Origin of the sequence: Streptomyces sp. NPDC051963 (assembly GCF_044593495.1) — a bacterium.
In the GTDB taxonomy this organism is placed as follows: Bacteria; Actinomycetota; Actinomycetes; order Streptomycetales; family Streptomycetaceae; genus Streptomyces.
The window spans coordinates 400053-756004 of record NZ_JBIUCC010000004.1 but is presented as its reverse complement, the minus strand read 5'-3'; the positions used below and the strand labels follow the sequence as shown (position 1 = coordinate 756004).

300 protein-coding genes and 3 pseudogenes (1 of these 303 only partly in view) are annotated in these 355952 nt (G+C 70.5%); 156 read left to right on the top strand and 147 right to left on the bottom strand.

Translation table 11 applies throughout. The annotated features are described in order from the left end of the window. Positions 1 to 128: 128 nt before the first annotated feature. Positions 129 to 806, bottom strand: coding sequence for a TrkA family potassium uptake protein (locus ACIHFB_RS20025; protein ID WP_365287655.1), 678 nt, complete (start codon positions 804 to 806; stop codon positions 129 to 131). After that, positions 806 to 1477 (bottom strand): TrkA family potassium uptake protein, encoded by a 672-nt coding sequence (locus tag ACIHFB_RS20020; protein WP_365287657.1) that lies wholly within the window; start codon positions 1475 to 1477, stop codon positions 806 to 808. Before ACIHFB_RS20020 ends, ACIHFB_RS20025 begins: the two co-directional genes overlap by 1 nt. A 384-nt stretch (positions 1478 to 1861) precedes the next feature. Here ACIHFB_RS20020 and ACIHFB_RS20015 point away from each other — a divergent pair, with 384 nt between their 5' ends. The 3 genes from ACIHFB_RS20015 (at position 1862) to ACIHFB_RS20005 (ending at position 6076) form a co-directional block, all read left to right on the top strand. Continuing rightward, a complete protein-coding gene (locus tag ACIHFB_RS20015; RefSeq protein WP_365287659.1) occupies positions 1862 to 3910 on the top strand; it encodes an APC family permease in 2049 nt (682 codons plus the stop codon). Between the two features lie 74 nt (positions 3911 to 3984). After that, a complete protein-coding gene (locus ACIHFB_RS20010; RefSeq protein ID WP_365287661.1) occupies positions 3985 to 5316 on the top strand; it encodes a TRAM domain-containing protein in 1332 nt (443 codons plus the stop codon). 421 nt (positions 5317 to 5737) lie between these two features. Then, entirely contained in the window at positions 5738 to 6076 is a 339-nt protein-coding gene (locus ACIHFB_RS20005) for a hypothetical protein (RefSeq protein ID WP_365287663.1), read from the top strand. A gap of 379 nt (positions 6077 to 6455) precedes the next feature. Here the strand turns inward: ACIHFB_RS20005 and ACIHFB_RS20000 are convergent, their stop codons facing one another. Next, positions 6456 to 7694 (bottom strand): MFS transporter, encoded by a 1239-nt coding sequence (locus tag ACIHFB_RS20000; RefSeq protein ID WP_365287665.1) that lies wholly within the window; start codon positions 7692 to 7694, stop codon positions 6456 to 6458. Between the two features lie 733 nt (positions 7695 to 8427). After that, entirely contained in the window at positions 8428 to 9435 is a 1008-nt protein-coding gene (locus tag ACIHFB_RS19995; protein ID WP_365287667.1) for an NADP-dependent oxidoreductase, read from the bottom strand. 233 nt (positions 9436 to 9668) lie between these two features. Between ACIHFB_RS19995 and ACIHFB_RS19990 the strand changes: the two genes are divergently transcribed. Next, a complete protein-coding gene (locus ACIHFB_RS19990; RefSeq protein WP_365287669.1) occupies positions 9669 to 10241 on the top strand; it encodes a helix-turn-helix domain-containing protein in 573 nt (190 codons plus the stop codon). A 169-nt stretch (positions 10242 to 10410) separates the two neighbouring features. Here ACIHFB_RS19990 and ACIHFB_RS19985 read toward each other — a convergent pair whose 3' ends face one another. From ACIHFB_RS19985 to nac, 4 genes are all read right to left on the bottom strand, one after another. After that, the gene (locus ACIHFB_RS19985) at positions 10411 to 11460 is read right to left on the bottom strand and encodes an L-idonate 5-dehydrogenase (protein WP_400127506.1); all 1050 of its coding nucleotides are present in this window, start codon (positions 11458 to 11460) and stop codon (positions 10411 to 10413) included. Between the two features lie 35 nt (positions 11461 to 11495). Next, entirely contained in the window at positions 11496 to 12266 is a 771-nt protein-coding gene (locus tag ACIHFB_RS19980) for an SDR family oxidoreductase (protein ID WP_400127505.1), read from the bottom strand. After that, entirely contained in the window at positions 12263 to 13276 is a 1014-nt protein-coding gene (locus tag ACIHFB_RS19975) for a 2-hydroxyacid dehydrogenase (protein WP_400127504.1), read from the bottom strand. Before ACIHFB_RS19975 ends, ACIHFB_RS19980 begins: the two co-directional genes overlap by 4 nt. A 101-nt stretch (positions 13277 to 13377) precedes the next feature. Then, complete coding sequence (gene nac / locus ACIHFB_RS19970; protein ID WP_400127503.1) at positions 13378 to 14283, bottom strand: nitrogen assimilation transcriptional regulator NAC; 906 nt, start codon at positions 14281 to 14283, stop codon at positions 13378 to 13380. A gap of 313 nt (positions 14284 to 14596) precedes the next feature. Here nac and ACIHFB_RS19965 point away from each other — a divergent pair, with 313 nt between their 5' ends. The 7 genes from ACIHFB_RS19965 to ACIHFB_RS19935 all read left to right on the top strand — a co-directional run bounded on the left by ACIHFB_RS19965 (position 14597) and on the right by ACIHFB_RS19935 (position 21389). Continuing rightward, positions 14597 to 15385: a LamB/YcsF family protein gene (locus ACIHFB_RS19965; protein ID WP_400127502.1), complete on the top strand. Its 789-nt coding sequence runs from the start codon at positions 14597 to 14599 to the stop codon at positions 15383 to 15385. Further along, the gene (locus tag ACIHFB_RS19960; protein ID WP_400127501.1) at positions 15382 to 16152 is read left to right on the top strand and encodes an allophanate hydrolase subunit 1; all 771 of its coding nucleotides are present in this window, start codon (positions 15382 to 15384) and stop codon (positions 16150 to 16152) included. Before ACIHFB_RS19965 ends, ACIHFB_RS19960 begins: the two co-directional genes overlap by 4 nt. Then, on the top strand, positions 16145 to 17131 hold the full coding sequence (locus tag ACIHFB_RS19955; RefSeq protein WP_400127500.1) for a biotin-dependent carboxyltransferase family protein: 987 nt from the start codon (positions 16145 to 16147) through the stop codon (positions 17129 to 17131). Before ACIHFB_RS19960 ends, ACIHFB_RS19955 begins: the two co-directional genes overlap by 8 nt. Positions 17132 to 17364: 233 nt before the next feature. Then, a complete protein-coding gene (locus ACIHFB_RS19950) occupies positions 17365 to 18675 on the top strand; it encodes an MFS transporter (RefSeq protein WP_400127499.1) in 1311 nt (436 codons plus the stop codon). A 67-nt stretch (positions 18676 to 18742) separates the two neighbouring features. Next, entirely contained in the window at positions 18743 to 19486 is a 744-nt protein-coding gene (locus ACIHFB_RS19945; protein ID WP_365287687.1) for an SDR family oxidoreductase, read from the top strand. A gap of 4 nt (positions 19487 to 19490) precedes the next feature. After that, entirely contained in the window at positions 19491 to 20705 is a 1215-nt protein-coding gene (locus ACIHFB_RS19940; protein WP_400127498.1) for an aspartate transaminase, read from the top strand. A 9-nt stretch (positions 20706 to 20714) separates the two neighbouring features. Then, a complete protein-coding gene (locus ACIHFB_RS19935) occupies positions 20715 to 21389 on the top strand; it encodes a 4-carboxy-4-hydroxy-2-oxoadipate aldolase/oxaloacetate decarboxylase (protein WP_400127497.1) in 675 nt (224 codons plus the stop codon). A 47-nt stretch (positions 21390 to 21436) separates the two neighbouring features. Here ACIHFB_RS19935 and ACIHFB_RS19930 read toward each other — a convergent pair whose 3' ends face one another. Continuing rightward, a complete protein-coding gene (locus tag ACIHFB_RS19930) occupies positions 21437 to 22699 on the bottom strand; it encodes an AI-2E family transporter (protein WP_400127496.1) in 1263 nt (420 codons plus the stop codon). Between the two features lie 116 nt (positions 22700 to 22815). Between ACIHFB_RS19930 and ACIHFB_RS19925 the strand changes: the two genes are divergently transcribed. After that, positions 22816 to 24051, top strand: a complete 1236-nt coding sequence (locus tag ACIHFB_RS19925; protein WP_400127495.1) for an acyltransferase family protein — start codon at positions 22816 to 22818, stop codon at positions 24049 to 24051. A 6-nt stretch (positions 24052 to 24057) separates the two neighbouring features. Here the strand turns inward: ACIHFB_RS19925 and ACIHFB_RS19920 are convergent, their stop codons facing one another. Next, entirely contained in the window at positions 24058 to 24909 is an 852-nt protein-coding gene (locus ACIHFB_RS19920; RefSeq protein WP_400127494.1) for an SDR family NAD(P)-dependent oxidoreductase, read from the bottom strand. A gap of 149 nt (positions 24910 to 25058) precedes the next feature. Here ACIHFB_RS19920 and ACIHFB_RS19915 point away from each other — a divergent pair, with 149 nt between their 5' ends. From ACIHFB_RS19915 to ACIHFB_RS19900, 4 genes are all read left to right on the top strand, one after another. Then, on the top strand, positions 25059 to 25733 hold the full coding sequence (locus tag ACIHFB_RS19915) for a TetR family transcriptional regulator (RefSeq protein WP_365287697.1): 675 nt from the start codon (positions 25059 to 25061) through the stop codon (positions 25731 to 25733). A gap of 38 nt (positions 25734 to 25771) precedes the next feature. Beyond that, complete coding sequence (locus ACIHFB_RS19910) at positions 25772 to 26443, top strand: NAD(P)H-binding protein (RefSeq protein WP_365287699.1); 672 nt, start codon at positions 25772 to 25774, stop codon at positions 26441 to 26443. 123 nt (positions 26444 to 26566) lie between these two features. Beyond that, positions 26567 to 27973, top strand: coding sequence for a short-chain fatty acyl-CoA regulator family protein (locus ACIHFB_RS19905; RefSeq protein ID WP_365287701.1), 1407 nt, complete (start codon positions 26567 to 26569; stop codon positions 27971 to 27973). 69 nt (positions 27974 to 28042) lie between these two features. After that, on the top strand, positions 28043 to 28639 hold the full coding sequence (locus tag ACIHFB_RS19900; protein ID WP_365287703.1) for a DUF998 domain-containing protein: 597 nt from the start codon (positions 28043 to 28045) through the stop codon (positions 28637 to 28639). A 3-nt stretch (positions 28640 to 28642) separates the two neighbouring features. Here ACIHFB_RS19900 and ACIHFB_RS19895 read toward each other — a convergent pair whose 3' ends face one another. Next, on the bottom strand, positions 28643 to 29617 hold the full coding sequence (locus ACIHFB_RS19895; RefSeq protein ID WP_365287705.1) for a LysR family transcriptional regulator: 975 nt from the start codon (positions 29615 to 29617) through the stop codon (positions 28643 to 28645). 44 nt (positions 29618 to 29661) lie between these two features. Further along, positions 29662 to 30357 (bottom strand): type 1 glutamine amidotransferase domain-containing protein, encoded by a 696-nt coding sequence (locus tag ACIHFB_RS19890; RefSeq protein WP_365287707.1) that lies wholly within the window; start codon positions 30355 to 30357, stop codon positions 29662 to 29664. Between the two features lie 145 nt (positions 30358 to 30502). Here ACIHFB_RS19890 and ACIHFB_RS19885 point away from each other — a divergent pair, with 145 nt between their 5' ends. The 13 genes from ACIHFB_RS19885 (at position 30503) to ACIHFB_RS19825 (ending at position 45205) form a co-directional block, all read left to right on the top strand. Next, positions 30503 to 30895, top strand: coding sequence for a nuclear transport factor 2 family protein (locus ACIHFB_RS19885; RefSeq protein ID WP_365287709.1), 393 nt, complete (start codon positions 30503 to 30505; stop codon positions 30893 to 30895). A 58-nt stretch (positions 30896 to 30953) separates the two neighbouring features. After that, complete coding sequence (locus ACIHFB_RS19880; protein WP_365287711.1) at positions 30954 to 31190, top strand: hypothetical protein; 237 nt, start codon at positions 30954 to 30956, stop codon at positions 31188 to 31190. Beyond that, entirely contained in the window at positions 31183 to 33435 is a 2253-nt protein-coding gene (locus ACIHFB_RS19875; RefSeq protein WP_365287713.1) for a heavy metal translocating P-type ATPase, read from the top strand. Before ACIHFB_RS19880 ends, ACIHFB_RS19875 begins: the two co-directional genes overlap by 8 nt. Beyond that, positions 33432 to 33947, top strand: coding sequence for a copper chaperone PCu(A)C (locus ACIHFB_RS19870; protein ID WP_400127493.1), 516 nt, complete (start codon positions 33432 to 33434; stop codon positions 33945 to 33947). The genes ACIHFB_RS19875 and ACIHFB_RS19870 overlap by 4 nt, the downstream gene beginning before the upstream one ends. 187 nt (positions 33948 to 34134) lie before the next feature. Next, positions 34135 to 34884 (top strand): hypothetical protein, encoded by a 750-nt coding sequence (locus tag ACIHFB_RS19865; RefSeq protein ID WP_400127492.1) that lies wholly within the window; start codon positions 34135 to 34137, stop codon positions 34882 to 34884. Positions 34885 to 35065: 181 nt separating this feature from the next. After that, positions 35066 to 35728: a sigma-70 family RNA polymerase sigma factor gene (locus ACIHFB_RS19860; protein ID WP_400127491.1), complete on the top strand. Its 663-nt coding sequence runs from the start codon at positions 35066 to 35068 to the stop codon at positions 35726 to 35728. Positions 35729 to 36218: 490 nt separating this feature from the next. After that, a complete protein-coding gene (locus tag ACIHFB_RS19855; protein WP_400127490.1) occupies positions 36219 to 37286 on the top strand; it encodes an ABC transporter substrate-binding protein in 1068 nt (355 codons plus the stop codon). Then, on the top strand, positions 37283 to 38353 hold the full coding sequence (locus ACIHFB_RS19850; protein ID WP_400127489.1) for a FecCD family ABC transporter permease: 1071 nt from the start codon (positions 37283 to 37285) through the stop codon (positions 38351 to 38353). Before ACIHFB_RS19855 ends, ACIHFB_RS19850 begins: the two co-directional genes overlap by 4 nt. 37 nt (positions 38354 to 38390) lie before the next feature. Further along, positions 38391 to 39200, top strand: coding sequence for an ABC transporter ATP-binding protein (locus ACIHFB_RS19845; protein WP_400127488.1), 810 nt, complete (start codon positions 38391 to 38393; stop codon positions 39198 to 39200). Positions 39201 to 39279: 79 nt separating this feature from the next. After that, complete coding sequence (locus ACIHFB_RS19840) at positions 39280 to 40611, top strand: MFS transporter (protein ID WP_400127487.1); 1332 nt, start codon at positions 39280 to 39282, stop codon at positions 40609 to 40611. Positions 40612 to 40982: 371 nt separating this feature from the next. Beyond that, positions 40983 to 42803 (top strand): asparagine synthase (glutamine-hydrolyzing), encoded by a 1821-nt coding sequence (gene asnB / locus ACIHFB_RS19835; protein ID WP_400127486.1) that lies wholly within the window; start codon positions 40983 to 40985, stop codon positions 42801 to 42803. Positions 42804 to 42983: 180 nt separating this feature from the next. Beyond that, entirely contained in the window at positions 42984 to 44243 is a 1260-nt protein-coding gene (locus tag ACIHFB_RS19830) for a cytochrome P450 (RefSeq protein WP_400127563.1), read from the top strand. Then, the gene (locus tag ACIHFB_RS19825; RefSeq protein WP_400127485.1) at positions 44234 to 45205 is read left to right on the top strand and encodes an L-tyrosine/L-tryptophan isonitrile synthase family protein; all 972 of its coding nucleotides are present in this window, start codon (positions 44234 to 44236) and stop codon (positions 45203 to 45205) included. Before ACIHFB_RS19830 ends, ACIHFB_RS19825 begins: the two co-directional genes overlap by 10 nt. Here ACIHFB_RS19825 and ACIHFB_RS19820 read toward each other — a convergent pair. Beyond that, positions 45180 to 45683 carry a MarR family winged helix-turn-helix transcriptional regulator gene (locus tag ACIHFB_RS19820; protein ID WP_400127484.1) on the bottom strand — a complete coding sequence of 168 codons (504 nt, stop codon included), beginning with the start codon at positions 45681 to 45683 and terminating at the stop codon, positions 45180 to 45182. The two genes, ACIHFB_RS19825 and ACIHFB_RS19820, sit on opposite strands and share 26 nt — an antisense overlap. Positions 45684 to 45805: 122 nt before the next feature. On the opposite strand from ACIHFB_RS19820, the gene ACIHFB_RS19815 reads away from it, so the two are divergent. Then, a complete protein-coding gene (locus ACIHFB_RS19815) occupies positions 45806 to 46321 on the top strand; it encodes a YceI family protein (protein ID WP_400127482.1) in 516 nt (171 codons plus the stop codon). A 7-nt stretch (positions 46322 to 46328) separates the two neighbouring features. On the opposite strand, the gene ACIHFB_RS19810 is transcribed toward ACIHFB_RS19815, so the two are convergent. Beyond that, positions 46329 to 47993, bottom strand: a complete 1665-nt coding sequence (locus ACIHFB_RS19810; protein ID WP_400127481.1) for a hypothetical protein — start codon at positions 47991 to 47993, stop codon at positions 46329 to 46331. Positions 47994 to 48288: 295 nt separating this feature from the next. On the opposite strand from ACIHFB_RS19810, the gene ACIHFB_RS19805 reads away from it, so the two are divergent. From ACIHFB_RS19805 to ACIHFB_RS19790, 4 genes are all read left to right on the top strand, one after another. Continuing rightward, positions 48289 to 48672, top strand: coding sequence for a cell division protein SepF (locus ACIHFB_RS19805; RefSeq protein WP_365287735.1), 384 nt, complete (start codon positions 48289 to 48291; stop codon positions 48670 to 48672). A gap of 80 nt (positions 48673 to 48752) precedes the next feature. Next, positions 48753 to 49934 carry an ATP-binding protein gene (locus tag ACIHFB_RS19800; protein ID WP_365287737.1) on the top strand — a complete coding sequence of 394 codons (1182 nt, stop codon included), beginning with the start codon at positions 48753 to 48755 and terminating at the stop codon, positions 49932 to 49934. After that, entirely contained in the window at positions 49931 to 50284 is a 354-nt protein-coding gene (locus ACIHFB_RS19795; RefSeq protein ID WP_400127480.1) for a nucleotide pyrophosphohydrolase, read from the top strand. Before ACIHFB_RS19800 ends, ACIHFB_RS19795 begins: the two co-directional genes overlap by 4 nt. Before the next feature lie 173 nt (positions 50285 to 50457). Next, entirely contained in the window at positions 50458 to 50934 is a 477-nt protein-coding gene (locus ACIHFB_RS19790) for a DUF6099 family protein (protein WP_365287741.1), read from the top strand. 12 nt (positions 50935 to 50946) lie between these two features. On the opposite strand, the gene ACIHFB_RS19785 is transcribed toward ACIHFB_RS19790, so the two are convergent. Next, on the bottom strand, positions 50947 to 51114 hold the full coding sequence (locus ACIHFB_RS19785; protein ID WP_365287743.1) for a hypothetical protein: 168 nt from the start codon (positions 51112 to 51114) through the stop codon (positions 50947 to 50949). A gap of 208 nt (positions 51115 to 51322) precedes the next feature. Here ACIHFB_RS19785 and ACIHFB_RS19780 point away from each other — a divergent pair, with 208 nt between their 5' ends. Then, on the top strand, positions 51323 to 52246 hold the full coding sequence (locus ACIHFB_RS19780; protein WP_365287745.1) for an LLM class F420-dependent oxidoreductase: 924 nt from the start codon (positions 51323 to 51325) through the stop codon (positions 52244 to 52246). 18 nt (positions 52247 to 52264) lie between these two features. On the opposite strand, the gene ACIHFB_RS19775 is transcribed toward ACIHFB_RS19780, so the two are convergent. Then, positions 52265 to 53182, bottom strand: a complete 918-nt coding sequence (locus ACIHFB_RS19775; RefSeq protein ID WP_400127479.1) for a DUF4232 domain-containing protein — start codon at positions 53180 to 53182, stop codon at positions 52265 to 52267. 176 nt (positions 53183 to 53358) lie between these two features. Here ACIHFB_RS19775 and ACIHFB_RS19770 point away from each other — a divergent pair, with 176 nt between their 5' ends. The 4 genes from ACIHFB_RS19770 (at position 53359) to argF (ending at position 59860) form a co-directional block, all read left to right on the top strand. Further along, positions 53359 to 54822: a 3' terminal RNA ribose 2'-O-methyltransferase Hen1 gene (locus ACIHFB_RS19770; protein WP_400127478.1), complete on the top strand. Its 1464-nt coding sequence runs from the start codon at positions 53359 to 53361 to the stop codon at positions 54820 to 54822. Next, complete coding sequence (locus ACIHFB_RS19765) at positions 54819 to 57383, top strand: polynucleotide kinase-phosphatase (RefSeq protein ID WP_400127477.1); 2565 nt, start codon at positions 54819 to 54821, stop codon at positions 57381 to 57383. Before ACIHFB_RS19770 ends, ACIHFB_RS19765 begins: the two co-directional genes overlap by 4 nt. A 152-nt stretch (positions 57384 to 57535) precedes the next feature. Continuing rightward, positions 57536 to 58759, top strand: a complete 1224-nt coding sequence (locus ACIHFB_RS19760) for an arginine deiminase (protein ID WP_365287753.1) — start codon at positions 57536 to 57538, stop codon at positions 58757 to 58759. Positions 58760 to 58852: 93 nt separating this feature from the next. Continuing rightward, on the top strand, positions 58853 to 59860 hold the full coding sequence (gene argF, locus ACIHFB_RS19755) for an ornithine carbamoyltransferase (protein ID WP_400127476.1): 1008 nt from the start codon (positions 58853 to 58855) through the stop codon (positions 59858 to 59860). Positions 59861 to 59881: 21 nt separating this feature from the next. On the opposite strand, the gene ACIHFB_RS19750 is transcribed toward argF, so the two are convergent. Beyond that, entirely contained in the window at positions 59882 to 60334 is a 453-nt protein-coding gene (locus ACIHFB_RS19750; RefSeq protein WP_365287757.1) for an ATP-binding protein, read from the bottom strand. A 321-nt stretch (positions 60335 to 60655) separates the two neighbouring features. On the opposite strand from ACIHFB_RS19750, the gene ACIHFB_RS19745 reads away from it, so the two are divergent. Both ACIHFB_RS19745 and ACIHFB_RS19740 read left to right on the top strand, forming a co-directional pair. Next, positions 60656 to 61483: an enoyl-CoA hydratase family protein gene (locus ACIHFB_RS19745; protein ID WP_365287759.1), complete on the top strand. Its 828-nt coding sequence runs from the start codon at positions 60656 to 60658 to the stop codon at positions 61481 to 61483. Positions 61484 to 61485: 2 nt separating this feature from the next. Then, on the top strand, positions 61486 to 63852 hold the full coding sequence (locus tag ACIHFB_RS19740) for a bifunctional salicylyl-CoA 5-hydroxylase/oxidoreductase (RefSeq protein ID WP_400127562.1): 2367 nt from the start codon (positions 61486 to 61488) through the stop codon (positions 63850 to 63852). A 21-nt stretch (positions 63853 to 63873) separates the two neighbouring features. Here the strand turns inward: ACIHFB_RS19740 and ACIHFB_RS19735 are convergent, their stop codons facing one another. The 5 genes from ACIHFB_RS19735 to ACIHFB_RS19715 all read right to left on the bottom strand — a co-directional run bounded on the left by ACIHFB_RS19735 (position 63874) and on the right by ACIHFB_RS19715 (position 69157). Next, on the bottom strand, positions 63874 to 65079 hold the full coding sequence (locus ACIHFB_RS19735) for a GTP-binding protein (RefSeq protein WP_365287761.1): 1206 nt from the start codon (positions 65077 to 65079) through the stop codon (positions 63874 to 63876). Positions 65080 to 65081: 2 nt separating this feature from the next. Beyond that, a complete protein-coding gene (gene cysD, locus ACIHFB_RS19730) occupies positions 65082 to 65984 on the bottom strand; it encodes a sulfate adenylyltransferase subunit CysD (protein ID WP_365287763.1) in 903 nt (300 codons plus the stop codon). Continuing rightward, positions 65981 to 66532: an adenylyl-sulfate kinase gene (gene cysC / locus ACIHFB_RS19725; protein WP_365287765.1), complete on the bottom strand. Its 552-nt coding sequence runs from the start codon at positions 66530 to 66532 to the stop codon at positions 65981 to 65983. Before cysC (ACIHFB_RS19725) ends, cysD (ACIHFB_RS19730) begins: the two co-directional genes overlap by 4 nt. A 135-nt stretch (positions 66533 to 66667) precedes the next feature. Next, positions 66668 to 67486: a PaaX family transcriptional regulator C-terminal domain-containing protein gene (locus tag ACIHFB_RS19720; RefSeq protein WP_365287767.1), complete on the bottom strand. Its 819-nt coding sequence runs from the start codon at positions 67484 to 67486 to the stop codon at positions 66668 to 66670. 15 nt (positions 67487 to 67501) lie between these two features. Beyond that, positions 67502 to 69157 carry an AMP-binding protein gene (locus ACIHFB_RS19715; RefSeq protein WP_400127475.1) on the bottom strand — a complete coding sequence of 552 codons (1656 nt, stop codon included), beginning with the start codon at positions 69155 to 69157 and terminating at the stop codon, positions 67502 to 67504. Positions 69158 to 69293: 136 nt separating this feature from the next. Between ACIHFB_RS19715 and ACIHFB_RS19710 the strand changes: the two genes are divergently transcribed. After that, positions 69294 to 70439 (top strand): acyl-CoA dehydrogenase family protein, encoded by a 1146-nt coding sequence (locus tag ACIHFB_RS19710; RefSeq protein WP_400127474.1) that lies wholly within the window; start codon positions 69294 to 69296, stop codon positions 70437 to 70439. Further along, a complete protein-coding gene (locus tag ACIHFB_RS19705; protein WP_365287773.1) occupies positions 70436 to 70834 on the top strand; it encodes a RidA family protein in 399 nt (132 codons plus the stop codon). Before ACIHFB_RS19710 ends, ACIHFB_RS19705 begins: the two co-directional genes overlap by 4 nt. Before the next feature lie 7 nt (positions 70835 to 70841). Here ACIHFB_RS19705 and ACIHFB_RS19700 read toward each other — a convergent pair whose 3' ends face one another. Next, complete coding sequence (locus tag ACIHFB_RS19700; protein WP_400127473.1) at positions 70842 to 71036, bottom strand: DUF5999 family protein; 195 nt, start codon at positions 71034 to 71036, stop codon at positions 70842 to 70844. A gap of 237 nt (positions 71037 to 71273) precedes the next feature. Here ACIHFB_RS19700 and ACIHFB_RS19695 point away from each other — a divergent pair, with 237 nt between their 5' ends. After that, a complete protein-coding gene (locus tag ACIHFB_RS19695; RefSeq protein WP_400127472.1) occupies positions 71274 to 71756 on the top strand; it encodes a DUF6299 family protein in 483 nt (160 codons plus the stop codon). Positions 71757 to 71902: 146 nt separating this feature from the next. Further along, complete coding sequence (locus tag ACIHFB_RS19690) at positions 71903 to 72700, top strand: VOC family protein (RefSeq protein ID WP_400127470.1); 798 nt, start codon at positions 71903 to 71905, stop codon at positions 72698 to 72700. A 6-nt stretch (positions 72701 to 72706) separates the two neighbouring features. Here ACIHFB_RS19690 and ACIHFB_RS19685 read toward each other — a convergent pair whose 3' ends face one another. Next, positions 72707 to 73438: a TioE family transcriptional regulator gene (locus tag ACIHFB_RS19685; RefSeq protein ID WP_400127469.1), complete on the bottom strand. Its 732-nt coding sequence runs from the start codon at positions 73436 to 73438 to the stop codon at positions 72707 to 72709. 80 nt (positions 73439 to 73518) lie between these two features. On the opposite strand from ACIHFB_RS19685, the gene ACIHFB_RS19680 reads away from it, so the two are divergent. Beyond that, complete coding sequence (locus ACIHFB_RS19680; RefSeq protein ID WP_400127468.1) at positions 73519 to 75915, top strand: ATP-binding cassette domain-containing protein; 2397 nt, start codon at positions 73519 to 73521, stop codon at positions 75913 to 75915. A gap of 39 nt (positions 75916 to 75954) precedes the next feature. Here the strand turns inward: ACIHFB_RS19680 and ACIHFB_RS19675 are convergent, their stop codons facing one another. Beyond that, positions 75955 to 76944, bottom strand: a complete 990-nt coding sequence (locus ACIHFB_RS19675) for a GlxA family transcriptional regulator (protein WP_400127467.1) — start codon at positions 76942 to 76944, stop codon at positions 75955 to 75957. Between the two features lie 129 nt (positions 76945 to 77073). On the opposite strand from ACIHFB_RS19675, the gene ACIHFB_RS19670 reads away from it, so the two are divergent. Continuing rightward, a complete protein-coding gene (locus ACIHFB_RS19670; RefSeq protein WP_400127466.1) occupies positions 77074 to 77667 on the top strand; it encodes a cysteine hydrolase family protein in 594 nt (197 codons plus the stop codon). A gap of 71 nt (positions 77668 to 77738) precedes the next feature. Here the strand turns inward: ACIHFB_RS19670 and ACIHFB_RS19665 are convergent, their stop codons facing one another. Next, the gene (locus ACIHFB_RS19665; protein ID WP_400127465.1) at positions 77739 to 78932 is read right to left on the bottom strand and encodes a cytochrome P450; all 1194 of its coding nucleotides are present in this window, start codon (positions 78930 to 78932) and stop codon (positions 77739 to 77741) included. Continuing rightward, positions 78929 to 79642 (bottom strand): tRNA-dependent cyclodipeptide synthase, encoded by a 714-nt coding sequence (locus ACIHFB_RS19660; RefSeq protein WP_400127464.1) that lies wholly within the window; start codon positions 79640 to 79642, stop codon positions 78929 to 78931. Before ACIHFB_RS19660 ends, ACIHFB_RS19665 begins: the two co-directional genes overlap by 4 nt. 319 nt (positions 79643 to 79961) lie before the next feature. Between ACIHFB_RS19660 and ACIHFB_RS19655 the strand changes: the two are divergent. Further along, positions 79962 to 80051 (top strand): annotated as a pseudogene (locus tag ACIHFB_RS19655) (DUF6766 family protein); the annotation flags it as partial. A gap of 49 nt (positions 80052 to 80100) precedes the next feature. Here ACIHFB_RS19655 and ACIHFB_RS19650 read toward each other — a convergent pair. The 6 genes from ACIHFB_RS19650 to ACIHFB_RS19625 all read right to left on the bottom strand — a co-directional run bounded on the left by ACIHFB_RS19650 (position 80101) and on the right by ACIHFB_RS19625 (position 89434). Next, positions 80101 to 81906: a thiamine pyrophosphate-requiring protein gene (locus ACIHFB_RS19650; protein WP_400127463.1), complete on the bottom strand. Its 1806-nt coding sequence runs from the start codon at positions 81904 to 81906 to the stop codon at positions 80101 to 80103. Positions 81907 to 81978: 72 nt separating this feature from the next. After that, positions 81979 to 82935, bottom strand: a complete 957-nt coding sequence (locus ACIHFB_RS19645; protein ID WP_365275044.1) for an LLM class F420-dependent oxidoreductase — start codon at positions 82933 to 82935, stop codon at positions 81979 to 81981. A gap of 296 nt (positions 82936 to 83231) precedes the next feature. Then, entirely contained in the window at positions 83232 to 86420 is a 3189-nt protein-coding gene (locus tag ACIHFB_RS19640) for an alpha-mannosidase (protein WP_400127462.1), read from the bottom strand. A 31-nt stretch (positions 86421 to 86451) separates the two neighbouring features. Further along, positions 86452 to 87264 carry a carbohydrate ABC transporter permease gene (locus ACIHFB_RS19635; RefSeq protein ID WP_400127461.1) on the bottom strand — a complete coding sequence of 271 codons (813 nt, stop codon included), beginning with the start codon at positions 87262 to 87264 and terminating at the stop codon, positions 86452 to 86454. Then, positions 87261 to 88214 (bottom strand): carbohydrate ABC transporter permease, encoded by a 954-nt coding sequence (locus tag ACIHFB_RS19630; protein WP_400127460.1) that lies wholly within the window; start codon positions 88212 to 88214, stop codon positions 87261 to 87263. Before ACIHFB_RS19630 ends, ACIHFB_RS19635 begins: the two co-directional genes overlap by 4 nt. After that, positions 88202 to 89434 carry an ABC transporter substrate-binding protein gene (locus ACIHFB_RS19625; RefSeq protein ID WP_400127459.1) on the bottom strand — a complete coding sequence of 411 codons (1233 nt, stop codon included), beginning with the start codon at positions 89432 to 89434 and terminating at the stop codon, positions 88202 to 88204. Before ACIHFB_RS19625 ends, ACIHFB_RS19630 begins: the two co-directional genes overlap by 13 nt. 145 nt (positions 89435 to 89579) lie before the next feature. Between ACIHFB_RS19625 and ACIHFB_RS19620 the strand changes: the two genes are divergently transcribed. The 3 genes from ACIHFB_RS19620 to ACIHFB_RS19610 are packed head-to-tail and all read left to right on the top strand — an operon-like array spanning position 89580 to position 93298. Continuing rightward, positions 89580 to 91319, top strand: a complete 1740-nt coding sequence (locus ACIHFB_RS19620) for a class I mannose-6-phosphate isomerase (protein ID WP_400127458.1) — start codon at positions 89580 to 89582, stop codon at positions 91317 to 91319. Beyond that, positions 91316 to 92338: a LacI family DNA-binding transcriptional regulator gene (locus tag ACIHFB_RS19615; RefSeq protein ID WP_365275026.1), complete on the top strand. Its 1023-nt coding sequence runs from the start codon at positions 91316 to 91318 to the stop codon at positions 92336 to 92338. Before ACIHFB_RS19620 ends, ACIHFB_RS19615 begins: the two co-directional genes overlap by 4 nt. A gap of 45 nt (positions 92339 to 92383) precedes the next feature. Next, on the top strand, positions 92384 to 93298 hold the full coding sequence (locus ACIHFB_RS19610) for an ROK family protein (RefSeq protein WP_400127457.1): 915 nt from the start codon (positions 92384 to 92386) through the stop codon (positions 93296 to 93298). 71 nt (positions 93299 to 93369) lie between these two features. Here the strand turns inward: ACIHFB_RS19610 and ACIHFB_RS19605 are convergent, their stop codons facing one another. Together ACIHFB_RS19605 and ACIHFB_RS19600 are read right to left on the bottom strand one after the other, a co-directional pair. Beyond that, entirely contained in the window at positions 93370 to 94899 is a 1530-nt protein-coding gene (locus ACIHFB_RS19605) for a UDP-N-acetylglucosamine 1-carboxyvinyltransferase (protein WP_365275020.1), read from the bottom strand. 64 nt (positions 94900 to 94963) lie between these two features. After that, positions 94964 to 95164, bottom strand: coding sequence for a DUF4236 domain-containing protein (locus ACIHFB_RS19600; protein WP_365275017.1), 201 nt, complete (start codon positions 95162 to 95164; stop codon positions 94964 to 94966). 260 nt (positions 95165 to 95424) lie between these two features. On the opposite strand from ACIHFB_RS19600, the gene acnA reads away from it, so the two are divergent. Next, the gene (gene acnA, locus ACIHFB_RS19595) at positions 95425 to 98142 is read left to right on the top strand and encodes an aconitate hydratase AcnA (protein WP_400127456.1); all 2718 of its coding nucleotides are present in this window, start codon (positions 95425 to 95427) and stop codon (positions 98140 to 98142) included. A gap of 935 nt (positions 98143 to 99077) precedes the next feature. Here acnA and ACIHFB_RS19590 read toward each other — a convergent pair. From ACIHFB_RS19590 to ACIHFB_RS19575, 4 genes are all read right to left on the bottom strand, one after another. Then, positions 99078 to 100181 (bottom strand): hypothetical protein, encoded by a 1104-nt coding sequence (locus ACIHFB_RS19590; protein WP_400127455.1) that lies wholly within the window; start codon positions 100179 to 100181, stop codon positions 99078 to 99080. Between the two features lie 58 nt (positions 100182 to 100239). After that, positions 100240 to 100812, bottom strand: coding sequence for a TIGR03086 family metal-binding protein (locus tag ACIHFB_RS19585; protein ID WP_365275005.1), 573 nt, complete (start codon positions 100810 to 100812; stop codon positions 100240 to 100242). Between the two features lie 193 nt (positions 100813 to 101005). Then, positions 101006 to 101938, bottom strand: a complete 933-nt coding sequence (locus tag ACIHFB_RS19580; protein WP_365275002.1) for a helix-turn-helix transcriptional regulator — start codon at positions 101936 to 101938, stop codon at positions 101006 to 101008. Positions 101939 to 101967: 29 nt separating this feature from the next. Beyond that, complete coding sequence (locus ACIHFB_RS19575) at positions 101968 to 102177, bottom strand: helix-turn-helix domain-containing protein (protein ID WP_400127454.1); 210 nt, start codon at positions 102175 to 102177, stop codon at positions 101968 to 101970. A gap of 102 nt (positions 102178 to 102279) precedes the next feature. Here ACIHFB_RS19575 and ACIHFB_RS19570 point away from each other — a divergent pair, with 102 nt between their 5' ends. The 3 genes from ACIHFB_RS19570 to ACIHFB_RS19560 all read left to right on the top strand — a co-directional run bounded on the left by ACIHFB_RS19570 (position 102280) and on the right by ACIHFB_RS19560 (position 105215). Beyond that, positions 102280 to 103005, top strand: a complete 726-nt coding sequence (locus ACIHFB_RS19570; protein ID WP_400127453.1) for a response regulator transcription factor — start codon at positions 102280 to 102282, stop codon at positions 103003 to 103005. Beyond that, a complete protein-coding gene (locus ACIHFB_RS19565) occupies positions 103002 to 104519 on the top strand; it encodes a sensor histidine kinase (protein WP_400127452.1) in 1518 nt (505 codons plus the stop codon). Before ACIHFB_RS19570 ends, ACIHFB_RS19565 begins: the two co-directional genes overlap by 4 nt. A gap of 93 nt (positions 104520 to 104612) precedes the next feature. Further along, complete coding sequence (locus ACIHFB_RS19560; protein ID WP_400127451.1) at positions 104613 to 105215, top strand: class I SAM-dependent methyltransferase; 603 nt, start codon at positions 104613 to 104615, stop codon at positions 105213 to 105215. Between the two features lie 342 nt (positions 105216 to 105557). On the opposite strand, the gene ACIHFB_RS19555 is transcribed toward ACIHFB_RS19560, so the two are convergent. After that, entirely contained in the window at positions 105558 to 106652 is a 1095-nt protein-coding gene (locus tag ACIHFB_RS19555) for a lytic polysaccharide monooxygenase (RefSeq protein ID WP_365274987.1), read from the bottom strand. Positions 106653 to 107217: 565 nt separating this feature from the next. On the opposite strand from ACIHFB_RS19555, the gene ACIHFB_RS19550 reads away from it, so the two are divergent. Further along, positions 107218 to 110472: a GH92 family glycosyl hydrolase gene (locus ACIHFB_RS19550; protein ID WP_400127450.1), complete on the top strand. Its 3255-nt coding sequence runs from the start codon at positions 107218 to 107220 to the stop codon at positions 110470 to 110472. Between the two features lie 97 nt (positions 110473 to 110569). On the opposite strand, the gene ACIHFB_RS19545 is transcribed toward ACIHFB_RS19550, so the two are convergent. Next, entirely contained in the window at positions 110570 to 111556 is a 987-nt protein-coding gene (locus ACIHFB_RS19545) for an acetylxylan esterase (RefSeq protein ID WP_400127449.1), read from the bottom strand. A gap of 227 nt (positions 111557 to 111783) precedes the next feature. Between ACIHFB_RS19545 and ACIHFB_RS19540 the strand changes: the two genes are divergently transcribed. Genes ACIHFB_RS19540 through ACIHFB_RS19520 form a run of 5 tightly spaced genes read left to right on the top strand, consistent with a single transcriptional unit; the run spans position 111784 to position 118045 of the window. After that, entirely contained in the window at positions 111784 to 112776 is a 993-nt protein-coding gene (locus ACIHFB_RS19540) for an ABC transporter permease (protein WP_400127448.1), read from the top strand. Then, positions 112770 to 113642 carry a carbohydrate ABC transporter permease gene (locus tag ACIHFB_RS19535; protein ID WP_400127447.1) on the top strand — a complete coding sequence of 291 codons (873 nt, stop codon included), beginning with the start codon at positions 112770 to 112772 and terminating at the stop codon, positions 113640 to 113642. Before ACIHFB_RS19540 ends, ACIHFB_RS19535 begins: the two co-directional genes overlap by 7 nt. 37 nt (positions 113643 to 113679) lie before the next feature. Further along, a complete protein-coding gene (locus ACIHFB_RS19530) occupies positions 113680 to 115335 on the top strand; it encodes an extracellular solute-binding protein (RefSeq protein WP_400127446.1) in 1656 nt (551 codons plus the stop codon). Then, complete coding sequence (locus ACIHFB_RS19525) at positions 115332 to 116030, top strand: hypothetical protein (protein ID WP_365274969.1); 699 nt, start codon at positions 115332 to 115334, stop codon at positions 116028 to 116030. Before ACIHFB_RS19530 ends, ACIHFB_RS19525 begins: the two co-directional genes overlap by 4 nt. Beyond that, on the top strand, positions 116027 to 118045 hold the full coding sequence (locus ACIHFB_RS19520) for a beta-galactosidase (protein ID WP_400127445.1): 2019 nt from the start codon (positions 116027 to 116029) through the stop codon (positions 118043 to 118045). Before ACIHFB_RS19525 ends, ACIHFB_RS19520 begins: the two co-directional genes overlap by 4 nt. Here ACIHFB_RS19520 and ACIHFB_RS19515 read toward each other — a convergent pair. Together ACIHFB_RS19515 and ACIHFB_RS19510 are read right to left on the bottom strand one after the other, a co-directional pair. After that, on the bottom strand, positions 118039 to 120033 hold the full coding sequence (locus ACIHFB_RS19515; protein WP_400127444.1) for an alpha-glucuronidase: 1995 nt from the start codon (positions 120031 to 120033) through the stop codon (positions 118039 to 118041). The genes ACIHFB_RS19520 and ACIHFB_RS19515 overlap by 7 nt on opposite strands. Positions 120034 to 120060: 27 nt before the next feature. After that, on the bottom strand, positions 120061 to 123879 hold the full coding sequence (locus tag ACIHFB_RS19510) for a GH92 family glycosyl hydrolase (protein WP_400127443.1): 3819 nt from the start codon (positions 123877 to 123879) through the stop codon (positions 120061 to 120063). A 391-nt stretch (positions 123880 to 124270) separates the two neighbouring features. On the opposite strand from ACIHFB_RS19510, the gene ngcE reads away from it, so the two are divergent. The 9 genes from ngcE to ACIHFB_RS19465 all read left to right on the top strand — a co-directional run bounded on the left by ngcE (position 124271) and on the right by ACIHFB_RS19465 (position 136365). Beyond that, complete coding sequence (gene ngcE / locus ACIHFB_RS19505; protein ID WP_400127442.1) at positions 124271 to 125761, top strand: N-acetylglucosamine/diacetylchitobiose ABC transporter substrate-binding protein; 1491 nt, start codon at positions 124271 to 124273, stop codon at positions 125759 to 125761. A gap of 46 nt (positions 125762 to 125807) precedes the next feature. Next, the gene (locus ACIHFB_RS19500; protein WP_365274954.1) at positions 125808 to 126731 is read left to right on the top strand and encodes a sugar ABC transporter permease; all 924 of its coding nucleotides are present in this window, start codon (positions 125808 to 125810) and stop codon (positions 126729 to 126731) included. Positions 126732 to 126744: 13 nt separating this feature from the next. Further along, positions 126745 to 127668, top strand: a complete 924-nt coding sequence (locus tag ACIHFB_RS19495; protein ID WP_365274951.1) for a carbohydrate ABC transporter permease — start codon at positions 126745 to 126747, stop codon at positions 127666 to 127668. 197 nt (positions 127669 to 127865) lie between these two features. Further along, complete coding sequence (locus tag ACIHFB_RS19490; protein WP_365274948.1) at positions 127866 to 129065, top strand: ROK family transcriptional regulator; 1200 nt, start codon at positions 127866 to 127868, stop codon at positions 129063 to 129065. A 133-nt stretch (positions 129066 to 129198) separates the two neighbouring features. After that, entirely contained in the window at positions 129199 to 130296 is a 1098-nt protein-coding gene (locus ACIHFB_RS19485; RefSeq protein WP_365275134.1) for a substrate-binding domain-containing protein, read from the top strand. A 191-nt stretch (positions 130297 to 130487) separates the two neighbouring features. Next, positions 130488 to 131279: an ATP-binding cassette domain-containing protein gene (locus tag ACIHFB_RS19480; RefSeq protein WP_365274945.1), complete on the top strand. Its 792-nt coding sequence runs from the start codon at positions 130488 to 130490 to the stop codon at positions 131277 to 131279. Continuing rightward, a complete protein-coding gene (locus ACIHFB_RS19475; protein ID WP_365274942.1) occupies positions 131276 to 132571 on the top strand; it encodes a sugar ABC transporter permease in 1296 nt (431 codons plus the stop codon). Before ACIHFB_RS19480 ends, ACIHFB_RS19475 begins: the two co-directional genes overlap by 4 nt. A gap of 198 nt (positions 132572 to 132769) precedes the next feature. Next, positions 132770 to 134689 (top strand): 1-deoxy-D-xylulose-5-phosphate synthase, encoded by a 1920-nt coding sequence (dxs, locus tag ACIHFB_RS19470; RefSeq protein ID WP_400127441.1) that lies wholly within the window; start codon positions 132770 to 132772, stop codon positions 134687 to 134689. 149 nt (positions 134690 to 134838) lie between these two features. After that, positions 134839 to 136365, top strand: coding sequence for an amino acid permease (locus ACIHFB_RS19465; protein WP_400127440.1), 1527 nt, complete (start codon positions 134839 to 134841; stop codon positions 136363 to 136365). Between the two features lie 101 nt (positions 136366 to 136466). Here ACIHFB_RS19465 and ACIHFB_RS19460 read toward each other — a convergent pair whose 3' ends face one another. Further along, a complete protein-coding gene (locus ACIHFB_RS19460) occupies positions 136467 to 136841 on the bottom strand; it encodes an NTP pyrophosphohydrolase (protein ID WP_400127439.1) in 375 nt (124 codons plus the stop codon). Positions 136842 to 137213: 372 nt separating this feature from the next. Beyond that, positions 137214 to 138155 carry an NAD(P)-dependent oxidoreductase gene (locus ACIHFB_RS19455; RefSeq protein WP_365274930.1) on the bottom strand — a complete coding sequence of 314 codons (942 nt, stop codon included), beginning with the start codon at positions 138153 to 138155 and terminating at the stop codon, positions 137214 to 137216. A 201-nt stretch (positions 138156 to 138356) separates the two neighbouring features. Here ACIHFB_RS19455 and ACIHFB_RS19450 point away from each other — a divergent pair, with 201 nt between their 5' ends. Next, positions 138357 to 139373 (top strand): hypothetical protein, encoded by a 1017-nt coding sequence (locus tag ACIHFB_RS19450; protein ID WP_400127437.1) that lies wholly within the window; start codon positions 138357 to 138359, stop codon positions 139371 to 139373. Between the two features lie 65 nt (positions 139374 to 139438). Here ACIHFB_RS19450 and ACIHFB_RS19445 read toward each other — a convergent pair whose 3' ends face one another. Next, positions 139439 to 141565 (bottom strand): 3-hydroxyacyl-CoA dehydrogenase NAD-binding domain-containing protein, encoded by a 2127-nt coding sequence (locus ACIHFB_RS19445; protein ID WP_400127436.1) that lies wholly within the window; start codon positions 141563 to 141565, stop codon positions 139439 to 139441. After that, entirely contained in the window at positions 141562 to 142788 is a 1227-nt protein-coding gene (locus ACIHFB_RS19440; protein ID WP_400127435.1) for a thiolase family protein, read from the bottom strand. Before ACIHFB_RS19440 ends, ACIHFB_RS19445 begins: the two co-directional genes overlap by 4 nt. Before the next feature lie 194 nt (positions 142789 to 142982). On the opposite strand from ACIHFB_RS19440, the gene ACIHFB_RS19435 reads away from it, so the two are divergent. Next, positions 142983 to 143168: a hypothetical protein gene (locus ACIHFB_RS19435; protein ID WP_400127434.1), complete on the top strand. Its 186-nt coding sequence runs from the start codon at positions 142983 to 142985 to the stop codon at positions 143166 to 143168. A gap of 57 nt (positions 143169 to 143225) precedes the next feature. On the opposite strand, the gene ACIHFB_RS19430 is transcribed toward ACIHFB_RS19435, so the two are convergent. From ACIHFB_RS19430 to ACIHFB_RS19420, 3 genes are all read right to left on the bottom strand, one after another. After that, positions 143226 to 144527 carry a ribonuclease D gene (locus tag ACIHFB_RS19430; protein ID WP_400127433.1) on the bottom strand — a complete coding sequence of 434 codons (1302 nt, stop codon included), beginning with the start codon at positions 144525 to 144527 and terminating at the stop codon, positions 143226 to 143228. A 168-nt stretch (positions 144528 to 144695) separates the two neighbouring features. Next, complete coding sequence (locus tag ACIHFB_RS19425) at positions 144696 to 145358, bottom strand: response regulator transcription factor (protein ID WP_210584235.1); 663 nt, start codon at positions 145356 to 145358, stop codon at positions 144696 to 144698. Positions 145359 to 145583: 225 nt separating this feature from the next. After that, entirely contained in the window at positions 145584 to 146249 is a 666-nt protein-coding gene (locus ACIHFB_RS19420; RefSeq protein WP_365274913.1) for a DUF3000 domain-containing protein, read from the bottom strand. A 258-nt stretch (positions 146250 to 146507) separates the two neighbouring features. On the opposite strand from ACIHFB_RS19420, the gene hemE reads away from it, so the two are divergent. Next, positions 146508 to 147515, top strand: a complete 1008-nt coding sequence (gene hemE / locus ACIHFB_RS19415; protein WP_400127561.1) for a uroporphyrinogen decarboxylase — start codon at positions 146508 to 146510, stop codon at positions 147513 to 147515. 10 nt (positions 147516 to 147525) lie between these two features. On the opposite strand, the gene ACIHFB_RS19410 is transcribed toward hemE, so the two are convergent. Further along, positions 147526 to 148350 carry a rhomboid family intramembrane serine protease gene (locus tag ACIHFB_RS19410; RefSeq protein WP_365274907.1) on the bottom strand — a complete coding sequence of 275 codons (825 nt, stop codon included), beginning with the start codon at positions 148348 to 148350 and terminating at the stop codon, positions 147526 to 147528. Between the two features lie 119 nt (positions 148351 to 148469). On the opposite strand from ACIHFB_RS19410, the gene ACIHFB_RS19405 reads away from it, so the two are divergent. Beyond that, positions 148470 to 148787: a hypothetical protein gene (locus ACIHFB_RS19405; RefSeq protein ID WP_365274904.1), complete on the top strand. Its 318-nt coding sequence runs from the start codon at positions 148470 to 148472 to the stop codon at positions 148785 to 148787. A gap of 81 nt (positions 148788 to 148868) precedes the next feature. Here the strand turns inward: ACIHFB_RS19405 and ACIHFB_RS19400 are convergent, their stop codons facing one another. Together ACIHFB_RS19400 and ACIHFB_RS19395 are read right to left on the bottom strand one after the other, a co-directional pair. Beyond that, positions 148869 to 150266: an FAD-dependent oxidoreductase gene (locus ACIHFB_RS19400; protein ID WP_400127432.1), complete on the bottom strand. Its 1398-nt coding sequence runs from the start codon at positions 150264 to 150266 to the stop codon at positions 148869 to 148871. A 39-nt stretch (positions 150267 to 150305) separates the two neighbouring features. Further along, positions 150306 to 151277 (bottom strand): DUF4349 domain-containing protein, encoded by a 972-nt coding sequence (locus ACIHFB_RS19395; RefSeq protein ID WP_400127431.1) that lies wholly within the window; start codon positions 151275 to 151277, stop codon positions 150306 to 150308. A 172-nt stretch (positions 151278 to 151449) separates the two neighbouring features. Here ACIHFB_RS19395 and hemG point away from each other — a divergent pair, with 172 nt between their 5' ends. Together hemG and hemQ are read left to right on the top strand one after the other, a co-directional pair. After that, complete coding sequence (gene hemG / locus ACIHFB_RS19390) at positions 151450 to 152910, top strand: protoporphyrinogen oxidase (RefSeq protein WP_400127430.1); 1461 nt, start codon at positions 151450 to 151452, stop codon at positions 152908 to 152910. Between the two features lie 5 nt (positions 152911 to 152915). Beyond that, the gene (gene hemQ, locus ACIHFB_RS19385) at positions 152916 to 153647 is read left to right on the top strand and encodes a hydrogen peroxide-dependent heme synthase (protein WP_365274893.1); all 732 of its coding nucleotides are present in this window, start codon (positions 152916 to 152918) and stop codon (positions 153645 to 153647) included. A 44-nt stretch (positions 153648 to 153691) separates the two neighbouring features. Here hemQ and ACIHFB_RS19380 read toward each other — a convergent pair whose 3' ends face one another. From ACIHFB_RS19380 to ACIHFB_RS19360, 5 genes are all read right to left on the bottom strand, one after another. Further along, the gene (locus tag ACIHFB_RS19380; protein WP_365274890.1) at positions 153692 to 155347 is read right to left on the bottom strand and encodes an alpha/beta hydrolase; all 1656 of its coding nucleotides are present in this window, start codon (positions 155345 to 155347) and stop codon (positions 153692 to 153694) included. Between the two features lie 116 nt (positions 155348 to 155463). Continuing rightward, the gene (locus ACIHFB_RS19375; RefSeq protein WP_365274887.1) at positions 155464 to 156243 is read right to left on the bottom strand and encodes a TIGR04222 domain-containing membrane protein; all 780 of its coding nucleotides are present in this window, start codon (positions 156241 to 156243) and stop codon (positions 155464 to 155466) included. 9 nt (positions 156244 to 156252) lie between these two features. Further along, positions 156253 to 157110: a DUF4142 domain-containing protein gene (locus ACIHFB_RS19370; protein ID WP_400127429.1), complete on the bottom strand. Its 858-nt coding sequence runs from the start codon at positions 157108 to 157110 to the stop codon at positions 156253 to 156255. Positions 157111 to 157377: 267 nt separating this feature from the next. After that, a complete protein-coding gene (locus ACIHFB_RS19365; RefSeq protein ID WP_400127428.1) occupies positions 157378 to 158730 on the bottom strand; it encodes a DUF692 domain-containing protein in 1353 nt (450 codons plus the stop codon). A gap of 206 nt (positions 158731 to 158936) precedes the next feature. Then, positions 158937 to 159731, bottom strand: coding sequence for an SAM-dependent methyltransferase (locus ACIHFB_RS19360; protein ID WP_365274878.1), 795 nt, complete (start codon positions 159729 to 159731; stop codon positions 158937 to 158939). 146 nt (positions 159732 to 159877) lie between these two features. Here ACIHFB_RS19360 and ACIHFB_RS19355 point away from each other — a divergent pair, with 146 nt between their 5' ends. Beyond that, positions 159878 to 160180 carry a metalloregulator ArsR/SmtB family transcription factor gene (locus tag ACIHFB_RS19355; protein WP_365274875.1) on the top strand — a complete coding sequence of 101 codons (303 nt, stop codon included), beginning with the start codon at positions 159878 to 159880 and terminating at the stop codon, positions 160178 to 160180. Beyond that, on the top strand, positions 160177 to 160563 hold the full coding sequence (locus ACIHFB_RS19350; RefSeq protein ID WP_365274872.1) for a VOC family protein: 387 nt from the start codon (positions 160177 to 160179) through the stop codon (positions 160561 to 160563). The genes ACIHFB_RS19355 and ACIHFB_RS19350 overlap by 4 nt, the downstream gene beginning before the upstream one ends. Positions 160564 to 160587: 24 nt before the next feature. Here ACIHFB_RS19350 and rox read toward each other — a convergent pair whose 3' ends face one another. Both rox and ACIHFB_RS19340 read right to left on the bottom strand, forming a co-directional pair. After that, a complete protein-coding gene (rox, locus tag ACIHFB_RS19345; protein ID WP_400127427.1) occupies positions 160588 to 162027 on the bottom strand; it encodes a rifampin monooxygenase in 1440 nt (479 codons plus the stop codon). 126 nt (positions 162028 to 162153) lie between these two features. Next, positions 162154 to 162894 (bottom strand): peptidyl-tRNA hydrolase, encoded by a 741-nt coding sequence (locus ACIHFB_RS19340; RefSeq protein ID WP_400127426.1) that lies wholly within the window; start codon positions 162892 to 162894, stop codon positions 162154 to 162156. Positions 162895 to 162949: 55 nt separating this feature from the next. Here ACIHFB_RS19340 and ACIHFB_RS19335 point away from each other — a divergent pair, with 55 nt between their 5' ends. Both ACIHFB_RS19335 and ACIHFB_RS19330 read left to right on the top strand, forming a co-directional pair. Further along, a complete protein-coding gene (locus ACIHFB_RS19335; protein WP_400127425.1) occupies positions 162950 to 163798 on the top strand; it encodes an ATP-binding cassette domain-containing protein in 849 nt (282 codons plus the stop codon). Further along, a complete protein-coding gene (locus tag ACIHFB_RS19330) occupies positions 163795 to 164466 on the top strand; it encodes an ABC transporter (RefSeq protein ID WP_365274861.1) in 672 nt (223 codons plus the stop codon). The genes ACIHFB_RS19335 and ACIHFB_RS19330 overlap by 4 nt, the downstream gene beginning before the upstream one ends. On the opposite strand, the gene ACIHFB_RS19325 is transcribed toward ACIHFB_RS19330, so the two are convergent. The 4 genes from ACIHFB_RS19325 to ACIHFB_RS19310 all read right to left on the bottom strand — a co-directional run bounded on the left by ACIHFB_RS19325 (position 164458) and on the right by ACIHFB_RS19310 (position 166249). Next, positions 164458 to 164595: a hypothetical protein gene (locus ACIHFB_RS19325; RefSeq protein WP_400127424.1), complete on the bottom strand. Its 138-nt coding sequence runs from the start codon at positions 164593 to 164595 to the stop codon at positions 164458 to 164460. The genes ACIHFB_RS19330 and ACIHFB_RS19325 overlap by 9 nt on opposite strands. 10 nt (positions 164596 to 164605) lie before the next feature. Beyond that, entirely contained in the window at positions 164606 to 164785 is a 180-nt protein-coding gene (locus ACIHFB_RS19320) for a hypothetical protein (protein ID WP_365274855.1), read from the bottom strand. 18 nt (positions 164786 to 164803) lie between these two features. Next, positions 164804 to 165640 (bottom strand): polysaccharide deacetylase family protein, encoded by an 837-nt coding sequence (locus tag ACIHFB_RS19315; protein ID WP_365274852.1) that lies wholly within the window; start codon positions 165638 to 165640, stop codon positions 164804 to 164806. 90 nt (positions 165641 to 165730) lie between these two features. Beyond that, entirely contained in the window at positions 165731 to 166249 is a 519-nt protein-coding gene (locus tag ACIHFB_RS19310; RefSeq protein WP_400127423.1) for a hypothetical protein, read from the bottom strand. 177 nt (positions 166250 to 166426) lie between these two features. Between ACIHFB_RS19310 and ACIHFB_RS19305 the strand changes: the two genes are divergently transcribed. Beyond that, positions 166427 to 167623 (top strand): sensor histidine kinase, encoded by a 1197-nt coding sequence (locus ACIHFB_RS19305; protein WP_400127422.1) that lies wholly within the window; start codon positions 166427 to 166429, stop codon positions 167621 to 167623. Beyond that, a pseudogene (locus tag ACIHFB_RS19300) lies at positions 167620 to 168146 on the top strand (DNA-binding response regulator). Before ACIHFB_RS19305 ends, ACIHFB_RS19300 begins: the two are co-directional and overlap by 4 nt. On the opposite strand, the gene ACIHFB_RS19295 reads toward ACIHFB_RS19300, so the two are convergent. The 6 genes from ACIHFB_RS19295 to zapE form a co-directional block, all read right to left on the bottom strand. Next, positions 168095 to 169480: an alkaline phosphatase PhoX gene (locus ACIHFB_RS19295; protein WP_365274840.1), complete on the bottom strand. Its 1386-nt coding sequence runs from the start codon at positions 169478 to 169480 to the stop codon at positions 168095 to 168097. The pseudogene ACIHFB_RS19300 and the gene ACIHFB_RS19295 overlap by 52 nt on opposite strands. Before the next feature lie 89 nt (positions 169481 to 169569). After that, on the bottom strand, positions 169570 to 170406 hold the full coding sequence (locus tag ACIHFB_RS19290) for a slipin family protein (protein WP_365274838.1): 837 nt from the start codon (positions 170404 to 170406) through the stop codon (positions 169570 to 169572). Between the two features lie 144 nt (positions 170407 to 170550). Then, a complete protein-coding gene (locus ACIHFB_RS19285; RefSeq protein WP_400127421.1) occupies positions 170551 to 172044 on the bottom strand; it encodes a SulP family inorganic anion transporter in 1494 nt (497 codons plus the stop codon). Positions 172045 to 172049: 5 nt separating this feature from the next. After that, positions 172050 to 172628 carry a carbonic anhydrase gene (locus ACIHFB_RS19280; protein WP_365274832.1) on the bottom strand — a complete coding sequence of 193 codons (579 nt, stop codon included), beginning with the start codon at positions 172626 to 172628 and terminating at the stop codon, positions 172050 to 172052. A 76-nt stretch (positions 172629 to 172704) separates the two neighbouring features. Continuing rightward, on the bottom strand, positions 172705 to 173100 hold the full coding sequence (locus ACIHFB_RS19275; protein WP_365274829.1) for a hypothetical protein: 396 nt from the start codon (positions 173098 to 173100) through the stop codon (positions 172705 to 172707). A 182-nt stretch (positions 173101 to 173282) separates the two neighbouring features. Further along, positions 173283 to 174389 (bottom strand): cell division protein ZapE, encoded by a 1107-nt coding sequence (zapE, locus tag ACIHFB_RS19270; protein ID WP_365274826.1) that lies wholly within the window; start codon positions 174387 to 174389, stop codon positions 173283 to 173285. Positions 174390 to 174426: 37 nt separating this feature from the next. Between zapE and ACIHFB_RS19265 the strand changes: the two genes are divergently transcribed. The 11 genes from ACIHFB_RS19265 to ACIHFB_RS19215 all read left to right on the top strand — a co-directional run bounded on the left by ACIHFB_RS19265 (position 174427) and on the right by ACIHFB_RS19215 (position 195212). Beyond that, positions 174427 to 175290 (top strand): pyrimidine reductase family protein, encoded by an 864-nt coding sequence (locus ACIHFB_RS19265; protein ID WP_400127420.1) that lies wholly within the window; start codon positions 174427 to 174429, stop codon positions 175288 to 175290. A 147-nt stretch (positions 175291 to 175437) separates the two neighbouring features. After that, complete coding sequence (locus ACIHFB_RS19260) at positions 175438 to 175911, top strand: indole-3-glycerol phosphate synthase (protein ID WP_365274820.1); 474 nt, start codon at positions 175438 to 175440, stop codon at positions 175909 to 175911. Between the two features lie 44 nt (positions 175912 to 175955). Further along, complete coding sequence (gene murC, locus ACIHFB_RS19255) at positions 175956 to 177341, top strand: UDP-N-acetylmuramate--L-alanine ligase (RefSeq protein WP_365274817.1); 1386 nt, start codon at positions 175956 to 175958, stop codon at positions 177339 to 177341. A 13-nt stretch (positions 177342 to 177354) separates the two neighbouring features. Further along, complete coding sequence (gene msrB / locus ACIHFB_RS19250; RefSeq protein ID WP_365274814.1) at positions 177355 to 177762, top strand: peptide-methionine (R)-S-oxide reductase MsrB; 408 nt, start codon at positions 177355 to 177357, stop codon at positions 177760 to 177762. A 498-nt stretch (positions 177763 to 178260) separates the two neighbouring features. After that, a complete protein-coding gene (locus ACIHFB_RS19245; protein ID WP_400127419.1) occupies positions 178261 to 185166 on the top strand; it encodes an SDR family NAD(P)-dependent oxidoreductase in 6906 nt (2301 codons plus the stop codon). Between the two features lie 20 nt (positions 185167 to 185186). Beyond that, positions 185187 to 190376: a beta-ketoacyl synthase N-terminal-like domain-containing protein gene (locus tag ACIHFB_RS19240; RefSeq protein ID WP_400127418.1), complete on the top strand. Its 5190-nt coding sequence runs from the start codon at positions 185187 to 185189 to the stop codon at positions 190374 to 190376. Beyond that, positions 190376 to 190687 (top strand): acyl carrier protein, encoded by a 312-nt coding sequence (locus tag ACIHFB_RS19235; RefSeq protein WP_365274807.1) that lies wholly within the window; start codon positions 190376 to 190378, stop codon positions 190685 to 190687. The genes ACIHFB_RS19240 and ACIHFB_RS19235 overlap by 1 nt, the downstream gene beginning before the upstream one ends. Positions 190688 to 190689: 2 nt before the next feature. Beyond that, positions 190690 to 191496 carry an alpha/beta hydrolase gene (locus tag ACIHFB_RS19230; RefSeq protein ID WP_365274804.1) on the top strand — a complete coding sequence of 269 codons (807 nt, stop codon included), beginning with the start codon at positions 190690 to 190692 and terminating at the stop codon, positions 191494 to 191496. Beyond that, positions 191493 to 192674 (top strand): glycosyltransferase, encoded by a 1182-nt coding sequence (locus ACIHFB_RS19225; protein WP_400127417.1) that lies wholly within the window; start codon positions 191493 to 191495, stop codon positions 192672 to 192674. Before ACIHFB_RS19230 ends, ACIHFB_RS19225 begins: the two co-directional genes overlap by 4 nt. Next, positions 192671 to 193750: a class I SAM-dependent methyltransferase gene (locus ACIHFB_RS19220; RefSeq protein ID WP_400127416.1), complete on the top strand. Its 1080-nt coding sequence runs from the start codon at positions 192671 to 192673 to the stop codon at positions 193748 to 193750. The genes ACIHFB_RS19225 and ACIHFB_RS19220 overlap by 4 nt, the downstream gene beginning before the upstream one ends. A gap of 202 nt (positions 193751 to 193952) precedes the next feature. Continuing rightward, positions 193953 to 195212 (top strand): phosphodiester glycosidase family protein, encoded by a 1260-nt coding sequence (locus ACIHFB_RS19215; RefSeq protein ID WP_400127415.1) that lies wholly within the window; start codon positions 193953 to 193955, stop codon positions 195210 to 195212. 79 nt (positions 195213 to 195291) lie between these two features. Here the strand turns inward: ACIHFB_RS19215 and ACIHFB_RS19210 are convergent, their stop codons facing one another. After that, positions 195292 to 196329 (bottom strand): YbhN family protein, encoded by a 1038-nt coding sequence (locus tag ACIHFB_RS19210; RefSeq protein ID WP_400127414.1) that lies wholly within the window; start codon positions 196327 to 196329, stop codon positions 195292 to 195294. Between the two features lie 180 nt (positions 196330 to 196509). Further along, positions 196510 to 197874: a hypothetical protein gene (locus ACIHFB_RS19205; RefSeq protein WP_400127413.1), complete on the bottom strand. Its 1365-nt coding sequence runs from the start codon at positions 197872 to 197874 to the stop codon at positions 196510 to 196512. Positions 197875 to 197986: 112 nt separating this feature from the next. On the opposite strand from ACIHFB_RS19205, the gene ACIHFB_RS19200 reads away from it, so the two are divergent. After that, on the top strand, positions 197987 to 199213 hold the full coding sequence (locus ACIHFB_RS19200) for a molybdopterin-dependent oxidoreductase (protein WP_400127412.1): 1227 nt from the start codon (positions 197987 to 197989) through the stop codon (positions 199211 to 199213). Next, positions 199213 to 199671: a hypothetical protein gene (locus tag ACIHFB_RS19195; RefSeq protein ID WP_400127411.1), complete on the top strand. Its 459-nt coding sequence runs from the start codon at positions 199213 to 199215 to the stop codon at positions 199669 to 199671. The genes ACIHFB_RS19200 and ACIHFB_RS19195 overlap by 1 nt, the downstream gene beginning before the upstream one ends. Here the strand turns inward: ACIHFB_RS19195 and ACIHFB_RS19190 are convergent. From ACIHFB_RS19190 to ACIHFB_RS19180, 3 genes are read right to left on the bottom strand one after another with little or no spacing between them, the layout of a single operon-like run. Then, positions 199560 to 200327 (bottom strand): class I SAM-dependent methyltransferase, encoded by a 768-nt coding sequence (locus ACIHFB_RS19190; protein ID WP_400127410.1) that lies wholly within the window; start codon positions 200325 to 200327, stop codon positions 199560 to 199562. The genes ACIHFB_RS19195 and ACIHFB_RS19190 overlap by 112 nt on opposite strands. 14 nt (positions 200328 to 200341) lie before the next feature. Beyond that, the gene (locus tag ACIHFB_RS19185; RefSeq protein WP_400127409.1) at positions 200342 to 200950 is read right to left on the bottom strand and encodes a DUF2064 domain-containing protein; all 609 of its coding nucleotides are present in this window, start codon (positions 200948 to 200950) and stop codon (positions 200342 to 200344) included. Continuing rightward, positions 200947 to 201648, bottom strand: a complete 702-nt coding sequence (locus ACIHFB_RS19180; RefSeq protein WP_400127408.1) for a glycosyltransferase family 2 protein — start codon at positions 201646 to 201648, stop codon at positions 200947 to 200949. Before ACIHFB_RS19180 ends, ACIHFB_RS19185 begins: the two co-directional genes overlap by 4 nt. Before the next feature lie 148 nt (positions 201649 to 201796). Here ACIHFB_RS19180 and ACIHFB_RS19175 point away from each other — a divergent pair, with 148 nt between their 5' ends. Both ACIHFB_RS19175 and ACIHFB_RS19170 read left to right on the top strand, forming a co-directional pair. Then, on the top strand, positions 201797 to 202504 hold the full coding sequence (locus ACIHFB_RS19175; protein WP_400127407.1) for a response regulator transcription factor: 708 nt from the start codon (positions 201797 to 201799) through the stop codon (positions 202502 to 202504). Between the two features lie 2 nt (positions 202505 to 202506). Next, positions 202507 to 203619: a sensor histidine kinase gene (locus ACIHFB_RS19170; RefSeq protein ID WP_400127406.1), complete on the top strand. Its 1113-nt coding sequence runs from the start codon at positions 202507 to 202509 to the stop codon at positions 203617 to 203619. A 106-nt stretch (positions 203620 to 203725) separates the two neighbouring features. Here the strand turns inward: ACIHFB_RS19170 and ACIHFB_RS19165 are convergent, their stop codons facing one another. The 3 genes from ACIHFB_RS19165 to ACIHFB_RS19155 are packed head-to-tail and all read right to left on the bottom strand — an operon-like array spanning position 203726 to position 206930. Then, positions 203726 to 204727, bottom strand: coding sequence for an NAD-dependent epimerase/dehydratase family protein (locus ACIHFB_RS19165; RefSeq protein WP_400127405.1), 1002 nt, complete (start codon positions 204725 to 204727; stop codon positions 203726 to 203728). 53 nt (positions 204728 to 204780) lie between these two features. Then, on the bottom strand, positions 204781 to 206226 hold the full coding sequence (locus ACIHFB_RS19160; protein ID WP_365274762.1) for a HAMP domain-containing sensor histidine kinase: 1446 nt from the start codon (positions 206224 to 206226) through the stop codon (positions 204781 to 204783). Next, positions 206223 to 206930: a response regulator transcription factor gene (locus ACIHFB_RS19155; protein WP_365274759.1), complete on the bottom strand. Its 708-nt coding sequence runs from the start codon at positions 206928 to 206930 to the stop codon at positions 206223 to 206225. Before ACIHFB_RS19155 ends, ACIHFB_RS19160 begins: the two co-directional genes overlap by 4 nt. 154 nt (positions 206931 to 207084) lie before the next feature. On the opposite strand from ACIHFB_RS19155, the gene ACIHFB_RS19150 reads away from it, so the two are divergent. The 6 genes from ACIHFB_RS19150 (at position 207085) to ACIHFB_RS19125 (ending at position 212540) form a co-directional block, all read left to right on the top strand. Then, the gene (locus tag ACIHFB_RS19150) at positions 207085 to 208422 is read left to right on the top strand and encodes a ferric reductase-like transmembrane domain-containing protein (protein ID WP_400127404.1); all 1338 of its coding nucleotides are present in this window, start codon (positions 207085 to 207087) and stop codon (positions 208420 to 208422) included. Positions 208423 to 208438: 16 nt separating this feature from the next. Beyond that, positions 208439 to 209155 (top strand): FMN-binding protein, encoded by a 717-nt coding sequence (locus ACIHFB_RS19145; RefSeq protein ID WP_400127403.1) that lies wholly within the window; start codon positions 208439 to 208441, stop codon positions 209153 to 209155. Between the two features lies 1 nt (position 209156). Then, the gene (locus ACIHFB_RS19140; RefSeq protein WP_400127402.1) at positions 209157 to 209897 is read left to right on the top strand and encodes an FAD:protein FMN transferase; all 741 of its coding nucleotides are present in this window, start codon (positions 209157 to 209159) and stop codon (positions 209895 to 209897) included. Positions 209898 to 210025: 128 nt separating this feature from the next. Then, positions 210026 to 211192 carry an ABC transporter ATP-binding protein gene (locus ACIHFB_RS19135; RefSeq protein WP_365274747.1) on the top strand — a complete coding sequence of 389 codons (1167 nt, stop codon included), beginning with the start codon at positions 210026 to 210028 and terminating at the stop codon, positions 211190 to 211192. Next, entirely contained in the window at positions 211189 to 211875 is a 687-nt protein-coding gene (locus tag ACIHFB_RS19130) for an ABC transporter permease subunit (protein ID WP_365274744.1), read from the top strand. Before ACIHFB_RS19135 ends, ACIHFB_RS19130 begins: the two co-directional genes overlap by 4 nt. Further along, positions 211872 to 212540, top strand: a complete 669-nt coding sequence (locus ACIHFB_RS19125) for an ABC transporter permease (protein WP_365274741.1) — start codon at positions 211872 to 211874, stop codon at positions 212538 to 212540. Before ACIHFB_RS19130 ends, ACIHFB_RS19125 begins: the two co-directional genes overlap by 4 nt. A gap of 96 nt (positions 212541 to 212636) precedes the next feature. Here ACIHFB_RS19125 and ACIHFB_RS19120 read toward each other — a convergent pair whose 3' ends face one another. The 4 genes from ACIHFB_RS19120 to ACIHFB_RS19105 are packed head-to-tail and all read right to left on the bottom strand — an operon-like array spanning position 212637 to position 216575. After that, positions 212637 to 213245, bottom strand: a complete 609-nt coding sequence (locus ACIHFB_RS19120) for an ATP/GTP-binding protein (protein ID WP_365274738.1) — start codon at positions 213243 to 213245, stop codon at positions 212637 to 212639. After that, positions 213232 to 213666, bottom strand: coding sequence for a DUF742 domain-containing protein (locus tag ACIHFB_RS19115; protein ID WP_365274735.1), 435 nt, complete (start codon positions 213664 to 213666; stop codon positions 213232 to 213234). The genes ACIHFB_RS19120 and ACIHFB_RS19115 overlap by 14 nt, the downstream gene beginning before the upstream one ends. A gap of 39 nt (positions 213667 to 213705) precedes the next feature. After that, positions 213706 to 214182: a roadblock/LC7 domain-containing protein gene (locus ACIHFB_RS19110; RefSeq protein WP_210584332.1), complete on the bottom strand. Its 477-nt coding sequence runs from the start codon at positions 214180 to 214182 to the stop codon at positions 213706 to 213708. Beyond that, complete coding sequence (locus ACIHFB_RS19105) at positions 214179 to 216575, bottom strand: ATP-binding protein (protein ID WP_400127401.1); 2397 nt, start codon at positions 216573 to 216575, stop codon at positions 214179 to 214181. Before ACIHFB_RS19105 ends, ACIHFB_RS19110 begins: the two co-directional genes overlap by 4 nt. A gap of 338 nt (positions 216576 to 216913) precedes the next feature. Between ACIHFB_RS19105 and ACIHFB_RS19100 the strand changes: the two genes are divergently transcribed. Further along, positions 216914 to 217873, top strand: a complete 960-nt coding sequence (locus ACIHFB_RS19100; RefSeq protein WP_365274728.1) for an ABC transporter substrate-binding protein — start codon at positions 216914 to 216916, stop codon at positions 217871 to 217873. A gap of 128 nt (positions 217874 to 218001) precedes the next feature. Here ACIHFB_RS19100 and ACIHFB_RS19095 read toward each other — a convergent pair whose 3' ends face one another. Genes ACIHFB_RS19095 through ACIHFB_RS19075 form a run of 5 tightly spaced genes read right to left on the bottom strand, consistent with a single transcriptional unit; the run spans position 218002 to position 224122 of the window. Further along, positions 218002 to 218907 carry an ROK family protein gene (locus ACIHFB_RS19095; protein ID WP_400127400.1) on the bottom strand — a complete coding sequence of 302 codons (906 nt, stop codon included), beginning with the start codon at positions 218905 to 218907 and terminating at the stop codon, positions 218002 to 218004. Continuing rightward, positions 218904 to 220538 (bottom strand): dipeptide ABC transporter ATP-binding protein, encoded by a 1635-nt coding sequence (locus ACIHFB_RS19090; RefSeq protein WP_400127399.1) that lies wholly within the window; start codon positions 220536 to 220538, stop codon positions 218904 to 218906. Before ACIHFB_RS19090 ends, ACIHFB_RS19095 begins: the two co-directional genes overlap by 4 nt. Continuing rightward, on the bottom strand, positions 220535 to 221419 hold the full coding sequence (locus ACIHFB_RS19085) for an ABC transporter permease (RefSeq protein ID WP_400127398.1): 885 nt from the start codon (positions 221417 to 221419) through the stop codon (positions 220535 to 220537). Before ACIHFB_RS19085 ends, ACIHFB_RS19090 begins: the two co-directional genes overlap by 4 nt. Continuing rightward, on the bottom strand, positions 221416 to 222375 hold the full coding sequence (locus tag ACIHFB_RS19080) for an ABC transporter permease (RefSeq protein ID WP_365274716.1): 960 nt from the start codon (positions 222373 to 222375) through the stop codon (positions 221416 to 221418). The genes ACIHFB_RS19085 and ACIHFB_RS19080 overlap by 4 nt, the downstream gene beginning before the upstream one ends. A 4-nt stretch (positions 222376 to 222379) precedes the next feature. After that, positions 222380 to 224122, bottom strand: coding sequence for a peptide ABC transporter substrate-binding protein (locus tag ACIHFB_RS19075; protein ID WP_400127397.1), 1743 nt, complete (start codon positions 224120 to 224122; stop codon positions 222380 to 222382). Between the two features lie 183 nt (positions 224123 to 224305). Here ACIHFB_RS19075 and ACIHFB_RS19070 point away from each other — a divergent pair, with 183 nt between their 5' ends. Both ACIHFB_RS19070 and ACIHFB_RS19065 read left to right on the top strand, forming a co-directional pair. Next, positions 224306 to 225502, top strand: a complete 1197-nt coding sequence (locus tag ACIHFB_RS19070) for an ROK family protein (RefSeq protein WP_400127396.1) — start codon at positions 224306 to 224308, stop codon at positions 225500 to 225502. 15 nt (positions 225503 to 225517) lie between these two features. Continuing rightward, on the top strand, positions 225518 to 227029 hold the full coding sequence (locus ACIHFB_RS19065; RefSeq protein WP_400127395.1) for a M81 family metallopeptidase: 1512 nt from the start codon (positions 225518 to 225520) through the stop codon (positions 227027 to 227029). A gap of 23 nt (positions 227030 to 227052) precedes the next feature. Here ACIHFB_RS19065 and ACIHFB_RS19060 read toward each other — a convergent pair whose 3' ends face one another. The 8 genes from ACIHFB_RS19060 to ACIHFB_RS19025 form a co-directional block, all read right to left on the bottom strand. Further along, positions 227053 to 227628, bottom strand: coding sequence for an ATP/GTP-binding protein (locus ACIHFB_RS19060; RefSeq protein WP_365274704.1), 576 nt, complete (start codon positions 227626 to 227628; stop codon positions 227053 to 227055). Further along, a complete protein-coding gene (locus tag ACIHFB_RS19055; RefSeq protein ID WP_210584341.1) occupies positions 227615 to 227977 on the bottom strand; it encodes a DUF742 domain-containing protein in 363 nt (120 codons plus the stop codon). The genes ACIHFB_RS19060 and ACIHFB_RS19055 overlap by 14 nt, the downstream gene beginning before the upstream one ends. A 1-nt stretch (position 227978) precedes the next feature. Then, positions 227979 to 228410 (bottom strand): roadblock/LC7 domain-containing protein, encoded by a 432-nt coding sequence (locus ACIHFB_RS19050; protein WP_365274700.1) that lies wholly within the window; start codon positions 228408 to 228410, stop codon positions 227979 to 227981. Positions 228411 to 228420: 10 nt separating this feature from the next. Beyond that, the gene (locus ACIHFB_RS19045) at positions 228421 to 230916 is read right to left on the bottom strand and encodes a nitrate- and nitrite sensing domain-containing protein (RefSeq protein WP_365274697.1); all 2496 of its coding nucleotides are present in this window, start codon (positions 230914 to 230916) and stop codon (positions 228421 to 228423) included. Between the two features lie 157 nt (positions 230917 to 231073). Next, the gene (locus tag ACIHFB_RS19040; protein WP_400127394.1) at positions 231074 to 232084 is read right to left on the bottom strand and encodes a substrate-binding domain-containing protein; all 1011 of its coding nucleotides are present in this window, start codon (positions 232082 to 232084) and stop codon (positions 231074 to 231076) included. A gap of 206 nt (positions 232085 to 232290) precedes the next feature. After that, the gene (locus ACIHFB_RS19035; RefSeq protein ID WP_400127393.1) at positions 232291 to 233106 is read right to left on the bottom strand and encodes an SAM-dependent methyltransferase; all 816 of its coding nucleotides are present in this window, start codon (positions 233104 to 233106) and stop codon (positions 232291 to 232293) included. 154 nt (positions 233107 to 233260) lie between these two features. Next, positions 233261 to 233680, bottom strand: coding sequence for a DUF6114 domain-containing protein (locus tag ACIHFB_RS19030; protein ID WP_400127392.1), 420 nt, complete (start codon positions 233678 to 233680; stop codon positions 233261 to 233263). Then, entirely contained in the window at positions 233680 to 234357 is a 678-nt protein-coding gene (locus ACIHFB_RS19025; RefSeq protein WP_365274686.1) for a DUF6230 family protein, read from the bottom strand. The genes ACIHFB_RS19030 and ACIHFB_RS19025 overlap by 1 nt, the downstream gene beginning before the upstream one ends. Positions 234358 to 234899: 542 nt before the next feature. Between ACIHFB_RS19025 and ACIHFB_RS19020 the strand changes: the two genes are divergently transcribed. Next, entirely contained in the window at positions 234900 to 235553 is a 654-nt protein-coding gene (locus ACIHFB_RS19020) for a Tat pathway signal sequence domain protein (protein WP_365274683.1), read from the top strand. A gap of 18 nt (positions 235554 to 235571) precedes the next feature. On the opposite strand, the gene ACIHFB_RS19015 is transcribed toward ACIHFB_RS19020, so the two are convergent. After that, positions 235572 to 236492: a lytic polysaccharide monooxygenase gene (locus ACIHFB_RS19015; RefSeq protein WP_365274680.1), complete on the bottom strand. Its 921-nt coding sequence runs from the start codon at positions 236490 to 236492 to the stop codon at positions 235572 to 235574. A gap of 400 nt (positions 236493 to 236892) precedes the next feature. Between ACIHFB_RS19015 and ACIHFB_RS19010 the strand changes: the two genes are divergently transcribed. From ACIHFB_RS19010 to ACIHFB_RS19000, 3 genes are all read left to right on the top strand, one after another. After that, the gene (locus tag ACIHFB_RS19010; RefSeq protein ID WP_400127391.1) at positions 236893 to 238698 is read left to right on the top strand and encodes a S8 family peptidase; all 1806 of its coding nucleotides are present in this window, start codon (positions 236893 to 236895) and stop codon (positions 238696 to 238698) included. Between the two features lie 324 nt (positions 238699 to 239022). Further along, positions 239023 to 239670, top strand: a complete 648-nt coding sequence (locus ACIHFB_RS19005; protein ID WP_365274674.1) for a ScbR family autoregulator-binding transcription factor — start codon at positions 239023 to 239025, stop codon at positions 239668 to 239670. 22 nt (positions 239671 to 239692) lie between these two features. Beyond that, positions 239693 to 240871, top strand: a complete 1179-nt coding sequence (locus ACIHFB_RS19000; protein ID WP_365274671.1) for a damage-control phosphatase ARMT1 family protein — start codon at positions 239693 to 239695, stop codon at positions 240869 to 240871. Here the strand turns inward: ACIHFB_RS19000 and ACIHFB_RS18995 are convergent, their stop codons facing one another. After that, entirely contained in the window at positions 240872 to 242134 is a 1263-nt protein-coding gene (locus tag ACIHFB_RS18995) for a cytochrome P450 (RefSeq protein WP_365274668.1), read from the bottom strand. Next, positions 242131 to 242280, bottom strand: a complete 150-nt coding sequence (locus tag ACIHFB_RS18990) for a hypothetical protein (protein ID WP_365274665.1) — start codon at positions 242278 to 242280, stop codon at positions 242131 to 242133. Before ACIHFB_RS18990 ends, ACIHFB_RS18995 begins: the two co-directional genes overlap by 4 nt. Before the next feature lie 118 nt (positions 242281 to 242398). Here ACIHFB_RS18990 and ACIHFB_RS18985 point away from each other — a divergent pair, with 118 nt between their 5' ends. From ACIHFB_RS18985 to ACIHFB_RS18970, 4 genes are all read left to right on the top strand, one after another. Continuing rightward, positions 242399 to 243370, top strand: a complete 972-nt coding sequence (locus tag ACIHFB_RS18985) for an ABC transporter substrate-binding protein (protein WP_365274662.1) — start codon at positions 242399 to 242401, stop codon at positions 243368 to 243370. Continuing rightward, positions 243367 to 244167, top strand: a complete 801-nt coding sequence (locus ACIHFB_RS18980; RefSeq protein ID WP_365274659.1) for an ABC transporter permease — start codon at positions 243367 to 243369, stop codon at positions 244165 to 244167. The genes ACIHFB_RS18985 and ACIHFB_RS18980 overlap by 4 nt, the downstream gene beginning before the upstream one ends. 339 nt (positions 244168 to 244506) lie before the next feature. Beyond that, the gene (locus ACIHFB_RS18975) at positions 244507 to 245349 is read left to right on the top strand and encodes an ABC transporter permease (protein WP_365274656.1); all 843 of its coding nucleotides are present in this window, start codon (positions 244507 to 244509) and stop codon (positions 245347 to 245349) included. Between the two features lie 134 nt (positions 245350 to 245483). Continuing rightward, positions 245484 to 246233 carry an ABC transporter ATP-binding protein gene (locus tag ACIHFB_RS18970; protein WP_365274653.1) on the top strand — a complete coding sequence of 250 codons (750 nt, stop codon included), beginning with the start codon at positions 245484 to 245486 and terminating at the stop codon, positions 246231 to 246233. Between the two features lie 16 nt (positions 246234 to 246249). On the opposite strand, the gene ACIHFB_RS18965 is transcribed toward ACIHFB_RS18970, so the two are convergent. Beyond that, positions 246250 to 247488, bottom strand: coding sequence for an endonuclease/exonuclease/phosphatase family protein (locus ACIHFB_RS18965; RefSeq protein WP_365274651.1), 1239 nt, complete (start codon positions 247486 to 247488; stop codon positions 246250 to 246252). A gap of 166 nt (positions 247489 to 247654) precedes the next feature. Here ACIHFB_RS18965 and cyc2 point away from each other — a divergent pair, with 166 nt between their 5' ends. The 4 genes from cyc2 to ACIHFB_RS18945 all read left to right on the top strand — a co-directional run bounded on the left by cyc2 (position 247655) and on the right by ACIHFB_RS18945 (position 253017). After that, positions 247655 to 249814, top strand: a complete 2160-nt coding sequence (cyc2, locus tag ACIHFB_RS18960; protein WP_365274648.1) for a germacradienol/geosmin synthase Cyc2 — start codon at positions 247655 to 247657, stop codon at positions 249812 to 249814. A gap of 286 nt (positions 249815 to 250100) precedes the next feature. Further along, positions 250101 to 250697, top strand: a complete 597-nt coding sequence (locus ACIHFB_RS18955; RefSeq protein WP_400127390.1) for a PDZ domain-containing protein — start codon at positions 250101 to 250103, stop codon at positions 250695 to 250697. A gap of 191 nt (positions 250698 to 250888) precedes the next feature. Beyond that, a complete protein-coding gene (locus tag ACIHFB_RS18950; RefSeq protein ID WP_400127389.1) occupies positions 250889 to 252016 on the top strand; it encodes a M24 family metallopeptidase in 1128 nt (375 codons plus the stop codon). Between the two features lie 50 nt (positions 252017 to 252066). Continuing rightward, a complete protein-coding gene (locus ACIHFB_RS18945) occupies positions 252067 to 253017 on the top strand; it encodes an aminoglycoside phosphotransferase family protein (protein ID WP_400127388.1) in 951 nt (316 codons plus the stop codon). 173 nt (positions 253018 to 253190) lie between these two features. Here the strand turns inward: ACIHFB_RS18945 and treZ are convergent, their stop codons facing one another. Beyond that, positions 253191 to 254936: a malto-oligosyltrehalose trehalohydrolase gene (gene treZ / locus ACIHFB_RS18940; RefSeq protein ID WP_400127387.1), complete on the bottom strand. Its 1746-nt coding sequence runs from the start codon at positions 254934 to 254936 to the stop codon at positions 253191 to 253193. Positions 254937 to 255111: 175 nt separating this feature from the next. Between treZ and ACIHFB_RS18935 the strand changes: the two genes are divergently transcribed. The 3 genes from ACIHFB_RS18935 to ACIHFB_RS18925 all read left to right on the top strand — a co-directional run bounded on the left by ACIHFB_RS18935 (position 255112) and on the right by ACIHFB_RS18925 (position 257572). Continuing rightward, positions 255112 to 255663 (top strand): DUF1707 and FHA domain-containing protein, encoded by a 552-nt coding sequence (locus ACIHFB_RS18935; RefSeq protein WP_365274635.1) that lies wholly within the window; start codon positions 255112 to 255114, stop codon positions 255661 to 255663. Between the two features lie 125 nt (positions 255664 to 255788). Beyond that, positions 255789 to 257159: a M14 family zinc carboxypeptidase gene (locus tag ACIHFB_RS18930; RefSeq protein ID WP_365275131.1), complete on the top strand. Its 1371-nt coding sequence runs from the start codon at positions 255789 to 255791 to the stop codon at positions 257157 to 257159. Then, positions 257156 to 257572 (top strand): SSI family serine proteinase inhibitor, encoded by a 417-nt coding sequence (locus ACIHFB_RS18925; protein WP_400127386.1) that lies wholly within the window; start codon positions 257156 to 257158, stop codon positions 257570 to 257572. Before ACIHFB_RS18930 ends, ACIHFB_RS18925 begins: the two co-directional genes overlap by 4 nt. A gap of 70 nt (positions 257573 to 257642) precedes the next feature. Here the strand turns inward: ACIHFB_RS18925 and ACIHFB_RS18920 are convergent, their stop codons facing one another. Both ACIHFB_RS18920 and treY read right to left on the bottom strand, forming a co-directional pair. Continuing rightward, complete coding sequence (locus ACIHFB_RS18920; protein WP_365274630.1) at positions 257643 to 258893, bottom strand: M14 family zinc carboxypeptidase; 1251 nt, start codon at positions 258891 to 258893, stop codon at positions 257643 to 257645. A gap of 330 nt (positions 258894 to 259223) precedes the next feature. After that, entirely contained in the window at positions 259224 to 261572 is a 2349-nt protein-coding gene (treY, locus tag ACIHFB_RS18915) for a malto-oligosyltrehalose synthase (protein WP_400127385.1), read from the bottom strand. A 108-nt stretch (positions 261573 to 261680) separates the two neighbouring features. Between treY and ACIHFB_RS18910 the strand changes: the two genes are divergently transcribed. After that, complete coding sequence (locus ACIHFB_RS18910; protein WP_400127384.1) at positions 261681 to 261890, top strand: hypothetical protein; 210 nt, start codon at positions 261681 to 261683, stop codon at positions 261888 to 261890. Here ACIHFB_RS18910 and glgX read toward each other — a convergent pair. Then, positions 261887 to 263995 carry a glycogen debranching protein GlgX gene (gene glgX, locus ACIHFB_RS18905; RefSeq protein WP_365274621.1) on the bottom strand — a complete coding sequence of 703 codons (2109 nt, stop codon included), beginning with the start codon at positions 263993 to 263995 and terminating at the stop codon, positions 261887 to 261889. The genes ACIHFB_RS18910 and glgX overlap by 4 nt on opposite strands. A 193-nt stretch (positions 263996 to 264188) precedes the next feature. Here glgX and ACIHFB_RS18900 point away from each other — a divergent pair, with 193 nt between their 5' ends. The 4 genes from ACIHFB_RS18900 (at position 264189) to ACIHFB_RS18885 (ending at position 268574) form a co-directional block, all read left to right on the top strand. Beyond that, a complete protein-coding gene (locus ACIHFB_RS18900; RefSeq protein ID WP_365274619.1) occupies positions 264189 to 265004 on the top strand; it encodes a Tat pathway signal sequence domain protein in 816 nt (271 codons plus the stop codon). Between the two features lie 55 nt (positions 265005 to 265059). After that, the gene (locus tag ACIHFB_RS18895) at positions 265060 to 266406 is read left to right on the top strand and encodes a copper amine oxidase (protein ID WP_365274616.1); all 1347 of its coding nucleotides are present in this window, start codon (positions 265060 to 265062) and stop codon (positions 266404 to 266406) included. A gap of 102 nt (positions 266407 to 266508) precedes the next feature. Next, positions 266509 to 267747 (top strand): SAV2148 family HEPN domain-containing protein, encoded by a 1239-nt coding sequence (locus ACIHFB_RS18890; protein ID WP_365274613.1) that lies wholly within the window; start codon positions 266509 to 266511, stop codon positions 267745 to 267747. A gap of 104 nt (positions 267748 to 267851) precedes the next feature. Next, the gene (locus tag ACIHFB_RS18885) at positions 267852 to 268574 is read left to right on the top strand and encodes a 3'-5' exonuclease (RefSeq protein ID WP_365274610.1); all 723 of its coding nucleotides are present in this window, start codon (positions 267852 to 267854) and stop codon (positions 268572 to 268574) included. Positions 268575 to 268704: 130 nt separating this feature from the next. On the opposite strand, the gene ACIHFB_RS18880 is transcribed toward ACIHFB_RS18885, so the two are convergent. Next, positions 268705 to 269568 (bottom strand): phosphotransferase, encoded by an 864-nt coding sequence (locus tag ACIHFB_RS18880; RefSeq protein WP_400127383.1) that lies wholly within the window; start codon positions 269566 to 269568, stop codon positions 268705 to 268707. Between the two features lie 171 nt (positions 269569 to 269739). Between ACIHFB_RS18880 and ACIHFB_RS18875 the strand changes: the two genes are divergently transcribed. From ACIHFB_RS18875 to mgt, 4 genes and pseudogenes are all read left to right on the top strand, one after another. Beyond that, positions 269740 to 270675, top strand: a complete 936-nt coding sequence (locus tag ACIHFB_RS18875) for a sugar ABC transporter permease (protein ID WP_365274604.1) — start codon at positions 269740 to 269742, stop codon at positions 270673 to 270675. After that, positions 270672 to 271505 (top strand): carbohydrate ABC transporter permease, encoded by an 834-nt coding sequence (locus ACIHFB_RS18870; RefSeq protein WP_365274601.1) that lies wholly within the window; start codon positions 270672 to 270674, stop codon positions 271503 to 271505. Before ACIHFB_RS18875 ends, ACIHFB_RS18870 begins: the two co-directional genes overlap by 4 nt. A gap of 41 nt (positions 271506 to 271546) precedes the next feature. Beyond that, complete coding sequence (locus ACIHFB_RS18865) at positions 271547 to 272833, top strand: sugar ABC transporter substrate-binding protein (RefSeq protein ID WP_365274598.1); 1287 nt, start codon at positions 271547 to 271549, stop codon at positions 272831 to 272833. A 22-nt stretch (positions 272834 to 272855) separates the two neighbouring features. After that, positions 272856 to 274089 (top strand): annotated as a pseudogene (gene mgt, locus ACIHFB_RS18860) (macrolide-inactivating glycosyltransferase). A gap of 78 nt (positions 274090 to 274167) precedes the next feature. On the opposite strand, the gene ACIHFB_RS18855 reads toward mgt, so the two are convergent. After that, a complete protein-coding gene (locus ACIHFB_RS18855; protein WP_365274596.1) occupies positions 274168 to 276420 on the bottom strand; it encodes an MMPL family transporter in 2253 nt (750 codons plus the stop codon). Positions 276421 to 276812: 392 nt separating this feature from the next. On the opposite strand from ACIHFB_RS18855, the gene ACIHFB_RS18850 reads away from it, so the two are divergent. Then, complete coding sequence (locus ACIHFB_RS18850; RefSeq protein WP_365275128.1) at positions 276813 to 277361, top strand: DUF1697 domain-containing protein; 549 nt, start codon at positions 276813 to 276815, stop codon at positions 277359 to 277361. A 105-nt stretch (positions 277362 to 277466) separates the two neighbouring features. On the opposite strand, the gene ACIHFB_RS18845 is transcribed toward ACIHFB_RS18850, so the two are convergent. Continuing rightward, the gene (locus ACIHFB_RS18845) at positions 277467 to 278306 is read right to left on the bottom strand and encodes an aldo/keto reductase (RefSeq protein ID WP_365274593.1); all 840 of its coding nucleotides are present in this window, start codon (positions 278304 to 278306) and stop codon (positions 277467 to 277469) included. A gap of 38 nt (positions 278307 to 278344) precedes the next feature. Here ACIHFB_RS18845 and ACIHFB_RS18840 point away from each other — a divergent pair, with 38 nt between their 5' ends. Further along, positions 278345 to 279352 carry a ketopantoate reductase family protein gene (locus ACIHFB_RS18840; protein ID WP_400127382.1) on the top strand — a complete coding sequence of 336 codons (1008 nt, stop codon included), beginning with the start codon at positions 278345 to 278347 and terminating at the stop codon, positions 279350 to 279352. 57 nt (positions 279353 to 279409) lie between these two features. Here the strand turns inward: ACIHFB_RS18840 and ACIHFB_RS18835 are convergent, their stop codons facing one another. The 15 genes from ACIHFB_RS18835 to ACIHFB_RS18765 all read right to left on the bottom strand — a co-directional run bounded on the left by ACIHFB_RS18835 (position 279410) and on the right by ACIHFB_RS18765 (position 294431). Then, positions 279410 to 280150 (bottom strand): sirohydrochlorin chelatase, encoded by a 741-nt coding sequence (locus tag ACIHFB_RS18835; protein WP_365274587.1) that lies wholly within the window; start codon positions 280148 to 280150, stop codon positions 279410 to 279412. A gap of 5 nt (positions 280151 to 280155) precedes the next feature. Next, a complete protein-coding gene (locus ACIHFB_RS18830; RefSeq protein WP_365274584.1) occupies positions 280156 to 281067 on the bottom strand; it encodes an ABC transporter permease in 912 nt (303 codons plus the stop codon). Then, complete coding sequence (locus ACIHFB_RS18825; protein WP_365274581.1) at positions 281054 to 281839, bottom strand: ABC transporter ATP-binding protein; 786 nt, start codon at positions 281837 to 281839, stop codon at positions 281054 to 281056. Before ACIHFB_RS18825 ends, ACIHFB_RS18830 begins: the two co-directional genes overlap by 14 nt. A gap of 36 nt (positions 281840 to 281875) precedes the next feature. Then, the gene (locus tag ACIHFB_RS18820) at positions 281876 to 282979 is read right to left on the bottom strand and encodes an aliphatic sulfonate ABC transporter substrate-binding protein (RefSeq protein ID WP_365274578.1); all 1104 of its coding nucleotides are present in this window, start codon (positions 282977 to 282979) and stop codon (positions 281876 to 281878) included. Positions 282980 to 283202: 223 nt separating this feature from the next. After that, entirely contained in the window at positions 283203 to 284555 is a 1353-nt protein-coding gene (locus tag ACIHFB_RS18815) for a GTP-binding protein (RefSeq protein WP_365274575.1), read from the bottom strand. 2 nt (positions 284556 to 284557) lie between these two features. Next, positions 284558 to 285493 carry a sulfate adenylyltransferase subunit CysD gene (gene cysD, locus ACIHFB_RS18810; RefSeq protein ID WP_365274572.1) on the bottom strand — a complete coding sequence of 312 codons (936 nt, stop codon included), beginning with the start codon at positions 285491 to 285493 and terminating at the stop codon, positions 284558 to 284560. Then, on the bottom strand, positions 285490 to 286026 hold the full coding sequence (gene cysC / locus ACIHFB_RS18805) for an adenylyl-sulfate kinase (protein ID WP_400127381.1): 537 nt from the start codon (positions 286024 to 286026) through the stop codon (positions 285490 to 285492). The genes cysD (ACIHFB_RS18810) and cysC (ACIHFB_RS18805) overlap by 4 nt, the downstream gene beginning before the upstream one ends. Before the next feature lie 47 nt (positions 286027 to 286073). After that, positions 286074 to 286784, bottom strand: coding sequence for a phosphoadenylyl-sulfate reductase (locus ACIHFB_RS18800; RefSeq protein WP_365274566.1), 711 nt, complete (start codon positions 286782 to 286784; stop codon positions 286074 to 286076). After that, positions 286781 to 286960: a hypothetical protein gene (locus ACIHFB_RS18795; protein WP_365274563.1), complete on the bottom strand. Its 180-nt coding sequence runs from the start codon at positions 286958 to 286960 to the stop codon at positions 286781 to 286783. Before ACIHFB_RS18795 ends, ACIHFB_RS18800 begins: the two co-directional genes overlap by 4 nt. After that, complete coding sequence (locus ACIHFB_RS18790; RefSeq protein ID WP_365274560.1) at positions 286957 to 288654, bottom strand: nitrite/sulfite reductase; 1698 nt, start codon at positions 288652 to 288654, stop codon at positions 286957 to 286959. The genes ACIHFB_RS18795 and ACIHFB_RS18790 overlap by 4 nt, the downstream gene beginning before the upstream one ends. A 125-nt stretch (positions 288655 to 288779) precedes the next feature. Beyond that, entirely contained in the window at positions 288780 to 288863 is an 84-nt protein-coding gene (locus ACIHFB_RS18785) for a putative leader peptide (protein WP_310591794.1), read from the bottom strand. Between the two features lie 127 nt (positions 288864 to 288990). Further along, entirely contained in the window at positions 288991 to 289563 is a 573-nt protein-coding gene (locus ACIHFB_RS18780) for a GNAT family N-acetyltransferase (protein WP_400127380.1), read from the bottom strand. A gap of 119 nt (positions 289564 to 289682) precedes the next feature. Next, the gene (locus ACIHFB_RS18775) at positions 289683 to 290993 is read right to left on the bottom strand and encodes a hypothetical protein (protein WP_400127379.1); all 1311 of its coding nucleotides are present in this window, start codon (positions 290991 to 290993) and stop codon (positions 289683 to 289685) included. Between the two features lie 151 nt (positions 290994 to 291144). After that, entirely contained in the window at positions 291145 to 292434 is a 1290-nt protein-coding gene (locus ACIHFB_RS18770; protein ID WP_400127378.1) for a GAF domain-containing protein, read from the bottom strand. Between the two features lie 347 nt (positions 292435 to 292781). Continuing rightward, positions 292782 to 294431, bottom strand: coding sequence for an acyl-CoA dehydrogenase family protein (locus ACIHFB_RS18765; protein ID WP_400127377.1), 1650 nt, complete (start codon positions 294429 to 294431; stop codon positions 292782 to 292784). Between the two features lie 133 nt (positions 294432 to 294564). Here ACIHFB_RS18765 and ACIHFB_RS18760 point away from each other — a divergent pair, with 133 nt between their 5' ends. Next, positions 294565 to 295713, top strand: a complete 1149-nt coding sequence (locus tag ACIHFB_RS18760; RefSeq protein ID WP_365274545.1) for a YihY/virulence factor BrkB family protein — start codon at positions 294565 to 294567, stop codon at positions 295711 to 295713. Between the two features lie 17 nt (positions 295714 to 295730). On the opposite strand, the gene ACIHFB_RS18755 is transcribed toward ACIHFB_RS18760, so the two are convergent. After that, entirely contained in the window at positions 295731 to 296567 is an 837-nt protein-coding gene (locus tag ACIHFB_RS18755; protein WP_365274542.1) for an NmrA family transcriptional regulator, read from the bottom strand. 80 nt (positions 296568 to 296647) lie between these two features. On the opposite strand from ACIHFB_RS18755, the gene ACIHFB_RS18750 reads away from it, so the two are divergent. Both ACIHFB_RS18750 and ACIHFB_RS18745 read left to right on the top strand, forming a co-directional pair. Further along, positions 296648 to 297622 carry an AraC family transcriptional regulator gene (locus tag ACIHFB_RS18750; RefSeq protein ID WP_400127376.1) on the top strand — a complete coding sequence of 325 codons (975 nt, stop codon included), beginning with the start codon at positions 296648 to 296650 and terminating at the stop codon, positions 297620 to 297622. Between the two features lie 82 nt (positions 297623 to 297704). Continuing rightward, entirely contained in the window at positions 297705 to 298388 is a 684-nt protein-coding gene (locus ACIHFB_RS18745; RefSeq protein WP_365274536.1) for a helix-turn-helix transcriptional regulator, read from the top strand. On the opposite strand, the gene ACIHFB_RS18740 is transcribed toward ACIHFB_RS18745, so the two are convergent. Then, positions 298374 to 298772, bottom strand: coding sequence for a VOC family protein (locus ACIHFB_RS18740; RefSeq protein ID WP_365274533.1), 399 nt, complete (start codon positions 298770 to 298772; stop codon positions 298374 to 298376). The two genes, ACIHFB_RS18745 and ACIHFB_RS18740, sit on opposite strands and share 15 nt — an antisense overlap. A gap of 376 nt (positions 298773 to 299148) precedes the next feature. Between ACIHFB_RS18740 and ACIHFB_RS18735 the strand changes: the two genes are divergently transcribed. After that, a complete protein-coding gene (locus ACIHFB_RS18735; protein ID WP_400127375.1) occupies positions 299149 to 300123 on the top strand; it encodes a GNAT family N-acetyltransferase in 975 nt (324 codons plus the stop codon). Between the two features lie 50 nt (positions 300124 to 300173). On the opposite strand, the gene ACIHFB_RS18730 is transcribed toward ACIHFB_RS18735, so the two are convergent. From ACIHFB_RS18730 to ACIHFB_RS18700, 7 genes are all read right to left on the bottom strand, one after another. After that, entirely contained in the window at positions 300174 to 301226 is a 1053-nt protein-coding gene (locus ACIHFB_RS18730) for a LacI family DNA-binding transcriptional regulator (protein WP_365274528.1), read from the bottom strand. Between the two features lie 210 nt (positions 301227 to 301436). Further along, positions 301437 to 303137, bottom strand: coding sequence for a family 43 glycosylhydrolase (locus ACIHFB_RS18725; protein WP_400127374.1), 1701 nt, complete (start codon positions 303135 to 303137; stop codon positions 301437 to 301439). Next, positions 303134 to 304048, bottom strand: coding sequence for a carbohydrate ABC transporter permease (locus ACIHFB_RS18720; protein WP_400127373.1), 915 nt, complete (start codon positions 304046 to 304048; stop codon positions 303134 to 303136). Before ACIHFB_RS18720 ends, ACIHFB_RS18725 begins: the two co-directional genes overlap by 4 nt. Beyond that, complete coding sequence (locus tag ACIHFB_RS18715) at positions 304048 to 304932, bottom strand: sugar ABC transporter permease (RefSeq protein WP_365274520.1); 885 nt, start codon at positions 304930 to 304932, stop codon at positions 304048 to 304050. Before ACIHFB_RS18715 ends, ACIHFB_RS18720 begins: the two co-directional genes overlap by 1 nt. A gap of 10 nt (positions 304933 to 304942) precedes the next feature. Beyond that, on the bottom strand, positions 304943 to 306283 hold the full coding sequence (locus tag ACIHFB_RS18710; RefSeq protein ID WP_400127372.1) for an ABC transporter substrate-binding protein: 1341 nt from the start codon (positions 306281 to 306283) through the stop codon (positions 304943 to 304945). A 383-nt stretch (positions 306284 to 306666) separates the two neighbouring features. After that, the gene (locus ACIHFB_RS18705; RefSeq protein ID WP_400127371.1) at positions 306667 to 307758 is read right to left on the bottom strand and encodes a LacI family DNA-binding transcriptional regulator; all 1092 of its coding nucleotides are present in this window, start codon (positions 307756 to 307758) and stop codon (positions 306667 to 306669) included. Between the two features lie 547 nt (positions 307759 to 308305). Then, positions 308306 to 309319 carry a hydroxyacid dehydrogenase gene (locus ACIHFB_RS18700; RefSeq protein WP_400127370.1) on the bottom strand — a complete coding sequence of 338 codons (1014 nt, stop codon included), beginning with the start codon at positions 309317 to 309319 and terminating at the stop codon, positions 308306 to 308308. A gap of 416 nt (positions 309320 to 309735) precedes the next feature. On the opposite strand from ACIHFB_RS18700, the gene ACIHFB_RS18695 reads away from it, so the two are divergent. The 7 genes from ACIHFB_RS18695 (at position 309736) to ACIHFB_RS18665 (ending at position 320801) form a co-directional block, all read left to right on the top strand. Further along, the gene (locus ACIHFB_RS18695) at positions 309736 to 311076 is read left to right on the top strand and encodes an ABC transporter substrate-binding protein (protein ID WP_400127369.1); all 1341 of its coding nucleotides are present in this window, start codon (positions 309736 to 309738) and stop codon (positions 311074 to 311076) included. Beyond that, the gene (locus tag ACIHFB_RS18690) at positions 311073 to 312026 is read left to right on the top strand and encodes a carbohydrate ABC transporter permease (RefSeq protein ID WP_400127367.1); all 954 of its coding nucleotides are present in this window, start codon (positions 311073 to 311075) and stop codon (positions 312024 to 312026) included. The genes ACIHFB_RS18695 and ACIHFB_RS18690 overlap by 4 nt, the downstream gene beginning before the upstream one ends. Then, on the top strand, positions 312023 to 312934 hold the full coding sequence (locus ACIHFB_RS18685) for a carbohydrate ABC transporter permease (RefSeq protein ID WP_400127366.1): 912 nt from the start codon (positions 312023 to 312025) through the stop codon (positions 312932 to 312934). The genes ACIHFB_RS18690 and ACIHFB_RS18685 overlap by 4 nt, the downstream gene beginning before the upstream one ends. A 33-nt stretch (positions 312935 to 312967) precedes the next feature. Then, the gene (locus ACIHFB_RS18680; protein WP_400127365.1) at positions 312968 to 314494 is read left to right on the top strand and encodes a glycosyl hydrolase family 28 protein; all 1527 of its coding nucleotides are present in this window, start codon (positions 312968 to 312970) and stop codon (positions 314492 to 314494) included. Beyond that, positions 314491 to 317823 carry an alginate lyase family protein gene (locus tag ACIHFB_RS18675; protein WP_400127364.1) on the top strand — a complete coding sequence of 1111 codons (3333 nt, stop codon included), beginning with the start codon at positions 314491 to 314493 and terminating at the stop codon, positions 317821 to 317823. Before ACIHFB_RS18680 ends, ACIHFB_RS18675 begins: the two co-directional genes overlap by 4 nt. 27 nt (positions 317824 to 317850) lie before the next feature. Continuing rightward, positions 317851 to 319101, top strand: coding sequence for an alginate lyase family protein (locus ACIHFB_RS18670; RefSeq protein ID WP_365274497.1), 1251 nt, complete (start codon positions 317851 to 317853; stop codon positions 319099 to 319101). Positions 319102 to 319196: 95 nt separating this feature from the next. After that, positions 319197 to 320801 carry a carboxylesterase/lipase family protein gene (locus ACIHFB_RS18665; protein ID WP_400127363.1) on the top strand — a complete coding sequence of 535 codons (1605 nt, stop codon included), beginning with the start codon at positions 319197 to 319199 and terminating at the stop codon, positions 320799 to 320801. A gap of 6 nt (positions 320802 to 320807) precedes the next feature. Here the strand turns inward: ACIHFB_RS18665 and ACIHFB_RS18660 are convergent, their stop codons facing one another. The 7 genes from ACIHFB_RS18660 to ACIHFB_RS18630 form a co-directional block, all read right to left on the bottom strand. Next, a complete protein-coding gene (locus tag ACIHFB_RS18660; RefSeq protein WP_365274491.1) occupies positions 320808 to 321857 on the bottom strand; it encodes a LacI family DNA-binding transcriptional regulator in 1050 nt (349 codons plus the stop codon). A gap of 118 nt (positions 321858 to 321975) precedes the next feature. Beyond that, positions 321976 to 323535, bottom strand: coding sequence for an amidase (locus tag ACIHFB_RS18655; protein WP_400127362.1), 1560 nt, complete (start codon positions 323533 to 323535; stop codon positions 321976 to 321978). Next, complete coding sequence (locus ACIHFB_RS18650) at positions 323532 to 323819, bottom strand: hypothetical protein (protein ID WP_365274485.1); 288 nt, start codon at positions 323817 to 323819, stop codon at positions 323532 to 323534. Before ACIHFB_RS18650 ends, ACIHFB_RS18655 begins: the two co-directional genes overlap by 4 nt. An 84-nt stretch (positions 323820 to 323903) precedes the next feature. Then, the gene (mmuM, locus tag ACIHFB_RS18645) at positions 323904 to 324815 is read right to left on the bottom strand and encodes a homocysteine S-methyltransferase (RefSeq protein WP_400127361.1); all 912 of its coding nucleotides are present in this window, start codon (positions 324813 to 324815) and stop codon (positions 323904 to 323906) included. Between the two features lie 193 nt (positions 324816 to 325008). Then, on the bottom strand, positions 325009 to 325362 hold the full coding sequence (locus ACIHFB_RS18640; protein ID WP_365274479.1) for a hypothetical protein: 354 nt from the start codon (positions 325360 to 325362) through the stop codon (positions 325009 to 325011). Positions 325363 to 325403: 41 nt separating this feature from the next. Continuing rightward, positions 325404 to 326126: a maleylpyruvate isomerase family mycothiol-dependent enzyme gene (locus tag ACIHFB_RS18635; protein WP_400127360.1), complete on the bottom strand. Its 723-nt coding sequence runs from the start codon at positions 326124 to 326126 to the stop codon at positions 325404 to 325406. 11 nt (positions 326127 to 326137) lie between these two features. After that, positions 326138 to 326647: a GNAT family N-acetyltransferase gene (locus ACIHFB_RS18630; protein ID WP_400127560.1), complete on the bottom strand. Its 510-nt coding sequence runs from the start codon at positions 326645 to 326647 to the stop codon at positions 326138 to 326140. A gap of 177 nt (positions 326648 to 326824) precedes the next feature. On the opposite strand from ACIHFB_RS18630, the gene ACIHFB_RS18625 reads away from it, so the two are divergent. Next, positions 326825 to 327448, top strand: a complete 624-nt coding sequence (locus ACIHFB_RS18625; protein ID WP_400127559.1) for a LysE family translocator — start codon at positions 326825 to 326827, stop codon at positions 327446 to 327448. Between the two features lie 62 nt (positions 327449 to 327510). On the opposite strand, the gene ACIHFB_RS18620 is transcribed toward ACIHFB_RS18625, so the two are convergent. Then, entirely contained in the window at positions 327511 to 328437 is a 927-nt protein-coding gene (locus ACIHFB_RS18620) for a zinc-binding dehydrogenase (protein ID WP_400127359.1), read from the bottom strand. Positions 328438 to 328768: 331 nt separating this feature from the next. On the opposite strand from ACIHFB_RS18620, the gene ACIHFB_RS18615 reads away from it, so the two are divergent. Beyond that, on the top strand, positions 328769 to 329323 hold the full coding sequence (locus ACIHFB_RS18615) for a TetR/AcrR family transcriptional regulator (protein WP_400127358.1): 555 nt from the start codon (positions 328769 to 328771) through the stop codon (positions 329321 to 329323). 163 nt (positions 329324 to 329486) lie between these two features. Here ACIHFB_RS18615 and ACIHFB_RS18610 read toward each other — a convergent pair whose 3' ends face one another. Continuing rightward, positions 329487 to 331589 (bottom strand): autotransporter, encoded by a 2103-nt coding sequence (locus ACIHFB_RS18610; protein WP_400127357.1) that lies wholly within the window; start codon positions 331587 to 331589, stop codon positions 329487 to 329489. A gap of 235 nt (positions 331590 to 331824) precedes the next feature. On the opposite strand from ACIHFB_RS18610, the gene ACIHFB_RS18605 reads away from it, so the two are divergent. Together ACIHFB_RS18605 and ACIHFB_RS18600 are read left to right on the top strand one after the other, a co-directional pair. Continuing rightward, a complete protein-coding gene (locus ACIHFB_RS18605; protein ID WP_365274464.1) occupies positions 331825 to 332946 on the top strand; it encodes a glycoside hydrolase family 43 protein in 1122 nt (373 codons plus the stop codon). A 1-nt stretch (position 332947) separates the two neighbouring features. Next, positions 332948 to 334360 (top strand): RICIN domain-containing protein, encoded by a 1413-nt coding sequence (locus ACIHFB_RS18600; RefSeq protein WP_365274461.1) that lies wholly within the window; start codon positions 332948 to 332950, stop codon positions 334358 to 334360. 12 nt (positions 334361 to 334372) lie between these two features. On the opposite strand, the gene ACIHFB_RS18595 is transcribed toward ACIHFB_RS18600, so the two are convergent. Continuing rightward, on the bottom strand, positions 334373 to 336052 hold the full coding sequence (locus ACIHFB_RS18595; RefSeq protein ID WP_365274458.1) for a rhamnogalacturonan lyase B N-terminal domain-containing protein: 1680 nt from the start codon (positions 336050 to 336052) through the stop codon (positions 334373 to 334375). A gap of 198 nt (positions 336053 to 336250) precedes the next feature. On the opposite strand from ACIHFB_RS18595, the gene ACIHFB_RS18590 reads away from it, so the two are divergent. From ACIHFB_RS18590 to ACIHFB_RS18575, 4 genes are all read left to right on the top strand, one after another. Next, positions 336251 to 337321, top strand: a complete 1071-nt coding sequence (locus tag ACIHFB_RS18590; RefSeq protein WP_365274455.1) for a rhamnogalacturonan acetylesterase — start codon at positions 336251 to 336253, stop codon at positions 337319 to 337321. Between the two features lie 66 nt (positions 337322 to 337387). Continuing rightward, the gene (locus ACIHFB_RS18585) at positions 337388 to 339082 is read left to right on the top strand and encodes a DUF2264 domain-containing protein (RefSeq protein WP_400127356.1); all 1695 of its coding nucleotides are present in this window, start codon (positions 337388 to 337390) and stop codon (positions 339080 to 339082) included. Between the two features lie 99 nt (positions 339083 to 339181). Further along, the gene (locus ACIHFB_RS18580; RefSeq protein ID WP_400127355.1) at positions 339182 to 344428 is read left to right on the top strand and encodes a caspase family protein; all 5247 of its coding nucleotides are present in this window, start codon (positions 339182 to 339184) and stop codon (positions 344426 to 344428) included. Further along, positions 344425 to 345318 (top strand): hypothetical protein, encoded by an 894-nt coding sequence (locus ACIHFB_RS18575; protein WP_365274447.1) that lies wholly within the window; start codon positions 344425 to 344427, stop codon positions 345316 to 345318. Before ACIHFB_RS18580 ends, ACIHFB_RS18575 begins: the two co-directional genes overlap by 4 nt. 158 nt (positions 345319 to 345476) lie before the next feature. Here the strand turns inward: ACIHFB_RS18575 and ACIHFB_RS18570 are convergent, their stop codons facing one another. Next, the gene (locus ACIHFB_RS18570) at positions 345477 to 345692 is read right to left on the bottom strand and encodes a hypothetical protein (RefSeq protein ID WP_400127354.1); all 216 of its coding nucleotides are present in this window, start codon (positions 345690 to 345692) and stop codon (positions 345477 to 345479) included. A gap of 111 nt (positions 345693 to 345803) precedes the next feature. On the opposite strand from ACIHFB_RS18570, the gene ACIHFB_RS18565 reads away from it, so the two are divergent. The 3 genes from ACIHFB_RS18565 (at position 345804) to ACIHFB_RS18555 (ending at position 347585) form a co-directional block, all read left to right on the top strand. Continuing rightward, complete coding sequence (locus ACIHFB_RS18565; protein ID WP_365274441.1) at positions 345804 to 346175, top strand: VOC family protein; 372 nt, start codon at positions 345804 to 345806, stop codon at positions 346173 to 346175. 57 nt (positions 346176 to 346232) lie between these two features. Then, positions 346233 to 346982: an isocitrate lyase/phosphoenolpyruvate mutase family protein gene (locus ACIHFB_RS18560; protein ID WP_365274438.1), complete on the top strand. Its 750-nt coding sequence runs from the start codon at positions 346233 to 346235 to the stop codon at positions 346980 to 346982. Between the two features lie 177 nt (positions 346983 to 347159). Beyond that, complete coding sequence (locus ACIHFB_RS18555; RefSeq protein WP_400127353.1) at positions 347160 to 347585, top strand: NUDIX hydrolase; 426 nt, start codon at positions 347160 to 347162, stop codon at positions 347583 to 347585. On the opposite strand, the gene ACIHFB_RS18550 is transcribed toward ACIHFB_RS18555, so the two are convergent. The 5 genes from ACIHFB_RS18550 to ACIHFB_RS18530 form a co-directional block, all read right to left on the bottom strand. Continuing rightward, positions 347572 to 348297, bottom strand: a complete 726-nt coding sequence (locus tag ACIHFB_RS18550) for a hypothetical protein (protein WP_400127352.1) — start codon at positions 348295 to 348297, stop codon at positions 347572 to 347574. The genes ACIHFB_RS18555 and ACIHFB_RS18550 overlap by 14 nt on opposite strands. Before the next feature lie 36 nt (positions 348298 to 348333). Next, positions 348334 to 349713, bottom strand: coding sequence for a hypothetical protein (locus ACIHFB_RS18545; RefSeq protein WP_400127351.1), 1380 nt, complete (start codon positions 349711 to 349713; stop codon positions 348334 to 348336). 51 nt (positions 349714 to 349764) lie between these two features. Beyond that, positions 349765 to 350580: an alpha/beta fold hydrolase gene (locus ACIHFB_RS18540; RefSeq protein WP_400127350.1), complete on the bottom strand. Its 816-nt coding sequence runs from the start codon at positions 350578 to 350580 to the stop codon at positions 349765 to 349767. Beyond that, positions 350573 to 351172, bottom strand: a complete 600-nt coding sequence (locus tag ACIHFB_RS18535) for a TetR/AcrR family transcriptional regulator (protein WP_400127349.1) — start codon at positions 351170 to 351172, stop codon at positions 350573 to 350575. Before ACIHFB_RS18535 ends, ACIHFB_RS18540 begins: the two co-directional genes overlap by 8 nt. A 153-nt stretch (positions 351173 to 351325) precedes the next feature. Continuing rightward, the gene (locus ACIHFB_RS18530) at positions 351326 to 352642 is read right to left on the bottom strand and encodes a jacalin-like lectin (protein ID WP_400127348.1); all 1317 of its coding nucleotides are present in this window, start codon (positions 352640 to 352642) and stop codon (positions 351326 to 351328) included. 260 nt (positions 352643 to 352902) lie between these two features. On the opposite strand from ACIHFB_RS18530, the gene ACIHFB_RS18525 reads away from it, so the two are divergent. Together ACIHFB_RS18525 and ACIHFB_RS18520 are read left to right on the top strand one after the other, a co-directional pair. Beyond that, positions 352903 to 354615 carry a PHP domain-containing protein gene (locus ACIHFB_RS18525; protein ID WP_400127347.1) on the top strand — a complete coding sequence of 571 codons (1713 nt, stop codon included), beginning with the start codon at positions 352903 to 352905 and terminating at the stop codon, positions 354613 to 354615. Continuing rightward, positions 354612 to 355124: a hypothetical protein gene (locus ACIHFB_RS18520; protein ID WP_400127346.1), complete on the top strand. Its 513-nt coding sequence runs from the start codon at positions 354612 to 354614 to the stop codon at positions 355122 to 355124. Before ACIHFB_RS18525 ends, ACIHFB_RS18520 begins: the two co-directional genes overlap by 4 nt. Positions 355125 to 355131: 7 nt before the next feature. Here ACIHFB_RS18520 and ACIHFB_RS18515 read toward each other — a convergent pair whose 3' ends face one another. Then, on the bottom strand, positions 355132 to 355952 hold the 3' portion of the coding sequence (locus ACIHFB_RS18515; RefSeq protein WP_365274415.1) for a helix-turn-helix transcriptional regulator. The gene runs 16 nt beyond the window's last position; 821 of the gene's 837 nt are visible here — the last part of the coding sequence; the start codon falls outside the window, past its right edge; its stop codon occupies positions 355132 to 355134.

The window sequence follows — 355952 nt, the reverse complement described above, 5'->3', positions numbered from 1 at the left end:
CCCGAGCGCGGGGGGGGGGCCGGGCGGGGGCCCCCCCGGGGCCCCGCCCCACCCCCCCCGCGCCCCCGGGGGGGGGGGGCCCCCCCCCGCGCGCCGCCCCCCCTCCGCCGTCGTAGAGCTCGAAGAGGTCAGCTCGCCGTGTCCTCGCGGCGCACCGACAGCAGATCCTCCAGCTGCTCCTCGCGGGCCTGCGCGGCCACGAACAGCAGCTCGTCGCCCGCCTCCAGGGAGTCCTCCTGGGACGGGGTGAGGACGCGGTTGCCGCGGATGATGGTCACCAGGGACGTGTCCTGGGGCCACTCCACGTCGCCGACCTGGGTGCCGGCCAGGGCCGACTCCTCCGGCAGGGTCAGCTCGACGAGGTTGGCGTCGCCGTGGCTGAAGCGCAGCAGGCGGACCAGGTCGCCGACGCTGACCGCCTCCTCGACCAGGGCGGACATCAGACGCGGGGTGGAGACGGCGACGTCCACGCCCCAGGACTCGTTGAACAGCCACTCGTTCTTCGGGTTGTTCACCCGGGCGACGACGCGCGGGACGCCGTACTCCGTCTTCGCGAGCAGGGAGACGACCAGGTTCACCTTGTCGTCGCCGGTCGCCGCGATCGCGACGTTGCAGCGCTGGAGCGCGGCCTCGTCCAGGGACGTGATCTCGCAGGCGTCGGCGAGCAGCCACTCCGCCTGGGGGACGCGCTCGACCGAGATGGCGGTCGGCGCCTTGTCGATCAGCAGGACCTCGTGGCCGTTCTCCAGCAGTTCGCCCGCGATCGAGCGGCCCACCGCACCGGCACCGGCAATGGCGACCCTCATCAGTGACCGCCCTCCTCTTCGGGACCCTTGGCGAACGCCGCCTCGACCTTGTCGACCTCGTCCGTGCGCATCATCACGTGGACCAGGTCGCCCTCCTGCAGCACCGTCTGCGAGGTGGGCAGGATCGCCTCGCCGAGGCGGGTCAGGAACGCCACGCGGACGCCCGTCTCCTCCTGCAACTTGCTGATCTTGTGACCGACCCAGGCGGCCGAGGCGTGCACCTCGGCGAGCTGGACGCCGCCGGTGGGATCGCGCCACAGCGGCTCGGCACCCGAGGGGAGCAGACGGCGCAGCATCTGGTCGGCGGTCCAGCGGACCGTGGCGACGGTCGGGATGCCGAGGCGCTGGTAGACCTCGGCGCGGCGGGGGTCGTAGATACGGGCCGCGACGTTCTCGATGGCGAACATCTCGCGGGCCACCCGGGCGGCGATGATGTTCGAGTTGTCGCCGCTGGACACGGCGGCGAAGGCGCCGGCCTCCTCGATGCCGGCCTCGCGCAGGGTGTCCTGGTCGAAGCCGACTCCGGTGACCCGGCGGCCGCCGAACGAGGAACCAAGGCGTCGGAAGGCGGTGGGGTCCTGGTCGATCACGGCGACCGTGTGCCCCTGTTGCTCCAAGGTCTGGGCGAGAGCGGAACCCACTCTGCCGCAGCCCATGATGACGATGTGCACGACCGTCCTTCCGATGTCAAAAGTCGTTGACTTGGCCTGAACAGGGTCTCAGACCGTCGCCCAAGCTACACAGGCGCGGTCGGCCGGCGGGACCCCCGTGCACGGGTTGCCGCCGGTCAGCGACGGCTGATGCTGCGGACGCTGACCAGGGTCAGGATGCCGAGGCCGACGAGCGTGGCGGCGGCGCCGATCAGCTGGGCGGTGGTGTGCATGGATCCTCCGGAGGTCGGCAACGGCCGGAAAAGGGGCGGGTTTTGTCATATAGGCATAGGTGTGGGACGACCTGCGGAAACCGCCGCCGCACCCGTTCCGGGTTTCACCCGGAGAGCAGATGTGGGATGGCAGGTGGGCGACCTCGCGTTCGAACGCCTACGATCCTCTGTTGTGTCCAAACTGACCGACGTGCCCAAACGGATCCTGATCGGGCGCGCACTGCGCAGTGACCGGCTGGGCGAGACGCTCCTGCCGAAGCGCATCGCCCTACCCGTCTTCGCCTCCGACCCGCTGTCCTCCGTCGCGTACGCGCCCGGAGAAGTACTGCTGGTCCTCTCGATCGCGGGCGTGTCGGCGTACCACTTCAGCCCGTGGATCGCGCTCGCCGTCGTCGTGCTGATGTTCACGGTGGTCGCCTCCTACCGGCAGAACGTGCACGCCTACCCGAGCGGCGGCGGCGACTACGAGGTGGCCACCACCAACCTCGGCAACAAGGCGGGCCTGACCGTCGCGAGCGCGCTGCTCGTCGACTACGTCCTCACCGTCGCCGTGTCGATCGCGTCCGGCATCGAGAACCTCGGCTCCGCGATCCCCTTCGTGGTCGAGCACAAGGTGCTCTGCGCGATCGCCGTGATCGTGCTGCTGACGCTGATGAACCTGCGCGGCGTGAGGGAGTCCGGCAAGCTCTTCGCGATCCCGACCTACGTGTTCGTCGCGGGCGTCTTCATCATGATCGCCTGGGGCGCGTTCCGCGGGCTGGTGCTGGACGACACCATGCGGGCGCCGACGGCGTCGTACGAGATCAAGGCGGAACACCAGGGTCTGGCCGGCTTCGCCCTGGTCTTCCTGCTCCTGCGCGCCTTCTCCTCCGGCTGTGCCGCGCTCACCGGTGTCGAGGCGATCTCCAACGGCGTCCCGGCCTTTCGAAAGCCCAAGTCGAAGAACGCGGCGACCACGCTGGCGCTGATGGGTCTGCTCGCCGTCACCATGTTCTGCGGGATCATCGGGCTGGCCATGGCGACCAAGGTCCGGATGGCCGAGAACCCGGCCGTCGACCTGCTCAAGAACGGTGTCGCGGTCGGCGCCGACTATGTGCAGAACCCGGTGATCACCCAGGTCGCCGAGGCGGTCTTCGGCAAGGGCAGCTTCCTGTTCGTGATCCTCGCCGCGGCCACCGCGCTGGTGCTGTTCCTCGCGGCCAACACCGCGTACAACGGCTTCCCGGTGCTCGGTTCGATCCTCGCCCAGGACCGTTACCTGCCCCGTCAGCTGCACACCCGCGGCGACCGGCTCGCCTTCTCGAACGGCATCGTGCTCCTCGCCGGCGCGGCCATGCTGCTGGTGTGGATGTACGGCGCCGACTCGACGCGGCTGATCCAGCTCTACATCGTCGGCGTGTTCGTCTCCTTCACGCTCAGCCAGATCGGCATGGTCCGCCACTGGAACCGCCATCTGGCCACCGAGAAGGATCAGGCGAAGCGCCGCCACATGATCCGCTCGCGCGCGATCAACACCTTCGGCGCCTTCTTCACCGGTCTGGTGCTGGTCGTCGTCCTGGTCACCAAGTTCACGCACGGCGCCTGGGTCGCGCTGCTCGGCATGGTGATCTTCTACGTGACGATGACGGCCATCCGCCGCCACTACGACCATGTCTCCGACGAACTCGCCGCCCCCGAGGGCCCGAGCGACGACAGCGTACGGCCGTCCCGCATCCACTCCGTCGTCCTGATCTCCAAGATCCACCGACCGGCCCTGCGGGCGCTCGCCTACGCCAAGCTGCTGCGCGCGGACACGCTGGAGGCGCTCAGCGTCAACGTGGACCCGGCCGAGACCAAGGCGCTGCGCGCGGAGTGGGAGCGGCGCGGGATCGACGTACCGCTGAAGGTCCTGGACTCGCCGTACCGGGAGATCACGCGGCCGATCATCGAGTACGTGAAGAGCCTGCGCAGGGAGTCGCCGCGCGATGTCGTGTCGGTGATCATCCCCGAGTACGTGGTCGGCCACTGGTACGAGCAGCTGCTGCACAACCAGAGCGCGCTCAGGCTGAAGGGGCGGCTGCTGTTCACGCCGGGCGTCATGGTGACCTCGGTGCCCTACCAGCTGGAGTCCTCCGAGGTGGCGAAGAAGCGCGCCCGCAAGCGGCAGGAGTGGAACGCGCCGGGTTCGGTGCGGCGCGGTCCGGCGGAGCAGCGGGCGAAGGAGCCGAGCGCGAAGGACTGACGTGCTCGGCAGCACGTAGACTGATGGGCTGCTGTCCATCCTTCCCCCCCTTGACGTTGTGGAGTCACCCCGCCATGCAGGCAGAACCGAAGAAGTCGCTGGTCGGGGAGGAGTACGAGGTCGAGATCGGGCCCGTCGCACACGGCGGGCACTGCATCGCCCGTACGGACTCGGGTCAGGTGCTGTTCGTCCGGCACACGCTGCCCGGTGAGCGGGTCGTGGCACGGGTCACGGAGGGCGAGGAAGGCTCCCGCTTTCTGCGCGCGGATGCGGTGGACGTGCTTTCCGCCTCCAAGGACCGCGTCGAGGCGCCCTGTCCGTACGCCGGTCCCGGCCGCTGCGGCGGCTGCGACTGGCAGCACGCCAAGCCCGGCGCCCAGCGGCGGATGAAGGGCGAGGTCATCGCCGAGCAGTTGCAGCGGCTCGCGGGGCTGACGCCCGAGGAGGCCGGCTGGGACGGCACGGTGATGCCGGCCGAGGGCGACAAGCTGCCGGCCGGTGAGGTCCCGGCGTGGCGGACGCGGGTGCAGTACGCGGTGGACGCCGAAACGGGACGGGCGGGCCTGCGCCGGCACCGCTCGCACGACGTGGAGCCGATCGACCACTGCATGATCGCGGCGCCCGGAGTGAGCGAGCTGGGCATCGAGAAGCGTGACTGGACGGGCATGGAGTCCGTCGAGGCGATCGCGGCCACCGGGTCGCAGGACCGCCAGGTGATCCTGACACCGAGGCCGGGGGAGCGGCTGCCGCTCGTCGAGCTCGACAGGCCGGTGTCGGTGCTGCGGGTCGAGGAGAAGGACGGCGGCGTCCACCGCGTCCACGGCCGCGCCTTCGTCCGGGAGCGCGCCGACGGCCGTACGCACCGCGTCGGCAACGGCGGCTTCTGGCAGGTCCACCCGAGGTCCGCGGACACCCTGGTGACGGCGGTCATGCAGGGACTGCTGCCGCGCAAGGGCGAGATGGCCCTCGACCTCTACTGCGGCGTCGGCCTGTTCGCGGGCGCGCTCGCCGACCGGCTCGGCGAGAAGGGCGCGGTCCTCGGCATCGAGTCCGGCAAGCGCGCCGTCGAGGACGCCCGCCACAACCTCGCGGACTTCCCCCGGGTCCGCATCGAACAGGGCAAGGTCGAGTCCGTCCTGCCGCGCACCGGCATCACCGAGGTCGACCTGATCGTCCTGGACCCGCCGCGCGCGGGAGCGGGACGGAAGACGGTCGAGCACCTGGCGTCCCTGGGAGCGCGACGCATCGCCTACGTGGCGTGCGATCCGGCGGCGCTGGCTCGGGACCTGGGGTATTTCCGGGAGGGGGGGTATCGGGTGCGGATGTTGCGGGCGTTTGATCTGTTTCCGATGACCCACCACGTCGAGTGCGTCGCGATCCTTGAACCGGCCGCGAAGGGCTCCTGACCGGCAGTTTTGTGTGTGCGCGTTATGCGCGGTGTGGGCGTTACGGGCGATATCTTGACGCTGAAATGACGCTCGTGACGCTCATTTGACGCTCGTTCTGATGGGGTGTCAGGTGGCTTTTGGGCACGTCAGGCCCTAGCCATGTGGCGACTGTCGGTGGAGTGTTGAGGGCTGGTGACGCTCTCGGCGATGCAGCCGGAAGTCCCAGAGCAGCCCGAGGGGTACTCCCGCACCAGGGAGCCGCCCTTTCGGGTCTATACAGGGCGTGCCTGCGCGGTGTGGGCTGGATGTCGTGGAACGACGGCCGGCTCCGAACGAACGGCAGCGCGCGCTTCTTGAGCGGCTCGCGGCCGGTGAGGAACCCGGAGGTTGGGCGCCGGGAGATTGGCGCTCGGCGTATGCCCTGCGTGACCGTGGGCTGTTGACGGTGGACAAGGGTGACGGTGCTGCTCGTGTCGAGGTCACGGACGTCGGCCGGTTCTATCTCCGTGATGGCCGCCTTCCTGACGACGCGGTGCCTGCCGATCACGGTGGGCCGTCGGTGCCCGTCGAGTCTTCGGCATCGTACGGCGAGCGGCCCGTCGCCCGTGCGCGGCGGACGAAAGCTCGCGAGTTGGTCGAACGGCTCCTCGCTGAAGGACACGTCCGCTTCGCCGATGCCGATGTTGAGGAGATCGCGGAATGGCGGCGGGTCGTCAACTACGCGAAGCGGCATGGCATGGAGCCGGAGGGGAAGCGCATCGAGAAGGTGGGCGTGTGAGTGAATTCGGGTTCACCAATTGAACTCCGACTTCTGGGGGCAGCGCTCGAAGTCGGCGCTGTCGTCACAACTGCCTGACGGCGATCAGAGTCACCGGGCCACCGCGTAGCTGGGAAGCCGGGCCGCAACCTCGGCAACGGCGGTGCGCTGTTGTCCGGGATGCGGGGTGTGCCCGGAGCGGGTCCAGCGCTCGGATGGGGACAGGCGGATGAGGTCGGCGAAGTCGGCTTCGTCTCCGACCCGGGGGCACTCGGCGACAGCCGGCCCCTGCCGCGACAGCGTCTGCGGTCGGCGCCCGTACGCGCCACGGCCACGGTGGAAGCCTCGATGTCGACCGTGTCTCTCACGGTCGCCAACTGTGAGGCGCCCGTCGGCGACGTCAGCCCACGGTGTGCCTGGAGCGGCTCATGACGGCGATGCCGGCCGTCGCCACCAGGCTGTACAGGGCCGGTGCGAGGAACGCGTGCGGCAGTCCCAGGAGGCCCACGCCGAGGCTGCCGGTCAGCCCACCCAGGGCGCTTGCGATCGCGGTCGAGCTCATGAAGACGGCCGAGGCGGTTGCGACGGCCTCGGGCAGCAGGCGCTGGGCGACGATGATGCCCAGGCCGGCGAACACCCCCCATACCCCGCCCATGAGGACCTGGCCGACGAACATGCCGGCCGCGCTGCCAGTGAGGGCGAAGCACAGGTTCGCGCCGACGCCGAACGCGGCGCCGAGGACCATCAGGCGCATCATCCCGGTCCGGCGGGCGACGACCACCGCCACCGGCATCAGGACCAGCTCGATCAAGGGCTGGATGCCGATGACGGCGCCGCTGACCGCCGTCGGCAGGCGCAGGTCGTCGTGCATGTAGATCGTCAGGTAGCCGTACTTGATCGGCTCGCCCGCGTAGACGAGTACGTACAGTCCGGTAAAGGCGAGCAGGGGCAGCATGCCCCGCACCCCGACGCGCCGCCCGGCCGACGGCTGGGATGTGTCTGCGGCCTGCGCGCCCAGTGGGGCCGAGCGGGCGCCCGCCCGGCCCATCGGGAGGATCTGCGCCAGGGTGCACAGCCCTGTGGCCACGAGCATTGCACGCGGGCCTGCTGCCGTGGCCAGGAACGAGCCCGCGACCGGGCCCACAATCCACCCGGCCGTCAGCGCCATGCGCACGATCGAGACGACCCCGTCCCCGACCGGGCTGGCAGTGGCCTGCAGGTCGTCGTGGACCGCGGCGAACAGCTGCGACCCGGCACCGCCTGCGAACGCCAGGACCACGGCGCTGATCACGAACGGCATCCACACATGGTCTGCCAAGGCCATGACGCACCAGCCGAGGAACCCGGCCACGGCGCACAGCCGGAACAGCCCGAGCCGTCTTCCGGTGCGGTCCGAGCGGGCGCCGATGAGGTATCCGGCGACCGGGGCGGTGATGCTCGTGAGGTAGTAAAGGCCCGCTGTGGTCAGTGAGACGTGCAGGTCATCGACCAGGAACAGGGTGATCTGCGGGGCGGCGGCCGAGGCCCCGAGCCCGGACAGGAACAGCGCGAGGGTCGCCCCGCGGTACAGCGGCGAGCCCCATACCGAGCGCATCGCGGAGGGGGCGGGCGCGACGCCGGCGGCCAGTACAGGTGACAAGACGAGTCCCCCCGGAAGATCAGGCACAAGACGTCACACGCCATAGCTTCGAACATACAGAACATCATCGATGTTCGTAAGGCTGTCATTAGATCAGCGATAGTGTGCGATTCGATAGAGTGGTCAGGCGCATGTGCTCGCCCTCCAGCTCACGGACGAGGAAGTAGCAGCCGTGGAGGCTCCGTACGAAAACACCGGACCAATCTGGTTCTCACTCCATGCGGTCCTCGACGGAGGCAACGCGGATGCCAGTGCGCCAGCCGCGTAAGGGTGAACAGTGGGGCGCCCGGCCTGCATGGTGTTGGGATGGAGCCCCGTGCTGGGATCGCGCTGGCATGGGATGAGGACGCCCGTGCTGGATTTCGGACAGTGATCTGCCAGGTGCGCGGGGCGGATGCTCAGAGGCTCCGTCTGCACGCCTTCTTCACCGCTTCGTGGCCCTCTGCGGAAACAAATCTGCACCCGCCCGACGTTGTCGATCTCCTAGTCGAGGAGGGGAAGGTGTCGGGCCTGAAGCTGTTCCGCACGACGCACCACGTGGAGTGCGTGGCGATTCTTGAGCCCGCCGAAAAAGGCCGCTGACCTGCGGCTTCTTTGAGTGGTCAGGGTTCCTGGTCGGCCACCGTGGCGATCGCCGGCGCTGCGCGAGATCCCTTGTGGGACGCCGGCTGTCCCCCCCCGGGCATGCCTGTGACAGCCAGCGAGCGGTTTCAGGTGCCGCGGGTCGTGGATCTCAGGTGCGGACCATGGTCATGCCGCGGTTCGCGCCGTTCAGGACGCCGACGAGGGCGTTCGGTGCCTGCTCCAGGCCCTCGATGACGTGGTAGAAGGGCTTGATCCGGCCTTCCTCGAGCCAGGTCGAGTAGTTGCGGTCGGCTTCGCCGAAGTGCTTCGCGTAGGTCATGCCGGCGAAGCCCTTCATCGTGAGGTCCTTCAGGATCAGCGTGAGCGGCACTCCCGCGGGCCCGGTCATCGGCTTGTCGGTGTCGTACTGAGCCGTGTTGCCGCAGAGCACGATGCGGCCCCCGATCTTCATGGCGTCCAGGGCGGCTTCGAGTACGGGGCCGCCCGTGTTGTCGAAGAAGAGGTCGACGCCTTCGGGGCAGGCTTGCTGCAACTGTTCGGCCAGGTTGCCGGCCTTGTAGTCGACGGTCGCGTCGGCTCCGACCTCTTCCTCCAGCCACGCGCACTTCTCGGGCCCGCCTGCGACGCCGACCACGCGGCAGCCCGCGATCTTGCCGAGCTGGACGACTGCGGTTCCGATTCCGCCTGCCGCTGCGGACACCAGCAGTGTTTCGCCGGCGACCGGCCGGCCGACGTGGAGGAGTCCGACGTAGGCCGTGTATCCCGACTGGCCCATCAGGCCGATGTAGTGCTCCACGGACTGCGTGCCGTCCCGCTTGGCGAGGCCCTGCGCGGGCAGGGCGACGTAGTCCTGCCACGGCGCCATCGCCTGCACCACATCTCCGGGTGCGAAGGCCGGGTCGTTGGAACTGACGACCTCACCGACGGCGGTGCTCATCATCGGGTTTCCCACCTGGAGCCCGTTTCCTCCGTGAATGGGGTTGTCGTGCATGTAGGCCCGGTTGCCCGGCATGATGTTGAAGTACTGGTTGTGAACCAGGACCTCCCCGGGGCCCGGCTCAGGGACGTCGATCTTCCGCAGCTCGAAGATGTCCGTCGTGAGTTTGCCTTCCGGCGCCGACGTGTAGATCCACTGCCTGTTCAGCTGCTTGCTCATCGCTTTTCCTCCTGTGGCCTTGCGGGTGTTGCCGCCCGAGGTAAACGGAGACTGTCTCCACTCGGGATCCACCCTAACATCTATCTGGAGACGCTCTCCGGATGACTCGACGTCGCTCGGCCTCGGATGCACCGGCTTCGCGCCCCGAGCTCCTCGGGTAATATTCGGAGAATGTCTCCATTCAGCAGGTGGAGACAGTTGCCGTTTGGCTGTCCGGATCACGAGGAGGGTGCATGGCCGTCGGATCGGGTGCGCGTCCGTTGCGCGCCGACGCGGCACGCAACCGGCGCTCGGTGATCGAGGCCGCCCGCGACGCGTTCGCCCGGCACGGCGTCACCGCGTCCCTGGACGACATCGCACGCGCGGCCGGGGTCGGCCCCGGCACCCTGTACCGCCACTTCCCGAGCAGGGACGAGCTGGCCCTGGCGGTGATGGAGGACGGCCTGACCGAGTTGCACCGGCTCGGTGTCGAACTGCTCGACGAGCCCGACCGGTTGAAGGCGGTCCACCTTTGGCTGGACGCCTACATCGAACAGAGCGGCATGTACGAGGGCTTGGCCCGGACTTTGGTCAACCCGCAGGCCGCCGCTGTCGATGAGCAGAGCATCTGCTGGCGGGCGATCGAGGTCGGCATGACACTGATCCGCCGTGCGGGCGAGGCAGGCGTGCTCCGCGCCGACGCCGACGCGGAGGACGTACGGTCCATAGCCGTGGCCATTGCCTGGATGGACGGGGCACTGCCGCCCGACCCCACCCGGCGGGGCCGCCTGTTGCGGATGGTGCTCGACGGGATCCGCCCCCGCTGACGCCGGCCCTCCGCCGTATCGGGCCTTGTTCCGTAGTCAATGTGCCCGGCGGCCCACGTGCTCGGCACGGGAACCGCACACCGGGTCGTCCTGCACCGACGCGACGATCGCCGGCTGCTCCGCGCGCATGGCCGCCGCAGGGAAACCCCGCCCACGGCCGTCAACTCGGCTAGGAGGCAGCGGCGTTCTCGTGTGTGCCGTCGAGGAGCAGGAGGACCTTGGAGGCGACGTTCCGGTCGTGGGCGATGTCGAAGGCGGCGCGGGCCTCGGCGAGCGGGAAGGTGTGCGTCACGATCGCGTCGACGGGCAGGCCCTGGGCCAGGAGGTCGATCGCCTCGTCGAACTCGGAGTCGAAGCGGAAGGCGCCCCGGAGGTCGAGTTCGCGGGTGACGGCGATGTTGCCCAGCAGGGGTACCTCGCCGGGTGGCAGCAGACCGAGGAGGACGACGGTGCCGCCGCGGCGCACCCGTTCGACGCAACTTCGCAGACCCGCGGGCGCTCCGGACGCCTCGACGGCGATGTCGAAGGGCTGCGTCCAGGCGTCGTCCTCGGGGTCGTCGGCGCGAGGTGTGGCGGTGGCCCCGGATGTGGCCGCGATGCGCAAGGGGGCGTCGAGGAGGTCGCTCACGACGATCTCGGCAGCGCCGCTGTGGCGCAGAACGGCGGTGACCAGGCAGCCGATCGGACCCGCCCCGGTGACCAGGACGCGCTTGCCCTTCACGTCTCCGGCCCGGTGCACGGCGTGCAGGGCCACCGACAGGGGCTCGGCCAGGACGGCACGGTGGAGGGGGAGTTCCGGCGGCAAGGTGCGGATCTGTGCGGCGGGCACGGTGACGAGTTGGGCGAAGCCGCCCTGGACGTGGGGGGTGCGGGCGGCGCTGCCGAGGTAGCGGGTGTGGGCGCAGATGTTGCGGCGGCCGGCCGCGCAGTCGGGGCAGCGGTCGCACGGTGTGGCGGGGTGGACGGCGACCGGGGTTCCCACGGCCGGTCCCTCGCAGCCCGCTCCCAGGGCGGCGACGTGGCCGACGACCTCGTGGCCGAGCACCATCGGCTCCTGGACGGTGAAGTCGCCGACCCGGCCGTGGCGGTAGTAGTGCAGGTCCGATCCGCAGATTCCGCCGAGGGCGACGGCGACGGTCACCTGACCGGCCTCGGGCGGGGCGGGGGAGCGGTGCTCGACCCGGAGGTCTCCTGCCGCGTGGATGACGCAGGCTTGCATGGTGAAGGTTCCTTCCGTTGCGGCGCCCGTCACAGTCACAGGACCGAGAGCATGCCGCCGTCGACGTAGAGGACTTGCCCTCCCACGAAGTCGGATGCGGGGGAGACCAGGAAGAGCAGGGCGCCCACGAGGTCGTCGACGTCGCCCCAGCGGCCGGCCGGTGTGCGCCTGCGGACCCAGCCGCTGAACTCCTCGTCGGCGACCAGGGCCGAGGTGAGTTCGGTGTCGAAGTAGCCGGGACCGATGCCGTTGACCTGGATGCCCAGCGGGCCCAGGTCGGCGCACATGCCCTTGGTGAGCATCTTCAGGCCGCCCTTGGTGGCGGAGTAGGCGGCGATGCCCGGCCGGACCGCTTCGCTCTGGAGCGAGCAGATGTTGACGATCTTGCCGTGGCCGCGGGGTGCCATGCGCCGTGCGACCTCGCGTCCGACGAGAAAGGCACTGGTGAGGTTGGTGTCGAGGAGACGGTGCCAGTCGTCGTCGGTGAACTCCAGGAGGGGGCTGCGGTGTTGGACTCCCGTGTTGTTCACCAGGATGCCGATCGGTCCGATCTCCTCCTCGATACGGGCGATGCCCGCGGTGACGGCCGCCGAGTCCGTCACGTCGAAGGCGGCCGTCCGCACCCGGTCCCCGAAGCCGGCCGCGAGTTCCGCTCCCGTCGCTTCCAGGGCGGTGGCGTTGCGTCCGTTGAGGACGACCGTGCAGCCGGCTTCCAACAGGCCTTTCGCCAGCGCCTTGCCGATGCCGCGGCTGGAGCCGGTGACCAGGGCCGTCTTCCCGGTGATGTCGAACAGCGGATGGCTCATGCGCGCACCCCGGCGACGGGGGTCGTGGCCGGCGTGCCCGGTACCGCCGGGCTGCCGGGGAGGGGGGTTCGGGCGGGGCGTTCGGCGAGGACGTCGAGGATGTTGTCGATCGCGAGGTCGACCATGTCGGCCCGGGTCGCCTCGGTGGCCGACCCGATGTGGGGCAGCGTGACCACATGGGGTTCGGCGACCAGCGGCGACAACTCCGTTCCCATCGGCTCGTGTTCGAAGACGTCGAGTCCGGCGGAGTGCAGCCGTCCGTCCCGGACGGCGTGCAGCAGGGCCTCCTCGTCGACGACACCGCCGCGGGAAGTGCTCACCAGCGTGGCCGTGGGCTTCATCACCGCCAGTTCGCGCGTCGAGATCAGGTGCCGCGTCTCCTCGGTGAGCGGAACGTGCAGCGACACGATGTCCGACTCGGTGAGCAGGGTGGGCAGGTCCACCGAGGCCGACAGGTCGTCGTCGGGGGCGTACGGGTCGTGGTGGAGTACGCGCATGCCGAAACCGTGCGCCCGGCGGGCCACCGCGCGGCCGATCTGGCCGTAGCCGATCAGGCCGAGCGTGGCTCCGTGGATGTCCAGGCCGAGATAGTCGTGCATCCGGAACAGCTCCCAGGAACCGGACGCGAGGCTCGCTTCGGCGGCGCCGATCCGACGGCGGGCGGCGAGGATCAGGGCGAAGGTGAGGTCGGCGGTGGTCTCCGCGAGCACGCCGGGCGTGTGGGTGACGACGATGCCCCGCTCGGCCGCGGCGGCCCGGTCGACGTTGTCGAATCCCATGCTCGCCAGTGCGATGACGCGCAGCGAGGGGCCCGCCGCGTCCATCAGCGCGCCGTCCACCGGGTCGTTGCCGAGGGCCAGCACGCCGTTCACGCCGGGGGCGAGCGCGGCGAGGTCGGCGGGTCCGGGCTTCCCGGCACCGGGCCAGGCCACCACGTCCGCGGCCCCGGACAGCCGGTCCAGGCCGCGGCCGGGGAGGTTTTCACGGGTGGCGAGGACACGGTGTTCCATCTGTTTCTCCAGTGACGAGTCGTGCGTTGCCGACCAGGTGGACGATTCCGGAAAAGCTAGCCGGGGCGGTCACCGGAAACAAATAACGGATTTGTTTGACGCTATCGGCGATCCTTATCCTCGATCAGTTCGAGGAACAGATCGTGCACTGCCAATGCGGGTTCCGAAAGCGGCTGATTGTCGGACGTCACCAGAGACAGCTTGACCTGGATGACGGGATCCACGATGCGGCGCACGGACAGGGAGCGGACGTCGAGGATGGCGCGCGCCGCCGACCAGGGCAGGACCGTGGCGCCGAGGTCCGCTTCCACGGCGTTGACCAGCGTCAGCGCCGATTCGACCTCGCCCACCACGGTCGGCTGGAGCGACGCCTGCTGGAAGGCGGCGTCCACGACCTGCCGGATCGTGTGGATGCGGCTGGGGAGCAGCAGGGGAACGCCGGTGAGCTCGGTCAGGCTCACCTCGCCCTGTCCCGGCGGGGCCGTCGCGCCGGGTGCGCCGATCAGGAACAGGTCCTCCGTGCGTACGGGCTCGAACTGGACCCCCCGAAGCGGACCGGCCCCGTAGATGAACGCCATGTCCATCCGGCCCGTCATGATCGCCTCGCTGATCACGCCGCCGAAGTTCTCGTTGATGTGCAGCAGGATGTCCGGGTAGCGCTCGCGCACACTCTTCAGGAGCGGCAGCGCGAGCGCCGCGCCCAGGCTGTACGGGGCGAGGCCCACGGACACGCTGCCGGCGGGGGCCCGGCCGGAGACCTCGACGGCGGCGTGCGCGAGGTCCACCTGTCTCAGGATCAGCTGTGCGTGCCGGTACAGGGCCCGGCCCGCCTCGGTCGGGGCGACCCCGCGTTTGCTGCGGATCAGCAGCTGCTGCCCGAACTGCGCCTCCAGAGCGGACAGTTGCTGGCTGAGTGCGGGCTGTGCGATGTGCAGGATGTCGGCCGCGCGCGTGATGCTCCCCGCGTCGATGATCTTGATGAACGAGTACAGACGCCTGGTGTCCATGCGCTGGGCCTTCCGGATGGAGCGGAGCCTCATCGTAGGGAGGGGCCACCCCGAAGCACACCCCTGGAGAGTGCAGGGTGTGAGGGGAGTCATAGCGGTTCGCGATAACGCCAGACCGAACGGATATTGGCGATCACGTGAGCAGCGGCATAAGTTGAGCGGAACATCCGGCCCGGACCTGCTCGATGAATTCGGTTTCTACGTCCGATTCCATGTCCGCGGCGGTCGGATTCTTTTCCGGATGTCACGAAGACGTGATGACATTTCCTTCCCCGGATTTCCCCCTTTTCGGCATTCCCTCCCGGAGGACGTCATGACCCCCATGGTTGATCTCGTCGCCGATCTCGGCGAGGGATTCGGCGCCTACACGATGGGCGACGACGCGGCCCTTCTGGAGATGCTGACGTCCGCCAATGTCGCCTGCGGATTCCATGCCGGTGATCCGCGCATCATGGACGCCACCGTGCGGACCTGCGTGGAGCAGCAGGTGGCCGTGGGCGCTCACCCGAGCTTTCCCGACCTGGTGGGCTTCGGCCGCCGCGCGATGGACCTCACGCCGGAGGAGGTCCGTACGGACGTGCTGTACCAGATCGGGGCCCTCCAGGCGTTCGCCGTCGCGTACGGCACCCGGGTGCACCACGTCGCCCCGCACGGACGCCTGGGCAACCTGGTCGCCGTACGGTCCGACTACGCCCGTGCCGTCGTCGACGCCGTGGCCGCCCTGGACGAGTCGCTGATCGTCCTCGCCCAGGACGGCGAGCTCGCCGACGCCGCCCGTGCCCGCGGACTGCGCGTGGGGATCGTCGGCATCGCCGACCGGGCGTACCGCGACGACGGGACCCTCGTCCCCCGCTCCGAGCCCGGAGCGGTGATCCACGACCCGGACGAGGTCGCCCGGCGGACCCTGCGGATGGTCACCGAAGGCGTCATCCGCAGCGTCGACGGCACGGATGTCCAGGTCGCCTGCGACACCGTCCTGCTGCACGGCGACAGCCCCGGAGCCATCGCGCTGGCCGGCCGCATCCGCGCGGAACTCCTCGCCGCCGGTGTCGAGATCACCTCTCTCGACAAGGTGCTCAGCGGCAAGGGGTGTCCGACATGAACGTCTCGGACACGACCGGTCCCGACATGAACGGCAACGTCACCATCACGGACTGCGGTGACTCCGCCCTGGTCGCCAAGGCCGTGGGCCTGGACGCCGAAGCCGCCTGGCGGCTCGTCCACGCCCTGGCCGACGCCCTGGACGCCGTCCGGCTGACCGGCGTACACGACGTGGTGCCCACCTACGACGCCCTGCTCGTGGAGTTCGACTGCACCGCCACCGATCACGACACCGTACGCCGCGTCCTGGCCCGCGAAGCCGAACGCCTCGGGCCGGACCCCGCGCCGACGACACCCCCGCGCCGCTTCGTCGTCCCCGTCGTCTACGGCGGTGAGTACGGCCCCGATCTCCCGGAAGTGGCCGCCCGACTCGGCCTGTCCGAGCGCGAGGTCGTCGCCCTCCACTCCGGATCCGACCTCACCGTGCGCTGCCTCGGCGCGCCCGCGGGGGCCCCGATGACGGACGGACCGCCCTTCCCCGCACCGGTGCCCCGGCTGGCGTCGCCCCGCACCCGTGTCGATGCGGGCTCGGTCGCGGTCGCCGGCCGGCAGGCGGTCATCTGCCCGATGCCCTCGCCCGGCGGCTGGCCGCTCCTCGGCCGCACCCCCGTGCGCGTCCTCGACCTGCACAGCGACCCGATCACCGCCTACCAGCCCGGCGACACCTTCCGATTCGTGCCCATCGCGCCCCAACAGTGGGACGAGTACGCCGACTTGACCCTGGCGGATCTGGCGGACCTGGCGGAACTGGTGGACCTCCATGGCTGACACCCTCACCATCCGCACCGCGGGCATCGTCACCGTGCAGGACCTCGGCCGGGTCGGCCGCTCCCGCTACGGACTGCCCGCCAACGGAGCCGCCGACCAGCACTCGGCCCGTGTCGCCAACGTCCTCTGCGGCAACGACGAGCGCGCCCCGCTGCTGGAGATCACGGCCCTCGACTTCGCGTGCGTCCCGTCGAGCGACATCCTCATCGCGGTGACCGGCGCCCCCGCCGACATGACCGTCGAAGGAGTCGTACGACCGCAGTGGGAACCCGTTCCCGTGCGGGCCGGCGAGACCGTCAAGGTCAGCGGCATCCGGCAGGGACTGCGCGTCTACCTGGCCGTGCTCGGCTCCTTCGAGGCCGACCGCCTCCAGGGCAGCTGCGCTCCCGACACGATCCTCGGCTTCGGCCCGGCCTTGAAGGCGGGCGACGAACTCGTTCTGCGCACGGCCTGTCCGCCCCTCGACCACCCCTTCTCGCGGATCCCGCTGTTCCGCCTGAACGCCCCCGTCCCGCCGTTCCCCACTACCTGGACGATCGACGTCACCGACGGCCCCGACCGGGCCGAGTTCGGCGACACGGGACGGCGCCTGTTCGACGCCCCCTTCACCGTCACGCCGCGCAGCAACCACATCGGTCTGCGGCTGCAGGGGGAGGTGCCCCGCCGTGTCACCACGGGCGAGGTGCTCTCCCGGGGCGTCCCGATCGGCGCCGTCGAAGTACCCGCGGGGGACGAACTCCTCGTGCTGCACCGCGGCCGCGGTGTCACGGCCGGCTACCCCGTCCTCGCCGTCGTCACCGCCACCGGCCTCTCCGCCCTGGGCCAGGTCCGCCCCGGCCAGACCATCCACTTCCGCCACCGCACCCTCGACCAGGCGGTCACCGCCCACCGTTCGCAACGCAACGCCATCGACGCCCTGAGAACCCGGGTCCGCACGGCCTTCGACGCCCTGCGCATCCGCGCACCCGCGGGGGTCTGACTCCCGGCACCTCTTCAACACAGGCCCACTCCCGAAGGGGCGCGGGGAACTGCGCGACCAGCCCCCACCGGCCGGCACGAAATCCACATCCGCTCCCCCCACCCGCACATGGCCCACCCGCACACGAACCCCACCCGCACCCGCTCACCCGCTCCCCGCCAACCCGCTGGAAGCACCCCGCACGGAGCCGATACGCCCCTCATCCCACGCCTGCTGCCCAGACAGGAGACGCCATGAGTACCGTGGCCGCTCAGCCAGTCCCCAACACCGTCGATCCCAGAACAGCCCGCAAGGTCACCCTCGCGGGATGCGTCGGGATCTTCGCCGAGCTCTACGACAACGGCATCTTCGGCTTCATGGCCGGATCGCTCGCCGCGGTCTTCTTCCCCGGTTCCGACAACGCCATCCAGCTCGTCTTCCTCGGTTACGCCGTCTCCTTCTTCTTCCGCCCCCTGGGCGCCGTCATCTGCGGCCACCTCGGCGACCGCATCGGACGCCAGCGGATGCTGGTCTTCGTCATCCTGCTCATCAGCGTCGCCACCGCGGCCATCGGCATCCTGCCCACCTACGCGAGCATCGGGGTCGCGGCACCCGCCCTGCTGATCCTGCTGCGCGTCGCCCAGGGCTTCTCCGTCGGCGGTGAGGCGTCGGGCGCCATGAGCTTCCTCGCCGAGCACGCCCCGGAGGGCAAGCGCGGCCTCTACACCAGCTACGCGCAGATCGCGTCGTTCCTCGCGCTGCTCACCGGCACCCTGGTCGCCGCAGCCATGACCAGCGGACTCGGCGACGAGCGCATGCAGTCCTGGGGCTGGCGCATCCCGTTCCTGCTCGCCGTCCCGCTCGGCATCACCGGCATCTACATCCGCAAGCGCATCAGTGACACGCCCAACTTCACGCGCCTGAAGGAAGAGGACGGCCTCTCCAAGAACCCCCTCAAGGAGGCGTTCACCTCCGCCGAGCACCGCCGCGCCATGCTGCTGGCCCTGTTCATCCCCCTGATGAACGGCTCCGGCTACTACGTCCTGTTCAGCTACATGCCCACCTTCATGAGCAGCGAGCTGGACTTCGGCAAGGTCCAGGGCCTGCTCGTCACCGCCTCCAGCCTGGTCGCGATCTGTATCGCCATCCCGTACATGGGCCGTCTCTCCGACCGGATCGGGCGCAAGAAGGTCATCGCCGGCGCCGCGATCGGCATGGCCGTCGTCGGCATCCCCTGCTACCTCCTGATCGGCACCGGAAACGTCGCCCTCGCCGTCATCGGCGCCTGCATCATGGCCGTCGTGTTCGCCGGGCACACGGGCGTCATCCACATCCTGCTCGTCGAACTCTTCCCCACCCGGGTGCGCTACTCCGCCTACGGCCTGGGCTACAACGTCTCCTCCGCCCTCTTCGGCGGCACGGCACCCCTGCTGATGACCTACCTCATCGACCGCACGGGCAACGTCAACATGCCGGCCTTCTACGCCGTCATCACCGCCCTCGGCACGCTCATCGCCGTGTCCCGAGTGCAGGACCGGGCCCACCTGCCCCTGCGCGACGCCTGACCACCCACGCACCCGCACGCCCGAACACCCCCCACTCCGCACCCCGCACAGCAAGGAGCACCTCAGCATGTCCATCTCCGACTACAGGACGGCCCTCGTCACCGGAGCGTCGACCGGCATCGGAGCCGTGGTCGTCGAGCGACTCGCCAAGCGCGGCCTGGAAGTCCACGCCGTGGCCCGCAACGCCGAACGGCTCGACGCCCTCGCCGACGCCACCGGCTGCATCCCGCACGCCGTCGACATCACCGACACCGAGGCGCTCACCGCCGCCCTGGCCGGCCTGGAGATCGACGTCCTCGTCAACAACGCGGGCGTCTCGCGCACCGGCAACATCCTGACCGCCGACGAGTTCGCCGTCGACGAGCAGATCGCCGTCAACATCCAGGCCGTCCTGCACCTGGTCCGGCTGCTCATGCCCGGCATGGTCGAGCGCGACCTCGGCCATATCGTCAACATCAGCTCCATCGCCGGCGTCTACAACTTCGGCGGCAACACGATCTACCACGCCACCAAGGCGGCCGTGCACACCCTCTCCCGCCAGCTGCGGGTCGACGGCTACGGCCGCCGGATCCGCGTCAGCGAGATCTGCCCAGGGCGTGTGGAGACGGAGATCTTCGGCCGCCTCCTCGGTGACATGGAGGCCGCCCAGCGCGAGTACTACGACGGCTACGAGTCCCTCAAGCCCGAGGACATCGCCGACGCCATCGAGTTCGCCGTCGACGCGCCCCGGCACGTCAACATCGGCCACATCGAGATCCTGCCCACCTTCCAGGTGCCCGGCGGCCTCAACTTCGAGCGCAGGGAGGGCTGATCACATGCGTACGGCCGAGCGAGTACGGCGCATCAAGCCCTCGCCCAGCACGGCGGCGGCGCAGCGCGTACGCGAGCTGAAGAGCCACGGGCTCACCATCCTCGACCTGACCGTGGGCGAGCCCGACTTCGACACCCCCGCACATGTGAAGGCGGCGGCAATCGAGGCGATCGAGGCGGGGGAGACCAAGTACACGCCCGTCAACGGCACTTCGGCCCTGCGCGCCGCGATCAGCGGCAAGCTCCGCGAGCGCCACGGACTGGAGTTCACCGACGCGCACATCGCCGTCGGCGGCGGCGCCAAGCAGGTCATCTTCCTCGCCCTGATGGCCACCCTGGACGAGGGGGACGAGGTCATCGTCCCCGCCCCGTACTGGGTGTCCTACCCGGACATGGTCCGCGCCAACGACGGCACCCCGGTCATCGTCGACTGCCCGGAGGCGGAGGGCTTCAAGCTCACGCCGGAGCGGCTCGGGGCGGCGATCACCGAGCGTACGCGCTGGGTCGTCCTCAACGCCCCCGGCAATCCCACCGGATCCGCCTACACCGTCGGCGAACTCCAGGCGCTGGCCCAGGTGTTGCTGGCCCACCCCCACGTCGGCGTCCTCACCGACGAGATCTACGACGAGATCTGGTACGGCGACGAGGACGCCCCGTCCCTCGCAGCCGTCGAACCCCGCCTGGCCGACCGGGTGTTCCTCACCAACGGCGTCTCCAAGACGTATGCGATGACGGGTTGGCGCATCGGCTACGGGGTCGGTCCGACGGACCTGGTGACCGCGATCAACACGCTCCAGTCCCAGACCTCCTCCTGCCCCTCCTCCGTGAGTCAGGCCGCCGCTGCCGCCGCGCTCACCGGACCGCAGGACTTCGTCCGGGACACGGTGCGCGTCTACCGCGCACGCCGCGACGAGACCGTGAAGCTCATCAACGACGTTCCTCAGCTCAGCTGCACCGTCCCGGACGGCGGCTTCTACCTCCTCGTCAACTGCCAAGGAGCCACGGGGCAGTTGACGCCGGAGGGAAGTCGGATCGAGAACGACGAGGACTTCGCCCGCTATCTGCTCGACAGCCGGCAGGTGGCGGTGATCCACGGAGCCGCGTACGGCGCACCGGGCTACTTCCGCATCTCGTTCGCCACGTCGACGGACGTCCTCACCGAGGCGTGCGCGCGCATGGCGACGGCCTGCGCCGACCTGTCCGCCACCCCCACCGTCTGAAAGGTCGTCATGATCCGCGTCAGCACGAAGTTCGAACGGCCGGACGTCACCTTGGTCGAGCAGTTGAGCGCCTTCTCCTCGGCCACCATCCACGAGGCACAGGGCCGGCTCGGGGCGCTGGACTCGGTCATCAAGCCGGTCGACCACCGCATGTCCCTGTGCGGCCCCGCCTTCACGGTCCAGTGCGCCCCGCGCGACAACCTCATGCTCCAGACCGCCATCGCCTACGCCCGCCCGGGCGACGTCGTGGTCGTGTCCGCCGGCGCCTATGAGGAGGCGGGCTCCTTCGGCGACGTGCTCGCCAACGCCTGCCAGGCCAAGGGGATCGCCGGCCTGATCACCGACACCGGCGTCCGGGACACCGAGGACCTGCGCGCCCTGGGGTTCCCCGTCTTCTCCCGCAGTGTCTCCATCAAGGGCACCGTCAAGGAGACCGTCGGCCCGATGTGCGAGCCGGTCACCGTCGGCGGCGTACTCGTCCGCCCCGGCGACGTGATGCGGGCCGACGCCGACGGCGCGGTCGTCGTCCGCCGCGAGGACGCCGCCGAGGTGGTCACCGCCTCTCAGGAGCGGGTCGACGCCGAGGCCGGGTTCATCTCCGCCTACCGTGCGGGCCGGACCGTCATCGAGCTGTGCAACCTCGAGCCGCTGCTCGCGGCGAAGGGGCTGGTGATCGAGGAGTGACGACACCGGCGGAGCGGGGGCGGGGCACGGTTCGCCGGGCGCCCGGACTACGAGTCCTGCGCGGGCGCCTCCGCTGCCCTCTCCCCGAACGTCCGCTGCCTCAACCGGCGGACGCGCGCCACGAGGTCGGGGCTTGAGCCGTTGCTCCGGCGCCCGTGGACGCGTGGGTCGTCCGTGACGTCGTAGCGCTTCACATAGGCCCCGAGGAACGCCTGGAGTGTGGCGACCGCGGGGATGGCGATCAGGGCGCCCACGGCGCCGAGGAGGGCGGTGCCCGCGATGACGGAGCCGAAGGCGACCGCGGGGTGGATGTCGACGCTCTTGGCGGTCAGTTTGGGCTGGAGCAGGTAGTTCTCGAACTGCTGGTAGATCACGACGAAGATCAGCACCCACAGCGCGTACCAGGGATCGACGGTGAAGGCGATCAGCATCGGCAGGGCGCCGGCGAGATAGGTGCCGACCGTGGGTATGAACTGGGACACCAGGCCCACCCAGACGGCGAGTACGGGCGCGTAGGGCACGCCCAGCCCTTGCAGGAGTATGTAGTGCGCGACGGCGGAGACGAGCGCCATCAGGCCGCGCGAGTACATGTAGCCGCCGGTCTTGTTCACGGCTATCTCCCACGCCCGCAGTACCTCGGCCTGCTTGGCGGGCGGCAGTACGGAGCAGATCGTGCGGCGCAGCCGGGGGCCGTCCGCGGCGAAGTAGAACGCGAACAGCGCGATCGTCAGCAGCCGGAACAGCCCGCCGAGGACTTGGCCGGACACGTCGAGGACGCCGGTCGCGCTGTTCTGGACGTAGTCGCGCAGCCAGTCGGAGCGGAGCAGGTTCTCCTGGACGTCCAGGCGCTTCAGCTTGGTGTGGAAGTGGCCGTTGATCCAATTGATGACGGAGTCGAGGTACGCCGGGAAGTCCTCGACGATCTTGACGAGCTGTTCGGCGAGCATGGAACCGAGCAGCGTGACGAAGCCGACGGTCGCGACGACCAGGCCGAGGAAGACGAGGAAGGTGGCAAGCCCCCTGCGCATGCCCCGCGAGGCCATCCGGCTCACCGCGGGCTCGATCGCGAGGGCGAGGAAGAACGCGATGAGGATGTTGATCAGCAGACCGAGGAGCTGGTGGAAGGCCCAGCTGCCCAGCTGGAACACGGCGATGAGGGCGAGCGCGAGCATCATCGCGCGCGGCAGCCAGCGCGGCATGCGCGCACCCGACCCGGTGGCCTGTCCGGGTGAGGGCCGGGGGCTCGGCGGTGTCTCGAATGCGGATGATGCGTGCGGGGCGGCCTGACCGGCCTGGTCTGTGCTGGACACCGTGCAAGTCTCACTGATGCCGCTGGGGAGCCGGGCGCCGCCCCCAAGCCGCCCCGATGCTGTCAGGAACCTGTGAATTTGTGTGATCACCGCGTGGCTGGGAAGACGCCGCCGTTATGAGCACCCCCTATCCGAGCACGGCAGACGAGGACACGGAGCAGACCCTGAGCATGCAGGCGGCGCCGCCGCTCGTCCCATCGACGGCGGAACGGCGAAGAGGCGGCGGGCGGGGCTTCTCGTCGGCGCTGCGTGGTGGGCGGGTGGCGGGGCTGGACGGATTGCGGACGGTCGCGGTGGCGTTGGTGATCGTCTATCACGTGGAGCCGGACTGGGTGCCCGGAGGCTCGGTCGCGGTGGACGTCTTCTTCACGATCAGCGGCTTCGTCATCACCCGGCTGCTGGTCGCCGAGTACGCCCGCAGCGGTCGCATCGGACTGGGGTCGTTCTACCGGCGGCGATGGCTGCGGCTGGGGCCCGCCATGCTGGCGATGTGCGCGGTCACCGCCTTGCTGTCCGTGGCGCTCCCGCTGCCGCTGTTCGACGGGGCGTGGGCGGCGGCGGTGCTGGCCGCGGTCTCGGTGGTGAACCTCGTACGGGCGGGGGAGTCAGGACCGTACTCCGACCTCACCGCTCCGCTCAGCCACACATGGTCCCTCGGAGTGGAGGAGCAGTTCTATCTGGCCTGGCCGCTCCTGCTGCTGGTGCTGCTGCGGTACGCGACCGCGCGGACGGTGCTGGTCTGGGTCGCGGCACTCTGCGTCCTGCCGGTGCTCTGGCGGCTGGCGCTGTGGGATCCCACGGCGGCGCACCGCATCTACAACGGCCCCGACACCCGCGCCGACCAACTCCTGGTCGGCGCCCTGCTGGCCGTCGTACTGGCCCGACTGCGCACCGACGACCCTCGGCTGGCGCTGCTGCGCCGATGGGCGGGACGGCTGTGTCTGCCCGCACTCGCGTTGCTCGGGCTGATCGCGTGGCGGATCCCGATCACCGAACCGAGCGGCTGGAACCCCGTGTGGTACACGGTCGGACTGCTGGTCGCCGCCGTTCTGTCGGCCGTGGTGGTGGCCGCGCTGGACCTGTGCCCGCAGGCCGGGCCCTCCCGCCTGCTGGCGCTGCCCGCCCTGGCGTGGGTCGGACGCAATCTCAGCTACGGAATGTACCTGTGGCACTACCCCGTCATCCGGCTGCTGTCCGACCTGGGTGTGGACGGCGACTGGCTGCTCCCCGCCGGCGTTGCGGCGACGGTGGCGGCGGCCCTCGCCTCGTACGCCCTCATCGAACGGCCCTTGCTGCGACGCGAGCGGTTCAGGGTGCGTCGGTTGGAGCCGGTTGTCGCTCCGGTGCGTTGACCCCGATCAGGCGGACGCGGGGTCGGAGGCGGATTCCGACACGCTGCGCCAGGCCGAGTCGGCGTCGGCCAGGGTCTGTGCGGCGGCCTGCGCGTGCTGCATGGCGTCGCGGCCCAGGAGGAGCCGCAGCGGGGCGTCCTCGCGTCCGGCGAGATCGACGACGATCGCCGCGAGCCTGGCGGGATCGGCGGCCGACTCCGCCATGGACTCGGCGGAGTCGGCCCCGCGGATCATGTCGGTGAAGGCGCCGACGGTGGGCTGGTAGGGGGCGCTGATCGGCGGGACGGTCATGGACGAGCCGGCCCAGTCGGTGCGGATGCCGCCCGGTTCGAGGACGGTGACCTTGATGCCCAGCGGGGTGACCTCCTGGGCCAGCACGGTGGAGAACCCGCCCACGGCCCACTTCGCGCTCTGATAGGCGGCAAGTCCGGGCGTGCCGACCCGCCCGCCGATCGAGGACACCTGGAAGACGTGCCCCGATCCCTGCTCGCGCAGGAACGGCAGGACCGCCTTGGTGACCTGGACGACGCCGTAGAAGTTGGTGTCGATCTGCGCGCGGAAGTCCTCGGGGGCGACGTCCTCGATGGCGGCGATGTCGCCGTAGCCGGCGTTGTTGACCACGATGTCCAGTCGGCCGAAGGTCTTGATGGCCTCCTGAACGGCCTGCTGCACCTGGTCGTTGTCGGTGACGTCGAGAGCGAGGGGGAGGATCCGCTCTCCGTACCGGTCGGCCAGGTCGTCGAGTTGGGCGGGCTTGCGGGCGGTGGCGACGACCTGGTCACCGGCCTCCAGGGCGGCCTCGACGATGGCGCGGCCCAGACCGCGGGAGCTTCCGGTGACGAACCAGATCTTTGACATGACGGTGCTCGATTCTCTGAGTAAGGATCTGAGTAAGGAGGGGTGGGATTTTGGCGGGGCCATTACGGACCGCCGGTCTTTTGCGCGCTTCCCAACGTAAGGGACCGATGGTCTGATGTCAAAAGACCGGGAGTCTGTAAGGTGGGTGCATGACGACCTTCCAGCGTGCGCGCAGCGAGGAGCAGCGCGAGATCCGACGGCAGGCGATCCTCGACACCGCGGGCGCGATGCTCGACGAGATGCCGGTGAACGCGGTCAGCCTCAACGAGTTGAGCCGCCGGGTCGGGCTGGCCAAGTCGAACGTGCTCCGCTACTTCGAGTCCCGGGAAGCGATCCTGCTGGAGCTCCTCGACCTCGCCTGGAAGGAGTGGGACGCGGAGCTGCCGGAGCGCCTGGACGCCGCCATCGACGCCGATGCGTCGACAGCCGACCGGGGCGAGCGGTTCGCGGCCACGCTCACCCGCACCCTCGCGGACCGGCGGATGCTGTGCGACCTGCTCAGCGCCCAGGCCGGTGTGCTGGAGCACAACGTCTCACCCGAGGTCGCCGCCCGCTACAAGAAGGCCGCCCTCGGCAACGTCGCCGACCTCGCCGCACTGGCCCGCGTCCACCTGCCCGAACTCGGCGAGCACGCCGAGCAGTTGTGCGCCCAGATGATCATGGTGGCCGGGGCGGTGTGGACCCATACCCGCCCCTCGGAGGCCATGCTCACCGTCTACCGGGACGACCCCTCCCTGGCCGCACACCGGATGGACTTCGTCCCGGCCCTCCAGGAAACCCTGACCACCCTCATCGCCGGGACCCTCACCCGCGCGGGTATCTGACCCCTCAGCCCCCTCCGTAACCCTCCCCAGGAGCAGACATGCGTGTGGTCATCTTCGGCGCCTCCGGCATGGTCGGACAGGGCGTCCTGCGCGCCTGTCTGCTGGACGACGGCGTCACCGACGTCCTGCTGGTCGTACGCAGCCCCCTGAACGTGACCCATCCGAAGGTCCGTGAAGTCGTCCACGCCGACTTCACCGACTTCACGGCGATCCAGGACGAACTGACCGGCCTGGACGCCTGCTTCTACTGCCTGGGCGTGTCGTCGACCGGCCGCGGCGAAGCGGAGTACACCCGCGTCACGTTCGACTACACGCTGGCCGCGGCCCAGGTGGTCGGCGCCGGAAACCCCGACCTGACCTTCGTCTATGTCTCCGGCCAGGGCACCGACAGCACGGAGAAGGGCCGCGCGATGTGGGCCCGGGTCAAGGGGCGTACCGAGAACGCGCTGCTGGCGATGGACTTCCACGCCTACATGTTCCGCCCCGGCTTCATTCAGCCCCGTCACGGCGAGGTGTCCCGGACGGGCAGCTACCGCGTGATGTACCGGCTGATCTCCTGGGCCTTCCCCCTCCTGCGACGCCTCGCCCCACGCCACACCACGACGACCGAGCACCTCGGGTGCGCGATGCTCGCCGTCGTCGGGCAGCAGGGTGCGGGGCCGAAGGTGCTCGACAACGAGGACATCAATCGGCTCGGCGGCTCCGGGTGACCGTCGCTCTCCTCGGTCCGTCGCGTTCGCCGATCCCGAACAGCGCTGGGCCGCTCTGGTGGTGGCACTGAGTGCCACCCACTCGCGTACGCTGCTCACGACCCGGACCACGGAGGAGGCGCGGTGAGCAAGACGTATGCGGGTGCGCGGCTGCGGCGCCTGCGCGAGGAGCGCCGGATGAGCCAGGCGGAACTCGCCCGGACCCTGGGCATCTCACCGAGCTATCTGAACCAGATGGAGCACGACTCCCGGCCCCTGACCGTGCCCGTCCTGCTGCGCCTGACCGAGGCCTTCGGTGTCGACGCCGGCTTCTTCTCCGAGCGGGACACGACCCGGCTGGTGGCGGACCTGCGTGAGGCGCTGGCGGGGGAGATCACCGAGTCCAGGGTGTCGGCGTCCGACCTCGCCGAGCTGGCCTCCCGGATGCCCGCGGTGGCGCGGGTGCTGCTGGACCTGGGTCGGCGCAACGACCAGTTGTCCGAGCGGCTCGCCGGAGCCACGGACGGTCGTGACGGCGATCGCGGGACGGCGTCCTCACCCCATGAGGAGATCCGGGACTTCTTCTACCGCCGCCAGAACTACCTGCACGACACCGACCGCGCGGCCGAACGCCTCGCCGACGAGATAGGCATCCGGCCGGGCGAGGTCGTCGGTGCCCTCACGGCGAGACTGGCCGACGCCCACGGTGTCCGCGTCGCCGCCGAGGACGGCGAGGCGCTGCACCGCTACGACGTGGCGACCCGCACCCTCCATCTGTCCACCCGTCTGCGCCCCGGCCGACGCGCCTTCCGTCTGGCGACCCAGCTCGCCCTCCTCGAACACGGCGACGACCTCGACCGCCAGGCCGCCGAGGACTTCCCGCCCGGCTCACCCACCCACGCCCTTGCCCGCATCGGCGTCGCCAACTACTTCGCCGCCGCGCTGATCCTGCCGTACACCGCCTTCCACGCGGCCGCCGAGGAGTTCCGCTACGACATCGACCGCCTCACCGACCGCTACGGCCTCGGCTACGAGACCGTCTGCCACCGCCTCAGCACCCTCCAACGGCCTCGACTGCGCGGCGTGCCCTTCTCGTTCGTCCGCGTCGACCGGGCCGGCAACATGTCCAAGCGGCAGTCCGCCACGGGCTTCCACTTCTCCCGGGCCGGCGGAACCTGCCCCCTCTGGAATGTCTACGAGGCGTTCGCCGCGCCCGGCCGTATCCACGTCCAGATCGCCGAAATGCCCGACGGGCAGCGCTACTTGTGGACCGCCCGCGCGGTCACCCGGCACCGCGGCGGCTGGGGCCGGCCCGGCAAGACGTACGCCATCGGCCTGGGCTGCGAGATCCGCCACGCCCACCGGCTCGTCTACTCGGACGGCCTCGACCTCGCCAACGCCTCGGCCGCCACCCCCATCGGTATGGGCTGCCGCGTCTGCGAACGCCTCGCATGCCCCCAGCGGGCCGCGCCGCCCCTCGGGCATTCCCTGCGGATCGACCAGAACACCAGCACCTTCGTCCCGTACCCCGTCTCGGGCCACACGGTCTGAACGGCCCCGGTGTCCGCGTCGCCTGCGTGTATGCGAGGCGCAAAGGAAGGGGCGTTTTACGGTGTCTTGATGCGACTTGTTCCTTGGTGGGCCTTGCTTTCGTCGGGGTGCGCGCCGGTCCTCCTCATCGGAGGCTGGACGGTCGCGGCACGGCTCGAAGGGCCCGCCTACGACCCCGCCCACCAGACGATCAGCGTGCTGGCGGCCTACGGCTCGGCAGGGTTCTGGGTGATGAGCGGAGCGCTGTTCGCGCTGGGTATCTGCCATTTCACGACCGCCTGGGGCCTGCGGCCGGCCTCGTTCGCCGGGCGCCTGGCGCTGGGCGCAGGAGGAGTGGCGGCGGTGGTGGTGGCACTGGTGCCGCCGCCGACCAGCGGGGGGTCCCTGCGGCACGGTTCGGCTGTGGTGGTCGGCTTCACGCTCCTGGCGGTGTGGCCGGTGCTGGCCGCCGTTCGCCGCGGAGTCCCACCGTGGGGACTCAGACCGGCGCCCTCGATCGCGGCGACCGTTCTGATGGTCGTCTCCGCCCTCTGGTTCGTGATCGAGATGCAGCAGCAGAACGGTGCCATCGGGGTGGCCGAACGTCTTGTGACGTCCATGCAGGCCCTGTGGCCCTTCGTGGTCGTCGCGTCCTGCCTGCGACGGCCCCTCGACGACCGGCCTTGAACATCACCACGTGGGCCCCAGCGCCAGCAGCCGCTCCCGAACCCGGGCGACGTCAGGGTTCTCCGGTGCCCCCGGGCGCTGGACGAGATACCCGGTGTTGATCGGCGGATCGTCCGTCTCGTGGAGCAGGACCAGGGCGCCGGCGGCGAGTTCGGCCGCGCAGAGATAGCGGGGCAGGACCGTGAAGCCGGCGCCCGCCGTCGCCGCCGCCAGGACGCCCCGCAGATCGGGCATGGTGACGGCGGCACGGCAGTTCAGGCGCTGCTCGAAGACATGGCGCCAGTAGCGGCGGACGATGGGCAGGTCCTCGGCGTAGGTGAGCAGCGGGACGGAGTGCAGGACGCCGGGGCCCTCCGTGGCGAGGCGTCCGGCGAGGTGCTCGGCCCACTTCGGGGCGGCGACGAGGACGAACTCCTCGTCCAGCAGAGGCACCGCGGCCAGCGTCCGGCCGCGTGGACGAGCGGTCGCGATGACCAGGTCGTGGCGGCCGGACCGCAGTTCGTCGAGGAGCGGGTCGGTCAGGCCGGGCGTGATCCGCACCTGCACGCCGTCCGCGATGAGCGGCGCCAGCGCGGGCAGTACCCGGACACAGAGGAGTTCGGCGGGACCGGCCAGATGGACCGGGGCGGTGGCCGAGGCCTCCGCCGGGTCGTGTCCGGCCGCGGCCAGCAGCGCGTCCAGCGGGCCCGCGATCCTGGTCGCCAGGTCATGGGCGTACGGCGTCGGCGCGACCCCGCGCGGCAGCCGGGCGAACAGCTCGCGCTGCGACTGCCGTTCCAGGGCCCTGACCTGGGTGGTCACCGTGGGCTGCGAGATGCCGAGCAGCTGGGCGGCGGCGGTGAACGAACCGGAGCGGTAGACGGCGAGGAACGTACGGACGAGGTTCAGGTCCAAGGGCGGGGGCGGGGAGTGCGGCGCCCCGTCCGGGTCCCGGGGCTCGCGGGACCCGTGGGGGCCATTGGAATCCTGATGCCTCATGGCGGCGAGCCTAGCTCTTCGCTATGGCTTGCGACCCTGCTCGCTCAGGCCAGCTTCTTCAGCAGCTCGGTGGCGAGCGGGGCGGCGGAGGCCGGGTTCTGGCCGGTGACCAGATTGCGGTCGACGACCACGTGCGGCACCCAGGGCTCACCGACCTGGACGTCCACGCCCGCCTCGACGAGCCGGGTCTCCAGCAGCCACTTCGCCTTGTCGGCGAACCCGGACTGCGTCTCCTCGGTGTTGGTGAAGGCCGCGACCCGGTAGCCCGCGAAGGCGTTGCCGCCGTCGGCCCGGACGGCGGCCAGCATCGACGCCGGGCCGTGGCAGACCACGCCGAGCGGCTTGCCGGAGTCGAGGGACTCGATCAGCAGCCGGCCGGAGACGGCGTCGACGGCGAGGTCCTCCATCGGGCCGTGACCGCCCGGGTAGAAGACGGCGTCGTAGTCGTCGAGCCGGACCTCCTCCAGCTTGACGGGCTGCTGAAGCTCGGTGAGCGAGGCGAGCGCGGCCGCCACTCGGTCGGCGCCTTCCTGGCCCCCGTTGAACTCGGGCGCCAGGCTGGCCCGGTCGACCGTCGGCACGACGCCGCCGGGGGTGGCGACCACGATCTCGTGACCGGCGGCCTTGAACGCCTCGTACGGGGCGACGGCCTCCTCGGCCCAGAAGCCGGTCGGGTGGCGGGTGCCGTCGGCGAGCGTCCAGTGGTCGGTGCCGGTCAGTACGAAAAGGATTTTTGACATGGATCCACCGTAGGGCGGGCCCGCCATAGGGATCCAATGAGGAATCCAATGTCGGGTATAGGAAACCCGATGGCACCACAGCGGTACCCGATATGCTTATTCAACTTGTTGAGTAGGTAGTAAATAGTCACTGTGAGGTGATCTCGTGCACCCCTTCCGCAAGGCCGTCGAGAACCGCGACGCCGCAGCCGTGGAGTCGCTGCTGGCCGATGACGTCGTGTTCACCAGCCCCGTCGTCTTCAAGCCGTACACCGGCAAGGCGATCACCGGCGCGATCCTGCGCGCCGTCCTCCGCGTCTTCGAGGACTTCACGTACGTCCGTGAGATCGCCAACCCCGACGGCCGCGACCACGCGCTGGTGTTCACCGCCGCCGTCGGCGGCAAGCAGCTCCAGGGCTGCGACTTCCTGCACTTCGACGAGGACGGGCGGATCGACGAGTTCACCGTCATGGTCCGCCCGCTGTCCGCCGCCAACGCGCTGGCCGAGGCGATGGGGGCCCAGTTCGAGCGGATCGAGCGGGAGGCGGCCGGGCAGTGACGCGGGCCACATAACCGCCCGGGAACCCGGAGCCCACCGGACCCGACTGCTGAAGGTGATGGACGACTCCCGACGACTCCCCACCGGCGCGGGCGCGACGCCGCGCAAGCTGCTGCCCCCGCCCGCGCTCTGCGGATTCCTCCTGCTCCTGGCCCTGCTGTTCGCAGTGTCGTACGCCGTCGGCGCCACCGCCGGACCGGTGGCACCCGGCATACACGCCCCCGGAACCACATCCGACGACGACGGAGACGGTGAAGGCGACGGTACGACGCACGGGGGCGGGCACGATGGCTGACGCGACCATGGTGTCCACCGACCTCGCCGTCGGCGGCATGACCTGCGCGGCCTGTGTGAACCGCGTCGAGAAGAAGCTCGCCAGGCTCGACGGCGTCACGGCGACCGTCAATCTCGCCACCGGCCGGGCCCGGGTGAGCCACCCGGCGTCCGTGCGGCCCGAGGAGCTGGTCGCGACCGTGGAGAAGGCCGGGTACACGGCCGCGCTGCCCGAGCCCGAGAAGGAGCGCCGGAAGGAGCGCCGGGAGGAGCCGGAAGCCGGCGGACTCCCCGACGACGTACGGCAGTTGGCGGTCACCGCGCTGCTCGCGGTACCCGTGCTCGTGCTGTCGATGGTGCCGGCGCTCCAGTTCCGCAACTGGCAGTGGCTGTGCTTCGTCCTGGCCGCACCGGTCGCCGTCTGGGGTGCATGGCCGTTCCATGTCCGGGCGGTGCGCGGGCTGCGGCACTCGGCGGCGACCATGGACACGCTGGTGTCGCTCGGCGTCGTGGCGTCCTTCGCCTGGTCGGCGTACGCGCTCTTCCTCGGCGGCGCCGGCGATCCGGGGATGCGGATGCCGTTCAGTCTGCTGTCCTCCGCCTCCGACGGCGTGGCGCACATCTACCTCGAAGCGGCCGTCGGCGTACCGCTGTTCGTGCTGGCGGGTCGCTCCCTGGAGGCGCGGGCGCGGCACGGGACGGGAGCGGCGCTGCGGTCGCTGGCCGCGCTGACGGTCAAGGACGTCTCGGTGCGCGCGGACGGCCGCGAACGCCTTGTGCCCATGGGCGAGTTGCGGGTCGGCCAGGTCTTCTTGGTGCGGCCCGGGGAACGGGTGGCCACCGACGGCGAGGTAGTGGAGGGCAGTTCCGCGGTGGACCTGTCCCTGGTCACCGGGGAGAGCGAGCCGGTCGAGGTGCAGCCGGGCGCGGCGGTGGTCGGCGGGGCCGTCAACGCCGGCGGACTGCTGCTCGTGCGGGCCGAAGCGGTCGGCGCCGACACACAACTCGCCCGTATCACCCGGCTGGTGACGGAGGCTCAGGCAGGCAAGGCGCGGGCACAGCGGCTGGCCGACGCGGTCGCGGGCGTCTTCGTCCCCGTCGTGCTCGCGCTCGCCGTCACGACGCTCGGCTTCTGGCTCGGCGCCGGGGCCGATCCGCAGGCGGCGATCACCGCGTGCGTGGCCGTACTCGTCGTGGCCTGTCCGTGCGCGCTGGGCCTGGCCACGCCGACCGCACTGATGGCCGCCACCGGCCGGGGCGCTCAGCTCGGCGTCCTGGTCCGCGGACCGCGGGCGCTGGAAGGGCTGCGGCACATCGACACTGTCGTCCTCGACAAGACCGGCACCCTCACCTCCGGCCACATGACCGTCGCCCGTGTCACCGCCGTGCCGGGCGGCCTCGGCCGCGAGGCCGTGCTGCGACTGGCCGGCGCGGTCGAGCAGGGCTCGGAGCACCCGATCGGCCGGGCCATCGCGGTTCATGTTCAACGGGCGCTGCCGGAGCGGCCGTTGCCCGACGTGAGCGACTTCCGGGCCGAGGCCGGGTCCGGCGTGCGCGGCCGGGTCGAGGGGCGGCTCGTCGAAGTCCTCGCCCCCGACGAGGAGTTGCCCGCCGCGCTGGCCAATGCGCTGCCCGTCGCGGAGGCCGCCGCGCACACGCCGGTCCTGGTCCGGGTGGACGGCGTCGCCCAGGCTCTCATCGAACTCGGGGACGTCGTCCGCCCCGGCAGCTATCGAGCCGTCCACCGGCTGCGGCGCCTGGGCGTACGTCCGATCCTGGCGACCGGCGACCGGGAGGAGGCCGCCCGGGCCGTCGCCGCCGAGCTGGGCATCCAGGAGGTGCACGCCCGCTGCACACCCGAGGACAAGGCCGACCTCGTACGGGAGTCGAGGGAGCGCGGTGAACGCGTCGCGGTCGTCGGCGACGGTGTGAACGACGCCGCTGCGCTCGCCGGAGCCGACCTCGGCATCGCCATGGGCACCGGCACGGACGTGGCCGCCGGGGCAGCCGACGTGACGCTCGTGCGCGGCGACATCGACGCCCTGGCCGACGCGATCCTCCTGGCCCGCCGCACCCTGGGCACGATCCGCGCCAACCTCGTCTGGGCCTTCGGCTACAACGTGGTGACGCTGCCGCTCGCCATGGTGGGTCTCCTCAACCCGATGTTCGCCGCGGTGGCCATGTCGCTCAGCTCGGTGCTGGTGGTGGGGAACAGTCTGCGGTTGCGGGCCTGGCAGCCGAAGCGAGCAGGAGGCCGTACGCGATGACCCCGACCCACCACCCCTGGCGCCCCACCCGCCGCCGTCTCACCGACACCCTGCTGGCCGCCCTGGTCCCCGTCGCCGTATGCAGCGTCGCGCTGGGCGGACTCACGACCTGGGTGAGTGCCGGAAATGCGGGAACCCCGCCCCGCATCGACGTCTCGAACGCGCGCGTGTTCCTGCCGTACGGCGACACCACGGAGACCGCGGCCTTCTTCGACATCTCCAACTCCGGCGGCGCGGACGACCGGCTGACCGCGGTCACCTCTGAGGACGTCCGCGGGGAGATCATGCTCAGCAGTCACCGTATGACGAGCGGCGCGGCCGCCTACGCCGTGAGCGTGGAGTCCGCCGCCGTGCCCGCGGGCGGCGAGCTGTCGATGTCGCCGCAAGGAGTCGACGCGATCCTGCGGGCGGGCGCCGACTGGCGGACCGGCGACCTCGTGGCGTTCACGCTGCACTTCCGGCACAGCGACCCGGTGCATGTCCCTGCCGTGGTGGTCCGGCCTGGCACGTGAGCCTCGCGTTCCGTGAGGGCCGCGTTCGCTGCAATTAACGTTCTTGGTACAGACGTCGGAGTCGACTCCCGGTAAGTTCCCGAGGGTTGTCGTGGCGTGGATCACACGTCGTGAGTTGAGTGCGGTGCGGGGTGGAATTCCGTACCCACGCGTGACGGCCGACGTCAGGATGCGAGGATGTGTCGCCATGACAGCAGGGTGGTGTTCTCGCACAGTACGGGCCGCGGTGTTCGCGGCCGTCTGTGTGGTGCTCGCCGCCCTGGGCCACGTCCTGATGTCCGGCACCCAGGTACCCGCCTGGACACTGCTTGCGGGCGCGGCCGGCACGGGCGTCGTCGGCTGGTGCCTGGCGGGCCGTGAACGCGGCCTCGCCCTCGTCGTGGCCGTCGTGGTCATCGCCCAGACCGCCCTGCACCAGGTGTTCTCGTACGCGCAGGCGGGGATGGCGAACGGCTCGACGTCCATGAACTCGGACATGGACATGGGTTCTGCGCACATGGGCTCCGCGCACATGGGCTCGGCGCATACGGGTTCGGTGCCTATGGACTCCATGGACTCCATGGGCATGGCCCATATGGACATGAGCCATATGGATCACATGGGACAAACGGCCTCGGACTCCATGTCGGCGATGTCCTCCCTGGCTTCCATGTCGATGGGCGGCTCGTCGTCCTTCGGCATGCTCGCCGCCCACCTCCTCGCCGCCTTGCTGAGCGGCCTGTGGCTGGCGTACGGCGAACGCGCCGCCTTCCGCATCCTGCGCGCCGTGGCCGGATGGCTCGCGGCTCCCCTGCGCTTGCTGCTCGCGCTGCCGACCCCGCCGCACCGCCCCCGCCTCGTCGTGCGCCGTCGGCGCTCGGAGCGGGCGCCGCGGCTGCTCCTTCTCGTCCATGCGATCACCTCTCGGGGTCCGCCCCTGGGGACCGCTGTCGTCTGAAGACAGCCGGTAACCCGAGGCCGCCCGTGCGCGCCTCGGGCCTCGGCCGTACGTCCACGAAGGCGTCGTGAGCCAGTGACTCACGCCCGCGCACACGTCGTACGGCCGTCTCCCCACTGACCGGACCGCCGCACCCGCGTGCGCCGTCGGTCCGATTCCGGATGACCGGGAAGGACACCAGGTGATCACTCCTGCCCTGCCGTACTTGCGCGACAAGAACGGCAGAACGGAAGTAATTGATCAAGCATCTCGCGACGACTCGATAACCGCCTGGGCGCTCGCCGCCCGCGGCGGGGACGCGGACGCCGTCGAGCAGTTCGTCCGCGCGCTGCACCGCGACGTCCTGCGCTACGTCGCCCATCTCTGCGCCGACCCACAGGCCGTCGACGACCTGGCGCAGGACACGTTCCTACGGGCCCTCGGCAGCCTGCACCGCTTCGAGGGCCGTTCCTCGGCCCGCGCCTGGCTGCTGTCCATCGCCCGGCGCGCGGTGATCGACGGCTATCGGTACGCCGCCGCCCGGCCGCGTCTGTCCGACGTACCGGACTGGCAGCTGGCCATCGAGCTCGCCCAGCCGCGAGATCTGCCCGGCTTCGACGACGGCGTCGCCCTGCTCGACCTGTTGGCCACACTGCCGGACGAGCGCCGCGAGGCCTTCATCCTCACCCAGCTGCTCGGCCTGCCGTACGCGGAGGCGGCCGAGGTGAGCGACTGCCCCGTGGGGACGGTCCGCTCACGTGTGGCTCGCGCCCGGGCGACGCTGATGGAGTTGCTGGCGGAGGCGGAGGCGGAGGCGGAAACGGCCGGGCCGCAGCCGGAGTCCGCCGCGCTACTGGCGGCGTAGGTCCGAGATGCGCCCGGCGGGAGGGGGTCGGCGACACTTGCCGCCGACCTCCTCCCCGCGGCCGCCCGCGCGCTTGCGACGGCCCGCGCGCTCGCGATCGCCCTCGACTGCTCGGGCCACCTTGACCGTCCTCGACTGCTCGGGTCACCTCGACCGTCCTCGACGGCACGCGATCGTCTCCGACCCTCGGGCCACCACCCCGACCGCCCCGCGACCTTCCCCGACCGCATGGCGATCGTCTCCGACTCCCGTGCCCGACCCGACCGCCCGGGCCACCCCGACGGCCCGCGCTTGCCTGCGCCCGACCCAGCTCCTTGACCCTCGCGCCTGTCTGCGCACGCCCGCGACCGTCGCGACCGCTCGGGCCACCTCGCCGTCCCCGACGGTCCCCAACCGTCCACGCCCCGGGAACTCACCCACCCCCCGCCCCGACTACTGCACCGGGTGAAGGACGTTCGCCCGTGTGCCAAGTGGATCGGGGAGATTTTCGATGCGTTCTCGTGTGTGGTGCGGTGCGGCGGCCGCTGTGCTCGGTGGTCTGTTCGTGGCGGGCTGCGGGGGTACGGGGTCGGACTCGGCGGACGAGAGCGCGGCCGGTGCCGCCGCCGAGCCGGTGTCCGTCACCGACTGCGTGGGTGCCAGGACGACGTTCTCGACCACCCCGGAGAAGATCGTCACCAGTAACGCGTCCAGCCTGGAGCTGCTGCTCCGGCTCGGTGCCGGCGACAAAGTGATCGGTACCGGTTTCCCGCCCGGCAAGGGCACCCTGCCCGCTGAACTCGACGGGCAGGCGCAGAAGGTCACCGTGCTCAGCGACACCGTCATCCCGAAGGAGAAGCTGCTCGGCTCCGGTGCGGACGTCTATATCGACACCTTCGCGTCCATGGAGGGCATGGGCGGCGGGATGGGCGACGCGCCGACGGAGGAGGAGTTCAAGGCGGCCGGTATCAAGCACATCTACCTCAAGTCCACCGCCTGCGCCGCCCAGGGCGAGAATCCGGTTACCGACCTGGCCGCCGTCGAGGACGACGTCACGTCGCTCGGCAAGGTCACCGGCACGGGCGCCGAGGCGCGGAAACTCGTCGCCGAGATGAAGGACAAGGTGGACGCCGTCCAGGAGGCCGTCGGTGACACACCCGAGAGCCGGCGGCCGACGTACTTCTTCTTCGACTACGACGCCGGCACCAAGCAGCCCACCGTCGTCTGCAACCGCCAGATCGCCAACGCCGTGATCACCCTGGCCGGTGCCCGCAACGCCTTCGCAGACTGCGACGGCGACTTCAAGCAGGTCGGCTGGGAGGACGTCATCGCGAAGAACCCGGACTGGATCCAACTGGGGGTCCGGGACCGGGGAAGCGCCGAGGCCAACGACAAGGCCTTCGACGAGGCCGAGAAGTGGCTCAAGGGCAACGCGGCAACGAAGGGTCTGGCGGCCGTCGAGGAAGGCCACTTCCTGCGCATCGGTTCCGAGCAGACCACCATCGCCGGGGTGGAGAACGCCGACACGGTCGAGGAGATCGCCCGGACGCTCCACCCGGGCAAGGTCGACCAGCCGTGACCTCCGTGCTGCCCAGCCGGGCAACGGAACCCGCGACCCGGGCCCGCGTCCCGGCCGGCCCGCTGGCCGCCGCGCTCGGCGTGGCCCTGCTTCTCGCGCTGACGGTCGCCGTGTCCTGGGGCTCGACCTCCATCCCGCCCGCCGAGGTGTGGGCGGTCGTCGGGCGGCGGCTGTCCGGTGAGGCACCCCGCCCAGGCACCGACGACCTCATCGTGTGGCAACTGCGCCTTCCCCGCGCCCTGTTGGCCGCGCTCGTCGGCGCCGGGCTCGGCGTCGTCGGTACGGCGGTCCAGGCCCTCGTACGCAATCCACTGGCCGATCCCTATCTGCTCGGCATCTCCAACGGAGCCTCCCTCGGCGCCGTCGCCGCGATCGTGCTCGGCGTCAGCGCCGGGGGAGCGCTCGGACTGGGCCTGTCCGGCGCGGCCTTCGTCGGCGCCCTGGCCACCTTCGCCCTGGTGTGGACGGTGGCCCGGCGCGGCGGGGGATTCGCGCCGTTGCGGCTGGTGCTGGCCGGGGTGGCGATCGGGCAGTTCCTGTCCGGCTTCACCAGTTACCTCGTCCTCCAGGCCGGGGACGAGCAGCAGACCCACAGCGTGCTGTTCTGGCTCATGGGCAGCCTCAGCGGGGCGAGTTGGCAGCTGCTGGCGGTGCCCGCCCTCGCGGTGCCGGTGGCCCTGGTGTGCCTCCAGGGGCGCGCCCGCGGCCTGAACGCGCTGCTCATGGGCGACGAGACGGCGGCCGGACTCGGCGTCGACGTCACCCGCCTGCGCCGGGAGCTGTTCACCGTGACCAGCGTCCTCACCGGCGTCCTCGTCGCCGTCTCCGGCGCGATCGCCTTCGTCGCCCTGATGGTGCCGCACGCCTGCCGGCTCCTCGTCGGCGGCGACCACCGCCGACTCCTCCCGGTCTCGGCGCTGTTCGGCGCACTGCTTCTGGTGGTCGTCGACCTCGTCTGCCGGGTCGCGATGGACACGCAGGAGCTGCCGGTGGGCGTGGTGACCTCGCTGCTCGGCGCACCGGCCCTCTTGTACCTGCTCGACCGGCGCTTGGGGAACGGCAGTTGATGGACAAGACCGTGGATCGGCAACGGGGGAGCGGCACTTGAGGATCGACATCGAGGACCTGCACGTCGCCTACTCGGGCCGTACGGTCGTCTCCGGGGCCCATCTCATCGCCGCCGAGGGCGAGGTCACCGGCCTCGTCGGCCCGAACGGCAGCGGCAAGTCCACGCTCCTGCGCACCGTCTACCGACACCTGAAGCCCACCGCCGGCCGGGTCCTGCTCGACGGCACCGACCTGCGCACGCTCACGCCCGTCCAGTCGGCCCGTCATGTCGCCGCCCTCCCGCAGGAGCGCGGCGGCGACTTCGAGCTGACCGTCCGCGAGGTGGTCGCGATGGGCCGTACCCCGTACAAGCGGGCCTTCGCGGGCGAGGACGCCACCGACCGGGACATCGTGGCGCAGGCCCTGTCCGACGTCGGTATGGCGACGGCCGCCGACCGCCGCTTCACCGCCCTGTCCGGCGGCGAGCGCCAACGCGTCCTGCTCGCCCGCGCGTTCGCGCAGAACCCGGACGTCCTGGTCCTGGACGAGCCGACCAATCACCTCGACATCCGTCACCAGGTCGAACTCCTCGCCCTGCTGCGCGAGCGCCACCGTACGACCCTGGTCTCGCTGCACGACCTCAACGCCGCCGCCTCCGTCTGCGACCGCCTGCACGTCCTGCACGACGGGGAAGTGGTCGCCTCCGGCCCGCCCCGAGGCGTCCTCACACCCGCCCTCATGGCCGAGGTGTTCGGCGTACGGGCGGCCGTGGTCGACCACCCCCTCACCGGCGACCCGCTGATCGCCTTCGACCACCGCGCACCCGAGGCCGACCAGGCGAGAGTTTTGGACAAGTACAGGAACTAACCACCGTTTCCTCCCGACTTGTGGGACGAGGCCGCCGAACGGAACGGCAGCCCGCCCGCGAGGGGAGTGACGGGGAACGGTGTCTGACCCACAGCCCGGCCGCACACGCGAGGACCAGTGGCCTCTGGTCGCAGTGTCGGGCCTCTTGTCCTTCGTGGCGATGCTCGACATGAACATCGTCAACGTGGCACTGGCGGACATCGCCGACGGTCTCCACGTGTCGGCGGCGACCGCCCAGTGGGCCGTACTCGGCTACCAACTCCCCGTCGTCGCCCTCCTGTTGCCGGTCGGCAGGTGGCTGGACGGCGTGGGTCTCAGGCCCGCACTGCTCACCGCGACCACCGGCTTCGCCCTCTTCAGCGCCCTCGCTGCCGCCGCGCCCTCGGCGGGCTGGCTCATCGCCGCCCGGTTCGTCCAGGGCGCGTGCGGCGCGGTGCTGTTCGTGCTGATGCCGGTGCTGGCGATCCGTTCCGTACGGCCGCAGTTGCGGGCCCGCGCGATGAGCGTGCCCGCGACCCTCGGCCCGCTCGGCGCGGTGACCGGACCGGCGGTGGGCGGACTGCTCCTCGACCACTGGGGCTGGCAGGCGATCTTCCTGGTCAAGATCCCGTTCTGTGTACTGGCGTTGGTGGTGGCGTGGCGGGCGCTGCCGCGGGACGGCGGGCTCACCGCACCCGACCGGCGGTCCCTGACGGACGCGGCCCTGGTGGCGACCGGCGTCACGCTCCTGCTGCTGTCGCTGACCCTCGGCGCCTGGTGGCTCGCGCCCGCCGCCCTGCCACCGCTGTGGATGTGGCTGCGCGGACCGGGCGCCCGTCCGCTCATCGGCGTACTGCACGTCCCGGGACTGCTCCGGGCACACAGCGCGGTGCTCGCACTCGCCGCCGGATTCGCCGCCATGCACTACGTCGTCGCCCTGCACCTCCAGCGCGAGGACGGCGCCAGCGCGACCACAACCGGCCTGACCGTGCTCGCCTTTCCTCTCGGCATGGGCCTCGCCGGACCCCTGGGCGGACGCCTCGCCGACCGCTACGGCCCCCGCCCGGTCGCCCTCACCGGCGCCGCGCTCACCGCCGCCGGCCTCCTCCTGCTCGTCCCGCTCGGCGACGGCTGGTCACCGCCCGACGTCGCCTGGCGCCTCGCCCTCGCGGGCGTCGGCATGGGCCTGAACGGCGGTCCGACCCAGGCCCTCGTCATGGGCGCCGCCCCGCCGCACCGCACCGCCACCGCCGGTTCCGCCGTCCAACTCGCCCGCACCCTCGGCTTCACACTCGGCCCGGCGCTGGCCACGGCCGCCTTTGGACTGGCGGGATCCGAAGCCAACGACGCCCGGGCAGCCCTCGCACTCGCCGCGACCGCCGCCTGCCTCGCCGTACCCCTGCTGAGCGCTCCGCGGGAAGGTCGGCGATGAACCTGCTCGCCGGTGGGGGCTGGTCGCGCAGTTCCCCGCACCCCTTACGGGGCGCGGTACCGCACCGGAGTTCACCAGATCTGCTCGGCGTGGCTGTCCGCAGTGGTCCGCCGGGACACGGAGTGGTACCGCACCGGGCTTCGCCGGACCTGCTCGGGCGCCCCCGGCAGCAGTCCACCGAGACGCGGCGCGGTGCCTCACCGGATTTCGCCGGACCTGCTCGGCTCGCCCGCCCGCAGCAGTCCGCCGAGACGCGGCGCGGTGCACCGGGCTTCGCCGGATCTGCTCAGCGCGCGCCCGCCCGCCATACCCACTCGGCGCAGCCGCCCGCAGCGATCCCCCCGAGACACCTCTCACCCAGGAGTAGCCCCATGTGCGGAATCACCGGCTGGGCGTCCTTCCACACCGACGCCCGCACCCAGGCCCCGGTCATCGAGGCCATGACCGCCACGCTCGCCCCGCGCGGGCCCGACGCGGGTGGCGTCTGGCTCGGTGAGCGGGCCGCGATCGGTCACCGTCGACTTGCCGTGATCGACCTCGAAGGCGGCGTCCAGCCGATGCCGGACCGGCGCGACGAGCCGACAGCGGTGCTCACTTACAGCGGGGAGGTCTACAACCACCACGAACTCCGCGCCCAACTGCGCAACCTGGGCCACGAGTTCCGCACCCGCAGTGACACCGAGGTGGTGCTGCGCGCCTACGCCGAATGGGGCGAGGACGTCGCCGACCATCTCGACGGCATGTTCGCCTTCGCCGTCTGGGACGAACGGGTACAGCGGCTGCTGCTGATCCGCGACCGACTCGGTGTCAAACCGCTGTTCTGGGCGCACATCGGCGGCGGCCTGGCCTTCGCCTCCGAGCCCAAGGCGCTGTTCGCGCACCCCGAGATCCGTCCGCGCGTGGACGCGGACGGGCTGCGCGAGGCGTACAGCCTGCTGTTCAGCACGGGCCCGACGATCTGGTCCGGTATACGGGAGGTGGAGCCGGGCGGCGTACTCGTCCTGGACCGGGACGGCGTACGCACGCGCCGTTACTGGCAGTTGGAGGCCGGTCGGCACACCGACGGTCAGGACGCGGCCGTCGCCCGTGTACATGAACTGGTGAGCACCGCCGCCCGCCGTCAGCTCGAAGCCGACGTCCCGCTGTGCAGCCTGCTCTCCGGCGGGATCGACTCCACCGTCCTGACGGCCCTGCTCGCCGACGAACTCCGCCTGCGCGAGGGCCCGGACGCCCGGATCCGGTCGTACGCCGTCGACTACAGCGACCAGGCCGAGCGGTTCACGGGCGATGTGCTCCGCACCGGCCACGACACCCCGTACGCCATCGAGGCGGGCGCCTTCATCGGCACCGACCACTCCACCGTCGTCCTCGACCCGCGCACCCTGCTCGACCCCGAGCACCGCAAGGCGGTCGTCGTGGCCCGGGACTCTCCGATCGGTGTCGGCGACATGGACACCTCGCTGTATCTGCTGTTCGGGGAGATACGGCGGCACTCGACCGTCGCGCTGTCGGGTGAGGCGGCGGACGAGGTGTTCGGCGGTTACCCCTGGTTCCACAACCCCAAGGCGCTGGCCGCGCCCACCTTCCCCTGGCTGCTGGTCACCGGCGACGAGGCCGCCATGCCGCTCAACCCGGAACTCGGCCTGAACATCGGCGAGTTCCGAGCCGACACCTATCGCGACGCGCTCGCCGCCGTACCGCACGCCGAGGGCGAGACGACGACCGAGCACCGGCAGCGCGAGATGCAGCACCTGTCGCTGACCCGCTGGCTGCGCCAACTCCTGCACCGCAAGGACCGGTTGAGCATGGCGCAGGGGCTGGAGGTGCGGGTGCCGTACTGCGATCACCGGCTCGTCGAGTACGCCTTCAGCGCTCCGTGGGCGTCGAAGAGCTTCGACGGCCGGGAGAAGAGCCTGCTGCGGGCCGCGGGTGCGGGCCTGGCGCCCCACTCGGTGCTGCACCGGCCCAAGAACCACTACCCGGCCACCCACCACCCCGACTACAACCGCGGTCTCCAGGACATGGCCCGCGAGGTCCTGCCGTCGGTCCGCGGGCTGGCCGACGAGACCCGCGTCAAGCCCTGCCTCGACACCCCGCCCGACCGCCTGGAGTGGGGCCACCGCCTCCGCCTCGAACGCGTCGTGGACCTCGCCCTGTGGCTGGACCACCACCGCCCCGAACTCGCCCTCTGAGGACCTTGAGGAGAACACCTGATGACCGTCCAGGAACCCCTTTCCGAGCCCGTCCAGGAACCCCTTTCCGAGCCCGTCCGGAAACCCCTGTCCGAGCCCGTCCGGAAACCCCTGTCCGAGCCCGTCCGGAAACCCCTGTCCGAGCCCGTCCAGGAACCCCTTCCCGAGCCCGTCCCGCTCATGGGCTGCCCGTACAAGAGCAACCCCTACCCGCTGTACGAGCGCATGCGCGGCGACGGCCCGGTGCACCCGGTGCTCTTCCCCAGCGGAGTCCAGGCCTGGCTCGTAACCGGTTACGACGCCGCCCACGCGGCCCTCAACGACGACCGGCTCGGCAAGAACCACGACCGGGGCAACGACCGCTGGCGGGCCCGCGCCTCGATCATGCCCGAACCGCAGCACTCCCAGCTCCAGGTGCACCTTCTCCACCGGGACCCGCCGAAGCACACCCAGATGCGCCACCATGTGACGGACGCGTTCACCCCGCGCCGGGTGGAGCAACTGCGCCCGAGGTTCCAGGAGTTGGCGGACGCCCTGGTCGACCGTCTGCCGGAGACCGGCCCCGCCGACCTGGTCACCGGATTCGCCGCCGAGTTCCCCTTCCAGGTTCTCGCCGAAGTCATCGGTCTGCCCGTCGAGTTGGCGCGTCGCTTCGACCGCGACTGGGGCAAGGTCGTCCAGCCGGTCGGCCCGACGGATCCGGGACGGCCGGTGTACGAGGCGCGGCTGCACGGCTTGCAGAGCTATATCGCCGAGATCGTCGCCCACAAGCGCGAGCACAAGCACAAGCACGGGGACGATGATCTGCTCAGCCGGCTCGTCGTCGCCCGCGACCGCCGCGAGCTGTCCCGGGAAGAGCTGGACTCCATGATCTTCCAGCTGCTGGTAGCGGGCCAGGAACCGGTTACGAACCAGATCACCACCGCCCTGATCGCCCTGCTCCGCCACCCTGACCAACTCGTCCGTCTGCGCGACCACCCCGCCCTCGTCCCGCGTGCCGTAGAGGAGCTGCTGCGATACGACAGCGCTTTCGAGCTGACGACCTGGCGCTTCTTCGCCGAGGACAGCGATCTGCACGGCACCCGCATCCCGGCCGGCGACTCGGTGATCGTCTCCCTGTGTGCCGCCAACCGCGACCCAGGCCGTTTCGAGGCCCCCGACAACCTCGACCTGGACCGCTCGCCCAACCCTCATCTGGCCTTCGGTCACGGCATCCACTTCTGCCCCGGCGCGGCCCTCGCCCGCGCCGAACTCCAGATCGCGCTGGGCACCTTGCTCGCCCGTCTCCCGGGCCTGCACCTCGCCGTCCCGGACGACGAGATCGAGTGGATCCCGGCCGTCCTCGGCCGCGGCACCCAGCACCTGCCCGTGAGCTACGACCGACGCGTCCGACGCCTCGCCGGTCCGACGACCGACCGAGGAGACTCCCCATGCCGTTGACCACCGCGCCGGACACCCTCACCACGAGCAAGTCGATCCTGCGCCTGCTGCTCCCGCATCACCGCACCACGGACGCCACCGATGCCCCCGACGCCCCCGCCGAGGCGTTCCCCCGCCAACTCCGCGCGATCTCCGCCTTCGTACGCGCCGGCGCACCCGTCCACTTCACCCTCCCCGGCTTCCCCTGCAAGTCCCCCAACCCCGCCAAGGTCCTCGGCCACCTCCCCGACCAGGGCGAACGCCTCTCCCTCCGCTTCCTGGACTCGCTCTGCGAGGCGACGGAACGCATCTACTCACCCGGCGCCCGCGTGACCATCTGCTCCGACGGCCATGTCTTCGCCGACCTGATCCGCGTACCGGACGGGCACATCGACGCGTACGCCGACGAACTCCGCGTGCTGATAGACCAGTTGGGCCTGGAGAGACTCTCGGTGTTCGATCTCCGCGATGTCCTCGGCGATCTGCCGAACGACATGAAACGCGCCCACGTCCACGACTGCTACGCCCCCACGGTGGACGCTCTGCGCGCCGAGGTCCGTGCCGACGACCACGCCCTGTCGCTCTACCGGGGCATCACCCGCTTCCTCGTCGAGGACACCGCCGACTTCCCCGGCACCCGCTCCGCTCTCCAGCGCGAATGCCGACGGCGCGCCTACGGCGTCATCCAGCGCAGCCGCGCCTGGGGCGACCTCATCACCGAGCACCACCCCGGCGCCGTACGCCTGTCGATCCACCCGCAGCCGACGGGCGCCGCCAAGTTCGGTATCCGCCTTCTCGACGCGCCCGACGCCTGGACGACGCCCTGGCATTCGGCGGCCCTGCGCCGCACCGACGGCACCTGGACCCTCATGCCGCGCGCCCGTGCCGCCCGCGAGGGCCGCCTGGTCCACCGCGCCGGCCGGCCCAGCCATTTCGAGCAGGGGGACGACCGGGAGGTCAGGGCCCCTTCGTCTCCTCGATGAGGTCGGGCACAAGGCCGCACATCGCTTCCCGCTGATCGGGCCCCATGAACTGGGCCAGTGACTCCTTGACCGTCTCGGCCAGGGCGTCGGAGGCCTCCGTCAGCACCCGGCGGGCCTTGTCCGTGAGGGCGACCTCGACGCCGCGCTTGTCGCCGCAGACGGACCTGCGGGTGACCAGGCCCGTGTGCTGGAGGCAGGCGATCTGGTAGGTGAGCCGGGTCTTGGGGCGGCCCAGGAGTTCGGCGATCCGGGTCATGCGCAGGCCCGTTTCGGGCTGCTCTGCCAGCAGGCACAGCACCAGGAACTCGTCGTGCGAGACATCCAGCCGCTCCTTGACCACGGCACGCAGCCGCTGCTCGACGGCTCCCGTCGCGGCCAGCAGCACCATCCAGGCGCGCAGCTCCGTGGGCAGCAGTCCGCCACCCTGCGCGGACGGGCATTCGGGCAGGTCGGCGGTGGGTGCGTCGGAGTCGGCCATGGTGTCGAGTGTACCGGTTGTCCATTTTTGGACCGAGGGGTTGTTCAGATTTGGATAGTCGGCTAGCGTGAAGTCATCCAAATTTGAAGTATCGGGCACGCATCAGAAAGCAGGGAACGATCATGACCGTCGCCGTGGAAACCGGACTGTGGCAGCTCGACACCACCGCCTCCACCGTCGCCCTCCGGCACAAGACGATGTGGGGCATGGTCACCGTGAAGGGCGCCTTCGCCGCCGTCACGGGTCAGGGCGAGGTGCGGTCCGACGGATCCGCCATCGGCACCGTGACCCTGGACGCCGCCACCCTGGACACCGGTAACGTCAAGCGCGACAAGCACCTGCGGTCCGCCGACTTCTTCGACGTCGACAACCACCCCGAGATCACCTTCGCGGTCCGCAGCGCCGAACTCCGCGACGGCGACAAGGTGCACGTCGTCGGCCAGCTGACCGCACGTGGTGTCAGTCGGCCCCAGTCCTTCACCGCCCGTCTGGTCGGCTCGGACGCCGAGTCCCTCACCCTGGACGCGGAATTCTCCGTGAACCGCGAGCAGTTCGGCATGGGCTGGAACCAGCTGGGCATGATCCGCGGCCTCACCACGATCGCCGCCACGCTCCGCTTCGTCCGCGCCGCGGCCTGACGGGACGTCAACCGTCCGCGCGCAGCCGCACGTCCGCGCTCGACAACGTCTGCGGTGAGGCGGTGAAGGCGCGCAGCCGGATCCGTACCCGTGGACCCGGAAGCGTGAACTGCCCGCCGGGAGGCCTGAGTTCGTACGCTCCCGTGGTGTGGGCGGGCAGCGTGGCGGGACCCCGCACGATCGACCAGAACGGGTGCGTGCCCTGGCCCGTGGTGAGCATGAAGTGCGGCGCGAGCGCGACGCCGCCCGTATTGGTGACGCGGAGGCCCAGCAGGGAGACCGTGTCGGCCGCGGCCCGCCGCACCGAGGTCACCCGCATGTGCAGCGGCGGCGTACCCGTCGCCGCCCAGAGCGCGCTCCCGAGCGCCGGGACGAGCAGCAGCACCGTCGCGGTGATCCGCGCAGGACGGCGGCCGGGACCGGACAGCGCACGCGGCTGCCACGCCCCGGCGAACTCCGACGCCGGCGCGGTCACCGCGGCCGCCGCCCACAGCGGGGTCATCAGCAGGTAGTAACCGTCCTGCGAACGCGTCGCGAGAAAGAAGGCACACCACGGCAGCACGGTCGCCGCGGGACCCAACCGCCGTACGAACAGCACGAACAGCACCAGCAGCGCCGCCGCCAGCAGCAGGCTGGCGTGGGAGTACCAGTCGAGTCGGCCGCTGCCGTTCGTGAAGTACAGCGAGACGTCCACCAGCCCCTGCCCGTGCAGCACCGCACCCTGCGTCAGCGGCAGCGCGATGCCCCGGAGCCAGGCGCCCGGCTCGCTCACCACGAAGTACGTGTTGATCAGCAGCCATACGGCGGCGGCGACCCCGACCACCCTGAGCAGCACCAGCGTCGCCGCCCGCGACCCCAGCTCCCCGCGCCGCACGGCAAAGATCCCGGCCAGCAGGAACGGCGCCAGGAACCACGGCAGTTGCTGCGCCGCGCACGCCGCCCCCAGACACGCGGCCCGAGCCACCCCGGCCGCCCCGAGCCGCCCGCCCCGCCCGATCCGCGGCCAGCGCACCACCACCGGCACCAGCAGGGCCAGCGCCACGATCGCCGGATAGCCGAGCCGGCCGTACGACGGAAGCAGCCCGAAACCGAGGCACACCATGGTCGCCGCCGGCCGCCACGGCACGGGCAGCAGCCGCCACAGCAACACGGTCGCGACGACCAGCGCGCCCGTGCTCAGCAGCGTGGCCGCCGCGGCGCCGTGCCCCACCCACAGCAACGGCGCGGTCAGCAACGGGGCCAGTGGGGGATAGCCGTAGGTGAGGTCGTAGCCGCCGGTGACCGTCGGGGTGAGGGCCACGCCGTGGCGGAAGAGCCAAGGCCACGGCTGTCCGTAGACGCCGTGTCCCGCCACGAGTTCCTTCGCGGCCTGGGTGGTCAGCAGCGCCTCGTCCGAGCCGCCGTGCGCCAGGGCATAGGCGCACAGCGTCAGCGTCACCGCCGTGGCCAGCACGCACGCGTCCACGCGCGCCAGCGCCCGGGTCCGTCGGACCACCAGTGCCAGCACCGCGCACACGAGGATCGAGACGTAGCAGACGGAGATCACCGCCGCCACGACCAGCCGGTGCCCGGCCGCCGTCGTCCAGATCCCGCGCGTCCCGATGAAGAGGCTGATGTCGGCGAGCAGGGACAGGACGCGGTGCCACTGGGCGGGGGAGTCGGACCCGGACACCTCTGACCGTGCCTGCGCCCCTGTCCGTGCTGTCGTCCGCCGAGGGGGAGTTGGAGTTCCACGTTCTGCCAGGTACACGCGACCGGACCATAGGCGCGCCCGGTGAGTGAGGTGCCGACGGTGATGAAGAGTCCAGTGTGAGCGCAGTAAGAAGGGGCGCCCCGACAGGATCCGTTCCGGAGTGACCCTTGTCATGTGCTGGACTCGGGACCGTGTCGCGGTTGGGCCGAACGGGTGGTGTGGCGTAAGAATTGGCTGGTGCAGGCATTGAAGGCGAGCAAGTTCGGGGGTACAGGTGAACGGTCACGACGTCACCGATGAACAGTGGGAAGGGCTCGCCCAGGTCGTGCCGCTGCGTGGCCGCGACGCCTGGCCGTCCGCGGTGGACCATCGCGCGCTACCGGAAGCGGTCACCGAGCCACGCCGCCGCTTCGTCGTCCTCAGGGTCAGTGTCTTCGGCGACGCACGCGAGGTCGCCGAGACCCTGATGGCCGGCGTCCCGGTCCTGCTCGATCTGACCGGCGCCGAGAACGAAGTCGCCAAGCGCGTCCTGGACTTCAGCACCGGCGTCGTCTTCGGCCTGGCGAGCGGGATGCATCGCGTCGACCGCAATGTGTTCCTGTTGACGCCGCCGGGTACCGAGGTGAGCGCGCTGATGGAGGGCGTCGGCGGCACGTGAGACCGCCTCGGTCCCCCGATCGTAGGAAGCCGAAGAGGGAGTAACGGTTCGGCTGACGGACGCGGTCCTACGGTCCGGATATGCCTCTGTCATCCGTGTCGCCCTCGCCCTTGGTGTCCTGTGCGCCGCCCGCCACCCGCGGGACCCGTCCGGACCGGCCCTGCGTCACCGAGTTGCGGCTGTCGGCGTTCGCCGGGCACCGGCGGGCCGGGTTTCCGCTCGGGCCGCTCACACTGTTCGCCGGCCCGAGCGGCTGTGGGAAGACGAGCGCGCTGCGCGCGTACGAGGCACTGGCGCGGCTCGGCGGAGGAGCCGAGCTCGGTGAGGTGTTCGCCGACCCGGTCGCGTGCGTTCCCGAGCGGGCCCGCCCCGACGCCCAGCGCCGCCGCGGCTTCCGCATCGGGTGTACGGCGGACGGTCCCGAGGGGCCGGTCCGGCTCGATGTCGCCGTCCAGGCCGAGCCCGAACTGCGCATCGTGGGCGAGCGGTTGACGGCCGAGGGGCTCGTCCTGCTGGAGACCGCCCTGCGCGACCCGGGGCGCCGCGCCGTACAGGCCGCCTGGTACACGGCCGGATCGGCGTCCGTGACCCGCGCCCCACTGCCGGACGACCGGCTCGGCACCGCGCTGCTGCCGCTGCGTGTGGCGGGCAAGACGGATGGGCAACGACGCGTCCTGGCCGCCGCCGAGCAGATGGTCGTCGCCCTGCGTTCCGTCTTCGCCTGCTACCCGCGGCCCGACCGCATGCGCCGCTCGGTGCCCCTCGGCTCCGGCCGGCTCCTCGGTGGCTGCGACAACCTCGCCGACGTCCTGTGGCGCACCCGCTCCGAGTGCGGCCGGCGGCACGCACAACTCGTCGCCGCGGTGCGCGCCGGATGCGCCGGACCAGTCGCGGACGTCCTCGCCGAACCGCTCGGCGACGGCACGGTCCGCGCCGTGCTCGACCGGGGCGACGGTGTCCGCACCGCCCTCGAACGGCTCGGCGACGGCGAGTTGAGGCACCTCGCCCTCACGCTGGTCCTGCTCACCGGGCCCGGCGTCCTTGAGGTCGACCCGGCCGGAGAGGTGCCCGCGGCCATGCAGACGCTCACCGTCCTCGCCGACGGCTTCGACCACGCCCTGGACCCACGACAGCGCGGCGAACTGTTGCGGCTGGCGGCCCGGATGTGCGAGCGGGGGCACATCCGACTGGTCGGCGCGGTGAGCGACGCGTCCTGGGCCGCGGGGACGGACGGGCTCACGGTGGTACACCTTGACGCGTGACTGAAGACCTTGACCTGGCGAAACTGCAGTGCAGGCTGGCCGAGTTCGCCGCCGCGCGGAACTGGCAGCCGTACCAGACCCCGAAGAACCTCGTCGCCGCCCTCAGCGTGGAGGCCTCCGAACTCATGGAGATCTTCCAGTGGTTGACGCCCGAGGAGTCGTCCCGCGTGATGGACGACCCCGAATCCGCGCACCGCGTCACCGACGAGGTCGCGGACGTGCTCGCGTATCTGCTCCAGTTCTGCGAGGTCCTCGGGATCGATCCGCTGGCCGCGCTGGATGCGAAGATCGACAGGAACGAACAGAGGTTCCCGGCGGCAGGGGAGGGAAGCGCATGGGAGCCCGACTGAGCCGCAAACTCCGTTTTCACTCTCGGTAGTTGAAAACTTGTCATTAACCGATTTGTTGTCCGAAGATTTCCGTCTTCCTCTGGCTTTTCGTCTCACGTCCACTCACTCTGGGTAGTGGATAGTGGAGGTTGGGCGGACGTGCCTGGAGCGCGTCGGACGGACGGGGGCAGCGCATGGACGCTGTGCGGCTCATCGTGACGAACAGGCGTGCGCTCGCAGGGAGCGACGAAGCGGTGCAAACGATGGCGGAGGCGTGGCAGGCGCAGGCCCTGGCCCAGGCGATAGGCAGCCGCCTCGCGGTCTCGGGCCCGCCCGAACTACGGGGCGAGGCACTGGGGTTGACCGAACTGGCGGGCAGGGGCTGCGGCGTCCTGGACCGCCCCGACCTCCCCGACGGCGACCTGCGCGCCGCCCAGCTCACCGAACTGGGCGACGCCCGCCAGGCCCTGATATACCTCGGCGGCCTCCTCGGCGAGGTGGGCATCGCCCTCGTCGGCCTCGCCTCCTCCGCGCACGACGAGTCCACCTACTGGCAGTGCATGGAGGCCATCGACGCCGCCGACGAATCCCGCGACCGCGTCCTGGACATGCTCCGAAAACTGGCGGACAGGGACACGGGCCCGGTGTTACCCGAGCGGGAGGCGGGCTAGCCGCTCAGCGGGTCAGGCGGCGTCGCTGTCCTCGGCCGGCGCCGGCCGAGGACCCCCGGCCGACTGGAGGTCCGCGTCCAGGGCCGACAAGTCCGCGTTCAACGCCGCCATCAGCTCCTCCATCTGCTCCAGCAACCCCTTCGGCTGGGCGGAGCCCCCCGGCATGGACTCTTCGGACATGGCGGCCTCCTCGGCGCGGCGCCCGGCGGTGAGACCGGTGCGGGCGCCGGGCGGTCCGGCTCCGCCCGAGCCAACGATCACCCGGAGGGCGGGTCACCGGCCCGGGCAACCCCTGCACGGGCGGGTTGACGGATTTCACCCGACCGGGGACGGCAGGGACCGGGGGGACCGTTGGGGTTGACCGGTCAGGAACATGCAGGATGGATGCATGGATCTGCGTATCTTCACCGAGCCCCAGCAGGGCGCAAGCTATGACACCCTCCTCGCGGTCGCCAAGGCCACCGAGGATCTCGGATTCGACGCCTTCTTCCGTTCCGACCATTACCTCAAGATGGGCTCCGGCGACGGCCTCCCCGGCCCCACGGACGCCTGGGTCACGCTCGCCGGTCTGGCCCGTGAGACCCGGCGCATCCGGCTCGGCACGCTGATGACCGCCGGCACCTTCCGGCTGCCCGGCGTGCTCGCCATCCAGGTCGCGCAGGTCGACCAGATGTCCGGCGGCCGCGTCGAACTGGGCCTGGGCGCGGGCTGGTTCGAGGAGGAGCACAAGGCGTACGGCATCCCGTTCCCGAAGGAGAAGTTCGGCCGCCTGGAAGAGCAGCTGGAGATCGTCACCGGACTCTGGGCCACGGAAGCCGGCCGGACCTTCGACTTCCACGGCACGTACTACGACCTCACCGACTCGCCCGCCCTCCCCAAGCCCGCCCAGCCGAAGATCCCCGTGCTCATCGGCGGCCACGGCGCCACCCGCACCCCCCGCCTCGCCGCGAAGTACGCCGACGAGTTCAACATGCCCTTCGCCTCGGTCGAGGACAGCGAGCGCCAGTTCGGCCGGGTCCGTGCCGCCGCCGAGCAGGCCGGTCGCAAGGCCGACGACATCACCTACTCGAACGCCCTCGTCGCCTGCGTCGGCAAGGACGACCAGGAGATCGCCCGCCGTGCCGCCGCGATCGGCCGCGAGGTCGACGAGCTGAAGACGAACGGCCTGGCCGGCTCCCCGGACGAGGTCGTCGACAAGATCGGCCGCTACGCCGAGGCCGGCTCCCGGCGCTTCTACCTCCAGATCCTCGACCTCGGCGACCTGGACCACCTGGACCTGATCTCCTCCCAGGTCCAGTCCCAGCTGTCGTAGCCCTGTCGCGGGCCGCCCTCACGGCCGTACGGACGACGGCGAGGGCGGGCTCACGGGCCGGTCGCTCCCCGCGGCCGGCCCGCTCGCCGCATCCTCCCGCTGCCAGGCACCCACGCCGAGCTGCCCGGTCGTACCCAGGTCGAGTTCCGGGACCACCGTCACGGGCGCGGCGCCGGGCTTCGCCCGGATCCGTACGTACGGAGCGTTCACCGGGTCGCCGGCGCCGGTCGTGTTGCGCCACACCAGCCCGGTCCGGGCGCGCTCGCCGGGCCGCAGGACGAGCGCCCGGGGCGGCTCGTCCTGGCCCGTGCCGGAGGCGATCGCGGCGCCGCCACGAAGGATCCGCACACCGTCGACGGGCTCGTGGTCCTCGTCGAGCAGCTGGAGCCGCGGGTAGCCGTCCAGTCGATACGTCGCCCCTGTCCCGCAGTTCTCCAGGTGCAGCCCCACCACCCGCAGCCCCATCGCGGCATCGCCCTCGTCGGCGTACACCCGCACCCCCGACGCCGGGCACGCGCCGCCCTCGGACGGGGCCTCGTCGGCGGGAACACTTCTGACCTTGGAGATCGCCACCTGGTCCGCGCCTCCGTCGCTCCTGGTGAGGGTGCGCCGCACCGTCCGGCCGGCCGGGACCGACGCCACCGTCTCCCGGCCGTTCGCGATCACCGCCCCGGTGTCCGCGCGGTCGTCGAAGGTGATCGTGAACGTGAAGGGTTCGCGCTGCCGGTTCGTGACCTCGTACGCCACGTCCTGGCATCCGGCGCCGGTGGGACCGATGATCCGCACCCCGTCCTGCTCCGCGCCGGAGGGGTCGCCCGGGGCCACCGTCCGACATGCCGAGGCCGAATCGCCGCCGGATGAGCCGGAGTTCTGCGTGCCGCACGCCGTGAGCAGCAGCAGAAGGGCGGCGGACGAGGGCAGGAGGAGGGGGCGCATCCGCCGAGTTGATCAGGGCCGCACCCTGTCGGGCTGTGATGGAAGCCACGCCTCCGGTCACAGGCCTGTCACAGCCCCGCCGAAAATCGCAGGAGTTCGTGTGGAGGTTGTCTGTAGGTTGTCAGGGACCACGCGGGCGAATACCCGCACTTCAGAACCATTCGAGGCCAACCCACGTGTTCCTGACGATCACCACCACAGGCACCCCGGAACGACCCGCCACCGACCTCGGCTTCCTGCTGCACAAGCATCCCGAGAAGGCGCAGGCGTTCTCCACGTCCTACGGCACGGCGCACGTCCTCTACCCCGAGGCGGACGACCGGCGCTGCACGGCGGCGCTGCTGCTGGAGGTCGACGCGGTGGCCTTGGTCCGGCGTGGCAAGGGCAAGGGACGGGGCGGCGCGCCCGACGCGGCGCTCGCGCAGTATGTGAACGACCGCCCGTACGCGGCCTCCTCGCTGCTCGCCGTGGCGCTGAGCGGCGTGTTCTCCAGCGCGATGAAGGGCACCTGCACCGCACGGCCCGAACTGCCGCAGCAGGCACGGCCGTTGCGCATCGAGGTGCCCGCGCTGCCCGCGCGCGGCGGCCCGGATCTCGTACGAAGCCTCTTCGAGCCGCTCGGGTGGACGGTCACCGTCGAACCCGTGGCACTGGACGCCGAGTTCCCGCAGTGGGGCGACTCGCGGTACGTCCGGCTGGTGCTGGAGTCCTCCGGGCTCACCCTCGCCGAGGCCCTGCGGCACCTGTACGTCCTGCTGCCCGTCCTCGACGACGCCAAGCACTACTGGGTGGCGCCCGACGAGGTCGACAAGCTGCTGCGGGCGGGTGAGGGCTGGCTGCCCCGGCACCCGGAGCAGAAGCTCATCACCAGCCGTTATCTGTCACGCCGTTGGTCGCTGACCCGGCAGGCGATGGAGCGGCTGGAGCTGGTGCGGCTGGCCGAGGCGGACGACAGCGAGGTCGAGGAGATCGACAACGCGGTCGAGGCGGAGACCGAGACGGAGGAGCGGCCCACGCCGCTCGCCGTGCAGCGTCGGGACGCCATCCTCGCCGCGCTCGGCACGTCCGGTGCGTCCCGGGTCCTCGATCTGGGCTGTGGACAGGGCCAGTTGGTGCAGGCGCTGCTCAAGGACCCGCGGTTCACCGAGATCGTCGGCGTCGATGTGTCGATGCGGGCGCTCACCATCGCCTCCCGGCGGTTGAAGCTGGACCGCATGGGCGAGCGGCAGGCCTCGCGCGTGCAGCTCTTCCAGGGCTCGCTCGCCTACACCGACAACCGCCTCAAGGGCTACGACGCCGCCGTGCTCAGCGAGGTCGTCGAGCACCTCGACCTGCCGCGGCTGCCCGCCCTGGAATACGCGGTGTTCGGCTCCGCCCGCCCCCGCACGGTCCTCGTGACCACGCCGAACGTCGAGTACAACGTCCGCTGGGAGTCCCTCCCGGCCGGACACGTCCGGCACGGCGACCACCGCTTCGAGTGGACCCGCGAGGAGTTCCGCACCTGGGCCGAAGCGGTCGCCCAACGGCACGGGTACGGCGTGGAGTTCGTACCCGTGGGACCCGACGACCCCGAGGTGGGGCCGCCCACGCAGATGGCCGTGTTCGAGATCAGGACCGAGAACGAGGCGAAGGCAGCATGACGGAAGCAAGCAAGGGACGGGTCCTGCCCGTCACCGACCTCTCCCTGGTCGTCCTCGTCGGCGCCTCCGGCTCGGGCAAGTCCACCTTCGCCCACCGCCACTTCAAGCCGACCGAGGTCATCTCCTCCGACTTCTGCCGCGGCCTGGTCTCCGACGACGAGAACGACCAGTCCGCCACCCGCGACGCCTTCGACGTCCTGCACTACATCGCGGGCAAGCGCCTCGCCGCCGGCCGGCGCACGGTCGTCGACGCGACCAGCGTGCAGTCCGACGCCCGGCGTCAGCTGATCGAGCTGGCCCGGCAGCACGACGTACTGCCCATCGCCATCGTGCTCGACGTCCCCGAGGACGTGTGCGCCGAGCGCAACGCCGTCCGCAGCGACCGCGCCGACATGCCGCGCCGTGTGATCCAGCGGCACACCCGCGAACTCCGCCGTTCGCTGCGGCACTTGGAGCGCGAGGGCTTCCGGAAGGTGCACATCCTCAAGGGCGTGGAGGAGGTCGAGAGCGCCTCGGTCGTCACCGAGAAGCGGTTCAACGACCTGACCCACCTCACCGGCCCCTTCGACATCATCGGCGACATCCACGGCTGCGCCGCCGAACTGGAATTGCTGCTCGGCAAGTTGGGGTACATCGACGGCGTCCACCCCGACGGCCGCACGGCGGTCTACGTCGGCGACCTCGTCGACCGCGGCCCGGACAGCCCGGGCGTGCTGCGCCGCGTGATGAAGATGGTCGGCTCCGGCAACGCGCTGTGCGTGCCGGGCAACCACGAGAACAAGTACGGCCGTCACCTGAAGGGCCGCAAGGTCCAGCACACCCACGGCCTGGCCGAGACGATCGAGCAGATGGAGGGCGAGAGCGAGGAGTTCCGCGCCCAGGTACGACAGTTCATCGACGGGCTCGTCAGCCATTACGTCCTCGACGGCGGCCGGCTGGTCGTCTGCCACGCGGGTCTGCCGGAGAAGTACCACGGCCGCACCTCCGGGCGGGTGCGCTCGCACGCGCTCTACGGCGACACCACCGGGGAGACCGACGAGTTCGGGCTGCCGGTGCGCTACCCGTGGGCCGAGGACTACCGGGGCCGAGCGGCCGTGGTGTACGGCCACACCCCCGTGCCCGAGGCCACATGGCTCAACAACACCATCTGCCTCGACACCGGCGCCGTCTTCGGCGGCAAGCTGACCGCGCTGCGCTGGCCGGAGCGGGAGCTGGTCGACGTACCGGCCGAGCGGGTCTGGTACGAACCGGCCAGGCCGCTGCGGACCGAGGCGCCCGGCGGACACGACGGACGGCCGCTCGACCTCGCCGATGTGCACGGCCGCCGGGTCGTGGAGACACGGCACGCCGGCCGGGTGTCCGTCCGCGAGGAGAACGCGGCCGCGGCCCTGGAGGTCATGAGCCGTTTCGCCGTGGACCCGCGGCTGCTGCCGTATCTGCCGCCGACCATGGCGCCGACGGCGACTTCGCACATCGAGGGCTACTTGGAGCACCCCGCCGAGGCCTTCGCCCAGTACCGGGAGGACGGGGTCGCGCGGGTCGTGTGCGAGGAGAAGCACATGGGTTCGCGCGCGGTGGCGCTGGTGTGCCGGGACGCGGAGGCGGCGCGCAAGCGGTTCGGGGTGGATGGGCCCACGGGGTCCCTCTACACCCGTACCGGCCGTCCGTTCTTCGACGACGCGTCCGTCACGGAGGAGATCCTCGGCCGGCTGCGTACGGCCGTCGGGGCGGCGGGCCTCTGGGACGAGTTCGCTGCATCCAATAGCGCCTCCGGCGCGGGCGACTGGCTGCTGCTCGACGCCGAGTTGATGCCGTGGTCGCTGAAGGCGTCAGGGCTGCTGCGGTCGCAGTACGCGGCCGTGGGTGCCGCGTCCGGGGCGGTGTTCCCGGGCGCGCTCGCCGCGCTGGAGGGTGCGGCGGCGCGGGGCGTGGAGGTGACCGACCTGCTGACGCGGCAGCGCGAACGGGCCGCGGACGCCGCCGCGTTCACGGACTCCTACCGCCGCTACTGCTGGACCACCGACGGCCTGGACGGCGTCCGCCTGGCCCCGTTCCAGATCCTGGCCGTCACCGGCCGCAGCCTCGCCGGCCTGCCGCACGACGAGCAGCTCACCCTGCTCGACCGGCTCGTCGAGCACGACACGACCGGCCTGCTCCAGACCACCCGACGCCTGTACGTCGACACCGCCGACCCCGACTCGGTGCGGGCGGGCGTCGACTGGTGGCTGGAGATGACCGGACGCGGCGGCGAGGGCATGGTCGTCAAGCCGCTCGGTGCCGTGGTCCGCAGTGCGCAGGGCCGACTGGTGCAGCCCGGCATCAAGTGCCGCGGCCGTGAGTACCTGCGGATCATCTACGGCCCCGAGTACACCCGCCCGGAGAACCTCGCCCGCCTCCGCTCCCGCTTCCTGAACCACAAGCGCTCGCTCGCGATCCGCGAGTACGCACTGGGCCTCGAGGCGCTGGACCGGCTGGCGGAGGGCGAGCCGCTGTGGCGGGTGCACGAGGCGGTGTTCGGGGTGCTGGCGCTGGAGTCGGAGCCGGTGGACCCACGGCTGTGACCCGTCCTGTGGGCCCCAGGGCCCACAGGACGCGCACGGCACCCCGGCCCCTCCCGTCCCCGTCCGCGCGGCGACCGGTTCTCGTCAAGGAGACCAAAACAGAAACGGTCGAGCAGGGGGTGAACCCGGTCGCCGATGGTCAGGATGGAGTCATGGGATTCCATGTCAACTCCGAGGCCGGGCGGCTTGGCCGCGTCATCCTGCACCGGCCGGATCTCGAGCTCAAAAGGCTCACCCCCAGTAACAAGGACGCGCTTCTCTTCGACGACCTCCTCTGGGTGCGCCGGGCGCGCGCCGAGCACGACGGGTTCGCCGATGTGCTGCGCGACCGTGGTGTCGCCGTCCATCTCTTCGGCGACCTGCTGACCGAGGCGCTGGCGATCCCGGTGGCCCGTTCGCTCGTCCTGGACCGCGTCTTCGACGAGAAGGAGTACGGGGTGCTCGCCACCGACCACCTCCGGGCCGCCTTCGAGTCCCTGCCGGCCGGCGAGCTCGCCGAACTCCTCGTCGGCGGGATGACCAAACGCGAGTTCCTCGACGTGCACCCGGAGCCGACCTCCGTCCGCTTCCACGTCATGGACCTCGACGACTTCCTCCTCGCCCCCCTCCCCAATCACCTCTTCACCCGCGACACCTCCGCCTGGATCTACGACGGCGTCTCCGTCAACGCGATGAGATGGCCGGCCCGGCAGCGGGAGACCGTGCACTTCGAGGCGATCTACCGGCATCACCCGCTGTTCCGTGACGAAACGTTCCACGTCTGGTCCGAGGGTCAGGCCGACTATCCGTCCACCATCGAGGGCGGCGACGTCCTGGTGATCGGCAACGGCGCCGTTCTCATCGGGATGAGCGAGCGGACGACCCCGCAGGCCGTCGAGATGCTCGCCCACAAGCTCTTCGCCGCCGGGTCGGCCGAGACGATCGTGGCCCTCGACATGCCCAAGCGGCGGGCCTTCATGCACCTCGACACCGTGATGACGATGGTCGACGGCGACACCTTCACCCAGTACGCGGGGCTCGGCATGCTCCGCTCGTACACCATCGAACCGGGCGTCGCCGAGAAGGAGCTGAAGGTCACTGACCATCCCCCGGAGCACATGCACCGTGCGATCGCCGCCGCGCTGGGGCTCAGCGAGATCCGCGTCCTGACCGCGACCCAGGACGTGCACGCGGCCGAGCGCGAGCAGTGGGACGACGGCTGCAACGTCCTCGCCGTCGAGCCCGGCGTCGTCGTCGCCTACGAGCGGAACGCCACCACCAACACGCATCTGCGCAAGCAGGGCATCGAGGTGATCGAGATCCCGGGCAGCGAGCTGGGGCGGGGGAGGGGCGGGCCGCGGTGCATGAGCTGTCCGGTCGAACGTGCGGCCGTGTAGAGCCGCACGAAGTCGAATATGCGGCCGTATAGAAATGCCTACGGTCGTATAGACTTCCAAAGGTTCTTGTTCTCGCACCTCTGGAGCGCCCCCATGGCGACAGTCCCGACCGCCCTCGCCGGCCGCCACTTCCTCAAGGAGCTGGACTTCACCGAGGAGGAGTTCCTCGCTCTGATCGCGCTGTCCGCCGAGCTGAAGGCCGCGAAGAAGGCCGGGACCGAGACACGGCACCTGAGCCGGAAGAACATCGCGCTGATCTTTGAGAAGACCTCGACGCGCACCCGCTGCGCGTTCGAGGTCGCGGCCGCCGACCAGGGCGCCTCGACGACCTACCTCGACCCGTCGGGCTCACAGATGGGCCACAAGGAGTCGGTGAAGGACACCGCGCGGGTGCTCGGCCGGATGTTCGACGCGATCGAGTACCGGGGTGACAGCCAGGCCGCCGTCGAGGAACTCGCGGCGCACGCGGGCGTGCCCGTCTACAACGGGCTCACCGACGACTGGCACCCCACCCAGATGCTCGCCGACGTGCTCACCATGACCGAGCACAGCGCCAAGCCGCTCAAGGAGATCGCCTTCGCCTACCTCGGCGACGCCCGCTTCAACATGGGCAACTCCTACCTGGTCACCGGCGCCCTCCTCGGCATGGACGTGCGCATCGTCGCCCCGGCGTCCTACTGGCCCGCCGAGGAGATCGTCGGCCACGCCCGCAAACTGGCCGAGGCCAGCGGCGCCCGCATCACGCTCACCGAGTCCGTGGACGAGGGCGTCCTGGGCGCAGACTTCGTCGCCACCGACGTCTGGGTCTCCATGGGTGAGCCCAAGGAGGTCTGGGACGAGCGGATCGCCGCGCTCGCGCCGTACGCCGTGACCATGGACGTGCTGCGGGCCACCGGCAACCCGGAGGTCAAGTTCCTGCACTGTCTGCCGGCCTTCCACGACCTCGGCACCAAGGTCGGCCGTGAGATCCACGAGCGGCACGGCCTGGAGTCCCTGGAGGTCACGGACGAGGTCTTCGAGTCGGCGCACTCGGTCGTCTTCGACGAGGCGGAGAACCGGCTGCACACCATCAAGGCGGTGCTGGTGGCGACGCTGGCCTGACCGGGCCGGCCGCGGCCGGGGCTACGCCGGATGCCGCTGAGCGGGAATCACCGGCAGCCGGAACCACACGGCCTTGCCGGAATCGGTGGGGCGGTGACCGCAGGACGAGCTGAGGGCGCGGATGAGGAGCAGGCCGCGGCCGTGCTCCTGCCAGGGGTCGGGCTCCCCGTGGGCCGGACGGGTGAGGTTCCCGGGCGGCGCCGGGTCGGGGTCGTGCACCTCGACCTGGCAGCCGGACGGCAGCAGCTCCACCACGAGCTCTATCGGGCCGTCCCCCGTGGCATGCTCCACGGCGTTGGCGACCAGCTCCGCCGTGAGCAGTTCCGCGGTGTCGCAGTCGGCCCCGTGCTCCAGCTCGGCCAGCGCCGTGCGGACCAGGGCGCGGGCCACGGGCACCGCCGCAGCGGTGTGCGGCAGCGCGATGCGCCAGGAGGCGGAGGCGGGCGAGCGTTCGTACAAGGCGGTTCCGTTCATGAGCAGGCTGTCCTGCTTTCAACCATATGAATGGTACGGCGCCCTCCGGCAGGGCCGCTCGACGGGCGCCGTTCGGGACCTTCGGCCCCGGTATCGGGCGGCTTACCCGTCCCAACGGTCCGTCTAGCGCGACTGCTCCCGTCGTTACCGCGTTATTGACGTTCCGTACCGTTCCGTGACGGCTGTGACAGAGACCGGTTACCCGTAACAGCTAATGCGCCGGCCGCCTCTATCGCGCCCTCATGACGACAGTCACATAAGGGTGATAACTTCGAAGGGCAGCGCCCCGTGAGGCAACGTCGCCCGAGGAGGCCCCACGTCATGAGTCCCTTCACCGGCTCGGCCGCCCGTACCTCCGACTGGCGGCACCTGCGCGTCGAGCTCACCGACGGCGTCGCCACCGTCACCCTCGCCCGCCCCGAGAAACTCAACGCGCTCACCTTCGGCGCCTACGCCGACCTGCGCGACCTGCTCGCCGAGCTGTCCCGGGAGCGGACGGTCCGCGCCCTGGTGCTGACCGGCGAGGGGCGCGGTTTCTGCTCCGGCGGCGACGTGGACGAGATCATCGGCGCGACCCTCTCCATGGACACCGCCCAGCTCCTCGACTTCAACCGGATGACCGGCCAGGTGGTCCGGGCCGTACGCGAATGCCCGTTCCCGGTGATCGCCGCGGTGCACGGCGTGGCAGCGGGCGCGGGCGCCGTCCTCGCCCTGGCCGCCGACTTCCGCATCGCCGACCCCACCGCCCGCTTCGCCTTCCTGTTCACCAGGGTCGGCCTGTCGGGCGGCGACATGGGCGCGGCCTACCTACTGCCCCGCGTCGTCGGCCTCGGCCACGCGACCCGCCTGCTGATGCTGGGCGAACCGGTACGGGCCCCCGAGGCCGAGCGCATCGGCCTGATCAGCGAACTGACGGACGAGGGCCAGGCAGACGAGGCCGCGGGGGCGCTGGCCCGCCGCCTGGCCGAGGGCCCGGCTCTGGCCTACGCCCAGACGAAGGCGTTGCTGACAGCGGAACTGGACATGCCACTGGCGGCGGCGATCGAGCTGGACGCCTCAACCCAGGCGTTGCTGATGAACGGCGAGGACTACGCAGAGTTCCACACGGCATTCAAGGAGAAGCGCCCTCCGAAATGGCAGGGGAGGTAGCGATGTTCTCGACCGAGGGGACTGTGCCAACCCAAGGGGCGCGGGGAACTGCGCGACCAGCCACGACGAGCCCGCAGCCGCCAGACATGTCCGGCCACCCCCTACAGGTGGCGATCATCGGCGGCGGCCCCGGAGGACTCTACGCAGCCGCGCTGCTGAAACGCCTCGACCCGAACCGGGAAATCACCGTCTGGGAACGCAACGCCCCCGACGACACCTTCGGCTTCGGCGTCGTCCTCTCCGACGAAACCCTGGGCGGCATCGAACACGCCGACCCGGTGGTCTACGAGGCCCTGCAAAAGCACTTCATCCGCTGGGACGACATCGACATCGCCCACCGAGGCACCCGCCACACCTCCTCAGGACACGGCTTCGCGGCCCTGGAACGCAAACGCCTCCTCGAAATCCTCCACGACCGCTGCCGCGCCCTCGGCATCGACCTCCGCTTCCGCACAGAAGCCCCCTACCCGGCCTGGCTGGCGGAGACATACGACCTCGTCGTCGCCGCCGACGGTGTGAACAGCACCACCCGCGAGTGCTACGCCCATGTGTTCCGCCCCCATGTGGCCACACACCACTGCCGCTACATCTGGCTGGCCGCCGACTTCGCCTTCGACGCCTTCCGCTTCGAGATCGCGGAGACCGAACACGGCGTGATGCAACTGCACGGCTACCCCTACGCCCCCGACGCCTCCACGGTGATCGTCGAAATGCGTGAGGAGGTGTGGCAGTCGGCCGGGTTCGCGGAGCTCGACCCGCAGGAGTCCGTCGAGCGCTGCGCCAAGATCTTCGCGGACGCGCTGGGCGGCCGGCCGTTGAGGTCCAACAAGTCGGCGTGGACCACGTTCCGTACGGTGGTCAACGAACGCTGGTCGCACGGGAACGTGGTGCTGCTGGGCGACGCCGCCCACACCGCCCACTTCTCCATCGGCTCCGGCACGAAGCTCGCCGTCGAGGACGCACTGGCGCTGGCCGCCTGTCTGGAGGAACAGCCCTCGATCGAGGGCGCGTTGGAGGCCTACGAACAGGAGCGGCGCCCCGTCGTCGCCTCCACGCAGCGCGCCGCCCGCGCCAGCCTGGCGTGGTTCGAGAACATCGCCCTCTACCTCGACCAGCCGCCCCGCCAGTTCGCCTTCAACCTCCTCACCCGCAGCCGCCGCGTCACCCACGACAACCTGCGGCTGCGCGACGCCCACTTCACCGAGTCCGTGGAGCGCGCATTCGGCTGCCCACCCGGTACGCCCCCGATGTTCACGCCGTTCCGGCTGCGCGGTCTGACCCTGCGCAACCGGGTCGTGGTGTCACCGATGGACATGTACTCGGCCGTCGACGGCGACCCCGGCGACTTCCACCTCGTCCACCTGGGCGCACGGGCGCTGGGCGGCGCCGGTCTGGTGATGACCGAGATGGTGTGCGTGAGCCCCGAGGGCCGGATCACCCCGGGCTGCACCGGCCTCTACACCGGCAGACAGGCGGAGGCCTGGAAACGGATCACCGACTTCGTGCACGCCCAGGCACCCGGCACCGCGATCGGCGTTCAGCTCGGCCACTCTGGCCGCAAGGGCTCGACCAAGCTGATGTGGGAGGGCATGGACGAGCCGTTGGAGGACGGCAACTGGCCGCTCGTGGCTGCCTCCTCGCTCCCGTACAAACCGGAGAGCCAGACCCCCCGCGAACTGACCCGCGCCCAACTCACCGACATCCGCGAACAGTTCTCGGCCGCCGCCCGGCGCGCGGTCCGAGCCGGCTTCGACCTCCTCGAACTCCACTGCGCCCACGGCTACCTGCTCTCCGGCTTCCTCTCCCCGTTGACCAATCTCCGCACCGACGCCTACGGCGGCACGCTCGCCGAGCGGCTCCGCTTCCCGCTCGAGGTCTTCGACGCCGTACGTGAAGTGTGGCCGGAGGACCGGCCCATGACCGTCAGGATCTCCGCCACCGACTGGGCCGAGGGCGGCACCACGGGCGAGGAGGCGGTGGAGATCGCCCGCGCCTTCGCCGCGCACGGCGCCGACGCGATCGACGTGTCCACCGGGCAGGTCGTCGCCGAGGAGCGGCCGGAGTTCGGGCGGTCGTACCATACGCCGTACGCCGACCGAATCCGCCATGAGACCGGCATCCCGGTGATCGCCGTCGGAGCCATCTCGTCCTGGGACGACGTCAACTCGCTGATCCTGGCCGGGCGCACGGACCTGTGCGCGCTGGCCCGCCCGCACCTCTACGACCCGCACTGGACGCTGCACGCGGCGGCCGAGCAGGGCTACGACGGGCCGGGCGTCGGCTGGCCGGCGGCGTACCGGGCGGGCAGCCGACGCCCGCAGACCGGACGCACGGACGCCCCCAAGCCCCGGCTGACGCTGGGGACTTGAGGGCGCTCGCCTGGTACTGGGTTACAGCGTGGCCATTCCCGCGGTCAGCGTCGCGCCGTCCGCCGGGTCGATCAGGATGAACGCGCCTGTGCGCCGCGACACCGCGTAGTCGTCGAGCGCCAGCGGCTCGGCGGTGCGCAGGGTGATGCGGCCCAGGTCGTTCGCGGTCAGCTCGGTCGCGCCCGCCAGGTCCTGCACGCGGGCCTTCACGGTGCGGGTGGTGTGCCTGACCAGGACACGGTCGCCGACCCGCAGGGGGCGGTCGGCCAGGTGGCAGACGGCGGCCCGCACTTCCTGCGTGAGCGTCGGCGCGTCGACGCCCGCGGTGATCATGTCGCCTCGGGAGACGTCCCGTTCGTCGGCCAGCCGGATGCCGATGGACTGCGGCGCATGCGCCACGTCGGCCTCGGTGCCGAGCACGTCGATGGCGGTGATCTCGGAGGTCTCGCCGGACGGGTGGACGGTGACGCGGTCGCCGACATTCAGTGAGCCCGACACCAACTGCCCGGCGTAGTGACGGACTTCACCGTCCCGGATGACGTACTGGACGGGGAAGCGGGCCGGGGCTTCCGCGGGGCCGCTGCCGACGGGCACGTTCTCCAGGAACTCCAGCAGGGCCGGACCCTCGTACCAGTCCATGTGAGTCGAGCGGTCCACGACGTTGTCGCCGACGAGCGCCGAAACCGGTATCGGCGTGAAACCGGGCAGGTCCAGCTCGGCCGCATGGCCCGCGAAGTCCTCGACGATGCGCTCGAAGTCCTTCTCCTCGTACCCGACGAGGTCCATCTTGTTGACGGCGAGGACCACGTGCGGGACGCGGAGCAGGGCGGCCACGGCGGCGTGGCGGCGGGTCTGTTCGACGACGCCGTTGCGGGCGTCGATCAGGATGATGGCCAGTTCGGCGGTGGAGGCGCCGGTGACCATGTTGCGGGTGTACTGCACGTGGCCGGGGGTGTCGGCGAGGATGAACCGGCGCTTGGGGGTGGCGAAGTAGCGGTAGGCCACGTCGATGGTGATGCCCTGTTCGCGTTCGGCGCGCAGGCCGTCGGTGAGCAGGGCGAGGTCGGGGGCCTCCTGACCGCGGTTGCGGGAGGCGTGTTCGACGGCCTCCAGCTGATCGGTGAGGATCGACTTGGAGTCGTGCAGCAGCCGTCCGACGAGGGTGGACTTGCCGTCGTCGACCGACCCGGCCGTCGCGAAGCGGAGGGTGTCGATGGTCGTGCTCATGGTTAGAAGTACCCCTCGCGCTTACGGTCTTCCATCGCGGCCTCGGACATCTTGTCGTCGGCGCGGGTGGCGCCGCGCTCGGTGAGCCGGGAGGCGGCGATCTCGGCGATGACCTTCTCGATGGTGTCGGCGTCGGAGTCGACGGCGCCGGTGCAGGACATGTCGCCGACGGTGCGGTAACGGACCTGCCGCTTCTCGACCGTCTCGGTCTTCTTCGGCCCGCCCCACTCGCCGGCGGTCAGCCACATTCCGGCCCGCCGGAACACCTCACGGTGATGCGCGAAGTAGATCTCCGGCAGTTCGATCTCCTCGCGGGCGATGTACTGCCACACGTCCAGCTCGGTCCAGTTGGACAGCGGGAACACGCGGACGTGTTCACCGGGCGCGTGCCGGCCGTTGTAGAGGTTCCACAGCTCGGGGCGCTGGCGGCGCGGGTCCCACTGGGAGAACTCGTCGCGCAGGGAGAACACCCGCTCCTTGGCGCGGGCCTTCTCCTCGTCCCGGCGTCCGCCGCCGAAGACCGCGTCGAAGCGCTCGGCCTGGATCTTCTCGGTCAGCGGCAGGGTCTGCAGCGGGTTGCGGGTCCCGTCGGGACGTTCGCGGAGCACACCGCGGTCGATGTAGTCCTGTACGGAGGCCACATGGAGGCGCAGCCCATGTGCGGCCACCACACGGTCGCGGTACTCCAGTACCTCGGGGAAGTTGTGCCCGGTGTCCACGTGCAGCAGGGAGAAGGGGATCGCCGCGGGGGCGAAGGCCTTCAGCGCCAGGTGGAGCATGACGATGGAGTCCTTGCCGCCGGAGAAGAGGATCACCGGCCGCTCGAACTCACCCGCCACCTCACGGAAGATGTGCACCGCCTCGGACTCCAGCGCGTCCAGATGGGAGAGGCTGAACCCGGTCACACCAGCCCCCGCTCCGCCAGCACCGCGTACACCGCGTTCGCCGACTCCTCGGGCGACTGGTCCTGCGTCGGGAGCACCAACGCCGCGTCCGTCGGCGGCTCGTACGGGTCGTCGACGCCGGTCAGACCCGACAGCTCGCCCGCGGCCTGCCTGGCGTACAGACCCTTCACGTCCCGCTCGCTGCACACCTCGACCGGCGTGGCCACATGCACCTCGATGTACGGGGTGTCGCTGGCGTCGTGCCGCTTGCGCACGGCCTCGCGGCTGTCGGCGTACGGCGCGATCACGGGGACGACCGAGAGCACGCCGTTGCGGGCGAGGACCTCGGAGACGAGTCCGATGCGCTGCACGTTCGTGTTGCGGTCCGCACGGGAGAAGCCGAGGCCGGCGGAGAGGAAACGCCGTATCTCGTCGCCGTCGAGGACTTCCACGCGATGTCCCTCGGCCTTCAGCCGCTCACCGAGGTGTCGGGCGATCGTCGTCTTACCCGCGCTCGGCAACCCGGTGAGCCAGACGGTGGCTCCCTGAGCCCTTGCCGTGGTGGTCATGCGTCAGAATCCTCTTTCCTTACCCGGCGTGCTGAGTGGACGCTAGGTAAGAACTTTGAGAAGAGCGATAGAACAACCTAAGGGTTCCATTAGTGACGCATGATGTGGGTGGGATCACACAATTCGTGGGTGAGGTCACACGCCCGCGAAGACGGCCCCGGCGTCCCGCAGTCGCTCGTGCAGTCCCCGGAACACCTCCGCCGAGCGGGCGCCCGGCCAGTCCGCGGGGAGCAGGTGCGCGGGCAGTCCGGGGTCGGCGTAGGGCAGGTGCCGCCAGGAGTCCAGGGCGAGCAGATAGTCGCGGTAGGCCTCCTCGGGCGGGGTGTCGGCCGCCGCGCGCCCTTGCCAGTCCTGCAGCACGCGCGCGTGGCGGTCGAGGAACGCCTCGTGCTCCTTGGCGATGGCGGCCAGGTCCCACCAGCGGGCGACCGCCTCCACGGTCGGCGCGTAGCCGAGGTGGTCGCCGCGGAAGAAGTCGACGTACGGGTCGAGCCGCAGCCGTTGGAGGGTGTGCCGTGCCTCCTCGTACAGCCGGGCCGGGGCGATCCACACCCCCGGGGCCGCGGTGCCGAAGCCGAGACCGGCCAGCCGTGAGCGCAGCACATGCCGCTTCTGCCGCTCCGACTCCGGCACCGAGAACACGGCGAGCACCCAGCCCGCGTCCTCGGGGGGCGTGCCGGCGTAGATGCGCCGGTCGCCGTCGTCGAGCAACTGGCGGGCGTCCGGCGACAGTTCGTAACCGGCCGCGCCCTGCGCCGTACGGGCCGGGGTCAGCAGCCCGCGCCGTTTGAGCCGTGACACCGACGAGCGTACGGAAGGCGCGTCCACGCCCACCGCGGCGAGCAGCCGGATCAGCTCGGCGACGGGCATCGGGCCGGACAGGAAGCGGCCGTACGCGCCGTAGAGCGTGACGATCAGGGACCGTGGAGCATGCTGGTCGGACACGTTGATCATCTTAGGTCGTCGGCATCACTGCTGGTCACCTTCGGTGCGCGGCTCCAAGGGCCGGTCACCTTCGGTGCGCAGCCGGAACCGTTGGAGTTTGCCGGTCGCCGTGCGCGGCAGCGCGTCCAGGAAGACGATCTCGCGCGGGCACTTGTAGGGCGCGAGTTCCGCCTTCAGGAACGTGCGCAGCGCCTCGGCGTCCCGTCGCGCGCCCTCCCTGAGCACGGCGTATGCCACCACGACCTGTCCGCGCGCCTCGTCCGACCGCCCCACCACGGCGACCTCGCGCACATCCGGGTGCCGCAGCAACGCGTCCTCCACCTCGGGTCCCGCGATGTTGTACCCGGCCGAGATGATCATGTCGTCCGCGCGGGCGACATAGCGGAAGTAGCCGTCAACCTCGCGCACGTAGGTGTCACCCGTGACGTTCCAGCCGCCGCGCACGTACTCCCGCTGCCGCGGGTCGGCGAGATACCGGCAGCCGATCGGCCCGCGCACGGCGAGCAGCCCCGGCTCGCCGTCGGGCTGCTCGGTGCCCTGCTCGTCGACCACGCGCGCGTGCCACCCCGGTACGGGAACTCCGGTCGTCCCGGGCCTGATGTGCTCGTCGGCCGCCGAGATGAAGATGTGCAGCAGTTCGGTGGCGCCGATGCCGTTGATGATGCGCAGCCCGGTGCGCTCGTGCCAGGCCCGCCAGGTGGCGGCGGGCAGGTTCTCGCCGGCGGAGACACAGCGGCGCAGCGACGAGATGTCGCAGGAGTCGAGCTCGTCGAGCATCGCGCGGTACGCCGTCGGCGCGGTGAACAGCACCGAGACCCGGTGTTCGGCGATCGCGGGCAACAGCTGCTTGGGGCCCGCCTGTTCGAGCAGCAGCGCACTCGCGCCGGCCCGCATCGGGAAGATCACCAGTCCGCCCAGTCCGAAGGTGAAGCCGAGCGGGGGACTGCCCGCGAAGACATCCTCCACATGTGGTTGCAGCACATGCTTCGAGAAGGTGTCCGCTATCGCGAGCACATCCCGGTGGAAGTGCATGCACCCCTTCGGTCGGCCGGTGGTGCCGGAGGTGAAGGCGATCAGCGCGACGTCGTCGGCAGCGGTGTCCACGGCTGGGTACGGCGTGTCGGGCGCTGTGCGGTGCAGCAGGTCGTCCGGGGCGTCACCGCCGTACGTCGCGATCCGCAGCCCCGGTATCTCGGCCTTGGCGAGGTCGTCGACGGCCCGGATGTCGCACAGCGCGTGGCGTACCTCGGCGATGTCGCAGATGGTCCTCAGCTCGTGCGGGCGCTGCTGCGCCAGCACGGTCACAGCCACTGCGCCGGCCTTCAGCACCGCCAGCCAGCAGGCGGCCAGCCAGGGGGTGGTGGGGCCGCGCAGCAGGACACGGTTGCCGGGGACGACGCCCAGGTCGTCGGTGAGCAAGTGCGCGAGCCGGTCGACGCGGGCGCGCAGTGTGCCGTACGACCATGTGCCGCCGGTGGGCGTGTGGAACACCGGACGGTCTTCGTCCGGCCCAGCGAGCAGTTCGGCGGCGCAGTTCAGCCGATCGGGGTAACGCAGCTCCGGCAGATCGAAGCGGAGCTCGGGCCACTGCTCGGGCGGCGGGAGATGGTCGCGTGCGAACGAGTCGACGTGGGCCGAGGTCGTCGGCCGTGCGATGGCGTCGGCGTCCGGGTTGTCCATGGCGGTTCGCCCCCTTGCCGGGGTGGGCGGGGTGGTGGACCAAGGCCTGTCCTGCCAGACGAGCGTATCGTGTTGGTGACGACAGTCAACGGTGCGCGATACCGTCGTCGGAGACGAACGGGAGAGGGGACCGGTGATGTCCGCATTCTCACTCGAGCCGCAGCAGGTCGCCTGGTGTGCCGAACTGCGTACGCTGGCCGCCGAGCGGCTGCGCCCGCCGGCGGAGAAGGGCGAGCCCGGCCGGGTCAACCGCGCGCTGGTGGCGGAGCTGGGCCGACTGGGGTTGCTGGAGCGGCTGTTCAGCTCCGGCGCGGTCGACCTCTGCCTCATGCGGGAGTCTCTTGCGTATGCCTGCACCGAGGCCGAGACCGCCCTCGCCCTCCAGGGCCTCGGGGCCCATCCCGTCCATGCCCATGGCACCCCGGCCCAGCGCGCCCACTGGCTGCCGCGGGTGAGTGAGGGCACGGCGATCGCGGCGTTCGCGCTGAGCGAGCCGGGGGCGGGGTCGGACGCGGGGGCGCTGGCGCTCAGGGCGGATGCCGAGACCGCCCGGCCCGACGGCGCCGCCCGCTGGCGGCTCACCGGCGAGAAGTGCTGGATCTCCAACGCCCCCGAGGCCGACTTCTGCACCGTCTTCGCGCGCACCACCCCCGGCGCCGGTGCCCGCGGGGTCACCGCCTTCCTCGTGCCCGCCGACCGTCCCGGCCTCACCGGCGCCGCCCTGGACATGCTCTCCCCGCACCCCATCGGCACCCTCGACTTCGACGCCGTACCGGTCACCGCGGACGACGTGCTCGGCGAGGTCGACGGCGGCTTCCGCGTCGCCATGGGCACGCTCAACCTCTTCCGCCCGAGCGTCGGCGCCTTCGCGGTCGGCATGGCACAGGCCGCCCTGGACGCGACCCTCGCCCACACCGCAGGGCGGGACGCCTTCGGCGGCAAGCTGAAGGACCTCCAGACCGTCGCCCACCAGGTCGCCGAGATGGCGCTGCGCACGGAAGCGGCCCGCCTCATGGTGTACGCGGCGGCGACGGCGTACGACGAAGGCGCCCCGGACGTCCCGAAGCGCGCGGCGATGGCGAAGCTGCTCGCCACGGAGACCGCGCAGTACGTCGTCGACACGGCCGTCCAACTGCACGGCGCCCGCGCCCTGCGCCGCGGCCACCTCCTCGAACACCTCTACCGCGAGGTGCGTGCGCCACGCATCTACGAGGGTGCGAGCGAGGTCCAACGAGGCATCATCGCCAAGGAGTTGTACGCATCCATGGAGGAGGCTCCGTGACCGCCGAGCGTGTCAATCCGCCCGAGCTCTCCCCGCCCACCGGCTTCTCGCACGCGGTCGTCGCCACCGGATCCCGCATCGTGTTCCTGGCCGGCCAGACCGCCCTCGACGCCGACGGCAAGGTCACCGGATCCACTCTCCCCGAGCAGTTCGAGAAGGCTCTCACCAACCTGCTGACCGCCCTGCGCGCCGCGGGCGGCACCCCCGCCGACCTGGCCCGCGTCACCGTCTACGCCACGGATGTCGCCGCCTACCGCATCCACGCCGCCGAACTGGGCCGCATCTGGCGCAGGTTGGCCGGGCGGGACTATCCGGCGATGGCGGTCGTGGAGGTCGTACGCCTGTGGGACGTACAGGCGCTGGTCGAGCTCGACGGGTTCGCCGTACTGCCGTAGGAGTCGGTCAGGCGGCGATGGCCAGTCGCTCCGCCGGCACCCGGTGCGGTGCGACGACACGGCCGTCGGGGAGCAGTTCACCGGAGTCGTCGAAGACGATCGCACCGTCGCACAGCAGACTCCACCCCTGCTCCGGGTGGGCGGCGACGATGTGACCGGTGTTGCCGTCGGCCGAGGGGCACGAAGTCCGGTGAGAACACATGGTGTACCTCCACGTCAGTCAGGCCGTCCTTGAGCCATCCCTATGGACAGACCATGCCCTCGCGGGAAAGTGAGCGGAACGGCCCGCCGCCAAGCGTGACAACACGCGGACAACACCTGGACGGTTCCACGACGGTCGGGGCGGACTCGCCACCGAAGGGGTGAGGTCCACGCCTGCGGGCGTACCGGTGGAATTAGATGTGGAAACCCCTATTCCGTTCAATCGGGAGATCCTGCCATGCCCGTCCGGCCCCTTCCCCTTCCCGCCGCTCTAGCCACAGCGGGCGCCGCGCTGCTCCTGCTGGCCGCCGCCCCGTCCGCGACCGCCGCCCCGCCCGCCCCCGCCGAGCCCCGCGAGACCGTGACGGTCGACAAGAAGGTGAGCATGGCGGCCGACGGGACCGTCAAGCTCTCCGGCACCTACCGGTGCCGCGACAGCGTCGGCCCGACCTTCGTCAGTTCCAACGTCGGCCAGAGCAAGAGCAACACCGACAGCCTGGGATCCATGACGGTCAGCTACTCCATCGGCGGCACCCCCGCCGTGTGCGACGGCGCCGTGCACCGCTGGGAGAACACAGGCAAGCACGAGCCGCGCACGCTCAAGCTCGGCAAGGCCCAGGTCGAGGCCACGGTGGTGGAACTCCGCCCCTGGGGCGGACTGCCCCTGATGCCCCACTTCCACGCCCAACTCCAGAAGGACGTCACTCTGAGCAAGGGCTGACGCAACAGGACCGTCACACCGTCGCGCCTCCCGGTCCTCGGGAGGCGCGACGGTGTGTCCGGCCCTTGTGCGGACCGGCCGAGGGGCGATTGTCAGTGCCTGGTGTCAGGCTGGGGACACACAGGATCTGCGAAAGGGAAATCGCCGTGATCACCACAGATTTCGTCCCCGGCTCACCCTGTTGGCTCGACCTCGGCGCCCCTGACGTCCAAGCCGCCGCGGCCTTCTACGGCGCGGTGCTCGGCTGGGACTTCGAGTCCATGGGCGACGGGGAGGACATGGAAGGCGGGATGTTCCGGTCGGACGGCAAGATCGTCGCCGGGCTCGGCAAGCTCACCGAGGAGGGCGCGCGCCCCGCCTGGATGATCTATTACTGCGTCGCCGACGCGGACGCCACCACCCAGGCCGTGCAGCGCGCCGGCGGCACGGTGCGGGTCGCCCCGATGGACCTCGACGAGTGGGGCCGGATGGCGCAGTACAGCGATCCGCTGGGCGGCCAGTTCGCCGTCTGGCAGCCGGGGACGAACAAGGGCGTCGAGCTGGTGGACGTGCCGGGCTCGCTGTCCTGGACCGAGCTGTACACGACCGACACCGCGTCCGCGAAGGAGTTCTACGGCGAGGTCCTCGGCTGGCGCTTCAGCGACATGGAGCTGCCGGGCGGCGGCGGCACGTACAGCCTCATCACCCCCGCCGGACTTCCCGAGGAGCGTATGCACGGCGGCCTCATGGAACTCCCCAAGGAGAACCTCGCGCTGACCGGCGGACGACCGTACTGGCACCCGGTCTTCGCCGTCGCCGACTGCGACGCCGCGGTCGCCAAGGTCACCGAGAACGGCGGCAGCGTGCAGATGGGCCCGGACGACGCCGAGGGGGTCGGCCGGCTGGCCGTCTGCCTCGACCCGTCGGGCGCGGACTTCGTGGTGCTTGCCCCTGCCTCGAGCTGAACTCCCTCAGGAAGAGCCGGCCGGGGCGCTGTCGAGCAGGGCCACGTACTGAGCGAGTCGAGCGGCCGCGTCAAGCATCGAGAGCCCCCGGGCGGTGAGCCTTCGCCGCCAGTCGTCCAGGGCGGCCGACAGCGCCTGGGTGCCGCCGGCGGTACGGATCTGCTGGACCACCGTGGCGATGTGGTCCAGCGGATAGCCCCCTCGTCTGAGGAGGTGGGCGAGCTCGGCGTCGCGGATGTCGGCGGCACCGTACAGACGGTGACCGGTGACCGGCTCACGGCCGGGGGTGAGGATGCCCGCCACCTCCCAGTTGCGCAGGGTCGCCGCGGTGACGTCCAGACGGTGCGCCAGGTCACCGACGCTGAGGGGCGCGGTGCTCGCGGGTGCGTGCGCGGCGGTGTCCGGGTCGGCGGTCAGGTGCTCGACCGCCCGTCCGACCGCGTCCAGTGTTCCCCGGTCGCGCAGCAGTTGGGCATGGCTGCGGTCCACCGCCGTCAGCGCGGCGTCGAGGCCACCTTCGTTGAGCGACCTCATGATCTGCCCGCTCACGGCGTAACCGTGCGCGGGGATGAGCGCGAGATAGGCGCGCAGAGCCGTCGCGTGCACCTCGGTGTAGGTCCGGTAGCCGGACGGGGTGCGTTCGGCGGGCGGGATACAGCCGTTCCGCTCGTAGTTGCGGACCGCCTGGGTCGAGATGCCGTGCTCGCGAGCCAGATCGAACGGGCGCAGGTAATCCACGATTTGAGACTTTAGCGCAGTGGTCCTGGGACTTTCCCGGCAAAGTCTCAACGGGCACTGCAGCGATACGCTTGAGGTCCATGAGTAGGGAAGCGCAGGACTACGTCACCACCTCATCGGACCCACGACCCCCCGAGTTGCACGCGGCCGACAGCCACGATCTGATCCGTGTGCACGGCGCCCGGGAGAACAACCTCAAGAACATCGACGTCGAGATCCCCAAGCGCCGGCTGACGGTGTTCACCGGCGTCTCCGGCTCCGGCAAGAGCTCGCTCGTGTTCGACACGATCGCCGCGGAGTCGCAGCGGCTCATCAACGAGACCTACAGCGCCTTCGTACAGGGCTTCATGCCGACCTTGGCGCGGCCCGAGGTCGACGTACTCGACGGGCTGACGACCGCGATCCTCGTCGACCAGCAGCCGATGGGCGCCAATCCCCGCTCCACGGTCGGCACCGCCACCGACGCCGGTGCGCTGCTGCGCATCCTGTTCAGCCGGCTCGCCAAGCCGTACATCGGCTCGCAGAAGGCGTTCTCCTTCAACATCGCCTCGGCCGAGGCGTCGGGCACGCTGGAGGTGAAGGGCAAGCTGATCGAGAAGAGCGTCAGCGTCGTCGGCGGCATGTGCCTGCGCTGCGAAGGCCTGGGCACCGTCTCCGACATCGATCCCACCCAGCTCTACGACGACTCCAAGTCGCTCGCCGAGGGCGCGATCACCGTACCGGGGTGGAAGACGGACAGCTGGGTGGTGCAGTCGTTCACCGCGTCCGATGTCCTCGACCCACACAAGCCGATCCGTGACTTCACCGCCGCCGAACTGCACGACCTCCTGCACGGGGACCCGGTCAAGGTCAAGGTGAGGGGAATCAACACCACCTACGAGGGCCTGATCACACGGGTACGTAAGTCGTTCCTGTCGAAGGACAGAGAAGCGCTTCAGCCGCACATCCGGGCCTTCGTGGACCGGGCCGTGACGTTCTGTGTCTGTACCGCGTGCCAGGGCACCCGGCTCAGTGAAACCACCCGGTCCTCGAAGATCGACGGAGTCGGCATCGCCGACGCCTGCGCGATGCAGATCAGCGATCTGGCCGTATGGGTCCGTGGCCTCGACGAGCCGTCGGTCGCGACCCTGCTGGCGGCGCTGGGAGAGACCCTCGACTCGTTCGTCGGGATCGGGCTGGGCTATCTCTCGCTCGACCGGTCGTCGGGCACGCTCTCCGGCGGTGAGGCGCAGCGCACCAAGATGATCCGCCACCTCGGCTCCGCGCTCACCGACGTCACCTACGTCTTCGACGAGCCCACGGTCGGCCTGCATCCGCACGACATCCAGCGCATGAACGACCTGCTCCTTCAACTGCGCGACAAGGGCAACACGGTGCTGGTCGTGGAGCACAAGCCGGAGACGATCCTGATCGCCGACCACGTGGTCGACCTCGGGCCGCTGGCCGGTGCGGCCGGCGGCGAGGTGGTCTTCGAGGGCACGGTGGCGGGGCTGCGGACCTGCGGCACGCTCACCGGACGGCACCTGGACGACCGGGCATCGGTGAAACCGTCGGTGCGCAAGCCGTCCGGTGTGCTGGAGGTGCGCGGTGCGGCCACCCACAATCTGCGCGCCGTCGACGTGGACATCCCGCTCGGGGTGCTCACCGTGGTCACCGGGGTCGCCGGCTCCGGCAAGAGTTCGCTGATCCATGGTTCGGTGGCGGGCCGGGACGGCGTGGTGACGGTGGACCAGGGAGCGATCAGGGGTTCCCGGCGCAGCAATCCGGCGACGTACACCGGACTGCTCGACCCGATCCGCAAGGCGTTCGCCAAGGCCAACGGCGTGAAACCGGCCCTCTTCAGCGCCAACTCCGAGGGCGCCTGCCCCATGTGCAAGGGCGTCGGCGTCATCCACACCGACTTGGCGATCATGGCCGGTACCGTCACGACCTGCGAGGAGTGCGAGGGGAAACGGTTCCAGGCGCCGGTGCTGAAGTACCTTCTCGGCGGCCGGGACATCAGCGAGGTGTTCGCCATGTCGGTGACCGAGGCCGCGGAGTTCTTCGGCACCGGCGAGGCCCGCACGCCCGCCGCGCACGCCGCCCTCGACCGGCTCGCCGGCGTCGGACTCGGCTACCTCGGCCTCGGCCAGCCGCTCACCACGCTTTCCGGCGGCGAGCGGCAACGCCTCAAGCTGGCCGCCCACATGGCAGGGTCCGGCAGCATCTACATCCTCGACGAGCCGACCAGCGGCCTTCACCTCGCCGATGTCGAGCAGTTGCTGGCCCTGCTCGACCGGCTGGTCGACTCAGGAAAGTCGGTCATCGTCGTCGAGCACCACCAGGCGGTCATGGCGCATGCCGACTGGATTGTCGACCTCGGCCCCGGCGCCGGTCACGAAGGCGGCCGGATCGTCTTCGAGGGCACCCCCGCCGACCTTGTCGCCGCCCGTGCCACCCTCACCGGTGAGCACCTCGCGGACTACGTCGGCAGCTGAGGCGGGGCAGCTCCGCGGAAAGCGTCGGAAGACGCTCGCTCAACTCGTGTGACGGAACCGGTTTCGGTACTCGGTCGGGGTGGTGTCGAGCTTGCGGCGGAAGGCCCGGATGAGGGTGTCCGTCGTGCCGAAGCCACAGCTGGACGCCACGCGTTCGAGGGTGTCGTCCGTGGTTTCCAGCTGGTTCCGCGCCACCTCGACCCGGGCCGACTCGACATAGGCGGCGGGGGTCGTGCCCAGTTCCGTCTTGAAGACGCGGGTGAGCTGCCGTTCGCTGACGTGGGCGTACTCGGCGAGGTCGGCGATGGTCAGGGGAGCGGTGAGGTGCTGGGTGATGTGATGCCGTAGGTCGTCCATGCGGCGCGTCGTCGAGACCGGCTCGATGGGGACGCTGAACTGGCTCTGTCCGCTGGGTCGTTTGAGATACATGACGAGTTGGCGGGCGACGCGCAGGGCGACGGCCTCGCCGTAGTCCTCGGCGATGAGAGCGAGGGAGAGATCGAGGCAGGCGGTGATGCCCGCACCGGTCCAGACATTGCCCTCCCGGATGAAGATCGGGTCGGCGTCGACCTCGACGGCCGGGAAGTCGGCGGCGAGCTGGGCGGCGGTGGACCAGTGGGTGGTGACGCGTTTCCCGTCGAGCAGGCCGGCGGCGGCCAGGAGATGGGCGCCGACGCAGACGGAGGCGACTCTGCGGGCCTGGGGAGCGAGGCGCTTCACCCAGGACACCACCGCGGGGTCGGTGCGGGCGGTGACGCGCTGGTGGTCGTCGACGTCCACGGAGCCGGGGACGATCAGGGTGTCGATCTTCTGTGCGGCCAGGTCGTGGAACGTGGCGTCGGGCAGGACGCGTACGCCGGCGGCCGTGATGACGGGCTCGAGGCTCTCGGCGGCGAGGGTGACCTGGACGCCGGGTGTGCGGGGCGACTCCCGTTTCAGGAGGGCGAAGACCTCGGCGGGTCCGGTGACGTCCAGGAGGTCGACGCCTTCGAAGAGGACGACGACAACGGACCGTTCGCGCGTCGGCATGGGGCTCCGTCCGGACGGTGGGGTGTCGGTATCTGCAATCTACGTGTCATTGCGGCCATCTCGCGGGGGCTCGTAGCGTCGTAGGCGCCGGATCGCACCTCCTGAGTCCGGACGACGAAAGGAACCCGCGTGGCATCCAAGACCCTTCGTGAGCTGAGCGGCCTGGACAACTCCGTCCCGTCCCTGGCCGGTTCCACGGTGATCATGGTCGACTGCCAGAACACCTACACCAAGGGTGTGATGGAGCTCGAGGGCTGGAAGGAGGCGCTGGCCGAGGGCAGGAAGCTGCTGACCGAGGCGCGCAAGGCCGGCGCGGAGATCATCCACATCCAGCACGACGGCGGCGAGGGCTCGCCGTACGACATCCGCGCCGAGATCGGCGAGATCCACCCGGACGTCGCCCCCGTCCCGGGGGAGTCGGTCGTCGTGAAGACGGACGCCCCGAACGCCTTCCACCACACCGACCTCGCGCAGAGGATCGAGGAGGCCGGAAACAAGGACGTCGTCATCGCCGGGTTCATGACCAACATGTGCGTGCAGTTCACCGCGGAGGGGGCGTTCCTGCGCGGCTACCGGCCCACCGTGGTGGCGGCCGCCTCGGCGACCCGGCCGATCAGCACGGCCGTCGGTGAGGTGACTGCCGAGCAGCTCCACCGGAGCGCGCTGGCGACGATCACCGACATGTACGGCGTCGTCGTCCCCTCGGTCGACGCACTCACCTGACCCGGATCACAGGGGCGCCCGAGGTGAGGCGCCCCTGTTCTCCTTTCCTGCCCTGTTTCCTGCCCTGTCGCCTACCAGGCCACGGGGAGCCGCTCGGGCAGGCGTTTCATGAAGTTGGTGCGCCACACGAGCTGTTCGACCGGTACGGCGAGCCGCAGGCCCGGAAGCCGGTCCAGCAGGGCCTGAAGCGCGATCTCCGCGTGTTTCTTGCCCAGAGCCGTGGCCGGGCAGTAATGGGCTCCGCCACCGAAGGAGAGGTGATCGGCGGCGCCTTCCCGGCCGGGCCGGAAGCTGTGCGGCTCAGGGAAGTGCGCGGGGTCGTGGTTCGCGCCCTCGACGAGGACCAGGACCAACTCCCCCTTCTTCACCTCCACATCGCCCAACCGGACGTCCTCCAGGGCGAGTCGGGGCAGGCCGTCGCCGATGGACAGGTTGATCCGCAGGAGTTCGTCCATCGCGTCCGCCACCGACACGCCGCCGGTGGTCAGTGCCCGACGGACGTCGTCACGGGTCAGCAGCGAGACGACCGCCATGGTGAGGAATCCCGAGGTGGAGATGGTCCCCGCCCCGAACAGGGTGACGCCGACCGTGGCGAACATCTCGTCCGTGACATGGGCGTATTCGCCGGTGCCGCGCAGTTTCGCGAGATCGCCCATCAGGCCCGTCGTGGCCGGGTCGTCGAGGCGACCGGCCATGTACGCGATGTCGCGGTCCCAGTTCAGCCGCGCGGCCTCGATCTCCCGGGGCGAGTTCATGAACGCCACGTCCAGGCTGCGCAGCAGCAACGCCGCATCCTCTTGCGGAACTCCGAGGACGTGGCAGTGCATCCCGGCGGAGTACGGGTCGGCGAACCCGCCGCGCAGTTCGGCCGGTGCCCCCTCGGCGAGAAGCCCGTCCACCAGCCGGTCGGCCTCGCGCCGCATCCACGCGTCGAGACCGGGGGCTTTGGGGTTGATGGCCTTCATCACCGCCTTGCGCAGCCCGGCACCGGTGATGTTGCCCATGTTGTTCACCACCTCGGGCGGGATCGTCAGGGCGTACTGACGGGGAGCGCCGGGGGCGGAGGTGTCCTTGAGGGAGAACCGGTCGTCTTCGAGTACCTGCCTGCACAGGCGATACGAGGAGACCAGCCACGCTTCGGCACCGGCGATCGTGCGGACCTTTTTCACGGGCGCATCGCGCAGGGCCTCGACGTCCTCGGGCAGACGCGTGCCGTTCCAGTCGAAGGGGAACGCGGGGAGCGTCTCGGTCGCGGCGGTGGTCAACGTACTTCTCCTTCGGCGGGCGTGAGGATGCCGTGGCCCTGGTTGCGGGAGGCGCGCAGGCCGTATCCCCGTGCGTAGAGCAGGTCGGCGAGCGGCAGTGCCTGGTGGTAGCAGTTCAGCGACGACGGGACGCCGAGGATGGCGGGCGTGTCGATGAACAGGGGGACTTCGGCACAGACGTAGTCCCGGCACACCTGCCGCTGCTCGTCGGTGGGTTGTCCGTCGGTGCCGAGCTTTCCGGCCAGGAAGATGCCGGTCAGCGCATCGCAGGTCTCGCGCACCGCCGGGTCGGTCTCCACCGCGTGGACGACCTCGTGGTGGAGGCGCTGATAGGCGGCGTTGCCCTGGAAGGCCGACATGGGGTGCCACGTCAGGCGGTTGCCCCCGGGATCCGCGTCCGCGCAGGCGGTGGAGACCTTGGCGCGCACGCCCCGGACGTTCTTCACCGCCTTCTGCCGGGCGTGTTCGGGGGTGTAGCCGAGGGCCTGGTACATGTCGGCCACATGGACATCGGTGTAGACGAAGTCCGCCTGGTCGAACCGGACCGCGGCCCAGCGCGCCAGATCGTTCAGGCGCCGGGCGGAGAAGTAACTGTTGCCGGGGGAGACCCCGATGATCGCGTGCGCGCCCTCTTCGGCGATGACGCGGCACTGGTCGGTATAGGGCTGGAGCTGGAAGGTCTCGGCTGGGGCGACAGTCGCCTGAGTCAAGATCGAATCCTCATCGCGCCACGATTCTTCAGGACCTGGCGCCCTGGGTGCGGCGGCAGCGACGACCCCACGCTACCGATCAGACGCACTGAGTAAACCCCTACCCGGAGGTATTCATGGAAAAATACATCCGACATGCGGAAGTCCTCGCCTGTGTCGTTGCAGGAAGCAACAGGCCGGAGACAAAAGGCGTGTCAGGCAGCGCAGTGCTCCGCGTTGGCTCCCGAGACGCGCGCCGAGGCGGAGCACTCCGAGATGGCCGGGCTCTTCCTGCTGTCCAGGCCGGCCCAGTCGATCGCGGGCGCCGCCGCCCACAACGGCCATCCTCTCCGTATCTCTGCGCCAGCGAGGTTCCCCGGAGTCCAAGCCCGTCGGAACCCCGCACACCGCTACCGGTGTCGAGGGATGAGCAGAGGGGGCAGGAGGTGTAGCCACTCGCTCCACGACCTGCCCGTCGCTCACCGCTCGTCCTGGCCGTGGCGCCTGCCGGGCAGGAAGTCCTGGACCTTGGCCTTGAACCCCTGGCGCACCACCGCGCTCCGGTCGCTGTCGCCCTTGAGGATGGATGCCGCGGCGGCCTCGATCTGGTCGAGGGTGGCGTGCGGCGGAATGGGCGGTACGGCAGGGTCGGTCACGAAGTCGAGCACGCACGGCCGGTCGGCCGCGAGCGCGGTCTCCCACGCGCTCACGACGTCGTCCGGCTTCTCGACGCGCAGGCCGGCCAGGCCCAGGGAGCGGGCGAAGTCGGCGTAGGCGACGTCGGGGATCGACTGCGAGGGCAGGAACTGCGGGGCGCCCTGCATGGCGCGCATCTCCCAGGTGACCTGGTTCAGGTCCTGGTTGTTGAAGACGGCGACGATCAGCCGCGGATCCTCCCAGTCCTGCCAGTACTTGGCCACGGTGATCAGCTCGGCCATGCCGTTCATCTGCATCGCCCCGTCGCCGACCAGGGCGATCGCCGGCCGGCCGCCGTGCGCGAACTTGGCGCCGATGGCGTACGGCACACCCGGCCCCATCGTGGCGAGGGTGCCCGAGAGCGAACCGCGCATCGCACCGCGCAGCCTCAGGTGCCGGGCGTACCAGTTGGCGGCCGAGCCGGAGTCGGCGGACAGGATGACGTCGTCCGGGAGCAGACCGCTGAGCGCGTGGGTGACGTGCTCCGGGTTGACCGGATCGGCGTCGACGGCGGCCCGCCGCTCCATGACCTCCCACCAACGGGCCACGTTGGCCTCGATCTTCTGGCGCCAGGCGGGGTCCTCCATCTGCTCCAGCAGGGGCAGCAGCCGACGCAGGGTCCCGGCGGCGTCACCGACGAGATTGACCTCGAACGGATAGCGCAGACCGACCATGTGCGGGTCGATGTCGACCTGCACGGCCCGCGCCTTGCCGAACTCCGGCAGGAACTGGGTGTAGGGGAACGACGAGCCGATCACCAGCAGCGTGTCGCACTCGCGCATCATCTCGTACGACGGCCGGGTGCCCAGCAGTCCGATCGCCCCCGTCACATACGGCAGGTCGTCCTCCAGGGCGTCCTTGCCCAGCAGCGCCTTGGCGACCCCGGCGCCGAGCCGGTCGGCGACCGCCTTGACCTCCGGCCGGGCGGCGCGCGCGCCCTGCCCGATCAGGATGGCGGTCTTGCCGCCGGAGTTGAGGACGTCGGCGGCCCGTTGCAGGTCGTCGTCGGCCGGCACGGGCGCGTAGTGCGGCATACCGAGGCTGGACGGCACCATCTTGAACTCGTGCCCGGGCGGCGAGTAGTCGAGTTCCTGGACGTCGGCCGGGATGATCACGGCGGTCACCGAACGGTGGGCGACGGCGGTGCGGATCGCCCGGTCGAGCACGTTGGGCAGTTGCTCGGGGACGGTGACCATCTCGCAGAAGTCCGAGGCGACGTCCTTGTAGAGGCTGAGGAGATCGACCTCCTGCTGATAGGAGCCGCCCATCGCGCTGCGGTTGGTCTGTCCGACGATCGCGACCACGGGTACGTGGTCGAGCTTCGCGTCGTAGAGGCCGTTGAGAAGGTGGATGGCGCCGGGTCCGGAGGTGGCGGCGCAGACGCCGACCCGGCCGGAGAACTTGGCGTAGCCGACGGCCTCGAAGGCGGACATCTCCTCATGGCGGGACTGCACGAACCGGGGGTTGTTCTCGGCGCGGCCCCAGGCGGCGAGGAGGCCGTTGATGCCGTCGCCGGGGTAGGCGAAGACATGCTCCACCTCCCACTCGCGCAGCCGTTGGAGGATGTGGTCGGAGACCTTCGTCGACATGGTCGGGCCCTTTCCGTTCGGCGAGGGGTGTGTGACCAGGGGCGGCGCAGGTGTCGTGCCACTCCGGTTCCGTCAGTTGCGCAGCTGCGGAAGGATCTTGCTGCGGTAGAAGTCGAAGAAGCCCTGTTGGTCCTGGCCGATCTGGTTGACGTAAACGGTGTCGAAACCCGCCTCGACGAACGCGCTCAGCGCCTCGACGTGTGCGTCCGGATCGTCGCCGCAGGGCACGGCGGACGCCACCTGATCCTCGGTGATGAGTTCGGATGCCTGTTCGAAGTGGCGCGGGGTGGGCAGGATCTGGGGGAGTTCCCCTGGCAGTTGCTCGTTCGCCCACAGCCGGTGGGCGGTGCGGACCGCCTCCGGCCGGTCGACGCCCCAGCACACCTTGAGCCCGCCGTGCACGGGCTTGGCGCCGCCTCCGCTGCGCCGGAAGCGTTCGACCAGGGCGGCGTCGGGCGTCATCGTGATCAGCCCGTCGCCGATCCGCGCGGCGGTCTCGGCGGCCTGCGGCCCGAAGGCCGAGACGTCGATGGGGACCGGCTCGTCGGGAACCGTGTACAGGCGGGCGTTCTCCACGGTGTAGTGCCTGCCGCGATGGCTGGTCTGCTCGCCGGTGAGCAGCCTCCGGATGATCTGGAGGGCCTCCTCCAGCATGTCGAGGCGCACATGGGCCTCCGGCCAACCGGTGCCCAGGATGTGCTCGTTGAGGGCCTCTCCGGTACCGACCCCGAGGCGGAACCGGCCGTCGAGCATGACCGCGCTGGTGGCGGCGGCCTGGGCGATCACCGCCGGATGCGTACGGATCAGGGGGCAGGTCACCGCCGTTTCGACGGGCAGCGACACGGCCTGGGACAAGGCGCCGATCACGGACCACACGAACGGACTCCGGCCCTGACGGTCGTTCCACGGGTGGTAGTGGTCCGAGATCCACAGAGCGTCGAAACCCGCCTGCTCGGCCATCCGGGCCTGATCGACGAGTTGTGCCGGCGTGTGCTCCTCGCAGGAGAGGAAGTATCCGAAGTCAGCCATCTCAGGTGCCTCCGCGGGGGACGTGGCCACTCCGAGTACCCGGGAGCCCGTAGGGCCGAACCCGCGCGATGGGCGGTGGCGGCGGGGCGGGGGCCCGGCGCCGGAAGTGGTTCACGACGGTTTCCGTGGCACTGCGCGTGCTGCTGTCTGCGGCTTCCGTCCATGGCGGTGCGCGTTCTGCTGTAGGTATCACGATGCCGCCGCACCCTCCCTCGACCCGCATTCGTGCAGGTCAGGAAGGGTGCGACGGCATCGGTGACTCAGATGTCGCGGTAGAGGCCGGCCGGCCCCGTGACCTACCCCGCGGTGCCGAGGCGTACGCGTACCGCGGTGGTGCCCAGACGGGGGATCTCCACGAGGATGTCGTCGCCGTCGCGCGTGGTGGGGCCGTCGGGGTCGCCGAGATAGGTTGAGCGCTCCGCGGCCGCGACAGGGAAGCCGCACCTGAGCCGGACCGTCCCGGGATCCTCGGCGAAGGACTGGAGCCTGATCAGCAGGTCGACGCCGTCGTCACCCGGGACCGGGGCCACGTCGCGGATCGCGACGCGCGCGTCGTCCACGGAGAGCAGCGCGAGTTCGGCCGGCCGGTCCGCGTCGGGCGCGCCGTGGGCCGGTACGCCGATCAGCGGGTGGTCGACCTCGTAGGCGGTGCGCAGTGCCAGGGCCTCGGCGTCGATGTTCTCGCCGCTCCGGCGGACGCCGACCGCGTACCGGAAAGTGGTGTGGAACGCCTGCTGGGACGGGAAGTTGGTGTCCCACAGGTTGTTGTGCACCCAGGAGTAGACCGTCCCGGGCTGTCGCGGCGCCATCGAGTCGGGGAACGGCGCGTAGGGCAGGGCGACGGTCTCCGGCTGGACCAGTGGCGCGTCCCTGGTGATCCAGGCGACGGGGCCGCTGTCGTCGGTCAGGGACACGAACGACCTGATGGCACGCATGTGTTGGGGCGCGCCGGGCACATGCGCGAGGCCGGTGCCGGTCAGCGCGCCGGTGATCTCGTAGTGCACGGTGGGCTGCGACAGCGCGAACGGGAACGCGAGGTACGCGCTCTCCTTCGTCATGGTGGCGGGTTTGTCGAACCGGTTGTCGATCACCAGGTGGGCGTCGTCGCGGCCGAGGCTGAGCGTGGTGCGGGCCTGGCGGACGCCGTCCGCCGCGTACTCGTAGGTGAGGCGCTGTCCGAGGGCGTCGTCGACGCGTTCGAGGAGCACGGCGGGGCGGGCCAGGGTCCGGGAGCCGAGGAGTTCCAACTCCTCGCTCACCGTGGTCTTGTTGGCCTGGTGGTTGTAGCCGCCCGCGGTGGTGTAGGTGTCGTAGACATAGCCGTTGAAACCTACGACGGCGTCCTGGTCGACGAGTTCACGGCCGGTGGCCTTCTCGACGAGGCTCGCGACGCAGGCCGTGGTCAGGTCGACACGGACGCGCAGGTGCTCGTTCTCCAGGATCAGGTCGTCGGCGGTGGGCAGAGGCACCGCGCGGTCCTTGTCCTCGTCCTCCTGGTCCAAACGGAGCGGAAGCGGTGGTGCCCCCTCGCCGGTGCTCTCGCCGGTCGCCGTCACGTCCAGCCGTACCAGGCCGAACGGCGGCACGTCGGGCACATGGATGTGCAGCCAGCGCCCGGCGTCCCGGTGGACCGGGTTGGTCTGCGACTCCTGGACCACCGGCAGTTCCACGCCCTTGCGGCCGTCCGTCACGGACACCCGGCTCGTGAGCGGGATCCGGCTCTCGCGCAGGAACACCGACACGACCGAAGTGCGCGCGACGGCCGTGGTGTTGACGGCCCAGTACGTCACGTCGGCGGTCGCCGCGGTGGGCAGTACGGCGCCCAGTGCGGCCGAGGCGTGGTCGAGGAAGGTGTCGGCGTCGTTCTCGCCGCGCAGCGCGTACCCGTACTTCCAGTGCCACTGCTGCTCGCCCGACTCACCGCCCGCGTCACCGTGGGTCCACGGGTCGGCGGCGCCCCAGGTGTGTTCGTTGAACAGGGACACCGACCGGTACACCTGGTCGGCGCCGCCGCGAGCTGCGGTGGCCAGGGCGGTGGTGGGGCCCGCGGGGGAGGTCAGGGCGGCGATGCCGTACAGGGTGGCGGCGTCGGTGACGGTGGACTGGGCGCGCCGCACCATGGCCTGGGGCCGGGCGCCCGAGCCGACGCCCTCGACCCACCAGTCGCCCCAGTCGCCCTCGAAGGCCGGAATGCGGTCGCCGAGACGGGCCTCGGCGTCGGTGAAGAAGTCGGTGTTGGTGGACAGCCGGAGCCTCGGGCTCTGCCAGGTCTCGTTCCAGCGGCGTACGGTCTCCGCGAGGATCAGCCGCGGCGGCGCGTTGTCCCCGAAGTGACCCTGCACCCTCAGATGCAGCACGTCCCACGGGTAGGGCTCACGCTCCCCCGGAGCGGGGGCCGGCGAGCCGAGGAGTTCGGGCGGGAACGGATAGGGCTGGGTCGCGAGCGACGTCAGATAGGCGGGCAGCAGGTCGTCCACCATGGTGTACGAGGTGTTGAAGCCCAGCACGGGCCCTTCCATGTAGGCCAGGCCGTGCGGACTGTCGGTCATCCACACCAGCACCTCCTTGCCCGACGGGGCCCGCCACCGGAACAGGCGCGGCAGCCGTGCCCCGCCGTTGACGGTGGGCACCGAGCGTCCGGCCCAGTTGTGCGCCACCGACAGATAGCGCACGCCCAGGGGGGACAGGGCGTCCGGCAGCCCGGCGACCGAGCCGGGTACGTCGGTCTGCATGGCCGAGCGGAACTCGATCCCGTACGTGTCCCGCACCTGGCGTGCCGACCGGAGCAGTTCGTGGAGTTCGTCGGTGGAGCAGGTGTCGCTGTGCAGGTTGTACGGCAGGGCCGTCAGCTCGATCTGGCCGGCGCGGACGCGCTCGACGAACTCCGCGACCCGCTCCGGCGGCCGGGCGGCGGCCCACTGCTCGAACGACCACAGCGACTCCACGGCCCACCGGAACCGGGCGTCGTCGGGCCAGCCGTCGGTGACCCGGGTCAGGTCGAGGCAGGAGTCGAGGAAGGAAACGTGTTCGCCGAGAACCGTGCCCTGCGGATCGGTGTAGCCGATGTCCAGGTGCGAGTGGTGGACCAGATGGATCGTCCAGTCGCGCGGCGGTTCCAGCGCGAAGGCGAGCACGGCCGACACCTCGCCTTTGCGGGCGGTGACGCGCACGTCGCGGCGGTCGTGTTCCAGAGGCAGCATGAGGCGTGGCCCGCCGGGCGCGGGCAGCACCTCCACGGGCACCCGGCCACGGCCGGCGACCTCCACCTCGAAGGTCCACTCGTCGTGGTCCGGTGCGTCGCCGGAGACGAGGATCCGCACACTGCGCCGGGCACCGGCGTCGTCGCACTGAATGAGGTGCTCCGGCAGGGCCCGCAGTTCCGTGCTGCCGGCCCGCGCGGTGGCGGCGACGGCGAGTCCGATCATGCTCGTCCGGGCCTTGTCGGTGGACCAGCGGTGATCGCGTACGAGGGCGCGAGTCGTCATGTGTCAGTTCTCTTTCAGGGTGGTTCGGGGCTCAGGCCGTGAGCCGCAGGCTGTTGACGAAGAAGCGCTGGAACACGAAGAAGAGGACGACGGTCGGCACCGAGGCGACCAGCGCGCCGGCCAGCACGACGGGCGGCCCCACCGTGCCGTAGTTGCCGCTGAGGTCGGCCAGTGTGGCCGTCACCGGCCGCACGTTGGGGCTGAGCGACAGGGTGATGCCGAACAGCAGGTCGTTCCAGATCCAGGTGAACTGGAAGATGAACGCGGCCAGCAGCGCGTTTCTGGCCAGGGGCAGATGGATCCGCAGGAACATCGACAGCCAGTTCACGCCGTCGAGTTGGGCCGACTCGGAGATCTCCTTCGGCACGGTGATCATGAAGTTGCGGTTGACGAAGAACGCGAAGGGGATCGTCAGCGCCACGTAGATCAGCACCATGCCGTACTGGGTGTCGTAGAGGTCGGTGGTGGCGTACCCGGTGAACAGCGGGGACAGGAACGTCTGGAGGGGCAGCACGGTGCCGACGAAGATGAACCAGAACCAGAGCCCGGGCCGCCGCACCGGCATCACGGTGACGGCGAACGCGGCGAGTGCCGAGATCAGCACGGCCACCACGCCGCCGACCACCGCGTAGATCAGGGTGTTGAGCAGTCCCTGTCCGACCTCGGCGCTGTCGAACGCGGCGCGGATGTTCGAGAGCAACCCGGGGTAGGTGAACCACCACTGCGGGGATCCGGTGTACTCCTCGGCCGGGGTGAAGGCGTTGACGACGACCAGCCAGGTCGGCACCAGCCACAGCACGGAGATCAGGGCGACCAGGACGCCGCGCGCCGTTTTGCCGGTCATACCGCCTCCCCCGTCCGCTGCCGCACCTGACGCCGCAGGTAGAGCCAGGAGGCGGCGATGACGACGACCGTCAGCACGACGGAGACGGCCGCGCCGTAGCCGTACCGGTTGAGAGTGAAGGTCTGCCGGTACATCGTCAGCGCGAGCGTCTCGGAGGCCGTTCCCGGGCCGCCCTGGGTGAGCAGCCACACGATGTCGAAGGTCTTGAGGCTGTTGACGATGGACATGCCCACCACCACGACGGTCATCGGCCGCAGCTGCGGCAGGATGATGCGCAGGAACAGCTGCAGGCCCCGCGCGCCGTCGAGCCGGGCGGCCTCGATGGTTTCCGAGGGGATGGTCTGGAGCCCGATCAGGAACAGGATCAACGCGGCTCCGGTCCCCTGCCAGGTCGTCGCCACGATCATGACAAGGGTGTTCATCGGCCAGTGCAGCAGCCACTCCTGCTGCCAGCCGCCCAGCCCCACCGCGTTCAGCGTCTGGTTGACCGCCCCGTCGGTCCTCAGCAGGAACGTCCACAGCAGCGCCGTCGCCGAACCGGAGAGCGCGTACGGGATGACCACGGCGGTGCGGGCCATCGCGCCCCAGCGCACCGAGTGGGTCAGCACCGCGAGAAGCAGGCCCAGCAGCACCGGAAGGACCAGCGTGCCCACCACCCACAGCACGGTGTTCAGCAGTGACCGGCCGAAGTCGGGGTCGGTGAACAGGGCGACGTAGTTGGACAGGCCGACGAAGCGGGCGGTGACGCCGTTGTCGTCGAAGAGGCTGCGCCATGCGGTACTCAGGAAGGGCACGAGCAGGAGCACGAATATCAGCGCCCCGGCGGGCGTCAGGAACGCGCCCACCCAGGCGGCGCGACGGCGCTCGGAGCGCGGGTCGGGTCCGGGGGGACGGGGCCGGCGCGGCCCCGTTCGGCTGGCTGCCGCGTCGGCAGGGGTCAGGACGTCCACACCTTCCACTCCTTGTCGGCTCGATGCTGCATGTTCGAAAGCGTCTTCGTCGCCTGGGAGGAGGTGGGGTCGATCATGAAGGCGCTCAGATCCTGGACGTTCCCTTCGATCAGTACGGGGGGCGATGCCTCCCAGTAGCGGATGGCCTGTGTCGGCCGGTCCCGTCGCACCTGGGCGGCGACCTGCCGCACCGTGCCCACGTTCGGGACGACGCCGGGGTCGGCGGAGGTGTCCCGCAGGAATCCCGCCCACGCCGTCTGGACGGACGGGTTGAACCAGGCGCGTGCCACGGCGTGGGCGGCGTCGAGCTTGTGGGCCTGCGCCGACACCGCCAGTACGCCGCTCTCGACGATCACCGAACGTGCGCCGTCGGGCGGCGGAGGCAGCAGGAAGGCGCCGAGGTCGGCGGCCTCGACCCCGTTGTCGAGGAACGCCCCGGTGTTCCAGGTGCCGTAGAGGCACATGGCGGTGGTGCCCCGCGCGAACCGGGCCGGCAGGTCCGTGGTCGACGCGTCGGGCGCGGAGAAGGCACCCCGCCGGTACAGGTCGCTCCACAGGGCCATCGCGCGTCGGCAGACATCGTCGGTGTACGACGCCCGGCCCGCCGTGAGGTCCTGGTAGAAGCGGTGGTCGAGCCCGTTCACCAGCTGCTGGAACCAGATCAACGACTCCCAGCTGGACGCGCCGCCGGCGGAGATCGGCGTGATGCCCTTGGCATGGGCGGCGTCCACCACGTCGAGGAACTGCTGCCACGTCGTCGGCACGTCCACCCCGAGCCGCTCGAAGGCGGGCCGGCTGTAGAAGACCACGAAGTACGACTTGTAGAGCGGGACGCCGTACTGCCTTCCCTCGTGGGTGAAGGTCGCGCGCAACGCGGTGTCGTCGCTCCAGCCGCGCCGTGCCGCCTCGTCCCAGGCGTCGGTGACGTCGGCGACGATCCCGGAGCGGGCGATGTCGCGCAGTCGGTACCCGTTCCACCACTTGATGAGATCGGTCGTGGAGTCGGTCCGCGCCGACATGCGCACGATCTGCTGGTAGTTGCTGACATTGGGCACCGCCCGCGGCGCGAGCCGGAAGCCGGACAGCGGCCGCAGCCGGCGGCCCGCCGCCTGGAAACCCGGCGACCAGCTGGGGTTGTCGTTGAACAGGGAGACCACGTCGGCGGGTGCGGGCCGACTCATCGAACCGCGTGCGCATGCGCTGAGCGCAAGGCCTGCCATGCCTGTGAAAGAAGAGGCCAACACCGTGCGTCGGCTCATTCCGTGTGGCACTTCGATCACCTACCTTGGTAAGTTATCGGTAACGTAGCGGCACACAGGTGGTTTGAGAAGTGGTCGCGTTAACGTATCTCAGGGGATTGGTGACATGGTCGACAGCTCGCTGGTCAAGGCGGAAGTGCTGAACTACGAACCGACGCCCTGCTACCCGGTCCTCGCCGACACGGTCGCCGTCGGCTGGGCCGAGGCGGCCGGGACGCTTCCCGCGGGCACGCGGGTGCTCGCCGTGGACGGCCCCGCGGTGCTGGACTGGGCCGCCGTCGCCGCCGGACTGCACGCGGCGTTCGACGACGGGCGTACCCGGGTGGAGATCGCGGACGTCCGGACGGCGGCGCGCGACTGGGAGACCGTGCGGCGGCTCACGGACTCCGACGAGCTGCGCGACGACCCCGACTTCGCGCGACTCGCGAGCGGCGACCTCCTCGACCTGATGGACCCGTCGGCCCTGGCGGCGCTCGCCGGCCCGGACGAGGACGGTGTGCTGCGCGTCCTGCTCGGGCCCGGCGCCGCGCTCGGGGACGCCGACGTCCTGTGGTGGGTCGACCTGCCGAAGCGTCACGCGGAGGCGGCGGTCAAGCACGGCCGGGGCCGCAACCTCGCGGCGCCCGAGGACGAGCCGCCGACCCTGCGGCGGCTGTTCTACATCGACTGGCCGCTGCTCGACCGCCATCGCGACCACATGGCGGGGCGGATCGACCGATGGATCGACGTTACCGATACCGTAAATCCGACCTCGATCCGTGGACTCGCGCTGCGCGAGACCTGCCGGTCGCTCGCCACCCGCCCCTTCCGTACCCGACCGACCTTCAACTCGACGCCGTGGGGCGGGCACTGGGGACAGGAGACGCTCGGCCACAACCCGGACGCGGAGAACACGGCTCTCGGCTACGAACTGATCGCGCCGGAGAGCGGGGTCCTGCTCGGCGAAGACGCCTCCCGGTGTGTGGAGGTGCCGTTCCAACTCGTCGTCGCGCTCTCCCCGATGGACGTGCTCGGCCCGGCCGTGTACGACATGTTCGGCACATCGTTCCCGGTCCGCTTCGACTACCTCGACACCGTCGGCGGCGGCAACCTGTCCGTCCACTGCCATCCCAGGCCCGACGACATGAGCGGTGTCTTCGGCTGGCCGTACACCCAGCACGAGAGCTACTACCTCATGCGCGCCGGCGAGGACAGCAAGGTCTTCCTCGGACTGCGCGAGGGCGCCGACGTCGAGGCGTTCCAGCAGAGCGCGCACGCCGCCGACGCGCACGGCACGCCGTTCGACATAGAGCGGTACGTGCAGGTGTTTCCCGCCGAGGCCGGGCAGTTGTACCTGGTCCCGGCCGGTACGCCGCACGGCAGCGGCGAGGGCAATGTCGTCCTGGAAGTGAGCGCCACCCCCTACCTGTACTCCCTGCGGTTCTACGACTGGCTGCGGCGGGACGCGGCGGACCGGCAGCGTGCCGTGCATGTGGAGCACGCCTTCCGCAACCTCGACCCGGCCCGGTCGGGTGCCGCGGTCGCCCGCGAACTCGTCCAGCAGCCACGGCAGTTGCACGCAGGCGACGGCTGGCACGAGGAGGTGATCGGCGCGCTGCCCGCGATGTTCTTCCAGGTGCACCGGATCGCCGTCGAGCCGGACCGCGCCGCCGAGCAGCGGACCGACGGCCGCTTCCACGTGCTGACCGTCGTCGACGGACAGGGCGCGGTCGTCACCACCGACGCCGGGCACCGGCACTCCGTAAACTATGCCGAGACTCTCGCAATCCCGGCGTCGGTCACCGCCTACCGGGTGCACAATCCAGGGCCGGAGCCGGTACGTCTGGTGAAGGCACAGGTGGTATGAGCGCACATTCGGATGCCGAACAGGCCCTCACCATGAGGGACGTGGCCGCACGGCTCGGCGTCAGCCCGATGACGGTCTCCCGCGCGCTGAGCGGCCGGCCCGGCATCGGCGAGGCCACCCGGCAGCGGGTGCTCGCCGAGGTGGCGGCCCTCGGCTACCGCCCCAACAAGCGTGCCCGAGGCCTGCGTTCGGGCAGTCCGAACGAACTCATCGGCCTGGTCGTGACCAACCTGGCGAACCCGTTCTACTCCCAGCTCGCCGTCGGCCTCGAACAGAGCTGCGTCGGCTACGGCGCACGGGTCGTGCTCGGCAGCACCGGGGAGGACCCGGCCGCCGAACGGGAGGTGGTGGCCGACCTGGTGGACCGCGGCGTGGACGGCCTGGTCGTCGTCCCGGCCGGCCACGACCACAGCCACCTCGCCGGCGAAGGACTGCGCGACCTCCCGGTGGTCCTCGCGGCCAGCCCGCCCATGGGCGTCGACGTCGACTGCGTCCTCGTCGACGACTTCGGGGGCAGCCGGGAGGCGTGCCGCCGGCTCGTCGCCCGCGGTCACCGGCGCATCGGCTTCCTCGGTCTGCCGCCGTCGCTGTGGACCGGTTCCGAGCGTTTCCGGGGCTACGCGGTGGCGTTGGAGGAGGCGGGCATCGCGCTCGACGAGCGGTACATCAGCCGGCACCGGGGCGACCGGGTGCTCGCGGAGAAGGCGGCGCGCACCATGCTCGCCCTGCCGGACCCGCCGACCGCCCTGCTGACCGCCAACAACCGGAACACGATCGGTGCGCTGCGTGCCCTACAGGACCGTGCGCAGGACGAGGCGCCGGTCGCCCTCGCCGGTTTCGACGACATCGAGCTCGCCGACATGCTGCATCTGCCGCTCACCGTCGTCTCCTATGACCCGGCCGAGATCGGGCGGGCCGCGGCGACGCTGCTGTTCGAGCGCCAGGCGAGTACCGTCCCGCAGCCGCCTCGGCGCGTGACCATCGCGACCACGCTCGTCGACTACCCGGCACCGCGGTAGGCGCCGATGACGTCGATGTCGCCGACGACGGATTCCCGACGCCCTGTGCCGCTGCCCGTCGTGCCGGTCCTCGAAGTGGGTGGCTCCCATGTCACCGCGGCGGCCGTCGACCTGGAGCGCGCCCGGATCGCCGACGGCACCAGGCGCCGCCTGCCGCTGACGTCCGGCATCGGCTCCGAGGACTTCCTCGCCGCGCTCGCCGAGACCGCGAACGGCGTGCTCTCGGCGACGGCCCTCGGCGCACGGGCGGTCGGCACCACCTGGGGCATCGCGGTACCGGGGCCGTTCGACTACGCGCGCGGCATCGCCCGCTACCAGGGCGTCGGCAAGTTCGCCTCGCTGGACGGCCTTGCCGTCGGCGGGCTCCTGACGCCCCTTCTGAGCCGCCGCCCGGACCGGCTGCGGTTCCTCAACGACGCCTCCGCCTTCGCCCTCGGTGCCTGGCACACGGACCGCACCGGGAGCCGACGCCTCGTCGCGGTCACGCTCGGTACGGGGGTCGGCTCCGCGTTCCTGGACCGGGGGACGGTCGTCGAGGACGACCCACGCGTGCCGCCCGAGGGCCGCGTCGACCTGCTCACCGTCGACGGCCGCCCGCTGGAGGACACGGTCTCCACCCGGGCGATGACCGCCCGGTACACGAACCGCACCGGCCGCCCCGTCGACGGACTACGGGAGTTGACGTCCCTCGCCGCCACCGACGCCGTCGCCCGGGACATCATCACCTCGGCCCTGCGCGCCCTCGGCGGCGCCCTCGCCCCCTGGCTGACCGCCTTCGAGGCCGACACGGTGGCCTTCGGCGGCTCCATCACGGCCGCATGGCCGTTGATAGGCCCACCCCTCGTCGCCGGCCTCACCCAGCACGACCCGCGCCTCCGACGACTCGCCCTGTCGGTGCACGAGGACGGGGAGGACAAGGCCCTGCTGGGTGCGGCGGTGTTCGCGGCGCGCGGAGCGTAGCCCGTATCCGGTTACTCAGATGTTCCGGAGTTTCTCGGATGTCCCGGAGTTTCTCTGAGATCCCGGGTTTCTCAGATGTCCCGGAAGATCTCGATCTGCGCGCCGATCGTGTTGAGACGCTCGGCGAGGTCCTCGTAACCGCGGTTGATGACATAGACGTTCCGCAGCACGGACGTGCCCTCCGCCGCCATCATCGCCAGCAGGACGACCACGGCGGGACGCAGGGCCGGCGGGCACATCATCTCGGCGGCCCGCCAGCGGGTCGGACCCTCGACCAACACCCGGTGCGGGTCGAGGAGTTGGAGGCGCCCGCCGAGGCGGTTGAGGTCGGTGAGGTAGATCGCCCGGTTGTCGTAGACCCAGTCGTGGATGAGGGTCTGGCCCTGCGCGACGGCCGCGATGGCCGCGAAGAACGGGACGTTGTCGATGTTCAGGCCCGGGAACGGCATCGGGTGGATCTTGTCGATCGGCGCCTCCAGCTTGGAGGGCCGTACGGTGAGGTCCACCAGCCGCGTACGGCCGTTGTCAGCTACGTACTCGGGGCTCCGGTCATGGTCGAGCCCCATCTCCTCCAGCACCGCGAGCTCGATCTCCAGGAACTCGATGGGCACGCGGCGCACCGTCAGTTCCGACTCCGTCACCACGGCCGCGGCCAGCAGGCTCATCGCCTCGACCGGGTCCTCGGAGGGCGAGTAGTCCACATCGACGTCGATGGTCGGCATGCCGTGCACGGTGAGCGTGGTGGTGCCGATGCCCTCGACCTTGACGCCGAGCGCCTCCAGGAAGAAACAGAGGTCCTGGACCATGTAGTTGGAGGACGCGTTGCGGATAACGGTTACGCCGTCATGCCGCGCGGCGGCCAGCAGCGCGTTTTCGGTAACCGTGTCGCCGCGTTCGGTCAGTACGATCGGCCGCTCGGGGGAGACGGAGCGGTCCACCTGGGCGTGGTACAGCCCCTCGGTGGCGGCGATGTCGAGCCCGAAGCGCCGCAGGGCGATCATGTGCGGCTCGATGGTCCGGGTCCCCAGGTCGCAACCGCCTGCGTACGGCAGCTTGAAGGCGTCCATACGGTGCAGCAGCGGACCGAGGAACATGATGATGGACCGGGTGCGGCGGGCGGCCTCGGCGTCGATGGCCTCCAGATCGAGCTCGGCCGGCGGCACGATCTCCAGGTCGACCCCGTCGTTGATCCAGCGGGTGCGGACCCCGATCGAGCCCAGCACCTCCAGCAGGCGGTACACCTCCTCGATGCGCGCCACCCGACGCAGCACTGTGCGCCCCTTGTTGAGCAGCGAGGCGCACAGCAGGGCCACGCACGCGTTCTTGCTGGTCTTCACGTCGATGGAGCCGGACAGCCGACGACCACCGACCACACGCAGGTGCATCGGCCCCGCGTAACCCAGAGACACGATTTCGCTGTCGAGCGCTTCACCGATCCGGGCAATCATCTCAAGGCTGATGTTCTGGTTGCCGCGTTCGATGCGGTTCACCGCACTCTGACTGGTGCCGAGTGCCTCGGCGAGTTGCGACTGTGTCCAGCCCCGGTGCTGCCGGGCGTCACGGATGAGCTTGCCGATGCGTACGAGGTAGTCGTCTGCCATGGGGTTGAGGCTATCTCAGATATGAGATGGCGCCTCTTAAGGGGGCCATTCGGGTGACGGGTCGTCAACGCCGCTTGGTGTTACGGGTGCGACGCCATCCGAAAGGTCCGGGCAAATCAACCGATGTCGTACGACGTCCGGTGCTGCTGTGCGTATGCCGCGGCCCGTGCTTGCCGCCGCCCGTGGTGATGGACCATGAGCGCCGATTGATGTTCAGGCGCACTCCCGGAAGGATCCGGAAGCTCTTGCGGAACGTCAGGGGCATGGGTGCCTCCCTTCCTTCCGTACCGGATACCCGGAAGGTGTGCGGGCATGGCAGATCGCCGTGGGCCGGGCATGACCATCCGGCCCCCATGTACTAGAGTTATCTCGACATCGAGATATCTACGGAGGCGTACCGCAACCGCTCGCCATCACCGGTCTGGCAGTAAGGGTTACCTAACTTAGCCTGACCTTAGCGGATAGGCCAAGACGTCGTGGCGGCAGGATGCGGTGGGAACGCGCACATCAAAGAAGGAGACTGTCGTGTCGGCGAACAGCTTCGACGCCCGCAGCACGCTGCAGGTGGGCGACGAGTCGTACGAGATCTTCCGGCTGGACAAGGTGGAAGGCTCGGCTCGCCTTCCGTACAGCCTGAAGGTGCTGCTGGAGAACCTGCTCCGGACCGAGGACGGCGCGAACATCACCGCCGACCACATCCGGGCCCTCGGCGGCTGGGACTCGCAGGCCCAGCCCAGCCAGGAGATCCAGTTCACCCCCGCCCGTGTGATCATGCAGGACTTCACCGGCGTGCCCTGTGTCGTCGACCTCGCCACCATGCGTGAGGCCGTGAAGGAGCTCGGCGGCGACCCCGCGAAGGTCAACCCGCTCTCCCCGGCCGAGCTGGTCATCGACCACTCCGTCATCGCCGACAAGTTCGGCACCAACGAAGCCTTCGCGCAGAACGTCGAGCTGGAGTACGGCCGCAACAAGGAGCGCTACCAGTTCCTGCGCTGGGGCCAGACCGCCTTCGACGACTTCAAGGTCGTCCCGCCGGGCACCGGCATCGTCCACCAGGTCAACATCGAGCACCTCGCCCGGACCGTCATGGTGCGAGGCGGCCAGGCCTACCCCGACACCCTCGTCGGCACCGACTCCCACACCACCATGGTCAACGGCCTCGGCGTCCTCGGCTGGGGCGTCGGCGGTATCGAGGCCGAGGCCGCGATGCTCGGGCAACCGGTTTCGATGCTGATCCCGCGTGTCGTGGGCTTCAAGCTCACCGGTGAGCTCACCCCCGGCACCACCGCCACCGACCTCGTGCTGACCATCACCGAGATGCTCCGCAAGCACGGCGTGGTCGGCAAGTTCGTCGAGTTCTACGGCGAGGGCGTCGCCGCCACCTCCCTCGCGAACCGCGCCACCATCGGCAACATGTCGCCGGAGTTCGGCTCCACCGCCGCGATCTTCCCGATCGACGACGAGACCATCAAGTACCTGAAGCTGACGGGCCGCGACGAGCAGCAGCTCGCCCTCGTGGAGGCGTACGCCAAGGAGCAGGGCCTCTGGCTGGACCCGAAGGCCGAGCCGGACTTCTCCGAGAGGCTCGAGCTGGACCTCTCCACCGTCGTCCCGTCGATCGCCGGCCCGAAGCGCCCGCAGGACCGCATCGTCCTCGCGAACGCCGCCGAGCAGTTCAAGGTCGACGTACGCAACTACGTCGACAGCGTGGACGAGGCGGGCCAGGAGTCCTTCCCGGCTTCCGACGCCCCGGCCGTCGCCCCGAACGGCGCCCCGTCCAACCCGGTCCAGGTCACGGCCCCCGACGGTTCGACGTACGAGATCGATCACGGTGCGGTGACGGTCGCCGCCATCACCTCCTGCACCAACACCTCCAACCCGTACGTCATGGTCGCCGCCGCGCTCGTCGCGAAGAAGGCCGTGGAGAAGGGCCTGACCCGCAAGCCGTGGGTCAAGACCACCCTCGCCCCGGGGTCGAAGGTCGTAACCGATTACTTCGACAAGGCGGGCCTGACGCCGTACCTGGACAAGGTCGGCTTCAACCTCGTCGGCTACGGCTGCACCACCTGCATCGGCAACTCCGGCCCGCTGCCGGAGGAGGTCTCCAAGGCCGTCAACGACCACGACCTCGCGGTCACCTCGGTCCTCTCCGGCAACCGGAACTTCGAGGGCCGGATCAACCCCGACGTCAAGATGAACTACCTGGCCTCCCCGCCGCTGGTCGTCGCGTACGCCCTCGCGGGTTCCATGAAGGTGGACATCACCAAGGACGCCATCGGCATCGACACCGAGGGCAACCCGGTCTTCCTCAAGGACATCTGGCCCTCCGAGGCCGAGGTCAACGACGTCGTGGCGAACGCCATCGGCGAGGACATGTTCAACAAGTCCTACCAGGACGTCTTCGCGGGCGACGCCCAGTGGCAGGCGCTGCCGATCCCGACCGGCAACACCTTCGAGTGGGACCCGCAGTCCACCTACGTCCGCAAGCCCCCGTACTTCGAGGGCATGACGATGGAGACCACCCCCGTCTCCGACATCGCCGGCGCGCGCGTGCTGGCGAAGCTGGGCGACTCGGTCACCACCGACCACATCTCCCCGGCCGGTGCCATCAAGGCCGACACCCCGGCCGGCAAGTACCTCACCGGGCACGGCGTCGAGCGCCGCGACTTCAACTCCTACGGTTCCCGCCGCGGCAACCACGAGGTCATGATCCGCGGCACGTTCGCCAACATCCGTCTGCGCAACCAGATCGCGCCGGGGACGGAAGGCGGTTACACCCGCGACTTCACCGTCGAGGGCGCGCCGGTCTCCTTCATCTACGACGCCTCGCAGAACTACCAGGCCGCCGGCATCCCGCTGGTCATCCTGGCGGGCAAGGAGTACGGCTCCGGCTCGTCCCGTGACTGGGCCGCCAAGGGCACCGCGCTCCTCGGCGTCAAGGCCGTCATCGCCGAGTCGTACGAGCGCATCCACCGCTCGAACCTCATCGGCATGGGCGTGCTCCCGCTCCAGTTCCCGGGGGGTGCCTCGGCCGAGTCCCTCGGCCTGACCGGCGAGGAGACCTTCTCCTTCACCGGCGTCGAGGAGCTCAACAACGGCACCACGCCGCGCACGGTCAAGGTCACCACCGACACGGGCGTCGAGTTCGACGCGGTCGTCCGCATCGACACCCCCGGTGAGGCCGACTACTACCGCAACGGCGGCATCATGCAGTACGTGCTGCGCCAACTTGTCGCTTCTTGACCTGACGTGAACGAGTGCCCTGCCCCTGCATCTCGCGGGGAGCGGGGCACTCGGGCTCGACGGGGCGGAAGACGCGCCTGCGACCGTGATCGAACGCGATCTGTTCCCGGACTCAGCAGCAGGAGCGGGCCGTTGCGGGCGCCTGGGCAAGGATCGGGGCGTGGCTGAGGGAGCACGCTCCACGTTCCTGTCGTTTGCTTCCTCCGCCCGCCCCGGAGGCCGACATCCATGAGGTCGAGCAGGAACTCGACCTCACCGTCCCACCGGGCCTCAAGGCCTTCCACCGCCTCCGCAACAGCACCGGTCACCCCGCGGACTTCGGCTGGACACCCGAACCCGAGACCGGGCTCCCCCCCCCGCAAGGACAGGGGACGGCCTGGCTGTTGCCGATGAAGCACGCGACCCCCCGGTGCAGCACCTGCCGACCTGGGACGAGGGCCCCACACCATCGGTCGGCCCGCCGACCCCGCGACGCGGTACCTGGCCTTCGCCGCGACCGACCGCAGCGGCCTGTACGGGCTGTTCGCCGACTACCTCATCGAAGTCGCCGACGCCCTGCACGAGACCCGCGGTGTGGAGTACGCGGACGGACGCCAGGACACGACAGCGCCCGGTCTCGTCGATCAGGCACTGATATGGGACGGCCCCGTGTATCCGATGGACCCGGACTGGACGCGCCCTTGCCCTCCAGCGACGTACTCGACCTGCTGAGTACGCGCGAATGCGAGGTGCTGAGCCACCTCGCAGAAGGACACACCCACTCCTCCTGCGCATGTGGACGTGCGGGAGGAACACGCCGACCACCTTGTGCTCCGTTTCGCACCAAGCAGCGTGCGGTGGCCCGCCCCTCTCAGGGGCGGGCCACCGCACACTGCCGGCTCCGGGACAGGTCGCGGGAGCGGTGCCCGCAGGTCGCCCGGGGAACGGCCTCCGGCTCAATCGGTCTTGACGGGGGTCAGGGTGAATCCGTCGTTGGGCTTGCCTGCGAGGAACTGGGCCAGCCCACCGCTGAGCGCGTACGTCGTCCCGTCCGGTCCCACGGTGACGTCGCTGGTGATGGGGTCGTTGACCGAGTCGGTGACGCTCACCGCGGCTTCCTTCCAGCCGTCGCGGGGCTTCACATGCTGGATCGTGGCGGGCTTGCCGGTCAGCAGACCGCTGCTGACCACACTGATGGAGCCGTCCTTAAGGAGCTCCATGCCGGCCGGAGGGGAGGCCAGCGAGGTGGAGAGCTTCACCTTCTGCGCCTTTTCGGGGTTGTCGACGGGCACCCGTACCAGGGAGCCGTCGGCCATGGAGATGATCAGCTGGTTTCCCTCCACCCACTCGACCGCTGTCATACCGACATCGTCAAGGAAGTCGGGAATGTCGAGCTTGCCCTGGAGCAGGTCGTTCTGAAGGAAGATCGAGCCGCGGCCGTTTCTGTCGACGCTGAACACCGTCGCGGTCAGCTCGTCGACGGCGTACGTGGTGCCGTCGGGCGCCACCGCGACGTCGGAGATCAGGTGCTTCTTGCCGTCGTTGGCGACCGCGGTCAGATCGACGCACCAGTGCTGCTTCCCGCTGGCGAGGTCGTAGCTGCCCACACCGGCGACCTTGAAGGGGTTGTCCTTGTGGGAACGGTCGGCAATGCCGTAGTCCGTATTGCTGACCAGGATGCGGTCCCGCTCGCGGTCGATGTTGACGGCCTGCGCCGACACCAGTGCCGGGTCGTCGATGTGGGTGCGCACCCTTCCGTCCCGACCGAAGGCGAAGACCTTGCCTTGCTTCAGCGAGGTGGCGAAGAACGTCTTCGACTGCGGGTCGTAGTCCAGGGAGTGCGGGAACACGTTCGCGCCATCGGCCTTGATGACGTCGGGCGTCTTCTGCTTGCTCTGCTGTGTCTGGGTCTGTGTCTGGGTCTGTGTCTGGGCCTGCTCGGATCCGGATCCGGATCCGGCAGAGGAATCGGAACTGCTCGCGGCCAACGCCGTCCCGGTGGCCGCGGCAGCGACAAGTGCCGCGCCCGCAAGGGCAAACCTCAGCTTCGTCTTCATCATTGTCCTTGCTCCTCGGGTGAGTTGGGGTCGGTGTGTACTGCGGTGAGCTGTATGGGGGTCACTTGGTGATGTCGCGTCCGAGCAGGGCGGCCAGCCGGTCGATCGCGGGGGCGTCTTCCGGAGCGGTCCGGGACGGCGCGAACGGAGCGCCCGGCCCGGAGGGCAGCTGTGCGACGAGGCCGCGGGCGAACTCGGTCTCCCGCTCGACCGTGGCGTCGTCGAACAGGGCTTTCTGGCCGATGGCCCGGGCCAGGTCCCAGCCGTGCACCAGTTGGTCGATGGTCTGAAGATGCAGCGCCACAGCGCCGGGCACCTCACCGATCGGGGCCTGCACCGTGCGCTCCAGTGCTCCTGGCGCCTCGAAGGCGGTCACCAGGGCGGCGGCCGACGTCCGGAACTTCTTCTTGAGCGCTTCTGGAGCGGGGTCGGCATCGAGCGCGGGCAGGGGCGGCTCCGCCCCCATCACGAGGGCGAACGTGTGCTGTCCCGCCGCCAGATGGTCGACAAGCTGCTGGACATCCCAGTCGGTGCAGGGCGTGGGCGCGCTCCACTGCTCCTTCTCCACGGCCTCGACCAGGTGGGCAACGGTGTCGATGACCTCGGCGAAAGCCGTGACAGGTGTAGTGGACATGGGGAACCTCCAGTTGGCGTGAAAGAGAAGAAAAGAGAAGAAAAGAGGGGTGGCAGCGTCATCGGCGGCGGGAAGGCGCGCGTGACGGGGCCCCCGCGGCACTCCCTGCCGGCCTCGGGCCGGGAGCTGCCGGGTGACGTTCAGGCGTGACGCTCTGAGCGGACTGTGGTCTTGCGGCGGCCGGACGGCCGAGTCAGGAATGCACGGGAGGATCGACGCGTGCGGGGGTGCCGACGGCGGGGTGGGCGGTTGCCGGCCTGTCCGCAGCGGGCTGGAGGGTCTGGTTGAGCAGCTGAAGCGCCGCCTGCGCGGCGGAGCCGGGCGCCGCCGTCGTCACCACTACCCGGATCCCCTGTCCCCGGGGCACCGGCAGCGAGTGCTGCAGCACGTCCAGCTCCCCGACCATCGGATGGTGCATCCGGTACTCGGCCGTGTCCCAGGCGCGCACCCGGTGCTCGGCCCACAGCTTGGCGAACTCCGGGCTGCGCATGGTCAACTCGCCGATGAGGGAGGCCAGCTGCCGGTCGTCCGGATACTCGCCGACTGCCTGCCGGAGCTTGCCCACCACGTCCCGTGCCTTCCTGGGCCAGTCCACGTACAGGTCCCGGGTGTGGGCGTCCAGGAATACCAGCTGGGCCGTGTTGGGCCGCGTGGCCGCTTGATCCGGGCTGTCCGGGGCCAAGTGCCCGGCGAACAACGCATGCCCGGCGCGGTTCCACGTCAGGATGTCCGAGCGTCGGCCGATGACGACCACGGGTGAGTCCCCGAAAGCATCCACCAGTTGGCGCACCGCTGCGGTGACCCGCTCGGCGGGGAGCCGGCGGCGGCTCTTCCAGGCATCACCGGACAAGGTGTGCAGGTGGCGCCGCTCCGCGTTGTCCAGCCGCAGAGCGGTGGCCAGCGCGTCGAGGACCTGGGGCGAGGCGTTGAGCGACAGACCCTGTTCCAGCCGGATGTAGTAGGCCACGCTGACACCGGCCAGCTGGGCCAGTTCCTCACGCCGCAGCCCCGGCACCCGCCGCCGGTCGCCGTAGTCCGGCAGCCCCACGTCTGCCGGCTTCAACTGCGCCCGGCGAGTGGACAGGAACTCACCGAGGAGGGACTTGCCGTGCGTTGTCTCGTCCATGCGACCGAGTATGGCCAGGCTCTCCACATCTAGCCTGCTCCTGGGAGTAGCAGACACGACGTCGCGGGCACGCGCCCGGCGCCCAGACCGGGCATGCCCTCCTGCTCGAACCGCCGCCGCCAGCTGTGCAGGGTCTGGCGCGAGGTGCCGTACCGGGCCTCGACCTCACCGATCGGAGACCCGCCGAGCACTTCGCGGACATCCCGGTAGCGGTACTCGGCCAACTGCTGTACATCCACGACTCCGACGGAAGCACCCCTGCCGCACCGGCCTTTTGAGGACATCGCCCCGTCTCAGGTGGAACACAGGCTTCCCCCAGCGAACCGGGACAGGATCGCTACATGTCTGGCACCTCTGGGCTGCGCACCGGCCGTATCCGCGTCCTCATCGTCGACGACGAGCCCGGTCTCACCGAACTGCTCGCCGTCGCCGTCACCGAGGCGGGCTGGCGACCCTACCCCGCCCTGGACGGGGAGAGCGCGCTGCGGATCGCCCGCGGCTGCGCCCCGCATGCCGTCGTGCTCGACGGCATGCTGCCCGACCTGGACGGCCTCCAGGTGCTGCGCAGGCTGCGCTACGAGAAACCGGAGCTGCCCGTCCTGATGCTCACCGCCCGGGACGCCCTGGAGCACCGCATCGACGGGCTGTCGGCCGGCGCGGACGACTATGTGACCAAGCCGTTCTCCCTGGAGGAGGTGGTGCTGCGGCTGCGCGGGCTGCTGCGCCGCGCCGGGGCCGAGCGGCGGCCGGCCGACGACTGTGCGCGGGTCCTCGGCGATCTCGTGCTGACGACGCAGAGCCGCGAGGTGCATCGCGCCGGCACCCCGATCGAGCTCACCGCCAAGGAGTTCGACCTGCTCAGCCTGTTTCTGAACCATCCGCGCCAGGTACTGAGCAAGGCCCAGATCCTCGACCACGTCTGGAGCAGCTCCTTCGACGGCGGCGGCAACCTCGTCGAGGTCTACATCTCCAACCTGCGCCGCAAGCTCGACAAGGGGCGGGCGCCGATGATCCACACCGTGCGCGGCGTGGGATACGCCATCAGACCGGGGGAGGAGGGCAGATGACCGTCCGTTACCGCATGGCACTGCGCACCCACTCGATGCGCACCCGCCTCCTCGTCTTCATCAGCGCCACCCTCGTCGCCGTGTGCGCTGCGATGGCCCTCACAACCGTTTTCGTCCAACGCACCTATCTGCTGGGCAACCTGGACGACCGCGTCACCGACGCCGTCGAACGCAGCCTGGGCGGCGCCTCGCTCCATCCGGACCTGGAGCGGGATCTGACGTTCCTCCGCGAGAGCGGCCATCCGACCGGGATGCTCGCCGCGCGGCTCGACGACAGCGGCGGAATCGTCTCCGCGGAGGTCGTCGGCCAGGACACCGAGCCGAAACCGCTTACGACGGCCCAGCGCGAGGCCATGGCGGGCATCCGGACCGACGGCTCCAAGCACACAAGAACCGTTCCCGGCCTGGGCACCTACCGGATCACCGCCGTCGACTCCAGCGGAGTGCGCGTCCTGATCGGCCTCCCCATGGACGACGTACAGGACATGATCAGCGGCATGGTCATGGTCGAGGCGGCCGTCGCGGCCGCCGGTCTCACGATCGCGGGCTGCGTCAGCGCGGTGGTCATACGACGCCAGCTACGCCCGCTCGGCCGGGTCGCCGCCACCGCGGTCGAGGTCTCACGGGCCCCACTGGACCGCGGCGAGGTGACCGGGCTGACCCGTGTCCCCCCTGCCGACACCGACCCCGGCAGCGAGGCCGGCCAGGTCGGCGCCGCGCTCAACCGCATGATCGACCACGTGGAGTCCTCGCTCTCGGAACGCCAGCGCAGCGAGGAGCGCATGCGCCGCTTCCTGGCCGACGCCAGCCATGAACTCCGTACACCTCTGGCGTCGATCGCCGGCTACGCGGAACTGATGAACCGCGGCACGGACCGGATCGAGCCGGTGCTGGCCTGGCGCCGCGTCTCCGCGGAGTCGGCCCGCATGACCGGGCTGGTCGAGGACCTGTTGCTGCTGGCCCGGCTGGACGAGGGCCGGCCGCTGCAGTCCGCCGAAGTGGACGTCGCGGCACTGGTCGCCGAGACGGTCTGGGACGCGCGGGCCGCGGGCGGCGGCCACGAATGGCAGCTGGAACTCCGCCTGGACACAACTCCGCTGGTCCTGGGCGACGAGGCCCGACTCCACCAGGTGGTGGCCAACCTGCTGGCCAACGCCCGGGTCCACACACCCGTGGGTACGAGGGTCGTCGCGACGGTGGAGACCGGGGCCGCCGAGTGCGTCGTACGCATCCACGACGACGGTCCGGGCATCCCGCCCGACCTCCTCCCGACCGTCTTCGAACGCTTCACCCGCGCCGACGCCTCCCGCGCCCGCTCCGGGGCCACGGGCGGCGGGTCGGGGCTCGGGCTGGCCATCGTGGCGGCGATCACCGCGGCGCACGGCGGGAGCATCGACGTACGGAGCGAGCCGGGGCACACGGAGTTCACGGTGACGCTGCCGACTCTGCGGAGCGAGGCGCCGGCACCACGCGTGGACGCGGTCGCGGAGCCGACCAGGGCCTTCGTGCGGTGAGCCGGCGGGCACTCCGCGCGAGCCTCCGTGAGCCACGAGCCACACAATCCCCTTCTGGCAGAAGGCAGTTGAGTCGGGCTAGGGTCCGACCGCATGGCTGTCAACTTCAACGATCACTATCACCCGCTGCTGCTGAAGCAGGTGCCGGAAGGAGCGCTGACGGCACTGGACGTCGGGTGCGGCACGGGGCGGTTCGCCCGGCTGCTCGCAGGGCAGGGGCTGGAGACCGAAGGGGTGGACGCCCATGCCGACGTCATCGAGGCGGCGCAAGCATCCGGCGGGGGTCCTCGCTACCGACAGGCCGACGTGAACCAACTGCAACTACCGGACGCGCACTACGACTTCATCTCCTGCATCGCCAGCCTCCACCACATGCCGTTCGACTCGGTACTGACCTTGCGGAAGGCCCTCGCTCCGGGAGGCGTACTGGCCGTGCTGGGGCTCTATCCGGCCGACACGGCCACCGACTTCGTCTGTGCACTCCCGGCCATGTGCCTGCTCAGGGCGGACCGACTCCTGAGCAGGCGCAATCCCGCCCCGCCCGTTCAGGTGCCGATCGTCTGGCCACCACCCATGACCTACGCCGAGACCCGCGCCGAATCCGCCCGCCTGCTCCCCGGTTCGACCCTGCGCCGCCTGCTGTTCTGGCGGTACCTGCTGGTGTACCGGGCCACTGAGGCATATGCGTCGGGGTGACGTCATGACGCTTCGACCTGCTCCACCACGACGCCGACGCGCACCAACGCCGGAAGGACCGCGCCGAGCCCTGCGCCACGCGCTCGACGCCGATGCCGCACCCGGGACCCCGGACCGCTGAGGGGCATTGCCGCCACAGCCGCCGCCGCCGCCACCGGCGCCGACCATCGACACATCGGTGGGGCGTCCTCGGCCTCGGTCTCAGCCTCGACGTCGCTGTCCGGGGACCCGAAGGCAAACGCCACGGACCGAGCCTCTCGCGACCTCGGAGCGACCCCCTTGCCCATGAACACCGCGGGCCCGGTGAACCATCCACCGGACCCGCCGCCCACAGCCTCCCGCTCAGCCGACCCGGCAGGGCAAGGCCGTCGCCGTATCGCCGCCGGAACCGGTTACGACGTAGCCGAACGTCGTACTCTCACCCGGATCCAGCGATCCGTTCCAGTCGGCGTTGTGGACCATCACGTTCTGCCCGTTGTACGTCGGGTTGCCGCTCCAGAGACTGTCGACCTTCTGGCCGCTCGCCAGCGTCCAGTCGACCATCCAGCCGAGCATCGGGACGTCCCCGGAGTTGGTGACGGTCACCTCGGACTGGTAGCCGCCGCTCCAACTGCCCGTCGTCCTACGGGTGGCCGTGCAGGTGCCCGGTACCGGGTCGGTCGGGTTGCCGGGCTCCTTGATACCGGTTACCTCGCCGTTGCCGCCGTCGAAGACGACGTCGGAGCAGGAGTAGAAGGTCTCCGCGCTGTCCGAGCGCTGCCACACCATGTAGACGATGTGCCGACCCGACTTGCCCGCGGGGAGCTGCCCGGACCAGGAGTAGTTGGCCTCGACCGTGCCCGGCGAACCGTTCAGCGGCGGGTGGTCGACGCTCAGGAACGGCTGCTCCTCCATGTCGTCCCAGGTGAGCGTCGCGGTCGGATCGAAGCCGTCCTTGGTGATGTACACATAGAACCAACCCGGGTGCGCGGCCCAGGCGTTGTAGGAGAAGTCGACGGTCGCGCCCGAGGTCAGATGGGTCAACGGCCAGTCGGCACTGGGGGTGTTGAAGCCCGTGAAGTTGGTGTTGCCGCCGCTGCACAACTCGCCGTCCGGCACAAAGCCGCGGGTGCGGCCGGCGCCGTCCGAGCGCAGCACGGAGAACCAGTTGTAGAACGGTGTCGTGCCGCTGACCTGCTGTGCCTTCTTGCAGGCCGGGTTGACGGGCTTGATCTCACCGGTGTCGGTCAGCCCGTCCTGCCAGCACAGGAAGGTGCGGCTGCCGGGCTTCATCGGGGTGCCGTGGGCCTCCGCCTTGCCGCCGGCTGTGACGATCAGGCCGAGGGCCGGGATCGCCGTGAGCAAGGACAGCAGGACGAGGAGAAGGGCTCCTCGGCGGGTCGGGAGTGGTAATCGGGGTCTGGGGCGGGGAGTTGAGGGTGGAAGTGTCACGGACATGACAGTTCTACGTCCCTTCGCTCGGCGGTCGTGAGGAACGTGCGCACGTGGATGCGGGGGATGGGAGTGGCCCTGGGCGGGTTCCGGTCCACCTGGTGTGGGAGCGCTCCCACCCCCCACTGTGGGGCAAAGTAGCGCCGCGTTGCCCACTTGTAAACGCCTGACGCAAGAGGGCCGCACCGGGATGGGTGCGGCCCTCGTGGGAGCAGGGGAAATCCTGACGGCCTGCGAGCGAAGGCCCGTTGAGCGCTCGGGGCGGACCCGGTGGACGGGTCCACCGGGCCCGCGAGCCGGGTCGGCAAGGGGGGTGGGGGCCGACCCGGGTGTTGCGTGGCTTGTGACGACACCGCCGTGCGACAACGTTGTCGAATAGTCTGTGAATGACTGTACCGCGGCAACCGACAACGATGTCAAGCGAGTTGCGGCGTTGGCCCGTCCGGGTGGCCGCGCCGCGTGCCGGTACGGCCGTACGCGGTCTTCCGTGGTACCGGTGGCGCACGCTACTGTCCCCGCGGCTTGTGCGACCTGTGGTGCGCGACCCGTCCGAAGGAGGAGGGGCCGCGTCATGCGTTTCCGTCCTACGTCCCTGCTGCTGGCCGCCGTTCTCACGGTGGCCGGCGCCGCCACCCCGGCGCTCGCCGCGCCACCCGACGAACTCGTCAAGGACCCCACCGCGTACGTCGATCCGCTCATCGGCACCAAGAACGGCGGCAATGTCATCCCGGGCGCCGTCGTCCCCTTCGGCATGCTCTCCTGGAGCCCGGAGAACACCGGAGGCGACGCGACCAGAACCGCCGCGCCCGGCGGTTACCACTACGACACCACCCGCATCCGGGGCTTCAGCCTCACCCATATGTCCGGTACGGGTTGCGCGGGCGGCAGCGGCGACATCCCGTTCTTCCCGTACGCCGGTGAGGTCACCTCGTCCCCGGCGAGCGACACCAAGGACGCGGTGTACGCCTCCGACTTCAGTCACGCCGACGAAACCGCCGAGCCCGGCCACTACAAGGTGGGACTCGACTCCGGCGTCACGACCGACCTCACGGCGACCGCCCGCACGGGCTCGGCCCGGTTCACCTACCCCGCCGACAAGCCCGCCTCGCTGCTCATCCGCACCGCCAACTCCGAGGTGGGTTCCACCGATTCGTCGATCGAGATCGACCCGGCGACCCGTACCGTCTCCGGCTCCGTCACCTCCGGCAACTTCTGCGGCTATCTCGACCCCGAGGGCCGACGCGCCTACTACACCCTCCACTTCACCGCCCGCTTCGACCGGCCCTTCAAGACGACCGGTACCTGGCAGGACGACAAGCTGACCCCGGGCTCCACCTCCGCGAGCGGCGGCACCGGCGGATTCACCAACGGCGGGCGGCCCGTCGCGGGCAAGGGCGCGGGCGGATACGTGGAGTTCGAGCCCGGCGCCGGCCCGGTGAACGTCAAGGTCGGTATCTCGTACGTCAGCCCGGCGGGCGCCGAGGCCAACCTCGCGGCGGAGAACCCGCCCGGCCGTTCCTTCACCTCCGTGCAGGACGCTGCTCACCGGTCATGGCGTGACCGGCTCGACGCCATCCGCGTCGGCGGCGGCACCGACGCCGAGCGCACCACTTTCTACACCGCTCTCTACCACTCCTTCTTCCACCCGAACGTCATCAGCGACGTCGACCGCAGATACCGGGGCAGCGACGGCAAGGTGCACACCGTCGGCCGGGGCCGTCAGGCGCAGTACGGCACCTTCTCCGGCTGGGACGTCTACCGCTCCCAGGTTCAGCTGCTGACCCTGCTCGACCCGCGTACGGGCTCGGACATCGCACAGTCGCTGTACGAACTCGCCGAGCAGAACGGCGGCATCTGGGACCGCTGGCTGCACGGCGCGAGCGGCACCCACGTCATGAACGGCGACCCCTCACCCATCGCCCTCGCCGGCATCCGCGCCTTCGGCGGCAAGGACTTCGACCTGCGCGGAGCACTGGACTCCCTCGTCCGGGCGGCCACCGTGCCCACGGACCAGGACCTCTCCTCGGCCGGCAAACCGGTGCTGTCGGTCGGCCAGCGTCCCTCCCTCGACAAGTACTTGAAGCTCCACTACATGCCGTCGGTCTCCAACGCCTGGGGCGGTGCCGCCGAGACGCTGGAGTTGTCCGGCGCCGACTTCGCGCTCTCCCAACTCGCTTCGGCGGCGGGGGAGAAGGACACGGCCGACGACTTCGCGACCCGGGCCCAGTGGTGGCAGAACAACTTCAACATCGCCGCCGACTCCACCGGCGGCTACATCGCCAACCGCAAGGGGGACGGCAGCTGGGTAACCGGTTTCACCCCGGCCACCGGCAATGGCTTCGTCGAGGGCACGGCCGCCCAGTACACCTGGATGGTGCAGCACAATCCGGCCGGTCTCTTCGCGGCGATGGGCGGCAAGGACAAGGCCATGGCCCGCCTCGACTCCTTCTTCCACAACGCCGACGGCAGCTGGTCCTTCACCGGCGGCGGCGGTGAGAAGTCCGAGCTGGACAACGAGCCGTCGATCAACGTCCCCTACCTGTACGCCTACGCGGGCGCCCCGTACAAGACGCAGGAAACGGTTCGCGCCGCCATGCGGCAGCTCTGGACCACGCAGCCCGGCGGCATCCCCGGCAACGACGACCTCGGCGCCATGTCGTCCTGGTACGTCTTCTCCGCGCTCGGCATGTATCCCCAGGTACCCTCCCGCGCCGAACTCGTCCTGGCCTCACCGCTGTTCCCGAGGATCGAGATCGACCGCCCGTACGGAAACGACATCTCCGTCCGCGCGACGGGAGCCGCCGCCGACGCACCGTACATCCACTCCCTGAAGGTCGACGGACGTACGAGCGACCGCCCTTGGCTGCCCGCCTCCTTCGTACGCGACGGGGGCCGACTGGACTACACCCTCTCCGCCACGCCCGACCCCACCTGGGGTGCGTCCCGGACCCCGCCCTCCTTCCGTGCGGGCGAGCAGCCGTACCAGATCGGCGTCGGCCCGACCACGGCGACGATCGCACCGGGCGGCAGCACGAAGGTCGCCATCCGTGCCCTGTCGATGAGCGGGGACGGCTCCGGCCCGGAGGTGCGCTTCCGGGTGGAGACACCGGAGGGCGTCACCGCAACTCCCGCCGAGGGGACGGTCGTCGACGGATCCCAGGAGGTCACCCTCTCCGCCGCGGAGGACATCCGGCAGGGCTTCTACGACGCCAAGATCACGGTTACCTCCTACGAGCAACCGGTCTCCCTGACCGTCGCCGCGCCGGGCTCCCTGCTCGCCTCCTACAGCAACACCGGCGTCTCGGACGACGCGGGCGAACACGACGAGGCCGACTACGACGGGGGCGGTTGGAGCTACTCCCGGCAGGCCCTGGCCGCGGCGGGCCTCACTCCCGGGATGCAGGGCACGGTGAACGGCCTGAGCTACACCTGGCCGAACTCGCCGAGCGGCCGCCCGGACAACGCCACGGCCGACGGCCAGACCATCGAACTGGCCGACGACATCTCGCAGTTGTCCTTCCTCGGCAGCGCCGTCAACGGCAACCAGCAGTCGCAGGCGAAGGTCACCTACACCGACGGCACGACCGGCACGGTCGACCTGGCCTTCACGGACTGGACCGTCGGCGGTGGCAGCGGCAGCGTCCAGTACGGCAATGAGGTCGTCGCGCGGGCCGCGTACCGGAATGTCGCCGGTGCGGACCGGGATCAGGTCGACACATATGTCTTCGCCACGAAACCGTTTGCGGCACCGGACGGCAAGCGCATCAAGAGCGTGACGCTGCCGGACAACGCGGACGTGCATGTGTTCACGCTTGCAGTGAGTTGAGGTGCGCTGAGATGAGGTGAGGTGACGTGCGCTGAGGTGAGATGAGCTGAGCCGGGTTGTGCGGATCCGCGCCGAATGTGCCCGCCTGCTTCCCGGTTCAGCTCAACAGGTCCCGAAGCCAGGCCAGTTGGCCGCGCACGTGATATGCGTCGCCGCCCTCATGGCCGTTGAACGGATAGGCGTGGATCTCCTTGCGGGGGTCCGCGCCGCTCAGCTCCGCGTAACGGTTCCAAGCGGCGTACGCGCCGCTCGGCGGGCACACCGTGTCACGCAGGCCGACCCCGAAGTGCGCCGGGGCGTGGGCGCGGCGGGCGAAGGAAATGCCCTCCAGGTACGACAGCGTGCGGTATGCGGCCTGTTCGGCGCCGCGATGGACGGTGAGGTAGGCGGCGATCTCGCCGTACGGACCCGCGTCCGTGAGGTCCAGCGCGCGCCGGATCCCGCACAGGAGCGGTGCCGTGATCAGGGCTGCTGTCAGGTCCGGGACGAGTCCGGCGACGGCCAGAGCGAGGCCGCCGCCCTGGCTGTTGCCGACGGCCGCGGTCCGTGAGCCGTCCACTCCGGGCAGGGCGCGGACGGCGGCGACGGCACGCACGGCGTCGGTGATGAGACGTCGGTAGTGGTGGTCGTGCGGGTCGAGCAGGCCGCGCACCGCAGGGCCGGGGCCGCCCGGTGCGGTGGCGTGCGGGTCGGGTGTGTCGCCGCCGTTGCCGTACTGGTCCCCCTGGCCCCTGTTGTCCATCAGCAGATGTGCGTAGCCGGCGTTCACCCAGGTCAGTCGTTCGTGCGGGAGGCCGCGTCCGCGTCCGTACCCCGCGAATTCGACGACCGCGGGCAGGGGTTCACGTACCCCGGCGGATCTGCTGAACCATGCGCGCACCGCGTCACCCGCGAAGCCCCGGAAGGTCACGTCCCAGGTCTCGGTCAGTCGCAGCCCGGTGTCCACCGGGTGTACCGAGACCAGGGGTTCGGCCTGCTCGGCCGCCTTCAGGGTGGCCCGCCAGAACACGTCGAAGTCCTCGGGCTCCTCGATGTCCGGACGGTGGCGCTCCAGTTCCGGCAGGGGCAGGTCGAACGCTGGCACGTCGGCAACCTCGCAGGAGTCGGTCATAGTGCAGAAACTTGCGACGAGTTGAGCGGGACAGTCTCAGTGACTTACCCACACAGCGGCGGGTTGCAACGCTGTCGGCTCGTCTCAACTGACCGTTGCAGCACCCATTGACAGCGCTTTCTAAGGGCTTTAAGTTGCCGCGAGTTACCGGTAAGAGCTCGAAAGTTTCGGTTCCGTGTATCTGTCCGGGAGGACCGAGCATGAGCACCTCCACGAGATCGACGCCGCCGCCCGGCACCCAGGACCCACCGACGCCGAAGCCCGCGCGCTCCACCAAGTCCCCTACCGCGCGCGACGGTTGGCGACGCGCCTTGCGCAGGGACTGGCAGCTGTACTCGCTGGTCGTGCTGCCGCTGCTGTTCTTCCTGGTCTTCCGCTATCTGCCGATGATCGGGAACGTGATCGCGTTCCGGCGCTTCGAGCCGGGCGGGTCGATCCTGGGCGAGGAGTGGGTGGGCCTGCGCTATGTGGAGATGTTCCTCACCGATCCCACCTTCTGGCAGGTGTTCCGCAACACCCTGTGGCTCGGCGCGCTGACGCTCGTGTTCTGCTTTCCGATCCCGATCGTGCTTGCGCTACTGCTCAACGAGGTGCGCAGACGGGCGCTGAAGCGGTTCGTGCAATCGGTTTCGTACCTGCCGCACTTTCTGTCGATCGTCATCGTCGCGGGCATCACCATGCAGATGCTCGCCACGGACGGCCCGGTCAACGCCATGCTCGGCTGGTTCGGGCACGACCCGATCCGTTTCATCCAGGAACCCGAGTGGTTCCGCACGGTCTACGTCGGCTCGGAGATCTGGCAGACCGCCGGCTGGGGCACGATCCTCTACCTCGCCGCGCTCACCACGATCGACGAAGACCTGTACGAGGCCGCACGCATCGACGGCGCCAACCGCTGGCAGCAGATCTGGCATGTGACCCTGCCCGGCATCCGGCCCACCATGATCACGCTGCTGATCCTGAACATCGGTACGTTCATGGTGGTCGGCTTCGAGAAGATCCTGCTGCTCTACAACCCGCTGACGTATCCGACGGCGGACGTCGTCTCGACGTACGTGTACCGCATGGGTGTCGAGTCCAACAGCTTCAGCTACGCCGCCGCCATCGGTCTGTTCGAGGCGATCATCGGGCTGGTGCTGATCACGTCCGCGAACCAGTTGTCGCGCCGCACGGTGGGGACGAGCCTGTGGTGAGGACGAGCCGCGGTCACCGTGTCTTCCAGGGCGTCAACGGCTTCGTCCTCACCGCCGTCGTGATCGTGACCCTTTACCCGTTCGTCAACATCATCGCCCGCTCTTTCAGCGGTGAGCGGCAGATCCGCGCCGGTGAGGTGACGTTGTGGCCCAAGGGCTTCAACCTCACCACGTACGAGATCGTCTTCAAGGACTCGATGTTCTGGCGGAACTACGGAAACACCGTGCTCTACACGGTCGTCTCCACCGTCGTCGCCATGGTCCTGACGACGTGTTACGCCTACGTCCTGTCGAAGAAGCACCTCAAGGGACGCGGACTGCTCATCGGTATCGCCGTGTTCACCATGTTCTTCACCGGCGGGCTGATCCCCAACTACGTCCTGATCACCAGCCTCGGCCTGAAGAACTCGATCTGGGCGATGGCGCTCCCGAACGCGATCAGCGTCTTCAACCTGCTGGTGATGAAGGCCTTCTTCGAAAGCCTGCCGGACGAACTCGAAGAGGCCGCGCAGATAGACGGGTTGAGCACATACGGCATTCTGCTGCGGATCGTGCTGCCGCTGTCGAAAGCGGTTGTCGCGACGATGGTGCTGTTCTACTCGGTGTCCTTCTGGAACTCCTGGTTCAGCGCCTTCCTCTACATGGACCGCACCGAACTGATGCCGGTCACCGTCTATCTGCGCAATCTCATCGCGGGAGCCACCACCGGAGGCAACGCGGGCGCGGGAACCGAGCAGCTCAGCCAGGTCGCGGCGAACATCCAGTCGGTCACGATCGTGCTCACCGCGCTGCCCATCCTCTGTCTGTACCCGTTCGTCCAGCGCTACTTCGTGTCGGGCGTGATGCTCGGCGCGGTCAAGGGCTGACAGCCGCCGCACGCCACTACGGAACAAGGGAGTCTCCGTGAAGAACACAGGACAGCTGTCGCGACGTCAGATCCTGGCCGCCGCCGGCTTCATCGGACTCGCCACGCTCACCGGCTGCGGCAGCGGCGACGACGGCGGGGACCGAAAGGACCTGAGCAAGAAGCAGGACGGCGCGATGAAGAACTACCGCGCAGGCGAACAGTTCAAGGCCGCCAAGCCCCTTTCCTTCGAGGTGCTGCACAACAACAACCCGGTGTATCCGCTCAAAGACAGCTGGCTGTTCTGGCAGGAGCTCAGCAAGCGCACCGGTGTCACGCTGAAACCGATTGCCGTCCCGCTGAGCGATTACGAAAAGAAGCGCAGTCTGCTCATCGGCGCCGGCGACGCACCGTTCCTGATCCCCAAGACGTACCACCCCGCCGAGGTCGCGTTCGTGTCGTCGGGCGCGATCCTCGCGGTCAGTGAGTACGTGCACCTGATGCCCAACTTCCGGGCCAAGGTGAAGAAGTGGAAGCTGGAGCCCGAGCTCGACTCCATCCGGCAGTCCGACGGCAAGTACTACCTGCTGCCCGGCCTGCACGAGAAGCCCAAGCCCGGCTACTCGATGTCCTTCCGCACGGACGTCCTCGACAAGCTCGGCCTCACCCTGCCCACCACCTGGGACGAGGTGTACGACGTCTTCAAGGCGATCAAGGCCGAGTACCCCGACCGCTACCCCTTCTCGGACCGCTGGAGCACCAACACCCCCTTCCCGGCCGCCGCACTGCTCAGCTATCTCGGCCAGGCACACGGGGTGAAGGCGGGCTGGACGTACGACAACATCACCTTCGGCCAGAAGGAGCAGAAGTTCGTCTTCACGGGCGCGACCGCCGAGTTCCGCCAAATCGTCGAATACCTGCGGAAGCTGGTCGACGAGAAGCTGATGGACCCCGAGAGCTTCACCCAGACCGACGACGACGCGGTGAAGAAACTGCTGTCCGAGAAGTCCTTCGCGATCAGCGCCAATCCGCAGGAGCTGGTGCAGAACTACCGCTACAACCTCGAACGCCAGGTCAAGGGCGCGACCATCGAGATGGTGCCGGTCCCGATCGGACCCGCGGGCCCGGTCGTGCTGGGCGGTATCCGCCTGGAAAACGGTGTCATGATCGCCGACAAGGCCCTGGAGAGTTCCCACTTCGTCGCGATGATGCAGTTCGTGGACTGGCTCTGGTACTCGGACGAGGGCCAGCGGTTCGCCAAGTGGGGCGTCCAGGGCGTCACCTACACCTCTTCGGGCGGCACCTACGAACTCACCGACGGCATCAGCCTCATGGGCTCCGACCCGGACGCACCGAAGGACCTCCAGAAGGACTACGGCTTCTTCAACGGCGTCTTCACCTACGGCGGCAGCTGGGAACTGGTCTCCTCGTCCTTCTCCCCGGACGAGAAGAAGTTCCAGGACGCCATGGCCCAGCGCAGGGAACTGCCCGTCGACCCGGCCCACCCGCTCCAGTCCGTGGAGCAGGAGCAGGCCGCGCTCTGGGACACCCCGCTCAAGGACCACGTCACCCAGAACGCCCTCCAGTTCATCCTCGGCAAGCGCCCGCTCTCCGAATGGGACGACTACGTCGGCGAGTTGAAGGCCAAGAACATGGACCAGTTCATCGACCTGCACAACCAGGCATACGAACGGTTCAAGCAGGAGAACGGATGATCCCCGTCCCGGCCGACACCGTCCGTACGACGCCCATCGGCGACGGCCCCCTCTCCCGCGCAGCCGCCCTGATCCACACCCTCGTCACCGTCGAGGCGCTGCTGCTGCTCGCCGCCTCACCGGGCCTGGCCGGGCTGCTGTTCCTCGGCGCTGATCCATCCAACCTCCCCCTCGCCGCCGTATGCCTGCTGCCTCTCGGTCCGGCCCTCTCCGCCGCCCTGTACGCACTCCACCACCGCGGTCGCGACCTCACCGAGCTCCACCCGGCCCGCACCTACTGGCGCGGCTTGCGGCTCAACACCGCGCCGGTCCTCAAGCTCTGGGCGCCGCTGCTGGGCTGGCTCACCGTCATCGCCTTCACGCTGACCCACTTCTCCGCGACCGGCCTGCCCGGCTGGTGGGCGGTGCTGCTCGCCGCAGTCGGCCTCGCCTCGCTCCTCTGGGGCGCGCACGCGCTCGTGCTGACCTCGCTGTTCGACTTCCGCGCCCGCGATACCGCCCGGCTCGCCGGTTACTTCCTGTTCCGGCACGCCGGCGCCACCCTCGGCGCGGCCTCGCTGCTCGTGTTGGCCGCCGGGCTCACCGCCCTGCTGACCGAGGCCCTGCCCGCCCTGCTGGCCGCTCCGCTGCTGCTCTCCCTGCTGCACAGCAGCCGTCCGGTGATCGCCGAGACCCAGGAGGACTTCACCGTATGACAGCGCCCCGCACCCCGAAGATCCCGTACGGCGGCGACTACAACCCGGAGCAGTGGCCGGAGGAGGTGTGGGACGAGGACCACCGTCTGTTCGGCCGGGCCGGCATCGACACGCTCACCGTGGGCGTCTTCTCCTGGTCCCTCACCCAACCCGCCGAGGACGCCTATGACGTAACCGTTCTCGACCGCATCCTCGACCGCGCCGCCGGCGAGGGCCGCCAGGTCTGTCTCGCCACCGGCACCGCCGCCCTCCCGCCCTGGCTCGCGAAGAAGTATCCGGAGGTCAACCGCACCGACTTCGAGGGCCGCCGGCACCGCTACGGCCAGCGCCACAACTTCTGCCCCAGCTCACCGGCGTACCGGACGGCCGCCACCTCCCTCGCCTCCCGGCTCGCCGAACGGTACGCGCAGCACCCCGCGCTACTCGCCTGGCACATCAACAACGAGTACGGCGGCGCCTGTTACTGCGAGCTGTGCGCCGAGGCCTTCCGGGAGTGGCTCCGCGCTCGCCATGACACCCTCGACGCCCTCAATGACGCCTGGTGCACCACCTTCTGGTCGCACCGGTACACGGACTGGGCAGAGATCGAGCCGCCGAACGCCCTCACCGAGCACTGGCGCGGCCCCGACCACACCGCCTTCCAGGGCATCACCCTCGACTACCACCGCTTCACCACCGACGCCCTGCTCGGCTGCTTCCTCGCCGAGAAGGACGCGATCCGCGCCCACGACCCGGACACGCCCGTCACCACCAACTTCATGGGCATGTTCCGCCCGCTCGACTACCACCGCTGGGCGCCCCACCTCGACTTCGCGTCCTGGGACGACTACCCGCCCCTCGACGCCCCGCCCACCTGGTCCGCCTTCGCCCACGACCTGATGCGCGGCCTCAAGGACGGCGCCCCCTTCTGGCTCATGGAGCAGACCCCGTCCACCACCGCCTGCCGCGACGTCAACCCGCTCCGCCGCCCCGGCGAACTGCGCCTCGCCACCTTCCAGGCGATCGCCCACGGCGCCGACGCAGCCCTGTACTTCCAGATGCGCGCCGCACGTGGAGCCTGCGAGAAGTACCACGGCGCGGTCATCGGCCACGCGGGCCGCGACGACACCCGTGTCTTTCGTGAAGTGGCCGAGCTGGGCAAGGAGTTGGGCCTCCTGGGCGCCGCGCCCCTCGGCGCCCGCACCCCTGCCCGCACCGCCCTCCTCTTCGACTGGGACAGCTGGTGGGCGCTGGAGATCTCCGACGGTCCCTCGCGCCTGGTCAAGTACCAGGAGGTGGTCCACGCCTACTACCGGGCCGCCCGCGAGGCCGGCGCGGACGTCGATGTCGTCCCGGTCACCGCCGACCTCACCCCGTACGCAGTGGTCCTCGCCCCCGTCCTGCACATGGTCAAGGGCGACCTCGTCACCTGCCTGGAAGCGGTTACGGAACGGGGCGGCACCGTGCTCGCCACCTTCCTCTCCGGTCGCGTCGACGAACACGACCGCGCCTTCCTCACCGACGTCCCCGGCCCGCTCGCCCCCCTCATGGGCATCCGCGTCGACGAATGGGACGCCCGCCCGCGGGATGTCGTACAGCCCATAGAACTGGGGGAGTTGCACACGCAGGCCCGCCTGGTCTTCGAGCTGGTGTTCCCACGCGGAGCCGAAACGGTCGCCACCTACGGCACCGACTTCTACGCGGGCACCCCCGCCGTGACCCGCCACCGGCACGGTGAGGGCGAGGCCTGGTACGTCGCCACCGCCCTCGACCAACCCGGCGTCGACTGGGTGGTACGCCGCATCCTCACCCGCCACGGACTGCTCGGCCCGTACGCCGGCCACCCCGGCCTGGAGACCGCCACCCGCGCCGCCCCCGACGGTACGCGCCTGCTCTTCCTCCTCAACCACACACCGGACGCGGCCCACCTCACCGCACACACCTCAGCCACCGATCTGCTCACCGGAAATCGGTTCGAGAAGGGAGAGCCACTGACCCTCGACCCACTGGGCACAGCAGTTCTGCGCGTTCAATAGATCCGGCGCCCCTGTGCGTCGGCCACACCTGACTTGCGGAAGAAGTAGCTGTTCACCTGATCCCGCCACTCCCGGGCGGAGCGCACCTGCTCGTCATACCGCTCCGCGACCCGCGCATGGCGTGCCGGCTCGACCAGGTCCGCGAGCGAGGCCCAGGTCTCCCGGGCCTCCTCCACCTCGGTCACGCCCTCGAAATGGGTGTCGTAGATATGTTGGATCACCGTCTTGCCGCTGTGCAGTATGTGCCCGTACGACATGTGGTGGAAGAACAAGAGCAGCTCGTCGGGGCAGGTGTCCGGCGACTCGTACACCTCGGACCAGGGCTTGGCGTACTGCGCCGCACAGCCCGTGCCGGTCGCCGCGCTGCGGTCGACGCCGACGCCGTCCCGGTCGGCGAAGTGGTAGGTGCCCCACGGGGTGTACTCATAGCCGTCCACGCTCGGCCCGTAGTGATGCCCGGGCTGCACCATGAAACCGACGCCGAGGGGCGCGGTGTACTTCTCGTAGGTCCGCCAGGAGTCCCAGAGCGCCGCCTGTAGCCCGGTGACCAACTGCGGCGCAGCGGCGGGGAAGGTCAGCCGGATCCAGTCGTCCAGGAGCAGGTACGGGTCCGCGTCGGGCTGCCAGGCGAGCCGGCCGAACGTGTAGAGGTTCGCCTGGGCCAGCGGATGCCCGGTCCAGAACGGGTCGTCACCGACGTTGGACACCGCGACCAGACCGGCGGCCAGCTGTCCCACGCTCGCCGCACCCTCCGGCCGGAACCCCAGCACCTCGCTCCACATCGGCCCCAGCCAGCACACATGCCGCTGCTGACCGGTGTACTCCTGTGTCGCCTGCACCTCCAGCGTCAGCCGCGTCCGCGGCATCGCGCCCAGCACCGGTGAAACCGGTTCCCGCACCTGGAAGTCCATCGGCCCGTGCTTCACCTGGAGCACCGCGTTGTCCGCGAACTCCCCGTCCAGGGGCACGAAATGGTCGTACGCAGCCCGCGCCCGGTCCGTCGTGCGGTCCCGCCAGTCCTGGCGGTGGTCGTAGACGAACGCCCGCCAGTGCACCGTGCCGCCGTGCGCGGCCAGCGCGTCGGCCAGCATGTTCGCGCCGTCCGCGTGAGAGCGGCCGTACGCGAACGGGCCCGGTTGCCCCTCCGAGTCGGCCTTCACCACATACCCGCCGAAGTCCGGTATCGCCGCGTACACATCGGCAGTCGCCCGCGCCCACCACTCCCGCACCCGCGCGTCCAGCGGATCGGCCGTGTCCAGACCGCCGAGCACCATCGGCGCGGCGAAGGTCACCGACAGATGCGTCCTGATCCCGTACGGCCGCAACGCGTCCGCCAGAGCGGCGACCTCACCGATCCGGTCGGTGAGCAGATGAGCCTCGGTCGTGTGCACATTGACGTTGTTCACAGCAACGGCGTTGATCCCGCAGGCCGCCAGCAGCCTGCCGTACGCCCGCACACGCTCCGACTCGCCCCGCGCCCGCCCGTCCTCCCAGAACAGCGAACCACCGGCGTAACCGCGTTCTACCTGACCCATCACGGGGTGCACGGCCACGTTGTCCCAGTGGTCCAGCATGCGCAGCGGAAGGGCCGGGCCGTGCACCTCCCGGGCCCGCTCACCATGGAAGGCGTTCTCGCCGAGCCGTACGACATGGAACAGCCCGTACAGCAGCCCGGAGTGCCCGGACGCGGTGACGGTCGTACGGCCGCCGTTGCGCTCGTATGCGAACGCCTCGTCCCCGAGCCCAGAACCGAGCCCCGGACTCACCTCGAGCACCAGGTCGTACGAAGCGCCCGCGCCCGGCTCGGGATCGCGTGCGACGCGACCTCCGAACCGGGCGCAGGCGCCCGCCACCTCACCGTGCACCGTCTCCACCAGCGGACCCGATCCGCGGATCAGGGTCCGCCGGGTGCCGAGCGACCGGAAGGCGGCCGTCGGCAGCCAGGCGGGGTCGACACCCTCGGGCAGGACGGGCACGGGAAGCGGCATGGGACCTCGACTCCTCGACTCCGTGGCTCAGGCGAGGAGTTCGACCTCCGAGACGGTCGCCTCGCCGTTCAGGACCAGCCGGTACTTCTCGTACGTACCCGGCCGTCCCACGGAGAACGCGCGCGTCTGTTTGTCCCATGCGAAGGACTGCCCCGACCGCTTGTCGAGCGTCCGCCACTTCTTTCCGTCCGACGAGCCCTGGAGTGTCCAGCCGGTCGGCGCCTTCGCATGGTCCGAAGACGTCAGCGTGTACTGGACGGCCTTGGCGGAACCGGTACCGGAAACGGACACCGGCAGGTCCACCGACGTCACCGTCGCCTGAGTGGCCGACGTGTTGTCGAACAGCGCCCCGTCACCCTTCAGCACGTCCGCACGCGGCGTCGGCACCTCGTCGTTCTGGGTGATCGACGGAGGCGCCGCGTTCTTCCCGGAACCCCAGGCCGACGGCCGCGGCCCCATGTCGAACTCCAGTACCCCGCCCTTGGAGAGGAGCGAGTGCGGCAGCGAAGTCGACGTCCAGGTACGCCCGTTGACCTTCAGGCCCTGCACGTACACGTTCTTCGCGCTGTTCTTCGGCGCCTTGACGACCAGGTCCCGGCCGTTCTCCAGATGGACCGTCGTCTTGGTGAACAGCGGGGAGCCGACGGCGTATTCGCCGCTGCCCATCACCAGCGGGTAGAAGCCGAGCGCGGAGAACAGGAACCAGGCCGACTGCTCGCCGTTGTCCTCGTCGCCGTGGTAGCCCTGGCCGATCTCGCTGCCGGTGTACAGCCGCGAGAGCACCTCACGGACGCTCGCCTGTGTTTTCCACGGCTGTCCGGCCGCGTCGTACATGTACAGGGCGTGGTGGGCGACCTGGTTGGAGTGCCCGTACATGCCCATCCGTACGTCCCGCGCCTCCGTCATCTCATGGATGACACCGCCGTACGAGCCGACGAACTCGGACGAGGCCGTCTCGGGGGTGGCGAGGTACTCGTCGAGCTTGTCCCCGAGGCCGCTGCGCCCGCCGTAGAGGTTGGCAAGGCCGCGGGAGTCCTGCGGGGCCGTGAAGGCGTATCCCCAGCCGTTGGTCTCGGTGTAGTCGTAGCCCCACACTCTCGGGTCGTACTTCGACGACTCGACCCGCCAGTCGCCCTTTTCGTCGCGGCCCTGGAAGAAACCGGCTTCGGAATCAAACAGATTCACATAGTCCTGGGCGCGGTTGAGGAAGTAGTCCGACTCCTCCTTGTAACGCTTTTCGCCCGTCTCCTCATACAGCTTCCGGCCCATCTGGGCGATGCCGTAGTCGTTGAGATAGCCCTCCAGCGCCCACGACAGACCCTCGTGCGTCTCGCTGCTCGTGTAGCCGAGGAAGGGCGAGGTGGTCATTCCCTTGCGACCCACGCCCGACGAGGGCGGCACGACCGTGGCGTTCTTCACGGCCGCGTCGTACGCCGACTTGGCGTCAAAGTCCACGCCCTTGACGTACGCGTCCGCGAAGGCGACGTCCGAGGAGGTTCCGGTCATCAGGTCCGCGTACCCGGGCGACGACCAGCGCGAGGTCCAGCCGCCGTCCTTGTACTGCTGCACGAACCCGTCGACCATCTCACCGGCCTGACTGGGCGTGAGGAGCGAGTAGGCCGGCCAGGTCGTCCGATAGGTGTCCCAGAAACCGTTGTTGACGTACACCTTGCCGTCCACGATCTTCGCGCCGGTGTGCGTCGGGGTGTCCGGGCCCGGCATCGGTGAGAACGGGGAGGCGTACTGGTACTTCGAACCGACCTTCTCGAAGCCGGAGTTGGGGTACAGGTACAGCCGGTACAGGCTGGAGTACAGCGTTGTCAGCTGGTCCGGCGTGGCGCCCTCGACCTCGACCTTGCCGAGCAGCTTGTCCCACTGCCGCTGCGCCTTCGTCTTCACGGCGTCGAAGGACGTGCCGTCCGGGATCTCCTGGCGCAGATTGTCCTTCGCCTGGTCGACGCTGATGAGGGAGGTGGCGATCCGCATGGTCACGGTCCGGTCGTCGCCGGGCTGGAACCGCAGATAGCCCTTGACCCCGCTCGACGTCCCCTCGGCCACCGGCGCGTCGAACGTCCCGTAGACGAACAGCCGGGTCGCGCCCGTCGACAGCCCCGACTTCACGTCGGAGTAACCGGTGAAGGTGCCGTTCTCCTTGTCGAGCGTCAGACCGGCCTGGTCGGTGACGTTGTCGAAGAGGACGCTCGCGTCGTCGCCGGGATAGGTGAAGCGCATGACCGCCGCATGGTCGGTGGGCGCCATCTCCGTCTTAAGACCGTTCTCGAAACGCACTCCGTAGTAATACGGCCGCGCGGTCTCGTTCTCGTGCCGGAAGGCCAGCTCCCGTGCCTCACGGCCGCTGTCGGGCGTCCCGGACGCGGCGGACGGCATCACCTGGAAGGTCTGCCGGTCACCCATCCACGGGCTGGGCTCATGGCTCGCGCTGAACGCCTGGATGGTCGGCAGGTTGTCGGCGTTGTTCCCGCGCGCATAGTCGTAGAGCCAGCTCAGCGAACCCGCGTTGGTCACCGGCGTCCAGAAGTTGAACCCGTGCGGCACCGCCGTCGCGGGGAAGTTGTTGCCCCGGGAGAAGCCGCCACTGGAGTTGGTGCCCCGGGTCGTCACCGCGTAGTCGGACAGGTGGGCCTTCGGCTTCTCTTGCGGTACCGCCTTCAGCGCCACGTCATCGAGCCAGCCCCGGAACTTCGCCGGGCCCTTGGGGGAGTCGTACGCCACCAGGATCCGGTCGACGGTCTTCCCGGCCGCAACCGATCCGATCCGCGAGGCCACGTTGTTCCACTGGTTGACGTAGAGGATCTTGGCCGCACCCTGTCCCTGCGGCGTCAGGGCGAACCCGTGCAGGTCGGTCGCCTTGAGATCGCTCAGATACGTCCCGTCCGTGAAAGCGAGATCGACGGAAACGTTTGTGGCGTCATAGTCCCGGTCGCCGTCCGCCATCGACGGGAAGATCCGGTACGACAGCTGGGTATCGCGACCGACGGCCACATTGACGTCGAAGACCTTGTTGTACGAGTACGCCTGCCCGTCGGCGGTGTGCCGTCCGGCATAGCGCAGCGCCCGCTTGCCGGTGAAGCCCGCGCCCGCTTTCGCCGTCGGCGAGCCGCTCGGGCCGCGGTCGACCAGCGAGAGCATGTCCTGCGGGATCGGATCGCCGCTGCCGCCCTTGGAGAACTGGACGTCGGCGAGCTGGAGGGCGTCCGAGGCGCCGTTGTTCTTGGTCACGTCGAGCCGGAAGTGCTGGTACTCGGCGGCGGCGGACGCCGGGATGTCGTACGTCTTCGTCTGGAACCGCTCGGCGAACTTCTCGCCGGTGCGGGTGTCCAGGGTCGTCCAGTTCGTGCCGTCCGTGGAGCCCTTCAGGGTCCAGTCCAGCGGGTCGCGCTCGTCGTGGTCGTTGGCCGACGTCAGCGCGTAGGTGACCACCTTGACCGGCGCGTCCAGGTCGAACTCCGCCCAGCCGGTGGGGGCGAAGGTCAGCCACTTGCTGCTCGGCTCACCGTCGACGAGGTTCTCCTTGACCTCGCCGGCCCCGGTGTTCTCGCCGCTGGCCCGGACGTCCGTGACATGGTCGGTCACGCTGCCCGGAATGCCGCTGCTGTACCCGCCGTCGACGCCGGCGGCGCGCTTGCTGCCGTCCGCTGCGGTGTCGACGGTGTTCAGCCAGTCGGGCGCCGGGTCGTCCGACTCGAAGGACGAGGCGAACTCCCGGTCGGCGGCGGCCGCCTCACCGGGCAGTGCGACCGCCACCCCCTGCGAGCCCACCGCCAATGCAAAGGCGGTCGCCATCACGACCGCCGAACCCCATCTGTGCCGACTTCTGCGCTGCATGAGTGAGCACCCTCCCTGCACCCTGGACAACGTTGTCAATCTCGGTGTGCAAGGACCAGTAGTGGTGCAAGTGGTCAGTCGTGTCAAGGGTGTTGGGTGAGGCATTCGGGGGCAATCCCGAGGATTTATCCGCCGAGGAACGCACAGGTCGCTCATATTTCCGCGAGGTCTCAACTCGGAAAAGACCAACGGCCAACCTTGCATTCGATCTTGCTCCGTTGGCGGGAAGTGGACTATACCTGTCGGCAATTCACTCGATCCGCACGTCTTGATCGGCACGCGTGACCCGCACGTCCGATCCGCACGTCCTGCACGACCCTGCTTGACCTGACCGCGGTGCCGGGAGGATCCGGTTCACCGCCTGAGTCCTGGAGAAGGCGAGGACTTGAGCATGGGATCCACTTCCGCCGAGAACACCGAGCACACCGAGAACAGCACGAACGCGGCGAGCACCGGCGCCGCGGGCGTCGGCCGTCGCGATCTGATCAAGCGGTCGGCGGCGCTCGGCCTGATCTCCGTACCCGCGATGAGTTTCCTGTCCGCCTGTGCCACCGGCGGTGGCGGCGGTGACGACAAGGAGACCGACGCGGCCGAGGGCGAGAAGTCCGCCGGTAACCCGCTGGGAGTGAAGAAGGGCCTCGCCCTGGAGGCGTTCATCTTCAAGGGCGGCCTGGGCGACCAGTACGCCAAGGACGCGGAGGCCGACTACAACAAGACGTACGGTGTCACGGTCAAGCACACCGGCACCCAGCAGGTCGGCCCCAAGCTGACCCCGCGCTTTGCGGGCGGCAACCCGCCGGACGTCATCGACAACTCCGGCGCCGACCACCTCGACATGAACAAGCTGTCCACGCAGGGCCAGCTCCAGGACCTCCAGGCGCTGCTGGATGCCGCCTCGATGGACGACCCGGACAAGAAGATCTCGGACACGATCCACCCGAGCACCATCGAGAAGGGCAAGCACGGCGGCACCTTCGACGTGCTGTACTACGCCTTCACGATCTACGGCACCTGGTACTCGCAGAAGGCCCTGGACGACAACGGCTGGGCATACCCCAAGTCGCTGTCCGAGATGGTCACGCTGTGCGGCGAGATCAAGAAGAAGGGCATCGCGCCCTGGACGTACGCGGGCAAATACCCGTACTACGTGCACTTCAACCTGTTCGCCCAGATCGCCAAGATCGGCGGTATGGAGGGCTGGATCGCGATCGACAACCTCGAACCCAAGGCGTGGACGAGCAACGCCGCGGTCAAGGAGGTCGTCGAGCACTATGAGGAACTGGCCGCCAAGGGCTACTTCCTGGAGGGCAGTCAGGGCCTGACCCACATCCAGTCGCAGACCGCCTGGAACAAGGGCAAGGCCGTCTTCATCCCGAACGGCTCCTGGGTGGAGAACGAGGCCGCCCCGACCACGCCCGAGGGCTTCGAGATGTCCGTCGGCGCCCTCTTCGACGGCACCGGCGACAAGATGCCGCACGGCACGCTGCGCGCCGAGCCGAGCGAGCCGTACATCGTGGCCGGCAAGGGCAAGAACCCGGTCGGCGGCATGGAGTTGCTGCGCATCATGCTCTCCAAGAAGCATGCGCAGAACTTCGCCAAGCTGGTGAAGTCGCTGACCTGTGTGGTGGACGCCACCGAGGGCATGACTCTCTCGCCGGGTCTCGCCTCCGCGAGCAAGGTGTTCAAGGAAGCCGGCGACAACATCATCAGCCTCCAGCTCCAGGAGTGGTATCCCTCGCTCACCGACGAGAAGATCGGCGGTCTCACCGGGCAGCTGCTCACCGGTGAACTCAAGGCCGCCGACTGGATCAAGAAGACGCAGGAGTACGCCGACGCCGTTGCCAAGGACGACTCCGTGACCAAGTTCAAGCGCGAGGCGTAGGCGTCCGTCCGGCACCGACATTCACAGGGGAGAGGCCGGGAAGCGCATGCAACACGGCAAATACCGATTCATCGTGGGCTTCCTGGCCCTGCCCGTGATCGTCTATGCGATCTTTGTGATCTCGCCGTTCGTCCAGGCGTTCCAGATCTCGCTGACCGACTGGTCCGGACTCGTGGGAACGGCGAAGTTCGTCGGTTTCGAGAATTTCGAAAAGCTGTGGCACAGCGAGGACTTCTGGAACGCGCTGCGCCACAACGTCTACATCCTGATCTTCGTCCCCGTGATCACCCTCGGACTCGGCCTGTTCTTCGCGTTCATGCTGAATCTGGGCGGGAAACGCCGCAGGGGCGAAGTGGTCACCGGTGTCGTGGGATCGAAGTTCTACCGCTTCGTCTTCTTTTTCCCGCAGGTCATCTCGATCACGATCATCGCCGTCATCTGGTTCAACATCTACAACCCCGACCCGCAGGACGGCATGCTCAACTCGTTCCTGGGCGCGGTGGGTCTGGACGGTTTGCAGAACGCCTGGCTGGGCGAGAAGAGCCTGGCGCTGCTGTGCATCATGGTGGTGGTGATCTGGTCCCATGTCGGATTCTTCGTCGTGCTGTTCTCGGCGGCCATGGCGTCCATTCCGCGGGATATCTACGAGGCGGCGCTGCTCGACGGTGCAAACCGCTTCCACACCTTTTTCCGCGTCACGCTGCCGCTGCTCTGGGACACCGTGCAGACCGGTTGGGTGTACATGGGCATCATCTGTCTGGACTGCTTCGCCCTGGTGCAGATCATGTCGGTCAACATGGGCGGCCCCGACGGCGCGACGGACGTCATGCCGCTGCGGCTGTACCTCACGGCGTTCCGGGACAGCCAGTTCGGCTACGCGAGCGCAATGGGCATCGCGATGCTGATCGTCACCATGACGTTCGCCGTTCTCACCCTGCGCTTCGCGCGGCGTGAGCGGATCGAGTTCTAGGGGAACGGGCGCAATGACCACGGACATCGACAAGGTGACCACGGTGGACGACACCCGTCCCAAGGTCACCAAGAAGCTCGGCCCCACCGACGGCCGCAGCTCCGACGGCGGCATCCTCAACGTCTTCTCGCACGGCCTGCTCATCGTCTGGGCGCTGATGGTCGGCGTTCCGCTGCTGTGGGTGCTGTGGAGCTCCTTCAAGACCAGCAACGGCATCCTGACCGACCCGTGGGGGCTGCCGACCTCACTGCACTTCGAGAACTGGGCCAACGCCTGGAACAAGGCGAACATGGGCCAGTACTTCCTCAACACCGCGATCGTGGTGGGCGGTTCGGTGATCGGCACCATGGTGCTGGGCTCGATGGCCGCGTACGTCCTGGCCCGGTTCACCTTCCCGGGCAACCGGCTCATCTACTACATGTTCGTGGCCGGCATGTCCTTCCCGGTGTTCATGCTGGTGATCCCGCTCTTCTTCGTGCTGCGGGACTTCCCGGGAAGCTCGCTGCTGGCGACGTACCACGGGCTGATCCTGGTCTACATCGCCTACTCGCTGCCGTTCACCGTCTTCTTCATGACGGCGTTCTTCCGCACCCTGCCGACCTCCGTGGCGGAGGCCGCGCTGATCGACGGGGCGTCGCACACGCGAACGTTCTTCCAGGTGATGCTGCCGATGGCCAAGCCCGGGTTGATCAGCATCGGCATCTTCAACTTCCTGGGTCAGTGGAACCAGTACCTGCTGCCGATGGTGCTCAACCAGAACGAGGACAAGTACGTCCTCACCCAGGGCCTCGCCATGATCGCGTTGCAGCAGGGCTACGAGAACGACTGGGGCGCCCTGATGGCCGGCATGATGATCGCGATGCTGCCGGTGTTGATCGTTTACTTCGTGTTCCAGCGGCAGGTGCAGGCGGGCCTCACCGCCGGTGCCCTGAAGTAGGGCCTGTCCGGCGCAGCCCCACGGGTGTGCCGTTCCCGCGGTCGGGACGGCGCACCCGTGTGTGCGTCCAGGCGCGCACATCCCCGGATTCCGGTTCAACCTCTTGACGGGAGGCGACCCGAACGGCTCAGCTTAGAGTTCACTAGTTGGACATAGACGGGGCCTCATTGAAGCGGTCCCGCGCGCAGGAGGTCGTCGTGGAGACTCCGGGGTCGCAGTCGTCGCTGCACCGAGCCAACCTGGAGCGGGTCGTCCGTGCCGTACGGCTGGCGGGCTCGCTCACCCAGGCGGAGATCGCGAGGACGACCGGCCTGTCCGCGGCGACGGTCTCCAACATCGTGCGCGAGCTCAAGGACGGCGGAACGGTCGAGGTCACGCCCACCTCGGCGGGCGGCCGCCGGGCCCGCAGCGTCTCGCTGAGCGGGGACGCCGGCATCGTGATCGGCGTGGACTTCGGCCATACGCATTTGCGCGTCGCGGTCGGGAATCTCGCCCATCAGGTGCTGGCCGAGGAGGCCGAGCCGCTCGATGTGGACGCCTCCGCCACCCAGAGCTTCGACCGGGCGGAAGAGCTGGTCAACCGCTTGATCGCGGCGACCGGGGTCGATCGTTCCAAGGTCGCCGGTGTGGGTCTCGGCGTGCCGGGCCCGATCGACGTCGAGTCGGGCACCCTGGGCTCCACCGCGATCCTGCCGGGCTGGACCGGCACCAAACCCGCCGAGGAGCTGCGGGGGCGGCTCGGCGTGCCCGTCCACGTCGACAACGACGCCAACCTGGCCGCCCTCGGCGAGATGGTCTGGGGCAGCGGCCGAGGCGCGAAGGACCTGGCGTACATCAAGGTCGCCAGCGGTGTGGGCGCCGGCCTGGTCATCAACGGCAAGATCTACCGGGGCCCCGGTGGCACCGCCGGAGAAATCGGGCATATTACTCTTGATGAATCCGGTCCCGTCTGCCGCTGCGGTAACCGGGGCTGCCTGGAGACCTTCACGGCCGCGCGCTATGTGCTTCCGCTGCTCCAGTCCAGCCACGGCACCGATCTGACCATGGAGGGCGTCGTACGACTGGCGCGGGACGGAGATCCGGGCTGCCGTCGGGTGATCGCCGACGTCGGCCGTCACATCGGCAGTGGAGTCGCCAATCTCTGCAATCTGCTGAACCCGAGCCGAGTGGTCCTCGGCGGCGATCTCGCCGAGGCCGGTGAGCTGGTGCTCGGGCCTATCAGGGAGTCGGTCGGCCGGTACGCGATCCCCAGTGCCGCACGTCAACTCTCGGTGTTGCCAGGGGCACTCGGCGGCCGTGCGGAGGTCCTCGGGGCCCTCGCGCTGGCGCTCAGTGAGATGGGTGATTCGACCCTTTTGGACGGGTCGCTGACTGCCGCTGCCCCTGCCTTCACTTAGAGAACGGATGGCACCGTTGCCAACCCGTTAAGGATTTACTTCTTGACGTCGCACGCGTGGCCGAGTTGACTTCCAGCCACCTCGGCCGCAACGACGCGGCCTCGTCAGGGAGGTTTCTGAAGTGAACACGCGAATGCGTCGTGCCGCCGTTGCCATTGCCGCCGGTGCGATGGCCGTTTCCCTCGCTGCCTGTGGCAGCGCGGACGAGGCCGACGGAGGCAGTGACTCCACGGGTAGCGCGGCCAAGGGCGACAACATCAAGGTCGGTCTCCTGCTCCCGGAGAACCAGACCGCGCGCTACGAGAAGTTCGACCGGCCCTTGATCGAGAAGAAGATCGGGGAGCTGACGAACAACAAGGCCGAGATCCAGTACAACAACGCCAAGCAGGACGCCAACCTCCAGGCGCAGCAGGTCGACACGATGATCACCAACAAGGTGGACGTGCTGATCCTGGACGCCGTGGACGCCAAGGCGATCAAGAACTCCGTGCAGAAGGCCGTCGACGCCGGCATCAAGGTCGTCGCCTACGACCGCTTGGCCGAGGGCCCGATCAGCGCCTACACCTCCTTCGACAACGTGTCGGTCGGCAAGGCCCAGGGCGAGGCCCTCCTCACGGCGCTGGGCGACAAGGCCAAGGACGGCCAGATCGTCATGATGAACGGCGCCGTCACTGACCCGAACGCCGCCCAGTTCAAGGAGGGTGCGCACTCCGTCCTCGACGGCAAGGTGAACGTCGGCAAGGAGTACGACACCAAGGAGTGGAAGCCGGAGAACGCCAACGCCAACATGGAGTCGGCGATCTCGGCGCTCGGCAAGGACAAGATCATCGGCGTCTACTCCGCCAACGACGGCATGGCGGGCGGTATCATCACCGCCCTGAAGTCGGCCGGCATCGACGTCCCGGTCACCGGCCAGGACGCCGAACTCGCCGCCGTCCAGCGCATCGTCACCGGCGACCAGTACATGAGCGTCTTCAAGTCGTACCCGTCGGAAGCCAACGCCGCTGCCGAGCTGGCCGTCGCGCTGGCCAAGGGCGAGAACCTGGACTCCATCGCCAAGGACAAGGTCTCCAGCGGCAGCGCGAACGACGTCCCGGCATCCCTGATCCCGGTCGTGTCACTGACCACGGACAACATCAACGACACGGTCATCAAGGAAGGCTTCTACACGATCGACGAGATCTGCACGGCCAAGTACAAGGCGGCCTGCGACAAGATCGGTCTGAAGTAACCAGCCGCAAGTCCCGGCGAACGTACGGGAATTCGGGAATCCCTTCCTGAACTCCCGTACCGGGACCGGCGCTCCGAAGGCTCCTCCGGCGCCCCGCATACACACAGCCCCGCAAGCTAGTTGCGGGGCGCCGGACGGAACATCCCCCAATCTTTCTGCACAACCTCCCGCCGGGTCAGGCGGCGAAGGAGATGGTTCACGTGTCCGCTACGCCCGTGCTGGCGTTGCGCGGGGTCTCCAAGCGGTTCGGTGCCGTTCAGGCGCTCACCGACGTAGAGCTTGAGGTCCACGCCGGTGAGGTGGTCGCCCTGGTCGGCGACAACGGCGCCGGAAAGTCCACGCTGGTCAAGACGATTGCCGGCGTGCACCCCATCGATGAGGGCGTCATCGAATGGCAGGGCAAGGCGGTGTCGATCAACCGGCCGCACGACGCCCAGGCCCTGGGTATCGCGACGGTCTACCAGGACCTCGCGCTGTGCGACAACATCGACGTCGTCGGCAACCTGTTCCTCGGAGTCGAACTGAGGAAGTGGGGCGTCCTCGACGAGGTCGAGATGGAGCGCCGTTCCCAGGAGCTGCTGAAGACGCTGTCGATCCGCATCCCCAGCGTCCGTATCCCGATCGCCTCGCTCTCCGGCGGTCAGCGCCAGACCGTGGCCATCGCCCGATCCATGCTCGGCGAGCCCGAGCTGGTCATCCTCGACGAGCCCACCGCGGCCCTCGGCGTCGAGCAGACCGCCCAGGTGCTCGACCTGGTGGAGCGGCTGCGCGAGCGTAATCTCGCGGTCATCCTCATCAGCCACAACATGGCCGATGTGAAGGCCGTCGCGGACAAGGTCGCCGTACTGCGCCTGGGTCAGAACAACGGCGTCTTCGAGGTCAAGACGACCTCGCAGGAGGAGATCATCTCCGCCATCACTGGCGCCACCGACAATGCCGTGACCCGCCGTGCGGCGCGCGCGAACGGGGAGGGTTCCCAGTGAGCATCGACAAGACCTCCGCGTCCCCGCAGGACGAGCACCTGGTCGAGAACCCCGAGGCCGCCGCGGCCGCGGTGACCGCGGTCGACCCGCGGCTCCTCGTCCAGGAGCAGGGCCTCACCGGCTACCTCGGCGAGTTCAAGCGCAAGCTGAAGGCGGGCGAGCTGGGCTCGCTGCCCGTCATCGTCGGCCTGGTCGTCATCTGCGTCGTCTTCCAGTCCCTGAACTCGGCGTTCCTTTCCGCGCAGAACATCAGCGACATCACCGTCACGATGGTCGGCACTGGCATGATCTCCGTCGGCATCGTCTTCGTGCTGCTGCTCGGTGAGATCGACCTGTCGGTCGGCTCGGTCAGTGGCGCGGCCAGTGCCATCGCGGCCGTGCTCGCGGTCAACCAGGGCTGGCCCGAGTGGCTGGCGGTGCTCTTCGCCGTCGCCGCCGGTGCGGCCATCGGCGCGGCACACGGCTTCTTCTTCGCGGTGCTCGGCGCGCCCGCCTTCGCCGTGACACTGGCCGGTCTGCTGTTCTGGCTCGGCTTCATGCTCCAGACGCTGGGCGAGAACGGTACGATCAACCTCGACAGCGACGGCTTCATCGGCAACCTGACGACGTACTTCTTCAGCGATGTCGCCGCCGCGTACGGCCTCGCCGCCGTGATGGTCGCCGTCTTCTTCATCACGTCGTTCCTGGGCAACCGCCGCCGGGACGCCGCGGGCATCCCGTCCCGGCCGTTCAGCGACACGCTCCTGCGCACGGTGCTGCTGGCCATCGTCGCCTTCGCCGCCGCGGCCATGTACAACCAGTACAAGGGCCTGCCGCTGGCCACGGTGATCTTCCTCGGCTTCCTGTTCCTGACCGACTTCGTGCTGCGTCGTACCCCGTACGGCCGCAAGATCTTCGCGCTCGGCGGCAGCGTGGAGGCCTCCCGGCGTGCGGGTATCAACGTCACCGCGGTACGGATCACCGTGTTCGCGATCTCGGGTGGCTTCGCGGCCATCGGCGGTCTGTTCCTGGCCTCCAAGATCGCGTCCGCCAACCAGAGCGCCGGCACCGGTGACCTGCTGATGAACGCGATCGCCGCGGCGGTCATCGGCGGTACGTCGCTGTTCGGTGGTCGTGGGCGCACCTGGAACGCCCTGCTCGGTGTGCTGGTGATCGTCTCGATCCAGTACGGCCTCCAGCTGGAGTCCATCGCCGAGCCGGTGAAGTACATGATCACCGCCGGTGTTCTGCTGACGACCGTGGTGATCGACTCGATCACCCGTCGGACCCAGAAGACGGCCGGGCGCGCGTAACGCGTCGAGCAGCCCTGTGCCCGGCACCAATGGCGGTGCCGGGCACAGTCATGTCGTAGGAACGCCATAACGTCACAACTCGGCTACAGCCGATCGCGTGACCCAGGACGCACCGCCCGGGCGCCGTCCACCGGGGCGGAACATTAGACTCGACGAGCCCGGCAACAGCTCGATCAGCTCTACTGCAAGGAGGCACGGGTGCCGCTGCTGACCCACATCAGGGGACCACGTGATCTGGACCGGCTCAGTCTGGAGGAGCTGGACCAGCTGGCAGAGGAGATCCGGACCTTCCTCGTCGAGGCCGTCTCCAAGACCGGAGGCCACCTCGGCCCGAACCTCGGTGTGGTCGAGCTCACCATCGCCCTGCACCGAGTCTTCGACTCGCCCAAGGACAAGGTGCTCTGGGACACCGGTCACCAGTCCTACGTCCACAAGCTGCTCACCGGCCGCCAGGACTTCAGCAAGCTGAAGATGAAGGGCGGCCTGTCCGGCTACCCCTCACAGGCCGAGTCCGAGCACGACGTCATCGAGAACTCGCACGCCTCGACGGTCCTCGGCTGGGCCGACGGCCTCGCGAAAGCGAACCAGATCCGCAAACGCGACGACCACGTGGTCGCCGTGATCGGCGACGGCGCCCTCACCGGCGGCATGGCCTGGGAGGCGCTCAACAACATCGCCGACGCCAAGGACCGCCCGCTGGTCATCGTCGTCAACGACAACGAGCGCTCCTACGCACCGACCATCGGCGGCCTCGCGAACCACCTGGCGACCCTGCGGACCACCGACGGCTACGAGCGCTTCCTGGCCCGCGGCAAGGACCTCCTGGGGCGTACTCCGGTCGTCGGCAAGCCCCTCTACGAGACGCTGCACGGCGCCAAGAAGGGCCTGAAGGACTTCATCGCGCCCCAGGGCATGTTCGAGGACCTCGGCCTGAAGTACGTCGGCCCGATCGACGGCCACGACATCGAGGCCCTGGAGTCGGCGCTGGCCCGCGCCAAGCGCTTCGGCGGCCCGGTCATCGTGCACTGCCTCACCGAGAAGGGCCGCGGCTACCAGCCCGCCCTTCAGGACGAGGCGGACCGCTTCCACGGCATCGGCCCCATCCACCCCGACACCGGCCTGCCCATCAAGGCCTCGGGCGCCGACTGGACCTCCGTCTTCGGCGAGGAGATGGTCCGGCTCGGCAAGGAGCGCGACGACATCGTGGCCATCACGGCGGCGATGCTCCAGCCCGTCGGCCTGAAGAAGTTCGCGGACACCTTCCCGGACCGGATCTACGACGTCGGCATCGCCGAGCAGCACGGCGCGGTGAGCGCGGCGGGCCTCGCCACGGGCGGTCTGCATCCTGTCTTCGCGGTGTACGCCACATTCCTCAATCGTGCCTTCGACCAGGTCCTGATGGATGTGGCCCTCCACAAGTGCGGTGTGACGTTCGTACTGGACCGGGCCGGCATCACCGGCACGGACGGCGCCTCCCACAACGGCATGTGGGACATGTCGATCCTCCAGGTCGTCCCCGGGCTGCGACTCGCCGCCCCGCGCGACGCCGACCAGGTCCGCGCCCAGCTGCGCGAGGCCGTCGAGGTGACCGACGCGCCGACCGTGGTCCGCTTCTCCAAGGGCGCCGTCGGCCCCGCCGTACCGGCCGTCGGGCGGGTCGGCGGCATGGACGTACTGCGCGAGCCCGGGACGGACACGCCCGACGTGCTCCTGGTCTCCGTGGGCGCCCTGGCTCCGATGTGCCTGGAGATCGCGTCCCTGCTCGACAAGCAGGGCATCTCCACGACCGTCGTCGACCCGCGCTGGGTCAAGCCCGTCGACGAGGCCATGGCCCCCGTCGCGGAGCGGCACCGCGTGGTCGTCACCGTCGAGGACAACTCCCGCGTCGGCGGAGTCGGATCGGCGGTCGCCCAGGCCCTGCGCGACGCGGGCGTCGACGTTCCGCTGCGTGACTTCGGCATCCCGCCCCGCTTCCTCGACCACGCCTCCCGCAAGGAGGTCATGGCGGAGATCGGCCTGACCGCACCGGACATCGCCCGCCAGGTCACCGGTCTGGTGTCCAAGCTGGACGGCCGGTTCGACCGCGCGGAGGCCGAGGTGGAGCCCGCGCGCGACTGACGGGCCGGACCTACGGCCGGATGGGCCGGTTCCGCCACTACGAAGAGTGGTGAAACCGGCCCATCCGTGTGAAACAACCTGCGCCGGGGCATACGCACGACGCCCCCTCTCGATCATGTCGAGGACGACACAGCGTGGGAGGTACGCCCGTGAGCAGCACCCTCTTCAGGACGAAGAACGTCGAGCAGTCCATCCTCGATACCGAGGAACCCGAGCACGCACTCAAGAAATCCCTGTCCGCGCTCGATCTGACGGTCTTCGGCGTCGGTGTCATCATCGGCACCGGCATCTTCGTCCTCACCGGTACGGTCGCCAAGAACAACGCCGGCCCCGCCGTCGCTCTGGCCTTCGTCGCGGCCGGCGTCGTCTGCGCGCTCGCCGCGCTCTGCTACGCCGAGTTCGCGTCCACGTTGCCCGTCGCCGGCTCGGCCTACACGTTCTCGTACGCCTCGCTCGGCGAACTGCCCGCCTGGATCATCGGCTGGGACCTGGTGCTGGAGTTCGCGCTCGGTACGGCGGTGGTGGCCGTCGGCTGGTCCGGCTACGTCGCCTCGCTGCTGGACAACGCGGGCTGGCACCTGCCCGACGCGCTCGGCAGCAGAGACGGCGCCGACGGTTTCGGCTTCGACATCCTCGCCGCCGCGCTCGTCCTGGTGCTCACCGCGATCCTCGTGGTCGGCACGAAGCTCTCCGCGCGGATCACCTCGCTCGTCGTCGCCATCAAGGTGACGGTGGTCCTGACCGTGATCATCGCGGGTGCCTTCTTCATCAAGGGCGACAACTACGACCCGTTCATCCCGAAGGCGCAGACCGTGCCGGCCGGCGACAGTCTCCAGTCGCCGCTCATCCAGCTGATGTTCGGCTGGGCACCCTCCAACTTCGGCGTGATGGGCATCTTCACCGCGGCCTCCGTCGTGTTCTTCGCCTTCATCGGCTTCGACGTCGTCGCCACGGCCGCCGAGGAGACCAAGAACCCCCAGCGCGACATGCCCCGCGGCATCCTCGGCTCGCTCATCATCTGCACCGCGCTCTATGTCGCCGTGTCCATCGTCGTCACCGGCATGCAGCACTACACCGACCTGTCCATCACCGCGCCGCTCGCCGACGCCTTCAAGGCCACCGGACATCCCTGGTTCGCGGGCTTCATCAGCTTCGGCGCCGCGGTGGGCCTGACGACGGTCTGCATGATCCTGCTCCTCGGCCAGACCCGGGTCTTCTTCGCGATGAGCCGCGACGGACTGCTGCCGCGCTTCTTCTCGCACGTCCACCCGCGGTTCAAGACCCCGCACCGGCCGACCATCCTGCTCGGTGTGCTCATCGCGATCCTCGCCGGCTTCACCCCGCTGAGCGAGCTCGCGGAGCTGGTGAACATCGGCACGCTGTTCGCCTTCGTGGTCGTCGCGATCGGCGTGATCATCCTCCGTCGCACCCGCCCCGACCTGCCCCGCGCCTTCCGCACCCCGTGGGTGCCGTTCATCCCGATCCTGTCGGTGTGCGCCTCGCTGTGGCTGATGCTGAACCTGCCCGCCGAGACCTGGGTCCGCTTCGCCGGCTGGATGCTGGTCGGTTCCGTCGTGTACTTCCTGTACGGCCGCTCCCACAGCCGCCTCGGACGGCAGGGGGAGACGACGGCCGGCGACGCCACGAAGCCGCCGAGGCCCGGCGACGCCCAGTAGCCGACCGAGTCACCGATCCGGCCCCGTACGTCCCGCTCCGGCGGGACTGCGGGGCCGTACGACCGACCGATGGGTCGGAACACGCTTCCCCGCGTACGAGATCACCGGCGGCGGATCGTCCGGGGGCCGGTGACCTCCGCTCCCAACTCCGTCACCCGGCGCCGCAGTTCGCGGTCGGCCGTGACGACGAGACAGTCCCGCTCGCCCGCCCGAGCGACCAGCGCGACGATGTGATCGTCACCGCTCCCCGGCGCATCCTCGACCCGAACCCCCGGCACGGCCTCGACCCCCCGAGCCGCCCCCTCGACCACCAGCACGGTCTCCACGGGCCCGGAATGCCCCGGCAACCCCTCAGCGGCCAACACATCCCGCAACCGCTCCGCAGCGGCCCGACGATCCCGCCACCACCCATCGGGCACCGACCCGACGACGTTGGCAGCATCGACGATGAGCAGCAGCGGAAGATCGTCATCCATACCGCCAGGGTCGCACGCACGCGCGGCACCGGGTGGCGGGGTTGCAACTCAGCGGCGGGCGGCGGGGTGCCGCTCAGCGGGGCACCCCGCCCCGCCCAGCTGCGGCCACCCCACCACACGCCACCCGCCCAGCTGCGGGCAGTCGTGCCGCCTGGGGCGGCACGGGTGGGCGCAGGCGGCACCCCGTCAGCGCCGGGTTGCGCGTCCCCCCTGCCTCAGCCGTCGCGCCGGGTTGTGTGCTCCCGCCTCAGCTGCCACGCCGGGCGACGCGCCCCGCCCCAGCCGCCACGCGGGCCACGTGCCCCGCTTCAGCCACCACGCCGCACCCCACCCCGCCGACTCCACCCCCACCGCGGCCGATCCAACGCCCCCTCAGTCCTCCGCCTTCTCATCGAAGCTCGCGAAATACGCCGCGGCCATGTCCTCATCGCCGTGCCCCAGCACCACGGCCCGCTCCAGCCGCTCCGCACCGGCCGCAGCCACGTCCAACCGCACGCCCCGCCGCGCACCGGCCTCGACGATCAGCCGCGCATCCTTCGCCGCGGTCGCCACCGCGAACTGTGCGGGCGTCAACTGGTCGTTGAGCACCAGCCCGGCCTTGGCCCGCAGATAGGCCATGTCCAGCGGCCCACCCACGATCAGATCGAAGAACCCCTGCGGATCGACCTCCAGCGCTTTGGCCAGAGCCAGCACCTCACCGGCCGCATTGGTCGCGGCGATCACCCAGCTGTTGGCCACCAGCTTCAGCCGCGTCGCGGTACCTGCAGCTCCGTCCTCCCCGGTCCACACGGTGCGCGCCCCCACCGCGTCGAACACGGGCGTCACGGTCTCCCGCCCCTGCTCGGGCCCCGCCGCAAGCACGGTGAGCTGCCCGGCCTCGGCGGGCTGTCGGGTGCCCAGCACGGGCGCGTCGTAGAACACCAGGCCGTGCTGCTGGGCGAAGGCGGCCAGATCGACGATCGAGTCGAGGCCGGAGGTGGTGGACTGCATCCAGACGGCGCCGGGACGCAGGGCCGGCGCGGCCTCGCGCATGACGTCCAGCGCGGCGGGGCCGTCGTACAGCATGGTCAGTACGACATCGGCGCCCTGAACGGCCTCGGCCGGAGTGTCGGCGATGTACGCACCGTCGGCGGCAAGGGGCTCCGCCTTGGCGCGGGTGCGGTTCCAGGCCCGCACGGTGTGTCCGGACTTCGCGAGATTGCGGGCCATCGCGGCCCCCATGATCCCGGTGCCCAGGACGCTCACGGTCAGTTGGTCGGTCATCTGCGTCAACTTTCTGTGTCGCGGGTGTGCGGGCGTGCCGCCTCTGTACAACTGCTGGGAATCAGCCTGCCCCGTTTCCCCGCAGGGAGGCGTGAACGAGGCCCTGCAGCCGCACGTGGTGGCCGTTCAGCGCGGGTTGAACGTCGCCCTGGCCCGCCGTCCTGCCCGCCGGTGTTCGAGCCGCCCCCGTACGTCCGTGACCAGGCGGGGGCCGATCCACAGCGAGGGGTCGGCCCCGAATACAGTGGGGCGGTGAACGGCGACTGGCTCCTCCGCGGCCGAGACGGCCGCCTCAGCGTCTACTGGTCGGCTGATGACGCCGTCCTGTGCCGGGCGGAGCGCGTACCCGGCGGCCCGTGGGACGGCCCGCGCCAAGTGGGCGGCGAACAGAGCGTGCAGACGGGGTTCGCGGTCGGCCGGGGCGCCGACGGTTACGCCCATCTGGTCGCCTGGCGGCCCACCGTGTCGGGCGAGTCGGGCCTGGTGCACTCCACACACTTCAGGCCCCTGCTGGCGCCGCTGGACTGGATGCCGATCGGCCACCCCAACAAGAAGGGCGAGCGGACCGGCACACCCGCCGTGGCCGTCGACGCGGAGGGCCGGGCGTACCTCTTCGTGCGCAACCGCGGCAAGGGCGTCCACACCATCAACCAGAAGGAACGCGGCGGCTGGAACGGCTGGCACGACCTCAAGGGCTCCCGGGTGGACGAGGAACTCGTCGCCGTCACCGGGGAGTCGAGCCTCGTAGAGGTGTACGCCACCAACCCCACCGGCATCCTGAGCTGGCGTCAACAGGAGCCCGGCGCCCGCCCGGTCGCGGCCGATCCGCTGCCGGTCCGGATCGAGCCGGGGACACTGAGCGCGCTGCCGACCTCGAAGGAACACACGACGCTGTTCTTCGCGGACCCGGAGGGCATGCTGTACGCGTGGCGCCCGGGCGGCGAACCGACCGCCCTCGTCGCCGCCGTGGGACCCGGGCCCGTCTCCACCGCCCGCTGCGTCCTGGACGGCCACGACTGCACCCTGCTCGCGCAGCGCTCGGCCTCCGGCCGGGTCGCCTTCGCCGCCTACCCGACGGAACAGGAGTCGGCGGGCCTGTGGTGGACGGAGTCCGGCCCGCAGCTGCCGACGGGCACCCGGGTCGCCCTGGCGGAGGACGCCGGGGGACGCGTCGTGGCCGCGAGCGTGACTCCGGACGGCGTCCTGCGTCTCGCCCGGCAGAAGGACGAGCCCGGTCTCGCACTCGCGGCCTGGCAGGAGAACCTCTAGCCACGACAACGCCGGTGCCCCGCACACCAGTTGGCGTGCGGGGCACCGGCGTACATCACAAGCGGTTACACGGGAACGCTGGCCGCGCCGGGCTCCAGGAACCGCTTACCGGTCACCCGCTCCGACACACCCTCGCGGTCCAGGTACGGCGTGAGGCCGCCCAGGTGGAAGGGCCAGCCGGCGCCGGTGATCAGGCAGAGGTCGATGTCCTGGGCCTCGGCGACGACGCCCTCGTCGAGCATCAGCCCGATCTCCTGGGCGACGGCGTCGAGGACGCGCTCGCGGACCTGCTCCTCGGTCAGGACGACATCGCCCTGCTTCAGCAGCGCCGCGACCTCCGGGTCCAGCTCCGGCTTCCCGCTGTCGTAGACGTAGAAGCCGCGCTTGCCCGCCTTGACGACGGCCGCGAGGTTCGGGGAGACCGTGAAGCGGTCCGGGAAGGCCCGGTTGAGGGTCTCCGAGACGTGCAGACCGATCGCGGGACCGACCAGCTCGAGGAGCACCAGCGGCGACATCGGCAGACCGAGCGGCTCCACGGCCTTCTCGGCGACCGCGACCGGGGTGCCCTCGTCGATCACGTTCTGGATCTCGCCCATGAAACGGGTGAGGATGCGGTTCACGACGAACGCCGGGGCGTCCTTCACCAGAACCGCGGTCTTCTTCAGCTTCTTGGCGACGCCGAACGCGGTCGCGAGCGACGCGTCGTCGGTCTGCTCGCCGCGGACGATCTCCAGCAGCGGGAGGATCGCGACCGGGTTGAAGAAGTGGAAGCCGACGACCCGCTCGGGGTTCTTCAGCTTCGAGGCCATCTCGGTGACCGAGAGGGACGAGGTGTTGGTGGCGAGGATCGCATGCGCCGGAGCGACCGCCTCGACCTCCGCGAACACCTGCTGCTTGACACCGATTTCCTCGAAGACGGCCTCGATGACGAAGTCGGCGTCCGCGAAGCCCTCGGCCTTGTCCAGGACACCGGTCACCAGGGCCTTGAGGCGGTTGGCCTTGTCCTGGTTGATACGGCCCTTGCCGAGCAGCTTCTCGATCTCGGCGTGGACGTAGCCCACACCCTTGTCGACGCGCTCCTGGTCGATGTCGGTCAGCACGACCGGCACCTCCAGGCGACGCAGGAAGAGCAGCGCGAGCTGGGAGGCCATCAGACCGGCGCCGACGACACCGACCTTGGTGACCGGGCGCGCCAGGTTCTTGTCCGGGGCGCCCGCGGGACGCTTGCCGCGCTTCTGCACCAGGTTGAACGCGTAGATACCGGCACGCAGTTCGCCGCCCATGATCAGGTCGGCGAGCGCCTTGTCCTCGGCGTCGTAGCCCTGCTGGAGGTCGGCGTTCTTGGCGGCGGCGATGATGTCGAGGGCGCGGTAGGCGGCCGGAGCGGCCCCGTGCACCTTGGAGTCCGCGATGAAGCGGCCCTTGGCGACGGCCTGGTCCCAGGCCTCACCGCGGTCGATCACCGGGCGCTCGACCTCGACGTCGCCCTTCAGCACCTGGGCGGTCCAGATCAGCGACTGCTCCAGGAAGTCCGCGCCCTCGAAGATGGCGTCGGCGATACCGAGGTCGAAGACCTGCTGGCCCTTGAGCTGCTTGTTCTGGTTGAGCGAGTTCTCGATGATCACGCTCACCGCACGCTCGGCGCCGATGAGGTTCGGGAGCAGCGTGCAGCCGCCCCAGCCCGGGACCAGGCCGAGGAAGACCTCGGGGAGGGAGAAGGCCGGGAGGGCCTTGGAGACGGTCCGGTACTCGCAGTGCAGACCGACCTCGACGCCACCGCCCATCGCGGCGCCGTTGTAGTACGCGAAGGTCGGGACCGCGAGGCCCGCGAGGCGCTTGAAGACCTCGTGGCCGCCCTTGCCGATGGCCAGCGCGTCGTCGTGGTTCTTCAGCAGCTCGACGCCCTTGAGGTCGGCGCCGACCGCGAAGATGAACGGCTTGCCGGTGACGCCGACACCGACGATCTCGCCGGCCGCGGCCTCCTTCTCGACCTGGTCGACGGCGGTGTTCAGGTTCGCCAGCGAGGCCGGGCCGAAGGTGGTCGGCTTGGTGTGGTCGAAACCGTTGTCCAGCGTGATGAGCGCGAAGCGCCCGGCGCCGTACGGCAGGTCGAGGTGGCGTACGTGCGCGGACGTCACGACCTCGTCGGGGAACAGCTCGGCCGCACCCTTCAGGAGTTCAGCGGTGCTCACTTGTTGCCTCCGGCGTCCTTGTGGTGCGGGTTCTCCCAGATCACCGTGGCGCCCATGCCGAAGCCGACGCACATGGTGGTGAGGCCGTAACGGACCTCCGGCTGCTCTTCGAACTGGCGGGCCAGCTGCGTCATCAGCCGGACGCCGGAGGAGGCCAGCGGGTGACCGTAGGCGATGGCGCCGCCGTACTGGTTGACGCGCGCGTCGTCGTCCGCGATGCCGTAGTGCTCGAGGAAGGCCAGGACCTGGACGGCGAAGGCCTCGTTGATCTCGAAGAGGTTGATGTCCTCGATCGACAGACCGGCCTGGGCGAGTGCCTTCTCGGTCGCCGGGATCGGGCCGTAACCCATGACCTCCGGCTCGACGCCAGCAAACGCATACGAAACAAGGCGCATCCTGACCGGCAGATTGTTCTCGCGGGCGAACTCCTCGCTCGCGATGATCGACGCGGTCGCACCATCGTTCAGACCGGCAGCGTTACCGGCGGTGACCCGGCCGTGGACGCGGAACGGGGTCTTCAGACCGGACAGGCTCTCCAGCGTCGTGCCGGGGCGCATCGGCTCGTCGGCGGTGACCAGGCCCCAGCCCGTCTCACCGACCTCCGCGTTGGTGTTGCGCACCGAGATCGGCACCAGGTCCTGCTGGATCTTGCCGTTGGCGTACGCCTTCGCGGCCTTCTCCTGCGAGCGCACGGCGTACTCGTCGGCGCGCTGCTTGGTGATGGTCGGGTAGCGGTCGTGCAGGTTCTCGGCGGTCATGCCCATGAACAGGGCGGACTCGTCGACCAGCTTCTCGCTGACGAACCGCGGGTTCGGGTCCACGCCCTCGCCCATGGGGTGACGGCCCATGTGCTCGACACCACCGGCGATGACGGCGTCGTACGCACCGAAGGCGATGGAGCCCGCGACGGTGGTGACGGCGGTCAGCGCACCGGCGCACATGCGGTCGATCGAGTAGCCGGGGACCGACTGCGGCAGCCCGGCGAGGATGCCCGCCGTGCGGCCGATGGTCAGGCCCTGGTCGCCGATCTGCGTGGTCGCGGCGATGGCGACCTCGTCGATCTGCTTCGGGTCGAGACCGGGGTTGCGGCGCAGCAGCTCCCGGATCGCCTTCACGACGAGGTCGTCGGCCCGGGTCTCGTGATAGATGCCCTTCGGGCCCGCCTTGCCGAACGGGGTGCGGACGCCGTCGACGAAGACGACGTCCCTGACGGTACGAGGCACGATGGCTCTCCTCCAGGGTGCGGGATCTGCACTGCTGCGATGCGCTGCGCTGAGCGCGCGCTCAGGTCCATGCTACTTGTGGGTAACGTGGCTGCACAGCCCTGGCAGGGGGAGCGGCGAAGGTCACATCGCAACGCAGGTGGCGGAGCGCCCCGACAGGGGCGAAAGGAGAGACATGCGGAGGTGAGGCGCCGGTGAGCGGGTACGGCTGGACGCCCCGTCCCCACGGCCCGTGGCGGCCGCTCGGACTCGGCGAGCAGCCGCTGTACGACGTCGGTCTGACGTTGAGCCACGGGAGTGACGCCGTCCGGGCCGACGAGGATCTTGGCGTGATCTCGACGTCGCGGTTCCGCTTCCACGGCCCACATGCGACGCGCTGAGAGACGTAAGTGAACCGTTTACGGAGCGAGGAACCGGTTACGGCGGCGGGGAACCGTTTACGGCGCCTTGGCGGACAGAGCCTCCACCAGTACGGGAGTCACCAGCTCGACCTGCCAGGCCCGAGCCCCCAACCCGGCCAGCGCCCCCGCAACCGCTCCGGCGTCAGCCGGAACCGGCGGCTCCCAGCAGACTCTGCGCACGGTGTCCGGTGTGATCAGGTTCTCCTGCGGCATATTGAGCTGCTCGGCCAACGCCGAGACCCCGGCCCGAGCCGCGGACAACCGGGCGGCAGCAACCGGATCCTTGTCGGCCCAGGCGCGCGGCGGCGGCGGCCCGGCAACGGGCTGCCCGGGCTGCGGCAACTGGCTGTCGGCAAGGGCCTTGGCGCGGTCGACAGCGGACTGCCACTGCTCCAGCTGCCGTCGCCCCATCCGGTGCCCGAAGCCGGTCAAGGCAGCCAGCGCATGCGCGTTGGCCGGCAGCGAGAGCGCGGCCTCCACGATGGCCGCGTCGCTCAGCACCTTGCCGGGCGAGACATCCCGCCGCTGCGCGATCCGGTCCCGCATCTCCCACAGCTCCCGCACCACGGCCAGCTGGCGACGCCGGCGCACCTTGTGCATCCCGGACGTACGACGCCAGGGATCCTTGCGCGGCTCGGCGGGCGGGGCGGCCGCGATCGCGGCGAACTCCTGGTGGGCCCACTCCAGCTTGCCCTGCCGGTCCAGCTCCTTCTCCAGCGCGTCCCGCAGGTCGACGAGCAACTCCACGTCCAGCGCCGCATACCGCAGCCACGGCTCGGGCAGGGGGCGGGTGGACCAGTCGACGGCCGAGTGCCCCTTCTCGAGTACGAAGCCGAGAACGCTTTCGACCATCGCGCCGAGCCCGACCCGCGGGAACCCGGCGAGCCGCCCGGCCAGCTCGGTGTCGAACAGCCGCGTGGGCACCATGCCTATTTCCCTGAGACAGGGCAGGTCCTGCGTGGCGGCGTGCAGCACCCATTCCACACCGGAGAGCGCCTCGCCGAGGCCGGAGAGGTCGGGACAGGCGACGGGGTCGATCAGCGCGGTGCCCGCGCCCTCGCGGCGCAGCTGGACGAGGTAGGCGCGCTGTCCGTAGCGGTAGCCGGAGGCGCGCTCGGCGTCGACGGCGACGGGGCCCGAACCGGCGGCGAAGGCGGCGATCACCTCGGCGAGCGACGCGTCGTCCACGATGACCGGCGGAATACCGTCGCGCGGCTCGAGCAAAGGGATCGGTTCAGGGTTCGGCGCCCCCGTAACAGAAGATCCGCCGTCGTCCGGAGGGGCGCCTCCGGTGGTTCGCAGTGAGCTGTCTGCTGCGGTCTCTTGGGCGTCGGTCACATGTCAAGGGTATCTGTGTATGGACAGCGCCCGTCGACGGAACGTTCCGTCGACGGGCGCCTGAGGGTCGTAAACCAGTCAGGTCGGTGATGGATCCGGTTCACGACGCATGGGTTGGTGTGGGCGGGATCAGTGACCGGTCCCGTTCACGTGTGTGAATAGGGTGGCTCAGTGGATGATTCCGGTGCGCAGGGCGACCGCGACCATCCCGGCACGGTCACCCGTGCCGAGCTTGCGGGCGATCCGGGCGAGGTGGCTCTTGACGGTCAGGGCTGACAGGCCCATCGAGACGCCGATCGCCTTGTTCGACTGGCCCTCCGCCACCAGCCGCAGCACCTCGACCTCACGGCCGGACAGTTCTCGATAGCCGCCCGGGTGGCTCGGAGCACCCGGGGGGCGACGGTGCATACGGGCGGCGGCGGAGCCGATGGGGGCGGCGCCCGGTCGGGTGGGGAGCCCGACGGTCGTACGGGTGCCGGTGACGACGTAGCCCTTCACACCGCCCGCGAGGGCGTTGCGTACGGCGCCGATGTCGTCGGCGGCGGAGAGGGCGAGGCCGTTGGGCCAGCCCGCGGCGCGGGTTTCGGACAGGAGGGTGAGGCCGGAGCCGTCGGGCAGGTGGACGTCGGCGACACAGATGTCGCGGGGGTTGCCGATGCGGGGACGAGCCTCCGCGATGGACGAGGCCTCGATGACGTCGCGCACACCGAGCGCCCACAGGTGGCGGGTGACGGTGGAGCGGACGCGCGGGTCGGCCACGACCACCATGGCGGTCGGCTTGTTCGGGCGGTAGGCGACCAGGCTTGCGGGCTGCTCGAGGAGAACGGACACCAGGCCTCCTGGGGTGCGGGGACGACTTTCTAGGTCACAGTCGTCTTCGGCACCAAACCTCGAATTCTTTAGAGAAAGATCACGATCTAGTGAGTAACAATCAGGGCAATTCGGACAGGCTGTCGATCACTCGATGAACGAATCAGTTCGTTCGAGGGACTGTCCATGACTGAAAGTGGCCGTATCGACAAAGCGAGAGAGGTGCGCCGGTCGTCGGGACGGCCGTCAGCGTGACTGCGGCCCCCGTCGCTGCGGCAGCGTCACCACGGACGCGTCGCCCGGACCGGCCGGCGGCAGGCCCGCGACCTGGGCCAGCAGATCGCACCAGGAGGCGAGATGTGCCGCCGCGTCCGGGACGCCGCCCAGGCCCTCACGGGGCGTCCAGGAGGCGCGGATCTCGATCTGCGAGGCCGACGGGCGCTCTGCGAGGCCGCCGAAGTAGTGCGAGCTGGCCCGCGTGACGGTGCCGCTCGGCTCGCCGTACGTCAGACCGCGCGCCTGCAGCGCACCGGTCAGCCACGACCAGCACACCTCCGGCAGCAGCGGGTCGGCGGCCATCTCCGGCTCCAGTTCCGCGCGCACCAGCGTCACCAGCCGGAACGTGCCCCGCCAGGCGTCGTGTCCTGCCGGGTCGTGCAGCAGTACCAGGCGGCCGTCGGCCAGATCCTGATCGCCGTCGACGACCGCGGCCTCCAGCGCGTGGGCGAAGGGGGCGAGCCGCTGGGGCGCGCGCGTCGGCTCGACCTCGATCTGCGGCCGCAGCCGTGCTGCCCGCAGCGCGTCGACCGCGGCCCGGAAGGGTGGCGGAGCGGTGTTGTCATGCCCAGCGCCCTCCTTCGCGTCGTCCATTCCGTCAGCGCCTTCCGACAGTTGTCCCTGAGCCGCAGCCATGCGGTGCAGATTAAGCGGAACGGGGGCTCGGCGCAGGGTAGACACCCTTGCCGCTGGTGGTTTGGTCGCCTACGGGGAGGGGTGGTCGCTGTTGTGGGGCGGGCTGCGGACCGGTGGGGGCTGGTCGCGCAGTTCCCCGCGCCCCTAGGTGCGCTGCCCTCGGGCCGGGTTGTCAGGCGGGCGTGCGAGACTCTTCGCGTGAGCGTCATCGACAGCCCTGCGGGCAAGCAGCCGACAGCGACGTACGACTCCGCCTTCATGAGGGCGTGCAGGCGTGAGCCCGTGCCGCACACGCCGGTGTGGTTCATGCGGCAGGCCGGACGCTCCCTGCCGGAGTACCGCAAGGTGCGCGAGGGCATCCCGATGCTCGAGTCCTGCATGCGCCCCGAACTGGTCACGGAGATCACCCTGCAGCCGGTGCGGCGGCACGGCGTGGACGCGGCGATCTACTACAGCGACATCGTCGTCCCGCTCAAGGCCATCGGCATCGACCTGGACATCAAGCCCGGTGTCGGCCCGGTCGTCGAGCGCCCGATCCGCACGCGCGCGGACCTCGCCCAGCTCCGCGACCTGACCCCCGAGGACGTGTCGTACGTCACGGAGGCGATCGGCCTGCTGACCCGTGAACTCGGCGCCACCCCGCTCATCGGTTTCGCGGGCGCGCCGTTCACCCTCGCGAGCTACCTCGTCGAGGGCGGTCCGTCCAGGACGTACGAGAACGCCAAGGCGATCATGTACGGCGACCCGCAGCTGTGGGCCGACCTGCTCGATCGCCTCGCCGACATCACGGCGGCCTTCCTGAAGGTCCAGATCGAGGCCGGCGCGAGCGCGGTCCAGCTCTTCGACTCCTGGGTCGGCGCGCTCGCCCCGGCGGACTACCGGCGCTCGGTGATGCCCGCCTCGGCCAAGGTCTTCCGGGCGGTCGCCGAGTACGGCGTGCCGCGCATCCACTTCGGCGTCGGTTCCGGCGAACTGCTCGGCCTCATGGGCGAGGCGGGCGCGGATGTCGTGGGCGTCGACTGGCGGGTCCCGCTGGACGAGGCCGTCCGTCGGGTCGGCCCCGGCAAGGCGCTCCAGGGCAACCTCGACCCGACCGTCCTGTTCGCCTCCACCGAGGCCGTCGAGACCAAGACCCGCGAGGTCCTCGACGCGGCCGCAGGCCTCGAGGGCCACGTCTTCAACCTCGGTCACGGCGTCATGCCGAACACCGACCCGGACGCGCTGACCCGTCTCGCGGAGTACGTCCACACGCACACCGCCGGCTGAAAGACCGCCGTCACCACTGGTGCCGGGCCCGTGCCCGTCTGCCGAACAGCAGGCCGCGCGGCTCCGGTGGCGGTGGGGTCCCCGGCTTCAGCGGCCACGCCAGCAGCATGCCGGCCAGGAAGCCGACGATGTGTGCCGCGTACGCCACGGTGCCCGCGTCGGAGATGCCCTCGCCGGACGAGTACACCGCCTGGAGCACGAACCAGAAGCCCAGCACCAGCCAGGCGGGCAGCCTCAGCGGCAGAAAGATCAGGAAGGGCACGAGGACCCAGACGCGGGCCTTCGGATACAGCACCAGATAGGCGCCCAGCACCCCGGCGATAGCCCCGGAGGCGCCGATCAGCGGGTCGCCGGAGTCGTCGTTGACCAGCGCGAAGCCGTACGACGCCGCGTAGCCGCAGACGACGTAGAAGAGCGTGAACCGCACATGGCCCATGCGGTCCTCGATGTTGTTGCCGAAGATCAGCAGGAACAGCATGTTGCCCAGCAGGTGCAGCCAGCCGCCGTGCAGGAACATGGCCGTGAGGACGCTCAGTTCCGGCGACTTGTCGTAACTCGGCGGGCCGACCAGACAGCCCGCTCCCTGGGGGCCGACTCCGATGTCGCCCGTCGGCACGACCCGGGGTATCTGGTGGTGGATCAACTCCCTCGGCACCGCCGCGTAGTGGTCCAGGAACGCCTGGAGGTGGCAGAGCTGGGCCAGGCTGCTGTCGCCCGCCACGGAGCCGGCGACGCCCGGCGTGGACAGGAAGACGACCACGTTCGCGGCGATCAGCGCGTACGTCACCCAGGGGGTGCGGCGCACCGGGTTCACGTCATGGACGGGGATGACCACAAGGAATGTGTGCCCCCGATGAGGGCGGTGAATCGGTGAACGTCGCCGTGTCTGCGTGCGTATGTCTCTCCAACCGACCGCGGAATGGCGCTTCGCGGGGATGACGTGAGGAACAGGCGATGAACGACCGAGTTACTCCGCCCATTCAAGCCTTGCCCGACGGTGAGGCCGAAGTTTCCCTGGTGCTGCATCTGTCCTGGGAGGACATTGCCCGGCTCGGCCAGGAGGCGGGGCGGCTGGCGGCGCAGATGCAGCGGCCGGTGACGTTGGACGAGGCGGTGAGCCATCGGCTGCGGTCCGCGCGGGCCGCAGCGCATGCGAGGTCCTCCGGGGAGCAGCCGGCCGCGGTGGCCCCGGCGTCGGTCTCTTCGCTGCCGGCGAGGCCTCCGGCGGAGCAGGCGCGTCAGGCGATCGACCGGATCAACGGGACGGCGTGAGTCTGCGGGATTCGCCGTAGGGGTGCGGTGATGTGCGGGCTGCGGGTTCGTCGTGGCTTGTCGCGCAGTTCCCCGCGCCCCTTAGGCGCGCTGCTCTACCGCTTTTGCGGCTTTTCTGGCGGCTACCAGTACCGGATCCCAGACCGGGGAGAACGGGGGAGCGTAGCCCAGATCCAAGGCCGTCATTTGCTCCACCGTCATTCGTGCGGTGAGAGCCACCGCCGCGATGTCGACTCGCTTGCCGGCGCCTTCCCGCCCGACGATCTGGACTCCTAGCAAGCGGCCCGTTCGGTGTTCGGCGAGCATTTTCACCGTCATGAGGTCGGTGCCGGGGTAGTAGCCCGCGCGGCTGGTGGATTCGATGGTGACAGCGGTGAATCGGAGACCTGCCCGGCGGGCGTCCTTTTCGCGCAGGCCGGTGCGGGCGATCTCCAGGTCGCAGACCTTGCTGACGGCGGTGCCCACGACGCCGGGGAAAGTGGCGTAGCCGCCGCCGACGTTGGTGCCGATGACCTGGCCGTGCTTGTTGGCGTGGGTGCCCAGGGCGATGTGGCGTTCCTGGCCGGAGACCAGGTCGAGGACTTCCACGCAGTCGCCGCCGGCCCAGATGTCGGCGTGACCGCGTACGCGCATCGAGAGGTCCGTCAGCAGGCCTCCGTGGGCGCCGAGCGGGAGGCCCGCCTGCGCGGCGACGGTCGTCTCCGGGCGGACGCCGATGCCCAGGACGACCACGTCCGCCGGGTATTCGGTGGCCTGAGTGGCCACCGCGCGCACATGGCCGTCCTCGCCGGTGAGGATCTTGGTGACTTCCGCGTCGTTGACCATGGTGATGCCGAGGCCCTCCATAGCGGCGTGCACCAGGCGGCCCATGTCCGGGTCGAGGGTGGACATGGGTTCGCTGCCGCGGTTGACGACCGTCACCTCGTAGCCGCGGTTGATGAGGGCCTCGGCCATCTCCACGCCGATGTAGCCCGCACCGATGACCACCGCGCGTCGGCCACGCGTGCGTGCCAGCGTGTCGATGAGGGCCTGGCCGTCGTCGAGGGTCTGCACTCCGTGGACGCCGGGGGCGTCGGCGCCCGGCATGTCGGGGCGGATCGGACGGGCGCCGGTCGCGATCACGAGTTTGTCGTACGACGTCCAGGACTCGGCGCCGGAATCGACGTCACGTGCGCGTACCCGCCGCCCGGCGACGTCGATCTCCGTGACCTCGGTGCGCATGCGCAGGTCGATGGCGCGGGCGCGGTGTTCCTCGGGTGTGCGGGCGATCAACTGGTCCCGTTCGGGGACGTCGCCGCCGACCCAGTAGGGGATGCCGCACGCCGAGTACGAGGTGAAGTGGCCGCGCTCGAAGGCCACGATCTCCAGCTCGTCCGGGCCCTTCAGACGGCGGGCCTGCGACGCCGCGGACATTCCCGCGGCGTCGCCGCCGATCACGACCAGTCGTTCCCGCGAACCCCGTGCAGTGCTCATGCTCATGCGAACACGCTACGGGGGCCGGGCATTTCAGGCCCGTTCTCAGTCCTCGTCGTTCTGCTTCGGGCGCTCCGGTGCCGGGTGGGCCGTCGGGATCGGGCCCAGCGCGCTCATCGCGGGCGCGGGGTCCGGGCGGCGCGGCAGCCGAGGGCGTATCAGACGCAGCCACAGCAGCACGAGCAGCGCCGCCACCGCGGCGAACGGCAGCACCGCCGCGATCGTCACCCCGATCCAGCGCAGCATCGTCACGAACGCGTCCCAGCCGCCCGTCAGCGCGTCCACGAACCCCGGGTCGTCGTCCTTGGCGGCCTCCTTCACCGGAGTCTCCGTGAGGGAGAGCGTGATGGTGGCCAGGCTCGTGCGGTCCGCCAGGGACGCCTGCTGGGCGAGCAGGGCTTCCAGGTCGGCCTGGCGGGTGCTCAACTCGCCCTCCAGGGTGACCACATCGCTGAGCTTGGTCGCCCGGTCCATCAGCTCACGGATCCGTGCGACGCTGGCGCGCTGCGACTTGATGCGGCTCTCCACGTCCACGACCTGGTCGGTGACGTCCTGCGCCTTCGCGGTGCGGTCGAGGAGCTTGCCGGCGCCCTCCAGGTCGGTGAGCACCTCCTCGTACCGGTCGACGGGCACGCGCAGCACGACCCGGGTGCGTTCGCTGCCCTCCTCGTCCCGGTCGGTGGTCTCGTCGCCGACGTAGCCGCCCGCGTTCTCGGCGGTCGTACGGGCCTCGTCCAGGCCCTTCGGAACGTCCTTGACCTGCACGGTCAGTGAGGCCGTGCGGATGATGCGGCTCGCGGACAGCTTGGGCGGCGCACTGGCCTGGGCGCCGCTCGCGTCGCCTTCGCTGCCCGCGGCGCCCTCCTTGAGCCCTTCCGGTGCGGCGGCGGCCGCGTCGCCGCCGCTGTCGGTGGTGCCGGAGTCATCCGCGCCGGTGCAGCCCGTGAGTGCGAGGGCGGCGGCCAGCAGGATGCCGGCCAGCGCGGGAACCGGTCGTACGGCACGTCGTGTGCGCATGTGGCACTACCCCCCGAGGGTCTGTGACGACTGACGTTCCTTCGACGCCCGGACGGGCCGTGACGTTGGGCGGAAAGGGTCCCGAACAGGTCACGTTCGGGACTCGTGCGGGACTCGTGCGGGGACACCGGGGCGCGGACGGACTGTCAGTGGGGTCTGAGAGGCTGTGGACATGCGCGAAGTGGAGACTCGTACGGGTGCGGGGCAGGTCGTCGTCATCGGCGGAGGCATCGCCGGGCTGGCCGCCGCCCACCGGCTGGTGGAGCGTGGGGCGCGGGTGACCGTCCTCGAGGCGTCGGACCGTGTCGGCGGCAAGCTGCTGCCCGGCGAGATCGCGGGCGCGCGCGTGGACTTCGGCGCCGAGTCGATGCTCGCCCGCCGCCCCGAAGCGGTGGCTCTCGCGCGGGAGGTGGGGCTCGCCGACCGCCTCCAGCCGCCCGCCACGGCGTCCGCCTCCCTCTGGACCCGCGGTGCCCTGCGCCCCATGCCCAAGGGCCATGTGATGGGCGTCCCCGGCACCGCCACAGCCCTGTCCGGCGTCCTCTCCGAGGAGGGACTGCGCCGCATCGAGCGCGACGCCGACCTGCCGCGCACCGAGGTGGGGGAGGACGTGGCGGTCGGGGCGTATGTGGCGGAGCGCCTTGGCCGTGAGGTCGTCGACCGCCTGGTGGAACCGCTGCTGGGCGGTGTCTACGCCGGTGACGCCTACCGCATCTCGATGCGCTCGGCGGTCCCGCAGCTCTTCCAGGCGGCCAGGACGCACGACTCGTTGACGGAAGCGGTCCGTGAGATCCAGGCGAAGGCGGCCGCGGCCCAGCAGACCGGGCCGGTCTTCATGGGCATCGAGGGCGGGGTGGGCCGGCTGCCCCTCGCGGTGGCGGAGTCGGTGCGGAAGCTGGGCGGCGAGATCGTCACGGGGGCGCCGGTCACCCAGGTGCGCCGGGAGCCCTCCGGGAGGTGGCGGATCGTCGCCGGTGACCGTGTGCTGCACGCCGACGCGGTGGTCGTCGCCGTGCCCGCCCCCGCCGCGGCCGGCCTGCTGCGGGCCGAGGCCCCCGCCGCCGCGGCCGAGCTGTCCGCAATCGAGTACGCCTCCATGGCGCTGGTCACCCTCGCCTACCGCCGCGGCGAGACCGCGCTCCCCGAAGGCAGCGGGTTCCTCGTGCCGCCGGTCGAGGGGCGCACCATCAAGGCGTCGACGTTCGCCTCGCAGAAGTGGGGCTGGATCGCCGACGAGAACCCGGACCTCGTCGTCCTGCGCACCTCCGTCGGGCGATACGCCGAGACCGAGATCCTCCAGCGGGCGGACGCGGACCTGGTGGACGTCTCGCGGCACGATCTCAAGGCGGCGACCGGCCTGGACGCGACCCCCGTCGAGACCCGCGTCACCCGCTGGGACGACGGCCTGCCCCAGTACCCCGTCGGCCACCACGCGCGCGTGACCCGCATCCGCGAGCACATCGCCGGGCTGCCCGGCCTCGCGGTGTGCGGGGCGCAGTACGACGGCGTCGGCATCCCGGCGTGCATCGCGAGCGCGTACGCGGCGGTGGACCGGATCCACGGTGACCTGCGCGCTGTGGAAGACCTCACCGCCCACCCGGTGCAGAGTCTGCACGGCGGAGCGGGAGAATGAGGGACATGAGTGACGACGCGTCCACCACCGAGTCCGCCAGGGTCCCGAACAAGGGCAAGCTGGCCAAGGACCTCAATGAGGTCATCCGCTACACGCTCTGGTCCGTCTTCAAGCTGAAGGACGTCCTCCCCGAGGACCGCGCGGGCTACGCAGACGAGGTCCAGGAGCTGTTCGACCAGCTCGCCGCGAAGGACGTGACCATCCGCGGCACGTACGACGTGTCGGGTCTGCGCGCCGACGCCGACCTCATGATCTGGTGGCACGCGGAGACCAGCGACCAGCTCCAGGAGGCGTACAACCTCTTCCGCCGTACGAAGCTGGGCCGCGCGCTGGAGCCGGTCTGGTCGAACATGGCGCTGCACCGCCCCGCCGAGTTCAACCGCTCGCACATCCCGGCGTTCCTCGCCGACGAGACGCCGCGCAACTACATCAGCGTCTACCCCTTCGTGCGGTCCTACGACTGGTACCTCCTGCCCGACGAGGACCGCCGCCGTATGCTCGCCGACCACGGCAAGATGGCCCGCGGCTACCCGGACGTGCGCGCCAACACGGTCGCCTCGTTCTCCCTCGGCGACTACGAGTGGCTCCTCGCCTTCGAGGCCGACGAGCTGTACCGCATCGTCGACCTCATGCGCCATCTGCGCGCCTCGGAGGCCCGTATGCACGTCCGCGAGGAGGTGCCGTTCTACACCGGGCGCCGCAAGGACATCGCCGAGCTGATCGCGGGGCTCGCCTGATCGAGCGTGTGCCGGGCTGATCGAGGACCGGCCCGGCGCGGCCCTCAGCCCTTGTGCCGGGCGGCTGTCGCATGGTCGGCGCGGTCGGCCGCCCGGGGCGGCTCGGCCGACTTCGGGTCCGGCTTGGGCTCCGGATGGGCATCGCAGGCCGCGTCCGCGCGCCGCGCGGGCAGCCGGCCCTCCAGCAGGTAGGCGTCGACGTGGCCGTTGACGCAGGCGTTCGGCCCGCCCGCGATGCCATGGGTGCCGGCGTCCTGCTCGGTCACCAGCACCGAGCCCGACAGCCGTCCGCGCAGTTCGAGCGCGCCGCGGTACGGCGTGGCGGCGTCCCGCTCGGCGGCCAGGATCAGTGTCGGCGGCAGCTCACCGACTCCGGTGCGGACGTCGAGGGGCTTCTGCCGCGGCGCCGGCCAGTAGGCGCAGGGGAGGTTGAGCCACACGTTGTCCCAGGTCTCGAAGGGCGCCTTCCATGCGAGCCGGGTGTTGTCCCGGTCCCACACCTCGAAGTCCGTCGGCCAGGGCGCGTCGTTGCACTCGACGGCCGTGTAGACGGCGCCCGAGTTCTCGTCCTCGGCCGCCGTCTCCGGCTGCGGCCCGGCGATGTCGATCAGCGGCTTCGGATCGCCCTTCAGATACGCCGACAGGGCCTGAGCGCGGCCCGGCCAGTAGTCGTCGTAGTACCCGGCCATGAGAAACGCGTCCTGCAACTGCCCGGGCCCCACCTTCCCGCCCGCCGGCTCGGCGGCCACCCGCGCCCGCGCCTTCTCATAGCTGCTCAGCACCTCCTCGGGGGTCTCGCCGAGGCCGTACACGTCGTCGTGCTTGGCGATCCACTCCCGCAGGTCCTCCCAGCGGCCCTCGAACGCGGCCGACTGGTCGAGGTTGTTGCGGTACCAGATCTGCTCCGGGGCCGGATTCACCGGACCGTCGAACACCATCCGCCGTACGTGCGTGGGGAAGAGCGTCGCGTACAGCGCCCCGAAGTAGGTCCCGTACGACGCACCCATGAACGTCAGCTTCTTCTCGCCCAGCGCCGCCCGCAGGACGTCCAGGTCACGGGCGTTGTTGAGGGAGTGGTAGTGCCTCAGCCCACCGCCCGAACGCTTGGCGCAGCCGCGCGCATACGCCTTGGCCTGCGCGATGCGCTCCTTCTTGTACGCCTGGGAGGGGTACGTCGGTGACTTCGAGGGCGCCTTGGAGAACTGCTTCGGGTCCTGGCAGGACAGCGGCGCGGAGCGGTCGACGCCGCGCGGGGCGTAGCCGACGAGGTCGTAGGCCGCGGCGACGCGCTTCCACTCGGGGAGCATGCCGATCAGCGGGAAGTACATGCCCGTGGCGCCCGGTCCGCCCGGGTTGTAGACCAGGGCGCCCTGCCGGGGCACCTTGCGCTTGCTGTTGCGGGGGTCCTTGCCGGTCGCCCGCACGCGACTGACGGTGAGTTCGATCTGCTTGCCGTTCGGCTGGGCGTAGTCGAGGGGGACGGTCACCGTGCCGCACTGCATCCGGCCCGGCAGGTCCTGGCCGGCGCAGGCACCGAAGTCGATCCCGGCCGCCTCGGCGCGCGTGGCGGCCATCGCGGTGCCGTGCAGCTCGGACGTGCCCGCGGCGGCCTCCGCCCCGCCGGCCGGCGGGGCGGTGACACCTGCAAGGGCTGTCAGGAGCAAGGACCCGGCGGCCAAGTGGAGGGCGGGGGCTCTCATCGCGTATCCCTTCGGTGCACGGCAGCAACAAAGGGGATGTTTCGGTCGCAGGTTGAGGAAGGCAAGCACCGCCCGCCGGTGTCGGCGCCATTGCGCCCTATGCGCCCCCTGAGGTGTCAGTGGCGCCAGTACGGATCATGGCGCCGGAAGGCCGCCCGCAGGTCGGGTTCGCCGATCGCACGCACCCCGCGTACGGCGACCGAGGTGAGGTCCGTACGGTCGTCTCCGCCGCCGGCGTGCCGGGCCAGGGCGCCCAGCAGGTGCTGCCCGGTCGGGGAGGCCCAGCGCGAGTACGGGTGGATCTCGATCCGGGCGATCGCCAGGCAGCTCAGGGTGAGGGTGAGGGGGAGCGCGAACCAGAGGGCGATCAGGTTGCGCGGCAGCTCCGACGGGGCGGGCGCCAGCAGCGCGGCCACACCCAGCGCCAGGACGGCCACCGCGGCGAGCTGCACCTGGCGGACCGCGGCCCCGACGGACGTACGGGAGCCGACGGGCACGGCGAGGCCCGCGCTGACGAGCCGGTCGGCGAGGCTGCCGACCGCGTCGGCGGCCGCCGCGGCGTCCCGCACCGGGGCGATGGGCGACTGCCCCTCCGGCCCGATGGCCCCGATCACCGATCGCTCCATCTCGTCCCGTCCACGCGGATCGACGACCGTCGCCCAGCCCGTGTGGGCGAGCAGCAGCCGGTGCTGGCGGGCCATGGAGACCAGCGTCAGATCGGCGACCCGGCGGGGGCCGCCGGACAGGAACGCCGCCTCGTACAGCGTCAGGTCGTGCCCCCGGCCCGCTGCGGCATCGGCGTCCGCGGCCGCTGTACGTACCGCGGCCAGGCACAACCGTGTGCACGACGTGCCTGCGGCGGCCCAGGCCAACAGCAGGAGAAGGACCCAGAACATGACGGTGTTCTATGCGAGGGGAATGCGAAACGCCATGCCCTTTTCACCATTCGGGCGGAGTGTTGTCGGTATGTGACGTTCCGCTTGGGCCCGGTCCGGTGGGGGAGGGCTGGCGACGGGCGGCGGGAGCGGGTAGGTGGGCGACGGTGGTGGCGTCACCGGGATCGCCGGGCCCGGGTCGGTGGTGGGGCCGGGCGGGGTCGGGGCGGGGGTGAGCGGGGGAGTGCTGCCGGTGGCCATGTCGCGGGCCAGGGCGTCGAAGTCGACGTAGCCCGTGGCCTCCAGCACCTTGATGTGGTCCAGCACGGTGGTGTTCGCGTCGTCGGCGAGCGCGCGGACCAGGGAGTTGCGGGTGCTTGCGCGGACCTGGGCGACGACGGAGAAGACCTTGCCGTGCGCCAGGCGCAGGATGTTCGCGAACTCGCGGTCGTACGTCACTCCCTGGGCCGCGTCGAGCGTGCCGAGCCACTGCTTCTGCTGGTCGCTGGGCTCGTTGGGCAGCGCCAGCCCGAGCCGGGACGCGACGTCGCGGACCCGTTCGTCGAGGAAGACATGCCCCTCGACCAGGTGCTGTCCCGCCGTGCGCACGGCGGGGGTGGTGCCCTTCTGCTGGGCCTGCCGGCCCGCGGGCAGCTCCCACAGGCCCGCCAGCCGGACCTTCGTGACGAACTCGCGGTCGAGCGCCGACAGCGGACCGAACTTCGTCGACATGGTCTGGGCGTTGAGTACGTCCACGCCGGTTCCGGAACGGTCGGCGTACGACCAGATCGGGAAGACCAGCGCCACGAGGGTCGCTGCCAGTCCGGTGATGATCAGCCCGGTGCCGGTGAATATCCCTCGGCCGTTGATCGGGGGTCGCGGTCGCATGGTGCCTCCTGCTTGCGGCACCGCACGCTAGTGCGCTTTCGGGTGCGGCGTTGACATGTTACTTCGCGGTCTACGCCGACTGCGGTACGGGCAAGCAGGGTTGGGGCGTGGGTGATGGGCGCCGTATGCGGGATTTGAGTGGTTGGCATACAGGGGCAAAACTGGGCAAAGGCCTGGTTCTGGGGGTGTGTTGAGGGTGGGGTGTTATGTCCCGCACATTTGGCGGGAGTCCGCGTCTGCCGGGCTGGGCAGTTGCCGTGGTCCCGCTCAGCGGCGCAGCAGCACCTTGCGGGTTGCGCGGGCCAGACGGGCCGCGGGGCGGTGGGAGTGCGGGGCCGGGCCCGAGCGCTCCCGGCGCCACTCGTGGAGTTCGCGTCGCGCCGACGCGTCCTCGGGGCGCTCCCCGTCCAGCAGATGCCCCGCGAAGTCCAGAGCGTCCTGGCGGTAGCCGCCCGCCATCGGGTGGCCCTGGGCGTAGGCGAGGAAGGCGGGACGGTAGCCCTTGCCGAGGATGTGCGGGAGTTCGGGCGCGACCTTTGCCACCACGTCCGCGCGCTTTGAGGCGAGGGCCCGTGCCTGAACGCCCAGCCGGACCCGGTCGAAGCCTTCGGGGACGGGCGTGCCGGCGACCAGGGCGGACAGAAGGGCCGTCTGCGCGAGGGCCAGGCGCTGGCGGGCGGCGGTCGTCCCGGCGGGCGGCTCGGCGTCGGAGTCCCGCGGCGCACGGGAGGGGCCGCCCGTCGAGGACTGCCGAGTGGACGCGGACGGGCTCTCGGTCGAGGACTCCCGAGTCGTCCGCCCCTTCTCCAGGGCCCCCTGAATCGCCGCCAACTCCCGCTCCAGCTCGGCCGGTTCCGGGAAGTTCTCGTCCCTTTCCAGCAGGACGCCGGGGGGCGAGACCCGGGAGGCGAGGTCGGTCAGGATGTCGAGGACCTCGGCGGGGACCGGGTGGGCGTGGCTGTCGTGCCAGACGCCGTCGCGTGCGAAGCCGCCCGCGACATGGACGTAGGCGATGGCCTCCAGGGGGAGTTCGGCGAGGGCCTTGGCCGGGTCCTCGGCGCGGTTGACGTGGTTGGTGTGCAGGTTGGCCACGTCGATCAGGAGCCGTACGCCGGTGCGGTCGGCGAGGTCGTACAGGAACTGGCCCTCGGTCATCTCCTCGCCGGGCCATGCGATGAGCGCCGCGATGTTCTCCACGGCGAGCGGCACGGGCAGCGCGTCCTGGGCGATACGGATGTTCTCGCAGAGGACGTCGAGGGAGTCCCGCGTGCGCGGGACGGGCAGCAGATGGCCCGCCTCCAGGCGAGGGGACGCCGTCAGGGGGCCGCCCGCCCGTACGAACGCGATGTGCTCGGTGACCAGCGGGGAGCCCAGCGCGGCGGCCCGCTCGGCGAGCGCCGTGAGACGGCTCCCGTCGGGGCGGTCGGCGCCGCCGAGGCCCAGAGAGACGCCGTGCGGGACGACGGTCACGCCGCGCTCACGCAGCCGCAGCAGCGATTCGGGGAGATGACCGGGACAAACGTTCTCGGCCACGGCCTCGACCCAGTCGATACCCGGCATCCGCTCCACGGCGTCCGCGATCTCCGGCCGCCACCCGATTCCCGTCCCCAGTCGCTCCATGGTCCCCTCCTCCGCCCGCTGTCCCCTGGCTCCGCCGCGTCGTCTCCTTCGACGTGCCGCCGCTGTGTGACGGGGGTATGGCCCCGGCGCACCGGCCCGAACCGTGCTCCGGGCGCCTTCAGAGCAACATTTGAGGTTCGGGGGAGGGGCGGATGTGGACGGGAGGCCGGCGACGCAGGGATGTACGTGCGGGAGGCGGCCGGTGTTCAGCGCTTGGCGGCCACGCCTCCGAAGCTGTCCACATCCCGCCGCTCGTCCCCGGCCGACGGGCCGGAGCGCCACTCGGCGACCGGGACCAGTCCGGGCTCCAGCAGGTCGAAGCCGTCGAAGAAGCGGGCCAGCTGCTCGGGGGCCCGGTTGATCCGCGGGTTGTCGCTCGCCTCGTTCCAGCGCCCGACCATCGCCCGCATCTCGTCCGCGTGGAACACCTCGGTGCTGTCGCAGAACACCAGGTGGCTCCCGGCGGGGAGGGCCTCCTTGAGCCGTTCCACGATCGGGTAGGCGGTGTCGTCCGGTACGTGCGCGACGATGCCGAGCAGCATGAGCGCGACGGGCCGGCTGAAGTCGAGCGTGCGCTCGGCGCCCCGCAGGATGGACTCCGGATCGCGCAGGTCGGCGTCGATGTAGTCGGTGGCGCCCTCGGGTGTGCTGGTGAGCAGGGCGTGGGCGTGGGTGAGCACGACGGGATCGTGGTCGACGTACACGATCCTCGATTCGGGGGCGATGCCCTGGGCGACCTCGTGGGTGTTGTCGAGGGTGGGCAGACCGGTGCCGACGTCGAGGAACTGCCGTATCCCGGCCTCCGCGGCCAGATGCGTGACCGCGCGCTTGAGGAACCCCCGCTGGGCGCGTGCGATGTCGACGATCTCGGGGTTGAGCTCACGCATCTGGTCGCCGACCTGACGGTCGATCTCGTAGCAGTCCTTCCCGCCCAGCCAGTAGTTCCAGATGCGTGCGGAGTGCGGCACATTGCTGTTGATCGGCGGACGGTCGACTGACATGACAACTCCCGGACATACCCTCGGCGTTGCGCGTTCCCAGCGGCGCGGGTCTCACGGTAGCCCGATGATCCGCTCCGGGCGAAGGAGGGGGACGGCAAGGCCGCACTACTTGATAGGCAAGTCGTCACTTGCCTATGGTGGTGGTCATGGCGGAGGATCTCTTCAAGGCACTGGCCGACCCCACCCGTCGACGCATCCTCGATGAGCTGGTGGAACGGGACGGACAGACCCTTTTCGAGATATGCACACGGCTGGTGACCAAGCACGGTCTGGGGCTGTCCCGCCAGGCGATCAGCCAGCATCTGGCCGTACTGGAATCCGCGGGTCTGGTCCGTTCGCGGCGCCAGGGCCGCTACAAGTTCCACGATCTGAACACCGGACCGCTCGAGCTCATCGTGACCCGGTGGCTCAGGCCCGGCACAGCCGACACACCGGAGGACACACCATGAGGATCCATCTGACCAGCGCGTTCGTCGAGGACCAGGAAACGGCCCTGCGCTTCTACACCGAGGTGCTCGGCTTCCGGAAGAAGCACGACGTCCCCCTCGGCGAGGACCGTTGGCTGACCGTCGTCTCGCCGGAGGAGCCCGACGGGACCGAACTGCTCCTGGAGCCCTCCCGGCACCCCGTGGTCAAGGCGTACAAGGACGGGCTGGCCGCGGACGGCATCCCGGCCGTCTCCTTCGCCGTGGACGACGTCCAGGCGGAGTTCGAGCGGCTGCGCGCGCTCGGGGTGCAGTTCACGCAGGAGCCGCTGAAGATGGGCACGGTCACCACCGCGGTCCTGGACGACACCTGCGGCAACCTGATCCAGATCGTGCACAGCGAGTAGGGCGCGGGTGTCGGCGCCGGGCGGTCAGGGGGAGGTACGGGCCCGGACCGCGCCGAACCACTCGGGCAGCCGGCCCGCCAGATCCCGCTGATCCTCGCCGACCCAGGCCACATGGCCGTCCGGCCGCAGCAGCACCGCGGGTGCGTCCAGTTCCACGCCGACGTCGACGACGTGGTCGACCCGGTCCTCCCAGCCCGCCACCGAGAGCCGCCCGGTCCGGTCGAGCAGCAGCCCGCGGCCGCCGTGCATCAGCTCGTAGAGGCGGCCCTGCTTCAGCTGTACGTCCCGCAGCCGCCGGCCGAGCAGTTCATGGCCCTCGCCGAAGTCGTAGCGGACCCCGACCGCGGTGATCATCTCGGTCATGTACCGGTTCACCTCCTCGAAGTCCATCAGATTCGACAGCAGCTCCCGCAGCGCGACCGCTCCCGGTTCTGTCCCCAGCAGGGTGATCTGCGCGCGGGTGTTCTCCAGTACGCGGGCGCCCACCGGGTGCCGTTCGGCGTGATAGCTGTCCAGCAGCCCCTCCGGCGCCCAGCCGGCCACCGTGGCGGCCAGCTTCCAGCCCAGGTTGAACGCGTCCTGGATGCCGAGGTTGAGCCCCTGCCCGCCGGTCGGCGGGTGGATGTGCGCCGCGTCGCCGGCCAGCAGCACCCGGCCGACCCGGTAGCGCTCCGCCTGCCGGGTGGCGTCGCCGAACCAGGACAGCCAACGCGGCGAGTGCGCGCCGAAGTCGGTGCCCGCGACCGCCCGCAGCCGCTCCTTGAACTCATCGAGGGCCGGCGCGGTCGTACGGTTCTCGGGCACGCCGTCCCCAGGCACGATGACGCGGTACGTCCCGTCCCCGTTGGGGATGACGCCGAACCGCAGCTGGGTCCTGCGGACCTCCTCGACAACCGAGGCAACCGTCGCCGGATCCTCGGCGACCTCCATGTCGCCCATCAACGTCTCGATCCTGGCGGGTTCGCCGGGGAAGCCGACGCCGAGCAGCTTGCGCACGCCACTGCGGCCGCCGTCGCACCCGACGACGTAACGCGAGCGCACGTGGGAGCCGTCCGCCAACTCGACCGTCGTCCCGGTCTCGTCCTGGTCCAGCCCGACCACTTCGCAGCCGTGCCGGATCTCGGCGCCGAGTTCGAGCGCACGCTCCTTGAGCAGCCGCTCGGTGACCGGTTGCAGAGTGGACAGGCCGTAGGGGTGGGCGGTGTCCAACCGCTCGGGCCACGGTTTGAGGATGCCGCCGAAGAAACCGCCTACCTGGAATTTCTCACTGACCGCGAGAAACCGGTCCAGCAGGCCGCGCTGGTCCATCATCTCGACGCTGCGCGTGTGCAGTCCGCGCCCCCGGGACTCCTTGGTCGGCTCCGTCAGCTTCTCCAGCACGACCACGTGCACGTCGTGCAGCCGCAATTCGCCGGCCAGCATCAGGCCGGTCGGTCCGCCGCCCACCACGATCACGTCAATCATCGAGTCCCCCATGCAACGAGATCGGCGAATGCGCCGTTTCCGCAGGTCTGGCCCTGGCCGGTCATTCTGCGGCACGACCGGTGCCTTGCCGCAAGCCCCCCTCACCGCGGTACGCGGGGCAGCGGGTCACACCCGGGGTGGGCGCGGCAGGGACCCGACACGGTGGGTTCCCTCCACGGCGACGGTCAGTCCGGGCGCGATCTCCGTGAAGCCCGCGTCACGGACCAACGGCAGGTCGCCGGTGGTGAGTTCGGGCCAGCGGTCGGCGGGTGCGGTGCGGACGGACAGGGGGAAGCCCGCGTCGCGCCAGGCCGCGCGGTCCTCGTCCGACAGCTCCCACCAGGCGAGTTGGGCGCCGTGCCCGACCTGCGCCATCGCCTTGCCGGCCGTCATGTCCAGGTCGGGGCTCAGCCACAGCACCGGGGCGCCCGGGTCGGCCTCGGCCGGCGGCTCCGGGTCGTCGAGTTCGGTGCCGGAGACCTGGAGCCGGGCGAGGTCCTTGGGCCAGCCGTCCAGCGGGACGGGCGGGAAGACCCGTACCTCCGCGGACTTGCCCGTGACCGTGATGCCGGGCAGCGCCTCGGCCCGCCGCCACTCCGCGCCGCGGGCCCGCCGCACCACCTTGCGGATCCGCGCGTCCTGCCAGTCCCGCACGGCCTGCGCCCACTCCCCGTCGCCCACCGCACGCTCGTCGCCGAGCAGCACCAGGACCGCGCGGGCCGCGGTCTCCAACGCGTCCGTACGGGCCGGGGGAGCCGCCCGCTCGATCCGCGCGACCAGCGGCAGCACGAACTGCGGCGCCTCGTCGCGCACGGAGGGCTCGGAACGGAAGGGGCTCTCGCCGGGAACGGTGGGATCACTGGTCACGTCCTCCAGTCTGCCAGGCGGAAGATCGTCCCTGCGGGCGCGAGAGGATGAGCGCATGCGACGTGACGTACGGCTGGAGGGCGTCGGCCGCCGCTACGGCCTGCGCGGGCCCTGGGTGCTGCGCGGGATCGACCTGGCCGTCTCCCCCGGCTCCCTGCTGCGGATCGAGGGCGCCAACGGCACCGGCAAGTCCACCCTCCTCAGGCTGCTCGCCGGGATCGACGCCCCGACCGAGGGCCGGATCAGCGGCCGTCCGCGCAGGGCCTACGTCCCCGAGCGCTTCCCGTCGGCGCTGCCCTTCACTCCGTCCGGCTACCTCACCCACCTGGGCACGGTGCACGGCCTGTCCCGTGAGGCGGCGGTCCGCGCCGCCGACCAGTGGCTGGAGCGGTTCGGGGCCGCCGCGCACGCCCGGACGCCGATGTCGCAGCTGTCGAAGGGGAGCAGCCAGAAGGTCGCGGTCGCCCAGGCCCTGCTCGCCGAGCCGGACCTGCTCGTCCTCGACGAGGCCTGGACCGGCCTGGACACGGGCGCCCGCGCCGAGTTGGAACGCGCGGTCGCCGAACGTACGGCGGCAGGCGGGGCGGTGGTGTTCGTCGACCACGATCCGCAGCGCCTGGCCGGGGCGCCCGACGCGACGTACACCGTGCTGGACGGCAGCCTCAACCTCCGTACGGAACAAGGCACTTCACCGAGCGGCCCGTACGTCGTCATGGTGGTCCAGGGTCCGCCGGAAGCCCGCCCGCCCGCCGTCCCGAAGCTGACCTCTGCCGAGGAGACCGCGCCGGGCACCCACCGGCTCACCGTCCCCGCGTCGCACTCGGATGTCGTCCTGCGCGCCCTGCTGACGGCCCGCCCGCCGTGGCATGTGGTGAGCGTCGCCGCGCACCAGGAGGCCCGATGACCGCGCTGCTGCACTACCAGGCCGCCCTGCTGGTGCGTTCGCAGCGCTGGCTGCCGCCGTTCATCCTGTACGCCGTGTTCCTGGGCGTCGGGGTGCAGGGCGGGCAGCCCGTGCTGGACTCGCTCGGCTATGCCGCCGCGGCGCTGCTGCCCGTCGCCGCCTGGCTGGTGCGGATCTGCGTCGGCAACGAACCGCCCGCCGCCCGCGCCCCGGTGGCCGCCGCGGTCGGGCCCGGACGGGCCCACCTGGCCTGTCTGCTGGTCGCGCTGGCCTCGACGGCGGCGCTCGGCACGGTCGCGACCCTCGTCGTGACGCTGATCAGCGATCCGGTGAGCTCGGACCACCAGACCCGGGTGGCGCCGCTTCCGGCGGGCGCGGCCGGACTGCTCGCCGCCCTGGCCTGCGCACTCCTCGGCACGGCCGTCGGCGCGCTCACCTCCTGGCCACTGCTGCGCTCACCCGGCCGGGCGGTCCCGGCGATGCTGCTCACGGCCCTGCTGGCCGTGGTCGTCACGGGCTCCCCGGCGCAGGCGGCGGTCAGCGGACTGGTCACGGGTTCGCAGTCGGGCCGAGTGCCGCTGCCTCTGCTGCCACTGGCCGCCTCGGCCCTGCTCACCGCGGCGGCGATCGCCGTGGCGTGTGCGCTCACGTCTCGGCGGTCACCCTGAGCAGGCGGTGCGCTGGGCCTCCTGCGATTCGCGGAGCGGGCGGAGGGTGACGCTCTTGGCGGACCGGGTGCCACTGGCCGCCTCGGCCCTGCTGACCGCGGCGGCGATCGCTGTGGCGTGTGCGCTCACGTCTCGGCGGTCATCCTGAGCAGGCGGTGCGCTGGGCCTCCTGCCATTCGCAGACTGGGCAGAGGGTGATGCCCTTGTACGACTCCGGGTACTCCGTCGGCTCGCGGCACAGCACGCAGTCCGCGTACGGGGGCCCGTCGGCCTTGGGGGGCCTGGTCGCGTCGATCAGGCAGTAGTCGTCGTCGCTCATGGGTCCAGCGTACGAGGGTCAGCGCCGCCCGCCCGAGGCACCGATCAGCTCGGAGACCTTCACGAACCGGAAGCCCTTGCGGCGCAGCTCGGGGACGATCGTGTGCAGGGCGCGGTCGGTCGCCGGGGCGGCGCTGCGGGTGCAGTGCAGCACGACCACCGAGCCCGGCCGTACGCCGTCGAGCACCTGCCGGGCCACGGCGTCGGCGTCGGTGGCGAAGGCGTCCCCGCCCACCACGTCCCACTGCACCGCGGTGACGCCGGTCGCGCTGAGCGCCCTCAGGGCCCGGCCGTCGTAACAGCCGCCGGGGAAGCGGAAGTACGGCATCGGCTCCCGTACCCCGGCCCGGCGGAAGGCCGCGAACGCCCGCTCCACGTCCGCCCGCATCCCGTCCTCGGAGACGGTCGGCAGGCCGTAGCAGTCGGCGGTGAAGGCGTAGTGGCTGTATGAGTGGTTGGCGACCTCGAAGAGCGGGTCCCGGCCGATGGCCCGGGCCTGGGTCGGATACTCCTCGGCCCACCGGCCCGTCATGAACACGGTCGCGGGCACCTTCAAGGCCCGGAGCGACGCGATGAGCCGCGGATTGTCGAACTGCTCACCCGCCGCCGCCCGCCGCCCCTGGTCCGCGGTCATGTCGGCGTCGAAGGTGAGGGCGACGGTCTTGTCCCGCGTCCGCGGCCCGTTCTCGAACACGGGGGTCAGGCCCGCGGGGCCGGGGGCGAGGGTGGGGGGCCGCGACGGGGCGACGGTCCTCGAGGGGGCGGGCGGGCGGTCCGGTGCTTCAGCCGTCCCGCAGGAGGCGAGGGTGGCGCTCAGGGCGCAGGCGATGGCTACTCGTCGCACAAGTGTGATCACCGCATGAACGTAACTATGTGTGGAATGTGTTGTTTGTCTTTCGCGGCTGCTTACCGGGTGTCTCTTGCCGAATTCACCCGCCCGCCGGGATCACAGCAGGAACGCCGGCTCGATCCCGACGCACACATCGATCACGCCGCACCACTCGGCGAAGGCGCGGGCGACGATGCCGTCGAGGCGGTCGAGCTTCAGGTGCGCGAAGTCCCAGACGCCGTGGAAGAACCAGCCCGCGGCGACCAGGTAGCGACCCAGATCGGGGTCCACGGCCAGGCCCGCCAGCGCGAGGACGCAGAAGACGAACGCCCCGGCGGCCTGGATCCGGAAGGTGACCGGGCCGTGCGGAGTGCCGCGGACGGCCCCCAGCACCAGGACGATCAGTGCGATGACGGTCAGGGCCATGGACTGGGACACCACGTCCAGCAGCGGCAGCAGAGGCAGCGCCTCGCCGTACATCTCGACCGAGTCGGCCACGGCGGTGTCGCCCGAGCCCCCGGTGACCATGCCGGGAACGGTGAGCACGAGGGCCAGGGCGGTGGGCCAGCGGCGGAGCACGGACTGGAACGGGGGGCGGCGTTCCGGCGCGGCCGGTGCGGGAGTGGCAGCAGACATGGCGAACCTCCTGAAGGGCAGTGGCGCCTTCAGACTGCGATCGGGAGGAGATCGCCAGTAGTGCCGAACCGGCATGCGTCGCCGTGGAGTTGTCACCGGCCGACATGACATCTGTCATGCGGGAAGCGGCCCGTTCGGCACTCCGTCAGGGCGGTCCGCCGCTGCCACAATGGCCGGATGGGCGACGGGCCGAGTGAGCGCGGGGTGACGGGGCTGGCCGGCTTCCGGCGCTACACCTGGTGGGCCGTGCCGGGCTCCTCCGCCGTCCTTCTGGTGCTGCTGATCGGCGACTGGATCCTGGATGACGACTGGCCGCTCTGGATCCGGGTCGTGGGTGCGCCCGTCCTGGTGGTGGAGACGCTGGCGACGGTGGTGCTGCTCGGTCGGCGACTGGATCCGCAGTCGGCCGACGCGAACTCCCGTCGCCCGCCGGTGGGTTGGCTGGTCGTCGCGGGCGCGGCGGCGCTCGCGCTCGCGGTGCTGCCGCTGACGCGGCGCGAGTACGGGGTGTGGGCGGTCGCGCCCGCGGTGACCGTCGCGATCGCCGCGACCCATCTCGCGCCACGCCGCAGACGGCAGGTGATCGCCGGGGCGGTGGTGCTGGCCCTGCTGCCGGGCGGTGTCCTCAGCCTGATCTCAGGGGATGGCGAGCTGGTGTATGCGGCGCTGTTCCCTGCGGGGCTGGTCGCCTGCACCGTCTGGCTGACCCTCGGGCCGCTGTGGGCCTGGGACATCGCGGGGCGGCTGGACCGGGCCCGGCGGCTGGAGGCGGAGCTGGCGGTCAAGGACGAGCGACTCCGGTTCGCCGCGGACCTGCACGACATCCAGGGGCACCATCTGCAAGTCATCGCGCTGAAGAGCGAGTTGGCCGCGCGGCTCGTCGACTCCGACCCGGTGCGCGCCACCGGTGAGATGAAGGAGATACGACAGCTGTCCTACGACGCGTTGCGCGACACCCGCGCCGTGGTGCAGGGCTACCGCCGTACGACGCTGGACGACGAGATCGCCAACGCGACACGGGTCCTGGCGGCGGCGGACATCGACGCCGGAATGCGCCTCGACACCCCCACGGACGGGCTCGCCGAGTCGGCCCGCCACCTCCTCGGACTGGTGATGCGGGAGACGACCACCAATGTGCTGCGGCACAGCCGGGCGCGGCAGGCAGCCGTCGTGTACCGCGTCATCGGCGGTGTCGCCTCTCTGCGGATCAGCAACGACGGTGCCCACGAAGGCGGTTCGGACACCGGGGGCACCGGGTTGCGCTCGCTCGGCGAGCGATTGCGGGCTGCCGGGGGTGAGTTGACGTGGGAACGTGACGGCGAGCGGTTCGTGGTGAGGGCCGCGCTGCCCGTGGACTCCCGTGAGGTGACATGATCCGGCTGCTGCTCGCCGACGACGAGGACCTGCTCCGTGGCGCCTGGCGGCGCTGCTCTCCCTGGAGGAGGACCTGACCGTGGTCGCCGAGGCCGCCACCGCCACGGACGCGGTGCTGCCGGCCCGCGAGCACCGCCCCGACATCGCCGTGCGCCCCGCGGTGCTGCGGCGAGCCCTCCTGGCCGGGGTGCGCGTCTTCGTGCCCAAGACGACCCCGGCGGCCCGGCCGGCGGAGATCATCCGGGACATCGCCGCCGGCCGCCGCTACGTGGATCCCGACATCGCGGCCTCCGCCCTCACCGAGGACGACTGTCCCCTCACCGACCGGGAGTTGGAGGTCCTGCGGGTGGCCCGCACCGGCGCCTCGATCACCGAGATCGCCGCCGCGGTCCACCTGGCGCACGCACGGGGAACTGCGCGACCAGCCCCCGCCGGCCCGCAGACGAACGAACCGCATAACCAGCGGAGCGCTCAGCTCCGCCAGGGCCGCCCCGTCACCGCGAACGTCGTGCCCGGCGAGTAGCAGTTGACGTACATCGTCCCGCCGTCGGGGGAGAACGTGACGCCGGCGAACTCGCCCCACTCCGGCTCCTGAGGAGTGCCCAGGTTCTGGCGGTTGCGGGCCATCGCGTACACCTCCCCCTGCCGGGTGACCCCGAACACGTGCTGGGCGCCGTTCCCGTCCTCGCACACCATCAGACCGCCGCTCGGAGCGAGGCAGATGTTGTCCGGTGACTCGCCGGGCAGTTGGACGTCGGTGTCCGGGCCGAAGACGACCACCAGCGTGAGGGCGCGCGCCGACGGGTCGTACCGCCAGATCTGCCCGAAGTGATCGGCCGCCGAGCCCTCGGTGCGGCGTGCGTACGACGACACGAAGTACACGGACTGCCCGCCCCAGTAGCAGCCCTCCAGCTTCTGCGCGTGGGTGATGCCCCGTGGGCCGAAGTCCTGGAGGCGGATGGGGGTCCGGGCCGCGAGCGGGTCCGGTACGTCGATCCACTCGACGCCGTCGAAACGGGTCCCGGCCTCCTGGACCGAGGAGAGGTCGGGGACGCCGGGCACCCGCATCGCCTGGAGCCGGCCGCCCGCGCGGAGCGAACCGAGGCTGCCGAGCGGCAGGTTGGGCAGGAAGCGGTAGAACAGACCGAAGGGCCTGTCGAAGGCGTCCTCGGTCTCGTAGACGATGCCGCGCCGGGGGTCGACGGCGACCGCCTCGTGCTGGAATCGGCCCATCGCGGTGAGCGGCACGGCCCCGCTGCGGTGCGGCTCGGCGGGGTCGACCTCGAAGACGAAGCCGTGGTCCTTGGTGTAGCCGGCGGTGCCGGCCCGGTCCTCGGTCTCCTCGCAGGTCAGCCAGGTGCCCCAAGGGGTGGGCCCGCCCGCGCAGTTGACGGCGGTACCGGCGATGGCGACCCGCTCGGCGCGGACCTCGCCGCCGCCGTCCAGCGTCAGGGCCGTACAGCCGCCCTTGCCCGCGGGGTCGTAGGTGAGGCCGCCGACCGTCGGGACGGCGATCTCGGCGTCGGCCCTGTTCTCGTGGTTGCGGACCAGGTGGACACGGCCGTGCCGGCCCGTGAAGGCCGCCATGCCGTCGGGGTGGGAGGGCACCTGGCCCTCGCCGGAGCGCAACGGGTGGCCCTCGCGGGAGAGAACCCGGTAGCGGAAGCCTTTCGGCAGGTCGAGCAGGCCCTTCGGGTCGGGCACGAGCGGGCCGTAGTCGGTGTGGCCCAGGTTCTGCTGCGCGGCGGCGGTGCCCGCGAAGAGTTCGGTGAGGTTTCCGGCGAAGGCGATCGAGGCGACCGACGCGCCGGTGCGGGCGAGCAGCTGACGGCGTGTCGTCAGGCCGTTCTCGGGCATGGGGCAACCTTCCTGCTGGCGGACAGGACTGTGACGCCGCCGTGTCTACCATCTGGTCACGGCCGCGTGAACCACGCGCGTAGAACGTGTCACGCCTCCAGGGAGCGGTCGGGAGGCGGCGGGACGGGGCGGTCGGGCGGGGTCTGCCCGGAATGGTCCGGGTGCGGCTCCGCCCCTTTCTCCAGGAACCGCAGCAGCTCCACCGGGATGGGCAGCACCAGCGTGGAGTTCTTCTCCGCCGCCACCGCCATCACCGTCTGGAGCAGCCGCAACTGGAGCGCGGAGGGCGTGTCGGCCATCTGCTGGGCGGCCTCGGCGAGCTTCTTGGACGCCTGGAGTTCGGCGTCGGCGTTGATGATCCGGGCCCGGCGTTCCCGGTCGGCCTCCGCCTGCCGGGCCATCGAGCGCTTCATCGTGTCCGGCAGGGAGACGTCCTTGATCTCCACCCGGTCGATCTGCACACCCCAGCCGACGGCGGGGCTGTCGATCATCAGCTCCAGGCCCTGGTTGAGCTTCTCGCGGTTGGACAGCAGATCGTCCAGATCGCTCTTGCCGATGATCGACCGCAGCGAGGTCTGGGCCATCTGGGAGACCGCGAACTTGTAGTCCTCGACGTTGACGACCGCGGCGGCCGCATCGACGACCTTGAAATACACGACCGCGTCCACCCGTACCGTGACGTTGTCCCGGGTGATGCCCTCCTGGGCCGGGATCGGCATCGTCACGATCTGAAGGTTGACGCGGCGCAGGTGGTCCACGCCGGGGACGATCATGGCGAGTCCCGGCTCGCGCACGGTACCGCGCAGCCGCCCGAGCCGGAAGACCACGCCGCGCTCGTACTGCTTGACGACGCGCGCGGCGGCGGCGAAGTAGACGGCCCCGGCCGCCCCGGCGGCGATGACCGCGGCCAGCAACTCTTCGAGCATGATGACGACCCCTGTTCAGCCGCCCTGTCCAGAGGTGCGGGATTTGCACCTCTTTCAACGATATGCCCGAATGGGGCAACGGTATGCCCGGCTGCGGGCCCGTGGTCGGGGCCGCAGCCGGGCATCGCCGGACGTCAGACGCCGCTACCTCCGCGCCTCGGGCGCCGCCGCGGCACCGTCGAGCCGTACCGGATCGGTTCCGGCCGCGCTGTGCCGCTCGGCCCAGTTCTCCAGCGCCGTACGGCAGGCGTGGTCCAGGTGGTGCAGCCCGGAGAGGTTCAGCTCGATGGGCCGGTCCTGGGGCAGGGCCTCCAGACTGTCGAGTATTTTCGGCAGCCGGAGGAAGGTCGCGTTGCCCGTCAGATACGCCTGGACGGGCCCGGCGCCCTTGTCTATGACCTCCAGCTTGATGTGCGAGGCCTCCCAGGCGGTCTTGGCGACGGCCAGCGCGAGGCCGATGAGGACGCCCTCGAACATGCTGACCGCGACGATCGAGACCGCCGTGACCATCAGGATCAGCGCCTCACCGCGGTGCTCGCGCCACAGCGACACGATCTCCCGCACGGGGATGAGCTTGGCGCCGGCGTGCACCAGGATGCCCGCCAGAGCCGGTATCGGGATGTAGGCGAGGACGGCCGGCAGCAGGGCCGCGAACAGCAGCAGCCATACGCCGTGCAGTACCCGGGACGCCTTCGTCCGGGCGCCCGCCTGGACGTTCGCCGCGCTGCGCACGATCACCGCGGTCATCGGCAGCGCGCCCAGCGCACCGCAGACGGTGTTGCCCGCGCCCTGCGCCAGCAGTTCCTTGTCGTACGCGGTGCGCGGCCCGTCGTGCAGCCGGTCCACGGCCGCCGCGCTGAACAGCGACTCGGCGGACGCGATCAGCGTGAAGGCGGCGATGGTGGCGAGCACGCCGACGTCGGCGAGCTCACCGAAGGCATCCAGGGACGGCGGCTGGACGGATCCCAGCAGCCCCTGCACCTCGACGGTGGCCACCGGCAGACCGAACACCACGGCGACCAGGGTCGCCAGGCCCACCGCGGCGAGCGGACCGGGCACCGTGCGCACCTGGCGCGGCATCCGCTTCCACAGCACCAGCACGGCGATCGTGCCCGCGCCGAGGGCCAGCGAGGCCAGCGCCCCGGTGTCCTGGACGGCGTCCACGAGCGCCCCGGGCAGCCCCGTGATCTTCGCGATCCCGGAGGCGGGCGCCTCGGCGTCCGCGACCGAGTACAGCTGTCCGGCGATCAGGACGAGTCCTATGCCGGCCAGCATGCCCTCGACGACGGCGACGGATATCGCCCGGAACCAGCGCCCCAGCTTCAGGGCGCCCATCAGCATCTGGAGCAGGCCGGTCGCGAGCACGAGCACGCCGAGCACCGGCAGCCCGAACTCGCGCACCGCCTCGAAGACCAGCACGGTCAGACCGGCGGCCGGGCCGGACACCTGGAGGCTGCTGCCACGCATCAGCCCGGTGACGATGCCGCCCACGATGCCGGTGACGAGCCCGAGCTCGGCCGGCACACCGGAGGCGACGGCCACGCCCACGCACAGCGGGAGCGCGACCAGGAAGACGACGAGGGACGCGGCGAAGTCCTGCCGCAGATGAGGGAACTTGGTGAGGGTGGAGGTGCTCATGGTGCTCACAGGGCCTTGAAGGTGTCGGTCCGCGGGCTGTGCGCCAGTACGGCGCCGGTGTGCACCTCGTAGTACCAGGCGTGCAGGACGAGTTGGCCCTGTGCCAGCTTCTGGGCGATGCACGGGTAGGAGCGCAGCCGCAGCAGCTGCGCCAGGACATGGCTCTGGACTCCCTCGGCCACGGTCGGATCGTCGACCGCCCCCTTGGGGCGCGGTGTCGCACTGACGAGCCAGTCGCGGACGGCGGGTACGGCGTCCAGATCGTCGTCGCGCACCAGCGCGCCGACCGCCCCGCAGTGGGAGTGGCCGCAGACGACGATGTCGCGGACGCCGAGCACCTCCACCGCGTACTCGATGGTGGCGGCCTCGCTGGTGGGGTGTTCGCAGGCGTACGGCGGGACGATGTTGCCCGCGGTGCGCAGTTCGAAGAGCTGACCGGGGCGGGCGCCCGTGATCAGGGCCGGTACGACCCGGGAGTCGGAACAGGTGATGAACAGGACCTCGGGGGACTGGCCTTCGGCGAGTTTGGCGAACTCCTCAGGGCGCTGTCCGAAGGTGCGGGCGTTGTCGATGAGGGGCTGCATGATGTGGTGATTCCTCCTGGCGCGCCAAAGGCGCGTCGGGCTTGCAGGACAGAGTGTGTGGGGAACGGCTCTGCTCTCAGCAGCGGAAGACCTGAAGTGTGGCCGGAGAGTGGCTTGTCGAGGATCTCGCCGTACGACGGTGCGCCGCGCTCTTGGCCGGGTGGAGCGCGGCTGCCGTGCCCGGGGCCGCGAGCGGGCGCTCCTGCGCTCCGGGCCAGGCGACCGTGGTGCGGTTGCGCTCTCGGGTGTGCTGGGGACCGGTCGGGTCCCCGGAGCAACCCGCGTCGCGGAACGTGACGAGCCCGTCGCGCAGTGCCTTGGGTGACAGCTTGGATCCGGGCTGAGCTTTGGCCTCGACATGACCGACCGTGTGCGCGGATGCGAATGACGTGGAGGGAGCGAAGAACTGCAGGGCGAGCAGGACGGCGGCGAGCGCCGAAATGACGGTCCGGGTCGTCGTACCTCGGAACATGCGCCCCCCTCCAGGCAGTTCGCGATTTATGCACGCACCAACACTTGGTCAATTGCTGGTCAAGAAACACGTTAGCTCTGCAAAGTTGTTTGCAGGGTTAACTTAGCGTTTCAGGCTGAAGAGAGCCTGAAACGGCAGGTTCCTTGGCGTGATCTTCCTCTTGACCTGGGGGAGTTGGTCGGCTAACCCGCCTCGACGAGCCCCTTGGCGTCCCGGGCCAGCGCGGTGAGCCGGGAGATCGCCCGGAAGTACTTCTTGCGGTAACCGCCGTTCAGCATCTCCTCGTTGAACAGCCGGTCGAAGGGCAGCCCCGAGGCCAGGACGGGCACCTCGCGGTCGTACAGTCGGTCCGCGAGGACGACGAGCCTGAGCGCGGTCGACTGGTCCGCGATCGGCTGGACGTCGGTGAGGCACACCGACGTGATTCCGTCGGTCAGCGCTCCGTACCGGCTGGGGTGGACGCGGGCGAGGTGCTCCAGCAGATGCGGGAAGTCGTCGAGCGAGGCGCCCTGCGTGGCGTACGCCGCCTTGGTGACCTGCTCGTCGGAGTACGGCGCCGGCGCCTCGGGCAGCCCGCGGTGGCGGTAGTCCTCGCCGTCGATGCGCAGTGGGCGGAAGTGCGCGGACAGGCCCTGGATCTCGCGCAGGAAGTCGGCGGCCGCGAACCGGCCCTCACCGAGCTTGCCCGGCAGCGTGTTGGAGGTGGCGGCGAGCGCCACGCCCGCGTCGACCAGCTTGCCGAGCAGCGTCGAGACCAGGACGGTGTCGCCGGGGTCGTCGAGTTCGAACTCGTCGATGCACAGCAGGCGGTGCCCGGACAGGGTCTGGACGGTCTTCTGGAAGCCGAGCGCGCCGACCAGGTTCGTCAGCTCCACGAACGTGCCGAACGCCTTGAGCTCCGGCTCGGCCGGGGTGGCGTGCCAGAGGGAGGCGAGCAGATGGGTCTTGCCGACGCCGTAGCCGCCGTCGAGGTAGACGCCGCGGGGGCCGGCCGGAGTCTTCGGGGCCTTCGCCCTGCCGAAGCCGAAGAAGCCGCGCCTGGCGGTGCCGGTCGCATGCGCGTCGCCCAGTCCGCCCGCGAAGCCCTCCAGGACCCGGACGGCCTCGGTCTGGCTGGGCTGGTTCGGGTCCGGGAGGTACGTGCTGAAGCGGACCGAGTCGAAGCGCGGCGGCGGCACCATCTCGGCGACCAGCCGGTCCGCGGGGACATGGGGCTCGCGGGCACACAGCGAGACGGGGCTCACGTCGGATATCTGACCGACCCCGGAGGCCGCGGTGGAGTTACGCACGCTTCCCAACTCTAGACGCCGTGCCACACTGCACGACATGCGACGCCTGTTCCCTGTGACGTACGAAACAGCAGCCCAGACCTCGGGCGGGGCGCGTGGGACTGCCGGGCCGGGGACCGGCCGGCCCCCGGCCGGCGCGCAAGAGGCCCCTGGTGCCGATGCCCCGGACGGCCATGAGTGGAGCCTCGACGAGCTGGCCGACGCCTACGCCTACCCCGCCCCCGCTCCCGGTGGGCGGGAACCCTGGCTGCGCGCCAACATGGTGTCCACGCTCGACGGCGCCGCCCAGCACGACGGCCGCTCGCAGCCCATCTCCAGCGCGGCCGACATGCGGATCTTCGGCACGTTGCGGGCGCTGGCGGATGTGGTGGTGGTCGGCGCGGAAACGGTACGTCAGGAGGGCTACCGCCCGGCACGCGCGCGTGCGGAGTTCGCCGAGCGGCGTGCGGCGGCCGGGCAGGCGCCCGCACCGGCGGTGGCGGTGGTCACCGCGAGCGTGAACCTCGACTTCTCGCTTCCGCTGTTCACCTCGCCCCTGGTGCCGACCCTGATCCTGACGGGCGCCGCCGCGGCCCCCGACCGGATCTCGGCGGCGGAGAAGGCGGGCGCCCGGGTGGTGATCGCGGGGGACGGGGCCGGAGTCGATCCCGCCCGCGCCGTACGGGCTCTCGCCGACCTCGGACACACCCGGCTGCTGAGCGAGGGCGGCCCGCGGCTGCTCGGCCAACTGGTGGCCGCCGAGGTGCTCGACGAACTGTGTCTGACCGTGTCCCCGATGCTCACCGTGGGGGACGCGCAACGGATCGCCGGGGGGCCGTCGGTCGCGGTGCCGCGGCGATTCGCACTGATGTCCCTGCTGGAGGAGGACGGGTTCCTCTTCGGCCGGTACCGGCGAGCCTGAGCGCGCCGGTCCGGTAAACAGCGGAATCTCCCGTTCCGTTTAGCCCCCGGCGGGCACACTAAAACTCGCAGTCCCCGTGCGATCGCGGGGCAGGATGGTTTCCGCAGGGGCCCATGGACGGGCCCACGGAGGAGAAGGACGCCTGTCGTGTTCACAAGCGTACTGATGATCGAGAAGGCCCTGACATCCGCCGACGTGGAGTTCGTCACGACCTTGCACGGGGAAGAGTCGGTCTCCTTCCACGTTCTGCTCCAGCCGCGCGGTGACCAGGCCGACCGCCTGCTGCGGGCCATCGACGACATCGCACTCGGCGAGATCGACGAGGCCGCACGCGAGCGGGAGACCCCGGAGGGCGAGGACGCGGCCGCCCTCGGCGAACGGGCCCTGGAGGTGTCCCTCACGGCCCTGCGCGGCTCCGGCAACGAGGCGGAGGGCCGTCTCGTCGAGGACCATCCGCTGGACGCGCTCCGGACCACGGTCGAGGAGATCGGGGCCGACGAGGTCATCGTGCTGACCGATCCCCACTACGTGGAGGAGTTCTTCCACCGGGACTGGGCCTCGCGGGCCCGGCACAAGGTGGGGGTGCCGGTGCTGAAGCTGTTCTCCCACAGCAAGGCATAGGCTGAGCCCTCGACACGTGTCGCATCACTTGGGGAGAAACACACATGGCACCCGGCCTTCCTACCGCCATGGACCGACCGCACTTCATCGGCATCGGCGGGGCCGGAATGTCGGGGATCGCGAAGATCCTCGCCCAGCGGGGCGCGAAGGTGGCGGGCAGTGACGCGAAGGAGTCCGCCACCGCCGAGGCGCTGCGCGCGCTGGGCGCGACCGTGCACATCGGACATGCCACCGAGCACCTCGCCGACGACGCCAGCTGTGTCGTGGTGTCGTCGGCGATCCGCAGGGACAACCCGGAGCTCGCCCGCGCGGCCGAGCTGGGCATCCCGGTGGTGCACCGCTCCGACGCCCTCGCGGCCCTGATGGAAGGCCTGCGTCCGATCGCGGTCGCGGGCACCCACGGCAAGACCACGACCACGTCCATGCTCGCCGTGTCCCTGTCCGAGCTGGGCCTGAACCCGTCGTACGCCATCGGCGGCGACCTGGACGCCCCCGGCTCCAACGCCCTGCACGGCGACGGGGAGATCTTCGTGGCCGAGGCGGACGAAAGCGACCGCAGCTTCCACAAGTACGCGCCCGAGGTCGCGATCGTCCTCAACGTGGAGCTGGACCACCACGCCAACTACGCGTCGATGGACGAGATCTACGAGTCCTTCGAGACCTTCGCGGGCCGGATCGTGCCCGGCGGCACGCTGGTGATCGCCGCGGACCAGGACGGCGCGCGCGAGCTGGCCCGCCGGATCGAGGGCGTCCGCGTGGTGACGTACGGCGAGTCGCCGGACGCGGACGTACGGATCCTGTCGGTGCGGGCCCAGGGGCTGAAGAGCGAGGTCACGGTCGTCCTGGACGGCGCGGAGATCACCTTCACGGTCTCGGTGCCCGGCCGGCACTACGCGCACAACGCGGTCGCCGCGCTGGCCGCGGGCGTGGCGCTCGGCGTCCCCGCCGCTGAGCTCGCGCCCGCGCTGGCCGCGTACACCGGCGTCAAGCGCCGCCTCCAGCTGAAGGGCGAGGCGGCCGGCGTGCAGGTCATCGACTCCTACGCGCACCACCCGACCGAGATGACGGCCGACCTGGAGGCGATGCGCTCGGCGGCCGGCGACGCCCGCATCCTGGTGCTCTTCCAGCCGCACCTGTTCTCCCGCACCCAGGAGCTGGGCAAGGAGATGGGCCAGTCCCTGGCCCTGGCGGACGCCTCCGTCGTCCTGGACATCTACCCGGCCCGCGAGGACCCGATCCCGGGCGTCACCAGCGAGCTGATCATCGAGGCGGCGCGGGCGGCGGGCGCGGACGTGACGGCGGTCCACGACAAGACCGAGGCCCCGTCGGTGATCGCGGGAATGGCCAAGGCAGGCGATCTCGTTCTCACCATGGGCGCGGGAGATGTGACCGACCTGGGCCCGCTGATCCTGGACCGTTTGTCGCAGTGAGGGGCTGACACCCATGTCGTACGACGTCGAGAAGCCGGACGAGCAGTGGCGCGCGGAGCTGACCCCGGGCGAGTACGCGGTGCTGCGCCAGGCCGCGACCGAGCCCGCCTTCACCGGTGAGTACACCGACACCAAGACCAAGGGCGTCTACTCCTGCCGGGCCTGCGGCGCCGACCTCTTCACCTCGGACGCGAAGTTCGAGTCGCACTGCGGCTGGCCGAGCTTCTTCGACGCGCGCGACTCCGACGCGGTGGAGCTGATCGAGGACCGCTCGCACGGGATGGTGCGGACGGAGGTCCGGTGCGCCCGCTGCGGCTCGCACCTCGGCCACCTGTTCGAGGGCGAGGGATACGCGACGCCCACGGACCAGCGGTACTGCATCAACAGCATCGCTGTGCGGTTGGCGCCGGACGAGGGCTGAGCGCACCGAGCGGATTCGTGAAAGTCACCTGGTGCCGCCCGGTGTGTTTCCGCTCGCCGAATTTCGCGTGAACCAATAGGGACATCTGCTGGGGCATGTCCCTATTGTCTTCGCGTTCTCTCCGCACCCTCTCCACCCGGCCTATTCCGGCCGGGATGAGGTGGACATGTAAAGTTTACAAAGCGTTGAAGAGCGGTCGACCGTGTTTCGAAAGCATGAGACATGAGTGAATTGGCCAGCGCTTTGTCAGAATCCCGGCGCCGGGCCTGTGTTTCTGCGGCCCGGCCCGTGCGGCGCCCGAATGGGATTCATCGGATTTTTCGGCTCTTGGGAGCGTCCGTCGGCGCTGGCCGAATGTCATACGGCGGTCTGCCGAAAGCCCGGGCCTTGTTGACCGGCCGGTAATTTCTGGTGTTGGCTTCCGCGTGGTTTCGGCCAGCGTCTCCAACGGAATTCCTGCCCCCCACCGTGCGGTCTCACCGATTATTCGGGAGCGTCATGACGTCTGCTGTGCACGCCGAGGACATGATCATTGGAGTCACCCCGTTCGGTGAGCCCGACGCCCGCCTGGCCGCTGCGGTCAGCCGCGCCGGCGGGCTCGGGATTCTGGACCTGGGTGTCGGTGACCGAAGAGCGAGAGCGGCGCTGGCGCGAATACGACGCCTCGGTCCCGGTCCGTGGGGGGTGCGGGTCGGAGCGCGCTGCCGGATCCGGCCCGAAGAGCTTTCCGGCGGCGGGCCCGGCACTGTCGTCCTGGCCGTGGGCGCGGCCTGGCGAGTCGGTGAAGTCCCCGCCGGAATCCGGGTGTTGGCCGAGGTGACCGACCTGGAGCAGGCGCACCGGGCGGTGCGTGAAGGGGCGTACGGGCTGATCGCCCGGGGCTCCGAAAGCGGCGGCCGGGTCGGGGAGTTGAGCACGTTCGTGCTGCTCCAGCAGCTGCTCTCCGGGGTCGACCGGCCCGTGTGGGCCTGCGGGGGCATCGGCCCCCGTACCGCCGCTGCCGCCGTCGCGGGCGGCGCCGCCGGAGTCGTACTCGACAGTCAACTGGCCCTGCTGGCCGAGTCGGAGCTGCCGGAGGAGGCCGCCGCCGCGCTGCGGTCGATGGACGGCTCCGAGACGGTCGTGATCGGCGGTCACCGGGTGCTGCGGCGCCGGGGGCCGGATGCGCCGTCGGTGCCGGACGACGCCTCGGTGGGGGAGTTGCTCGGTGCGCAGGATCTGCGCAGGCAGGTGCTGCCGGTGGGGCAGGACGGCTTCCTGGCGGCACGGTTCGCCGAACGGTGGGGTGACGCGGGGCGGGTGGTGCGCGCGCTCACCGAAGCCGTACGGGATGCGGTGCGCGACGACACTGCGGCGCGGGCGCTGCGGGGCGGGTCGCCGATGGGCCGGGCGCTCGGCACCCGGTTGCCCGTCGCGCAGGGGCCGATGACCCGGGTCAGCGACCGGGCGCGGTTCGCGGCCGCCGTGGCCGGGGACGGCGCCCTGCCCTTCATCGCGCTCGCCCTCGCGAACGGGGAGCAGACCCGGGACATGCTGGCGGAGACCCGGGACGCAGTGGCCGGGCGGCCCTGGGGGGTCGGTGTGCTCGGCTTCGCGCCGGAGGAGACGCGGAACGCCCAGCTGGACGTCGTACGAGAGCTGCGGCCGACGCACGCGATCATCGCCGGCGGGCGGCCCTCCCAGGCCGAGGCACTGGAGCGGGAGGGGATCAGCACCTTCCTGCACGTGCCCTCGCCGGGGCTGCTGCGGCAGTTCCTTCAGGCCGGGGCCCGCCGGTTCGTGTTCGAGGGTTCGGAGTGCGGCGGCCATGTCGGACCGCGCGCGAGCTTTCCGCTGTGGGAGGCCCAACTCGCCGTCATCGAGGACCACTTGGGGGACACGGGCGACCCGGAGGACGGCCCGGGTATCGAGGTGTTCTTCGCGGGCGGTGTCCACGACGAGCGGTCGGCGGCGATGGTCGCCGCGCTCGCCGCACCGCTGACCGCGCGCGGCGCCGCCGCCGGCGTCCTCATGGGCACCGCCTACCTGTTCACCGAGGAGGCCGTGGACCGCGGGGCGATCCAGCCCCTCTTCCAGCGGCAGGTCGTCGCCGCGACCGGCACCGCGCTGCTGGAGACCGCGCCCGGCCATGCCACCCGCTGTGTGCCGAGCCCCTTCAGCGAGGACTACCGGGAGCGCGAGGCCCGGCTGCGTGCCGAGGGTGTGCCCGACCGGGGGATCTGGGAGGAACTGGAGCGGCTGAACGTCGGACGGCTGCGGATCGCCAGCAAGGGCCTCGACCGGGACACCACAGGTGAGTTGGCGGCCGTGGACGAGGAACGGCAGCTCACCGAGGGCATGTTCATGGCCGGAGAGGTGGCGGTGCTGCGCTCCGCCACCACCACGATCGGCGCGCTGCACCGGTCGGTGGCCGAAGGGGCCGCCGACTTCCTCGACGAACGGGCGCGAGAGGTGCGCGAATGGCTGGGCGTCGAGGCCGAGGAGCTCCCTGCCCCCGCGCCCCTCGACATCGCTGTCATCGGCATGGCCTGTATGTTCCCCGAGGCCCCTGACCTCGCCGCCTTCTGGGCGAACGTGCTGGGCGGGCACGATGCCGTCAGGGAAGTCCCGCCCGAGCGCTGGGACCCCGCCGTGCACTACGGTCCCGACGGTGAGGGCGCCACCACGTCCAAGTGGGGCGGCTTCCTGCCGCGCATCCCCTTCGACCCACTGAGCTACGGCATTCCGCCCACGTCCCTCGGCGCCATCGAGCCCGTGCAGCTGCTGGCCCTGGAGGCCGCCCGGCGAGCGCTGGAGGACTCCGGATACGGCGAGCGGGGGCGGGCGTTCGACCGGGCGCGCACCTCCGTCGTCTTCGGCGCGGAGGCGGGCAGCGACCTGTCCAACGCGACCACGCTGAGGGCCGTACTGCCGTCGTACTACGGCACGATCCCCGACGGTGTCGAGCAGCAACTCCCGCAGCTCACCGAGGACTCCTTCCCCGGCATGCTGGCCAACGTCGTCTCCGGCCGGATCGCCAACCGGCTCGACCTCGGCGGCGCCAACTTCACGGTCGACGCGGCCTGCGCGTCCTCGCTGGCCGCCGTCGACGTCGCCTGCAAGGAACTCGTCGGCGGGACGAGCGACGTGGTGCTGTGCGGCGGTGCGGATCTGCACAACGGCATCAACGACTACGTCCTCTTCTCCTCCGTGCACGCCCTGTCCCCGACCGGCCGGTCCCGGGCCTTCGACAGCTCGGCGGACGGCATCGCGCTCGGTGAGGGCGTCGCGTGCGTGGTGCTGAAGCGGCTCGCGGACGCCGAACGGGACGGGGACCGGATCTACGGCGTCATCAAGGGCGTCGGGAGCTCCAGCGACGGGCGGTCACTGGGGCTCACGGCGCCACGCCCCGAAGGACAGCGCGCCGCCCTGGAGCGGGCCTACCGCAACGCCGGCGTCTCGCCCGCCGACGTGGGTCTGGTCGAGGCGCACGGCACCGGCACCGTCGTCGGCGACCGCACCGAACTCACCATCCTCAGCGAGGTGTTCAGCGAGGCGGGGGCCGAGGCGGGCGGGTGTGCGCTCGGGTCGGTCAAGTCGCAGATCGGGCACACGAAATGCGCCGCGGGACTCGCCGGGCTGATCAAGACCGTGCTGGCCCTGCATCACGGCGTCAAGCCGCCGACGCTGCACGTGGAGCGGCCCAACTCCGGGTGGAGCAAGGACAACAGCCCCTTCGTGTTCCACGCCCAGGCCCGTCCCTGGGCGGCACCGGCCGAGCAACGCCTGGCCGGCCTCAGCGCGTTCGGCTTCGGCGGCACCAACTTCCATGCCGTGCTGGAGGCCTACGGCGACGCCGTCCCGTCGGCGCAAGGGCTCGACGCGTGGCCCGCGGAGCTGTTCACCTTCCGTGGGAAGGACGCGGCGGCGGCCCGGCGGGCCATCGAGGACGTACTCAAGGCCGCCGAGTCCGCCGAGTCGGACGGCAGCCTGCCCTGGCGACTGCGGGACCTGGCCCTGAGCGCATCCCGGCGCGCCGACGCCGGGCACGATCCGGTGCAGGTCGCGATCGTCGCAACGGACGTGACCGGACTGCTCCGACAGCTGCGGCGGGCGCTGGCCGGGGAGCACGATCCGGCTTCGGGGATCCACCTGGCCGCCGGGGCTGTCGGGGCCCATGTCGGTGAGGTGTCCGGTGGCAAGGTTGCGCTTCTCTTCCCCGGGCAGGGCAGTCAGCGGCCCGGGATGCTCGCCGATGTCTTCGTCGCGTTCCCCGAACTTCAGCACTACCTCGAACTCGGCGGCGAATACGCCGACTTGCTGTACCCGCCCGCCGCCTTCGACGACGCCGAGCGAGAGCGTCAGCAGGCTCGCCTCACCGACACCCGGGTCGCTCAGCCCGCACTCGGCATCGTCGGACTCGCCGCCTACGAGCTGCTGACCAGGGCCGGGATACGGCCCGACATGGCCGCCGGACACAGCTACGGCGAGCTGGTCGCCCTGTGCGCGGCCGGTGCGTTCGACCCGGAGACGCTGCTGACGCTGAGCGCCGAGCGGGCGGAGGCGATCCTCGGGGCGGCCGGGGCGGACCCCGGGACGATGGCCGCGGTGGCAGCCGACGCGGCGGAGATCGAGCGGGTGCTGGACGCGCCGGTCGGGGTGGTCGTCGCCAACCACAACTCGCCCGGTCAGACGGTGATTTCGGGACCCACGGCGGCGGTCGAGGAGGCCGTACGGCAGCTGCGCGCGGCCGGGATCGGCGCCAAGCGCATCCCCGTGGCCTGCGCCTTCCACAGCCCGCTGGTGGCGGGAGCCGGTGAGCGGTTCGCCGGAGTCCTGGCCCAACACGCCCTGCGTGCACCCGAGTTCCCGGTGTGGTCCAACCGCACCGGCCACCCGTACGGCGACGACGTCGACGCCGTACGGACCGAACTGGCCGCCCAGATCGGCGCACCCGTCGCCTTCGTCGCGCAGATCGAGGCGATGTACGAGGCCGGAGCGCGCGTCTTCGTCGAGGCGGGACCGGGGTCCGTGCTCACCCGGCTGGTCGGGCAGATCCTCGGCGACCGTCCGCACCGCACCGTCGCCTGCGAGCCGCGCCCGGGCAGCGGACTGCGCGGCTGGCTCGACGCACTGGCCCAACTCGCCGTCGCGGGGCTGCCGGTGCGCACCGCATGGCTGCTACGAGGCAGGGACGCCGTCGACGCCGTCCGGACCCCCGCGCCGAAGCGGCCCGGCTGGACGGTCGACGGTCAGCTGGTCCGCACCGCCGCCGGAGAACTCCTCCCCGGTGCCCTCGCACCGGCCCGACGAGTCGTGGAGACGACTGTGACGACCAACCACACGAACGGCACCCCGGCCCACTCGGACAAGGACGCGCTGATCTCCGAGTTCCTGCGGACCAGCCGGGAGATGGTGGCGGCCCAGCGGGACGTACTGCTGACGTACTTCGGCGGGGCGGCGACCGCGGGCCAGTGGGTACCGGCACAGCAGCCGGCCGTCCAGCCGGTTCAACTTCCCGTGGAACAACCGGACTTGCAGCCCGCCGCCGTGGAACCCGCAGCAGCTTTGGCGTCCGTCGCGCCCGTCGCGCCCCACGAACCCGAAGAAGTCGACGTCCTCTCCGTCGTGCTCGAAATCATCAGCGAGCGCACCGGATACCCCATGGACATGATCGAGCCCGACCTCGACCTGGAGGCGGACCTCAGCATCGACTCCATCAAGCGCGCCGAGATCGCCGGTGAACTGGCCAAGCGCCTGGGCGCCGGGGGCGGCGCCGACCTCGCCGCGCTCGACGACGCGGAGTTGGAGGAACTGGCGAAGGCCCGTACGGCGGCGTCGGTCACCGAGTGGCTCGCGGGGCGGCTCGCACCGGCGCAGGCGGAGGTCGAGGCGGTCAAGGAAGCCGAGGAGGCCGAGGAGGCCGTAGAACCCGCCCCGGTGACCGGCGAGGCGCCGAAGCGGCTGGTGCTCCGGCCTGTCCTGCTGGGGGAGGCGGAGTCCGTGCCCGACCCGGCCGCCGTGCTGGCCGGGCAGCGCTTCGTGCTCCTCGGCGACGACGAGGACGGCGACGCGGCCCGGGAGGTCGCGGCCCGGCTGACCTCGTACGGTGCCGAGACCGTGTCCGTCGGCCGGGAGCACCTGCTCACCGGGGCCGACGGGCGGCTGGACGGTGTGCTCTTCCTCGACCCGCTCGCCACCTCCGCGCCGGCCGTGCTCCCGGACGCCTTCCCCGTCCTCCAGGCGGCCCTGGCCCGCACCCCGCGCCACCTCCTCGCCGTACGACCCGCCGAACCGGGCCCGCGGTCGGCCGGTCTGCACGGGCTCTTCCGCACCATCGCCCGCGAGTACCCGGACACCACCGCGCGGATCGTCGACCTGGACGACACCGCGCCCGCCGCCGTCGCCGACGCGCTGCTCGCCGAACTGCTCGCTCCGGAACCCTCGGCCCCCGTCGTCCTGCTCACCGAATCCGGCCGCCACGGGCTGGAGTTGGTGCCGGCACCGCTCGGCACCCTCGGCACGACCGGTGCCGGGCCCGCCGGGGACGGCGTCGCCGAGGCCGCCGCGCTCGGTATCGACCGTGATTCGGTGGTGCTGCTGGTCGGCGGTGCCCGCGGGATCACCGCCAAGTTCGCCGCGTCGCTCGCGGCCGCCTCCCGCTGCCGTATCGAACTGCTCGGCCGGACACCCGCACCGGACGGCCCCGAGGACCCGGCGACCGCGGCCGCCACCGACCGGGCCGCCCTGCGCACGGCGCTCGCCGCCCGCGGCGGTCTGACGCCCGCCGAGATCAACCGCGAGACCGAACTCCTGCTGGCCCAGCGGGAGATCACCGCCACGCTCGACGAACTGGCCGCGCTCGGCAGTCCGGCCCGCTACCACTCCGTGGACTTCCGGGAGCCGGACGCCGCGCTCCAGGCGGTGAAGGAGATCCACGCCGAGCACGGCAGGCTCGACGGGGTCGTCTACGCGGCCGGGGTGATCGAGGACAAGGTGATCGCCGAGAAGACCGCCGAGTCGTTCGAGCGGGTGTACGGCACGAAGACCGTGGGCGCCGAGACGCTGCTGACGGCGTTGGAGGAACTGCCGGGCGGGCCCGCGTTCGCCGTGCTGTTCGGCAGCATCTCCGCCGTCCTCGGCAACCGGGGCCAGTCGGACTACGCGGCCGCCAACGACGCCTTGGAGAGCCTCGGTTCCGCGTGGGCCGCACGCACCGGGCGCCGGGCGCTGACCGTGCACTGGGGTCCGTGGGCGCCGACCGGCGGCCACACCGGCATGGTCGGTCCGGAGCTCGGCCGGGAGTACGCCCGGCGCGGGATCAAGCTGATCGACCCCGAGGAGGGGACCGCGGCGCTGCTGCGCGAACTCGCCTGGGGCGACGAGTCTGCCCGCGCGGTCGTCTACACCTCCTCGGGCTGGTGAACATGACGGACACGGCGGATATGACGCGCCGTCGAACCCAGCCGCCCATAGCCATCGTGGGGATGGCGGTGATGCTGCCCGGAGCCGCCGACCTCGACACGTACTGGCGGAATCTGCTGGCCGGCACGGACGCCATCACCGACGTGCCCGAAGGGCGGTGGGACTCCGACTACTACCGTCCGGGTTCCGCCACCGGCCGGGCCGTCGCCGACCAGGTGTACTGCCGGCGCGGCGGATTCGTCGACACCCTCGCGGAGGTGGAGGTCACCCGGTTCGGGATCATGCCGAAATCGGTGGCAGGCACCGAGCCCGACCAGCTGATCGCCCTGCATGTGGCCGCCGCCGCGCTCGCCGACGCGGGCGGCGAGGAACGGCTGCCCGACCGGCAGCGCATCGGGGTCGTGCTCGGCCGGGGCGGATATCTCACGCCCGGGCTGGTGCGGCTCGACCAGCGGGTCCGTACGGCGGGTCAACTCGTCCGCACGCTGGGGGAGTTGCTGCCCGATCTCGACGCCGGTCAACTCGACCGGATCCGGACGGCGTTCACCGAGCGGCTGGGGCCCGACAGCCCCGAGTCGGCGATCGGGCTCGTCCCCAACCTCGCGGCCTCCCGCGTCGCCAACCGGCTCGACCTGCGCGGACCCGCGTACACCGTGGACGCCGCCTGCGCCTCCTCACTGGTCGCCGTCGATCAGGCGGTGGGCGAACTCGTCACCGGGCGCTGCGACGTGATGCTCGCCGGGGGAGTGCACCACTGCCACGACATCACCCTGTGGTCCGTCTTCTCCCAGCTCCGCGCGCTCTCCCCGAGCCAGCGCATCCGCCCCTTCCACCGGGACGCCGACGGCATCCTGATCGGCGAGGGCACCGGCGTGGTCGTCCTCAAGCGCCTCGCCGACGCCGAGCGCGACGGGGATCGCGTGTACGCCGTCATCCGGGGTACGGGGGTCGCGAGCGACGGGCGTGCCGCCGGGCTGGTCAACCCCGATCCCGGCGGTCAGGCCAGTGCCGTGCGGCAGGCGTGGCGGGCGGCCGGGCTCGATCCGGCGGCGGCCGGGTCGATCGGGCTGCTGGAAGCGCACGGTACGGCCACGCCGGCGGGGGATGCGGCCGAACTGACCACGCTGGCCGAGGTGTTCGGGCCCGGCGACGCCGCGGTGATCGGCTCGGTGAAGTCGATGATCGGTCACACGATGCCTGCCGCCGGGGTGGCGGGGCTGGTCAAGGCCGCCCTTGCCGTGCACCACGGGGTGCTGTTGCCGACGCTGCACTGCGACGAGCCGAACCCGGCGCTCGCCAAGACCCGTTTCCGGCCGCTGGAGACGGCGGAGCCGTGGGAGACGAACGGTGCGGCGCGGCGGGCGGCTGTGAACGCGTTCGGGTTCGGTGGGATCAATGCGCATGTTGTTCTGGAGGGGGTGGGGGGTGCCGCTTCGGGTCGTCGTTCGGCTGCGGCGCCGTTGGGGCTGGGCGCGCAGTTCCCCGCGCCCCTTGAGGGGGTTGTGGTTTCCGAACCTGAGCGGATGCTGTTTCTCGGTGCCCCCACCCCGGAGCGGCTTGCCTCGATGCTGGACGCCGACGACTCGGCCGTACTTGCCGCCGGTCTCGATCCTCATGGGCCCGCGGGCCCCGCACGTCTCGGCATCGTCGATCCCACCGCCAAGCGGCTGGCGCTCGCCCGGCGGGCGGTCGGGCGGGGGCGTGCCTGGCACGGTCGTAACGACGTCTGGTTCTCTCCTGCCCCGCTGGGCGGGAAGCTCGCGTTCGTCTTCCCTGGCCTCGAAGGCGACTTCGAACCCCGGGTGGACGATGTCGCCGCCCACTTCGGTCTGGCCGGGCCCGTGCCGGGGGCGGCCCGGGTGGGGGACATCGGTCGGCACGGGCTCGGGGTCGTGGCCGTCGGGCGGTTGCTCGACGGGGCGCTGCGGCGGATGGGGGTCGTGCCGGACGCGGTCGCCGGGCACAGCGTCGGTGAGTGGACGGCGATGGCGGCGGCCGGGCTGTACTCGGGGGACGAGGTGGACGGCTTCATGTCGTCCTTCGATCCGGACGCGCTGACCGTGCCGGGGCTGGCGTTCGGGGCGATCGGGGCGCCCGCCGAGCGGGTGCTGACGGCGCTGGAGGCCGACTGGCCGGACGCCGGGATCGTGCTGTCCCACGACAATGCGCCCGCCCAGTCGATGGTGTGCGGTCCGGACACGGCCGTAACGGAATTCGTAAAGGCTTTCCGCGCGCAGGGCGTGATCAGCCAGGTGCTGCCGTTCCGGTCCGGTTTCCACACGCCGATGCTGGAGCCGTACCTCGCCCCCATCAAGGACGCGGCGAGCCGTTTCCGGCTGCATCCGCCGACCGTGCCGGTGTGGTCGGGGACCACCGGGTCGCCGTTCCCGTCGGGGGAGTCGGCGGTCCGTGAGCTGTTCGTCCGGCATTTGCTGGAGCCGGTGCGCTTCCGGCAACTCGTCGAGGCGATGTACACGGCCGGCCACCGCACCTTCGTCCAGGTCGGCCCGGGGCAGTTGGGCTCCCTCATCGGCGACACCCTGTCCGGCCGCGACCACCTGGTCGTGTCCGCCAACTCCCCCCACCGCACGGGTCTCGCCCAGCTCCACCGGGTGGCGACGGCGCTGTGGACGACGGGCGCGAAGTGCTCCGCTGAGGGTGCCGGGGTGGGTCGTTCTTCGGCTGCGGCGCCGTTGGGGCTGGTCGCGCCCCGCGGCGGAGCCGCATCTCGACACAACCCCGCGCCCCTTCAGGGCCTTGCCGAACCGTCCGCTGCCACCCGTCCCGCCGGTCCCCTCGACCGCTCCGCGGAAGCCGCCCACCCCACGGCTCCCGCGCGAGGGGACCGGCAGCCGGTCCGGCTCGACCTGGGCGGTGCGCTCGTCTCGCTAGACGACCGGGTTCTGGCGGAGCTGCGCGCAGGGCTGCGGACCGGTTCACCGGCAGCCGCCGGGGCGGCCTCCCCGGCGACTCCGGATGCCGCCGCACGCTCGCACGCCACCGGTGAACGATCCGCGCTCGACGCTCCGACCGACCCCTCGGGGTTGGACGCGCTGGCCGGACGATTCCCGGCCGCCGCCGAACTGGGCGCGCTGCTGCGCGAGACCGCGGACGCGGCGGTCGCGCTCTTCGCGGCGGGCGGCAGCGGTACGTCCGCGGGTTCCGGCGCCGCGCCCGGCGCCGCGCATCCCGTCGAGTCGGCGCCGGCCGTTCCTGCGGCGGTCAGCCAGGCACTGCGGACGAACGGTCACCGCGCGGACGGTCACCCTGCGGCGGCAGCGCTGATCGCGGCGGGCGGCAGTGGTACGGCCGCGGCTTCCGGGACTGCGCCCGGCCCTGCGCATCCCGACCAGCCGGTGCCGGCCGTTCCCGCGGCAGCCGCCCCGGGACCGCGGACGAACGGTCACCCTGCGGGCAGCCACCCTGAGGCGGTCGCGCTGATCGCGGCGGGCGGCAGTACGGCTGCGGCTTCCGTCACCGCGCCCGCCCCCGCCGCACCCCTTCCCGCGCCCGCGCATCCCCTCCAGTCGGCGCCGGCCGGTCCCGCGGCAGCCGCCCCGGGACCGCGGACGAACGGTCACCCCACGGGCAGCCACCCTGGGGACGGCCGTCCTGAGGAGGGCCACCCCCAACCCGGCCACCCCCAACCCCACCGCACCACCGTCCACGTCTCCCCCGACACCATGCCCTACCTCCTCGACCACTGCTTCTTCCCCCAACGCCCCGGCTGGCCCGATGTGTCCGACCGTTGGCCGGTCGTGCCCGCGACGACGATCGTGGCGCACATGATGGAGGCGGCGGAGCGGGCCGCGCCCGGCCGCCGGGCGGTTGCCGTGCACGGTGCGCGGTTCGATCAGTGGCTCACCGCAACGCCGCCCGTCGACGTCGAGGTCACCGTCACGCCCGTCCCCGACAACCCCGCCCGGCTCGCCGTCTCCTTCGGTCCCCGGGCGCGGTCGGTGGTCGAGCTGTCCGACCGTTACGCGACGACACGCCCCGCTGCCTGGCATCCGGACCGTGCCGCCGAACGCACCCCCGACCACACCGCGGCGCAGCTGTACGCCGAGCGCTGGATGTTCCACGGTCCGGCGTTCCAGGGGGTCAGTGAGCTCACCGCGATCGGTGAGGCGCATGTACGAGGGGTGATCACGACCCCGCCGGCGCCCGGGTCGCTCCTCGACAACGTCGGTCAGATCCTCGGCTACTGGATCATGGCCACCCGCACCGAGCGGACGGTCGTCTTCCCCGTCCAGATGAGGGAGATGCGCTTCTACGGTCCGCAGCCGGACCCCGGCACGGACGTCGGCTGTCTCGTGAGGATCACGTCCCTCACCGACACCGTCCTCGAAGCGGACGTCCAGCTGACCGTCGGTGGTGAGGTCTGGGCGGAGCTCACCGGCTGGCAGGACCGCCGCTTCGACAACGACCCGCAGACCCGGCCCGTGGAGCGTTTCCCCGAGCGCAACACCCTCTCCGAGGCCCGGCCGGAGGGATGGGTGCTGCTGCACGAGCGGTGGCCGGACCTCGCCTCGCGGAATCTCATCATGCGCAACTCCCTGAGCGGAGCTGAGCGTGCGGAGTACGAGGCGCATGCGCCGAGGGGTCGCAGACAGTGGCTGCTCGGCCGGATCGCCGCCAAGGACGCCGTACGGCGATGGCTCTGGGACCAGGGTGAAGGGCCCGTCTTCCCGGCCGAGATCCGGGTCCTCAACGACGAGTTGGGCAGACCGTACGTCACCGGACTGCACGGCCGTCAGCTCCCGGGGCTGGATCTCTCGCTCGCCCATCGCGCGGAGGCCGGCGTGGCGATCGTACGGCCGCACACCCCGGGTCCCGGGCCCGGCATCGACATCGAGCAGGTCGTCGAGCGCGGCCAGGAGACCGTCGCCACCGCCCTCGGACCGGACGAACTCGCCCTGCTGCGGGCCCGATGCGCGGCCACCGCGGAGTCCGAGGCGCTGTGGTTCACCCGGTTCTGGGCGGCCAAGGAAGCCGTCGCGAAGGCGGAGGGCACCGGATTCGGCGGGCGGCCACGCGACTTCACCGTGCTGGCGGCCGACGCGGACAGCCTGCTCGTCTCGGGGCGGCTGGAGCGCGCGTACACCGTGCGCTGCGAACGGACCGGCAATCCGCCCGGGTTGCCGAGCAGGGAGTACGTCGTGGCCTGGACGACGGGACCGACGCGACAGGATGACGAGGAGACGGACTGATGCATCCCCACCCGCAGGCCGGCGACGAGAAAACCGTGCTCGCCGACATCACCGGCATGCTCGGAGCGCTCCTCGACGAGTACGGCCTCGACGACGTCGAGATCGGCATGCAGACCACCTTCAACCGCGATCTGGAGCTGGAGAGCATCGACCTCGTCACGCTCGCCGGACTGCTGGAGGAGCGGTACGCCGGACGGGTCAACTTCGCCGAGTTCCTGGCCGGGATGGAGTTCGACGAGATCATCGAACTCACCGTCGGCCGGCTCGTCGAGCACATCGTGCACAGCCTCAAAGCGGCCGAGGCGGCCTGATCATGGCCTTCGTCGACACCGGCGACCTCCGGCTGCACGTACAGAGAATGGGCCCGAAGGACGGTCGACCCGCCACTGCCACTGCGGTGTTGGTGCACGGTCTGCTCACCGACAGCCTCGCCAGTTACTACTTCACCGTGGCCCCCGTGTTCGCACTGGCCGGCATCGACGTCGTCATGTACGACCTGCGCGGCCACGGCCGCAGCACGCGCCCCGAAACCGGTTACCGCCTCGACGACAACATCGACGACCTTCAGGCGCTGCTCGACCGGCTGGTGATCACCGGCCCGGTCCACCTGGTCGGCAACTCCTACGGCGGCACGGTCGCCTTCGGCTACGCCGCCCGCCACCCGGAGCGCGTCGCGAGCCTCACCCTCATCGAGTCGGAACCGGCCACCGAGGCCTGGGCGGTGAAGATCGGCGGCATCCTGCACCGCGTGCTCACCCAGCTCGCGCTCAACGAGGACGACGCCCTCGCCTGGATCACCGCGAACCGCAGCCACAACACCGCCCGCCTCGCCAAGGGCGCGGCCCGGCTGGCCCGCACCACCAGCCTCCCGCACGACATCCCGGCCAGCCGCGTGCTCACCGAGGAGTCGATCCGGTCCGTCTCCTGTCCCGTACTCGCCCTGTACGGCGGCGACTCCGACCTGGCCGAACTGGCGCCGTGGCTGGAGGGGCTGCTGCCCGACTGCCGGACCGTGGTGGTGCCGGGGCACGAGCACTCGGTGCTGGTGGAAGCGGCCGGAGTGGTCGGCGGCCACATTCTCGAACTGATCCGGCAGCCCCCGCTGGCGGAGGTGCGGTGAGCCGGTTCCTGTTCGTCGTGCCGCCGCTCGTGGGTCACATCAACCCGGCCGTGGGGGTCGCCGCCGAACTGACCACCCGGGGACACCGGGTGGCCTGGGCGTGCGCCGACCCCGGCCTGCTCCTGCGGCTCGCGGGCGAGACGTCCGTCGTGTTCTCCTGCGACGGGCCCGTGCCGGGGGCGGGGGAGGGCGTACGACCGCCGGAACTCCGCGGTCCCGAGGCGCTGAAATTCCTCTGGGAACGGTTTCTCGCCCCGCTCGCCGAGGCGATGGCGCCCGGAGTGGCCGCCGCGGTGCGGGAGTTCGGCCCCGACGTGGTCGTCGCCGACCAGCAGGCCCTCGCCGGCGGGCTGGTCGCCGAACGTCTGGGCGTGCCGTGGGCGACCTCGGCCACCACCTCCGCCGAGTTCACCGACGTCCTGGCGGGCATGCCGAAGGTCGCCGACTGGATCGACGGACTCCTCAGCGGGCTGCGGGCACGGATCGGCGACCCGGCCGGCACCGCCGATCCACGCTTCTCGCCCCATCTCGTGCTCGCCTTCAGCACCCGGGAGTTCGTCGGGCCGGACGCCAGGACGGGGGAACAGATCCGGTACGTCGGCCTGTCCGTCGCCGCCCGGCCGGACCGGGCCGACTTCCCCTGGGACTGGCTGGACCCGTCCCGCGCCACGGTCCTCGTCACGCTCGGGACCGCCAACACCGATGTGGGGGCGCGGTTCCTCGGTGCGTGCCATGAGGCCGTACGGTCCCGGGCGGACCGGATGCAGGCGGTGATCGTGGATCCGGCGGGGGCGCTCACGGCGGCCGCCGACAAGGACGTGCTGATCGTGCCGTCCGTGCCCCAACTCCCGTTGCTGGAAAGGGTCGACGCCGTCGTCTGTCACGCCGGGCACAACACCGTCTGCGAAGCCCTCTGGCACGGTGTGCCCCTTGTCGTGGCACCCATCCGGGACGACCAGCCGGTCGTGGCCGGGCAGGTGGCCGAGGCAGGGGCGGGGATCCGGGTCCGGTTCGGGCGGGTCACCGCGGTGAAGCTGGGCGAGGCACTCGACGCCGTCCTGCACGAACCCGGCCATCGGGCCGCGGCGATACGCATCCGTACCGGATTCCGGGCCGCCGGGGGTGCCACCGCGGCGGCCTCCCGTCTCGAAGAGCTGGCCGCCGAGGAGGCGTCATGAACGAGGAAGAGCACAAGGCACCGAGCCGAGCCGAGCAGGTCGCCGCCCTGCGCCCCGGCTACCGGGCCGACCTGGCCGACGGCCTGGACCGGTTCTTCGAACCCCGGCGCACCACCTGCCCCTGGTGCGGTTCAGAAGACCTGACCACCCGGCTGCGCACCACCGATCTGCTCCAGCACAAGCCCGGCCGGTTCGTGCTCGACCGGTGCGGGGAGTGCCGGCACACCTTCCAGAACCCCCGACTCAGCGCCGAGGGGCTGGAGTTCTACTACCGGGACTTCTACGACGGCCTGGGCGAGAAGCAGTTGGGCAACACCTTCGCGAGCCGGGGCAAGATGTACGAGCAGCGGGCCGCGTCCCTGCTGCCGCACACCTCCGACCCTAAGAACTGGCTCGACGTCGGCACCGGGCACGGCCACTTCTGCGAGTCCGCCCGCACCGTCCACCCCGGCACCACCTTCGACGGGCTCGACTTCACCGACGGGGCCGAACTCGCCGAGCGGGCCGGGCGGGTGGAGCGCGGCTACCGGGGGAGTTTCCCCGAGCTGGCACCGGGGTTCGCCGGGCACTACGACGTGGTCAGCATGTTCCACTACCTGGAGCACAGCACCGAGCCGGACCGTGAACTGAGGGCGGCCAAGGAGGCGTTGCGGCCCGGCGGGCATCTGCTGATCGAGGTGCCCGACCCCGACAGCCGTTACGCCCGCATCCTCGGGCGGTGGTGGCTGCCGTGGCTCCAGCCGCAGCACCTGCACTTCGTGCCGGTCGGCAATCTGCGGCAACGGCTGACCGACCTCGGCTTCACGGTCGTCGCGGAACAGCACGCCGAGCCGCACGACCCCGTCGACCTGCTGGCAGGCGCCTGGCTCGTGCTGGACGCGGTGGCTCCCCGCGACGACCTGCCCTGGCTGCCGTCCGCGCCCAACGCGCTGAAGCGCACGGTGCGCGGTGCGCTGCTGATCGCGGGAATCCCGGCGCTGGTCGCGGGCACGCTGCTGGACCGGTTCGCGATCCGGCGCCTGTCGCATCGGCTCGGGGTGTCCAACGCGTATCGGCTGGTGGCCCGGCGGGACTAGGCGCTCCGTTGGACAGGGGGGTTGTTCGTCTGCGGGCCGGTGGGGGCTTGTCGCGCAGTTCCCCGCGCCCCTGACGGGGCGCGCCCTTGCGCGCCCGACTGGTTCCGCTCACGGCAACTCCGCGTGCCGCTTCCGCAGTTGTTCACCCGTGTGGGCTCGAAGGGCCTACCGGGCGTTCCCCCGGCGGAAGATGCTCGCGGGCATGACATCCAGCTCGTACAGACTCGGGATCACTCGTGCCGCGGCTGTGACGACGGCCGTTGTGACCGTCCTGGTCGCTCCGGGCGGTCACGCCCAAGCCGCCGCCGACCGGACCCTTCCCCTCGGGGACGCCGACCTCGTGGAGACGCGCAGCAGCCGGGCGCTCGCCGACGGCGTCACCCTGACCCGGATCGTGCGGGGGACCGAACCCGCCCCCGCCGACCAGATCAACAGCACGCCCCGCGGCCCCTGGGTGGTCAACGTCCTCACCATCGACCCCCGCAGGACCCGCGGCCATCTGAAGGCGACCTACGGACCCGACCTGGCCCGCACGGAGAAGACCACCGACCTCGTCCGTTCCTCCGGAGCGCTCGCCGGGGTCAACGCCTCGTTCTTCACCTTCACGGCCAGCGCCCAGTACCCCGGCGACCCGGTCGGGTTGGGCCTGTACAGCGGGCGGCTCCTCAGCGAGCCCACGACAGACCCCGCCGAAGCCGACCTCGTCGTCGACTCCCGTACCGACCGCGTCCTGATGGGCAAGCTCAGCTGGTCGGGCGGCGTGACGAACCGGGCGACCGGCGCCTCGCTCCCGCTGGAGTACCTCAACCACCCGCCCGTCGTTCCCGCGGCCTGCACCGGAACGACCGAGTGCACCGAACCCGGCGATGTCACCCGGTTCACCCCGGAGTTCGCCGCATCCACCCCGTCGGGCGCCGGCGCCGAGGTCGTCCTGGACCGGCGCGGCTGCGTGACACGCACGTCGACGACCCGCGGCACGGCACTCGCCGCGGGACAGACGTCGATCCAGGCGACCGGCCGGGAGGCGTCAACTCTTCTGCAGGTGGCGGGAGAAGGCTGCGTCAAGGTCACCTCGACACTGACCGACGAGCGCGGCAGGACCCTTCCGGTGCGACCGGGGCTGTCCGGCGTGAACGGGCGCTACCGGCTCACCGCGAACGGCGAGATCGTCGTACCGCCCGGCTCCGGCAGCTTCTTCGACCGCAACCCCCGCACCATCGCCGGCACGACACGGGACGGCAGGATCGTGCTCGCGACGATCGACGGCCGCATGACCACCAGCGTCGGCACGACAATGGACGAAACCGCCGCGGTGGCCGACGCACTCGGTCTGCACGACGCCATCAACCTCGACGGCGGCGGTTCCACGGCCATGTCGGTGGAGGGCGCGTTGGTGAACAAGCCGAGTGGGACGGCCGAGCGGGCGGTGGGAGACGCCCTGGTCTTCCAGAACGCCCCCTAGTACGCGCCCCGCAGGGGCGCGGGGAACTGCGCGACCAGCCACAACGGACCCGCAGCCAAAGAACCACAGGCGGGAGCATCTACAACATCTTCCGCCGCACCATCCCCGACAACACCAGCGCCCCCGGCACCAACGGCAGCCACACCGTAATCACCCGGAACCCGATCACTGTGCCGGTCGCCACAGGCACCGCCGCGCCGAACACGACAAGGGTGAACACCAGCGCCGCGTCCACGGGGCCGATGCCGCCAGGCGCCGGCACGGCCCCCACCGCGGCGCTGGCGGCGAGATACGCGAAGATCACATGCACCCAGGGCAGCTGCAGCCCCAGCGAGGACCCCACCGAGGCCAGCACACAGGCCTGCAACAGCGGGAACGCGGCCGCCCCGCCCCACAGCTGGAGCACCCGGATCGGGCGGGTGTGCAGCAGACGGGCGTCGGTCAGGGCGGTGCTCAGACAGTCGAGCAGCGGCCGGCGCAGCGGCCGTACGACCGTCAGAAGCAGGGCCGCGGCGGCGAGCGCGCAGACCACACCGATGGCGGCCACGGTCAACGTCTCCGCGTCCGGGACGAGTTGGCCGATGCGCAGCGTACCGGGGAAGGCGAGGAGGAACCCGAGGATCAGCAGCGTCTTCGCGACGGGCTTGACCAGCGAGTACAGCGCCAGCGACGCCGTCGCCCGGGGGATGGATATCCCCTGGTTCTGGAGGAACCGCAGCGTCACGGCGTGCGCGCCCAGACCGGCCGGCAGGACGTGGTTGGCGGCGCCGGCGGCGAACTGCGACGCCAGCAGGGGCCCCGGCGGCAGCCGTTCGGGGAGGGCGCCCTGCCGGGTCACCGAAGCGGCCATCCAGCACAGGATGTTGAAAACGGTTCCGGCCAGCAGCCACCGGAGGTCGGCACCGGCCAGGCGGACGGCGCTGTCATGGACCGTGGGCCAGTCGAAAGCGGCGTAACCGCCGATCAGCAGGAGCGGCAGCAGACTCAGCGCCCAGCGGAGCCGGCGCCGGCGCTGCCGCGCCTGCGTCGGTGTGGGGGCACCGACCGAGGCGGGAGCGGGGATGGGGACGGGGGTGAGCGACGGCTTGGGGAGCTCGTCGAGCTGGAGCGGGGACACGGCGCACGTCGTCCTTCCGCGTCGTGCCCGCGCTGTGGCGGGACGGACGGGTATGAGGAGGCGAGCAAAGGGGGACGCGGGGAGCGTTCCCTTCCCGTGTGACGGGATGGTGGCCGGGAACCGACGAGGTGAGGGCGGACGGGCAACGCGGTCACAGTGTGACGGGCGTCAGCACCGTTGTCACCAACCCGTCAGCAGCAGATGGTTGACGAGCAGCGCGAGCACCGCCTGCGCCACCAGCCACCCCCGCACCCCCGTGAGAAACGCACCCGCCGGCAACAGCCAGAGCGCGAACGGCAGCCAGATCCGCTCCGTCTCGGCCTTGCTCATCCCGGACAGGTCGGCGGCGACCATCGCGACCAGCGCGGCGAGCACCAGCACGCCGAGGCGGAACGCGGCGGTACGGTCCCGGCGGAGCAGGATCACTCCGGTCCGCCGTAGCCCCGCCGCTGTCGCGAGGCCGACGACGAGGACCTGGCAGGCGAGGTTGGCCCACACCCAGTAGGCCTGCGGACGGGTGCCGCCGGCGCCCTGGTTGTAGCGGGTGACCAGCAGGTCGTACGCCTCCCACCAGTAGAAGCCCAGCGCGGTGAACACGATCGGGACGACCAGGAAACCGGCCAGCACGAAGGGGAGGGGACGGATGCGGTCGGAGCCCAGGAGCAGCACGGCGGCGGCGATCACGACGAACAGCGTCAGGCCGTACGACAGATAGATCAGCAGGCCGAAGAGGAGGCCGGAGGCGAGTCCCGTCCAGCGTGGCCGGTGGCCGGTCACCGCCAGCGCGAGGAGCGCGACCGCCCAGGCGGCGACCGCCGCGAACCAGCCGTCGGTGGCGGTGCCCAGCCACACGGCACCCGGGGCCAGGACCAGGAAGGGCGCGGCACGGCGGGCGAGTTTCTCGTCGGCGAGGGTGCGGACGGTGAGGAGGATCGCGAGGGCGGCACTCGCGCCGACGGTGATGACGAAGACCCCGGCCCAGGCGCCGCCGCCCAGCCCGATGCGGTCCAGGTAGACGAAGGTGAGCGTGGCCGCCGGAGGGTGGCCGGCGATGTGCGCGGGCCAGTGGTCGGGGGAGTCGAGCAGGATGTGGGCATTGAAGTCCCGCAGGGCCGCCGGGATGTCGTGGAAGCGGTCGATGACCTGGAGGTATTCATAGCGCGTCGTCAGCCGGTCGGCGATGCCGCGCCGCCAGCCGTCGACGAGCGCCAGCGAGAACGTCCAGGCCGTGCCCGCTCCCCAGACGGTGAACAGGAGGCGGCGCCAGGGCAGCCGGGCGGCCAGGGGCGGGCCGTACGCCACGATCGCCACCGCGACGGCGATCGCGGCCGGGGTGCCGGGGCCGAGGTGCGGGTACCAGTCGGCGAGCAGCGGCGGCCAGTCGACGAAGAGGCTGCCGTCCCGGTCCTCGATCACGGTGCCGACCACGGCGGCGGTCGCGAAGAGCAGGGCGGCGGCGCAGGCCGCGTACAGGTCACGGCGGAGGTCACGGCGGGCGTCCGGAAGGGCGTCGGAACCGGTTTCGGGCAGAAGATCGTGGGTCACGCGAGAACGCTAGGACGCCCGGCGTCCGCCAGACGCGTGACGGGCGCCGACGTCAGGGATTCGTCATGATTCGCGCCCCTGTCCTGCGGTGACGCGGGCCTACGGTCGGGGCATGCGACGCACGGTTTCTACCCCTTTCTCCCCCTCGTTCTGGCGCAGCCCGCTGCGCGGCCCCTGGTTCACCTCGGTGCTCGGCGTGGTGCTGCTCGGCGGGATCACGCTGCTGTTTCTGACGGGACTGGTGTCGTACGCCGCCTACAACCCGGACCTGGACCCGGTGAACGACCAGACGCCCGACAAGGGGATCCTCGGTTTCTACCTGTTCTCCTGGCCGACCGACCCGCACTGGCTCTACCGGCTCAACCAGGGCGTCCACGTCACCCTCGGCGTCACCCTGATCCCCGTCCTGCTGGCCAAGCTGTGGTCGGTCGTGCCGAGGCTGTTCACACTGCCGCCCGCGCGCTCGCTCGCCCATGCGGCGGAGCGGCTCTCGCTCCTCCTGCTGGTCGGCGGCGTCCTCTTCGAGTTCGTGACGGGGGTGCTGAACGTCCAGCTCGACTACGTCTTCCCGGGCTCCTTCTACACCCTGCACTTCTACGGGGCCTGGGTGTTCTTCGCCGCGTTCGTCGCGCACGTGGTGCTGAAGCTCCCGCAGGCGCTGCGCAATCTGCGGCAACTGCGGGAGGAGAAGGACGACTTGGTGGCCCCGGATCCCGACGAGCCGACGGTGTCCCGGCGCGGGGCCCTGTGGTTCGTCGGGGGCGGCTCGCTGCTGCTGTTCGCCACCACCGTCGGACAGAGCTTCGACGGGGCGCTGCGGCGCACCGCCCTCCTCGCCCCGCGCGGCACCGCACCGGGCTCGGGGCCGAACGGCTTCCAGATCAACAAGACGGCCGCCTACGCCGGGATCCGCACGGCGGAGACGGGCGAGGAGGCCTGGCGGCTGGTCGTCACCGGGCGGACCGGAGTCGTCCGGCTGACCCGCGCCGACCTGCTCCGACTCCCCTTGCACTCCTCCTCGTTGCCCATCGCCTGCGTCGAGGGCTGGTCGACCTCCGACCAGTGGTGGCGCGGCGTACGGCTGCGGGACCTGGCCGCGCTCGTCGGCCACGACGATCCGCCCGACGTGTTCGTGGAGTCGCTCCAGCGGCACGGCGCCTTCCGCCACGCCGCCCTGCGCGCCAACCAGGTCGCCGACGAACGCTCGCTGCTGGCCCTCACCGTCAACGGCGAGGACCTGTCCCCCGACCACGGCCACCCGGCCCGGGTCATCGTGCCCGCGGCTCCCGGTGTGCTCAACACCAAGTGGGTGGCCCGGATGACGTTCGGAGATCTGTGATGCGCGCCCGTCCGGCTGTCGGCAGTCCGTTCCAACTGCTCCTGCTCGCCGCGTCGTTCGCGCTCGCCGGGTATGCGGGGGTGCGGCTGCTGGAGGGGGACTGGTTCGAGGTCGCCCTGTGGTTCGTGGGCGCGGCGCTCGTCCACGACCTGGTCCTGCTGCCGCTGTACACGGCGGCCGACCGGGCCCTGGTCACCGCGTTCGGCGCGGCCGGGCGGCGCTGGGCGGTCGGCTACGTCCGGGTGCCGGCCGCCCTGTCCCTGCTCCTGCTGCTCGTCTGGTTCCCGCTGATCAGCGGCCGGGTCGCCGACCACTTCGACGGTGTCACCGGCCTGAACACCCACGGCTATCCCGCACGCTGGCTGCTGATGACCGCCGCGCTGTTCGCGGGCTCCGCGGTGCTGTTCGTACGACGGTTGCGCAGGGCCGCGAAGGAACGGCCGCCGGAGGTCCACTGATCGACGGCGCTCCAGCCCGCGCGGCTCGCATGCCGCAGCAGGGCGGACGTGCCGAGGCGGGCCCAGGGGAAGGGGGCGCCGGCCGTGCCCCGCCCGTCGGTGACGTGGACGTGGATGCGCTCGTCCACGTCCACCGGGGCCGTCTCGGCGATCAACAGACCGCCAGGCACCAGCAGTTGGCCCAGCCGGTCGAGCAGGGCGAGGGGATCGCCACCGATGCCGACGTTGCCGTCGGCGAGCAGGACGGTGCCCCAGCGGCCCTCTCCCGGAACCGGCTCGAACACCGAGCGGTGCAGCGCCTGTCCGCCGAGCCGCACGGTGTGGGCGACCGCCGCCGCGCTGACGTCGATGCCGAGGGCGTGCCGGCCCCGGGCGGTGAGTTCGGCGACGAGCCGTCCCGGACCGCAGCCCACATCGAGCACCGCACCCTCGCACCGGGCGAGCACCTCCCGGTCCACCGCGTCGGCACGCGCACACCAGCGCTCCACGTCCAACGGCAGCAGCCAGCCGTCCGTACGGCGCAGAAAGAGCGGACCGCGCCCGGTGAGGAGGGCGTCGGTGTAGAGGTCGGCCGTCCAGGGACGGTCGTCGGCAGCGGCCTGCCGCACCAGCGCCGTCGCCTGCCGCACCGCGCTCACCGAAGTCACCTGCCGCATTGCGCTCACCGCACTCACCGCGCTTCTGCCGTCAGCCGCTCCAGCTCCGCCGCGAAACGCCCGCCCGGCGCCGCTTTGGCGACCACCTCCGCGTCGTAGGCCGTGTCGACGTCCCGAAGACACGGCAGGTCCCGTACGCGCAGGCCCGCGAGGCGGTCGCGCTGCACGGCGCCGGTGTGCGGGGTCGACATCGGGACGCCGCGCAGCAGGGCCGGATCCGGTGCGGCCAGGCCCAGGGCCCAGAAGCCGCCGTCGTCGGCGGGACCGAAATACGCGTCGCAGTCGGCGAAGTCCACGGTCAGGAGCTCCGGCGTCACCTGCGGGGTGTCCATGCCGATCAGCAGGGACGGGCCGGTGCAGGCCGCGAAGGCGGCGGCGAGACGTTCGTCGAGGCCGCCCGCGCACTGCGGTACGACCTCGAAGCCGGGCGGTAGCCAGGGGCCCGGAGCCCCGTCGAGGACCAGGACCCGGCGCGCGGCCGGCGTCCGCGCCACCGTGTCCAGGGTGTCCGCCAGCGAGGCCTCGGCGAGCGCGGCCGCCTCCCGCGGTGTGAACGGCGGTGTCAGCCGGGTCTTCACCCGGCCCGACCGGGGCTCCTTGGCGATGACGAGGAGCGTGGTCACAGGCGGGCTCCCTGCTTGGCGGCGGTCTCGGTCAGTACCCGGCTCATGTCCCGTACCGCCTGCCAGGTCCCGCGCCAGGTGCCGGTGACCTTGGAGGCGCCGGTGCGCGGGAGGTAGGGGACGCTGTGCTCGGTGATGCGCCAGCCGGCGTCGGCGGCCCGCACCACCATCTGGAGCGGATAGCCGCTGCGCCGGTCGGTCAGGCCGAGGGCGAGCAGCGGTTCGCGCCGGGCGGCACGCAGCGGGCCCAGGTCGTGCAGGCGAAGTCCGGTGCGGCGGCGCAGCATCCGGGCCAGCGCCAGATTGCCGGCGCGGGCGTGCGCGGGCCACGCGCCCCGGCCCTGCGGGCGCCGTCTGCCGAGCACCAGGTCTGCCGAGCCGTCGGCCACCTCCCGAACGAAGGGCACGAGGTCGCCCGGGTCGAGGGAGGCGTCGCAGTCGCAGAAGCACACGATGTCGGCGGTGGCGGCCGTCAGGCCCGCATGGCAGGCGGCGCCGAAGCCGCGCCGCTCCTCGCGCACGACTCTCGCGCCGAGGGCGCGGGCGATGTCGGCCGAGCCGTCCGTGGATCCGTTGTCCACGACCAGCGCCCGCCAGCCGGGCGGGATGCGCTCCAGGACCCAGGGCAGCGCCTCGGCCTCGTCGAGACAGGGGAGGACCACGTCGACTTCTGGGGCCTTGGAAAGTTCTCGGGCCATGGGACGTTCTCGGTCCATGGGAAAGGGGGTCGTCACGGATCTCACCCTACGAGCGAGAATCGGACATTTCGGGCCTTGGCTCCTTACGAAACAAGGACGTCAGCGGCGGTGGACGCCATCGGCGCGCGCGTGGTGCGAGGCTGGCGGCATGGAAGAGCAGCAGCATCTGGGGGCCGGAGCCCGGGTCCTCGTCGTGGACGACGATCCGACCGTCGCCGAGGTCGTGTCCGGGTACCTCGACCGGGCCGGATACGTGGTCGACCGGGCCGGGGACGGTCCCGACGCCCTCGACCGGGCCGCCGAGCACTGGCCGGACCTCGTCGTGCTGGACCTGATGCTGCCCGGCATGGACGGCCTGGAGGTGTGCCGGCAGATGCGGGTGCGCGGGCCCGTGCCGGTCATCATGCTCACCGCGCGCGGCGACGAGGACGACCGGATCCTGGGCCTGGAGGTCGGCGCCGACGACTATGTGACGAAACCCTTCAGCCCCCGGGAACTGGTCCTGCGCGTCGAGTCCGTACTGCGCCGCGCCCGCCCCGCCCCGCCGTCGCCCACCCTGCGCGCGGCCGGGCTCACGGTCGACCCGGCGGCCCGGCGCGCCGCCAAGAACGGCACCGAACTCGCCCTCACTGTCCGGGAGTTCGACCTGCTCGCGTTCTTCCTCAGGCACCCCGGCCGGGTCTTCAGCCGGGAGGACCTGATGCGCGAGGTGTGGGGCTGGGACTTCGGCGACCTGTCGACCGTCACCGTCCATGTCCGCCGGCTGCGCGGCAAGGTCGAGGACGATCCGGCGCGGCCCCGGCTGATCCAGACCGTGTGGGGCGTCGGCTACCGCTTCGACACCGCGGAGGCGTGACCATGCGCGACACACTCCTGATCGCCCTCTTCGCCTTCCTCGGCGCAGCCGCCGCCGGGGTGCTCGGCGCCGGTGTGCTGCGGATGGTCCGGCGCCGGTCGCTCGCCCTGCACCTCGCGGTGGTCGCCGCCGTCGCCGTCACCGCGATGCTCGCGGGCACGCTCGTGGTCGCGCAGGCCATGTTCCTGTCCGAGCACGACCTGAAGGTCGTCACACTGGTCGCCGCGATGGCCGCCGTCGTCTCCCTCGTCACCGCGCTGCTGCTCGGCCGCTGGGTCGTCGCCCGCAGCCGGGCCCTCGCGCTCGCCGCCCGCTCCTTCGGCGACGGCGGCGACTTCACCTCGCCCGACGGTCCCGCGACCGCCGAACTCGCCGCACTCAGCCGGGAGTTGGAGGCGACCAGCGCCAAACTCGCCGAGTCCCGCAGGCGGGAACGCGCCCTGGAGTCCTCCCGGCGTGAGCTCGTCGCCTGGATCTCGCACGATCTGCGTACCCCGCTGGCCGGGCTGCGCGCGATGGCCGAGGCCCTGGAGGACGGGGTCGCCGCCGATCCCGACCGCTATCTCCGGCAGATCCGCACCGAGGTGGAGCGGCTGAACGGCATGGTGGGGGACCTCTTCGAACTCTCCCGCATACATGCGGGGACGCTGGCGCTGACCCCCAGCCGGATCTCGCTGTACGACCTCGTCGGGGATGCCCTTGCGGGGGCCGATCCGCTGGCGCGTGAGCACGGCGTGCGGCTTGTCGGTGATCTGGTGGAGCCGGTGCCGGTCGAGGTGGACGGCAAGGAGATGAGCCGGGTGCTCGGGAATCTGCTTGTCAACGCGATTCGTCGGACACCGGCGGACGGTACGGTCGCCGTGGCCGCCGAGCGGTCGGCCGATGGTGTGGTGTTGTCCGTGACGGACGGGTGCGGGGGGATTCCTGAGGAGGATCTGCCGCGGGTGTTCGATACCGGGTGGCGGGGGACGGATGCGCGGACGCCGCCGGCGGGGGCGGGGTTGGGGCTGGCGATCGTGCGGGGGATCGTGGAGGCGCATCAAGGGAGGGCTGCGGTTCACAACGTTCCGGGTGGGTGTCGGTTTGTGGTGACCTTGCCGGTGGCGGGGGTGTGACGGGCGGTTTCTTTTCGCCCCCGCCGCCCCTACCCGTCCCGTCCCTGGGGCTCCGCCCCAGACCCCGCTCCTCAAACGCCGGAGGGGCTGAATTTAGCCGGAGGTCTCAAACCCTCCCCATCTCCGACCCCGCGAACTCCCGCATCCCCTCCGCGAACCCCACCTCCGCCTTCCACCCCAGCTCCGCCCGCAGCCGGGAGGAGTCGGCCGTGATGTGGCGTACGTCGCCGAGGCGGTACTGGGCGGTGGTCAGGGGCGGTGGGCCGCCGTAGGCCGCTGCCAGGGTCTCGGCCATTTCGCCGACCGTGTGGGGGTCGCCGCTGCCGGTGTTGTACGGGGTGAGCGTGCCCGGGGGTGGAGTCGCTTCCAGGGCTGCGATGTTGGCCGAGGCGACGTCGCGTACGTGGACGAAGTCGCGGCGTTGGCGGCCGTCCTCGTAGACGCGGGGGGACTCGCCGCGGGCGAGGGCGGAGCGGAAGAAGGAGGCGACGCCGGCGTACGGGGTATCGCGGGGCATGCCCGGGCCGTAGACGTTGTGGTAGCGGAGCGACACCGCGGAGCTGCCGGTCGATCTGGCCCAGGCCGCCGCCAGATGCTCCTGGGCGAGCTTGGTCGTGGCGTAGACGTTGCGCGGATCGACCGGGGCGTCCTCGTCGACGAGGCCGGGGTAGAGGTCCTCGGCGCAGACCGGGCAGCGTGGCTCGAAGCGGCCCGCCTCCAGGTCGGCGACCGAACGGGGGCCCGGTCGGACCACCCCGTGCCACTCGCAGGAGTACCGCCCCTCGCCGTACACCACCATCGACCCGGCCAGCACCAGACGTCGTACGCCCGTCTCCGCCATGGCGGTGAGCAGGACCGCGGTGCCCAGATCGTTGTGGGAGACGTAGTCGACGGCGTCACCGAAGTCGACGCCGAGGCCGACCATCGCCGCCTGGTGGCAGACCGCGTCGACTCCGGTCAGGGCGGCGCGGACGGCGTCGGGGTCCCGTACGTCCGCTGCCGGGTCGGTGCGGATGTCGTGGACGACGGGCTCGTGCCCGTGGGCCTTCAGTGCCTCGACGACATGGGACCCGATGAACCCGGCACCGCCGGTGACCAGTACGCGCATGCCCTCAACGTAGGCCCGCGACCAGGCGTAACGGACGGGCCGCGCCCGTCATGTCACCGGTCCGTAAGACCTTTCGGCAGCGGCAGCGAGAGCGTGAACACCGTCGCGCCCGGCTCGCTGCTGAGGCCGATGGTGCCGCCGTGCGCGGACACCAGGGAGTGCGCCACCGCGAGGCCGAGACCGCTGCCGCCCCGGTCGCGGCTGCGGGCCTTGTCGACGCGGTAGAAGCGGTCGAAGACGCGTTGCCGGTCGGCGGGCGGGATGCCGGGGCCCGCGTCGGCGACCCGGACGACGGCCCGGCCGTCCGTGACCGACACGGAGACGGACACCGGAGTGCCCGGCGGGGTGTGCACGGCCGCGTTGGTGAGGAGGTTGTCCAGTACCTGCCGGATGCGCTGCGGATCCAGCCGCATCGACAGCCGGGCGGGACCGGCGTCCACCGTCAGCGGATGGTCCGCGTGGGCCGCCCGGAAGGCGTCGGCGGCGTGTCCCACCAGCTCCACCAGGTCGGCGTCCGCGATCCGCAGCGGCGCCTCCACCTCGGCGGCGTCGAGACGGGCGAGCAGCAGCAGGTCGTCCAGGAGGAAGCCCATCCGGGCGGCCTCGGCGCGCAGCCGGGCCAGATGTCTGTCCCGTTCCTCGGGGTGGTTGGCGGCGGCGTACTGGAACAGGTCCGCATAGCCCCGTACCGACATCAGCGGCGTGCGCAGCTCGTGCGAGGCGTCCGCGACGAACCGGCGCAGCCGCTGCTCGGCCTCCGCACGGACCGCGAGGGAGTCGTCGATGTGCTCCAGCATCGCGTTGAACGCGGTGCGCAGCTCCGCCACCTCCGGGCCGCCGTCCCTGCCGTCCGCGCGCAGCGGCAGCCGGGCCGCCGACTCGGTCAGGTTGTGCGAGGCGATGCCGTGGGCGGTGGACGCCATGTCACTCAGTGGCTTGAGACCGCGCCGCAGCATCTTCCGGCCGACCACCACCAGCGCCAGCACAGCGAGCGCGAACGTGATGGCCTGCACCGTGAGCAGCTGCCCCACGGTGTCCTCGATGTCCTTCATGGGCGCCGCGCTGACCAGCACCACACCGGGCTCGACCTCGCAGCCCCGCAGCCGGTACTCGCCCTCCCCGTCGATCTTCGCGGTGCGCTGGATCTCGTCGTCCGAGTGCGCCATCGACCGGGCGAGCGCGGTCAGCGCGCTTTTGTCGTCCGGTACGTCGGAGGGCTTGCGCAGGACGGCCGAGTCGTCCGTGACGTCGTACACGGCGGTGTACCAGCCCCAGTACGGCTTCTCCTCCACGATCCCGTGCACCTGGGCGTCCGTGGTCTGCGCGGTCTGGACGAGCTTGAGCTGGTCGTCGAGCTGGTGCTCCAGGTAGTCCCGCATGTACGCCGTCAGCGCCGTCCCGACGACCGCGAACACGATCAGGGACAGCACCCCGAGGCTCAGCGCGAGCCGGGTACCGAGCCCCGTCCTGTCGTACGTCTGCCTGATCCGCCCGATCACTCGGCTGCCTGCCGGATCACGTACCCGAAGCCCCGCACGGTGTGTATCAGCGGTGCCGCGCCCGGGACGGGCTCATCGGCCTCGTCGAGCTTGCGGCGCAGCCGGCTGACGACCAGCTCGACGACGTTCGAGCGGCCGCCGAAGCCGTACTCCCACACATGGTCGAGGATCTGCGCCTTGGTGAGCACGGTCGGCGACTTGCGCATCAGATAGCGCAGCACTTCGTACTCGGTGGGGGTGAGCGTCAGCAGCCGGTCGCCGCGCCGCACCTCGCGGGTGTCCTCGTCCATCGTGAGGTCGGCGACCTGGAGGACGGACCGCTGGAAGCCGGGCCCGGCGCTGCGCCGCAGCACGGTCCGCAGCCGGGCCATCAACTCCTCCACCGCGAACGGCTTGACCAGGTAGTCGTCGCCGCCCCGGGTCAGCCCCGCCACCCGGTCGGCGACGGCGTCGCGCGCGGTGAGGAACACCACCGGCACCATCGTCCCGGAGCGGCGCAGCCGGTCGAGCACGCCGAAGCCGTCCACGTCCGGCAGCATCAGGTCGAGCACCACGATGTCCGGGTGGAACTCGGCGGCGGCCCGCAGGGCCTCCTCACCGGAGTTCGCCGTGACCGCGTCCCAGCCCTCGTAGCGGGCGACCGTCGCGACCAGGTCGGCGATCGGCGGGTCGTCGTCCACGACGAGCAGTCGTACTTTCTCCACCTCCACATAGTGCGGCACGCACCCGCCGGCGCCATGAGCCAGGTCACGGCCGGGACCACATCGATAAGCACTTGAAAGTACAACGACAGGTATTCGACAGCTCCCGCCAGCGAAGCTCGGTGTACCGAGGACCCTGACCAAGGAGCTGCCTGCCGTGACAACCGTCCAATCGCCCCCTGCGCCCCCCACGGCGATACGCCCCAGGGTGGCCGCCCGCACCGGCCTGTACGCCGTGCTGGCCGTGAACGTTGCCGTGGTGACCTACTTCTTCGTCCAGGCCGGATTCGCCTCCAACACGCTGATCGTGGTGGGCCGGCTGTGCGGCCTGTTCGGCGGACTGCTGATGGCCTTCCAACTGCTGCTGGTGGCCCGGCTGCCCTGGTTCGACCGCCGTATCGGCATGGACCGGATGACCCTCTGGCACCGCTGGATCGGCTTCTCGCTGCTGTGGACGCTGGTCGGCCACGTGGTCTTCATCACCTTCGGCTACGGCGAGTCCTCGGGCCTGGACCCGGTCAACCAGCTGGTCGACCTCGCCGAGACCACCGAGGGCGTGCTGCGCGCGCTGGTCGCCTGGGTGCTGATCATCGGCATCGGCGCCGTCTCGGCCCGCTGGGCCAGGCGCCGGCTGGCCTACGAGACCTGGCACTTCCTCCACCTGTACACCTACGCCGCCGTGGTGCTGGCGTTCACGCACGAGGTGGCGGTCGGTACGACGTTCGTCGCGTCGTCCCTGGCCACCGCCTACTGGTGGACCCTGTGGGGCTTCGCGCTCGGCGCGGTGGTCCTCGGCCGGGCCGTGCTGCCGCTGTGGCGGAACTGGCGTCACCAGCTGCGCGTCTCGGCCGTCGTCCCCGAGGCCGACAACGTCGTCTCCGTCTACATGACCGGCCGCGACCTGGACCGGCTGCCCGCGCAGGCCGGCCAGTTCTTCCTGTGGCGGTTCCTCACCCGCGACCGCTGGTGGCAGGCCAACCCCTTCTCGCTGTCCGCCGCGCCCGACGGCCGCGGCCTCAGGCTCACCGCCAAGGCGGCCGGCCCCGGCAGCGCCGCCCTGCGCCATGTGAAGGTCGGCACCCGGGTCTTCGCCGAGGGCCCCTACGGCGCCTTCACCGCGATGCACCGCACCCGGCCGGAATCCCTCCTCATCGCCGGCGGCGTGGGCGTCACCCCGATCCGCGCCCTGCTGGAGGACCTGGACGGCCACGCCGTGGTCATCTACCGGGTGAGCAGCGACCGCGACGCCGTCCTCTACGACGAGCTGCGCGACCTCGCCGCCACCAAGGGCGCCGAACTGCACCTGGTGACCGGCCCGCCCGTGCCGGACCGGCTGGCGGCATCCGAGCTCGGCCGGCTCGTGCCGGACATCGCCGACCGGGACGTCTTCCTGTGCGGGCCGCCGCCCATGATGAACGCGGTGCTCGGCAGCCTGCGCGAGCTGGGCGTACCCAAGCCGCAGATCCACTTCGAGCGCTTCAGCCTGGCTGGATGAGAGGGACACAGACACCGTGAAGCGAGTAATTCCCGCCCTTGTCCTGTCCGCCGCCGGCCTGGTCACCGTCTGGCGCTACGAACCGTCGGTCGACACCGGGGCGTCCACGGAAGTGGCCGCACCCGTGGCCACGCCTTCGGCGTCCTCTCCCGCGGGGTCCTCGGGCTCCACGGTGGTCACCGGCTCGACCCTGCAGACCGAAAAGGGTCCGGTGCAGGTCGAGGTGACGTTCGAGGGCGAAAAGATCACCGCCGTACGCATGCTCCAGCAGCCGAACCACCCGCAGACCACGGCCGCCGTACCGAAGTTGATCGCGGAGACGCTGACGGCGCAGAGCGCGGACATCGACACGGTGTCCGGGGCGACGATCACCAGCGACGGCTACAAGGAGTCCCTCCAGGCGGCCATCGACAAGAACGCCTCCGCAGCCTCTTCCTCGTCGTCGAAGCCCTCCGCCTCCCCGGAGACGACGACCGAGACCGTCGCGGGCCCGACCGTCACCACCGAAAAGGGCCCGGTGCAGGTGGAGGTGACGTTCGAGGGCGACGCCATCAAGTCCGTGCGGATGCTCCAGCAGCCGAACCACCCGCAGACGACGGCCGCGGTACCGAAGTTGATCGCGGAGACGCTGACGGCGCAGAGCGCGGAGATCGACACGGTGTCCGGGGCGACGATCACCAGCGACGGCTACAAGGAGTCCCTCCAGGCGGCGATCGACGCGAAGGGCGCCTGACATGCACCGGGTCGAGCACGTGATGGGCTTCCCCGTCTCCCTGCGCATCGACGACGCGGAGGTCCCCGCCGCTCTCGCGGACGAGGTCTTCGCATGGCTGCGCGAGGTCGACGAACGGTTCAGTCCGTTCAAGCCCGGCAGTGAGGTGTCCCGGCTCGACCGCGGCGACATCTCCCTCGGCGAGGTCAGTGCCGACCTCGCCGAGGTGCTCGACCTGTGCGAGCGGTACCGCCTCGCCACCGGCGGCGCGTTCGACGCCCGCCGGCCCGGCGAGGGCTTCGATCCGTGCGCGGTCGTCAAGGGCTGGTCGGTGCAGCGGGCGGCGGAACTGCTCACGGCGGCCGGCGTGCGGCGGTTCTGCCTCAACGCCGGCGGCGACGTGGTCGCGGCGGGCGGTCCCTGGCGTGTGGGCATACGGCACCCCGAACACGCCGATCAGCTGTGCACGGTGCTGGAGATCAGCGACGGCGCGGTTGCGACCTCCGGGCGCTATGAGCGCGGCGATCACATCGTCGACGGGCGGACGGGGCGTCCGGCGACCGGACTGCTCTCGGTGACCGTCGTGGCGTCCACGCTGACCGAGGCGGACACGGCGGCGACCGCGGCGTTCGCGATGGGTGCGGAGGGGGTTGCCTGGGCGGCCGGGCGGGAGGGGTGCGAGGTGTTCGCGGTGGACGCGGAGCGGCGGGTGGTTCGTACGGAGGGCGTTCCGGTCGCCCAGGAGCTCGGGTCGTCCGGCTGACAGGAGGTTTCGCCCGGCCGCGACCGTTGAGCCGCCTGCAACACCAGGCGTCTAGACTCTCCCCCCAACGGCCCGCGCCGTGGCCGAAAGCGGGCAACTTCTGCCAGACCCGAAGGGTATTCGGCGTTTTGATACGGATAGATTCAGTCACCAAGCGGTATCCGGACGGCACGGTGGCGGTCGACCGGCTCTCGTTGGAGATACCCGACCGCTCGATCACCGTCCTCGTGGGACCGTCGGGCTGCGGGAAGACGACGACCCTGCGCATGATCAACCGGATGGTCGAGCCGAGCGAGGGGACCATCACCCTCGATGACGTCGACATCATGCAGCAGCCGGTCAACACACTGCGCCGGTCCATGGGTTACGTCATCCAGAACGCCGGCCTCTTCCAGCACCGGACGATCGTCGACAACATCGCCACCGTGCCCCGCATGCTGGGCTGGGGCAAGGACAAGGCACGGGCGCGGGCCAGGGAGCTGATGGAGCGGGTCGGACTCGACGCCGCGCTCGCCAAGCGCTACCCGTACCAACTCTCCGGCGGCCAGCAGCAGCGCGTCGGTGTGGCGCGGGCCCTCGCCGCGGATCCGCCGGTGCTGCTGATGGACGAGCCGTTCTCGGCCGTGGACCCGATCGTCCGTAAGGGCCTCCAGGACGAACTCCTGCGGATCCAGGAGGAGTTGGGAAAGACCATCGTCTTCGTCACGCACGACATCGACGAGGCCGTCAAGCTCGGCACCATGGTCGCCGTGATGCGCACCGGCGGCCATCTCGCCCAGTTCGCGCCCCCGGCCGAGCTGCTGACCGACCCGGCGGACGCCTTCGTGGAGGACTTCCTCGGTGCCGACCGCGGCATCCGACGGCTGTCGTTCTTCCCGTCCGCGGGTCTGGAGCTGCTGACCGCGCCGATCGTCGCCATCGACGCCACGGCCGAGCAGATCGCCGCCCGCGAGACCCAGGACGCCCCCTATCTCCTCGTAACGGATCTGGACGGCAAGCCGCTCGGCTGGGCCGAACCGCAGGACCTGGCCGCGGGGGAGATCCTGCCGGACCGACTCCTCGCCCACGGACGGCCGTTCCTCGCCGGTACGGACTCGCTGCGGGCCGCGCTCGACTGTGCCGTGCTCTCACCCACCGGGTGGGCCGTCGCCGTGGACGCCGAGGGACGGGCCGCCGGAGTGGTCTCCCAGGCGAGCATCGCCGAGGCGATCCGGGGCGCCCACGCGGAGCGCCGCGCGGACGGCGGGACCGAGAAGCCCGGCAAGACCGACAAGGCCGAGCAGGCCGCGCGATGAGTGAATTCTTCGACCTGCCCAGCGACCTCCAGAACACCTACTTCGGGCTGGTCCTGCTGCACCTGCGCGAAGCGCTGATCCCGGTGCTGGCCGGACTGCTGGTGGCGCTGCCCCTCGCCCAGCTGTGCGTGCGACTGCGCTGGCTGTATCCGCCGGTGCTGTGGGTGACGACGGTGCTGTACGCGATTCCGTCCCTCGCCTTCTTCGTCATCCTCATCGACTACACCGGCCTGAGCGAGCTCACGGTGATGATCCCGCTGGCCGTCTACAGCCTGGTGGTGCTCGTCCCCGCCATCGTGGACGGTGTGCGGTCGGTGCCGCAGGAGACACTGGCCGCCGCCACCGCCATGGGCTTCGGGCCCGTACGACGCTATGTCCAGGTGCAGTTGCCGATCGCGGCCCCCGCGATCATCGCCGGGCTGCGGGTGGCGTCCGTGTCGAGCGTCTCCCTCGTCAGCGTCGGCATGCTGATCGGCAACCAGGGAGCCCTCGGCAACCTGCTCAACAGCGGCATGATCTACAACCAGCCGCGGCTGATCTGGCTCTCCGTGGTGGGCACGGCCGTCCTCGCCATCCTCGTGGACGCCGCGCTGATCGGAATCCGCGTGCTGCTGACGCCCTGGATGCCGCGCGGCACCCGTAAGAACGTGCGCCCGCTCGCCGTGAAGGAGGCCGCCCGGTGAACGTCCTGAACTACATCGACGCCTTCTTCAGCGACAGCGCCCACTGGCAGGGCTACGACGGCATCCCGACGCGTCTCGCCGAGCACGTCCAGTACACGCTGGAGGCGCTCGCCATCGCCGCCGCCGTCGGCCTGCCGATCGGCCTCCTCACCGGCCACACCGGACGCGGCGGCAACACCCTCGCCCTCATCGCCACCGCCGGCCGCGCACTGCCCAGCTTCGGCCTGATGGTGCTGATGTTCATCCTGCTCGGGCTGGGCCTCGCCCCCGTCATGATCCCGCTGGTCGTGCTGGCGATCCCGCCCATCCTCGTCACCACCTACGAGGCGATGCGCTCCGTCGACCCCGCCCCGGTCGACGCCGCCCGCGGCATGGGCATGGCCGAGACCGAGGTGCTGTTCCGCGTCGAACTGCCCGTCGCCCTCCCGCTGATCCTCAGCGGCCTGCGCTCGGCGGCCATCCAGATCGTCTCGACGGCCACCATCGCCGCCTACGTCAGCTTCGGCGGCCTCGGCCGCTACATCGTCGACGGCCTCTACCAGCGCAACTACGAGAAGGTCGTGGGCGGCGCAACACTGGTCGCCGCGATGGCCCTGGCAACGCTGGGACTGTTCTGGGCTGCGGGCCGCCTGTCGGTGTCGCGGGGAGTGCGCCGCAGCACGTAAGCGGTCCGGTGCGGCGCCGTCATGGCTGGTCGCGCAGCTCCGCCGCGGGGCGCGACCAGCCACCACCGGCCCGCAGTGTTCAGACGGCCCGCAACCTCAAACGGCGCTACCCGCGGAACGAGCCAGCGCCAACTCGAGTACCACCAGCAGAGCGTCCCGCACCGAGCCGACTTCCCGCGCGTCGAAGACCACAACCGGCACCCCGTCGGAGACATCCAGCGCCCAGCGCACCTCGTCCAACTCGTGCTCGACGTTGCCGTCGAAGGCGTTGACGGCGACCGCGAACGGGATCTGCTTGTGCTCGAAGTAGTCGACCGCGGCGTAGCAGTCGTCCAGGCGGCGGGTGTCGACGATGACCAGCCCGCCCACCGCGCCCTCGACGAGGTCGTCCCACATGAACCCGAACCGGTCCTGCCCCGGCGTGCCGAACAGATACAGCTTCAGGGTCGGGTCGATGGTGATGCACCCGAAGTCCATGGCGACCGTGGTCGTGGTCTTGCGGGGGGTGTGGGACAGATCGTCCACACCGGCGGCCACCTCGGTGATCGCGGCCTCGGTGGTCAGCGGCTCGATCTCGGATATCGAGCCGACCGCCGTGGTCTTGCCCACGCCGAAGCCGCCCGCGATCACCATCTTCACCGGCAGCGGCGGTCGTACGGCGGTCTGCGCAGCCGCGCCGCGGGTGACCGGTTCAGTCGGAGTCACGGAGTACCCCCCGGGAGTCGGGGATGGCACGGAGGCCATCGATAACCCGTCGCAGGACGGATGAGTCATGGGTGACATCGGAGTTGGGCAGGTGCACCGTCAACTGCCCTGCCGCCCGCAGGTCCTCGGAGAGGATACGGACCACGTTGAGGTGCAGCCGCAGCCGGGCCGCGATCTCCGCGATGGACTGCGGCTGCCGGCAGGCGGCAACGATGTCGTGCTGTTCGAAGGAGAGCCGGTCGAGTGCGTCGAGGCCCTCGGCGGTGGCCACCACCTGGGTCTCGACGGGCATCGTCCGGCCGGTTGAACTCGGTGCCACCCGGCCGGCGGTGACGAGGAACGGCCGTACGGCGGAGGCGGGGCCCACCGGGTCCGGTGAGCCGTCCTCGCCGGCACCGCTCGGCGTACGGCCGTCCGCCATGGGTCTGCTACCTCTTTTTCCTGGACCGGGCCGTGCCGGTCAGCCCGACGACGGGACGCCGACGGTGTTCTTCAGTTCCAGCACGAGCTGAGGACTGAGCGCGGCACCGGCACGGTTGGCGAACAGCGTCATCTCGTAGGCGATGTTGCCCAGCTTGGCCTCCTTGTCGGCGACCACGCCGAGCACGGCGCCGCTGCCGATCGCGGAGACCAGGACATGGCCGCCCTCCAGGTCGATGATGACCTTGTTCAGGGCGCCCAGGCCGTAGTTGCCGGAGGCCCCGGCGGCCAGGCTGGTGAGGCCGGAGACGATCGCGGCCAGCCGTTCGGAGTGCGCCCGCTCCCGTAGCTGTGCCACCGCGATCAGCAGACCGTCCGAGGACACCGCGATGGCGTCGACGACGCCCGCGGTCTCGGTGGCGAAACGGTTGAGCAGCCAGGTGAAGTCAGCTGCTGCGGCCCGCAGTTCGTCCGGCGTGGCGCCTCCCGTGGGAGTGTCACCTGTCGACGTGCTCACTGCTCCGCTCCTTCCGGGAGGTGGTTCTGGTCCTGCGGCGTCTTCGGGGCCGTCGGGGTCTTGGGGTCCGGCTCACTGCCGCTGTCCCGGTGCGCGCGCTCCACGCCCGCCTCGAACTCCTCCAGCGCGCTGCGGACGGCGTCCGCGTCGGCGGGAGGTGCGGCGGGGACGGCGGCGTCGCGGTCGGTGTCGCCGATCGTCGTACGGAGGGTCGCGCCGCGGACACGGCGGCGGAGCGGGCGGGCGGAACCGGGGGTTTCGGGTTCCCCGCCGGACTCCTCTCGCGGCCTGGGTATGAGGGGCGTCGCCTCGGCGGGTGCCGACTCCTCGGCGGAGGCCGACTCGCGCTTGGGCACCCGGCGGGGGAGCGGGGCGGCGCCGTTCTTCGGTGCCGCGGCGGCCGACGGCCGTGGGCCCGATGCCGCCTCGCCGACCGGCTTGGCGGGCGCCGACACCGCGCTCATCGCGAGCAGCAGCGACGACGGGATGGCCACCTCGGCCGTCACACCGCCGCCCGGTGTCCGGGTCAGCGTGATGCCGACCGACCAGCGGCGCGCCAGCGTACCCACCACGAACAGGCCGAGCACCTTCGTCGGGACGAGGTCGAGGCGCTCACGGCGGATCAGCCGGGCGTTCTCCTCGGCCAGCCGCTCGGCGCTCATGCCCAGGCCGTGGTCGGCGATCACGATCGACGCGCCGCCCTCGGCGCCGGTGTGCACGGTCACCTCGACCGGGCTGCCGACCGGCGAGAACGACACGGCGTTCTCCAGGAGTTCGGCCACCATCAGCGTGAGGTCGCCGATGATGTCGGGCTCCACCATGACGTCGGTGCGCGCGTCGAGCTGCACCCGCTGGAAGCCCTCGATCTGGCCGAGTCCGGCCCGCACGACGTTGGTGAGCGTGGTGGGGCCGGAGTCGAGGACCGTCTCGCGGATGCCGGCCAGCAGCATCAGGCTGTCCGCGTTGCGGCGCAGCCGGACCGCGATGTGGTCGATGGAGTAGAGGCGTTCGAGGAGCGCCGGGTCGGTCTCGCCGCGTTCCACGGCGTCGATGAGGGCCAGCTGGCGGGTGGTGAGGTTGCTGACCCGGCGGCCGACGTTGCCGAACATCTCCGCGGTGTTGCGGCGGCTGAGCACCTGGCGCTCCAGCAGTGCGGCCGCCGTGGCCTGCACATGGTTGAAGGCCTCGGCGAGGTCGCCGATCTCGTCGCGTGCCGTCACCGGGACGTCCCGCAGCAGCGGCGGGCCGTCGTCCTCGGTGTCGTCGTCGGCCACCCGGGCGAGTTCGCGCCCGGCGACCTCGGCGACGCCCTGCGCGGCACCGGTGAGGGCCTGCACCGGGCGGACCACCGAGCGGCGCACCACCACGGAGAGGGCCAGCCAGAGCGCGAAGCCGAGCAGTGCGAGGCCCAGCAGCCAGGCGGCGTTCCACCAGGCGTCGTTGGAGGCGTCGTCGGCGCGGTCGGCGATCTGGCCGATGAGCGAGGAGGTGATCTTCAGCCGGGTCTGGGACTGCGCGCGGTAGTCGGCGTAGCCGTCGAGGGCCTGGGCGAACGCGGCGCGGATCTCCTCCGGTGATTCGGCCTGGAGTCCGCTGGGGTCGATCTGGAGCTCGGAGTAGTGCCGGACGATCTCGGCCTGGTCGATGTTGTGCTCGATGCCGCTGAGCTCGTCGGCCTGGGCCTCGGTGGCGAACCGGGCGAAGCGCTCGGCCTGGTGCGTGTACAGCTCGTAGTTGCCGACCGCGGCGATGAACTCGATGAGCGCGTTGGAGTCACCGGTCCGCGCCGAGAACACGCTGGTCTCGAAGGCGCTGTGGGCGGCGTCGGCGCGCAGCAGGGAGTCCAGCAGATTGCCGGTGAAGGTGGCCGCGAGGGCCGCGTTGCGGTCGAGTTCGAGGCCGTCGATCACGCCCTTGGCGGCGTTCATGTAGGCGGGGTCGATGTTGTCGGCGGGCAGATAGCCCTGCTCGATCGTCGCCCGCAGGCTGGACAGGCCGTTGATCTCCTTCAGGGCCTGCGCCTCGGTGGCCGGGAGCCGGTCGCCGAAGGTGTCGCGCACCGCCTCGACCTGCTCGTCCACCGCGGCCTGCGCCTTGCGGTAGGCGGTGAGGCCGGGCCGGGCGCCGGACTCGGTGGCCTCGAACCGTACGGACAGCAGAATCGCCTGCTGGTGCTCGGCGTTCACCCGGTCGGCCAGCTCCGCGACCTGGGCGCTGTCCCGCACCAGCCGGGCCGCGGCGGCCGCGTCCCGGGCCTGGCCGACCTGGTCGGTGATGAGATACGCCAGCAGTACGGCGACCACGGCGAGCGGGACGCCGACCAGCACATTGAGCTTGCGCCGGAACGGCCAGCGGTCGGCGAAGCGCCTTAGGCCCACCTCGTTCGTGGACACCAGGCCTCCTTCGTGGGGTATCTCACGGCACGCGAACGCACGTGACCGTTTCTGATCGACTCGGGCTGGTACGCGATGTCATGGGAGTGGCGCCTGCACACCACTGTGCCGCGCCAACTCCGGCGAGACTACAGGCTCTTCGGAAGCGAGCGCTCCGCACCCTCAGTCAAGAATCCGTTACAACCTGACTGCGGCACCTTGCCTGGTCCTCCCCGTTATCTTCACGATCGGGTACGCATCGAAGCCAATTGGTGACCCAGCTGCTCTTGACTGACCAAGAAGGGGCTGGATTGGATCAGATGAAGGTCATCCAACTCTCTCAGCCCGGAACGGGAATTGTGACTTCTACCGTGAAGAGCAGCTGGTCCAGCATGCGACACCCCCGCGCGGCCGCGGTCGCCCTCGCCGCAGTGGCGGCGCTCGTTGCCGGGTGCGGCTCGTCCGACTCCGCCGACGACAACCCCCTGGCGGAAGACAAGGCGGACGGCAGCACGGTCGTCGTCGGCTCGAACAACTTCGCCGAGAGCATCCTGCTCGCCGACATCTACGGCGAGGCTCTGAAGGCCAAGGGCATCAAGGTCGAGTACAAGCCCAACATCGGCAGCCGTGAGACGACCTACGGCCTGCTCAAGAACGGCTCCATCACCGTCCTGCCCGAGTACAACGGCTCGCTGCTGGCGTACCTGGACCCGAAGGCGGAGCAGGCCTCCATCGAGGCCGTCGGCGCCGCGGTGAAGGCCAAGCTCGACTCCAAGCTGACGCTCCTCGACCCCTCGCCCGCCGAGGACAAGGACTCCGTGTCGGTGAACGCGGAGACCGCCAAGAAGTACAACCTCACCTCGTCGTCCAGCCTCGAGGACCTCAAGGACGTCGCCCCCGAGATGGTCGTCGGCGGCTCGCCCGAGTTCCAGACCCGTCAGCAGGGCCTGCTCGGCCTGAAGGACGTGTACGGCCTGGAGTTCAAGTCCTTCAAGGCGCTCGACGCGGGCGGCCCGCTGACCACGGCGGCGCTGAAGAAGAACACCGTGCAGGCCGCGGACATCTTCACCACGGACCCGAACATCATCAAGGAGAAGTTCGTCGTCCTCCAGGACCCGAAGAACCTCTTCGGCTTCGCGAACGTGACCCCCCTGGTCTACAAGAGCGGACTCTCCCAGGAGGGCATCACCGCGCTCAACGCGGTCTCCGCCAAGCTCGACACCAAGACCCTCCTCGACCTGGACTCCCAGGTGCAGCTGGAGAACAAGGACCCGCTGGACGTCGCCCAGGCCTGGCTGAAGACGGCCGGCCTGAGCTGACCCGGCGTTCGACCACAAGAGGGCGGTGGGCCCGACGACCGATGCCGTCATGCCCACCGCCTTCGGCATGCCAGGGCCGCGGCGCCCTGTCGGGCGAGTGCGAGCCCTGACGCAGGCGCCCCGGCGCCCTACACCGGCATGTCCACCCCGAGTTCCGCCCCCGCCCTGGCCGCCGCGCCGATGGCCACCGCGTCCTCGCCCAGGAGAGCGGGCAGGACGTGGAGGGAGTGTCCGCTGACAGGGGGTTCGGCGGCGAGGGCGCTGCGGACGGGGGGTTCGAGGAGCGGCCAGGCGCGGGCCACTCCGCCGCCGATCACGCAGGTGGTGACGTCGAGTAGGCCCGCGGTGATCAGGAGCGCGCGGGCCACCGCCGTGCCCGCCGCCTCGTACGCGGCGAGTGCGTCGGGGTCGCCCCGGTGGGCCGCCTCCGCGACCTCGCGCGCCGTACGGGCGCCGCACCGCGCGGCGATCGCGCGGCCCGAGGCCACGGTCTCCAGATGACCCCGGCCGCCACAGGTGCACGGCAGGTCGCCGAAGCCGGGAACGTGGCCGATCTCGCCCGCCGCGCCGTGCGGGCCGTCGTACAGCGAGCCGTCCAGCCACAGCGCCCCGCCGACCCCTGTGCCGAGGGTCATCCCGAGGACATGGGTGCCGCCCGCGGCCGCGCCCTTGGCCACCTCGCCGCGCAGGAAGGCGTTGACGTCGTTGTCCAGGAACGCCGGCACGCCCAGCGCCCGCTCGACCGCTTCCGTCACCGCGAACCCGGCCCACCCGCGGAACGAGTCGGAGACGACGAGGATCCGTCCCGTCTCCGCGTCCACCAGGCCGGCCGCGCCGATGCCGACGCCGAGCAGCCGGGCGGGGGTCCGGTCGAGCAGGAGCCGTAGCGCGTCGAGGGCGGCGCCGATCATCGTCGTACCGCCCTCGGTCGCGGGGGTCGCCACCCCCTGGCGGTCGAGGACGTCGAGGTCCGGTGTGCAGAGCACCACCTGGGTGGTCGTGCCGCCGATGTCGATGCCGGCGATCGCCTTCACGCGGTGGCTCCGAGCTCGGCCCGCCGCCGGCGTTGCAGCACCGGATCCGGCACCGGTACGGCCGCGATGAGCCGTCGTGTGTACTCCGTCTCCGGACGCAGCAACGTGGTCATGGTCGGCCCCTGCTCCTCGACGCGCCCCGCCCGCATCACGACGACGCGGCCGGCGAACTCCTGCACCACGGCCAGGTCGTGCGACACGAACAGACAGGCGAAACCCAGCTCGGCCTGCAACTCGGCGATCACCTCCAGCACCGTCCGCTGCACACTCACGTCGAGCGCGCTCGTCGGCTCGTCCGCCACCAGCAGCCGCGGTTCCAGGACCAGGGCCCGCGCCAGACTCACCCGCTGCCGCTGACCTCCGGACAGCTCGCGGGGACCCCGCTGCATCAACTCCTTGGACAGCCGCACGAGTTCGAGCACCTCGGCGACCCGGGCCCGCCGCTCGGCCGCCCGCATTCCGCGCCGGTGCACCCGCAGCGGCTCGGCCACGCATTCCGCGACGCTCATCCGGGCGTCCAGTGAGGCCACCGGGTCCTGGAGCACCACGCCGACACCGGCGAGGAGGGCCCGGCGTGCCCGTCCCCTCGTCCTGCGGAGGTCGGTGCCGAACAACGCGACGGAACCGGAGGCCGGTGGGACGAGTCCGAGTGCGACGCGGGCGGCCGTCGACTTGCCGGACCCGGACTCGCCGACCAGCCCCACCGTCTCGCCCGCCCCGACCGTGAGGGACACGTCCTCAAGGGCCCGTACGGTACGACGGCCCCGGCCGAAGTGCACGGTCACGTCCCGGAGTTCGACCACCGGGGCGCCCGCCTCGGCCGGTGCCCTCACCTCATCGGGCTCGGTCACCGCCAGGCGTGGCACGGCCGCCAGCAGCCGTTGCGTGTACTCGTGCGTCGGACGCAGCAGCACGTCCTCCACCGGCCCGCTCTCCACGATCTCGCCCCGCAGCATCACGGCGACCCGATCGGCGAAGTCGGCGACCACGCCCATGTTGTGCGTCACCAGCAGCACTCCGGTACCCGATCCTGCGGCCAACTCCCGGAGCAGATCCAGGATCTCGGCCTGCACGGTCACGTCCAGCGCGGTGGTCGGCTCGTCCGCGATCAGCAACCCGGGCGAGTTGGCGATCGCCATGGCGATGACGACGCGCTGCCGCTGGCCGCCCGACAGCTGGAACGGGAACGCGGACGCCCGCTGCTCCGGCTCCGGAATGCCGACGCGGCGCAGCAGTTCCACCGCCTCGCGGGCCGCCTCCTTGGCGGATACGGGACGGTGATTGCGTACGACTTCCGCTATCTGTCTGCCGATCCGGGTCAGTGGATCGAGTGCGGTCGCCGGTTCCTGGAAGACCATGGACGCGGTACGGCCGCGCAGCCGGGCGAGCTCGTTTTCACAAGCGCTTACGACATCCGTGCCGTCGACCGTCACCCGGCCCGACGCGCGGGCGGTGCCCGGCAGCAGTCCCATCGCGGCGAGCGCGACCGTCGACTTGCCGGACCCGGACTCGCCGACGAGCGCGAGGGTTTCGCCCGGCCGTACATGCAGCGAGACCTCGCGTACGGCGGGCACGTCGCCGGTGTCGGTGGAGAACGTCACGTTCAGGTCCTCGATGTCCAGGATGCTCATCCGCGTCCCCTCACGTCGAAGGCGTCGCGCAGTCCGTCGCCGATCGCGTTGAACGCGCAGACGACGAGGATGATCGCGAGGCCGGGCGGCACGATCAGCCACCAGCGGTCCGAGTACGCCGCCGTCAGACCGGCCGACAGCATGCCGCCCCAGTCCGTCGCCGGCGGCTGGACGCCCAGGCCGAGATACGACACGTACGCGACGAGCAGGATCGCGTCGGCGACCTGGAAGGTGGCCGCGACGACGATCGTCGACACCGAGCCCGGCAGGATGTGCCGGGCGATGGCCCGGCCGTGCGTGCCGCCGGTCGCGCGCAGCGTCAGCACGTAGTCGCGGCTCTTGAGCGTGAGCGTCTCCGCCCGCACCAGCCGGGAGGGGACCAGCCAGGACACCAGGCCGAGGACGACGATCAGGCCGAGCGTGTCCGGCGTGGTGATCGCCGAGACGACCAGCAGGATGAACAGCGCCGGGATGGCGATCCCCGCGTCCACGACCCGCATCATCACCGCGTCCACCCAGCCGCCCGCATACCCCGCGACCGCGCCCCACAGCGTGCCGATGACGGTCGCGAGGATCCCGGCCGCCAGCCCGACGAGCAGCGAGACCCGGCCGCCGTACATGAGCCGCCCCAGCTCGTCGTGGCCGACGGCGTCGGTGCCGAGCCAATGGCCGGCGCCGGGTGAGAGGTTGACCTGGGTGAGGTCGGTGTGGGTCTGGTCGGTGGAGTACAGCAACGGGCCGACGAAACAGAAGAGCAGGAAGAGGACCACGACCAAGAGTCCGGCCATGGCGAGCCGATTGCGCGCGAAGCGCGCATTGAGGGGCGTGGGGAACTGCGCGACCAGCCCCCACCGGCCCGCGGTTTCAACACGGCCGGTCATATGCGCCCCTCCTTCACCCGGGGATCGACGATCCGCTGGACCACGTCCGCGAGCAACGTGCCCACGACCGTCGCCACGGAAATGACCAGCACGCACCCGAGCAGCACCGGATAGTCGGACGACTGCGCGGCACTCCAGAACAGCAGCCCCATACCCGGGTAGTTGAAGAGCTGCTCGACCACCAACGCACCGCCGAACAGCACCGGCACGTAGTACCCGAGCATCGCCACGACCGGGGTGAGCGAGTTGCGGAACACATGCCGGAAGAGGATCGCCCGCTGCCGTGCGCCACCGGCCCGCGCGGTGCGGACGTAGTCCTCGGAGAGGTTCTCCAGGGTCGCGGCCCGCATGTACCGGCTGAACACGGCCACCATGGACGCGGCGCCCGTGACCACCGGCAGCACCAGCGCCGCCGGGTCCGCGAAGACCTGGGCCACCGTCTCTCCCTGGGGCGCCTGGGAGGGGAACCAGCGCAGGGTCTGGGTGAAGAGCAGGATCAGCACCAGGCCCAGGAAGTACACGGGCGTCGAGTACGCGACGAAGCTGAGCGTGGTGATCGCGTAGTCCACGGGCTTGTTGCGCCGCACCGCCTGCCACATGCCGAGCGGGACCGCGAGCAGCAGCCCGACCAGCGCGGACAGCACGGTCAGCACCAGGGTCTTCGGCAGGCGTTGCTCGATCAGCCGGGAGACCGCTTCGTTGAGCGTGAACGAGGTGCCGAGGTCGCCCTGGAGCAGATTGCCCAGGTAGTAGAGGTACTGGACGGGCAGCGAGCGGTCCAGGCCCTGTTCGTGGTTGAACGCGGCGATCTGCTGGGCCGTCGCCTGCGGGCCGAGGATCCCGCGTGCGGGACCCCCGGGCAGCGCGTGCAGCAGACAGAAGACCACGATCGTGACGATCAGGATGACGGCCAGGGCCTGAAGGAGCCGCCGGGCTAGGTAGAGAACGGTTTCCATCGGCTCAGCTCGTCCACTTCCACTGCGCAGGGTGGAAGTTCGCGAGCGAGTCCTGCGAGAAACCGCCGAGACCGTTCCTGGTGACCGAGACCTGGTAGACCGGTTCCGGCAGCCAGATCACCGGCAGGTCCTTGGCCAGGGCCGCGCTGTAGTCCTGGATCGCCTGGTTCGAACTCGATGTCGTGGACGCCGAGATGAGCTTGTCGACCGCCGGGTTGGAGTAGTTGCCGAAGTTCGAGCCGCCGCCGGTCTGGAACAGCGAGTCACCGGTCGGGAAGGCGTTGAAGTACCAGCTGCCCGCCGTACCGAAGAAGGACAGCTGCCACTTGCAGATCGACTGGCCGGACGTGCACTGCGGAGTCTGCGACAGCACCGAGTTGACCGGCGCGGTCTTGATGGAGAACTCGATGCCGGTCTTCGCCAGCGAGGACTGCACCGCGCTCATCATGTTGTCCGTCACCGTCGAGCCGGACTGCGACAGCACCTGCATCTCGAACTTCGTTCCCTTGGCGATGCCTGCACCGCACTGCGCGGGTTCGGCGCACGTCATCACGCCGCCCTGCTCGGTCCAGCCGTGGTCGGTGAGGAGACTGCGTGCCGTGTCCGTCGAAAACGGATACGGGTTCTCCTTCTGCGTCGGCGAGACGAAGTCGGAGGCCTGTCCCTGCGGGATCGGCCCGTACCCGGATATCGCCGTGCCGTTGAAGACGACCTTCGCCAGACTGGCCTGGTCGATCGAGTGCTGCACGGCCTGCCGGGCGTACAGCTGCTTGAACACCGCGCCCATCGCCGGGTTGTTGAAGTTGTACGGCATATAGGTGATCGCCCAGCCCGACCACGGTTTCACCTCGTAGCCCTGCGCGGTGAAGCTGTCCTTCTGGTCGAGGTCGGTCGCCTCGATGTAGCCGTAGTCGACGCTGCCCGAGCGGAGCGCGTTCTTCTCGGCGTCCGCCGTGGTGAAGGGAAGCAGGTTGACCGTGGTGATGCCGGGCTTCTCACCGCCGTCGTACTTCTTGTTCGCGGTGAGGACCACCTTGCCCGCGGTGGAGAAGGACTTGACCGCGTACGGGCCGCTGATCGTCTTCCACAGCGGGTCGCTCGCGTAGCCGGAGATGTTCTTCGCGGCGTCGTTGAGCGTCTTCCACACCTGCCCCGCATCACCGCCCTTGTCCCAGACGTGCTGCGGCAGCGGCGTGACCTCGCTCAACTGGTTGGCCAGCATCCACTGGGAGTTGTAGGCCTTGTCGAATGTGATCGTGAAGTGGCGGTCGTCGACGGTCTTGAACGACGTCCAGTTGTCGGGCGCCTTGCCGGGGTTGTAGCCCGCCCACTCCGCTTTGTTCGCCTTGATGAGGTCGAACCAGAACTGGACGTCGCGCGAGGTGATGGGCTTGCCGTCGCTCCAGTGCCGGTCGCCGAGCGTGATGGTGACGCTCTTTGAGTCGGCGGCGAAGTCCGCGGCGGTGGCGATGGACGCCTTCTTGTTCCACGCGATCTTGCCGGTGGAGCCGTCGTAGGCGACGAGCCGCTCCCACAGACTGTCGGCGATGGAGCGGTTGTTGGTGTTCAGATGCGCCGCGGTGCCGATCGGCAGGATCCAGTTCGGCGTGAAGTTGGCGGGCAGCGCGTAGTTGATGGCGTCGCGTGACGCGGACGGGGTGTCGCTCGACCCGGAGCAGCCCGCGAGCAGCAGCGTGCTCGCGGAGACGACAGCACCGGCGACAAGCCTCGTGCGAGCGGGGGACATGGCACTCCTCGGCGTGAAATCAGCGAAGGCGGGATGGCGGAGCCAGTCAACGACCGCTGTGGTCGAAGAAACAGACGCGCTGCTGTAAAAAGCCTGTTTCTGCTGTTCTGAAAAAAGTCACGAGAGGGGAGAACGGCCTTACGCTCGTCGCCTCGCACCCCCGGGACGGAAGTTACTCAGCAGATGCCTGAAAAAAGCGTGCCGCACCGCCGGACCGCCACGGGCGGCGTCTCCGCACTGGCCGAGCGCGTCCTCGAACTGCTCGCCTCCGGCCAGGCGACCACCCGGACCGAGCTGGCCGGACTCCTCGGCGCCGCCCCGTCGACGATCTCCCTCACCGTCGGCCAGCTGGTCGCCCACGGCCTGGTCGCCGAGGAGGGCACCCGCTCCTCGAACGGCGGCCGTCCGCAGAAGGTGCTCCGCCTCGGCGGCAGCGACGGATTCGCGGTCGCCGCCGAACTCGGCGGCCGGCACGCCCATGTCGGCGTCGTCCTGCCCGGCGGCGGTCTCACCGACGTCTCCACCGTGCCGTTCCCGACGGCCGACGGCCCCGAGTCCGCGCTGCCCGGACTCGCCGGGACCCTGGAGTCCCTCGCCGACCGGCACGGACGGCACCTGCTGCGCGGCGTCGGCCTCTCCCTCCCCGGCCCGGTGGACGTGGCGTCGGGTGTGGTCACGCTTCCGTCCCGGATGCCCGGCTGGAACCGTTTCCCAGTCCGTTCCTGGCTGGAGGACCACTTCGGCGTCCCGGCCGCCATCGAGAACGACGCCAACTGCATGGCCGTGGGCGAACACACCGTCCAGCCCCCGGAACGCCGCCAGTCGATCATGGTCAAGACCGGTACCGCGATCGGCGCGGGCGTCATCGCCGACGGACGGCTCTACCGGGGCGGGTCCGGCGCGGCGGGCGAGATCACCCACGTCCGCGTCGAGGCCGGCCACGACATCCCCTGCTCCTGCGGCAACACCGGCTGCCTGGAGACCGTCGCCTCGGGCGCCGCGCTGGTGCGCATCCTGCGCGAACGGGGCCTCGATGTGGCGTCCACCGAGGACGTCGTACGGCTCGCCTCCGACGCCGACCCCGAGGCGACCCGCGCGGTCCGGCAGGCCGGCCGCTACCTCGGCATGGTGCTGGCCGCGAACGTCAACTTCTTCAACCCCGACGCGGTGTACCTCGGCGGCATCCTCTCCACGCTGGAACCGTTTGTCGCCGCCGTCCGCAGCCAGCTCTACGAGGGCTGCCATCCGCTGGTGACCGAGCACCTGGTCATCGAACGCGCCAGCCTCGGCGCCGACGCCGGCCTGGTCGGCGCGGGACAGTTCGCCCTCCAGCGGGCACTGGCGCATGCGCTGCACGCGGTTACCGGAACCCATCCCTGACACCCCGGAGGAGCCTTGAGCGACACCCGTCGTCCCGTCATCGCCGTAGCCGGACTCGGCATCGAGTCCTCGACCTTCTCACCCGCCCGCACCGAGGCCCCCGCCTTCCACCCGCAGCGCGGCGCCGACATCCTGACCCGCTACCCCTTCCTCGCCCCCGGCGAGCCACTGCGCGCAGCCGCCGACTGGCGCGGCGCACTGGTCGGCAAGGCACTGCCGGGCGGTACGGTGACGGCGGCCGCGTTCGCCGATCTGTCCGGTGAACTCATCGACCGGCTACGGCAGTCGGGCCCGATCGACGGCCTCTGGTACGACATCCACGGCGCGATGACGGTCGAGGGCATGGACGACGCCGAGGCGGTCCTCCTGGCCCGCATCCGCGAGGTGATCGGCCCCGACGTACTGGTGTCGACCTCCATGGACCTGCATGGAAACGTCTCCCGGGAACTGGTCCACCGCTCCGACCTGATCACCTGCTACCGCATGGCCCCGCACGAGGACGCCATGGAGACGAAGGAGCGCGCCGCCCGCAACCTCGTCGACCTGCTGCACAGCGGCGCGCCCCGCCTCGTCAAGGCGTGGATCCCGGTGCCGGTGCTGCTCGCCGGGGAGCAGACCTCGACCCGTATCGAACCGGCGAAGAGCGTGTACGCGGCGGTGGCGGAGGTCGAGGCCACCGAGGGCGTGACGGACGCGGCGATCTGGGTGGGCTACGCCTGGGCGGACGAGCCGCGCAACCGGGCCGCGATCGTCGTCACCGGCCCCTCTGGGCCCGCGGTCGCGGCGGGCGCGGAACGCCTGGCCCGCGGATTCTGGGCGGCCAGGCGCGAGTTCGCCTTCGTCGCGCCGACCGGCACACTCGACGAGATCCTCGACGAGGCGCTCGCATCGGCCGTACGCCCGTACTTCATCAGCGACACCGGCGACAATCCGACGGCGGGCGGGGCCGGCGACGTCACCTGGGGGCTCGAACGGGTCCTGGCCCACCCGGAGTTCAAGGACCCGGGCGGCCCGACGGTCCTCTACGCCTCACTGCCGGGCCCGGCAGCCGTCGACACGGCGGTGCGGGCGGGCGTGGGCGCCACGGTCACCGTCACCGCCGGCGCCGAGGTCGACGACCGTCACGCCGGTCCGCTCACCATGACCGGAGTGGTCCACGCGATCCGGCACGGCGACCGGGACGCCGAGGTGGAGGTCGTCCTGCGGGTGGGGAGCGTGCACGTGATCCTCACCCGGCTGCGCAAGCCGTACCACCACGAACACGACTTCACCGACCTGGACCTGAACCCCCGTGCCGCGGACGTGGTCATCGTCAAGATCGGCTACCTCGAACCCGAGCTCTTCGCCATGGCCGCCGACTGGAAGATGGCCCTCACCCCGGGCGGCGTCGACCAGGACCTGCTGCGCCTCGGCCACCACCGCATCCGCCGCCCGATGTTCCCCTTCGACCCGGACATGCCGGCCTCCGACCTCACGGCCAGGGTCGTCCCGCCGTCCTGCGAGCCGCTCACCGGAACCGACGAGTGAGGAGGCGCCGACTCACCTGAGACTCAGCTCTGCCGGCCGGCGATCAGCTGATCGAGGAGCGCGATCAGCACGTCCCGGCTCGACGTGCGTTCGCGGGCGTCGCACAGGAGCACCCTGACATGGTCCGGGAGGGCCAGGGCGTCGCGGATCTCCTCGGGCGGGTAGGGGTGGTCGCCGTAGAAGCCGTTGACGCCCACGACGAAGGGGATCTTCCGGCGTTCGAAGAAGTCGATCGCGGCGAAGCTGGACTCCGGGCGGCGGACGTCGATGAGGACGACCGCGCCCAGCGCCCCGAGGGCCAGGTCGTTCCACATGAACCAGAACCGCTGCTGACCGGGCGTACCGAACAGATACAGCACCAGGTCCCGGCTGATGGTGATGCGGCCGAAGTCCAGGGCCACCGTGGTGGCCGTCTTCTCCTCGATGCCGTCGAGGTCGTCGACGCCCAGACCGGCGGCGGTCAACGGCTCCTCGGTGCGCAGCGGGGCGATCTCGCTGACCGACCCGACCATGGTGGTCTTGCCGACGCCGAAACCCCCGGCGATGAGGATCTTGACCGTGTCGGGTGCCGTCCGGGTGACGGTGTCAGAGTCGGCCAAGGCCGTCCCTCACTTTCTCCAGCAGGTCCATGTCCAGGCCCGGGTCCTGGGAGACGGGATGGGGCGGGTGGACGGTGATCCGGCCCGACTCCAGCAGATCGCAGAGCATGATGACGACCACGCTCACCGGAAGGTCCAGCAGGGCGGCGAGCTCCGCGACGGCGATCGGCTCGGCGCACAGGCGCAGCATGCGCTGCTGCTCGGGCTGTTGCCGGGTGGCCCAGGTCGGCGGCGGGTCCACCGCGGTCACCGTCGTGATGAGCGTGAAGTCGGCGCGGCTGGGCCGGGTCCGTCCGCCGGTCAGGGCGAACGGCCGTACCAGCCGGCCCGCCGTGTCGCCTCCGCTCACTTCACGCGCCGGATCCGGTGGTGGGCCCGATGCCGGCCCGCGGAGCCGCACTGAGGTGCTCGCCGATCTTCTTCACCAGCATGTTCATCTGGTACGCCACCACACCGACGTCCGCGCCCGCGCTGGTGAGGACGACGAGATGGGCGCCAGGACCGGCGGCGGTCAGGATCAGATAGCTGTGGGCCATCTCGATGAGCGCCTGGCGCACCGGGCCGCCGCCGAAGTCCATGCTCACGCCCTTGCTGAGGCTCATCAGACCGGACGCGGTCGCTGCCAGCCGTTCCGCGTCGTCCCGCACGAACCCGGTGGACTTGCTGACCACGAGCCCGTCGTCGGAGAGCACGACGGCCTGGTTCACCTCGGCCACCCGGTCCACGAGTCCGGTGAGCAGTTGGTCGAGTTGGGTGTGGGTGGCAGGGATGGGGCGTGTCATGGCGTGTCCTTCATCGGCGGTCGGCGGGCGGAGAAGCGGGGACATGGGCACCTGTGGCGGACGTCGGTGCACCCGGCTCCCGAGGCTCGGGTGACTCCTCCTGGTCCTCGTCGCAGGGGCCCTCGGCGCCGTCGTCGCGTGCGCGGAGCGTGCCGCGCTGGAAGCCGCCGAGCGAGGAGGCGGCGCGTTCCGCGGTGAACTCCTCGGCGTGGTCGTCCTCCTCGGCGGACGCGGCCTCCTCGCGCAGCTCGGCGGCCAGGCTGGTCTGCGGAACCCGGCGGGGGAGCGGGACGAGGCCCGTGCGACGCCCGGCACCTTCTCCCGATGCCGTGGTCCCGGGCCCTGCCGGACGGTCCTCGGCCGAGCCCGCACTCACCGGCTCCGCCACACGCTCGTCCTCGACCGGTTCGGCATGCCCGGGCTCCTCCGTACGGCCGTTCTCTCCCGCGCGGACATGCTCGCCGTCATCGGCGTCCTCCCCGAGCCGGGCCTTGAGAGCCGCGAGGACAAGGGCGCCGTCCGCGGCCAGTCCCGGTCGTACGGGCCGGGCGGACTCTTCCGGAGCGGGGGCCCGCGGAGCGTCCTGTACGACGATCTCGTGCGGCAGCAGCACGATCGCCGTCGTCCCGCCGTACGGCGAGGGACGCAGCGTGACGGTGATGCCGTGCCGGGTCGCGAGCCGGGCGATCACGAACATGCCGAGCCTCAGGTCGTCGGCGAGTGCCACCACGTCGAACTGCGGCTGCACCGCCAACTGGCCGTTGAGGGAGGCGTAGTCCTCCTCCGACATACCGATGCCGCGGTCCTCGATCTCGACGGCCAGGCCCTTCGCCACCAGCGCGGCCCGCACCCCGACCGGGCTCGGCGCGGGCGAGTACACCGTCGCGTTGTCGATCAGCTCGGCCAGCAGATGGATCACGTCGGCCACCGCGGGCGGCGCCAGGTACACGTCCTCGTCGGTGTGCACCTCCACCCGCTGGTACTCGGCGACCTCGCCGACGGCGCTGCGCAGAATGTCCATCAGCGCGACCGGCTCCCGCCAGCTGCGCCCCGGCTGCTCACCGCTGATGATGACCAGGTTCTCCTCGTACCGGCGCAACTGGCTGGCCGTGGAGTCCAGTTCGTACAGGCCCTTGAGGACGTCGGGGTCGGAGTGCCGGCGCTCCAGCGAGTCCAACTTGGTGAGCTGGAGGTTGACCAGGTTCTGGCTCTGCCGGGCGATGCCCAGGATCACCTTCTGGAAGCCGCGCCGGGTGTCCGCGAGTTCGATCGCGGTGTGCACCGCCGTACGCTGCGCCTTGTTGAACGCCCGTGCCACCTGGCCGAGTTCGTCGCGGCCGTAGTCCAGGGGCGGGGCCGCGAGGTCCACGTCGACCGTCTCGCCCCGGTCGAGCCGGGCGACCACGTCCGGCAGCCGTTCCTCCGCGAGGCTCAGGGTGGCCACCCTGAGGCCGCGCAGCCGGCGGGACAGGGAGCGGGTGATCCGCCACGACATGAACACGCACACGAGCAGGGCCAGCAGCCCGCCCGCGCTGAGCGAGGCGGCGGTGAGCAGCAGATTGTCGGCCTTGTCGGCGCTGCGGTCGAGCAGTGCGGACGTCTGCTGCGTGATCAGCAGCCCGTACTCGTCGGCGAGCTTCGAGAACGCCGCGCCCCACTCCTTCTCCACATCGGGCAGGGCGATCCGGCCGGCGTCGGCGCTGTCCGCCCGGGCCGCCAGCACCCTGTCCTCGAGGGACTCCAGCGCCTGCCACTCCGGGCTCTGCAGGATCCGCTCGGTCTGCGTCTTCACGCTGCCGCTCATCTGCGGGACGATCTGGTCCTGGACCAGCCAGCGGCGTGTGTTGACCGACTCGGCGAACCTGGACCAGGCCTCCTGGTCCAGGTATCCGGTCGACCAGCCCAGGGTGAGCCGGGCATCCTCCTGGGAGGCCAGCTCCGCAGCGTGCTCGATCGCGACGAGCGGGCCGGCCTGCGCGGTGAGGTCGCCGTCGTCGACCTGGGAGAGCGCCTGGAAGGCGTGGATCTGCTGGTCGATGATCGCGCTGTACTGGTCCAGCGCCTGGTCCGCGGAGATGTCGGTGGGGTCGTCGACCTGGTCCCGGTAGTACTCCAGGCTGCTCACCGACCCGATGACGGAGGTCATCCGGTCCGAGATCCGGGCGGGGGCGTTCTCGATCGCGTCGCTCTCGCCGACCAGTTCGGCGACCGCCTCGTCCGTCTTCCTCCGTTGCTCGTCCAGAGCGGCCCGTGAGCCGTGCGGCGAGGCCAGCCATGCGGCCGACAACCTGCGCTCCGTCTGGAGGGCGAGCGTCGCCTCGGTGCCCATGGCGCCGGTCGACAGGCTCAACTCGGTCTGTCCGCGCAGCCGCAGCCCCTCGGTGAACATCTGGGTCGTCGTCACGCCCCAGACGGCGGCGAGCGTGACGCTGGGTACCAGGGCCAGAAGGATCAGGGAGAGACGTATGGAGCCGACACGGCGCCGGGCACCTGTCCGTGGAGACATCGTCGTCCTAGGCGATCAGCGGGGAGGGGGAGAGGGGGAGAGGGGTGGAGGAGGGGGGTCGGTACGGCACGAGGGGTGGACAGGATGTTATCCGCACAAGTGACCGTACGTTGCACGTGTCGCCGAATCCCGCGCGGATCGGCGGACGACGCACCGGTCAGCGGGTTCCGCCGGCGGCGAACCTGGCGACCGCGGCCACGTTCGTCTTGGTCACGAACGCCGGTCCGGTGAGCACGGGTTCGACACCGCCGCCGCTGATGTTGCCGTTGGTTTTGTACAGCCACAGCGCGTCGACCGCGAGATAGCCCTGGAGATACGGCTGTTGATCCACCGCGAACTGCACATCGCCGGACTGGACGGCCCGCACCAGGTCCTCGTTGAGGTCGAAGGTGGCGACGCGGGCCTTGCTGCGGGTCTCCTTCACCGACTTGACCGCGGTGAGCGCGAACCGTGCTCCGTTCGTGACGACTTCGTCGATCGTCCGGTCCTGCTGGAGCCTGGCGGTGATCGCGGCGGCGACCGTGTCGGTGTTCGTGCCGTCCACGTAGAGCATCTCGGTCTGCCCCCCGAAGGTCTTCTTCACGCCCGCGCAGCGCGCCTCCAGGGCCACGTTGCCCTGCTCGTGGATGACGCACAGGGCGTGCTTGGCCTTCAGGTCGTCCAGCTTGTCGCCGACCGCCTGGCCGGCGACGCTCTCGTCCTGGCCGAAGTACTCCAGGAGACCCGCCGACTGCCAGGCGTCGATACCGGAGTTGAGGCCGACCACGGGTATGCCGGCGGCCGTGGCCGCCGCGACCGCGCCCTGCATCGCCTGCGGTTTGGCGAGGGTCAGGGCGATGCCGTCGGCCTTGTCGCGAACGGCGTCCTGTACCAGCGCCGCCTGGCCCGCCGTATCGGGGTCGTTGGCGTACGTGAGGTCGATGTCGTCCTTGGCGGCCGCGGCCTCCGCGCCCTTCTTCACCAGGTCCCAGAAGGTGTCGCCGTCGGTCGCATGGGTGATCATGGTGACCTTGAGTCGGGCGGCACCGGCCTGGACGGTGGGGTCCGTGCCGGAGTCCGTTCCGTCGCCCGACGCGGTGCAGCCGGCCGCGAGGAGCAGGGCGACGGCGGAGGCCAGCGCGGTGACGCGGAGGGATCTGCGGGACGCGGGAGGCGGGGGAGTGATCATGAGGGTGCGGCACCTCACTGTGCTGGCCGAGCAAGAGGAACGGCGAGACGGAACACCCGGGACGACGTTCGCGATGTCGTACGCCGGCCGGGTGATTCTCGCTGGCCGGAGCCAATCGCGTGTGACCGCCGGTAGTCAAGTGATCGGCCACTTGGCGTGAGACGTTGCTCCCGCATCGTGATGATGTCCGGTCCCGGGAGGGCGTGTTAGGGCTTGCGCGCCACCGCCCCGTACATCGCGATGTCCTCGTCCCGGATCTTCTCGGTGCCGGTGCCGTCCGGATGCCACTTGTGCACCTGGACGATGCCCGGCTCGACGAGGTCGAGGCCGCTGAAGAACTCCTCGGCCTCGGTGAAGGTACGCAGTCGCATCGGCATGCCCCGGGCAGCGTACTCGTGGGCGACCCGGCCGACTTCCTCGGGTGCGAACTCGGCGGTGCCGATGGACATCGCGAGGTAGCTGCCGGAGGGGAGCGGCTGGAGGAGACGGCGGACCGTGCCGACGGCGTCGTCCTCGTCCAGCATGAAGTGGACGATCGCGATCACGGTCAGCGCGACGGGCCGGGACAGGTCCAGGGTCGTGCGCAGTCCGGGTGCGTCGAGGATGGCCGCCGGGTCGCGCATGTCCGCCTCGACATAGCCGGTACGGCCCTCGGGCGTGCTCGTCAGCAGATCCCGGGACAGGTCGAGGACGAGCGGGTCGTTGTCCACGTACACGACCCGGGAGTCGGGCGCCGCCGCCTGGGCGATCTCGTGGATGTTGGGGGAGGTGGGGATGCCGGAGCCGATGTCCAGGAACTGGCGTATGCCCGCCTGTTCCGCCAGCCACCGCACCGCGCGGTTCATCCAGTCGCGGTTGGCCCGCATGTGGATGGGCATGGCCGGCCACTCCCGCGCCATGGCGTCGCCTGCTTCCCGGTCCGCGGGGTAGTTGTCCGTTCCGCCCAGGATGTAGTCGTAGATCCGCGCGGAGTGCGCGGTCTCGGTGTCGAGGCGGCCGCTCGGCCGTTCGTCGGCGGGCACGGGGCTCCTTCTGTGGGTGGTTGTCGATGTGCTGAGTTCAACTACCCAGGAGAGTAGGGGAGTTGACGCGTGTGTGCGATCTCTGCGTCACGGCCCCGGTGATGCGTCCGCGGACTTCAGGGCTGTCGCCCGGCCCCGCGCGCGTCCGTGTGTCCTACGGCTGCTGCACCGCCGCCTCCCGCCGCCGCTTGCGTCGGCTTGGGCGCGGCTCCTGGTCGGGCAGCCAGCCGAAGGCCAGGGAACTGCCCACGGCACCCAGCAGCAGGCCGATGAAGAAGCCGCCGAGGTTCGACGTGGGCCAGGTCCCCAGGGACACCAGGACCCCGGTGATCGAGTAGAACAGCCGCTGCGTCGGATTGAACAGGATCAGCAGACCCAGCAGCAGCATCAGCGCCGGGAGCAGATATCCGGCCAGCCCCTGCATCCCGACGTGCAGGACGACCTTCATCGACGCCTTCATGGTGAGCAGGATCTCCGCCCCGCCCAGGGCGAGCAACAGCCCGCCCCAGAAGGGGCGTTCGGCCCGCCAGCGCCGGAAGGCGGGCCGAAAGCCGGTACGTCGGGGACCCGACATCAGCAGCCCTGGCTGCTGAAGCCGAGCTGCAGGCCGGGAAGCCTGAACACCCCGGCCGTGGTCGCGTAGTTGGTCTGCCGCAGATCGCCGATGACCACCTCGTCGGCCTGCTGGCTGAACACGCCCTTCGGGCCCTTCACGCCACCCTTGGTGAGCGTGCTGGCGTCATTGCCGATCTCGATGCCCTTGAAGGCGGCGTTGCCGGACAGCTCGGTCGAGTCGGTGGTCAGGTCGGTGGCGGTCACCTTGTCCTTGCCGCCGCCCGCCTTGATCAGCAGGTTCGTTCCGCCGAGGTCGACGCTCTGGCACAGCTTGGTGAGCGTGGCGTCCTTGATCACGGAGGTGACGACCAGTACCTGTCCGCCGGTGTCGCCCTCGTTCGGGCTGCCCGGCGCCATGTTGTCGAGGCCGCCGAACTGCTCGAACCCGGTGCCCTTGAGCTCGGTCGCGGTGACCGTGAAGGGCATGCCGGAGATCGCGAACTGCACGCCCAGCGCACCTTCGGCGGTGAGGACCGCGAGCGCGGCCGCGGCCAGCGTGGCGGGCACCGCCATCACCGCGGCCCGGCGCAGCCGGACCCGACCGCGTCTGTCCGGGTCTGCGGAGGTTGTGGAACCGCTTTCCGGGTTCTCGGGGGTGCGGTCGGCGGACGACGAGGCGTCCGATGACGAGGCCATGTCAGCTCCCAGGGGCTTGAATCGGTGCGGTCGGTACGAGTCGGGTGGTACGCGAAGCGGCGTCCTGGCGCGGACAGCGGCTGCCGCGCACGCCTCCTCGCAACTCCCGGCGGGTGCAAGGGCTTTCTCGTTACGCAGCAGTAGCCGCCGAGGAAGTTACCGGGGGTTACATTTGAGGGTCAAGGGAGTTGTGGAAAAAGCATGACGGTTGTGTGCCACCTGTGCACCAAGGGCTTCCCGGGCTTCCGTAAAGATCCCAGCTCCTGCCCCAACTACCTTGAGAACCCTTGACGTTGAACAACCCTCAGGTTTACAACTTGCACTGCTCTCCCCGGATCCGTGGCGCCGGATCCGTCCCGCGGCACTGCCCGCGTTCTCCCGGACTCCTGTCCCTTTCGGGCGTTCCCTGCCCCCCTCCCCCCGGCCATTCCAGGCCGGTTGTCGTTGCCGGTCCGTCACGCACGGAGAAGGCGTCGCGGACCGGCAACGACGGACGCCCACGCGCGCCCCCACCCCAGCCACCTCAGAGACGAGGCACCCGCATGCGCACGCGCACCCTGCTCACCCTGACCGCCGCCGTGGCCGCACTCACCCTCCCGGCCGCCGTCCCCGCCTCCGCGGCCGACACCCCGGTCCTCACCACCGGCGGCCTCGCCGGCACGCCCGTCGCCGTCGGAGACGTCCTCACCGCACCGCTGGCCAGTGGCACCACCGCCACCCTCTACTCCAGCGCGACCGGCACCAGCGGCATCTCGTGCACGTCCTCGCAGTTCACCGCCACCGTCACCGACAACCCGACCGCGCCCGGCACCGCCACCGAGTCCGTCACCGGCCACACCTTCGACAGCAGCAGCTGCACCACCAACGTCATCGGCGTGCTCGGCGTCACCAGCATCTCCGTCGACAACCTGCCCTACACCACCTCCGTGTCCTCCGACGGCACGCTCACGGTCACTCCGGCGAGCGGCTCCGTCATCCAGACCACGGTCGTGCTGCGCACCCTCCTCGGCAGCATCAACTGCGTCTACCAGGCCCCGAGCCTGACCGGCACGGCGGGCAACGCCGACAACAGCATCGCCTTCGCCGCCCAGCAGTTCACCAAGACGTCCGGCTCCTCGCTCTGCTTCGCCAACGGCTACTTCACCGCGAAGTACGCACCGGTGACCGACGCGGGCGCCCTCGTCTACGTCAACTGACCCTCGTAGGACCGGCGTTCAGCGCCGGCGTACACGCAGGGCCAGGGCGGCGCCGCCGGTGAGCACCAGCACCGCCGCGGCGCCGCCCGCCAGCATCGGGGCCGAGGGGCCGGAGTCGGCGTCGGGGGTGGAGGCGAGCGGAGTGCTGTCGGGGGTCTCCGGTGCGGAGGCCGCCGGGCTCGGTGGTGTGCTGTTCCGAGTCGGAGTCGGTGACGGGGCCTTGCTCTTCTTGGCGGCCGATGCCGAGGGCTTCGCCGAAGCAGGCTTTTCCGGCGACGCCGCACCCGCGTCCTTCTTGGGTGCCGGGAACGCCACGTCCGAGCACGAGTAGTACGTGTCCGCCGTGCTGCTGTTCTGCCAGATCGTGTACAGCACATGCCGCCCCGTCCGGTCGGACGGCAGCTTCCCCGTGATCCGGTACGCGCCGTCGGTCAGGGCCGGGTCCGTCACCTCGGCGAACGGCTGGGACGCCAGGTCGGACCAGGTGAGCGGCTGCGACGGGTCGTATCCCTGCTTCGTCAGATAGAGCCGGAACGTGCCCGTGTGCGGGATCGTCGAGGCGTACCGCATCGTCAGCGTGGCGCCGGGCTTCAGGCTGGTCGACGGCCAGTCCGAGCGGGCGAGATCGAGTCCCCGGTACGGGGACAGACCGCCGCTGCACAGCTGTCCGTCGGGGATCGTCTGCCGGTCCCGGCCGTTCACGTTCGCGATCCGCAGGTTGTCCCAGGCGGTGAAGGGCGCGCCGTTCGCGGCGACGGCCGCCCTGCACGCCGCCGAACCGGCCGCGTCGCCGCCCTCGGGGGAGCAGGCGAACACCCGGCTGACCGGGTCCGTGGGCGCACCGTGCGCCTGGGCAGGTCCCGCCGCCCAGAGCGGAAACAGGAACGGGGCCACGACTACGGTCGCCAGGGCTCTGCGGTATGCGGTCATCCGGGACATCCGGATCGTCTCCTCGGCCGGGCACGGGAACGGTCTGCTGTGTCAGTACGGAAACCCGGCCCGGCGCGTTCACCCCGTGACGTCCGGGGCGAAACGGGCCGTAACCGGTCAACTGCACGGTGTCTAGGGTGAGTTTCCGGCCTGATCGAGGGTTTCCCCTGTATCCCGATGGTCTTTTCTTTGCCTATCGTTCGACCACAGCTGACCCATAGGTAACCCCGAAACGGGTCGCTGCCCGCGCCTGGCCGGCCAACGCGTCGTCGAGCGACCCGCATGTCCCGGCGTCGCTCGGTCGGGGTTCGTCCCCACTGCTTTTCGGTTCACCCCCCGCCGCTTCGAGGACGAAGCGAATCGACCGCCGCTCCGCGCTGCCTGGAGCACGGCCACGAAAGGCAAGCCCTTGCGTACTTCCCCCTTGCTCAGACGGAAGCTGATATCCGTCGCGGCGGTCTCCGCCGCACTCTTCACCGCCGCCACCGCGTCGGTCGCCGTCGCCCAGGAAACCCCGGTCAGGGAAGCCGCCGCCGTCCCGGCCGCGCAGACCGAGGCCGCCCCCGGCGCCGTCGCCGAGCGCCTCATCGTCGGCTACAAGTCCGGCGCCACCGAGGCCAAGTCGAACAGGGCCGCCGACGCCGACGCCGTGGCCAAGGGCAAGGAGGCCGGCGAAGACCTCGACTTCCAGCGCCGGCTCGGCACCGGCGCCGCCCTGGTCGACCTCGGCGCGGACCTCACCACGACGGATGTCGCCGACGTCGTCGCCGAGTACCAGGCCGACCCGCAGGTCGCCTACGTCGTACCGGACCGCCTGAACACGCCGAAGGCCGACCCGAACGACACCGAATACGCCAAGCAGTGGGACCTCTTCGAGGCCACCGCGGGTATGAACGTGCCGGGTGCCTGGCCGACCAGCACCGGCAGCGGAGTCACCGTCGCCGTCATCGACACCGGTTACGTCACGCACTCCGACCTCGCGGCGAACGTCGTAAGCGGATACGACTTCATCTCCGACACCGCCGTCTCCGTCGACGGCAACGGCCGTGACAGCAACCCGGCCGACCCGGGCGACTGGTACAACGCCAACGAGTGCGGCTCGGGCATCCCGGCCAGCAACTCCTCCTGGCACGGCACCCATGTGGCGGGCACCATCGCCGCGGCCACGAACAACGGCAAGGGTGTCGCGGGCATCGCCTACGGCGCGAAGATCTCCCCGCTGCGGGTGCTCGGCAAGTGCGGCGGCTACGACTCCGACATCATCGACGCCATCACCTGGGCGTCCGGCGGCAGCGTCTCCGGCGTGCCCGCCAACTCCAATGTCGCCAAGGTCGTCAACATGAGCCTGGGCGGCGACGGGGCGTGCACCTCTGCGACGCAGAGCGCCATCAACGCGGCCGTGAACCGGGGCACCACGATCGTCGTGGCCGCGGGCAACGAGAACGACAACGTGGCCAACCACTCACCGGGCAACTGCAACAACGTGATCTCGGTCGCGGCCACCAACCGCACCGGGGCCAAGGCGTCCTACTCCAACTACGGCTCCCTCGTGGACATCTCGGCGCCCGGCGGCCAGACCAGCACCGGCACCGCGAACGGCATCCTGTCCACGCTGAACTCCGGCACCAAGACGCCGTCGAGTGAGTCGTACGCCTACTACCAGGGCACCAGCATGGCCACCCCGCACATCGCGGGCCTCGTCGCGCTGATGAAGTCGGCGAACTCCACGCTGACCCCGGCCCAGATCGAGTCGGCCCTCAAGACCAATGCCCGTGCCCTTCCTGGCTCGTGCTCGGGCGGCTGTGGCGCGGGTCTGGCGGACGCGGCCAAGACGGTGCAGGCGGTGAGCGGCTCTGGCGGCTCCTCGGGGGGCACCACCTTCTCCAGCTCCACGGCCGTCTCCGTCCCGGACAACGGCTCGGCGATCGAGTCCTCGATCGCGGTCAGCGGTCGCAGCGGCAACGCCCCCTCGGCCCTCCAGGTCGGTGTGGACATCACTCACACCTACCGCGGTGACCTGGTCATCGATCTGGTCGCGCCGGACGGGTCCACCTACCGTCTGAAGTCGGCCGGCTCGGACTCCGCGGACAACGTCAACACCACCTACACGGTGAACGCGTCGAGCGAGACCGCGAACGGCACCTGGAAGCTGCGCGTCCAGGACACGGCGGCGCAGGACACGGGCACGCTCAACAGCTGGAAGCTGACCTTCTGAGCGGACGGCAAGGAATGAGCAGAAGGTCATGAACCGGTAGCAGGTCATGAACCGGCGGGCTGCCAGAGACGGGCGGGCCGGTCAGTGCGGATGGGCACTGGCCGGCCCGTCGTTTTTTCGCCGTCACTCGATACCGTCCACCCCGTTTTTCGGCCATCCCTTCACGCACGCCACACGATGCGAAGAGTATGAATCTGCAAGTCGCGGGAATGGAGTGAAAGTAGAAGGTCGGTCTCAAGACCGTGGAAGCGGTTGTACGGTGAGTTATCGTCTACGGGGAGTAAGAACAAACGGCATGAGCCGTCTTTTTTACGGGAGTCCCCGATGGCCAGGCAGTTACGCGCCGAACAGACCCGCGCGGCGATCATCGCCGCGGCCGCCGACCTGTTCGACCGCCAGGGCTATGAATCGACCAGCCTGAGCGACATCGTCGAGCACGCCCAGGTCACCAAGGGCGCCCTGTACTTCCATTTCGCGGCCAAGGAGGACCTGGCCCACGCCATCATGGAGATCCAGTCCGCGGCGGCCCGCCGGCTGGCGGAGGAGATGGACAGCCGTGGCTACACCTCCCTCGAAGCGCTGATCCGCACCACATTCGCCATCGCCCGTCTGTCCGTGGACGGCCCGGTCCACCGGGCCGGCCTCCGCCTCGCCACCGGCGGGGTCGTCATACGGCCGCCACTGCGGCACCCCTTCACCGAGTGGCTGGAGATCATCTCCCGCAAACTCGTCGCAGCGGTCCGCGAATCCGACATCCACCAGGACATCGACGTCGACGCCGTCGCCCACTCCCTGGTCTCCTTCTTCATCGGCACCCGGGTCGTCGGGCGCTCCCTCGATCCCCTGGCCCGGCAGCCCCGCAGGATGGCCGAGATGTGGCACGTCCTGATCCGCGGCCTGGTGCCGGTTCCCCGGCGCGCCCGCTATCTGAGCCTCGCCACCCGACTGGAGCGGGAGATCAACGCGGGTTGATCCGCGCGATACGGTGACGCCCATGCCCCTCGTCCCGTCCGCGCCCGTGATCTTCGGCAACGAACCCGGCTCGTTCCCGCACAGCGTCCTCGCCGAGCGTCACCCCGCGATCGTGGCGCAGGTCCGGGAGGCCTTTCCCTACGGACCCGAGCGGCGGCGGGCGCTCGACGCGCTCCTCGACAGCTGCACCGAGGGCGTACTCGAACCGCTCCCGGCCGACGCGCCCGACCGGGACCGCTGGGCGGCCTGGGGCGCGACCGAGTACACCGGCCGGTCCTGGTTCGACATTCCCTGGCTGTGGTCCGAGAGCTACTTCTACCGTCGGCTCCTCGACGCGGTCGGTTTCTTCGGCCCCGGCGCCTGGCAGGGCATCGACCCCTTCCGTCCCTCCAAACTCGCCGAACTCGACGCCCCGGAGACGGATCAGGAACTCGCCGCACTCGACGACCTCGAGGCGAAGGAGACCGACCAGCGGGCGCGCGCCCTGCTGCACGGCTCCCTGTGGGGCAACCGCGCGGACCTCGGCTTCCGCCTGTCCGCCGTGGACGCGGGGACACCCGCCGCGACGCCCGCCCTGGTCGCCGACGACAGCGAGACCCTCTTCTCGCTCCTCCCGCCCTCCGGCTCCGGCACCCTCTGCCTCGTCGCCGACAACGCGGGCCGCGAACTCATCCCCGATCTGCTCCTCATCGCCCACCTCCTCGCGCACGGGCACATCGAGCGGGCGGTGCTGCACATCAAGCCCCACCCGTACTACGTCTCCGACGCCACGACCACCGACGTCCTCGACGCGCTGCGCCGGATCGCCTCGGCGCCGGGCGTGGCCGCCAGGTACGGACGCGAGCTGTGGGCGGCGATGGCCGACGGACGCCTGACGGTACGGGCCCACCCCTTCTCCTGCGCCCCGCTGCCGTACGCGGACATGCCCGACGACCTTCGTGCGGAGTTCGCCTCGGCCACGCTGACCGTGGTGAAGGGCGACCTCAACTACCGGCGCCTGGTGGGCGACCGCAGGTGGCCGCCGACCGCGCCGTTCGCCGAGGTCACCGCGTACTTCCCCGGCCCGGTCGCCGCGCTGCGCACGCTGAAGTCCGATGTGATCACGGGCCTCGACGCCGCCACCGAGGCCGCACTGGTCGCCGCGGAAGGACAGCGCTGGCGGACCGGCGGCACCCATGCGCTGATCCAGGTCCGCGGCTGATCAAGTCATCCGCACGGGCAGCGACTTGAGCCCGTTGATGAAGTTCGACACCAGCCGCTCCGGCCGCCGGGCGAGCCGCAGTCCGGGCAGCGTCCGTAGCGCCTCGCCGTACAGCACCCGCAACTGAAGCCGGGCGAAGTGCGCACCGAGGCAGACGTGCGGTCCGTCCCCGAAGGACACATGCGGGTTCGGTGAGCGGGACAGGTCCAGGCGTTCCGGATGGGCGAAGACCCGCTCGTCGCGGTTGGCGGAAGCATGGAAGACGACCACCTTCTCGCCCCTGCGGATACTCTGCCCCGCCAGCTCGGTGTCCTGCGCGGCGGTGCGGCGGAAGGTCAGGACGGGCGGATGCCAGCGCAGCAACTCGTCCACGGCCAGGGCGAGTTCGGCCTTCTCCGTGCGCAGCAGTTCGTACGCCTGAGGGTGCTCGGCCAGTGCCAGCAGTCCGCCCGGCGCGGCGCTGCGGACGGTGTCGTTGCCCGCGACCGTGAGCAGGAAGAAGAACATCTCCAGCTCCGCGTCGGCGAGTTCGGCGTCGTGCGCGAGGGTGGTCATGACGTCGTCGTCCGGGTAGCGCCGTTTGTAGGCGGCGAGTTGCCGGGCGTACGCGAACATGTCCTTGAGCATCGCGGGCGACCGGGGATTGACCGGCTTGCCGTCCGAGTCCAGCACCGGCGGCCCGGCCTCGTCCGGGTCCTGGTAGCCGATGACCCGCCGGGTCCAGTGCAGCAGCAGCCCGCGGTCCCGCTCGGGGACGCCGAGCAGATCGGCGAGGTTGAGCAGGGCGTAGTCGTCGGTGACGGCGGTGACGAGGTCGACGGTGCCGTCCGCCGCGCGGGCCGTCTCCAGGGCCCGCGCGAACAGCGTCCGGGCCCGCTCCCGCGCGACGGCCGTGAAGCGTTCGATCCGCCCGGGGGTGAAGGCCCGACTGACCAGCCGTCTCAACCGGCCGTGCTGCGGCGGGTCCTGATTGAGCATCATGCGGCGGATGAACGGCAGGTCGTCCGGGTCGGGATCCCGGATCTGCGTGGCGCCGAGGTGCGAGGAGTACGTCGTCGAGTCGCGGAGCACCCGCACCACGTCCGCATGCCGGGTCACCGCCCAGAACCCGGGACCGGCCGGCCAGCCCAGCACCTCGGGCTCCTCCTGCCGGGCCACCGGGTGGTGGTCGCGCAGGACGCGGTAGGCGGCGTACGGCACTCCGGCGGCGTACCGGCGTGGATCGAAGACGTCGGGGACGGGCGGTGCCTCGTGCACCGTCACGCCGGCTCCGTGCGTGCGGATGCCTTGCCGTCCTCGCCCCGGGCGCAGGTGAAGGTTTCGTGGTCGGGGCCGGGTCGGGCGATCCGGCCGGGCACGCCGCGGGGGCCGTGGCCGGGCAGCTCATGGCGGAGCACGCAGGAGGTCATGCGACTACCGTGACCCGGGGGAGAGTGCTCGGCAAGGGGCGCGCAATCTCTTCACCACGCTGCGGAATGGCGCATGAGCATGTGGTGATCATGACAGATCCTTGATACCCATGCGCGCATGACGTCACGCCACTTACGTGCGGGACCGCGCAAGCTCGCGGCGACCCTGGCCGCCCTGACCCTCGCCCTCACGGCCTGCGGCGACGACGGGGACTCCGGATCCTCGTCCGGCGGCGGGAAGACCGTCACCGTGGCCGCCCTGCCGCTGATCGACTGCGCCGCGCTCTATATCGCCCGGGACCGCGGCCTCTTCGAGAAGGAAGGCCTGGACGTCCGGATCCAGCAGATCCAACAGAGCCTCCAGGCGCTGCCCGCACTGGCCAAAGGGCAGGTCGACATGGTCGCGAGCGCGAACTACGTCACCTACTTCCAAGCCCATGAGCAGGGCACCCTCGACATCCGCATCGTCGCCGAGTCGATCCGGGCCGCGCCGCACATGATGGACGTACTGGTGCCGAAGGGCTCGGACATCAGGACCGCCGCCGACCTCGAGGGCCGCAAGCTCGCCGTCAACGTGCTCAACAACGTCCAGTCGCTGACCCTCAACGAGATCCTGGAGAAGGAGGGGGTCGGCAAACCCGTCTACCGGCAGGTGGCCTTCCCGCAGATGGGCGCCGCCCTGGAGAAGGGGCAGGTCGACGCGGTCCACGCGGTCGAGCCCTTCGACAGCGTCATCCAGGACGAGTTGCAGGCCAGGGTCGTGGTCGACGGCGCGGCCGCGCCCGTGGAGGACATTCCGCTCAGCGGGTACATCACCACGAGCCAGTACGCGGGCGAGAACGAGGAGACCCTCGCCGCCTTCCAGCGGGCCCTCAAGGCCGCCGCGGAGATCGCCGCGAAGGACCCCGCGGCGGTACGCGCGATCGTGCCGACGTACACCAAGGTGACCGATGCCCAGGCGGAGCAGGTCGGACTGCCGAAGTTTCCGCCCACCGTGGACGCAAAGGAGATCTCCCGGCTCACCGACCTGATGGCGAAACAGGGGCTGCTGAAGAAACCGATCGACCCGGCGACCCTCGTGGTGAAGTGAAACGGCGTCAGGAACTCGGGCTCGGTGTCCTCGGCGTGCTCCTGGCCTTCGGGGTGTGCGAGGCGGTGAGCCGGGCCGGGATCGTGCGCCGCAGTTATCTGCCGCCCGCCTCCGAAGTCCTCTCCAGGGCCTTCGAGTTGGCTGGTGACAGCGTTTTCCTGGACGGCATCGGGGCCACCCTGCGCGCCTGGGTGCTGGGCCTCGGCCTCGCCTGTGCGATCGCCGTCCCGCTCGGTCTGCTGCTGGGCAGCGTGCCCCTCGTCGACGCCGCCGTACGCGCGATCGTCGAGTTTCTGCGCCCGCTGCCGTCCGTCGCGCTGATCCCGCTCGTCTCACTGCTGCTCGGCTCCGGCACCGAGACCAAGGTCGCGCTCATCACATACGCCTGTGTGTGGCCGATCCTCTTCAACACCATCTACGGCCTCGGCGAGACCGACCCCCTCGCCAAGGACACCCTGCGCGCCTTCGGCTTCGGGCGGCTCGCGGTCCTGCTGCGCGTCGAACTCCCGGGCACGGCCCCCTTCATCGCCGCCGGCATCCGCATCTCCGCCGCCGTCGCCCTCATCCTGGCCGTCGCCACGGAGATCCTCGCGGGCTTCGGCGAGGGCCTCGGCATCTTCATCGCCCAGGCGAGCCTGTCGACGGACGGCACCCGCGACGTACTCGCCGGCGTGGTGTGGGCGGGCGCCCTGGGCCTCGTCATCAACGGCGCCCTGGTGTGGGGCGAACGCCGCCTGTTCCCGTGGACACCGGAGCAGCGTGAACGGGCGGCGGCATATGGGGGGAGGGGCGCGTGAGTGGGACGGGGGTCGGACTGTGCCCGTCGGCCGGGGGGTTGGGAAGGGCGCGCGGGCGCGTGAGTGGGACGGAAACCGGACCGCGTCCGCGAGCCGAGAGGCCGGGAACGGTGCGCGGGCGCGTGAGTGGGACGGGAGTCGGACTGTCCCCGCGGGCCGGGGGGCTGGGGAGGGTGCGGGTGTGGCGGGCGGGTCTGGGGCTGTGTCCGTGGGGTGTGCGGTGGGGGAGGTGCGTGTGAGCGGGACGGGGGTCGAACTGTGCTCGCCGGCCGGGCGGTTGGGAAGGGCGCGGGCGCGCGTGGAGCCGTGTCCGCGGGCCGTGCGGCCAGGGAGGTGCGTGTGAGCCGGGCCGGGATCGCGGTGCGGACTGTGCGGGGCGGTGCTCGGCGGCCGGTCGGCGGGGTCGCCGTGCGAGGTGCGTTGCTGCGCTGGATCGTGCTCGCCGTCGCCGTCGGCTGCTGGGAGGTCGCCGCCCGGGCCCACGACAGCGTCTACTTCCCGCCACCGGGCCGTATCGCCCACCACGCCTACGAGTTGTGGTTCTCCGGCCCGGTGCGGCACCTGTTCCTCACCGACGCGGCAGTCGACAACATCGGGCCCAGCCTCGGCCGGATGGCCGCCGGGTTCGCGATCGCCGCCGTCGCCGGTATCGCGCTCGGCCTGGCGGTGGGCCGCTCGCGCCGGACGTACGCGCTGTGCAACCCGGTGCTTCAGTTCGCCCGGGCCGTACCACCCCCGGCCCTTGTCCCCGTCTTCGTCGTCGTCCTGGACTTCGGCACGCAGATGCAGGTCGCGTCGATCGCCTTCAGCGCCCTCTGGCCGGTGCTGATCAACACCGCGGAGGGGGCCCGCAACACCGACCCGCTGCGGCTCGACGTCGCCGCCGTCCTGCGCCTGAACGCCGTGGAAAGGCTCCGCTTCCTCCTCCTGCCCTCCGCGCTGCCCCGCATCTTCGCGGGCCTGCGACTGAGCCTTTCGCTCTCCCTCATCCTCATGGTGTTCTCGGAACTGCTGCCGGGCACCGCGAACGGCATCGGCTTCACGCTCACCGACGCCCAGTCGCGTTCCGACCTGCTCACCGTCTGGGCGGCGCTGGTCCTGCTCGGCGCCCTCGGCCATCTGCTCAACACCGGCCTGCTGGCGGTCGAGAAACGGCTGATCGGCACGGGGAGATCCCGATGAGGACACAGGGGGAGGCCCCGGTGAGCGCACAGAAGGAGGCCCGCATGAGCGGAGCCGTCCCGCATCCACTCCACCTCCGCGTCACCGCCACCGCGGGCGCGCTCCACGACTCCAGGGCCAGGTGACGCTTCCGGATGCTCCGCCTCGACGAAGTCGGCCAGCACTACGGCGACCATCCCGTCCTGCACGACATCACCCTCACCGTGCCGGACGGCCAACTCCTCAGCGTCGTCGGCCCGTCCGGCTGCGGCAAGTCCACGCTGCTGCGCACCATCGCGGGCCTGCTCCCCGCGCGCGAGGGCACGGTCACGATCGACGGCACCCCGGTCACCGGCGTGCCCGACCAACTCGCCGTCGTCTTCCAGGACTACGGCCGCTCCCTCTTCCCCTGGCTCACCGTCCGCGAGAACGTAGCCCTCCCGCTGCGCCGCCGCGGCCTCGGCCGGGTCGAACGGCGCGCCGAGGCCGAGCGGATCCTGGAACGCGTCGGCCTCGACGGCGCCGCCCGCCGTCACCCCTGGCAGCTCTCCGGCGGTATGCAGCAGCGCGTCGCCATCGCCCGCGCGCTGGTCTGCCGCCCCTCGCTCCTCCTCATGGACGAACCCTTCGGCTCCCTCGACGCCCAGACCCGCGAAGACCTCGAGGACCTCCTCCTGGAGGTCCACCGCACCGACGGCACCACCATCGTCTTCGTCACCCACGACATCGACGAGAGCGTCTACGTCGGCGACCGCGTCGTCATCCTCTCCCCGGGCCCCGGCTCCCGCGTCGTAGGGGACCTGCCGGTCGAACTCCCCGGCAAGCGCGACCAGATCACCACCCGCGGTCTGCCGGAGTTCGTGGCACTGCGGACGGAGGTGGGGCGGGCGGTGCGGGGAGCCTGACGCCGACGGCCGGCCGTCAGACCACGCGCAGGTCCTGCCACACCATCCGGTGGTCCGACGTCGGCACGTTCGCCCCGCCGCCCACCAGCCGGTACAGCGGATCGTCGGACGTCGGCCAGAACACGCCGTTCGACCCCGGTATCAGGCCCTTGGACGGCAGGACGTAGTCGACGCGCAGATTGCCCGGCGCGGTGTCGCCGAAGTCCGCCGTGTCGAACGCGGGATCGCCGGTGTGCGAGGTGTTGGCGCCGCCCTGGAGCCGCGCCGCCTCGACCGCGCCCTTACTCGTGGGCGGCGTCCTGGGAACGTTGACCGCAGGGTGGTCCAGCAGCAGCCGGATGGCGTGGTCGTAGCTGTCGCCGTCGTACGGATCGGCGTTCTGATCGCCGGCCAGCACGAAGCGCGCCCCCGGCCGCAGCCCGCCGCGCCTCCCCTTGTCGTCGTACAGGTACGAGCTGCGCCGCCGCCCGCCGATGTAGTCGGCCCACAGCCGGATCTCGTCGTGGTTGCGCCGGCCGTTGCGGTCCTCGGTGCCGTCGAAGCTGGGCGGCGTCGGGTGCGACACCAGGAAGTGCACGGTCTCGTGGCCGATGCGGAGCGGCACGTCCCAGTGGCTCTTGGAGGAGAGCCGGAAGACCGCCTGGGCCTCGGCGCTGTAGTAGCCCTCAGGCATGACGTGGCCCGGCATGTCCTGCCACAGGAAACGCTGGAAGGTGCGCACCGCGCGTGTGTCGATCGGATACTTGGAGAGCACCGCCATGCCGTACTGCCCGGGGAACCAGCCGTATCCGTACGCGTCCTGGCCGTACGCGTCCGAACCGGGCGTCGTCACCGCGCCGCCACGGCCGTCGAAGTCCAGACCCGAGGCGACGCCGGTGTTCACCGGCCCGGTGAAGTGGTGCCGGTAGTGGACGGGCTTCGCGCCGAGCTGGCCGACGGCCAGGTAGTTGCGCAGGAAGAGGCGGACCGCCGTGCCGGACTCGTCGTAGTCGAACTCGTTGATCAGCAGCACGTCCGGGTCGACCCGCTGGATCGTCTCGGCGACGTTCTTCGCCTGGGTGTTGTCCGGAGTGGACAGGTCGGAGACGAGCGCCCCCTGAGTGCCGCGGTTCAGGGAGGCGTTGAACGTGGCGAAGCGCACCGTGCGACCCCGGCGGTCCGATGCCGCGGCGGGCAGCGCCGAGGTGCCGGCCAGCGCCGTCCCGGCGAGTGCGGCGAGGGTGGCGCGACGGGAGAGGGATCTGGGCTGGTCCATCGGAACTCCCTTGAGGAGAGGCACGTGAATTTCCGTAGTCTGCGCGCGTAGAGATGAACGCCACAAGTCCCTCCGAGAACTCCCGGATTCACCCTTGATTCACGCGATGGTGTGATCATGTCCGGGGCCGCGGATGTCCCCGGAAACCCCTGGGTAGGGCCCGGCCATGACGCAGCAGCCCTTCGAACTCCCGCACTTCTACATGCCGTATCCGGCACGGCTCAACCCGCATGTCGACGAGGCCCGCGCCCACTCGACCGCCTGGGCACGCGAGATGGGCATGCTGGAGGGGTCCGGGATCTGGGAGCAGTCCGACCTCGACGCGCATGACTACGGCCTGCTCTGCGCCTACACCCACCCCGACTGCGACGGACCCGCCCTCTCCCTCGTCACCGACTGGTACGTGTGGGTCTTCTTCTTCGACGACCACTTCCTGGAGATCTTCAAACGCACCCAGGACCGCGCCGGCGGCAAGGCATACCTGGACCGGCTGCCGCTGTTCATGCCGATGGACCTGTCCGCCGAGGTGCCCGAGCCGCAGAACCCGGTGGAGGCGGGCCTCGCCGACCTGTGGGCGCGCACGGTGCCCGCCATGTCCGTCGACTGGAGGCGGCGCTTCTCGGTTGCCACCGAGCACCTGCTCAACGAGTCCCTGTGGGAACTGTCCAACATCAACGAAGGGCGGATCGCCAACCCCGTCGAGTACATCGAGATGCGCCGCAAGGTGGGCGGCGCCCCCTGGTCGGCGGGGCTCGTGGAGTACGCGAACGCCGAAGTGCCCGCGGCCGTCGCCGGGTCGCGGCCGCTCAGGGTCCTGATGGAGACGTTCTCCGACGCGGTGCACCTGCGCAACGACCTGTTCTCCTACCAGCGGGAGGTGGAGGACGAGGGCGAACTGAGCAACGGCGTGCTCGTCCTGGAGACCTTCTTCGGCTGCACCACCCAGGAGGCCGCCGACACCGTCAACGACATCCTGACCTCCCGACTGCACCAGTTCGAGCACACCGCCCTCACCGAAGTGCCCGCACTGGCCCTGGACAAGGGCCTCACGCCCCAGGACCTCGCCGCGGTCGCCGCGTACACCAAGGGACTTCAGGACTGGCAGTCCGGCGGCCACGAATGGCATCTGCGCTCCAGCCGGTACATGAACGAAGGCGCCCGCTCCACCTCGCCCTGGCAGGGCCTGACCGGCCCGGGCACCGCCGCCGCCGACGTCGGCGCGCTGCTCGCCGCGGCCGGCGCCGAGCGCCTGCGCGCCTACACGCACATGCCGTTCCAGAAGGTCGGCCCGTCCCTGCTGCCCGACTTCCACATGCCCTTCCAGGTCGAGCTCAGCCCCCACCTGGACGACTCCCGGCACCGCCTCAAGGACTGGGCGCACCGCATGGGCATCCTCCAGGAGGGCGTCTGGGACGAGGACAAACTCCGCGCCTACGACCTCGCGCTGTGCTCCGCGGGCATCGACCCTGACGCCACCCCGGAGGCCCTCGACCTCAGCGCGCACTGGCTCGCCTGGGGCACCTACGGCGACGACTACTACCCGCTCGTCTTCGGCCACCGCCGCGACCTGGCAGCCGCCCGGGCGACCACGCAACGCCTGTCGGCCTGTATGCCCGTCGACGGCGAGGAGACCCCCCTCGTTCCGGTCAACGCCATGGAGCGCGGACTGATCGACCTGTGGGCCCGCACGACGGCGGAGATGACCGCCGAGCAACGGCGCTCCGTGAAGGCCACGGTGGACGTCATGACCGAGAGCTGGGTGTGGGAGCTGTCCAACCAGCTCCAGAACCGCATCCCCGATCCGGTCGACTACCTGGAGATGCGGCGCGCCACCTTCGGCGCCGACCTCACCATGAGCCTCTGCCGGATGGGCCACGGCCCCGCCGTCCCACCGGAGGTGTACCGCAGCGGCTCGGTCCGCTCCCTGGAGAACGCCGCCGTCGACTACGCCTGTCTGCTGAACGACGTGTTCTCCTACCAGAAGGAGATCGAGTACGAAGGCGAGATCCACAACGCGATCCTGGTCGTCCAGAACTTCTTCGGCTGCGACTACCCGGCCGCCCTGGGCGTCGTCCACGACCTGATGACCCAGCGCATGCAGCAGTTCCAGCACGTGGCCGCGCACGAACTACCCGTCGTGTACGACGACTTCGACCTCTCGGACGAGGCACGCGGCGTCATGCAGGGCTATGTGGCCGATCTTCAGTACTGGCTGTCCGGCATCCTGAACTGGCACCGGGAGGTCGACCGCTACAAGTCCGACTGGCTGTCCCGCCGCGCCCACGGCTTCCTCCCGGACCGACCGCCCGCCCTGCCGGTCAGTTGAGGCCGGCCGACGTCCCGCGCGTGAGCGTCCGTGACGCGGTCTCGAACAGGACGGACCTGGGCGCTCCGCCGCTCACCCGCCGGCCCTCACGCCCACGCCGGCGGGCGAGCGGTCGTCCGTGCGGTACGACGGCACGGACGTCCGTACTCTCACCGTCCTGGCGCCGTCCCGGTCAGGGAACCCTCAGCCACTATGGCTTCCCGTTCTTGACCATGGGTCAGTCTCACTCGTTCGTGGCTCGTCGTGCGCCGGCGCCCCGGGTAGTTCATCAGCCGGAGGCGAAGACATGGAACAGACTGCGTTGCGTCCCAAGCCGATGCCCGGTCAGGAGTCCGGCGGCGGCCCCGTACGCCGCCCGCACGCCGCACGCCGACGTCGCCGACGGCTCACGACCCTGCTGTTCGGGCTGTTCGCCGGAACGGTCCTGGTCCTGTCCGGGGTCGGTCTCGGGACGGTGGGTGCCAGTGTGATCGGCATGAGCAAACTCGCCGACCTGCAAAGCCAGGCGGGACAGGCGGGTCGGCCCGGCCATGGCGCGGCCCCGGCGGCCCCGTCCGCCTCGGCGCTCCCCGGACCCGTCCCGCCACCCGCGTCGCCCACCCCGTCACCGGCGCCCGCCGGTGCCACCCTCGGCGTGGAGGCCGTGGACGCCGAGAAGTCGGGAGCCCTGGTCGTCGGCGTCCACGTCCCTGGTCCCGGTTACACGGCGGGCCTGGTCAGGGGCGATGTGCTCCTCGCGTTCGACACGACCCGCATCGACACGGCCGCCGACCTCGCGCACGCGGTCGCCGACACCCGCCCCGGATCCGAGGTCACCTTGACGGTGCGTCATGAGAGCGGCGGCTATCAGCAGTTGACGGCCGTCCCGGGCGTCGTCACCTGACCGTCCTGGCGGAAGGGTTGTCCTAATGCCTGGGATGCGCCCAGGCATTACTTTCGAGGGTGGATCAGTGGTCGTCCGTCCGGGGCGGTGGCCGGTGGCGCGCTGAAAGGACCTGCAAACCGGCTCGCGCGGCCCCCGCCGTGCGGGCAGGATGCTGCCGTAGTCCCTTCAGCCGCACAGGGAGGCCCAGGATGACCGGCACTGCGCCCGCGCCCTTCAGCGCCGACGACTACCGGGCCCGTATGGAGCGCGCAGCGCGGGCGGCCGCCGAGGCCGGGCTCGCCGGGCTGCTGGTGGCGCCGGGGCCCGACCTGGTGTGGCTGACCGGCTACGCGCCTCCCGCGGTCACCGAACGGCTCACCCTGCTGGTGCTCACCCCAGGACAGGACCCCGTGCTCGTGGTGCCCACGCTGGAGGCACCGGACGCGGCCAAGGCGGCCGGCGCGTCCGCACTGACCCTGCGCGACTGGACCGACGGCAAGGACCCCTATGCCGTCACCGCGGCGCTCCTCGACTCCACCGGGCGCTTCGGCATCAGCGACAACGCCTGGGCCATGCATCTGCTCGGCCTCCAGAAGGCGCTGCCCGGCACCTCCTACGCCTCCCTCACCGACGCCCTGCCGATGCTCCGTGCCGTCAAGGACGCGGCGGAACTCCGGCTGTTGGCGGCCGCGGGCGCGGCTGCGGACGCAACCTTCGAAGAGATCCGGAAGGTTCCCTTCGCCGGCCGCCGGGAGTCCGACGTCGCCGCCGACCTGGCCGGCCTGCTGCGCCGGTTCGGGCACTCCCAGGTCGACTTCACGATCGTCGCCTCCGGCCCGAACGGCGCCAATCCGCACCACGAAGTGGGCGACCGGGTCATCGGACACGGCGACATGGTGGTCCTCGACTTCGGTGGCCTGAAGGACGGCTACGGCTCCGACACCTCCCGCACGGTCCACGTCGGCGAACCGACCGACGAGGAGCGCCGGGTCCACGACCTGGTGCGCGAGGCCCAGGAGGCGGGCTTCAGGGCCGTACGGCCCGGCGTCGCCTGCCAGGAGGTCGACCGGGCCGCCCGCGCGGTCATCGCCGACGCCGGATACGGCGAGTACTTCATCCACCGCACCGGACACGGAATCGGCGTCACCACGCACGAGCCGCCGTACATGATCGAGGGCGAGCAACAGCTCCTGGTGCCGGGCATGTGCTTCTCCGTCGAGCCCGGCATCTATCTGCCCGGCCGCTTCGGGGTCCGCATCGAGGACATCGTCACGGTCACCGAGGACGGTGGCCGCCGCCTGAACGACACCACCCGCGAGATGGTCATAGTGAACTGACCGAGCATCAGGAGCCTCCCACGACGACTTCGAGCGACGACGGCGTGACCATGACCCAGGCACCGACACCCACCGCGGACACCGTCCGACGACTGGTCCGTTCCCTGCTCAAGGACGGGGCCGCCGCGAAAGGCGCCGCCGGACCCGACGTCCGGCCGGTCGCCGAGGGCGGCGGACACGCCACGTGGTGGGTCGGCACGCGCCATGTCCTGCGTCTCGCCCCCGACCGTGACGCCGCCGTCCGGCAACGCCGCGAACTGCGCCTGCGCGACCTCGTCCGCCCGCACGTCCCGGCCGCCGTGCCGACGAGCGTGTCGCACGGCGAGTGGGCGCCCGGGCTGACGTACACGCTCGACACGAAGGTGCCCGGCGGTTCGGCCGAGGAGCACGACGTGTCGGCCGTCGGGGAGGCCGACCTGGCCGGGGTGCTCACCGGACTGCGCGAGGTGCCCGTACGGCAGGCCGAGACCCTCGGCGTCCCGCGCGCCGCACCGCGCTCCCTGGAGGCCCTGCGCCGTGCCGCCGAACGCGCCGCCGGACGTCTCGCCGCCGCCGACGAGTTCGACGCCGTACGCCTCCACCAGTTCACCGCACCCGCCGCGGTCCAGCTCGCCGCCCAGCCCGGTACCGCGGTCCTCGTCCACCACGGCCTCACCGGTGAGCACCTCGTGGTCAGCGCCGACGGCCGGGTGCGCGGAGTCCTCGGCTGGACCGACACGGTCGTCGGCGACCCCGCCGAGGACATCGCCGGCCTCGCGCTCGCCGTCGGCTCGCCCGCCGCCGTCCGCGCCGCCACCCTCGCCGGCTACGGCGCCCGCCCCTGTCTGCGCGGCCTCTGGCTCGCCCGCTGCGACTGTCTCATCCGCCTCGCCGAACGCCTCGAAGGCCGGGGCGCCAGCCCTCTGCCGCTGCTGCGGGAGCAGCTGGAGCGCGCCTGGGAGGCGATCCTGCTGGAACGGGTGACGGAGCTGCGGGACGACGAGGCGGACGAGGAGTCGTAGGGGCCGGTCGGCAGTCGCTGGAGGGCGGGCCGACGGACCGGGGACGACCGGCTGGGCGCAAGCGTTTGCGCAATCGCTTACGCAGGGCTTGCGTGCATTCACGCTTTCGCTTACGCGCGCTTCCGTGCCTTCGCGCCCTCGTCCGCACTGCCCCGCCTCGCCCCGCCCACCGCTCACGCCTGCAACAACACCACGCACGACTCCCCGGGCAGATGCAGCAGCCCGTCCTGGCCCGGCGCCTCGACCGGCTCCCATGCGGCGAGCACCTCCGCCGGGCGCGGGCCCAGGGGGATCGCCGCCGGCTCCTTGGCGAGGTTGACGGCCACCCGGACGTCCCCGCGCCGGAAGGCGAGCCAGCGTTCCGCCTCGTCGTGGGCCACCTTGGTGTCGGCCAGGTCGGGATCGGTGAGGTCGGCATGCTCGTGCCGCAGGGCGATGAGCTTGCGGTACCAGGCCAGCACGCGCGCGTGGGGCTCGTGCTCCGGCTCGGACCAGTCGAGGCAGGAGCGGTCGCGGGTCGCCGGGTCCTGCGGATCGGGCACGTCCTCCTCGGCCCAGCCGTGCGCGGCGAACTCCCGCCGTCTGCCCCGCCGTACGGACTCGGCGAGTTCGGGGTCGGTGTGGTCGGTGAAGAACTGCCAGGGTGTGCCCGCGGCCCACTCCTCGCCCATGAACAGCATGGGCGTGAACGGGGCGGTGAGGATCAGCGTCGCCGCGCAGGCAAGCAGGCCGGGGGAGAGGGACGCCGAAAGCCGGTCGCCCAGGGCCCGGTTGCCCACCTGGTCGTGGGTCTGGCCGTAGCCGAGGAGCCGGTGCGCGGCCACGCGCGAGCGGTCCAGGGGACGCCCGTGCTGCCGGCCCCGGAAGCTCGAATACGTGCCGTCGTGGAAGTAGCCGCCGGTGAGCGTCTTGGCGAGCGCCGCGAACGGGGCCCGCGCGAAGTCGGCGTAGTAGCCCTGGGACTCGCCGGTCAGCGCCGTGTGCAGGGCGTGGTGGAAGTCGTCGTTCCACTGCGCGTGCAGGCCCAGGCCGCCCTCTTCGCGCGGGGTGACGAGCCGTGGGTCGTTGAGGTCGGCCTCGGCGACCAGGAAGAGCGGCCGGTCCAGGTCGGCGGCCAGGGCGTCCACGGCCGTCGACAACTCCTCCAGGAAGTGGCACGCACGCGTGTCGGCCAGCGCGTGCACCGCGTCCAGGCGCAGCCCGTCGATCCGGTAGTCCCGCAGCCAGGCCAGCGCGCTTCCCAGCAGATACGCGCGCACCTCGTCCGAGCCGGGCGCGTCCAGATTGACGGCGGAACCCCAGGGCGTGTGATGCGTGTCGGTGAAGTACGGGCCGAACCGGGGCAGGTAGTTGCCGGACGGCCCCAGGTGGTTGTGCACCACGTCGAGGACCACGCCCAGGCCCAGCTCGTGAGCCCGGTCGACGAACCGTTTCAGCGCCTCGGGGCCGCCGTACGGCTCGTGCACCGCCCACAGCGAAACCCCCTCGTACCCCCAGCCGTGCCGCCCTGGGAAGGGGCACAGGGGCATCAACTCGACGTGTGTGACGCCCAGTTCGACGAGATGCCCGAGCCGCTCGGCGGCGGCGTCCAGGGTGCCCTCGCGGGTGTACGTGCCCACGTGCAGCTCGTACAGGACCGCGCCGGGCAGTGGGCGCCCGGCCCACTCACCGCGCCACGCGTAGCGCTCGTGGTCGACGACCGCGCTCAGCCCGTCCGGGCCGTCCGGCTGTCGTCGGGAACGCGGGTCGGGCAGTACGGGGCCGTCGTCCAGCGCGAAGCCGTACCGAGTGCCGTCGTGCGCCTCGGCCTCCCCCCTCCACCAGCCCGCTCGGTCAGAATCGCGCTCCAACGCGCGCGTGGCGCCCTCGCACTGGAGCGTCACACGGTCGGCCTGCGGTGCCCACACCTCGAACTGCACGGACGGTTCCCCTTCGTCTGCTCACCGTGATGTAGCCCGTCCATGGTGCTTCAAACGAGATCAATCCGCTTTTGAATCTTCCCTTTTGCGGCGGGTGTCGTCAGATGTACGCGCGCGTGGCGGCTGTTCTCATGGTGTCTGGACACCCGGCGTTCACTGCCCGACAATCACGAGCGTGATGTCGTCTTACGAGTTCAACACGTACCCCGCGCGGCTCTCCGACGCGGAGCGCGACAGGGCGCTGAAGGTGCTCCGGGACGGCGTCGCCATGGGCCGTCTGTCGCACGACACCTTCATCCGGCGCATGGAGGTGGTCCTCGCCGCCCGCAGATCCGAGGACCTCGCGGCCATCACCGCCGACCTGCCGACCGAGAGCCGCTTCTCGCGGCTGGTGTTCGGCACCGTGGAGGCCGTTTCCGGGTTCACGGTACGGCTGCGCAGGGCCTGGCAGGCCGAGCGGCTGCCGAAGCTGCTGCTGCCCCACCCGGGGAGCGGCCATTCGCTGCGGATAGGGCGTGACCCCGCCAACGGGCTGCGGCTGACCCACGAGACGGTGTCCCGGGTGCACGCCGAACTCAGCCGGCAGGGCGGCCTGTGGGTGCTGCGGGACCTCGGTTCGACCAACGGGACGACGGTGAACGGGCGACGCGTCATCGGCGCCGCCGTCGTCCGTGAGGGCGATCAGATCGGCTTCGGGCGGATCTCGTTCCGGCTCGCCTCGAACTGAGCAAGGCGGGTCCGGATCCTGCCTCGGTGGCCGAAATGCCTTTGCCTTTCGTGGTGTTGACGTACCCGTCAAGTCGTGACTGACTGTGCGTACACCATGCACACCAGGTGAACCGACGGCACCACATGTGGAGGTGTGCCCTGCCGCCACTCCTCCGCTATCCGACCGTCGACGAGCTGGACGCCCGGGCGGCGACGCTGGTCGCCCGGCATCCCCGGGATGCACGACTGCGCCGTGTCGGAAGCTCCCGCGCGGGCACACCCCTGTGGCTGCTGTCCGTCGGCCACGGCAGCCGCCAGGCGCTCGTCGTCGCCGGTCCCCATGCCAACGAACCCGTGGGCGGCGCCACCGCCCTGCGGCTCGCCGAACGGGCCCTCGCCGACCCGCGGCTCACCGAAGGAGCCGACGCCACCTGGAACCTGCTGCTGTGCCTCGACCCCGACGGCCTGCGCCGCAACGAGGGCTGGCTGCACGGTCCGTACACCCTTGGCCATTACTTCCGGCGCTTCTTTCGGCCCGGCTTCCTCGAACAGCCCGAATGGCTGCCCGACGGCGCGGCCGCCGCCGTACTGCCGGAGACCCGCACCCTGCTCGACGTCCAGGACGAACTGCGGCCGTTCCTCCAGTGCTCGCTGCACGGCGTCGACGTGGGCGGCGGTTTCGTGGAACTCACCCGCGACCTGCCCGGTCTCGCCGGGCGGATCGCGCAGACCGCGGCCCGTCTCGGCATACCGCGCGAACTCGGCCCGTACGACACCCTGTACTGGCCGGGCCTGGGACCCGCCGTCTACCGGATACCGCCACCGCGCCCGGGTGACCTGGCCGCGGCCATCACCGAGGCCGCCGTCGAGTCGACGTGGTTTCACCCCCACCCCTACGGCACGGTGACCGCGGTCGTCGAGGCGCCCATGTGGAGCGTGGCCGCCGTGGAGGACGCCACCCAGCCCGCCGACCCGGCCGGTGTGCTGCGGACGGTCAGCCACACGCTGCGGCACGACACCGAGGTCCTTCGGCGGCTCCTCGCGCGGATCCGGTCCCATCACGCGGGCGCACCGGACGCGGCGCGTCTGCTCGCTCCGGTCGACGACTATTTACTGGTCTGCCCCGGCCTCGCCGACGCCTGGGACCCGGACGTCAAGAGCACCGACGGCGCGCGTGGGCTGCCCCCGCTCAGCACCGCCCATCTGGCCACCCTGCGCATCGCCGGCCGCCGGCTCGCGCTGCGCACGGCGGGGCTGCTGCACCAGCTCGTGGTGGGCGCGGGGCGCGACCCGGCCGGGGTGCTGCCGGAGCTGGACCGGCTGATCGACGCGTGGTGCGCGGACTATCGCGACGGCTGCGGGGCCCGCTGGGTCCCGGTCGCCCGCCAGGTGGAGTACCAGGCGAGAGTGGTGCTCGCCGCGTTCGAGCTGGCCGGACGGCAGGAGCCGGTGCGCTCCCGTTCGGGTGAGCAGGGGTGGGGCGCGGAGGCCGCCGTGCCGATGCATCAGGAATGACGTACTTCACCACAGCGAATGCGGTACGGGGCGGTCTGCTCGCGGCGGCCGCCCTCCTCGTCGCCTCCGCGACACCGGCACTGGCGACCCAGGTGGCCCCTCCGGGCAACTGGCTCTACCTCACCGTCGCCCAGAGCGAGGCCCGGGCCGGTGACGCGCCCGGCAAGCTGCTGCTGTGCAACCCGCCCCGGGGACACGCCCGCGCGGCCGAGGCCTGTGCGGAACTGACGGCCGCGGGCGGCGACATCGGCGGCATCCCGCAGAAGGAGACCTTCTGCACGATGATCTACGCGCCGGTGACCGCCACCGCGCGCGGGGAGTGGAACGGGCGGCCGGTCCAGTACACCAAGACCTTCTCCAACCCGTGCGCGATGGCGGCGTCGACAGGGTCGGTGTTCGGGCGCCAGGACTGAACCTCGGGCGGCCCGGTGCACGCGCGCGTGCGTGCCGGGGAAGAGCGCGCCCATGGAGTCGCCCGGTGTGTCACGAGGCCCGGTCGCGCGCGTGCCGCACCGCCGCGACGACCGTACGGGACTGGTGCTCGACCTGGTGCTCCAGCGGCACCCAGCGGGCGCGGAAGCGCTCCGCGAACGCGTCGCTCCAGGTCGCGACGAGCCGCTCCAGCCGGGGCGCCGCGCGGTCGCCGCTCTCCTGGAGGACCCGCAGCAGCATGGCCGCCGCCCGCAGCGGCAGCCGGCGCCCGAACGCGTCCACGCTGCCGACGTACGCCATCGAATTGTCGGCGGGCGCCGTGTGGATCCAGTCCGCGGCCAGCCCCGGAACCAGCTCCAGTGCCCACCTGGCGGCCCGCAGCAGCGGCCCGTCGACGCCATGGAGCCGCGGCAGCACCTCGGTGAGCACCCGCTCCACCTCCAGCGAGTCGCGCAGCAGCCGTCCCGCCAGCCGCCGCATCTCCGCCGCCGGAGCCGGATGCGGCGCCGGGTCGTCCACCAGGTCGCTCGCCCACATCGGCACCTCGACGACCGCGGTCAGACCGCCGTACCGGTGTACGTGGTACCAGGTGCTGTGCCGTGCGTCGTCCGGCATGCTCGGATACGCCGCGCCCGCGCCGGGGCCGGGCATCACATGCACCCCGGGTCCGGAGGCGGGCCAGCCCGCGGCGTCCGAGGCGCCCGTCTCCACCGGGATGTGCAGCTCCGCCGCGGACTTGGCGAACGGCTCCGCGAGGCCGGGAAGGTCCTTCGTCAACTGCACCCAGCTGCCGCCCAGATCGGTGCCGTGCAGGGTCACCTGGAGGTAGGGGCGCAGTTCGTCGATGACGCGGGTCAGGGCGCGGGTCTCCGGCGGCAGCTGGTCCGGCGGCAGTACGGACGGAGACCATTCCGGCTGCTCGGGTCCGGCCGGCCGGAAGAAGCCGAGGTGGTAGTCGTGGAGGCTGCGCGGCGCCGGAGTCACATGCAGGCTCGCCCCGTCGGGGTCGGCGCACAACAGGAAGTGCCAGGAGGTGTCGGCCCGTAACCGCCGCTCGTGCAGCACCCGTTCCGCAAGGGCCAGAGCCGTCGAGCCCCCGGTCGGCTCATTGGAGTGGGCGCCCGCGACGACCAGGACGGCGTGGCGGGCATGGCCCATCGACAGCAGATGGAGGGGTCTGCCCGCGCGGGAGACCCCCACTTGTCTCAGGGCGCTGAGGCCGGGCCGGTGCGCGGCCAACGCCCGGGCGGATGAGACAAGTTCGGAAACGGTGGGGTAGCGCAGCTCCGGCAGGAGACTCACCCCCGACACATCCGCCCGGCTTCGCAATCCGCAGTACCCCACGGTCGCCGGACAGTGTCAAGGAGGTGGCGGGGGAGGCTCCAGGGGGCGCCCAGAGGCATTTACCGGCAGCCGGTAGGGCCGTTGGTGCCAGCAGGGTTGCCCGTTCCCGTCCGACCCGGGGCGCGGGCGCCCCGGCGCTCACCGCAGCGACTCTCCGCCGCCCATCTGGAATTCACCCGAATGGGTGTATGGCGGCGGGCTGCGGCGGCCGGCTCGGGCACGGAGGGCTCGCCCGGACGCAGCCGCCCCGGCTTGCCGCCGTACAGGGCGGCCCGCGAGCCCTCGGCTCTAGCCGACCCCCTCCAGCAGCACCACCGGCAGCCGCTCGAAGAGTTCATCCACGCGCGCGTGCCCCGTGAACTCCCGTTCCGGAGCCAGCACATCGGTCCACCGGCCCGGCGGAAGCGGCAGCAGTGTGTCGCGCCAGCCGCCCGCCTCCGTGAGCCGTAGCGACAAGCGGGTCACGGCGGTCACCACCTCGCCGGATCGCACGAACGCCACACAGTGCGCCGCCCCCGGACCCTCCGCGGGCAGCGGCGCGTACGTCGCGGAGTCCCCGAAGACGTCGGCACGCCGCCGGCGCAGCCGCAGGGCCGCCGCGCTCACCTCGGCCTTGTCGCCGGGATCGTCCGGCGGGAAGGAGACCGGCCGCCGGTTGTCCGGGTCCACCAGGGCCCGGTACTCGCTCTCCGTGCCCTGGTACAGGTCCGGCACGCCGGGCATGGTCAGCTGGACCAGGGCGGTGCCCAGCACGTTCGCCCGGATGTGGGGCTCCAGCGCGGCGCGGAAGTCGGTCACCTGTCCGCCCGGCGCCCCGCACGGCCCCGCCGCCACGAACGCGGCCACCGCGTCCTCGTACGGCGGCTCCTGCTCCGTCCAGCTCGTGTACAGCCCGGCCTCGCGCACATGCTTGAGCAGCGCCCCCTGGACACGGTCAGCGTCCGCCGGGCCGAGTCCGAACACGGTCTGCCAGGCCACCCACGCCAGCTGCGCGTCGGGGACGCCGTCGCCGGTGCGGGTCACCTCCGCCAGGACGTCCGCCCAGCGTTGCGGGGACTCGGTGAGCACGGCCAGCGCGGCCCGTACGTCGGCGCTGCGCTTGGTGTCGTGCGTCGACACGACGGTCCCGGTCGCCGGCCAGTCGCGCTGCACGCGCGCGCAGTAGGCGTGGAAGTCCTCCGGTGACACGGCCGGGCTGCCCGGGTTCCCGCCCACCTCGGTGGCCGACAGCAGCGGCACGTAGCGGTAGAACGCCGTGTCCTCCACGGACTTCGCACGCAGCGCGGACGCGGTCTGTGCGAACCGTGCCCGGAACTCGGCGTGCCCGGGCCCGTCACCCGCCCGCCCGAGCACCAGGTCGCGCACGACGTCGACGGCGCCCGCCTCCTCGGGGACGACGAAGGCCTGCCGGGCCTCGGCAGCGGCCTCCTCGTGGACGACGGACGCGGCGTCGCCGGACTCGTACGGCCGATAGACCTCGAGGCGGACCAGGAGCTCCTGGAGGGCGGTGCGCAGCGCCCAGGGAGCCCGGTCGCGCAGCGCGGCGTCCGGCGACGCGTCGCACAGGCGGCCCGCGTCCCGGGTCAGCCGCTCGACCTCGGCGGCCAGCTCATGCGTGAGCACCTTGTACGCCGCCCGTCGCACGGTGGCCTCCCACTGGCCGCCACGGTCGGTCTGGGGGGCCGCGAACCGCCGGTACTGGCCGAGGAGTTCCCCGAACCCCGCCGGATCCGTGAAGAGGCCGTCCACGTGCCGCAGGGCGTCGTAGCCGGTGGTGCCCGCCACCGGCCAGGAGGCGGGAAGGTGCTCACCGTCCGACAGGATCTTCTCGACCACCGTCCAGCGGCCGCCGGTCGCCTCGTTCAGGCGCCGCAGATACCCGTCGGGGTCGGCGAGTCCGTCGGGGTGGTCGATGCGCAGCCCGTCGAGCACGCCTTCGTGGAGCAGCTGAAGGATCTTGGCATGGGTGGCCTCGAAGACCTCCGGGTCCTCCACCCGCACTCCGATGAGCTCCGAGATGCTGAAGAACCGCCGGTAGTTCAGCTCCGTACGGGCCAGCCGCCACCACACCGGGCGGTACCACTGCGCGTCCAGGAGCTGCGGCAGCGGCAGCTCCTCGGTGCCCTCGCGCAGCGGGAACACGTGGTCGTAGTAGCGCAGGACGTCGCCCTCGACCGCCAGGGCGTCGAGCTCCGCGCCGAGCGGATGCCCGAGCACCGGCAGCAGCATCCGGCCGCCCCGTGCCTCCCAGTCGATGTCGAACCAGCGCGCGTACGGCGACTTGGGGCCCTCCCGGAGCACCTCCCACAGGGCGTGATTGTGGCGCGGGGCCATCGCCATGTGGTTCGGCACGATGTCCGCCACCAGTCCGAGACCGTGCTCCCGCGCGGTGCGCGCCAGCGCGCGCAGCCCGTCCTCGCCGCCCAGTTCACCGCGCACGCGCGCGTGGTCCACGACGTCGTAGCCGTGTGCGGAGCCCGGGACGGCCTCCAGGACGGGGGACAGATGCAGGTGCGAGACGCCGAGCGAGGCCAGGTACGGTACGGCAGCCGCGGCGGCCTCGAACGGGAAGTCGGGCTGGAGCTGCAACCGGTAGGTGGCCGTGGGCACCACCGGGTCAGGACGCTCAGGTGTCATGGAAACCTACGTACCCGCCCTGCCCTCTTTCGTGTCATCGCCCGGTGCAGGTTGCCACGCGCGTGTGCCTGGTTTCGAGCGAAGACGACCACGCTCGCACCAGGACAGGTGGCCTGCGCCCCGCTGGTGGGACGGCTCGCCGAGCCGGCCCTGGTCGGCCCGGTCGCCGTACTGGCCCATCCGGAGTACGGCCACCGCGGCGCGGCCGCACTCGCCGGCGCGACGCCGCTGACGGCGCGCCCGGCACCGTACGCCGTGCGCGCCGAGAGCAACCGCCACGCGCGCGTGCCCGGCGAGAAGGCGAACACGTCCTCCTAGACGGGCCGTTGCAACACCGTCATGCTCCGGTCCACCAGCGTCAGCCGGTCCCCGGCCTGCACCTTCGCGTCCGGGTCCGGTGGGACGCCGTCCGGGCGGGCGGTGTCGACGATCACCTGCCACTGCCGGCCGTGGTTGACCGGCACCACGAAGTCCAGTGACTTGTGGGAGGCGTTGAACATCAGCAGGAACGAGTCGTCGGCGATGCGTTCACCGCGCGATCCCGGCTCCGAGATCGCGTTGCCGTTGAGGAACGCCGTGAGTGCCGACGCCTGCGCCGAGTCCCAGTCGCGCTGGGTCATCTCCTTGCCCTCGGGGGTGAACCACGCGATGTCCGACAGCTCGTCGTGGGTGCCCTCCACGGGCCGTCCGTGGAAGAAGCGCCGCCTGCGGAAGACCGGATGGTCCTTGCGCAGCCACACCATCGCGCGCGTGAAGTCCAGCAGTTCACTGCCGTCCTCGGGCCACGCGACCCAGGCCAGCTCACTGTCCTGACAGTAGGCGTTGTTGTTGCCGCGCTGGGTGCGCGCGAACTCGTCGCCGTGGCTGATCATCGGCACGCCCTGGGACAGCATCAGCGTCGCGACGAAGTTCCGCATCTGACGCTGCCGCAGCTCAAGGACGCCCGGGTCGTCGGTCTCGCCCTCCGCCCCGCAGTTCCAGGACCGGTTGTGGCTCTCGCCGTCCCGGTTGTCCTCGCCGTTGGCCTGGTTGTGCTTGTCGTTGTAGGACACCAGATCGTGCAGGGTGAACCCGTCGTGGCAGGTCACGAAGTTGATGGAGGCCAGGGGCCGCCGACCGTCGTCCTGGTAGAGGTCGGACGAGCCGGTCAGCCGGGAGGCGAACTCCGCCAGCGTGCGCGGCTCGCCCCGCCAGACATCACGGACCGTGTCGCGGTACTTGCCGTTCCACTCGGTCCACAGCGGAGGGAAGTTGCCCACCTGGTAGCCGCCCTCGCCCACGTCCCACGGCTCGGCGATCAGCTTCACCTGCGAGACCACCGGGTCCTGCTGGACCAGGTCGAAGAACGACGACAGCCGGTCCACCTCGTGGAACTGCCGGGCCAGCGTCGCCGCGAGGTCGAAGCGGAAGCCGTCGACGTGCATCTCGGTGACCCAGTAGCGCAGCGAGTCCATGATCAGCTGAAGCACGTGCGGGGAGCGCATCAGCAGGGAGTTGCCGGTGCCCGTGGTGTCCATGTAGTAGCGCGGGTCGTCCGCCAGCCGGTAGTACTGCGGATTGTCCAGACCCCGGAAGGACAGCGTCGGGCCCAGATGGTTGCCCTCCGCCGTGTGGTTGTAGACCACGTCCAGGATGACCTCGATGCCGGCCTCGTGCAGCGCCCGCACCGCCGACTTGAACTCCAGGACCTGCTGGCCGCGGTCGCCCCAGGAGGCGTACGCGTTGTGCGGGGCGAAGAAGCCGATCGTGTTGTAGCCCCAGTAGTTGTTCAGACCCATGTCCACCAGACGGTGGTCGTTCACGAACTGGTGGACCGGCATCAGCTCCAGCGCGGTGACGCCCAGCTCGGTGAGATGCTCGATGACCGCCGGATGCGCCAGGGCCGCGTAGGTGCCGCGCAGCTCCTCCGGCAGCCCCGGGTGCCGCATCGTCAGGCCCTTGACGTGCGCCTCGTAGATCACCGTGTGGTGGTACTCGGTGCGCGGCCGCCGGTCGTCTCCCCAGTCGAAGTACGGGTTGACCACGACCGACGACATGGTGCGCGGTGCCGAGTCCAGGTCGTTGCGCTTGTCGGGGGCTCCGAAGTGGTAGCCGTACACCTCCTCGCCCCACTCGATGGAACCGCTGATCGCGCGCGCGTACGGGTCGAGCAGCAGCTTCGCGGAGTTGCAGCGCAGACCGCGCTCGGGGGCGTACGGGCCGTGCACACGGAATCCGTACCGCTGCCCCGGCATGACGCCCGGCACGTACGCGTGCCGCACGAACGCGTCGCTCTCCCGCAGTTCCACCGCCGTCTCCGAGCCGTCGTCGTGCAGCAGACACAGCTCTACTCGGTCCGCGGCCTCCGTGAAGACCGCGAAGTTGGTCCCGGCGCCGTCGTACGTGGCACCGAGTGGATACGCCTCTCCAGGCCAGACCTGCATGGATACGACTCTTTCAGGTGTGCCCCGCCGTCGGGGGCGCCTTGGACCCGAGTCTCCCCGAAAGTGAGGGAACCTCCTATGACTTACGTCCCTCTTACCGAGCGACCAGTGCAGACGCGGGTATGCCAAGCAAGGGCGTACCAGTGGGGCAAACACGTACTCCCGGGATTCCAGGGGGAGTAGGGGGATCAACGTGCGCAATGCAGTGCACCGCCATCTGGGCAAGGTGGTGGCCGGTGCGGCCATCGCGGTGGCCGGGACCGCCGCGATGGTCGCGGTGACCCTGCCGGGCACGGCGGGGGCCGACGACTCGGGAGGGAACAAGGCGGGCGCTCAGCAGGCCGCCCAGGGGCAGGGACAGGGGCAGGCCGATGTCCGGCCCGGGGTCGTGGAGGAGGCACCGGCCCAGGGGGACAAGGGCACGGGCCGGGACCCGCTCACCGACGACGAGATGAAGCGGGTCGAGCGGCTCGCGGTCAGTCCGCAGCTGTTCAACTCCAGCGAGAACGCCGAGGGGAAGCGCGGCCCGCAGCGGCTGAGTGTCGACCTGGCCGAGCCGGAGGCCGGCGAGGTGGACGACCCCGACGCGCCCCGACGCGCGGACGTGACGTTCTACGACTACAAGGACGACACGCTCGTCACCAGGACCGTCAACCTCGACACCGGGAAGGTCGAGCAGACCGGCACGCAGCACGGGGTGCAGCCGCCGCTGAGCCGTGCCGAGCTGTCCGAGGCCGCACAGCTTCTGATCGACGACCCGCTGGGCGCGGGCCTGAAGGCCGACTACAAGGACGCCGTCGACAAGGAGCTGACCTCGCCGGACCAGCTGCTGCTCGCCGGCGCGGTGTACCGGGCCGTTCCGGGCGGGCAGCCCGCCGTACTCGACCAGTGCGGCGAGCACCGCTGTGTGCGGCTGTTCCCCAAGATCAAGAACGGCTCCTGGATCGACGCCCGCTCCCTCGTGATCGACCTGAGCGCCCGCAAGGTCGCCGCGCTCAGCCGCGACTGACCCGCCCTGCGTTCACTTTCCACCTCTGTTCTTCCTGTAAGGGAGTCCTTTCTTCATGCACGTGCAGAGTTTTGTTGGCGGCCTCCGGCCGCGGAGAATCAGCCGTGCCCGCCGGACGGGGGCCGTGGGCCTGTCGCTGGCCGCGCTGGCCGCCGGCGTCACGACCGCCGCGGGACCGGCCACCGCACAGCCGAAGACCGCTGCCGCGGCGGCCGCGGACTGCAGTGCCGCGTACCGCATCGAGCAGAAGCTCTCGGGCGGTACGACCTGGCGGATGTGCTGGCGCTACGACAAATACGCCGGGCTCGTCCTGGAGAAGATCTCCTATCAGCCCAAGGGCGAGACCAAGCCGATCAAGGTCCTCAACAGCGGCAGGCTCGGGCAGATACATGTCCCCTACGACGACGGAAGCGTCGAGTACGACGACCTGACGGGCTTCGGCTTCGCCCAGGGGCTCATGAACCTGGCGCCCGGCGAGTGCCCCGGCGGCACCATCAAGACGGTCAAGGTCCCGGACTCCTTCGATCCGCAGCAGCCGAACGTCAAGGGCCTGTGCACCACCACCCGTTCCCGCGGCCACGCCTACCGTATGCAGGGCGACAGCGCGACCAAGGTCTACCAGGCCCAGGGCAAGGACCTCCTCGTCTACACGGTCAACCAGGTCGGCTGGTACGAGTACATGACCGAGTGGCGCTTCCAGGACGACGGCACGGTCAACATGAACGTCGGCGCGACCGGCAGCCTCTCCTACGAGGACTACGACGCCGGCGACGGACGCGGCTGGCCCATCGGCAAGGGTGATCAGGCGAAGGCCACCAGCCACAGCCACAACGTCTTCTGGCGGCTCGACTTCGGGCTCGACGGTTCCTCCAAGAACGGGATCGAGCAGTACGACTCGGCCGTCACCGCCCCCGGCGCCGGTCAGCAGGCCCCGAGCACCAAGACCACCCGCACCAAGGTCACCAAGGAACTCGCGGGCGACGCCAAGAACTACCGCTGGTGGCGGGTGGTCAGCGCGACCGGCAAGAACAAGGACCAGCACCCGAGGTCGTACGAGATCGTCCCCGGCGTCAGCACCAAGTACCCGGGGCGCAGCTTCACCAAGCACGACCTGTACTTCACCCAGTACAACAAGTGCGAGCAGTTCGCCAGCAACAACACGGGCAACTGCGGTACGGGAGCGGGCAAGTCCGTCGACAAGTGGGTGGGCGGCCAGGACCTCACGCACCCGATCGTCTGGATGAACGTCGGCTTCCACCACATCGCCCGGGACGAGGACCAGCAGCCCATGCCGGTCCACTGGCAGGGTTTCTCCATCGCCCCCAGGGACGTCACGGCCATGAATCCGCTCACTCCCGCCGAGCTCGGGTGGCAGAACGGCCACTGGCGGCCGCGCAGTTGAGAAACGGTCCGTCCATCCTGCTGCACCGCCGACCACTCCCGGAGTACCCTTCCTTGATCGTTGAGACGGGGAGTGCTCGGGGGAGCGGAAGGCGGTGCGCGGGTGGGCTCGGGAGGGCTGGAGTTGCCCCCTGGTGACGAGGGTCACGAGGGGAACTCCGCAGACGTCCCGCCCGGCACGGTGTCCCTGGCCCGGCCGATGGACACGGGTTCCATCGGGCCGGAGCTGGACTGGGACGCCGACGCATGGCGTGAGGTGCGTACGCGCGCCCAGCGAGCCGGCCGGGCCTACATCTGGCTGAATCTCGTCGAACAGCGGTTGCGCGCGGTCGTGGCCGCTGTTCTGCGTCCCATCTACGAACCCGTCCACGGCGACGAGTGGGTGGTCGCCGCGGCCGGCCCCGCCGGGCAGGAGTGGGTGCAGCGCGCGGTCGCCGTACGCGAAGTCAGCCGCCGCAAGGGCTATTTGCTCGACCCGGCCGACGACAACGTGCTCAGCTTCCTCACCCTGCCGCAGCTGCGCGAGCTGATGGTGCAGCACTGGCCGTGCTTCGAGCCCTACTTCGACGAGCGCCGGGACGTCGAACTCGCCCTGGACGAGCTGGAGGTCACCCGGAACGTCGTCTCCCGCAACCGGGCGCTGTCCGAGGCCGTCCTCAACCAGGCCGAGCGGGCCTCCGCCCGTCTCCTGGAGATACTCGGCACGGGCGGCGACGTCCCGTCCGCGCGCCGGCTGCCCGTCGACGCGGTCGAGGACCTCGTCGGCGACCGGTACGCGGATGTCGTCGCCGTGCACCCCGACCGGGTGCGGCTGATGCGGCAGTTCCCCGCCGAGGACATCTTCGGCGGCGCCCGCCGTCTCGACGCCGTCGGTATCGGCCTCAACCTGCTCGTGCAGAACTTCTCCGGGCGCCGGCTGGTCCGGCTGGCCGAGTCGGGCTGCCGGGTTCGGCTGCTGTTCCTCAACCCCGCCTCCAGCGCGGTGAAGCGCCGCGAGCGCGAACTCGGCATCAAGCGGGGCGAGTTGAGCCGCGCGGTCGAGATGAACATCCTGCACATGCGGCGGGTGCGGTCCAGGCTGCGGGACCCGGGCGCCTTCGAGATCCAGGTCTACGACGAGACGCCGCGCTTCACGGCCTACCTGGTCGACGGCGACGGCTCGGACGGGATCGCGGTCGTGCAGTCCTATCTGCGGCGGGCGCGGGGCATGGAGGCGCCGGTGCTGGTGCTGCGCAACGGCAACAAGGTGGTCAAGCCGGGCGAAGTGGATGAGAGCGGACTGTTCCCGACGTATCGCGAGGAGTTCGAGCTGGCTTGGGCGGATTCGCGGCCGGTGTCCTGACAAGTCCCCCGCCGGGTAAGCGGAATGCGGTCCTCTGATTGTCAGTGGCACATGGGATCGTGGAGACATCTGGGGGAAAGCACCACCGAGAAGGGGGGCCAGGCATGGGCTGGCACCGAGAGCTGCTGATCGGCTTCGACCTGGAGACGACGGGCACGGACCCGCGCGAGGCGCGGATCGTCACAGCGGCCGTGATCGAGGTCAGGGCCGGGCAGCCGATGGGGCGCCGGGAGTGGCTGGCGGATCCGGGAGTGGAGATCCCGGCGGACGCCGTGGCGGTCCACGGCATCAGCAATGAGCGCGCGGCCGCCGAGGGCCGGCCGGCCGACCAGGTCGCGGACGCCATCGCGGACGTCCTGGTGACGTACTGGAAGACGGGCGTCCCGGTCGTCGCCTACAACGCCGCCTTCGACCTGAGCCTGCTCGCCGCCGAGCTGCGGCGCCACGGCCTGCCGTCGCTGCGTGACCGACTGGGCGGCCGCGACCCCGCCCCGGTCATCGACCCGTACACCATCGACCGGTCCGTCGACCGCTACCGCCGCGGCAAGCGCAACCTGGAAGCGGTCTGCTCGGAGTACGGAGTCGCACTCGACTCCGCCCACGACGCCATGGCCGACGCCCTCGCCGCGGCCGAACTGGCCTGCGCGATAGCCGAGCGCCACCCCAAGGTCGCATCCCTCGGCCCGGCGGAACTGCACCGTCGCCAGATCGAGTGGTTCGCGGAACGGGCGGCGGACTTCCAGGACTTCCTGCGCCGCAAGGGAGATACGACCGCGGTGATCGACGGCAGCTGGCCGCTGCGGGAGCCCGCGGACGAGCCGGTTTGAGTCGCCGTGCTCCGGAAGCGCCCCAAGGGGGCGCGGGGCTGCATCGATATGCGGCTCCGCCGCGTGGGCGCGACCAGCCGCATAGGGCCCGTAGCCGCCCGACAACGACAGGCCCCCGACCAACAGGCGCTCAGAACGGATACCAGCGCACCGACTCGTCCCCGTCCCGCAGTGACGCCACCCGGCGTTCGAACTCGCCCCGGGCCTTGGGATTGGTCGGTGCGTGCTGGGCGACCCACGCGCAGCTCGCCGTCTCGCGGGCCCCGCGCAGCACCGAGCAGCCCGACCACTCGCTCACATCCCAGCCGTACGCCTCGGTGAACGCGTCATAGGCCGCCGCGGGCAACCCGTAGCGGTCGCGGGAGAGGGCCATGACCACCAGGTCGTGCTCGCGCAGATCGGCGGAGAAGGTCTCCAGGTCGACCAGGACCGGACCGTCCGGCCCGATGTGCACATTGCGGGGCAGTGCGTCGCCGTGGATCGGGCCGGGCGGCAGCTGCGGGGTGAGGGCGGAGGCCGCCGCCGCGAAGCCGTCGCGGCGCTCGCGCAGATAGGTCGCGTCCGCAGGGTCGATCGCGTCGCCGGCGAGCCGCAGCCAGCGTTCCACACCGCCCAGCAGCTCGCGGGGCGGCAGTTCGAAGGAGGGGGAGGGCAGGGCGTGGACGACCCGTAGCAGTTCGGCCAAATCCCGCGGCTCCGCGGGCCGTACCCGATCGGGCAGCCGGTGCCACAGGGTCACCGGATGCCCTTCGACCAGCCGCGCCTCGGGCTCGGCGGCGCGCACCGCCGGCACGGCCGCAGCGTCGAGCCAGAGCGCGATGTCCAGTTCCCGCCGGGCCCGGTCCAGGAGTTCGGCGTCCCGGCCCACCTTGACGACCAGGTCACCGGCGGCGAACACGGCGTTCTCACCCAGGGCGAGCAACCGCGCGTCCCGTGCCGGGACGGGCAGCACCCCTGCCGCGGCCAGTACGTCCCGCGCCCGTGCCTCGTCCATCGTCCGCCTCCGTGTGATCCCTGTGCGTGTGCATACGGCGTCACCTTCCCGCCATCCGCCGGTCAGTGTCGCATTCGCACAGGTCGCGCCGGGCGCACGGTGTCTTGACGCCACCGATCGCCTTCACGACCATGACGGGGCCCGTTCGAGCCGCGCAAAGGGGTTGATTCCGTGACATTGGTGACCGAGGTGAGAGGGGCGGCGAAACGCGCGCCGACCACCGGCCGGGAACACCGGGCCGACGGCCACGGTGCCTGGTTCCTGGTGCTGCCCGCGCTGATCCCGATCCTCGTGCTGAGCGTCGGACCGCTGCTGTACGGAATCCTGCTGGCGTTCACCGACGCCCAGTCGGGCCGCACCGAGCCCACCGAGTGGATCGGCACGCTCAACTTCCGTGACCTGCTGCACGACACGCTGTTCTGGGACTCGTTCCGGATCGGGCTGGTCTGGGCCGTCGGCGTGACCGTGCCGCAGTTCCTGCTCGCCCTCGGTCTCGCCCTGCTGCTCAATCAGGAGCTGCGCCTGAGATGGCTGGCCCGCGCCCTCGCCATCATCCCGTGGGCGATGCCCGAGGTGGTCGTCGGCGTGATGTGGCGGCTCGTCTACAACCCGGACGCGGGCATCCTCAACGAAACCCTGCGCGACCTCGGCCTCGGCGACGGACGCGACTGGCTCAGCGGCCTGGCGACCGCCCTGCCCGCTGTGATCGTCGTCGGCGTCTGGGCGGGCATGCCGCAGACGACGGTGGCCCTGCTCGCCGGACTTCAGAACACCCCGCGCGAACTCCACGAGGCGGCGGCGATGGACGGCGCGGGCGCCTGGCGCCGGTTCCGTACGGTCACCTGGCCCGCCCTCAGACCGGTCGCGCTCGCCATTACGGCGCTCAACTTCATCTGGAACTTCAACTCGTTCGCGCTGGTCTACGTGCTGACCAGCGGCGGACCCGGCGGCCGCACCCGCCTGCCCATGCTGTTCGCCTACGAAGAGGCCTTCCGCTACGGGCAGTTCGGCTACGCGGCAGCGATGGGATGCGTGATGGTGGCGGTGATCTCGGTGCTCCTCGCCGTCTTCCTCGTCGGCCGACTGAGGGGAGAGCGGGACACATGAGGACCAGCCCAACAGCCCGCGCGGGCCAGTACGTCGCGCTGCTCGCCTATCTCGTCTTCCTCGCCTTCCCCTTCCTCTGGCTGATCTCCACCGCCTTCAAACCGCCACGCGAGCTGGGCAGCCTGCACCCCACCTGGATCCCGGACAATCCCACCCTGGCCAACTTCCGCCAGGCCTTCGACGAACAGCCGCTGCTGCACGCCGCGCTCAACTCCCTTGTCGCGGCGCTCGGGGCCGCGGTGATCGCCGTACTGATCGCGACACCGATGGCGTACGTCATGGCCCGGCACCGCACCCGGCTCGCCCAGGCCGCGACCGGCTGGGTGGTCGTCAGCCAGGCTTTCCCGATCGTGCTGGTGATCATCCCGCTGTTCCTGGTGCTGAAGAACCTGCGGCTGATCAACTCCGTGCCCGGACTGGTCATGGTGTACGTCGTGTGGGCGCTGCCCTTCGCGCTGTGGATGCTCGTCGGGTACGTACGCGCGGTGCCGGCCGAATTGGAGGAGGCGGCTGCCGTCGACGGCGCCGGGCGGCTGCGCACCCTCGTCTCGGTGACCGCGCCGCTGCTCGCGCCGGGGATCGTGGCGACGGCGCTGTTCGCGTTCATCACCGCGTGGAACGAGTTCTTCTTCGCGCTGGTGCTGCTCAAGACGCCGGAGAAGCAGACCCTGCCGGTCGTGCTCACCCACTTCATCGGCGCGGAGGGCGTCGCCGACCTCGGCCCGCTGGCCGCCGCCGCGTTCCTCGCCACCCTGCCCTCACTGGTCGTCTTCGCGATCATCCAGCGACGGATCACGGGCGGCATGCTCACCGGGGCGGTGAAGAGCTGATGCGAACCCCATGGAGCGGAATGCGGAACCCCTGGAGCCGAATGAGGCCCCGATGGATTCTCACCCTCGGCCTCGTCCTGACCCTGCTGCTCACCGGCTGCACCGGCGGCGACGACAGGGCCGAGGACGGCCGCATCACGCTGCGCTTCCAGTCCCTCGCCTGGCAGGAGGAGTCCGTCGCCGCCAACAAGGAGCTGGTGGAGCAGTGGAACGCGTCCCATCCCGACGTCAAGGTCGAGTACGTACAGGGAAGTTGGGACAGCGTGCACGACCAGCTGCTCACCTCCTTCGAGGGCGGTGAGGCGCCGGACATCATCCACGACGCCTCGGACGACCTCGCCGACTTCGCGTACGGCGGCTATCTGGCCGACCTGACCGATCTGCTGCCCCAGCGGCTGAAGTCCGACATCCCGCAGCGCAGTTGGCGGACGACGACCTTCGGCGACGGGATCTACGGAGTGCCGTTCCTCCAGGAGCCACGCGTGCTCATCGCCAACGCCGAATGGCTGAAGAAGTCGGGGGTGCGCATCCCCACGCCCGAAGAGCCCTGGAGCTGGGCCGAGTTCCGCCAGGTCACCGAGGAGCTGAGCGGCGACGGGAAGTACGGGGTGGCCTGGCCGCTCAAGGAGCCCGTCTCCGCCACGCTCAACCTGTCGCTTTCGGCCGGCGGGCAGCTGTTCCACCGGGACGCCGAAGGCAAGGTCACCGTGCGTTTCGAAGCGGCCGACCAGGTGGTGCCGGACACCGTTCACGAGCAGGTCAACACCGACCGCAGCGCCTCGCCCACGACCCTCGGCAGCGGCGGCTCGGACACCCTGCCCGGGTTCTTCGGCGGGAAGTACGCGATGGTCCCGCTCGGCTTCTCGTACCGTCAGCAGATCGTGCAGCAGGCACCCGAGGGCTTCGACTGGCAGGTGCTGCCCGCCCCCGCGGGGGCCGACGGGCTCGCCCAGGGGGTCAGTCCGCAGACACTGTCCGTCGCCGAGGACAGCCCGCACAAGAAGCAGGCCGCCGAGTTCATCGACTTCCTGCTCCGGCCGGAGAACATGGTCCGGCTGGCGCTGGGCGACTGGATGCTCCCCACCGGCACACAGGCCCTGAAGGACCCGGCCCTGCACACGACCGAGCACGACTGGGCCACCGGCACCGCCCTCGCCGCCCACCTCCGCTCGGCACCCGCACAGTCCGTCCGGGGTTACCCCGAGTGGAAGGACAAGGTGGCCACCCCGGCGTTCCAGGAGTACTACAGCGGGGCGATAGGACCGGACGAGCTGCGGGAGCGGCTGGAGGAGGACGGAAACCTGGTGCTGGCGCGCTATCAGCGGTGAAGCACAACGGGCCCTATACAGGTTGCACGAGACGTATCGTCTCGCATACGGTCGACGGCATGACCACTCGCGCCCACATCGCCATGTTCTCCATCGCCGCCCACGGCCACGTGAACCCGAGCCTCGAGGTGATCCGCGAGCTCGTCGCCCGCGGACACCGGGTGACCTACGCGATCCCCCCGGTGTTCGCCGAGAAGGTCGCCGAGACCGGCGCCGAGCCCAAGGTGTGGAACTCGACGCTGCCCTCGCCCGACGACGACCCGGAGGCGTGGGGGAGCACCCTGCTGGACAACGTCGAGCCGTTCCTCGACGACGCGATCCAGGCGCTGCCGCAGCTGATCGCGGCGTACGAGGGCGACGAGCCGGACCTCGTGCTTCAGGACATCACCGCCTACCCGGCGCGCGTCCTCGCCCACCGCTGGGGGGTGCCCGCGATCTCGCTCTCGCCGAACCTCGTCGCCTGGGAGGGCTACGAGGAAGAGGTCGGCGAACCGATGTGGGAGGAACCGAAGAAGACCGAGCGGGGACGCGCCTACTACGCCAGGTTCCACAACTGGCTGGAGGAGAACGGGATCACCGAGCACCCCGACCCCTTCGTCGGCCGCCCCGCCCGCTCCCTCGTCCTCATCCCGAAGGCGCTTCAGCCCAATGCCGACCGGGTCGACGAGAGCGTGTACACGTTCGTCGGCGCCTGCCAGGGCGACCGCACCGCGGAGGGCGACTGGCAGCGGCCCGCCGGCGCCGAGAAGGTCGTGCTGGTGTCGCTCGGGTCGTCCTTCACCAAACAGCCGGCCTTCTATCGGGAGTGTGCCAAGGCGTTCGGTGAGCTGCCGGGCTGGCACCTGGTGCTCCAGATCGGCCGGCATGTCGACCCGGCGGAGCTGGGGGACGTACCGGCGAACGTGGAAGTACGGTCCTGGGTACCGCAGTTGGCGGTGCTCAGGCAGGCCGACCTGTTCGTCACCCACGCCGGGGCGGGCGGCAGCCAGGAGGGAATGGCGACGGCCACGCCGATGATCGCCGTACCGCAGATGGTGGACCAGTTCGGCAACGCGGACATGCTCCAGGCCCTGGGCGTCGCCCGCCGGCTCCCCACGGAGGAGGCGACCGCCGACGCCCTGCGCACCGTCGCCCTCGAGCTCGTCGACGACCCCGAGGTCGCCCGGCGGCTGAAGGACCTCCAGGCCGAGATGGCCCAGGAGGGCGGCACCCGGCGTGCGGTCGACCTCATCGAGGCGGAGCTGCCCCAGAAGTGAGCAAGCGAGGGCCCGTTGACTCCCCTGTGGTCAACGGGCCCTCTGTCAGCGGGAGTTCACACCCCCGCGGTCCTTGGGTCAGACCCTGATCCGCTCACCCTCGTCGTCCCGCGCCGCAGCTCCCCGCGTGACGGCCTCGGGCGCCTCGTCGTGCGTGAGGTCGGGCATCCGGTTCAGCCACTTCGGCAGATACCAGTTGCGCTCGCCCAGCAGCGCCATCACCGCCGGGAGCAGCACGCCCCGGATGATCGTCGCGTCGATGAGCACCGCGGCCGCGAGACCCACGCCCATCTGCTTCATGGACTGCATCGACAGCGTCCCGAAGATCGCGAACACGGCGACCATGATGACCGCGGCGCTGGTGACGACACCGGCCGTGGTGACCACACCGTGCTGGATCGCGTCCTTCGTCGTACGGCCGCGCAGCCGCGCCTCGCGGATCCGCGAGACCACGAACACGTGGTAGTCCATCGACAGGCCGAACAGGATCACGAAGAGGAACAGCGGCAGCCAGGTGATGATGGCGCCGACGCCCTCCGCACCCACCAGCGACGCGCCCCAGCCGTGCTGGAAGACGGCGACGAGGATGCCGTACGCCGCGCCCACCGACAGCAGGTTCAGCACGATCGAGGTGATCGCGATCGTCAGCGAGCGGAAGCACAGCAGCATCAGCAGGAAGGCGAAGACCACGACGAACGCGAAGACCGGGATGACCGCTCCGGCCAGCTGGTCGTTGAAGTCCTTCGAGCCGGCGACCTGTCCGGTGATCGGCGCCTCGACGCCGTCGACCTTGCCGAGCGTGGCAGGCCGCACGTCGTCGCGCAGCTTGTCCAGGCTCGCGCCCGCCTTGTCCAGGTCGGAGCCGCCGACCAGTGGGACGTAGACGAAGGCGACGTTCTGCGCGTCGTGCAGCTTGATCTCGACCGGGCCGCGCGAGGCGCCCGAACCGATGGCCTGCTCACGGAAGTCGGCGATCGCGGACCGCACTTCGGGAGCGTTGATGTCATCGGCCTTGACGACCACCTCGGCGGGCTCGGAGCCGCCGGGGAAGGCGTCGTTGACGCGGTTGTACGTCTGCACGATGGGCAGCGAGTCGCCGAACTCCTGGTCCAGTGTGAGGTTCTGTGTCTTCATGCCCACCGCCGGAGCCGTGATCGCCAGCAACGCACCGGCCGCCACGACGACGGAGACGACGGGCTTGGCGAGCACGCCCTTGAGAACGGCGGTCCAGAACCGGCTCTCGGAGCCGCCGCCCCGCCGCCGGCGGCGCAGGAACGGAATCCGGCCCTTCTCCACGCGCCCGCCCAGCAGGGAGAGAAGCGCGGGCAGGACGGTCACGGACCCGACCATGGCGACCGCCACGACCATCAGCGAGGCCAGGCCCATCGCCTCGAACTCGGCGAGTCCGGTGAACAGCATGCCCGCCATGGCCACGCACACCGTGACACCCGAGACGATGATCGCGCGCCCGCTGGTGGCGGCGGCCACCCGCAGCGCGGTCTGCGCGTCCCGGCCGGCCTCCCGCTCCTCGCGCTCACGGCGCAGATAGAACAGGCAGTAGTCGACACCGACGGCCAGACCGACCAGCAGCATCACGGAGTTGGCGGTCTCGCTCATCGGCATCACATGGCTGACGATGCCCATCAGGCCCATCGTGGCCATGATCGCGGTGATCGCCAGCAGCACCGGCAGCAGCGCCGCCACCAGCGCGCCGAAGGCGATGAGCAGGATGCCGAGGGCCACGGGCACCGCTGAGAACTCGGCCTTCTTGAAGTCGTCCCCGAAGGCGTCGTCGAACGTCTTGTTCATGCTGGCGCTGCCGATCTCCTCGATCCGCAGCGACCCGTGGTCCTTCTGGACGTCCTCGACGGCCTTCAGGACCGGCTCCACCCGCTCGCCCGCCGTCTCGGCGTCACCGCGCATGTCGAACTGCACGAGCGCGCTGCGGCCGTCCTTCGAGATCGTGTCCGTTTCGTACGGCGATGTCACGTCCGTGACCTCACCGGTCGCCTCGACCGCCTTGACCACGGACTCGACGGCGGCCCGGAAGTCGGAGTCGGTGGCCTTGACGCCGCCGTCCTTCGCCTGGACCAGGACGGTCTCACCGGCCGGCTCGTCGATCCCGGCGTCCTCGATGATCGTGGCGGCGGTGTGCGTCTCGCCCTTGAGCTGGTCGCTGTCCTTCACATCGACCCGGCCCGCCGCCGAGCCGAGCCCCATCGCCAGGACGACGAACAGCACCCAGATTCCGACGGCAGCCCATCGGTGCCGGGCGCTCCAGCCGCCGGCCCGCGCGGCGATGCCCCGCACCCGTATATCTCCGTTCCCCATGACGGGCTTGCCCCCTCGTCAGCGGTGCCGGCCCCCTGCCGTCACCTTTCGTTTCGAAGGTATGGGCCGGATAAACGCATCTCGTCGTGCTGCCCGGTGAGGTGCCGCGGCCGGGACTCATCCCCCCGGACCCCGACGTCTCCGCACTGGGGAGGACCGTGACCCCCTACATGTACCCGGGGTTCTCGGGGACGGGGACCAGGGTGTCCGCCCCCGGTCACCAGTCCTCCGCCCTGCCGTTCCCGCCCTTGCACAACCTGTTGAATAAGTCACAGGATCCTGTTGCGGTTGATCCCGCCCCGCCGATCGGCGAGAGTTTCGCGCAGTCCGCCTCCGCGCGGACGCGGCCGTCGTGCTCACCCCCACGGGGCACGACGGCCGCATAGGCTGAGCTGATGACGACGTATGCGGCGCTGCTGCGCGGAATCAATGTGGGGGGCAGCAGGAAGGTCCCGATGGCCGAGCTGCGCACACTCATGGAGGGCCTCGGCCACGACGCCGTACGCACCTATCTCCAGAGCGGCCAGGCCGTCTTCTCCAGCGGCCACGGCGACACGGAGTCGCTCGCCGCGGAGCTGACGCGGGCCATCGAGAAGCACTTCGGCTTCGGTGTCGACGTGATCGTGCGCGACCACGCCTACCTGAAGACGATCGCCGATGCCTGTCCCTTCCCGGCCGCCGATCTAGAGGCCAAACAACTCCACGTCACATACTTCTCCGCACCCATCGACGCAGAGCGCTTCGCCGAGATCGATCGGACCGCCTACCTCCCCGAGGAATTCCGGCTCGGTGACCGCGCGCTCTATCTCTACGCACCGAACGGCCTGGGCCGCTCCAAGCTCGCCGAACACCTGTCCAAGCCCCGGCTCAACAAGGGTGTGATCGCGACCAGCCGCAACTGGAACACGGTGGTCAAGCTCGTGGAGATGACCGGTGACTGAGCCGCAGGCGGCCGCGGAGACCGCGATCCGAACCGGTGTCCCGCAGCCCGATGGATGATCAGGTTCCGTACGACGCGGGCGAGTTCACCGGCTCGCGCGGAAGATTCAAGCCGATTCCGCCAGCCGGGCCAGATCGGACTCCGTCAGCCGTACGGCGCCGGCGTCGAGGTTCTCCTCCAAGTGTAGGAGGGAGCCGGTGCCCGGTGTCGGGCAGAGTGCGGGGGAGTGGTGCAGGAGCCAGGACAGGGCGATCTGGCCGGGTGTCGCACCGTGGGCGGCGGCGATCGGGGCGCACACCGGATGTGACGTCAACGACCCGTTGCCCAGCGGGAACCACGGCAGGAACGCGATCCCGCGGGTCTCGCACAGCTTCAGCAGCGGCTCACATGCGCGGTCGAGGAGGTTGTAGCGGTTCTGGACGGAGGCGATGTCGGTCAACTCCAGGGCCTGGGTGAGCTGTTGCACGGTGACCGTGTCCAGACCGATGTGGCGGATCTTGCCCTCGGCCCGCAACTCGTCGAGTGCACCGAGCTGTTCGGCCATGGGGACGTCCGGGTCGAGGCGGTGCAGCTGATACAGGCCGATGGTGTCGAGCCGCAGTCTGCGCAGGCTCGCCTCACACATCGCCCGCAGCTGCTCGGGTCGCCCCTCGATGTGCCAGGCGTCGGCGCCGGTGCGGACGACGCCGCCCTTCGTGGCGATCAACAGGCCCTCGGGATAGGGGTGCAGGGCCTCGGCGACCAGTTCCTCCGCGATCGAAGGGCCGTAGTTGTCCGCGGTGTCGATCAGCGTGACCCCGCGCTCGACCGCCCGTCGCAGGACCGCGGTCGCCTCCCGGGCGTCGCCGCGCGGGCCCCAGTAGCCGGGTCCGGTGAGCTGCGCGGTGCCGTAGCCGAGCCGCCGCACCGGTGCGGATCCGCCGATGACGAAACGTTCCTGGACCATTCGATGCAGATTACACACGGCTGTGCGAGGCTCGTCCCATGCGCTACATCATCATCGGTGCGGGGGCGGTCGGCGGCGTCATCGGCGGGCGGCTCGCGGGCTCCGGACACGAGGTGGTCCTCGTCGCACGCGGCGCGCACCACGCGGCCCTGCGGGACGGCGGACTGCGGCTCAGGGTGCCGGACGGCGAGTTCACCCACCGGCTGCCGACGGTCGACGGGCCGGAGGCACTCGGCGAACTGCGCGCCGACGACGTACTCGTCCTCGCCGTCAAGACCCAGGACAGCGCGGCCGCGCTGCGGACCTGGGCCCCGGCCCCGGTGGCGGGCGGCGGTACGGCGGCCCAGCGGCTGCCGCTGCTCTGCGCGCAGAACGGCGTGGAGAGCCAACGGCTCGCCCTCCGCCTGTTCCGTCGCGTGTACGGCGTCTGCGTCTGGCTGCCCGCGACCCACATCGAACCCGGCGTCGTCAGCGCCGCCGGCACCCCGCTGACCGGCATCCTGCACCTCGGCCGCCACCCCCACGGCACCGACGAGACCGTCCGGCTGATCGCCGCCGACCTGGAGAAGTCGCGGTTCGAGGCGCCGGTCGTACCGGACGTGGCCCGCTGGCAGTACGCCAAGCTGCTGGCCAACCTCGGCAACGCCGTCGAGGCCGTCGCCGGACCGCTCGACGAGGCCGCGGCGCTGCTGGAGCGGGTGCGGGCCGAGGGCGCGGCCGTGCTGGACGCCGCCGGAATCCCGTACGCGAGCGTCGAGCGGCAGCGCGAGATGCGCGGCGACAAGGTCACCCTGGTGCCGCTCGACGGCGCCCCACGCGGCGGCGGCTCCTCCTGGCAGTCCCTCAACCGCGGCACCGGCACCATCGAGGCCGACTACCTCAACGGCGAGATCGTCCTGCTGGGACGGCAGCACGGCATACCCACCCCGCTGAACGAGCTGTTGCAGCGCCTCGCCGACACCTTCGCGCGCGAACGACGGGCACCGGGATCGATGCCGATGGGGGAGTTGGTGCGACTCGCCGACGAGGCGCAGCTGTCCCCGTGAAGGCGATCAAGGAGACGGTCAGGCGTCGACCGCAGCGAGCAGCGGCCAAGGTGACGGTCAGGCGCCGACCGCACTCAGCAGCGGCGCGCGCGCCTCGTCGTACCGCTCCAGCAGCACCCTTGCCACCTCCGGCGCCGGGCCCAGCACATCGGCGAGTACGTCCGCCTCGGCCGCGCCCCGCGCGATCCGGTCCGGCAGGAAGCCGGGGGCCAGGACGTACGGGGCCACGGCGATCTTCGAGCAGCCCAGGGACCTGAGCTCTTGGACCGCGTCCTCGGTGCGCGGCAGGGATGCGGAGGCGAACGCAGGCCGCACGGCGCACCAACCGGTGTGCCGCCACTCCCGCGCGATTTCTGCGATCACTGCGATCGCCTCCGGGTCGGTGGACCCCGCCGAGGCCAGCACGACCCCGGTCGAGGACTTGTCGGCGGGCGTCAACCCCGCCTCGTACAAACGCCGTTCCAGCGCCGACAGGAGCAGCGGCGACGGGCCCAGCACCTCCGCCTGGCGGATCCGCAGCTGCGGCGGTGCGTCCCGCAGCACGGCGGGGATGTCGGCCTTCGCGTGGAAGGCGCGCGTCAGCAGCAGCGGCAGCGCGACCACATCCCGGACGCCCTGCGCCGCCAGGGACTCCAACACGCCCTGCACGGACGGGATGTTGAAGTCCAGGAAACCGGTCTCTACACGCAGCCCCGGCCGCCGCGACCGTACCCGGCGCACCAGGGCATGGACGGTCGCGGCGTGCCGCGGATCGCGGCTGCCGTGGGCGATGACGAGGAGAACCGGCTTGTGATGCATGGGACTCAGCTCTTCACCAGCAGGCCGCGGTTGCGCAGCACCCACCGCTCCAGCGGGCTGAAGATCAGCAGGTCGATGGCGATGCCGACGAAAAGGATCAGGAAGATGGCCTCGAACACCATGGCCATGGAACTGACGTTGCGGCCGTTCTCCAGCAGTGCGCCCAGGCCTATGCCCAGGTCGGGCGAGGAGGCGATGATCTCCGCCGCCATCAGCGAGCGCCAGGAGAAGGCCCAGCCCTGCTTCAGCCCCGCCAGATAGCCCGGCAGCGCGGCCGGCATCACGATGTGCCAGGCACCCTTCAGACCCGTCGCGCCCATGGTGCGGCCCGCCCGCAGGAACAGCGGCGGCACCTGGTCGATGCCGGACACCAGGCCGTTGGCGATCGACGGGACGGCGCCGAGCAGGATCACCGCGTACATCATCGAGTTGTTCAGGCCCAGCCAGATCACGGCCGGCGGCACCCACGCCACCGACGGCAGCGACTGGAGGCCGGACAGGATCGGGCCGATCGCGGCGCGCACGAACTTCACCCGGGCCACCAGCAGGCCCAGCGGCGTACCGATGGCCAGCGCGAGCAGGAAGCCGAGCAGCCCGCGCGACACGCTCGTCCAGATGTAACCGAGCAGCTCGCCCTCGAGCCAGGCCTCCTTGAACTCGCTGCCCACGTCGGCGGGCGAGGGCAGCTTCGTCGGGTCGTCGACGATCTTGAAGGTGATCAGCGCCTGCCACACCACGAGGACCACGGCGGCGGCGATGATCGGCGGCAGGATCTTCTGGGTGAAGGTCTGCCGGAAGGGCGTGCGGCCCGACGCCGAGGTCTCCAGAGCGTCGAGGCCCGCTTCCAGGCCACCGAGCCCGTTGCCGTCCTTGACGGGGGCGTCGGCCGTCGTGCCGGTCGTCTCAGTGCTGGCCATGACGGCGGATCTCCCCACGCAGTACATCGGTGATCTCGAGGGACAGTTCGGCCACGGGGGCGTCCTCGATACGGCGCGGCTGCGGAATGTCGACCGTCCACTCCCGGGCCACACGGCCCGGCCGGGAGGACAGCAGCACCACGCGCTGCGCGAGCCGGACCGCCTCACGCACGTTGTGCGTGACGAACAGGACGGACACCTTCGTCTCCGCCCAGATGCGGGTCAGCTCGTCGTGCAGCACATCGCGGGTGATCGCGTCGAGCGCCGCGAACGGCTCGTCCATCAGCAGCAGCTGGCTGTCCTGCGCGAGCGCCCGGGCCAGGGCCACGCGCTGGCGCATACCGCCGGACAGTTCGTGCACCCGCTTGCCGTACGAGCCCTTGAGCCGGACGAGTTCGAGCAGCTCCTCGGCCCGGCCGCGGCGCTCGTTCTTCGGAACTCCCCGCAGCCGCAGGGCGAGTTCGATGTTCTTGCCCGCGGTCAGCCACGGGAAGAGGGCGTGCTCCTGGAACATCAGGGCCGGGCGCCCGTTCGTCGTGATGGTGCCCGCGGACGGGTCGTCGAGACCCGCCACCAGGTTGAGCAGCGTCGACTTGCCGCAGCCCGAGGCACCCAGGAGGGTGACGAACTCGCCCGGCGCCACATCCAGCGTGATGTCGTCGAGGACGAGCTGCTGCCCGGCGGGCCCGGCGAAGGACTTCGAGACGTGCCCGATGCGGGCGGCGTGTTCGACCGCCTCGGCGTCCTCGGTCTTGGCGAGCGTGGTGGACATGGTCGTCACCTCCTGGGAACTCATCGGTGTGCGGGGTTACTCGGCGCCGAGACCGGCGTCGTCGACCGTGCTGTCGCCCGCGGCCTTCAGGACCTTGTTCAGGAGCGAAAGGTCGTAGATGCCGTCCAGCAGCGGGTCCTTCAGCAGACCGGCCTTGACCGCGTGCTCCGCCTCGGTGTTGAGGGTGGAGGCCAGCGGGTCGTCGGTGATCTGGATGGACTTCCAGGCCGGGTCGAGCACGTCGGCCGGCAGGGGCTTTCCGGAGTCGCTCTCCAGCTGCTTGTTCGCCGCGGCCTTCGCCTCGTCCGGGTTGGCGTTGATCCACTTGTTGGTCTCGACCGAGGCCTTCAGCACGGCCTCGACGGCCTTCGGGTGCGCCTTGAGGAACTTCTGCGACACGATGATGTTCGTGATCACGAACTTCTTGTCCGGCCACAGGTCGGCCTCGTCCAGCAGCACCTTCGCGCCCTCGGCGACCAGCTTGGACGCCGTCGGCTCCGGCACCCAGGCGCCGTCGATGGAACCGGCCTTGTAGGCGTCCGGGGTCACCTTGTTGTCGGTGCGGACCACCGAGACGTCGCCCTTGCCGCTCTCCGCGTCGACCTTCCAGCCCTGCTCCGCGATCCAGTTGAGGAACGCCACGTCCTGCGTGTTGCCCAGCTGCGGGGTCGCGATCTTCTTGCCCTTGACGTCCTTCAGGGACTTGATCTTGTCCGGGTTGACCACGAGCTTCACACCGCCGGACGCCGAACCGCCGATGATCCGCAGGTTGGAGCCCTTGGACGCGGTGTAGCCGTTGATCGCCGGGGAGGGGCCGATCCAGCCGATGTCGATGGAGTCGGAGTTCAGCGCCTCGATCTCGGAGGGACCGGCGTTGAAGATCTGGTACTTGGCTTCCGTGGCGCCGAGCTCCTTCTGGAAGAAGCCCTTCTGGTTGCCGACGAGGGCGGTCGCGTGGGTGAGGTTGCCGAAGTAGCCGATGCGCACGGAGTCGAGTCCGTCGATCTTCTCGGCCCCGGCTGCGACCTTGGAGGTGTCGTCGTTCTTGGCCTCGGAACCGTAGCCGCAGGCGGCGAGGGTGAGCAGAGGGAGCGCTGCCATCACCGCAAGGCTGCGGCGGAAGCCAGATTTTGCAGGCACGGGAGGTGTTCCTCTCGGAGGCCCGGCGGTCACGGTCTCTCAGGTCGTGGCCGGGAGGTCGGCAGGTTTTCGTCTACGGCGGTGGGGGGTGAGGGCGCGCAGGCAGTGCGCGTACGTCAGCACACACATCGCGCCACTCCGCCCTGCCCGCTGCCGAGGGCACCGCTGCCGACGCGGCCGCCCTCCTTCGCGAACGTGGAGTAGTAGTCGGTGGAGTTCATCGTCAGAAGTCCCACCCGTCGTCCTCGGCCGCGTCCTTGACCGGCTCCGGGGACGCGAACGACTCGCCGACCATGCCCGCGGTGAGCGTGGTGCCGTCGCTGGGGTCGATCAGGATGAACGAGCCGGTGCGGCGCGAGTCGGCGTAGGAGTCGACCGGCAGCGGCTCGGCGGTGCGGATCTTCACGCGGCCGATGTCGTTGGCGACGAGCTGCCCGGGGTGCGGGTGCAGGGACAGGTCGTCGAGGGTGAGCCGGGACGGGATGTCCTTGACGAGCGCCTTGACCGTGCGGGTGCCGTGCTTGAGCAGCACGCGGTGGCCCACGGTCAGCGGGGCGTCGGCGACATGGCAGACGGTCGCCTCGATGTCCTGCGTGGTGGGCGGCGCGTCCTGGCTGGGCACGATCAGGTCGCCGCGGGAGATGTCGATGTCGTCCTGGAGGAGGAGGGTCACCGACTGGGTGGTCCAGGCGACGTCGACCGGCTTGCCGAGCAGGTCGATACCGCTGATCTTCGTGGAACGGCCGGACGGCAGAACGGTGATCTGCTCGCCGACGTGGAACGAACCGGCGGCGATCTGGCCGGCGTATCCCCGGTAGTCGGGGTGCTCCGCGGTCTGCGGCCGGATCACGTACTGCACGGGCAGCCGGGCGTGGCAGTGGCTCAGGTCATGGGCGACCGGCACCGTCTCCAGGTGCTCCAGCACGGTCGGGCCGCCGTACCAGTCCATGGTCGCGGACGGCTCCACCACGTTGTCACCGGCGAGCGCCGAGATCGGGATCGCGGTGACCTCGGGGACACCCAGCTCGGTCGCGTACGCCGTGAACTCCTCGGCGATCGCGGCGAACACGGACTCCTGGTAGTCGACGAGGTCCATCTTGTTGACGGCGAGGACCACGTGCGGAACGCGGAGCAGCGCGGCCAGCGCCGCGTGCCGGCGGGTCTGCTCGACGACGCCGTTGCGCGCGTCGATCAGGATCACCGTCAGCTCGGCGGTGGAGGCACCCGTCACCATGTTGCGGGTGTACTGCACGTGGCCGGGGGTGTCGGCGAGGATGAACCGGCGCTTCGGGGTCGCGAAGTAGCGGTAGGCCACGTCGATGGTGATGCCCTGTTCGCGTTCGGCGCGCAGGCCGTCGGTCAGCAGGGCGAGGTCGGGGGCGTCCTGGCCGCGGCTCGCCGAGGCGCGCTCCACGGCCTCCAGCTGATCCGTGAGGATCGACTTGGAGTCGTGCAGCAGCCGTCCGACGAGCGTGGACTTGCCGTCGTCGACCGACCCGGCCGTCGCGAACCGCAGCAGGGTGGTCTCCGCCAGCAGATCGACCGGCAGCGTCTCGGTGGGTTCGGTGGTGGACATGGTTAGAAGTACCCCTCGCGCTTACGGTCTTCCATCGCGGCCTCGGACATCTTGTCGTCGGCGCGGGTGGCGCCGCGCTCGGTGAGCCGGGAGGCGGCGATCTCGGCGATGACGGCGTCCAGCGTGGTGGCGTCGGAGTCGACGGCGCCGGTGCAGGACATGTCGCCGACGGTGCGGTAGCGGACCTGCCGCTTCTCGACCGTCTCGGTCTCCTTCGGCCCGCCCCACTCGCCGGCGGTCAGCCACATCCCGGCCCGCCGGAACACCTCACGCTCGTGCGCGAAGTAGATCTCCGGCAGCTCGATGCCCTCGCGGGCGATGTACTGCCACACGTCCAGCTCGGTCCAGTTGGACAGCGGGAAGACGCGGACGTGTTCGCCGGGCGCGTGCCGGCCGTTGTAGAGGTTCCACAGCTCGGGGCGCTGGCGGCGGGGGTCCCACTGGGAGAACTCGTCGCGCAGGGAGAACACCCGCTCCTTGGCGCGGGCCTTCTCCTCGTCCCGGCGTCCGCCGCCGAAGACCGCGTCGAAGCGCTCGGCCTGGATCTTCTCGGTCAGCGGCAGGGTCTGGAGCGGGTTGCGGGTGCCGTCGGGACGCTCCTTGAGGACACCGCGGTCGATGTAGTCCTGCACCTCGGCGACATGCAGCCGCAGACCGTGCTTGGCGACCGTGCGGTCGCGGTACTCCAGTACCTCGGGGAAGTTGTGCCCGGTGTCCACGTGCAGCAGGGAGAAGGGGATCGCCGCGGGGGCGAAGGCCTTCAGTGCCAGGTGGAGCATGACGATGGAGTCCTTGCCGCCGGAGAACAGGATCACCGGCCGCTCGAACTCACCCGCCACCTCACGGAAGATGTGCACCGCCTCGGACTCCAGCGCGTCCAGATGACTCAGGGCGTACGGGGTGTCCGTGCCCTCGGTGGCCGTGACCACGGTCGTCATGCCAGTCCCCTCTCGGTGAGCAGGCCGTGGAGCGCGGCTGCGGACTCCTGCACGGTCTGGTGCTGCGACTCGATCCGCAGGTCGGGCGACTCGGGCTCCTCGTAGGGGTCGTCGACCCCGGTCAGCCCGGACAGCTCGCCCGCCGCCTGCTTGGCGTACAGGCCCTTCACGTCCCGCTCGCTGCACACCTCGACGGGGGTGGCGACATGCACCTCGATGTACGCCGCGCCGCTGTCCTGGTGGCGCTTGCGCACCGCCTCGCGGCTGTCGGCGTAGGGGGCGATCACCGGGACCAGGGCCATGACGTCGTTGCGGGCGAGGAGTTCGGCGAGGAAGCCGATGCGCTGCACGTTGGTGTGCCGGTCCTCGCGGGAGAAGCCCAGGCCCGCGGAGATGAACTCGCGGATCTCGTCGCCGTCGAGGACCTCGACGCGGTGGCCCTCCGCGCGCAGCCGGCCGGCCAGCTCGTAGGCGATCGTGGTCTTGCCGGCACTGGGCAGACCCGTGAGCCAGACGGTGGCTCCGCTCGTCACTTGCATCTCCTGGTGGGTCGAAGGGTCCGTCGGATCCGCGGTCTCGGTCACAGGTGCAGCCCGCACTCGGTCTTGTTCCGGCCGGCCCAGCGGCCGGCGCGGGCGTCCTCGCCCTCCAGGACGCGGCGGGTGCAGGGGGCGCAGCCGACGGAGGCGTAGCCGTCCATCAGCAACGGGTTGGTCAGAACGCCGTGTTCGGCGACGTAGGCGTCGACGTCGTCCTGGCTCCAGCGGGCGATCGGCGAGATCTTGACCTTCTGGCGCTTGTCGTCCCAGCCGACGACCGGGGTGTTCGCCCGGGACTCGGCCTCGTCCCGGCGCAGTCCGGTCGCCCAGGCCGAATAGCCCTTCAGGCCTTCTTCCAGCGGCTGGACCTTGCGCAGCTTGCAGCACAGGTCGGGGTCGCGGTCATGCAGCCGGGGACCGTACTGGGCGTCCTGCTCGGCGACCGTCTGACGCGGGGTCAGGGTCAGGACGTTGACGTCCATGACCGCCTCCACCGCATCCCTGGTCCCGATCGTCTCCGGGAAGTGGTAACCGGTGTCGAGGAACACCACGTCGACGCCCGGCATCGCCCGGGAGGCCAGGTGCGCGACGACCGCGTCCTCCATGGAAGAGGTAACGCAGAAACGGTTACCGAAGGTGCGGGCGGCCCACTGGAGAATCTCCAGTGCCGAGGCGTCCTCCAGGTCACGGCCCGCCTGCTCGGCGAGCGCCTTGAGATCCTCGGTCGTGCGATCTTCCGAGACGGTGTTCATATCTGCTCTCCCCCTGACTCGGTCTGCTGAAGCCCCCGGGCGAGCAGCCCGAGGAACTTCAACTGGAATGCGCGGTTGCACGCCGCGCATTCCCACGCGCCATGGCCCTGCTCGCTGGGACGAAGATCCTCGTCGCCGCAGTAGGGGCAGTAGAAGGGGGCCGCACGCTCGCTCATGAGAGGGACTCCTCACTGGCCCGCGAGGCCCAGGCGGCGAACCGCTCGCCCTCCTCGCGCTCGGCCTCGAACCGCTTGAGCACGCGCTCCACGTAGTCCGGCAGCTCCTCCGACGTCACCTTCAGACCGCGCACCTTGCGGCCGAAGCCGGCCTCGAGACCGAGCGCACCGCCCAGGTGCACCTGGAAGCCCTCGACCTGCTCGCCCCGGTCGTTGAGGACCAGTTGGCCCTTGAGACCGATGTCCGCGACCTGGATACGGGCGCAGGCGTTCGGGCAGCCGTTGATGTTGATGGTGATCGGTTCGTCGAAGTCCGGGATCCGGCGCTCCAGTTCGTCGATCAGCGAGGCGCCGCGCGCCTTGGTCTCGACGATGGCGAGCTTGCAGTACTCGATGCCGGTGCAGGCCATGGTGCCGCGCCGGAAGGGCGAGGGCTTGGCGGTCAGGTCCAGGGCCTCCAGGGCCTCGACCAGCGACTCGACCTGCGCCTCGTCGACATCGAGGACGAGCATCTTCTGCTCGGCGGTGGTCCGCACCCGGCCGGAGCCGTGGGCCTCCGCCACCTCGGCGATCTTCGTCAGGGTGGCGCCGTCCACGCGGCCGACGCGCGGGGCGAAACCGACGTAGAAACGGCCGTCGTTCTGCTGGTGCACGCCGACGTGGTCGCGCCAGCGCTCCACGGGCTGGGCGGGCGCGGGGCCGTCGATGAGCTTGCGCTTGAGGTACTCGTCCTGGAGGACCTGGCGGAACTTCTCCACGCCCCAGTCGGCGAGCAGGAACTTCAGCCGGGCGCGGGTGCGCAGCCGCCGGTAGCCGTAGTCGCGGAAGATCGAGATGACGCCCTCGTAGACGTCCGGGACCTCGTCGAGCGGGACCCAGGCGCCGAGGCGCTGGCCGATCTTGGGGTTGGTGGACAGTCCGCCGCCGACCCAGACGTCGAAGCCGGGGCCGTGCTCGGGGTGGTTCACGCCGACGAACGCGATGTCGTTGATCTCGTGCGCCACGTCGAGGAGCGGTGAGCCGGAGATCGCGGACTTGAACTTGCGGGGCAGGTTCGAGAAGTCCTTGTTGCCGATGATCCGGCGCTGGATCGCCTCGATCGCCGGGGTGCCGTCGATGATCTCGTCCGCGGCGATACCGGCGACGGGCGAACCGAGGATCACGCGGGGCGTGTCACCGCAGGCCTCGGTGGTGGACAGGCCGACCGCCTCCAGGCGGTTCCAGATCTCGGGCACGTCCTCGATCCGGATCCAGTGGTACTGGACGTTCTGCCGGTCGGTGATGTCGGCGGTGCCCCGGGCGAACTCCTGCGAGATCTCGCCGATCACGCGCAGCTGCTCGGTGGTGAGCCGGCCGCCGTCGATGCGGACGCGCAGCATGAAGTACTCGTCGTCCAGCTCCTCCGGCTCCAGGATCGCGGTCTTGCCGCCGTCGATCCCGGGCTTGCGCTGGGTGTACAGGCCCCACCAGCGCATCCGTCCGCGCAGGTCGTTGGGGTCGATCGAGTCGAAGCCGCGCTTGGAGTAGATCGTCTCAATGCGTGTCCGCACATTGAGACCGTCGTCGTCCTTCTTGAACTGCTCGTTGCCGTTGAGCGGGGTGTGGTGTCCCGCGGCCCACTGGCCCTCACCGCGGTGACGGCTCACCTTGCGGCGTGGAGTCGCGGCGGCAGGCTTCTGCGGGGTGGCGGCCATGGTTTTAAGTCCTTCGGGACAGGCGGGAAGCGGCTCTGACCTGCGCGTACAGCGCATGGGTATACAGGCGCGACATTGCGCGGGAAATCAGATGGAACTGGGAGATGTCGGCGCGGCCGGGGCTCTCAGCGGGCCGGACAGATGGCGCTGGACATGCGGCCGAGGTCGACGTGCCGCCGACTCACCAAGGCAATTCCAGTTCCAGACATGACGGAAGCGTGTCACGGCGATCTGGACACAGTCCAGCTTCGTCCATCATGCGGACATCAGAGTCTCGCATCGTGGGATGCGGGTGGCGTCGGTCACACGGTCCGAGGCGGCCGGTGTCTGCCCAGGTCAGACAGGGTATGCCCCAGGCCAGGGGCCCGGCGTGGCCACCTCCGGCTCCTCCTCGACCTTGGTGTCGAAGAGGGTGAAGCCCCGGCGCCGGTAGTTGTCCCTCGCGAACTCGCCGTCCTTGCTGCATGTATGCAGCCACACCCGCTTCGTGCGCGCCAGTCCCGGCCAACGGTCCGCGAGATCCCAGGCGCGGGCGGAGCCGTACGACAGCAGGTGCCCGCCGATCCGCCGCCCGCGGAAGGCCGGGATCAGCCCGAAGTACTCGATCTCGACGACGCCGTCGTCCTGCGGGCCCAGCTCCACGTACCCCGCGGGCGTGCCCCGGTCGTAGGCGACCCATGTCTCCACGCCGGGCCGGCCCAGGTGCTCCAGCCACTGCGCGTACGTCCAGCCGAGCCGGTCGATCCAGAGGATGTCGCCGCCGACGGACGCGTACAGGAACCGGCTGAACTCGGGCGAGGGCACCTCGGCGCGGACGACCCGCACGTCGCCCTGCGGGGCCTGGGCCGGCAGGAGGTCGGTGGGCGCGGTCTGTTCCAGGGACCAGGTGGTCACGGCGATGTTCGGCATGTGGGTCAGGGAATCATCCGGGTGGGGGCTCTGTCGATCGTCCTCGGGTCCGTCATGGCCGGTCGCGCCCGCGCGCGGAGCCGCAGATTGGATACGGCCCCGCGTGCCTGTGGAGCGCCTCAGTCGAGCGCCCTGTCGATCGACGCCAGCGGCACGGCGAACAGCGTCCGTCCCGACTGCGACCAGGCCTCGCCCATCGCCTCCCAGTAGGAGAGGGACGCGGTGCGGGCGCTCCAGCAGCGATGGGTTTCGTCCGCCCCGCACTGCGTGGCCCGGGCTCCGTTCGCGTTCTGGCGCCACAGCGTGCCGCGTCCGGCTCCCGTACCGGCGAGGTACCAGTCGGCGCGGTCGGCTCCGGCTTCCCGGTAGGAGAGGACGCCGCCGATGCCGGTCGTCTCCGTCCGGTACGCCTCGTCCGCGTGTACGCGCCCTGCCGGGTCGGTGGCGAGCAGCCCGGAGCGCTCGGGGTCGGTACTGAAGGGGTAGCGCCATAGTCGGGTGGGCCGGTCGCCGTCCGCGCCGGACCGTTCGCTCACGGCCAGGCTGTCGGGTGCCGAACTGCGGTCCAGGGAGATACCGCCGAGACAGGGGGCGCCGGTGTCCGCCGCCGGGTCGCACGCCCCGCCGGGCAGGCGGTACGAGCCGACGGCCGGCAGCACCCACCGGTAGCCGTGCGCCGACCAGCCGGCGTGCACCCGGCCGACGGCGGCGTCGGAGACGGTGGCCTCCTGGACGCGGTCCATGTCGTACACGTACAGCGCGGTGCCGTCCCGCCCGTCGGCGGTGACCAGCAGCTTGTCCTGGTACCAGACCATGCCGGACACCTGCGAGGCGAGGGCGCGGTAGTCGCGTCCGCCGTCGACCGGCACGGCGAGCAGCGCCGAGGCGTAGGTGAGACGGTCCAGGTCGTTCGCGTCGACGAAGGTGACCCGGGCGAGGCCCTGCTCGTCGGTCGAGCTCCAGCCGGAGAGGATCGCCCGGTTCTCGCCCCATCGGCCGTCGTCGTCGGCGTCCCCGGAGGTGGTGACGGCGCCGGCCTGCCAGCCCAGGGTGTCGGCCTCGTTCCAGCAGTACGCGCGCGTGGCCGCCGGTTCGACGGGCAGCGCCGAGCGCTCGGTGGCCGTGCAGTCGGCCGCGGTGTGCAGGGTGCGGTCGGCGCTGTCGAGGACGGCGCCGACACCGACGGGCGTGCCCATCGCGGTGGCGAGCCGGTCGAGCGTGCGCTCGGGCACGAGGTCTTCCTGGAGCCGGAGCGGATCGATGTCCGCGGCGGAGGTCAGCGGCTTCAGCGCTCCGGGGCCCTCGCCGACCGTGGCCTGCGAGGCGCTGATCATGGTGGCGGCGGCGGTGAGCGCGAGGGCGGTCCCGGCCAGGGCACCGCGCAGCGCCCTGCCCCGATTGCGTCGACGGTGTCGGCCGCGACTCATCATCCAACCTCCAGACGAGAGCCAACTGCGCCTGACGATCCGTGCGTTGACCGTGGAGCAGGTGGGGTGGCCCGTACAGGGATGCTACGGCAGTCGGCGGCGGCTCATGACGAAGACCCTGCAATTATGCGGAAGATGCCACCTCTTGTCCCCCTCAGGGCACATGAATCGACATCCGCCCCCTGGCCACCGCCGGAGCCGTGGAATGCGGCAGCAACTCACGCGGATCGTCCGGCAGCACCACCTCGACCTCCGCGTCCTCGCAGAAACGGTACGGCCGGTGTTCCAGGAACCCCCCGAGATAGCGGCGCACCCGCGACATCTCCGCGCGCACGGTGACCGTGCGGCCCGCATCACCGAACAGGTCCTCGGCCAGCCCGGCCGCGCTGCGGCCGCTGCGATGCAGGGCCAGCAGATACAGCAACTCGGCGTGCCGGGGACTCAGTTCGCGAGTCCAGGAACCCGCGCCGCCCGACACCGTCACCGACCAGCGGCGCGGCTGCGACAGATCCAGCACGATCCGGGTGGCACCGTGCGCCACCGGCCCCTCGTCGGCCCGCACCAGCCAGCCCTCGGCCAGCGGCTCCACCGAGCAGACACCCAGCGCCGGCATCCACCGGCGGCCCGGCGACAGGGACTTGGGCAGCGCGATCCGGTTCGTGTACGGCATCCCCGTCACCGCCGCCGTCCAGCCGTCCCGGTCCACCACCAGGGCCCGGCCGGCGATCCGGGCCAACGCCGGCGCCGCGACCGCACGCAGCCGCTCCAGTGAAACCAGGTGCAGTTCCCGCAGCTTGGCCTCGGCGAGCTTGGCCACCGAGTCGACCCAGGCGAGCGTGGCCGGATGCATGGTCTCCAGGGGGCCGCTGACATCGACGACACCGATCGGCCGGCCGTCCCTGGGATCGGTGATCGGGGCGCCCGTACACGTCCAGGAGGCGTGTGACCGTACGAAGTGCTCCGAGGCGAAGACCTGCACGGGCCGGCGCACCACCGCCGGCGTGCCCACGCCGTTCGTGCCGACGACGTCCTCGCGCCAGTCGGCGCCGAGTTCGAACCCGAGCCCGTCGGCCTTGCGGAGCACCGGCGAACACCCCTCGCGCCACAGCACCCGCCCGTCCGGGTCCGCGACGACCATGATGTGGTGGGCGACGTCCGCGACCGACAACAGCCCTTCCCGCAGCACCGGAAGCACCTGCCTGAGCGGCGACTCCTCCCGGCGCCGCTGGATCTCCTCGGTGTCGAGGAGCCCGGACCTGAAGTCGTGGTCGGGGTCGACTCCGCTGCGCAGCATGCGCCCCCAGGACTCGCCGATCACCGGGCGCGGAGGCAGCCGTGTGCGCTGTCCGGCGAGCGTCGCGTCGCGTACCTCGCTGAGCACCCGCGCCGCCTGCGCCGCGTCGACGGCGGCGAGTTGCGTCACGTTCATCGGCGAGTTCGGCACGGAGCCCTCCCGGCAACAGCCCTGAGGGGAACCGGTTGTCGGGCGATTGGGTCGACGCTTTCCGGTCCCTTGTTGAATGTTCGTCTCATAGTGCCCTTCGCTGTGAGCGGAGGGACACAGTCCGCACACAGACGCCAACAAGTTGCAACCCCTTGCAACCCTGGTGGTCTGCGCGCGCCCTGATTGAAACTTGAGCAACGCTGCCCTCGGGCGGCGTTCGTGGCCTTGCATGGGCCAGCGGCGGGGGTGGTGCCGTGTCGGCGCAGCACCACCCCCGTGACGTGCGCGGCAGGGGATCGGGCAGGGGTGCGTCGGCGTCTGCAACCTGAGTCGGCCGGCTGGACTTCTCAGACCACCGGTCGGGCGCGCTCCACCACCGATGCCAGATCCAGGCTGGACGGCAGCGTGCCGAAGGCTGCGCCGCCGTCGCCGCCGAGGCGGGAGGCGCAGAACGCGTCGGCGACCTCCGGGGGCGCGTGGCGGACCAGCAGTGAGCCCTGGAGCACCAGCGCCAGTCGCTCGGTCAGACGGCGGGCCCGGCCCTCGATGCCGTCCAGGTCGGCGAGTTCGGTCAGCAGGTCCTTGATGGCCCCGTCCAGGCGGTGGTCGGCGCCGCGGGCCCGGCCGACCTCCTGGAGATAGGCGTCGAGTGCCTGCGGCTCCCGCTGAAGGGCACGCAGCACGTCCAGTGCCTGGACGTTGCCCGCGCCCTCCCAGACCGAGTTGAGCGGCGACTCGCGCACCAGTCGCGGCAGACCGGAATCCTCGACGTAACCGTTTCCGCCCAGGCACTCGGCCGCCTCCACCGCCACCGGCGTACACCGCTTCGTCACCCAGTACTTGGCGGCCGGCACCGCCAACCGCAGCAGCGCCCGCTCCTGTTCGCCCCCGTCGTCACAGGCGGCCGCCAGACGGAGCGCGAGCGTGGTCGCCGCTTCCGACTCCAGCGCCAGATCGGCCAGTACGTTGCGCATGAGCGGCTTGTCGAGCAGCTTCCCGCCGAACGCCTCGCGGTAGGTGCAGTGATGCACCGCCTGTGCCACGGCCTGCCGCATCAGGCCCGCCGAGCCCAGCACGCAGTCGAGCCGGGTCGCGGCCACCATGTCGATGATGGTGCGCACCCCGCGCCCCTCCTCGCCGACCCGGCGCGCCCAGGTCCCGTCGAACTCGACCTCGCTGGAGGCGTTCGACCGGTTGCCCAGCTTGTCCTTCAGCCGCTGGAGGAGGAAAACGTTGCGGGAACCGTCTTCGAGTACCCGCGGTACGAGGAAACAGGTCAGCCCGCCTTCTCCCTTTGCAGGGGCTGCCTGCGCCAGCACCAGGAACCCGTCCGACATCGGCGCCGAACAGAACCACTTGTGCCCCGTCAGCGCATACGTCCCCGCCTCGGCCAACGGCACCGCGGACGTCGTGTTGGCGCGTACGTCGCTGCCGCCCTGTTTCTCCGTCATGCCCATCCCGAACAGCGCCCCGGCCTTCAGCCGCGCGGGCCGCAGCTCACGGTCGTAGACCATGGACGTCAGCCGCGGCTCCCACTCGGCCGCCAGGGCCGGGTCCGTGCGCAGTGCGGGCACCGCCGCGTGGGTCATCGACAGCGGACAGCAGTTGCCCGCGTCGACCTGCGTCCACACCAGGAACGCGGCCGCCCGGCGCAACTGACCGCCGGGCCGGCTCCAGGCCGCGGTCAGACCCGCCGAGACGCCCTTGCCGAGCAGCCGGTGCCAGGCGGGGTGGAACTCGACCTCGTCGACGCGACGGCCGTAGCGGTCGTGCGTACGCAGCCGGGGCGGATGCTCGTTCGCCTGGACGCCCCACTCCTGCACCTGCGCCGACCCGGAGGCCCGGCCGAGCGCCGCCAGCTCGCCCCGGACCTCGTCGAGCAGAGCGGGATCGAGATGCCGTTCGACGGCCTCGGTCAGGACCCTGTCGGCGCTGTAGACGTCGTAGCCGACCAGCGGCGGGGGCTGATTGGTCACGGTATGGGTGTTGCCGGACATGTCTGCGAACCTACCCCTCGGTACGGCGATGGTCACCACACTGGCACGCCGCGCCCCACCGGCGGCGGACGAGGCGACCCGGCCGCGGCACCGGGGGATGAGCCGAGCCTCCCGCGGCGGATACCTTTAGGTCGTGCAGCCAGCAAGTGAAACCCCCGGGACGCCCCCCTCAGGCCGTCTCCACCGGGCTCGTGCCCTCTACCGGAACGTCTCCAAGCGCAGGACCGCCTGGCTGTTGCTCAAGGACACCGTCAACTCGTGCATCGAGTACCGGATCCTGGGTCTGGCGGCGGAGGCGGCGTTCTTCACACTGCTGTCCGTACCGCCGCTGCTGCTGAGCATGATCGGGCTGCTCGGTTACGTCGACGACTGGACCGGCACCGACACCATCAGCAGCCTGGAGACCAACATCCTGGAGGCCTCCCGCACGGTCCTGTCGGACAAGGGGGTCGCCCAGATCGCCCAGCCGATCCTGGACGACGTGATGAAGGGCGGCCGCCCCGACGTCATCTCCATCGGCTTCCTGTTCGCCCTGTGGTCGGGCTCCCGCGCGGTGAACGTTTTCATCGACACCATCACCGTGATGTACGGCCTCGACGGCGCCCGGGGCATCGTCAAGACCCGGCTGCTCGCCTTCCTGCTCTTCCTGGTGGCCCTGGTGATCGGCTCGGTCGCGCTGCCGCTCATGGTGGCGGGGCCGGACGCCGTGCTGAACGTCCTGCCGTGGTCGGAGACCCTCGTGCAGGTGTTGTACTGGCCCGTCGTCATCGTGCTGTCCATCGCCTTCCTGACGACGCTCTACCACGTGTCCGTACCGGTGCGCTCGCCGTGGATCGAGGACGTGCCCGGCGCCCTGGTGGCCCTCGGGATGTGGGTCCTGGGCAGCTTCCTGCTGAGGATCTACCTGACCAACACGGTCGAGGGCGCCACCATCTACGGCTCGCTGGCCGCCGCCGTCGCCGTCCTGCTGTGGATCGGCGTGTCCGCCTTCGCCGTCCTCGTCGGCGCCGCCGTCAACGCCGCCATCGACCGTGTCTGGCCCGCCGCCGCCACGGCCGCGGCCCGCGCAGCCAATGAACGGATGCGCGAGGCCCAGGTCGCCGAGTACGTCGCCCGCGCCGCCGCCCACCGCGACGACACCGACCCCGACGACCCGGACATGCCCTCCGAATTCCCCGAACGCTGGTCCCGCTTCCTCCCCCCGGAGGACGTCACCTCCAGGTTCCGCACCCAGGCGAAGAGCCCGTCGAAGGGGGAAGACGTGGGAACACCGGAGAAATGAGGACCGCTCGGAAGCGGTTACCGCTTCCAGACCTCCTCCGCCGCGGATTCCCGTACGAACTCCGAGAAGTCCCGGGCCTCCCGTCCCAGCACCTGCCGCACCCCGTCCGTGACCTGGGCGTTGTGCCCGTCCAGCAGCCCCGCGAAGACCTCCACCAGGAAGTCCGCCTCCTCCGCCGGAACCCCCATGCCGACCAGGAACTCCCCGTAGGCCCGGGCCGGGACCGGCGTGTACGTCAGCTCGCTCCCGGTTGCGGCGGCGATCTCCGCCACCGCCTCCCGGAAGCTCAGCAGCCGCGGCCCCGTCAGCTCCAGCGTCTGCCCCACATACCGGTCCCCGGACGTCAGCACGGCCGCGACCACATCCCCGATGTCCCGCACGTCGAGGAACGGCTCGGGCACCTCACCGGCCGGGAACACCAGCTCGCCCGTGTGCACCAGACCCTCCACCAGCGGCCCCTCGCTGAAGTTCTGCGCGAACCACGCGCACCGCACGATCGTCCAGTCCGCCCCGGACGACGTCAGCGCCTCCTCCGTCGCCAGCGCCTGCTCCTCGCCCCGCGCCGAGAGCAGCACCAGCCGGCGCACGCCCAGTCCCACCGCCTCCCGGGCGAGCGCGCCGATGCCCTCGGTCGCCGCCGGAGCGCCGACGTCGGACGGGTACATCAGGTACGCCGCGTCGGCGTCGCGCAGGGTGTCCGCCCAGGTCGTCGGGTTCTCCCAGTCGAAACCGCGGGCCCGGGAGGCCGCCCGCACGGTCAGGCCGGCGCTCCGCAGGGCGTCGGCGACCCGGCTGCCGGTCCGCCCGGAGGCGCCGGTCACCACAACTGTCGTCTTCTGCGTGTTTTCCGTCATGCCTCCAGTCAACGACCCCGTGCTTCAACAGCCCATCGCTGAACGGCTCATTCCCATAAGAGCGCGTCTACGCTGACCCCATGGACGCTCTCGCAGGCCTTCTCGAGGGTCCACGCGCGCGTGGCGCCTTCATGATCCGTGCGTGCTTCGAACCGCCCTGGGCGATTCGTGTCGAGGACCGCGCCCCGCTCACCGTGATGCTGATGATCCGCGGCACCGCCTGGATCCTGCCGGACACGGGCGAGCGAAGCGAGATGGGGGTCCCCCCGGCCGAAGGCTGGGGGAGGGTACGCCTCGCGCCCGGCGACCTGGCCATCGCGCGCGGCCCGGACCCGTACACCTGCGCCGACGACCCGGGCACGACCCCGCAGGCCCTGATCCTGCCGGGCCAGGAGTGCCGCTACCCCGACGGCCGCTCCCTGAACGGCTCCATGGACCTCGGCGTCCGCACCTGGGGCGACCGGCTCGACGGCTCCGCGGTGATGCTGATCGGCACATATCCGATGCAGGGCGAGATCAGCGGCCGGCTGCTGGACGCGCTGCCGCCGCTGATCACCCTCACGTCGGACGTCTGGCAGTGTCCTTTGACACCGCTCCTCCTGGAGGAGGTCGTCCGCGACGAGCCGGGTCAGGAGGTCGTCCTGGACCGCCTCCTCGACCTGCTGGTCATCGCCGCGCTGCGGGCCTGGTTCTCCCGCCCCGACGCGGAGGCCCCCGCCTGGTACCGGGCCCTGGCCGACCCGGTCGTCGGCCGCGTCCTGCGCCTCGTCCAGGACGACCCGGCCCACCCCTGGACGGTCGCCTCCCTCGCCGCCAAGGCCGGCGTCTCCCGCGCCGCCCTCGCCCGCCGCTTCACCGACCTCGTCGGCGAGCCCCCGATGTCCTACCTCACCGGCTGGCGCCTCGCCCTCGCCGCCGACCGCCTCCGCACCTCCGACGACACCATCGCCGCCATCGCCCGCCAGGTCGGCTACGGCAGCGCGTTCGCACTGTCCAGCGCCTTCAAGAGGGTGTACGGGGTCAGCCCGCAGGAACATCGGACGCGGGTGGCTTAGGGCGGGGAGAGCGGGGGGGCAGTCGCGTGGGTGGATCGTGGGTGGGTGTCCCCGGCGTGGGCGGCGTCGTAGCCTTTCCCATGTGTACACGGAGCGGGCGTCCAGGGTGCCGGGCGCGGTCGTGTGGCGCCGGACCATCGAGGATCCGGTCGTCCGGCCGGTACTGCCCGACGGCTGCATGGACCTGCTGTGGAACGACGGCCGGCTGCTCGTCGCGGGGCCCGACACACAGGCGTACGTTCCCGAAGGCGGCCTGCGGCACTGGGCGGGCGTCCGCTTCCACCCCGGCACCGCGCCCGCTTTCCTCGGCGTACCGGCACACGAACTGCGCGACCGGCGCGTCGAGTTGGCCGATCTCTGGCCCGCCGCGGAGGTGCGACGCCTGCACGGACGTATCGACGCCGGCGCGGACCCGGTGACCGCGCTGGAGGACGCGGCACTGGAGCGCGCCGCCGACGCCGAGCCGCCCGACCCGCTGCTGCTGCGGGTCGTCGAGGCGCTCGACACGGGACGCGCGGTCGCCGCCACCGCCGACGAACTCGACCTCAGCGCACGCCAGTTGCACCGCCGCTGTCTGACCGCCTTCGGCTACGGCCCCAAGACCCTCGCCCGGGTGCTGCGACTGCAACGTGCCCTGACGCTGGCCCGCGACGGTGTGCCCTTCGCCGAGACAGCGGTCCTTGCGGGCTTCGCGGACCAGGCCCATCTCGCCCGTGACGTACGGGAGTTGGCGGGTATGCCGCTCACGGAGCTACTGGGCCGGTAGCGGGGCGAACAGATCGACCCCGTTGCCGTCCGGATCGTGCACCACCGCGTACCGCTGGCCCCAGAAGGCGTCCCACGGCTTGAGCTCACCGTGGTACCCGGCGCCGACCAGCTCCTCGTACACCGTGTCCACCTCTGCCGGGCCGTCGCAGAGCAGCGCCAGCGAGTGCCGGCCGCCTCCGGACGGCGGCTGGTACCCGGCATGGATGGACCGGACCATTTCCTCGCTGTCCAGCATCAGCCGCAGCCCGCCCGGCAGCGGGGCCTCGGCGTGCGGCTCGTTCTCGACCCCTTCGGGGAAGGCGAAACCGAGCCGGCGGTAGAAGGCGACGGAGGCGGCCATGTCCGAGACGACCAGGCCAATGGCATCGAATCGTGGAGTCATGCGGCCACCGTAGGCAGCACCGCGGCGACAGGTCTTGAAGGAATCGGACGGCTCCGACGCCGGGCACGGTCGGTCGAAGGTCACTCCCCGGGAACGGTCGGTCGAAGGTCACTGGGTCGCGCTGTGTGTCCACGGTGAAGGCCGGTTGCCGGCCATGGCGGGGCGAGGCGGTGGAGCAGGCATGGTCGGCGCTTCTCCGGCTCCGCGGAGGCCCCCGGCGGACCGGGGCCCAGCGGGTCGTCGATCGGCAGGAAGGCGGCCGCCCGGTCGTCGGGTAACGCGGCCGCTCGCTCCTTGAGGTACCGCCGGACCCGTCGCTTCGCCCGCGGCGCACGTCCGTGGTGCGATGGAACCGGGGGCGGAAAGGAGAGCGATCATGCCCGCAGCGAAGCGAACGAGTACCGCCGCCCCGGTGTCGGTCCGCCCGCTGGTCGAGCCGGACCTCGATCGGGCCGACGAGATCTTCAGGGTCGCCTTCGGGACCTTCCTCGGGGTCCCTGAGCCGGAGACGTTCTTCGGGACCGCCGACTATGTCCGCACCCGCTGGGCGGCAGATCCACACGCCGCCTTCGCAGCGACCGTCGAGGACGAGGTCGTCGGATCGAACTTCGCCGCCAACTGGGGCAGCGTCGGGTACTTCGGCCCGCTGACCGTACGTCCGGATCTGTGGGACCAGGGCATCGGCAGACGGCTCATGGAACCGGTCATGGCCTGTTTCGACACCTGGGAGAACCGTCACCTCGGCCTGTTCACCTTCTCGCACAGTCCCAAGCACCTCGAGCTCTACCGCCGATACGGTTTCTGGCCCCGATTCCTCACAGCCATCATGAAGAAGCAGGTCGCCGTCACGGCCGCAGTCCCCGGCCGAGTGCTGTACGGCGAGCTGCCCACCGCTGAGCGGCCCAACGCACTGAGCCTCAGTCGCGCACTGACGGAGGCCGTGTACGAGGGTCTGAGCCTGGAGCGCGAGATCATGGCCACACAGGCGCAGGGGCTCGGTGAGACCGTCCTCATCGAGGGCGCCGGCTCCGACCTCGACGGTCTGGCCGTCTGCCACTGCGGAGCGGGGTCGGAGGCCGGTGAGGACGTGTGTTTCATCAAGTTCGGCGCCGTACGCCCCGGCCCGGACGCCGCGGACCGGTTCGAACGACTGCTGACCGCATGTGAGCAACTGGCCACCGAGAAGGGACTTGGACAACTCGACGCCGGAATGAACCTGGCCCGCCAGGATGCCTACCGACGCATGATCGACCGCGGTTTCCGTACCTGGCTGCAAGGCGTGACCATGCACAAGCCCAACGAACCCGGCTACAGCCACCCGGACGCCTACGTGATCGACGACTGGCGCTGAGTCCACCGCCGTACTCGGCTTGGAAACCGCCTTCTCCCAGTCTCTCCCAGTCAACTGGGCCGATCGGCCGGAGCGGCCGTACTCGCCCGTTCCACCAGGCGTGTGGACAGTTCCGTCCGGGTGCTCTCCGGACGGTGGCCGTCCATCATGCGGGCCAGGAGACGCAAGGCAGTTGCCGCCATCTCCGAGAGGGGCTGGCGGACGGTGGTGAGGGCGGGGGCGACCCAGCGGGACTCGGGGAGGTCGTCGAAGCCGACGACGCTCATGTCGTGCGGGACCTTCAATCCATGCTCGGACAGCGCCTCGTACACCCCCAGAGCCATCCGGTCGGAGCAGACGAAGACAGCCGTCGGCGGCTCGGGCAGGTCGAGGAGTTCGAGCATGCGCACACGGGCCACCGTCTCGTCGAAACCGGCATGGCGGACGTACTCGGGGCGTTGCCGCAGTCCCGCCGACGCGAGTGCCGAGCGGTAGCCGGCCAGGCGGGCGTTGCCGGCCATGGTGCGGCGGTGGCCGGCGACGACGGCGATGCGCTCGTGCCCGAGCGACAGGAGGTGCTCGGTCGCGGTGACGCCGCCCTGCCAGTTCGCCGCGCCCACCGACACCACGCCCGGCGGCGGTTCGAGGACCGGGTCGATCATCACGTACGGGATGCGGTGCTGGTCCAGCCAGGAGTACTGGGACGGCGTCAGCTCGGCCAGATTGAACAGCACCCCGGACGAACCGCGCGCGGTGAGCTTGTCCAGCCAGCCGCGCTCCGGTCGGCCGCCCCGGCTCCGGGACAGCCCGGCCGAGACCACCACCTCCAGGCCCGCGTCGTGGGCCGCCTCCTCCACCCCGTGCAGCACGGCCCCCGCCCACGAACTCTCCAGCGAGTGCACCACGAGGTCGACCAGGCCCGGCGGCTTTCCCCCTTCGAACCGGGGTCTGCGGACATAGCCGAGCCGGTGCAGCGCCTCGGTGACCCGACGGCGGGTCTCCGGCGCGACATCCTCCCGGCCGTTGACCACCTTGGAGGCGGTCGGCACCGACACCCCGGCCTCACGAGCCACGACCGCCAGGGTCGGCCCGGCCGTCACGCTCGCACTCCCCGTACGGACCATCGGGAACCACCTCTCCGGCCCGCCCGAGGGCCATCGAACGCTTCGACCAGACAGTAGGCGCTGATGGTAAGCGCTTCCTACCCTAGGTTCGCCGCAGTTCGACGTGAAGAGGCCGGAGTTCGGAGGGATCCGCGGGCTCGGGCTTTCGAAACCTCGAACGAGGCGGGGCGAGGCGGGGCGATTGCGACTTGCGATGCGTGAGTCGTGAGATCAGCTGGGCGTGCAGTCCAGCCGGAACCCCGTGAAGTCGGCGGTCAACTCCGCGTCGACGAGGTCCCATGCGTGGATGCCGGCCATCGCGCCGGTGAAGCGCAGCCGTGAACCGTGGTCGTCGGAGAGCTTGCCGAAGTCCAGCGGCGGCCCGATCGGAATGCGTTTACCGTCCCGTACGCACCAGAAGCGGGCCTCGACTCCCTCGACGGTCACGCCCAGGGTGACGGACGTCGTCGAGTCGACCGTAGCGATGTGCCGGGTGCCCTCCTCGTCGCGCTCCACCAGACGCAGCACCGTCCGCCCCGTGCCCCGCCACTGCTGGCCGTGCTGTCCCTCGCCCTCCGGCTCGGCCCAGGTCAGGTCGAGGGCGAGATAGGCCTCGGTGTTGTACCAGAGCACCAGACCGGCGCCCTGCGTAAAGCTGAACGGCCCCGCCTCCAACGTGACTTCGGCTTCCGTGCGGTGCTCGGTGATGCGCTGCGCGAGCAGGCTGTGCGCCCACCGGGACTCGGCACCGTGCCGTCCGCGCAGCCGGATCCAGCCGGGGCGTGCGGCGGTGTCGGCCCAGGACGGATCCGGGTATCCGCGCAGGGAGCTCCAGGGCCAGCCCAACGGCTCGTCGGCAGAGGGGAGTTCGGGCTCGTCGGGACGCACTGCCGGTCCGTCGGGCCCGACGGACCGGGTGGGTACGTCGGCCTCGACCTCCATGGGCTGTGTGGGCACGTCGGCCTTGAGGGGTCGGGTGGGTACCTCGGCTTTGGCAGGCTGAGTCGATACATCGACTTCGACCGCCGGGTGATGCCCCCCGTGCCCCAACCTCGGCCAGCCCTCCGCGTCCCACACCACCGGCAGGATCGCCGTCTCGCGGCCGAGGGGACAGCGCGGGCCGTCCGGCGTTCGCAGCGGACGGGCGGTGAGATGGCTCAACACCCAGTCACCATCGGCCGTTTGAACCAGTTCGCCATGTCCGGCCTTCTGCAATGGCAGCGACGGATCATCCCGTGACGTCAGCAGCGGCCGGTCGTCCACCTCGTACGGCCCGGTCACGGAACGGCTGCGCGCCACCACCACCCCGTGCTCGAACCCCGTCCCACCCTCGGCCAGCACGAGGTAGTACCAGCCGTCACGCCTGAGCAACTTCGGCCCCTCGACCAGCCGTTCGTGCTGGAGCAGCAGATGCGTATCCCCGACGGGCGTCAGGGTGTCCCGATCCAGCTCGGTCACGACGATGCCCGCGAAGCGCCTGCCGCCGGGACGGTGATCGCTCTGCAAGTTGAGCAGCCACAGCCGGCCCTCGTCGTGGAAGAGCGCCGGGTCGAAACCGTGACTCGCCACCCGGCGCGGCGCCGTCCACTTGCCGCCGACCTCCGTGGCCGTGCTGACATACGTGTCCAGATCGAAGTACGGCGTCCCCACCGAGCGGACGATCGAGTACGTCATCCAGAACCGTTTTCCGTCCCAGCTCAGGGATGGTGCCCAGACGCCGCCGGAGTCGGGGACGCCGGCCAGCGAGTCGCCGGGGACCGCGCCGCGGACATGCCCCGCGTACTGCCAGTGCGCCAGGTCCCGGGAGCGATGGATCGGGATCGTCGGGAACCACTCGAAGGAACTGGTGGCCACGTAGTACCAGTCTTCGACGCGGACGAGCGACGGGTCCGGTGCGAAGCCACGGATGACGGGATTGCGCAGCACGGTCATTTGAGGGCCCCCAGCGTGACACCGGTCCGCCAGTACCGGCGCATCGCGACCATCATGATCGCCATCGGGACGATGGACAGCAGTGCACCGGTCAGTACCAGGCTGGTCAGGTCCACGCCGGACTCCAGGCGTTTGCCGGACCAGTTGTAAAGGCCCAGGTTGAGCGTCCAGTTCTCCTCGCCACGCAGCACCGTGAGGGGGAGGAAGAAGGCGTTCCAGGTGTTCACGAAGGCGAGCAGGAACACCGTGGCACCGCCCGTCGTCATCATGCGCAGCACGATGCTGAAGAAGATGCGCAGCTCGCCCGCACCGTCGATCCGGGCCGCCTCCAGGAGTTCGAAGGGGACCGTGGCCTCGGTGTACACCTTGGCCAGATACACGCTGAACGGGTTGATCAGACAGGGGATCAGCATCGCCCAGGGCGTGTCGACCAGCCCGATCTCCGAGAACAGCAGATAGAGGGGGAGAGTGAGCAGGGCTATCGGAATCAGGAAACTGCCGACTACACACGCGAACACCAGGTTGCGGCCCGGGAATTGGAAGCGCGCCAGTCCGTAACCGGTTGCGAGGGCGATCAGTGTGCCGCCGAGGGAGCCGACGCCCGCGTACAGGAGCGAGTTGGCCGTCCAGCGCAGGAAGATCCCGTCCTCGTAGGTGAAGAGCTGATCCAGGTTGTCCCACAGATGCCAGCCGGAGAACCACAGGCCGTTGCTCTGATAGAGACCGGTGCGGTCCTTGGTGGCGGCGACGATCAGCCACCACACCGGGAACAGGCTGTAGGCGCTTGCGAGGATCAGCCCGACCAGCAGAAAACGCTGGCTCCCGCGCGTGCGCGCGGCGGGATCCGGTTGGGTGAGACGACGAACGGAGTGCGTCGGGGGCTGCTGGGCGCGGTCTTCGGTGAGCGTCATCAGTCCACCTCCCTCGAAGTGAGCCGGTAGAAGAGGAAGGAGGCCACGCCGAGGATGAGAGCGAGCAGCACCGACAGGGTCGCGGCGTAGTGGTAGTTGCCGGCGTTGAACGCCTGGTTGTAGATGATCATGATCGGTGTGAAGCTGTCGTCGACCGTCTGCGGTGTCACGTTCCGGAACAGCGCGGGCTCATTGAAGATCTGGAGCATCTGGATGATCGACAGCATGCCGGTCAGCACCAGCGCCCCCCGCACATGCGGGATCTTGATGCTCAGCGCGATCCGCCGCTCGGAGGCCCCGTCGAGCCGAGCCGCCTCGAACAGCTCCCGGGGCACTCCCTGGAGCGCGGCGTAGATGATCACCATGTTGTAGCCGATGCCGTGCCAGGTGAGCAGATTGCCGATGGACGGCCAGACCATCGACGGCGAGAAGAAGTTCCAGTCGAAACCGAATACTTCACCGAGCGGCGTCAACGGGCCGACATCCGGGCTGTAGAGGTTGATCCACACGAGCGCGGCGACCACCCCCGGGATCATGTACGGCACCAGCAGCAGCACCCGGAACCGGCCCGCCGTCCGCGATGTGAGCGCATCCAGAAACAGCGCCAGCAACAGGCTGACCAGCAGCATCACCGGGATCTGCACACAGGCGAACAGCACCACGCGCAGCACTGCACCCATGAACGCCGAGTCGGTCAGGCCCTGTTGGTAGTTGTCCAGACCCGCGAACTTCTCCGTCGCGCCGCCGAGACCGAGGCCCGACTGCTGCTCCACGAAGAGCGACTGATGGACGGCGTACCCGATGGGGAGGAGGTACAGAAACACGAAGCCGAGCTGGAAGGGCACCGTGAAGGCGGCACCCTTCCAGCGCAGGGAACGAATCATCGGAAGTGCCTCAGCCCTTGACGCTGATTCCGCGGGACTTCAGGTCATCGACCGTCCACTCCTGCATGTGCGCCAGCAGATCGGTGACCTTCTGCTCCTTGTTGACGACCTTGGCCCAGCCGCTCTGCATCTCCGTGAACATCGCGGTCCAGTCGGGGCCGAAGGTCCAGTCGGTGGTGACGGTGCCCAGGCTGTCCTTCACGACCTTCTGGGCCGGCTCGTAGTTGGAGCCGAGCAGCTTTTCGGAAACCGCTTCTCCGACGTACGCGTCGCTGTCGGCCAGGGCCGGCATCACGCCGTTGCCCGTCTCGGGGCTCGCCATCGTCTTCACCGCGCCCGGATCGGTGGACATCCACAGCGCGGCCTCGGCGGCCTGCTCCTGGTGTTCGCACTGCTCGGTCACCAGCGTCACGCTGCCGGTCAGGTTGGTGCCCGCCGGGGTCTTCGCCGCTTCACCCTTGAACGTCGGCCACGGCGAAAGCGCCCACTTCCCGAAGGACTTGGTGAAGTTCTGCACCATGCCCGCCATCTGCCAGGTGGAGATCTGCCGGGTCGCGGTGGAGCCGTTGTCGTAGTTGCGCTGCACGGCCGCGTAGTCGGCGAAGGACAGCTTGGCGTTGAGGTCGTTGTCGATGATCTCCTGGATCACCTCGGCGGCCTTGAGAGTGCCCGCGTCCTGGAAGTCCACCTTCCAGGAGTTCCCGTCGATCGTGTACCAGTGCGCCCCGGCCTGCATGGCCATCACCTCCAGGGTGCTCGGGTCCTCACCGGCATAGTTGGTGATCTTGACGCCGTGCTTCTTCAGCTCCTTGCCCGCGGCGATGAAGTCGTCCCAGGTCGTGGGCGCCTCGATGCCGTACTTCTGGAAGATGTCGGTGCGGTAGATCGTGAAGTTGGGCGACGAGCTGGTGGGGACGCCGTACAGCTTGCCCTGCACCTGCGCGCCCGCCCAGGAACCGGCGTTGAACTCGGTCTTCTCACCCTCGACGTACTGCGTGATGTCGGCGAGCGCGCCCTGCGACACCCAACTCGTCACGTACTCGGCGGTGTTCTGCACCAGACAGGGTGCGTTGCCCGCCTTGACCGCGTTGGTCAGCTGCTTCTGCATGGTCAACTGGTCAGTGACCTTGGTGTACTTGAGCTGGACGTCCTTGTGACTGGCGTTGAACGCCTTGACGACGGCCTCCTGGCCGTTGGCCCAGCCCCAGAAAGGCAGGGTGACCGGACCCGATGCCTTGGAGTCCCCGGTGTCCCCGGAGTCCGATCCGCCGCAGGCGCAGAGCAGACCTGTCAGTGCGAGCCCCGCCACTGCGGCGCGGGCGAACCTTCTCCGGGGGCTGGTGAAGTTCATCTGACCGTGATCCTTCGGAAGTAGGCGTTCTCAGAACGAGAGGACGGCGGCTCGGTACTGGCCAGGAAAGACGGCCGAAGGGCGTTGGCTCACGGCCCGGTGGGGCCGGCCAAGCGCAAGCTGTAGTAACCGGTTGCTATGGACGGTAGGCGGATGCGCGCGGTCCTAGCAAGAGGTGTGGCGGGATTTGTTGGGCGGGGGCGGGGAACTGGAGGGAAAACGTTTACGAAACGTTTGCTGCGGGTGCCGGGTGCCGGGTGCCGGGTGCCGGGTGCCGGGTGCCGGGTGCGGGGGTGCGGGGGTGCGGGGGTGCGGGGGTGCGGGGGTGCCGGGGTGCCGGGGTGCCGGGGTGCCGGGGTGGTGGGGTGGTGGAGTGGAGGGGGTTAGCGGCGCCGTGTCGGCGGGGGTTGTACCGAGTTGCGTACGACGACGTGTGTGCCCAGCACCAGATGGTCGCCGTCGGCACCCCTGCGGCGGCCCGCGCCCCCCTCGCGGCGGTCGGCGACAGCGCGCAGGGCGACTCGGCCCATCTCCTCGTACGGCACATGCACGGTGGTGAGTTGGGGTGTGAGCTGGGCGGCCAGGGGGATGTCGTCGTAACCGACGATCGAAACGTCCTCGGGGACCCGCAGTCCGCCCGCGCGCAGTGCCTGCATCGCGCCGGCGGCGACCACGTCGGTCCCTGCGAGCACGGCCGTGAAGTCCGGCGTTTCGTGCAGTGCCCGCTCGACGGCCGCGTAACCGTGCTCGTAGTCGTACGGCCCGTGTCGCACCAGACCGGGATCCAGCTTCACGCCGTATGCCTCGAACGCGCGCCGGGCGCCCGTCAACCGCCCCTGAGCGGTGGTGAGTTCGGAGTGCCCGGGGAGGACGAGCACCCGTCGATGACCGGCCGAGAGCAGATGGCTGGCCATGGCGTAGGCGCCGCCCTCGTTGTCGTAGTCGACCGTCGTCGCCGGGACGTCGCCCTCCAGTGGCGGACGGCCCACCAGCACCAGATGTGAGCCGGCCGCGTCCAGGGAGCGGGCGAAGCGGGCCATGCGCAGCTGGTACTCGTCGTAGTCGTACGCCCCGCCGAGCAACACCACTGCCGCGACGCCCTGTTGGCGCATGAGGTTGACCAGGGCGAGCTCTCGCTCGGGGTCGTCCCCTGTCGTGCCGACCAGGGAGAGCCAGCCGCGCAGGGTGGCTGCACCCTCGACTCCCTTGGCCACGTGGGCGAACGCGGCGCCGGTGATGTTGTTGATCAGTATCGCCACGGTGGGTGTGCCGCCGCCCGCGAGGGAGCGGGCGTGCGCGTTGGTCACGTAGTCCAGGTCCCGGACGACCTTCATCACCCTGCGGCGCAGGTCCTCGGAGACCGGGTAGTTGCCGGACAGCACACGGGAGACGCTCGCGACGGAGACCCCAGCCCTGGACGCGACATCACGGATGGTGGCTCGTCCGACATCACTTGCCGCTTTGCGCTGACTCACCCCTGCGGCTCCTTCACCGTCGTGACCTGTTCAAACCCGCGTCCAGACCTCGTCCGGCGCCGGGTCCAAAGACCGTATCCCATGCCCACTCCGGGCCATTCGGCCTGTGGATAACCCTGGGCAATGACCCGCTGACCTGCTCTGATTGCACGCGTTGAGAGGCGGTGCAGTGCTGATGGCTGCGGCGGCCTGTGCGGGTGAGTGGGGGTGCGCGTGGCGCGTGCGGGTTGTGGGGGTGTCCGTCCTTGGAACGTCGTGACTCGGTCTCTCATGTGATTCCGTGCGTCGAGTGGAGCGGCGGTGCCTGCGGCAGCCCGTGCGGGTGAGTGTTCGGTGCCTGCGGCAGCCCGTGCGGGTGAGTGTGGGGTGCGCATTGCGCGTGCGGGTTGTCTAGGGGCGGGGACGTGCCGGGGGTGTCCGTCCTCGGAACGTCGCGACTCGGTCTCTTGGTGAGCGGGCCGTGCTGACGCGACAACCGCTGCGGGCGGACACCCCCGGCACGTCCCCTTCTCGCCGTGGGCGACCGCGGGTGCGTTGTGCCTGTGGTTCATGCGACACGGGTCAGGTCTGTCCGACGTACCTCGTGCATCAACGGCATGTCTGTGACCAGGCGTTCCAGCTCTTCTACGACGATGCGGCCGAGGCGTTCGAGTTCGTTGCCGAGGGAGCCGGCGATGTGGGGTGTGAGGAAGACGTTGGGGAGTCGGTAGAGCGGTGAGGAGGCGGGCAGGGGTTCGGGTTCGGTGACGTCGAGGACGGCGTGCAGGCGGCCTGAGACCAGTTCGTCGGTGAGTGCGTCGGGGGCGATCAGGGCGCCGCGCGAGGTGTTGATGAGGACGCCGCCGTCCTTGATCAGGGCCAGTCTGCCGGCGTCGAGCATGCGGTAGGTCTCGGGGATGTCGGGGGCGTGCAGGGTGACGATGTCGCTGGTGCCGAGCAGGTCGTCCAGTGGTAGGAGGGTGGCGCCCAGCGCGTCGGCTTCGGCGGGGGTGACGTAGGGGTCGTGCAGCAGCACCGTGAAGTCGAACGGCCGTAGCAGATCGAGGAGTCGGCGGCCCACGCGGGAGGCGCCGATGACGCCGATCCGGCGGCCGACGTTGCCGGTGTGTGCGGTCTCGGCGTGGGTGGGCTGGGCGTGGGTGGCGCGGAATCGTTCGCGGTGGGTGAAGGTGTCCTTCCCGGCCAGCAGGATCATCGCGAGGGTGTACTCCGCCACGGGCAGCGCGTTGCCGGTGACCGCGCTGGAGACGGTGATGTTGCGCTCCCACAGGGCCTCGCCGACGAGCGAGCGCACGGAGCCCGCCGCGTGCAGGACGGTGCGCAGCCGGGGGGCCGCGGTGAGGATGCCGGCGTCGAGGCGCGGGCAGCCCCAGCCGGTGATCAGTACGTCGGCGTCGGCGAGGATGTCCGCCGCCCCGGGGCCGGCGAAGTCCCGTACGACCAGCGCCGTGTCGATGTCGGCGGCCTTCCGCAGCCGCGCCATCAGGGGTGGAGGGAAGAGCAGGGGGAGGTGCACCGGATCCATCGCGAACACGGCCCGCGGCTGCTGTGGGCTGGGCATGTCTCTCCTGACGCACTGAGTGGAAACAGATCATCGGAAACGTTTTCTGAAAGCGTCTTCTACCGTAGATCTGCTGGGAAGCGGCGGTCAATCGGTGGGAGGTGGAGGTGAGTTGAAATCGGTTACTGAACGTTCCCGAGGGGTTCGGGAGGGTCGGATCGGTAACCGGTTCCTGTCGCTGTGAAGTCGTCGCAGGTGGCAACCGGTTCCATCCTTGGCGTGATGGCGCCGAGGTTACGCGGACTTTTCGAAAGTTCGTCAAGCCTCTTGACGCCGATTCGGGACGGGAAGAAGCTCTGCCCCAACGCCTAGCAACCGGTTGTCTCGGTGGATTCCTCTTCGGTGTCCCGGCCTTTGGTCGATATGTCGAACCGGTGGAGCGGCTCGAACCCGTTGGAGCAGGAGGTGGTGCGTCCATGCGCCCACATGTTGGTGCCCCCTTGAGCCGCCGTCGGCTTCTGTCCCTCGCGGCGGTCGGCGGCGCGTCGGCGCTGAGTGGTTGCGCGTTGCAGGTCTCCACCGGGGTCGGCGGCTCGGGTGAGACCGTCACGGTGATGGTCAAGTCCGGGGAGATCACCTCGGACGACGCCAAGCAGGCCCAGAAGGACCTCGGCATCAGGATCGTCCTGGTGAAGTACGACATCACCAAGCTGATCGCGATGATGACCACCGGCAACCCGCCCGATCTGGTGCGCGGCGTCGGCGCGATCGACACGCCGTACTTCGCGGCGCGGGAACTGATGGAGGATCTGGATCCGTACTTCGCCAGGAGTGACGTCCTCAGGCTGGATGATCTGGATCCGGCCAACGACCTGTGGTGCTACGACGGCCGGACGCAGGGTGAGGGCCCGCGCTATGGCATGGCGAAGGACTTCTCCCAGGACTCCATGTACTGGTACAACACCTCGCTCTTCGATCAGGCGGGTGTTGATCTGCCCTCGGAGCTGGAACCGGTTACGTTCGAGGAGTGGCTGGAGAGCGCCAAGCGCCTCACCCGGCGCAGGAACGGCCAGACGACGGTCTTCGGCGGCAGCTACAACGGCCTGATGAAGGCAAGCCTCCTCGCATGTCTGACGGCAGCGGCCGGCGGCAACCTCTTCACCGACGACTATGCGCGCGTCGACTTCACCACCCCCGAGGCCCGCAAGGCACTGGGCTGGTACATCGACTACTGCAAGACCAGGGTCGGACCGAGTCCTGTCCAGCCCGACCCCAACACCTGGGACGGACCCACCTACCAGGCGAACCGGATGGCCATGTCGAACTCGGGCTACTGGCTCGGCGGCATGATCAACACCGATCCGAAGCTCGCCGAGGTGTCACGCCTCGCCCCCGCTCCGGTCTTCGAGGGCGGCCCGCGGATCAGCCCCTGCCAGGGCGGCACCGGCCTGTGGATGCCGAAGAAGGCACGGAACAAGGACGCCGCCTGGCGGGTCTTCGAGTGGTTCTTCGGTGAGGGGCCGGCCAAGGCCCGTGCGTCCGGCGGCTGGGGCATCCCGTCACTGAAGTCACTGCGCCCGCTGATGCCGGCCCAGGAGGACTACCAGAAACGGGCGCTGAAGGTGCAGGACGCCGAGCTGTCGCACTTCTCGGTGATCTCGTTCACGCCGTACGCCACGGCGGACGCGTTCGAAGCCCTCTTCAACCAGCTCGCCCCGGCGGCGATGACCGGCGGGATGTCCGTCGACACCCTCGCCGGACGCCTCAACTCGGCCATGAACGAACAGCTCAAGCGGGGGAAGGAGCAAGTGGGATGAGGGCCGAGCAGATCCGCTCCGTGGCCGACCGGCCGAGAACCTCCACGACGGCCCGCAGGCGTCGCGCTTTCTACATGTTCGCCTCGCCCTGGATCCTCGGGTTTCTGCTGCTGACCATCGCCCCCATGGCGTACGCGCTGTGGCTCAGCTTCACCACCTTCGACGGCCTCTCGCCCAACTGGCGCTTCGTCGGGCTCGACAACTACCGCGAGCTGCTGTCCGACTCGGTGACCTGGGAGGCCTTGGGCCGCACCGGTCTGTTCGCGGTGACCTCGGTGCCGCTGTCGATCATCGCGGGGCTCGCTCTCGCGGTCCTGGTCAACCGCCCGCTCAAGGCACGCGGGCTGTTCCGCACCCTGCTCTACCTGCCGGCCGTGGTGCCGCCCGTGGGAGCGGGCATCGCGTTCAAGCAGGTCTTCGACCAGAACTCCGGCGCCGCGAACGGCGTACTGGACCTCTTCGGGATGGACGCCCTCGGCTGGCTGGCCGACCCCTACGCCCGTTACGTACTGCTGATGACCGTGTTGTGGACCGCCGGAAACATCATGATCATCTCGCTCGCCGGACTTCAGGACGTGCCCCGCGAACTCCATGAGGCGGCCCGAGTCGACGGCGCGAGCGCCTGGCGGACCTTCCGCAGCATCACCGTGCCGCTGCTCTCACCCGTGCTGCTCTTCCAGACGGTGACCGGGGTGATCGCCTCGGTGCAGACCATCATGCCGCTGCTGCTCGCCCCCGACGGCACCACGGCCGGCGTCACCTTGGTGCCCCAGTCCAACTACCTCTACATGATGCATGTGTTCGCGCAGTACTTCGCGATCGGCCGTTACGGCTACGCCTCCGCGCTGTTGTGGGTGCTCTTCGTCCTGATCCTCGTCGCGACCGGCCTCATCTTCAGGTTCACGTCCGGCGTGGTGTTCTACAACGTCGATCCGGAGGCGAAGAAGTGACCGCCACCAGCCTGTCCGCGAAGTCCTCGAAGCCCGCGGAGTCCACGGAGGAGCCCTCGGGATCCGAGCAGCCGGCGGCCCGGATACGGATCCGGGTCAACCGCCTCGTCCTCTACACGGTCCTCGTCGTGATCACCGGGCTGTTCCTCGGCCCCTTCGGCTGGCTCGTCGTCTCGGGCCTCAAGACCCAGGCCGAACTGGCCTCCTCGCCCGTCCGCTGGCTGCCCGGGCACGTCCAGTGGCACAACTTCGCCGACGCCTTCAGCCAGATCGACTTCCTCGGCTACGCCCGCAACTCCCTCATCATCGCCCTCATCTACGCCGTCCTCGTCACCCTCAGCTCAGCGTGGGTGGGCTTCGGCTTCGCCCGCCTCGACGCACCCGGAAAGAAAACGCTGTTCGGCATTCTGATCGGCTCGATGATGCTGCCCCAGATGGTCACCCTGCTGCCGACCTACCTGATCTTCGCCAAGCTCGGCATGGTCGACACGTACTGGCCGTGGGTCCTGTGGGGCCTCGCCTCGGCGCCGTATCTGGTCTTTCTCTTCCGGCAGTTCTTCGCGGGGCTGCCGCGCGAGCTGGAGGAGGCCGCGATCGTCGACGGCTGCGGCTACAACCGGATCTTCTGGCAGATCTTCCTGCCCCAGTCCTGGCCGGTCGTTTCCGCGAGTTTCGTCATCGCTTTCACCTGGACCTGGGGTGACTACATCGCCCCGCAACTGCTGCTGTCCAGCGACCGTTCCACGCTGGCCGTCGCCATCATGTCCGCTTATGTCACCCCGGCGGGACAACCCGTCCCCGAACTCCAGGCCGCCGCGTCCGTGATGTACGTCGTCCCGATCCTGCTGATCTTCCTGGTCGCCCAGCGCGGGTTCGTCGCCGGAATGTCCACCTCGGGCCTCAAGTAACCGTTCTTACCGACCTGTTGCAAGGAGTCACGCATGACCACGCCTCTGTCACGCCGTACGGCCCTCCAGGCGGCCGGCGCCACCGTCCTCGCCGCCGGCACCAGCCTGACGGCCACGGCGGCCCAGGCAGACGAAGCCGCCCGCAAACCCGCGCCGAAGCTGGTGACTTATCCGCGCCCGAGTTCCATGCCGACGAACACCAGCTTCAAGGTGAGAGTCCGCACCGCTCCCGACGGAGAATGGCGGACCCTGGACATCTGGCGGCCTCAGCTGGAGGAGATCAACCCGACCACCGGGTCGGGCAAGGTCTACAACACCTCGATGGTGTACTTCGACTTCCAGGGCTCCGTCGAGATCGAGGTCACCTACCTCAAGGGCGGCACCACCAAGGCGCGGGTCCGGCCGGACGCGCTGGGCATCACGCCCGAACTCGGCGGCGACACCCTGGTGTTCACCCTCGACAAGCCGCGTGACGTGGTCGTCCAGATCAACGACGAGATCTTCGACGCCCTGCACATCATCACCAACCAGGTCGACTGCAACCCCCCGTCGGCCGACGACCCCGACGTCATCTACTTCGGCCCCGGCGACCACACCGTCACCGGCAACATCCTCACCGTCCCCAGCGGCAAGACCGTGTACCTGGCGGGCGGAGCCGTTCTCAGGGCGCAGGTGTTCTTCAAGGACGTCGAGAAGGCGGCCCTCAAGGGCCACGGCATGCTCTACGGCGGCCCCGGCGGCGTCCTCTGCGAAGGCAGCAGGAACATCCGCGTCCACGACGTCATCATCATGAACCCGAACGGCTACGCGGGCACCTTCGGCGAGAGCGAGAACATCCACGTCAAGAAGGCGCGTTCGTTCAGCTCGAAGGGCAACGGCGACGGTTTCGACATCTTTTCCTCCAGCAGGATCGTCTTCGACGGCTGTTTCATGCGCAACTCCGACGACTGCTTCGCCATCTACACCCACCGCTGGGACTACTACGGCGACACCCGCGACATCACCATCCAGAACTGCACCCTGTGGGCCGACGTCGCACACCCGATCAATGTCGGCACCCACGGAAACACCGACGCTCCCGAGGTGATCGAGAACCTGGTCATCAGGAACCTCGACATCCTTGACCACCGCGAGCCCCAGATGAACTACCAGGGCTGCATCGCCCTCAACCCCGGCGACGCCAACCTGATCAAGAACGTACGGATCGAGGACGTACGGATCGAGGACTTCCGCTGGGGCCAGGTCATCTACATGAAGGTGATGTACAACCCGAAGTACAACACCTCGGTCGGCCGCGGCATCGAAAACGTCTACGTCAAGAACCTCAGCTACACGGGCACCCACGCCAACCCGTCGATGTTCCTGGGCTACAACGCCGAACACGCCATCAAGGACGTCACCTTCGAGAACCTGGTGATCAACGGTGTCGTCATCGCCGACTCGATGAAGAAGCCGAGCTGGTACTACACCACCGACGCGATCCAGTGGTTCTACAACGAGCACGTGACGAACCTGAAGTTCCTCACCACCGCCGAGGCCGAGGCGGCCACCGCGTCATGACGATCCCCGCGCCGAGTCGCCGGGGCTTCCTCGGCGGCACGGCTGCCCTGCTGCTGGTGGCGGGCGCGAGCGGACTGCTCGCGCCCGGCGCGGCCCGGGCGGCCGAGAAGAAGACCGGTGGCAGATCCTTCACCCACCCCGGTCTGCTGCACAGCGCCGCCGACCTGGCCCGGATGAAGGCCGCGGTCGCCGACCGGGAATCACCGATCTACAACGGTTACCTCGCGTTCGCCGCGCATGCCCGGTCCCAGGCGACGTACTCGATCCAGAACACGGGCCAGATCACCTCCTGGGGGCGCGGCCCCACCAACTTCCAGAACCAGGCCGTCGCCGACTCGGCCGCCGCCTACCAGAACGCGCTGATGTGGTGCGTCACCGGCAACCGAGCCCACGCCGACAAGGCCCGCGACATCCTCAATGCCTGGTCGGCCTCCCTGACCATGATCACCGGGGCCGACGGCCCCCTCGGCGCAGGGCTCCAGGCCTTCAAGTTCGTCAACGCGGCCGAGCTGCTCAAACACAGCGACTACGACGGATGGGCCGACGCGGACATCGCGCGCTGCGAGGCGTCCTTCCTGGACGTCTGGTATCCGGCGGTATCCGGTTACATGCTCTACGCCAATGGCAACTGGGATCTGACGGCCGTCCAGTCCATCCTGGCCATCGGTGTGTTCTGCGAGGAGCCCACCCTCTTCGAGGACGCCCTTCGCTTCGCCGCCGCCGGAGCCGGCAACGGCAGCGTCGGTCACCGCATCGTCACCGACGCCGGACAGGGCCAGGAGTCAGGCCGCGACCAGGGCCACGAGCAGCTCGCGGCCGGCCTGACCGGCGACCTCGCCCAGGTCGCCTGGCACCAGGGCGTCGACCTCTGGGGATACGACGACAACCGCATCCTCGCCAACTTCGAGTACGTCGCCCGCTACAACCTCGGCGGCGACGTCCCCTTCGTCGCCGACCTCGACCGCACCGGCAAGTACCTCAAGACAACCGTTTCCGACAAGGCCCGCGGCACCCTGCCGCCGATCTACGAGATGGCCTACGCCCACTACGCCGGCGTCCGCGGCCTCGGCGCCCCGTACACCGAGGCGGCCGTCTTCCGCGGCACCGGCGGCGCCCGCGTCGTCGAGGGCAGCAACGACGACCTGCCCAGCTGGGGCACCTTCACCTATGCCGGCACAAAGGCGCCCGTGCCGACCGTCCCGACGGCCCCGGCAGGCATCACCGCAACCGGTTACGACACGTCAACCACCCTGACCTGGCTGCCGTCCGCGTGGGCGAGGACCTACACCGTCCACCGGTCCGCGCGCCCCGAGGGCCCCTACGAGGAGATCGCCACCGGCGTCGATCAGCCGACGTACACCGACCGCGACACACGCTCCGGACGGACGTACAGCTACGTCGTCAGCGCCACCAACTCCCGGGGCAGCAGCGGTGTTTCGGCAATCGCTTTCGCCGCCGCCGGGCTCCCCGAGCCCTGGTCCACCCAGGACGTCGGGGACGTGAAGATCCCCGGTTCGGCCCACTTCGACGGCGAGCGGTTCGTCCTCGAGGCGTCCGGCACCGCCGACACCCACCGCCTCGCCCATCTGCCCCTGCGCGGCGACGGCTCGGTCACCGCACGGATCGTATGGCCGCTCAGCTCGCAGTACTCCAAGATCGGCGTCAGCATCCGGGCCTCCCTCGATGCGGACGCCGTGCACGCCGCCATGCTCATCCAGGGGCTGCCGCTGCACACGTGGAGCGGCGTGTGGACCGTACGGCCGACCCCCGGGGCATCCGTCTCCGCGACCGGCAGTACACCGGTTCCCCCCTCGCAGCAGGCGGCGATCACGGTGGACGCAGCCTTCCCGATCTCCAGCCTCGGCACGCTGCCCGAGTCGGCGACCCCGCTGGAGGCCCCGTACGTCGAAGGCGCGGGCGACGGTTACCGGCTGCGCGCGCCTTACTGGGTGCGGATCACCCGCAGGGGCCGCCGCTGCACCGGCGCGATCTCCCCGGACGGCATCCGCTGGACCGAAGTCGGCGCCACCGACGTCGAGTTGGGGCGGACGGCGTGCGCGGGCCTCGTCCTCACGTCCTGTCTCGGCGTCGACGAGGAGTACGCCGAGACGGGCACCGGCGCCTTCGATAACGTCAGCGTGACGTCAGCGTCCGGTGAGGTCTGGTCCGTGCCGAGACCCCACCGCACGGCCGGCGACCTGAAAGCCGTTACCGGCGCCGACGCCGTGGAGCTGGCCTGGACCGACCCCGACCTCTCCGCCCGCTACAAGGTGCTGCGCGCCACCGACGCCGACGGCCCGTACATGACCATCGCCACCGACGTCGGCCCGCTCGGCTTCGGCACCCGCGTCCGGTACGCGGACGCCACCGGCACGCCGGGGACGACGTACCACTACGCCGTCGCCAAGACCAACACAGCAGGGCGAGGGCCGCTGTCGCATCCGGCCGCCGCACCGATGCCGACGCCGTCCACGCCCCAACTCGCTTCCATCACCGTAGCGTTCGCCAACAAGGGCGCATCCTTCCGCCATCTGATCCGTGCCTCGCACGAACCCGTGCGGTTCACCGCGACCGGCCTTCCCGACGGCCTTCGCGTCGACAAACGCACCGGTCTCGTCTCCGGAACGCCCAGGCAGACCGGCGAGTTCAAGGTCACCACGACCGCGGGCAACGCGGCCGGTGACGGCACCGGCGCCCTCACCCTCACGGTCGGCACACCTCCACCCGCGCCGTGGACCCACGGCGACCTCGGCGACGTGGTCCGGGACGACCGCGCCTTCGGGACGCTGGGTGCGGTCGCCGTCCTCACCCCCGGCAGTACCGCGTACGACGACGGGACCTTCACCGTGCGCGGCGCGGGTGTGGACCTGACCGTCAACAACCAAGGCATGACAGGGCAGTTCGTACGGCAACCCGTCAGCGGCGACTGCACGCTCACGGCCCGGCTGGTCTCCCGCAACGGAGCCACCGCCGACCGGGTGGGGCTGCTGATGGCCAAGTCGCTGTCACCGTTCGACCAGGCGGCCGGGGTGATCGTCACCGGCGGAACGACCGCGCAGCTCATGCTGCGGAAAACCGTTGCCGGAGCCTCTGCCTTCTCCGGCACCGCGACCGTCCAGCTGCCTCTGCTGCTGCGGCTGAAGCGCACGGGAACCGCTTTCGCCGCCGCTGTCTCCACCGATGACGGCGCCACCTGGACCGCCCTCGCCTCCGGCGAGATCCCCGGGTTCGGTGACGCCCCCTACCACGTGGGCCTCGTGGTCTGCTCCCGCAGCCCACTGGCCCTCGGCACCACCGAGTTCGACGAGGTGAGCATCAACCCCGACTGATCCTCCACGGATTGGAGATGCACAGCTATGAGCCGCACATCCCCCCACCGGCACCTCCCGCAGACCGAGCTGAGCCGCCGCGGTCTGCTCCGGACCGCAGGCGGCCTCGGCGCCGCACTGGCCCTCGGCGTCGGCACCTCCGCCCTCACCCGGGCGGACGCCGCACCGGCGACCTGGACCCACCCCGGCATGCTGCACAACTGGGGTGACATCAATCGCGCCCGGGTGCGCGTGGCCGCCGGCACCGACCCCTGGCTGTCCGGCTGGAACCGGCTGACCGCCAATTCCCACTCCCAGTCGACCTGGACGCCCAACCCGCAGGCCACCATCATCCGCGGAGGCACCGGCCAGAACTACGGCATCCTCTACAACGACATCGCCGCCGCCTACCAGAACGCCCTGCGCTGGCAGGTCGGCGGCACCGAGGCGAACGCCCAGTGCGCCGCCGACATCCTCAACGCGTGGTCGTCGACCCTGACGACGGTCACCGGCAACGCCGACCGTTTCCTCGCCGCGGGACTCTACGGCTGGCAGTTCGCCAACGCGGCCGAACTCATGCGGGACTACGCCGCATTCGACCTCGGCCGCTTCCAGCAGATGATGGCAAGCGTCTTCTACCCGCTCAACAACCAGTTCCTGCTCAACCACAACGACGCCTGCATCACCAACTACTGGGCCAACTGGGACCTGTGCAACATGGCGTCGATCCTCGCCATCGGCATCCTCAACCAGGACGCGGCCAAGTACGACCAGGCCGTCACGTACTTCAAGTCCGGCGCGGGAAACGGTTCCATCGCGCATGCCGTGCCGTATCTGTACACCGACTCCGACGGCTACGCCCTCGGGCAGTGGCAGGAGTCGGGCCGCGACCAGGGCCACACCGTCATGGGCATGGGACAGATGGGTGCGATCTGCGAGATGGCCTGGAACCAGGGCGAGGACCTGTACTCGTACGACGGCCGCCGCTTCATGAAGGCGGCCCAGTACGTCGCCAAGTACAACCTCGGCAGTGACGTGCCCTTCACCACCTACACCTGGGGGAGCGGGCAGAACTGCGCGCAGAACTCGCAGACGGTGATCTCCGCCGCCTCCCGCGGCCAGGTCCGACCGGTCTGGGCGATGCTCCACTACCACTACAACCGGCGGGTCGGCCTCGACGACAAGTACATCTCCCAGATGTGCTTCTCGGTCGCACCCGAAGGCGGAGGGGGTGACTACGGCTCCGTCAGCGGAGGCTACGACCAGCTCGGCCTCGGCACGCTGATGTACGCCAAATAGCCCTCTACCCCACCTCGCTCGCCGGAATAGTCGCTCGTGATGTGGTGCTCTGATATGTGCAGGGTGCACGAAGTGCGGCGAGAGCAGGTGGGCGCATGACGGCAGACCAGGTGGGTCAGGTGCCGGAGCCGGCGGAAGGTCCGGTGGTCAGGACACCGTACGGGGCCGTACGCGGCCGGTACGAGCACGGCGTCGCGGTGTTCAGGGGCATCCCGTACGCGGCGCCCCCGTTCGGCTCCCGCAGGTTCCGGCCGCCCGAGCGGCCGGAACCCTGGGACGGCGTGCGGGACGCCGGCGTCTTCGGGCCGACCCCGCCGAAACCGCCGTACTCCGAGGCCTTCGCGCAGTACCTGTCCGACCCGGTCGTCCCCGGGGACGACTGCCTCAACCTCAACGTGTGGACCCCCGAGGCCGGCCCGGGGGCCCGGCTCCCGGTCATGGTGTGGCTGCACGGTGGCGCCCTGACCCGCGGATCCTCCGCAGTACCCGTTTACGACGGAAGCCGCTTCGCCCGCGACGGCGTCGTCCTCGTCTCGGTCAACTACCGGCTGGGTGTCGAGGGCTACGGCCTCTTCCCGGATGCCCCCGCCAACCCCGGACTGCGCGACCAGCTCGCCGCGCTGGAGTGGGTGCACGCCTCGATCGAGGCCTTCGGCGGCGACCCCGATCGGGTAACCGTTTTCGGCCAGTCTGCCGGCGCCATCAGCATCGGTGCACTGCTGGGCGCCCCGCAGGCGCAGGGCCTCATCCGGCGGGCGGTGCTGCAGAGCGGGGCGCCCGAGGCCGCCGAACGGGACAAGGTACGCCGCATGGTGCGCCGTATGGCCGGCCGGTTGAAGATCCCCGCCACCGCCGCGGCATTCGCCGAGGTCGACCGGGAGCTGCTCCTGCGCACCCAGGCCGACGTGGGCAAACTCAGCAGCCCGGTGCTCGGCGGGCCCGCCTTCGGGATCGTGGTCGACGGTGATGTCGTCCCGCACGACCCGTTGGAGGCCCTGATCGAGGGCGATGCGGCGCGGGACGTCGACCTGATGATGGGCTGGACCCGCGACGAGTACCGGCTCTGGCTGGTCCCCGGCGGGCTCCTGGAACGCGTCGACCGGCTCGGCCCGGTCGCTCTGGCAGGCGCCATGGCCCGCTGCCGCTGTGGCCACGAGGTACCCCGCGGCTACCGAGCCCTCCACCCGGACGCCGGCACCGCAGAGATCGTCGGTCAGCTGGTCACGGACCACCTGCTGCGCCTGCCGCTGCACCGCCTGGCCGACGCCCGTCCGCAGTCGTCGTACGTCTACGAGTTCGCCTGGCCCTCCAGCCTCCCCGACCTCGGCTCCTGCCACGCCCTGGAACTCGGTTTCGTCTTCGACACCGGCGACGTCCCCGACTCGCGGAAGCTGGCCGGCGAGGGCGCCCCGCCGGAGCTGGCGGACACGATGCACTCGGCCTGGGTACGGTTCGCGACCGACGGCGACCCGGGCTGGCAGCACTGGGACGTCACCCATCCGGTCCGCATGTTCGATGACGGCGAGCCGCGCATCGCTCTCGGCCCGCACGATGCCGAACTCGCCGTGTGGGCGGCCGACGCAAAGGCTCGGGAAGCGGTTCCGGAATCGGCTCCCGCCGATGGCGCGGTCGCGCGGGGTGCGGAACTGAGGTCGGTCGTACGACGGCTGCGGCTGCCGGGGTCGGTGCGGCGTTCCTGACGTCCGTTACCTCGACGCCACCGAGTCCCGTACCACCACATGCGTGCCCAGGAGCAGGTGCTCGTCCGGGGTTTCCGGAGTGCGGCCCAGTGCCGTGCGGACGGCGAGGCGGCCCAGTTCCTCGTACGGGACGTGGACCGTCGTCAGGGCGGGGTGGAGGTCGCGGGCGAAGGGAATGTCGTCGTAACCGGCCAGCGAAATATCGCCGGGCACATCCAGGCCCGCTTCGTGCAGGGCGGTGAGTGCGCCCGCCGCGACCATGTCCGTGGCCGCCACCACAGCCGTGAACTCCAGCTCCTGCTTGAGGGCTTCGCGCATCAGACGGTGGCCGGAGTCGCGAGTGAAGTCGCCGTGGAGGAGCAGCGCCGGGTCCGGTTCGAGGCCGCGGCCGCGATGGGCGGCGAGGTAACCGCGTTCACGGCCCTGCGCGGTGGTGTGGTCCGGTTTGCCGCCGAGGAACAGGACGCGGCGGTGGCCCTGGGAGAGGACATGGGCGACCAGGGCGTAGGCGCCGCCCTCGTTGTCGTACTCGATGACCGACACCGGTGCGCCCGGCCCCAGTGGCGGGCGCCCGCACAGCACCAGCCGGGAGCCCGCCGACGCCAGCGAGTCGGCCATCCGACGGGTGCGCTCGCGGTACTCGTGGGTGTCGGCCGAGCCGCCGACCAGGATCACGGCGGCTGCCCGCTGCGCGCGCATCATCTCGACGAACTCCAGCTCGTGCCGCACGTCGCCCTCCGTGCTGCACACCACGCACAGATGCCCGAGCCGGGTCGCCTCACGCTCCACGCCGTGCGCCATGTGCGCGAACGACGGTCCGGTGATGTCCTCCAGCACGAACGCCAGCGTGGGTGTACCGACACCCGCGACCGCCTTGGCGCGCGCGTCGGCGACATAGTCCAGCTCACGCACCGCCCGCATCACCCGTGTACGGGTCGCCGAACTCACCGGATACACCCCGCCGAGCACCCGCGACACCGTGGAAGCGGACACCCCCGCGCGCGCCGCCACATCCCGGATGGTGCTGCGGCTCGCGTCTGGGCTCTTCCTCGTCATGCTCCGCCCTGCCCCCTCTTTCAGCAGTGGCAACACGGTGGAAACCGGTTCCCCTGGCGGAGGCTAGCAGTGGGGGAGGGCGGCGGACGAGAGAGCTGCGGTGGCCTGTTCGTCGGAGCTACGCCGAGCTCGTCGCAGCCTCCTCCGCCGACAGCCGCGGACGCGCCACCGCCGCCTTGGTACGAGCAGTCGTCGCCACCGGGTCGGCCGGGCGCCGGGTGTGCCAGTCGGTGACCGCCTGATAGGCCGCCGCGACCTCCAGCAGCCGGTCCTCCTCGTACGGCTGACCGCCGAGGATCGCACCGACCGGAACCCCGTTGGCGCCGAACCCGATGGGGAAGGCGATCTCCGGCAGCCCGAGGATGTCGAAGGGCACCGGACCGGTCTGGAGCACGACGTCGCAGCTGCTCATGACTCCATCCAGCACCTCCCGCAGGAGATGGTTCTTCGCGCGCTGAGCAGTGATCCACTCGTCACCGGACAGCATCAGGCCCTGCAGCCAACTCAGCAGGGACACACCGAACTTGGTCGGATCCGTACGCAGCCAGTGCCGGAACGGCTCGGTGCGCTCGGCGAGCCGGGCCGCGTTGAACGAGTCGGTGAGCAGAGCCCAGTCGTCCGGATAGGTGACGTTCACGAGCGTCACGCCCGTAATCGCTTCCAGCCTGTCGAGCAGGGTGCCGCGCAGCTCTTTCTGCGCGGACAGGAAGTCGCCGGGAACCCCGATCCGCGTGGCCCGGCGCATCCGGACCGCGCCCTTGCGGGAGACGACCGGCGTGGCGGCCCGGACCAGGTCGGGCACCGAGGGCAGCCCGAGCGTGCGGGGATCCTGAGCATCCGGGCCCGCCATGATCTGCACCATGATCGCCGCGTCCATGGCGTCCCGGGCGAGCGGGCCCGCATGATCACGGGTGAACGACAGCGGGATGACACCGTGTACAGAAACCCGGCCCATCGTCGGCTTCAGGCCGGTGAGGTTCTGCTGGTTGGACGGCAGCACGATCGAACCACCGGTCTGCGTCCCGATCGACGAGGCCGCGAGCCGCCCCGCCACCGCACAGGCCGGACCGGTCGAGGAGCCGCCCGGATCGACGGACGGGTCCTCGGGCGTCCAGGCGTTGACCGTGGTCACCGTGCCGTTCGGCCGCGTCGCCCGGGTGGTGGCCAGCGGCCCCATCTGCCCCTTGCCGAGCACGATCCCGCCGGCTGCCGTCAGCCGTGCCACGGCCGTGGCATCCACGTCCGGCACGAAGTCCTCGAAGATGTACGAGTTGCAGCGCGTCGGCACGCCATGCGTGAAGTAGTTGTCCTTGATGCACAGCGGGACGCCGCTCAGCGGGCGCCGCGAACCGCGGTCCGCCGCACGCGCCGCCTTCAGCGCGGCCTCCCCGGTGACCTCCGCATACGCCTGGTAGGTGGAGTCGTAGCGCTCGATCCGCTCCAGGTACGCCTCGGTCAGGTCCGTCGACTTGAGCCTGCCGCGCCGCATCAGGGTCACGGCCTCGGCGAGGGTGGCCTCGGTGGGGTCGGTGCGGGCGGCCTGCCGTACGTCGACGTCGGGGATGCGTACGGATACCGAGGCTGCCTGCGCCGAAGTCGTGGAGGCCTGGAGCGCCACTCCGCTCGCCACGGCCACCGAACTCGCCAGGAACACACGCCGGTTGAGAGCACGACTCATCGTCCGTCCGCCTTCCCGGTCCACGCCTCGGTGATCGAGGGGTACAACAGGGGCGGCGAGGCCTGTTGCGCGTACGCGGGCCCGTCGGCCGGCGGAGTCCAGCCGGATATCGCGCCGGGCGTCGCCGCCACGAACGACCGCAGCGAGGCGAGCACTTGGGCCCGCGTCGGCACCCCGGTGTCGGGGTCGGCCTGCTCCGGCAACAGCGTGAGATCGAAGCCGGCCAGCGCGAGCCGGGTTCTCACATAGGCGTCCAGTTGTTCCTGCGTGGGCGGCTCGGACATGGCGGCCTCCGTGATCGGCAGATGAGCAATGGGGACTTCATCACCATTGCGTGAAGTCCCCATTGAGCCCGTGCTTCACAGGAGTTACTGCAAGATCCGGGCGATCGAGGCGATCGCCTCCGGTCCCACCCGGCAGCACCCGCCGATGAGGCGCGCCCCCGCCTCATGCCAGCCCCGTACCTCTTCGGGCGCGAAGGCGGAGCGGCCGTCCCAGGCGCGGGCCCGGGCGTTCCAGGCCTCGCCGCTGTTCGGGTAGGCGACGACCGGCTTGCCGGTCACCCGGGCCGCCGTCTCGATCGCGCCGTCGACATCCTCGGGCGCGCAGCAGTTCACGCCGACCGCGATCACCTCGTCCGCTTCGGCGGCCAGGGCAAACGCTTCCTCCAAGGGCTGGCCGGCACGGGTGCGGTCCCCGTCGACCGTGTAGGACAGCCAGGCCGGCACCCCGAGTCCGCGCACCGCCCGCAGCAGCGCGACCGCCTCATCGGTGTCAGGAACCGTTTCCAGCGCAAGAACATCGGGAGCCACCGTGGCCAGCACCTCGAGCCGGGGCCGGTGGAAGCGCTCAAGCTCGGCCACGCTCAACCCGTACCGTCCCCTGTACTCGGAACCGTCCGCGAGCATCGCCCCATACGGGCCGACCGATGCGGCCACCCACAGAGGCCGGTCCGTCCGCGCCCGGCGCGCCGCCTCGCGGGCCAGCTCCACGCTGAGCGCGAGCAGCTCGGCCGCCCGCTCCCGGCCGATCCCGCGCTTGCCGAAGCCCTCGAAGGTGGCCTGGTAACTGGAGGTGATCGCCACGTCCGCGCCTGCTTCGAAATAGGCGAGATGGGCCTCGGTGATCGCCTCCGGCCGTTCGGCCAGCAGCCGCGCCGACCACAGCTCGTCGCTCAGGTCGTGTCCGGCGGACTCGAGCTGGTTCGACATACCGCCGTCGAGGACGACCGTTCCGGCGGCCAGGGCGTCCGCGAGGGTGAGAGGGGTGTCGCTGGTCATACAAAGACGCTAGTCGAAGGCTGGGTGTGGTGCCCCGTGGGGTTATGGACGCCACGACCGTTTGAAGGAGTTGCCGCGCATTGAGGGCGTGGCGTCGTCCGAGGTTCCCGTGAGCCGTCTGCGGGGCACGCGAGAGCCGTGGACGCGGTGAAACAAGCGGAGGCCAGGATCTGCTGTCTCCTCTGGTTGCCCGTCAGCTTGATTTCCTCTGCGTTGTTTCCGTGAAGGCCAGCCCTTGCAGGGCGAGTTGTTGCGTTTCGTATCGACCTTCGGTCGTGGCCTCCACGTCGAACCCGTGCGCGACCTGCGGTGGGTAGCCGATGAGTTCGAGCGCCCGGCTGGGCAGTGCCTGCTGGGACGCCTCTTCCGATTCCCACAGGAGAACGGCTCCCCACCGGTTGCTGTCGGGATCGGAGAGCCACATCTTGAAGCGAAGCCCGGGTACCTCGGAGAACGCGGCGACGGATTCCTCACGCAGGTACTCACGCATGGACTCGATGGTCTGTCCGGAGGCGGACAGGTCCCACCAAACAATGTCGGCACGCATGGCGCTCTTTCCTTCCTGAACGGAATTCGGATGTCGGCCGGTCAGGGCACGCGGTTACGGCGCTGTGGAGGGTGGGGCGGCCAGGGCCCGAGAGCCGGCAGCTCCTCCGGTGACACAGGCGACACAGGTGACACAGCGGGCGTACGACCGGCCAGCCAGGCCGCCAGGTCGCGCAGGCCTCCGGTAACCACCGTGCCCGGCGGCCCGTCGCCGACGGACCACTGGCGGTCCACGTCCTCGGCACGGAGACGTGCGCCTGCCGGAAGGCGGACGAGGAGGAAGTCGATGGTGTGTGCGGCCAGGTTCTCGGGCCAGTCGTCCGGCCGCACGCCGAGTTCCAGATCGACCATGTGGATCCATGCCTCGCGCCAGCGTGCGAAAACGGTTGCGGCAAGGTTCGCGTTGCGGAACGTCACCGGACGGGTCCAGTCCGCGTCGGTGGCGCGTGCCCAGGATGCCTCCAGTCCGGCCGTGTGCGCGGCGAGCTGCGCGCGGTGCTCGGCTGCGCTGCGGCCGGCCGTCGTCTCGATGATCGCGTTGCGCTCGTCGACCCCGCCGTCGTAGCCCGCTACGAGTTCACCGCGCAGGGCATGTTCCGCGAGACGGGCGAACATTCGCGCGTTGTCGGTGAGATGCGCGAGGACGTGGCCGCGTGACCAACCCGGAAGGGCGGATGCCTCGGCGACCTGCTGGTCGCTCAGTCCGGCCACGAGCCTTTCCAGCGTCCGGTGGGCTTCGATCACAGCTGCGACAGGAGGTTCCATGACCCTCCGCCCTACCGGGCCGGGGTCTGGTTCAGGACTGCCGGGGCCTGGGCGGCGAGTTCCTTGAGTGGGTCACCGCTCAGCCGACATACCGTCCACTCGTTCAGCAGCTCCACGCCGAGCGACTTGTAGAAGTCGATCGTCGGTTCGTTCCAGGCCAGGACCCACCACTCGAAGCGCTCGTAGCCGTTCTGTTGACAGACCGCGGCCAATGAGGCGAGCAGAGCCTTGCCGTGTCCTCCACCTCGGGCGTGCGACCGCACGTAGAGGTCCTCCAGGTGCATGCCGCGCGTGCCGGTCCAGGTCGAGAAGCGGGGAAACCACAGGGCATAGCCCACGACCTCCCCCGTCTCGTCGTCCTCAGCGATCAGCGCGGAAGCGGCGGGATGTTCTCCGAACAGCGCGTCGCGGAGCTGCTCCTCGGTTGCTCGGGCCTGCTCGGCAGCCCGTTCGTACTCGGCGAGTTCGCGGATCATCGCGCGGATCTCCGCGATGTCGTCCACAGTGGCGGCCCGGATCATGCCGTAGATCATCAGTCATCGTACCGAGCCGTGTCCATCCGATTCCGCGCCTCGCACCTTCTCCGCTGCGTGAACACGACCGTGGTCCTCGCCTCGACGGACGATCCCCGGAACACGTTCGCAGACGGGCCGGCAAGAGGCTTGTGGCGCATCAACGCGCTTGGCGATGCTGCCTCGATGATGACTTCCGTCGTTGCGTTCGTCGGTGCGGCCTTCCTGGTCGCGATGGTCCCAGGGCCAAGCACGGTCGTGATCCTGCGCCGAGCGGTGGTGAACGGCCGGAGGACCGGCATGGCCACGGTCCTGGGCAACGAGTGCGGGGTGCTGCTGTGGGGCCTGGCCGCGGCCTTCGGCCTCTCCGCCCTACTGCAGGCCTCGCAGGTCGCCTACGACGTCATCCGGATCGCCGGCGCCGCGGTGCTGGTGTGGATGGGAGCGCGTGCCTTGTGGCAGGCGAGGCGAGCTGGACAGCCGGATCGGGTAACAGCGGAAACAGTTGCCGTGTCGCTTCGGCGGGCGTACTGGCAGGGCCTCGCCACCAACTTCGCCAATCCGAAGGCCGGCGTGTTCGCCGTGTCCTTCCTGCCGCAGTTCGTGCCGCACGGAGCCCCTGTTCTTCCGACGCTGCTCGCCTTCTCGGTGATCTGGGCCGTGGTCGACTTGATCTGGTACCTACCGTTGGTCTGGCTGGCAGGACGTGTCGGAGGAGTGCTTCAGCGGCAGTCCGTTCGGCGCCGGATGGAACAGGTTTCCGGGACGCTCTTGGTGGGGCTGGGGGTGCGCTTGGCTACCGAGTCTTAGAGGCCGTGCTCGCCGGCCGAGTCGGAGCGGGATCGGAGCGGGGTCGGCCGGCTCAGAAGGGTTCAGTCGATGCCGAGTACCGCCTTGCCCCGCAGGCGGCCTGCTGCCATCTCCTTCAGCAGCGAGTCCGCGCCGGCCCAGTTGTCGCGGCGACCGATCTCGACCTGGAGTTTCCCCTGCGAAGCCAGGTCCAGTAGCGCGTTCATGTCCTGGGCGTCACGGCTCCCGTCACCGTCGCCGTAGACGAAGTGGCGCAAGGTCAGCGAGGCGCCCCCCTGGACCTGTCGGAAGAAGTCCAGAGTGATGGGGCTTCCGCTGGCCTGACCGAACCAGAGGAACTGGCCGCCGGGGCGCAGCTTGTGGGCCGTCTTCGACCCCAGGTCGCCGCCCACGGACTCGAGGACGATATCGAAAGCGGTGTCCTCGACGGCATCTATATCGAGGGCGATCTCGGCGCCCAGCGCCGCCATGTGGTCGGTCGGCTGGCCCTGCGCGGCAACGGCGATGATCTCGGCCCCTTCCGCGACAGCGAGCTGGATGAGGACCTGGCCTACTCCGCCGCCCACGCCCGTGGCGAGGATCCTGCGCCCCTTCAGAGGGCCGGCGAGGGCGAGGAGCCGCTGCGCGACCAGCCCGCCCAGGGGGAGCGCGGCGGCGGAGGCGGAGTCCACATTGTCGGGGATGACCGCGAGACGGTCCGCCGAGGCGGCGACGTACTCGGCGGCGCCTCCTCCTGAGGGCAGGTGGAGGGCGACCCGGCTGCCCTCCGACGGTCCGCTGCCGTCCACTGCGGCCTTCGCGACCACCCCGGCCGCGTCGATACCGGGGCGGAACGTGGTCGAAGGGTCGCTCAGGTACAGGAAGTCCGCCCGGTTGAGCGCGACGTCGGTGACCCGGATCAGCGCTTTGTGGCGCTGCGGGGTGGGGGGATCGACTTCCCCCAGCTCAGTGAGGGTCTCCGGGTTGTCGGTCGGGATGAGCGCGCGCATGAAAGCACCTTCCTGAGAAACGGCAGTACGACTACCGCTTCACCGTAACGCACGAAACGGTAGTGGAACAACCGGATCGAGCTGCGGCGTGATCGCCGGAGAGTGGACTCGCTCGCCGCGAATCCCGCGAATCGGGGCGCGCCGCCTGGGTGGTGGTCCGATGTGGCGAGGATGGCGCGGGCGTCTGGTGCCGCGCGTCTGCGCACTGGTGGGCGGGGCTGAGTCGCCGTACCTCTCAGGAGAAGCGGTAGTATTACTACCGAATCCATCGTGCTGCCAAGGCGGGGCAACCACCATCGCCTCGGTGAGTGATCCCGATCAGGAGCCTGGATTGACCGCCACGTCACCGCGTGCACCGCGCAAGGATCAAGTTCGCAACCGGCGGCGGCTGCTCGATGCCGCCCGCCTGGCCTTCGCCGAGCAGGGGCCCGACCTGAGCATCGAGGCCATCGCCCGGACCGCGGGAGTGGGGGCAACCACCTTCTACCGGCACTTCGCGACCAAGGACGACCTTGTCCTGCAACTGCTGGAGGACTTGGCGCGCGGCGCAGGCCAGGTCGCGGAGGAGGCCGCTGCCATCGCCGACGACTGGGAGGCCTTCCGCACGGTGTTCACCCGCGGGTGCGCACTCGATGACGCGGGGCTGCGGTTGTTCGACGCTCTGTGCAAGACAAGTCCGCCGGCGGCCGAGCGGGGGAGGGCTCTCACCACCTCCTTGATCGCCCCGGTCGCCGAACGAGCCCGGCGCAGCGGTCAACTCCGCGAGGATGTCTTTGTCGAAGACGTAGCGGCGCTCATGCGCATGGCCGACTCGGCCTCAACTCCCCGGCAGCGTGAGAGCGCGCACGAGGTGATGCTGGCCGGCCTGCGCACCCCGGCCGAGTAGCGGCATCCTGCTCTTGTTTCTGTTCCTCTTTTTGTTCCTTTTCCCTTTCCTGTTCCTGGCCTTGGGCGGAGGCCGCCTGGCGACCCGGGCTGATTGCCACCGGGTCCCTGTGGTCGACCCCGGCCGACGACGGGCTGGCGTTTACTGTGGCCGGGAGGGGCGCCTACGCCGCGTGCCTGCCGCCCCGGCGCCGTCCCCCGCGCCCCCGTACCCGTCGCGTCGCCGGCACCATCAGCCCGCCCAGCAGCCCGAGCGCCATCGCATACGGCCACCAGCCGAACGCTGCCTTGCTCTCCGCGCTCGCTGTGCGCGTGTCCGCGGACGCCGCACCGGTCGCCGTACGGGTGGAGACGGTCGGGGAGGGGCTCGCGGTGGTGGACGTCGTCAGGACGACGTCGTTGCCGTCGCCGCCCCGGTAACTGATCCGGTACGTCGTGTCCGCGAGCTTCAGCCGGGCGCCCTCCCGGAGGCCGGTGAACGTACCCGTGGTCTTCGCTCGGCCCGTGTGGTCGAGGATCCTGACCTCACGCGCGGGTCGCGTACCGGCAGCGGATACGTCGAGGTCCCCGGCCAGACGGACCGACCCCGCGACCTTCAACGGCTTGTCCCCGAGGACCAGTTGACCCTTCGCGTGCTGCGTGTAGTGACCGGTTACGGTGACACCGCCCGCGACCACGCCGTCGTTCGTCACCGAGCCCCGGACCGTGCCTGGACCGGAGAGAACGGTTGTTACACGCAGGACCCCCGTACCCGCGTCCAGCCGCGCCCCAGCCGTGGTGAGCCGAATCGCCCTGCTGCGTACGAGAGTTGCCCCGTCCCGCAGCGCCAGGGTGCCGGTCTTCACGGTCGTCGTCCCGGTGTACGTCACCGAGCCGCCCGTGAGCGTGGTCGTCGCCGCGCCCGACTGCACGAGCGATCCGCTGCCGCCGACATGCGTCAGCTTCACGGAGTCGGTCACGTTCCTTACGACGAGCGTTCCGTCGTTCGCGATCCTCCGTTGCTCCGTCCCCGTCAGCAGCGAGCCGTCGCCGCCCCGCTCGCCGGAACCCAGCCGCAGCACCGCCCCCTTCTCCACGGTCGTCGAGCCGTCGTAGTACTGCTTGGCCGCGAAGGTGACGTCATTGCCGCGTGTTCCGGCTATGACGATGTCCCCGGCGCCGGGTGCGGACAGCGTGTCGTGGAAACGGCCGCCGCCGATGGGGGCGCCCAGCGTCACCGGCCCGTTGTAGTCGAAGGTGAGCTTCGAACGGGAGCGGGCGGCAAGGAGGTTGATGTAAACGGTCTCGGCGGTGCCCGGCATGAAGATCTTGCTGGTGGTGCCGTCGCCCCACTGGACGTTCGCGCCCTTGATGTTGGTGCCGCGCTTGTTGACGTTCTTCCGCGCCGGTGTCCAGTTCAGGGCCGGGTCGCTGAGCGAGGGGTCGTTGTCGCCGCCCTGGTCCGACCAGCTGTACTGGCCGGTGAGAACGACCTTGCTGCCGGGCCTGGACTGGACGTTGATGTCGCTGCCGTACTCGCGCTGGTAGAAGTCCATGCCCATCGTGACGGTCTGGCCGAGCGGGGTGTCCACGGTCCAGGTGCCCTGGTTGAGGACCTTGCGCACGTTCGGTAGCGAGGTCGCGAACTCCGGCCGTCCGGCGTTGGCCTGCGTGCCGTTGTCGATCACTCCGGAGAAGGAGTGGGTGCCCGACAGGTCCCAGGTGCCCCAGAGGAAACGCGGCTGCGTGACCAGGCCCGAGCCGCTGATCGTGCCGAGGTTGTAGGCGCTCGCGAGGGACAGCCGCAGCGTGCCGTCGACCCGGATGTTGTCCTGGTTGAGCCGGAACGCCGGTGTGTTGTACGGAAAATGGCCGATCAGCCCGGTCGTACCGCCGTTTCCGTACTGAAGCGTCGCGCCGCGCTCGACCGTGATCGCGGGCGGATCCGGGTCGGTCGTGGTGACGTACGGGTGGTTGCCGCCCTGCGTGGTCACCTGCTGCCGTTGCCGGGACGTGGGCAGCGTGAAATCGCTGTCCTTGGTCAGCACCAGGGTGCCGCTGCCGCGCACGGTCAGTGTGCCCTCGCCGCGGAACACCCCGTCGTACGTCGTCGTCCCGGACGGCACGGTGACCACCGTGTCGCCGGTGAGCGTCACGTCGCGGTCGGCGATCACGTCGGCGGTGACGTCCCGGGTGCCGGCGGCCTCGGCCGTGGGAGCGGTTACCAGGAAGGCGACCGCCGCGAAGGCGCCCGCTGCCGCTGCTGTCTTGTGGGGGAAGCTGCTCACGCATTGGGAGACGGCCGAGCCGGCCGTGGATAACAGAAACTTCTCCGGCCGAAATTCGGCGCGTCGGTCCCGTTGACCTCCTCGTGACACCCCCTTACCTTTTCGGCGTTCGTAATGACAGATGTTGTTCGGAATCACGAACGACCGTTGCCGACCACCGACCACCGACCACCGACCACCGGTCGACGACGACCGACCACCGACCTTCTCGCTTTCCCCCCGAGAGGCAGCCCGTATGAGCCGCGACGAACCCCATGCCCTCGACCGCAGACTGATGCTGAAGGGTGCCCTTGCCGCGGGCGCTCTGGCCGCCGCCCCTTCGATGGCCCACGCCGCTCCCTCGGTGGCGCACGCCGCCGCCGACACCCCCGGCCGGAAGGCCGCCCCGTTCGTGAACCCGCTCGTTCGCAACCGTGCCGACCCGCACATCCACCGCCACGCCGACGGCCACTACTACTTCACGGCCACCGCCCCCGAGTACGACCGGATCGTCCTGCGCCGCTCCCGCACTCTGAACGGCCTTGCCGCCGCTGAAGAGTCGGTCATATGGACCAAGCACGCCACCGGCGACATGGGTGCGCACATCTGGGCACCGGAGATCCATCGCATCGGCGGGAAGTGGTACATCTACTTCGCCGCAGCGCCCGCCGAGGACGTCTGGGCCATCCGCATCTGGGTCCTGGAGAACGCGGGCCGTGATCCCTTCAAGGGGACCTGGGTGGAGCGCGGCCAGCTGAAAACGGCCTGGGAAACCTTTTCCCTCGACGCCACCACCTTCACCCACCGGGGCTCCCGCTACCTCGCCTGGGCCCAGCACGAGCCCGGCATGGACAACAACACCGGCATCTTCCTGTCCAGGATGGCGAACCCATGGACCCTGACGGGGCCTCAAGTCCGGCTCTCCACCCCGGAGTACGACTGGGAGCGCATCGGCTTCAAGGTCAACGAGGGGCCCTCGGTCATCGCCCGCAACGGCCGGCTGTTCATGTCGTACTCGGCCAGCGCCACCGACTGGCACTACTGCATGGGCCTGCTGACCATCGACGCGGACGCCGACCTGATGGACCCAGCGAACTGGGCCAAGTCGCCGACGCCGGTCTTCACCAGCAACGACACGACCAAGCAGTACGGCCCCGGCCACAACAGCTTCACCGTCGCCGAGGACGGCCGCACCGATGTCCTCGTCTACCACGCCCGCCAGTACAAAGAGATCGTCGGCGACCCTCTGAACGACCCCAACCGGCACACCCGCATCCAGAAACTGGGCTGGAAACCGGACGGCACTCCCGATTTCGGTATCCCCGTGGCGGACACGGCCGCCGACACCACCGCTGACATCGCGAAGGAGAGTGTGTGAGATGAGACGTGCTTGCGCGGTACTGCTCGCCCTCTGTCTGGCGCTGTTCGGCGCCCTGGCCACCGCGGGGCCTGCCCAGGCCGCACCCCAGACCATCGCGAACGGCACGCAGTTCACCGATGTCAGCGGCTCGCCTGTGCACGCCCACGGCGGTGGAGTCATCAAGGTCGGCTCGTACTACTACTGGTTCGGCGAGCACCGCAATGCCGACAACACCTTCCGCTATGTCGACGCCTACCGCTCCACCGACCTGAAGAGCTGGGAGTTCAGGAACCACGTCCTGACCCAGTCCAGCCACTCCGAGCTGGCCAGCGCCAACATCGAGCGGCCGAAGGTCATGTACAACGCGTCCACCGGCAAGTTCGTGATGTGGATGCACAAGGAAAACGGTTCCGACTACAGCGAGGCCCGGGCGGCCGTAGCCGTGTCCGACACCGTTGACGGAAACTACTCCTGGCAGGGGAGCTTCCGCCCGCTGAACACCCACATGTCCCGTGACATCACGGTCTTCGTCGACACCGATGGAACCGGTTACATGGTCTCCGCCGCCCGCGAGAACTACGACCTGCACATCTACCGGCTCACCGCCGACTACACGGGCATCGCCGCCCTGGTCGCCGACCCCTGGCACGGCGGCCACCGAGAGGCCCCGGCCCTGTTCAAGCGGAACGGGGTGTACTTCATGCTGACGTCGGGTGCGACCGGCTGGAGCCCCAACCAGCAGCAGTACGCCACCGCCGGCAGCCTCGCCGGTCCCTGGTCGGCCATGACGAACGTCGGCGACTCCGCGGCGTTCGGCTCGCAGACCGCCTACGTCCTCCCCGTGCAGGGCGGTTCGGCCACCTCGTACCTCTACCTGGGCGACCGCTGGGGCAACTCCTTCGGCGGCACCGTCAACGACTCCCGGTACGTCTGGCTCCCGCTGACCTTCCCGACCTCCACCTCGATGTCGATGTCCTGGTCCCCGGAGGTCACCGTCGACACCGCCGCCGGGACGATCAGCGGTACGGGCGTCACGTACAACACCCTGATCGCGCGGCACAGTTCGAAATGCGCCGACGTGACCAGCCAGTCGCTGTGGCAGGGCGCGCAGATCAAGCAGTACGACTGCAACGGCGGCACCAATCAGAGGTACTGGCTCAAGTCGGTCGGGAGCGGTTACTACCAGATGGTCGTCAGGAACAGCTCTCTGTGCGTGCAGGAGAACGCGAGCACGGTCACCCAGGAGAACTGCAACGCAGCGGCCACCGCCCAGCAGTGGTCGCTCACCACCACGGGCAGCTATGTGACCATCGCGTCCCGCGCGACCGGCGAATGCCTGGACGTGTCCGGCGCGTCCACCGCCAACTCCGCCGCGGTCATCACGTACACCTGCAACGGAGCGACCAACCAGCAGTGGACGCGCGGGACATGAGCATCCGTGGAATCAGACCAGCAGATCGATCGCGTCGATCGACGTGCCCGCGCTGAGATAGCCGGTCGATCCCGAACCGCTCACCACGTGGATCTTCAGCGTGTTGTAGGCGCCGGTGTCCGTCAGCCAGGCGGACGCCGGCACGCTGTAGGTGAAGGTGTTGTTGTTGCCGCGGTACGAGCCGTTGGTCAGGGACCGGGTGCTCGGCTGCGTGGGCGGCGAGGGGATCGCCGACGTCCAGGTGTCATTGACGACGACCTGCGGACGGCCGTTGGCGTAGGCCGTCGTCACGCCGATCCGCAGCGTGTGTGCGGCTGCGGCCTGCGCGGCCGTCAGCCGGAAGTACACGATCAGCCCGCTGTTGACGTCCTTCCACAAGTAGCAGGGGAAGGCGGACGTCTCGCTGCCGCTGCCGATCACCACGTTGCCCGTCCAGGAGGCGGCCCGGACGTCGGACGGATGCGCGTACGTCATCAGGTCCGCGTTCTTGAAACCGCTCGGCGAGCCGTTCCAGTCGCCGATCCGCCAGATGGCGCTCGCGTTGCTCGGATCGTTCGAGGAGGGGATCGCGATCGTGTTGAGGGTGGTCGTGGCGCCCGCAGAAACCGTTACCGACACCGTGTACACGGCGAACTCACCCTTGAAGACGGTCAGCGTGTACGTCCCCGGAAGCACGCCCCCGATCGAGAAGTTGCCGTCGGAGGACCGGGCCGAACCCCAGTACTGCGTCGCCGAGTTGGCGAGCCCGACGGTATACGCGTACGACGTGTTCCGCCCGGAGATCCCGACCCCCGCCACCCGGCCCCGGCCGCTCGCGCCGACGTATCCGGAGATGCCGAGCGAGTCCGCCCACGACGTAGTGAGCGTGCCCGGAAACAGCGCCGAGGACGGTGCCCCGCCGTCCGTGAAGGCGATGACGTACGGGCCCTGGAGGCCGAAGCGCTGGGCCTCCGTCTGGTTCTGGCCGTAGTACAGGATCTCGTACAGGCCGCCGCCGTCCGCGCTCTGGTGGCGGAGGAGCGAGCGGTAGAAGGGACCGCCGGAGGCCTTCTCGTGGTGGCTGCGCACGATCCACAGGCCGACGCTGCCCGTCGTCCAGCCGATGTAGTTGTAGTCCATCACCCGGAGCCTCGAGTAGTGCTTCGAGCGGGTCTGGCCGTCGGACTTCGCGAACACGTCCGAGGCTTCGATGGTGGTGGGCGCGTAGGTGTAGGAGTCGGGCTCGTCGTTGCTGAACAGGCCCGCCTTGACGCGCAGGATGTAACGGGTTGCCGAAACAGAGGTGTCGGCCTTGTTGGTCCACAGATAGACGTTGTTCTCACCGCTGCGGGCCGCGTAGTAGTGCCTGAGTGTGCCGTAGGTGACGGAAATCAGGATCGTCGAACCGGACTGCGTGATCGTCACGGTGGATCTGCCGAGGCCGGACTCGATGTGCGAGTTCATCCCGCCGTAGCCCTGGTACTCGGTGCCCCGGTAGACCAGCGAGGTCAGGTCGCCGTTGGACTTGCTGACCTTGAAGACCAGGTTGGCGCCGGTGTCGACGACGTAGTTCGAGCCGTCGTCGCTCCAGCCGAAGGCCGCGGCGGAAGCGGTTTCGGCGAGTGGTCCGGCGAGCGTCGCCGACCCTGCCGCGGCTGCTGTGCCGAGCACGAAGGTACGGCGTCGGACCGGTCTGTTCGCGGATCCGGACATGGGGGTGCCTCCTTCGGAGATGCGGGGGTGCGAGTGCCTCGCAGAGTGACAGTTGAATCGTTTTCGCGAAAGGGCTTTCGCAGCCCGGGAGTTGGGAATCACGCGAAATCGATCCAAGGTCTAGAAAGCGCTTGCCAAGCGCGATACGGTCCAGCCGCCAGGCCGTGTCGACCTGGTTGTCGTCGGAGGGAGCCGCGCATGAGACGTTTCACCCTGACCGCCCTGGCGGCGGTCACGCTGAGCACCGCGCTGTCCGCCGTACCCGCCCACGCGGACGCCTCTGCACAAGCCCCAGCACACGCCCACGAGCAGCCTCTGGACCTGGCCAACTGCACTGCCACCGCCTGCCACTTCGCGGTCCCGCCCGGGACGTACGACGTGCAGATGCTCCTCGGCGGCCCTGCCGAGTCGAGCACGAGCATCACCGGCGAAACCCGACGCTCCCTGCTCCCGGAAACGCCCGCCGCGGCCGGTGAGGGCGTCGCCCGCAGCTTCACCGTGAACGTCCGTACTCCCGAGGGCGAGCCGACCGGCCCCGACGGCACCGCGGGCCTCGACCTGGTGATCGGCGGCTCGGCGCCCGCACTCGCCGACATCCGCGTCACCCCGGCCCGCCGCGACTCCCGCCAGATCTTCCTCGTCGGCGACTCCACGGTCTGCGATCAACCCGGCGACCCGTACTCCGGCTGGGGCCAGCAGCTGCCGCAATTCCTCCGCAAGGGCGTGTCGGTCGCCAACTACGCCGACTCCGGCGAGAGCACCGTCAGCTACCTGGCGAACCCCCGACTCTGGGCCACCGTCCAGCCGTTGATCCACCCCGGGGACCTCGTCCTGATTCAGCTCGCTCACAACGACAAGACGACCGACGGGGCGACATACCGCGCCAACCTGGAGACACTGGTGGCGGGCGTGCGCGAGAAGGGCGGGACCCCGGTCCTGGTGACCCCCATCGTGCGACGCTGGTTCAACTCCGACGGCACCCTGAACAACGACACCGCGCTCCTGGTCAACGGCCTCGGGGTGGACCACCCGGCCGTCGCCCGCTCGATCGCCGCCGACCGGGACGTCCCGCTCGTCGACTTGACGGCGAAGACGAAGGCGTTAGTGGAGTCCTTGGGTGTCGAGGCGTCCAAGGCGCTGTACCTGTACAACGAGAAGCGGGACAACACGCACACCTCCGTGCACGGGGCCACGGTGTACGCCGAACTGGTCCGTGACGAACTCGTCGCCCAGCATCTGGTGCCGAACGGCTCGGTGCGGGTGGGATGAGCCCCTGGGGCGCTTCGACCGGAACCGGAGCGCCCCAGGCCTTTGCCGCCAAGGAAAGCGCTGTTGATGAAACTCTCCCGCGAGGACCGTGATCTGAGTCCCTGCACCGGTTACACCCGCGCCCACTGGGAGGCCGCCGCCGACGCACTGCTCGCCGCGGTCGAGCCGTACGCGACCGAGGACCGTGCGCTGTACCACCTGCCCGGCGACCGCACGAGCTGGTCGGGCCGGCTGTCGGACGGCCTGGAGGGCTACGCCCGTACGCTGCTACTGGCGGCCTTCCGCCGGGACGAGACCGCGTTGGAGCGTTACGCAAACGGTCTCGCGGCCGGCGTCTCCGGCAGCTGGCCGCGCATCGAGGACCGCAGCCAGCCGCTGGTCGAGGCGGCGTCGATCGCCCTCGCGCTGCGTGTGACGCGCCCGTTGCTGTGGGACCGGCTGGACGACGGGGTACGACAGCGCGCCGCGGCCTGGCTGGGCGACGCGCTCACCGCCGAGGCCTGGCCCTGCAACTGGGAGCTGTTCCCGGTCACGGTCGGCGGTTTCCTCCAGGAAATCGGTTACGAAGCCGAAGCGTCCCGTGCGGCGATCGACCGCGGTCTGGAACGCATCGAGAAGTGGTACGTCGGCGACGGCTGGTACACCGACGGCGACGGCCGCAAGTTCGACTACTACAACGGCTGGGCCATGCACCTCTACCCGGTGCTGCACGCCTGGCTCGCCGACGACACCGAGCTCCTCGACCTCTACGGCGGCAGGCTCGCCCGGCACCTGGAGGACTACGCCCGTCTGTTCGGCGGCGACGGCGCCCCCATGCACCAGGGCCGTTCCCTGACGTACCGGTTCGCCACGACGGTCCCGCTGTGGCTGGGTGCGCTGACGGGCCGTACGCCACTGTCGCCGGGGGAGACGCGACGGCTGGCGTCCGGAGCCCTGAAGTACTTCCTCGACCGGGACGCCGTGGACTCCCGCGGCCTGCTCACCCTCGGCTGGCACGGCCCCGACCCGGCCGTCCTGCAAGGCTATTCGGGCCCGGCCTCTCCGTACTGGGCGAGCAAGGGCTTCCTCGGTCTGCTCCTCCCGGAGGACCACCCGGTATGGACGGCAGCCGAGGAACCGGGTCCGGCCGAATGCCCCGACGCGGTCACCCCGATCGCCGCCCCCAACTGGCTTCTCCAGTCCACCGGTTCCGACGGCGTCGTCCGGCTCCACAACCACGGCAGCGAAGACGTCCGCTACGACCCCTACTACACACGGCTCGCGTACTCGACGGTGACGGCGCCCTCACCGTCGTACGACAACAGCGTGATCGTCGGCGGCGACCCGAGCCGCACCGGCATCGAGCCCCTCGGCGCCGGCGACGACTGGGCGGCCTCACGGCACCGGACGGGCTCCGGGGGCAGCGTGACGTGCGTTGTCCTTGCGCGGGGCTCGGTGGAGGTACGGGCGTTCCGTGTGACGGGAGTACCCGAGCAGACGGAGATCCGGGTCACGGGCTGGCCGGCTATGGTCGGCGCACGCTCCGAACTCCTCCCGGTCTCGGGGCTGTCGGAGACAGGAGCCGAGCTCACCGGTGTCATCGGCGCCGAGCCGAGCCTCTTCGTGGCACTGATTCGTCTCACTGCCGAGACCGACCCGGCGCCACCGACGGAAGCGGTCACCGTCGAGGTGACCGGCCCGGACGAGTTCGTGGTCCGCTGGACGGAGGGGCCGGCGCGGCGGGTACGGATGGGGGTGGGGGAGGTCGGGGTCGTGGGCTGAACACGGGGGATGGGCAAGGCCGTTGGGCATTTTCCAAGGGTGGTCCCGGAGAGTGACCGTCCCGCTACAGTGGAGCGGAGTGCTGCGGGGGGACGAGCGATGGTGCTGCGGGTCGGTCGGCGGTTCTTTCTCGCGCTGGGCGTGGGCCGCTACTGCCACCTCCCGGCGCACGAACAACTGGGGCAGGTCCCCACGGACGTGCGTGACATGCGCGACTTGTTCGTCGGTCTCGGCTACCGGCCCGTCCTGGCCGGCCTGGGGGAGTACGACACCGCCGAGCAGATCCGACAGAAACTGCGCCACTGGTCCACCGACGCCGCCCTCACCGCCGACGACGTTGTCGTCCTCTACTTCGCCGGACACGGCCTGGTCCAGGACCGGGACCGGCACTACCTGCTGTGCTGGGACTCGCGTCCCGACGAGGACGCCGCCACCACGGCCCTGGCCACCGAGGACCTCGTCCGCATCCTGTGCCGGGGAGAGCTGCGCCATCTGCTGCTCGTCCTGGACACCTGCGCCGGCGGGGCGGGCGGCGCGGAGGCCGCCGCGCTCGCGCTGCAGTCGATCACTTACCGGCACGCCGGCGCCGGCGCCGCCACCGGGCTGTGGTTCCTGGCCTCCGCTCGCCGCAAGGACGTCGCCGAGGAAGGGCGGTTCGTCACCGCGCTGCGTTCCGCAGTGGACGTCACCACCGGACGGACCGGGCAACGGCAGCAGTACCTCGACCTCTCCGAACTGGTGAAGGCCGTCAACGAACGCTTTGAGACGGAAGGCCTCGGCCAGCGCGCCGAACTCGCCAGTGGACTGGTGACGGGTCTGGCCCCGTTCCTGCCCAACTCCGGTTACCGGGAGGCCCTTCCGCCCCTCGGCACCGACTTGGAGATCCAGCGTCGAGTGGCCGGGCAGGACCTCGCCGAGCACTTCGGGCCGCGCTCACGCGGGGTGGAGTTCGAGTCCGAGCACGGCCTGTACTTCAGCGGGCGGATCCGTGTCCTGGCCGAACTCACCGAGTGGCTGATCGCCGAAGAGGGCGACGGCCGGGGGCGGGTCGTCACCGGCCGGCCGGGTTGTGGCAAGTCCGCGGTCCTGGGCCGGGTGGTCGCCCTGTCCGATCCCGGTTACCGCCCACGCTTCGACCTCGACGTGCTCGACCCCGCGACGGTCGTCCCCGAAAAGTGCGTGACCGCCGCCGTGCACGCCCGCCACAAGCGGCTGGACGAGATCGTCGAGCGCATCGCGGGCAACCTCGGCGTTGACGTCGACGGTTCGGCCGCCCTCATGCAGGAACTCACCCGGCGCGGCCGCAAGGGTCCACCGGTCGTCATCGTCGTCGACGCGGTGGACGAGGCCGGCTCCGACACGGCCGCGGACGCGGGCGGCCACGGCGAGCCCCGCCGGATCACCCGCGAACTGCTGCGGCCGATGTCGGAGATTCCGGGCGTACGGCTCCTCGTGGGCACCCGCCGCGAACTGGTCACCCCGCTCGGCCCCACCTTCCACTGCATCGACCTGGACCTGCCCGGTTACCGGGCGGAGCGGGACGACGTCGCCGGATACGTCACCAAGATGCTCCTCGCCACGGAGGAGCCGGAGGTCCACAGCCCCTACCGGGACCGGCCCGAACTTGCCCGGGCGGTCGCCGCGGGCGTCGCCGACCGGGCCGCCGGGGTGTACCTCTACGCCCGCACCACCGCCCGCACCCTGCGCTCGGACCGGGCCGCCGTCGACATCCGGCGCCCCGGCTGGGCCGACGACCTGCCCAGCGAGATCGGCGAAGCCTTCGACGACTACCTCGCCCGCTTCGGCCCCGACGAGCCCCGGGTCCGCCGTATGCTCCTCGCCCTCGCCTTCTCCGAGGGTACCGGCCTGCCGCGCGGCCGTATCTGGACGACGCTCAGCAGCGTGCTGTCGGGGGTCGAGTGCACGGAGGCGGACGTGTCCTGGGCCCTCGACGTGGCCGAGGCGTACGTGGCGGAGGTGGTCGACGACGACCGGCGCTCGGTGTACCGGCTCTACCACAAGGCCTTGGCGGAGCATCTACGCAGAACGGCCGGGCGGGCCACGGCCGAGATCCAACGGGCCGTCGTCGACGCCCTCGTCTCGGTCGTCCCGGCCGTCGCCGACGGCAGACGCGACTGGCTCGCCGCGGCGCCCTACGTCCGTCAGCACCTGGCCACGCACGCCGCGGCCGCCGGTCGGCTCGCCGGGCTCATCGAGGACCCCGGGTTCCTGCTCGCCAGCGAACCCCTGGGGCTGCTGCGGGCGTTGGCGTCGGTCGACGGGGATGCCTCGCGACGCATCCGAACCGCCTATGAGCAGGTGGCGCACCGTCTGACCCCCGACCGCGCGCTCGGCACCCGCGCGGCGGACCTACAGCTGTCCGCTCGGCGCTGCGAGGCCGACCGCCTTGCGGACCGCATCGAACGACTGGGCGTGGTCCTGCCCTGGACCGCGCGCTGGGCGTGGTGGTCGGCCAGCGGCGCCCACCGGCTGCTCAGCGGCCACACCAGGAGCGTCGCCTGCGTCTGCGTGGGCCACCTCGACGAGCTCCCTGTCACCGTGACCGGCAGCACGGACGGCACGGTCCGGGTCTGGGACCTCACCACTCAGCGGCAGATCGGCGAACCGCTGGCGATGGGGGTCGCCGTGAGCGCGGTGGCCATCGGTGAACTCGGCGACTACACGGTGGCCCTGGCCGGCGGCGTGGACGGCACGGTCCGGGTCTGGGACCTCTCGGCCGGCCAGCCGTACGGTCCGCCGTTGACCGGACACACCAACGTGATCCGAGTCATCCGCGTCTGCACCCTCGCCGGCCGGACGGTGGTGCTGACGGGCGGCGGGGACGGAACGGCGCGCATGTGGGACCTGGCCGAACGCAGGCAGCTCGGATCGCCCCTGTCCGGCCACCGGCGCACTGTGTGGGACGCGGTCCTGGCGAACGTGGACGGCCGCCCCCTGGCCGTCACCGGCGGGGAGGACAAGGCCGTACGGATCTGGGACCTCCGCGACGTCCCGGACGGCGGCGACGCACGGATCGACGGCAGCCCGCTGATCGGGCCCGCGGACGGAGTCAGGGCCCTGTGCACGGGAGAAGTGGACGGCCGTACCGTCCTGCTGGTCGGGGACATGACCGGCACGCTGGGCCAGTGGGACCTCGCCGAGCGTCGACAGATCGGCGAACCGGTCGTCGCGCACCGCTACTACGAGCGCAGTGGGGTGCTGTCGGCCGCGATGGGGCGTTTCGGCGGCCGTACCGTGGCGCTGACCTGCGGTCGCGAGGAATCGCGGCTGTGGGACCTGCCCAGCTTGCGCCAGCTTGTGCCACCGCTGCGCGGTCACATGGACGACATCTGCGCGGCGGTCCTGACCAGCCGCGGGGACACGTCCCTTGCGGTCACCGTCAGTTCGGACCGTACGGCGCGCGTCTGGGACCTGTCCGCCGATCAGCCGAACGAGGGGCACAGCGGACAGGTGGACACCGTCGCGGTCCAGCAGGTCCGGGGCCGTCCTCTGGCGCTCACCGGCGGGGCCGACGGCACGGCCCGGTTGTGGGACCTGCGGACCCGTGAGCAGATCGGCCGCCCGATGGAGGGGCATCAAGGACGTGTGCTCGCCGTGGCCCTGGGCACCGTGTGCGGTCGGCCGGTCGCCGTCACGGGAGGCGAGGACACCCAGGTCAGATGTTGGGACCCGGTCACCGGCCGGGCTTCGGGGCCCGCGCTGGCGGGGCACACCAACGTGGTGCGATGTGTCGCGCTCGGCATGCTGGACGGGGCCGCCGTCCTGGTGAGCGGCAGCGAGGACGGAACGGTCCGGATCTGGCAGCACGCCACCGGCAGGCCCCTGTCACCACCCCTGGACACCCACATAGGCGGTGTCGAGTACCTGGCCGTCCGCAGCGTCGGTCGCGCTCTCCAGATCGCCGTCGCGACCGCCCTCAACCACGCGTACGTCTGGCACGTAGACCCTCAGGGGACGGGCACCTTGGAGGCCCACCTCGACCTGGAGGAAGTCTCGCTGCACGCCCGTGCCCTGGGGGTGGCATTCCTCGGGGACCGCCCCGTGGTCCTGTCCAGACGCGAGGGAAACGCCGTGCACGTGCACGACATCGCGACGCGCGTGTCTGCCGGCGGACCGCTGGTCGGACACACCAACGGGGTACTGCGCGCCACGCTCGCCCGTATCGGTGGCCGGACCCTGGTCGCCTCCCTCGCCTACGACGACTCCGTACGGGTGTGGGATCTGGACGCGGCCACGGCGCTGGACCCACCGCTGGAGGGCATGACAAGACTGACCGACGTGACACGTCCCTGCCCGTCACCCGCGCTCGGCACCGTCGACGGGGCACCCGTCGTGGTGACCGCCTTCACCCGTGAGGTGCGGGTCTGGGACATCGCCACCATGAGCCCGCTCGGGGAGCCGTTGTGCGGTGTGGACCGCAGTCTGGTCTCCGCGGACGTCGTCGAGGCCCCCGACGGCGGGGCGATGGTCGTGACCGGAAGCCAGCACGGAGGCGTCCGCTTCCACGCCCTTGACACCGGAGCACAGGTCGCCCCCCACATCACCTCCGGTAACTTCCAGCTGTTCCATACCTCCAGTGCCCGTCTGAACGGCGAGACGGTGATCGTGATGAGCAGTTGGTCGGAAGCGGACTCCTGGACCTTGGTGCCGCGCCGACGCCTCGACAAACGGTTCGGCACGTCCTGGAGGACCTCCCTGCACGCCGTCGACGGCACGGCGTTCGTCGTCTCCGTCGCCGGCGACTTCACCCTGCACGCCTGGAACCCGCACACGCAGGCTCCCGTCTGCCCTCCGATGCCCGGCCACACCGCCCAGGTCACGGACCTGCGGGCCGTTCATACGGGGGAGAGGAACCTCCTGGCCAGCGCCTCCCTGGACGGCACGGTGCGGCTGTGGGACCTGCGCACCGGTGAACCGGTCGGCGAGCCGCTGACGGGACACGAGCGGGGCGCGTTCAGCGTGGACTTCGTGCAGGAAGGCGAGCTCCTCGTGGTGGGATGCGGCGACGGCCGGCTGGTCTTCCGGGACTTAGCCACCCGGGCCGCCGCGGGGCCCGAACTGGAGCCGTTCCCTTCCCGGGCCCGGGCGCTCAAGGCGGCGAACATCCAGGGCGTTCCGTTGCTCATCGCCGGCGACGACTTCGGTCTGGTCCGCGTCTGGGACAGCCGGCACCCGGGCTGGACCGCCGAACTCGACGTGGGTGGCGGCATCAACGCCGTGGCCGCGGCACTCTCCGGGCATGTCTGCCTGGCGACGGACATGGGCGTGGTGGTCCTCGGCCTCAACGTCGACTCCGACCCGGAGCCCCGGAGGGTGGCCCGGTGACCCGCCTCGTCCTCCTGCACGGTATAGCCCAGCAGCACAAGGGCCCGCACACCCTCCTCGCCGACTGGTACCCCGCCCTCGCCGACGGTCTCACCCTCGCCGGCGCGGCGCTCGAACGGCGGGACGTGGCCATGGCGTTCTACGGCGATCTGTTCCGACCCGCCGGTCACCGTGGCCCAGGTGAGCCCGACTTGGATGCCTCCGACGTCGAGGAGGGCCTCGAACAGGACCTGTTGCTGGCCTGGTGGCAAGCAGCGGCCCGGGCCGAGAGCGAGGTGCCCGGGCCGGACACGGCGGCCCGAGGCCGTGCCCCCTACCTGATGCAGCGTGCCCTGGACGCCCTGAGCCACTCCGCGTTCTTCGCCGGCCTCGCCGACCGGCTGTTGATCTCCGACGCCCGACAGGTCCGTCGCTACTTCACCGAACCCGAGCTGCGCGCGGCGATCCAGGCACGCTTTCTCGCCGCGCTCACCGACCGGACCGAAGTGGTCGTGGCCCACTCGCTGGGCACGATCGTCGCCTACGAGACCCTGTGCGCCCGCCCGGAGGTGCCGGAACTGACGCTGATCACCCTCGGATCGCCGCTCGCCGTACGTGGACTCGTCGCCGACCGGCTGGTCCCGGCGCCCCAGGACGGCCGGGGCCGTTGGCCGGCCCCCGTAAAACGCTGGACCAACGTCCTGGACCGGGGCGACATCGTGGCCCTGGCCAAGGAGTTGGCACCGGTGTTCGGCGACCGCGTCACCGACGTCCTCGTACACAACGGAGCGCAGGCTCACGATGTCCGGCCGTATCTCACCGCACGCGAGACAGGGCAGGCGATCGCCTCGGCCCTGCGCACACCGTCCACGGACCGACGCGGAACGGGTGGCGGCGGGGAGTACCCGTGACGGAGCTCTCGAGCTGCTGGATTCCTGGGCGGACGGACTCTCGCTCGACCCGGCAACCCCGGCGGAGCTGCGCCCGCTGCTGCACCAGCCGAGCATCGCCCCCGAGCAGTGGTCCCGTGTGATCCTCGGTGAGCGGGACGAGCGTCACCGTTGGATCCTCACCATGGTGGCCGCGGACCGGCGGCCGCGCTGCATCCCCACCTGCCGGTGGGGATCCTGACCAGGCCGCTGAGGAACCACGGCAGCGCGGAGAGCACCGCCCGGAGCCCGGTGCTGCCCGTCGAGGTCGGGGAAGCGCCCGTCAACGCGCCGGCGTACGACGGCTTGACCGGAACGTACGCCCACGTCAGCGTCCCGTCCTTCTGGACTGCCACGTCACCGGTGATGCGCGTGCCAACGACCTTGTCGGTGCTCTGAACTTGGGGTTGCCGCGACTCGTCCGTAATTGCGTTGCCCGGAACCGTTGTCTGCCCAAGAATCCCCGCATGACTTCAGCGATTCGCCATACGACCGTCGACTGTGCCGACCCCTACGCGCTCGCTGTCTTTTGGTCGGAGGTCCTGGGCCTGTCCGTGCACGAGGACGACAAGCCCGGCGACGAGGAGGTGCTGATCGAGGGTGCGGGCCTGCTCTTCGTCGCCGTGCCGGACGCCAAGAGCGGCAAGAACCGCGTGCACCTCGACCTTCAGCCGCAGGACCGCACGCGTGACAAGGAGGTCGAGCGGGTCATGGCCCTCGGGGCCACGATGTTCGACGACCGCCGTAAACCGGACGGCACCGGCTGGGCGGTACTCGCCGATCCCGAAGGCAACGAGTTCTGTGTGGAGCGGAGCGCGGGGGAGCTGGCGGGCCGCTGATACGGCACCGGCACAGTTCGGCGGGCACCGAAGCAACCCGCTCGTACGGTGACCGGCATGACCTTCGCCGACCTCCATCACGCCGACGAACCCCTGCTCCTGCCCAACGCCTGGGACCATGCCTCGGCGGCGGCCCTCGCCGCCCAGGGTTTCCCCGCGGTCGCCACGACGAGTCTCGGTGTGGCCGCATCCGTGGGGGTACCAGACGGCGCTTCGGTGACCCGGGAACACACACTCCAACTCGCTCTCACGCTCGGCTCGGAGGCGTTCTTGCTCTCCGTCGACGCCGAGGGCGGCTTCAGTGAGGACCCCGACGAGGTGGGGGAGTACGCGCGCGAACTGGCGGTCGTCGGAGCCGTCGGCATCAATCTGGAGGACGGTCTCGGGCCCGTCGGCCGGCACGCCGCGAAGATCGCCGCGGTGAAGTCGGCGGCGCCCGGTCTCTTCGTCAACGCCCGCACCGACGCGTACTGGCTGGGAGACGGCGAGGACACGCTGAGTCGCCTCGACGCCTACCAACAGGCGGGCGCGGACGGCGTGTTCGTCCCCGGACTGACCGATCCGCGGGAGATCGCCCGACTGGTGAAGCACCTCGACGTCCCCCTCAACATCCTCTACTCACCCGTCGGACCGACCGTCCCCCAACTCGCCGACCTCGGCGTACGGCGCATCAGCCTCGGCTCGCTGCTGTACCGGCGGGCGCTGGGCGCGGCCCTGGAAACGGTTACCGACATCCGGGCCGGCCGCACACCGCGGGGCGCGCTCCCGTCGGTCGCGGAGGTGCAGGCATTAGCCCGCACACCGTGAGACCGAAGGCGCAGTCCGGCACCGTGAGACTGAGGGCGCAGTCCGGCACCGTGAGACAGACGGCACACACCCGCGTGAGACCGACGGCACAGACCGAAAACGGCCCGACTGGTACCGTAGAAGCTTTCCTGGGTATCAGAACCTTTGTACTCATCTCCGGCGAGGGACCGAGGAACCATGGACATGGACATCCCCGGCAACAGGCGACTGGCGGCTGCTGTCGTGATGAACGACGAGCAGCAGGTCCTGTTGGTGCGCCGCAGTGAGAAGGAGCGGTTCCTGCCCCGGGTGTGGGGCGTCCCGTGCGGGAAGCTGGAGCCGGGGGAGAGCCCCGAGGACGGCGCGCTGCGTGAGCTGAAGGAAGAGACCGGGCTGCTCGGGGAGGTCGTCCGCAAGGTCGGCGAGTCGTCCTTCGTCAGTGACTACCGGGGCCAGGAGACCAAGAACTGGCAGGACAACTTCCTCATCAGGCCGTTGTCCGGGCAGGTCACCCTCCCGGAGCCCGACCAGGACCACATCTGGCTCCGGCCGTCCCAGCTGACCCAGGTCGACATCGACGACTACAACCTCGACGTCGTACGCCAGGCCCTCATGAACTCCTGAGCAGTTCCGCCAGACCGCCCAGCGCACCCAGATAGTCCGCCGTGCTCAGCGGCACCTTCTGCACCGCCCCCGGATGCGGTCCCGCCGCCGTGAACACATCGGTGCTGCGCCGCCGTTCGCTCCCTGTCTCCAGGAACAGTGTCACGGTCGGCTGATCCGTGTCGCACCAGGCGCGATGCAGGGTGTGCGGTGGCAGGGCGTACGAGCTGCCCGCCGCGTACTGCCCCACATGCGTCAGCCGCAGCCGGGCCGGACCCGTCGGCGCCAGCCGCCAGTCCGCCGACTGCTCCGCCAGGGACTCCTCGTACCGGTCCGCCGCGATTCCGCCGTCGCCTCCCACCTCGTACAGCTCCATGGCCAGCCGCCCCCGGACGATGTAGGAGGCCAGCGGGGAACGGTGGTTGTGGATGTCCTCCTTGCCGATCCCGTCGGCGCCCGGGTGCCACAGGTGGGCGCGGAGCATGTGCCGGCGGCCGCCGTCGATCAGCAGGAGCTTGTCGAAACCGAGTACGTGGCGGTACGACAGCCGGGCACATCCCTCCGGATCGCCCTCCCCGCAGGCGAGTTCGGCGATCAGCTCCAACAGGCGCTCGGACGAGCCCAGTTCGGCGACGGCGGAGCGGGCGGCGATGACGAGTTCACGCTCGGACAGCTCACCGTCCATCGCCGAGGCCAGCAGCCACCGAGCCGCCAGAACCTGCCGACCGCCCATGCGTCATCCCCCAACTTCCGCCCGGTGCAGGCAGGTTCAGTGGTCCGGCTGATCCGGCTGATACATCCATACGGCATGGGCCCGCAGCGCGCAAAGGCCTTGATACGTCATCCAGATCGGCCGGCGCAGCTCGGTGCCGTCACCGAGCTCCCAGGTCCAGATGCCGTCGGTCTGACCGGCCCACACCGCGGCGACGGCGCCGTCCAGCCGTTCCCGCCACCGAGCCTGAAGCCCTTCGGCGCGGGCGATCCGCGACGCGGTCGGGGACATCAGGGCGCGCACCACCCAGGCCGCCGTGAAGTGCCGTACGTTCAGCACTTCGTGGCGCGCGGGGTCGTCCGAGCGCGGGCGCCGCACCTCCTCGCGGAAGTTGGCCAGGTCGGCGCAGCTGTCGTGCGGCCCGTCCGGACAGGCCAGCAGCCAGCGGACGCCGTCCTCCCGGGTGGCGCGGGCGGCAGCGTTGTCGCCGAGGATGCGGGCGGCCCGGTCGAGGGCGACCACCGCCTGGGCGGTGTGCAGCGCGGACGCCCGGCCGTTCTCCAGGTCCAGCCGGTAGTCCCAGCAGCGCAGATGCTCGCGGCCCGGGTCGCTGAGCGCGCCGTCGACGATCGCCTCGCGCAGCCTGGGCAGCAGGGCGGAGTCGGGCGCGGCGCGCAGCAGCCCGCGCAGCACGGTCGTCACGACATGGGTCGACTGCCGTCCGGCGCTGTCGAGTTCATGGCTGAACCCGTCCGTGCACCGGGCCACCTCGTCCGCGAGCCTGGCCCGGGACGCCCCCGCCCTGGCCAGCGCGCCCAGTACCAGCGCGGTGACCTCCGGGCGCGGCTCGGACCCCTGCGAACGCGCCGACCAGCCGCCGTCCGGGAGCCGCAGCCGCCACAGGGTGTCCACCAGGTCCCCGGTGGACAGCCGTCCGTCCGGCACACCGAGGTCCAGCATGATGTGCAGGCCGTACGCCGTGCCGACCGCGGTGGGGCGGGCGGAGCTGCTCTCGCCCAGGGCGTGCGACCAGCCGATGAGCGGCCCGCGGTCCGGGTCGTCGTCGACGGTGAGCTGCTCGGAGAGGGTGTCGTACGCGTCGGCGAAGACCTGGGGGAGCGGGCCGGGCGCGGTGGTCGGTGTGCCCGGCGCGGCCACGGCGCCGGTCCGGGCCCGCACCAGTGCCGCCGCCAGCCAGGCGGCCAGGCCCGTGCCGAGGCCGCTCACCCCGGCGATCAGATATTTGGCGGGCTCGCCGTCGAGGGAGTCGGGCAGCACCTCGAACAGGAACTGGAACACCGCGTACCCGGCGGCCAGGGCGCCGAACCCGCCGAGCCAGCCCACGAACCGGGTGGGTTGCCCACCGGCGGCGCCGTCCGGAGCCGGGGGCGCCGGACTGTGCCTGGGCGGTCTGCGGCCCAACTGCTGTTGTGACAAGGCGCGCTCCCTCCCCCCTGGGCGGCACGTGGCATCCGCGAAGCTTCCAGTCTAAGTGGTCAGCGTGGCGCCTGGGGTGTCGACCGGAACCAGCGTCTCCGCGATCCGCTCCGCGAAAGCGACGGGCTCCTCCATGGCACCGATATGCCCGCCGGGGAACTCGACGAACGGACTCCCGGTGCGCTCGGCGACGAAGGAGGCGGTGCGGTGCAGGAGTTGACCGCGCGAACCGGTGCCCGCGGCGAGGGTGAGCCGGGCGGAGAGGGAGGCGAGCGTCCCGAGGTCGGGGGTGTACGAGGTGAACTGGCGCAGGACATGGATGACGGAGAGGGCCATGGGGTTGGCCAACTCCTCCTCGCGCGTGAGGTGTTGAACGGACGGGACCTCCGTGGGCTCGCTCGACGTCAGCTCGGCGGTCATCAGGGCGGCCGCCGCCGCGAGCCCCTGCGCGCGATAACGGTCGTACACCTCCCGGAACATGGCCTGGTGCCGTGCCCCGTCGGACAGCACACCCACGCTCGGCGGTTCGTGCGCGATGACGTGCCGCAGCCGTTCGGGATGCCGGGCGAGCAGGTCGAGGACGACGATGCCGCCGGCGCTGGTGCCGAAGACGTAGGCGGACTCTCCGTCGGGGAGTACGGCGTCGAGCACCCGGCTCGCCCCGTCGCTCCACTCCTCGACCCGCTGGTCGGCGACGGGTTCGCCGAGGCGGCCGTGGGCGAGGCCGAGAGGGTCGTAGGTGACGACGGTGAACTGCTCGGCGAGCCGGGCGGTCAGGGGGGCGAGGCCCATCGGGTGCCCGGCGCCACCGGGGACGATGAGCAGGACGGGGCCGCTGCCGGCCAGGTCGTAGTACAGGTCAGTCACGCTTCTCCTCCTTGTGGGGCCCGTGCTTGCGGGGCCAGTGCTCCAACGCTCCGTGCAGTGCCGCCACCGCTGTGTGCCAGGACTCCTCCACATCGCGGGGCGCACCGAAGCCGCCGTTGGCCTCCAGCGCGCAGTAGCCGTGGAACGTACTGCGCAACAGGCGTACGGCGTCCGTGAGATCGGGCTCTTCGAGGCCGTACGCGCGGAGCATGCCGTAGGTGATCTCGGCCGTGCGCCTGAGGACCGGGGAGTCGGCGACGAGGGCCTGGTCGATACGGATCTGTGTGGCGGCGTACCGCCCCGGGTGCTCCAGGGCGTAGGCGCGATACGCCCCGGCGAACGCCGCCAGCGCGTCCTTCCCGGCCCGTCCGGCGACGGCGGCACCGATCCGGTCGATCATCTCGGCGCCCGCGAAGAAGGCGAGGCGTGTGCGCAGGTCCTGGAGGTTCTTTACGTGCGAGTAGAGGCTTGCGTCCTTGACGCCGAAATGGCGGGCCAGCGCGGACACCGTGATGCTCTCGAAGCCGACCTCGTCTGCGAGTTCGGCGGCGGCGGCCACGACTCGGTCGGTGGTGAGGCCGGCTCGGGGCATTGGGGTTCCTCGGTCCACTGGGTTTCCTAGAGTCTCTAGGAAATACCCTAGCGCACCAAGTCGAAAGGGCGGTGAAACGCTTGCGGAAACGCCGAGGTGGCGGTCGCCGCAGCGAACCGCCACCTCATACCGCTTACCTCGTGCCGCCGCGCGTCAGCCGATCGGCGCGTACAGCACGCCCAGCTTGTCGATCTCGTCGCCCGCGCGTCCCGTGAAGCCGACGATCTGCCGGCCGGACGGAGCCGTGAAGGTCTTCGTGTCGGACGTCGCCGTGCCGGAGGCCAGGGTGCGGCCCTTGTCCGTGGTGAAGGTGGCCGAGAAGATCCGGGTCCGGCCGTCCTTCTGACCCTGCGTCAGCTTCACCGAGGTGAGGTGCTCACCGGAAGCGAGGGTCAGGGAGGTCGCCGTACCGCCCGTGCCGCCGTGGCTCAGTGTCGTGCCGCCGTCATGGGTCAGGGAGACCGCGTCCAGACGGGAGCCGCCGCGCAGCGTCAGCGTGCGGGGCGAGGGTGTGGCCGGCAGGTCGTCCGCGTCGTTGAAGGCCGTGCCGTGCGGGCCGCCGAAGAAGTCGCTCGCCTTGAGGGAGGAGCTGACGGTGTAGGAGAAGTCGACCGTGTGCGGGAAGTGGTCGGAGAGGTGCTCGCCGTCGGAGCGGAGGAACGACTTCCACTCGTTGTTGTAGCGGGTGGCGTCGAGGGAGACGAGGTTGCTGCCGCGGTAGAGGACCTTGTCGACGACCTCGCAGTCGTTCGTGGGGGCGGCCGAGTCGCAGACCAGGGCGTCGCTGCCTTGCGCGGGCGGTGTACCGCCCTTGACCAGGTCGACCCACGCGTCCTTGAGACCGTTCTCGGAAACAAGCGTGCGGATGTTGTCGCCCGCGCGCGTGTAGCGCGTGTTCGTGTCGCCCATGACGATCACCGCGTTGCCCGCGGAGTTCGCCTGGATGAAGTCCGACAGCTGCTCGACGTTGGCGCGGCGGGCCGCGAGCGCGTCGTCGGTGTCGTCGGCGTTCGTGTGGACGTTGTACAGGTCCATGAAAACGCCTTCGGCGAGCCGGACCCGGGCCAGCGAGAAGCCCTTCGGGGTGAGGCAGTTCGTGCCGGTGCAGGCGTTCCACCTCACCCGCTCGAAGTCCTCGAAGGCGTAGTCCGAGAGGGTGTTCATGCCGTCGCCGATGGCCGCGCCGCCGCTGGTCGCCGTGCGGTACGGATGGGCGTCGTTGGCGTACAGCGAGGCGTGGTAGTTGAAGTCCTCCTGGACGTTCACGATGTCGTACGGCCCGAGGCGCTGCCCGATCAGCGGGGTGTTGGTCTCCGGGTCGCTGTCGCCGAGGCCGAGGGGGAGGCCCGCGACGTTGTACGTGAGGACGTTGAAGGAGCCGGTGGCGGCTGCCGCGGGGGTCGAGCCGGTGGTGGCAAGGCCGGTGACGGCCAGCGCCGCGGCCGCGAGGGTGCCCAGCAGTCTTCTCATGGTGGGGGTTTCTCCGGTCGGAGGATATGGAGGAAGGTTGCGAAAAGAAGTTGAACAGTGCTCAGATTCACTGCCAACGAGTGTGGCGGTAAAGGCCGGTTGGGAGAACAGTGAGAATCGGGCTTACCCGCCGTGTCCATAAAACCCGGTGATCACCCCGCGGTCGTTCAATGTTCATGTTTCGCCTCGATTCTCCTCAGGCGGCGCGTTCGCGCCGCAGAAGGCAGCCGCAGCAGCCGGCGGCATCCGGGAGGCGCACCATGGGTCACGGACATCACCACAGACACGGTCATGGGCACGATCACGGCCATGACCACGACCACCAGCCGGAGTCGGCGCTTCCCGCCGCCTTCGACAGCTCCGTGCCCGACGAGGCTCTCTCCCCCGAGCAGGCGTCGCGTCGCACCATGCTGCGCCGTGCGGGCCTGCTCGGTGCGGGCCTGGCGGCCTCCAGTGTGCTGACCGGCACGACCGGTGCCGCCCCCGCGGCCGCCGCGCCCGCCGCCGGCGGCCGTAAGAACGGTTTCCTCTGGCTGTCCGGCGACCACCACATCCACACGCAGTACAGCAGCGACGGCAAGTACCGCGTCGTCGACCAGGTCCGCCAGGGCGCCAAGCACGGCATGGACTGGCTGGTCATCACCGACCACGGCAGCACCACGCACGCCAAGATCGGTGTGGAGAAGGTCAACCCGGACATCAAGCAGGCCCGTTCCGCCTACGAGGACACGCTTGTCTTCCAGGGTCTGGAGTGGAACATCCCGTCCGCCGAGCACGGCACCGTGTTCGTGCACCCCGGGCAGAACGAGGTCTCCGTCCTCAAGCAGTTCGAAACCGATTACGACGGCAGCGTCAAGAACGCCTCGGGCAGCTCGGCCGCCAACGAGGCCCTCGCGGTCGCCGGCCTCGCCTTCCTCTCCGACCAGGTGAAGCGGCGCAAGGTCAAGGACGCGCTGATGCTCGCCAACCACCCGGCGCGGCGCGGTGTCGACTCCCCGCACGAGATACGCGCCTGGCGCGACGCCACCCCCGCGAGCCACCAGATCGCCGTCGGCTTCGAGGGCGCACCCGGCCACCAGGCCGCCGGTATCCCGGCGCCGCTCGGCATGGGCCGGGCCCGCGGCATCTACGACAACAACCCCAGCGCCGACTCCTTCGCCGGCTACCCGCTGGAGAGCTACCGCACCTGGGGCGGCTTCGACTGGATGACCGCCACGGTCGGCGGCCTGTGGGACAGCCTGATCGCCGAGGGCAAGCCCTGGTGGATCACCGCCAACTCCGACTCCCACCAGGTCTACGCCGACACCGCCGCGCGCGGCGGCGGCAACTTCGACGCCAACGGCCGCTACGACGACCCGGTCTACGCCGGCAAGATCGACATCGCGCAGGGCGACTACTGGCCGGGCTACTACAGCCGTACCCACGTCGGCGCGGACGGCTTCTCCTACGCCGCCGTCATGGACGGCATCCGCGCGGGCCGCATCTGGGTCGACCACGGCCAGCTCCTCAGCGGCCTCGACGTCCGCGTCGCCGGCGGCTACCGCTGGGCCACGCTGGGCGGCGCCCTGCATGTGCGCAAGGGCACCCGCGTGACCCTGACGGTGGACGTGGCCCTCGCCGGCGGCCCCAACTGGGCCGGTTTCGAACCGAAGCTGGCCCGCGTGGACGTCATCCAGGGCGATGTCACGGGCGAGGTCAAGGACAAGGACACCTTCACCGCGCCGACCGCCAAGGTGGTCAAGTCGTTCGAGGTGAACAAGTCCACCGGCACGGTCCGGCTCAGCTACGACCTCGGCAAGGTCGACCGCCCGGTCTACGTCCGGCTGCGCGGCACGGACGGCAACCGCAACGCCGTCGGCCCGAACGGCGCGGCCGTCGACCCCAACGGCCCCGCCCTCGACGTCGTCGGCGACGCGGACCCGTGGGCCGACCTGTGGTTCTACTCCAACCCGGTGTGGGTCCTGCCCTCGTGACCGAGTTCGTCCTCACGGTGGACGCGGGCATCACGGACCTGCGCGCCTCCGACCACCTGCTGCAGACGCTTGCGGCCGAACTCGCCCTCCCCGAGGGTGAGTTCGGTTGCACGCATCTGGTGCGGGGCGACCGGCCACGCGTCGTCCTGTCCCTCACCCTGCCGTCGCAGTCGCTCCTTCGCACCGCCCAGGAGCGGCTTTCGGAGCAGGGGTACGAGGTGACGGGCGGCGCGCCCGACGCGGTCGGCCGTGCGGTGGTGTACCCGGGGGTCTCGTCGCTCACCGGCACGCTGACGGTCGCCCAGGTGCTGGCGCGCTCAGCGATCGACAGGGTGACCGTGCTGGGGGCCGCGGGGCAACCGGCCCCGGATGCCCGTCTGGTGACGCAGGATCACGTACGGCCGCAGTGGACCGACGGTGAACTGGTCCTCACCGCCATGCCCGCGGTCGGCGGTGTCCTCGTTCCCTTCGAGGTGCCGGATCCGACCCCGTGCTGCGCGGACCACTGAACCGTTTTCATTCATTGAACCGTTTCCATTCCTTCGCCATGACCCGCAGGGCCTGGGCTTCCGGAGTGTCCGGGGCGGCTGTGTAGACGAGGAGGCTCAGGTCCGGGTCCTGGGGAAAGTGGGTGATCTCGTAGGCGAGGGTCAGCGGGCCGGCCTCCGGATGGTTCACGCGCTTGAACCCGGAGGACTTGGTGTGCACGGCATGCCGCTCCCAGTGATGCCGGAACTCCGTTGAGTTCTCGGTCAGTTCGGCGATGAGCCGGTGCAGCGCCCGGTCCCGCGGATACCGGCCCGCCGCGATCCGCAGCTGGCCCACGACCTCCCGGGCGATGAAATCGCGGTCCGGGTAACGGCTCCCGATCACGGCGTCGAGCAGATGCAGACGCGCCATGTTGCGTGCGCCGGGCGACAGCGCCGCCAAGTCGGTGATGAGCGCACAGGCCGCGCGGTTCCAGGCGAGGATGTCCAATCGGTGGTCCACGGCCAGGGCCGGGGCGGAGATCCAGTCGAGCAGCTGCCGGACGCCCGGGCGCGCGGTGCGGCCGTCGGGGGCCCCGGAGGCGCCGTCCGGCCGGGCGAGCCGCACCAGATGGGCGCGCTCGTCGTCGTCCATCCGAAGCGCGTCGGCGACCGCGCCGAGGACGGTGTCGGAGACCCCGCGATTACGGCCCTGCTCCAGCCGTACGTAGTAGTCGACGCTGACCCCCGCCAGATACGCGACCTCCTCCCGCCGCAGCCCCGGCACCCGGCGCGGCCCCGACCCCGAGGCGAAGCCGGCGTCCTCGGGGCTGAGGCGTGCCCGTCGGGACCGCAGGAACTCTCCCAACT

Bases quoted from the DNA above. Each gene is read 5' to 3' on its own strand.
- ACIHFB_RS20025 (WP_365287655.1), bottom strand. From the start codon at position 806: ATGAGGGTCGCCATTGCCGGTGCCGGTGCGGTGGGCCGCTCGATCGCG.
- ACIHFB_RS20010 (WP_365287661.1), top strand. From the start codon at position 3,985: ATGCAGGCAGAACCGAAGAAGTCGCTGGTCGGGGAGGAGTACGAGGTC.
- ACIHFB_RS19995 (WP_365287667.1), bottom strand. From the start codon at position 9,435: ATGAGCAAGCAGCTGAACAGGCAGTGGATCTACACGTCGGCGCCGGAA.
- ACIHFB_RS19990 (WP_365287669.1), top strand. From the start codon at position 9,669: ATGGCCGTCGGATCGGGTGCGCGTCCGTTGCGCGCCGACGCGGCACGC.
- ACIHFB_RS19985 (WP_400127506.1), bottom strand. From the start codon at position 11,460: ATGCAAGCCTGCGTCATCCACGCGGCAGGAGACCTCCGGGTCGAGCAC.
- ACIHFB_RS19980 (WP_400127505.1), bottom strand. From the start codon at position 12,266: ATGAGCCATCCGCTGTTCGACATCACCGGGAAGACGGCCCTGGTCACC.
- ACIHFB_RS19975 (WP_400127504.1), bottom strand. From the start codon at position 13,276: ATGGAACACCGTGTCCTCGCCACCCGTGAAAACCTCCCCGGCCGCGGC.
- nac (WP_400127503.1), bottom strand. From the start codon at position 14,283: ATGGACACCAGGCGTCTGTACTCGTTCATCAAGATCATCGACGCGGGG.
- ACIHFB_RS19965 (WP_400127502.1), top strand. From the start codon at position 14,597: ATGACCCCCATGGTTGATCTCGTCGCCGATCTCGGCGAGGGATTCGGC.
- ACIHFB_RS19960 (WP_400127501.1), top strand. From the start codon at position 15,382: ATGAACGTCTCGGACACGACCGGTCCCGACATGAACGGCAACGTCACC.
- ACIHFB_RS19955 (WP_400127500.1), top strand. From the start codon at position 16,145: ATGGCTGACACCCTCACCATCCGCACCGCGGGCATCGTCACCGTGCAG.
- ACIHFB_RS19950 (WP_400127499.1), top strand. From the start codon at position 17,365: ATGAGTACCGTGGCCGCTCAGCCAGTCCCCAACACCGTCGATCCCAGA.
- ACIHFB_RS19945 (WP_365287687.1), top strand. From the start codon at position 18,743: ATGTCCATCTCCGACTACAGGACGGCCCTCGTCACCGGAGCGTCGACC.
- ACIHFB_RS19940 (WP_400127498.1), top strand. From the start codon at position 19,491: ATGCGTACGGCCGAGCGAGTACGGCGCATCAAGCCCTCGCCCAGCACG.
- ACIHFB_RS19935 (WP_400127497.1), top strand. From the start codon at position 20,715: ATGATCCGCGTCAGCACGAAGTTCGAACGGCCGGACGTCACCTTGGTC.
- ACIHFB_RS19925 (WP_400127495.1), top strand. From the start codon at position 22,816: ATGAGCACCCCCTATCCGAGCACGGCAGACGAGGACACGGAGCAGACC.
- ACIHFB_RS19920 (WP_400127494.1), bottom strand. From the start codon at position 24,909: ATGTCAAAGATCTGGTTCGTCACCGGAAGCTCCCGCGGTCTGGGCCGC.
- ACIHFB_RS19915 (WP_365287697.1), top strand. From the start codon at position 25,059: ATGACGACCTTCCAGCGTGCGCGCAGCGAGGAGCAGCGCGAGATCCGA.
- ACIHFB_RS19910 (WP_365287699.1), top strand. From the start codon at position 25,772: ATGCGTGTGGTCATCTTCGGCGCCTCCGGCATGGTCGGACAGGGCGTC.
- ACIHFB_RS19900 (WP_365287703.1), top strand. From the start codon at position 28,043: ATGCGACTTGTTCCTTGGTGGGCCTTGCTTTCGTCGGGGTGCGCGCCG.
- ACIHFB_RS19895 (WP_365287705.1), bottom strand. From the start codon at position 29,617: ATGAGGCATCAGGATTCCAATGGCCCCCACGGGTCCCGCGAGCCCCGG.
- ACIHFB_RS19890 (WP_365287707.1), bottom strand. From the start codon at position 30,357: ATGTCAAAAATCCTTTTCGTACTGACCGGCACCGACCACTGGACGCTC.
- ACIHFB_RS19880 (WP_365287711.1), top strand. From the start codon at position 30,954: ATGGACGACTCCCGACGACTCCCCACCGGCGCGGGCGCGACGCCGCGC.
- ACIHFB_RS19875 (WP_365287713.1), top strand. From the start codon at position 31,183: ATGGCTGACGCGACCATGGTGTCCACCGACCTCGCCGTCGGCGGCATG.
- ACIHFB_RS19870 (WP_400127493.1), top strand. From the start codon at position 33,432: ATGACCCCGACCCACCACCCCTGGCGCCCCACCCGCCGCCGTCTCACC.
- ACIHFB_RS19865 (WP_400127492.1), top strand. From the start codon at position 34,135: ATGACAGCAGGGTGGTGTTCTCGCACAGTACGGGCCGCGGTGTTCGCG.
- ACIHFB_RS19855 (WP_400127490.1), top strand. From the start codon at position 36,219: ATGCGTTCTCGTGTGTGGTGCGGTGCGGCGGCCGCTGTGCTCGGTGGT.
- asnB (WP_400127486.1), top strand. From the start codon at position 40,983: ATGTGCGGAATCACCGGCTGGGCGTCCTTCCACACCGACGCCCGCACC.
- ACIHFB_RS19830 (WP_400127563.1), top strand. From the start codon at position 42,984: ATGGGCTGCCCGTACAAGAGCAACCCCTACCCGCTGTACGAGCGCATG.
- ACIHFB_RS19825 (WP_400127485.1), top strand. From the start codon at position 44,234: ATGCCGTTGACCACCGCGCCGGACACCCTCACCACGAGCAAGTCGATC.
- ACIHFB_RS19820 (WP_400127484.1), bottom strand. From the start codon at position 45,683: ATGGCCGACTCCGACGCACCCACCGCCGACCTGCCCGAATGCCCGTCC.
- ACIHFB_RS19815 (WP_400127482.1), top strand. From the start codon at position 45,806: ATGACCGTCGCCGTGGAAACCGGACTGTGGCAGCTCGACACCACCGCC.
- ACIHFB_RS19800 (WP_365287737.1), top strand. From the start codon at position 48,753: ATGCCTCTGTCATCCGTGTCGCCCTCGCCCTTGGTGTCCTGTGCGCCG.
- ACIHFB_RS19790 (WP_365287741.1), top strand. From the start codon at position 50,458: ATGGACGCTGTGCGGCTCATCGTGACGAACAGGCGTGCGCTCGCAGGG.
- ACIHFB_RS19785 (WP_365287743.1), bottom strand. From the start codon at position 51,114: ATGTCCGAAGAGTCCATGCCGGGGGGCTCCGCCCAGCCGAAGGGGTTG.
- ACIHFB_RS19780 (WP_365287745.1), top strand. From the start codon at position 51,323: ATGGATCTGCGTATCTTCACCGAGCCCCAGCAGGGCGCAAGCTATGAC.
- ACIHFB_RS19775 (WP_400127479.1), bottom strand. From the start codon at position 53,182: ATGCGCCCCCTCCTCCTGCCCTCGTCCGCCGCCCTTCTGCTGCTGCTC.
- ACIHFB_RS19765 (WP_400127477.1), top strand. From the start codon at position 54,819: ATGACGGAAGCAAGCAAGGGACGGGTCCTGCCCGTCACCGACCTCTCC.
- ACIHFB_RS19760 (WP_365287753.1), top strand. From the start codon at position 57,536: ATGGGATTCCATGTCAACTCCGAGGCCGGGCGGCTTGGCCGCGTCATC.
- argF (WP_400127476.1), top strand. From the start codon at position 58,853: ATGGCGACAGTCCCGACCGCCCTCGCCGGCCGCCACTTCCTCAAGGAG.
- ACIHFB_RS19750 (WP_365287757.1), bottom strand. From the start codon at position 60,334: ATGAACGGAACCGCCTTGTACGAACGCTCGCCCGCCTCCGCCTCCTGG.
- ACIHFB_RS19745 (WP_365287759.1), top strand. From the start codon at position 60,656: ATGAGTCCCTTCACCGGCTCGGCCGCCCGTACCTCCGACTGGCGGCAC.
- ACIHFB_RS19740 (WP_400127562.1), top strand. From the start codon at position 61,486: ATGTTCTCGACCGAGGGGACTGTGCCAACCCAAGGGGCGCGGGGAACT.
- ACIHFB_RS19735 (WP_365287761.1), bottom strand. From the start codon at position 65,079: ATGAGCACGACCATCGACACCCTCCGCTTCGCGACGGCCGGGTCGGTC.
- cysC (WP_365287765.1), bottom strand. From the start codon at position 66,532: ATGACCACCACGGCAAGGGCTCAGGGAGCCACCGTCTGGCTCACCGGG.
- ACIHFB_RS19720 (WP_365287767.1), bottom strand. From the start codon at position 67,486: ATGATCAACGTGTCCGACCAGCATGCTCCACGGTCCCTGATCGTCACG.
- ACIHFB_RS19715 (WP_400127475.1), bottom strand. From the start codon at position 69,157: ATGGACAACCCGGACGCCGACGCCATCGCACGGCCGACGACCTCGGCC.
- ACIHFB_RS19710 (WP_400127474.1), top strand. From the start codon at position 69,294: ATGTCCGCATTCTCACTCGAGCCGCAGCAGGTCGCCTGGTGTGCCGAA.
- ACIHFB_RS19700 (WP_400127473.1), bottom strand. From the start codon at position 71,036: ATGTGTTCTCACCGGACTTCGTGCCCCTCGGCCGACGGCAACACCGGT.
- ACIHFB_RS19695 (WP_400127472.1), top strand. From the start codon at position 71,274: ATGCCCGTCCGGCCCCTTCCCCTTCCCGCCGCTCTAGCCACAGCGGGC.
- ACIHFB_RS19680 (WP_400127468.1), top strand. From the start codon at position 73,519: ATGAGTAGGGAAGCGCAGGACTACGTCACCACCTCATCGGACCCACGA.
- ACIHFB_RS19675 (WP_400127467.1), bottom strand. From the start codon at position 76,944: ATGCCGACGCGCGAACGGTCCGTTGTCGTCGTCCTCTTCGAAGGCGTC.
- ACIHFB_RS19650 (WP_400127463.1), bottom strand. From the start codon at position 81,906: ATGTCGACGAAGGTCTCCGACCACATCCTCCAACGGCTGCGCGAGTGG.
- ACIHFB_RS19645 (WP_365275044.1), bottom strand. From the start codon at position 82,935: ATGGCTGACTTCGGATACTTCCTCTCCTGCGAGGAGCACACGCCGGCA.
- ACIHFB_RS19640 (WP_400127462.1), bottom strand. From the start codon at position 86,420: ATGACGACTCGCGCCCTCGTACGCGATCACCGCTGGTCCACCGACAAG.
- ACIHFB_RS19635 (WP_400127461.1), bottom strand. From the start codon at position 87,264: ATGACCGGCAAAACGGCGCGCGGCGTCCTGGTCGCCCTGATCTCCGTG.
- ACIHFB_RS19625 (WP_400127459.1), bottom strand. From the start codon at position 89,434: ATGGCAGGCCTTGCGCTCAGCGCATGCGCACGCGGTTCGATGAGTCGG.
- ACIHFB_RS19620 (WP_400127458.1), top strand. From the start codon at position 89,580: ATGGTCGACAGCTCGCTGGTCAAGGCGGAAGTGCTGAACTACGAACCG.
- ACIHFB_RS19615 (WP_365275026.1), top strand. From the start codon at position 91,316: ATGAGCGCACATTCGGATGCCGAACAGGCCCTCACCATGAGGGACGTG.
- ACIHFB_RS19605 (WP_365275020.1), bottom strand. From the start codon at position 94,899: ATGGCAGACGACTACCTCGTACGCATCGGCAAGCTCATCCGTGACGCC.
- ACIHFB_RS19600 (WP_365275017.1), bottom strand. From the start codon at position 95,164: ATGCCCCTGACGTTCCGCAAGAGCTTCCGGATCCTTCCGGGAGTGCGC.
- ACIHFB_RS19590 (WP_400127455.1), bottom strand. From the start codon at position 100,181: ATGATGAAGACGAAGCTGAGGTTTGCCCTTGCGGGCGCGGCACTTGTC.
- ACIHFB_RS19585 (WP_365275005.1), bottom strand. From the start codon at position 100,812: ATGTCCACTACACCTGTCACGGCTTTCGCCGAGGTCATCGACACCGTT.
- ACIHFB_RS19580 (WP_365275002.1), bottom strand. From the start codon at position 101,938: ATGGACGAGACAACGCACGGCAAGTCCCTCCTCGGTGAGTTCCTGTCC.
- ACIHFB_RS19570 (WP_400127453.1), top strand. From the start codon at position 102,280: ATGTCTGGCACCTCTGGGCTGCGCACCGGCCGTATCCGCGTCCTCATC.
- ACIHFB_RS19565 (WP_400127452.1), top strand. From the start codon at position 103,002: ATGACCGTCCGTTACCGCATGGCACTGCGCACCCACTCGATGCGCACC.
- ACIHFB_RS19560 (WP_400127451.1), top strand. From the start codon at position 104,613: ATGGCTGTCAACTTCAACGATCACTATCACCCGCTGCTGCTGAAGCAG.
- ACIHFB_RS19555 (WP_365274987.1), bottom strand. From the start codon at position 106,652: ATGTCCGTGACACTTCCACCCTCAACTCCCCGCCCCAGACCCCGATTA.
- ACIHFB_RS19550 (WP_400127450.1), top strand. From the start codon at position 107,218: ATGCGTTTCCGTCCTACGTCCCTGCTGCTGGCCGCCGTTCTCACGGTG.
- ACIHFB_RS19540 (WP_400127448.1), top strand. From the start codon at position 111,784: ATGAGCACCTCCACGAGATCGACGCCGCCGCCCGGCACCCAGGACCCA.
- ACIHFB_RS19525 (WP_365274969.1), top strand. From the start codon at position 115,332: ATGATCCCCGTCCCGGCCGACACCGTCCGTACGACGCCCATCGGCGAC.
- ACIHFB_RS19520 (WP_400127445.1), top strand. From the start codon at position 116,027: ATGACAGCGCCCCGCACCCCGAAGATCCCGTACGGCGGCGACTACAAC.
- ACIHFB_RS19515 (WP_400127444.1), bottom strand. From the start codon at position 120,033: ATGCCGCTTCCCGTGCCCGTCCTGCCCGAGGGTGTCGACCCCGCCTGG.
- ACIHFB_RS19510 (WP_400127443.1), bottom strand. From the start codon at position 123,879: ATGCAGCGCAGAAGTCGGCACAGATGGGGTTCGGCGGTCGTGATGGCG.
- ngcE (WP_400127442.1), top strand. From the start codon at position 124,271: ATGGGATCCACTTCCGCCGAGAACACCGAGCACACCGAGAACAGCACG.
- ACIHFB_RS19500 (WP_365274954.1), top strand. From the start codon at position 125,808: ATGCAACACGGCAAATACCGATTCATCGTGGGCTTCCTGGCCCTGCCC.
- ACIHFB_RS19495 (WP_365274951.1), top strand. From the start codon at position 126,745: ATGACCACGGACATCGACAAGGTGACCACGGTGGACGACACCCGTCCC.
- ACIHFB_RS19485 (WP_365275134.1), top strand. From the start codon at position 129,199: ATGCGTCGTGCCGCCGTTGCCATTGCCGCCGGTGCGATGGCCGTTTCC.
- ACIHFB_RS19480 (WP_365274945.1), top strand. From the start codon at position 130,488: ATGGTTCACGTGTCCGCTACGCCCGTGCTGGCGTTGCGCGGGGTCTCC.
- ACIHFB_RS19460 (WP_400127439.1), bottom strand. From the start codon at position 136,841: ATGGATGACGATCTTCCGCTGCTGCTCATCGTCGATGCTGCCAACGTC.
- ACIHFB_RS19420 (WP_365274913.1), bottom strand. From the start codon at position 146,249: ATGGCTGCGGCTCAGGGACAACTGTCGGAAGGCGCTGACGGAATGGAC.
- hemE (WP_400127561.1), top strand. From the start codon at position 146,508: ATGAGGGCGTGCAGGCGTGAGCCCGTGCCGCACACGCCGGTGTGGTTC.
- ACIHFB_RS19405 (WP_365274904.1), top strand. From the start codon at position 148,470: ATGAACGACCGAGTTACTCCGCCCATTCAAGCCTTGCCCGACGGTGAG.
- ACIHFB_RS19400 (WP_400127432.1), bottom strand. From the start codon at position 150,266: ATGAGCATGAGCACTGCACGGGGTTCGCGGGAACGACTGGTCGTGATC.
- ACIHFB_RS19395 (WP_400127431.1), bottom strand. From the start codon at position 151,277: ATGCGCACACGACGTGCCGTACGACCGGTTCCCGCGCTGGCCGGCATC.
- hemG (WP_400127430.1), top strand. From the start codon at position 151,450: ATGCGCGAAGTGGAGACTCGTACGGGTGCGGGGCAGGTCGTCGTCATC.
- hemQ (WP_365274893.1), top strand. From the start codon at position 152,916: ATGAGTGACGACGCGTCCACCACCGAGTCCGCCAGGGTCCCGAACAAG.
- ACIHFB_RS19380 (WP_365274890.1), bottom strand. From the start codon at position 155,347: ATGAGAGCCCCCGCCCTCCACTTGGCCGCCGGGTCCTTGCTCCTGACA.
- ACIHFB_RS19375 (WP_365274887.1), bottom strand. From the start codon at position 156,243: ATGTTCTGGGTCCTTCTCCTGCTGTTGGCCTGGGCCGCCGCAGGCACG.
- ACIHFB_RS19370 (WP_400127429.1), bottom strand. From the start codon at position 157,110: ATGCGACCGCGACCCCCGATCAACGGCCGAGGGATATTCACCGGCACC.
- ACIHFB_RS19365 (WP_400127428.1), bottom strand. From the start codon at position 158,730: ATGGAGCGACTGGGGACGGGAATCGGGTGGCGGCCGGAGATCGCGGAC.
- ACIHFB_RS19360 (WP_365274878.1), bottom strand. From the start codon at position 159,731: ATGTCAGTCGACCGTCCGCCGATCAACAGCAATGTGCCGCACTCCGCA.
- ACIHFB_RS19355 (WP_365274875.1), top strand. From the start codon at position 159,878: ATGGCGGAGGATCTCTTCAAGGCACTGGCCGACCCCACCCGTCGACGC.
- ACIHFB_RS19350 (WP_365274872.1), top strand. From the start codon at position 160,177: ATGAGGATCCATCTGACCAGCGCGTTCGTCGAGGACCAGGAAACGGCC.
- rox (WP_400127427.1), bottom strand. From the start codon at position 162,027: ATGATTGACGTGATCGTGGTGGGCGGCGGACCGACCGGCCTGATGCTG.
- ACIHFB_RS19335 (WP_400127425.1), top strand. From the start codon at position 162,950: ATGCGACGTGACGTACGGCTGGAGGGCGTCGGCCGCCGCTACGGCCTG.
- ACIHFB_RS19330 (WP_365274861.1), top strand. From the start codon at position 163,795: ATGACCGCGCTGCTGCACTACCAGGCCGCCCTGCTGGTGCGTTCGCAG.
- ACIHFB_RS19320 (WP_365274855.1), bottom strand. From the start codon at position 164,785: ATGAGCGACGACGACTACTGCCTGATCGACGCGACCAGGCCCCCCAAG.
- ACIHFB_RS19310 (WP_400127423.1), bottom strand. From the start codon at position 166,249: ATGTCTGCTGCCACTCCCGCACCGGCCGCGCCGGAACGCCGCCCCCCG.
- ACIHFB_RS19305 (WP_400127422.1), top strand. From the start codon at position 166,427: ATGGGCGACGGGCCGAGTGAGCGCGGGGTGACGGGGCTGGCCGGCTTC.
- ACIHFB_RS19295 (WP_365274840.1), bottom strand. From the start codon at position 169,480: ATGCCCGAGAACGGCCTGACGACACGCCGTCAGCTGCTCGCCCGCACC.
- ACIHFB_RS19290 (WP_365274838.1), bottom strand. From the start codon at position 170,406: ATGCTCGAAGAGTTGCTGGCCGCGGTCATCGCCGCCGGGGCGGCCGGG.
- ACIHFB_RS19285 (WP_400127421.1), bottom strand. From the start codon at position 172,044: ATGAGCACCTCCACCCTCACCAAGTTCCCTCATCTGCGGCAGGACTTC.
- ACIHFB_RS19280 (WP_365274832.1), bottom strand. From the start codon at position 172,628: ATGCAGCCCCTCATCGACAACGCCCGCACCTTCGGACAGCGCCCTGAG.
- ACIHFB_RS19275 (WP_365274829.1), bottom strand. From the start codon at position 173,100: ATGTTCCGAGGTACGACGACCCGGACCGTCATTTCGGCGCTCGCCGCC.
- ACIHFB_RS19265 (WP_400127420.1), top strand. From the start codon at position 174,427: ATGCGACGCCTGTTCCCTGTGACGTACGAAACAGCAGCCCAGACCTCG.
- murC (WP_365274817.1), top strand. From the start codon at position 175,956: ATGGCACCCGGCCTTCCTACCGCCATGGACCGACCGCACTTCATCGGC.
- msrB (WP_365274814.1), top strand. From the start codon at position 177,355: ATGTCGTACGACGTCGAGAAGCCGGACGAGCAGTGGCGCGCGGAGCTG.
- ACIHFB_RS19245 (WP_400127419.1), top strand. From the start codon at position 178,261: ATGACGTCTGCTGTGCACGCCGAGGACATGATCATTGGAGTCACCCCG.
- ACIHFB_RS19240 (WP_400127418.1), top strand. From the start codon at position 185,187: ATGACGCGCCGTCGAACCCAGCCGCCCATAGCCATCGTGGGGATGGCG.
- ACIHFB_RS19235 (WP_365274807.1), top strand. From the start codon at position 190,376: ATGCATCCCCACCCGCAGGCCGGCGACGAGAAAACCGTGCTCGCCGAC.
- ACIHFB_RS19230 (WP_365274804.1), top strand. From the start codon at position 190,690: ATGGCCTTCGTCGACACCGGCGACCTCCGGCTGCACGTACAGAGAATG.
- ACIHFB_RS19220 (WP_400127416.1), top strand. From the start codon at position 192,671: ATGAACGAGGAAGAGCACAAGGCACCGAGCCGAGCCGAGCAGGTCGCC.
- ACIHFB_RS19215 (WP_400127415.1), top strand. From the start codon at position 193,953: ATGACATCCAGCTCGTACAGACTCGGGATCACTCGTGCCGCGGCTGTG.
- ACIHFB_RS19200 (WP_400127412.1), top strand. From the start codon at position 197,987: ATGCGACGCACGGTTTCTACCCCTTTCTCCCCCTCGTTCTGGCGCAGC.
- ACIHFB_RS19195 (WP_400127411.1), top strand. From the start codon at position 199,213: ATGCGCGCCCGTCCGGCTGTCGGCAGTCCGTTCCAACTGCTCCTGCTC.
- ACIHFB_RS19190 (WP_400127410.1), bottom strand. From the start codon at position 200,327: ATGCGGCAGGTGACTTCGGTGAGCGCGGTGCGGCAGGCGACGGCGCTG.
- ACIHFB_RS19180 (WP_400127408.1), bottom strand. From the start codon at position 201,648: ATGGCCCGAGAACTTTCCAAGGCCCCAGAAGTCGACGTGGTCCTCCCC.
- ACIHFB_RS19175 (WP_400127407.1), top strand. From the start codon at position 201,797: ATGGAAGAGCAGCAGCATCTGGGGGCCGGAGCCCGGGTCCTCGTCGTG.
- ACIHFB_RS19170 (WP_400127406.1), top strand. From the start codon at position 202,507: ATGCGCGACACACTCCTGATCGCCCTCTTCGCCTTCCTCGGCGCAGCC.
- ACIHFB_RS19165 (WP_400127405.1), bottom strand. From the start codon at position 204,727: ATGCGCGTACTGGTCACCGGCGGTGCCGGGTTCATCGGGTCCCATGTC.
- ACIHFB_RS19140 (WP_400127402.1), top strand. From the start codon at position 209,157: ATGCACCGGGTCGAGCACGTGATGGGCTTCCCCGTCTCCCTGCGCATC.
- ACIHFB_RS19130 (WP_365274744.1), top strand. From the start codon at position 211,189: ATGAGTGAATTCTTCGACCTGCCCAGCGACCTCCAGAACACCTACTTC.
- ACIHFB_RS19115 (WP_365274735.1), bottom strand. From the start codon at position 213,666: ATGGCGGACGGCCGTACGCCGAGCGGTGCCGGCGAGGACGGCTCACCG.
- ACIHFB_RS19090 (WP_400127399.1), bottom strand. From the start codon at position 220,538: ATGAGCATCCTGGACATCGAGGACCTGAACGTGACGTTCTCCACCGAC.
- ACIHFB_RS19085 (WP_400127398.1), bottom strand. From the start codon at position 221,419: ATGACCGGCCGTGTTGAAACCGCGGGCCGGTGGGGGCTGGTCGCGCAG.
- ACIHFB_RS19080 (WP_365274716.1), bottom strand. From the start codon at position 222,375: ATGGAAACCGTTCTCTACCTAGCCCGGCGGCTCCTTCAGGCCCTGGCC.
- ACIHFB_RS19075 (WP_400127397.1), bottom strand. From the start codon at position 224,122: ATGTCCCCCGCTCGCACGAGGCTTGTCGCCGGTGCTGTCGTCTCCGCG.
- ACIHFB_RS19070 (WP_400127396.1), top strand. From the start codon at position 224,306: ATGCCTGAAAAAAGCGTGCCGCACCGCCGGACCGCCACGGGCGGCGTC.
- ACIHFB_RS19050 (WP_365274700.1), bottom strand. From the start codon at position 228,410: ATGACACGCCCCATCCCTGCCACCCACACCCAACTCGACCAACTGCTC.
- ACIHFB_RS19045 (WP_365274697.1), bottom strand. From the start codon at position 230,916: ATGTCTCCACGGACAGGTGCCCGGCGCCGTGTCGGCTCCATACGTCTC.
- ACIHFB_RS19040 (WP_400127394.1), bottom strand. From the start codon at position 232,084: ATGATCACTCCCCCGCCTCCCGCGTCCCGCAGATCCCTCCGCGTCACC.
- ACIHFB_RS19030 (WP_400127392.1), bottom strand. From the start codon at position 233,680: ATGTCGGGTCCCCGACGTACCGGCTTTCGGCCCGCCTTCCGGCGCTGG.
- ACIHFB_RS19025 (WP_365274686.1), bottom strand. From the start codon at position 234,357: ATGGCCTCGTCATCGGACGCCTCGTCGTCCGCCGACCGCACCCCCGAG.
- ACIHFB_RS19020 (WP_365274683.1), top strand. From the start codon at position 234,900: ATGCGCACGCGCACCCTGCTCACCCTGACCGCCGCCGTGGCCGCACTC.
- ACIHFB_RS19015 (WP_365274680.1), bottom strand. From the start codon at position 236,492: ATGTCCCGGATGACCGCATACCGCAGAGCCCTGGCGACCGTAGTCGTG.
- ACIHFB_RS19005 (WP_365274674.1), top strand. From the start codon at position 239,023: ATGGCCAGGCAGTTACGCGCCGAACAGACCCGCGCGGCGATCATCGCC.
- ACIHFB_RS19000 (WP_365274671.1), top strand. From the start codon at position 239,693: ATGCCCCTCGTCCCGTCCGCGCCCGTGATCTTCGGCAACGAACCCGGC.
- ACIHFB_RS18990 (WP_365274665.1), bottom strand. From the start codon at position 242,280: ATGACCTCCTGCGTGCTCCGCCATGAGCTGCCCGGCCACGGCCCCCGC.
- ACIHFB_RS18985 (WP_365274662.1), top strand. From the start codon at position 242,399: ATGACGTCACGCCACTTACGTGCGGGACCGCGCAAGCTCGCGGCGACC.
- ACIHFB_RS18970 (WP_365274653.1), top strand. From the start codon at position 245,484: ATGCTCCGCCTCGACGAAGTCGGCCAGCACTACGGCGACCATCCCGTC.
- ACIHFB_RS18965 (WP_365274651.1), bottom strand. From the start codon at position 247,488: ATGGACCAGCCCAGATCCCTCTCCCGTCGCGCCACCCTCGCCGCACTC.
- cyc2 (WP_365274648.1), top strand. From the start codon at position 247,655: ATGACGCAGCAGCCCTTCGAACTCCCGCACTTCTACATGCCGTATCCG.
- ACIHFB_RS18955 (WP_400127390.1), top strand. From the start codon at position 250,101: ATGGAACAGACTGCGTTGCGTCCCAAGCCGATGCCCGGTCAGGAGTCC.
- ACIHFB_RS18950 (WP_400127389.1), top strand. From the start codon at position 250,889: ATGACCGGCACTGCGCCCGCGCCCTTCAGCGCCGACGACTACCGGGCC.
- ACIHFB_RS18945 (WP_400127388.1), top strand. From the start codon at position 252,067: ATGACCCAGGCACCGACACCCACCGCGGACACCGTCCGACGACTGGTC.
- ACIHFB_RS18930 (WP_365275131.1), top strand. From the start codon at position 255,789: ATGTGGAGGTGTGCCCTGCCGCCACTCCTCCGCTATCCGACCGTCGAC.
- ACIHFB_RS18925 (WP_400127386.1), top strand. From the start codon at position 257,156: ATGACGTACTTCACCACAGCGAATGCGGTACGGGGCGGTCTGCTCGCG.
- treY (WP_400127385.1), bottom strand. From the start codon at position 261,572: ATGACACCTGAGCGTCCTGACCCGGTGGTGCCCACGGCCACCTACCGG.
- glgX (WP_365274621.1), bottom strand. From the start codon at position 263,995: ATGCAGGTCTGGCCTGGAGAGGCGTATCCACTCGGTGCCACGTACGAC.
- ACIHFB_RS18895 (WP_365274616.1), top strand. From the start codon at position 265,060: ATGCACGTGCAGAGTTTTGTTGGCGGCCTCCGGCCGCGGAGAATCAGC.
- ACIHFB_RS18885 (WP_365274610.1), top strand. From the start codon at position 267,852: ATGGGCTGGCACCGAGAGCTGCTGATCGGCTTCGACCTGGAGACGACG.
- ACIHFB_RS18880 (WP_400127383.1), bottom strand. From the start codon at position 269,568: ATGGACGAGGCACGGGCGCGGGACGTACTGGCCGCGGCAGGGGTGCTG.
- ACIHFB_RS18870 (WP_365274601.1), top strand. From the start codon at position 270,672: ATGAGGACCAGCCCAACAGCCCGCGCGGGCCAGTACGTCGCGCTGCTC.
- ACIHFB_RS18865 (WP_365274598.1), top strand. From the start codon at position 271,547: ATGAGGCCCCGATGGATTCTCACCCTCGGCCTCGTCCTGACCCTGCTG.
- ACIHFB_RS18855 (WP_365274596.1), bottom strand. From the start codon at position 276,420: ATGGGGAACGGAGATATACGGGTGCGGGGCATCGCCGCGCGGGCCGGC.
- ACIHFB_RS18845 (WP_365274593.1), bottom strand. From the start codon at position 278,306: ATGGTCCAGGAACGTTTCGTCATCGGCGGATCCGCACCGGTGCGGCGG.
- ACIHFB_RS18840 (WP_400127382.1), top strand. From the start codon at position 278,345: ATGCGCTACATCATCATCGGTGCGGGGGCGGTCGGCGGCGTCATCGGC.
- ACIHFB_RS18835 (WP_365274587.1), bottom strand. From the start codon at position 280,150: ATGCATCACAAGCCGGTTCTCCTCGTCATCGCCCACGGCAGCCGCGAT.
- ACIHFB_RS18830 (WP_365274584.1), bottom strand. From the start codon at position 281,067: ATGGCCAGCACTGAGACGACCGGCACGACGGCCGACGCCCCCGTCAAG.
- ACIHFB_RS18825 (WP_365274581.1), bottom strand. From the start codon at position 281,839: ATGTCCACCACGCTCGCCAAGACCGAGGACGCCGAGGCGGTCGAACAC.
- ACIHFB_RS18815 (WP_365274575.1), bottom strand. From the start codon at position 284,555: ATGTCCACCACCGAACCCACCGAGACGCTGCCGGTCGATCTGCTGGCG.
- cysD (WP_365274572.1), bottom strand. From the start codon at position 285,493: ATGACGACCGTGGTCACGGCCACCGAGGGCACGGACACCCCGTACGCC.
- ACIHFB_RS18800 (WP_365274566.1), bottom strand. From the start codon at position 286,784: ATGAACACCGTCTCGGAAGATCGCACGACCGAGGATCTCAAGGCGCTC.
- ACIHFB_RS18795 (WP_365274563.1), bottom strand. From the start codon at position 286,960: ATGAGCGAGCGTGCGGCCCCCTTCTACTGCCCCTACTGCGGCGACGAG.
- ACIHFB_RS18790 (WP_365274560.1), bottom strand. From the start codon at position 288,654: ATGGCCGCCACCCCGCAGAAGCCTGCCGCCGCGACTCCACGCCGCAAG.
- ACIHFB_RS18785 (WP_310591794.1), bottom strand. From the start codon at position 288,863: ATGTCTGGAACTGGAATTGCCTTGGTGAGTCGGCGGCACGTCGACCTC.
- ACIHFB_RS18780 (WP_400127380.1), bottom strand. From the start codon at position 289,563: ATGCCGAACATCGCCGTGACCACCTGGTCCCTGGAACAGACCGCGCCC.
- ACIHFB_RS18775 (WP_400127379.1), bottom strand. From the start codon at position 290,993: ATGATGAGTCGCGGCCGACACCGTCGACGCAATCGGGGCAGGGCGCTG.
- ACIHFB_RS18765 (WP_400127377.1), bottom strand. From the start codon at position 294,431: ATGTCCGGCAACACCCATACCGTGACCAATCAGCCCCCGCCGCTGGTC.
- ACIHFB_RS18755 (WP_365274542.1), bottom strand. From the start codon at position 296,567: ATGACGGAAAACACGCAGAAGACGACAGTTGTGGTGACCGGCGCCTCC.
- ACIHFB_RS18750 (WP_400127376.1), top strand. From the start codon at position 296,648: ATGGACGCTCTCGCAGGCCTTCTCGAGGGTCCACGCGCGCGTGGCGCC.
- ACIHFB_RS18740 (WP_365274533.1), bottom strand. From the start codon at position 298,772: ATGACTCCACGATTCGATGCCATTGGCCTGGTCGTCTCGGACATGGCC.
- ACIHFB_RS18735 (WP_400127375.1), top strand. From the start codon at position 299,149: ATGCCCGCAGCGAAGCGAACGAGTACCGCCGCCCCGGTGTCGGTCCGC.
- ACIHFB_RS18730 (WP_365274528.1), bottom strand. From the start codon at position 301,226: ATGGTCCGTACGGGGAGTGCGAGCGTGACGGCCGGGCCGACCCTGGCG.
- ACIHFB_RS18725 (WP_400127374.1), bottom strand. From the start codon at position 303,137: ATGACCGTGCTGCGCAATCCCGTCATCCGTGGCTTCGCACCGGACCCG.
- ACIHFB_RS18720 (WP_400127373.1), bottom strand. From the start codon at position 304,048: ATGACGCTCACCGAAGACCGCGCCCAGCAGCCCCCGACGCACTCCGTT.
- ACIHFB_RS18715 (WP_365274520.1), bottom strand. From the start codon at position 304,932: ATGATTCGTTCCCTGCGCTGGAAGGGTGCCGCCTTCACGGTGCCCTTC.
- ACIHFB_RS18710 (WP_400127372.1), bottom strand. From the start codon at position 306,283: ATGAACTTCACCAGCCCCCGGAGAAGGTTCGCCCGCGCCGCAGTGGCG.
- ACIHFB_RS18700 (WP_400127370.1), bottom strand. From the start codon at position 309,319: ATGCCCAGCCCACAGCAGCCGCGGGCCGTGTTCGCGATGGATCCGGTG.
- ACIHFB_RS18695 (WP_400127369.1), top strand. From the start codon at position 309,736: ATGCGCCCACATGTTGGTGCCCCCTTGAGCCGCCGTCGGCTTCTGTCC.
- ACIHFB_RS18690 (WP_400127367.1), top strand. From the start codon at position 311,073: ATGAGGGCCGAGCAGATCCGCTCCGTGGCCGACCGGCCGAGAACCTCC.
- ACIHFB_RS18680 (WP_400127365.1), top strand. From the start codon at position 312,968: ATGACCACGCCTCTGTCACGCCGTACGGCCCTCCAGGCGGCCGGCGCC.
- ACIHFB_RS18675 (WP_400127364.1), top strand. From the start codon at position 314,491: ATGACGATCCCCGCGCCGAGTCGCCGGGGCTTCCTCGGCGGCACGGCT.
- ACIHFB_RS18670 (WP_365274497.1), top strand. From the start codon at position 317,851: ATGAGCCGCACATCCCCCCACCGGCACCTCCCGCAGACCGAGCTGAGC.
- ACIHFB_RS18665 (WP_400127363.1), top strand. From the start codon at position 319,197: ATGACGGCAGACCAGGTGGGTCAGGTGCCGGAGCCGGCGGAAGGTCCG.
- ACIHFB_RS18660 (WP_365274491.1), bottom strand. From the start codon at position 321,857: ATGACGAGGAAGAGCCCAGACGCGAGCCGCAGCACCATCCGGGATGTG.
- ACIHFB_RS18655 (WP_400127362.1), bottom strand. From the start codon at position 323,535: ATGAGTCGTGCTCTCAACCGGCGTGTGTTCCTGGCGAGTTCGGTGGCC.
- ACIHFB_RS18650 (WP_365274485.1), bottom strand. From the start codon at position 323,819: ATGTCCGAGCCGCCCACGCAGGAACAACTGGACGCCTATGTGAGAACC.
- mmuM (WP_400127361.1), bottom strand. From the start codon at position 324,815: ATGACCAGCGACACCCCTCTCACCCTCGCGGACGCCCTGGCCGCCGGA.
- ACIHFB_RS18640 (WP_365274479.1), bottom strand. From the start codon at position 325,362: ATGCGTGCCGACATTGTTTGGTGGGACCTGTCCGCCTCCGGACAGACC.
- ACIHFB_RS18635 (WP_400127360.1), bottom strand. From the start codon at position 326,126: ATGGAACCTCCTGTCGCAGCTGTGATCGAAGCCCACCGGACGCTGGAA.
- ACIHFB_RS18630 (WP_400127560.1), bottom strand. From the start codon at position 326,647: ATGATCCGGGCCGCCACTGTGGACGACATCGCGGAGATCCGCGCGATG.
- ACIHFB_RS18625 (WP_400127559.1), top strand. From the start codon at position 326,825: ATGATGACTTCCGTCGTTGCGTTCGTCGGTGCGGCCTTCCTGGTCGCG.
- ACIHFB_RS18620 (WP_400127359.1), bottom strand. From the start codon at position 328,437: ATGCGCGCGCTCATCCCGACCGACAACCCGGAGACCCTCACTGAGCTG.
- ACIHFB_RS18605 (WP_365274464.1), top strand. From the start codon at position 331,825: ATGAGCCGCGACGAACCCCATGCCCTCGACCGCAGACTGATGCTGAAG.
- ACIHFB_RS18600 (WP_365274461.1), top strand. From the start codon at position 332,948: ATGAGACGTGCTTGCGCGGTACTGCTCGCCCTCTGTCTGGCGCTGTTC.
- ACIHFB_RS18595 (WP_365274458.1), bottom strand. From the start codon at position 336,052: ATGTCCGGATCCGCGAACAGACCGGTCCGACGCCGTACCTTCGTGCTC.
- ACIHFB_RS18590 (WP_365274455.1), top strand. From the start codon at position 336,251: ATGAGACGTTTCACCCTGACCGCCCTGGCGGCGGTCACGCTGAGCACC.
- ACIHFB_RS18585 (WP_400127356.1), top strand. From the start codon at position 337,388: ATGAAACTCTCCCGCGAGGACCGTGATCTGAGTCCCTGCACCGGTTAC.
- ACIHFB_RS18580 (WP_400127355.1), top strand. From the start codon at position 339,182: ATGGTGCTGCGGGTCGGTCGGCGGTTCTTTCTCGCGCTGGGCGTGGGC.
- ACIHFB_RS18565 (WP_365274441.1), top strand. From the start codon at position 345,804: ATGACTTCAGCGATTCGCCATACGACCGTCGACTGTGCCGACCCCTAC.
- ACIHFB_RS18560 (WP_365274438.1), top strand. From the start codon at position 346,233: ATGACCTTCGCCGACCTCCATCACGCCGACGAACCCCTGCTCCTGCCC.
- ACIHFB_RS18555 (WP_400127353.1), top strand. From the start codon at position 347,160: ATGGACATGGACATCCCCGGCAACAGGCGACTGGCGGCTGCTGTCGTG.
- ACIHFB_RS18550 (WP_400127352.1), bottom strand. From the start codon at position 348,297: ATGGGCGGTCGGCAGGTTCTGGCGGCTCGGTGGCTGCTGGCCTCGGCG.
- ACIHFB_RS18535 (WP_400127349.1), bottom strand. From the start codon at position 351,172: ATGCCCCGAGCCGGCCTCACCACCGACCGAGTCGTGGCCGCCGCCGCC.
- ACIHFB_RS18530 (WP_400127348.1), bottom strand. From the start codon at position 352,642: ATGAGAAGACTGCTGGGCACCCTCGCGGCCGCGGCGCTGGCCGTCACC.
- ACIHFB_RS18525 (WP_400127347.1), top strand. From the start codon at position 352,903: ATGGGTCACGGACATCACCACAGACACGGTCATGGGCACGATCACGGC.